Raw genomic sequence first — 461,373 nt, forward strand, 5'->3', positions numbered from 1 at the left:
GACGGCCAGGTCCTCGTGCCGCGGCTGGTCGAGGCCCGTGCTGTCACGCCGGCACCCGACTTCGGCGAGGCCGTGCTGATCACCGGCGGCACCGGCACACTCGGCGTTCTGATCGCGCGTCACCTGGTCGCCACCTATGGGGTCCGGCGCCTGGTGCTGCTCAGCCGGGGCGGCGGCGACGTCGACATCCCGGGCGCGGAGGTCACGGTCGTCGCCTGCGACGCTGCGGACCGCGAAGCCCTCGCGGCGGTCATCGCCCGGCACTCCCCCACGTCGATCATCCACGCGGCCGGTGTGCTGGACGACGGCACCTTCGACGCGTTGACGCCGGAGCGGCTGGACACCGTGTTCCGGCCGAAGATCGCCGCCGCCCGCAACCTGCACGAGCTCACCGAGCACCTGCCGCTGCGTCAGTTCGTGCTGTTCTCGTCGATCGCGGGCATCCTCGGCACCGCCGGCCAGGCCAACTACGCTGCCGCCAACACCTACCTCGACGCCCTGGCCCAGCACCGCCGGGACCGGGGCCTGCCCGCGGTCTCGCTGGCCTGGGGGCTGTGGGCCGAGGGCACCGGCATGACCGGTCACCTCGGCCACAACGACATCGCCCGGATGGGCCGCACCGGCCTGGCCCGGATGGCCACCGAGCAGGGACTGGCCCTGTTCGACGCGGCCCTGCGGACGGACCGCCCGCTGGTCGTTCCGGCGCGCATCGACATCGCCGCCGTCCGGGCGCTGGCCCGGCAGGGGCAGCTTCCCGCCGTGCTCCGCAAGCTGGTTCGCACGCCGTCGCGGCGGACCGCGGCGGCCGGCACCGATTCCGAACTGGCGACCACGCTCCGGGGCCTGCCGACCGAGCGGCAGCTCCAGACGCTGCTCGAGCTGATTCACCGCACGGCCGCTGCGGTGCTCGGGCACGAGCGGCCGGAGTCGGTCAACACCGAGCGCACGTTCAAGGAACTCGGCTTCGACTCGCTGACGGCGTTGGAGCTGCGTAACCGGCTGGCCGCCGCGACCGGCACGACCTTGCCGGCGAGCCTGGTCTTCGACTACCCGAATCCGGCGGTGCTCGCCGAGCACCTCCGCACACGGATCCTGGACGTCCGGGCGGCGACAACCGGGCCGGCGGCGGTGCGGGCCGGCGCGGACGAGCCGATCGCGATCGTGGGTATGAGCTGCCGCTACCCAGGCGGCGTCAGCACGCCGGACCAGTTGTGGCAGTTGGTCGTCGGCGGCGTCGACGCCATCGGAGAATTCCCCGCCAACCGCGGCTGGCACACCGACGCCATCTACCACCCCGACCCCGACCACGGCGGCACCACGTACACCAGGCACGGCGGTTTCCTCTACGAGGCCGACCACTTCGACGCCGAGTTCTTCGGCCTCAGCCCGCGCGAGGCCATGGCGACCGATCCGCAGCAGCGGCTCCTGCTCGAAACCGCCTGGGAGGCGATGGAATCCGCCGGTATCGACCCGACGTCGTTGCAAGGCAGCCCGACCGGGGTGTTCGCCGGCGTGATGTACGGCGACTACGGCTCCCGGTTGCACCGCGCGCCGGACGGCTTCGAGGGGCACCTCGCCATCGGCAACACCGCCAGCGTGGCTTCCGGCCGCGTGTCCTACACGTTCGGCTTCGAGGGCCCCGCGGTCACCGTCGACACGGCCTGTTCGTCCTCGCTCGTGGCAACGCATCTGGCCGTGCAGGCGCTGCGACAGGGTGAGTGCGATCTTGCCCTTGCCGGCGGCGTGACCGTGATGGCGACGCCGACGATGTTCATCGAGTTCAGCCGCCAGCGCGGGTTGTCGCCGGACGGTCGCTGCCGGTCGTTCTCCGCGGACGCCAATGGCGCGGCGTGGTCGGAGGGCGCGGGTCTGGTGCTGTTGGAGCGGTTGTCGGACGCCCAGCGCAACGGGCACCAGATCCTGGCGGTCATCCGCGGCTCGGCGGTCAACCAGGACGGCGCATCCAACGGCCTCACCGCACCCAACGGGCCATCGCAGCAACGGGTGATCCGCCAAGCCCTGAGCAACGCCGGACTGTCCACACAAGACATCGACGCCGTCGAAGCCCACGGCACGGGAACCACACTCGGCGACCCCATCGAGGCCCACGCCCTGATCGCCACCTACGGCCAGGATCGGGCCGAACCGCTGCGGCTGGGCTCGATCAAGTCCAACATCGGCCACACCCAGGCCGCTGCCGGTGTCGCCGGGATCATCAAGATGGTCATGGCCATGCGCCACGGCGTCCTGCCGAAGACCCTGCACGCGGCGGAACCCACTCCGCACGTGGACTGGACCGCCGGCTCCGTCGAGCTTCTCGCTGAGAACACGACGTGGCTGGTCAATGACCATCCCCGTCGGGCCGGCATCTCGTCGTTCGGCATCAGCGGCACCAACGCCCACATCATCATCGAACAACCACCAGCAACAGAACCAGTAGAAGTAGGCCCAGCGGACCAACCCTGGATCCTCACCGCCCGCACCCCCGACGCGCTCCAAGCCCACGCCCAACAACTAACCACCATCAACGCCAACCCGGCCGCCATCGCCCACGCCCTCAACACCCGCACCCGCTTCGACCACCGCGCCATCATCACCAGCGACCACAAAGCCACACTCCACGCCCTCGCCACCGGACAACCGTCCCCCTTCCTCACCCAGGCCCACATCGTCCCCGGCAAAACCGCCTACCTGTTCACCGGACAAGGCAGCCAACGCGCCGGCGCAGGAAGCGAACTCTACAAAACCCACCCCATCTTCGCCGCCGCCCTCGACGCCGCCAGCACCCCCGAACTACGCCACATCATGTTCAGCGACCCAGACCGACTGAACCAAACCCTGCACACCCAACCCGCCCTCTTCGCCCTACAAACCGCCCTCTACCGACAACTCCAACACTGGGGACTCACCCCCGACTACGTCGCCGGCCACTCCATCGGCGAACTCACCGCCGCCCACATCGCCGGCATCCTCACCCTCCACGACGCCCTCACCCTCATCAACGCCCGCGCCACAGCGATGCAAAGCGCCCCCACCGGCGGCGCCATGATCGCCATCAACACCACCGAACACGACATCACCCCCCACCTCACCAACAACGTCACCATCGCCGCCATCAACAGCCCCCACTCCCTCGTCATCGCCGGCGACCACGACGAGACACACCACATCGCCGACATCCTCGCCGCCCAAGGCCACAAGACCAAAACCCTCACCGTCAGCCACGCCTTCCACTCCCCCCACATGGACGACATCCTCAACCAATTCCACACCGTCGCCCACACCATCACCTACCACCAACCCACCATCCCCCTCATCACCTCAGGCCCAGGCGACCCCACCACCCCCGACTACTGGACCAACCACATCCGCAACACCGTCCGATTCCACGACGCCACCACCCAACTCCACACCAACGGCGTCACCACCTACATCGAAATCGGCCCCACGGCCGTGCTCACCCCGCACCTCGAACCCACCGCCACCAGCCTGCCCACGCTGCAGAAGACCAAGTCCGAACACCACACCCTCAACGCCATCCGCATCACCACCCCCACCACACCCAACCAACCCACCATCACCCTGCCCACCTACCCATTCCAACGCCAGCGCTACTGGCTCGACGCACCCCAGCACGTCGATCCCCTGGACACCACCGGCCACCCACTCCTCTCGGCGGCGTTGGAGCTTCCCGATGACGGCGGCCTGGTGCTGACCGGACAGCTGTCCCTGGCCACGCATCCCTGGCTGGCCGACCACCAAGTCCGCGGAACGGCCATTCTCCCCGGCACAGCCTTCGTCGAACTCGCCGTGCACGCGGGCGGCCAGGTGGACGCCGACCTTCTCGCCGAACTCACCCTTGAGGCACCCCTGGTCGTGCCCGACCACAACGTGGCCCAGCTTCGGATCACGGTCGGCGCCGCGGACGAGGGCAACCGCAGGATCAGTTTCCATTCGCGTACCGACGGAGACTGGGTCCGTCATGCCACCGGCGTCCTCACCGAGGGCTTCGAACCACTGGGGACAGGCGAACTCCTCCCGAGCGACGCCACTCCGGTTGACGTGGCGGCCTTCTACGACCGGCTCGCTGATCGTGGCTACGACTACGGTGACACCTTCCGGGGACTCACCGCGGCCTGGCGGCTCGGCGACGACCTCTACGGCGAGGTCCGGCTGTCCGACGACGTCGAGCGGGCCGGCTTCCGCGTGCATCCCGCCCTGCTCGACGCCGCCCTTCACCCCATGCTGCTCGCCACGGACGACGAGATCCTGCTGCCCTACTCGTGGTCCGGGGTCCGCCTGGCCGCCACCACCGCCACCACCCTGCTCGTGAAGATCACCCCGGCCGGTCGGATCACTGCCGTCGACCCGTCCGGCAATCCCGTACTGGACGTGACTTCCCTCGCCGTTCGCCCGCTCCCGCGAAGCGAGGAACCCCTCTACCGGCTGACCTGGACTCCGGTCACCGCAACGTCGACCTCCCCGGTCTCCCAGGTGGTCCACCTCACCGGCCACGACACCCCCCACGCCGCCGCAACCACCGCCCTACACACCATCCAAACCTGGCTCGCCGACAACACCAACCAACAGCTGGTCGTCGCCACCCGCCGCGCCATCGCCACCACCGACGACGAGGACGTCCACGACCTCCCCGCCGCAAGCGTCTGGGGACTGGTTCGCACCGCTCAACAAGAACACCCCGGCCGCTTCGTCCTCGTCGACACCGACGGCGAAATCCCGGCCAACCTCCCCGACAACGAACCACAACTGGCCATCCGCAACGGCACGATCCACACCCCCCGCCTCACCAAACACACCGCAGCACAAGCTCAACCGATCGACCTCGGCCACACCATTCTCATCACCGGAGCCAACGGCACCCTCGCCCGACTCCTCACCACCCACCTCACCAACCAGCACCCCACGGCCAAACTCGTCCTACTCAGCCGCACCCCCACAACAAGCTCGAACCCCAACATCACCACCATCTCCGCCGACATCAGCGACCGCGAGGCCGTGGCCGCCGTCATCGAGCAACACCCGCCCACCGCCGTCATCCACACCGCCGGCGCCCTCGACGACGGCATCATCACCAACCTGACCCCAGACAACATCACCACCGTCTTCCGAGCCAAGGTCAACGGCGCCCAGCACCTCCACGAACTCACGAAACACCTGCCCCTCAAAGCCTTCGTCCTCTACTCCAGCATCGCCGGCACCATCGGCAACCCCGGACAGGCGAACTACGCGGCCGCCAACACCTACCTCGACGCACTCGCCCACCACCGTCATTCGCACGGCCTCACCGCCCTGTCCTTGGCCTGGGGCCTGTGGGAGCAGTCCAGCACCATGACCGCCGGTCACAACTACGAGACCACCGGCGTCGCTCCCATCCCCACAGCCGATGCCCTCACCCAGTTCGACGCCGCGCTGTCGTCGGGCCTGCCGACCCTGGTCCCGGCCCGACTGGACACAAAGGTGTTGCGAACCAAGGCGATCGACGGCAGGCTACCCTCGGTTCTGCGTGATCTGGTCCGCGTGCCAACGGATTCCGCGTCTCGACGGCCGACGAAGCAGCTGACCGGGTTGCCGGCGGAGGAACTGGTCCGGGTCGTGCCGGACTTCGTGCGCGGCCAGATCGCAACGGTGCTGGGGCATGCGGCGCCGGAGCGGATCGAGCCCGACCAGGGCCTGCTCGACATGGGCTTCGACTCGTTGACGGCGATCGAACTGCGCAACCGGCTGATCGCGGCGACAGGCCTTCAGCTGTCGAGCACGCTGGTGTTCGACTATCCGACCGCGACCGCGTTGTCCGATCACCTGGTGGCCGAGCTGGGCACGGCCGGGAGGCCGGACGACGATCCGGTGCTCGCGGAGCTGGACCGCCTGGAGCGGGCGCTGGCGCGGGTGACCGCCGACCGGGCGGTTCGCGGCAAGGTCGGCAACCGGCTGCGGGCGCTGCTGCGGCAGTGGCACGACACGGACACCAGAGGGGCCGACGACGACCTGGAGTCGGCCACCGACGAGGAACTGTTCCTCGCCCTGGACTCGGAACTCGGTATGGATCCGGACGGATCCCAGCTGCCCCAAGGGGGATGACGGTCGTATGACGAACGAGGACAAGCTCCGCGACTATCTCAAGCGGGCGACGACCGATCTGCGACTGGCCCGGCAGCGGGTGCGCGACCTCGAGGAACGGGACCAGGAGCCGGTCGCGGTCATCGGCATGAGCTGCCGCTACCCCGGTGGCGTCACGACACCGGAGCAGCTGTGGGATCTCGTCACCAGCGGCGTCGACGCGATCGGGGAGTTCCCGACGAACCGGGGCTGGCACACCGACGCCATCTACGACCCCGACCCCGATCGCGCGGGCACCACGTACACCAGGCAGGGTGGATTCCTCTACGAGGCCGACCACTTCGATCCCGAGTTCTTCGGCCTCAGCCCCCGCGAGGCACTCGCCACCGACCCCCAACAACGCCTCCTGCTCGAAACCACCTGGGAAGCCCTGGAGACCGCCGGCATCGACCCCACCTCACTGAAGGGCAGCCCCACCGGCGTCTTCGCCGGCATCATGTACAACGACTACGCGTCCCGCCTGAACCCGATGCCGGAAAGCTTCGAGGGTTACCTCGCCACCGGCAGCGCCGGCAGCATCGCCTCGGGCCGCGTGTCCTACACCTTCGGTTTCGAGGGCCCCGCGGTCACCATCGACACGGCGTGCTCGTCCTCGCTCGTGGCGACGCATCTGGCCGTGCAGGCGCTGCGTAAGCGGGAATGCTCACTGGCCGTCGCCGGTGGCGTGACGGTGATGGCCACTCCCGGCACGTTCATCGAGTTCAGCCGCCAGCGCGGATTGTCGCCGGACGGCCGCTGCCGAGCGTTCTCGGCGCACGCCAACGGAACCGGCTGGAGCGAGGGCGCTGGTCTGGTGCTGCTGGAGCGGCTGTCGGACGCCCAGCGCAACGGCCGGCGCATTCTCGCGGTGATCCGCGGCTCTGCGGTCAACCAGGACGGGACGAGCAGCCAGCTGACTGCCCCGAACGGACCGTCGCAGCAGCGGGTGATCCGCCAAGCCCTGGCCAACGCCGGACTGTCCACACAGGACATAGACGCCGTCGAAGCCCACGGCACCGGCACCCGCCTCGGCGACCCCATCGAGGCCCAAGCCCTCATCGCCACCTACGGCCAGGACCGGGCCGAACCGCTGCGGCTGGGCTCGATCAAGTCCAACATCGGCCACACCCAGGCCGCCGCCGGCGTCGCCGGCATCATCAAAATGGTCATGGCCATCCACAACGGCGTCCTGCCCAAAACCCTGCACGCCGACGAGCCGACACCCCACGTCGACTGGACGGCCTCAACGGTAGAGCTCCTCACCGAGAACACCGATTGGCCCGAGCAGAACCGCCCCCGGCGCGCCGGCATCTCCTCGTTCGGCATCAGCGGCACCAACGCCCACATCATCATCGAGCAGGCGCCCCCAACGGAACCAGTGGAAGTGGGCGCAGCGGACGAACCCTGGATCCTGAGCGCCCGCACCCCCGAAGCGCTCCAAGCCCAAGCCCAACAACTCTCGACCGTCGAAGCCGAGCCGCAGGCCATCGCTCGGACGTTGAACACCCGCACCCGGTTCCCGCATCGCGCAATCATCACCGGCGACCACGCCACCGCGCTCCAGGCCCTGGCCACCGGACAACCGTCCCCCTTCCTCACGAAAGCCCTTGTCACACAGGGAAAGACCGCCTACCTGTTCACCGGACAAGGCAGCCAACGCGCCGGCGCCGGCAGCGAACTCTACAAAACCCACCCCATCTTCGCCGCAGCCCTCGACGCCGCCAGCACCCCCGAACTACGCCACATCATGTTCAGCGACCCGGACCGGCTCAACCAGACTATCCACACCCAACCCGCCCTCTTCGCCCTACAAACCGCCCTCTACCGACAACTCCAACACTGGGGACTCACCCCCGACTACGTCGCCGGACACTCCATCGGAGAGATCACCGCCGCCCACATCGCCGGCATCCTCACCCTCCACGACGCCCTCACCCTCATCAACGCCCGCGCCACAGCGATGCAAAGCGCCCCCACCGGCGGCGCCATGATCGCCATCAACACCACCGAACACGACATCACCCCCCACCTCACCGACAACGTCACCATCGCCGCCATCAACAGCGCCGACTCACTGGTGATCGCCGGCGACACCGCAGAGGCACACCACATCGCCGACATCTTCGCCGCCCAAGGCCACAAGACCAAAACCCTCACCGTCAGCCACGCCTTCCACTCCCCCCACATGGACGACATCCTCAACCAATTCCACACCGTCGCCCACACCATCACCTACCACCAACCCACCATCCCCCTCATCACCTCAGGCCCAGGCGACCCCACCACCCCCGACTACTGGACCAACCACATCCGCAACACCGTCCGATTCCACGACGCCACCACCCAACTCCACACCAACGGCGTCACCACCTACATCGAAATCGGACCCACCCCCACCCTCACCCCACACCTCCCCACCACCACAACCCGACTCACCACACTCCGCAAAAACAAACCCGAACACCACACCCTCAACACCATCCGCATCACCACCCCCACCACACCCAACCAACCCACCATCACCCTGCCCACCTACCCATTCCAACGCCAGCGCTACTGGCTCGACGCACCGGAACGCGTGGATCCCGCCGGGCTCGGACTCGCGAATCCGAACCATCCCCTGCTCGACGCGGCGCTCGAACTCGCCGCGGACGACGGTCTCGTGCTGACCGGCCAGCTCTCCCTCGACAAGCACCCCTGGCTGGCCGACCACCAGATCAACGACGCCACCATCCTGCCCGGAACGGCCTTCGTCGAACTCGCCGTGCACGCCGGCAGCCACATCGGCTGCGGACGTCTCGCGGAGCTCACGCTGGAGGCGCCGCTGGTGCTGCCGGAGCAGGGAGTCGTGCGCCTCCAGATCGCGGTGAGCGGCCCCGACGGCACCGGCCTGCGACCGATCAGCCTCTACTCCCGCGCCACCGAGGACGACGAGTGGACCCGCCACGCCACCGGCTCGCTCACGAGCGACCAGCCGTCGGTCCCGCACGCGGGCCTCACGACGTGGCCACCGACGGGGGCGGCAGAACTCGACGTCGACGGCCTCTACGACGCGTTGGCCGGCGCCGGATATGGCTACGGTCCGGCCTTCCAGGGTCTCCGCGCCGCCTGGCGACTGGGTGATGACGTCTACGCGGAGGTCGAAGCCGCGGAGACGGCCGCCGTGCTCGACGCCGCGCTGCACGCCCTGCTGATCGACGCCCGCGGTGACGTCGAGCTGCCGTTCAGCTGGGCGGGTGTCACGCTGCACGCGACCCCAGCGGCTCGCCTGCGCGCGAAGCTCTCGCCCTCAGCGCAGGGCACCTCCCTGACCGTCACCGACGAAGCCGGCAACCTGGTCGCCGCCGTCGACGCCCTGACGACGCGTCCGTTCACGAAGCCGCAGGCACCGCTGTACCGGCTGACCTGGATTCCCGCCGCCAGCACGGCAAGCTCCCCGGTGTCCGAAGTCGTCCACATCACCGGGCGCGACACTCCTCACGCCGCAGCCACCGCAGCGCTCCACGCCGTACAGACCTGGCTGGCCGACAACACCGAAGACCGCCTCGTCATCGCCACACGCCGCGCCATCGCCACCACCGACGACGAGGACGTCCACGACCTCCCCGCCGCAACCGTCTGGGGACTGGTTCGCACCGCTCAACAAGAACACCCCGGCCGCTTCGTCCTCGTCGACACCGACGGCGAAATCCCGGCCAACCTCCCCGACAACGAACCACAACTGGCCATCCGCGGCGGCAAACTGCACATCCCCCGACTCACCAAACAACCGACCGCCGAGGCTCAACCCATCGACTTGGGCCACACCATCCTCATCACCGGAGCCAACGGCACCCTCGCCCGACTCCTCACCACCCACCTCACCAACCAGCACCCCACGGCCAAACTCGTCCTACTCAGCCGCACCCCCACAACAGGCTCGAACCCCAACATCACCACCATCTCCGCCGACATCAGCGACCGCGAGGCCGTGGCCGCCGTCATCGAGCAACACCCGCCCACCGCCGTCATCCACACCGCCGGCACCCTCGACGACGGCATCATCACCAGCCAAACCCCCGAACGACTCGACACCGCGCTACGCCCCAAAGTCGACGGCGCCTGGCTCCTGCACGAACTCACTCAACACCTCCCCCTCAAAGCCTTCGTCCTCTACTCCAGCATCGCCGGCACCATCGGCAACCCCGGACAGGCCAACTACGCAGCCGCCAACACCTACCTCGACGCACTCGCCCACCACCGCCACACCCACCGCCTCCCCGCGACCTCCCTCGCCTGGGGACTCTGGGCCCACAGCAGCACCATGACCACCAATCACAACCACACCACCACCGGCATCGCCCCCATCCCCACACCCCAAGCCCTCACCCAATTCGACACCGCCCTGTCGTTAGGCCTGCCGACCCTGGTCCCGGCGCTGTTCGACCAGCCGGTGCTGGGCCGGAAGGCACGGGCGGGTGTGCTGCCGGCCGTGCTGCGGGGACTGGTGCGTACTCCGGTCCGGGCGACCGGCTCGGACGTGGTGCGCGGCCTGGCCGATCTGTCCGAAAAGGACAGGCGGCGGTCGGTGCTGGATCTGGTGTTGCGGCAGGTCGCGTCCGTGCTGGCGCATCCGTCGCCGAACAGCATCGGGGTCGATGTCTCGTTCAAGGATCTCGGGTTCGACTCGCTGACGGCCGTCGAGCTCCGCAACAGTCTCAGCGCGGCAACGGGAACCCAGCTGCCGGCGACGCTGGTGTTCGACCACCCCACTCCGGCGGCGCTCGCCGACCACCTGCTGGCCCAGTTGCTGGGCATCCGCACGGCCGGCGCGGCGGCGGTGCGCACGGCCAGCGAGGAACCGATCGCGATCATCGGCATGAGCTGCCGCTACCCCGGTGGCGTCACGACACCGGAGCAGCTGTGGGATCTCGTCACCAGCGGCACCGACGCGATCAGCGATTTCCCCACCAACCGGGGCTGGCACACCGATTCGATCTACCACCCGGACCCGGACCACATCGGCACCACCTACACCACCCAGGGCGGATTCCTCCACCACGCCGACCACTTCGACCCCGAGTTCTTCGGCCTCAGCCCCCGCGAGGCACTCGCCACCGACCCCCAACAACGCCTCCTGCTCGAAACCACCTGGGAAGCCCTGGAGACCGCCGGCATCGACCCCACCTCACTGAAGGGCAGCCCCACCGGCGTCTTCGCCGGCATCATGTACAACGACTACGGGTCGCGGCTGCACCACCGGCCGGAGAACTTCGACGGCTACATCGGCAACGGCAGTGCCGGCAGCGTGGCTTCCGGGCGCGTCGCCTACACGCTGGGCCTGGAGGGGCCGGCGATCACCGTCGACACGGCCTGTTCCTCCTCGCTGGTCGCCATCCACCTGGCCGCCCAGGCGCTGCGGCGCGGCGAGTGCACGCTCGCGCTGGCCGGCGGGGTCACGGTGATGGCCACCCCCGGACTGTTCATCGAGTTCAGCCGGCAGCGCGGGCTCGCGCCCGACGGTCGCTGCAAGGCGTTCTCCGCCCAGGCCAACGGAACAGGGTGGGGCGAGGGTGTGGGCATCGTCGCCTTGGAGCGGCTCTCGGACGCCCAGCGCAACGGCCACCAGATCCTGGCGGTCATCCGCGGGTCGGCGCTCAACCAGGACGGCGCATCCAACGGCCTCACCGCACCCAGCGGACCGTCCCAGCAGCGAGTGATCCGCCAAGCCCTCGCCAACGCCGGACTGTCCACACAGGACGTCGACGCCGTCGAAGCCCACGGCACGGGAACAGTGCTCGGCGACCCCATCGAGGCCCAAGCCCTCATCGCCACCTACGGCCAGGACCGCACCGAACCGCTGCGGCTGGGCTCGTTGAAGTCCAACATCGGCCACACCCAGGCCGCCGCCGGCGTCGGCGGCGTGATCAAGATGGTCATGGCCATGCGACACGGCATCCTGCCCAAAACCCTGCACGCCGACGAACCGTCACCCCACATCGACTGGACGGCCGGCGCCGTCGAACTCCTGACCGAGAACACCGGCTGGCCCGAGACCAACCGGCCCCGCCGGGCCGCCGTCTCCTCCTTCGGCATCAGCGGCACCAACGCCCACGTCGTCATCGAGCAGGCGCCGGCCGAGCCGATCGAGCAGACGCCCACGCACGAGTGGCCGCTGGCCTGGGTGCTCTCGGGCCGAACGCCGGAGGCGCTCCGCGCTCAGGCGCGGCAACTGGCCGACGTCGTCGGCCGGCACAACCCCGCCGACATCGCCCACACGCTCGCGAGCCGAACCAGGTTCGAGCACCGCGCGGTGATCATCGGTGACGCCGAGGAAGTGCGGGCCGGTCTGGGAGCCCTGGCCGAGGACCGGGCGAGCGCGTCCGTCGTCACCGGATCGGCCGGCGGTCCGGCCACCGCGGTGTTCCTGTTCCCCGGCCAGGGCTCGCAGTGGCCGGGCATGGCGTTGGAGCTGTTGGAGACCTCGACGGTCTTCCGCGATCACATCACGGCCTGTGAGGAGGCCCTGCGGCCGCACGTCGACTGGTCACTAACCCACATACTCCACCACGGCAACTTCGACCGCGTCGACATCGTCCAACCCGCCCTCTGGGCAACCATGATCTCCCTCGCCCAACTCTGGCGCCACCACGGCATCCAACCCACCGCCGTCATCGGCCACTCCCAAGGCGAAATCGCCGCCGCCCACATCGCCGGCGCACTCACCCTCCACGACTCCGCCAAAATCATCGCCCTCCGCAGCAAAGCACTCCGCACACTCACCGGCCAAGGCGCCATGGCCTCCATCGCCCTACCCGCCACCCACCTCACCCACCACACCCACAACAACAACATCAGCATCGCCGCCATCAACGGACCCAACACCACCATCATCTCCGGCGACCCCACCACCCTCGACACCCTCATCACCCACTACGAAACACAAGGCATCCGCGCCCGACGCATCCCCGTCGACTACGCCTCCCACTCCCACCACGTCGAAACCATCCGCGACGAACTCCTCACCCTCCTCGCCGACATCGAACCACGCGACGCGGAGATCCCGTTCCACTCCACCGTCACCGGGGAGCTGCTGGCCGACACGACCGTCCTCGACGCCCGGTACTGGTACGACAACCTGCGCCAGACCGTGCGGTTCGACGAGGTGGTCCGTGGTCTGGCCGAGCAGGGTTCCACCCTGTTCGTCGAATGCAGCGCCCATCCCGTGCTGACCGTCGGCGTCCAGGAAACCTTGGAGGCGTTGGGAAGCAACGCGGTCACGGTCGGCTCCCTGCGGCGGGACGAAGGCGGCTGGCAGCGGATGCTGACCTCCGTCGCCACCGCGCACGTCAACGGCGCCGCGGTCGACTGGTCGCGGGTGTTCGGACAGGCGCGGCAGGTCGAGCTGCCCACGTACGCGTTCCAGCGCCAGCGCTACTGGCTGGATGTGCCGGCGGTCAGCGGTGACCTGGCGTCGGTCGGCTTGACCGCGACCGAGCACCCGCTGGTCGGCGCCGGGGTCGAGTTGGCCGACGGAGAGGGCGCGGTGTTCACCGGCCGGATCTCGGTCGCCACGCATCCCTGGCTGGCCGATCACGCCGTGGGCGGATCGATCCTGTTGCCGGGCGCGGGTTTCGTGGAGCTGGCTCTGCACGCCGGCGGCCACCTCGGGCTCGATGTCCTGGCCGAGCTGACCATCGAGACCCCGCTGGTGCTGCCGGAGCAGGCGACCGCGCAGTTGCAGGTGGTCGTGCGGGGCGGTGAGGTGACCGTCCACTCGCGTTCGGACGACGCCCAGCCCTGGCAACGCCATGCCAGTGGCGTGCTGACCAAGCAGTCCGAAGTGGACGATGCCGAACGCCTGCCGGAGTGGCCGCCGAGCGGCGCCCAGGAGATTCCGGTCGACAGTGCCTACGACGACCTCGACGCGATCGGGTTCGGCTACGGCCCGGCCTTCCGGGGACTGCGGCGGGCCTGGCGCCGAGACGACGACATCTACGCCGAGGTGCGCCTCCCGGACGACGTGGACGAGGCCGGCTTCGGCATCCACCCCGCACTGCTCGACGCCACCCTGCACACCCTCGCGCTCGGGGCGGCGGTCGAGGACGACCGGATCCAGCTTCCGTTCGCCTGGACCGGGGTGCGGCTGCACGCCACCCGGGCGCGGGATCTTCGCGTGCACGTGGCCAAGACCGCCGACGACACCGCGGCCCTGCGGATGGACGACCCGGACGGCGTTCCCGTGCTGCGGGTGGAATCGCTGACGGTGCGGCCGATCGCGCTGGACCAGCTGCGTCCGGCCTCGCCCGGGTCACTGTTCCGACTGGACTGGCCGACCGTGCCTATGTCAGCGAAAGTCACCTCGCTGCAATGGTTCGACACTCTGTCCGATGTGGACGATGTCCCGGACTACGTGCTCGTGCCGACGACCACCGCCCACGACGCGTTGACGCTGGCGCAGCAGTGGCTGGCCGACGCTCGCTTCGAGACCGCCACCCTCGTGGTGGTCACGCGCGGCGCGGTCGCCACACACGGCGGCGAGGACGTGCGGAACCTGCCGGGCGCCGCCGTGTGGGGACTGATCCGTTCGGCTCAGTCCGAGCAGCCCGGCCGGTTCGTCCTCCTCGACCTCGACGACCACGAGGACTCGACGGCGGCCGTCGCCGCGGCGCTGGCCACCGGCGAGCCGCAGCTGGCGCTGCGCTGGGGCGCGGCGCACGTTGCCCGGCTGGCCAGGACCACCGGCGAGGGGGTGCTGGCCGAACCCGCCGATTCTCCCTCGTGGCGGCTCACGTTGACCGGCGAGGGCGGCCTGGACGGCCTGTCGCTCGACCCGTACGCGGGAATTACCGAGCCACTGCCGGCCGGTCACGTCCGCGTCGCGGTGCGGGCGGCCGGGCTGAACTTCCGGGACATCCTGCTGGCGTTGGGTATGGTGCCCGACGACGAGCGCCCGGCGGCCGGCGAGGGGTCGGGTGTGGTCGTCGAGGTCGCGCCGGACGTCACCGGGTTCGCCCCCGGCGACCGCGTGCTGGGCCTGATGTCCGGCGGCATGGGGCCGATCACCGTCGCCGACCACCGGTTGCTGGCGCGGATGCCGGCGGGCATGTCCTTCGCCGAGGCCGCCGGCATCCCGGTCGTGTTCCTGACCGCCTACTACGGCCTGGTCGACCTGGCCGCGGTCAAGCCGGGCGAGTCGATGCTGCTGCACGCCGCCACCGGCGGGGTCGGCATGGCGGCGCTGCAACTGGCCCGGCACTGGGGCGTCGAGGTCTACGGCACCGCCAGCCGGGGCAAGTGGCCCACGTTGCGTTCCCTCGGCGTGGCCGGCGATCACCTGGCCTCCTCCCGCGACCTGGACTTCGAGGAGCGGTTCCGGACGGCGACCGACGGCCGGGGCGTCGACGTGGTGCTCAACTCGCTCGCCCGCGAGTACGTCGACGCCTCACTCCGGCTGCTCGCCCCCGGCGGCCGCTTCCTGGAGATGGGCAAGACCGACATCCGGGACGCCGGCGAGGTGGCGGGCCAGTACCCGGGCGTGACGTACCGGGTGTACGACGTGCTCGACGCGGGACCGGACCGGATCCAGGAGATGCTGTCCGAGTTGGTCGCGCTGTTCGACAGCGGCGCGCTGCACGCGCTGCCGGTCACGGCGTGGGACATCCACCGCGCGCCGGAGGCCTTCCGGTACTTCAGCCAGGCCCGGCACACCGGCAAGATCGTGCTCACGGTGCCGTCCACAATGGACCCCAATGGCACGGTTCTGGTCACCGGCGGCACGGGTGCGCTCGGCCGCCTGCTCGCCCGGCATCTGGTGACCGCGCACGGCATCCGCCACCTGCTGCTCACCAGCAGGTCGGGCCGTGCGCCGGAGTTGGTCGACGAACTGACCGAACTGGGCGCGACCGTGACTGTGGCCGCGTGCGACGCTGCCGACCGGGACGCGCTGGCCGAACTCTTGGCCTCGATCCCGGCCGCGCACCCGCTGACCGCGGTGGTGCACGCCGCCGGCGTGCTCGACGACGGCGTGATCCCGGCGCTGGACGAGGGACGCCTGGAGACCGTGCTGCGGCCCAAGGTCGAGGCGGCCCGACACCTGCACGAGCTGACCCGCGAGATGGACCTGTCCGCGTTCGTGCTGTTCTCCTCCCTGGCCGGCACGATGGGCAATCCCGGCCAGGGCAACTACGCCGCCGCGAACGCCTACCTCGACGCGCTGGCCCAGCACCGTCACTCGCACGGCCTCCCGGCGCTGTCCCTGGCCTGGGGCCTGTGGGAGCAGCCCAGCGCCATGACCGAGCACCTGGACCGGACCGCACTGGCCCGGTTGGCCAAGTCCGGCGCCGGGGCCCTGTCCGCGGAGCAGGGCCTCGCCCTGTTCGACGCCGCGTTCGACACGAGTCAGGCGGTGGTGGTGCCGGCGTTGCTGGACACGTCGGCGCTGCGGGGCCGAGACCCGGAATCGCTGCCGTCGGTGCTGCGCGGGCTGGCCGGCCGGTCGGCGCGCCGCGTCGCGGCCCGGAGCACCGCGGTCGTCGCCACGTCGTCGTGGTCGCAGCGGCTGACCGGCCTGTCGGCGGACGAGCAGCGGACGGTGCTGCTCGACCTGGTCCGGTCCACCGTGGCCGCCGTGCTCGGGCACGGCGATCCGGACTCGATCGCCGCGGAACGGCCGTTCAAGGAGATCGGGTTCGACTCGCTGACCGCGGTCGAGCTGCGCAACCGGCTCAACTCCGCGGCCGGGCTCCGGCTGGCCACCACGGCGGTGTTCGACCACCCCACGCCGACCGCGCTGGCCGAGCACCTGTGGGCCCAGGTCGCGCCGGCCGCGTCCGGGACGGCGTCGGCGCTGCTGGCCGAGCTGGACCGGCTGGAGGCGGCGATGGCCGCGGCGGCCGGGCTGGACGGCGACCGCGAGGAGCTGGCCGCACGGTTGCAGAACTTCCTGTTGAGGCTGGGCGACGCGGCCGAGCCGGCGCGGGACGGCGCGGAGGTCACGGAGAAGCTGACCGCCGCGACCGATGACGAGATCTTCGACTTCATCGACAACGAGCTGGGCATTTCCTGAGGGGGCAGGGCATGGCGACCGAGGACAAGCTGCGGGACTACCTCAAGCGGGTGACCGCCGACCTGCATCAGACCCGGCAGCGGCTGCGCGAGGCTGAGGAGCACCAGCAGGAGCCGATCGCGATCGTGGCGATGAGCTGCCGCTATCCCGGCGGGGTGGGGTCGCCGGAGCAGCTGTGGGAGCTGGTCGCCGGCGGTGGGGACGCCATCACCGGCTTCCCGGCCGGGCGGGGCTGGGACGCCGAGGCGCTGTTCGACCCGGATCCGGAGCGGTCGGGGCACACGTACTGCACGTCCGGCGGCTTCATCGCGGACGCGGATGGCTTCGACGCCGGGTTCTTCGACATCAGCCCGCGGGAGGCGACGGCGACCGACCCGCAGCAGCGGGTGCTGCTGGAGACGTCGTGGGAGCTGTTCGAGCGGTCGGGCATCGATCCGACCGGGTTGAAGGGCAGCCAGACCGGCGTGTTCGTCGGTGTCATCTCGCAGGACTACGCGCCCCGCCTGCATGACGCGTCCGAGTCGGTCGAGGGCTACCTGCTGACCGGCAACACGACCAGCGTCGCATCGGGTCGAGTCTCCTACACCTTCGGCTTCGAGGGCCCCGCGGTCACCGTCGACACGGCCTGCTCGTCCTCGCTGGTCGCCATGCACCTTGCCGTGCAGGCGCTGCGTGAGAAGGAATGCTCACTGGCCGTCGCCGGTGGTGTGACCGTCATGGCGACGCCCGGTCTGTTCGTGGAGTTCAGCCGCCAGCGGGGTCTCGCCCCGGACGGCCGCTGCAAGTCCTTCGCCGCCGGGGCCGACGGCACCGGCTTCGCCGAGGGCGCCGGACTCGTGCTGCTGGAACGTCTTTCGGACGCCCAGCGCAACGGGCACCAGATCCTGGCGGTCATCCGCGGCTCGGCGGTCAACCAGGACGGCGCATCCAACGGCCTCACCGCACCCAACGGGCCATCGCAGCAACGGGTGATCCGCCAAGCCCTGAGCAACGCCGGACTGTCCACACAAGACATCGACGCCGTCGAAGCGCACGGCACGGGAACCACACTCGGCGACCCCATCGAGGCCCAGGCCCTGATCGCCACCTACGGCCACAACCGCCCCACCACCGCGCCGCTCTATCTCGGCTCGATCAAGTCCAACATCGGCCACACCCAGGCCGCCGCCGGCATCGCCGGCATCATCAAAATGGTCATGGCCATCCACAACGGCGTCCTGCCCAAAACCCTGCACATCGACGAACCGACACCCCACGTCGACTGGACGGCCGAAACGATAGAGCTTCTCACCGACAACAGGACCTGGCCCGAGCAGAACCGCCCCCGGCGCGCCGGCATCTCCTCGTTCGGCATCAGCGGCACCAACGCCCACATCATCATCGAACAACCACCAGCAACAGAACCAGTAGAAGTAGGCCCGACGGACCAACCCTGGATCCTGAGCGCCCGCACCCCCGAAGCGCTCCAAGCCCACGCCCAACAACTCTCGACCGTCGAAGCCGACCCGGCCGCCATCGCCCACGCCCTCAACACCCGCACCCGCTTCGACCACCGCGCCATCATCACCGGCAACCACAAAACCACACTCCAGGCCCTCGCCGCCGGACAACCGTCACCCTTCCTCACGGAAGCCCTTGTCACACAGGGAAAGACCGCCTACCTGTTCACCGGACAAGGCAGCCAACGCGCCGGCGCCGGCAGCGAACTCTACAAAACCCACCCCATCTTCGCCGCAGCCCTCGACGCCGCCAGCACCCCCGAACTACGCCACATCATGTTCAGCGACCCGGACCGGCTCAACCAGACTATCCACACCCAACCCGCCCTCTTCGCCCTACAAACCGCCCTCTACCGACAACTCCAACACTGGGGACTCACCCCCGACTACGTCGCCGGACACTCCATCGGAGAGATCACCGCCGCCCACATCGCCGGCATCCTCACCCTCCACGACGCCCTCACCCTCATCAACGCCCGCGCCACAGCGATGCAAAGCGCCCCCACCGGCGGCGCCATGATCGCCATCAACACCACCGAACACGACATCACCCCCCACCTCACCGACAACGTCACCATCGCCGCCATCAACAGCGCCGACTCACTGGTGATCGCCGGCGACACCGCAGAGGCACACCACATCGCCGACATCTTCGCCGCCCAAGGCCACAAGACCAAAACCCTCACCGTCAGCCACGCCTTCCACTCCCCCCACATGGACGACATCCTCAACCAATTCCACACCGTCGCCCACACCATCACCTACCACCAACCCACCATCCCCCTCATCACCTCAGGCCCAGGCGACCCCACCACCCCCGACTACTGGACCAACCACATCCGCAACACCGTCCGATTCCACGACGCCACCACCCAACTCCACACCAACGGCGTCACCACCTACATCGAAATCGGACCCACCCCCACCCTCACCCCACACCTCCCCACCACCACAACCCGACTCACCACACTCCGCAAAAACAAACCCGAACACCACACCCTCAACACCATCCGCATCACCACCCCCACCACACCCAACCAACCCACCATCACCCTGCCCACCTACCCATTCCAACGCCAGCGCTACTGGCTCGAGAACCAGTCCGGCCACACCGACATCGCCGCCACCGGCCTCAGCGCCACGGACCATCCGCTGCTGTCGGCGAGCACTCGCCTGGCCGACGCGGACGGCCTGCTGCTGACCGGCCGGTTGTCCACGAAGTCGCACCCCTGGCTGGCCGAGCACGCCGTCTCGGACCGAATCCTCTTGCCCGGCACCGCCTTCGTCGACCTGGTCGGCCACGCCGGCGACCACGTCGGCTGCGGTCACCTCGACGAGCTCACGCTCGAAGCGCCGCTCGTGCTGCCGGCCAGAGGCGGTGTGACCTTGCAGGTTGCCGTCGGCGCCGCCGACGACAGCGGCCGCCGGACGGTGACAGTCCACTCGCGACCGGACGACGACGAGGAGGCCTGGACCCGGCATGCGACCGGTCGGCTCGCCGCCGCCGACGCGGCCGTTCCGGCGGAGCTGACCGAGTGGCCGCCGCCCGGTGCCGTTCCCGTCGAGCTGGTCGGCTACTACGACCAGCTCACCGAACGCGGCTACCGGTACGGACCGACCTTCCAGGCGCTCAAGGCGGCCTGGCGTCTCGGTGAGGACGTCTACGCGGAGGTGCGGCTCCCCGAGGGCACCGACACGGCCGGCTTCGGCATCCACCCGGCGCTGCTGGACGCGGCCCTGCACCCGATGGGCCTCGGCAGTCTCGCCGACGACGGCACGGTGCGACTTCCGTTCTCGTGGAACGGGGTGCGGCTGGTCGCCACCGGCAGTGACGCGCTGCGGGTGCGGATCTCCCCCGCCGGCGACGACGCCGTCTCGGTGACGTTCGCGGACGCCACGGGGATGCCGGTCGGATCGATCGACGCCCTCGTGCTGCGCACCCTGACCGGCGATCAGCTCGACGACACCGGCCGGTCCCTGTTCGGCGTCGAGTGGATCCCCGTGCCGGCGGCGGAATCCGCGGCGGACGACTTCGTGGTGCTCGAGGCCGACACCGGCGAGGACCCGCACCAGGCGGTCCACCAGGTGCTCTCGGCGCTGCGGGCGGCGGACGAGGAGTCCCGGCTGGTCGTCGTCACCCGGGGCGCGGTGGCTGCGCACGGCGGCGAGCGCCTGGCCGGACTCGCCCAGGCGCCGGTGTGGGGCCTCGTGCGGGCCGCCCAGTCGGAGCACCCGGACCGCTTCGTCCTCGTGGACGTCGACGAGCGCGACGACGAGTTGATCGCCGCGGCGGTCGGCACCGGGGAGCCGCAGCTGGCCATCCGCGACGGCAAGATCCTGGCGCCGCGCCTGACCCGGGTCGCCGCCGCACCGCGCGGGTCGTGGCGGCTGGACGTGACCGAGAAGGGCACGATCGACAACCTCGCCCCGGTCCCCAACCCGGAGGCCGACCGGCCGCTGGGCGCCGGCGAGGTGCGGGTGTCGATGCGGGCCGCCGCCCTGAACTTCCGCGACGTCCTGATCGCGCTGGGCATGTATCCGGGCGAGGCGCTGCTGGGCAGTGAGGGCGCGGGCGTCGTCACGGCCGTCGGCTCCGAGGTGACCGACCTGGCGCCGGGCGACCAGGTGATGGGTCTGTTCGCGGGAGCCATCGCGCCGGTCGCGGTGGCCGACCGCCGGCACGTGGTGCGGATGCCGCGGGGCTGGACGTTCGCGCAGGCCGCCGCCACGCCGATCGTGTTCATGACCGCCTACTACGCGCTGTCCGACCTCGGGCAGGCCCGGGCCGGCGAGTCGGTGCTGGTGCACGCCGCGGCCGGCGGCGTCGGCATGGCCGCGGTGCAACTGGCGCGGCACTGGGGGCTGGAGGTGTTCGGCACCGCGAGCACCGGCAAGTGGGACACGGTTCGCTCGCTCGGGCTCGACGACGCGCACATCGCGTCCTCGCGGACGCTGGACTTCGAGCGGCAGTTCCTCGACCGGACCGGCGGTCGCGGCGTCGACATCGTGCTCGACTCGCTGGCCAAGGAGTTCGTGGACGCGTCCCTGCGGCTGCTGCCGCGGGGTGGCCGGTTCCTGGAGATGGGCAAGACCGACATCCGGGAGGCAGCCGAGATCGCCGAGCGGCACCCAGGCGTGCGGTACCGGGCGTTCGACCTGATGGAGGCCGGTCCGGTCCGTATCCAGGAGCTGCTGACCGCGCTCGTCGCGCTGTTCGAGGACGGGGTGCTGCGGCCGCTGCCCGTCACCTCGTGGGAGGTGGGCCGGGCCGCCGAGGCGTTTCGCCATCTGGCCCAGGCCAAGCACGTCGGCAAGGTCGTGCTCACTCTGCCGTCCACTGTGGACCCTCACGGGACGGTGCTCGTCACCGGCGGCACCGGTGCGCTCGGCGCGCAGGTCGCCAAGCACTACGTCACCGCGCACGGCGTGCGAAATCTGGTGCTGGCCAGCCGTTCCGGTCACGCGCCCGAGCTGGTGGCGGAGCTGGCGGAGCTCGGCGCGTCCGCCACGGTGGTCGCCTGCGACGCGGCCGACCGGGAGACGCTGGCCGGCGTGTTGGCGTCGATCCCGGCCGACCGGCCGCTCACCGCCGTGGTGCACGCGGCCGGCGTCCTCGACGACGGGCTGGTCACGGAGTTGACGACCGAGCGGCTGGACCGGGTGCTACGGCCCAAGGTCGACGCCGCCCGGAACCTGCACGAGCTGACCCGGGACATGAACCTGGCGGCGTTCGTGCTGTTCTCCTCGATCGCCGGCGTGCTGGGCAATGCCGGGCAGGCCAACTACGCCGCCGCCAACGCCTACCTGGACGCCCTGGCCCAGCAGCGCAGCGCGACCGGCCGGCCGACGACGTCGATCGCCTGGGGCCTGTGGGAACAGGCCAGCGCCATGACCGCCGGACTCCGCCGCCGATCCCCGATCCAGCCGCTGCCGACCGCGCAGGCCCTGGCGTTGCTGGACAAGTCGGTCGGGCTCGGGCAGCCGCTGCTGGTGGCGGCCAAGATCGACCTCGGCGCGCTGCGGGGCCGGCCTCCGGCCATGCTGCGTGCCCTGGTGCGGGGCCCCGCTCGTCGGGCCGTGCCGGCGTCGGGCGGGTCGTCGCTGGCCAGCCGCCTGGCCGCGCTCGCCGCGCCGGAACGGGACAAGCTGTTGCTGGACGTGGTGCGGACCGAGGTCGCCGCCGTGCTGGGGCACGTGTCCGCCGCCGCGATCGAGCCCGACCGCGCCTTCAGCGAGTTGGGCCTCGACTCGCTGACCGCCGTGGAACTGCGCAACCGCCTGGACGCCGTCACATCGTTGCGGCTGCCGGCGACGCTCGCGTTCGACTACCCGACGCCGCAGGCTCTGGTCGAGTGGCTGCGCGGTGAACTGGTCGGCGCCGAGCCGGCCGCCCGGACGCCCGTGATCACGGCGGCCTCGGCCGACGAGCCGATCGCCATCGTGGCGATGAGCTGCCGCTACCCCGGCGGCGTCGCCTCCCCCGAGCAGCTGTGGGACCTCGTCGCCGGTGGCGTCGACGCCATCGGCGCGTTCCCCACCAACCGCGGCTGGGACGTCGAGGGAATCTACGACCCGGACGCCGACCGGGCCGGCAAGAGCTACGCCCGCGAGGGCGGCTTCCTCCACGACGCGGACCTGTTCGACCCCGGCTTCTTCGAGATCAGCCCGCGGGAGGCGCTGGCGACCGACCCGCAGCAGCGGCTGCTGCTGGAGACGGCGTGGGAGGTGTTCGAGCGGGCCGGCATCGACCCGGCGACGCTGCGCGGCAGCCGGACGGGCGTGTTCGCCGGGGTGATCTCGGGTGACTACGCGTCCCGCCTGTACCGGATCCCGGACGGCTTCGAGGGATACCTATCCACGGGCAACACCACCAGCGTGGCGTCCGGGCGGGTCGCCTACACATTCGGCCTCGAGGGCCCGGCCGTGACCGTGGACACCGCGTGCTCGTCGTCGCTGGTCGCAGTGCACCTCGCCGCCCAGGCCCTGCGCCAGGGCGAGTGCACGCTGGCCCTGGCCGGCGGTGTCACCGTGATGGCGACCCCGGGCAACTTCGTCGAGTTCAGCCGCCAGCGCGCGCTGTCCCCGGACGGCCGCTGCAAGGCGTTCTCGGCCCAAGCCAACGGAACCGGCTGGGGCGAGGGCGCCGGTCTGCTGCTGCTCGAACGGCTGTCGGACGCCCAGCGCAACGGCCACCGGGTGTTGGGCGTGGTGCGTGGGTCGGCGGTCAACTCCGACGGCGCGTCCAACGGCCTCACCGCACCCAACGGGCCGTCCCAGCAGCGGGTCATCCGCCAGGCCCTGGCCAACGCCGGACTGTCCACACAGGACGTCGATGCCGTCGAGGCGCACGGCACGGGAACGGTGCTCGGCGACCCCATCGAGGCCCAGGCCCTGATCGCCACCTACGGCCGGGACCGGGCCGAACCGCTGCGGCTGGGCTCGATCAAGTCCAACATCGGTCACACGCTGGCCGCAGCCGGCGTCGCCGGGATCATCAAGATGGTCATGGCCATGCGCCACGGCGTGCTCCCCAAGACCCTGCACCTGGACGAGCCCAGCCCACACGTCGACTGGACCGCCGGCGCGGTCGAACTCCTCACCGAGAACACCGACTGGCCGGCCGCCGGCCGTCCCCGCCGGGCCGGCATCTCCTCGTTCGGCATCAGCGGCACCAACGCCCACGTCATCGTGGAGCAGGCCCCGGCCGAGGAGCCGGCCGAACCGGCGCGGGAGCGCCCGGCCGGTGTCCCGGTCGCCTGGGTGGTGTCCGGCCACACCGAGGCGGCGCTGCGGGATCAGGCCGGGCGGCTGCGGGACTTCGTGCTCGCCGAGTCCGGCGTGGACCTCACCGACGTCGGCTTCTCGCTCGCCTCCCGGTCGACGTTCGACCACCGCGCGGTGGTCGTCGGCGCCGATCCGGCGTCGTTCACGGACGGCCTGGGCGCGGTGGCCGGTGGCGGGGGCGTGACCGGCACGGCCTCGGGCCGTCCGAGGACCGTCTTCGTGTTCCCGGGGCAGGGTTCGCAGTGGCGGGGCATGGCGCTGGAGCTCTTGGCGTTCTCGCCCGTGTTCCGCGAGCAGATCGAGGCGTGCGAGCGGGCGCTGAGCCCGCACGTCGACTGGTCGCTCGGGGAGGTGCTGCGGCGCGGCGACTACGACCGGGTGGACGTCGTGCAGCCGGCGCTGTGGGCGGTGATGGTGTCCCTTGCCGCGCTGTGGCGGTCCTACGGGGTCGAGCCGGACGCCGTGGTCGGTCACTCCCAGGGCGAGATCGCCGCCGCCTGCGTCGCGGGCGCACTGTCCCTTGAGGACGGTGCGCGGATCGTGGCGCTGCGCTCGCAGGCGCTCGGCGCGTTGGCCGGCAAGGGCGGCATGGTGTCCGTCGGCCTGCCGGCCGACGAGGTGCGGCGGCGGCTGACCGACGACCGGATCAGCGTCGCCGCGGTCAACGGTCCGAACTCGACGGTCGTCTCCGGCGCGCCCGACGCGCTGGAGACGTTCATGGCCGCCTGCGGCGAGGACGTCCGCACTCGGCGGATCCCAGTCGACTACGCCTCCCACTCCGCCCAGGTGGAAGCGATCCACGAGCGACTGCTGGACCTGCTGGCCGGCCTCAACCCGCGCCCGGCGGAGGTGGCGTTCTACTCCACGGTCACGGGCGAGCCGCTCGCGGACACGTCGGTGCTGGACGCCGAGTACTGGTACCAGAACCTGCGGCAGCCGGTGCTGTTCGAACAGGCCACCCGCAAGCTGATCGCGGACGGGCATTCTCTGTTCGTCGAGCCGAGCCCGCATCCCGGGCTGGCCGTCGGCGTCCAGGAAACGGTGGATTCCACCGGGGCGGCGGCGGCCGTGGTGGGCACGCTGCGCCGTGACGACGGCGGTCGCGAGCGGCTGCTGATCTCGCTGGCCGAGGCCCACCTGGCCGGGGCGTCCGTGAACTGGACGGCCACGTTCGACGGCCTGGCCCCGCGTCGCATCGACCTGCCGACCTACGCCTTCCAGCGGCAGCGGTACTGGCTGGAGGCCCCGCCCGGCGCGGCGGACGCCGCCGGCCTCGGCCTGGACGACGCCGAGCACTCCCTCCTGGGGGCCGCGGTCAGCCTGGCCAACGGAGACGGCGCCGTGTTCACCGGGCTGCTCTCGCTGCGCACCCATCCGTGGCTGGCCGATCACTCGGTCGCCGGCACGGTGCTGGTGCCGGGCACCGCGTTCGTCGAGTTGGCGATCCGCGCGGGCGACCAGGTCGGCTACGGCCGGGTCGAGGAACTGACCCTGCGGGCGCCGCTGATCGTGCCGGAGCACGGCGGCGTGCGAGTGCAGGTCGCCGTGACCGGCCGGGAGATCGCCATCCACTCCTGGTCGCCGGACACCGTGGACTGGACGTGCCACGCCACCGGCCTGCTCGCGGACGACCCGACCGACCCGGCCGAGCCGTTCGAGCTGCGGGCCTGGCCCCCGGCCGGCGCCGACCCGATCGGCGTGCACGACCGCTACGACGAACTGGCCGCCCTCGGCTACCACTACGGCCCCGTCTTCCAGGGCCTGCAGGCGGCGTGGCGGTTGGGCGACGAGGTGTACGCCGAGGTCAGCCTCCCGGCGGACGCCGAGACCGACGGCTTCGGGCTGCACCCGGCGTTGCTGGACGCGGCGCTGCACGCCATCGCCCTCGCCGAGGTGGACGTCACGGACACCGCGCCGAACCAGGTCCGGCTGCCGTTCTCCTGGGGCGGCGTGCGGCTGCACGCCGCCAGGCCCCGTGCGCTGCGGGTGCGGATCTCCCCGAACGGCAAGGACACCGTCACGATTCGACTGGCCGACCCCGCCGGCGAGCCGGTGGCGACCGTCGACTCGCTGATGCTGCGTCCGGTGTCGCTCGACCAGTTGGCGACCCGGCCGGCCGACGAACTGTTCACGGTGGAGTGGGTGCCGGCCACGGGGCCGACCCGGTCGGATTTCGACGTGCTCGACGCCACCGGCCTGACCGCCGCCGACGTCCTCGCCGCGCTCCAGAGCCGGCAGGGCGACTCCCCGCTGGCCGTGGTCACCCGCGCCGGCGACCTCGCCCAGGCGCCGATCCGCGGGCTCGTCCGCACCGCGCAGACCGAGAACCCCGGCCGCTTCATCCTCGTCGACACCGACGGCGCCGCGCCGGCGGTCGTTCCCGCCGACGAGCCGCACATCGCCGCCACCGGCGGGGACGTCCGCGTCCCGCGGCTGGCCCCGGTGCCCGCGCCGGAGGCGCCGGGCCGGCTCGACGGCACGGTCCTGATCACCGGCGCGAGCGGCAAGCTGGCCGGGCTCGTGGCCCGGCACCTCGTGGCCGTACACGGCGTCCGGGACCTGGTCCTGGTCAGCCGCAGCGAACCCGACACCACCGGCCTGGACGCGAACATCACGGTGGCCAGGTGTGACGTGGCCGACCGCGACGCCCTGGCGGCGGTGATCGCCGAGCACCCGCCCACGGCCGTGATCCACACCGCCGGCCGGCTCGACGACGGCACGATCGCGAGCCTCACCCCGGAGCGGCTGGACGCCGTCCTGCGGCCCAAGGCCGACGGAGCGTGGAACCTGCACGAACTGACCAGGGACCTGCCGCTCAAGGCGTTCGTGCTGTTCTCTTCGATCGCGGGCATCCTCGGCACCGCCGGGCAGGGCAACTACGCGGCCGCCAACGCCTACCTCGACGAACTGGCCCGGCACCGCCGCGCCGAGGGCCGGCCGGCGACCTCGCTGGCCTGGGGCTTCTGGGCGGAGGCCGGCGGCATGACCGGCCACCTGGGCGAGGCCGACCTGGCCCGGATGCGCCGCGGCGGCATCAACCCACTGTCCAGCGAGCGGGGACTGGCCCTGCTGGACGCGGCGCTCGGCCTGGACGTGCCGGTGGTGGCGCCGGTGGCGCTCGACCCGGCCGGGTTGCGTGAGCAGGCCAGGGCCGGCGCCCTGCCGGCCGTCCTGCGCGGCCTCGTCCGGGTGCCCGCGCGCCGGCTCGCCGACGCCGGCACGGCCGCGCGGCCGGTGGAACGCAGCGAGGCCGAGCTGCTCGACCTCGTGCTGACCACGGTGGCCGGCGTGCTGGGCCACCGGGATCCGTCGGCGATCGACGCCGACCGCGCGTTCAAGGAACTCGGCTTCGACTCGCTGACCGCGCTGGAACTGCGCAACCGACTGGCCGCCGCCACGGCGCTGACCCTGCCGGCCACGCTCGTGTTCGACTACCCGAACCCGGCCGGCCTGGCCACCGAGCTGCACCGGCGGCTGGCCGGCCACGGGCAGGCCGGGGCCGCCCGCGCGGCGGCCGCGACCGACGAGCCGATCGCCATCGTCGGCATGAGCTGCCGCTACCCCGGCGGGGTGAGCACACCCGAGCAGTTGTGGGAGCTCGTCGCCGGCGGTGTCGACGCGATCGGGGAGTTTCCGGCCAATCGCGGCTGGGACCCGCGGCAGCTCAGCCGCATCGCCACCCGGCAGGGCGGCTTCCTCTACGAGGCCGACCACTTCGACCCGGCCTTCTTCGGCCTCAGCCCGCGGGAGGCGCTCGCCACCGATCCCCAGCAGCGCCTGCTGCTCGAAACGTCCTGGGAGGCAATGGAGAACGCCGGCATCGACCCCACCTCGCTGCGGGGCAGCGCCACCGGCGTGTTCGCCGGCGTCATGTACGCCGACTACGCCAGCCGTCTCCCCGAGGCGCCCGAGGAGTACGAGGGCTTCCTCGGCAACGGCAGCGCGGGCAGCGTCGCGTCGGGCCGCGTGTCCTACACCTTCGGCTTCGAGGGGCCGGCCGTCACCGTCGACACGGCCTGCTCGTCGTCGCTGGTGGCGATTCACCTTGCGGCCCAAGCACTTCGCCAGGGCGACTGCGAGCTGGCCCTGGCCGGCGGCGTGACCGTGATGGCGACGCCGGGCGTGTTCACGGAGTTCACCCGGCAGCGTGGCCTCTCCGGCGACGGCCGGTGCCGCTCGTTCGGGTCCGGGGCCGACGGCACCGGTTTCGCCGAAGGCGCCGGGCTGGTCCTGCTGGAGCGGTTGTCGGACGCGCGGCGCAACGGCCACCGGGTCCTCGCCGTCATCAGGGGCTCCGCGGTCAACCAGGACGGCGCCTCCAACGGGCTCACCGCCCCCAACGGGCCGTCCCAGCAGCGGGTCATCCGGCAGGCGCTGGCCAACGCCGGATTGTCCACACAGGACATAGACGCCGTCGAGGCCCACGGCACGGGCACCGCACTCGGCGACCCGATCGAGGCCCAGGCCCTGTTGGCCACCTACGGTCAGGACCGCGAGCGGCCGCTCCGGCTCGGTTCGATCAAGTCCAACATCGGCCACGCCCAAGCGGCGGCCGGCGTCGCGGGCGTGATCAAGATGGTCAAGGCGATGGAGCACGACCTGCTGCCCAGGACGCTGCACGCCGACGAGCCCTCGCCGCACGTGGACTGGACGGCCGGTGCCGTCGCACTGCTGACCGAACCGGTCGAATGGCCGCGTGACGGCCGGCCCCGCCGCGCCGGCATCTCCTCGTTCGGCATCAGCGGCACCAACGCCCACGTCATCATCGAGCAGCCGCCGGCCGAGACCGCCGTGGGGGCCACACGGCCCGACACCGCGCTGCCGTTCGTGCTGTCGGCTCGCGGGCCGGAGGCGCTGCGAGGCCAGGCCAGGCGGCTGCACGACTTCCTCGGCGACCAGCCGGAGACGCCGTTGGCCGACGTGGCCTTCTCCCTGGCCACCACCAGGGCACCGCTGGAGGACCGGGCCGTGGTCACGGCCGGCGACCGCGACGAGCTGCGGGCCGCGCTGCTCGCGCTGTCGGCCGGCGAACCCACCTCCTGGACGGCGACCGGGACCGCCGCCGGCTCGGGTCGGCTCGCGTTCCTGTTCACCGGGCAGGGCAGCCAGCGGGCCGGCATGGGCAGCCAGCTCTACCGGGACTTCCCGGTGTTCGCCGAGGCCGTCGACGCGGTGTGCGCCGAGCTGGACCGGCATCTGGACCGCCCGATCCGGGAGGTCATGTTCGACGGCGGGGACCTGCTCGACCAGACCCGCTACACCCAGCCCGGCCTGTTCGTCCTGGAAGTGGCCCTGTTCCGGCTGCTCGAGCACTGGGGCATTCGGCCGGACTACCTCGCCGGCCACTCGGTCGGCGAGCTGGCCGCCGCCCACGTGGCCGGCGTCCTGACCCTGCCGGACGCGGCGACCCTGGTCTGTGCCCGGGCCCGGCTCATGCAGGAGGCGCGGCCCGGTGGCGCGATGATCGCCGTGCAGGCGGCGGAGCAGGACGTGCTGCCGCTGCTGGCCGGGCGCGAGCACCAGGTTGCCATCGCGGCCGTCAACGGCCCGACCTCGCTGGTCATCGCCGGCGACGAGGAGGCGGCTCTGGAGGTGGCCGCCGAGCTGTCGGCCCAGGGGCGCCGGACCAAGCGGCTACGGGTCAGCCACGCCTACCACTCCCCGCACATGGACGGCGTCCTTGACGAGTTCCGCGCGGTGGCCGGCGCGCTGACCTACCACCAGCCGACCATCCCGCTGGTGACCTCCGGCGACCCGACCGACCCGGAGTACTGGGCGCGGCACATCCGCGAGACGGTCCGCTTCCACGACACGGTGACGACGTTGCACCACAACGGCGTCACCACGTATCTCGAACTGGGGCCGGACGCCGTGCTCAGCCCGCTGGCGGACCAGAACGCCGCGGTCGCGCCCACGCTGCGAGCTCGGCGGCCCGAGACGCTGTCGCTGTTCAAGGCGGTCGGGACGGCGTACGCGAGCGGCGTGCCGGTGAACTGGCCCGCGGTGTTCGGACCGGGCGTCCGCACGGTCGAACTGCCCACCTACACCTTCCAGCACCAGCGCTACTGGCTGGATGCGCCGGCGCCGGCCGCGCGGGAGACCGGTGTGGACGCCGAGTTCTGGCGCCTGGTCGAACGCGCCGACCTCGATCAGCTGGTCGCGTCCCTGGAACTGGGCGAGGACCAGCAGCGATCGCTGGGTGCGCTGCTGCCGGCGTTGTCGGCCTGGCGCCGTCGACACCAGTGGCGCTACCGGTTCGGCTGGCAGCCGCTGCCCGGCGGGTCGGCGCCGGCCCTGACCGGCACGTGGCTCGTGGTCGTGCCCGCCGAGCACGACGGGAACGACCTGGTGACCGCGACGACGGCCATCCTGACTCGGCAAGGGGCACAGGTCGCCCGGGTGGTCGTGGACACTGAGGACGCGGAGCCCGGTCCGCTGGGCAAGCTGATCGCCGACGCCCTGGTGCACCAGCCATCGGTGGACGGCGTGGTGTCGCTGCTGGCGCTGGACGTCCGGCCGCAGCCGAACCGGGCGGCCGTGACCGTCGGGCTGGCCCTGACGGTGGCGCTGGACCAGGCGCTGCGGGAGGCCGCGATCGACGCCCCGCTGTGGTGTCTGACCCGCGGCGCGGTGTCCACCGGCGGGTCGGACGGGCTGGTCAGCCCGGTGCAGGCCCAGCTGTGGGGTCTGGGCCAGGCCCTGGCCGCCGACCGCCGGGTCGGCCTGGTCGACCTGCCGGAGGTGCTCGACGACCGGGCCCGGGCGGCGTTGGTCGCGGTGCTGGCGGCTGCCGATCGGGAGGACCAGGTCGCCATCCGCGGCAACGGCGTGTTCGGCCGCCGGCTCGTCAGGGCCGAAGGCCAGGCCGCGGTCACCCTCGCGCCGACGGGAACCGTGCTGGTGACCGGCGCCGGAAAGCCGCTCGGCGGGCAGGCCGCCAGGTGGCTGGCCCGCAACGGGGCCGACCATGTGCTGCTCACCGGCCCGGTCGGCGACGACCTGGTGACCGAGCTGACCGCGTTGGGCGCGACGGTGACCGTGATCGACTGCGATCCGGCCGACCGCGACGCGCTCGCCGCGGTGCTGGCCGCGCATCCGGTGACCGCGATCGTGCACGCCACGGCGGTGCACGGCGACGCCGAGGCCGATTCGCTCAGCGTCGACCGGATCGACGCCGAGCTGAGGTCCGAAGTGGACGCCGCGAGGAACCTCGACGAGTTGACCCGGAACCTCGACCTGTCCGCGTTCGTGCTGTTCTCGTGCCTGTCCGGGACGCTGGGCACGCCCGGCCTCGGCAACGCCGCCCCGCTGCACGCGTTCCTCGACGCCTTGGCCCACCAGCGGCGGGCGTTGGGCCTGCCCGCGACGTCGGTGGCCTGGGGTCGATGGGCCGAGCAGGGCGGCACGGCCGAACACCTGGCGCGGCAGGCACTGCGTCCGGTCACGCCCCAGCTGGCCGTCGGCGTGCTGGCACAGGTTTCCGCGGACACGTCGTACGCGGTCGTGGACTTCGAATGGGACCAGTTCGCGTCGTCCTCCAGCCTGTTCCGCGACCTGGCCCCGTCGCGGCCGCTGCCCCGCGCCGACGCGCCGGAGGGCCCGGCGCTGCTGCGGCGGCAGCTGGCCGGAACGTCCGAACCCGGCCAGGAGCGGATCCTGCTGGACCTGGTGCGCGGGCACGCCTCGGCCGTGCTCGGGCACGCCCACCCGGAGGACGTCGAGTCCGACGTCGGCTTCCTGGAACTGGGTTTCTCCTCGTTCACCGCGCTGGAACTGCGCAACCGGCTGTGCTCGGCCACCGGGCTGCAGCTGCCGCCGGTCGCGATCTTCGACCATCCGACGCTCGACGCGCTGGCCCGCTACCTGCGCGTGGAACTCGCCGACCACATCGGGGAGACGTCATGACGGCATGAGGGAAAGCCCGTCCGGCTCGGGGTCCGCGCCCGAGCCGGACGGGCCACAACGCCGGTCGGATCAGCCGATCTGCGCGATGAGCCGGGCCAGCGCCGCACGCGAGGTGACGTTGAGCTTGCGGTAGATGCGGCTCAGGTGCACGTCCACGGTGCGCGGGCTGAGCACGAGCTGGTCGGCGATCTCCCTGGTGCGCTTGCCGTTCCCGGCCAGCACGGCGATCTCGCGCTCGCGGCCGGTCAACACCTCCAGCACCGCGTGATCGTCGCCGGACGCCGCCGCAGTGGCCACCCGGGCTTCCAGCTGCGCCGCCTGCTCGACGATCCACTGTGCCCCACACCGGCGCGCGATCGCCTTGCCGGACCACAGTAGACGCACGGCGTCAGGAACGCGGCCAAGCTCGACGGCACAGGCGGCCGCCTGGGTCAACGCCCACGCCTGAAGGCCGGCCATGCCGGCGGTTCCCAACAGGTCGGCGGCTTCCTGGTACCAGGACAGCGCCATGTCCGGCGCGCGCTGCGCGCGAGCGAGGTGGGCGACGGCCAGCAGCGAGTGCGCACGCAGGGGCGGCAGGCCGAGTTCGTCGGCGGCGGCCACGGCGAGGTCGGCCCATTCGGCGGCGGCGTCCGGATCACCGGTCGCGATCGCCGAGTCGACCAGCATCTCGAAGGCCTCGGGCCGCATCAGGGGCGCCAGTTCGGCCAGCGTGGGACCGCCGCCGGCGGCCAACAGCCGGTCGACGCACCGCTGGGGCTCCCCGCCCAACCGCGCGGCCCTGGCCAGTGTGAGGGCGGCGATGCCCGGCCAGACGGAGCGACCCGGTTTGAGCCGGACGAACGCGCTCTCCGCGAGCGCGACCGACCGGCCGGCCGCCGTCCCGTTCGTCCAGGTGGCGACCAGCGCCTCCAGCGCGAGCGCGAGACCCTGCACCTGCTCGCCGTTGACCTCGTACGCGATCTTCTTGGCGTCGGCGGCGGCCTGCTGCGCGTCGGCCAGCCGGCCCATGTGCTGGTAGGCGTTGCTCAGGCCGATGAGCAGGGTCGGCAGCACGAACACCTGGGCCGAACGGCGGACCACGGCGACGCCGCGGCTGAGGTGGCGCTCGGCCTCGGACAGCCGGCCGACGAGGATCTCGGCCCAGCCCAGGACGAGCAGGTTCGCCGGATGCGCGGTCAGCTCGGCGTCGTCGAGCAGGTCGACGACGGACGCGCAGAGCGCCAGCCGCGCCCCGCCGGCGCACAGGTCCCCGTCGGCCGCCGCCTGGAAACCCAGCAGCGCCAACGCACCCGCCTCGACGAGCCGATCACCGTCGGCGCGGGCGAGCTCGAGCGCCCGCTCGACCTCGGCGGTGTCCGGCGCCCGCATGGCCAGCAGCCGGACGATGCCCCGCCCCACCATCAGCGCGGCCGCGTGCGCCGCGGACGGCTCGGGCCGCGCCGCCAGCTCCCGGGTCAGCAGCGACTCGGCCTCGGCGTCGCGACCGAGAAAGCATTCCAGCAGCGCGCACTGTTGCACCGCGGCGAATCTGACGCCGGGCGGCGCGGGCGGACTCATGCCGATGATCTCGTGCAGCAGTGTCCGGCACTCGGCCACCTCGCCGGTCGCGCCCACCGCCCCGGCCAGCCGCAGCTGGAGCTCCAGCCGGCCCTCCGGCGGGTGGACGCTCATGGCCACCCGCAGCCAGTGCGCCGCGTCGGCCGGGGCCGTCTGCATGGCGTCATCGGCCGCCCGCAACAGGATCGCGAGATCGCCCGGGTCGGAGTCGACCGGGCAGCGTTCGATGTGCGTGGCCAGCTCGGCGGCCGGGGCGCTGCGCCGGGCCAGCACCTCGGCGGCCCGGCGGTGGGCCATCAGCCGCCATGCCGGCGCCATGTTCGCGTACAGCAGGGCGCGCAGCACGGGGTGGCGGAAGGTGCGATGGGAGGAGCCCTCCACCGCGCGCAGCACGTCACGGTGCATGAGGCGCCCGACGGCCTCGCCGGTTCGGGCGGGCGTCAGTCCACTGACGTCGGCCACCGCGTCCATGTCGAACCGGTCCCCCAGCACGGCCGCCGTGGTGGCGACCATGGACTCCACCGGATTCAACGAGTCCATCTCGGTCATCAGCAGGGCCGCGTACTGGGTGGGAATCCCGTCCATGCCGACCGCGAACTCCGTGGCCTCACCGGGTTTGGCGTGGGCGAGCGCGAGCAGGTAGAGCGGGTTGCCGAAGCTGTCCCGGTGCAGGTCCCGCAACCGCGGGTCCTCCGGCCGCATGCCCAGCAGTTCCGCCGACTGGTCCGGCGTCAGCGCCGCCAGCTCGATCCTGGCCACCGACCCGAGTTCGATGCCGTGCGCGAGCGTCCCGCGCAGTCGGGTCGACGCCTGGCGGGCCCGCTGGGCGATCACCACCAGCAGCGGAGCGTGCACCGGCCAGCGCACCAGGTAGTCGACCAGTTCGACGGAAGCGGGATCGGCCCAGTGGAAATCGTCGAGCACGAGCACCATCCGGTCGCGCGCGCAGTTGGTCAGGAGCATGCGCATGGTCTGGTAGCTGGAAAAACGCTGCGGGTCGGCGGTTTCGGCCGTGCCGCCCAGGGCGGCGTGCAGCAGGGCGGCGTCCTCGTCGGGCAGCCGCGCGATCCGGTCGGCGATGAGCGGGCTGGCCGCGAGATGGCGGACGACCTGGAACGACAGGTCCTGCTCGAACTCGGTGCACCGGCCGGTCAGCACGGCGACGCCGCGCCGACGGGCCTCGGCCGTCAGGTCGGCGAGCAGCCGGGTCTTGCCGATGCCGGGGTCGCCGACCAGTTCCACGACCCGGCCCTGGCCGTGGTCCAGCGCGTCGAGCATGGCGACGAGCTGGTCCCGCTCGCGGTGACGGACACTGGGCGGCGTCTGTCCCTGAAGCGGATGTTCGGCGGCCAAATCACCAGTCCCCCCTAGAATGATCAATCCCCCCTGGATCGATCGGTGGAAGTCCGCGCCACCACATCCCCCCCACCACCAGTGGCGGCACGACGGTGTCCGTACGGCCACTGTACGTCGGAAGGACTTGCGGGGGTTGGTGAACCGACGCCGACCATGTGACTTTTGGTGACCTCGGTCCGCAGGCTTCAGAGCCGCTTCAGTCCCGCTCACCACCATGAGGACTTCCCCGGCTGCCGAAGGAGACTGTCGTGAGTTCAACCGTCGTCGTCGCGGGCGGAGGCCCGACCGGCATGATGCTCGCCGCCGAACTGGGCCTGGCCGGCGTCGACACCGTGGTGATCGAGCGGCTGTCGGAGGACAACGGCTGGTCGCGGTCGCTGACCCTGCAGGCCCGCTCCGTCGAGGTGCTCGCGCAGCGGGGCCTGCACTGGTTCGCCGACTACCCGCACGTTCGGTCCTACAACTTCGGGCTGCTCGAGCTGACCACCCTGATCGACAAGAAGCTGGTGCCGCTGCTGGTGCCCCAGCGACACCTGGAGAAGCACCTCGAGGAGCGGGCCGTCGAGCTCGGCGTGGACATCCGCCGCGGCCAGCAGGTCGTCGGCTTCACCCAGGACGACGACGGCGTCACGGTGACCGTGCGGACCGGCGAGGACGAGTACCAGCTGCGCGGCGCCTACCTGGTCGGGTGCGACGGCGGCAGCAGCGCCGTGCGCAAGCTGGCCGGGATCGGCTTCCCGGGCAGCGCGTCGACGATCAACGGCATCACCGGCGACGTGACCACACCGGAGACCTTCGAGCAGCGGCTGCCGCCGAAGCTGTACGACACCGGCCTGTTCGCGGTGACGCCGCTGGCGCCGGGCCGGTTCCGCGTCACCGTCATCGAGTTCGGCACCGAGCTGACGAGCAAGGACGTGCCGGTCACGGTCGAGGAGTTCCGGGAGAAGATCCAGCGCGTGTCCGGCCTGCACCCGGAGATCCTCGACATCGGCGAGGCGCACTGGCTGTCCCGCTTCGGCAACCCGACCCGGCTGGCCGAGCGGTACCGCGACGGCCGGGTGCTGCTGGCCGGCGACTCCGCGCACATCCACCTGCCGGTCAGCGGCCAGGGCCTGAACACCGGCATCCAGGACGCGTGGAACCTCGGCTGGAAGCTGGCCGCCGCGGTCAAGGGCTGGGCCCCCGACGGCCTGCTGGACACCTACCACACCGAGCGGCACCCGGTCGGCGAGCGGGTGTGCATGAACACCCGCGCCCAGGACGCGCTGATGTACCCGCTGGAGAAGGTCGCGCCGCTGCGGGAACTGTTCGCCGAGCTGCTGGAGCTGGACGCGGTCAACCGCTACCTGACCGACATGGTCACCGGCATCGGCATCCGCTACGAGATGACCCAGACCGACGACAATCCCTTGCTGGGCAGGCGAATTCCGGACGTCGCGCTGGCCACCGCGGACGGGTCGTCGAGCACGTGGCGGACGCTGCGCGACGGGCGCGGGGTGCTGTTGCGGTTCGGCGACTGCGACCTCGACCTGTCCGGCTGGGCCGACCGGCTGGACGTGGTCACCGCGCAGCCGACGCCGGAGCTGCCGGTCGACGCCCTGCTCCTGCGGCCGGACGGGCACGTGGCGTTCGTCGGCTCCGACGGCGAGGGCCTGCGGCTGGCCGTCAAGGCCTGGTTCGGCGAGCCCACAGCGGCCTGAATCCCGATCACAATGGGCGGTGGGGCTGTCCCTCGGGACAGCCCCACCGTCCATTGTGATGGGCTCGCTAGGCCCCGAACCACGTGGCGAGAGCCGCGCGCAGCCCCTCGGCGTCCGTGCCCTCGGGGTCGGCGAACGCGACGTGCCCGTCCGGGCGGATCAGCACCACGGCGGCGTCGAGCTCGGCCACCGGCTTGGCCTCCACGACCTCGATCCGCTCCGGGAGTCCATCGCCGACGGTGCCCGTCCCCGTCAGGTCGAGCAGCACGCCCTTGCCGGACCGCAGGGTCGACGCCATCTCGACCGTCCCCCGTGGAGTCTCCAGCGTCACGTCGGGAATCATCGTGCCCAGCAACGGATGCGTGCCTTCCATCGGATACGTCGTCACGGTCGCGGCCTGCAGCAGGTGCTTGTTCACCTCGTCGAAGGCGAGCAGCTCGCCGAACAGCTCGCGCAGCGGCGCGACCCGGTCCTGCGGGTGGATCAGCGCCATCTGGGCCCGCGCGTGGTCGCAGACCCGGCGGCCGACCGGGCGCCGCTCGGCGTGGTAGGTGTCCAGCAACCCCTCAGGCGCCCAGCCGTTGATCGTCGCGGCCAGCTTCCAGCCGAGGTTGACGGCGTCGTGGATGCCGGCGTTCATGCCCTGGCTGCCGGAGATGAACAGGGTGTGGGCGGCGTCGCCGGCCAGCAGCACGCGTCCGGACCGGTAGTCGCGCGCCAGCCGGGTCGGACCGCCGAAGCGGGCCAGGTACGTGACCTCGCCGATCTCCGGGACCTTGCCGCTCAGGCGCTCGATGCTGGCCCGCAGCTCGTCCACGGTCACCGGGACGTCGTCGCCGTCGGGCTCGCGCTCGAACTCGATGGTCATCAGGCGGATCATGCCCGGCTGCAGCGGCAGCGCGCCGAAGATGCCGGTGGCGAACATGCCCGAGTCGAACTGGGCGTTCGCCCCGTCCACCAGCTTGACGTCGCCGAGCACACCGGCGTAGCCGAAACCCTCGGCGTCGAACTCGATGCCGGCCAGCGAGCGCACGGTGCTGTCCACGCCGTCGCAGCCGACCAGATAGGCGCCTTCTATGGTGTGCCGGCCGCCGGCCGACTCGACGGTCACCCTCACGCCGTCCGCGTCCTGCTCGAACCCGGTGACGGTGTGGCCGCGGCGGATGTCGACGCCCAGCCCGGCCGCGTGCTCGGCCAGCACCCGCTCGGTCCGCCACTGCGGCAGCGCGAAGGTGTGGTCCAGCTCGGTGACGGCGGCCAGATCCAGCCACAGGAACGCGAACGGGGTGCGCGGCCACGCCCAGATGCCCTCCTCGGCCAGCCGGTCGCCGAGGCCGCGCTGCCGCAGCACCTGCAGGGAGCGACCGTGGATGGCCATGCCCTGGGACTGCTCCGGCTGTTCGGTCCGCTTGTCCAGCACCACGACGGGCACGCCGGCCCGGGCCAGCTCGGCGGCCAGGACCAGGCCGGTGGGGCCGGCGCCGGCGACGACGACGGTGTTGCTCATGCGGGCTCCTTGCCGAGGAAGACGGGCAGCTCGTCGACGCCGTAGACGAAGCTGTCGAAGTGGAAGCGCAGCCGGTCGAAGTCGACGGCCAGCGAGATGTCGGGGAACGCCGCGAGCAGGCTGGTCAGCGCGATCTGCAGCTCGACGCGGGCCAGCGACTTGCCGAGGCACTGGTGGGCGCCGTGCCCGAAGGCCACGTGGCTGCGGGAGTCGCGCAGGATGCGCAGTTCGGACGCGTTCTCGAAGGCGTCCTCGTCGTGGTTGGCGGCCAGCAGCGAGAACAGCACGCCGTCGTCCGCGGCGATCAGCTGACCGCCGATCTCCAGGTCGGCGGTCGCCACCCGCACCATGCCGTTCTGCGAGACCGACAGGAAGCGCAGCAGCTCGTCGACGGCCGACGGCACCAGGCCCGGGTCGGCGCGCAGCTGGGCCAGCTGGTCGGGGTGGCGCAGCAGCGTCAGCACGGCCATCGCGATCATGTTGGCGGTGGCGTCGTTGCCGGCCACCAGCAGCAGCCGGGCCATGGCCACCAGCTGCTCGTGATCGAGCTCCCCGGCCGCCACGTAGCGGGCCGCGACCCGGCCGAGCAGGTCCTCGCCCGGGTCGGCCTCCTTGGCCGCGGTCAGCTCGTCGAGGTAGCGGGCCAGCTGGCCGAACGCCTCGGCGACCTCGGCCGAGTCCTCGCTGACGGTGGAGATGATCTCGATGTTGTGCTGGAAGAAGGGCTGGTCGGCGTGCGGCACCCCGAGCAGCTGGCAGATCACCAGCGCCGGCAGCGGCAGCGAGAACGACTCGACCAGGTCGACCGGCCCGTCGACGGCGGCCATCTCGGCGATCAGCCGGTCCACGGTCTGCTGGATGCCGGGACGCATCTCGTTGACCCGGCGCAGCGTGAACTCCGGGGTCAGCATCCGGCGCAGCACCCCGTGCTCCGGGTCGTCCATGCGCAGGAACGACACCCGGCTCGGGCCCGGCGGCAGCGGCACCATCCGGGGCAGCTTGGGGTTGCGGGAGTCCGCGCTCAGGCGGGCATCGGCCAGTGCCGCGCGGACGTCGGCGTGGCGGGTCAGCAGCCACGGCTGGTCCCCCAGCGGCAGCTGCACACGGCGGGGCGGACCCTCGCGCCACAGCGCGTAGGCCGGCGGCGGCGCGAGCGGATCGGTTCTCGGCATCGGGAAACCGGGCAGCTGTAACTCGGTATCGGCCATGCGTATTCCTTCGACAATGACGTGGATACAAGCGTCGGAAGCAGTGTTCCACACATGCCTAACGCCACTCTTAAGGCGAGGAAATCCATTCTTTCGGGCAACCCATGATATCCATAAACTGTCGAGTATGGCTCCGACAACCGTGACCGTGACCACCCTCGACGGCCCCATGGAGATCTATGACGCCAATCCCGGCGACCCCGCGTCCACGGCCGTCGTCGTCATTCAGGAGGGCTACGGCGTCGACCCCTTCATCCAGGGTCTGACCAGGAAGTTCGCCCAGGAGGGCTATCGCGCCGTCGCGCCGCACCTGTTCCACCGCAGCGGCGACCCCGAGCTGGGCTACGACAATCCGATGCAGGCCTTCCCCCACATCAGGGCGCTCACCGCGGAGGGTCTGATCCAGGATGTCGACGCGACCCTGGAACACCTCGGCAAGGACGGCATCACACCGGAGAAGGTGGGGATCGTCGGATTCAGCATGGGCGGTTCCGTGGTCATCGCGCTGAGCGCCGCGAAAACCCTCGGCGCCGGCGTCGCATTCTGCGGCGGGGGCGGCGGCGGGCTCACCCAGCCGCGGCTGTTCGGGCTGCCGCCGCTGATCGAGGTGGCCAAGGGCATCCGCACGCCGTGGCTGGGCCACTTCGGCGACCTCGACGAGTACATCCCGGTCGACGAGGTCGAGCAGCTGCGCGCGGCGGCCGAGCTGGCCGAGGCGCCGACCGAGGTCGTGCGCTACGCCGAGGCGGGACACGACTTCTACTGCGACGCCCGGCCCGCCTCGTACCACGCCGGGGCGACCGAGCAGGCGTGGCGGCTGACCTTCGACTTCTTCGCGAAACACCTGCGGTGACCGCGAAAGAGCCCCGGACCGGGTCCGGGGCTCCTCGTCTCGGGCGACTCAGTCGAAGTGCAGCACGGCCTTGCCGGTGATCTCCCGGTTCAGGAACTTCTGGGCGACCGCGGCGACCTCGGTCCAGGACTCCTCGACGTCCACGATCGGGCGCAGCCGGCCCTCGGCGACCATGCGGGCCAGGCCGGCCAGCCCGCTGGTGCCGCCCCGCCGGTCCATCTCGGTGAACAGCACCAGCGGCACCAGGTTCACGCCGCCGACCGTGCCGAACAGCTGTGCGAGGTTGAGCTTGGTCTCGATACCCGCGGAGATGCCCAGGGCCACGCACAGCCCGTCCGGGCGCAGCTGCGGCAACGCCTTGGCCAGGCTTTCCCCGCCGAGGATGTCGATCACCACGTCGTACGGGCCGAATCGAGCCGCGTCGGCGATGTCCTCGCCCACGACGACGTCGCGCACGCCCAGGTCCTTCACCGCGGCCGCCCGTTCCGGACGCCGCACCCCGGCGATCACGTACGCGCCGGCCTGCGCGGCCAGCTGGACCACGAAGTGCCCGAGACCACCGGACGCACCCGTGACCAGGACCGTGCGGTTGAGCAGGAAACCCGCCCGCTCCAACGCGTACAGGGCCGTCAGGCCGCACGTGGGCAGCGTCGCCGCCTGCGCGAAGCCGACCTCGGCGGGCAGTTCGGCCAGCCAGGCCGTCGGCACGGCCACCAGCTCACCCCACGCGCCGAACCGCACCCCGCGCAGGCCGAGCACGCGGGTGCCGGCGGCGGGACCGGAGCCGTCGGCCGCCGCCCGTTCGACGACGCCGGCGAGATCCCAGCCCGGCCGCCAGCCCGCTTCGGCGTGCGGCACGCGGAAGACGTCACCGAGGTTGACCGACGTGGCGTGCACGCGCACGACCGCCTCGTTCGGCGCGGGCTCCGGGGCGGGCACCTCGGCCAGCGCGAGCCGACCCGGCGCGTCCGGGTCGACGACGACCGCTCTCACGGCAGACATACGGTGTTTCTCCTCGTGGCGTCAGGCCGACTCGGTGTCGAGCAGCGCGATGATGCGTTCCGGGCAGGCGTTGGCGCCGCGGAAGGCGGCGTCGCGCAGGTGATCGGGCACGTCGACCACGCCCATCTCGTTGAAGCCCTCGTCGGTCACCTCGTAGACCTCGGGGGCGAGCGCGTTGCACATGCCGTGGCCCATGCAGCGCTCGGTGTCGACCTGGATCCTCATGGCGGCTCCCTCAGCCGATGGTGAGTTCGAGCCGCGCCACGCCGCGAGCCGGCGAGTAGTGCCGGACCGGGATGGACGCGGCGGTGACGTGGTAGGACGGGATGCGGGTGTGCCACTCCTCCAGCGCGATGCGCACGATCCGGCGGGCCACGTGCATGCCGAGGCAGCGGTGCGGGCCGATGCCGAAGGCCAGCTGGCGCGTCGAGGACCGGTCGAAGTCCACTTCGAGCGGGCGCTCGAACACGTCGGGGTCCAGGCCGGACATGCCCCACGACAGCATCACGCGGTCGCCCTTGCGCATGGTCACGCCGTGCCGCTCCACGTCCTGGGTGAGGATCCGGCCGGTGGTGGAGACGGGCTCGTGCCGGATGAGCTCCTCGACGATCGCGGGCACCTTCGCCGGCTCGTCGCGGACCAGCTGCTGCACCTCGGGGTGCTCGGCCAGATAGAGGAAGATCATGCCCAGCGCGGCGGTCGTGGTGTCCAGGCTGGCCAGCATGGACACGAAGGCGGCATTGACCATCTCGTCCTGGGTGGGCTTGCGGCCGTCGTAGGTGGACTCGACGAGGCGGCTGAACACGTCCATCCGCCCCTCGGTGCCCTCGGCCCGCCTGCGGTCGATGGCGTCGCTGAAGAACTGCCACAGCGGGCGGTTGGCGGCGTGCAGCTCCTCGTCGGTGCGGGCGTTGGGGATGCCCTCGCGGCGCAGCCAGGTCTTGTGCGCCAGCAGCGGCTGGAGGTACTCCCGCCCGATGCCGAAGTTGATCAGGAACGTCTCGGCCGGCAGCGAGGTGGCGAACTCGGTGATGAACTCGCAGCGGCCCTTCTCCACGATCGGCTCGATCGCGTCGACCGCGGCCTGCCTGATCTGCGGCTCGAAATGATTGACGACGCCGGGGTTGAAAAGATCGGACAGCGTCTGCCGCCACTTGCGGTGTTCCTCGCCGTCCAGCTGGATCGGAATCTGCTTGACCGGAAAGACGTCCCGGTGCGGAATTCCGACCTGGGCGCTCGAGAAGATCTCCGGGTTGCGCGCCGCCCACTCGATGTCCTCGTAGCGGGTGAGGATCCAGTAGCCGCCCGCCTCCTCCGAGCGCAGCACCGGACCGTGTTCCCTCAGCTCGTTCCACGGCGTGACCGGGTCCTCCTGCAGCCAGGGCTGGTAGACGCTCCAGCGCCGGACCCGCTCGTCGATGGTCGCGGGCGCCCCCATGGGGCAGCCCCCCGTACTGTCGGCCCCAGCCATGTTCCGCTCCTGTCCCGCTGACGAACACGCAATCGCGGACTCCATCTTCGTGGGCCGACCCAAAGGCATTCTTAGCGCGATCTAAAGCAGCGGCTCCGGCCGGTGTACGACCGACGACCGCCTGGTTATTCTGACGGAACTCACGGCGGAGGGATATACCCATGTCGACCACCGAAAACAAATTCCCGTTTCCCGAGGGGCCATTGGCGACGCAGCCACCGGAATACGTCAGAAGGCGCACCGAATGCCCCCTCGGCGAGGTGACGACGCCCAGCGGCGACACCGCGATGCTGGCGGTGCGCTACGAGGACGTCGAGGCGATCATGCGCGACCCGCGGTTCACCCGGGACCTGTCCGCGCCCGGCTCGCCGTCGCTGTTCCCCGGTGACAGCCTCTCCGCCGACCGCAGCTTCCTGGTCAACATGGACGGCCCCGACCACCGGCGGCTGCGCCGGATCGTGGCGGCCGCGTTCACCCCGAAGCGGGCCGAGCAGTGGCGGCCGGAGATCCGCGCCATCGTCGACGAGCTGCTCGACCCGATCGAGCAGGCCGGACCGCCGGCGGACCTGATCAACGACCTGGCCTTCCCGTTGCCGGTGCGGATCATCTGCCGCCAGCTCGGCGTGCCGGCGCAGGACAGCGTGCGCTTCCGCGCCTGGGTGGAGGCGTTCCTTTCGGTGTCGGGCAAGTCCCCCGAGCAGCGGGACCTGGCCATGAAGGAGTTCACCGAGTACACGGTGGAGCTGCTGGCCCGCCACCGCGCCGAGCCCGGCGACGACCTGGTGGACCACCTGATCAACGCGCGCGACGCCGACGACCGGCTCAGCGAGGACGAGTTGGTGTCGATGACCCGCGGCCTGATCGTCGCCGGCAACGAGACCATCGCCAACGCGCTCAGCCGGGTGGTGCTGGTGCTGCTGATGCGCCCGCAGATCTGGCGCACGCTGGTCGACGACCCGTCGCTGATCCCGGCCGCCGTCGAGGAGCTGCTGCGGGTCAACCCGCCCGGCCGGATCGGCCTGCTGCGGATGGCCACCGAGGACGTGGAGATCCCCTCGGGTGTCATCCGCAAGGGCCAGGGCGTGCTGTCGCCGCTGATCGCCGCCGGGCACGACCCGTCGGTGTTCCCCGACCCGGAGGAGTTCCGGCTGGACCGGCCGGGCAACTCGCTGGTGTTCGGGGCGGGCCCGCACTTCTGCCTCGGCGCGAACCTGGCCCGGGTCGAGCTTCAGGAATCGCTGGCCGCCCTGACCGAGCGGATGCCCGGGCTGCGCCTGACCGTGCCGCCCGAGGAGCTTCCCTGGTCCACCGGCCTCTGGGCGGTCAGCCTGCGGGGCCTGCCGGTCACGTGGTAGCCAGGGCCGGCGTGGCTGTGCGCACGCCGGTCATCACCACGTGCATCAGCCGGCCGATCTGGTCCGGCCCGTCGTTGGCCTGCTCGGTGGCCCACGCGACCGCATTGACCAGCTTGAGCACGTCCGAGACGCTGACCTCGGGGCGCACCTGACCCGCTCGCCTGGCCCGGTCCAGCAGCGCCGCACCCGCGGCGTACATGGCGCCGTGGCAGGTCGAGGTCAACTCTGAACCGCCGTCGAGCTTGGTGGCCATCACCGTGGCCGCCAAGCCGCGGTAGGTCGTGGAGTGCACGACCACGGCGCGCAGCCACGCGGCGAGCGCGTCCACCGGCGACTCGGCGTCGAGCAGTTCCTCGGCCCGCACGGTCAGTTCCTCGACGCGGTCGCGGAAGACGGCCTCGAGCAGGTCGTCGCGGGTCGGGAAGTGGCGGTAGAGGGTGCCCGCGCCCACGCCGGCCCGCTTGGCGATGTCGTCGAGGGCCGCGTCGGTGCCGTGCTCGGCGAACACCTCGCGGGCCGCGGCGAGCAGCTGGTCGTAGTTGCGGCGGGCGTCGGCCCGCTTCGGCCGACCGGCCGCCACCTTGCCGGACAGTGCCATCGCCACCCCTCCTTGCTAACCGGAGAATCGCTCCGTATGCTACCGACCCTGAACGGAGAGTATCTCCACTTCATGTCCCGGGACGCCCGGCGGGCGCCCCCTGCTGGGGAGTTGAGCACAACCATGACGACTTCTGCGACTTCCGGGTCGGGGGTGACCCGCACGCCCGCAACGGAGCCGCGGGGCGAGCACCTCGGCGTCGCACTCGCGATCATCGTCGCCTGTCAGCTGATGGTGACGCTGGACGGCACCGTCATGAACGTGGCGCTGCCCGACATCCACTCCGGGCTCGGGTTCTCCAGCACCGGCCTGTCCTGGGTGATCAACGCCTACACGCTGGCCTTCGGCGGCCTGATGCTGCTGGGCGGCCGGGCCGGCGACATCCTCGGCCGGCGCCGGGTGTTCATCGCGGGCGTCATCGTGTTCACGGTCGCGTCGCTGCTCGGCGGCTTCGCCCAGACGGCGTGGTGGCTGGTCGCCGCCCGCGCGCTGCAGGGCCTCGGCGCCGCGCTGGCCGCGCCGGGCACGCTCGCGCTGATCGCCAGCAACTTCAAGGCCGGCCCGGAGCGCAACCGCGCGCTGGGCGTGTTCGCCACGATGTCGGGCCTCGGCCTGGCCATCGGCCTGATCCTCGGCGGCGTGCTCACCGCCTGGCTGTCCTGGCGGGCCGTGCTGTTCATCAACGTGCCCATCGGCATCGCCATCGTCGCGCTCGCCCCGCGGTACGTCGCGGAGCCCGACCGCCACCCCGGCCGGTTCGACACCGTCGGCGCGCTCACCTCGACGATCGGCATGACCGCCCTGGTCTACGGCTTCATCTCGGCGGCGTCCGACGGCTGGACGGCGCCGGCCACGATCGTGGCGTTCGTCGTCGGCCTCGTGGTGCTCGGCGCGTTCGTGGCCAACGAGGCGCGGGCCAAGCAGCCGGTCATGCCGCTGCACCTGCTGAAGGCCCGCAACCGCGGCAGCGCCTACCTGGACACCCTGCTGCTGGTCGCGGCGATCTTCAGCATCCTGTTCTTCCTCATCCAGTACCTGCAGGGCGTGCTCGGCTACAGCGCGCTGCTGGCCGGCGTCGCGTTCCTGCCGATGGCCGCCGTGCAGTTCACCTCGGCCAAGATGGCGCCGAAGCTGCTGCCCAGGTTCGGCCCGAAGGTGCTGATGATCACCGGCGGCGCGCTGATCACGCTGGGCATGCTGTGGCTGACCCGGCTGTCGGCCGACTCCGGCTACGCGGTCGGCGTGCTCGGCCCGATGATCCTCGTCGGCGCCGGCACCGGGTTCAGCTTCATGCCGCTGAACATGACCATCGTGTCCGGCCTGCCGCCGCAGGACGCCGGCGCCGCTTCCGGGCTGCTGCAGGCGATGCAGCAGATCGGCGGCTCGCTGGGTCTGGCCATCCTCGTCACCGTCTTCGGCACGGAGACCAGGAGCGCGGCCCAGCACGCGCAGCCGCGGGAGGCGCTGGCCCAGGGCATCGCCGGATCGTTCCTGGTGGCCGCCGTCTTCGCCGCCTGCGCGTTGGCCATCTCGGTTTTCCTCATCCAGGGAAAGCGGACAAAGCAGGCGTAACCTCGCGTATTGCATTAATCACGACGCGACGGCGGACATGTCACATGTTCGCCGTCGCGTTGTTTTCGCAGGCCATAAGCGGTCACGGTGTCGGCAACACTGCCGACACCGTGACCACACACCAAATTGACGAGAAAAGTAAGTACTTTCTCTAATGTCGGCGCGACGGTGGTTCTGACAAGCTGACGCGGACACCACAGCGTGGCGGGTCGCACCGGGGAGGTTGACCTGCTTACGAGGCCATGGGGGGCCTGATGAGGTATGAGATTCTGGGATCACTGCGCATCCAGGACGAAACCGGGTGGATGACGATCAGCGCTCGCAAGATTGAGACGCTGCTCGCCGCACTGCTCATTCGCGCGGATCAAGTGGTTTCCATCGAACAGCTGATCGCGGAGATCTGGGGTGCCAACGCGCCGCGCCGGGCCACCGCGGCACTGCACGTCTACGTCTGTCAGCTGCGGAAATTCCTGGCCAGACCGGGACGCAGAGACAGTCCGATCGTCACTCGCTCGCCCGGCTACATGCTCCAGATGGGGCGGGACACGCTCGATTTCCAGATGTTCGACGAGTTGGTCGGACAGGGCCGGACCCACGCCAGGGCGGGTCGGCCGGACCAGGCGCTGGCCACATTCGAGACGGCGCTGAAACTGTGGCGTGGGCCGGCGCTGGCCGAACTGCGCAACGGCCCGATCATCAACGGATTCGTCACCTGGCTCGACGAGATACATCTCGAGGCGATCGAGATGACGATTTCCTGCTATCTGACGCTCGGCCGGCACCGCGAGGTGGTCGGCTGGTTGCACACGCTCGTCGCGGAACACCCGCTGCACGAGGCGTTCTATCACCTGCTGATGATGGCCCTGTTCCGGTCGGAACGGCGTGCCGACGCGCTCAAGGTGTATCGCGGCGCCCGAGACACGCTGATGCGGGAATTGGGACTCGAGCCGGGCCGAACGCTCGTCGAGTTGCAGCAGACCATTCTTTTGTCCGATCCGGAGCCGCTGCCGGTGATGGCGCGGCCGGCATGACGGGAACGGAGGAATCGATGGACTCGGGCCGCGAGGTGTGGCTGGTGACCGGCGCGTCGGTCGGCATCGGCCGCGCCATCGCCGAACGGGCGCTGACCGCCGGGCACACCGTGATCGCCGTGGCGCGCAGGAAGCAGCTGCTGGACGAGGTGGCCGCGCTCGCGCCCGAGCGGGTCGTCCCGCTCGTGCTGGACGTCAGCGACGTGCCGGCGGTGGAGAAGGCCGCCGCCGAGGTGCTCGACCGCGTCGGCCGGATCGACGTGCTGGTCAACAACGCCGGGCGGGGGCACCTGGCCGCCGCCGAGGGCACCAGCGACGAGGAGCTGCGCAAGCTGTTCGACCTGCACGTGTTCGGCCCGGCCGCGCTCGTGCGGGCGGTGCTGCCGCTGATGCGGGCCCGGGGCGGCGGCGCGATCGTGCAGCTGTCCAGCCTCGGCGGTCGGATGGCCTACGCCGGCGTTTCCGGCTACTGCGCCTCGAAGTTCGCCCTTGAGGGCTACTCCGAGGCGTTGGCGGGCGAGGTGGCGCCGTTCGGCGTCAAGGTGATGATCGTCGAGCCCGGCGCGTTCCGCACCGACGCCTCCGCGCACGCGCTCGACGTCGTCTCCGAGGTGCCCGGCTACGAGGCCAGCGTCGGGGCGGTTCGGGCCAAGGTCCGCAGCGTCGTGGGCAACGAGCCCGGCGACCCGGCCAAGGCCGCCGAGGCGATCTTCACCGCGCTCGAGGCCGAGCAGCCGCCCCTACGGCTGCCGCTCGGTCCGGACGCCGTCGCCGGCGCGACCATGCACCTGACCAACGCCAGGACCGAGCTCGAGAAGTGGGCGCACCTGGGCCGGTCGACCAACTTCGACCCGGTCACCGCGTCCTGACCCCCGCGTCCTGATCCCCGCGGCCCGCCCACGGAGTCATCCGTGGGCGGGCCATCGACGTCGAACCCGGCTCGGTCAACGACCTGTCTCAAGCCGCAAACACGTTCTCGGCGCGTTGTACTGGGCCGCGCTGCTGACCGGACGCTGGCCGGCATTGTCAAGGCCGCCCTCGTGCTCACCCATTTCTGCCGAATCTGCTCAACTCGACCCGCATCGGCGAGGCCGACGCCGACAGGCTCTTCGCGTTCCAGTTGCACTCCGCCCAAGTCGCCGTACTGCACGCCATTGCGCACGAAATCGGTACCAACGGACACTTCCGACAATTGGCCACAATTCCGTCGGACGCCTGCCCGCATTCGCTCGCCGCCCGTTGGCGGCTCACGGCGCAGGCCTCATTCCGGACAACTCGAGATAAAACAACCAGCATTACTGGTCACTCGGCCAGAGGGGTGACGTTTCCCATAGGAGACACGTAAGTTTTTAGACTCGCTTGAGCCGATGCCGATATAGCTAGTTGGTCACATCACGTTGCAGTCTGGGAGCTCCGGCGAAGAATGACCACATTATCCTCGGTCACCGGTCGGCGTGTGCCCAAGGCAGGGGGACCGATGACGACAACACTTGGCCGTTCCCATGAAGACCGTTCGGCGGTGGTGGCCGACCACAAGCCCATTTTCAGGCGCGGCCTGCGTAGCCTCGTCGAGCAATGCGGCATCACCGTGGCCGCCGAGGTGTCGACGATGGACGATCTACACCGTGAGGTGCATCTACAGGATCCCGCGTTGGTCATCGTGAACGCGAAGATGCTGGGCAAGGCTTCCGGGCGCGAGGTGGGGAGGTTGCGCAGCAGCCGCCGCACCTGTGGCGACCACCGGTTGCTGCTGACCATCTACGAGGACCTGGCCCACGCCCAACAGATGCTCAAGGCCGGCTCGCACGGCTGCGTCCACAACAGCGCCGACGCCGAGGAGCTCAAGTGCGCCATCAGCACCATCTTCGCGGGCGGTTACTACCTGGACGCACGGCTCGGCGTCCGCGTCCTGGCGAACGACACCCCCGAATCGCGCTACAAACTCACTCCCCGTGAGCTGAAGGTACTGGCGCTCATCTCCAAAGGTCTTACGAACAAACAGATCGCAGAAACGTTGCACGTCAGTCTGCGCACCGTCGAAAGTCACCGCGCCTGTCTGAAGAAGAAAACCGGGCTGCGCGACCGCAGCGAGCTGAGCGGGTTCGCCCGCGAGCACTATCCGACGATGCTGTCCACCGATTCGCAGTTCTCCCACGCCTGACCGGTGTTCCCGGCGGCATGACGGGACGAAGTCCCGCCGCCGGGGATCCGGCCACGTGCCGCGACACGATGGGTCGGTGACCAGCCGAGAGCACTTCACATACGAGCCGGCGACGCGCAAGGGGCGGCAGGTCCAGCCGACACTGCCCGACCCGAACCTGATGCCGCGCACCGACAGCGGACGTCAACCACCGCGCCCTTGAGCTGGCCGCGGGATCGGCCTGGGATGTCTCGTAACTGCTCTTGGTGTTGGTCGCCGTCCCACCGGATTTCCAACACTTCATCCGGGCCAGCGCGTGTTCAACACGGGCGTGGACCTTACGGTGGATGGCGTTGCGCTCTTCCTGCCAGTCCGTCAGTGCCCCGTCAGTGGATTTGCGGTAGGGCTGTCGGCGTCGATGGCGACCCGCCGGACCGGGGCCAACGCGAGCAGCGGGCCGAGCGGGTCGATCACACGGTGGGCGGCGGAGCGGGAGACGCCGAGAAGGGGGCCGATCTGGCGCATGGCGAGGTTGGTGCGCCAGCAGGTGGCCACCAGCAGCACCGGACGGCCAGGCCGGCCATCGGCGATCTCCTCTCCGCCGTGCTGGGCCAGCAGTCGGACCAGTTTGCGGAACTGGCCCGTGAACGATCCTTGGGCGCACCTTCAGCCCATCGTGGATGTTGAAGCACTTCCGGCGCGGCACCAGCGAGATCAAGTCCGGCGCGACCCGGCCGCACAAGAGTCTACAGTGGACGGTCAAAGGCCGCTGTGGCGCCGGGGCCGGGGTCAAGCGGGACGGTTTTGCTCCAGCCGCCGCCACAACCCGAGCCAGCCACAGGGCACCGACTCGTCGTCGGGTGCGTGCGAGCCCAGTTCGAGCTGCTCACAGGCGAAGTACGGGCTGAACGTCTCCCACAACTCCTGGCTGGACACCCCGAACGTCTTCACGAACATGCTGGTCGGCTGCGGGGCAGGCGCACCGATGCGTTGGCTGGACAGGCAGCGCACCACATACAGGCCCTTCGGCCGCAGCACCCGGCCGATCTCCGCGGCGAACGTGGGCCGCTCCGCCGCGCGCAGGCAGTGGAAGCAACCGCGGTCGACGACCACGTCGTAGCCCTCCGTGTCGAACGGCAGCGACAGCACATCGCCCACGGCCCACTCGATCCGGTCGCCCAGGCCGTAGCATTCGGCCAGCGCCTTGGCCCGCTCCACCGCGTCGGCGGAGATGTCGATCGCGGACAGCTCGAACCCGGCCGACGCCAGGTACACCGATTCGCTACCGACCCCGCAGCCGACCTCCAGCACGCGGGAACCGCGCGGGATGCGGCCGGTGTTGACCAGGTTCACCAGCTCCGGCGCGGCCGTGGCGATCGTCCACTCCTGCTGCGCCGGCGTGCTGCTCGCGTAGCGCTTGCGGTAGTAGTCCCGCACGTCCAGTGACTCGCCATCGGTCACCGCGGTCATCGTCGAACTCCCGTCGTCGCCGGCTTCTGGTGCTCCGATCCTGTCCGTGACGCGGCCGGCCGGACAAGGGAATGCGCGCACCAATGCGGTCTTGCCGCACAGGACTTCGCGGTAACCGCATCGGTGGGGCGGCTCCGCCCCCGGCCCGCGTACGCGCGACAGGGCACCATCAAACCGAGACCGCTGGAGGAGGCTGTGCCGCGATGACTGACATCTCCGTGCCCGCAACGGAAACCGGGACGCGCCCGGGGCGGCTGCCGGTGACCCGGTCCTGCCCGTACGACCCGCCCGAGGAGCTGTTGGCCCGCCATGCCGTCGCGCCCGTCAGCCCGTTGGCATTCCCGGACGGCCGGGACGGATGGCTGGTCACCGGCTTCGACGAGGGCCGCGCGGCGCTGGCCGACCCGGCGATCGGCGTGTCCGGCGCGCATGCCGCGTCCCCGGTCGGACCCGACCGCCCCTACCGCGAGCCGCCGCCCGCACCGCCGGGCATGTTCATCCTCATGGATCCGCCCGAGCACACCCGCTACCGCCGCCTGCTCACCGGCTACTTCACCACCAGACGGGTACGCGCCCTGAAGCCGAGAATCACCGAGATCATCGCCGAGCGGCTCGACGCGATGGCCGCCCAGGGCGCGGCCGGCGACCCGGTGGATCTGGTGCGGGCGTTCGCGCTGCCCATTCCGTCACTGGTGATCTGCGAACTGCTGGGCGTGCCCTACGCCGACCTGGAGGAGTTCCAGTCCAAATCGGAGTCACTGCTGTCGCTGGACGGCGAGGAGAACGGCGCGGTCGAGCAAGCCCGCGACGACATCTGCGGCTACATCTACCAGCTTGTGCTGGCGAAGCGACGGGCGCCGGCCGACGACCTGATCAGCGCGCTGGTCGCGGCGGCACCGGACGACGCGCCGCTCAGCGACACCGAACTGGTCAGCATCGCCACCCTGTTGCTCATCGCCGGTCACGAGACCACGGCGAGCATGCTGTCGCTGGGCGCGCTGACCCTGCTGCGCCATCCCGAGCAGCGCTCGCGGCTGACCACCGACACGGCAGCGGTCGTGGAGGAGCTGCTGCGTCACCTGACCGTGTTCCACCTGGGCCTGAGCCGCGTCGTCAACCGCGACACCACGATCGGCGGCCAGGCCGTGCGCGCCGGGGACCCGGTGCTGGTCTCGCTGGCCGCGGCCGACCGTGACGCCGCCCGCTTCCCCGACCCGGCGGCCTTCCGCACCGACCGGGAGCCCACGGCGAACCTCGCGTTCGGCCACGGTGCGCACGCCTGCATCGGCGCCAACCTCGCGCGAGCCGAGATCGGACTGGCGCTGACCGCGCTGTTCGACCAGTTTCCCCGGCTGCGGCTGGCGGTGCCCGAGTCGGACCTGGTGTTCCGCGAGCAGTCCGTGGTGTACGGCGTGGCCGAGCTGCCGGTCACCTGGTGATCACCGAGCACGGAGGGCAGATGATCCTGGTAATAGGCGCGACCGGCAACACCGGCCGCCCGCTGGTGCGGCTGCTGCACGGCAACGGCGTGCCCGTGCGTGCGCTGACCCGCGACCCCGCCGCCGCTGGCCTGCCTGACGGCGTGGAGGTGGCACGTGGCGATCTGGACGACCCGGCGTCGCTGACCTCCGCGCTGGCCGGGGTGACCGACGTGTTCCTGGTGGCACGGGTGTCCGCACTGGTCCGGCACACCCGCGCGGTGCTCGCCGCGGCGGGACCCGGGACGCGGCGAATCGTGTTCCTGTCCTCGTTGAGCGTCACCGCCGATCTTGGCGACGCCATCGGCCGGTGGAACAGCGAGGCGGAAGCGCTGATCCGCGAATCCGGTATGGCGTGGACGTTCCTGCGAGCCGGGGCGTTCATGTCGAACGCGCTGGAGTGGGCGGACGGCATTCGCACGGAGGGTGTGGCGACGACGCTGTTCGGGAACGCGCCCTCGGTGCCGGTGCACCCGGAGGACATCGCGGAGGTCGCCGCGGTGGTGCTGGCCGGGCGGGAGCACGACGGGGTCGCGCTGCCGGTGACCGGGTCGGAGCGGATCAGCCCGGCTGAGCAGGTCGCCGTGCTCGGCGAGGTTCTGGGCCGAGATCTCGCGGTGCGCGAGATGCCGCCCGAGGCGGTCCGCCGGGCTTTCGCGTGGTTCGGCAGCGAGGAGGAGGTAGCCCGCACGATCGCGGTCCTCAGCAGCCCGGATGTGCCGTGGGCGTCGCCGGCGCCAACGGTGGCGGACCTGACCGGGCACGCGCCCCGCACATTCCGGGAGTGGGCCCGCGAGCACGCATCCGTCTTCACCTGATTCGGCCGCGACGCTGCCTCCCACGCCGGTCAGCTCATGGCACGGCGGCGGAAACCGCGGATGCCGATCGCGGTCAGCAGCACGCAGAACCCGACCAGCGCGGGGAGGCACACCAGCACGGACAGGTGCGGCACCTGGGGCACCACCGCCGCCCGGATGCCCTCGCTGGAGTAGGTCATCGGGTTGAGCGCCGTGACCACCTGGAACCACGGCAGCCGCGCCAGGGACGGCCACGGGTACTGGCTGCACCCCGTGAACAGCAGCGGCGCGAGGATCAGCGCGTACATGATGTTCACCTTGTTCGCCGGGAGAAACGTGCCGATGATCAGGCCGACCGCACCGCCCGCCCAGCCGCCGAGGAAGCCGACCAGCACCGCCAGCGGCAGGCCAGACCAGTGCAGCTCGACGCCGCCCACCACGAGCTCCCCGGCCGGGAACATCAGCACCATCGCGATCAGGCCGCGCACGGCCGCGACCGCCACCTTCTCCACGGCGATCAACGAAGTCCGCACCGGCGCCATCAGCCGGTCCTCGATCTCGCGGGTGTACCCGAACTCCACCACGAGCGGCAGCGACACCGCCTGCATGGCCGCGAGGAACACCGAGTACGACACCGTGCCCGGCACCAGCACGTCGTTGAGGCCGTCGCTGGTGAACCCGAGCGCGCCCAGCACCTTGGCGAAGATGAACAGCATCAACAACGGCTGCGCGGCGATCTGCACCACGAACGAGCCGAAGTCCTTGGTGAAGGTCACCTTGATGTCGCGGGCAAGCACCGCGAGCAGCACGCGCAGCGGCGAGGGCGGCGTGCGGCGGGCTCCCCGGGCCACGGCGCGCACGCCCGGCGTGGTCAGCGTGGGAGAGGTCATCGCAGTCCCCGTCCAGTCAGGTTGATGAACACGTCTTCGAGGGTGGTCTCGCTCGCGTGGACGTCGTCGAGGGCGGCGCCGCGCGCCGTGAGCACACCCATGACGCGCTGAAGGAGCCGGGCGGGGTCCTCGCCGGTGGCCAGGTGCAGTCGCACCCGGACCTTGTGGTCGCTCGCGTCGGCGGAATCGGCCGTGGTGTCGTCCACCTTCGCCACGCCGTCCACGGCCGCCAGAGCGGCCCCCAGGTCCGGCTTGGTGTCACCGGGCGCGGGCTCGGCCGACACGGCGAGCGTGCGGTGGTCGGCGTAACGGCGGATGAGGCCATCGGTGTCGTCCAGGGCGAGCAGCTTTCCGTGGTCCACCACGGCGATCCGGTCCGAGAGCTCAGCGGCCTCGTCCATGTCGTGCGTGGTCAGTACCACGGTGACGCCGCGCTCTCGCAGCGCCCGCACACGCTCCCAGACGAACAGCCGCGCCTGCGGGTCCAGGCCGGTCGACGGCTCGTCGAGGAACAGCACCTCGGGTTCGTGCATCAAGGCGCGCGCGATCATCAGCCGCTGCACCTGGCCACCGGAGAACACGTCCACGCGGTCGCGCGCGCGGTCGGCCAGGCCGAACTCCTCCAGCAGCTCCGCGGCACGGCGCCGGGAGTCGCGGCGGCTCCAGCCGTGGTAGGTCGCATGGCAGACCAGGTTGTCCATAGTAGACAGTGAACGATCCAGGTTGTTGCGCTGCGGCACCACGCCGATGCGGGCACGGGCGGTCACCGGGTCGTCCGCGACGTCGACGCCCGCCACCACGGCAGTGCCGGAGTCGGGCGTGACGCGGGTGGTGAGCACGCCGATGGTGGTCGACTTGCCCGCGCCGTTGGGGCCGAGGAAGCCGAACACCTCGCCCGGGCGGACCTCCAGGCTCAGGCCGTCGACGGCCGGAACGGGCCGCCGGGGGTACTTCTTGACCAGGTCGCGCACGCTCACGGCGGCCGGCGTCGCGTCAAGTCGGGTCGGGGTCGTGGTCACCGGGTGCCCTCACTCGTGGCGTCGGTCAGGATGGTGTCGATCAGGAACTCGCGGACCACCTCGGCCCGTTCGTCAACCGCGTTCTCCACGGCGGCGAACCGCTTCTCGATCTCCAGGCCGAGGTCCCGCACCAGCGCCGACCCGCGCGGGGTCAGCGCGAGCAGGACCTGCCGGCGGTCGGTCTCGGAACGCGTGCGGGTCACCAGGGCATCGCGGACCAGGGTGTCCACGATGCCGGTCATGGTCGAGGGGTGCAGCCAGCAGCGGTGGGCGACCTCGCGATGCACGGCCGGGCCGTCCTTGAGCATGAGCAGCGCGTTCGCGCCGGCGGCGGACACGCCGTGCTGCTGGGTGATGCGGTGCCACTGGCGGTTCACCACGTGCCCGGCAAGCGCGATGAGCTGCGGCAGGGAGGTGCGGCGCAGGTCCTCGGGATCGTGGCCGGGAGTGTCGTCATCGGAAGGCACCCCATAAGCATAGGGCCCCAATCATTGGGGACAGAACTATTTTTCGTGCCCATGCGATGAACTGCGGTAATGCCGCAACCACGTGCGGCTCACCCCGTTCGCGGTGCGGCTTCACGAGGTCCCCGCGCCGAGGGGCGCCCGGTAGCGTCGCCGCCGAAGAGCTGCTCAAGCCGGCCGACCGCCTCTGGAGGGTTGATGATCGCGCGCAAGGCACTGCCCGCCGAATTCCTGGACTTCAACCGGAAGTGGGGTGCGCCCGGCCGCAACATGGCCGTCGACGGCATGAACCCCCAGCAGCGCCTGGCGGACCCGGATCCGAAGCGCTTCGGCCCGTTCGGTTTCCAGTTCCCCAACGAGATCCGCACCTTCGAGTACCCGTTCGCCGCGAGCCACGTCCCGCCGGGCCCCCGCAGGGTCCTCGACGTCGGCGCCGGGCTCAGTGGCCTGCAGTTCGTGCTCGACATGCAGGGCGCCGACGTGACCGTGGTCGACCCGGCCGCGGCCATCTCCGACGACGAGGCACCGACCGAGGCCAACTTCTGGCTCGTGCTGCGGCACGCCGACCACGCGAAGCTGAACGAGTTGTTCGGCACCAGCGTGACCCTCGTCGGCGAGGGCGTGCAGCACTGGGACCACCCGGCGGAGAGCTTCGACACGGTGGTGTGCCTGTCTGTGCTGGAGCACGTCGACCCGGTGGAGGCGCGGGAGATGCTCGACGCGATCACCAGGCTGCTCAAGCCCGGCGGGCAGTTGCTGCTCACGGTGGACCTGTTCCTGGACCTGAAGCCGTTCGGGGTGCTGGAGCAGAACGTGTGGGGCCGCAGCCACGACGTGTACGGCCTGCTGCGGGGCCTGCCGCTGCGCCTGGACGAGGGTGAACGCGGCGAGCTGCTCGGCTTCCCGGAGTTCGACTTCGACCGCGTGGTGAAGCTGCTGCCGGAACTGCTGGTGAGCAAGCACTATCCCGTGATGAGCCAGTCGATGGTGCTGACGAAGGTCGAGCCGGAGGTCAGCTTCAGCTGACCGGTGTGCCGCACGGATTGGGGTCGGACAAGGCGTCCGGCCCCAACTGGTGTGCGCGCCGAGTCACCGGATCGTGCCGGCCGGAAATCCTGGGCCGCCCCCGTTGGTCGCGCAAGGGGCTTGCGGCGACCAACGGGGACCCCCTGTCGATCTTCCCGGGTTCACGCGGCGTCCGACTCAGGTGCGGCCGTGAGTCAGTAGATGCCCTCCGGAGCGGAGCGGACCACCTGGAGCGGGCGGACGTTGGCCACGCCGTCGCTGGGCCAGGCGCCGCGCGGGTCGTAGCGGACCGCCTGGTCGCGTTCCAGGACGTTGGGCAGGAAGAGGTCCTCGTGCAGGACCGTCAGGCGGACCTGGCCGACCTCGCCGTGTCCCACCTCGCGGCGCCAGTCCTGCTTGTCCACGACGGCCATCGTCACCTGGGGATAGTTGGGCACATACGGCAGGACGGCGCCGTCGTCCTCGGGGGGCAGGCTCGCCGCGTTGCCGAACGTGTTGCCGTAGCTGATGCCGCACGTGCCCCCGTCGAGGGCCTCCAGGAACGTGCGCAGCATCCGCCCGTTGATCTGAGTGCCGCTCAGCCGCGCCCCGCTCAGGCGGGCGACCAGGTCAGGAGCTCGCCGCACCAGGGCCTGGAACAGCGCCGGCGTCGTGTTCACGTAGTCGACCCGCTGGCTGAGCAGCACCGTGCACATCTGGTCCAGCAGGTGCTCGACATACTCGTTCGCCGCGTCCATCCGGCCCGCGCGCAGCATCCTCTTGACCCACCTCGGGTCCATGTCGATCCCGTACACCCGGCCCCGGTGGAATTCCGAGACCTCCCACCAGCCGTTGCCGATCAGGTGCGGGCCGGTGGGCGTGGCCTGCAGCCAGGTGCGCCCGGGCTGAAACCCTTCGGTGACGAAGGACCAGCGGCGCCATTCGGCGCGGTGCACCAGCATCGGCGGTGTGTAGAACACGCGGCACGGGTCACCGGTGGTGCCACCGGAGTCCCACACCCGGCCGACCAGGGGCCTCGCCACGGCCTTCGGGACCAGATCGGCCGGGTCCAGCGTGCGCAGGTCGTTCAGGGGGAACGGACCGAACTCGGCGAGCTGCTCGTAGCGCGTGACGTCCCTCGGGTCGAAGGACAGTTCCCCGGCCCGGCGCAGCCAGTACGGGCTGCCCAGCTCCGAGTCGAACGTGCGGGCCACCACGCGACGCGTCCACGCGTCGAGATCGGTGTCGAGCCATGCGGCGATCGCGGTCGAACCCGCGGTGGTCGGCGCGGCCATCAGCGGACCACCTCCGCCGGCGCGTCGGGCAGTTCGACACCCAGATCGTGGATGGTCGCGATGGCCTCGGCGAGGTGTTCAGGGGTTTCCACGTGTACCACCGGGAACGGGGAGGTCAGGTAGCGGTCGAACTGGGACGGGCCGAGCACGATGCCGAGCTCGGTGTCCAGTTCCTCCAGGCCGTGTCGCATGTGGACGACGCTGACCGGGTCGACCGAGTTGCGGTGGAACATCGCACGGATCGACTCGGCGTCGGTGAGCACAGCTGGTTCGAAGCACGAGCACACCGGCACGGCCGGATCGCGGAAGGCGATGGCGTCGACGACCGGAGCGAGGTGGTCGTGGACGTGCTGCTGCAGCGGCGTGTGGAAGGCGACGGCGTGCTGCGGCGAGCGCTGCACCCATTGCGGCGGCAGGGTGGCGGTCAGCTCGGCGAGGGCGTCGCGCAGCCCGCCGAGGATGATCACGCGTTCCCGGCCCGCGCCGACGGGACCGAGGTCGGCGGCCGGGTAGACGTGGCGATCGGCCATCCGCCAGAAGCGGCTGACGTCTTCCTCGATCGGGATGCTGAGCAGGGCCACGCCCTGCTCGGGGGCGCCCTCGGGCAGGGTGGGGGCCTCGCGGGCACGCATCAGCAGGGTGAACAGGTCGGCCCGGTCGAGCGCGCCGGCGAGGGTGGCGCCGATCAGGCCACCGAGGCTGAGCCCCGCGACGACGGCGGGGTGGATGCCGTGGTCGGCCAGCAGGTCGTGGGTGGCGATGACGACGGCGGCCTGGCGGATCGCGCCGACACCCTGGCGGAACTCGTCGTCGTCGGTATTCTCGTCGAGCACGCGCGCCACGGACAGGCCGGTCCACTCCGCCACGTCGCGGAAGGTGTCGCGGACGCGGGCGTACTGCTCGTACAGTTCCCGTCCGGATCCCGGTTGGTCGTTGAGGCCACCACCCAGGATGTACGCCAGGGCCACCGGGCCCACCGTCCTTTCGCCGCGGGCCGGTCCGGCCGGCCGGATCTGCGTGTCGGCCGGCCGTCAGGCCAGCTTGTCGATGAGGTGCCCGGCGAACTCGATCAGTTCGGCCGGGGTGCGGCAGACCTGCTGGAGGTCGGCCACGCACTCGTGGGCGCCGAGTTCGGCGGCCGCGAGAAGGTAGTCGGCGACCTCGCCGACGCTGCCGCCGACCGGGCTGTTCGCGTCGCCGGTGGGGCAGATCCGAACGACGAACCGCAGGGTGCCCGGGTCGCGGCCGGCGGCCTCGGCCTGCTCGCGCAGTCCGGTCCACAGGTGGCCGAGCAGCCAGGTGGGCAGGTCGGCCGGGAGCCAGCCGTCGGCGCGTTCGACGACCCGGCGCAAGGCGCGGCCGGCGAACGCGGACAGCAGGACCGGCGGGTGGCCGACCGGCCGCACGCCGGGGTGGGACTCCGGGACGGTCCAGTGGGCGCCGCGGTGGGCGACCGGGTCCCCGGTCCACAGGTGGTCCAGGACGTCGAGGGCCTCGTCGAGGCGGGAGCCGCGTTCGGCGAGGGAGACGCCGACGGCCTCGTACTCGTCGGCGGACCAGCCGGTGCCGAGGCCGACGACGAGACGGCCCGCGGAGATGCGGTCGACGGTGGCGAGGGTGCGGGCCAGCAGGGCCGGTGGGTACCACGGGGCCACCAGGACGTCCGTGCCCAGGCGAGGGGTGGAGGTGACGGCGGCGGCCGCCGCGAGCACGGCCAGCGGGTCGAGAAAGACCCGGTAGGCGGCGGGGATGTCGCTCTCACCGCCGAAGCGCGGATAGCGGTTGCGGGGGTGGGTGGCGACCAGGAGACGGTCGCTCGCCCACAGGCTCGCGGCGCCGAGGCGCTCGGCCTGCCGAGCGACCTCGGCGACGGAGGCGCCGTCGGCGAAGTCGCCGTACTGGGGCAGGGCCAGTCCGAATCGCATGGCGGGCTTCTCTCCAGCGCTCAGGTCGGGTCAGGACAGCTGCTGGAGCAGGGCCAGCCGATCGAACATGGCGCACCAGCTGGTGATGCGGCCGTCGGAGACGGTGATCTTGTCGAACGCGCGCCAGCGCAGGGACCGGTCGGTCGGCTCGATGGTGTCGCCGTTGGGGTGGCGCAGGGCGCCCTTGTGGGTGCCGTTGAAGAACAGCTCGACGACCAGAGACCGCCCGTCCCCGGCCTCCACCATCTCCACCACCTCTCGGTTGAGATCCGGGTACGACTGGCGGTGGCGGGTGAGCACGCCCTTGGCGTAGTCGCGGCCGACGCCCTCGGCGCTCGAGGTGCGGAAGGTGACGTCGTCAGCGAAAAGGTCGTCGAGGTCATCGAGGCGATCGGCTTCGACCGCATTCCACACCGCGTCCCACAACTTCACAGCGTCACTCATGAAATCATTCCTCCACACATTTGTCCCACGGCCGGCGGTGGTGGTGACGCGGTCTGCGGGCGCACCCGTCCTGGCGCCGGTGTCCTCGATACAACCGGGCGGACTAGCCTGGCGAAATCGGAGAAGCCCGCACCGTGCTGCGGTATGGCCGCAACGCCGCGGCGGGCGCCGCGCAGGTTCTCCCGGCGGTGTCGCGCTTGTCGCGGAATTCCTTGACACCGGCGGCCCCCGCTGCCGAGACTCGGTATCGGACCACACCGGGAATTTCGCCACCGGCACTCTTTCCCGTTGTCCGCATTTTCTTCACGTTGTCCCCTGACGATTTCGTTCGGAGGTATCCGAAGTGACCCGTGCCGATGTGGCGGTTTCCGGTTCCGAAGCACTGCCGATCATGGAACTGGCCATGGCGTTCTACGGCTCCCGTGCCCTGATGAGCGCGCTGGAACTGGACGTGTTCTCCGCGCTCGCCGACGGCCCGCTGCCGCGCGCCGAGCTGGCCGGGCGGGCGGGCATCCACCCGAGGGTGGCCGCGGACTTCCTGGACGCGCTGGTGGCGCTGAAGCTGCTGGAGCGCGACGACGCGGGCTACCACAACAGCGAGCTGGCCGACCGGTTCCTGGTTCGCGGCCGCGCGAGCTACGCGGGTGGATTCGCCGAGATGGGCAACGCTTCGCTGTTCCCGTTGTGGGGCAAGCTGACCGACCTGCTGCGCACCGGCGAGCCGCAGATCCCGCCGGGCGGGAACTTCTTCGAGGGCCTCTACCGCAGGCCGGAGGCCGCGCGGAAGTTCATGGACGCGATGGACGCGTTCAACGAGGAGATCGCGACCGTGCTGGGGTCGCTCGTGGACTGGTCGGACTTCGCCACCTTGGTGGACGTCGGCGGCGCGCGCGGTGACCTGGCGACGCGGCTGGTGCTGGCCCACCCGGGGCTGACTGCGACCACGTTCGACCTGCCGCCGGTGCGGGAGCTGTTCGACGAGCGGGTCGCCGAGGCCGGGGTGGCTGATCGGGTGCGGTTCGAGGGCGGCAACTTCGTCGAGGACGAGCTGCCTTCGGCGGACGTCTACGTGTTCGGGCACATCCTGCACGGCCGCGACCTCGACCAGCGGCGGAACCTGGTGGCGCGGGCTTTCGCCGGCCTGCGGCCGGGTGGCGTGCTGTTCGTCTACGACCGGATGATCGACGACGACCGGCGCGAGAAGACGCTGAGCCTGCTGGGCAGCGTCGGTATGGCGCTGGTGTCACCGGTCGGCAGCGAGTACACCTCGGCGGACTGCCGTTCGTGGTTGACCGACGCCGGGTTCGAGGTGGTGGCGACCAAGCCGCTGGCGGCCACGGACACCGTCGTCGCCGCGCGCAAACCGGCCTGACCGGTCTCTCCCCTGTTCCGTTCCCCCATCACTCACGCAACGCGGGCCGGGTACCGGTGACGGTGCCCGGCCTCGGGAGGTTGGAGACGTGTCCGTCGATGAAGAACCGGCCGCCGTGGACCGGGCGGTGCTGGCCGGACAGGAGGTCTACTCCGAGCGGGTGCTCAAGATCTACGACCCGCTCGTGCTGGGACTGACCAACCGGTTCGTGTGGCGCTGCCCGCGGTCGGCGATGCGGGCGCTGTACCAGGCCAACACCGGGGCCCGGCATCTGGAGCTCGGCGTGGGCACCGGGTATTTCCTGGCCCGCACCCGTTTCCCGGTGCCGTCCCCGGAGGTGGTGTTGTTGGACTTGAACTCCGACGCCCTGGACTTCGCGTCCGCGCGGCTGGCGCGGCTGCGGCCGAGGAGGGTGCACGCCAACGTGCTGGCTCCCCTGCCGGTGCCCGAGCGCGGGTTCGACTCGGTGGCGATGAACATGCTGCTGCACTGCCTGCCCGGGGACGGGATCGGCGACAAGGCCGTGGTGCTGGCGAACGCCGCGAAGGCGCTGGCGCCGGGCGGCCGGGTGTTCGGGTCGACGGTGCTGGCGGTCGGCGTGCCGCTGTCGTCCCCGGCCCGGTCGATGCTGCGCAACCACAACGAACGCGGCATCCTCAACAACGCCAAGGACTCGCTGGCCGACCTGGAGGCCGCGGTGCGCGAGCACTTCGCAGACCCGATCGTCCGGTTGCGCGGCAACATGGCCCTGTTCACGGGGACGGCGAGGTGAGCGCCGTGCCGACCACTGGATCCGACGCCACGGCACCGGCTGTGGACCAGCCGGGCGGAGCGCCCGCGTTCCCGTTCCCGCACCGAGGCACGCCCGAGCCCGAGCCGGAGTTCGCCGTGTTGCGGGGCACCGAACCGGTCGCCCGGGTGACCCTGCCGTTCGGCGGGGAAGGCTGGCTGGTCACCCGCTACGAGCATGTGAAGACGGTGCTGTCCGATCCGCGGTTCAGCCGGGCCGCGACCACCTGGCCGGGCGTGGCGCGGTTCGAGCCGGTGCCGCCCCCGCCGGTCGGGGTGTTCGTGTCCGACCCGCCTGAGCACTCGCGGCTGCGGTCGCTGATCGCGCAGGCGTTCACCAAGCGCCGCGCCGAGACGCTGCGACCGCGGGTGCGTGAGCTGGCCGAGGGTCTGGTGGACGACCTGATCCGCGACGGCGGGCCGGTGGACCTGGTGTCGCGGTTCGCGCTGCCGTTCTCGGTGACGGTGATCAGCGAGCTGCTGGGGATCCCGCCGGAGCAACGGCAGCGGTTCCAGGCCTGGTGCGACGCGCTACTGTCCACGACCGCGCTGACCGACGCAGAGGTGCACGCCGCGCGCCGGGAGTTGTCACTGTTCCTGCGCGAACAGGTGGCGGACCGCCGCGCCCGGCCGGCCGACGACCTGCTGGGCGCGCTGGTGCGGGCCCGCGACGACGCGGTCTCCCTGAGCGAGGACGAGCTCGTGATCTTCACCGGTGGCCTGCTCACCGCCGGCTACGAGACGACAGCGAGCCAGCTGGCGAACTTCGTGTACCTGCTGCTGCGTGACGGCGACGCCTGGAGCCGGCTGGTGGCCGAGCCGGCGCGGGTTCCGGTGGCCGTCGAGGAGCTGCTGCGCTACGTGCCGTCGCTGGTCATCGGCGGGTTCACCCGGGTCGCGGTGCAGGACGTGCCATTGGGCGACGTGATGGTGCGCGCCGCTGAGACGGTGGTGCCGGTACTCGGATCAGCCAACCACGACGAGGACGTGTTCGACCGACCGGATGTGCTGGACCTGGAGCGTTCCCCCAACCCGCACATCGCCTTCGGGCACGGCGCGCACCGCTGCGTGGGCGCGCAACTGGCCCGCGTGGAGCTGCAGGAGGCGCTGGCGGTGCTGGTGACGCGGTTGCCGGGCCTGCGCCTGGCGACTACGGCCGAGCAGGTGCCGTGGAAGCGAGGGATCATCATCCGCGGGGTCGCGGGGCTGCCCGTCACCTGGTGACCCGGGACGCCGGCGACGCGGGGGCCGGACTCCAAAGCCCCGCGTCGCCGGTCAGGCAACCTCGGGCGAGAGCGCGGACGTAGCGGTCCAGCAGGGCGGGCAGGTAGTGCGGGCCGAAGCCGAAGCGAGCCGCCGCCGGCAGCAGCCGCAGCAGCTTCGCGACCGATACCGCGTTCAGCGGCGGGTTCGGGTTGTCCACCACGTACCGGCTGGCGGTGGCGCCGAGGCGTTCCTCGACGCCGTCGACGATGCTGGTCACCGGTTCGGGTCGGCCCGACGCCACGTTCACCACCTCGTTCTCCACACCCGCGTCGAGCAGTCCGTCCAGCGCGGCCACCGCGTGCCGAACGTCCAGCACGTCGCGGGTGGCGCCGCGCTGCACGGTGAGCGCGCCCGAACACACCTGCCGGATCAGGCCGGGCAGCAACTGGTGTGCGCGTTGGCCGGTGCCCGCGAGATGGCTCAGGCGCAGCACCAGGTGCCGGGCGCCGGAGAGCTGGACGGCCCGCTCCAGGGCCAGCTTGTGCCTGCCGTAGGTGGCGGTGGGGAACACCGGACCGTCCTCGGTCGCCGGACAGTCCGAGGCGCCGTACAGCGCGCCGGACGCGGTGGAGAAGAACACCACGACCCGGCCCTGGTCGCGGCAGTGCCGCAGCACGTCGTAGACGAGGGCGGCCTCGCGGTCGAACTGGGCGGCGTCGGTGACCGACGTGCTGGAGACGCCCGCGGCGACAGCGGTGACGTGCGGGTGCCGGCCGCCGATGGTGCCGCGCAGGTGCCCGGCGAGGAAACCGCCGCCGATCACCTCCATGCGCTCAGCTCCGCCGGATCCGCGGCGCCTTGGCCCCCGGCCGGAACGAGGGCGCCGACCGCCCCAGCCGGGATGGTCACCGCGGCGGCGCGCACGGCGGCGGCCAGCTCGACCGTGGTGACCGCGGCCGCGCACCAGGCCCGCTCCGGACCGTGTCCGGCGCGGTGCCCGGCCCGCACGGCCGCGGCGAACGCGGCCACCGACAGACGGAACTGGTCGGCAGCGGGTAGGGTGTGCTCTTCGGCGTGATCCTGCTCCTCCACTCGCAGGACCGGCTGCCACCCCGGGGGCGGGGTGAACGCGCGGTCCAGCAGCAGACGGCCGGTGCTGCCCCACAGCTCGTAGCGAGAGCCGTAGGCGTGACGGAACCCGAACTCCACGGAGACGGGCACGCCGGTGGCCGACACGAGCAGGGCGGCGCCGCCGACGTCGACGCCGCGCGCGTCCTGGTGCAGCACGGCGCCGGTGACGCGCAGGTCGTCGCCGAGCAGGTGCTGCGCCAGGCGCAGCGGGTAGACGCCGACGTCGAGCAACGCGCCGCCGCCCAGCGTCGGGTCGTAGCGGATGTCAGCGTCCGGCAGTGGCGGGATGCCGAACGCGGCTCGCAGGGCCCGCGGCCCGCCGATCCGGCCGCCGATCATCAGGTCGCGCACCCGGGCGTGCTGCGGGTGGTGCAGGAACATGAAGTTCTCCCGCAGCACCAAGCCCGCGTCGTCGGCCACACTTACCAGGGCGCGGGCCGCCGCCGGGTCGGCGGCGAGGGGTTTCTCCACGAGCAGGTGTTTGCCCGCGGTCAGGGCGGCGACGCCCCACCGTTCGTGCAGGGCGGGTGGAAGGGGCAGATAGACGGCGTCCACGTCCGGCCGGGCGAGCAGCCCGGCGTAGTCGGTGGCGTCGGTGCCGAATTCGGCGGCGAACCGCTCCGCCTTGGCGCCGTCGCGGCTGGCCACGGCGACGACCTCGGTGTCCGGGCAGGCGCGCAGCGCGGGAAGGGTGCGCCGCCAGGCGATCGCGGAGCAGCCCAGAACGCCCACCCGCACCGCCGCGCCGGTCACGACAGGCCCCGTAGGGCGGAGACCAGGGTGCGGGCCTGCACGTTGACGTAGTGGCTGTGCTGCAGCAGGCCGGTCAGCTGCGGCAGCGTCATCCATCGGTAGTCCGGCCGGGTCGAGACGGGGATCTCGTCCCCTACGTCGATCACCACGTAGCGGCTGCGGGCGTGGAAGAAGCGCCCGCCCTCCTCGGACAGCTCCACGTCGAACAGCAGCCGGTCCGGGCTGGCGCCCAGCACGACGTCCAGGAACGGCGGTGCGCCGGCCGAGCCGAGGTGCTCGTAGTTCTCGGGGGTGCACTGGACCGTCGGGGCAAGCTCGACGACGTCGACGAAGCCGGGTTCGACGCGGGCCTGCACCAGGGCGTGCAGGACGCCGTCGAAGCGGCGCACCAGGAACGCGACGACGCCGATGCCGTGCGGTGCCAGCAGCGGCTGGCTCCAGGCGGCGACCTCGCGGCTGTTGCTGGACACGTCAACGCCGATGACGCTGAAGTAGCGCCCGGCCCGGTGGGAGATCGCACGCGGGGTGCGTGACCAATCCTCCACGTCGTCCAGCGGGATCCGCTCGATGGTGATCTCGTGCTCCGCCTGCTGCCGGGTGATCCAGGACAGGATCTCCGGCTGGGTGTGCAGGGCGCCGCGCGCGTCGTCGGCGGTGCCGAAGGGCATGCAGGACAGCACGGTGCGGGCGTCCATGTTGACCAGGTTGTCCACCCGCAGCAGGGCCTGAAGCTGGCCCAGGGTGAGCCAGCGGAAGTCGGGCCCCGCGTCGACGCGGTCCTCGAGCTCCACGACCATGTTGCGGTTGCGCTTGCGGTAGAACCAGGCGCCCTGCTCGGACTGGAGGACGTCGGCGAACACCCGGCGCGGGTCGGGCTCGCGGAAGTGCTCCAGGTAGGGCACCGCCGCGCCGCGGTGCACGCGCGTGTAGTTGCTGCGGGTGGCCTGCACCGTCGGCGAGAGCTGGACGCCGTTGACGTTGCCCGGTTCGGACTTGGCCTGCATCAGGCAGTGCAGCACGCCTCCGATTTCGCGCAGGGCTATGCCGAGGATGCCGATCTCGGGCTGGTTGATCATCGGCTGGGACCACGCGGTGACCGGGCCGAAGTCGCTGTGCACCCGCACGCCCTCGACGGAGAAGAATTTCCCCGTGTGGTGACGCAAGTCGCCGGTGCGCGGGTCGAACGACCAGCCGGCCAGCGCGTCGAGGTCGACGCGCCGGACGTCCTGGCGCTGCTGCGCCTGCCGCTCGGTGAACCATTCGTGGAACTCGGCATTGCTGGTCGCCACGCCGTCCACGGCCTGCTGCGACTCGGCGACGCGGGCGGGCAGGCCCGCGTCGAGGTGGCGCAGCAGTGTCACGCCGGACATCGACACCACGGCTCCCTTCGGTGGTTTGCTCGGTGTGGCGGCCAGATGCCTAGCGGCGCGCCTTGGCCTCGGACTCGATGAACTCGGCGGTGGTCCGCAGGGCCTTCTCGGTGCCCGCGGACAGCAGTTCGGCCATCTTGTCGTCGTCGACCGGCGAGGCTTCGGTGGTCTCGAAGTCCTGTACGCAGCGGATGGACGAGCCCCCGGGCGCGGGTGCGTACACCCACAGGGCGGTGGAGTAGAGGAAGAACGGGTTGCCGAAGCGGCGGGCATACGCGACGCGGCGGACCGGGTCGAGGATCCGTTCGACGTGGTAGTGCCACACCCGGCCGTCCGCGTCCGGCGGGGTGGCCACGCGCAGCACGCGGGAGTGGCGCGCCGGGTCCTCGGCGACGACGGCCTGCCCCTCCGGGGAGTGGCGGCGGTCCAGTTCGGTGGAGTTGGCCAGTTCCCAGGTCAGCTCGACGGGCGCCTCGATGAAGATCTGGTTGTCGACATGTCCTGCCACAGCGGTTCTCCCCTTCTCGTGTTCCACGCGATGACGCGGACCAGCACCAGTGCGCGGTCCGCGAGGTGCGACCAGCAGCCGGTCCAGCCGCGCACCCCGGCGCGCCAGGCGTGCGCGGCGGCGGCGCCGCTCAGTTCCAGGCGCAGGGCGCCGGCGGGGCCGGCGCGCACGGCGATGTCGGTCCACGCCATGCCCACCAGGCCACGGCCCAGTGCCTTGCCGCACGCCTCCTTGCCGGCCACGCTCACGCCCATCCGCACCGCCGGGTGCGGATGGCTGTCCACCTCGGCGAGCTCGCCGGAGGTGAACACCTTGCCGAGGACGTCAGCGGGGAACCTGGTTCGCCACCGGGACATCCGCCGCAGGTCGGCCAGGTCGACGCCGATGCCCCGCACCAGCGGCGGGGGCGCCGGGGGTCTCGGTGGGCCCGCGGCCGGCCCGCCCCCGAGCCGCATGGTCAGCTCAGGGCCCCGGCGGCCTTGCCGACGAGGGCGCACACATCGGCGACGCTGGGGTCGGCGTCCAGTTCGAGGTCGATGTCGACGCCGAGGGTGCGCTTGAGCTCCAGGGTGATCTCGACCAGCTCGGTGGAATCCAGCTCGAGGTCGCTGCGCAGCCGGGCGGCGGAGGTGATGTCGTCGGCGGCGATGCCGATGGCGGCGATGGCCCGGACGACCTCGTCGGTGATCTGGTCGCTGGTGGTGTCGGTCATGGCATGCTCCGTTCCGGTTCCTGGTGGTGGTGGTCGGTGTCGGCCCGGCCGAGCACGATGACCACGTTGGCGCCCTCGCGGGCGCGGCTCACGACGACGACGGTGTCGGTCTCCACCGGCCGGGTCCCGGTGACCAGGTCGACCGGGCAGTCCGGGTCGGCGTCGCCGCCGCCCGGGGTGGGCGGTATCGCCTTGTCGCGCAGCATCAGCACCGCGCACGCCACCTCGGTGGCGGCGCTCGCGCCGTACTGGTGTCCGTAGGCGGCCTTGGGGACGGTGACGGGCACGCCACGCGGCCCGAACACCCGCGCCAGCGCCCGCGCCTCCACGGCGTCCGCGACGACGCCGCCCGCGCCCTCGGCGAACACGACACCGACCTCCGCGGGTCGGCGACCGGCGCGGTCGAGGGCGGCGCGCAGCGCGGACTCCAGCCCGGCCGGGTCGGCCGGATCCGTGGTGCGCTGTTCGACGGCGAGAACCTCGCCGAGCACCTCGGCACCGCGCCGGGTGGCTCGCTCGGCGGTCTCCAGGACCAGCACGGTGGCGCCTTCGCCGAGGACGAGGCCGTCGCGGCCGGGCCGGAAGGGCCGGTAGGCGGTGGCCGGGTCGGCGGAGCGGGTCAGCTCGCCGGTGGTGACGTGGGCGGCGACTCCCAGGCGTGTGATGGGGGCTTCTGAGCCGCCGGCCAGGACGACGTCGTTGCGGCCCCAGGCGAGGCTGCGCAACGCGTGGTGCAGGGCGGTGGCGCCGCTGGCGCGGTCGCACGCGAAACTCTTGGAGAAGCCCCGCACGCCGTAGCGGATGCTGGTGAAGCCCTGCGCGGCCGTGGGGAACCAGGCGGTCGCCTGCCACGGGTTGATCATCGACGGGCCTTGTTCGTAGTACTCGCGGAAGCCGCGTTCGCACAGGTCCCAGCCGCCGCTGTTGTTGCCGAAGCTGATGCCGGTGCGGAACTCGTCCTCACCAGCCAGGTCGAGGCGCGCGTGCGCGAGCGCCTCGGCGGTGGCCGCGATCGCGTAGTGGGCGAACACGTCGCTCTTGACCGCGAGGCGGCGCGGGACGTGATCGAACCGGTCGAACTCGCGGACCTGCGCGGCCAGGTGGATCGGCAGGCCGCCGGCGTCGAATCGGTCGATCGGGGCGATCGCCGACGCGGCGGACAGGCAGTTCTTCCAGAAGGTCTCCCGGTCGTTGCCGAGGGGGTTCACCGTGCCGATACCGGTGATCAGGACACGGGGCCGGTCAGCCACCTCGCACCTCCTCCCGCGCGGGTGTCCCCGCGCCCTCACGAGCGGCCGGTCCGCCCGGGTGTGGCCCGGCGACGGGTTTGAGCGACAGGGGCGTGCCGGTGACCTCGGCGACGCCGACCACCAGGTTGATTCGAGTGCGTTCCGGTTCCGCCCACCCGGCGACCGGGCCGGCGTCGAGCCGGTCCGCGGCGTCGGCGAGCAGCGCGGCGGCCGCCGGGTCGGGCCTGCCCTCGAGCGTGCCGACGAGCCCACGAACCGCGTCCGGGTGGGCGGCGGCCAGGTCGGCCGCGGCGGCTCGCACGGCACGCAGGTAGTCGCGGCAGGCGTGCAGCGCGTCGGCCGTCGCCACCGGGCCGTGGCCGGGCACGACGACGGTCGGGTCCAGGGCGCTCAATTCGTCCAGCGCGGCGGCCCAGCCGGCCAAGTTGCCGTGTCGGGCCAGCGGGGTCACCCCGTGCGAGCACAGGTCGCCGGTGACCAGCACACGGCTGTCGGGCAGCCATACGGTCAGGTCGGCGGGGCTGTGCGCGCCGAGGAACGCGCGAATGCGCGCGCCATCGGGCAGGGCCGCGTGGTCCAGGTCGGTGGTGGTCGGGCCGGTGAGCGTGAAGCCTTCGGCGTCGACGCCGAAGTGGGCCAGCATCCCGGGCAGGAAACGGGGTTCGGCGGCCATCAGCGCGACGATCCGCCCGGTGGTGGGGTGGGCGAGGATCTCCGTGTCCGGGAACGCGGGGTTGCCGCCGAGGTGGTCGAGGTGGTTGTGGGTGTTGACCACGAGCCGGGTGGTGGCGCCGCGACGGGCCACCTCGGCGGTGATCGAGGCGGCCATGCCGGTGGTGAGCATCGTGTCGATCACGACGGCGTCACGGCCGTCGAGCAGGATCGTGGAGTTGGCCCGGCCGAGCCGCCCGGCGCCGTTGAGGACGGCGACGACGTCGTCAGCGACCTCGACGGGCACGCGGGTGTCCTGCGCCACGGTCGTCCCGGTCACGCCAGTGCCGCCTCGGTCTCGATGAACTCCTTGTGCCGCAGCAACTGCGCCAGGGAGTTGCGGCCGATGCGGTCAGCCACCTGCTCGGTGGTGAACGGCGCCTCGGGCAGCACCTCGAAGTCCTGCACCCACCGCACCCGGGTGCCGCCGGGGATCTCGGCGAAGTGCTGGAAGATGTGCATGTAGAGGAACGGGCCGGTCTCCACCCGGCGGGAGTTGACCGTGTGCCGCTCCGGGTCGGTGATCCGTTCGGAAACCCAGCTGCGCTGCCTGCCCTGCTCGTCGGGGACCATCGTCAGCCGGAAGACCTTCCGCTCGCCGTCCACCTCGATCAGTTCGGCGGCGGCGTACTCGTCGACGAACAGCTCTGGCCAACGCTCCACGTCGTTCGCGATGCGCCACACGAGGTCCAGCGGAGCTGCGATCACGATGTCGTTGTCGAGGTGCCCGGACACAGTGCCTCCTGGGGTTCGGGATGTGATCGGTCGGTGCGGGCGGAGGCGCCGCCCGGCGGGGTGGCGAGCGCGGTGAGGGCGGCGCGATCGAGCTTGCCGACCGGGGTCAGCGGGAGTGCCTCCAGCACGCGCAGCAGGTCGGGCAGCTTGTACCCGGCCAAGCCCTGGTGGCGCAGGTACCGACGGACATCGGCCAGGTCGGGTGCCGCGTCGCCGGCCGGCACGACGAACACGCCCACGGTCTCGCCCAGGAACTCGTGCGGCACCGGCGCGACCGCGCAGGCGGCGACGCCGGGGCAGCCCACGAGCAACCCCTCGACCTCGTTCACCGAGACCTTCTCGCCGCCCCGGTTCACGAACTCGCGACGGCGGCCCTCGACGACCAGGTTGCCGCCCTCGTCCCGGCGGACCAGGTCGCCGCTGCGGTAGAAACCGTTCGAGGTGAACGAAGCGGCGTTCGCCTCGGGCGCGCGGTGGTAAGCGCCGATCGTGTACGGCCCGCGGACGAGCAGCTCGCCGATCTGGCCGTCCGGCACGGGTTGGCCGTCCTCGCCGACGATGAGCACCTCGTCACCGGGCGAGCCAGGGCGACCCTGGGTGCCGGTGACCACGTCCTCGGGGTCGTCGAGGCGGGTGAAGTTGAGCAGGCCCTCGGCCATGCCGAACACCTGCTGCAGCCGGCCGCCGATGGACTTGACCACGCGCAGCGCGTCCGCGCGGTGCAGCTTGGCGCCGCCGACCTGGAGCAGCGCCAGGCCGGACAGATCGGCGCCCGAGTCGCACAGCGCGACGGCCATGCCGGGCACGGTGGCGGTGGCGGTGACCCGGTGCCGGGCGATCGCGTCCAGCAGCGCGGGCACTCCGGTCGCGCTGGGGAAGACCGCGGTGCCGCCCGCCGCCAGCACGCCCAGCACGCCTGGGCAGCCCAGCGCGAAATTGTGCGTCACCGGCAGCGCCGCCAGGTAGCGGGTGTTCTCGTCCACCCCCGCCAGTTCAGCGCTCATCCGCAGGTTGTAGCCGTAGTCGCGGTGCGTGCGGGGGATCAGCTTGGGCAGCCCGGTAGTGCCACCGGAGAGCAGGAAGAACGCCACGTCGGCCGGGTCGGCGCGATGGGAGGGCGGGGGCCCGTCGGCCGCGAGCACGTCGGCGAGGGCAACCGCGCCGGAGCGGGCGGGGTGGGCGACGACGGTGACGCCGGGAAGATCGGGCAGCTCGTCTCGGCCCGGGGAGACGACCAGGGCGCGGGCCTGCGCCGTGGTGACCACGTGCCGCAGCTCCCGCGTCCCGAGAGCGGGCACGGCGAGCACGGGCAGCGCCCCGGAGCGCACCAGGCCCAGCACGGTCACCAGCAGATCGGGCCCGTTGGGCAGGCGCACGACGACCCGGTCGCCGGGGCCGACGCCCAGCTCGCGGAAGCCTGCCGCCGCCGCGGCGACGCGGGCCGCCAGCTCGCCCCGGGTCAGTCGCTGGTCCCCGGCCAGGATGGCGACCCGGTCCGGGTCGGCGCCCGATGGCCGCAGGACCAGTTCGTCGACCAGCTCGTCCCGCCACCAGCCGCGCGCCGTGTACTCGGCGACGAGGTCGGCGGGGGGCGCGACCGCGACCGGCGCCGGATCGCGTTCAGGCACGGCTGGTCACCGCCGGAGGCCGGATCGCGAGCAACGGCGCCAGGAGGCCGGCCAGCCGGGCCGGGTCGTCCAGGTGCAGGTAGTGATCGGCGTCCGCCAAAACATGGGCGGTGCCGTGCGGCAGGGCCGCTGCCAGGGCGCGCCCCTTGCGCGGGGACACCACGCGGTCGGCGGCCGGCACCAGCACATCGACCGGGACCCGCACCGCCGCTTCGGTCTGCTTCGGGTCCGTGCCGACGACCCCCCACAGGTCGGTGTCACGGGCGGGCAGACGCACGGCGCGGAACCCGGCCAGCAGCGCCTCGCGCGCGGACTCGGTACCGGTGCGCAGGCAGGAGCCCAGGAAATCCTCGTCGAGTTCGCCGGTGAGCACCTGCTCCACCATCCTGGGGTGCAGGCGCAGCGGCAGCCCGGCGCCGAGCGTGACCACAGAGGACACCCGCACGGCGTGCGCGGCCAGGTCCAGGGCGAGGACACCGCCGAAGGAGTGGCCCACCACGACCGTGTCGGCCATGCCGTGTGCGTCCAGCGCGTCGAGCAGGAACGCGCGGGTGCCGTCGGGACCACCGCCGTCGGCCGGCAGGGTGTTGGCGCCGTGCCCGGGCAGGTCCACGGCCAGCACGTGGGCGCGCACGTCCAGCTCGCGCAGCAGCGGCACCCAGTGCTCGGCGGTGCCAGCGAAACCGTGCAGCAGCAGCACATCCGGACCGTCACCGGGGCTGCCCCAGGACACGGTGGTGGCCCCGCTGCCGGGCAGCGTGCCCCGGACCAGGTCACGGTCCCCGACGTCGCCCGGGTGCCACCAGCTTTCCCGTGCCGGGCCGACCCGCGACAGCACGGCGCACGAATGGATGCCGCCGAAGCCGCTGGCGCTGACCAGGGCGGTGCGAACGTCGTGCGCGCGAGCCGTGGTGGGTACGTAGTCCAGGTCGCATCTCGGGTCCGGCGTGGTGAGATTCGCCGTCGGCGGGACCACGGCGTGGCGCAGCGCGCCGATCGCGGCGATCGTGCCGACCAGGCTGGCCGAGGACAGCGAGTGACCGATCATGGACTTGGTCGAGCTGATCGGCGTGCGGCGGGCGTGCTCCTCGCCGAGGACCTGCTTGAGAGCCTGGGTCTCGAACACGTCGTTCTGCGGAGTGGAGCTGCCGTGCGCGTTGACGTAGTCGATCCGTTCCGGCGGCACCCCCGCGTCGGCGAGCGAGCGGGTGATCACAGCGGCCATCGCCCGGCCGTCCGGGGCGAGGTCGCTCATGTGGAAGGCGTTGTTGGCGCTGGCGAACCCGTTGACCTCGGCGTAGATCCGGGCGCCCCGGGCGCGGGCGTGCTCGTACTCCTCCAGCACGACGGCGGCGGCCCCCTCGCCCAGGACGAACCCGCCCCGGGTCGCGTCGAACGGGCGCGAGGCGGTCTCCGGCGGACCGTCGACGACGGCCAGCGACCCGATGACGTCGAGGGTGGCGTAGGCGAGCCCGGACAGCGGCGCCTCCCCCGCCGCGGCCACGGCCAGGTCCAGGTCGCCGTAGCGGATCTGGTCGAAGGCGAGGCCCAGGGAGTCGATGCCCGCGGTGCAGCCGGTCGTCAGCGTGGTGCACGAGCCGCGCAGGCCGAATCGGCGGGACGTCCAGGCCGCGGTGTAGTTGAGGAACACGGAGTCGTAGAACGGCAGGTCCTCCGGGAACGGGCGCAGCGCGGTGGCGCCCCGGTCGCTGTAGACCTCATACGCCTTCTGGAACTCCGGTGTCCCGCCGATCGCGGAGGAGAAAACCACCCCGGCGCGGTCGCCGTCGAAATCCGAACGGTCGAGCGCGGCGTCCCGTGCGGCCAGCGCGGTCGCGGTGACCGACAGCTGCACGAACCGGCTCAGCCCGGCCAGTTCGGCGGCGGTCTCCGCGTCGTGGTGGTCGGCCAGGTCGAAGTCCTCGATGGGGCAGTGCGACCGGCTCCTGAGGCCCAGCTCGGCCATCAGCGGTTCGGGGCGCAGCCGCGACCGTCCGGACACGCTCCCCCGCCAGAACTGCTCGACCCCGATGCCGTTCGGGGCGACCACGCCGATCCCGGCGACCACGACGCGGCGCTTCACGACGTCACCTCGGCGGCCAGGCCCGCCAGTGCGCCGTCCGGCGCCGGCGTCGCGAGCGGAACGAGGAACCGGGACACCGAGCGGAGTTTCTCGCACGTCTCCTCGTACTCCCGGTCCGGTGTGGACGCTGCGACGATCCCGGCGCCCGCGCGCAGCCAGGTGCGGCCGCCGGCCTGGAACACGGTCCGCAACACCAGAGTCGCGTCCAGCGTGCCTCGGCTGTCGGCCACCAGCACCGCGCCCGCGTACAGGCCGCGTGGCCCCGACTCCAGGCGGCGGATCGTTTCGTAGGCGGCGGCCTTCGGGATGCCCGACACGGTCACCGCGGGGAACACCGACTGCAGCGCGTCCCACGCGTCACGGTTCGCGGCCAAGTCGCCGCGCACGGCCGACCCGAGGTGCTGCACGCTGCCGCGCTCCTGCACGCCGAGGAACCCTTCGACCCGCACCGAGCCCGGCGTGCACACGTCGCGCAGGTCGTCGATGGCGGCCTTGACGGACACGGCGTGTTCGAAGATCTCCTTGGGATCGGTCTCCAACTCCGCGCGCAGCCGCCGGTTCAGCGCCTCGTCCTCCTGCAGCGCGCGCGTTCCGGCCAGCGGCTGGGTGACCACGGTGACGCCGTCGGACTCGCAGACGATCTCCGGGCTGAACCCGGCCGCGCGCACCCCGCCCAGGTCCAGCAGGAACGACCGCACCGGCGTGTTGCCGCGCCGGCCCCGCGCATAGGTGCGGGGCAGGTCGACGGGACCGCGCACGGGCACCACGCGGGACACGATGGCCTTCTGCAGCGCGCCGGAACGGATCTCGGCGACCGCGGCGGCCACCGCCGCTCGGTAGTGGTCGCGGCCGTGCGATATGTCGACGCCGACCACGGCGGTATCGTCCATTGTGGACTGTACTGGAGTGGCCAGCACATCGACGACCTCGGCGATCGTGCCCGGGTCGATCCCGCGCACCACGGCGCGGCCACCGTCCAGGATCACCTCGCAGCGCGGCACGACGACATGCGCGAGGGGTTCGTCGCCGACGCTCTGGCCCAGCGGTGGGTAGGCGGCCTCGAAGGCCACCCATCCGTAGGCGCGCCAATCCGCGACCGGCAGGCTCCGCAGGGCGTCGACGACCTGCCCCAGGGTCCCGTCGCACGGCCTGGTCGTGGTCGAGCCGTCCAGGGTCAGCCGCAGCCCGGCACGTTCGGAGCGCACCTCGGCGAGCACGTCGCCGGCCACGGAGAACCGCCCGTCGCGCTCGACGACGACGTAGCTGTCGAACACGCCGGACGACACCAGATTGGTGACGACGTCGAGCGGATCACCTGCGAACGGCGTGACACGCTCCGCGTAACGGTAGGAAGTGGGCACGGAACCGAGCGTGCCCCGCGGTTCCAGGCGGCGGAACCGAACGAACCCGTACCGCGCCGCTGGTAAGACTGGCAACCCGGCTACGGTCCAACCCGCAACCGGGTTGCGGTCTACTGCGGCGGCGCCGCCCGGGGGGTGGCGCTATCCATGGGGGGTGGAGTCCATCACCGCACCAGAGCTGTCCCTGCACCGGCCCAACCCCGTCGACCCGCCGCCGGAGTGCCCGGCGCACCGCGCGGGCGGGATCAGCCGCGTGCTGCTTCCCACCGGACAGGAGGCCTGGCTGGTGTCGCGCTACGAGGACATCCGAACCCTCGCCGTCGACCCCCGGATCAGCTCACACCTCAACGGCCTGGGCACGGTCAGCCACGAGCCGGTGCCGCGCAGGCACCCGGGCGCACCCGAGCACATCACCAACCTGGACGGGGCGGCGCACCGCCGGTTCCGGCTGCCGATCGCGCGGCACTTCACGGCGCGCAGGCTGACCCAGCTCACCGAGTACGTCAGGGAGACCGCCGACGCCTGCTTCGCCGAGATGGAGCGGCAGGGGCCGGGCGTCGACCTGGTGCGGACGCTCGCGATGCGGGTCCCCTCGGACACGATCTGCCGTCTGTTCGGCCTGCCCGTGGCCGACCAGGACACCTTCCACGAGCTGGCCACGCTGGCCTTGGGCGGGTTCGCCCGCAGCGAGGAGGAGCAGCGTGAAGCGGGCCCTCGGATGTTCGGCTACCTGGCCGGCATCGTCGCGGACAAGCACGAGCACCCCGACGACGGCCTGTTCTCCGACCTGGTGCACGGCGGGCACGGCTTCACCGACGAAGAGGTGCTGGTGCTGTCCGGCACGCTGCTGGTCGCCGGGTTCGACACCACGGCGAACATGCTCGCGCTGGGCACCTACGCCCTGCTCGACCAGCGAGACCAGTGGGACGCGCTGGCCGCCGCGCCGGACCGGGCCGAGGCGGTCGGCGAGGAGCTGATGCGGTACCTGACCGTCATGCAGCGCGGCATTCTGCGGCGAGCCGCCACCGACTTCGAATACGCGGGCACCCGCTTCGCCGAAGACGACCTGGTGCTGCTGTTCCTGCCCGCCGGCAACCGGGACCCGGACCTGGTCGCGGAACCGGACGTGCTGGACGTGACCCGGGACCCGGTGCGCCACCTCGGTTTCGGCTACGGGCCGCACCAGTGCATCGGCCAGCAGCTGGCCCGTCTGGAGATGGGCGTGGTGTGGTCGGGGCTCGCGCGCCGCTTCCCCGGGCTGCGCCTGGCCGTGCCCGCGGAGGAGATCCGGTTCCGGTCGGACACCGTGGTGTTCGGGGTGGAGGAACTGCCCGTCACCTGGTGATCGCGCCGTAGTGGAGCGACCACACCGATCTCGTCGCCCAAGGACGACCGCTTGGCCCCGATCCGGGAGCTGGATCGGGGCAAGGGCGGGGGGCGACAGTGTGTCGCGGCTCGGCGTATACCTGGACCGCATCCGCGTCAACTACGGCGGCCGACTCCGGATGACCCCCGCCTCGGCGGCCGCAGGCACTGTTGACTGCCCAACGCGGGCCTATCGCCCGCCGCCGCGCTCACGCCGCGACCCGCGCGGCCAGCCTCTCCACTTCGGCCACCAGCGCGACCGGGCCGGGCCGGGCCGCCAGTTCGGCCGCCACTTCGCCGGCGCGGGCGGCATAAGCCGGGTCACCGAGGACCGACGCGCACGCCTCGCGCACCTCGTCCGGACCGGTGTGGCCACGGGTCAGGCCGATTCCGGCGCGCAGGGCGTGCACGTGCGCAGAGTTGCTGAACTGGTCGGCCGCGTGCGGCATGACCACCTGGGGGGTGCCGGTGGCCAGAGCGGTCATCGCCGAGCCGGACCCGCCGTGGTGCACCAGCAGGTCACAGCCGGGCAGCACCGCGTTCAGCGGCGTGTAGCCGATCTGCCGGACGCGGTCCGGCAACGGGGGAAGCGCAGCTGCCACCTCGGCGGACACGGCGAGCAGCACCTCGTAGCCCTGCCCGGCCAGCAGGGCTGCCAGTCCGCCCACGGCGCGGTCGATCCCCGGATAGTTCCCGATCATCGTGCCGAACGTCAGGCACACCCGCGGCCGGCTCGCCGGAGTGAGCAGCCAGGACGGGAGCGTGGCCACGCCGTTGTAGGGCACGAATCGCATCCGGAAGCCGGCATCGTCTGCCGGCAGGGCGTCCCCGGGACTGGTGCGCAGCACCAGGTCCGGCCGGGCGGCCCGTTCTCCCGGGTCGCGCTCGGCGCGCTCCGGGGCCAGTTCCTCGCGGACCGCGTCGGCCATCACCGAGGGCACCGGCAGACCCCAGTCGTGCACCACGAACGGGATGCCGCGCCGCGCGGCGGCCAGGCGCACCGCGTACTCGGTGGGCTCGACCACGACGACGTCCGGGCGCAGCGTGTCCACCAGGTCGTCGGCCGCGTCCAGGGCGGCCAGGCCGGCCCGGCCGAACCCACGACCGCTGCGGGCCAGCTTGCCCTCCTCCTCAGGCGGGTCCGGCACGGGCTCACCCGCACGATCCACGCCGATGCACCGGCGCATCTCGATCGACGACGCGGTCTCCACATGCGGCAGCCCGGCGCCGAGGATCGCGCCGGCGAAGTTGCCGGCTGCGGCGACGAGGACGTCGTGGCCGGCGGCGCGCAGCGCGGACGCCAGCGGGACCATCGGGTAGAAGTGTCCGTACGACGGCAGGGTGCTGAACAGGACCCGCATGTGTCCTCCCGGGTCGGGGCGGTCGTTACCGGGCGAGGCTAGCGGCGGCCGGGCGGACACGGCGGTGGGTGGAACCGCAGTTCGTGTCGGGTTTCCCGCAGCGAGGGGTCGGCACCGCCCGGGGTGGTGGCGAGCACGCGACGGCTAGCGTTTGGTGGTGCTGCGCACCGAACTCGTCGACGTGGCGCGCCTGTCCCGCGCGCTGACCCGCACGCCCCGGCTGGCATCGCGGCTGTTCACCGAGGCGGAGCGACGCGGCCCGGACGGGCGGCCGCGGGGGACGGCCTCCCTCGCGGCGCGGTGGGCGGCCAAACGTGCGGCCGTACTCCTGCTGGACGGCGATCCAGCGCGGCTGCCGAGCTGTGAGGTGCTGACCGGCGAAGGCGGGCAGCCGCTGCTGCGCGTACCGGGCACGTCAGGGATCCGCTGGCACGTGTCCCTGTCCCACCAGTCGGGTACGGCCGTGGCCTCGGTGTGGGCCGAGCCGGTGACCGGCCCGAGCACTTCATACAGGTCCCCGTCTTCCACCGGGTGATGCGCACCGCCCCGGCGGAGTAGCCGGCGCTGCTCGGCCGAAGTACACCGCTCGAAATGGTCTCAGCGCCGTCACTTATGAGGAAACCACCACGCAGCGCCGGAACGTGTGCGCGTCGTCGAGATGGTCGACGATGTATGCGGCCAGGTCGGCGCGCGAGGTGTGGTTGCCGAGGCGTGTGGTGGCATCGATGGAGGCACGGGGGCGTCCGGTGGCCGGACGGTCGGTGAGTCTCGTGGGCCGGACGGCGGTCCAGGCGAGCTCGCTGGCGGCGAGAAGGCTCTCCATGCGGGCCATGTCGGCGTAGGGGTGGCGCATCACGTGGTGCAGGACGCGGCCGAGCAGGCGCGTGGCGGGACCGGCGTCCGGGGGTGTGGCGAGGCCGGCGGAGGAGATGACCACGAGTCGGCCGTCGCGTGGCAAAGCCGGGATGATCGCGGCGGTCCCCGCGGAGTAGACGCTGGTGGGGCCGCGACCGGTCGAGCCGAGCGCGGAGACGACCACGTCGTGCCCGGCGAGGGCGGCATGCAGGGCCTCGGGGTCGAGGACGTCGGCCGCCCGGTGGGTGAGGCGAGGATGGGCGAGGTCGTAGGGCTGACGGGAAATGGCGGTCACGTCGTGTCCGGCGGCCAGGGCGACATCGACGACGAGGCGCCCGGTGCGTCCGGTGGCGGCGACGACGGCGAACGAGGACATGGGATCACTCCGAGCCGAGTAACGAAAGTGCTGTGCCCCTGGGCAACAGTCGCGTCACGGTGGTGAGCAACGCGTTGCGCCGGCCGGACATCACGGTCGGGCCCCTGCGGTCGGCCAACGCGGCCAGGGCACGGGTGACGACCTCGGCCGGGGTTTGCACCAACCAGGACGGAACGTCGTCGGCGGACTGGGACTCGGTCGCGGTGACGCCGGGACACAGCGCCATCACGTGGACGCCGCGCGGTTTCTGTTCGTGCCACAGAGTTTCCGAGAAGGACGTGACGAACGCCTTGCTGGCGCTGTAAATACTCAAGCCCGGCTTCGGAGTGTGGCCCAGCGTCGAGGAAACGTTCACCAGCGCGGCGCCGGAGTCGGCATGGGCGAGGAACGCATGAGCCAAGGTCACAACGGTGCGGCAGTTGAGGTCCAGCACGGCGAGGGACGCATCCAACGGCGTCGACGCGAAGTTTCCGTGCACGGCGGCGCCGGCGTTGTTGACCAGCAACGAATACGGCCCACGGGAAAGCACCTCTGCCGTGGCGCTAATACCGTCCGGAGTGGACAGATCAGCGACCAGGTAGTCGTGTCCAGGCCCCAATTCCGCCATCAGGCCGGCGAGCCGGTCCTCGCGGCGGGCCACGGCGGTCACCGTGTAGCCCGCCGCGGCCAGGGCCGTCGCGAACGCCCGGCCGATGCCGGCGCTGGCCCCGGTGACCAGCGCCATGCCCGCCGTGCTCACTGCTGCGCCTTGGGCCTGGTCTCCGGCGCGAACCGGAACGAGATGCCCTCCATCACCGACTTGCGCTGGGTGTTGTGGAACGCGGCGACGAGCCAGCGGTCGCCCTCGCGCACCAGGGTGTAGGTCTGGACCTTGGTCAGCTTCTTCGGGTGCTCCCCCTTGACCGTGTCGCCCCGGGTGGTGAGGACGGCCGCGTCCGAGCCGAGGAAGCGCAGGTCGAGCACCTCGTGCGCGAGCTTCGTGCCCTTGAGGAACTTGGCGAACAGGGCGCGGTGGCTGTCGGCGATGTCCTGTCGGCCCTGGTAGCAGGTCCCGACGAAGGTGACGTACGTGGCGTCCTCGGTGAAGTGGGCCCCGTAGGCGTCGGCGTCGCCGCGCGCCCACGCGTCGGCGAGCGAGTCGATGACCGCGGTGATGGTCGCCGTCCGGTCGGTGTCGATCATGGCCGTCCTCCGCTACAGTTGTCTGCACAGACTCAGTATCTGCACACATGCAGATATTAGGCAGAGGAGGGGTCCCGTGGCAAGCCCGATCGAGCGACGGCTGGTCTTCCGCCGGTACCTGGACGCCGTCGGCCTGCACGGCCTGGCCGCCGCGGCGGCCGCGGGCCTGCACGCGACCGAGTGGTACGCGCTCAGCCTGCTCGACCTGGAGGGCTCGCTGACCTCCGGGGAACTGTCCGCCCGCACGGGCCTGACCACCGGCGCGACGACGCGGCTGATCGACCGGCTCGAACGCGCCGGCTACGTCCGGCGCACCACCGACGCGGCCGACCGGCGCAAGGTGGTCGTCGAACCCGCGCCGGACGCGCTGGCCGGCGTCGAGGCGATCGTCGGCCCGGCCCGGCGCCACATCGCCGAGATCATCGCCGGCTACACCCCGGAGCAGCAGGAGCTGCTGTTCGACTACTTCACCCGCGCCGCCCCGGCCTACCGCGAGGCGTCGGAGGAGATCCGGCGGGCGACACGGGACGGGAAGTGACCGTCAGCCGGAGCCGCCGTCGAGTGAACCCGTGCCTCACGCCGATTCGCGCAGCACCAGCTCGGTGTCCAGGACGACCTGGCGTTGCTCGGCCACGGTGCCGTCGATCAGGGCGAGGAGTTCACGCGCGCTCCGCGCACCTGCCTCCTCGACCGGTTGCCCCACGGTGGTCAGCGGCGGATCGGTGGTGCGGCAGATCGGCGCGTTGTCGAAGCCGATCACGGCGACGTCGTCGGGCACCCGACGCCCGAGGCGCCGCAGGGCCCGCAGCACGCCGACGGCCATCAGGTCGGACGCGGCGAAGATGGCGTCCACGTCGGGCCGCCGGTCCAGCAGCCGCAGGGCGGCATGTTCCCCGGCCGGCAGTCCGAAGTCGCCGTGCACCACCAGGCCCGGGTCGAACCGGCCGGCGGCGGTGAGCGCGTCGCGGAAACCGGCGAGCCGGTCGACGCCTGCGGACATGTCCTTCGGTCCGGCGAGGGTGGCGATCCGGGTCCGGCCGGCCTCGATCAGGTGGCGGACGGCCTGGCCGGCTCCGCCGTGATTGTCGACGTCCACATAGGAGTAGCGGTTCGGATCGGCGCCCACCGGCCGCCCGGCGATGACCATCGGGACGTCGACCCGCTCCAGCGCCGCGGCATGCCGCGCGTGCATGCTGACGATCAACGCGCCGTCGACGTGGTCGCCCCGTAAGTGGCGCAGCGCCGCGGACTTGCCGTTGCGGGCCGGTTCCATCGTCAGCAGCACGACCTGGTGGTCGGCCGCGGCCAACTCCCGGTTGATGCCCCACAGGATCCGGCTGAAGTACGGGTCGGCGAACAGCCGGCCGCCGTCCTCGCACACCGTCACGGCGACCAGGCCGGTGCGCCGGGGACCGGGCATCCGGCCGGCCCGCTGCCGGACGTAGCCGAGCCGGTCCACCGCCTGCTCCACCTGCCGCCGCGTTTCCGGCCGGACATGGTGGAATCCGCTGAGCACACGGGACGCCGTGGCCAGCGAGACGCCGGCGGCGTGGGCCACGTCAGCCAGCGTCGGTCGGACATCTGTCAGGTTGAGCACGGCAGCGTCCACCTCTCGGAAGAACACGCGACCTTCAGCCGGCCGGGCCCGCCTCCGCCGGCGGCGGTGGCGGAGGAGGACCCGTCGCCGGGTCGGCCGATCAGGACGAGGAGACCGAGAAGCTGTTCGAGGTGAAGTTCAGCGACCGCCCGGTCGAGGTGATCTCGAAGCCGAACTGCACGTCCCCCAGCGTCACGTCGCCGAACCAGCCCTTGGACCTGATCCAGTTGAGCACGGCCTTGATGTCCACCGAGCCGGCATTCGTGTTGCCGTGCCGCAGGAACGAGAACACGGCGTTGGCGCCGTTCGATCCCTTGTAGACGTCCCAGGTGTGGCCGCCGACGGTGACCGTGGTCTGCTTGCTGCCGATCGGGCCGACCGCGCCGGTCTTGTTCATCCACAGCATGATCTCGTAGGCGTTGTTGTTGGCCCAGATGTCGTACGCCGTCTCGTAGGCGCCGCTGCCCGGAACCGTGACGTTGAACTTGCTCGTGACGCTGCCGATGGAGCTGAGCTTCTTGCCGATGCCGCGACCGGAGTGCGGGTAGCTCTTCACGCCGCCGGTGTTGGGCTGGTTGGAGGACACGCCCCAGTTGCTGTACGAGTTGGCCCAGATCGTCTGCGGGCCGGCGCCGCCGCCCCAGACGTCGTTACTGAGCGTGTACCCCCCGTTCGACCACGTGCCCCATTTGTCGGACGAGGACCAGGTGGCGGCGTGGGCAGTGGTGGCGGTCAGCACCAGCGTGGCCAGGGTGGCCAGGCCTACCTGGGCAAAGCGCAGGGATTTACGCATCAGCAGGGACCTTCCGAGCGTCGTTGCGCGGGTGTTCGACCGGACGGTTCATCGCGTCGTTTCGACGGTTCCTCGTGATCGTCCGGTGACGCAGGGTCAAGCGAACGCACTGTGACACGGGAATTGCGAGCCGGTCAAGAACCGACGCCTGCGGCCCCACCCGGTCTAGACCAAGACATGCGCGTCCACCTCGGGTTCGACGAATTCGACCGCCCTACCGGGTGTCGAATATTCGACAAATGCGAGTCGTGCGGATCCGCACGTCCGAACCGTGTCGACGAATGTCAATCGCCCAACGGTGATGTCATCTCATTGATGGCCAATGGATCGCGCCCGCCGCCGGCGGGGGACCGGAGGCGGCGGCTGCCGCCGCCATCCGTGTAATTTTCACCTCGGACGGTGATCACCGTCGATCGCATCGAGTGGCGTCCGCCACCCCTGGCTACCGGCGAGAACGTCCGAGCCCGCACGTCCATCCGGCGCCGAACCGTCTACCAGCGGCTCTGGCAAGTTGAAACGTTTTTGGCGGTGGCCGGGGCCGCCAGTACTGTCCTGCCGCACGGACTCCGTCGCGCCATGCGCAGTCCATACTGGACACGACAGGAGAAGTCCATGTCTCTCAAGCATCATGCGTTCCTCATGGCCGGTGTCACCGCGGCCGTCCTGATCCCCGTCCCGGCCGCCACGGCCGCGCCGCAGGCCCTGCCCCCGCAGTGCTCCGGAACCGCGCCGATCAAGTGCCACTTCGACGTCTCGCCGGGCAACTACGACGTCACCGTGGGACTCGGCAGCACCACGAAGGCGGCCAACACCTCGATGTCGGTCGAGGCACGCCGGCAGATCCTGACCGCCGTCGCGACCGCCGCCGGCAAGGTCGTCCCCACCACGGTCACGGTCAACGTGCGCACTCCGGAGGGACAACCCACCGGCCAGGGCGGCACCGGAACCCCGGGCCTGGACATCGTCTTCGGCGGCAGCGCGCCCGCGATCAGCTCCTTGACCGTCACCAAGGCGAACGCCCCGCTGGTGGCCTACCTCGCCGGCGACTCGACCGTCTGCGACCAGCCGACCGCGCCCTACACGGGGTGGGGCCAGATCCTGCCGACCGACGTGCGCAACGGCGCCGTTGTCGCGAACTACGCGGACTCCGGCGAGAGCTCCGGCAGCTTCCTGGCCAACAAGGCGCTGTTCCCGACGCTCAAGGCGCTGATCAAGCCCAAGGACCTGGTGCTCATCCAGTTCGGGCACAATGACAAAGACACCTCGGAAAGCGCTTTCCGCAGCAACCTGACCGCGATGGTCAACGGCGTGCGGGAGCGCGGCGGCATCCCGGTGCTGGTGACGCCGCCGGTGCGGCGGCTGTTCAACGGCAACACGCTCACCCCGACCGCGTTGCACGTCAACAGCAAGGGTGTCGACCTGCCGGCGGTGATCCGCGCGCTCGGCAAGAGCGCGAACGTGCCGGTGATCGACCTGACCGCCAAGAGCAAGGCCCTGGTGCAGGGCCTCGGCCCGACGGGGTCGCAGAAGATCTACCTCACCAAGGCCGCCGACGGTGTCAGCGACAACACGCACTTCTCCCAGTACGGCGCGACGCAGATGGCCAACCTCGTCGTGCAGGGCGTCCGCGAGCTGAACCTGTCGCTGGCCGGCTACCTGCGCTGAGGAGGAACGGCTATGGCTATCCGTGGCAGAGTCTGGAAAATCGTCGCCTGCGCGGTGGCGTTGCTGTTGACGGCGCCGGCCGGCACCGCCCCCGCGGTCGGCAGCGGCACGACCGCCGCCAACCGGCTGCGCACGGTCACCGACTTCGACGCCGGCTGGCTGTTCCACTACGGCGACGCGAGCGGCGCGAACGCGACCACCTACCCCGACAGTGCCTGGCGCAAGGTCAGCGTGCCGCACGACTGGAGCATCGAGGGCCCGAACCCGCCGGCGAACCCGTTCGCCCAGTCGGCCCCGAGCACGGGTCGCGGCGGCTACCTGCCCTCGGGAATCGGCTGGTACCGCAAGCACTTCTCACTCGCCGGGGTACCCAGCACCCGCAAGGTGTTCGTCGAGTTCGACGGCGTCATGGCCAACGCGAGCGTGTACGTCAACGGCAAGCTCATCGGCACCCACCCGTACGGGTACACCAGTTTCCGCTACGACATCACGGCGGCGGCGAACCTCGGCGCCGACAACGTGATCGCCGTCAAGACCGACACCAGCCAGCAACCGGCGTCCCGGTACTACACGGGCGCCGGGATCTACCGCGACGTCCGTCTCATCGCGACGGACCCGGTGCATGTCGACCAGTGGGCCACCTACGTCACCACGCCCAACGCCACCGGCGTCCACGCGCAGACCACGGTGGTCAACAGCGGCAGCTCGGCGGCGAGCGTCAGCGTGCAGGGCGTGCTCACCGACCCGAACGGCGCCGCGCTCTCCCCGGTCACCACGTCGGCGAAGACCATCGCCGCCGGCGGCTCGGCCACCTTCAGCTATGACGTGCCGGTGAGCAACCCCAAGCTCTGGGACCTCACCAACCCGAACCTGTACTCGTTGGCCACCAACGTGATCGTCGGCGGCACGGCGGTGGACGACGACATCACCCCGGTCGGCATCCGCACCCTGACCTTCAGCGCCTCGGCGGGGATGAAGCTGAACGGCAAGTCCGTGAAGTTTCAGGGTGTCGCCCTCCACCAGGACTTCCACGGACTGGGCATGGCCGCCCCGCAGCGGGCCATGCAGCGGCGACTGGCCGAGCTCAAGGCGCTCGGCGTGAACGCCATCCGCACCGCGCACGACCCGCCGAGTCCGGCCTTCCTCGAACTCACCGACCGGATGGGTTTCCTGGTCCTGGACGAGTTCTTCGACGTCTGGACCCAGCACAAGTATTCCGACGTCGGCGACTACGCGACGTACTTCAACCGGACCGCCTCCTCCCCCACGGGCACGCCGGCCGTGCCCGGCGCGACCGGCTCGACGCCGTGGTACCAGGTCGACGCCACCAGCATCGTCGCGCGCGACCGCAACCACCCCAGCGTGGCGATGTGGAGTGCCGGCAACGAGATCCGCGACTCGATCTCGACGCGGACACCGCTGTTGAGCAAGATGGTGTCGATCTCGCACGCCCTGGATCCGAGCCGGCCCGTCACCCAGGCGCTGTTCCGGCCGGGCGACAGCGGTGACGTCACCGGCGCCACCCGGACCACCCTCGACGTCTTCGGCGGCAACTACCGGCCCGACGAGGTCATCAAGGCCATGGGCATGTCGCCGGCGCGGCCGGGGCTGTTCACGGAGATGGGCACCGACACGTCGGCGTGGACGACGGTGAAGAACAACCCCGGCGTCACCGGCCTGTTCATCTGGACCGGCGCGGCCTACCTCGGCGAGGCGGACGGCTTGTGGCCCAACGTCGAAACCGGCTTCGGCCTGATGGACGCGGTCGGGACGGTGCGACCGATCGGGTACTCGTGGCAGACCACCTGGGGCGCGCCCCGGACGTCACCGCCGCCGACCGGCAGCACGCCGAACCGGGTACTGCTCTCACCCGACCACGGCACGGTGTCGACCGACGGCAACGACATCTCGTACGTCAAGGCGACCGTCGCCGACAGCTCCGGCCGGGTCGTGACCAGCTCCGCTGCCCCGATCACGTTCAGCATCAGCGGACCAGGCGTGATCGTGGCCGTCGACAGCGGCAGCCAGGCGCAGGAAAGCTTCCGCGGCAACACGAGGAAGGCGTACCAGGGCGTCGCGTACGCACTGGTCCGGGCCACCGGCGCGGGCACCATCACGGTGACCGCGAGCGCCAACGGGCTGACGCTGGGCAAGACCACCCTGACCGGCACCACGGCCCCGTTCGTGCCGTGCTCGGGCAGTTGCGACTGATGGAGGAGCTCATGAAGCGTTCCCTGCTGTTCTCCGCGGTCACGGCGATCGCGGTCACCGTCGTCGGCAGTGCGGCGGCCGTGGGCAGCCCGGCGGCCGGCAAGACGTACTACGTCGCCCCGAGCGGCAACGACAGCGCCGCGGGGACACAAACCGCGCCCTGGGCGTCGATCGCCCACGCCCAGGCCGTCGTGCAAGCCGGCGACACGGTCTACTTCCGGGGCGGCACCTACGCCTATTCACGGGCCAACAGCGGCTGCAAGAGCGAGACCGACCGGGTCGACGCGATCACCCTGAGCCGCAGCGGCAGTTCCGGCAACCTGATCAACTACGTGGCCTATCCCGGTGAGAAGCCCGTCTTCGACTTCTCCCGGGTCAAGGACAACTGCCGCATCAAGGGCTTCGACGTCACCGGCGACTGGATCCACATCAAGGGCCTGGAAGTCACGGGCGTTCCGCAGAACAACAACCTCAACCACGAGTCGTGGGGCATCTGGGTGTCCGGCAGCGACAACGTCTTCGAACTGATCAACGCCCACCACAACATGGGGCCCGGCCTGTTCATCCAGGACGGCGGCGGCAACGTCGTGCTGAACTCCGACTCGCACGACAACTACGACCCGCACACCTCCAACGGGGCCGGCGAGAGCGCCGACGGCTTCGGCGCGCACATCTCGGCCAACCATCCGGGCAACGTGTTCCGCGGCTGCCGCGCCTGGAACAACTCCGACGACGGGTTCGACCTGATCAACGCCTTCTCGTCGGTGACCATCGAGAACTCCTGGGCCTGGCACAACGGCTACATCCCGGGCACGAACACCTCGTCCGGCAACGGCAACGGCTTCAAGATGGGCGGCTACGGCGGCAAGTACGTCTCGAACGGCGCCAAGCACACCATCCGGAACTCGGTGGCGTTCAACAACAAGGCGTCCGGTTTCTACGCCAACCACCACACGCTGGCCAACGACTACTTCAACAACACCAGCTACGGCAACCACCCCGACTTCAACATGCTCGGCGTGAACAGCAGCGGCGCGGCCGTCGGCCTGGGCAACCTGCGCAACAACATCGCCTACACCGGCACCCTGTTGTCGAACATGTCCGGCACCAGCGCCTCGTACAACTCCTGGAACCTGGGCGTCTCCCTGTCCGACGCCCAGTTCCGCAGCGTGTCGACGTCCGGTTGGGACGCGCCCCGGCAGGCCGACGGCAGCCTGCCCGTGCTGCCCAACTTCCGCCTCGCCGCCACCAGCGGCCTCATCGACAAGGGCACGAACGTCGGCCTGCCGTACAACGGGCGGGCGCCGGACCTCGGCGCCTTCGAGTCCTGATCCCCCTGCCAGACAAGGAGCTCACCGTGAACGACAAGCCCGAGACCCAACTGGGGCGGCGCAGCCTGCTGCTCGGCGCGGCCGCCGGCGCCGGCGCGCTCGTGCTCGGCACCAGCGCCCTGCCCCGGGCGCTGGCCGCCGCCGCGCCGGCCGCTCCCGCCGCGACCACCTTCTTCAAGGCCGTCGACATCAGCTGGGCGCCGCAGATGCAGGCCCACGGCTACAGCTGGAAGAACGCCAGCGGGCAGAGCCAGGACCTGCTGACCATTCTCAAGGGTTACGGCATCAGCGCGGTCCGGCTGCGCACGTTCGTCAACCCCAGCGGCGACCCCGCCAACGGCCACTGCAGCATCGCCGAGGTGGCGGCGTTCGCGAAAAAGATCAAGGACGCCGGCATGTCGATCATGCTGGACTACATGTTCGGCGACACCTGGAACTCCGTCGGCGTGCAGAACCCGCCCGGGGCCTGGAAGAACATGAGCTACAGCCAGATGCTCTCGGCGATGAACAGCTACGTCAACCAGAGCATGAACGTCATGAAGAGCAACGACGTGCTGCCCACCTGGGTGCAGATCGGCAACGAGATCAACAGCGGCATCTGCCACCCCGTCGGCAGCGTCTCCAACCCGGGCCAGATGACCGGCCTGCTCAACGCCGCGTACAACCAGGTCAAGCAGGTGTCGCCGAGCACGACCGTGTGCATCCACTTGGCCCAGCCGCAGAAGTACGACTCGATGCAGACGTTCTTCAGCCGCTACTCCGGCAACGGCGGCAAGTGGGACATGTCCGTGTTCTCCTCCTACGGCAGCGCCAGCCTGGCCGGCGGCATCGTCGGCAACATGAAGAAGATCTCCGACGCCTACCACAAGCCGTTCATGCAGACCGAGTTCGGCGGACCCGTGAGCAAGGTCTCCGCCACCGAGTCCGCGCTGGTGGCCTACCTCAAGGCGCTCAAGAGCAACGGCGGGCAGGGCCTGTTCTACTGGGAGCCCGAGTGCATGTCGCCGTTCACCGGCTACGGCAACGGCGCCTGGAACTCCTCGACCCGCCAGCCCACCGCGATCATGGACGGGTTCAAGCAGGTATGAGCACGATGACCAGGTTCGGGACGCGGGTGGCCGTGCTGCTGGCGGTCGGTCTCGTCGTGACGCAAGGCGCTGCCAGCGCCCGGCCCGCGCAGACCGCCGTCAAGGCGTCCGGGATCACCGCTACCGTGAACACCGACGGCAGCTACCAGATCCGCACCCGGCAGCCCGCCGACTGGACGTTCAGCGGGACCGTCGGCCACCCGCTGACCAGCCGGAGCAACACCGCCGGGAGCGACTCCATCGGCGGGTACCAGCAGGTGACCTTCGGCTACACCGACGGCGTGCCGCGCACCGCCAGCATCCGGGTGTACCAGAACGCGCCGGTCGTGCTCTTCAGCGCGACCAACCAGTCCGCCGCGGCCAACAGCGCCGCGGCGACGTTCCCGGCGCTGACCACGCCCGCGCTGCCGTACCGGGAGTCGTTCCAGCACAAGCAGTTCTCGCCGTACCAGTTCAACGGCTCGCTGGCGCCGGACAGCCCGCTGGTGAGCTTCGACGGCCACGACAACGGGTTTCTGGTGTCCGCCGCGGACAACTTCGCGGTGGCCAACCTGACCCGGGGCGCCAACACCGTGGCCAACGGGATCACCTCCGGCGTGACGACCCTGCCGGCCGGGTTCACCCATCGCACGATGCTGGTCGCCGGTCAGGGCATCAACGCAACGTTCACCACCTGGGGCTCGGCACTGACGGCGTTGGGCGGCAAGCGGCCCATCCCCAACGACGCCGGCGTCACGCTGAACAACCTGGGTTACTGGACGGACAACGGCGCGAGCTACTACTACAAGTACGACACCTCGAAGGGTTATGCGGGCACGCTGACCGCCGTGGCCAAGGACTTCGCCTCCCGTGGTGTCCCGCTGGGCTATCTCCAGCTGGACAGCTGGTGGTATCCGAAGGGGTCGTCGAACAGCTGGCAGGGCAACGGGACCGACCGCGGCGGCGAGTATCGCTACCAGGCGGCGCCGGAGTTGTTCCTGAACGGCCTGGCCGCGTTCCAGAAGCAGCTCGGACTGCCGCTGGTCACCCACGCGCGGTGGATCGACGCCGCCAGTCCGTATCGGCAGCAGTACACGATGTCCGGCGACGTGGTGACCGATCCGGCGTTCTGGAACAGCACCATGAACTACCTCGCCGACGCCGGCGTGGCGACGTACGAGCAGGACTGGTTGTCGTCGGGCGCGCAGCCCCGGTACAACCTCACCGATCCCGACGCGTTCACGGGCAACATGGCCAACTCGGCGGCGGCGAAGAACGTCAGCGTGCAGTACTGCATGGCGTTGCCGTGGAACAACCTGCAGAGCACGCGCTACCAGAACGTCCAGACCGCGCGGGTCAACGAGGACCGGTTCGAACGATCGAAGTGGGACACGTTCTTGTTCGGCTCGCGGCTGGCCAGCGCGCTCGGCGAGTGGCCGTGGAGCGACGTGTTCCTGAGCAACGAGACCAGCAACCTGCTGTTGGCCACGCTGTCCGGCGGCATGGTCGGCGTCGGGGACGCGATCGGCAAGGAGAACACGACGAACCTGCTGCACAGCGTCCGGTCGGACGGTGTGATCGTCAAGCCGGACGTGCCGATCGTGCCCGTGGACTCGGTCTATCCGGCGATGGCCCAGGGTGGCACGCCGCCAATGGTCGCCGCCACCCACACCGACCACAACGGACTGCGGGACGGGTACTTCTTCGCCTACGCCCGCAACGGCGGCTCACAGTCGATCAGCTTCCGCCCCAACGACCACGGCATCGCCGGCGTTTCCTACGTGTACAACTACTTCACCGGGGCCGGAAGGCTGGTGCCGGCCGGTGGGACGTTCACCGACACGGTCAACGCCGACGGCTCCTACTACCTGGCCGCACCGGTTGGTCGGTCCGGTATCGCGTTCCTCGGGGACGCCGGCAAGTTCGTGTCACTGGGCGGCAAGCGCATCACCCAACTGTCCGACAACGGGACCGTGCGGGCCACCGTCAGCTTCGCGGCGAACGAGAAGTCGGTGACGCTGCACGGTTACGCCCCGACCGCGCCGACGGCCACCGGCAACACGGTCGGCGCGGTGCACTACGACTCGGCGACCCACCTGTTCACGGTGACCGTGACGCCGGGAACCGACCACAACGCCGTCATCACGCTCACTCGCTAGGAAAGGTCGCCGATGCCGTTTCCGAGACGAATCTTCCTGGCCGGCACCGGCGTGGCGGCCGCGGCCACCGCACTGGGTGCGCCGGCGGCCGCGACACCGACCACGCCGACGGCGGACCTGCACTGGCTGGACGGTCCGCCACCGGCCCCGGCCGGTAGCACCTGGGGGGTGCCGTGGCCGCGTGGCCAGGTGGCCAAGGGTGCGACTTTCGCGCTGGCCAGCGCGGACGGGGCGCCGGTTCCGGTGCAGTCGTGGCCGTTGGCCTACTGGCCGGACGGCAGTCTCAAGTGGACCGGACACGCGATCGGCGCCGAAACGCCGGTGGCTGGGGCGTTCCGCCTCAGCACCGGCGCCCCGGCCGCTCCCCAACATCCCGTTGCCGTGTCGAAATCGGGCGACGAGATCAGGCTCGGCAACGGGATCGTCGACGTCCGGCTGGCCGCGCACGGCCCCACGCCCATCCGCTCCGTCGCCCGTAACGGCACGGTCGTCGGTCGTGACGGGCAACTCACGCTGTTGTTGCAGGGACAGCAGGACGAGGCGGACGTGGTCCGGCGCACCGAGTGGGCCGGGTATGTCACGTCGGCGACCGTCGAGCAGGCCGGCCCGGTACGGGCGGTCGTGAAGTTGACCGGACGCTATCGCCTTCAGGGCGAAGTGCGCTCGGTCCTGCCGTGGACGCTGCGCATCTACCTCGGGGCCGGCGACGAGGCGATCCGCCTGGTGCACCACTTCGTCTGGGACGCCGACGTCGACCACGACCTCATCCGGGGGCTCGGGCTGCGGATCGCGGTGCCGATGACCGAGGAGCCGCACAACCGGCACGTCCGCTTCGGCACGGCGGCCGGCGGCATCTGGGGCGAGCCGGTGCGGGTGCTGACCGGGCTCCGCCGCGACCCCGGGTCGGCCGTGCGCGCCGCCCAGGTCGCCGGCACCGCCACCCCGCCCGTCGACCAGTGGTCGCAGCAGGTGCGCGACGGATACCAGCAATTGGCCATGTGGAACGACTTCACCCTGTTCCAGGAGACCGCCAACCACTTCTCGGTGTGGAAGCGGACCTCGGCCAAGGCGAGTTGGCTCAAGCACGCCGGGCACGGCGACCGCGCCTCGGGGTTCGGTTACGTCGGCAGCACCAGCGGCGGCATCGGCTTCGGCATGAGCGACTTCTGGCAACGCTTCCCCCGCGCGGTGGACATCCGCGGCGCGGCCGGCGACACCGCCACCGTCACGCTGTGGTCGTGGGCGCCGCAGGCCGGCGCGATGGACCTGCGCCCCTACGACACCACGGCCCACGGCCTGGACCTCTCCTACGAGGACGTACAGCCGGGATTCGCCACCCCGGAGGGCGTGGCCCGCTCCACCGAGATGTGGCTGTGGGCCCTCGACAGCACGCCGTCACGTACCCGGGTGGCGCAGCTTCCCGCCGAGGTCAGCGCGCAGATCGTGGCGCCGCCGGCCCGGTACCACGAGGCCGGCGTCTTCGGCCGCTGGAGCCTGCCCGACCGCCGCACCGCGACCCTGGCGGCCTACGAGGACGGCGTCGACCGGGAGGTCGCCTTCTACGCCGGCCAGGTCGACCAGCGCGAGTTCTACGGGTTCTGGCACTACGGCGACGTCATGCACACCTACGACGCCGACCGGCACTGCTGGCGCTACGACGTGGGCGGATACGCCTGGGACAACGCCGAACTCGGCACCGACGCCGCGCTGTGGTACGTGTTCCTGCGTACCGGACGGCCCGAGGTGTTCCGGCTGGCGCGGGCGATGACCCAGCACGTCAGCGAGGTCGACACCCACCACAGTGGACGGTTCGCCGGCCTCGGCTCGCGGCACGCCGTCTCGCACTGGGGCGACGGCGCCAAGGAGGCCAGGGTCGGCGAGTCGTTCACGAAGCGGTTCGCCTACTACCTCACCGCCGACGAGCTGCTCGGCGACCTGATCAGGAGCTCGCTGCGGGCCGACGCCACGCTCCGTTCGATCGATCCGCTGCGCGAGGTCCTGCCGCCGCAGAACCAGGCGCCGGCCCGCGTGCGCATCGGACCCGACTGGTACGCGTTGGTGAGCAACTGGCTGACCGAGTGGGAGCGCACCGGCGACACCCGGTGGCGGGACCGGATCGTCGTGGGCATGCGTGACATCGCCACCTTCCCCGCCGGGTTGTTCACCGGCGAGGCCGGCGGGGCCGTCGGCTTCGACCCCGCCACCGGGCACCTGACCAACTTCGGGCGCGGCGACTTCGACGGCGGCTACAACCTCTCGATGGCGTTCTGCGGCGAGCAGATCCTGTGGGAGGCGCTGGACCTCGTCGACGTGCCCGAGTTCCGCCGCACCCTGCTGGACTTCGCCCGCTACGTGCAGGCACCGTCGGCGGAGAAGATCGCCCGCTACGGCCGGGACTTCAACCCCGGAGTGTTCAAGACGATCTACTCCCGGGTGACGGCGTGGGCCGGCGAGCAACTGGCCGACCCGGCGATCCGGACCCGGGGCTGGCAGCAGTTCACCTCCGACCCGAGCGGCCAGCCGTGGCCGGCGGCGGTCCGGGTGTCCGGCACGGCCGTGCCCGTGCCCGTCGACGAGATCCCGACCCGGGGCACCTCGAACCCGGCCGGCGACTTCGCCACGTTCGCCACCAACGACTTCGCCCAGCGCACCCTCGCCTACATCTCCCTGCTCGCCATCGCCCCGCAGGAGGCCCCGTGATCACCCCGCTCGTCAGCGCCGTCGCCCTGCTGTCCCTGCTCACCACCTCCCCCGCCGCCACCTCGTATTCCTTCAACGTCCCGCCCGGCGACTACGACGTCACGGTCACCCTGGGCAGCACCACCGCCGCCGCGCAGACCGGCGTCCAGGTGGAAGCGCGGCGCACGATGCTCGCGCCGGTCAGCACCCGCGCCGGCGAGCTGCGCCAGGAGGTGCTGTCGGTCAACGTGCGCAGCCCGGAAAGCATGCCCACCGGCGAGGAGGGAACGGGCACCCCCGGCCTGCAGGTCCGCCTCACCGGTAGCCACCCGGCCGCGACCAAGGTGACCGTGGCACCGGCGCATCACCCCCACCTGTTCGTGATCAGCGACTCGACCGCCTCGGACTGGCTGAACGGTCCCAAGCGGGGCTGGGCCCAGGAACTGCCCCAGCTGCTGCGGCCCGGCATCGTGGTGGACAACTACGCCGACTCCGGCGAGAGCACCGTCAGCTGGCTGAGCAACCCCAAGCTGTTCGCCACCGTGCAACCACTGATCAAGTCCGGCGACGAGGTCCTGATCCAGCTGGCCCACAACGACAAGACGACCACCGAGGCCACGTTCCGGGCCAACCTGCGCAAGCTGGTCGACGGCGTGAAGCAGCGCGGCGGCATGCCGGTCCTGGTCACCCCGCCCGTGCGGCACATGTTCGACTCCCACGGCAAGCTCACGCCGACCGGCCTGATCGTCAACAACCTCGGCGTCGACCTGCCCGCGGTGATCCGGTCCCTGGCCGGTGAGCTGCACGTGCCGCTGATCGACCTCACCGCGCGCAGCCAGGCCCTGCTGGAACAGCTGGGCGAGAACGCGTCCTGGCCGCTGTACCTGACCGTCGCCCACGACGGCGTCCAGGACGCGTCCCACTTCTCCGAGTACGGCGGCACGGTCATGGCCAGTCTGGTCACGCGCGGCATGGTCGACGCCCACCTGCCCGCCGCCGCTTTTCTGCGCCAGCAAACCGCCGTGAACTAGCACTTCACCTTCGCACGTGAGTGGCTCACTTGGCCTCGGCGGCCGAGTGAGCCACTCACCTGCGCCAGGTCGCCGACGCCGGCATCACCAGGCTCGCCACCAGGGCGCTCGCGGCGACCAGGGCCGAGCGCCGGCCGACGCCGGACATCAGCTCTCCTTTCCGCGGGTATTCGTGGCTCACCGGAGGATCGAGGCGAGTCGGGCGGCGATCTTCTGGTGGCCGCCGTCGGTGGGATGAGTGCCGTCGGCGGTGTCGGTGGTCGGGTTGATCCAGCCTTCGGTGTCGACGAACCGGACCTTGCTGTCACCGGCCTTGTTCCGGGCGGCGACCGCGGCCTTCGTCTCGGCGACGTACCACTTCTTGAACGTCTCCATCGCGTAGATGGTGGCGTCCGGGTACTTCGCGCGGATCCGTTCCAGCAGCGTGATGTACGCGCTCTGGAACTGGGAGCTGGAGACGTTGTGCCCCCGGTCGTTGGTGCCGAGGTTGATCACGACATCGCTGGCCCGGTAGCGGGAGAAGTCCCAGTCCGGCGTGCTGGTGTCCAAGCCGGTCTTGAGGTACCGGTCCCGCATGCCGACGCACCCGTCGGCGGTCGGGTAGAGGCACACGCTGGGACGGGCGATCTGGGTGTGCGCGGCGCCCAACTTCTCCGCGGTCACCCAGCCGTACGCGGTCAGCGCCTCCTTGGACGACCGGTAGCCGGCCGTGATCGAGTCGCCGATGAACTCGATGATCCGGGACGGCACGGTCGGTGCCACGGTGTGCGCGCCGGCGTCCAGGACAACGCCCTGGAAAACCCCGTCACCATGGTAGGAACCGGCGACCTGGCGGTAGGCCACCCGCAGCGTGTGCGTGCCGGCCGGCAGCCGGGTCGGTGTCAGGTTCACCGTGCCGCTGACGCCCTTGTACGACACGAAGGCGCCGCCGTCGACGCTGGCGTACAGGTCGACGCTGTTGCGCTGGCGGAGTTTCACCGTGGTGCCGGTGAAGCCGACCACCGCGTAGGCACCGGCCCACCCGGGCACGTACGCACTCGACGAGCGGGTGTCCCACCGCCCGAAATACTTGATGTTGGCGTCGCCGGGCGAGCCGTCACCCGTGGCGGCCGCGGCCGGCTGCACCACCGTGATCATTCCGGCCACGAGCGCCACCGCGAGCGCAACGACTCGCGACCTTGTGTTGAACGGCATGGTCTGTCTCGCTTCTGCTCAATGTGGACAGTTCAGCGGCGATTCGAAAAGGTTACTGATGACACGCCGAAAACCGCTTCAGACCGAGGCCCATCGGTGTGCGGAAACGCATCGCGGTCAACGGCGGCGCGTGGTCGTTCGCACCGGTAGCCGGTGGTAAGAACCGAGATCCGACACCACTGACGAGGCCACCGCGGCCATCACGGTCGATGAAAATTACAGGTGAGCGCCCCTCGCAATGTCGGACATCCGTCGCCAAATGCGGCGCCGTGTCGAAACTGTCGAAGAATGCCGTGATGGTTGACACACCCGATACGCGTGCTTAACCTCGCTCCAACGCGAACCGGTTCGATGACCGGGACGCGACGGTTATCCCTTATCAGCCGGCGAACGGACCATCCGTCTCGCCTGATTGTCGAACCGGTTCGTACGGGGAGCGGCGTTGAACATCGGAGAGATCGCCCGCCGGGCCAACGTGTCGCGGAGCACGGTGTCCTACGCGCTGAGCGGCAAGCGACCGGTGTCCGAGGCCACCCGCCGGAAGATCCAACAGGTGGTCGACGAGTTGGGCTATCAACCCAACGCCAGCGCCCGGGCGCTGGCCAACGGCCGCACCGGCACGCTCGGCCTGGTGTTCCCGCCGGCGGTGGGCCACCACTACACGGCGATGCAGCTCGACTTCATGGGCAGCCTGGCCGACGCGGCCGCGGCGCACGAGCACGACGTGCTGCTGTCGACCGCCGGGCTGGACAGCGTGACGTCGCTGCGGCGGTTGCTGGCCGAACGCCGTGTCGACGGGGTGATCCTGATGGAGGTCCGACTGGCCGACGAGCGCATCGAGTACCTGCTCGAGGCCGACTTCCCGTTCGTCACCATCGGCCGCACCGACGCGGCGGACCGCACCAGCTGGGTCGCGGTGGACCACCGGGCGCTGGTCACCGCGTGCGTCGATCACCTGGCCGACCTGGGGCACCGCCGGATCGCCCTGGTCAACCGGCCGGAACGGTTGCTACGGGTCGGATACGAGTCGGCCCAGCGCGGGCTCGACGGTTTCCGCCGGGCCATGGCGGCCCGTGGCCTCACCGGCCGGCACTACCCCTGCGACGACGACGCCGCGTCCGGCCACGCCTGTGTCGAACGGATCCTCGCCGACGATCCGGCCACCACCGCACTGGTCACGCTGAACGAGGCGGCGCTGGGTGGCCTGTACCGAGGGCTGGCGGGTGCCGGCCGCACGGTGCCGCGCGACTTCTCCGTCGCCGGCGTGGCGCTGCCGCACTGGGCCCAGATGGTGACGCCGCAGCTCACGGCGGCCGACGTGCCCGCGGCGGAGCTGGGTCGGCTGGCGGTCGACCTGCTCGTGGCGCGACTCGCCGATCCGGCCGGTCCATCCGGGCATCACCTGCTCACGCCTCCCGTCTCACTGCGGGGCAGCACCGGCCCGGCGCCGCTTCCACTGTCCTCCTGACACCTTCCGGCCCGCCTCCCCACGCACTCCCCCGAGGAAGGGAACCCGCCATGAAGACCTCCAGACGCCTCACCCTGGTCGCCGTCGCCGCGATCACCGCCGCCGGGCTCGCCGCCTGTGGCTCGACGAGCGAGGGCAGTTCCGGCACCGACTACGTGGTCTGGGACCCGTATCCGCAGTTCACCGCCGACGCGGCGTGGGTGAAACTCCTCCAGTCGTGTGGGAGCAAGGCGGGCGTCACGGTCAAGCGGACGGCGTTCGACACCACGGACCTGACCAACAAGGTGCTGCTCGCCGCCCAGCAGGGCAACGCGCCCGACGTGCTGGTGGTGGACAACCCCGTGGTGTCCACATTGGCCGATGCGGGCGTGCTCACCACGACCGGCGACACCGGGATCGACACCTCCGGCGCGGACCCGAACCTGCTCGCCGCCGGGCAGCTGGACGGCAAGGCCTACGGCACGCCGATCGGGGCGAACACGCTGGCCCTGTTCTACAACAAGGAGATCCTGCAGGCCGCGGGCGTGGACCCGGCCTCGGTCAAGGACTGGTCGTCGCTGACGGCGGCGCTGGCGAAGGTCGCGGGCACCGGCAAGAAGGGCATCACGTTCTCCGCGATCGGCACCGAGGAGGGCAGTTTCCAGTTCCTGCCGTGGTTCTGGGGATCCGGCGCGCGGCTGGACAAGCTGGACTCCGCCGAGGGGATCGCGGCGCTGACGCTGTGGAGCGACTGGCTCAAGGCCGGCTACGCCCCCAACTCCGTGATCAACAACACCCAGACGACGAGTTGGCAGGACTTCGCCGCCGGCAACGTCGCCTTCGCCGAGAACGGCACCTGGCAGCTGGCGAACGCCAAGAAGCTGGGCTTCGCCTACGGGACGATCACCGTGCCGGCCCGCAACGGCGGCGCGGCGCCGGTGCCGACCGGCGGTGAGTTCGTCACGGTCCCGACGCAGAAGGACGCCTCCCGGTACGCCACGGACCAGAAGATCGTCTCCTGCCTCACCAGCGCGGATAACATCTACGCCACGGACACCACGCTGTCCTACGTCGCGCCGAGCGCCGCCGTGCAGCAGAAGCAGGCCGCCGCCGATCCGGCACTGCAGGTGTGGGTCGACGCCGTGCACGCCGCGAAGGGCCGCACCAGCGACAACCTGGGCACGAAGTACCCGAAGATCTCCGAGCAGATGTGGACCGCCGTGCAGGCCGCGCTGTCCGGGTCGAAGTCGCCGGCCGCGGCGATGCAGGCGGCGCAGGCCGCCGTGCCGCGGTGAGGGTCCGATGACCACCGATGTGCTGCGCGAGACCGGCACCGCCGCGACGGCCCCGGCGCCGGCCACCCGGCGCCGGCGGAACCTCGACCGGTGGGCCGCCTGGGGATTCCTCCTCCCGGTCACCGCCTACCTGGTCATGTTCTACGCCTATCCGTTGTACCGCAACGTCGACCTCAGCCTGCGCGACTACACGGTCCGCTCGTTCGTCCGGGGCGACGCCCCGTTCACCGGCCTGGCGAACTACGGGGTCGTGCTGCGTGACCCGGCATTCCTGCCCGCGCTGGCGCACACGGCGGTGTTCACCGGCGTGTCGATCGCCTTCCAGTACTCGATCGGCCTGGCGCTGGCGGTGTTCTTCCGCCAGCACTTCCGGCTCTCGGCCACGCTGCGGGCCCTGTTCCTGGTGCCGTGGCTGCTGCCGCTGATCGTGTCCGCGTCCACGTGGTCGTGGCTGCTCAACAGCGACTCCGGCATCGTCAACGCGGCGCTGGGCGCCGTCGGCCTGGGCCCGGTCAACTGGCTGACCTCGCCGCAGTGGTCGCTGGTGTCGGTGACCGTGGCCAACATCTGGATCGGCATCCCGTTCAACCTCGTGATCCTCTACAGCGGGCTGCAGACGATCCCGGCGAGCCTGTACGAGGCGGCGGCGCTGGACGGGGCGAGCGCGTGGCAGCGGTTCTGGCGGGTCACCTTTCCCCTGCTGCGGCCGGTGTCCGCGATCACGCTGCTGCTCGGGCTGATCTACACGCTCAAGGTGTTCGACATCATCTGGATCATGACCCGGGGCGGCCCGACCGACTCGTCCACCACCTTCGCCACCTGGTCCTACCGGCTGGGCTTCGGCACGCTGGTGCCGTCCTTCGGCCCGGCCGCCGCCGTGGGGAACCTGCTGGTCATCACCGCGCTGGTGTTCGGCCTCGTCTACATCCGGTTCCAGCGGAAGCTGGTGGCGTCGTGACGCTGCCCGCGCTCCGGCGCAAGGGAAAGACCGCCCTCGCGCTGCTGCTGACCGCCGTCATGCTGTTCCCGGTGTACTGGATGGTCAACGTGTCCTTCACCCCGGAGCAGGACATGCGGAAGTCGCCGCCCAGCCTGTTCCCGGTGCACGGCACGCTGGCCGGCTATCGTGCCGCGCTGGCCGAGCAGTTGCCGTACCTGGGCACCAGCGTGGTGGTCGCGCTCGGCACGGTCGTGCTGACTGTGGCCCTGTCCGCGCCCGCCGGGTACGCGCTGGCCAAGCTGCGTCCGCGCGGCGCCGGCGTGCTCAACTTCCTCCTGCTGGCCGCGCAGATGATTCCCGGAATCATCATGGCGATGGGCTTCTACGCCGTCTACCTCGACCTCGGGCTGCTGCGGTCGGTGCCCGGCCTGATCGTCGCCGACTCGACGCTGGCCGTGCCGTTCGGGGTGTTCATCTTCACCGCGCTGATGTCGACCATTCCCGACGAGCTGCTGCAGGCGGCGAAGACCGACGGTGCGAGCCGGCTGCGCACCTTCTGGTCGATCGTGCTCCCGATGAGCCGCAACGCAATCGTCACCGTCTCGGTGTTCGCCTTCCTGTGGGCGTGGTCGGACTTCATCTTCGCCAGCACGCTGGACAACGGCGGCTCACACGAGCCGATCACCCTCGGCATCTACCACTACATCGGCAACAACAACCAACAGTGGAACGCGATCATGGCGACCGCCGTGTTCGCGTCGATCCCGGCCGCGGTCATTCTCGTGCTGGCGCAGCGCTATGTGGCCGCGGGCGTCACCGCGGGCGCCGTCAAGGACTGACCTCTCCCTTCCCAGCGAACGAATCGAGTGCCGACCGATGAGCGCCGTCACCGAGTTCTCCGTCCACGACATCCCGTTCTCCCACCACGGTTCCTGGTTCGGCATCTCCCCCGTGCTCGGCCAGCACTCCCGGGCCGACGACCTGCACCTCGTTTCGCACCGCACCGGGATGCACGGTGTGCTGCGCCTCGTGCCGGTCGACCCGTCGACCGGGCAGCGGATCGACGCCACGATCCGGGCCACGCCGGCCGTGTTGAGTTGGGAGCACGCCGGTGGGCGTGTCGACCTCGCCTACGACACGCCGGACGCCGTGCGCCTGCGCGGCACCGGGCCGGGTCTGCGGATCGAAGCGGCGGCCAGGGAGCTGACCCCGTTCACCGGAGCCTACTTCTGCCCGGACGCGTCCGGCGGCGGATACACCTTCACCGCCTACGAAACCGGGCGGCGGTACCGGATCACCGTGCTCGCCGGGCAGGTGGCGGAGGTGTTCGGCGCGCAGGCGCTGGGCGCCGCCGAGCGAGGGCTCACGGTCACCGGGGACCCGTGGGAGATCGCGATCGAGGAACTGAGCGGGGTCGGCGCACCCTACCGTGCGGCCCGCGACTTCGAGCAGGTCGTGCGGGCGAGCGCCGACGCCTTCGCCGGATTCGTCGACGCGGTCGCGCCGTGGCGGCGGGACGACACCCCCGCCGCCGAGCTGGCCTGCTACGTGCTGTGGTCGGCCACCGTGGCGCCGGAGGGCTTCCTCGGCCGCCCCGGCGTGCTGATGTCCAAGCACTGGATGGACAAGGTGTGGAGCTGGGACCACTGCTTCAACGCGCTGGCCCTCGCACCTGGCGCGCCGGAGCTGGCCTGGGATCAGTTCTCGGTGATGTTCGACCACCAGGACCCGACCGGCGTGCTGCCCGACTCGGTCACCCATTCCGAGGTGCTGTACAACTTCGTCAAGCCGCCGATCCACGGTTGGGCGCTGGGCGCCCTGCGGCGGCTGCTGGTCGGACGGCTGGGCCGCGACGAGCTGATCGAGGCCTACCACCGGGTGGCCCGCTGGACCGACTTCTGGCTCACCTGCCGGCGTGCGCCCGGCGACGCGCTGCCGCATTACCAGCACGGCAACGACAGCGGCTGGGACAACGCCACCACGTTCGATCCCGAGCGGGTCGTCGTCACCGCCGACCTGGCCGCGTTCCTCGTGTTGCAGCTGCGTGAGCTGGCCGACCTCGCCGCCGAACTCGGCCTGGCCGACGACTCCGCCCGGTGGGACGGCCTGGCCACGACCACTCGGAACGCGCTGCTGGACGAGCTGTGGACCGGCGACCGCTTCTACACCCGCGGTGTCCACACCGGACAGAAGTGGTCCACCGACAGCCTGCTCGACCTGATGCCGATCGTGCTCGGCGAGCACCTGCCCGGCTCGGTCGGCACGGTGCTGGCCGAACGGATCGCCGCGCATCTGACCCCGCACGGGTTGGCCAGCGAGCTGCCCGCGTCGTCGCACTACCGGTCCGACGGCTACTGGCGCGGCCCGATCTGGGCCCCCGCCACCATGCTGGTCGTCGACGGCCTGCGCCGCGCCGGACACGGCGACCTCGCCCGGCGGGTCTCCGACCGGTTCCGGGCGCTGTGCGAGGCATCCGGCTTCGCCGAGAACTTCGACGCGCTCACCGGCGAGGGCCTGCGCGACCGGGCCTACACCTGGACCGCGAGCGTGTACCTCCTGCTGGCCCGCGCCCACGTGGCCGATCACACGCCGAACTCCTGACCCTGCCGACCGAGGAGAACGTCATGAGATCGACATGGACCGCCTTGTCGCTGGTGGCCGCCCTCGCCGTGGCCGCCGCCGGGGTGGCCGGGGCGAGCCCGCCCGCGACCGCGGTCGTCACACCGCACGCCGCCGAGACCCTCGCGGTGGACCTGGGCACGCCGACCGGGTCGTTCCGGGGCGGCGCTTCCGGTGCGCTGTACGGCCTCTCCGACCAAGGCGTGCCCAGCGACAACCTGATCGCCGGCATGGGCCTCGCCACCGTCGACACCAAGGCACAGGACGGCCAGCAGCATCCCGGTTCCGACGCTCTCGAAGTCGCGAAGCCGTTCTTCGCCGGCGGCGGTCGGGACCTGTTCGTGTACATGACCGACGTGTACCGCAACTTCCCGTACGAACGCACCAGCTACGCGCAGTACCAGGGATACCTGCGGACCGAGGTCGAGCAGATCCTCGCCGACCCGCACCGGGACCACATCGTCCTGGTGCCGTACAACGAGCCGGACGGCAACTGGTTCTCCGGCCTGACCACCGACCCGGCCGAGCTGGCGGCGTTCGACGACGAGTGGCTGCAGACCTACCGGTTTCTCAAGGGACTGTGGCCGCAGGCCCGGATCGCCGGGCCCAACTTCTACTCCTACCACCCCGACCAGCTCCGCACCTTCCTCGCGTTCTGCAAGCAGAACAACTGCCTGCCGGACGTGATGACCTGGCACGAGCTGGGCAACACCTCGACGGTGCGGCCGAACGTGGCGGCCTACCGGCAGTTGGAGACGTCGCTCGGCATCGCGCACCGCACGGTGAACCTGAACGAGTACGCGGCCCGGTACCAGCTCACCAGTCCGGGTCGAATGGTGCCGTGGCTGTCCGCGATCGAGGACAGCAAGGTCGACGGCGACCTGCCGTACTGGAACCAGAACGGCACCCTGGGCGACTCGGTGTCGCAGAACAACATTCCGAACGCGCAGTGGTGGCTTTACCACTGGTACTCGTCGATGAGCGGCCAGACCGTCGCCGTGGCCCCGCCCCACGGCGACACCGACAACACCCTGCAGGGCGTGGCCACGCTGGACAAGGCCAAGCGGCAGGCACGGATCATCGTCGGCGGCGGCCCGGCGGGGCCGGCGGATGTCGTGGTCAAGCACGTCGACCCGGCGGTGTTCGGCCGCACCGTGCACGCGACCGTCCAGGAGGACGACTGGAGCGGCATGACCGGCGCCGCGGCCACCCCGGCCCGGATGTTCGACGGTGACGTGCGGGTCGCCGCCGACGGCTCGGTCTCCCTCCCGGTCGACATCGCCGGACCGTCCGCCGGCGGCGACTGCACCGCGACCGGTGCGCGGGCCGCCGGACGAGTGGGTGCCGCGTTGAAACTGTGCGGCAACGGCGAATACGTGAACCTGCCCGCGGGCGTGGTCGACGGGTTGCACGACTTCACCGTCTCGGCCTGGGTCAACCCGGCCCAGAACAGCACGTGGACCCGGCTGTTCGACTTCGGCTCCGGCACGAACGCCAACATGTTCCTCACCCTCAACGCCGGCAGCGCGATCCGGTTCGCGATCACCACTGGCGGCGGGTCCGCCGAGCAGCGCATCGACGGCACCGGGACGCTGCCGACCAACGCCTGGTCGCAGGTCACGGTGACGGTCTCCGGCAACACCGGCACGCTGTACGTCAACGGCAAGGCGGTCGGCACCAACCCGAACATGACGCTGCACCCGGCCGACGTGGGCGCCACGACGCAGAACTGGATCGGCCGCTCGCAGTACTCCGCGGACCCCGACCTGAACGGCAAGGTCGACGACTTCGCCGTCTACGGCCGGGCCCTGTCCTCAGCGGAGGTCGCCGGGCTCGCCGCCGGCCAGGCCGCCGCCGGCGACGTCGCCGACTACCGTTTCGACGAGACCGGCGGCGCCGCCGCAGCCGACTCGTCCGGCCACGGCCGCGACGCCACCGTCGTCTCCGCTGCCCAGGAGCCGACGTCGATGAACGCGTACCAGATCATCCTGTCCCCCGGCGGCACCGGTTCGTCGTCCCCGATCGACGACAGCTGGCACGCCAGCTACCCGGCCGCCCAGGCGACGATCACCGGCAGCGGATGGAACGCCAACACCGAGGGCACGCCGAGCAACCTCAGCGGGTTCGCCACCTACGGCGACACCGATGTCGGCGGGCTGCGCACCGGGTCGGACACGGTCATCACGTTCCCGGTGAACGTTCCCACCACCGGCGACTACACGCTGCGCGTCTTCGCCGGCAGCAACGCCCAGGCGGCCAACGTGTCCGGACCGACCAACGTCTTCCTCGGCGTGGACGGCGGCACACCGCAACAGGTGTGGCTGCCCGACGGATACGGCTGGGTGATCTGGAACCACGCCGACACCGCGGTCCACCTGGCCGCCGGCGACCACCGGATCAGCCTGTCGACCACCGGCCCCGACGGCGCGGCCACCCACGGCGACGCGATCATCAACAAGATCGACCTGCGGTTGGCCGACGCCGCCCGGAATTCGACCGGTTACGAGGCCGAGCAGGCCGATCTGCGCGGCGCCGTGCCGGACTATCACGCACAGGGCCAGTCCGGCGCCGGCGTGGTCGGTCTCGACCGCGGCCAGACCGCGACGTTCTGGGTGTACTCCGCCTCCGACGGCTATACCGACCTGGCGTTCCGTTCGCGTGGTGCGGGAACCGCCACGGTTGCCGTGAACGACCAGGCACTGCCCGGAAACCTTGCCGGCGGCGGGGCCCGGTGGTCCACCGACACCGACCGCGTGTACCTCACTTCGGGCATCAACAAGGTCGTGGTCACCGGCCACAGTGGTCGCGTGGCGCTCGACGAGCTCACCACCACCCCGGTGGACCGCGGCGCGGACATCGCCACGTACCAGGCCGAGGACGGCACGCTGACCGGCACCGGCCGCGTGGACACCGGATACGGCCAGGCCCACGGCGGCGTGGTGACCGGCATCGGCGGCGGCAACGCCAACTCGCTGACCATGACCGTGCAGGCGCCCGTGACCGGCACCTACGCCATGACCATCCGCTATGCCAACAACCAGGGCATCCTCGCCAACCACTACAACCCCGACCTGATGACCGCCCCCGCCGACATCAGCGTCAACGGCGGGCCCACGTTCCACGTCAACTTCGCCAACACCTTCGACTGGAACCAGTTCTGGACCCGCACCGTCCCCGTGCGGCTCACCAAGGGCGGCAACACCATCAGGTTCATCGCCAACCAGCAGTACAACTGGGACGGCACGACCGTCGGCGTCATCCACTCCGGCAGCGACGTCGGCGACGCGCTCCGCTCGGACACCGCGCCGAACATCGACCAGATCAGCCTGGCGCCCATGCGGTTGAGCCGCCCGTCAACGGATCACTGACCACGCGGGCCGGCCGGACGAGGACACTGACCGCTCCCGGCGGTCAGTGTCCTCGTGTCAGGCCGCTGAAAGTTTCAGACGGACATTCCGGTTCTCAGCGGAATCGGCGCGGCGGCCGGGGACGGCGACGACGCGCCGCACGATCGACGCCAGGCGCGCGGCGGGCCCGGAACACGCTGGCATGACGCCCGTCCGCTCTCACGCCACGGCCGCGGATCCCTGTCCTGGAGCCAAGAGACGGGAAGCGGCCGCCGCGCGCGTTCTCGAACGGCAGACGCCGGCCCTTGAAATGATCTTGGATGAGGGTTTCGATCCGACGGGTCAGGTAAGCGCTTTCCAACACAGCCGGGCGCCTTCCCACCGGTGACACTCGCGCTCGCTGCGACGCCGAGGCCATCGACACCAGAGGACGTGAGATGCTGAGGAAAACAACAAGAAGGACGATCGCTTCGCTTCTTCTCTCCGCTGCCGCCACCCTGACGTTCTTCGGAACCGTCACCACCGCGAACGCCGCCACCCCCCAGGCTTCCGCGACGATCCAGAACGACGTCTTCTGGAAGGACACCGCCGGCAACCCGATATACTCCCAGGGCGGCGGGGTGCTGAAGGTCGGCGGCACGTACTACTGGTACGGCGCGAAGTACAACGGGGCGGTCACCTACTACAACAATCCGGCCAAGGGCAAGAACGGCGACACCTCGTTCAGCGCCATCACCGTCTACTCCTCGACCGACCTGGCGCACTGGAAGTTCGAGGGGAACGCGTTGACCGCCTCGGACGTGGGCGGCGGTGGCTGGGTCGGCCGCGTGGGCGTGGCCCACAACCCCAACACTGGCAAGTACGTCCTGATCTCGCAGCTCAACAGCGGGCTCGTGTTCGCGACCAGCAGCACGCCGACGGGTCACTTCGCCGTGGCGGGCACCCAGTCGAGCATCGGGAACGTCACCACCGGCATGTCCGGCGACCAGTCGGTCTTCACCGACGACGACGGGCGGGCCTACCTGGTCTTCAGCAACAAGAGCGGCCGCTCGCACCTCTACGTGGCGCCGCTGCGGTCGTCCGACTTCCTGCACGTCGAGACGGCCGCGAACATCTACAACAGCTCGTCGGGCGGGCGTGAAGGCAACATCATGTTCAAGCACGACGGGACCTACTACTTCTGCTCCTCCGACCTGCACGGCTGGAACGCCTCCCACACGTACTGCATCACGTCGTCCAAGATTTCCAGCGGCTACTCCTCGGAGTTCGTGCTGCAGGGCACGGACGCCGACTTCTCGCACGTGACGCAGACCGGCCTCGCGTTCACCGTGACCGGCTCGGCGGGCTCGTTCGTCGTGTTCGGCGGCGACCGCTGGAGCGACTTCGCCGGCAACGGCATCGGCTACAACGACTGGCTGCCGATCACCTTCAACGGCAAGACGCCGGTCTTCCACTCGCTCAGCGAGTGGACCGTCGACGCCGCCGCGGGAACGTGGGCCACCGGCAAGGGCAACAACTACGTGCTCAATCCGAGCGCCGAGGCCGACCGGGTGTCGCAGAGCACGCTGGCCGGCTGGACCAACTCGGGTAACGTCGGCGGCAACTACTCCGGCGGGCACACCGGTCGCTGGGCGATGACGCTGCGCTCCTCCTCCGCCTACAACGCCAGCATGTACCAGAACATCTCGCTGCCGAACGGCACCTACACCCTGTCGGCGTGGGTCCAGAGCAGCGGCGGCCAGAAGGCGGCGAACATCTTCGCCAGGAACTTCGGCGCGGGCGAGATGGACCACGCCGTCAACCAGTCCATCGGCAGCTGGACCAAGGTCACCATCTCCGGCGTCACCGTCACCAACGGGACGATCCAGGTCGGCGTGTCCGCCAACGCCAATGCCGGCAACTGGGTCAACGTCGACGACTTCAGCCTGGTCCAGGCCTAGACCCCTGCGTACGGGGTCCGTCGGCGTGCCGGCGGACCCCACTCGGAATGAGGTACAGCAATGCACAAAGGTGGTTTCCTGCACACCTTGCTGGTGGCTGTGACGGCAACCGGCCTGGTGGCCACGGCTACCTCGCCCGGCCTCGCGCAAGCCGCCGGCCCGACCGGCGTGACCAGGATCGCCGACACCCAGCTGGATCCGACCGCGCTGTACTTCGTCTCGTACGACGGGCTGGTCAACAACGACTCCTTCCAGCAGAGCGGGATCCTGTCCTACGCCGGCTTCCAGTACACCGCCTGGTACACCGCCGACCGGAGCGCCGTGATCGCTCGGCGCCAGCTGCCGTCGGGCTCGTGGAGCACGGTGAAGTTGCCGCACCAGCTGTCGACGAACGATTCGCACAACGTCATCTCGCTGGGCGTCTCCCCTGCCGACGGCCGGCTGCACGTCGCCATGGACACCCACGACAATCCCGTCTACTACGTCGCCTCGATCGCCGGTCTGGTGTCGCACCCGGCCTCACATTCCTGGACCGGCGCCGATTTCGGCTCTGTGCAACGCACTCTGGGCGGCGTGGACCTGGGCTCGATCACGTACCCCCAGTTCCTCGTCACGCCGACCGGCGCCCTGCAGTTGTCCTACCGCACCGGCGCTTCCGGCAACGGCAGCAACGAGCTGGCCGAGTACGCCGGCGGCCGGTGGACCAAGCTGGGCCGGTGGCAGTCCGCCACCGGCAACTACACCGGTCCCAACGGCGTCGTCAGCACCACCCGCAACATGTACCTGCACGGTATCGACTACGCCCCGAGCGGTCGACTGTTCGCCACGTTCACGTGGCGGGAGGGCAACACCGGCGTGCTGTGCGCCGCCGGCGGACTGTCCAATCACGACACCGGCTACGTCTACAGCGATGATCGCGGCCGCACCTGGCGCAACAACGCCGGCACCCTCGTCGGCTCCACCGGCGGACAAGCCGTTTCCATCAACTCTCCCGGCCTGGTCGTCGACCCGTTGGATCCCAACCATGGCCTGATGAACCAGGAGAGCCAGGCCGCCGATTCGACCGGCGCCGTCCACGTGCTCATCAGCTACGTGCCCGGCCGGTTCACCCAGTGCGTCACCAACTACCAGTCGGATCGGCAGCGGAACGGCCGTACCTTCTTCCTGTCGAGGGCGGCGAACGGCTCCTGGTCCAAGGTGGAGATCCCCGTGCCGTCCGGTTCCACCCAGCGCTCGAAGCTGGTCTTCGACCGGAACGACAACGCCTACGTGGTCATGCCGTTCGGCCGGATCGTGGCCGCCACCAGGGCCAGCAACTGGACCGACTGGACCCAGGTGTTCGGCGCCGACCAGCTCGGGGCTTTCGGCGAGGTCGACGTGGACACCTCCCGGGTACGCAGCGAGGGAGTGTTGTCGGTGCTGTACCAGCGGGCATCCACCGGGACCACCCCGTCACCGATCCGGGTGGCGGATTTCCGGCTGGGCTGAACGGGCAGCGGCGGCGGGCATGATCTCCACCTGCTCGCCGGACGACGCCACCCGAGGCGTCACCGGGTCCGCCGCCGCGCCACAGCCGCCGTCGCCAGCACGAGCAAACCCGGCGCCAGAACCACAAAAGCCGGTGCCTGCACGACAACAACGACGAGCACCACCAACGCAACGGCCACCATGGCACTGCCACGCCAGTCACGCAGCGGCAACGGGTCGGCGAGCAACCCGGCCCACGACGCGCCGGGCGACCACCGGGCCGCGCTGCGCAGCACCATGACGGCGATCGCCAGCAGCGCAAGGCCGATCACCGGGCCGAAGGGAACGCCGGCGAGCAGAGCCACCACGTCCACCACACCGACAGCCAGGAGGACAGCGGGCACGAGCAGGGCCATCGGATCGCGCAACGCCCGCCCCAGCAACCAAACAAACCGGGCAGCAGTGGGAGTCCGGCCGGTGTCGAGAAGTTCGCCCAACAGCACCGATCCCGCGGCCACCGCACCGAGCGAGGTCACCATCGGCACGGACGCCGAGCACACCAGCACGCCGATCAGCCCGACCTCCGCGAACAACCCCAGCGACCGCGTCATCCCTTCAGCCCCGAGGTCGCCGCGCCCTCCACCAACAACCGTTGGAACGCCAGGAAGAACAGCCCGATCGGCACCAGGGCGAGCACGGACATCGCGAACATGGGCCCGTAGGCCGACTGCGTGCTCTGGTCGACGAAGATCTGCAACGCCAGCGGCAGCGTGAACCGGCTCGGGTCGTTGAGGTACACGACCTGGCTGAAGAAGTCGTTCCAGGTCCAGATGAACGTGAAGATCGCGGTGGTGACCAGCGCCGGCCGCAGCAGCGGCAGCACCACGTGCCGGAACGTGCCCACCGGACCGCAGCCGTCCAGGGTGGCGGCCTCGTCGAGTTCCCGCGGCAGGCCACGGATGAACTGCACCATCAGGAACACGAAAAACGCGTCCGTGGCCAGGAACTTGGGCAGCACCAGCGGCCAGAACGTGTCGACCATGCCCAGCTTCTGGAAGATGACGTACTGCGGGATCAGCACGACGTGCTGCGGCAGCATGATCGTCCCCATCATGAAGCCGAACATCGGCCCCCGGCCCCGGAAGTGCAGGCGGGCGAAGGCGTACGCGGCCAGCGAGCACGAGATCACGTTGCCCAGCACCGCGCCGACCGACACCAGCAGGGAGTTGCCGAGGTAGTGCCACACGCTGAAGCCGCCCACGCCGCCGAACACCTGGGTGTAGTTGTCCGTGGTGGGAGCCTTGGGCAGCAACGCGAGACCGGACAGCACCTCCTCGGCCGGTTTGAACGACGTGCTCACCAGCCAGATCACCGGGTAGAGCAGCACCAGCAGCACGAGCACGACGAAGACGTGCCATACGAGCGGTCGTGTCATCGCCCCTCCCCCGCGTAGAACACCAAGCCACGCGCACCGCGGAACAACAGCACGGTGACGCCGGCGACGACGACCAGCAGCACCCACGCCATCGCCGACGCGTAACCCATCCGGAAGTCGGTGAATCCCCGCTGGTAGAGGTAGAGCGTGTAGAGCAGGGTCGAGTCGCTCGGACCGCCGCGCCCGCTGCTGACCACGAAGGCGCCGGTGAAGGCCTGGAACGCGTGGATGGTCTCCAGCACCAGGTTGAACAGGATGACCGGCGACAGCATCGGCAGCGTCACGCTCACCAGCCGCCGCAGCGGCCCGGCGCCGTCGATCGCGGCGGCCTCGTACAGCTCACGGGGAATCTGCTTGAGACCGGCCAGGAAGATGACCATCGGCGCGCCGAACTGCCAGGCCGCCAGCGCGACCAGGGCCAACAGCGCGTACTGCGGCTGGTCCACCCAGCCGCCGGTGGTGATGCCCACCGCCGCGAGCACCCGGTCGACGGTGCCGCCGCTGGCGAACATCGCCCGCCACACCAGGGCCAGGCTCACGCTCGCGCCCAGCAGCGACGGCGCGTAGAACGCCGACCGGTACAGCCCGCCGCCGCGCCGCGGCCGGTTCAGCAGCAGCGCGACGGCCAGCGCGAGAACGAGCTTGAGCGGCACGGAGAACAGCACGTACCGGACGGTGGTGCCGACCGCCGCCCAGAACCGGTCGTCCTCGGTGAACATGACCCGGTAGTTGTCCAGTCCGATCCACTTCGGCGGGTCGAACAGGTCGTAGTCGGTGAGCGACAGGTACAGCGAGGCGAGCATCGGGCCCACCGTCAGCAGTGTCGCGCCGATGATCCACGGCGACAGGAACAGGTACGCCGCCCCCTGGGTGCGCCTCACGACAACGAGTGCTCGGCGTTTTGCACCACCCGCTCGGCGCCGTCGGCGGCACTGATCCGGCCGAAGATGACGTCGTCGTAGGTGCGCTGGAAGTCCCGCTTGATGGCCGACGACCCGGTGGGCCAGGCCCCGAACGCCGGCCCCACCTTGTCCCGCTGCGCCGCCTCGTAGTCGCACACGGCCTTGTTCGCGCCGGTGGCCGCGCCGCACACCTGGGTGCGGATGTCCTGGTTCGGCGGCAGGCCGCGGGTGGCGCCGAGGATCTTGCCGGCGGCCGGGTCGTTGACGAGGAAGTCGAGCAGCTTCGCCGCCGCGTCCTTGTGGCTGGAGCGCTGCGACACGGCGAACGACACCGGCGGCATCGCGGCCATGCCGGTGTCCTTGCCGTCGCTGGGCAGCGGCGCGGCGGCCAGCTGCGCGCCGTAGGACGAGAGGTAGCCGGTGAGGCTGGAGTCGTAGTTGATCTCCGACGCCGACTGCTTGCCCACCAGCGCCGAGTTCTGCGTCGAACCGTCCATCTTGGTCGTGGCGGTGGCCGCCGTGACGCCCTTGCGGTCACGCAGCGACCCGGTCAACGTCCAGAACGTCCGCAGGTCACCGGCGTCGAAACCGAGCTTGCCCTCGGTGTAGAGGGACTTGCCGTGCTGGTGCAGCCACACCTCGAACCAGTCGATGGCCCAGCCGAAGTCGGTGGTGCCGGCCACCCCGCCCGCGCCGACCTTGGTGATCGCGTCGGTGAACTGCGCCCAGGTCCAGCTCTGGCCCTTCTCGGTCGGCACGGTCACGCCGGCGGCGGTGAACCGGGCCGGGTCGAACACCAGCATCTGGGTCGTCTGCCCGGCCGGCACCGCGTACTGGCCGCCGTCGACCTTGCCGCCGGCCAGCAGGTTGGCGTCGATCTTGTCCAGGTGCAGCCCCATGCCGCCGAGGTCGGCCAGCACGTGCCGGTGCTCGTACTCGCCGATGGTGGCCCGGTCCAGCTGCAGCAGGTCCGGCCCGGCGCCGCCGGCGACCTGCGTGGACAGCTTCTGGAAGTACGCGTCGTAGCCGCTGTACTCGGTCTCGACCTTGATGTCGGGGTGGAGCTTCTCGAACGCGGCCACCGCGGCCTTGGTCGCGTTGGCCCGGTCCTCGTTGCCCCACCACACGAAGCGCAGCGTCGTCGGACCGCCCGACTCGCCGCCGCACGCGGTCAGCGTCGTGGCGGCCGCCGCCACGACGGTGGCCGCCGCCACCGCTCTGACACAACACCGGGTCAGCCGTTCGAGCATGGCCACACCTCTCCTTGAATCGTTTCAAGACATAGGAGCGACCCACCGGGGGTCGCGGGGTGACGATGGTCAGCCGGTCGTCAGCTCGGCGATCTGCAGGAACCCGTTGCCGGCGCCGGGACGGCTGCTGTCCAGGTCCAGCCGGATCTTGGTGGTGGACACCGGATCGAAGGCCACCCGCGTCGGCTGGTTCGAGCCGGCGGCCCAGGTGATCTTCGGGTTGGTCACCGGCACGAACGCCTGCCCGTCCCACCACGACACCCGGATCGACGCCGGCAGCGAGTGCACCGCGTCCACCGTGAAGTAGGCGCCGATCTCGCCGACCTGGCGGGCGGCCGACCACGACTCGGAGACCCAGTCGCCGGCGTGCGCCTTGCTCACGGCCGGCAGCAGCGCGGTGGCGGCCTTGCTGTAGTAGTTCGACCAGCCGCCGCTGGTGGTGACGCCGTCCAGCATCGCGGCGGGCAGCGTGTTCGGCGCGCCGGAGAAACTGGCGTCCGCACCCGGCTTCACCTTGACGGCCGGCCCCGCGTTCGACGGCATCCCGTTCAGCGAACCGGAACGCAGGCCGGGCGACGTCACCGTCAGGCTCAGCGGACCGCGAACGATGGCCAGGGCCTTGCCGTTGAACGCCGCCCGCGAGCTCGACTGGTAGTTCTCGGCGCTCTCCTGCTGTCCGTTGTCGAGACCGACGAGCTGCCCGCCGGACGCGTGGAAGGTCAGCTCGTTGTTCGCGCTCGGCACGGTCACCCCGTTCGCGTCGACGACCTCGGCCGTGACGAAGGACAGCGAGCTCCCACGGTCCGCGGTCAACCGGATGGCCGCCGGCGCGCCGGCCGTCCGCAGCTCGTCGCGGGCCACCTCGACGCCGCCGCGCTTGGCCACCGCCACGAGCTGGCCGGGGGCGAACGGAACCGTCCACGTCAGGTTGAGCTTGCCGGCGCTGCCGTTCGGGCTGGTGTAGCTGCCCGGATACGGGCCGCCCGTGACGGTCTTGTCGTCGCCGGTGGCCTCGGTCGTCTCCAGGTACTTCCGACCGTCCGTCGTCGTCTTCTGGTCGAACTTCCGCACGCCCAGGGACTTGCCGTTGAGGAACAGCTCGACGGTGTCGGCGTTGCTGTAGGCCCAGACCGTCACCGGCTCCCCCGGCCGGTGGTCGGTCCAGTTCATCGGCACCAGGTGGACCATCGGGTCGGCGCTCCACTGGCTGCGGAACAGGTAGTACTGGTCCTTGGGGAAGCCGGCCGTGTCGACCGCGCCGAAGAACGAGGACTTCACCGGGAACACGTCGTCGAACGGGGTCGGCTCGCCGATGTAGTCGAAGCCCGACCACAGGAACTGGCCGGCGAAGAACGGGCGGTCCCGGTCCTTCTTCAGCGAGTACTGCCCGCTCATCGTCCAGGACGCCAGGTTGTTGTCGTACGAGGACGCCGACCGCCGGCCCGGCGTGTAATTCTCACCGGAGTTGAGCTGGTCCGGGCTGTCGTAGGCGCCCCGGGTCGAGGTCTCCGAGGAGGATTCCGACTCGAACAGGAACTTGGTCGGGTACTTGGCGTGCAGCGCGTCCACCGAGGCGGCCGTGTTGTAGTTGAGGCCGAGACCGTCCAGCATGCGCAGGATCTGGTCCTGGGCCGAGCCGTCGGCCGGCACCTGGCGGTACTTGTCGGAGCCCATCACGATCGGCCGGGTGGGGTCGGCGGCGCGCACGTCGGCGATGAGCCGGCGGGCGATCGGCACGCCGATCGCGACCGAGGTGGAGTCGGGGATCTCGTTGCCGATGGACCACATCACCACCGCCGGCGAGTTCTTCGCGGCGTTGACCATCTCGGTGACGTCGGCGTCGCTGTTGGCGTCGAAGAACCGCCCGTAGTCGTACTTCACCTTGGGGGTGCGCCAGGTGTCGAACGCCTCGTCCATCACGACGATGCCGAGTTCCTCGCACACCTGCAGCATCTGCGGCGAGGGCGGGTTGTGCGAGGTGCGCAGCGCGTTCACGCCCATGCTCTTCATGATCCGCATCTGGCGGAGCACCGCGTCCCGGTCGACGGCGGACCCGAGCGCGCCGAGGTCGTGGTGCATGTCGACGCCGTGCAGCTTCATCGCCTTGCCGTCGAGGGAGAAGCCCTGGTTGGCGTCGAAGGTGAACCAGCGCACGCCGAACGTGGTGCTGGTCTGGTCGACCACCCGCGCGCCGACGGAGAGCTTCGTGTCCACTGTGTACAGATAGGGAGTGTCGGTCGACCACAGGTTTGGATGGTCCAGACGCAGGTCCAGGCCTGTGGTAAGCGCTTTCCTACCCAGCCTGACGACACTGGTCCCGCTGGTCACCGGCTTGCCGGCGGCGTCCCGAACCGTGACCGCCAGCTGGGCCCGGTTGTCGCCGGACTCGCTGACCGCCGTCGTGTCCACGTGCACGGTCGCGAAGCCGGACTTGATCGTGCTGGCCAGGTTCGGCGTGGTGACGAAGGTGCCGTGCCGGGTCACGTGCACCGGGTCGGTGACGACGAGGTGCACGTCGCGGTAGATGCCGCTGCCCGAGTACCAGCGGCTGCTCGGGACCTGGTTGCGCACCTTCACGTCGAGCACGTTCGGCGTGTGGCCGTCGGTGTGTGCCAGCGGCGTCAGGTCGAGGTTGAAGCCGGTGTAGCCGTAGGCGTGCGTGCCGATCGGCTTCCCGTTGAAGTACACCGCGGAGTCCATGTACACGCCGTCGAACTCGATCGACAGCTTCTTGCCGGCCAGCGAGCTCGGCAGCGTGAAGGTCTTGCGGTACCAACCGAGTCCGCCGGGCAGGTATCCGGTGCCGGCGGTGGTGTTCGGGCCGGCGGTGGGATCGAGGCCGATGCTCCAGTCGTGCGGGAGATCCACCGCTCGCCAGGACGGGTCGGTCGCCGCCGGCTCGGGCGCGTCCGCTCCCGTAGTGTTCACCAGCGCGAAGCGCCAGTCGCGGTCGAAGTCGACGGCTCGGTCGCCGGCCCGGACCGGCGCGGCGAGCACGGGGGTGCCCGCCGCCGTCAGGCCGAGCAGAACCGCTGCGATGGCAACGAGAAAGCGCTTACCTGAAGTCGACATGAGTCCCCTGTCTCCCGGAACAGCGTGCCATGCTGCCCGTGCCCTCGCGGCACTGTCAACGAACCGTGAATATTCGACGAATTCGACACCCGGGGGCTTCAGGCCGGGCGCTGGATGCCGTGCAGCACGCTCATCAGGTCGTCGTTGGCGTACGCGGACCACGTCGGGTTGAGCAGGCCGTACGTCTCCACCGCGCCGCGGGTGCGGTTGTAGCCCGAGGACTGCGTCCCGTTGACCGGCCACCAGGCCCAGTCGAGATCGGCCTTCTTCAGGTACCGCGCCATGGTGTACGGGTAGGTCAGGCGGTCCTGTGCGCACAGCGAACCGTCGGCGTTGGGCTGCGTGCAGCCGCCCCACTCGCTCACGTACACCGGAGCGCTCCAGGGATGCCCCGGCTCCGCGACGAAACCCCACCGCTGCGTCTCGTCGGCGGCGAAGGCGGCGTCGTCGGTGAGGTGGCCGACGGCGTGATCCCACGTGTAGTCGTGCACGGCGTAGACCAGCCGGTCGGGCACCGACAGCGTCACCGGATGCGCGGGCACGCCCTTCAGGTCGAGCTGGTAGTTCAGCCCGCCCACGATGACCAGCAGTTTCGGATTGACGGCCAGCACCGCGTTCCCGCCCCGCACGGCGGCGGCCTGCCAGTCGGTCGCGGGGTTGCCGTCGCCCCAGGTCGGCGAGAGCTTCTGGCTCGGGTCGGGCCGGATCTCGTTGCGCAGCTCGGCGGCGATTACCTGCGGGCTGTGGCGGTACCGCTGGGCCATGAACCGCCAGTCGGCCAGCCAGGAGGACTCGGGATACGCCGGCGTGTGCCAGAGCCCGTCGCCGTGCGCCTCGTCGCAGCACCAGTCGCCACGGCTGCGATGGTTGTCCAGCACGACCATCAGCCCGTGCCGGCCGAGCGAGTCGATCACGGCGTCCAGGATGTCCAGGGCGTGCTTGCCGCGCAGCCGCGGGTTGGCGGTGAGGTACGTGTCGGCGACGACCGGGTTGCTCTCGACGAGTTCGTTGGACCACGGCAGCCGCACCGAGTTGAAGCCGCCGTTGCGGATCAGCTGGGCGATCCGGTCCAGCGGCTGGCGGTCCAGGCCGCCGACCACGAACTCGCCCGACTCGGCGCCGAACCAGTTCACACTGGCCAGCTTCACCCGGTGGCCATGAGCGTCCACTATGGACGTTCCGCTGGTCTTCAGGCCCGTGGGCGCGGCGGTGGCGGCTCCCGGCAGCAGCGGCAGCAGGAGCGCCACCAAGGCGGCGACACGGGACAGCGAGCGTTTCAGGGACACTGCGCACCTCCGAACGCGGGCAGGGAGAGGGTGACTCGACGGCTGTCCGGCCAGAACAGCTGAACCTGGTCCGACACCACGTGCAGTTCCGCCGCCGGCGAACCGCCACCGAGCACCACCACGGCGGCGAGCACCTCGCCGAGCGGGACCGGCCCCTTCGTGGCCAGCCACGGCGTCGCGGTCCACCGCCCGAGCGGCGTGACGTCCCGCTCGACGGCCACTCCGCTCCGCTCGAACCCACGTAGCGGCCGCAGTTCCGAGCGGAGCCGGCCGACGGACGCGCGAGCGGCCGATCCGCTGGCCGTCAACGGCTTGTCGCCACCGGACAGCGGCCAGCCGCCGAGACGGACCGCACGCCAGCGCTCGTCCGGCTCGGCGGCGTCGACCCGGCACAGGCGGACCTCGGTGCCGCCGCGCAGAACGGAGGCGACGGTGAGCACGGGTCCGGCGGTGACCGGCCCGCTGCGGCCGGAGCCGTGATCGGGCGAGGTGTCGTCGATGTCGACCCAGCGGACCGGACCGCTGGACGCCGCCAGCAGAATGCCGCCGGGCCGCTCCTCCACGTACAGCGTGCGGAAACCCGCGCGGTGGCTGGCGCGACCATCGGCGTCGATCACGGACACGGTGTTGTCCAGCGGCCGGGCCCAGCCCGATGACGGCGGCATCGTGACCGTGGAGTAGCCGATGCGGGCGTACAGCGGCGAGTCGGAGCGATGATCACCGGGCAAGGCGTGGTCGGTGCCGTGGTTGAGCACGACGGCGAAGCCGTCCTGCCGGCGGGCGGACAGCAGCCAGCCCGGCGCGGTCACCGCCCGCTCCTCGTCACGGACCTCCACCGGCAGCGGCCGTTCCGGCGCCGTCCACACCGGGTGACCGGCGGGCAGCACGAGGCCGAGCATGCCCTTGCACGCCCAGTACGGCGACCCGGGCCCGGAGTAGGCCTGCCGGATCGCCGGCCACTCCCCCTGCCATCCGAGGCTCAGGATGCCGTCGGATCCGAGCGCCCCGTTGGTGACGAAGTACTTGGCGATGCTCGTGGTCACGCGGCGGATGAGCCCCGGCTCCAGCCCGCCGGTCCCCGTCAGCGCGGCGACCCAGAACGGCGCCGCGGCGGCGAACCGGTAGGTCAAGCTGCGACCCTGCATCAGCGGCGCCCCGTCGGCGCCGACCAGTCGCACCGCGTCGTCCAGGTACCGGGTCAGGTCGGCGGCCCACTCGGCGCGAACCCCGGGCGCGACCAGTGGGCCGGTGACGTCGAACAGGTGGGTCCACAGCAGCGGGTAGAGATGCAGCGCCCAGCCGACGTAGTGGTCGTAGGCGCGTTCCGGCCCGTCGCTCAGCCAGCCGTCGCGGCGTCGCATCCCCGCGTGCACGGCCAGGTCCGCCTCGATGTCCTCGGCCGACCACGGGCCGCCGACCTCACGCAGGAAGGACTCGACGACGATGCGGAACCATACCCAGTTGATCGGCGGGTAGGGCTGCCCGACCACACCGGACAGCCAGTCGACCACCCGTTCCCGCACGCCGGGCGCGAGCCGGTCCCACAGCCAGGGGCGGGTCAGCTGCAGGATCAGGGCGATGGACGCGGCCTCGACCTTCGCCTGGTCGAGCTGGTCGACCCGCGGCCACGCCTCCGGCGACGACGGATCCGTGCCGGCGGCGAGGCCGACGGCGTACCGCTCCAGCCACCCGTCGGGATCGACGCCGCCGTTACCGGCGACGAGGAAACCCGCCAGCAGGAACGTGCGGGCGAAGCCCTCCAACCCGTCGGAGGCAGCGCCGTTCCGGCTGTTCGGGCCCGGAAGATCCACCCGTGCGCCCAGCGGCGACCGGTACGGCTCCAGCGCGGTCAGCATCCGCCGTGCCAGGGCGACCCAGTCGTCCCGCGTCCATCCCGTCACGCCTGCACCCGCAGCGACGCCCGGGTGACGGGAGCCAGCGGCGGCCGGCCGGCGGCGTAGTTCTCCAGCTCCGCCAGTGCCGAGGCGGCCATCAACCGGGTCTCCGCGCCGAGCGAGCCCGCCACGTGCGGGGTCAGCATCACGTTGGGCAGGTCGTAGAGCGGCGAGTCGGCCGGCAGGGGCTCGGGATCGGTGACGTCGAGGATGGCGTGCAGGCCGTCGACGCAGGCCCGTTCCAGCGCCGCGGTGTCGACCAACGCGCCCCGCGCGGTGTTCACCAGCGTGGCGTTGGGCGGCAGCGCGGCCAGTTCGGCGGCGCCGATGAGGTGACGGGTCTCGGGCAGCAGCGGCGCGTGCAGGCTCAGCACGTCCGCCCGCGGCAGCGCCTCGGCCATCGACACCAGCCGGCCGCCGGCGGCCGCCACCTCGGCCGGGTCGACGACCGGATCCACCACCAGCACGTCGCACAGGTCCCGGAGCAGCCGGACCACCCGGCGACCGATGCGGGAGAACCCCACGACGACCACGGTCCGGTCCACTCCGGACAGTTCGCCCCGATGCTCGCGATAGCTCCAGTCCGAGCGGTACGTCCGCGCGTCGGCGGCGAGGAAGGGCGCCTTCTTGAAGGCCCAGAGAATGGCGGCCAGGGCGAACCGGGCCACCGGTTCCGCGTTGGCGTCGGCCGCCGTGGTGACGCGGATGCCCCGATCGAAGACGGCGTCCCCGACGTGGCCACGCACGGTTCCGGCGGCGTGCAGCACCGCCCGCAGCCGTGGCGCTCCGCGAAGCACGTCCTCGTCCAGCGGCGGACAGCCCCAGGAGGTGATCAGCACCTCCACTTCGGACAGTCGGGCCCGCGCCCGCCGGGACGACAGCTCGTCGACCCACATCGGCTCACGCAGCGACGCGGTCGCCCGCAGCCGGGTCATCTCCTCGGGGCCGAACTGCGTCGACAGCGTGTCCAGGCCCATGACCAGCAGCGTCTCCGGCTTCACTTGACCGCCCCGGTCGCGAGACCGGACCGCCACTGCCGCTGCAGCACGACGAAGGCGACCACCAGCGGCAGCACCGCCAGCAGCGACCCGGTGATGACCAGCGGCGTGTACTGCGGGAACTGGGTGACGCGGGTGCTCCACTGGTACAGGCCGAGGCTCATCGGGAACAGCTTGGGGTCGGTGAGCATCACCAGCGGCAGGAAGACGTTGTTCCAGATCCCGACGAACTGGAACAACAGGACCGTGACCAGGCCGGGTCGCATCATCGGCAGCGCGACGGTGAAGAACGTCCGCAGCTCCCCCGCGCCGTCCATCCGCGAGGCCTCCAACACCTCACCCGGCACCGCCGCGTCGGCGTACACGCGGGCCAGGTACACACCGAACGGGTTGGTGAGCAACGGAAGGAACACCGCCCAGAACGTGTCCACCACGTGCAGCTGCGCCGCCAGCAGGTACAGCGGCAGGGCCAGCGCCGTGGTCGGTACCAGCACGCCGGCAAGTGTCAACGCGAACAGCAACCGCCGGCCGGGGAAGGTGAGTTTGGCGATGGCGTACCCCGCGGCGGTGCAGATCAGCGAGCCGAGGACCGCGCCGAGGCCGGCGTAGAGCAGCGAATTCCGGATCCACCAGAGGAAAACGCCGCCGTCCTGGTCGAACAGCCCGCTCAGGTTGGCGCCGAGGTTCCAGTGGCCGAACGCGAACGCGCTGGTGGTGGAGAAGTCGCCCAGCGACTTGGTGGCCGAGGTGACCAGCCACACCAACGGCAGCACGCTGTACAGGGCCGACAACAGCAGAACGAGGTGCACCACCGCCTTTCTCATCGGTACCTCCGGGTGGACAGGCGCATCACCAGCGCGGACAGCACCGCCGACACCACCGCGAGCAGCACGGAGGCGGCGGCCGCCCGGCCGTAGTCGTTGGTGATGAAGGCCGATTCGTAGACGTACAAGCTGGGGGTCCAGGTGCTGGTCACGGCCCCGGTGAAGCTGCGCAGCACCAACGGCTCGGTGAACAGCTGCAGTGAGCCGATGACGGTGAACACCAGCGCCACGAACACCGTCGGCCGCACCATCGGAACCTTGATCGTCAGCGCAGTGCGCACCGGACCGGCCCCGTCGGCTCGGGCCGCCTCCAGGATCTCCTTCGGCACGGCCCGCAGCGCCGTGTAGAAGATCACGACGTTGTAGCCGACCCACTGCCAGGTGGCGATGTTCACCACCGCGGGCAGGATTCCCCGCCCGCTCATGGGGTCGAAGTGCAGCAGCGAGGCCAGCGGCCCGATGCCCGGGCTGTACAGGTACGCCCAGATCAAACCGCCGATCACGACCGGCACCGCGTACGGCAGGAACAGCGCCAGCGTCCACACCTGCCGCAGCCGCACGACCGCGGAGTCCAGCAACAGCGCCAACACCATGGCCAGGATCAGCATCACCGGCACCTGCACGAGGGCGTACAGCGCGACGGTGAGCACACTCTGCCCGAAGGCCCGGTCGACCAGCACCGACAGGTAGTTGCCGAGGCCGATGAACACCTGGCGGGGTCCGTCGAATCCCAAGCCGGACAACCGATCGGTGAACAGGCTCAGGTACACCGTGTACAACACCGGCACGAGCACGGTGAGCACGAGCAACACCGTGAACGGCAACGCCAGCGTGAAACCCGCGGCACGGCGACGTCTCACCTCGCTCCTCCTTCCACAACGGACAGTCCGCGGCCGCGCATGTCCGCCACCGCCCTGGCCTGCACGGCCCGCACGGCGTCCGGCATCGTGACGTGCCCGGATCGCACGTCGCTGAAGGTGTCGGCCACCACCGAGAACGACCCCAACGCGGTCGGTCCCCACGTCCAGTCCGGCACCCGGCGGGCCGCCTCGTCGAGCACCTGGTACACCGGCGGCCCGAGGAAGAACTTGCTCTTGTAGACGTCCCGCGCGACCGCGCGGCTGGCGTTGAAGGCGGGGAACGGGGCGGTGAAGGCGGAGCCGATGCGCACCACGGCCGGGTCCGTGCTGAGCCAGCGCAGGAACGTCAATGCGGCATCGGCGACCCGGCTCTGCTTCGAGATCGCGAACGCGCTGCCGCCCTGCATGCCGTTGGCCGGCTGGCCGTCCCAGGTCGGCATCGTCGCGACCGCCCACCGCCCGGTGTCGTTCGGCACCGACTTGGCGAACGTGCCCACGTTCCAGGCGGCGCCGAGCAGCCCCCAGAGCCGTCCGTTGTGGATGGACGCGATCCAGTCCTGGTCGCCGGTCGGGCTGGTGGCGACCAGGTCGTCGGCGATGAACCCCTGCCACTGCTCGGCGGTGCGCACGGTGCCGGGACCGCTGATGTCCACCGCCCAGGCGTCGTGGTCGATCCGCCACCAGGGATCGCCGGCCTGCCAGCACATGCCGGCGAAGAAGGAGCCGTCGTTGAGCGGGAAGGTGGTGATCCGCGCGGCCGGGTCGGCGGCCCGCACCGCGGTGGCGGCCGCGCGGAAGTCCCGCCACGTCACGGGGACGGCAATGCCGTGGGCGTCGAAGAGGTCCTTGCGGTAGTAGAACACCATCGGCGCCACGTCCATCGGCACCGCCCAGGTTCGGCCGTCCGGCCGAACCGCCCGCCAGGCGGCCGGCGTGTAGCCGGGCCCGAGGTCGGCGACCTCGTCGGTGATCTCCCGGAATCCGCCGCTGAGCAGCAGCTGCGGCAGCGCCTGGTACTCCGCGTGCATGATGTCGGGTGCGTTGTTCGCCTTGATGGCGTTGATCTCCTGGGCGTAGCCACCCTTCAGACCGCTGGTGATCACGCTCAGCTCGACGTGCACGTGGCGCTGCGCCGCGTTGAAGGCGGCGATGTACTTGTCCATGCCGGTCAGCCAGGACCAGATCCGAACGACGGTGCGACCGTCGGCCGCGGCCGAGGTCGCACAGCCGCCCAGGAGCCCGCCGGCCGCCAGCGCGGCCCCGGCGCGCAGGGCCGTTCGGCGCGACAGCACCGTTTTTCCACCCATCGTCGGGTCCATGGGGAGCAACCCTCAGCTGTACGATGCTCAACGTCAACTGATTCGATCCTTTTCGATCAAAAACGAACAGGAACGATAGTGATAGCGCTAACAGCACCGGACCTGGCGACGCTGCTGTCCCATGCCCGCAGCCGGATCGGCGTCCCGGACGTGACCGATCGGGCCGTCTGGGACCGCGTCGACCCGGCCACGCGTGGGCGGCTGCTCGCGGCCGCCGAGACGGAGCTGGCGACGCCTCCGCCGGTGCTGAGCGCCACGGCGTGGGCGCGAGCGTTTCGCGACGGCGTGCGGACCGAATACGAGGATGCCGCGCGGCGACTCCGGGACCGCGTGGGCGTGTTGGTGCTGGGCGTGGTTCTCACCGGCGAGGTGGAACCCTTTCTGGACGCGGCGATCGACGGCATGGTCGCCCTCGCGGAGGCGAGCACGTGGTGCTGGGCCCCGCACGACAGCTTCACCGCGGCCCGCAGGGAGGTCGTGCCCGATGTCGACGATCCGTACCTGGATCTCGGCGCGGCCGAGGTGACCTCGCTGCTGGCCTGGGCCGACCACGTGCTCGGTCCGCTGCTGGACGTGCGGGCGCCGGGGCTGCGTCGACGCTTACGGCGCGAGGTGGACAAACGCGTGTTCGATCCGTTCGAACGAATCCGGGACTGGCACTGGATCGGGTTCGACGGCGACGCGCACAACTGGAATCCCTGGATCCACGGCGCGGTGTTGGTGGCGGCGCTGCTGCTGTGCGACGACCCCGCGCGCCGGGCGAACCTGGTCCGGCTCGTCATTGCCGGTCTTGAAAGTTTCATCGCGGTGCTGCCCGACGACGGCGGGATCGACGAAGGCGTGGCCTACTGGTGGCAGGGCGCGGGCCGGCTGCTCGAAGCGCTCGACCTGCTCGCCGCGGCGGGCGGCCCGGCGCTCGACTCCCGTGACCGGCCGGTGTTCGCCGAGCTGATCCGGTTCCCGCACCGCATGCACCTCGGCGGCGACTGGTACGTCAACGCGGGGGACGCATCCGCCCGGCTGCCCGCCGCCCAGCCGTGGCACGTGCTGCACCGGTGGGGCGAACGCCTGGGCGACAAGGACGTCCAAGCCTACGCACTGGCCAACGGCCACACCGTGCACCCGGCGGCCGGGCTCGGCCGAGCGCTCGACGCCCTGGCCAACCCCATGCCGCGGAGTCCACAACGGACGAAGAGTTGGCAGGCGCCGCACGTGTGGCTGCCACGGGTGCAGGTGTTGGTGGCGCGGGAATCCGTGACCGGCCTCACGCTGGCGATGAAGGCCGGGCACAACGGCGAACGGCACAACCACCTCGACGTCGGCTCGTACTGGGTGGCCCTGCGCGGTCGCCCCGTGCTGGTCGACGTCGGGCAGCCGACCTACACGGCCGCCAGCTTCGGACCAGACCGCTATGCCGCCTGGCCGTTGCAGAGCGCGTGGCACAACGTGCCCGAGCCGGGGGCCGCGCAGCAGCCCGGCGCCGCGTTCACCGCGACCGATGTCCACGTCGAGCTGGCACCGGAAACCGCCGCGCTGCAGGCCGATCTCGCGGCCGCGTATCCGCGGGGAGCCGTGGAGAGCTGGCGCCGCACTGCACGGCTCGTCCGGGGCCCGCGGCCACGGGTCGAAGTCGTGGATTCGTGGACCGGAGCACGGGATGTGGTGCTGCTACGGCACATTCTCGCCGGAACCGTCGATCTGGCCGAGGGCGCGGCGGTGATCACGCTGGACGATTCGCGGCGGGTGCGGATGAGCTGGGGCACCCAGGCCGACGCTGTCCTGGAACGGCAGGACATCACCGATCCGCTGCTGCGGGCCAGCTGGGGCGAGTCGCTGACGCGGTTGACCCTGCGGCCGACAGCCGGCACCGGCTCGCTCACGGTGTGGTGGGAGGCAACGGAATGAAGCTGGCATCCGAACGCCAGGAGCTGATCCTGGCCGCCGTCCGCGCGCAGGGAACCGTGCGGCTGACCGAACTGGTGGACAAGCTCGGCGTCACGCCGGTCACGGTCCGCCGGGACGTCACCGTGCTGGCCGACCGCGGGCTGGTCGTCCGGGTGCACGGCGGCATCCGCCTCCCCCACCGCGGCATCGCGGAGGGCACCACGTCGGCGGCCCGGTCGGTGTTCGGTCGGCTGTGCGGCGGCGAGGTCGGCATGGTGGTGCCGTCCGTGGAGTACTACTGGCCGACGGTGATCCGGGGCGCCCAGTCCGCCGTGACGGCCGCGGGCGGCCGGCTGGTGCTGCGCGCCTCCTCGTACGACCCGGCCGAGGACCGCCGGCAGGTGACCAAGCTGCTCGACCGCGGCATGCAGTGCCTGCTCGTGGCCCCGAGCACCGAGGGCAGCCGCGGGCTGGACCTGCTGCGCTGGCTGGGTTCCCTGAACGTCTCCGTGATCCTGGTGGAACGGGTTCCGCCGCCGGAGCTGCCCATGCTGGCGCTGGACGCGGCGTACACCGCGCACGGGCTCGGCGCCGGCATGGCGGTGCGGCACCTGGTGACGTTGGGCCACAAGCGCATCGGGCTCGTCACCTCGCGGTCCAGCCCGACCAGCCGCGCCCTGCGGCGGGGTTGGGCCGAGGCGGTGTCGGCGCTCGGTCTGCCCGACGTGCTCACCGGCGAGGTGCCGGCCTACGGCCTGCCCGGCTGGGCCCGGGCGTACGACGAACTGCTGCGGCAGTGCCGGGAGCGGGACGTGCATGCCCTGATCGTGCACGCCGACCGGGAGGCGATCGGATTCCTGGAACGCGCCCAGGAGCTGGGCATCGACGTGCCGGGTGAGCTCGCGGTCGTCACCTACGACGACGAGGTGGCCGCCGCGTCCGACCCGCCGCTGACCGCCGTGTGCCCGCAGAAGTACCGGCTCGGCGCGCTCGCCGCCGAGCTGGCCCTCACCCGGCTCGCCGACGGCGCCGAGCGGCCCGTCCACCGGGTGGAGCTGTGGCCCACGCTTGTCGTCCGCGAGTCCTGCGGCACCCCGGCGAGGTAACGATGCCGCTGGCCTTCTCCACCCTCGGCGTGCCGGGCATGCCCCTGGCCGATGTCGCCCGGCTCGCCGCCGACACCGGGTACCAGGGCGTCGAACTACGGTGCGCCCCAGGCGAACCCGCGGCGGAGCTGCCGCCCGAGAGCGTGCACGCGACGCTGGCCGATCACGGCATCGCCGTCCTCGCGCTCGCCGGCTACGTGAAGATCGCCGCCCCCGGGCCCGACGGCCCGGTCCTGGGCGAGATCTCACGCCAGGTAGACCTCGCCGCCGCCATCGGCGCTCCGTATGTCAGGCTGTTCCCCGGCGGTTCACCCGGCGACGACGCCCGTGCCGTCGCGCGCCTGGCCGAGGCAGGTCCACTCGCCCAGGCGGCCGGCGTGTGCCTGCTGGTCGAAACCCATGACTCGCACCCCAGGGGTGCGGACGTCGCCAGATTGCTGCGGGCCCCCGGCGTCGGCGCCATCTGGGACCTCATGCACACCTGGCTCGCCGGCGAGACACCGGCCGAGTCGGCGGCAGCGCTGCGGCCGTGGCCGGGATACGTTCAGGTGAAGGATATCGCCGGCCCGGCGGACCGGACTCCCTTGCCACTGGGCCGAGGCGTGCTGCCGCTGGCAGACTGCCTCGGGCAACTCGCCCCGGACGCGTGGGTGTCGTGGGAGTACGAACGGCTGTGGTACCAACACGCCCCGGCGCTGCCGGGGCTGCTGGCCGAGGGCCGGCGCGTGATCGCCGCGCGCCGGCCCCGGCCGACCGGTCAGATGTAGGGGCACTTGGCCTGGTACATCGAGATCTTCGTCGGGTCGGGCAGCTTCGGGCAGAGGAACTGCTGGTAGCGGCTGTCCTGGTCGACGAAGATCTTCAGCCACGGGATGATGATCTTCATCTGGACGTTGTTCGGGTGCGTGTAGTACAGGTGGTCGGCCCCGGAGATCTCCGCGAACAGGCTCTTGGTCGATGCCGGCACGCCGGCGTACAGGCCCTTCAGGTAGGACGGGGTGACCGTCGGGTCCTTCTGGCCGCCGAGCACCAGCGTCGGCACGCGTTCGCTGGACATGTTCTGCGACGGGGAGAACGGCGCCAGTCCGATCCCGGCCTTGAGCGTGGGCCGGTGCTCGGTGGCGTAGACCATGCCGCCGCCGCCCATCGAGTGACCCAGCACCGACAGCCGGTTCGGGTCGACCCGGTTCTTGACCGGGCTGCGGGTGGTCAGCCAGTCCAGCGCCGCCAGCAGCTGCTGGCCGCGGGCGGTGTCCCAGTCGTTGGGGCTGTTGGTCTCGATGCAGATCACCACGAAGCCGAATGAGGACAGCCACGGCCCCATCCAGGCCTCTTCCTTGGCGCACTTCGCGGTGTAGCCCGGCACGATGGCCAGCGCGCCCCAGGTGCCCAGGCTCGTGTCGGTCGGGTAGTACACCACACCGCCGTTGAACCCGTTGCCCGGCGAGACGTTCTGCTGCGCGGTGGCGAACGGGCCACGCGACGCCTCGATCATCGCCAGCGTCGGGTCGGGACCGCGCTGCGTCGCCTTGACGGACGCCGAGGGCTCGGCCGAGGCCGGTCCGCCGGTCACCGTCGCCACAGTCACGGCGGCCAGCACCGCGACCAGCGCGGTCACCGCTCCCTTGATCCGCCGGGCCCCACGCGCCCGCTGCTGCGTCGCATCCACTCGCATCGACGCATCACCTCCTCAGGTAGATGGACCGCCCGGGAGTACAGCAACCCGCGCCCCGACGCGACAATCAACCCCGAGGTGAGCAGAACTCATCTCCTGCGGCTGAGCTGTGACAACGCCGTTCCCCACGCCCGCCGACGGCTGAAACTTCCAGTCAGCGCGCCGAAACCCGCCACACCGCCGTGACGTCGTCGGCCGGCGGCTCGGCGATCATGGAACCACCGACGGCGATGTCCCGGGAGTTGCCGTCGTAGACCGGCCAACCGGGGTCGCCGGTGGCGGCGAAGGCCGCGAATGCCCGCACGAGCGTGTCCCGCACGGCGAGCCGCGCCGGGGTGTCGGCGCCGATGAGGGCGAGCGCGTCGAAGGTGTGGAGCAGGTCGGCGCCGTGGAAGGCGCCCATGACCGGCCCCCAGGGCTCGTCGCGGAACAGGTAGTGGTACGCGCGGCCGCCGGCCTCGACCTGGGCCTGGGCCAGCCGCGCCGCCGGCAGCCGGTAGACCGCGTCGGTCAGGAAGGCACTGCGCACAGTGGACGGATCGGAGCCGACGCGGGCGCGGTAGGCGTCGAGAAGCTTGGCCGGATCGGCAATGCCGGCGCCGCGGATCTCGGCCAGCAGGCTCGCCTCGTCGGCGGGCCGGAACCGGTCGCCGTTGACGATCTGGAAGAGCCGGACCTCGTCCAGGGTGACGCCGACGAGCAGCGGAACGGCGGCCGCCGCCCCGGCCACGACGGCCCGGTGCGGCTCGACCGGCAAGACCTCGCCGTCGACAACGGCGCCCCAGGCGCGGCCGCCGGGAAGGTTGCGGCGGCCGATGTCGCCATCGATGACGGTGCCCTGCTTCGCCAGGATCCGTTCGGCGGGAACGGATCGCAGGGCCTCGGGCTCGTCGAGCCCAAGGGCGGCAAGGAGATCCTCGGCCATGCCGGCGGCGGGGGCCCGGTCGAAGCTGCGGGACGCGCTGCCGCTCTGCAGGATCGCCTTGTGGAACAACCCGGCGGCCGCCGGGACGGCCAGCAGCGTGCCGACGGAGTAGGCCCCCGCGGACTGCCCCGCCACCGTGACGTTGCCCGGGTCGCCGCCGAAGCCGGCGATGTTGTCCCGCACCCAGCGCAGCGCGGCGATCTGGTCCCGCACGCCGAGATTGTTCGCGCCGATGTCGGGCAGATGCAGGAATCCCAACGCGCCCAGCCGGTAATTGGCCGCCACGACAACGGTTCCGGTCTGCCGGGCCAGTGCGGCGCCGTCGGTGTACGGCGGCGCGGCCGAGCCGGATTCGTAGCCGCCGCCATAGATCCACACGATCACCGGGCGGGGTTCGCCGGCCGGCGTGGCGGGCACCCACACGTTGAGGTACAGGCAGTCCTCGGACGTCTCGCCGAGATCGCCGGTGGGAAAACCGGGCAGGGACGGGAATGCGGTGTCCTGCTCCCCCACCAGCGTCGGAATCCCCTGCACGGGGGCCGCCGCGAAGCGGTCGGCGTCGCGCACTCCGTGCCACGGCTCGGGTGCTTGCGGCGGGCGGAACCGCAACTCGCCGACCGGCGGCGCGGCGAAGGGGATGCCGGCGAAGACCCGGCTCCCGTCCGGCAGCTCGCGTCCGCGGACGGCTCCGAGGGTGGTGTCGACGACGAGTGTCATGGGTCTCCCTCTCACTGGTACGGGCGTCGTCGACTATATTCTCAGGAATGACCTTCTGTGGAAGTTTCGAATGACTGTGACCGGCCTTACGCGGGTGTTCGCCGGTCTCGGCCGCTAGCGCCTTCCGACCTCAAGCACGATCTTGCCCGTGGTGGCCCCGGTCTCGATGCGGCGGTGGACGTCGACGACCTGATCCCACGGCCGGGTTTCCACCTCCACCCGGAGGTCGCCGCGCCCGGCGGCGGCCACCGCGCGACGCAGCGCCGTGCCGGCCTGTTCGGGGTGGCCGGCCGAGAACGCGGCCAGGTTGAACCCGGACACGGTCTTGTTGGTGAACCAGAGCTCGTTGGCGGAGATGCCGACGTCCGCCGCGCCGGAGGCGTTGCCCATGACGATCAGCCGACCCATCGGCCCCAGCCGGTCCAGACCGGCCCGCCGGCTGGGGCCGCCGACCATGTCCACGACGATGTCGAACTCGCCGGCGCCGTCGAGCTCATCGCGCAGGACGACGTCGTCGTAACCGAACCGCTTCGCGGCGTCGATCTTGGCGGGCGTCCCGACGGCGCCGACGACCCGTCCGGCGCCCAGCAGCCGCGCGGCCTGCCCCAGTTGGCTGCCCACGCCACCGGCGGCGGCGTGGACCAGCACGCTCTCGCCGGGCTCGATCCTGGCCACCCGGTCGAGCACCAGGAACGCGGTCGTGCTGTTGGACGGCAGTGCGGCCGCGACGCGCAGGTCCAGGTCGCTCTCGTCGAGCGGGACCACCAGGGCCGCGGCGGTGACGACCACTTCGGCGTACCCGCCGCTGTCGACGATGGTCAGCGCCGCGACCGGTTGACCGACCCGCAGCCCCTCGACATCGGGGCCGACGGCGCGGACGCGGCCGGAGACCTCGATGCCGGGCACGAAGGGCCGTGGCACGTCGACCACGCCCCGCCGGTAGAGGATCTCGGCGAAGTTCGCGCCCGCGTAGGCCACGTCGATCGCCACCTGGCCGGGGCCGGGTTCGGGGATGTCGACGCCGGCGAAGCGCAACACCTCGGCCTCGCCGAACTCGGGAATCGTGATCGCCCGCATCTGCGTGGTGCTGTTCGTCATGACAGCGATCCTGCGGGCCCGGCGGGCGGGCAGGCAGTGTCAGCTCATCATGGGTGTGCCACCACCAGGATGGACGCCCATCAGCCGCGTCAGTCGTTCCGCCGTGTCGGTGCCGGGCCGGGGGTTGTGCAGGATCAGGTGATGACCGGGATGCTCCGGCAGCGGGAGCAGCGTCGCGTCGAACGTCATCGGCCCGGCCTCGGGATGGTCGACGACCTTGACCGCGCTGGTGTGCTCCCCGGCGTCGTGCCGGGCCCACAGGGCGGCGAACTCGGGACTGACCTCGGCCAGGCCGGCGGCGATGCGGTCGAACGCCGGATCGTCCGGATAGCGGGCGGCGTCGGCGCGGAAGCCGGCCACGACCGCCGGGGCGGTCTCGTCCCAGTGCTGGTGCACGACCCGGTAGCGGGCGTTGGTGAAGAACGAGACCAGGCAGTTGTGGTCGGTGTCACCGTAGCCGAACACGACACGCGCGGCCTCGTTCACGGCGGCGAAGTTCCAGTGCCGGTCGCGGATGTAGCCGGGCCGGGGAGCCCACGCCTCCAGCAGCCGGTGCAGCTGCGCGGACACCGGCGCCGCGGGCTCCGACAGCCGCTGCGGCGGATTGAGGCCGGCCAGTCGGTACAGGTGGGCACGCTCCGCCTCGTCGAGCAGCAGCGCCCGCGCGACCGCGTCCAGGACGTCGTCGGACACCTTGATGTCGCGGCCCTGCTCGAGCCACGTGTACCAGGACACCCCCACCCCGGCCAGCACCGCGACCTCCTCGCGCCGCAATCCGGGCGTGCGCCGCCGCCCGCCGTCGGGCAGGCCGACGTCGGCGGGGGTCAGCCGCTCCCGGCGACTGCGCAGGAACTCACGCAGCTCGGCAAGGCGTCGGTCACGAGTCGGGCCAGTGCTCACGACCTCACAATAAGCTGGCGTGCCGTCCGGGCGTCCGGCGAACCGGCACATGCCGCACCGGACGTGGCCCCATCAAGCCCATCGGACTAGTCCGAATGTCTTGACACGTCGGACAGTGATGTGAATAGTACTCGCAAAACCGCACCGCCGCGGGCGGTCTGCGCTGGTGAGCGGGGGTTTCATGCCGGACGTCGATCTCGGACCCAGGTCAGAAGTCGGCCCGGGTCCCCACGACGCCCGACCGCCGCGAGAGGTCGTCGACGAGGTCGCCACGCGGCTGTCCCGCGACGACCACGTGGCGCTGGCGCTTCCCGTGCAACCGCCGATTCCGGAGCTCGGCCTGCCCGCGTTCCGGCTCGCCCTCGAGGACCTCCCCTCGGCCCTGCCCGGCGCGCTCGGCCTGGGCAGCACCTGGAATCCCGGGCTGGCGCGACGAATCGGCGCGGCCGTCGGTGTCCGCGTGCGGGCGCTGCGGCAGAACCCGCTGCGGCGGGTGCCGGCCGTGGTTCCGCTGTACGACCCCTGGTCCGAACGCAACGGCGACGGCTACTCCGAGGATCCGCTGCTGACCTCGATGCTGGCGACCGCGCTGGGCCTGGGACTGCGCGGCCCCTCGACGGAGTCGCCGAGGATCGCGCCCGTGATCGACGTCTTCGCCGAGGGTGAGCGATCCCACATACGCGCCAACATGCGCGTGCACATCGAGTACGAACTGCCGCCGCTGCGCGCGGTGCTCGAGACCGGGGCCGCGGCCGCACTGGCGCTGCCCGAGCGCTTCGTCGACCAACACCCGTTCCTCGCCGGGCTGTTCGTCGATCTGGCGGTCCGCGGGTGGAGCGACGACACGATCGTGCTCTGCGACGAACTGTCCGCCGGCAAGGCGTTGTGGCCGAGCGCGGACGGATATCTCGCCGCCGCCGACGCGAGCGCCGGCCCGACGGACCGGACCGCCTCGGCGCGGCGGATGCTGCTGCTGCGAAGCCAGCTGCACTCGTCGCCGCCCGCCGGTCGGGACGATGCCGACCACCTGGCCGCACAGGCCGCGCGAGAAGCCGTTGTGCTGCTCCGCAACGACGGCCTGCTCCCGCTGGTCACGGGCGAGGGCATGAAGGTGGCCGTGATCGGCGCCCAGGCCGCGGGTCTGCGCCGGATCATCGAGAAGCACCTGCACGGGTCGGCTGCGACAGTGAGCTACCACAGCGGCGCCGACCGGTATGCCGTGTGGCTGGCCGGCACCCCGCACCGGTTGACGGTGACCGCTGCCGGCGACGTCGTGTGCAAGGGCCGGCACGGGATCCAGTTCGAGCTGCACCAGTGGCGGCCCGAGGTCTACGCCTTGCTGTCGCCTGACGGGACCTACGTGTCCGTCGGCGACGACGGCACGGTCGGGACCGACCAGCCGTCGGCCGGGCACTGCCCGGCGGCGGCCGGCTTCCGGCTGCTCGCGACGGACGGCGACGTCTTCGCGATGCACCATGTCGCCTCCGACCGCTACCTGGCCGTCGAGGGCGACACCGTGACGACCGTCGAGGAGTGGGAACACGCGGCCCTGTTCCGCTTCGAGCGCACCGAGGACGGCAGCGAGGCGGCGGCCGCGATCGCCCGCGACGCCGACGTGGCCATCGTCGTGGCCGGCAACAGCCCGCTCGTCGAGCGCCATGCCGGCCCCAGGGTCAAGCTCGACCTGCCCACGCAGCAACAACAGGCACTGCGCGCGGTCCGAGCGGCGAACTCCAACACCGTGCTCGTCGTGGCCAGCGACTACCCGTACACCATCGACTGGGCCGACGAGAACGTCCCGGCGATCCTGTGGACGGCGCACAACGGCCCCCACACCCTGCCGGCGATCGCCGAGGTCCTGCTCGGCGACCACGCCCCCGCCGGCCGGCTGCCCCAGACCTGGTACCGCTCGGCCGACGACATTCCGGCGGGCGGCACGCGCGACATCATCGGCGCCCGGCTCACCTACCTCTACCACGACCGGAAACCCCTGTACCCCTTCGGGCACGGGCTGACCTACACCCCGTTCACGTATCCCCGGGCGACGGTGAACCCGGCGGCGATCGCCGAGGACGAGACCACCACCGTCACCGTCGAGGTGCACAACGACGGGTTCGTCGACTCCGACGAGGTGGTGCAGCTCTACTCCAGGCAGCTGACGTCCCGCGTCCGGCAGCCCCGGCTCCAGCTGCGCGACTACCGCCGGGTCCACGTCCGCGCCGGCGCCACCGAGACGATCACCTTCCGGATCCGGGCCAGCGATCTGTCCATTTGGGACATCCGCGTCGGCCAGCAGGTGGTCGAGCGGTCGAAGCACGAGATCCTCGTCGGCGGCTCGTCCGCCACCACGACGGCGGTCGGCCGGCTCGACGTCCACGGCACGCCGGTCACCGACCGGGCCGTGGCCGGCGCCGACGTGCCGGCCACGGAGTTCGACGAGTCCTGGGGCGTGAGCCTGGTGGCCGGCCCGTCCAGCAACGGCACCGCGCTCGTGTCGGTCGAGCCCGGCGCCTGGACCGCCTACCGGCGCTGCGATCTCACCGGCGTCTCGGCGTGGAGCATGACCTGCTCGTCGAGCGAGCACGCCGCCGTCGAGTTGCGGCTCGACTCGCCGACCGGGGCCCTGCTGGGCACGATCGTCGTCGGGACCACCGGCGCCATCCACCGTGCCGGCGCCAACCGCATTCCCCCCAACCTCGGCGTGCACGACGTCTTCGTGGTGTTCAGCCGGCCCGACGTCACCGCGGCGGAACTGGTGTTCCACCGTTAGTTCGTGCGGTAGCCGGGTGAGGTCACCAGGCGCACGGGGACGCCGCCGCGGGCGGATCCCAGGTCGGACAGCGTGACGTTCTCCAGTCCGTTGCCGGCGCCGCCGTCGCTGGTGACCGCGATGGCGAGGGTGTTGTGGCCATGCGGGTCGAGGATGCCGGTCGGCAGCGCGAAGGTGTGCTGCGGCCCGACGTCCGCGATGTACTGGCCGAGGTTCCAGCCGTTCACGAAGATCAGCGCGCGGTAGTGGCCGCCCGACCGCGGCTTGCCGGGGTCACCGATGGTCAATCCGACGGAGGTGTCCTGGCCGGCCGGGATGCGGAGGTCGAAGGTGGTGCGGTACCAGGTGGTCCCCGGGTCGGCGGTGGCTGCTGGCAGCGTAGCCGGAGTCCACTCACGGTCCGGGAATCCGGGGAGGTGCCAGCCGTCGCGCTCGCCGGCGAGGCCACCGTTGTTCAGCGGGCCGCGCACGGGGTCGGGGCTGCCGCCTTGGATCCGCCACGACGCTCCGCTCAGTGCCACGGAGATCAGGCCACGGCCCTCCTTGTGCGCGTCGTTGACGCCGCCGTCCTCGTTGTGGCCGTCGTTGCGGACCATCACCGACAACACGTGCGGACCGTCAGCTCGCAGGCCCGCAGGCACCGAGAACGTTGCTGTGCCGGTGGTCGGAGGCGAAGCGAGACCGCTGGGCAGGACGTTCTCGCCGAGATACTGGCCGTCGAGCCAGGCCTGCAGCATGCCGGCGCCTCCGCCGCCGTACTGCAGGCTGAGCTGTTCCGGCATGACGCCCTGGTAGTGACCCCGGTACCAGACGTCGCCGGTGGAGAAGCCGTAGTCGTCCGCGGTGAGGACGGGCTGCCCGGCCGGCGGCTTCGTGGTGCTGTTCGTGGTGGTCTTGTCGGCGACGGTCCACTTCGAGTCGTCGTAGCCGGGCGCTGCCTCCGGGGAGCCCGGGGCGGTGCGCCAGCCGGACAGCGCCGGCAGCCGTGGATCGACCGGTCCGGGCAGCTGCTTGACGGCCTGGAGGCTGCCCGATCGGGTGCGGGTGGTCGGCACGAAGCCGCCGTTCCAGGACAGCAGGAGCCCCCGGGCGCCCCAGACCTCAAGGTCCGTGGGCCGCTTGGTGTCACCGGTCAAGGTGGTTCCGCCCAGCCACGTCTTGGCCGTGCGCACCAGATCCGGCCCGCGCACGAGCAGCGGACCCGCATTGCTGTCCACGCGCCAGAAGGTGTCCGCGGTGGCGTCGTCGGCCAGCAGCAGCGTGACGTCCGGCCGGCCACCGCCGCTGATCCGTACCCGGGCCAGCCCGTCGTGCCGATAGTTCAGCCGGAGGTCGTTGCCGGACCACGTGGTCGTGACGTCCCCGGCGAGCACGTCCACCCGCGGCTTCTTGGCGTAGCGCAGAACCGTCTCGCCGTCCTCACCGGGGCGGCCGTGCATCAGCACCGTGCCGTCGACCGCCGCCATGAGCTCCGACGTCGAGTACACCAGGTGCTGGCCGGCCAGGTCGAGGTCGGCGACGAGCAGCTTGGCGTCCTGGCCGTTCAGACGCAACACGCCCGACTGCGGCACGGTGTAGGAGCCGTCCGTTGTGGACAGCGGGAAGGTGAACGTGTCGTTGGTGGTGGCATTGGACGGCGAATGCATTGGCACGTACAGCTGCGTCCCCGTGCCCGGGTTCGTGTTGTGGTAGACCTTCACTGCGGACGAGGACGGCGTCACCGCGGCGGCGCGATCCATTGTGGACAGCTGTGGCACCGTCGCGAGGAAGTACCCCATCTCCTTCATCGTCAGCGCCTTCGGGCGCAGTTGACGGGCCTCGTCGATGGCCGCGCCGTAGTCGTAGGAGGTGTACACCACCGGCGCCGGCAGCCAACCCCACGAGGTGCCGCCGAACGTCATGTAGAAGTTCTGGATCGTCAACCCGTTGGCCAGGTTGGTGCCGTAGAACACGCGCTCGTAGCCGGGGCCCTCGCGGACCGCGGTGCACGGGTAGGTCCCGTTGCTGCCCCAGTAGTCGAACCAGCCGCCGCCGAACTCCGCGGCGAAGCCGGGGGTGTTCGGCGAGGCGCTGGCGCCGCCCTTCGCGCCGCCCGGACCGTACAGGCCCCAGTCCGGCGCGACGTTCGGGCTGCCCGGCGTGGCGTCGGTGTGGCACGCGCCGCCGGGATAGCCGTCGAAGGCGTACAGGTCGACCTTGCCCGGCACGGTTCCCGACACGCCCGAACTCGCCGGCACCCAGATGCCGTTGCGCCCCTTGTCGTTGTGGAAGACCGGCACGGCGATGCCGTCGGCGCGGACCTTGTCGTACAGGTGGGCGACGTAGTTCTGCTGGCTGGTCCCGGTGGCGGCCAGCTCGTTCTCGATCTGGTAGAGGATCACCGAGCCGTGGCCGTCGGTGTACTGGTGGCGGGCGATGATCCGGTCGATCCGCGTCAGCCACTCGTCGGCGGCGGCCAGGTAGTCCGGCGCGTCGCCGCGGGCCCGCCCGGCCTGCGTGGACAGCCAGCCGGGGAACCCGCCGCCGGTCACCTCCGCGTTGATGTACGGCCCCGGCCGCGCGATCACGTACAGCCCGACCCGGGCGGCCAGGTCCAGCACCCGGTCCATGTCCCGGACGCCGGTGAAGTCGTAGACGCCCGGCGCCGGTGAGTGGTAGCCCCAGTCGAAGTAGATCGACACCGCGTTGTAGCCGGTGGCCTTCATCTTCTGCAGCACGTCGAGCCACAGGTCCGGGCTCGGCAGCCGGTACGGGTGGAACTCGCCGGACCAGATGACCTGGCGCCGCCCGTCCAGCGTCAGCGAGTACCTGTCGAACCCGATCTGGTGCCGCGCGGTGGGTTCGGCGGCGACCGGCGCCGCGCACAACCCGACCGACATGAGCAGTGCGAGCGCTACAGCCAGGGACCGCATGGCCGTTCCCCTCCCGGGTCAGGTGCGATTGCGACCGACATGGACGTTGCGGGCGCGGAAGTAGGTCGGGGCCGTCGGGCCCGGCGAGCCGGCCGCGCCCTCCATCTGCAGGTCGATGATCAGCCACATCGGCCGGTCGACGAAGTTCGCGCCGCGGTGCGCGGCGACCCAGGTCCCGTCGAGGTAGTAGTGGATGTCCACGTCCGTCGGACCGGCCTTGGTGATCCGGGCCCGGTATCCGTGCCAGCCGCCGGGGTTCCGCACGTCGACGAGGGTGGTGGCGGTGCGGCCGGAGGCGTCGCGGTACGTGGTGAACCGGTTCCTGGTGTCACCCCGGAACTCCAGGATGTCGCTCTCCGGCGGCCGGCTCGCGATGCCGCTGAGCCAGCACGCCGGCCACGCGCCCATCGTCGCCGGCGCCCGGAACTCGCCCCTGATCTCCCAGTCGGGAAACCGGTCGCTGACCAGGATCGGCTGCTTGGTGTGGATCGCGCCGGAGCGGTAGTGGATCGCGCTGTACGGCCGGTGCAAACTGGTGCGCTCGGTCGACGGGGTGCGGGTGGCCTTCAGCGCCAGCACGCCGTCCGGCTCCAGGAACACGTGCTCGCGGTCGGCGACGGTGCTCGTCCGTGCGGCGCCGTTGTGGTCCGATCCCCAGGGATAGCCGTAGTTCCACGCCGCTTCGAGGCTCTGGTACCCGGCGAACGTGCCGTCCAGCACGGTCTCCCACACCGGCGGGGGCTTCGCCGCTCCGCCGGCCATGCGCGCGACGGCGGCGGTCAGCGGTCTTCTGCGGGCATGGATCATCCCCCACCTCCTGCACGCTCCGCCGACGCGGGCAGGCCGGTCCGCGCTCTCGTGACGTTCCGATTCGGCGACCGCGAATGTTATCGCTAACAGGCGGCGCGACCAGCAGCGTAGTGCCCGGGCGCCACCAGTCGCAACTACTCGCCGTGAGCGCTCGACAAGGTCTAGTCCACAAAGGATTTGACGGCCTGGGTGTTCGACTCTTTCGACAAGCCGGGCCCTTCTGCCTTTTGCGATTCAGAAAAGGCGGAAGGCGGTCACGGCGCGGTAACGAAGAATGCCGGGCGTTGACCGCCCTCACGGGCGCTCGTACGGTCGGCGATTGAACGAGCACGGCCGGTGATTTTCCACCGCAATGTTAGCGCTAACAATGTGAATGGGCCGGACGGGCGAGCCGTACGTGCGGAAGGAGTGCTATGGGGCAGGGAACGCGCCGATGGAGTCGCGTGGTGGGGGCGACGGTGCTGGCGGCGGTAAGCCTGGTGGCGCCGGCATGGGGCGGGCCGGCATCGGCCGGACCGAGCGCGCCGGCGGAAGCGCCGCCGATGGGATGGGCGTCGTGGAACAGCTTCGCGGCTCAGATCAACTACGGCGTGATCAAGGCTCAGGCCGACGCGATGGTGTCGAGCGGCATGCGGGACGCCGGATACCGCTACGTCAACATCGACGAGGGCTGGTGGCAGGGAACCCGGGACGCGGCCGGCAACATCACGGTCGACGCGAAGGACTGGCCGGGCGGCATGAAGGCGATCGCCGACTACATCCACGGCAAGGGCCTGAAGGCCGGCATCTACACCGACGCCGGCAAGAACGGGTGCGGCTACTACTACCCCACCGGACGTCCCGCCGCCCCCGGCTCGGGCAGCGAGGGCCACTACGACCAGGACTTCCTGCAGTTCTCCCGCTGGGGCTTCGACTTCGTCAAGGTGGACTGGTGCGGCGGCGACGTCGAGGGGCTCAACGCCCGCAACGCCTATCAGGCGATCAGCGACGCGATCGGCCGCGCCACCGCGAAAACGGGACGGCCGCTGACACTGTCCATCTGCGACTGGGGCAAGCAGGACCCGTGGAACTGGGCGCCGGGCATGTCGACGATGTGGCGCACCAGCCAGGACATCATCTACTGGGGTCAGAGCCCGTCCATGGACCGCGTCCTGGGCAACTTCGACGCGGCGCAGCACCCGACCGCCCAGAGCGCGGGCCACTACAACGACCCGGACATGCTGGTCGTCGGCATGCCGGGCTTCACCCCGGCCCAGAACCGGTCGCACCTGAGCCTGTGGGCGGTCTCCGGCGCGCCGTTGCTGGCCGGCAACAACCTGGCCACGATGACGGCCGACACGAAAGCGGCGCTGACCAACCGTGAGGTCATCGCGATCGACCAGGATTCGCTGGGACGGCAGGGAACCAGGGTGGCCGAAGACCAGCCGGGCCGGCAGGTCTACAGCAAGGTCCTCACCGGCAACCGGCGCGCGGTCGTCGCGCTCAACCGCACGGACGCGGCCGCGACGATCACCGTGCGCGTCGCCGACCTGGGCCTGAGCGGCCGGGTTTCGGTGCGGGACATCTGGAAGGCGGCCGACCTCGGCGCCAAGACCACGAGCTTCACGGTGACCGTCCCGGCGCACGACTCCGTGCTGCTGACGGTGACTCCGGCATGAGCACCGTGTCAGCGCTGACCGACCAACTCGGAGGAACGGCATGACGCGATCTTCCTTTGACCGCCGGGGCTTTCTCAAGGTCACCGCGGCCGGCGCCCTGGTCGCGACCGCCGCGCCCGGTGTCGCGCACGCCCAGGCCGCGATCGGCAACCCCGCCGACGGCACCGCGGGAGCCTCGTTCCCGCTGACCGCCGTCCGCCTCAACGCCAGCGCGTTCGCCGACAACCAGGCCCGCAACACCAGCTACCTGAACTTCGTCGACTCCGCCCGGCTGCTGCACACGTTCCGGCTCAACGTCGGCCTACCCTCCACCGCCCAACCGTGCGGCGGCTGGGAGAGCCCGACGACCGAGCTGCGCGGCCACAGCATGGGACATCTGCTGTCCGGCCTCGCGCTGACCTACGCCAACACCGGCGACCAGGCCGTGCTGACCAAGGGCCGCTACCTGGTCGGCCAGCTCGCGGCCTGCCAGGCGCGGGCGGCCGCGGCCGGCTTCCACCCCGGCTACCTGTCGGCGTTCCCGGAGAACTTCTTCGACCGGCTGGAGGCCGGCAGCGGCGTCTGGGCGCCGTACTACACCATCCACAAGATCATGGCCGGCCTGATCGACCAGTACGCGCTCACCGGCAACACCCAGGCCCTGGACGTGGTGACCAAGCTGGCCGACTGGGTGGACTGGCGCACCGCCCGGCTGTCCGACGCCCAGATGCAGCAGGTGATGGAGACCGAGTTCGGCGGGGTCAACGAGGCGCTGGCCAACGTCTATCTGCTCACCGGCGTCGAGAAGTACCTCACCGCGGCCAAGCGGTTCTACCACCGGCGGATCTTCGACCCGCTGGCCGCCGGCGTGGACCGGCTGTCCGGCAACCACGCCAACACCCAGATCCCCAAGATGATCGGCGCGCTGCGGATCTGGGAGCACACCGGGGAGCAGCGCTTCCACGACATCGCCTGGAACTTCTGGGACATCGTGGTGCGCCACCACACGTACATCATCGGCGGCAACAGCAACGGGGAGGCCTTCCACGACCCGGACGTGATCGCCGGGCAGCTCAGCAACAACACCTGCGAGAACTGCAACAGCTACAACATGCTGAAGCTGACCCGGCTGATCCACTTCCACGACCGGCAGCGGACCGACCTGCTCGACTACTACGAGCGAACCCTGTTCAACCAGATGCTCGGCGAGCAGGACCCGTCGTCCCCGCACGGCTTCAACATCTACTACACCGGCCTGTCGGCGGGCGCGTTCAAGCAGCAGCCGTCGTTCATGGGCACCGACCCGAACGCCTACTCCACCGACTACGACAACTTCTCCTGCGACCACGGCACCGGCATGGAGACGCAGGCGAAGTTCGCCGACACGATCTACTCCCGGGACGCCGCCGGCCTGTCGGTGAACCTGTTCGTGCCGTCCCAGGTCAGCTGGCCGGAGAGGAACCTGATCCTGCGGCAGGACACCGGTTTCCCGGACGACGCCAGCACCCGCCTGACCATGACGTCGTCCCCCGGGCAACTGACGGTACGCGTGCGGATCCCGTCCTGGGTGAGCGCAACGCCGCGGATCCGCCTCAACGGCGCCGATGTTCGGCAACCGGTGCACCCGGGAAGCTGGTTCTCCCTTGGCCGGCAGTGGAAGCAGGGCGACACGCTGGACATATCGCTGCCGATGAGCCTCAGGATCAACCCCACACCGGACGATCCGTCCGTGCAGGCGGTGACGTACGGGCCGGTGGTGCTCGCCGGCGGCTACGGCAACCGCGCGCAGATGGCGATGCCGAGGCTGGACACCGCTTCGGTCAAGCAGACGGTCGCCAAGCCGATGACCTTCACGGCCAAGGCGGACGGCCAGCCCGTGACCCTCACGCCGATCTCCCGCACGCACCACCAGCACTACACCGTCTACTGGCTGACCGGGACGCCGCCTCCGCCCCCGCCGGCCTTCGCCGCCTGGTACCAGTTCAACGAGACCAGCGGCACGGTCGCCGCCGACTCGTCCGGCAACGGCAAGAACGCCACCTTGACCGGCGGCGCGTCGTGGTCCGCCGGCACCGTGCAACTCAACGGCACCGACGGCTACGTGCAGCTGCCGGCCGGCGTCATCAACGGGGCTACCGCCTACTCGGTGGCGACGCGGGTCCGGCTGGACGCCGCCGAGAGCTGGTCCCGGATCTTCGACTTCGGCACCGGCACGACCGCGTACATGTTCCTGACCCCGAACAGCAGCGCCAACACACTGCGGTACGCGATCACCGCCGGCGGCGCCGACGGTGAACAGCAGATCAACGCCTCGGCACTGCCGGTCGGCTCCTGGCACCACGTCGCCGTCACCTACGGCAACGGCGTCGGCATCCTGTACGTCGACGGCGTCGAGGTCGGCCGCAACAACGCCATGTCCGTGCAGCCGTTGTCGTTCGGCAACGACGTCAAGCAGAACTACCTCGGCAAGTCCCAGTACGCCGACCCGTACCTGCGCGGCGCACTCGACGACTTCCGGCTCTACGGCCGGACATTGTCGCCGTCGGAGGTGGCGAAGCTGGCCGCCGGAACGGAAGGCGCTGTGTAGCACCGGCCGCAGGTCGTGGACGCCGCCCAACCGGCCGGCGTCCACGACCCTCCGCGGTAACGGGTCCGCAACAAAGCGTGCCGCCGCCGTTGTCGAGCCCGCACGCCGCGCATACGGTCTGCCGACAAGGCGCGTGTCGGCGGTCACAGGCCGTCGTAAACAACCGATCCTCCGCCATCTCGGGAGTACCACTGTGCAGAGACCACGGCTGACCGCCACGCTGTTAGCGCTAACACTGCTGGGGGCCGGCCTGACCGCCGCCGGCGCGTGGTCCGCGTCGGCGGCCGACGGGTCCGGCCCGACGCTGACCGCCGACGTGAGCCGCACGACGACAAACGTGAACAAGACCCAGTTCGGCGACATCGTCGAGGACATCAACCACTCCGTCGAGGGCGGCCTCGGCGCGAACATGGTGCGCAACAGCACCATGAAGGAGAACGGCACCTCGTCCTGGTCGGCCGTCACGGCCGGCGGCGGCGCCGGCACGATCGCCCTGGACACCACCCAGCCGCTGAACTCCGCCAACGGCAACTCCCTGAAGCTGAGCATCACCTCCAACGCCCGCGGCCAGCGCGTCGGCGTGGCCAACAGCGGCTTCTACGGCATCGGCCTGGCGCCGTCCACCAAGTACACCGCCACCTTCTTCGCCAAGACCGACGGCACCTTCCGCGGCGGGCTGACCGTCGACCTGGAGAGCACCACCGGCACGGTGTACGCCAAGGCGACCGTCCACTCGGTCAACTCCAAGTGGACGAAGTACAGCGTCACCATGACCACCGCCGCGAACACGCCGGTGTCCACCGCGAACCGCTTCGTCATCGCCGCCGACGGGGTCGGCGCGGGCTCCGCGCTGTACTTCGACGTCGTCACCTGCCAGCCGCCGACGTACCACAACAGCGGCCTGCGCAAGGACCTGATGGACAAGCTGGCCGCCACCAAGCCCGGCTTCTTCCGCGTCCCCGGCGGCAACTACCTCGAGGGCAACACGCTGTCGACGCACTTCGACTGGAAGACCACGATCGGCCCGATCGAGAATCGCCCCGGCCACCAGAACGACGCCTGGGGCTATTGGTCCACCGACCAGGCGGGACTCAAGGCGTACCTGGACATGGCCGAGCAGACCGGGGCGCAGCCGCTGCTGGCGGTCTTCGCCGGCTACACGCTCAACCACACCGTGGTTCCCCAGGACCAGCTGGCGCCGTACGTGCAGGACGCGCTGGACGAGATCCAGTACGCCATCGGCGGTCCGTACACCAAGTGGGGCGCCAAGCGCGCCGCCGACGGCCACCCCGCGCCCTACGACGTGCGCTACGTGGAGATCGGCAACGAGGACTGGTTCGACGGCACCGGCAGCTACAACAACTACCGCTTCCCCATGTTCCACGACGCCATCAAGGCCGCCTACCCGCAGCTGCAGCTGGTGGCCTCGGCGGCGGTGAACAGCCGGCCGGTCGACGTGATCGACGACCACTACTACAGCGGTGACACGTCGTACTTCACCAACGCGGCGCACACCTACGACGGCGCTTCCCGCAACGGCCCCAAGCACCTGGTCGGCGAGTACGCCACCACCAACGGCACCAAGGACAACCCGACCGGGACGCTGGCCGGCGCGGTCAGCGAGGCCGCGTTCATGACCGGCATGGTCCGCAACGCCGACGTCGTGGTGGGCGCCTCCTACGCGCCCGCGCTGTCGTCCGTCGACGACTTCCAGTGGCCCACCAACGAGATCGCGTTCGACGCCGCCACGTCGTTCGGCTCACCGTCGTACTGGGTGCAGCACATCTTCGGCACCAACACCGGCGACTACGTCGTCTCGTCGTCGCTGGCCGGGGCGGACGCGGCGGTGAACTCGGTGGTGACCCGGACCGCGTCCGGCACGGTGTACGTGACGGTCGCCAACCCGACCAACTCCCCCGTCACCACGCAGATCCGGCTCAACGGCGCCACTTCTGTCCGTCCCAATGGGACGGCGACCGTGCTGACCGGCGACCCGAACGCCCGCAACTCCATCGCCGCGCCCAACACCATCGCGCCGACGACGTCCACCTTCACGGCGTCGAACTCCTTCGCCTACACCTTCCCGGCGAACTCGGTGGTGGCGCTGAAGCTGAACGCCCCCGCGCCGCTCACCCCGGTGCTGAACGTCAACACCGGTCTGTCGCTGCACGTGACCACGCCCGGCGCCACCGATCGGTCCGTCGCGGTCTCCAACGGCGTCGGCACGACCACCGTGGTCACGGCCTCGTCGTCGGACGCCGACAAGCTGGGCGCCAGCTTCCTGCCGCGGCCGGGCCTGGCCGACCCGTCCTGCTACTCCCTGGAGTCGCGGGCGAATCCGGGCCAGTACCTGAGCCACCAGGGCGACCGGATCACGCTGGGCACGGACAAGCGGTCCGCCACCTTCTGCGCGGCCGTCGGGAACGGCACGGGCGTGGCGTTCCAGGCGTACGACGATCGGGATCGGTACCTCGCCTACCATGACGGCGGCCTCAGGCTGGACAACCGCCGCGACAGCTTCACCATCGGCGAGCCGTGGTGGCGCAGCGACGTCTCGGTGCCGCTGGGCCGCGCCTCGTGGCAGGCCGACACCGGCGACTTCCTGCGGCACCAGAACTACGTCGCGAAGACCTCGCCGATCACCTCCGGCAGCCCCGCCACCGATCTCCAGGACGCCACCTTCACCCTGGTGCCGGGCCTCTCGGACCACTCCTGCTACTCGTTCGAGGCCGTCAACTTCCCTGGCTACTACCTGCGGCACTACAACTTCCAGGTGGTGCTGAACAAGAGTGACGGTTCCGCCCTCTTCTCCGACGACGCCACGTTCTGCGCCATGACCGGCCACAACGGCCAGGGCATCTCCTGGCAGGCGTACGCCTACGAGGACCACTACCTGCGGCAGTTCCAGGGCAACGTCTACATCGGCGCCGATGGCGGCCCCCGCACCGGGGACGCGGCGACCGGGTGGGCGGACGACACCAGTTGGCTTCGGGCGGCTCCCTGGGCCGCCTGAGTAGAACGGGCGCCGGCGGCACGTGGTGTGCACCGTGCCGCCGGCGCTCTTTCAGCGCCGGGTGAAGACGAAGCCGAGCTTGTCCACCTCGTCGGCGGACCGCCCGTGGAAGCCGGCGATCTGCCACCCGTCCGGGGCGGTTCGGGTCACGCAGTCCGATGTGGACGAACCGCCGGCCAGTGTGTGCCCGAGGTTGGTGACGAAGCGGGCCGAGAAGATCCGCGTGTGGCCGCCGTAGCTGCCTTCGCACAGGGTCGCCGACGTCACGTACTCGTCGCTCCCCATCGCCAGCGACGCCGCCGTCCCGCCGCTGCCGCCGTGCGTCAGCGTGGTGCCGTTCTCCAGCGTGACGCCGACCTGGTCGACCCGGGAACCGCTGCGCAGGGAGATCGTGCGGACGCGTGCGGCGGCGGGAACCGAGACGACGTCGGTGAAGTAGTCGCCGTGCGGGCCGCCGAACTGGTCGGACAGTTGCAGCGCGGGGTTGCGGCTCCAGCTGAACCGCACGGTGATCGGATCGTGGTCGGACAGCATCTTGCCGTCGCCGTCGAGGAACTTGGCGTGCTCGTTGTTGTAGAGCGTCGCGTTGAGGGAGACGAGCTTGCTGCCGCGGTAGAGGACCTTGTCCACGACCTCGCAGTCGTTGGTGACGTTTTGCTCGTCGCACACCAGCGCCGGGCTGCCCGGCGCGGGAGCGCTGCCGCCGCGCACGAGTTGCACCCAGGCGTCGGTGAGGCCGTTGTCGGCGGCGAATCCGCCGATGGTGTCGGCGGCACGGGTGTAGCGCGTGTTGGTGTCGCCCATGACGATCACGGCGTTGCCGGCCGAGTGCGACTGGATGAAGGCGGTCAGCTGGGCGAGGTTGGACGCGCGCGACGCCTCGTCGCCGTCGTTGGTGCCGGCGTTCGTGTGCAGGTTGTAGACGTCGACGTACACCCCTTCGGCGAGCCGGACCCGCATGAAGGTGAAGCCCTTGGGGGTCAGGCAGTCCCCGGAGTCGACCTGGCACGAGTTCCAGTGCACCCGCTCGAAGTCGTCGCCGTCGTAGGGCAGCGACGACAGGGAGTTCAGGCCGCTGCCGATGCCCGCCCCGCCGCTGGTCGGCGTCCGGTACGGGTGGCTGTCGGCGGCGTAGAGCGCGGCGTGGTAGTTGAAGTCCTCCTCGACGTGCACGAGGTCGTACGAGCCGATGCGCTGCCCGATCGCCGTGGTTGCCGGCCCTCGGGGCGTCGGGGCGCTGGAGATGCCCTCGGGTAAGCCCGCCACGTTGTAGCTCAGGACGGAGAAACTGCCCCCGTCGGTGGTGTCGGCGTGCGCGGCCATCGGCGCCGCCGCGGGCAGCGTGGCGGCAAAGGCAAGGGCGGCAAGGCGTTTCTTCACTCGTGCTCCCTGAGGATTCGGATGGACATTCCGGTCGAGCTGTAACTGGGAACCGCCCGCACGCCCGGGCGGTCGACCGTGATCGCGGCGAACCGGCCGTGCATCCGCCGTGCCGTGAGCACACGGACCTGTCCGTGCGGCCACGACGAGCCCAGCAGGATTTCGAGAACGCCGCCGGAGACCACGATGGAACCGCCGGCCGCGTCCAGCACGTCACCGAGGCGCACGACCAGCCGGCCGCCGGCCTGGCGGTAGTTCGACACGCACAGGCCCTGCGTCAGCCGTAGCGTGCCATCGCAGAGGTCGACCGGTCCCGTGCCGAGTGACGACGCCACCAGGCTGCCCGCTTCGACGCGGGTACCGCCCCGGTACTGGTTGCGGCCGGTGAGGGTGAGCGTTCCGCTGCCCGCCTTGACGAGACCGCCAACGCCGCTGATGTCGTTGCGCCAGCTGTCGTTGGCGCAGAACCCACCGAGGGCGGCGTCCATCGAGACCCGGACGTCGGCGTCGAACGCGCCGTAACCGTCGGCCGCCGCGAACAGGTTCAGCCGACCCCACTGCTCGGGGCCGTCCATCAGCGGATTCCCCGCCGGGAAAGCCGTGGTCCGCAACACCTCGCGGCGCTGGGACGCGTCGAGGTAGGGCAGGCGGGTCTCCAACAGCACCTCGGCGCCCTTCGGCACCGTCATCGGCGTTCGCGCGGCCGAACCGGGCAACCCATAGGTCGAGTGGGCGGCCACCATGGCGGCGTTGGCCCGCCGATCCGCGTAGTCGTCGGGTCCGGTGTGCGCCCGCTCGTACAGGTTGTCGGCGCCGGTCTGCGCGGTGAAGTAGCGCAGCGCCTGCTCACGTGCGCCGGCCTTGAGCGTGGCGTTGGCCGGATCGGCGAGGGTGGCGGCAGCGAGGGCGGTTGCGAGGATTCGCCCGCCGATGACGTCGAGCGGCGAGTGCATACCGGCGACGATCCTGGTGTCAGCAAGGTCGTAGGCCCGTGCCACCAGCTCCTGGAACCGTTCCGGGATGGCGTAGGCCAGGGCGAGGCATGCCAGGTGGAACGCGTTGGTGTGGCCGCTCGGGTAACCCGCGTCGTCGATCGGGCTGGTGCTGCGCTGGCGCAGCAGCTGCGGCGCCACGACCACATCGGACTCGTACACCGGGTAGCCGAGGGCATCGACGCGCCCGGTGTCGACCACCCGGCTGTCGGTGGTCAGCCGCCACGGACGCGGATACTGGTAGGCGTACTTGCTCGGATTGCCGGAGGCGAACGGCCCGCGCACGGTGTTCACCAGCCGTGCCACCAGCCCCAGTTCCGAATCCTCGGCGCCCGCGCCGAGGGCCGACCCGGCCGGCGCGCCCGGCGGGATCGCGTCGTCGATCGTCGTCGGCGGCGTGCCGACCGGTGCGGTGGTGATGCTCGTGACGGCCTTCGCGCCCTGGCGGTAGAGGTCGGCCAGCGGACCCAGGCCGCCGATCGCCGCGTACGACTGGTGCTGGCGGTCGAAGATGAAGGCTCGTTCGGCCTGCGCCTGCGTGCGTGACCGGGTGACGGCGACGACGTGCCGCACGTTCGCCCGCAGTACCAACGGGTTGAGCACACGGCCGTCGTTCCACGTGGCGCCGGTCCGCCACAGTCGCTGCATCCCGGACAGCGCGCGGACCGCCGCATTGGTGTCGACCGTCCGATTGGCCGAGACGTTCGTGCGGTAGTTGTCGACGAAGGCCAACACGAGCGCTTCCGCCTGTGCGGCAGGAACATCGACCGCCGAACCGACGACAAGGCCGGCCGTGAGAAGGGTTGTCCGGCGCAGGAAGTCACGCCGCCCCAAGGTGCCCGATCTCAAACGCCCCTCCGAAATGTTAGCGCTCACATTTGTGCGGAACCGTGAGGAATGATCAGTGGGCGCCAACCGCACGTCAAGGGCCGTAGGTAGGGGTTTGCCGAGCGTCAATCCGTTGGACGATTCTGAGCCAGCTCCACCGTGCCATCACCTCGACGCCACACCCGCTCCCGCGCGGTGCCGTCAACGTCGCGCCACCGCAGGCGGACGGTGTCCTTCGCGTGCGGACCGGCGGTCACGTGACAGTGGGTCGGCGCGTGGTTCGACCACACGAGCAGGTCCACAGTGAATCCGCCACGAGCGCGCAGGCCGCGAACCTCGCCCTCGGGCCAGGCGGCCGGGAGCGCCGGCAACAGGTCGAGGCAACCGTCGTGTTGGGACTGGAGCAGCATCTCGGCGATGGCCGCCGTGGCGCCGAAGTTGCCGTCGATCTGGAACGGCGGGTGGGCGCAGAGCAGGGACGGGTAGACGCCGCCACGATCGCCGCCGGAGCCGTCGCTCGGAACGGGTCGCAGCAGGAGGTCGAGCAGCCGGTGCGCCCGGTCGCCGTCACCGAGCCGAGCCCACAACGCGGCCTTCCACGCCGTCGACCACCCGGTGCTCTCGTCGCCCCGCGCTTCCAGGCTTTGCCGCGATGCGACCCGATGCTCCGAGCTGGCGGTGTTTCCGGGAAAGACGCCGGCCAGGTGCGAGACGTGCCGGTGGGTCGGCTCGGTCTCCTCCCGGGCGGTGTGCCACTCCAGCAGCCGACCGTCCGATCCGACGGCTATCGGCCGCAGCCGTGGCAATGCGGCGGCGATCTCGGCCAGCAGCCCGGAATCAGCCGCATCACCGGCGTCCTCGGCGCTGCGTCGCAGGAAGCCGAAGAGTTCTCGGAGCAGCGTACCGTCCATTGTGGACGAGATGTCCACGGAGGCCGGTCCGTCCGCCGTCACGAAGCGATTCTCCGGCGAGGTGGCCGGGCCGGTCACCAGCCGGCCGTCCTCGTCCTCGTGCAGCAGATCCAGCGCGAAGCGCGCGGCTCCGGCGGCGACCGGCCACGCCGTGCGGCGGAGGAACTCCCGGTCCCGGCCGAACTCCCAGTGCTCGGCCAGGTGCAGGCACAGCCAGACGCCGCCCATCGGCCAGAACGACCACATCGGATCGCCCCGCCCGTCCCCCACCGGCCAGGTCGCACGCCACAGGTCGGTGTTGTGGTTGCAGGCCCAGCCCCGCGCCCCGAACAACTCGCGCGCCACCCCTCCGCCGGCCTCGGCCAGCTCCTCGACCAGGCGCAGCAACGGTTCGTGGCACTCCGGCAGGCCGGTGGTCTCGGCCGGCCAGTAGTTCATCTCCGTGTTGATGTTCACGGTGTAGTCGCAGTTCCACGGCGGCGTCACCTGGTCGTTCCACAGGCCCTGCAGGTGAGCCGGCTGCGTGCCCGCCCGCGAGCAGGCCAGCAGCAGATAACGGCCGAAGTCGAACAACAGCGGGATCAACTGCTCGTCCGGCTCGCCGTCGGCGCGGGCCTGAAGGCGCGCATCGAGCGGCCGGTCGGGTCCGGGGCCGCCGAGTCGCAGTGACACTCGGCCCATCCGCTCCGCGTGCTCGTCCCGGTGGTGCGCGCGAAGCTCCTCCCACGGCCGGTCGAACGCGGACTCGATCGCCCGCTCGGCCGCCGCCGCACATTGCCGCTCGTCCGAGGTGGGCTGTCGGTTCCACCCGGCGAAGTTCGTCCGCACGTCCACGAACACGGTCAGCTGTTGAACGCCGCGCAGCCGCAACACCTCGCCGTCGAGCACCAACGACCCACCCGACTCCAGCCGGACGCGGGCCACCGCCGCCGCCCGCAGGGCCCGATCGTCGTGCTCGACGACCGGGCCGCGCTCATCACTGCCGACATGCGCCGGCGCCGCCAACAACAACGTGAGGCCGTCTACGACGTTTCGCTGCTGCGGAGTCTGCCAGCGCAGTTCGCCGTCCCGCGGCACCGGGCTCGTCCAGTGCAGCAGCAGGAGGCCGTGCCGCACCTCGGCCAGGACCTCGGTGGTCGATCCGTCTGGCTGTCGGTGCGTGGCGATGCCGTCGACCAGGTTCAGCTCCCGACGGAGTGCCGCGGTGGCCGGCTCGGACCACCGCAGCACCAGGTCGCCGACCGGCTGGAAGGCCTCGGTGTCACGCCGCTGAACGGTCTTCAGCAGCTCGCCCGCCGCCACGTGGCGGCCGTCGCGGAGCATCGCCCGCACCGTGTCCAGCAACCCGTCCGGCACGGTCGGTTCGTCGCCGGCCGGCGGCCCGGACCAGAAGGTGTCCTCGTTGACGCTGCATCGGACCTCGTCGCCGCTGCCCCACACCATCGCGCCCAGCCGGCCGTTGCCCACCGGCAGGCCCTCGATCCAGCGCCGCGCCGGCCCGTCGAACCAGAAGCTCATACGGTCAGGATGCCGGGACGGACGACGACAACTGTCGAATGTTCGACGATGGGTCGCGATTCGCCGCCGTCGGTCCCGGCCGGATCACCCCCGTGACGTGATCAGCTGCCAGTCCGGGGGCAGGCCGTGCACGTCGGCCTTGTCACCCTCGGCCCGGATGTTCACCGCGGCCGGGCCCAGCCGCAGGTCGTCCAGGCGCACCTGCCCCCACGCCGCCGGGAGGGCGGGCCGCACGGTCACGGTCCGGCCCGGGACATGGGGCTCCAGCCGCAGGAACGACCGGACGAGCAGCACCGGCGCGGCGCTGGCCCAGGCCTGCGGCGAGCAGGAGGTCGGGTACGGCACCGGCGGGCTGAACTCGTCCCGGGAGAAACCGCAGAACAGTTCCGGCAGGCGCGCCCCGAACGAGGCGGCGGCGTCCAGTATCCCGGTGGCCAGCCGCTGGGCCAGCGCGGTCGCGCCGTCCAGGTGCGCGTACCGCATCAGGCCGGCGACCGCGATGGCCGTGTCGTGCGGCCAGACCGATCCGTTGTGGTAGCTCATCGGGTTGTAGGCGCCCATCGACGTCGCCAGCGTCCGCAGCCCGTAGCCGCTGTCCATGTCCTTGTCCGCCAACCGTTCGACCAGCACGGCGGCGTGCTCGTCGGGCACGATGCCGGTCCACAGGCAGTGCGCCACGTTGCTGGTCAGGGCATCCACCGGCCGCTTGCGTCCGTCGAGCGCGACGGCGTACCAGCCGCGGTCGGGCAACCAGAAGCGTTCGGTGAACCGCTGGCGCAGCGCCTCCGCCTCGGCCCGGCAGCGGGTGGCCGTCGCCGTGTCGTCGAAGGCCTCGGCCAGTTCGGCGCGGGCCAGCAGCGCCGCGTAGACGTAGCCCTGCACCTCGCACAGCGCGACCGGGCTGTCGGCGAGCCGGCCGGTGGCGTCGTTGACGCCGTCGAAGCTGTCCTTCCAGCCCTGGTTGATCAGGCCGCGGTCGGTGGCCCGGCGGTATTCGACAAAGCCGTCGCCGTCCCGGTCGCCGTGCTGCCTGATCCAGTTCAACGCCGAGTCGGCGGCCGGCAGCAACGCCCGCACGGTCTCCTCCGGCGCGCCCCAACGCCAGCATTCCGCCAGCAGCATCACGAACAACGGCGTCGCGTCCACGGTGCCGTAGTAGTGGCTGCCGCCGAGGACCCGCGTGCTGTCCGGGCCCAGCCGCAGCTCGTGCAGTATGCGGCCGGGCTCCTCCTCGGTGATCGGGTCCACCCGGGTGCCCTGGAGATCGGCCAACGTCTGCAGGGTGCCCAGCCCGAGACCGACGTCCAGCGGCAGCGCCATCCACGCGGTGAGCAGGCTGTCCCGGCCGAACAGGGTCATGAACCACGGCGCGCCGGCGGCGACGAAGGGCCGGTCGCCGCGGGTCTGGTCGTGGATCTGCAGCGCACCGAGGTCGCTTTCGGTGCGCTGCAACACCTGCGTGAGCACGGGATCGTCCGCGGTGATCACCGTGCTCGCGTTGCGCCACGCCTGGATCTTGCGGGCCGGGCCGCTGCTCTCCAGGCCCTCGCCCCGGTGGAACTGGGGCTGTACGCGCCGGTTGGCCAGGGTCGGCTGCGCGACGATCTCCGTCGTCCACCGCTGTCCCGCCGGCACGACGATGCGCCAGTTCAGCGCGCCCGGCGTGACCAGTGGATCGGACGACGCGCTCACCGACACCCCGCGCGAGGCGTTGCCCCGGTCCCGCAGCAGCAGCTCGTCGCCCACCACCGTGACATCGCAGCCGCCGTGCCCGCGGCCCTCCTTGACCGCGAACAGGTCGGCGAAGTCGGCGTCGACGTGCAGAGTGAGCGTGACCGCGCTGGCCTCGCGGCCGAGGTTCTGCAGCGTGATCGTCTCGCGCAACCCGTCGCCGAGCAGGCGTTCGCGCACCACGAGCAGGGTGCTGTCGGCGTGCCCGAGCTGGGGTGGGCGGCGCAGGACGAACCGTGCGGCGAACGCCTCCTGGGTGATCACCGACAGCGGGTGCGGCGGTTGGCCGTCCAGCCGCAGCTCCCACCGCGAGATGACCCGGGCGTCGCGGAAGAACAGGCCGTGCGAACCGCCGGGATGCACGTCGCCGGTCGCCTCCGACAGGCAGAAGGTGCTGCCCTCGACCAGGGTGACGGCGCCGCCGGCGATCGCCACCGGCTCGGCGGCGTTGAGCGCCTGCGGGGCCGTCACGTCCGCTCCCCGCTGGTCTGCAGGTCGGCTCGGTCGTAGGCGCGGTCGAGGTCGTGGTCCAGCGCCGGGTAGTCACGGCGCAGCTGCTGCAGGGAGCTGGTGGCGCCGTCGAGGACCGAGCGGTACGCCGCCTCGTACCCGGCGCCGAGACCGTCCACATCGAACAGTCGGGCGACGTGTTCCCGGCACTTCTCGGGCTCGATGCCCCGCACCCGTTCCAGTGCCGCCGGCAGCTGTTCCGGGTCGTCCAGCACCAGACCGGTGACGCCGTCGACGACGACCTCGGGCACGGCGCCGGAGCGCAGCGCGACCACCGGGGTGCCGCAGGCCATCGCCTCGATCATCACCATGCCGAACGGCTCCTCCCACTGGATGGGGAACAGCAGGCAGCGCGCCGACTTCAGCAGCTCGCGCTTCTGGCGCGCGTCGGCCACGCCGAACACCTCGTCCCGCTCGGTCAGCCGCGGCCGGACCTCACGGTCGAAGTACTCCTTCTCGATCGGCTCCGCGCACTTGCCCGCCAGCACCAGCGGCAGGCCGGCGGCGTGGGCGGCCTCCAGCGCCAGGTGCGGGGCCTTGTCCGGGTGGAACCGGCCGAGGAACAACGCGTAGTCCCGCTTGTCCCGCTGGAACGGGAAGTCCCGCACGCGGACCGCGTTGTGCACCGTCGCGACCCAGTTGAGGTCCGGGGCGAGTTCGCGCTGCCGGTCGCTGATGGCCACCAGGCTCACGTCGTCGCCGAGTTCGCGGTAGTAGCGGTGCATGTCGGCGTTCACCGGGCCGTGCACGGTCAGCACGGTCGGCAGGCCCAGCTCCCGGTAGCCGCCGGCGTTGAGAGCGCCGGCGAAGGTGTGGTCGTGCACCACGTCCACGCCCTCGGTGCGGGCCAGCCGCTCGACGGCGCGCCTGGCGGCCAGGGCGTGCATGACCTCCGGGTACGGCTCGCCGAGGCGCTCGGGCACCGTGCGGTCCCACACCGGCAGGAAGTCGGCCGCCGTGCCGGGCCGGCCCGCACCGATCAGGGTCACGCGGTGACCTCGTCGGACCAGCGCGTCGGCGAGGTCGGCGACGACGGCCTCGACCCCGCCGTAGGCCTGGGGCGGGACGTCGAAGTAGGGCGGCACGATCATGGCGATCCGGAGCTGCCCGTCGGGCGTCGCGCCGGTGACGGGGTGGCGCTCGGACGGGCGGCGGACACCGGGCGTCCGGGATGCGCCAGCGGAAAGCAGGCCGCTCAAGAGTTCCTCCTCGAGCTACGAGCGAACCACTGTTAGCACTCTCTGCCTTGGAGTGCTAACAAGCGGATCCGTTGCGCGGCAAGAGGTCTGACCGAAATCGTGAAGGTGATCACAGCGCGCCGAGCTGGCCGCGCAGGTCGGCGATCTGGTCGCGGGCGGCGGCGAGCTCGTCCTCCAGGCCGATAATGCGCGCGGTCGCGGCGAGGGTGTGCCCCTCGTCGAACAGGGCCCGGATCCTGGCCACCAGTTCGAGCTGGCGGCGGCTGTAGCGGCGATGGCCGCCGCCGGACCGGTGCGGCCGGACCAGCTCGGCGGTGTCCAGGCTCCGCAGGAATGCCTGCTGGACGCCGAGCAGGTCGGCGGCCTGACCGGTGGTGTAGGCGGGGTAGTCGGCGTCGTCGAGCTTGTCCAGTGCCACGCGTGCCTCCTCGCCCCGCCACCTGGGCCCACACGCCCTACTTCAGGGTAGCTACAGCAAGGGGTTGACACAATCTGCAGTGCGCGCTACAAAAAATCCATCGCGGTCAGTACCCCGGTGATGGTGGTCTGGGAGTGATCGAGATGACGGACGCACACGTTCTCCGTGCCGATGTGGCCGGCCGGCGGTCACAGACGGACAGCAACGGCTTCGCGGAGCTGCTGTGCGCCGAGCCGGCGTGGCTGCAGGACGAGTTCGCCGCGATCATCACGGCCAACTTCGGCCCGTCCGCCTTCGATCCGGACCTCCCCCCGCCACCGCCGCACCGCGACATCCCGGCGGCGCCGCGGCCCGGCCGCCGGGAATCCCGCCCGGTCACCTCGACGCTGTCGACCGACGCGGACCGCACGGCCCGACGAGTCGGTGCCCGGGAGCGCTCCCCTCCGCCGACACGGCGATCGTGGAAGGGCTGTGGTCCGCGCGAGGAGGTGGTGCCCACGGCGGCCGAGAGCCGACCCATGATCAAGGTGTGCTTCCGCTCAGGTTGGGTCCGAACTGCCCGCCACGGTCGGGGTGACCGCGGCGGGCATTCCCGCGTCGGACAGCCTGGTCACCGTCCCGGTCGACCGGCAGGGAGGACAGCGATGAGTTTCGACAAGCCATGGAACGACGTGGCCGACCAGCTGCGGCCGGCCAGGCCCGATCTCGACGAGCCCGATCTCGACGTCGCCGGCGAGGAACCCTCGGACGACCCGTCGTCGACGCCCGAGGCGGACCCGGCCGATGTCGCCGACCAGCGGCGGGTCGTGCCGCTGCCGGACGACCAGCCGTGGCCATGACCTCACGGCGTTGAGCCCGCGGACCGAGCACGACCTGCCCGGCACGTTGACCACTACCAGTAGCCGCCTCGTGCTCAACTCACCACGATTCGGTCGATGTCGGGGGCCCAACCGCCGGCGTTGGTGATCAGGATGGTGTTGGCGCCGGCCACGAGCGTGAGGGTGGCTGTCACGGAGCCGACGGTGTCCCAGCCGCCGCTGTTCGGCGTGCCGACAGTGGTCGCCGCGCCGCCGTTCGCGCTGATGGCGATCGACCGGTCCTCGCCGGAGGCGTAGTAGACGGTGATCCTGTGCGCGCCGGCGGTGGCGGTGACGTTGTTGAACCGCAGGTAGTTCGCGGTGCCGTTGCCGACATAGCCGACCAGGGCTCCTCCCGAGGCTCCGGATGAACTGCGCACGGCGGCCTGGCCGCCCAGAGTGTTGCCGCCGGCCTCCGCCTCGTACGAGTTGCCTTGTGGCGGCGCGCCCGCGATCTTCCAGTACACCGTGTACCGGGTGTGGTGGGTCTGGTGGAACGGCAGCAGGGACACCGATCCGGTGCTCGCGGTCGCGGTGAAGCGCAGCGGATTCGCCGAGTCCTGTACCAGCGTGTCCGTCCGCAGCGTGGGCAGCACGCCGCCGAGGTCGGTGGTGCCGTACTGGCCGGCCAACACCACGGGGCCGTACTTCACCGCACCGACACCGGAGTTGTCGTTGGCCCGCGGGAAGCTCAACGACGCCGGCAGCGACACGTCGACCACGTCACCGTCGGCCCAGGTGCGGTCGATCGTCGCGTACGTCCCCGGCGTGACGGCCACGCTCGGCGGCGCCCCGTTGACCCTGATCGTCGCGCCGGAGGTCCAGCTCGGGATTCGGATCTTCAACGCGATGTGGCCGGACCCGCCGATGGTGAGCCGCGTGCTCGACGCGCTCGGGAAGGTGGTGTCCTGCTTGACCGTGATCGCGCGGCCCGGCCAGGTCAGCACCGAGGCGGTGAACAGGTTCACGTACAGCGTCTCGCCGGCGTAGAAGTAGATGCTGTCGGCGAACTTGGTCTGCGACTCCATGCCGGTGCCGTGGTCGCAGGTGAAGTCGCCGTAGTCGTTGGAGTACGTCTTGATGCCGCCGGCGCGCAGCGGCGTGTAGTAGGTGACGAATCCGTGCGCGGAGGTCGGGTCCTGCTCGCCGAGGATCTGGTTGAGCAGCGCCAGTTCGTAGTAGTCCATCAGCTCGGCGCGGGTGGGGTCGGTGAAGAACAGCTGTCGGGTCAGCTTGAGCATGTTGTAGGTGTTGCAGACCTCGCACGTGGTGTCCGACAGCTGGCTCGCGACGGCGTCCGGGGTCTGGAAGTACTCGCCGTTGGAGTTGCCGCCGATCACGTAGCTGTGGTGGGCGGTGACGATGCGCCAGAAGTTGTCCGCGATGTCGCGGTACCGGGTGGTTCCGCTGGCGTGGTATTCCCGGATCGCCCCGATGATCTTCGGGATCTGGGTGTTGGCGTGGAATCCGGCGAGTCGGTCCTGGTTGGCCGCGAGCGGGTCCAGGATGCGGGCGTGGTCGAACCGCTGTGCGGTGGTGAGGTGGTCCCGGTTGCCGGTGACCAGGTAGAGATTGGCCAGCACCTCGGGCATGCCGCCGAACTCGGTGTCCAGCACGGCCTGCATCTGGGCCTGGCTGAGCCGGTCGGTGCGCCACTTCACCCAGCCGGCCATGCCGGTCAGCACCGTCAGCGCCTGGCTGTTGCCGGCCAGGGTGTACTGGTCCAGCAGGCCGGCCATGATCTTGTGCAGGGTGTAGTACGGCGCCCACACCTGCTGGCCGCTCTCCAGCCGGTCGAAGAAGCTCTCGGGGTACGCGGACAGGTAGCCGGCGTGGAAACCGGCGTTGGGTGACGCGCTCTGGCAGGCCGCCAGCGAGCTGACCAGGTAGTCGCCCTTGCTCTTGTAGGTCGTGTCGCCGGTGTTCGCGTACGCCTGAGCCAAGCCGGACATCAGGTGGCCGGTGGAGTGGCCGCGCAGCTCGGTGTTCGGGCTTTCCCAGCCGCCGCAGGGCTGCGCCGAGCTGGGCAGGCCGACGTTGATCCGGAACATGTGCAGCAGCCGGTCGGGGTCGACGAACCGGAAGTAGGCCAGCGTGCGGTTCATGTTGTCGAGGAACGGGCTCGCCAGCAGCCGCACCGCGCTGAGCGGGAACGGGTACGCCGACACGCCGACGGGTGTCGGTGCGGCGGTGGCCGCCTCGGCCTTTGACGCCAGTGCGACACCGGCGGAGACCGCGCCGACGGCTTTGAGCATGGTGCGTCGGTTCAAGGAGTACATCGTTGGACCTTTCCCCAGGAGCGCCGGTGCGCTTCGCGCACCGGCGCTGGTCGGCTCAGCTGGCCAGGGTGATCGTCACCGTGTTCGCGCTGGCGGTGACGGTGTGTGTGCCGGCGTTGTAGCTGCCGCCGCTGACGGCGGTGACGCCGACGCTGAGGAACACCGGCAGCTGGATGTAGACCGGGCCGCCGGGCAAGGTGCCGGAGAGGGACACGGTGACGGTGCGGCCCGAGCCGGAGCCGCTGACCGCGAGCGACACGCCGTAGGTGGAACGGCTGCCGGAGGAGACGTCGTAGCTGGTGGTCAGGTTGCCGACCGAGATGCTCTGGCCGGCGGTGAGCCAGCCGTTCGGGACGCCACGTCCGACGTAGAGCGGCCGCGTGTAGGTGTACGGCCCCGTGCCGGTCGACGACAGGCCCTCGGCCACCAGGGACTCCAGCAACCCCTGCTGCTGGCCGGCGATCGGCCACGCGTACGGGCAGGCCCCGAACTCCGGCCCGGCGTGGCTGCCGATCCACGGGTTGTTGGAGTCCGGCCCGTCCCCGTTGGCCTCCCACCAGGCGTTCGGGCCGCCGGTGGTGGTCTTGATCTGCCAGGCGTAGCTGGTGATCGGCAGGTCCCGGTAGTTGTTGGAGAACAACCCGTCCGAGGAGTACGAGGTGTTGTACGCGGTGGAGTAGCCGTTGAAGGCGCCGAAGGTGGGATACGGGTAGCCGCTGCCGGAGAGGCGGTTGAATCCCCACTGGTACATCCGGTCGATCTGTCCGGGGTCACCCATGACGCCGTTCAGCGTGCCGCCGGCCAGCATCGTCGACCACTGGTTCTGCCCGACCCAGCCCGGCGACGCCCAGTTCGCGTCGTTGACGGTGTTGCAGCGGTTGGCGCTGTTGGGCTTGTCCACCTCACACGGCAGATAGGTGAACCCGTTCGCCGACTGGTTGCGGCCGACCACGGTGTTGAGGGCGTTGAGCAGCTTGGTGTAGGCACCGTCGGCCCACTGCGCCTCGCTGGTCTGCCCGATCCTGGTCGCGATGTACTTGTAGGAGGCCAGCATCTGCAGCGCGGAGAAGTTGCTGAACAGCCAGCGGCCGGTGGAGTCGTTGTCGAAGTTGGCCTGCAGCGTGCCGTCGGAGGCCAGCTGCGCCGGGTACTTCACCCGGGCGATGGTGTACAGGCTCGGCCCCCACTGGGCGGAACCGCCGGCGTCGTCGTGGAAGAACTGGCTGACGAAGGAGGTGTCGTTGGTCTTGGCCAGATAGGTCGCCCAGGCGCCCATCGTCTTCCACACGCCGTCCCAGTACCAGTTGGCCCCGACCTCGTCCCAGTTGTCCTGCTCGGAGATCCGCGCGGTCAGCAGCAGGTTGCGGCCGTCGTGAAAGTCGCCGGTCTCGAACTTGGCGGTCAGTTCGCCAGGCGCGTCGTGGTTGAGGATCCAGTTGTAGTTGTTGGCCCCGGAGAACTGCGCCTGGCCGATCTGCGTCATCAGGTTGTAGATCGTGCCGGCCTTGTAGGCGTTGGTCATCGCGGTGCCCGGATTGGCCAGGTTGCCGGTGTTGGGCAGCGTGGTGTTGGGCAGGCTGAACGTGTTGAGCTCGGCCAGCCGCGAATTCCAGTACGAGGCCATGTGGTTGTAGGCGGTGTCGTAGTTCGGCGCACCGCCCGACAGCACCGACCCGGTGGGCAGCGCCGCCCCGTTGCCGAAGTTGTCCACCGCCACAACGAAGTCGTGATTGCTGGTCTGCCCGGGCTGCACGGTGTCCAGTGCGGAGCTGGTGAGCCGCACCAGGTTCGGCCCGGAGCCGCCGGGCGGCACTGTCACCGCGGCGGACCCGTTGTCGGTGACCGAAACCCGGGTGTAGACCAGCATGAAGCTGTTGCCGTTGACGGTCTCCTTGTCGGCGAAGTTCTTGATGGTGATGCCGACGTTGCCCGACGTCCGGCTGGTCTTCATCGCGGGCAGGTAGCCGTTGTCCTCGGTCCACTGCACGCTCTGGCGCCCGGGGGCGCCGCCGTAGTTGTACGCGCTGAACGAGTACATGCCGCCGCACAGCCCGTTGTACGTGCTGTTCACGCCGCGGGCGAAGAACGAGCCCGACAGGTAGGAGAACACCGGCCAGTAGTTGCCGTCCCAGCCCAGTGCCGTGGTGTTCTGGAAACCCTGGCCGTACGGGTCGTTCGGGGTCTGGAAGTTCGTGCCGTACGCCCTCGGCAGGCCGGAGTTGTGGCACGCGTTCGGGTTCAGGTTCGGGATGCCCTGGTAGCCGCTGGGCGGCGGGGTCGTGCCTCCGCCGCCGCCGAAGCCGGCGATCTGCCAGGCCCGGCTGGCCGCGCCGGAGCACGGCAGTTGGACCAGGGCGGTGTTGTTCACCGTGCTGTCCCCGGATGGAGCGACGCACTTGCCGGAGCTGACCGATACGACGGTGAACGTGTTGCTGGCGCCGCTCACCGGCTTCAGGTGGAACTGCTGGTTCGTTCCGGAATGGCAGCCGTACTGGATCACTGCCGCGTTGTCGCTGTCGGACGCGCCGGAGATGTCGAGGCAGTCTCCCGCGGTGACGGTGCCGATCGTGTACACGTCACCGGAGACAGGGGTGAACGTGAACGACTGGTTGGTCCCGGAGTTGCAGGACCACTGGACGAGTTGCAGCCCGCTGGTGCCCGCGCCGCCTGGTACGTCGGCGCAGTTCCCGTTGGCCTGGTTGACCATGGTGCTGGTGAAGCCGTCGGCGGCGTGCGCCGCGGTCGCCGGGACCATCACGGCGAGCGCGGCGACCGCCAGGAGAACCGATCGTCGTGGAGCGACAGGACACTTCATCGGGCCCTCGCAGGGAATCGGTTGTTCAGTTGAGTTGGATGTAGTCCAGTTCCGCGTATCCGGTGCCGCCAGCGAAGTACGGCGCGCCCTTGGCCAGCCGGATCACGTTGTAGCCCGTGTGCAGGTTCACGGTGGTGGTTGTGGTGGCGCCGAACTTGCCCCAGCCGGCGGTCGGCGGATAGCTCACGGTCGACCACGAGCCGCCGTTGTAGGCAAGTCCTTGGGTGGCAACGGCTCCGGTGCCGTTGGCGTAGCCGATGGTCATCGTGTAGGTCCGCGTCTCCGGCACGTTGACGACGAAGTCGACGTAGCTGTCGCTGCGCGGATCGCCGGAGTTGTCGATCCGCCCCACGTAGCCGCCGTTGGACGCGCTGGAGCTGGACAGCCGCTGGGCCCGGAACACCGACGCGTTCTCCGCCTCGTACCGTTGCTGGTAGGCCGGAACACCGCCGGTCGGCTGGACCACCAGGTGGTATGCGCTGGTCGCCGACATGTTCGGCACCGAGACGGTGATCTGTCCATTGGAGACGGTGTAGGTGGAGTCGGAGATCGTCGTCGGCGCGGCCACCGCCGTGAACCGACCGGAGGCCGGCGTGGACTCGAGGGTGACCCGGACCGTGCCGCCCATCGCGCCGAGACCGCTGACGCGCACGGAGTTGGTGCCGGCCTCGTCGCCGAACACGACGTCGGCCCGGCGGCGGGTGGGATCGTAGGCGGCGAAGCCGTCGAGCCCGGTCTGGGCCGGCGGCGTGGTGGTCACCATGGAGCCGGCCATGTCGCCGTACCACTTGTACAGCCACCACGTGCCGGTCGGCTGGTTGTTGTTCACCACCAGGCCGTTGACCGTGCCGTACTCGTACCAGAAGGCCCGGTCGGCCGCCCACACGCCGGCCCGCTCGAACTTGGCGATGTAGTTCGCGACGCGGCCGGGCACGTCGACCTCGTCGGTCCACGCGTACTCGTTGATGAAGATCGGCCGCGGGCTGATGCCCAGCGACGACTCCAGCGACCGGTAGGCCGCCACGTCCGCCGCGACCGACCCGCTGGTGTGGCCCAGCTCGTGCCAGACGACGACGTCCGGCACCGTGTTGGTGTTCTTGGCGTTGACGAGGAACGCCCGCATCCGGGTGGCGTCCCAGTGCGAGTAGCCGGGCCCGGCGACCGGCGTCACCGTGTCGCGAGTGCGGATCCGTTGCACGGTACGGGTCCAGCCGGCGTTGAAGTCGCCCGCGGCCGCGGTGTTCCAGGTGCCGTCCGGCTCGTTCCAGATCTCCCAGGCGGCCACGTTGCTCACCGACCCGGCGGCCAGCCGCCTGGACACCATCGTGTCCACCTTGGCCAGCCAGTCGTCCCAGCTGACCCACTTGTACGGGAAGTCCGGGTAGATGTCCGGCATGCGGATCACCTCGCCGGCGCCGACCCGGTCCGCCTGCGGCGCGACCAGCAGGCCGTCGCCGCCGGGCGGCTGGCCGTTGGGCTTCTGCCCCACTCCGGGCGGCGGCTGGGTGAGGGTGTTCATCTTGATCGGCAGCAGTGTCGAGTCGGCCGGTCGGCCGTTCTCGGCCAGGGCGTACAGACCGCCGGACGCGACGTGCGTGACCGGCCGGAACGGCGATCCGACGTCGACGGCCAGGGTGTGGCCGGCGGCGTGGGCGGACGGTGCGAGCAGGGCGGTCATCGCGACGACGATGCCGGTGATCCCGAGGCGTCGTAGTGCCATCGGCTCTCCTCCATGGGCAGGGGCAGGGTCATTCCGTGGCGGCGGCCGGAATCCACACCCGCATCGGGCCGGGTTTCCGGTTTCCCCACAGGAAGTACGGAACGGCTGTGAACGCGAGCGATTCGGTGGTCTCCTCGACCGGCGCCGCCGGGTACAGCGGAGCGTCGGTGGCCTGAACGGTTCCGGTCACGGTGAGCGCCACCGGGACGTCCGGCAGTCCGGTCGCACGGTTGACCACCACCGGCGCGGACGGGTCGACCCGCACGTCCTCCAAGATCACACCGTCGGGCAGGTCCGCCTGCTCGACGCAGTAGACGAGCGGGCCGCGGGTGAGCGCGACGCAGCCGCGCACCGCGTCGATCCGCGGATGTGGCCGGACGACGCGGGCCGGCATCGGAAGATCGAGGGTCATGGCGACGCCCGGCTTCCAGTCGCGCCGCAACCGCAGATAGCCGTCGACCGGTTCGACCGGTTCACCGTCCAGGCGCACGTCCTCGGCGGCGCACCAACCGGGGATCCTCAGCCCCAAGGTGAGCGGCGCGTCCGTGGTGACGGTCAGTTCGACACGGCCGTCCCACGGGTACTCGGTCCGTACGGCGATCCGAACAGGCTCTCCGTCCACGGTGGTCTCGATCTCGCCAGCGGTGTAGAGCTGGACCTGGAGTCCACTGTCGTCGGCGGTGACCGCGTACCCGGGCAGGGAGGCCATCAGGCGGGCGAGGTTGGGCGGGCAGCAGGCGCAGGTGTACCACGGCAGGCGTTGAGACGGGGCGTCCTCGTGCGAGCCGTCGTGGCCGGTGCGCAGGTGCAGCGGGTTGGAGTAGAAGAAGTGCTGGCCGTCCGAGGCGGTCGAGCCGGCGATCGCGTTGTGCAGCACGCGTTCCATCTCGTCGGCGTGCCGGACGTCACCGGTCGCCAGCAGCATGCGCCAGTTCCACTGGAAGCTCGCGATCGCGGCGCAGGTCTCGGCGTACGCGCGGTCGGCGGGGAGCTCGTACGGGTCGCCGAAGGCCTCGTCGCGATGCCGGGACCCGTGCGCACCGGTGACGTACGTCTTCGCGCCGAACGCGTCGTCCCACAGGCGTCGCGCGGCCGCCAGCAACTCGTCGTCGTGCGTCTCCACTGCCACGTCCACGACGCCGGCGAGCAGATAGAGCTGCCGCACCGCATGGCCGGCGACCGCGTCCGCCTGCCGGACCGGGACGTGATCCTGGAGGTACACAGCGCCGAAGTGCTCCGGATTGAGCAGCCCGTGCCCGCGCAGGTCGACGAACCGCTTGGCCAGGTCCAGGTACGGCCGGTGGCCGGTCACCCGGTACAGCTCCACCAGGGCGGTCTCGATCTCCGGGTGCCCGTCGACGTCGTCAACCTCGGTGAACCGGTCGACGATCAGATCCGCGAACCGGCGCGCGACCGTGACGACCTCGGCCCCGACACCCGCGCGGTCCGCGGCGACGGCGGCCTGGATGAGGTGGCCCGCGCAGTACAGCTCGTGGCTCTTGTGCAGTTCCTGCCACCGCTGCTCCGGCTTGGCCACCGTGTAGTACGAGTTGAGGTAGCCGTCCACGTCCTGAGCCTTGGCCAGCAGCGCCGCGGTCGTGTCGAGAAACGCCCGCAGCTCGACGTCTTCCGGCGTCAACGCGAGTTGCCACGCGGCGGCCTCCAGCGTCTTGTGCACGTCGGAGTCGGCGAACCACATGTTCTGGAACTCGCCGTCGACCTCGCCGGTGACGCGGCGCAGGTTGTCGATCGCGCCCGCGGCGTGCAACTGGCTGACGCAGTGCGGCAGGGTGCGGGCGGCGTTGCGCCGCAGCCATGTCCCCCACAGGCTGTCGTCGGCGACGGTGGTCGCGGTGAGCGGCAACGGCCGCAACGCCGCGACCGCGTCCGCGGTGGGCTGGACGGGACCGGGTACGGACTCGGTCATCGAGGTCCTCTCCTGTCTGCTAGCCCTTGAGGGCGCCAGAGGTGAAACCGCGCACGTAGTAGCGCTGCAGCACGAGGAACACGGCGACGCACGGCAGGGCGGAGACGACCACGCCGGCCTGCAGCGCGCCGAAGTCCACCGAGCCCAGGCTGCCGGACTGGAGGTTGAACAACGCGACCGGCAGGGTGAACTTCGAGCCGTCGGTGAGGAAGATCAGCGGTGCGACGAACTCGTTCCAGGCGGCCAGGAACGAGAACAGCGCGACCGTCACGATGCCGGGCAGCACGCCGCGCAGCAGCACCCGGCGCAGCGCGCCGGTGATCGTGCAGCCGTCGACGAGCGCCGCCTCCTCCAGTTCGGCCGGCAACGCGTCGAAGGAGTTGCGCATCATGAACAGCCCGAACGGCAGTTGCAGCACGGCCAGCACCAGGCCGAGGCCGACGAGCGAGTTCTGCAGACCGAGCCAGCCGAGCAGGATGTAGAGCGGCACCAGGATCGTGGTGTACGGCACCATCAGCACGGCCAGCGTGACCAGGAACAGCACATTGCGCCCGGGAAACGGCAGCCGGACCATGGCGTACCCGCCGAGCGTCGTCGTCACGACCGTGACGCTGACCGCGACGACGGCGACCACCACCGTGTTGGTCAGATAGGTGCCCAGGCCGCTGCCGTAGGCGAGAAGTCGTTGGTAGTTGGCCAATCCCCAGCCGTCGCCGCCGCTCGCGGCCTCCCGGCCGCGCACCGACGAGAAGACCGTCCACAGCATCGGCAGCAGGAACAGCACCGCCAGCGCCGCGCCGGTGAGGTAGAAGGCGCCGGTACGGGTCCGCGTCACGACCTCACCGCCCCTCGCGGCGGATCAGCCGCATCTGCGCCACGTTCACCACGATCAGGACCGCCAGCGTGGCCACCGACACCGCGGCCGCCCGGCCGAGGTCCTGCGACAGGAAGGCCTCGCGATAGATGTCGATGACCACCGTCGCCGTGTCGTGCCGGCCGCCGGTGAGGATGAAGAACTGGTCGAACGCCAACAGCGAGCCGGTCAGCGACAGCACCATGGCCAGCGCGAGGGTCGGCCGGAGCAACGGAAGCGTGACCCGCCACAGGGTCTGCCACCGGCCGGCGCCGTCGATCCGGGCCGCCTCGTAGAGCACCGGGTCGATGCTCTGCAGGCCGGTCATCAGAATCAGCATGTAGAACCCGGCGAACCGCCAGGTGATCATGGCGACGGTCGAGCCGAGCGCGGTGCCGGTCGAGCCGAGCCAGTCCACCCGGCCCAGCCCGACCAGCCGCACGAGTTCGTTGAGCGGCGACGAGTCGGTGGTGAACAGCCCGTAGAACAGCAGGCTGGTCGACGCGAGCCCGACGGCGCTGGGCAGGAACAGCACCGCCCGGACCGCGCCGACCCCGCGCCGGTTCCGCTGCACCAGCAGGGCGAGGCCGAAGGCGATCAGGCCGAGCACGACCGTGGTGACCGCGGTGTACTTCAGGGTGAACCAGACGGCGCGGAGGAACAGCGGATCCCCCAGCGCCTGGTAGTTCGTGAGGCCGTTCGGCGCGGACGCGCCCAGCAGCGGCCAGTGGTTGAGCGACATCCACACCATCAGCACGAGCGGGACCACGAACAGGGTCCCCACCAGCACCGCCATCGGTGCCGCGTACACCAGGCCGAGTCGGCTGCGGCGGCGACTGATCGGGTCGCGCCGGGGCGCCGGCGGCGGGGCCGGGCGCACCGACTGCCGGGGCGGTGACAGGGACACCATGTCAGCTCCCGCTCGCGAGCGACTCGGTGATCGCGGCGTTGTGCTCGTGCAGCGCCGAGGCCGGGTCGCCGGCCCCGAACACGGCGTCGATCACGGTCTGCGTCCAGGGGCCGTTGGTGTCGTTGTAGGTCTTGCCGAAGTTGACCGAGATCGGGGTCTGGCCCTGCTCGGCGAGCTTGTTGAACACGCCCAGGCGCGGATCCTGCTGGGCGTAGGTGTTGCCGGCGAGGTCGGAACGGACGGTGATGTTCTTGTTCTTCGCCACCACGTCCACCTGGGCCTTGTCCGACAGCGTCCAGGCGATGAAGTCCCACGCCGCCGCGGCGTGCTGGCTGTTGGCGCCGATGCCGACGACGTCACCGCCGACGAAGGAGGAGCTGCCGCCGGTCAGGCCGGGAATCGGGGCGACGCCGACCTGGAGGTCGGGGCCCTCCTTCATGCCCTGCAAGGCGGTGGCGCCCATCGGCTGGATGCCGATCTTGCCGTCGATGAACGACTGCGTCCACGTCGGACCGGACTCGTCCTTGGCCGACGCCGGCACCAGTCCGTCGGCGTGCATCTGGCGCAGCAGGGAGTACACCTTGGCCGCGACGGGATTGTCGATGGTGGACGCGGTGCCCTGGTCGTTGAGCACGGTGCCGCCGGACGCCCAGATCATCGGCCAGCTGGTGAACAGCTGGCAGCCGGGGCAGGCGCCGCCGAAGAAGTAGCCGTTGACGCCGCCGCCGAGCGCGTTGATCTTCTTCGCGTCGGCCGCCATCTCGTCCAGGGTGGTCGGCGGCTTGGCGGGATCGAGGCCGGCGCGGGTGAACAGGACCTTGTTGTAGAACATCGCGGACAGGTCGATGTCGTGCGGGACGGCGAAGTCCTTGCCGTCGTGGGCGGCGGCCTTCATGTGCGCGGGGGCCAGGGATGCCTTGAACGGCAGCTGGTTCACCCGCTCGGTGATGTCCATGAACACGCCGTTGGCGGCGTAGTTCGGCGCGTACACCACGTCGGAGGCCAGCACGTCCGGCAGCTGCTTCGCGCCGGCGGCCGTGCCGACCTTCTGCTGGTAGGAGTCGGCCGGGAAGACCGTCAGCTTCACCTTGTTCTTGTGGCTCGCGTTGTACGCGTCCACCAGCGTCTGGCTGAAGGTGGCCGTCGGCGACCGCGTCCACATGGTGATCGTCGTGCCGTCGTCCACCGAACCGGTGCCACCGCCCGACGACGGTGGACCGCCCTGACACGCTGTTAGCGCTAACACCGCGGCCATGACGACCGCCGCACGGACACGCGCGATCATGTGCTTCTCCTCACGGCCGCTGACGGCTCGGCAGGCTTCGCGGAGACAACCGGAAACCGGTTGCCGCAAAGCTAGACCCGGCCAAGAGCGACGTCAAGCACCTTGTTTCCCAGTGGTAACAGCGGTATGGTCCGCCAAGCGCAGACGTCCGGGTACTGTGCGGGTATGTCCTCCCGGAAACTTTCCGCAACCGATGGCCGCGGTCGCCCGACCACCATCGCCGACGTCGCCCAGCTCGCGGGCGTGTCGACGGGGACGGTGTCCAAGGCGCTCAACGGCCGCGGCACGCTGCGCGCCGAGACCCGCAGCCGCGTGCTCGCCGCGGCCGAGCAGCTGGGTTTCCACCCGAACCGGGCGGCCGTCACGCTGAACTCCGGCCGGACCTACACGGTCGGCATGATCACCACCGACACCATCGGCCGGTTCAGCATCCCGCTGCTGATGGGCGTCGAGGACACCCTGGGCGCCGGCGAGATGTCGGTGTTCCTGTGCGACGCGCGCGACGACCGCATCCGGGAGCAGTACTACCTGCGCACGCTGCTCAGCCGCCGGGTGGACGGCATCATCGTCACCGGCCGGCGCAGCCACGCCCGCCCGCCGATCGGCGCCGACCTGCCGATCCCCGTGGTCTATGCGTTCACCAGCTCCACGGATCCCGAGGACGTGTCGGTTGTGCCCGACGAGGCCGGCGGCGCGCGCAAGGCCGTCGAGCACCTGCTGACCATCGGTCGCCGCCGGATCGCCCACGTCACCGGGCCCGAGCACCACCACTCGGCGGTGGTGCGCGCGTCCGCGACCGTGGCGGGGCTCGCCGCGGCCGGGCTGGACCTGGTCGTCCCGCCCCTGTTCGGCGAATGGAGCGAGGCCTGGGGCCGGCACGCGGCGAAGATTCTGCTCGGCTCCGGCAAGGAGTTCGACGCCGTGTTCTGCGGCAGCGACCAGATCGCCCGCGGCGTCGCCGACGCGCTCCGCGCGTCGGGCCGGCGCGTGCCGGACGACGTCGCCCTCGTCGGCTTCGACAACTGGGACGTCATGGCACTCGCCTGCCAGCCGCCGCTGACCAGCGTGGACATGGAGCTGCAGCAGCTCGGTCGCACCGCGGCCGAGCTGCTGTTGGCCGCGATCAACGGTGAGACCCCGCCGCGCCGGCACGTCCACCCGTGCCGCCTGGTGGTTCGCGACTCGACCGCGGCGCCGATGCTGCCGTCTTCGCCAATCGCGGCGAACGCCGAGGGCAGCCTCGACGTGACATGACCCGGCCTGGACAGTGCTGCCCGCGCCCGCCGCACCACCCCACCCTGCCGGAGGTCAAAGGCCGCGGATCCGGGTCGACTATTGTGTTAGCGCTAACACAATCCGTTCCTCCTCGGAACCGGCTGGTGGACGCGCTGCGGAAATCACCTTCGCGCGACGGCCGTTCGCGCTCATCACCGTCACGGCCGCCCTCTTCCGGGAACGGCCTTTCGCATTCATTCGACCATGGGCAAAGGAGTTCACAATGGTCTTTCGGGCACGGCTGCCCGACTCGGGCGGACGCTCCTGGCTGCAGCCGTGGCGACAACAATCGCCGTCGTCACGGCCCCTGCCCCTCGGACAGCACGACGCGCGACGTCGGACCAGTCAGCCCCGGCGGCGTGCCGTCACCACGACGCAGGACTCCTCCCGCGCCGACACTCGGGTGAGCCGCTGACCGCTCGACCAGCCGCCGCGGGCCGCCCAGGTCCGCGGCGGCTCCTCGCCGTCAGTCCCTGACGGTCAGCGCCGGGACGAGCAGCTCGACCCCGAACCGCTGGGCGCCTTCGATGCGGGCGACCAGGAGTTCGACGGCGCGCCGGCCCAGGTCCTCGGCCGGCACGTGCACCGACGACACCCTGGGCTCGGTCCGCCGCGCCACTTCGTCCGGGCATATCGCGACCATGTCGACCGGCGAGGGCGCACCGGCCAGCACGGCCGGCAGCGCGGCCTCGTTGTGCACGACCAGCCCGGTGATCTCGGGCCGCTCGGCCAGCAGCTCGGCCGCGGCCCGGCCGTCGGCCTCGCACGCCCGCACGACGGCGTTCACCCCTCGGCGCGCGGCCGCCGCACTGAAGCCGGCCACGCCGCGCTCGGCGTAGCCGGTGCGCCGCTCGTAGACCGCGCGGGGCGCGCCGAGCAGCGCGATGTCCCGATGCCCCCGGTCGGCCAGGTGGTCGACACACATCCCGTACGCGGCCGAGAAGTCCAGGTCGACGCAGGTCAGGCCGCTCGGGTCCGTCGGCACGCCGATCAGCACGGACGGCACCGGGCACCGCCGCAGCGCCGGCAGGCGCGGGTCGTCCATCTCGACGTCCATCACGACCAGGCCGGCCACCGGCGATTCCACGGTGCGCAGCACACCCTGCGGCCCCTCGTCGCCGGTGACCAGCAGGACGTCCCGGCCGCCCCGGCGGGCGCTGTCGACCATGGCCCGCACGAACCGCATCACGACCGCCACATTGATGCCCTCGCGCAGCGGCAACACCACTCCGACGGCGCCGACGGCGGAAGGCGGCAGTATTCCGCCGCGTGGGCGATAGCCGAGCGACCGAATGCTGTCCCAGACGCGGTGCGCGGTTTCGCTCGATATCGCCCGCTTGCCGGTGAGCACGTACGACACCGTGCTGGGAGCCACTCCGGCGTGGTGGGCGACATCGGCGATGGTGACCACCGACCCACGTTACGCGAGCGCAGTTGACGGCGACAAGCGATTCACAGTGACCGCGGATTGACAGAATCGTCGAACACAATTCGACACTCCGCATCGAATCGCATCGAAAGTTGACATTCGGCGAACACATACAGAACACTCGTTCACACATCCGGATGTGGTTCACATATACAGAAACTGCTCATCCCATCCTGCTGGAGAAGAGGGTTTCCATGTCTGCAACACTTCGCCGAAAGGTCACGCTCGCCCTGCTGCCCGCGTGCGCCGCGTTCGCCCTGAACCTGTGCGGTGGCACCGCGCAGGCGGCCACCTCGACCCTGGAAGGCTACGGCGCGGGCACCACCGGCGGCGCCGGCGGCGCCACGACCACCGTCAGCTCGCTGTCCGCGTTCACCGCCGCGGTCAAGGGCGACGCCGCCAAGACGGTGCGGGTGTCCGGCACCATCAGCCTGTCCGGCCAGGTCAAGGTCGGCTCCAACACGACCGTCGTCGGCGTCGGCGCCAACTCCGGCCTCACCGGTGGCGGCCTCGCGCTGGACGGCGTGCACAACGTCATCGTGCAGAACCTGCGCATCAGCAAGGCCGTCGGCACCGACGCCATCAGCGTCATCCGGGGCGCCAACCACATCTGGATCGACCACGACGACCTGTCCTCGGATCTCTCGCACGGCAAGGACTACTACGACGGCCTCGTCGACATCACCCACGCCGCCGACTACATCACCGTGTCGTGGAACCACTTCCACGACCACTACAAGGTCTCGCTGGTCGGCCACTCGGACAGCAACGCCAGCGAGGACACCGGCCACCTGCACGTGACGTACGCGCACAACTGGTTCAGCAACGTCAACTCCCGGCTGCCCAGCGTCCGGTTCGGCACCGCGCACGTCTACGACAACTACTTCCAGAACGTCACCGACAGCGCGGTGCACTCGCGGATGGGCGCGCAGACGCTGGTGCAGAACAACGTGTTCCGCAGCGTGAAGACCGCCGTCACCACGACCGGCGACAGCAAGACCGACGGCTACGCCAACCTGTCCGGCAACGACCTCGGCGGCGCGGCCACCGACATCACCCGCGCCGGCAGCTTCACCAAGCCGCCGTACGCCTTCACGCTCACGCCCACCTCGTCGGTGATCGGCTCGGTCACCGCGGGCGCCGGCACCGGCGTCGTCGGCTGATCGGGAAGGGCACACAGCAATGAAGCTGCTCATGGCCGCGCTCACCGCCGCCACGCTGCTCACCAACCCGGCCGCCGATCCCGGCCACCAGCCGCTGCCCGCGAAGGACGGCTGGGCCAACGGCACGACCGGCGGTTCCGCCGCCACCGCCGGCCACGTCGTCACGGTCACCACCCGCGACCAGCTGGCCGCCGCGGTGAAGGGTGACACGCCGAAGATCGTGTACGTCAAGGGCACGATCGACGCCAACACCGACTCGTCGGGCAAACCCCTGTCCTGCACCGACTACGCCACCAACGGCTACACGCTCGCCGGCTACCTCAAGGCGTACGACCCCGCGACCTGGGGCCGCACCAAGGTCCCCACCGGCCCGCTGGAGAGCGCCCGCGCGGCCTCCGAGGCCAAGCAGGCCGCCCGCGTGGAGATCCAGGTGGGCGCGAACACGACGCTGATCGGCGTCGGCACGACGGCGCGGCTGCTCGGCGCCAACCTGATCATCAAGAGCGACAACGTGATCGTCCGCAACCTCACCTTCGCCGACGCCTTCGACTGCTTCCCGCAGTGGGATCCGACCGACGGCAGCACCGGCAACTGGAACTCGGCCTTCGACGACGTCTCCCTGCAGGGCGGGACGCACGTGTGGGTGGACCACAACACGTTCACCGACGCCCCGTACCCGGACAGCAAGGAGCCGACCTACTTCGGCCGGCCGTACCAGCAGCACGACGGGGAGCTGGACATCACCAACGCCGCCGACCTGGTCACCGTCGAGCAGAACGTGTTCAGCCAGCACGACAAGACCATGCTCATCGGCAACTCCGACAGCAAGACCAGCGACGCCGGGCACCTGCGGGTCACCGTGCACCACAACGTGTTCGACGGCGTGCAGGAACGCGCCCCACGGGTCCGCTTCGGCCAGGTCCACGTGTACGACAACCTCTACCGGTCCGGCGCCGGCTTCGCCTACAGCCTCGGTGTCGGCAAGCAGTCGCAGATCTACGCCCAGAACAACAACTTCCAGTTCGGCGGCGGCGTGACCGCGGCCGACGCCCTCCACAACTGGGGCGGAACCGGCATCCACGCCGAGGGCAGCGTCGTCAACGGCGCGTCCGTCGACCTGGTGGCCGCCTTCAACGCCGCCAACCCCGGCAACAAGCTGGCCTCGACGGTCAACTGGACGCCGACGCTCTACACCGGCCTGCAACCGGCGTCCGTGCTGCCGGCGCAGCTGCCCGGCAGCGCCGGCGCGGGCCATCTCGGCTGACGGGCCGCCGTCCCGCCAGAGGTGCCGGTGCGTCGCCCCGGGCGCACCGGCGCCCTTACCCCGGAAGGACTTTCACGGCGTGAGCAGAGCCCGATGGACGCCGTACCTGCTGATCGCACCGACCGTGCTGCTGATGGCCGTGTTCCTGGCCTATCCCATCGGCAGCGTGGTGTACTACAGCCTCCAGCACTACAACGCCACCCGCAGCTGGGCCAACGGCTTCGCCGGGCTGGACAACTTCCGCCAGATGCTGCTGCACGACCCGTTGTTCTGGCAGAGCCTCGGGTTCAGCGTGCGGTGGGTGGTGGTCGAGGTCGGCCTGCAGCTGCTGCTCGGCCTGGTGCTGGCCCTGATCGTGAACGAGACGTTCATCGGCCGCGGCCTGGCCCGCGCCCTGGTGTTCTCGCCGTGGGCTGTGTCCGGCGTGCTGACCACGGGGATCTGGATCCTGCTGTACAACCCGTCCACCGGGATCTTCCAGCAGCTCGCGTCGTGGGGCATCGGCAGTCCCGGCGCCTCCGTGCTCGGCGACCCGGCCACGGTCTTCCCCGCCACGGTCGTCGCCGAGCTGTGGCGGGGCGTGCCGTTCTTCGCCATCCTGCTGCTCGCAGACCTGCAGGGCATTCCCCGGGAGCTGTACGAGGCGGCCGAGGTCGACGGCGCGACCCGATGGCAGCGGTTCCGCCTGGTCACGCTGCCGCACCTGCGGGACGCCATCGTGCTGTCCACCCTGCTGCGCGGCGTGTGGGAGTTCAACAACGTGGACCTGCTCTACACGCTGACCGGCGGCGGCCCCGCCGACCAGACCACGACGCTGCCCCTGTACGTGGCGCGCAAGGCCGTGGACTCGCACGACTTCGGCTACGGCTCGGCGCTGACCACGGCCGGCTTCGTGGTGCTGCTGTTCGTCTCCGTGCTGTACCTGCGGCTGTCCAAGTTCGACAGGAGATGAGGATGCACGACAAGGGCCGCCTCGCCCGGCTGTTCCTACCGCTGGGCGCGTACCTGGTGGTCACCCTGGTGCCGTTCTACTGGATGCTGGTGTTCGCGTTCCGGCCGACGGGGTCGACCGCGCTGGTGCCGTGGCCGATCACGCTGGACCACTTCCGCACCGTGTGGACGGACCTCGGATTCGCGGTGTTCTTCCGCAACAGCCTGATCGTCGCCCTCGGCACGCTGGTCGTGGTCAGCGTGTTCGCGGTGATGGGTGGGTACGCCTTGGCGCGCTTCGCGTTCCGCGGCCGGCGGGCGTTCCTGCTGGCGCTGCTGTGTTCGCAGTTCGTGCCCGGCGCGATGGTGCTCATCCCCCTGTTCCTGGTGTTCAAGGCGACGCACCTGCTGAACAGCCTGCAGGGCTTGGTGATCGCCGACAGCGCGTTCCAACTGCCGCTGGCGCTGATCCTGATGAGCGGCTTCGTCCGGAACGTGCCGGTGGACCTGGAGGAGGCCGCGATGGTCGACGGCTGCGGGCGGCTGCGGGCGTTCCTCGCCGTGGTGTTGCCGCAGCTGCGGCCCGGCCTGGTCGCGGTCGGCTCGTTCGCGTTCATCGGCTCGTGGAACAACTTCCTGTTCGCACTCATGTTCTCCGGCCGGCAGGACCGGTTCACGTTGCCGGTCGGGCTGAGCTACACGCTCGGCGAGTTCAATGTGGACTTCGGGGCGCTCGCGGCCGGCGGCGTGGTCGCCGCGGTGCCGGTGGTCGCGGTTTTCGCGGTGATCCAACGATTCCTGGTGCAGGGACTGACGGCGGGAGCGGTGAAGGGATGAGCAGAATCAGGGCGACGGCGCTGGCGCTGGTGTGCGGGCTGGCGTTGGCCGGCTGCGGCGACGACGGCGGTGGCGGCGCGGAGACGATCACGTTCTGGGACAACAACGGGGGTCCCGCACGAACGCCCGTCTTCCAGCATCTGATCGGCGAGTTCGAACGGGCCAACCCCGGCATTCACGTCGAGTACGTCGGCATCCCCAGTTCCTCGGTGCAGCAGAAGTACGACACCGCGATCGCCGGCGGCGCCACCCCCGACGTCGGCGGCATCACCACCTCGTACCTGTCGGACCTGGTCGGCCAGGACGCGCTGGAGCCGCTCGACGACCGGCTGGCCGCCAGTCCCCTGCACGACAAGCTGCTACCCAACCTCGTCGACGACATCCGCAAGGCCAGCGGCGACCACAAGCTCTACGAGCTGCCGTCCTCGGCGAACCTGGACGTCATCTGGTACCGCAAGGACTGGTTCGCCCAGGCCGGGCTGCAGCCTCCGTCCACATGGGACGAACTGATCGCCGACGCCACCAAGCTGACCGACAAGGCCGCGAACCGCTACGGCTACACCGTTCGCGGCGGCGCCGGCTCCGTGTTCCAGCTGCTCAGCGAGGCATACGCGTACTCGGGCGTGCCGACCTTCTTCACGGACAACGGCGTGAGCACCACCGCCGATCCCGGCAACGTCGACCTGGTGCGCAAGATCGCCGCGCTGTACGGCAAGGCGACGCCGACCGCCGACGTCAACAACGGCTACACCCAGATGGTCGCCGAGTTCACCGGCGGCTCGGTGGCGATGATGCACCACAACCTCGGCTCGTCCGGGGACGTGCTGAAGGCGCTCGGGCCGGACAAGGTCGGCGCGATCCCCCTGCCCGTCGGCCCGTCCGGCAAGCGCACCGTCGTGCCCAACCCGACCGACGGCTTCGGCGTGTTCAAGGCCAGCGAGCACCAGGACGCGGCCTGGAAGTTCGTGCAGTTCCTGCTGTCCAAGGAGAGCAACAGCTACTGGAACCAGCGGGTCGGCCAGATCCCGGCCAACACCGACGTGTACGGGGACGCCTGGCTGCGGGCCGACGCGCCGGTCGAGATGGCGCTCGGCGTGCTGCGGGCCAAGGACACCGTGCTGGCGTCCGCGCCGTTCGCGCTGCCGCAGTTCTCCGCCATCACCAAGGCCGACAGCGAGCCGCTGTACCAGAAGGTGTTGCTCGGCACCATGTCCGCCGACGACTTCCTGCGCAAGCTGGCCGACGAGCTGACCGCCGCCGAGCGGGACTGGCGTTCGCACAACGGATAGGAGCAACCGTCGATGCTGATCGATGCAGTGGCCGTGCGGGTCTTCACCACGACGGCGCGCACCGCCGTCGACGAGGCCGGACATCGCCATCCCGCCCCGGAGCACGAGGTCACGGCCGCGCTGTTGGAGATCACCGACCAGGACGGCAACGCCGGCTACTGCCCGGTGCAGCCGGACCACCTGCGGGAGCCGGTGCTGGCCGGGCACATCCGGCCCACCGTGGTCGGCCGCGACCCCTGGCAGCGGGAACGCCTGTGGCAGGCGCTGTCCCGCCGGCAGCGCGGCGCGCACGGCGGCCTCACCGACCGGGCGCTCGGCTACGTGGACCAGGCCCTGTGGGATCTGCTCGGGCGGCGCGTCGGGCTGCCCGTGTGGAAGCTGCTCGGCGGCGCTCGCGACCGCGTGCCGGCGTACGCCAGCACGATGTGCGGCGACGAGATCCCCGGCGGCCTGAGCTGCCCGGAGGACTACGCGGCGTTCGCCGAGCAGCTGGCCAAGCGCGGCTACCGCGGCATCAAGCTGCACACCTGGATGCCGCCGGTGCCCTTCGCGCCGGACGTCCGGCTGGACATCCGGACCTGCGCGGCGGTCCGCGAGGCCGTCGGCCCGGACATCGCGTTGATGCTGGACGCCAACCACTGGTACCGCCGGACCGAGGCACTCGAACTGGGGCGGGCCCTGGAGAAGCTGGACTTCGCCTGGTACGAGGAGCCGATGGACGAGGCGTCGATCAGCTCCTACCGCTGGCTGGCCGACCAGCTGGCGGTGCCGGTGATCGGTCCGGAGACCGCCGCCGGCAAGCACTTCGCCCGCGCCGAGTGGATCAGCGCCGGCGCGTGCGACATCCTGCGGGCCGGCGTGGACGACTGCGGCGGCATCGGGGCCACGCTCAAGGCCGTGCATCTGGCCGAGGCGTTCAACATCGACTGCGAGATCCACGGCAACGGCTCCGGCAACCTCGCCGTCCTCGGCGCCACCGAGAGCGGCCGCTGGTACGAGCGCGGCCTGCTGCACCCGCACGTCGACTTCGACGAGCCGCCCCCGCACCGGCACACCATCGTCGACACCATGGACGCCGACGGCATCGTGACCATGCCGTCGGCGCCCGGACTCGGTGACGACTGGAACTTCGACTACATCAGCGAACACACCGTCGACGTCTGGTGATCGTCACGGCGACGAGCGGTTGGACCTGCCGGGCGGTGTCCGTCACCGCCCGCCAGTCAGTGACCGAATGAGCGAGGCGCTGCGCCTCGGCCGGCGATCCGCGTCGAACAGGCCGAACGACACCGACCGGCCGGCCAGCCATTCGTAGTTGTCGATGCCGGTCCAGATCGACACGCCCTCGATCCGCATCCCGTCGTCCTGAGCTGCTGCGATGTGTTCGAACGCTCGGTGCAGGTACTCGCACCGTGCGGTGTCGTCCAGCCCGCCGGTATCGCCGTAACCGACCTCAGCCACCACAATCCGCGCCCCGGGCAGCTCGCGGTGCAATCGATCCAGCACGACCGCGATGCCGTCCGGCCAAGGAACGTACCCGAGCGGGCCCGGCCTCCCGCCCGCCGGGAACGGCGCCGGCGCGCCGGTCGAGGTCACGGACATCGCGTAGTAGTAGGAAAAGCCGATGAGGTCGAATGCGTCCGCATAGCGAGGCTCGCGGGCAAGGTTGAGCCAGGAGTCCCACACGACCTCGTCCAGTAGCGCCACTGCCGTCGCCGTTTCGGGACGGTCATCCGCCGGATACAGCGGCAATACGGCTTCGTTGCTACACGTGGGTTTCCCCGTCGCCTCCCGCAGTCGCAGCGCCGCCTCGAAATCGCCGGCGTGCACGGTGGCGAGAACCGCCGCGAACTGCTCGGGATCGCGGCGGCCCGGCGGGAAAGTCCCGGTGAGGTAGGCCTTCTGGGCATAGCTCGTCGGCAGGTTGACCGGCATCCACCCGCCGACGAGGTCCCCGAAAAGGGCGGCGGCCAGGTCCACCCACCGCAGCCACGCCGCCGAGGCCCGGTCTCCGGCGAAGCCGCCGACATCGGCGAACCACACCGGGATCGCGCTGTGCAGCAAGCAAACCCACATCCGGAGTCCCGCATCCCGCGCGGCGGAAAGGACGGCCCGGTAGTAGTCGACGGCATCCTGGTCGAGACGCCCCTCGACCGGCTCGACACGGGCCCAGTTGATCGACAGCCGGTGATCGGTCAGCCCGAGTTCCCGCAGCAGCGCGAAATCCTCACGGTAGCGCCGCGCGAAGCCGTTGCCGTCGTAGGACGGCGGGGCATTGCCGGCCGAAGTCCACCGCGACCAGTCGTCGGCGGGAGAAGCGCCCTCGACCTGCACGGCCGACGCACCGCTCCCCCACCACCAACGCCCGGCGAATCCCTCCGACGGCACAGCCGGCACCTTATACTGCGGACGTGTTCAGGCCGAACGGCCAGTACATCGCGTCGGCGGTCCCGGCGAGGCCGAGAACCCATCGACTTCGCCAGAAGAAGCTCGGCGACGGCAACGTGCGCGTCTTCCCGAAGTAGGCAGGCAATGTCGGACGGTTTTGTGCGGCTGTACCGCCGTGGCTGGTCGCCGGAGTCGGCGCGGCGGCGGGTCGAGTCGCTGGCGGCGGCCGGCCTGGTGCTGGGCCACCCCGACACCGGCCGGATCACCGCGATCAGCGGCGAGCCGGAGACCATCGGCGAGCAGGTCGAGCTGGACCGGGCCGACCTGCTCGCGGCCATGGGATCCCTGGGCGACAAGCGGTTCACCTTCCAGTACTGGCTCGCCGACGACCGGGACGCCGACGTCATCTGCACGCTCGGCCGGGTCGGCCCCGATGTCGTCGTGGAGGACTACGACCTCGACGGCCTGGGCGGCCCGGTGCACAGGATCGGGCAGGACGGCGTGATCCGCCGCCTGCTCGCCGAGTTCCAGGCCACCGGCGCCGCCGCCGTCGGGCTGGTGGTCGACCGGTGGGGGCCGTCGCTGGACACCGACCTCGACGACATCGTGGTCGGCGGCCCCACCCCGGTCACCGTCTGGCCCGAACTGCTGGTGCTGCGCCCCGAGGTCGCGCACCGGCATCCGGAGTTGTCGAACCCCGTGCCGTACGGGGACTTCCTCGCGTTCGACTCGGACGGCATCCTGGCAATCTGAGTGCGCCTCGGAGACTTCCACGGGCAGGTATGAGGTGCCGGAACGGCCGAACCGGTTCGTGCGTTGCTATTTTCAGTCGCCACTGAAGTCATAGTGCTTTAGACACAAAGTATGGGAATCGGTTGTCGTGTGGCCCGCGGCCGCGAGGCGGACAATCGTCGTTCGCGACGAAGGAGTGCCCGTGCAGGTCGTGGACAGGGAACTGACCAGGTTCCGGCAGTGGCTGGCCGGCGAGCTCTCCGGCAAGGTCGCCGGCCCGAACGCCGCCGAGGTGCGCCAACGCGTCATGGAAACGCCGGGGCCGCGCTGGTTCGGCGAGGACCGGCCGATCCGCCGGGTGCACGGCGACGCGGCGATCTTCATCGGCGGCCTGCGGGCCCTGCTGCTGCAGTCGCTGCACCCGCTGGCAATGGCCGCCGTGGCGGCGCACTCGGGCTACCGCGGCGATCCGTGGGGGCGCTTACAACGGACCAGCGCCTTCCTCGCCACGACCACCTACGGCACAGCGGAGGACGCCGAGCGGATCGTCGCCGTGGTGCGGGCGGTGCACGAACGGGTCCAGGGCACGGCGTCGGACGGACGGCCGTACGCCGCCAGCGACCCGCACCTGCTGGAGTGGGTGCACGTCGCCGAGGTCGACAGTTTCCTGCGCTGCCACCAGCGCTACGGGGCCGAGCCGCTCGACGACGCGGGCGCCGACGGCTACGTCACCGACATGGCCCGCATCGCCATCGAACTCGGCGTCCCCGACCCGCCCCGCACCCGAGCCGAACTCGCCGAGCGGCTGCGCGCCTTCCGCCCCGAACTGGCCGGCACGCCGGAGGCGCGTGCGGCGGCCCGGTTCCTGCTCCTCAACGCTCCCCTGCCGCTCCCGGCGCGACCGCCCTACGCCGTGCTGGCCGCCGCGTCCGTCGCGATGCTGCCCAGCTGGGCGCGCTGGCCGCTGCGTCTCCCCTACCTGCCGCTGACCGAGGCCACCGCGATCCGCGCCGCGGGCCACACGCTGGTCGGCGGCCTCCGTTGGGTCCTCGGCGCCCGCTGAGGCGGGTCACGACGGCCGGCCGAGCAGTCAGCGCCGCCGGGACGCGGCGTTGATCACGTCGTCGAGCACCTCGCGGGAGTTGGCCAACTCGGTGATCATGCGGTCGATCCGGTCCCGCTCGGCGGTCAGCTCGGCCACCAGCTGCGGGGTCGCGATCGCCGAAGGGCCGCCGTCGGCGTCCCGCATGCACGGCAGCAGGCGCGCGATCTTCTTGCTGTGCAGGCCGGCGGCGAACAGCTCCTGGATGCGGATGACCCGGTCCACCGCGTGCTCCGGGTAGTCGCGGTGGCCGCCGTGCGTTCGGTCGGCGGCGAGCAGGCCCTGCTGCTCGTAGTACCGCAGCGACCGCTCACTGACGCCCGTGCGCCGGGCGAGCTCGCCGATGCGCATCACACCTCCGCGCCTTGAACCTGACACTGATGTCAGATTCTACCGTGCAGCCATGACGGACAACCCGCTCTTCGACTACAGCCCGATCATCGACCGTCCCCGGATCACCTGGCCCGACGGCAGGAAGGTCGCCGTGTACGTCGGGCTCAACATCGAGCACTTCCTCCTCGGACGTCCCTCCACCAGCATCTGGCCCGGCACCGCCGACCTGGTGCCGGACGCGCTCAACCACGGCTGGCGCGACTACGGAGCCCGGGTCGGCATCTGGCGGGTGATCGACAGCCTCGACCGGCACGGCGTCCGGGCGAGCGCGTTGCTGAACTCGTCGGTGGTCGACCACTATCCGCAGATCATCGAGGCGGGCCGGGCGCGGAACTGGGCGTGGCTCGCGCACGGCCGCACCAACTCGGTCCTGCACACCGGGATGTCCCGTGCGGAGGAACGTGTCGTGCTCGCCGACATCGTGGACACCATCGCCGCCGGCACCGGGCAGCGCCCGCGCGGCTGGCTGGGCCCGGGGCTGACCGAGACCGTCCACACGCCCGAACTGCTCGCCGAGGCGGGTCTCGACTACGTGCTGGACTGGACCAACGACGACCAGCCGTATCCGCTGACCGTGCCCGGGATGATCAGCGTGCCGTACACGCTCGAACTCAACGACCTGGTGGTGTTCGGCCGGGGCGTCACCGGGCCGGAGTACCTGCGCATGGTCCAGGACCAGTACGAGCAGCTGCGCGCCGACTCCCAGGACAGCGGCCGGGTGCTGGCGCTGGCGCTGCATCCCTTCGTGATCGGCCAGGCCTTCCGCGCCAAGTACCTGGACCTGGCGCTGGAGTTTCTCGCCGCCCAACCGGATGCGTGGCTCACCACCAGCGACGAGATCGCCGAGCACCACCGGCGCGCCCGGCCGTAGTCCGCACCGAGGGCGGCTCAGAAGCCGAGGTGGCTGATGTCGCGGACCAGGTCCTTGCCGACCTCCACCGCGCCCGCGTTGACGCCGGTCAGCAGGCCGGCGGCGAGCTGGGCCAGCACGCCCTTGAGCGCGGTCAGGCCCCGGCGGACGACGCCGCGGTCCGGCTCCGGCCGGGCCACCTCGGCCAGCACCTCGTTGGCGTTCTGGGTCGCGTCCCGCACGTCGGCCGCGGGCAGCCCGAGGTCGGCCAGCCGCTCCAGCACGGCGGTGACGACGCGGGCGACCTCCTCGAAGCCGGGGGCGACCTGCTCGACGTGGCCGAGGTTCTGGTGGACGACGGCGTTGTTCCAGGCCAGCTGGGCGTTGTTGACCTCGCCGTGGACGACCGGGCCGTGGTAGTTGTTCGTGACCGACTGGGCGGTGGAGGGGTTGTTGTCTGCCATCGGAATCCTCTCCGGCACGGCGTTGTCGCCCTGGACCAGCAACGGGTTGTAGACGGCCGCGTTGAAGACGGGGCCGTTGAAGTAGTTCACGATCTGCTGGGCGGCTTCCGGCGGCGGTTCGGGCGTGTGCTCGGTGACCGGCAGCTCGGACCGCAGGTCGGTCAGCACGACGAGACCGTTGTGCACGACGCTGGAGCCCCGGCTGCCGGTGACGGAGCAGCGGACCAGGTGGCCGCCGCAGGATCCGCTGGTGGTGACGCCGATGAACCGGGTGTCGCCGAACTCGCTGTCCTTCACGTCGAGCCACGCGGAATCCTGCCCGGCCAGGCCGTACAGGCCCGGTTGGGCGACGGTCAGCCGTTCCGCGGTGAGAATCGCCTTGCCGGCCGCGATGACGCCGCCGCCGTCGGTGTGCTCGACCCGGCAGTCGTAGGCCAGCAGCTGGGACTCGCCGCCGGCGGACAGCCCGCCCAGCCCGTCCCGGAACGAGCAGTTCCGCAGGGTGACCCGGGCCTGCTCCAGCACGGACGCGCCGATCCGGCCGATGTTGCGGAAGTCCGAGTCCAGCAGCGTGGCCTTGGTGCCGCCGGCGCCGCTGGCGTCCAGGCCGACCGCGCCGCCGTCGACCCGGATGCCGGCGAACTCGGCGGTCGACCCCTGCCAGACCCGCAGCGCCACCTCGGTGACCCCGGTGACCTCGCACCGGGAGAACCGGCCCCGGCCCTCGACCAGCGCGATGCCGACGTGGCCGCCGGTGACGCGGCAGCCGTCCACCACGGGCGAGCCGCCGGTGGTGGCGAACACCGCGACGTTGCCCGCGCGGACGATCTCGCAGTTCTCGAACTGCCCCAGTCCCTGGGTGTTGACGATGATCCCGGTGTCCCGGCAGTCCCGGAACACGGAGTTGCGCACGACCGGCCGTCCCCCGGTCTGGGTCGCGATGCCGTGCTCGGAGTCGCTGACCACCGTGCCCTCGACCGAGCCGGTGGACTGCTCGACGAACGACACCCCGACGGAGTGCGAGTCGGTGATGTGGCAGTCCTGGACGACGAGCTGCGCCTGCTTGTCCGCGTAGATGCTGTCGTTCCCGGTCCCCGTCAGCCGGCAGCCGACGACCGTCGCCCGCGCGCCGGTGACCCGCACCCCGTGAAAGCGGGGATGCTCGATCCGGCAGTCCTGCAGCCGCACGACCGCACCCTCGATCGCGGCGACGGCATTGGTGCTGGAGCCGGTGAAATCGCAGCGCTCGGCCACGCCCTCGGCGCCCGAGAACACCACCCGCCCGCTGCCCACCAGACATTCCCGCAACGTCACCGAGGTGCCGGCGGCGGCCCACACGCTGACGCCGTCCAGGCCCTGGATCTGCGACCGCTCCACGACCAGCGTGCCGGCGCTGCAGCGGACGGCCTCGTCACGGGACCCGACGAGCACCAGATCCGACAGCCGGAGCCGGCCCCAGCTCTCGATCACCGGGCCCTGGGCCGAGGCGAGCGTGACCGAGGCGGGGCCGTCGATCGCGACGAGCTCCACGTCGCCGCCGAGGCTCAGCGACTCCTGGTAGCGGCCCGGCTCGATCTCGATCCGCACCGGTTTGCGCAGGTTGTGCGCGGCCTGCAGGGCCAGGCCGATGGTCCGGTAGGCGCGCCGCGACGTCTGCGACACCCGGAACCTCTTGGCCATGCACCCCACTCCTGATCACTCACGGCGCGTCCACGTTAGCGGTTCCGGTTGCGCGGAGTGCGAAGTTTGCCGCACGTGTTCAGGCCCCTCCGTGCTCCACCGCACTAGTGCACGTGGCTGCGCCAGTCCTCGGGGACGCGGCCGGCCGGGCCCGGGATCGCGGCGTCAACGGGGTGGTGCTGCGGGTCGGCCAGTTGCGGGCCGTCGTAGAACTCCTCGGTCTGGTAGTTCCAGAACCAGTCCTCGCCCGGCTCGAAGCTGCGGATGAACGGGTGGCCGGTCTCCGCGGCGTGCGCGCTGGCGTGCTGGGCCGGGGACGAGTCGCAGCAGCCGATGTGGCCGCACTGGGTGCACCGGCGCAGGTGCACCCACCAGCCGCCGGCGGCGTCGCACTCGACGCAGCCGGTGCCGCTCGGCGGCACGGAAGGGTCGATACCCGGAACGGTCATGACGTGCCCTCCTGGGTGACGGGAGTGAGCGGGATGCGCACCCGGAACCGGGTGTCGCCGGGCACGGACTCGACGGACAGGTCCCCGTGGTGCTTGTTGACGACGATGCGCCACGAGATGTCCAGGCCCAGACCGGTTCCGGAGCCGACCGGCTTGGTGGTGAAGAACGGCTCGAAGATGCGGTCTTTGATTTCCGGCGCGATCCCGGTCCCGGTGTCGCGGATCTCGACCAGCAGCCGGTCGTCGTCGCGCGCGGTGCGCACGGTGAGCGTGCCGACGCCGTCCATGGCCGCGACGGCGTTGTCGATCAGGTTCGTCCAGACCTGGTTCAGCTCCGCCGCGTAGACCGGGACCTCGGGCAGGCTGTGGTCGTACTCCTTGTGCACGGTGATACCGTCACCGATCTTGCGGCCCAGCATCATCAGCGTGCTGTCCAGCAGCTCGTGCACGTCGACGGGACGGAACGGCGCGCGGTCCAGCTGCGAGTACTGCTTGGCCGCGGCGACCAGGGTGGACACCCGCGTGGTGGAGTCCTCGATCTCGGACATCAACAGCTCGGTCTCGATGGTGTAGTTCAGCCACCGCAGCGCGCCCTCCAGGATCGACGCGTCCACCGTGCGGGCCACCGTGTCCAGCCAGGCGACGTCCAGCCCGGCCTGCACGTAGGTCGGCGCGAGGTCCCAGCCGCCGGCGATGTCGTGCGCGTCGAACCAGTCGGCCAGCTCGTCCTCCAGGTCGGCGGCCTCCAGCGGCTCCAGCGGGCGGGCCTTGGCCACCTGCTCGACCGCCTGTTCCTGCAGCTTGATCAGCTGCTCCAGCGACACCCGGTCGTACGGGCCGGCGGCGATCAGGCCCAGCTTGTGCCGCATCCCGGCGACCCGTTCCCGCAGCGTGGCGGTGGCCCGCACCGCCGCGGCGGCCGGATTGTTCAGCTCGTGGGTCAGCCCGGCCGACAGCGATCCCAGCGCCAGCAGCCGTTCCCGCTGGCCGATCGCCTGCTGGGTGTTCTGCATGCCGAAGAACAGGCCCTCCAGCATGTGCAGCGCCATCGGGAACCACTCCCGCATGAGCTGCTCGAACAGCGTGGCGTCCAGCACGAAGAACCGGGACGGTTCGGTGACCCGCATCGAGTTGTCGTAGTTCTGCGGGACCCGGTCGCCGAGGAACGCCCGCCACGCGCCGGCGTACACGCCGCGATGACTGGTCCGGCTGATTTCCACGTCCTCGGCGCCGACCCGGCGGGACAGCGCCAGACCACCCTCGATCATGACGTAGAAGCAGGTCGCCGGGTCACCCTCGTGGTAGACGGGGCCGGGCTCGAAGTGCTCGATGTGGCCGTGGGCGCACAGCCACTCCAGCTGTTCGGTGTCGAGCTTCTCGAACAGGAACAGCGTGCGCAGCTCCTCGATGTCGCACGGCAGCCGTCCGGACTCGGTCATGTCCGCTCCAAATACCGGTGCACCAGCATCACCGCCATCGCTCCCTCGCCGACCGCGGAGGCGACCCGCTTGCCGGAGTCGCAGCGCACGTCGCCGGCGACGAACACGCCGGGCACGTTGGTCTCCAGGTGGTACGGCTGGCGGTCCAGCGGCCAGTCGCGCAGCGCCGTGCCGGTGGCCAGGTCCGGGCCGGCGATGACAAACCCGCGCTCGTCGCGGGCCACCACGCCGTCCAGCCAGTCGGTGCGGGGCGCGGCGCCGATGAACGCGAACAGGTACGAGGCGTCGACCGTCCGCTCCTCGCCGGTGCCGTTGTGCCGCAACGTGATCTTCTCCAGGTGGTCGCCGCCGTGCGCCTCGACCACCTCGGTGCAGGTCAGCACGGAGATGTTGGGGATGGCGGCGATCTGCTGGATCAGGTAGTGCGACATGGACTGGGCCAGCGAGCCGGCCCGCACGACGATCGTCACGGACCGGGCCGTCCGGGCCAGGAACACCGCGGCCTGGCCGGCCGAGTTGGCCCCGCCGACGATGAAGATGTCCTGCTTGGCGCAGTTGGTCGCCTCGGTCAGCGCCGAGCCGTAGTAGACGCCGCGCCCGGTGAAGCCGTCCAGGCCGGGCGCGGTGAGCTGCCGGTACGACACGCCGGTGGCCAGGATGACCGCGTGCGCGTCGATGGCGTCGCCGTCGGCGAACCGCACCGTGCGCGCCGACCCGTTCACCTCCACGCCGACCACGTCCCGGGTGGTGATCAGCTCGGCGCCGAACCGGGTGGCCTGCCGCCGGGCCCGGTCGGCCAGCTGCGCGCCGGACACGCCGTCCGGGAAGCCCAGGTAGTTCTCGATCCGCGAGCTCTGGCCGGCCTGCCCGCCGGTGGCCGTGCGCTCGATGAGCACGGTCCGCAGCCCCTCGGACGCGCCGTAGACGGCCGCGCCCAGACCGGCCGGACCGCCGCCGATGATGGCCAGGTCGTAGAACCGCTCGGACGGCCTGGTGCTCAGGCCGACCCGGTCGGCCAGTTCCGCGTCGGACGGCGCGATCAGGGCGTCGCCGGTGGTGGTGATCACCACCGGCAGGGTGCGGCCGTCCGCGCCGGCGGCGGCCAGCAGCCGCTCGCCCTCCGGCTCGTCGACCTGGTACCAGCGGTAGGGCACCTGGTTGCGGGCCAGGAACTCGCGAACCTCGGACGACCGGGCCGACCACTGGTGGCCGATCACCTTGGTCTCCGGCACCCGCTTGTGGTCGGTCGCCGCCCACGCGTCGAGCAGCGAGTCGACCACCGGGTAGAGCTTCTCCTCCGGCGGGTCCCACGGCTTGAGCAGGTAGTGGTCCAGGTCGACGAGGTTGATGGCGTCGATGGCCGCGCCGGTGTCGGCGTACGCGGTCAGCAGCACCCGCCGGGCCGACGGGTACAGGTCCATCGCCTGCTCGAGGAACTCGATGCCGTTCATGTCCGGCATCCGGTAGTCGGCGAGCATGACCGCGACCAGCTCGCCGCGCAGCGTCATCTCGCGCAGCGTGTCCAGGGCCTGCCGGCCGGACTCGGCGCGGATGACGCGGTGTCGGTCGCCGTAGCGGCGGCGCAGGTCGCGGGCCACCGCCCGGGACACTCCGGGGTCGTCGTCGACGGTGAGGATCGCGGACCGCGCGGGACGGGTCGGCGCGGTCACGCGGCCGTCACCGGGATAAACCGAGCATGCACAGCCTCACCATACGTTCCCGCATGGCACTATTCCACGGGCGTGAGCCGCAGCGTGACGACCTGGAACGGGCGGAGCCGCAGGCGCACGGTCCCGTCCGGTCCCACCGCGACGTCCTGGCCGAGCGGCCGCTCCAGCAGGTCGACGACCTGGGCGCGGCCGACCGCGAACCCGGGCCGCAGCACCGCCTCCGCCCGGCCGCCGAGCGACTCGTAGAGCCGCACCACGACGTCACCCGACCGGTCGTCGGCGAGCTTGACCGACTCGATGGCGGCCTTGCGGCCGTCCAGCGTCACCAGCGGGGCGGACGCCGCGTCGGAGCCGGGCACCACCCGTAGCGGCAGGTTGAGGGCGTAACCGCCGTCGACCGCGTCCGCGACGGTGGCGCCGGGCAGCAGCGAGTACGTCATCCGGTGCCGGCCCTGGTCGGCGTCCGGATCGGGGCAGCGCGGCGCGCGGATCAGGCTGAGACGCAGGGTCGTCGTGGTGCCGCCGTCGTCACGGGCGTCGCGGCCGACGTCGTGGCCGTACGTGGAGTCGTTGAGCACCGCGACGCCGTAGCCGGGCTCGGCCACGTGCGCCCAGCGGTGGCAGAAGACCTCGAACCGGGCCGCCTCCCAGCTGGTGTTGGTGTGCGTGGGCCGGAAGACGTGGCCGAACTGGATCTCGGCGGCCGAGCGGTCGGCGTGCACGTCCAGCGGGAACGCCGCCTTGAGGATCTTCTCCCGCTCGTGCCAGTCGATCTCCGTCTCGATGTCGATCCGGGGCGAGCCGGCGCGCAGCCGGATCGTCTGCACCACAGTGGACGCACCGAAGCGGCGTTCGACGCGCAGCGCGCCGACCAGCGGACCGCGCTCGACCACGGTGATCGACTCGGCGTCGGTCAGGTCCGTGTACTGGTGGCGGTAGTGCTTGTCGATGTCCCAGGCGTCCCACTGGTTCGGGAAATCGGTGTGCAGGCGCAGCAGGTTGCCGCGCTCGCCGGGGGCCAGCACCTCACGGTCGGCGACCAGGTCGTAGACCGACGAGAACAGGCCGTCGTCGTCGAACTCGACCCGCACGAAGCCGTTCTCCAGCAACCGTTCGCCGACGACGACCGCCGGCTGCGCCGACGCCTCGACCAGTGGCCCGGCGCTGGAACCCGGGGTTTCCACGAGCACCGCCACCGTGCCGTCGGACAGCGGTTGCCCGTTCCCGGCGAGTTCCTTGGGCACCGCAACGACTTCGGTACGGGCGCGAGGACCGGCATTCAACACCCACGGCACGTCCTTCGAAGCACCGGCCAGCGCCGCCGAGGCATCGGCGACGATGCCGTGCAGCTCCTCGGCGACTCGCGCGTACGTTGCCTCGGCCTCGCGGTGCACCCACGCGATCGAACTGCCGGGCAGGATGTCGTGGAACTGGTGCAGCAGGACCGTCTTCCACAGCCGGTCCAACTGTTCGTACGGGTAAGGGAATCCTGCCCGTACAGCCGCGGTGGCGGCCCACAGCTCGGCCTCGCGCAGCAGGTGTTCGCTGCGGCGGTTGCCGGACTTGGTGCGGGCCTGGCTGGTGTAGGTGGCGCGGTGCAGCTCCAGGTAGAGCTCGCCGGACCACACCGGTGCGTCGGGGTACTCGGCCTGCGCCTCGCGGAAGAACGTGTTGGGATCCTGGACGATCACGCGCGGCGAACCCTCCAGATCACGCAGCCGCCGCGCCTTCTCCATCATCTCTCGGGTGGGGCCGCCACCGCCGTCGCCGTGGCCGAACGGCACCAGCGAGCGCGTGCCGCCGCCCTTGTCGGCGTAGTTGCGCACGGCGTGCGCCAACTCCTCGCCGGAGAACACCGCGTTGTACGTGTCCACCGGCGGGAAGTGGGTGAAGACCCGGCTGCCGTCGATGCCCTCCCACCAGAACGTGTGGTGCGGCATCTTGTTGGTCTGGTTCCAGGAGATCTTCTGGGTGAGGAACCAGCGCATCCCGGCCAGCTTGGCCAGCTGCGGGTAGGCGGCGGTGTAGCCGAAGGAGTCCGGCAGCCACACGCCCTCGCACTCGGTGCCGAACTCGTCGAGGAAGAACCGCTTGCCGTGCACCAACTGGCGGGCCAGCGCCTCGCCGCCGGGCAGGTTGCCGTCGGCCTCCACCCACATGCCGCCGACCGGCACCCAATTGCCGGCCTTGGCCGCCTCCTGCATCCGGGCGTAGACAGCCGGATGGTGTTCCTTGGCCCACGCGTACTGCTGCGCCTGCGAGCAGGCGAAGACGAACTCGGGGTAGTCCCGGGCCAGCGCGGTGACGTTGGAGAAGGTCCGCCCGGTCTTCCGGACCGTCTCACGCAGCGGCCAGAGCCAGGCGCTGTCGATGTGCGCGTGGCCGACCGACGACAGGGTGTGCGCGCTGGCGTGCGCCGGCCGGGACAGCACCTCGGCCAGTTGTGCCCGGGCCGCGGCGGCGGTCGACGACACGGCGGCGATGTCGAGGGCGTCGAGCATCCGTCCCAGGGCGCGCAGCAGTTCGTGCCGACGGGTGTCGTGCTCGCTCAACTGGCGCATCAGCTCGGCGGCGACCTCGATGTCCAGCACGAGATGCCAGACGTCCTCGTCGAGGACGGCGAGATCGGCGCGGGCGAAGGTGTAGAGCGGGTCCGGCGGCGCGGTGAGCTTGTCCCCCAGCGGCGTCGGGACGAAGCCTCCGGCCAGGATGTCCGGATTGCCGGCGGCCTCCAGCAGCAGCTCCACCGCCTCGCCGCCGGCGGCCGGGTTCGCCACCGGCACGTACTGGTTGCGCGGCTCGATGCCCTTCACCGGCTGCCCGGCGGCGTCGTACACGAGCGCCTCGGCCTGCCCGCCCGGCCAGTCGCCGATGAAGCCCAGGTCGAAGACGGCCTCCACGCGGCGGCCGGCCCACTCCGCCGGCACCGTGCCGACCGCACGGAACCAGCTGGTCGACCACGGCCGCCCCCAGCGCTGCCCCACGGCGAACGGCTCGTACTCGGCGGCCAGCGCCTCGGCCACCGGCACCGGCTCGTCGGGGACGTGCCACGCGGTCAGCGTCAACGGGATCCTCGGGCCGTGGACGGCGGGCCGGATGCGCTGCTCCAGGACGCGGTCGAGACGCGCCTCGACCTGCTTGCGGTCGTCAAACACGGGGTTCCTTCAGGTAGTCCAGGCCCGGGAGGTCGGCGAGGTAGCCGTCGAACAGCCGCCGCGCGACGGCGACGGAGTCGACCAGCGGGTGCAGGGCGAAGGCCCGCAGCGCGGCCGCCCGGTCGCCGGTGGTGGCGGCGCGGATGACGTCCCGCTCCACGGCCTTCACGGCGGTGACCAGGCCGACGGCGTGACCGGCCAGCGGCTCGCCGATGATCGGCCGGGCGCCGTTGGCGTCCACATGGCAGTTCGTCTCCACGACCGCCTCGTCGTCGAGCGGCTTCAACGCTCCTCGGCCGCGGACGTTGAGGATCAGCGTCGTTCGCTCGTCCAGCGCGATGGCCCGCATCAGGGCCAGCGCGACCTTCTCGTAGCCGCCGGAATCCAGATCGCACGAGTTGCGCTCGCCGGCGTCCACCGCCTCGCGGTTCTCCGCCATGTACGTGACCTCGCGCTCCAGCCGGGTGGCGTCCCAGGTGGCGAACGGCGGCGTGCCGGGGGCCTCCATCCGCTCGTAGAACCGGGACTGCTGGTCGAGGAGGAACGCGCCACGCGTCTTCTCGGCGCTGCGAGCCCCGGCCACCGCCTCGCGGTTGAAGTAGTAGTAGTGCAGGTACTCGTTGGGCAGCGAGCCCAGCGTGCGCAGCCAGTCCGCGCCGAAGAGCTTGCCCTCCTCGAACGACGTCAGCGCGGACTCGTCGTCGAGCAGCCTCGGCAGCACGTCAACGCCGTCGACCCGGATCGCCCGCAGCCAGCCCAGGTGGTTGAGGCCGGCGTAGTCGAACCAGGCCCGCCCGGGGTCGACGCCCAGCGCCTGGGCGGCCCGGCGGCCGAGGCCGACCGGTGAGTCGCAGATGCCGATGACCCGGTCGCCCAGGTGCGCGGCCATCGCCTCGGTGACCATGCCGGCCGGGTTGGTGAAGTTGATGACCCAGGCGTCCGGGGCCAGCCGGGCGATCCGCCGGGCGATGTCCACCGCCACCGGGATCGTGCGCAGGCCGTACGCGATGCCCCCGGCGCCGACCGTCTCCTGCCCCAGCACCCCCAGTTCCAGCGCCACCCGCTCGTCGGTGGCCCGACCGGCCAGGCCGCCGACGCGAATCGCCGAGAAGACGAAGTCCGCGCCGGTCACCGCCTCGTCCAGATCGGTCGTCACGTCCACGGCCGGCGCGTCGTCGTACCCCGCCGCCTGCTCGCGCAGCACCTTGACGATGGCGTCCAGCCGGCGCGGATCCAGGTCGTGCAGGGTCACGTGGGTGACCCGCCCCTTGCCCCGGTCCGCCAGCAGCGCCCGGTAGACGAGGGGGACACGGAAGCCACCCCCGCCGAGGATCGTCAGCCTCATACCTCCACGACCTCCACCCCAGCCTCGCGCAGCGCGTCCCGGGTGGCCGCGTCCGCGGGCCCGTTCGTCACCACGACGTCGAGATCCTCCGGCCCGCACACGCGGGCCATGCCGGTGCCGGGGAACTTCCCGGCGTCGGCGGCCAGCACCACCTTCTCGGCGGCGGCGATCATCGCGCGCTTCACCGGCACCTCGACTGCGGTCGTGTCGAGCACGTGGCCGTCCGGGCGGATTCCGCTCGTGCCGAGGAAGAGCACGTCGGCGTGCACCTGGCGCAGGTTGTCCTCGGTGAGGAAGCCGACCAGCGAGCGGTAGTCGCGGCGGACCACCCCGCCGAGCAGGATCAGCTGGATGTCCTTGTCCTCCACCAACTCCTCGTAGACGGCGAGGTTGCTGGTGATGACGGTGAGCGAGCGGCCGCGCAGGTGCCGAGCGATCCGGTGCGCGGTGGTGCCGATGTCCAGCAGCGCGGTCTGGCCGTCCCGCACCATCGACGCGCAGTGCGCCGCGACGGCGTCCTTGGCCTCCACCCGCACGCCGGCGACGTCCGCGAACGGATCGTCGTGGCCGTTCACCGGGACCGCGCCGCCGAACACCCGCCGCAGCAGGCCCTCGTCCTCCAGCTGCAGCAGGTCACGGCGGATCGTCGCCTGGCTGGTGTCGAGCAGCTCGGCCAGCGCGGTGACCGTGCTGGGGCCGTCCGAGCGCAGTGCGCGCAGGATCAGCTCGTGTCGTCGGGCGGGAAGCACAGCCGAACCGTACTCTGCAAACTCGCTCAAAGTCACGCACCTATTGCCATTCTCGTGCACGCGGTGCAGTCTCTAGCTCAACTTCGAGCGGACAGAAGGTTGCGGAGTGGCAACACCAGCGGCGGTCCCCGACGTGTTCCTGTCGGGCCTGCTCTTCTACGACATCGGATTCGCCTGCCTGCCCGCCGCACCGGCCGCCGGCACCGAGGTCTGGGCCCGGGAGCGCGGCACGAGTCCCGGGGGCATCGCCAACTTCGCCGTCGCGCTGAGCCGCCTCGGCCTGCGCACCGCGCTGGCCGCCGCCATCGGCGACGACGTCACCGGCGACATGTGCCGGCGGGAACTGACCGCCGAGGGCATCGACCTGTCGCTGTCCCGCCGGCTCCCCGACTGGCCGATGCCGCTGACCGTCGCCATGGCGTACGACGGCGACCGCGCGCTGATCACCCACGGCTCCGCGCCGCCGGTCACCGCCGACGACCTCATCGGCACCCCGCCGACCGCCCGCGCGGCCGTCGCCCACCTCTGCCCCGAGCCGCAGGCGTGGATCGGCAAGGCCGCCGCCCAGGGCACGCTGCTGTTCGCCGACGCCGGCTGGGCGGAGGCGTCACACCACCGCGAGGCGATCCTGGCCCAGTTGCCCGACTGCCACGCGTTCCTGCCCAACGACCGCGAGGCGATGGCCTACACCCGTACCGACTCCCCCACCGCCGCGCTGGCCGCGCTGGCCGAGCTGGTGCCGCTCGCCGTCGTCACGTGCGGCGCCGACGGCGCACTCGGCATCGACGCCACCACCGGCGAAACCGCCACCGTGCCCGGCATCGCGGTCGACGCGGTGGACACCACCGGCGCCGGGGACGTCTTCGGCGCGGCCCTGGTCTTCGCCACGCTGGCCGGGCTGCCGCTGGCCGACCGGCTGCGCTTCGCCGCCCTCGTCGCCGCGCTCTCCGTGCGGCGCATCGGCGGTGCCGCCTCCGCCCCGCACTGGTCCGATGTGGACAGCTGGCGGCGCGACAATCCCCGACCCGACTACGTCTTCCTCGACGACCTCCAGGCACGAGTAGGAGCGAGCCCATGGAACTCTCCCGCAGACGATTCCTCCAGGCATCCGCGCTGACCGCCGCCGCGGCCGGATTCACCGCCGCCTGCGGCAGTTCCGGTTCCACCAGCGCCCACGGCAAGGACCTGACCCTCTGGTACTGGGGCGGCGGGCTCAGCGACAAGGTGGTGGGCGACGCCAAGACCCACTTCGCCGCCGACATCACGCTCACCGCCAGCTCCATCGGCGGTGACTTCAAGCAGAAGCTGGTCACGACGCTGGCCGCCGGCGGCTCGTCGGTGCCCGACATCACCGGGATCAAGGGCGAGGACATGGCCTCGTTCATCCCCAGCGCCAGCAAGTTCCTCGACCTCAACGAACTGGGCTTCAAAGACATCGCCTCGCAGTACCTGGCCTGGAAGACCAAGCGCGCGCAGACCCCGGACGGCAAGCAGCTCGGCTTCCCGATCGACATCGGCCCCACCGGCATGTACTACCGGGTGGACCTGTTCGAGCAGGCCGGGCTGCCGACCGACCCGGCCCAGGTGGCCGCGCAGGTCAAGACCTGGGACGACTTCTGGGCCGCCGGCGCCCAGCTGCACCGGGCGGTGCCCAAGTCCTTCCCGGTGCGCAACCTGCCCGAGCTGTTCAGCATCGTCATCAACCAGGGCACCAAGCGCTTCGTCGACGAGAACAACCACTTCATCGGCGACCAGGACCACATCCGCAATGCCTGGAACACCGCCGTGAAGAGCCAGACCTCGGGCCTGAACGGCAAGGTGGACGACAACAGCTGGAACGCGGCCATCGCCACCGGCACCCTCGGCGTCGAGCTCGGCGCCGCCTGGCACGCGCTGGACATCGAGCAGGCCGCCCCGGACCTCAAGGGCAAGTGGCGGGTCGCGCCGATGCCGGGCGGGCCGGCCAACGACGGCGGCTCGTTCCTGGCGCTGCCCCGGCAGTGCCGCAACCCCGAGCAGGCGTTCAAGATCATCAGCTGGATCCTCGACCCGGAGAACGACGCCCGCGGCTTCACCGACGCGGCGCTGTTCCCCGCCGCCCCGGCCGCGTACAAGCTGCCGGCGATGACCACCGGCGACCCGTACTTCGGCGGCCAGAAGACCATCGACGTGTTCGGCCCCGCCGCCGAGGCCATCCCGATCAGCTACGAGGCGCCGGCCGACGCGGCCGTGATGGCGCCGTACCGCACCGAGCTCGGCAACATCGAGAACAACGGCAAGTCGCCCGACGCCGCCTGGAATGACGCCGTCAGCCAGGCCAAGCAGATCGCCCAGCGGCAGGGGGTGAGCTGAGGGTGGCGTCTGTGCCCGCCACCCGGTCGCGGCCGGCGCGCTTCCGGCCGCGGCGGACGCCTGTCCCGTCCGCCCGGCCGCCGCGCCGCGGGGTGTTGTCGTACTGGCGGCAGTACCTGGCGATCTCGCCGTTCTACCTGGTGTTCGCGGTGTTCTCGCTGTTCCCGGTGTTCTTCTCGCTGTTCCTGGCCTTCCAGCGCTGGGACGGCCTGAGCGACATGACGTTCGTCGGGCTGCAGCAGTTCCAGTTCCTGGTCAAGGACCCGGTGTTCTGGCAGTCCGTCGGCAACACGCTGGTGATCTGGGTGCTGTCCACCGTGCCGACGCTGTTCGGCGCGCTGGTGCTGGCCGCGCTGGTGCATTCGGTGCGGCGGTTCAAGGGCTTCTACCGGATCGCGCTGTTCGTGCCCAACGTGACGTCCATCGTGGCGGTGTCCATCTTCTTCGCGGCCGTGTTCAGCAACAACTTCGGTCTGGTCAACGCGATCCTGGGCCTGGTCGGCATCGGGCCGATCGCCTGGCTGACCAACCCGTGGCTGATCAAGGTGGTCATCGCCCTGCTGATGACCTGGATGTGGACCGGCTACAACATGATCATCTACCTGGCGGGGCTGCAGGCGATCCCGCCGGAGGTGCACGAGGCGGCCCGGATCGACGGCGCCGGACCGGTGCGCGCCTTCTTCGGCATCACGCTGCCGATGCTGCGGCCGATCATCCTGTTCACCGTGGTGATCTCCACCATCAACGGCCTGCAGAGCTTCAGCGAACCCCAGGTCCTGTTCGGCACCAACGCCGCCAACGCCAGTCTCGGCGGCCCGGGCCAGGCCGGCCTGACCACGCTGCTGTACTTCTACCAGGAAGCGTTCATGAACAACGACTACGGCTACGGGGCCGCGATCGTGTGGGCGTTCTTCCTGCTGATCATCGTGCTGGTCGTGGTCAACTGGCGGCTGGTGCAACGCGGGAGGAAGGAATGACCCGGCGCTGGGGCGGCATCGGCGCGCACGTCGTCCTGGTGGCGGCCGTGCTGATCTCCGTGTTCCCGTTCGTGTGGACGGTCGTGATGGCGACCAACACCACCACCGACATCTACCACAGCCCGCCCAAGTTCACCCCGGGCTCGCACCTGCTGGAGAACGTCGGCAACGTGCTGGCCGACATCGACTTCTTCGGGTCGATGCTGAACACGCTGATCGTCGCGACCGTCACCACCGCGCTGGTGGTGTTCATCGACTCGTTGGCCGCCTTCGCCTTCGCCAAGTTCGACTTCCCCGGCCGACGGGTCCTGTTCGGACTGCTGCTGGTGTTCATGATGCTGCCGCTGCAGCTCGGCACGCTGCCGCAGTTCATCATCATGTCCCAGATCGGCTGGGTCGGGACGCTGCAGGCGCTGGTGCCGCCCGCGCTGGCCAACGCCTTCGGCATCTTCTGGATGCGGCAGTACATCAGCGGCGGCGTGCCCGACGAGCTGCTCGACGCGGCCCGCATCGACGGCTGCGGCTTCTTCCGCCAGTACTGGAACGTCGCCGTCCCGTTGATGCGGCCGGCGCTGTCGTTCCTGTCCATCTACGCCTTCGTCAACTCCTGGAACGACTACATCTGGCCGTTGATCGTGCTGACCGACCCGAGCCGGCTGACCCTGCAGGTCGCCCTCGCGCAGCTCAACGTCGGCCACAACACCGACTACAGCATGGTGATGGCCGGCGTGCTGCTGGCGACGGTGCCGATGGTGGCGGTGTTCGCGCTGTTCGCTCGCGGCTTCATCGCCGGCGCGACCGAGGGGGCGCTGCGCGGGTGAACTGGTTCCAGGAGGCCAAGTTCGGCATCTTCGTGCACTGGGGCGCCTACTCGGTGCCGGCGTGGGCGGAGCCGATCGGCGAGCTGGGGACGTTCCCCTCGGACGTGTGGTTCACCCGCAACCCGTATGCCGAGTGGTACTGGAACACCAGTCAGATCCCCGGCAGCGCCGCGGCCGAGCACCACCGCACCCATCATGGCGGCCGGCCGTACGACGGCTTCCTCGACCAGTGGCGGGCGGAGCGCTTCGACCCTTCCGACTGGGCCTCGTTGTTCGCCCGCGCCGGCGCTCGCTATCTCGTGCCGACCACCAAGCACCACGACGGGATCACGCTCTGGGATGCCCCCGGCACCGGCACCCGCAACACCGTGCACCGCGGGCCTCGCCGTGATCTCGTCGCCGACCTCGCCCGCGCCGCCCGCGCACACGGCCTGCGTTTCGGCGTCTACTACTCCGGCGGCATCGACTGGCACGCCGGCCGGCGGGCCGTCATCCGGCACGAGGACGAGATCGACGATCACGGCCGGGCCAACGAGGCCGCCTACGCCGCGTACGCGCTGCGCCAGGTTCGGGACCTGATCCTGCGCTACCGGCCCGACGTGCTGTGGAACGACATCGGCTGGCCCGACCTCGGCCTGGCCGACCTTCCCGCGCTGTTCGCCGAGTACCGCGCGGCCGTGCCCGAGGGCGTGGTCAACGACCGCTGGGACGGGACGCATTCGCGCCGACCGTCGGTCCGACCCGACTTCCGGACCAGCGAGTACCAGGCCAACCGCCAGAACGAGGCCGACGGCCCGTGGGAGAACTGCCGCGGCGTCGGCTATTCCTTCGGCTGGAACCGTGCCGAGGGGCCGGAGCACTCCCTCTCCCCGGCCGGCGCGATCCGGCTGCTGGCCGATGTCGTCTCGCGGGGCGGCAACCTCCTGCTGAACATCGGTCCCCGCGCGGACGGCACCCTCCCGGAGACGCAGCGTTCCGTGTTGGAGGGCATGGCCGAATGGATGGCCGTCAACTCCCCGGCCATCCACGGCACCCGCCCGCTGGACGACGCGTCGCCCGGGGACACGCCGTGGCTCCGGTGGACGCGCAGCGGCGGTCACGCGTACGCGATGCTCGCCGATGTCCGTGGCGAGGCAACGCTTTCCCACCGCTCGGGTCTGGTGAACCCGGTCCGGCTCGACGGCGGTCGCATCGCGGCTCGGGCCGTTCCCGAGGGAACGGCAGTCGATGTCGGCGAGGTCGGCGCAACGCCCGTCGTCCTCCGCTTCGACGTGACGGGCCTTCCCGCACATCCGCGGTAGGACCGACGCCCGGCACGCACCGGACGGGACATCAGTCCTCAGGTCTTGACGGCGACACCCGCGTACAGCCCGTCCTCCTCCGGATCGACGGCCGCCGCCGTGGAATCGTCCGGACGCCATCCCGACGTCGTGACGAGGCCGGGCGCGACCAGGGCGAAGTCGCCGAACAGTTCGAGCACCCGCGCCCGCGTCCGCGGGAAGACGTTGTTCTGCGTGCTCCTCATCGTCTCGACGATCGCGTCGCCGTGCAGGCCGGCGAAGTCGTCGGTCAGATGCGAGAGCGCGAGGTGGCTGCCCGGCGCGACGGCGTCGCGGTAGCGGGCGAACACCCCGACCGGGTCGGTGGCGGGCGGCAGGTAGTGCCCGATCGTGACCGCCAGCAGACCGACCGGCCGAGAGAAGTCGATCAGCCTGCGGGTCCCGTCGGCGGCCAGCACCTCGTCGGGCCGGGTCACGTCCCGCTGCACGACGGCGGCGTTCTCGTTGCCGGCGAGCAGGAGCTCGCTGTGCGCGACGGCGATGCCCTCGTAGTCCACGTAGACCACCCGCGAGCCGGGCGCGGCCTGCTGGGCGATCTCGTGCACGTTCCCGGCGGTCGGGATGCCGGAGCCGAGGTCGAGGAACTGGCGGATGCCGGCCGCCGCCATGAACAGCACCGCGCGGCGCAGGAACGCCCGGTTGCGTCGGGCGATGTCGGCGACGTTGGGCTGCACGGCGAGCAGCTTGTCCGCCAGCTCGCGGTCCGGCCCGAAGTTGTGACTGCCGCCGAGCAGGTAGTCGTAGATCCGCGCCGCGCTCGGCACGTCCGGGTCGACCTCGGCCGGCGTCCAGCTGGTCATGTCCGACATGCTTCTCCCCCACCGCATTCCCCACTGTCTACCGCATCGCCGGGCTCGGGGCACTCGGCCCTTTCGCCCATACGGGCACGGCCGGCCTGGCTAGGATGTGCCCGCTGGGGGTGAGGCTGTGCCTCGTGGAGAACGACCGCTGGATCCGGGCGACACACCGCTGCTGCGGTTCGCCGCCGACCTGCGCAAACTGCGCGAGAAGGCCGGGAACCCGGTGTACCGGGAGCTGAGCCGGCGCGCGCACTACTCGGCGCCGTCGCTGTCGGACGCCGCCGGTGGGCGCAAGCTGCCGACGCTGGCGGTGACGCTCGCGTACGTGGCGGCCTGCGACGGCGACACGGCGGCGTGGGAGCAGCGGTGGCGCGAGGTCGCGGCCGAGCTGGCGTACGACGCGACGCCGGAGACCTCCGGCCGGCCGCCCTACCTGGGCCTGTCGGCGTTCCAGATCGAGGACGCCGACCGCTTCTTCGGCCGTGACGACCTCGTCGCCGAGCTGCTGGAACAGGTGCGCAACCGGCGGTTCGTCGGGGTGTTCGGCGCCTCCGGCGCCGGCAAGTCGTCGCTGCTGCGGGCCGGCCTGGTGGCCGCGGCCGAGTACCGCGCGCTGGTGTTCACGCCGGGCGCGCATCCGCTGGAGGAGGCCGCGGTCCAGGTCGGCGGGCTCACCGGCGTGTCGACGGTGACGCTGCGCGCGGAGTTTGCCGATGATCCCACGGCTTTGCACCTGCGGGTCCGGGAAACGCTGCCGGACGAGGATCTCCTGCTGGTCGTCGACCAGTTCGAGGAACTGTTCACGCTGTGCGCCGACGAGGCCGAGCGGCAGGCGTTCGTCGCGGCCCTCGTGCACGCGGCGACCGTCGAGACGAGCCGGACCCGAGTGGTGATCGGTGTCCGCGCCGACTTCCTCGGCCACTGCACCCAACTGCTCGACCTGCGGGAGGCGCTGCGCGGCGGGCAGGTGCTGGTCGGGCCGATGACCGCCGACGAGCTGCGGGTGGCGATCACCAAGCCGGCCGCCGGCCTCGGGCAGGGCGTGGAGGCCGCCCTGGTCACGCGGCTGATCGCCGACGCCGTCGGGCAGCCGGGTGTGCTGCCGCTGGTGTCGCACGCGCTGCTGGAGACGTGGCGACGCCGGCAGGGCGTGACGCTGACGCTGGCCGGCTACGACGCCGCCGGCGGCATCCGGCACGCCATCGCCCAGACCGCCGAGGCCGTGTACGCCGGATTCGACGCCGCGCAGCAGGATCGCGCCCGCCAGCTGTTCGTGCGGCTCACCGCGCTCGGCGACGGCACGCCCGACACCCGTCGCCGGGTCAGCCGGGCCGAACTCGACGCCGACGAGACCATGGACGCGGTGCTCGACGCCCTGACCGACGCGCGCCTGATCACCGTCGACCGGGACGGCGTCGAGGTCACGCACGAGGCGCTGATCAGCCATTGGCCACGGCTGCGCGACTGGCTCGCCGCCGACCGCGAAGGGTTGCGCACGCACCGGCAGCTCACCGACGCCACCGAGGCGTGGGCGGCGGTCGACGAGGACCCCGGCGCGCTGTACCGGGGCACCCGCCTGGAACTCGCCCGGGACTGGGTCGACCGCGCCGATCCCGTGCTGACCGAACGGGAGCGCCGCTTCTACGACGCCAGTGTCGCCGCCCGGACCCGGGAGGAGACCGCCGGGCGCCGCCGGACCACCCGGCTGCGGCTGGTCGTCGCCCTGCTCGCGGTGCTGGTGCTCGCCGCGACCGCCGGCATCGTGCGCAGCGTCGCCGCCGAACACGACGCCGACCAGCAGCGGGACATCGCCGTCGCGCAGGACGCCGCGCGCCAGGCGGCGACCCTGCGGGGCTCGAATCCCGCGCTGTCGCTGCAGCTCAGCCTGGCGGCGTACCGGCTGGCCAACGTCCCGGTGACCCGCGACGGGCTGCTGAGCAGCTTCGCCCAGCCGTACTCGACCCGGGTGGACGCCGGCCCGGACGTCAGCTTCCAGGCCGCCGTCAGCCCCAAGCGGCACCTGATGGCGCTGAGCAGCAGGGTCGGCGCGAGCATCTGGGACATCGCCGATCCGCACCGGCCACGCCAGGTCTTCTTCGTCCCCGGCCACACGCAGACGCTGCTGGCCCTGGCGTTCAATCCGGAGGGCACGCTGCTGGCCTCCGTGAGCACGGACAGGTCCACCAAGCTCTGGGACGTCACGGATCCGGCCCACATCCGGCTCGACGCCACGATGGAGGGGCACGCCGGCGTGGTCGACGCGGTCGCCTTCGCCCCGGACGGCCGGACCCTCCTCACCGGCTCGTACGACGGCACGGCCCGGCTGTGGGACGTCACCGAGCCGGCGCAGCCGCGGCCCGCCGGCACCATTCCGGCGCCGGGCGGCGCGCTGGCGGTGGGGTTCGCGCCGTCGGGCGACTTCATCGCGGTCGCCGGCGCCGGCGTCCGGCTGTGGGACCCGCACGATCTGTCGGCGCCGCTGGGTGTCGTCGACGACAACTCGGCGGCGCTCGCGTTCACCCCCGACAGCCGGCGGCTGGCCGTGGCCGCGCCGGGGAACCAGATCATGCTGCTGGACGTCGGCAATCCGCGGCAGCCGCGCACCGAGTCGACCACGCCCGGCCCCGACAGCGGCGTGAGCAGCCTCGCGGTCAGCGCCGACGGCACGCTGCTGGCCGCCGGCAGCGGGGACCACAACGTGCGGCTGTGGGACATCAGCGACGCCGCCCATCCCGTCACCCGCGCCACGCTGCCCGACTACGACAGCGCGGTCCCGGCGGTCGCGTTCACCCCGGACGGCTCGGCGCTGGTCGCGCTGACCCAGGACCACATCGCGATGATCACCGACGTGGCGCCGCTGCTGACCCAGGCCCAGCCGAACGTGGTCACCGCCGGGTTCGGACCGGGCAACACCGTCGTCACCGCGGACAAGTCCGGGGTGGCCACGGTGCGGGACCTCGGCACCGGCAAGGCGTTGGGCTCCGTCCCCGGCAACGCGCCGCCGAACGCCGTCCCCGGTGGCATCGCCATCAGCGGCGACGGCCGACTGCTGGCCGTCAACCACGACAACGTCGTGTCCCTGTGGGACATCAGCGATCCGCGCCGGCCGCGTGAACTGCCGCCGCTGCCCTCGCCGCAGTGCATCGTGTACGCGCTGGTGTTCAGCCCCGACCACCGCCGGCTCGGCTGCATCGGGCAGGCCGGCGTGCGCATCTGGGACATCCACGACCCGGCGCACGCGGTCGCCGCGCCGCTCATCTACGTCGCCGGTCCGGGCCTGTCGACCATCCACCGGGCGACCGGCCTCGCCTTCAGCCCGGACAACCGGCTCGCGGTCCTCGCCCGGGGCGACGGCAGTCTGCGCCTGTGGGACATCGCCGACGCCGCGCAGCCCCGGGAACTGTCCAGCATGACCGGCCACCGGGACCTGACGCTCGGCGTCGCCTTCTCCCCCGACGGCAAGGTGATCGGCTCCGCCAGCGTCGACGCCACCGTCCGGCTCTGGGACGTCGCCGACCCGACCCGTCCGCGGGCCGCCGCCGTGCTCACCGACCAGCACGACACCGGCGGCGCCATCGCCTTCACCCCCAGCGGCCACATCCTCGCCACCGGCGGCGACGACAGCGCCGTACGGCTGTGGGACGTCGAGGATCCCGACCATCCCGTCAGCGTCGGCGTGCTCACCGGCCATTCCGGCGGCATCGCCAAGCTCGCCATCGCCCCCGACGGCCACAGCCTGATCACCGCCGGCGGCGACCACACCGTGCGGCTGTGGGACACCGACCCGTCACGGGTCGCCGCCCGGGTCTGCGCCACCGCCTGGCCGCCCATCACCCGTGAGCAGTGGAACCAGTACCTGCCCGGCATCGACTTCTCCCCGCCGTGCGGCTGACCGGCTGGTCCAAACCGGAATGCGGTACGGCGTAATTACCCACACTTTTCCCGGCCAGCACAGGACGTTTGTCCGGACCCACTGCCCGCGCACGCCTTGAGGAGTCGCGGCGGAACTCCGTTTCATTACCGTGCCGAGAATGCTCCACGGGGGACAGTCCGGCGCCTGTAGTGAAATGCTCACGAGGAGTGGCAGTGCCAAGCAAGGAAGAACTGAAGAGCGCCATCCACGCGGCTTTCGAGTCGGTGGTCGCGGACGGGGCGAGCTACACCAAGGTGTACGCGGCCGAGGTCAAGCAGAAGAACTTCATCGTGTTCCGCACGACCACCGTCAGCAACTTCGCCGTGGGCTTCAAACCGGGGCGGACCGACCTGGTCGTGGTCCCGCTCGACGAGAAGAACGGGAAGGTCACCGCGGGCGCCCCGCTGACGATCACGGACGCCAACCGGGCCTCGGTGAAGCGGCGCGACCTCCAGGGCCGGTTCGTGGTCAAGACGACGGACGGCCAGACGTTCAAGCTCTCCGTCCTCCCGTCGGTGCCGAAGCTGATGGCCGTGGCCTACCAGCTGCCGGTGGACCAGAAGGCGGAGTACGAGGCGTTCGTCGCGGTGCGGGACACCCTCGCCGCCGCGTAGTCGACTTCACGCGAGACGCCGACGGCACGGTCCCCGTGCCGTCGGCGTTTTTTGGCGTTGAAAACGTCGAAAACGCGAAGTCCTCATCGACGCGGCCGAATGTGAGCCGTCCACGCACCGGCCCGACTCGCCCGGAATGCGCTTTCTTGACAGCGCTGTCCGGGCAATGCTGAGATGGTCGACGTTACCCGCCCGCCCGCCGCCTCCATCCGATCGAAGGACACGTGGGAGGACGCAGTGGCACCCCTCTTTCCGTTGCGCGCGCTACTGACCGGCGCCGTGGCCGCGGCCGTCGCCGTGACGGTCGCCGCATCCCCGTCGGCGGCAAGCCCGGCGGCGCAAGGAAATCCGTCGGCGGCCGGCGACTTCGCCCTCACCAGCACGGCGTTCGCCGACAACAAGACGATCCCCGACCACTACACCTGCGCCTTCACCCACAAGGCCGGCAAGAACGTGTCGCCGCCGCTGGCCTGGGGCGCCGGGGCCACGAACGCCAAGGGCTACGCGATCATCCTGCGCGATGTCGCCAACGGCGGCGACAAGGTGCACTGGGCGATCTGGAACCTCACGGCCGACACCCTGTCGCTGCCGGAGGGTCTCAGCGCCGGGTACACCGTGCCCGGCCAGAACGGCGCCAAGCAGAAGGCGATGGGCAGCGGCTCCGTCACCCAGCAGTACTTCGGCCCCTGCCCCGGCGGCCGTGAGCACCCGTACACGTTCACCCTCTACGCGGTGAAGTCCGCGACCGTGCCCGGGCTGAGCTCGTCGTCGAGCATGTCCCAGATCGAGTCGGCGATCAAGAAGGCCAGCAGCGCGAACGTTGTGCTGCACGGGAAGTCCGCCGCGTCGGCGAACTGACGTCCGGGGCGCCGGGCCGACGCCACGGCCCGGCGCTCACCCGTGCGCTTCGGTGAGCACCGACAACGCCACGTCCGGCTGGTAGGCGCTCACGATCCGGGTGGCCGGCCGGCGGAGGGCTTCGACGGCGTGCTGCCGGCAGGCCGGCACCGGACCGTGATCGTCGGGCCGAAGCAGGTCGACGATCGGCTCGGCCGGGCAATCGACTGTCCCGCAAGCCTTGGCCTCGCGGCCGATCAGCGCCGAGTGGCCGTTCGTCGCGGCATAGGCGTCGGCGGTCAGCGCGGCGAGCAGACCGATCGAACGTGCGGCGGCGGGGTCGGCCGGCGTGGCGGCGTTCAAGGCCACCGCGTGTGCGTCCACCACCATCAGGTCGAGCGCGTCGCTCGACGCCTCCTCCAGCCGGGCGCGCAGATTCGCCGACCACGGCAGTTCCTCGGTCACGGCGAGCACGGCGCGGACGCACTCCACGAACTGCTCCCCCCACGTGTTCCACCACGCGAGCTTGCGCTGTCGCGCGTCGGCCAGCCCGGCCAGTCCGGGCCACTTGCGCCGGGCGCCCTGCCTGGTCATCCCGGCCGCCGCACCGATGTCGGGATAGTCGGCGCCGTGTTGTGCCGCCGACAGCGCCGCCGACGCCGCCAGCTGTTCGGCGCTGTCCCGGATGACCAGCAACGAAGTCAGCGCGGCCAGCCACGATTCCCGCCGGTCGGCGTCCGGCCCCGCCGTTTCCCGCGCCGAAGTCCACGCCAGTCGGTCGACGGCGGCGGCCAACTCGGCGCGTTGCTCGTTGGACAGACCTCGCACGGCAACTCCTTGACAACAAGTGTTTACGACCCGACCATAGCTCGACAACACCTGTTGTCACCAAGGGGGATGCACATGAGGCTTCTGGTCATCGGCGGCACGGCGTTCGTCGGCCGCGCGATCGTGGCCGACGCCCTGGCCCGGGGGCACAAGGTCACGACGTTCAACCGGGGCCTGACCGGCCAGGATGCCGACGGCGTCGAGGCGCTGCGCGGCGACCGGTCCACGGACGCGGGTCTCCGGGAACTCACCGGCCGCTCCTTCGACGCGGTCATCGACCCGGGCGGCCTGGTGCCGGCCCACGTGCTCCGCACCGCCCGAGCCGAGTTGGCGCCGTTCTACGCGTTCGTCTCCACCACGGCCGTCTACCGGTCGTGGACCACGGCCGGAACGGACGAGTCGGCGCCGACCTGGCCGGGCGTGCCGGACGAGGACGGCGACCCCGACCTGGCCCGGCTCGGCGTCCGCAAGCGCGGCTGCGAGCTGGCGGTGGAGCAGACCTTCGGCCCGGACGCCGCCGTGATCGCGCGGGCCGGCATGATCGTCGGCCCACACGACAACGTCGGCCAACTGCCCTGGTGGCTCACCAGGATCGCCCAGGGCGGCCGGGTGCTCGCGCCCGGCGATCCGGACCGCGGGCTGCAGCTGATCGACGTGCGCGACCTGTCGGCGTTCGTGCTGGACCAGGTCGAGGCGCGAGCGGGCGGCATCCACAACGTCGTCCCGGACGAACCCAACACGACGATGGGCCACCTCGTCGACGACTGCGCACAGGCCACGGGTTCGACCGCCGAGGCCGTCTGGGTGGACGAGGGTTTCCTGTTCTCCCAAGGCGTTCAGCCCTGGGCCGAGCTTCCGCTGTGGATCCCGGACGGGCCCGCCACCGCCGGGTTCTGGGCGGTGTCCGGCGCGAGCGCGAAGGCCGCCGGCCTACGCACCCGGCCGGTCGCCGAATCCGTCCGGGACACATGGGAATGGCTCCGGTCGGGCGGCGAGGTCCGGCTCACCCCCGGCGCCGCGCCGTTCGGTATCGCCGGCGAGAAGGAACAGCAGGTCCTCACGGCCTGGGACGCGCGATCAGTCGTCTGATCACGCGAACGGGCAGTCCGGCTCCGGCGCGGCCGTCCAGCTCACCGGGATGACAGCACGCTGATGGCGTCCGGCCGGGGCCGGACGCCATCGCCTCGCGTGTCGCGTCAGATCTGGTCGGGGCGCTTGACGTGGTCGCGCCAGGCGCCGGTCTCGTGGCCGCGGTGCTCGATGAACTCCTTGAACCGCTTGAGGTCCGCGTTGACCCGGTGGTTGAGGATGCCGAGCTTGTCGCCGACCTGCTCGACGAAGCCCTCCGGGTCGATGTCCATCTGGGCGGTCACCCGGGTGTTGGCGTCGTCCAGCCGGTGGAAGGTGATGACACCGGCATGTGTGGGCCCGCTGTCCGACTTCCACGCCACCCGCTCGTCGGGGTGCTGCTCGGTGATGGTCGCGTCGAACTCGCGGGTGACGCCGCCGACCTTGGTGATCCAGTGCGTGTGCGTGTCGTCGGTCTGCCGGATCTCCTTGACGCCGTCCATGAACTGCGGGAACGACTCGAACTGCGTCCACTGGTTGTACGCGGTCGACACGGGCACGGCCACATCGACGGACTCGGTGATGGTGCTCACACGCTCTCCTTCCGATTCGTTCCGGTGCACCGTTCGTGCATCCCTACGCGACCCCAGGTACCCGGTCGCCGCACGAATACACGCGCCGGAAAAACCGTCCGGTGCAACGGTTGTGCATCACGCGCGGAGAAGTGGGTAGCCGCAGTGCCATGACTGAGACACCCGACACCACGCTCGTGCGAGCGGTCGGCACGCTGACCGAGGCGCTGGAAGTGATCGAGGAAGCACGCGGGCACCTGTACGCCTTCCACCGTCTCACCGGCCACGCCGACGTCCTGGTGGAACAGGCGGCCCAGCAGCTGCGGGACCTCGGCCAGCACGACCTGGCCGACAAGCTGGCGCACGAACTGGTCGGCCGCAACGTGTTGCCCGGCCGCTGGACGTTCCAGATCGTCGAGGAGTACGACGGCGACTACTACCGCCTGTTCCGGGAACTCGAACGCGAGGGCCGGGAACTGCTGGGCGGCCGGCGGCACGTGCACGAGGCGCGGATGAAGGAGGACCGCCGCAGCCACGGCCGGCCCGGGCACGAGGCGAGGCCGGACGAGACCCCGAGCGTGCCGACGAGGCCATGAGTCTCACCGACTCGACGCAGCCGACGTGGACCGCCGGGACGGTGGCCCGTCACCTCGGCATCGCCGAGTCGACCCTGCGCTCATGGCATCGCCGCTACGGCCTGGCGCCGCAGGGCTCCACGCCCGGCCGGTATCGCCGGTACAGCACCGAGGACGTGGCCCGCTTGCGGCGGATGCGTGACCTGATCGCGCGAGGGATGCTGCCGTCCGAGGCCGCCAACACGATCGCGTCGTCGCTCGCGCCGATCGGCATCAGCACGTTGGTCGAGGCGGCGCAGGCACTGGACACCGCCCGCTGTGTGGCGCTGGTGACCGATGCGTTGGCCGCCAACGGAGTCGTGCCGGTGTGGGACCGGCTGTGCCGGCCGGCGCTGGTCGCGTTGGACACGGTCCAGTCCGTTCAGCCGGCCTGTGTGGACAGTGAACACGTGCTGTCCTGGTCCGTGCTCACGGCTCTGCACCGCGTGGTGGGGCCGCCGCCCGCGCCGGACGCGCCCCGCGTCCTGTTGGCGTGCACACCGAACGAACAGCACACGCTGCCGCTGGAGGCATTGGCTGCCGCGCTGGTCGAAAGGGCCGTGCCCATTCAGATGCTGGGCGCCGCGACGCCCGCGATCAGCATCGCGCACTCGCTGCAGACCTCGGCGCCGGCTTCCCTCGTGCTGTGGAGCCAGCGCCGCGAAACCGCCGACCGTGACGTGCTTCGGGCCGTGCTGCCCTCGTCGGCACGCGTGGTGCTGGCCGGACCCGGCTGGAACGGCCTGCGGTCTCGGCCATCGGGCGCAGCAGGCTCGTCGCGGGTGACGAGCCTGCCGGACGCCCTGAACGCCCTGGTGTGAGTCAGACGATCGGCGAGCCGCCGGTCACCGCGATCACCTCGGCGGTGACGAAGCTGGATTCCTGCGAGGCCAGGAAAACGTAGGCCGGCGCCAGTTCGGCCGGCTGCGCGGGCCGGCCCATCGGCGACTGCTCGCCGAACGACTCGACCTTCTCCTCCGACATCGTCGCCGGAATGAGCGGCGTCCACACCGGACCCGGAGCCACCGAGTTCACCCGGATGCCGTGGCCGACCAGGTCCTTGGCCAACCCCTTGGTGAAGTTGACGATCGCGGCCTTGGACGTCGCGTAGTCGAGCAGGTGCGGCGACGGCTGGAACGCCTGGATCGACGAGGTGGTGATGACACTCGCGCCCTTCGGCATGTGCGGCACGGCCGCCTTGCACAGCCAGAACAGGGCGTACACATTGGTCTTGAACACCCGGTCGAACTGCTCGCTGCTGATGCCGGCCAGGCCGTCGTCCTGCGACATCTGGTACGCCGCATTGCTGACCAGGACGTCGATGCGGCCGAACTCGGCCACCGCCCGCTCCACGACCTCCTGGCAGACGCTCTCCTCGCGCAGGTCGCCGGCGACGCCCACACCGCGCCGGCCGGCCTCCCGCACCCAGCGCAGCGTCTCCTCGGCGTCGGACTTCTCCTCGTCCAGGTAGTTGATCAGCACGTCGGCGCCCTCACGGGCGTACGCGATCGCCACCGCCCGGCCGATGCCCGAGTCGCCGCCGGTGATCACCGCCACCTTGTCGGTCAGCCGCCCGCTGCCGCGGTAGCTGTGCTCGCCGTGGTCGGGCTCGCGGTCGAGTTCGTCCGTGCGGCCGGGATGCGGCACCGTCTCCCCGCTGCTGACCGTGGCGGGCTGCTGCCGGGTCGGGTCCTGCTGGTCGTACTGGTCCTGGGGCATCTCTCGTCCTCGCTCGGCTCGGCTGCTTCCGCGCGTTCGGATGCCCATTCCCACGGTCCGTAACCGTGACGGCTCAAGACCCCGGCACCTGCGGCCGTGCGACGAACGCCACCTCACCGGCGGGAGGGATGATCAGGGGTCGGCGCGGCGGTCGCCTCTCGGCGAGTGGCGCGACGCGGCTCCAGCCGAACGGTATTCCGCGAAGGCGTGTAGGTGAGGCCCGGGGGACACGGACCGCACCGACCGCTCCCTGCAACGGCAAGACGCTGACCGTTGTTCCCCGACGGACGTGTCCCTCGGCTCAGCCGCCGTGACGGGACGGGCCCGGCCGATCGGATCGGCCGGGCCCGTCGTTCGACGCCGGCTCAGGCGAGGTCGAACCGGTCGAGCTCCATGACCTTGGTCCACGCCGCCACGAAGTCGGTCACGAACCGCTCGCGAGCGGCCTGGCCGGAGTACACCTCGGCCAGGGCCCGCAGCTGCGAGTTGGAGCCGAAGATGAGGTCGACCGCGGTGGCCGTCCACTTCACCTTGTCGGTCGCCAGGTCGCGGATCTCGTACACGTGCTCCTCGGACTCCGACGCCTTCCACCGCGTGCCCGGCGAGAGCAGGTTGGTGAAGAAGTCGTTGGTGAGCACGCCGGGCCGGTCGGTGAACACCCCGTGCCGGGCGCCGCCGACGTTCGCGCCGAGGGCGCGCAGGCCGCCGACGAGCACGGTCATCTCCGGCGCGGTCAGGTTCAGCATGTACGCCCGGTCGACGAGCAGCACCTCGGGCTGGAGCTTCTCGCCGGCACGCAGGTAGTTGCGGAACCCGTCGGCCCGCGGCTCCAGGACCGCGAACGACTCGACGTCGGTCTGCTCCTGGGAGGCGTCGGTGCGGCCCGGGTGGAACGGCACGGTCACGTCGAAGCCGGCGTCGCGCGCCGCCTTCTCCACGGCGGCCGAGCCGGCCAGCACGATCAGGTCGGCCAGCGAGATCTTCGCGCCGCCGGCCTCGTTGAACTCCCGCTGGACGTCCTCCAGCTTCGCCAGCACCGACGCGAGCTGCTCGGGCTGGTTGACCTCCCAGCTGCGCTGGGGCTCCAGACGCAGCCGGGCGCCGTTGGCGCCACCGCGCTTGTCGGTGGACCGGAAGCTCGCCGCGGCGGCCCAGGCGGTGCTGACCAGCTGCTCGGTGGTGAGGCCGGACTCCAGCACCTTCGCCTTCAGGGCGGCGATGTCGGCGTCACCCACGAGCTCGTGGTCGACGGCCGGCACCGGGTCCTGCCACAGCTGGGGCTCCGGGACCCACGGCCCGAGGTAGCGGCTGACCGGACCCATGTCGCGGTGCAGCAGCTTGTACCAGGCCTTGGCGTAGGCCAGCGCGAACTCGTCCGGGTTCTCCAGGAACCGGCGCGAGATCGGGCCGTAGGTGGGGTCGAAGCGCAGCGCCAGGTCGGTGGTGAGCATGGTCGGCTTGTGCTTCTTGGTCGGGTCGAACGGGTCCGGGATGATCTCCGGCGCGTCCTTGGCGACGTACTGCTTGGCGCCGCCCGGGCTGGTGGTGAGCTCCCACTCGTAGCCGAAGAGGATCTCGAAGAACCGGTTGCTCCACTCGGTCGGCCGGTCGGTCCACGTGACCTCCAGCCCGCTGGTGATCGCGTCCGCGCCCTTGCCGCTGCCGTGGGTGCTCAGCCAGCCCAGGCCCTGCGCCTCCAGCGGCGCGCCCTCCGGCTCCGGGCCGACGTGGTCGTCGGCGACGGCGGCGCCGTGCGTCTTGCCGAAGGTGTGGCCGCCGGCGATCAGCGCGACGGTCTCCTCGTCGTTCATCGCCATCCGGCCGAAGGTCTCGCGGATGAAGTGGGCCGCCGCCATGTAGTCGGCGCTGCCGCGGGGACCCTCCGGGTTGACGTAGATCAGGCCCATCTCGGTGGCGCCGAGCTCGGGCACCATCTCCGCGTCGGCGACGTAGCGCTCGTCGCCCAGCCAGTCGTCCTCCGGGCCCCAGAAGATCTCCTCCGGCTCCCAGGTGTCCTCGCGGCCGAAGCCGAAGCCGAAGGTCTTGAAGCCCATCGACTCCATGGCCACGTTGCCGGCCAGCACCAGCAGGTCGGCCCAGGAGATCTGCTGGCCGTACTTCTCCTTGACCGGCCACAGCAGTCGCCGCGCCTTGTCCAGGTTGGCGTTGTCCGGCCAGCTGTTGAGCGGGGCGAACCGCTGCGCGCCGTCGCCGGCGCCGCCGCGGCCGTCGTGGATGCGGTACGTGCCCGCGGCGTGCCAGCTCATCCGGATCATCAGGCCGCCGTAGTGGCCGAAGTCGGCCGGCCACCAGTCCTGCGAGGTGGTCAGCACCTCGACGATGTCCCGCTTGAGCGCCTCGACGTCGAGCTTGGCGAACTCCTTGGCGTAGCTGAAGTCCGGCCCCAGCGGGTTGCTCTTGGACGAGTGCGCGCGCAGCACCGACAGGTCGAGCTGGTTGGGCCACCAGTCGCGGTTGGTGCGCGGGCGGCCGCTCGTCTTCGCGGTCGGCGAGTCGATCGCCGGGTTCTCGCTCTCGCTGCCCTGCGCGGTCACCGAGTCGTGCGCGACCGGACAGCCGGCCGCCGCCTTCTGGTCCACGCCCTGGGCGCTGGTGGGCTCGCTCATCTGGTTCCTTCCGAGCTGGCGGATCGTTCGGGGATACGTGTCGTCGAGCAGTCGGGGCAGGTGCCCCAGTAGACGACCTCCGCCTCGTCGACCACGTACCCGTGGTCGTCCGAGGGGGTGAGACAGGGCGCCTGGCCGACGGCGCAGTCGACGTCCGCGATCGCGCCGCAGGAGCGGCACACGACGTGGTGGTGGTTGTCCCCCACCCGGGACTCGTAGCGCGCGGTCGCGCCGGCGGGCTGGATGCGCCGCACCAGGCCGGCGGCCGTGAGCGCCTGCAGCACGTCGTAGACCGTCTGGTGGGACACGGCGGGGTGATCGGCACGCACCAGCGAGATCACCGCGTGCGTGTCGATGTGCGGGTGGTCGCGCAGCGCCGTGAGCACCGCCAACCGTGGCTGCGTCACGCGCAACGAGGCCGCCCGCAGCTGCGCCTCGAAGTCGGACATCACCCCAGTCACCGTAGCGCTGATTTGGAATGAGTCAAATTATGGTGACGCTCACCGGAGGAGGTCGAGGTCGACGGCGCTGCCCATCGCCCGGTAGCCGGCGTTGTTCGGGTGCAGGTGGTCGCCGCTGTCGTACGCCGGCAGCAGGCGCAGCGGATCCGACGGATCGGCGACGGCCGTGGCGAAGTCGACCACACCGTCGAATGCCCCGCTTGTCCGGATCCACGAGTTGATGGCCTGGCGCTGCCGTTCCATGTCGGCGTCGTAGCGGGCACTGCCCTCCACCGGGGTGATGGTGGCGCCCAGGATCCGTGCGCCGCGGCCGTGCACCCGCGCGATGACCTGCCGGTAGCCCGCGATGATCTGCGCCGCCGTGGCCGGCGGCGTCGTGCTGCGCAGGTCGTTGACGCCCTCCAGCATGATCACCGTGCGCAGGCCGGGTTGGGAGAGCACGTCGCGGTCGAGCCGGTGCAGCACGCTCTGGCCGCTCACCGGGTCGTCGGTGAGCACCTTGTTGCCGGCGATCCCTTCGTCCACAACGGATTGGTGGGCGACGCGGTCGGCAAGGACGTCGGGCCAGCGGTGGTTGCCGCCGGAGGAGCCCGATCCGTCGGTGATGGAGTCGCCCAGCGCGACGATCGTGCCGACGTCGGAGCGGCCGGCCACGCCGACTGAGTCGAGGAAGAACCAGTGTCCGGCCTTCGTCGTGAAGTTCGTGGCCGCCGGATCGGTGGTGTGGTCGCCGTCCGTGGAGACGTAGTTGGTCTGGTACGCCGCCCGGTGATAGGTCGCCGGGCCGGTGTCGTCGGGCAGGTAGACGCTGACCGCGAGGTCCGCGCCGGCCGTGACCCGCAGCGGGGCCGGGTCGCTGACCGCCTCGCGGCCGACCGGCACCGTCACCGAGGCGGCCCGGTTGAAGGTGAGCGTGCGGAGCGTGCCCGCGACCACTGCCCCGCCGCCGGCGCTCAGGCCCACGGTGGCCCGGCCGAAGGTCACGGGCCGGTTCCCGAAGGTGTTGGACAGCCGGATCCGCACCGCTTGGCCGTCGGCGCGCGAGTGCACGATCAACCGGACAGTCTGGTGAACAAACGTCGGAGGTGCCGGCAGGGTGGTGGTGGACTGCTGCCCGGCGGCCCATGCCGCCACCCATGGCGGTGATGCGGCCGCCTGTCCGCTCGATGCCAGTGTCCCAGCGGCAAATGTTGCCGCCACTACGGCGAAACGCAGTCCGGATCCGGACATGACACGTCCCCTCGGAGTAACGCGGCGGTCACTCCAAGCTATGAGCCCTCCGATGTCTGGTCAATAGCGACGAAAGGCCACAATGGAGCGCGTGGCCACACCGGAGACGCAGCGGCTGGTTGCCGGCAGATACGCCCTGCTGGCCGAGTTGGGCCGGGGCGGCATGGGCGTGGTGTGGCGTGCCGAGGACAAGGTGATCGGCCGGCAGGTCGCGGTCAAGGAGCTTCGACTGCCCGACGGCCTGCACGGTGAGCAGCGCGCCGTGCTGGAGGAGCGGGTCCTGCGGGAGGCCCGCAGTGCCGGACGGCTCAACGACCCGACCGTGGTCACGGTGTTCGACGTCGTCACCGACGGCGGCCTCCTGTACCTGGTGATGGAACTCGTCGAGGGGCCGACGCTGACGCAGTGGGTCGCCGCGAACGGCCCGATGCCGCCGGCCGCCGCGGCGGCGCTGGGCAAGCAGGTGCTCGCGGCATTGGAATGCGCGCACGCCGTCGGCGGCGTGCACCGCGACGTCAAGCCCAGCAACATCATGGTGCTGCCTTCGGGCCGGGCGAAGCTGGCCGACTTCGGCATCGCCCGGATCGACGACGACCCCCGGCTGACCAGCACCGGCGCGGTCGTCGGCTCGCCCGGGTACCTTGCGCCCGAACGCATCCAGCACGCCGTGGCGACGCCCGCCACCGACCTGTGGGCGCTCGGCGCGACCCTGTTCTTCGCCGTGGAGGGCTACGCCGCCTTCGAGCGCGCCACCACCGCCGCCACCCTCTACGCGGTCACGAACGAGGTGCCCTACCTCAGCCGCTGCCAGGGACCGCTGGCCTCCGCCGTGATGGGCCTGCTGATCAACTCACCGGACGCTCGGCTGTCCCACCAGCAGGCGATGCACCTGCTGGACCTGGCCAGCACCCAGGGCGGCCCCCAACCGAACCTCACCAACCCCATCACCCGTTCCGCTCCCGTGCCGAAGCCGGGCGGGCGGCTGAAGCGGGTCGCCGCCCTGCTCGGCTCGGCGGTGTTGCTGGCAGCCGCCTGCTTCGGCGGCGGCTGGCTCACCGGCCGGCTCGGCGTCACCGCCACCGCTGTCGGCTCCCCCGCCCTCCAGCCCACGTGGACCTACGGCCCCGGCGGCCAGATCCCCCAGTTCAAGCTCTACACCGGCAGTTGTGCCGGCGGCAGCATGCAGGCCGGCCGGGCCTACACCACCTCGATGTCGTGCGACCAGCCCCACGACATCGAGGTCTTCGGCACCACCACTCCCTTGGACACCAACTTCAAGGGCGGCTACCCCGGCCAGGACCCCTTGGCCCGCGACGCCGAGGGCTACTGCGCCCTGCTGTTCAGCAGCGCCAAGATCGCGCCGGCCGACAAGGACACCTCCCTCCGCTTCCGCGCCCTGATCCCCGGTGAACAGGCGTGGGACCACGTCAAGACCGAGGACGACCCCGACGGGGCCGCCCGCGACGCCTACTGCATCGTGTCGTCCGCCAACGGCGGCCAGCTCACCGACTCCGTGATCAAGAAACCCTCCTGACCGCCGAGGGCGGACTTCGGTGCGATCGGCTTCAGCACCGGAGTTCGTCGGCGATGCGGGTGACTGTCGCGGCGGCGTCGCCGTGTGCCTGCCGGGACAGGTTGCGAACCTGCCAGCACGCGTCGGGGCGGCCGGTGACGACGGACTGGCCGGCAGCGGCGACCCCGCGCAGTGTGTCGCGGGAGCCGCCGAGCATGCCGGCGAGGTCGAGCAGGTCGGTCTCGGCGACCTGGCGTGAGGCACGGGTCCAGGCCTGGCCGACGCGTTCGGGGGTCACCCACGGGCCGACGGTGCCGGCGGAGAAGCAGCCGAGCTGCAGCTCGATCTGGTTGGCCGACAGGAGCAACACGGCCTGAGCGGCGGTTACGCCGCGGCCGGAGCCGACCTGGTCGAACAGGGCGCGGAGGAAGCCGTCGAGAGGCGCGCACGCCTTGGCGGCGGAGATTGCGGCGTCTAGCTTGGTCTGCAGATCGCGGGCCTCCCGGGCGGGCAGGTTGAGGGAGGCGACGGTCGAGCGCAGTGCGGCGATCCCGGCGGTAGCGTCGCCGGAGCCGGTGGCGGCGGCGAAAGCGGAGGTGCCGCCGACGATCGGCAGGGTGACGTTGCTACGACCGAGGTCCACGGTCAGGCGGGTGCCCGGCGCGGGCCGAATGGTGGCCTCCTGGTCGCTGGACAGCACCAGCAGGCCGAGCCGATGACCGGCGACCACGACGGCGTCCTTGGGCTGCAGGTCGAGGCGCAGCCGGTGGAACTGGCCGGGAGTGACGGGCTCACTGGTCGCCGCGGAGTCGCGGTTCGCCGGGTCGAGCCAGCCACGGGTGAGGATGGTGCCGTTGCCGGTCGGCGGGTAGTCGACCAGCGCGACGGTCAGGTTGGCCTTGGGCGCGGACGACGCCACCCACAGCGAAGCCCATGGCGTGCCGGAGATCCGGACGTTGGTGGCCAGCACCGGGGTTTGGTAGACGAGTCTGGTCGCGGAGGTGGCGGCGTTGGCCGACGTCGCGGCCGGCACGGTCGCGTCGTCGGTGAGCGTCTCGGCCTGCGGGCTGCCCGGGCGCAGGGTCAGGCCGCCGACACCCGGTGCGCCGGCGGTGAGGTCCGCGGTGACCAGGCCGGTGGCCGGATCGGGCCATTCCGCGTACGGCGTGGGGTTCGCGCTGCCGCACGCCAGTCCGACCGTCGCCCCGCCGACGATGTGTTCGCCGGGCTTGGTCGCCACCGCCGACGCCAGCGTGATGTGCTGAGCGTCCGGGATGGCGGTGATGATCCGCGTCGCGGTGGCGACGGTGCCGTCGGCGCCGGTGACGGGGATCGACACCGTGAAACCGAGGGTGAGTCGGGTTGCGTCGGCGACCGTGAGGGACGCGGTGCCGGACTGGTCGCCGACGGCCGTGGTCTGCCGGGGCGGGCACGCGTTGGCCTCACGCACGATCCACGCCTTCGGCAGCTGCTCGACGCCGTTGTGCACGCCGAACAGGTACCGCGTGAACCACCGGTTGATCATCACGTCCGGCGGCGCGCCGCCGTGGCCGCCCTGGTGGAAGTACAGCATGTGCGGCACGCCCTGCGCCTTGACGGCGTCGTAGAACTGGGCCATGTTCTTGGTCATCACGTTGAAGTCGTTGTCGCCGTGGGCAACCAGCACCGCGGCGTGCACGTTCCGCACGTCCCGCATGGTGTTCCGGTCGTTCCAGAACGCACTGAAGTCGCCGGTGGCCCGGTCCTCCCCCGCTCGCAGCGCGGCGAGCACCGGCTGGCAGATCGCCCGGTCGGACCGCGAGTACACGGCGTCGGCCAGCACGTCCAGGTCCTCGCCCTGGTAGGTGAACGGGGCTCGGACCATGCCGTTGGCGCGGTAGTAGTCGTACCAGTCGGAGATCGCGGACACCGGCACGATCGCGGCCAGGCCGTCGACCCCCGTGCTGGCGACGGCCTCCGGCAGCGTGCCGTTGTAGGACGTGCCCATCATCGCGACCTTGCCGGTCGCCCAGTTCGCGGCGACCTGGTCGGCGGACGTGGCGCTGGTGAACGCCGGCGCCCGGCCGTTGAGCCAGTCGATCACCGCCTTGCCGGCGCGGGTCTCGTTCGGGCCGCCGGAGGTGGGGCACCCGGTGGACAGGCCGGTGCCCGGCGACTCCGCGTGCACCACCGCGAAACCGCGCGGCAGCCACGTGGATTCGTAGACCTGGCTGATGATCGGGCTGGTGTTCTTGGCCGGCCAGTCCGGCGTCACCGGCCGGGTCGCCGGCGGGCTGCCGAGCGGGTGGTCGACGTTCCAGTTCTCGGCCGGGCCGATGCCCGCGTAGTACGGGCTGTCCTCGAACACGACCGGCGCCCGGTAGTGGCAGGCCGGATCCGCGGTCGCGGCCGGCCGGGTGATGTCGACGTGCACGCGGTCCGGTAAGCCGTCGTGGTCGCTGTCGTCCGGCGTCTGCACCCAGGCCTCGGCCCGCACCCACGTCGTCGGGTCGGCCGGGAAGACGTTCTGGGCCAAGCCGTCGGTGAACCGCGGGCTGACGCACGGGGCGGACGGCGTCGCGGCGGCCGCCGGTTGGGGCGCCGCGAGAGCGAGCGTGATCAGCGCTGCGGCCACCGGGAACAGAGCGCGCATGACGAGGGCTCCTGATCTGTCAGGGATGCCCTGGCATGCTCTCGGACCAGGATCGGTCCGGACAACCGACCAAAGTCGGTTGGTTCGCTGTCACCGCCCGGATTCGTCTGCCCTGTCACCGGTTCCGGCCGCCCGGCGGCGGCCGCCGGTGACCTCGACCGTGCGCTTGTGCGGGAACCGCTTCTCCACGTGCTCCTTGGCCTCGGAGCCGGCGAGCACGTAGATGGGTTCCACCTTGTCCTGCAACGGCTTGAGCACGGTGTTCATGAACTCCCGCCGGTCGTCCAGGTAGGGCGCGATGACGTCCTCGCCGGCCGGGCAGACGGCCAGGCAGTAGGCCGCCTTGTAGTTCGGCTTGAACGACAGGCTCTGCCACATCGACGCGTTCTCGGAGTCGGTCACGCGGTCCCGGAACTCGGCGCCGTCCTTGCTGTCGGCGATGGTCTCCACCCACTCGGTGAAGCCGCCCATGAATTCCCGGTAGTTGTGCGTCGAGCAGGCCACCCAGTCCAGCACGCCGTCCTTGCTGATCGCGCCGACCGGGCAGGCCGCGACGCACAGCTTGCACTCCAGGCAGGGGTTGTAGTCCAGCTTCTCGCCGTGCTCGCTGATCTCGGCGTCGACCAGGATGGTGCCGAGCAGGATGAAGTTGCCGTACCTGGGGTGGATCACGTTGCGGTGGATGCCCATCGCGCCCATCCCCGCGGCGACGGCGATCGGCTTGTGGGCGATCACCCAGATCCGCCCGGGGTACTGTCCCATCTCCATCGGGAAGGTCGCCGACGGGTTGATCGCCCGGTGTCCCGCGTCCTCCAGCGCCCGGACGATGCTGTGCGCCGCCTCGTTGAGCAGTTCGCCCGTGCGGTGGAACTCCTGGTTGGCCACGCTGCGCGCCGGGGAGCGCACATTGTCCCGGTTCATCCGCGCCACCAGGGAGATGTAGCTGCGGGTGCCCGGCAGCGCGTTCTTCGCGTGGTCGACCTCGCTCGCGAGTTCCGGGTGGTCGATCGAGACGAAGCCGACGTCGTCCACCCCGGCGTCCAGGCACAGCTTGCGCAGCCATCCCGCGTCGATCACCTGGGCCGCGCCGGCCGCCGGCCTCTCGCGCACGGCACGCACGGACGGGTGGTTCTCCAGCCGCGCCGGGATCTTCGCCACGCCCAACCTCCACTGAGTCTGCTCGTGCAACTCACCTGCCCATCCAGCGTGGCAGAGTGAGTTGGAAAACACAATTCTCTGGCTACGGCGACCCTCGTCCCCACGGCCGGAAATCCGGCGGACATGCCGGCGGGTGGGCGATACGCTGCGGCGATGTCGGACTCATCCCTTACCGTGACCGCCGACGATGTCGAAAGCGTTGTGCGGCTGGCGGTTGAGACGCTGGCCGGCGCGGGAGACGTCGATTGGGAGGCGAAGGCCGGGCAGCTGGAGTGGAGCTGCTGGGAGACGGCGGAGCACATCGCCGACAACCTGTTCTTCTACGCGGCGCACCTCGGACCCAAGGCTCCGTCGACGGAGCGGGCGGTGCCGTTCGCGTGGGCCCAGCACCGGCCCGGTGGCCCGGGACTGATCATCTTCGCGGACCGGAAGGCAGGCCCGGCGGGGTTGGTGCAGGTGGTGGAAGCGTGCGGGGCGCTGCTGGTGGCGATGGTGCGGACCACGCCGCCGGACGTTCGCGCGTACCACGACACGGGGGTGTTGGACACCGCCGGGTTCGCGGCGATGGCCGTCGCGGAAACGCTGCTGCACATGCACGACGTCGCCGAGGGGCTCGGGCTCGAATGGACGCCGCCGGCCCACGTGTGCGGGCGGGTGCTCGCGAGGTTCGTTCCTGACGCGCCAACGGACACGGACCGATGGGCAACCCTGCTGTGGGCGACCGGGCGGGCGGAACTGCCGGGGCGGCCGCGGCTCACGGAATGGCAGTGGCACAACTCCTAGCGGCGAGTCGTTTCCTGGGCTGACGCGGTCAGCTCGGGCCGCGGGACTCGGCCAGCTCCCACTCGCGGGGCTCGTGCGCCCAGCTGTCGAACAGGGGGCTGCGGCGGGCCTCGCAGATCGCCGAGCTCGACGATGTCCTTCGCGGCCAACGGATGCTTCTCGGGCAACAGGACGGCGGTCGGGTCCGCCATGAACGCCGTGACGTGCACGTTCGGCGGCAGCGGGTGCTCGTAGCCGCAACAGCGAGCTCGTCGGCGCCGAGCTGATCAACCTCGGCTACCGCAACGTCTACAAGTACCGCGAGGGAATCGAGGACTGGGTCACCGCGGGCCTGCCCACGGAGAGCAGCCAGCCGGCTTGATCGCTAGTGCGGCGCGACCAGGCGGTAGACGGCGCCGGCCTCGTCGTCGGTGATGTAGACGGCGTGGTCGGGGCCGATGACGGCGGCGACCGGGCGGCCCCAACGAGAGCCGTCGGAAGCCTGGAAGCCGCCGACCAGGGTCTGCTGCGGCCCCAGGTTGCCGTTGGCCCACGGGAAGAAGGAGACCTCGGGGGCACGGGGTGGGGACGCGTTCCACGAGCCGTGCACGCCGACCAGGGCACCGTGGGCATAGCCGCCCGGGAGGCCGCCGTCGACGAAGGACAGGCCCAAGGGAGCGGAGTGGCCGCCGAGGGTCTGCTCGACGCGGGGCAGGGTCGAGCAGTCGAGCAGGTGGCCGTCGGGGTTGGTCTCGACGTCAAGGGTGAAGGGGGCGTTGGAAGGGTTCTGGGAGCTGCCCTTGACGCCGGGGTTGGTGTCGGCGTCGGGGTTGCAGTAGGGCCAGCCGAGGTTGCGGCCCTGGGTGAGCTTGGCCAGGGGCTCGACGGGGTGGTCACGGACGTAGTCGGGGATCACCTGCCCCCGCGACGAGCCGGAGGCGTCGCCGTAGGGGCGGTCGAAGGGGTATTGGATGTTGTCGCGGTTGTTGACGGCGGTCCACACGGCGCCGTCGGGAGCGATGGCCAGGCCGGTCCCGTTGCGGACGCCGACGGCGAAGGGCGTGGGGGAACCGCCGCCGGGTGGGACGCGAAGGATGGAAGCCCGGGGCGGGGTGGCCTTGAGGTCCTCGGCGGAGATGTTGCCGGTGGAACCGACCGACACGTAGACGGAGCCGTCCAGGCCCACGGCGACGCTCTTCAACGCGTGGGCGTACTTGCCGCCCAGCTCGGGGCTCCGGGCGTCGGGCAGGCCGACGACGACCGGCCGCGGATCGGTGGCGGAGCCGGAAGCGTAGGAGTAGCTGTCCACGCGGTCACTCTGGGCGACGTACAGGGTGGAGCCGACGAACGCGAGACCGTGCGGCTGGTTCAGGCCCTTCAGCAGCACCGACTCCGTCGCCTGGCCCTGCCCGTTCGGCACGAGTCGAACAACGGTGCCGTTGGCCGGCACGGACACGAGCAGCGTGCCGCCCGGCGCCCACGCGGCGAGCCGGGCCGACGGAACCCGGGCGAACACCGCCATCGTCCAGCCACTGGGCACGAGCACCTGCCGCGCCTCGTCCAGCGGCGCACCGCCCATGCCCGCCGGCACCGTGAGGGGCACCGGCACCAGTCCGGCCGGTACGGCGGCCGAGGGCGCGGGGCCGCCACCCGCGCCGGCAGCGGTGCAGGCGCTGACCAGCAGGGTCGCGGCCAGTGCCAGTACGGCGACGCGTCGGATAGTCATGCCGGCCCTTCGACGTCGGTGGGCTGTCACCCCCGATAGTGGCACTTGAACAACCCCCGCGACGACCTCGCCGAGGGCCGTGATCACGCCGGAGCGGCGCGGATCGTCCGGCGGGGTCAGGAAGATCGAGCGGGGCGAGCCTCGACGAAGGCGCCGGCCCGGGCGGCCAGGAACGCGGCGTGGGCGGCCCGATCGGCGGCCGGCTCGTCCGGCACCTGGCCGGTGATCAGCAGCTCGTAGTACAGCGGCGCCGACACGGCTCGGATCACCGCCTTGGCGTCGCTGCCGGCCGGCAGCTCGCCGCGGTCGATCGCGGCGACGACGCAGGGGGCCCACTCGTCGACACGGGTGCGGTAGAAGCCCCGCAGCGCGGTCGCCGCCTGCTCGTCCCAGGTCGCGGCGGCGATGACGGCCTTGAACAGAGCGCCCTGACGCTCGTCGGCCAGCGTGCGTTGCACCAGCCGCGCATTGGCGCGCAGGTCCTCGGCCAGGTCACCGGTGTCGGCACGGGGCGACGACTGCTCGGCCATGTCGAGGAGCAGATCGGTGACCAGCGCGATGGCCGTTCCCCAGCGCCGGTACACCGTGGTCCGCCCCACCTCGGCCCGGCGCGCGACCTCGGCCAGGTCCAGCTGGGCAAAGCCCCGCTCCGCCACCAGGTCGCCGGCGGCGCGGAGGACGTCCGCGCGCACCCGAGCCGTCCGGCCGCCCGGCCGACTGACCGCCATAACGGTACTCCAGTCCCCTTAACGTGCTACGGTGCTAACGGGACCACAATACCGATAGGGGTGGATGGCATGGAGTACCGCAGGCTCGGCGCGTCGGGACTACAGGTGCCGGCGCTGAGTTTCGGGGCCGGCACGTTCGGCGGGCGCGGCCCGCTGTTCGGGGCGTGGGGCGACGCCGACGCGAAGGCGGCCCGGCGGCTGGTGGACATCTGTCTGGACAACGGGGTCACGATGTTCGACACCGCCGACGTGTACTCCGACGGGGAGTCCGAACGGGTGCTCGGCGCCGCCGTCAGGGGCCGGCGGGACGCGGTGTTGTTGTCCACCAAGGCGAGCCTGCCCACCGGGGACGGCCCGAACGACGCCGGCTCGTCCCGGTCCCGGCTCATCCGCGCCGTCGAGTCCGCGCTGCGCCGCCTGGACACCGACTACCTCGACCTGTTCCAGCTGCACGCCTTCGACGCCGGCACACCGGTCGAAGAGGTGCTCGACACGCTGCACGACCTGGTGCGCGCCGGCAAGGTCCGCTACCTCGGCGTGTCCAACTTCGCCGGCTGGCAGCTGATGAAGTCGCTGGCGCTGGCCGACGAGCACCATCATCCGCGCTACGTCGCGCACCAGGTGTACTACTCGCTCGTCGGCCGCGACTACGAGTGGGAGCTCATGCCGCTGGGTCGCGACCAGGGCGTCGGCGCGCTGGTGTGGAGCCCGCTCGGCTGGGGTCGGCTCACCGGCCGGGTGCGCCGCGGCCGGCCGCTGCCCGAGAACAGTCGCCTACACGCCACCGCCGACTTCGGCCCGCCCGTGGACGACGAACTGCTGTACGACGTCGTGGACGTGCTCGACGAGATCGCCGCCGAGACCGGCCGGGCCGTGCCGCAGATCGCCATCAACTGGCTGCTCACCCGCCCGACCGTCGCCTCGGTGATCATCGGCGCCCGGAACGAGGACCAGCTGCGGCAGAACCTCGGCGCGGTCGGCTGGCGACTCGGCGACGACCAGATCGCCCGACTCGACGCGGCGAGCGCCCGGACCGCCCCCTACCCGTACTTCCCGTATCACCGGCAGGAGGGATTCGCCCGCCTCAACCCGACGGCCTAACAGAGCAGGCCGCAGTCCCCCGTCGGGTGGTCGAGTGGTCCGAGCAAATCCGGCGACTCCGACGCCGACATGGCTCAGATCAACGGATTCGGCGGGAGCGATCACGGCATCGGCCGGAGCGAAGGACACTCATCGATCCACAAGGGACAGTCGATCGACTGCGGACGATTGACACGAAGGTCCGATCAATCATACCCTCGCGGGCGTAATGGACGCCTGAAAGCGCCCATACATCCGATGTATCGGCCACTATCCGCCGCGTGGCCGTCGACGACGGGCGACCCGGTCGCGCGCCGCCGACCCAGGTCGAGGCTGTGACTCACACGCGATCGTGGGAGGTCCACCATGGCGGAGCCCCTGCACGGACGACGTCGCCATGGCCGACCCCGAAATCGACGGCGGCGATGACACCATCGCCGCCCGGTCTTCACCTCAGCGACGAGAAGGAAGCCATGCGAAGAAGTTGGGGCAAGCGACTGCTCGCCTACGGAGCCGCGATGGTCGTCGCGGCGGGGCTGGTGGCGGCGGCGACGCCGTCGGTGGCACACGCCGAGCTGCAGGACCCGCGCCAGGCGTTCCTGCGCGCCTCCCAGGCGGGCCTGTTCCTGCACTGGGGCGAGCGAACGGCGCCCGCGCACACGGACTGCAACGCCTGGGAGTCCGATGTCACGAAGGGCGGCTGGAGCGCCGACTACTGGGTCACCGAGGCGAAGAAGCTGCACACGCAGTACATCGTGCTCGCGACGTTCCACAGTAGACTCGGCTACGCGCGGCCATGGCCGTCGGCGATCCCGGGCAGCTGCCACACCAAGCGCGACTTCCTCGGCGAGCTGATCGCGGCCACGAAGAAGGCCGGGATGAAGACCATCCTCTACATGACCGACGACCCGCAGTGGTCGAGCGAGGGCCTGCCGTCCGGCAAGAGCTGGCTGGACTCCAAGGGCTTCTCCGGCTACGCCGGCCACAACGTCGACCTGACCAGCCGCGACGGGTTCGGCGAGTTCAGCTACGACAACTTCCTCGAGGTCATGGACCGCTATCCCGACCTCGGCGGGTTCTGGATCGACAACGACAACCAGTACTGGCTGGACCACAAGCTGTACGAGCAGATCCGCCAGCGCCGGCCGAGCTTCACGCTGAGCAACAACAACGAAGACACGCCGATCATGGACATGGTCAGCAACGAGCAGAAGACCGGCATGACGCCGTCCTACGACTACCCGCAGGCGGTGTGGACCGCGGCGCCGCGGCTGGTCGAGGCCGACTACAAACTGCCGGACACCGGCTCCTGGTGGTACACCGGCACCGACTCGACGGTGAACACCGCGCTCAACGTCGGACGCTACATCGCCAACTCCGGCTCGTCGATCAAGTCGCTCATGGACGAGACCGCGATGGTCAACGGCAAGTTCCCCAGCCACCAGCTGGACTACAACAACTTCCTCGACGGCTACCTCGACCAGATCTGGGGCTCGATCGACGGGACCGAGGGCGGCGGCTACATGTACGGCGGCCTGCAACCCGGCTTCTGGAACGACGGCTCGCACGGCGTCACCACGATCAGCAAGACCAACCCGGACCTGCAGTTCGTCCACGTGCTCACCAAGCCATCGGGCTCGACACTGCGGTTGCGGGACAACGGGTACCAGGTGACGCGGGTGACCAACTTCCGCACCGGCGCCGCCGTCGACTTCTCTCAGGGCAACGGTTACCTGACGCTGAACGGGATCTCCGGCTGGGACAAGTACGACACGGTGTTCCGGGTGGAGACCCACGGCCGGGCGGGCATCTACCCGGCGTCGTCGTACACGATGAGCGCCTCCGCGTCGGCCAGCGGGCACGCCGCTTCCGCCGCGGCCGACGGCAACTACCTGACCTACTGGGACAACAAGAAGACCCTGCCGGTGTCGCTGACCTACGACCTCGGTTCGTCCAAGCGGGTGCAGTACCTCGGGATCAACCAGCGCGAGGACTCGGTCAGCTACGCCCGGTCCAGCACCGAGCAGTCGGCCCGCATCCGCGACTACAAGGTCTACGTCTCCGCCAACGGCAGCGACTGGGGCAACCCGGTGGCCAAGGGCACGCTGCCCAGCCACCGCGGCGTGCAGTTCATCGACGTGCCGGCGGCCAACGCCCGCTACGTGAAGCTGGAGGTGGACAGCACCTGGGCGGCGTCCAGCGACTCCACCCACGCCAAGCTGCTGCGGATCGACGACTCGTGGATCGGCTCCGACTACGTGGGCGCCGCCACGCCGCCGCCGTCGGGCAACCGGTACGAGGCGGAGGACGCCACCTGCCAGGGCACGATCGACTCCGATCACGCCGGGTTCTCGGGAACCGGCTTCTGCAACACCACGAATGCCACCGGTTCCTACGCGGAGTGGACGGGCGTGCAGGCCGACGCGGACGGGAACGCCACGGTGAAGTTCCACTACGCCAACGGAACGACGACGGATCGGACGGCGTCACTGACCGTCGACGGGACGGCCGCGGGCACGTTGTCCTTCCCGCCCACGGCGTCGTGGGACACCTGGGACGACGCCACCGCGACCGTGAAGGTCAACAGCGGGTCGAACACGATCCGCCTCACCTCGACCAACACGGGCGGCACACCCAACCTCGATTACCTCGAGGTGACTCAGTAGATGACACTGGTGGCCCTCGGACTCGCGAGGGCCACCAGTGTTCTTCACCCCGTGACGGCCGGAGTGGCGGCATCCCCGGCCAGCCGACGGGGAGCTCCGGAGCCATCGGCCGGAACCGCCCACACGGCGTTGTCCAGTCCATACAGGACAGTGTGATCGTCCTGCCACAGCGCCTGGTCGTCCACGCTGCGCCTCTCGGCGAGTTCGGTCTCGCGCATCGTCGCCAGGTCGAGGACGGACAGCCGCCAGACGCCGTCGCCGACCTTCTTCTTGAACGCCACCCGCGTGCCGTCCGGGGACAGCGACGGGCATTCGACGTTCTCGCGCAGGGCTTTCCCGTGGAAGTGCGCGTAGTCGCCCTCGACGAGGTACGTCTTGCCCTTGCTGCCGAGCGTGGCGTAGAACCGGTTGCCGTCGGCGGCGAAGGTGATGCCCCAGTAGTTGACGTCCGGCGCGAAGTACCGGCTGCCGTCGACGAGCACCGGCAGCTCCTCGATCGTCTTGACCAGGCTTCCGGTGTCCACTTCGTACACTCCGGCCCGCGTGGAGAATCCCGTGGCGGCATAGGAGTCCCCGGTGACGAACACCGTCCAGTAGACGAGCTTGCCGTCCGGGGACACCCGGGCGCGGCTCGGCGTGCCGGGCAGGGTCTCGGTGTGTCGGACGTTGAGGTGGTCGTCGAGGACGAGGACGTCGGTCTCGACCGGGAGCGTGCCCGGCCGCGCGGCCAGGCACACCGCCGTCTGCTTCGCCACCGCGAACCGGTCGCACTTGAGACCGCTGAGCTTCGGCTTCGCGCCCGGGTCGGTGAGCGGAACCGAGGCGATGCGGCCGGTGGAGACGTTGCGGTACAGCAGCTGGCCGTGGGCGAGGGTGAGCTGGGCCGCCGGCACGGCCTCCGCGGCGTCGGGCCGGGCGCTGACGGTGTACGTGACGGCCGCGGCGGCCAGCACCACCGTGCCGGTCAGGGCGAGAACGAGTTTCTTCATGGCCGCACCGGCTTCACGACTGCGGCGGCGAGGGCGACGACGGCCAGGCAACCGGCGGCGACGAACACCGCCGGTCGCAGGTCCCACAGCGTCCACGCCAGTCCGAACAGGACGGAAGACAGCATGCGCGCCACCGCCTGTCCGGTCTGCACGACCGCCAACCCGGTCGCTCGCAGCCCCGACGGCACGAGCGGCCCGGCGGCGGCCATGAGCACCCCGTCGGTGGCCGCGTAGAACACCCCGTGCAGGCCGAGAGCGACCACCGCGAGCCAGATCCCCGCCTGCGGACCGCACAGCAACACCAGTGCCACGCACAGCGCGGCGTGGCCGCCGAGGAACACCGGCCACCGGCCGATCCGGTCCGCCAGCCGGCCGAGCGGCACGGCCAGCAGCAGGTAGATCCCGGCGGTGCCCAGCGGCAGCAACGGGAAGTACGTCGCCGCCACGTCCCAACGCCGTTGCAGCACTAGGTAGATGAACGAATCCCCGACGGTCACCAGGCCCAGCAACGCCGCCCAGATCGTCACCCTTCGGAAATCCTTGGCGCGCAACAGGTCGATCGCCGCACGGAGCGACACCGCGGCACGGTCCATCGTGCCCGGGCGGTCGCGGACGAACAGCACCAGCAGCATCACCGCGATCGTCGCGATGCAGAAGCTGGTGAAGAACACCGAGGTGTAGCTGCCCAGGCTCAGGGCGAGCACCGCCATCGCCACCAGCGGGCCGAGGAAGGCGCCCACGGTGTCCAGAGCGCGGTGCACCCCGAACGACCGGCCGAGCGCGTCGGGCTCGCTGCTGAGCGAGATCAGCGCGTCGCGCGGGGCGGTGCGCAGCCCCTTGCCGGTCCGGTCGGCGGCGAGCACGACGCCGATCGCCGCGACCGACGAGCCGGCCGCGATCAGCCCGAGCTTGCACACCGCGGACAAGCCGTACCCGAACCCGGCGACCGTCTTCAGCCGCCGCCACCGGTCGGCGAGGTGGCCGCCGAGCACCCGCACGACCGCGGTGGCGCCGGCGTAGAGCCCGTCCAGCAACCCGAACTGCAAGGGGTTCAGGCCGAGGCCGAGCACCAGGTAGAGCGGGAGGACGGCGGTGACCATCTCCGACGACACGTCGGTGACCAGACTGACCAGGCCGAGCGCGACGACGTTGGCGGCGACCCGCCGCAGCGCCGGTTTCCGTTCCGTCCCGGCCGCCAGGTCCGAGGTACGGCTTGCCGCGATGTACATGCCGGCTCCTAGTGGCAGGTGTAGGTCGGGCTGCTGTCCAGGGTCTTGCCGTCGACGCCGATCAGCTGCGTCTGGAACGTGCTGTCCGTCATCGACAGCTTCAGGACGCCGTAGGTCTTCAGCAGCTTCGCGGTCGTGGCGTGCTTCGTGCCCAGCTTGTAGAGGTCGGCGCCGCCGGAGCCGCCGACGATCTCGACGGGGCCGTTCTTGTCCGACTTTCCGCTGGCGTTCTGCGGGATGAACCGCTCGTAGTCGTGGTCATGCCCGTTGAGGACCAGGTCGACCTTGTTGTCCACCATGATGTTCCACAGCTCGATGCTGTCCTTGTTGTCGCCGTGGTCGCCGGAGCTCCACCGCGGGTGGTGCCAGTACGCGGCGACACAACCCTTGGTGTTGTTGGCCAGGTCCTGCTTCAGCCAGGCCAGCTCGTCCGACCCGGTGGAGTCCGGGGCGAAGTCGTCGTGCGTCATGAAGGCGCTGGAGTCGATGGCGACGAAGTGCCAGTTGCCCATGTTCCAGCTGTAGTAGCGCTTGCCGTCGGGCTTGCCGATGTCGCCGAAGTACTTGTCGTAGCCGTTGTACTTCGGGGAGTCGTAGGTGTCGTGGTTGCCGGGGACGGGGTGGGTGATGCTCTTGAACTTGCCCCACGTCTTGTCGTAGTAGTTCTTGTAGTCCGACAGGTGGGCGTTGTCGTACTGGTTGTCGCCCATGGTGATCACCGCGGCCGGCTTCATCTGGTCGACCAGCTTGGCCGTCTTGACGTGGGCGCAGTCCGAGTCGCTGGCGGTGCACTGCTCGGCGATGTCGCCGGCCGCGGCCAGGATGAACGCGCCGCTGCCGCCGGCCTTGGTCTTCACGGTGATCGGGGCGCCGGCCGGGGACAGGTTCCCGGCGGTGTCCCGAGTGCGGACGGAGTAGGTGTAGGCGGTGTCGGACGCCAGGCCGATGTCGGTGTAGGACGGGTCGTCGCTGGAGGCCACGACCGTGCCGTTGCGCAGGATGTCGTAGCCCGCGACGGCGACGTTGTCGGAGGCCGCGTTCCAACTCAGGGCGACGCTGGTGGCGGTGGTCTCCCCGGCGGTGAGACCGGTCGGCGTGGTCGGCGCCTGGTGGTCGCCTGCGGCGTCCGTGAGGCCGTAGACCTGTGCCTCCCAGAGCGAGTAGCCGTAGCTCGTGCCCCGGGTGACGCCGACGACGCGCACGTACCGGCCGTGGGCGTTGAGGCCGCTGAGGTCGTCGGTCTTGCCGTCACCGTCGTCGACGGTGGTCACCGTGGTGAAGTCGGTGCCGTTGTCGGAGATCTCGATGCGGTACTGCTTGGCGTACGCGGCTTCCCAGTTGAGGACGACGCGGTGGACGGTGGCGGCCTGGCCGAGGTCGATCCGCAGCCACTGCGGGTCGGCGCCCTCGATGCTGGCCCAGCGGGTGGTGCCGCTGCCGTCGACCGCCTTCGAGCCGGCGTACGAGGAACTCTCGACGGTGGAGGTGGCGACCGGTTTTCCTTGGGAGAGCAGGACATCGTCGGCCTGGCTGGCGGCCGCCGCGGCGATCGCCGCCGAGGGCAGGACGATGGCGGCGGCGATGACGGGGGCGAGCCTGCGCAGTGGTCGCAGGCCGGTGAGCGGTGGGCGGGTGAACGGCACGTCGCACTCCTTCGGGGAACCTTGGAGGTAGCGGGGGCCGGCGGCGGAGGTCGGATGAATTTAGGGTAAACAGTAAAGAAACTTTCCTAACTAGGCAGACTGTAAAAGATCGGTTTGCCCGCTGACAAGAGGTGACCGGGCGTTGAATCGGTCAAGTGAAACAACGCTGTAACGTCACGTCGTGAAGAAAGGTCGGGTCGGAGTCCCGCTCGCGTTCGGCGCGCCGTCGACCTGCGGTGTCTAGGCCGTCCCGGTGAGGAAGGCTCGCCGCAGCTCCGGCTCGAACTTCTCGATGGCGTAGCGGAGCATGGTCCTCGGCATCGTCTTCTGGTGCCGGACCAGCCACCGCAGCTCGGCGTCGCGGTCGCGGATGCCGACCTCGCGCAGCATCCAACCGACGGCCTTGTGGATCAGGTCGTGCGGATCGTCGACCAGCTTGTCGGCCAGCCGCAGGGTCCAGCCCGGATCGCCGCGTCGGATGAACGCGAGGGTGGCGATGATCGCGATGCGCCGCTCCCACAGCGACCGCGATCCCGCCAGCTCGTCCAGCACCGCGCGGTCACGGTCCACCAGCCACTCCCCCAGCAGCTGGAAGGCCGACGAGTCGACCAGGTCCCAGTTGTTCACCGCGGCCGTGTTCGCCAGGTACAGCTCGATGATCTCGGCCCGGCCGGCCTCGTCCGCCTTGGCGAACCTGAGCACCAGGATGAACAACGCCGTCAGGCGCTCCTCGTGGGCGCCGGTCGTCAGCAACCCGTGGATCTCGGGGAGCTCGAGGCCGGCGAACCGGCGGGCGACGCGCCGCTGGTCGGGCACCGAGACGCCGAGGAACCGGTCGCCCTCGCCGTAGCCGCCGGGCTGCGCGCCGAAGAACCGCGCCCTCGCATCGACCGCGCCCGGGTCGGCGACGGCCGCGAGCGCCGCAGAGACGTCCGCCGCCGTGCTCGAGATCATGGCGGTAGCCTACGGCGGCAGGTTTCGGCCGGCGCGATAATGGGGACAAAGGGGGCGAACAGCACCGGAGAGGAGCGGGCCATGGCGTCCATCTGGCAGCGGGTGTCGGACTTCCTGCGCAGTCCGCAGGGCCGCAAGCTGACCGAGCAGGTCAAGCGGGCCGCCCGTGACCCGAAGAACCAGCAGCGCGTCAAGGACGCGGTGCGGCGGCTGCGCAAGCGGTGACCGTTCAGTCCCGGCGCAGGGTGAACGCCAGCTTCAGGACCACCAGCAGCACCGTGCCGAGGATCAGCGGCTGGCCCAGGACCAGCTGAACCACGGTCGGCATCGCGTTGAGCGTCGACGCGGGCACGAACAGCCCGCCGATCGACGTGATGAACGGGAAGCCGACCAGAATCAGGTTGTCGCGGGACCAGTGCACGTCCGAGAGCACGTCGATCGCGCTGGCGAACAGCACGCCGAACAGGACTGTCCCGGCCGCGGCCAGCACGGGTAGCGGGATCGCCTGCAGCAGCCGGTCGAACGGCCCGAGGCCACCGAGCACCAGCAGGATGACGCCGGTGGCCAGGGTGACGTAGCGGGAGCCGACCTTCGTCACGCGCAGCAGGCCGATGTTGTCCGGGTAGGCCAGGGTGGACATGCCGCCGAAGACCGCGCCGACCGTGCTGCCCAGCACCTCGCCGAACACGCCCTGGGCCACCCGGTGCCCCGACAGCTCCTGGCCGCCCCATCGGGCCACGATGTCGTACGTCGCAATGCTTTCCGCGACCGCCGGCAGCAGCGTGACAAAGAAGATCAGCACCAGGTCGCCCCGCACCGCGAACCCGAACGGAAACGGCGTCGGCACCGTCACACCGAGGTTCTCCCCCACCGCCGCGAAGCTGGTCGGCGCGAGCAGCGCGTACACCAACGTGCCCGCGATCACCGCCACCAGCACCGCCCCTCGTCTCAGCAGCGTTCCCTTGGGCAGCAACGTCAACGCGATCACCAACGCCGCCGCCACCCCACCCGCCACCACGTTCACCCAGGGGAATCCCGGACTGTTCGGCGTGCCGATCCAGTTCGGCAACGCCGTGCTGGTCAGCTGCGTCGCCAGGGTCAACACCAGCACGCCGCAGATGATCGGGTCCCGGACGAACCGGGCCAGGTAGGCCACCGGCCCGAACCGCCGCGCCGGCACCGCCAGGACACACCAGATCAGCCCCGCGACGGTCATCGACCCGAACGCCGCTCCCAGCCCGCCCGGGCCATGGCCGACGGCCAACAACGCCGCCAGCGATCCCGCGTACGGCCCTTGGATGATCGGTAATCGCAGCAGCAGCACCGACTGCAGGATCACCACCAGCCCCGACGTCATGAACGTGACGCCGTACAGGTAGGCGGTGTCCCCCGCCGACAGCTTGAACGCCGTGCCGATCAGCGCGGGGAAGATCAGCAGCCCCGCCATGCCGAGGATGTTCTGTATCCCCAACCCGACCGCGCTCGACACGCGGACCTTGTCGTCGATGCCGACGTCGAACACGGAGACGGGAGCGTCGACGGTGCTGCGAACGGCCATGTGCACTCCTGCGGGAATGAAGGTCAGCTGACGGGTCTGGCGCCGCGGAGGCGGGCGGCCCACCGTTCGAGGATTCCGGCCAGCACGATGCGCAACAGCACGGACGCCTTCAACGGCGGGACACCGTCGGTGGCCGGCGCGGCAGGCGATGGCCCGGCGGCGGATTGCCCGGCGGTAGATGGCGCGGCGGTGGACGACACGGCGGTCGAAGGCGCTGCCGTGGTTGACGCCGCCGTGGATTGCCCGGCGGTGGATGACGCGGCCTTGGAAGGCGCGGCGGTGGAAGGTGCCGCCGTAGTTGACGCCGCCGCGGATTGCCCGTTGGTCGACGACGCGGCCTTGGAAGGCGCGGCGGTCGAAGGTGCCGCCGCGGATTGCCCGGCGGGAGGCGCGGTCGGTGTCGCGGCGGAATCGCCGTGTTCGATCCGGTCCCGCACCCGGCTCGCCAGTTCCCCGACCATCCGGCCGGAGACGTCGGCCATGATGCCGCGGCCGAACTGCGCCAGCTTTCCCGAGATGGCCAGGTCGGTCGCCAGGACGACGGAAGCGCCGGAACCGGCGGGGGTGACGCGCATGGTGGCCCGGGCCTTGGCGGTGCCGGCGCCGCGGGTGTCCTTGCCCTCGGCCATGAGCACGGCAGTGCGAGCGGCGGGGTCGCGTTCGACGACCTTGGCCACGCCCTGGTAGGCGGCGGTGACGGGGCCGACCTTGATCTTGACCTTGCCCTTGTACGCGTCGTCGCCGAGGTCCTCGACCAGCTCGGCCCCGGGGAAGCAGGCCGCGACGTTGTGGGCGTCCTGGAGGAACCGGTACACCTCGTCGGGGTCGGCGGCGACCTCGAAGGAGTTCTCGATGATCATCAGGGGGCCTTTCCTCCGGCGTCGGCGCCGGGCGAGGTGGAAGACGCGGAGGCCTCCGAGCCATGAGCGGCGGCGACGGCGTCGGCGATGCGGGCGGGGGTGACGGGGGCGCGGGTCACGCGAACTCCCAGCGGGCGGAGGGCGTCCTCGACGGCGTTGGCGATGGCGGCGGGTGGCGGGACGGTGCCGCCCTCCCCCGCCCCCTTGGCGCCGAGCGGATTGAGCGGACTCGGCGTCTGGATGTGGAAGAGCTCGACCGGCGGCACCTCGGCGGACGACACGAGCGCGTAGTCGAGGTAGCTCGTGGCCTGCGGCGTGGCCTCGTCGTCGTAGACGGCCTCCTCGTACATGGCGTTGCCGAGCCCGTGGGCGAACCCGCCGAGCACCTGCCCGTCGACGAGCAGCGGATTGATCACGGTGCCACAGTCGTGGCCGATGACGTACTTGAGGATGGTGATCCCACCGGTCTCCGGATCGACCTCGACCATGGCGGCATGAGCGCCGCTGGCGTAGGCGGCCCGCTCGGGCGAGAAGTAGCTGGCGGTTTCGAGGCCGGCCTTCACCCCACGGGGCAGCGTGATGCCGTGCTTGCCGATGTTGGCGACCTGTGCGAGTTGCTGCAGCGACACGGACTTCTCCCGGTCGCCGCCCAAACACACGCAGTCGTCGGCGAAGTCCACTTCGGACGGATCACAGCCGAGCAGGACGGCGGCGGTGTCGAGCAGCCGGGCCCGCATCTGCTTGGCGGCGTCGAACACGGCGGGACCGCAGGTGGCGGTGATGCGTGAGGCGAAGGTGCCCTGCCCGAACGGAATCCGCGCGGTGTCGCCGGTGGTGACGTCGATGTGCTCCATGCCGAGCCCGAGCCCGTCGGCGGCGATCTGGGCGTAGACCGTCTCGTAGCCCTGCCCCTGCCCGGCCGCGGCCAGCGTCACGAGGATCCGGCCCCGGTTGGTGAGACGGATCTTCGCCCCCTCGTACGGACCGAGCCCGCAGCCCTCCACGTACACGGCCAGACCGATGCCGACATACCGGCCTTCAGCGCGCGACCGAGCCTGCTCGCGGCGGGCCTCGTCGTAGCCGATGCGCTCCAGGGTTCCCTCGAGCAGGGCCGGGAAATCGCCGCTGTCGTAGGTCAGCGGGCTGCCGTCGCGGAAGGTGATACCCACCTGGTACGGGAACTCGTCGGCCTGGATCAGGTTGCGCCGCCGCACCTCGGCCGGATCGAGGCCCAGGTGCGCGGCGATCCGGTCCATCATCCGTTCCATCACGAACACCGCCTGCGGCCGGCCCGCACCCCGCACCGACGAGGTCGGGACCATGTTGGTGTAGCAGGCCCGCAGTTCGATCGCGATGTTCGGGACCTTGTACGGGCCGGGCACCGTCGACGTCGTGATCGACGGAACCTGCAGACCGGCACAGTACGCGCCCTGGTCGTGCTCGATCACGTCCTTGACCGCGAGCAGCCGGCCGTCGTCGTCGAACCCGACCTCGATCCGGTGCGTCTGCGAGCGTTCCATCATCGCCGAGACGAAGTTCTCCTGCCGGTCCTCGACCCACTTGACCGCGCGCCGCAGCTTCTTGGCCACCCACGGGATGACGACCTCTTCGCCGTAGAACTGGGCCTTCGGGCCGAATCCGCCGCCGACGTCCGACGGGGCGATGACCCGCAGGTCGTCCTCGGCCATCTCGTAGATCATGGACAGTTGCTGGCGGGCGTAGTGCGGCGACTGGGTGGTGTCCCAGATGGTCAGCTGGCCGGTCGCCGGCTCGAACCGCGCGGCGACGGCCCGCGGCTCCATCGAGTGGCCGCCGCCGCGCATCAGGAAGAACTCCTCGCTCAGCGTGTGCGGCGCGGTACGCAGCGCTTCCTCCGCGTCACCGGCCTTCTGGCTGAGCAGCACGGCCACATTGGACTCGTCACCCGAGTGCGCGAGCGGTCCGCCCGGCCGCAGCGCGATGGCGGTGGAGCCGACCGCCGGCAGCACCTCGTAGTCGACCTCGATCAGTTCGAGCGCGTCCTCGGCGACGTACCGCGACTCGGCGATCACGACGGCGAGGGGTTCGCCGACGTAGTGCAGTTCCTCCGGCGGCATCGGCAGCCGCGGGTAGTCGCGCAGCTCGGGATGCAGCACCTTGGGGGCCAACGGTTTCTGGATCTCCGCCAGGTCGGCGCCGGAGAACACGGCGACGACCCCGGGCAGCGCGAGGGCCTCGGTGGCGTCGAAGGCGGTGATCCGGGCGTGTGCGTGCGGGGAACGCAGGAATGCCGCCGCGAGCGCGTCCGGCAGGTCGAGGTCGTCGAGATACCGGCCGCGACCGGTGAGCAGCCGCTCGTCCTCACGCCGCGCCAGCCGTGCGCCGATCATCGTCTCACTCATCGGACCGTCCCTTCGCGACGTCCACAACGGACCGGACAAGCCCGCTGTAGCCGGTGCAGCGGCAGATGTTGCCGCTCAACACCTCGCGGGCGTCGTCCTCGTCGCGAACGTTGTCCTCCCGCAGCGCGGCCGTCACGCTCATCAGAAACCCAGGCGTGCAGAACCCACACTGCAGCGCGTGATTACGCTTGAACGCCTGCTGCAACGGCGACAGCTCGCCGTCAACGGCCAGCCCCTCGACAGTTTCGACGACAGCACCGTCCGTCTGCACGGCCAGCATCAGGCACGACCGCGCCGCGACGCCGTCGACGATCACCGTGCAGGCGCCGCAGACGCCGTGCTCGCAGCCGACGTGGGTGCCGGTCAGGCGCAGCCTCTCGCGTAGGAAGTCGGCCAGGGTCATGCGCGCGTCGACGGCTTCGTCGTATGACTCGCCATTGACGGTGACGCTGAGAGTGTGGTCAGCCATGGGCCTTCTCCGTGATGTCGACCAGTGCCCGCTTGACCAGCACGCCGGTCAGCCGCGCACGGTATTCGGCGCTCGCGTGGATGTCGCCGGTCGGCTCGGTCTGGGCCCCGGCCGCCGCCCCGGCGGCCTCGGCCAACTCCGGCCCGAGCCGGTGGCCGACGACCAGCGCCTCCGCTTCGGTCAACCGCTGTGGCGTCGGGGCAACCCCGGCCGCCACCAGCCGGCAGGCCGTCACCACGCCCGCACTGTCCACTTCGCACACCGTGGCGACGCCGGCCAGCGCGAAATCGCCGCGGCGGGTGGCGAATTCGCGGAACGCGGAGAACTGGTTGGGCCCCGGCCGGTCGAAGCTCACCTCAAGCAGCAGCTCGTCCGGTTCCAGCGCGGTGGTGAGGTGGAACAGGAAGAAGTCCCGCGCCGGCAGCGTCCGCACCCCACGGGCCGACGCGAGTGTGAACCGGGCGTCGAGTGCGGTGAGCACGCTCGGCAGCTCGGCGGCCGGATCGGCGTGCGCAAGACTGCCGCAGATCGTGCCGCGATTGCGGATCTGCGGGTGCGCGACGTTGTGCAGGGCCTCGGTGAGCACCGGCAGCAGCCGTGCGGCGTCGGCGGAGCGTTCCAGCTGCCGCTGCCGGACCAGCGCCGGGATGGTGATCGTCTCAGCGCCGAACGTCGGCGTGCCCCACTGCTCGCCGAGGCGGTTGATGTCGACGAGGTGCTCGACGCGGGCCAGCCGGAAGTTGAGCATCGGCATCAGGCTCTGCCCGCCGGCCAGCACCTTCGCCTCGTCGCCGTGCTGGCGCAGCAGGTCCAGGGCCTCGTCGAGCTCACGGGGCGCGTGATAGGTGAAGGGTGCGGGTTTCATCGGGTCTCCGTCACGCGACGCAGGTGCTGCCGGACGAGGTCGGCCAGCGCCGGCCGCTCGATGAGCGACATGTGCCGTAGGCCGGGCAGGATCTCCAGCTCGGCGCCAGCGATGCCGTCGGCGAGGGTGCGGGCCATGGACGGCGGGGTCGCGTAGTCGAGCTGGCCCACCATGACCAGCGTGGGTGCGGTGATCGCCGGCAGCAGCGGCCGGGAGTCCATGGCCCCCATGGCGATCGATGCCGCCGCGTGGGCCTCGCTGTTGGTTCGCAGGAAGATCTTGGCCACGCGGTCGACGTCCTCCGGGTGGGTCTCGGCGAACTCCGGCGAGAACCAGCGGTCGACCTGGAACCGCAGCTGGTTCGCCCGCGGCACGGTGACGGCCTTCCGCGCCCGTTCCGCCCACGCGGTGGCGGCGTCGTCGCCGTACCAGGCGGTGGTGTCGGCCAGCACGAGCGAGCGGACCCGTTCCGGGAAGCGGCCGGCGAAGTCGACGGCGACACTGCCGCCCATCGACAGCCCGAGCAGGCTCGCCGACGGCAGGTCCAGGGCGTCGAGCGTGCGGCCGACATCGTCGGCGAGGTCGGAGATGGTGAACGGCTTGCCGTCCCATGCGCTGTCGCCGTGTCCGCGCAGGTCGAGGGCGAACACCTGGAACTCGTCGGACAGCGCCTCGGCGAGCGGGGTCCAGAGCTCCCCGGACAGCGCCAATGGATGCAGCAACACCAGCGGCTCCCCCACACCGCGGCGGCGGACGGCCAGCGGACCGGCGGTCATGCGGGCCTCCGGAACAGCGTGTCGGCGTTGCCGTGCAGGACCTTCTCGACGGCGACATCGTCGAGACCGCTGTCACGGACCGTCCGCACCGGCTGCGGATCGCCCAGTGCGAACGGGAAGTCGCTGCCGAGCAGCACCCGGTCCGCCCCGACGAGCCCGGCCAGGAACGCTATCGACGGGCCGGACAAGCCGACCGTGTCGTAGCGGAAGTCGCCGAGGTACGCGGACGGCCGCTCACGGTCGAGCGTAACGGCGAAGGCCTCCTTGGTGCGGTAGCCGCCGTCGAGGCGATGGGCCTGGTACGGCAGGAAACCGCCGCCGTGCACCAGAACCAGCGGCAAGCCGGGGTGTCGGTCGAGCACGCCGGCCAGGATCAGCTTCGTGACCGCGACGGTGTTGTCGATCAACCGCCCGTGCACGTTGCCCATCGTGCCCAATGACGTCAGGTCCCCGGACGGCCCGCAGGTCGGCGGGTGCAGCACGACCGGGATCCCCTCGCTCGCCGCCACCGTCCACAATGGATCGAACGCGGGTTCGTGCAAGGCCGGTCCGGACGGCGGGTCGGTGTTCAGCAGCAGCCCGGCGAACTCCGGGCGCTTCCACGCCTCCAGAAGGTCGTCCGCGGCACGGTCGCCGTCGTCGGTGTCCACCGAGGCCAACGCGACGGTCCCCTGCTCGGCCGCCGACTCGGCCATCGCGTCGTTGACCGTGCGTGCCCAGTCGCGGCCGGCCGCCGGCGTGGCCAGAACGTCCAGCCACGGCGAGAGGATCTGGCGGGTCACGCCGGTGTCGCTCAACCAGGCGGCACGCGGCCCGGCCTCGGTCATCCGCGCGCCGATCGGACGGGTGTCGCCGGCGCCGGGCACCGCGACCACCCAGCCGGAATCCGTGCGACGGGCCGAGAATCCCGCGGATGCGGTCTTCTCGAGTGCGATCAGCAGCGAACGCGGCACGATGTGGGCATGCGTGTCGAGGACTTCCGTCCGACTCACCTCCGCCGGTCGATTCGGTTGCCCCGACGCTAAGTTGACGCGGCCCGGCGGACCAGCGCGCTTTCCTGGCAGCACCGGTAAGGACTTCTAACAGCGCCAACCCTCGCGCCCGGCGCGGGTTCGTGCTGCGATGTCCGGACGAGTCCACACGGGAAAGGCGGCCGCCGTGACGGAGATCCGGAACGTGGTGGTGGCGATCACCGGCGCCAGCGGAGCGTGTCTGGGCGTGCGCATCCTGCAACTTCTGCGCGAGCGCCCCGAGTTTCGCACGCACCTCGTGCTGTCCAAGGCCGGCATCCTCACACTGCGCCACGAATGCGACCTCACGGTGGCCGATGTCCGCATGCTCGCCGATGTCACGTACCGGCCCGGGGAGATCGGCGCGGCGATCGCGTCCGGCTCGTTCCCGGTCGCGGCGATGCTGGTCGCGCCCTGCTCGGTCAAGACGCTGTCGGCCATCGCCACCGGCTACACCGACGACCTGGTCAGCCGCGCCGCCGACGTCTGCCTCAAGGAAGGCCGACCGCTGCTGCTGATGGTGCGCGAGACGCCGCTGCACCTCGGGCACCTGCGGTCGATGGTCGCCGTGACGGAGGCCGGTGCGATCGTCGCCCCGCCGGTGCCCGCGTTCTACCGCCGCCCGCACACGGTCGACGACCTCGTCGACTACACGGCTCGCCGCGCGCTGGCGCGGGTGGGATTATCGGAGTTCGCGCCGGAGCCGTGGGACGGCGAGCTGAACCAGGCCGAGCCCGCGGACCTGGTGGCCGGGCGGTAGGGCGAGGACCGGGGCGATTGCGGAAGGGCTGAGCCAACGGCGGGTCGGAGCGGGGCGGAAGGGGCCGGGGTGCTGGAGGCGCGGCGGCTGCGGATCTTCTCGGCGGTGGCCGAGCACGGCTCGTTCACCGCGGCCGCCGAGGCGCTGTTCATGACGCATTCCGCCGTCTCCCAGCAGATGGCGCTGCTGGAACGCCAGCTGGGCGTGCCGCTGATGATCCGCGGCCCCCGCGGCATCGAGCTCACGGAGGCGGGCAGGCTCCTGGCCGAGCGCAGCACCGGGCTGCTCGGGACGATCGCCACCATCGAGCAGGAGATGCTGGACCTCAAGGCGCAGCAGTCGTCGGTGCGCCTCGGCGCGTTCCCGACAGCCGGCGCCGACCTCATCCCCCGGGTCGTCCGCGAGTACCAGCGCCGCTACCCGGACACGAAGATCGTGCTGCGGTCGGCGCACGCCTCCGACATGACGGCCGCGCTGCGCGACGGGTCGATCCACCTCGGCCTGGTCTGGGACTACGACTTCGATCCGCGCACGGTGCCCGCCGACGTCGAGTGGGTGCACCTGGCCGACGACCCGCTGTGCGTGCTGGTGCCGCTGGACCACCCCGTCGCCGGGGAGTCCGAGGTGGAGCTGCGGGAGCTGGCCGGCGAGACGTGGGTGGTCCGCAGTCACCAGCCGCCCTACGACGAGGCGTTCACGACGCTGTGCCGGCTGGCCGGGTTCGAGCCGCGGATCGGCTTCGTCACCGAGGACTACCTGTCGGTGCAGGGCCTGGTCGCGGCCGGGATCGGCATCGGAACGACCCCGCGGCTGGCGCTCATCGCGCAGCGGCCGGACGTGGTCGCCGTGCCGATCGCCGGCGCCACGCCCCGGCGGCGCATCGCGGCCGTGCGGTTGCTGGACGCGCGTCATCCCCCAGCCGCGACTCAGATGCTGGAAGTATTGCGGTCGGTAACGGCGGCCACCGACCCTCAGGAGAACTCTTGACCGTGCCGGAGAACGGCGACCGGCCCGGCAGCGACGTGCTGCGCCAGATGCTGCGCGACGGGCGCACCGACGTCTCGCTCGTGGACCGGATCGTGGAGGACCTGGCCCGGCAGATCATCGACGGCACGCTGCCGCCGGGCGCCGACGTCAACTCGGTCGAGCTGGCGAAGCGCTACGGCAGCAGCCGCACGCCGGTGCGGGAGGCACTGCTGACGCTGGAGCGCGAGGGCCTCGTCGACGTCCCGGCCCGCCGCCGGCCGCGGGTCGCGCCGGTCACGCTCACCCAGGCGCGGGAGCTCTACGAGATCCGGGCGAGCCTGCACACGCTGGTCAGCGAGCTGATCGTCAGCAACGCTGACGACCAGGACCTCGAGGTGCTGCACGTCTGGCAGGGCCACCTGCGCGACGATGCGGCGCGCGGCGACGTCGACGCGTACTTCTGGCACAACGTCACGTTCCGCCAGGCCGAGGCGGAGGTGTCGGGGAACCGGCAGCTGACCCGGCTGCTCAGCTCGCTCGGGCTGCGGACGCTGCAGCTGCGGCACGTCAGCCTGTCGCTGCCGGGGCGGCTGGACCGCTCCGTGGAGGATCACGAGCGGCTGCTCGCCGCCTACGCCGACCGGGACGCGACGCTGGCCGCCGCCCTGACCCGCTCGATCATCATGAGGGGCCTGCAGGCCATCGAGGCGTCCGGATGGTCCGGTCTGGACTCAGACTAGGCCGGACCGCTCGATCGCCCGGTACCCCCGCATCACCAGCGACCGGCTCACCGCCGCCGCCAGGTCGGCGTCGCGGTCGGCGTAGGCGTTGACCAGGCGCTCGTGGTCGGCGACCGAGTGCAGCAGCCGGCCGGGCAGCGACAGGCTCAGGTGCCGGAACCGGTGCATCTGCAGCCCCAGCGAGCCGAGCCGGCGCTGCAGCTCGCCGTTGCGGGCCAGGCTCGACTCGGCGTTGCGGAAGCCGACGTTGTGCCAGAAGTACGCGTCGACGTCGCCCGCCTCCGCGTCCGCCGCCAGCAGGCCCTGCCACGCCCGCAGGCCGTCGATCTCCTCGTCGGTCGCGCGGGCCACCAGCAGCTCGCTGACCAGCGCGTACAGGCTGGCGCGGATCTCGTAGACCTCCCGCACCTGGGCCATGTGCACCGGGGACACGTACGGCCGGCGGCGCGGCGGGATGATCACCAGCGACTCCCGTTCGAGCAGCAGCAGCGCCTCCCGCACCGGGGTCCGGCTGGTGCTGAACCGCCGGGCCAGCTCGGCCGAGTTGACCTCGTGGCCCGGCGGCAGCCGCCCCTCGACGATGCCGACCGCGATCTCCTGGAAGATCGTGAACGCCAGCGAGGAGCCGCCCTCCACCCCGCCCAGCGCCGTGAACAGCAGCTCCCGCCGGAGATCCGGGACGCCGGTGGCGGTCACTAGCCGAGCACCTCGGGCCAACGCCGGCTCACCGACGCGACCAGCTCCGGGCTGGACTCCGCGACAGCCGGGAAGTCGCCCAGCCGCTCGTACGGGCGGCAGGCGTCGATGATCGCCCGGCTGTTGAACGCGATCTCGCCGGGCAGCGTCAGCGGGTCGACGCGGCTGCCCCACGTCCGCTTCATCACCTCGATGTCGAGCGACGGATCGGTCCGCCCGCACATCGCCCACATCACCTCGCCGAGGTCACGCGGGTTGACGTCGTGATCCACGACGACCGTGAACCGGTTCATGTAGGCCGCGCTCGGCAGCTGCGCCGTGAGGTACGCGGCCTGCCGGGCGTGCCCGGGGTAGCGCTGCTCGATCGCCACGATCAGCAGCGACCGCCCGCCGCCGGCCTCGTGCGCCCAGACGCCCCGCAGGCCGGGCAATCCGGTCTTGCGCAGCGAGTCCGTGATGATCGCCGACTTCATCACCGTGCGCATGTACGAGTAGTCGTGCGGCGGCTTGCCCGGCGGGGCGCCGAGCAGGATCGGGTTGTCGCGGTAGTACACCTTCTCGACGTCGATCGTGAGGATCGGGTCGCGGGAGCCGGAGTAGTAGCCGGTCCACTCGCCGAACGGGCCCTCGGGGCGCTTGTCGTCCGGCCGCACCCAGCCCTCGATCGCGATCTCGGCGTCGTGCGGCAGCGGCAGCCCGGTCGCGAGGCCGGCCACCGTCCGCACCGGGGCGCCGAACATCGCGCCGACGTAGTCGTACTCCGAGACGTCGCCGGGCACCTCGACGCCGGCCGCCACCAGGTACGCGGGGTGGTGCCCGAGCGACGCGGCGATCGGCGCCCGGCCCTCGGCCTCGAACCAGCGGCGCAGGTGCTGGGCCCCGTGCTTGCCGGCTTCGATGTTGACGCTGGCCGACCGGCCTTCGTCCTGCACCTGCATCCGGTACGCGCCCAGGTTGATCCGCCCGGTGTCGTAGTCGCGGGTGACCACCGCGCAGCCGGTGCCGATGTAGCGGCCGCCGTCGCCCTCGTGCCAACGCGGCACCGGGAACTTCAGCAGATCGACCTCGTCATCCACATTGGACAGCAGTGGCCCGTCCTCCACGGTGACGGCCTTGTGGTCACCGGCCCGCTCGATCCACTCCCCCGGCTTGACCGCCAGCGCCTCGACCAGGTCCTCGTCGGTGTTGTCCCAGCCCAGCCCGAGCACGGAGCCGAGCAGCCGCGGGTTGCTGACCGAGCCGGACAGCACCCGCAGGCCCGGCGCGTAGTCCTTGATGCCGTCGAACATCAGCGCCTTGGGCTGGCCGCGCCGGTAGTTGACCTGGGAGAGCGCGCCGATCTCCAGCTCCCAGTGGGCGCCTTCGACCGTCTGCAGCTCCCCGGCGGCCTCGGCTTCGGCCAGCCACGTGCGCAGGTCCGGGTCGCTCATGCCACTGTCCTTCGCGAGGTCTGGCGGAAATGGTCGATCGCCGCGTCGGCGGTGATCACGTCCGCGTACTTCTGGTCGAGGTCGAACAGGCTGAGCCAGTGCGACGCCTCGAACCGGTCGAAACAGCAGTCGCCGACGACACCGATCCGGTAGCCCCGACTGCACGCGTCGACCACGGTCGAACGCACGCAGCCGCTGGTGGCCTCGCCGACCACGAGCAGCGTGTCGTGGCCGCCCATCCTCAGGACGGTGTCGAGCGGGGTGCCGTGGAAGCAGCTGGGCCCGATCTTCGCCAGCACGATGTCGTCCGGCCCGGGCTCCACTTCGGACACGATGGCGTTCGGGTCCACCGTGGAGGCGCGCGGGGCGAGCGCCGGCTTGGGTTTCCGGTTCCAGCGGCCGTACCGCGCCGGAGTCTGGTGGAAGTAGATCACCGGCGCACCCGCGTCGCGGGCCGCCGCGAGCAGCGGCGCGGTCCGGTCGACGGCGGCCCAGCCGTCCGCGCCGCAGGCGCTGGGCCAGTCCGGGACCGCATCGAGGATGTCCCGGCGCGGCAGGCCCAGCGCCGCGTAGTACAGGTCGACGACGATCACGGCCGGGGCGACCCCGAGACCGAACGGGCGTTGCTTGGCCCACGACGTCGCCGCCAGCACCGCGCGGTCGCGTTCGGTCAGGTACTTCGACCACTCCGCGGCGAACGGACCGGTCATGACGCGGTCAGACTGTTGTCGATGTACTTCGAGACGTCCGGCGGCGGTGTCGTCCTGGCGTTGGCCGCGGCCTCGTCGAAGGCCTGCTTGATCACCTTCTCGTCGACGGCCGGCGTCTTCGCCCAGACGTCGAGGAAGAAGTCGTAGGCGTACGAGGCGAGATCGGTGCTCTGCACGCCGCTGTACTTCTGGATGCTCTTCACGGTCTCGTTCTTGTGGCCACGGATGTACTGCAGCGCCTCGGCTTCCGCCGCGACGAACCGCTTCACGACCTCGCGGTTGCTCTGCAGGTACCGGGACTGCACGGTGTACGCGCCGAGCGGGAACGGCAGGTTCGACAGCGCCGCCAGCCGGTGCGCGCCCTTCTCCCGGCTCTCCGTGCCGTTGGGCGGCTGGGTGAGGATCGCCGACACCGCGCCGCTGACCAGCGCCGCCACCTCGGCCGGGACGCCCTTGACGAACACCGCCGTGACATCGGCACGCTGGAGGCCGTTGGCCTGCAGCAGCGCGGTCAGGCCGAAGTCGCTCTCCGAGCCCGGTGAGGTGATGGCGACCTTCTTGCCCCTCAGCCCGGCCACGTCCTTGACGTCGGGACTGGCCCACATCTCCAGGTTGTAGTGCGGCTCGGACATCGCCACGTACTTCAGGTCCGCACCCTTCATGATCGCCGCCGCGGTGTCGGCCGCGACGCCGACGCCGATCTGCACGCTGTTGCTGGCCAGCCCGGCGACCAGCTGCGAGCTGTCGTTGAGCCGGGTCAGCTTCACGTTCAGGCCGTGCTTGGCGAAGATGCCGTAGTCCTGCGCGGTGTAGAGGTCGGAGTAGCCCGCGCCGAGCGCGGTGTAGCCGATGGTGACCGGCAGCGCGCCGTTGGCGTCGGCGGCAACCGTGCCGCCCGCGCAGCCGGTGAGGCCGACCAACAACCCGGCGGCGACCAGTGTGATCCGGGTTCTCATTGCGCACCTGCCCAGTGGGTGAAGCGACGTTCGATGAGCCGGACGGCCCAGTTCAGCAACAGGGCCAGCACGGCGAGCAGGACGATCCCGGCCATCGCCGAGTCCATGTCGAAGTTGGACGTCTGCGTCTGCACGAAGTAGCCGAGGCCCTGGCTGGCCAGGAACAGCTCGGCCACGATCGCGCCGACCAGGGCGCGGCCGACGGCCAGCCGGACGCCCGCGAGGATGTACGGCAGCGTGGCGGGAAGTGCGATGGCGTAGAAGAACCTGAGTCGCGGCGTGCAGAACACCGTTGCCACGCGGGTGTAGTCGCGGTCGAGGTTGCGGACGCCGGCGGTGATGTTGATGATCAGCGGCAGGATCGCCGCCCACACGATGACGATCACCCGCGAGGCGTTGTCGATGCCGAACCAGAAGATGATGATCGGCAGGAACATCACGTACGGCACCGAGTAGAGGATGTTGACCATCGGCTCGGTCATGTCGTGCAGGATCCGGCTGCGGCCGAGCACCAGCCCGATCGGGATGCCCAGCACGAACGTGATGGCCAGGCCCCACACCAGTTCCAGGCCGGTGGCGCCGAGCGCCGGGAAGATCTCGCCGGTGCCGAACAGGTTCACCTCGGCCGCCGCGATGCGCGTCGGGCTGCTGCTGAAGGACACGTCGACCAGGCCGACGGCCGCCGAGAGCTGCCACAGCGCCAGGACGATCGCGATGCCGGCCGCGCCGAGCAGGGCGCTACGGTGTCGCAGCGCCAAGCCGGACGGTGCTGATGGCCGCGCCATCGGGCGCGGGGGTGACGCCGTTGTCATGGTTCCTCGCTGGGGTCTTGTGGTGGAGGGCCGAGAGGATCTTGTCGCCGTAGGCCAGGAACTCGGCGCTGCGCCGCCAGGCGGCGTCGCGGGGCCGGGGCACGTCGATGACCACTTCGAGCGCGACGTGGGCCGGCGACGGAGAGAACACCAGCACGCGGTCGGCGAGCAGCACCGCCTCGTTCACGTCATGGGTCACGAACATCGCCGTCTTCTTCGCGCCGACCGTGCCCGCCTGCCAGATCCGCAGCAGCTCGTCCTGCAGGTTCTCGCGGGTCTGCGCGTCCAGCGCCCCGAACGGCTCGTCCAGCAGCAGCAACGTCGGGTCCGTCGCCAGGGCGCGGGCCAGGTTGACCCGCTGCCGCATCCCGCCCGACAGCTCGTGCGGGTACTTCTTCGCCACCTTGGCCAGGCCGACGATCTCCAGCAGCTCCTCCGCCCGCCGCCGGGTCTCCGCCGTGAGCTTGCCCTGCACCTGGGGTCCGAACAGGACGTTGTCCAGCACCGTCCGCCACGGGTAGAGGGAGGCGTGCTGGAACACCAGCGACCGCTCCGGCCCCGGGCCGTCGATCGGCCGGCCGCCCAGTTCCAGGGCCCCGCCCGCGACCGGCACCAGCCCCGCCACCGCCTCCAGGAACGTGGTCTTGCCGCACCCGCTCGGGCCGACGATCACCACGAACTCCTCGTCGTGGATCTGCAGGTTCAGGTCCAGGCACGCGGTCGAGAACCCGCCCCCGCGCCGCGCCTTGTGCCCCAACAGCAGGTCGCGGGCGTCCAGGCAGATGTTCGTTCCGGGCATCAGGGCACCGCCACATCGTCCGGCGTGGTCACTATCGCTCCTCCTTGCCGATGGCTACGGACCGCAAGGTGTCGACACTTCGGGAGAGTCTGAGCCTGTGCGCCGCCTCACGTCAAGGCCCGAAACCGGCGTCACAGGCCGTCAGGAATCCACTACAGTGGCATACTTTGCAGCACAATCCGCCGGCCACACGGCTCGCGAGGCACCGCCGGGCCGACACTGAGGCCGTAGCGCGGCAGTCGAGATGGGCCGCCAAACTGTCGACACTAGCCGCTCCGCACTCATGATCGCCGGTTCCGGCCGGCGCGCGGCCACGGCCGATCCGTGCGATGAGAACCGGTTCCCGAGACGACAGCTCGGGCAGGTGAGCATCGACCGAACCCCGCAGGCCGTTGCGGAACCGGGTGCGGACGCAATACGGTTGGGCGGAACTAGAACACGTTACAGTTTCGGGGTGGGCTAGGAGCGGAGCGGTCATGGCGAAGAGGGCGCCGCGGGGCGTTGAGGCCGACTACGTGGTGGTCGGATCCGGCAGCTCGGGGGCCGCGATCGCGGGCCGGCTGGCGGAGTCGGGCGCGAGCGTGATCGTGCTGGAGGCCGGCAAGAGCGACGACCAGCTGCTGGTCAGGAAACCGGGGTTGGTGGCCCCGATGCACGCGGTGCCGCAGCTGAAGAAGCTCGTCGACTGGGGCTACTACTCGGTGCCGCAGAAGCACATCCTCGACCGCCGGATGCCGGTGCCGCGGGGCAAGGTGGTCGGCGGCTCCAGCTCCGTGAACGGCATGGTCTACGTCCGGGGCAACCGCGCCAACTTCGACTCCTGGGCCGCCGAGGGCAACGTGGGCTGGGACGCCGACAGCGTGAACGCGGCGTACAAGCGGATGGAGGACTTCGAGGACGGGGAGAACGCGTTCCGGGGAGCCGGCGGGCCGATCCGGGTCACGCGCAGCACGACCCCGCAGGAGGCGTCGCTGCAGTTCCTCGAGGCCACGGCCGACGCGCTCGGCTGCCAGATCCTCGACGACTACAACGCGGAGTCGCAGGAAGGCGTCAGCCGGATGCAGCAGAACGCCGCGAACGGCCTGCGCTACAGCGCCTCACGCGGCTACCTCCACCACCTCGCGCCGCCGACGCTGGAGCTGCAGTCCGAGGTGCTGGCGCAGAAGGTGATCATCGAGAACGGCCGTGCGGTCGGGGTCGAGGTCGTCGACGCCGACGGGACGCGGCGGACCGTTCGCGCCGGCCGGGAGGTCATCCTCTCCGCCGGGTTCATCGGATCCGCGCAGCTGCTGATGCTGTCCGGCGTCGGCCACGCCGACCACCTGAAGGACCACGGCATCCGGGTGATCGCGGACCTGCCGGTGGGCGACAACCTGCACGACCACATGTTCCACGCCCTGACGTTCCACGTCTCGTCCAGCAAGAACAAGGGCTCGGCGCCGTACTTCGCGCGCAACCTGGTCAAGGAGCTGCTCCGGCCCGGCACCAGCGTGCTGGCCAACACCGTCTTCGAGGCGGTGGCGTTCCTCAGGACGTCCCAGGCCGACGGCATCCCCGATCTCCAGTTGCAGGTCCTGCCGTGGGCGTACGTGTCGCCCAACCAGGACGAGCCGATCCGGCACGACGTCGACAAGCGGCCCGCGCTCACCGTGCTGACGACGCTGATCTACCCGCGCAGCCGCGGCACGCTGCGGCTGGCCTCGGCCGATCCGACGGCGCCGCCGCTCGTCGACTTCCAGTTCCTGGCCGACGCGGCCGACCTCGAAGTGCTCGGCGAGGGCTCGGAGATGGTGCGCGAGATCTTCGGCTCCCCGGCGTTCCGGGGCGCGGTCAAGGAGGAGATCCACCCCGGCGCCGAGCTGCGGGGCCAGGAGCTTCGAGACGCGATCCTGAACCGTGCCACGTCGGTGTACCACGGCGTGGGCACCTGCCGGATGGGTGTCGACGAGCTCTCGGTCGTCAGCCCGGACCTGAAGGTGCGTGGCGTCGACGGGCTGCGGGTCTGCGACGCCTCGATCATGCCGTCGATCACCGGCGGCAACACCAACGCGCCCTGCATCATGATCGGCGAAATGGGTGCGCAACTCGTCCTCGGGAGCCGGCGATGACCCTCACTCCGCTGCAGCTCACCCGCCCGGCGTCCACGACCGACGCGTTCCTGCGGCAACTCGTCGCCCGGGTGCCGGGGTCGTCCGCCGCGCCCTGGCGGCTCACCGAGGTCTACACCGGCGAGTTGCTCGTCGAGCTGCCGCAGTCGACGCCGGCCGACATCGAGCAGGCCTTCGCCACCGCCCGTGCGGCGCAACGGACGTGGGCCGCCACGCCGATCAAGCAGCGGCTGGCGGTGTTCAAGCGGGCGCACACGATCTTCGTCGACAACGCGCGGACCGTCGCCGACCTCATCCAGGTCGAGAGCGGCAAGAACCGGCAGATGGCGATCGAGGAGACCTGCGACCCGCCGATGGTGATGAGCCACTACCTGAAGCGGGCGGCCAAGCTGCTGGCGCCGGTCCGGCGCGGCGGGCCGGTGCCGATGCTGACGACGTCGACCGAGATCCGGCAGCCCAAGGGCGTCGTCGGGGTGATCGCGCCGTGGAACTTCCCGTTCGCCACCGGCATTTCCGACGCCGTGCCGGCGCTGATGGCCGGCAACGCCGTCGTGTTGAAGCCCGACAACAAGACGGCGCTCTCGCCGCTGTACGGCATCCAGATGCTGGAGGAGGCCGGGCTGCCGAAGGGCCTGTTCCAGGTGGTGTGCGGCGAGGGACCCGACGTCGGCCCCACGTTCATCGACCACGCCGACTACGTGATGTTCACCGGCTCCACCGCCACCGGCAAGGTGATCGGCGAGCGGGCCGGCCGCAACCTCATCGGCTGCTGTCTCGAACTCGGCGGCAAGAACCCGATGATCGTGCTCGACGACGCCGACATGGCCGAGACCGTGGCGGGCGCGATCTTCGGCGCGTTCGGCAACACCGGCCAGATCTGCATGCACATCGAGCGGATCTACCTGCCCGAGTCCCGCTACGACGAGTTCAGGAACGCCTTCGTGGCCAGGGCCCGGGCGCTCGACGTCCGCGCCGCCTACGACTTCGGCCCCGAGATGGGCTCGCTCGTCTCCGTGGACCACATGCGCCGGGTCAAGTCCCATGTGGACGACGCGGTGGCCAAGGGCGCCACCGTGCTCTGCGGCGGCAAGCCCCGTCCCGATCTCGGCCCGGCGTTCTTCGAGCCGACGATCCTCGAAGGCGTCACCAAGGACATGCTCTGCGGCGTCACGGAAACCTTCGGACCCGTTGTCGCGCTGCACAGGTACCGCACCATCGACGAAGCGGTCGCGCTGGCCAACGACACCGACTACGGCCTCAACGCCTCGGTCTGGGGCCGCGACATGGCCGCCGCGCACGCCGTGGCCAGGCGGCTCGAATCCGGCAACGTCAACATCAACGACATCCTCGCCACCGCTTACGCCGCCAAGGGAACGCCGTCCGGCGGCGTCAAGAACTCCGGCGTCGGCGCGCGCCACGGCGACCAGGGCCTGCTCAAGTACACCGACGTGCAGAACCTGGCCGTGCTCAAGAAGCAGGTCATGGGTCCACGGCCGGGCCAGGATCCCGAGAAGTACGTCGTGGGCATGCTTTCCACGATGAAGCTCATGCGGAAGCTGCGGATCAGGTAGCCGGCGGGAGGATGCGGCCCAGCGCTGCCAGCGCGGCCTCGTAGCCTCGGTCGGACGGGGCGGCGTAGCCGACGACGAGGCCGTCGAAGGCGGGCATCGTGGCGTCCGGATGCCGGAAGTCGGCCAGCCCGTCGAGGGCGATGGACTGCGCGGCGGCGGCCCGGACGGTGGCCCGCTCGGTCCCGGGTGGCAGGCGCAGCACGGCGTGCAGTCCGGCGACGATACCGGTCGCCGTGATGTGCGGGGCGAGGGCGGCGACCAGACGATCGCGGCGGCTGCGGTACCGCTGGCGCATGCGGCGAATGTGCCGGTCGTAGTGGCCGGATTCGATGAACTCGGCGAGGGTGAGCTGGTCGACCACGCTGGTCCAGGCTTCCCGATCCCCTTTGGCGGCAAGGACGGGCGCGACGAGCGACTCGGGCAGCACCATCCAGCCCAGCCGGACCGCCGGCGACAGGCTCTTGCTCAGCGACCCGAGGTAGACGACCCGCTCCGGGGCCAGGCCTTGCACCGCACCGACCGGTTCCCGGTCATAGCGGAACTCGCCGTCGTAGTCGTCCTCGATGATGAGGTTTCCTCGGCTTCGGGCCCACTCCACCGCACGGACGCGTCGCTCGGAGTGCAGCGGGCCGCCGGTGGGGAACTGATGGGCCGGCGTCAGCATCGCGGCCCGCACGCCCGCCAACTCGTCGGTACGGGCGCCGCGCTCGTCGAGCGGAAGCGGGACCGTGCGAACCGAAGCCGCGTCGAGGATGGATCGGTGAAAGGCGAGCCCGTACGACTCCAACGCCAGCGGGCCGCGCAGCACCTTGCCGCCGAACAGCAGCCGCAGCGCATGGGCGACACCAGAGCACACCACGATGCAATCCGGCGTCGTCCGCACCCCGCGTACCCGCGCCAGGTACTCGGCCAGGGCTCGGCGCAGCTCGGGACGCCCCTGCGGATCACCCACGCCGAAGGCGTCGTTCGGCGCGGCGGTGAACGCGCGGCGGGCGGCGGCCAGCCAGTCCGAGCGCGGGAAGGAAGCCGGATCAGGTTGCCCCTGCTTGAGGTTGTGCGTCGGGGCGGCCGAACGTGCGGGCGCGGCCTTCGCCGCAGGAGAGATCCGAGCCTCGGTGCGCGGCGCCACCTGCGTTCCCGAGCCTTGCCGGGCGACCAGCCACCCTTCGGCGACCAGTTCGGCGTACGCCTCGGCGACGGTGTTGCGGGCAAGGCCGAGGTCGGCCGCGAGGGACCGGTACGGCGGCAGCCTGGTGCCCGGCGCCAGCCTTCCGTCCCGCACGGCGTCACGCAGGGCCCGCATCAGCACCGCCCGGCGGCTGCCGGTGCCGGCCAGCTCCAGGTGCAGGTCACTGCCCAGGCGCGCCGCCGAATTGACCCATGAATCCGCCACGGAATTGAACTCTAGCGAAGGTCTTTCCGGCCCGTAGCGTTGTGCCCGTGACGAACCGACTCACCTTCGCCAAGGCCGCCCGCCCCGCGTTCCGCGCCCTGCTCGCCTTCGACGCCGAGGCCCGCCGCGACCTCGACCCCACCCTCGTCGAGCTGGTCCAGATCCGCGCCTCGCAGCTCAACGGCTGCGCCTACTGCCTGCACATGCACACCTCGGACGCCCGCAAGGCCGGCGAGAGCGAGGAGCGGATGCACATGGTCGCCGTGTGGCGGGAGGCGGCCGGCTTCTTCACGGACAAGGAACGCGCGGCCCTCGACCTGACCGAGGCCGTCACGCTGGTGTCCCGTGCGGGCGTGCCGGAGGCGGTGTACGCCCATGCCGCCGAGCACTTCGGCGAGGAGGAGCTGGCCCGGCTGCTGGCGCTGATCTTCACGATCAACACCTGGAACCGGATCGCCCTGAGCACCGCCAAGGTCCCCGGCACCGACGAGCGGGCGGCGTAGCCCTACCCGTCCTCACGCAGCAACATGCCGCGCCGCCGACACCTACGTGCTGGCCAGCGCCGAGAAGATCGGCGCCGCGTCGCGTTATCGCGTGCTGGGCGTGCACGAGGTCGCCGGCCGTGACGAACTTCGAGCGTGGCCTGTGCCATCACTCCCCCAGGTGCTCGGCGTGACTCGGTGACATGCCACGACTATACGCTCGGAGTATACATTCGCTGTATAGATACATATACGCAGGTCAGAGCGATATAGTCAAAATCAGGGCCGGTGGGTCAGCAGCCAGCGGGAGGCGGCGCGAAGGGCGGTCCCCACCGGTTGGACTGCCGGATACCACGCCTTCTCCCACTCAAGCGAGACCCAACCGGACCACGGTCGGAGCACTGCGGCGCACTCCCCGAGCGGGACTTCGCCGTCGCCCGGCGGCAGCGGTGTCGGATCGACCGCGCGGGCGTCCTTGAGCTGGAAGTACCCAAGGTAGTCGCCGAGCACCTCACGCGTACGGATGGGCGACTCACCATGCCGCCACGGATGCAGCGCGTCCCACAGCACCGCCACCGCGTCCGGCGCTCCGATCGGTTCGACGATCCGGCGCGCGGCCGCGCCGGTGGGATGCGAATCGTGCGTCTCGACCAGCAGCCTTGTTCCGGCAGCCCGCAGGTCGTCGAGGACGGCCGCGATCCGGTCGTGCGGACGGCCGTCGCCGCCGGGGAACACCCGGACGGCCGAGGCGTCGAGCTCGTGGGCGAGGTCGATCAGGGCCCTGAGCTCGGCGATCACCGGCCCGTCCGGGCCCGGCGCGCACACCTTGGCGTAACCGGCGAGGCACGCGATCGCCAGCCCCGCGTCGCCGATCAGCCCTCGCGCCGCGGCGGCGGAGGTCATGCCGCAGTGGACCTCCTCGTCGGGGTGGGCCCGTATCTCCAGGCCCTCGCAGCCGTGCGCGACGGCGGTGCGCACGGACCGTGCCAGTGGCGCGCCGGGCATGCCCAGCGTGCTCACCGCGAACCGCCACCCCATCAGGTGCCGTTGATCAGCCGGACGGCCAGGTCGGGGCTGAACTGGCCGGCCGGGACCGTGGGCGCGACGCCGCACTGGCCGTCCGACACGCCGGGGGTCTTGATCCACAGCAGCATGTCCGCCCCGCCGCCGGTCTGGGGCGGCGTGCCGAGCTTGCGGCCGGCGGGGTTGCACCACTCGCCGTCGGAGCCGTTGCCGTTGCGGCTGGTGTCGATCACGAACTTCGCGGCGTAGCCGAGGGCGGCGTTGACGGAGTCGGCGTAGCTGATCGACGAACTGGTGGTGTAGAAGTTGGACACGTTCAGCGCGAAGCCCCGGATGCTGCTGACCCCGGCGGATTTCAGCCGGCCGGCCATGGTGCCGGCGGCGACCCAGCCGGCGTTGCCGGCGTCGAGATAGGCCGACGCGTTGGGGGCCTTCTCCTGGAACATTCTGGCGGCGAAGGCGAGCATGGCGAGCCGGTCGGAGATGTCCGACGACGAGGTCATGCAGCTGATGTCGGCGAGACCGTCCGGTTCGATGATCACCACCGCCGGCTTGGCGCCGATGCCGGCGGCGAAGCTGGAGATCCACGTCTCGTAGGCGCTCATGCTGCTCGCGCCGCCGCTGGACTCGCCGCCGCAGACGTCCCGTTCCGGCAGGTTGTAGGCGACGAGCACCGGCACCAGGTTGTGGCTGGCGGCGGCCCCGACGTAACTGCCGACGGTGCCGCCGATGTTCGCGTCGTCGCCGAACCAGCGGGCGATCGGCTTGCTCGCGATGGCCGACTGGATGGCGCCGGCCCGGGAATCGCCGGGATTGTTCCGCACCCAGACCGCCGGGGCCGAGTCCGGATTGACGTAGAAGCCGGTGGTGGCGGCGCCGGCGGGGACGCCACCGGCGAGCAGCAGCAGGGTCGCGGCGAGGACGGTCCACCTCATCGTGGACCTCCTTTCGATCACGGTCGCAGGGAGTCGACGAAGCCGGCGAGCCAGGCCAGCGAGGAGTTCCAGTTGATCGCCACCTCGTTGGTGGAGTACGAGTCGATCTCGTCGAGGTAGCACTTGGCCGGCCGGCAGCCGGGCAGGTTCTGTTGCGCCACCGGGTCGTCCAGCCCGGAGTTCGGGCCGCCGGCCATCGAGCCGGCGGGCGGCTCGGGCAGCTTCGGATCCAGTTCGTGGGCGAAGATCCGGTTGTGCTCGTTGTGGCTGGCGCGTTCGCCGTAGCCGGTGATGTAGGACTGGTTGACGGCGTTGCGGCCGAGCAGGTAGTCCATCGACTCCAGCACCGCGTCGCGGTAGCCGGGCCGGCCCGTCAGGTCGTACGCGGTGGCGATGATCAGGGCGTTGTTCGTGGTGGCGCTGTTGGAACCCCACACGTACTGGCCGTCCGCCGGCCGGTAGGGATTGGGATATCCCTGCGACTTCAGGTCTTTGACGTACCCGTCGGCGACCTTGAGCACCCGCGCGCGGGCCGCCGCGACACGGGCCGGCGGGAACCGCCACGGCAGGCGGACGATGGTGAGATCCGCCAGCGCCCCGGTGTCACGCCAGGAGAATCCGGCCGAGGTGATGTCGGCGGTGATGTGGTCGAGGTACGTGCGGTCGCCGGTGGTGGCGTACAACTCCGCCGCCGCCCACGAGAACTCGTCGCTGACATCGGTGTCGTCGTAGGCCCCGCCGCCGACGCTGTCCTCGGCCGGGGCGTAGATCGCCGGGTGTTGCAGCGCCGCCTGCCATGCGCCATGCGCCGCGGCCAGGCATCGCTGGGAGAATGCCTTGTCCCACAACGCCCACACCCGCGCACACTGCGCTCCCGCCGCCGCCAGGTTGAGCGTCGCCGCCGTCGACGGCGGGTGCAGGTACCGCGGCTGCGGATCGTTCTGCGGCATCGTCGGCAGCGACGTCCAGGCCAGGTCGTGGATCTTGTGGTGGGCCATGCCGGCCAGCGGCTGCCCGGCCGGCACCTGCATGCTCAGCAGGAACTCCATCTCCCACCGGGATTCGTCGAGGACGTCCGGGATCCCGTTGTGGTTCTCGGGAATCGCCAGTAGCCCGTCCCCCGGCCGGCCCCACGACCGTTCGTACAGGTCCATGAGCTGCCACGCCGCCAGGCCGCCGTTCACGACGTACTTGCCCTGGTCGCCGGCGTCGTACCAGCCGCCGGCGACGTCCAGGCTGTAGTCGCAGGTGCCGGGCAGGCACGGCACGCTCGTGTCGCCCTTGTTCGGGGCCACGCCGATGTGACCGGCAGGCCGGGCATAGGCGGCGCCGACGTACTGGGCGTCGATCGGGATGCCGCTGCGGTTGTAGTAGAAGTACTCCAGCGAATCCCGGCGCAGCGAGTCGTACAGGTTGGCCTCGATGTCGAACGGGTAGCTGACCGCGGAGCCGACGGCCAGGGTGTAACCGTGGCCGCTGCGGCGGAAGCTCGAGAAGTCGGCGATGTGCACGTGGTCGCCGGACATGGCGTCGTCGCCCTGCACGCGCGTGCGGCCGCTGGCGACGGTCCGGCCGTCGGCATCGCGCAGCTGCCAGGACAGGGGTTTGGCCGCTGCATCCACAATGGACGCCTGCTTGGGACCGGACGGCAGGTAGCCGACCTGGTTGACGCGGACCGGCGAGCCGTAGTCGTGGCCGCCGCCGGGCGGGATCACTCCGCCGGTCAGCGAGACGTCGTCGATGCAGAACGTGTACGCGCCGCCGTTGCCGCCGAGTTGGAAGCCCAGTTGGCCGCTCAGGGTCGCGATCGTGGCGGTGCCGGTGAGGGTGAACGTCTTCGGCGTGGCGCCGATCGTCGCGGTCCTGGTGAACATCGACGTGTTGGGCGGCACGGCGAGGGCGAGGCCGGCCCGGATGGTGACGTCGGCCGTCGCTGAGGCGGTGAAGCGCAGGGTGTAGGGCCGGCCGGCTTCCACGGGGATGTCGTTCTGGCCGATCATCGAGTCCCAGGGATTGACCGTGACGGCCGGCACATCGGCGCACAGCCGGCTATTGTCCACTCGGGACGGTGTGCTGCCGCTGCTCCACCACGGCGTCTTGCCGGCGGCGAACGAGCCGTTGAGCACGCGGTCGTAGCCGTCGGCATGCGCCGGCGGCGCGAGCCCGACGACAAGGGCAGCCGCCACGACCAGCACGGTTCTCTTCACGTGTGCGTCACCACCAAGGGGTCGAAGCTGATCCGGGTACGGCCGCCGTCCTTCCAGTGCACAACGATCCGGCCCCCGTCGGGGACCTCGACGACCGGCGGCGACGGCGGCGCCGGATCGGCGGTGAGAATGGCGAGCGCGACGAACAGGGCGGTGCCCTCCGCGTCGGCGCTGAGTCGGGGCATCGTGGCCCACCTGGTGAAAGCGGTGCCGTGCGGAGCGCGGGCCTCGTCACGGAATTCCCAGCCGTACACGGGAAACAGCCGTGACTGCAGTTCATCAGCGGGGTCGGTCGCCCAGCCGGTCAGCGCCACCCGGGTGCCGCACGGCGCGGCGATCACCCGGTGCGCGCGGAGCTCCCACGGTCCGCGGGCCACGGTGACGCTCTCCACGCGCAGGCCGGGTCGCAGCGGCGAGCCCGACACGAACACGGGACGGTGCCAGGAGGCGGCCCAGTCCGCTCCGGCACCGAGCGGATGGATCCGCCGCCGGACGCTGCCGACCCCGTCGACGACGACGTTCAGATGGTTGTCGGCGGTGTTGCCGCGGGCGGTCGGCCCGGTCCGGGTGGAATACGCTTGCCGGCCGTAGTGCGGATCGTCGCCGGCGGCGGACTCGCCCTCCTCGGGACGGACGTGGTCGCTGCCGTGGTTGTGCAGGCGGACGATTCCATCGGCCACAGTGGACTGCAACAGCAGGCCGGGGGCCGGCATCGCCGCGACCCGGTCCCGTTCCTCAACCGGAGCGGGGAGTTCCACGTCCGTCCACAACGGATGATCCTCCGGCGCGAGCAGGCACACGAAAGCCTTCGACGCCCAGTACGGGGACGCCGGGCCGGAATAGTGCTGCGCTGTGGGCGGATGGGGGCCGTGCCAGCCGACGCTCAGCAACCCCGTCGAGTCCATCGCACCGTGATCAAGGAAGTGCCGCAGTGCGCCGCTCAGCAGCCGGCGGGACGCCCCTGGGGCAAGCGGGGTGTCGCCGGTGACCGCGCCCAGCCCGATCGCCGACGCGGCGGCGAAGCGGTAGGTCAGCGACCGGCCGAAGTGCAGCGGCGCGCCGTCGCTGCCGAACATCAGCGACAGGTCCGCCAGGTGTCGGCGCAGCCGCTCGCCGTGGCCGTCCGGCTTCCCGGCCAAGTGCCCGTCGAGCACCGGATACAGGTGCAGCGCCCAGCCGTTGTAGTGGTCGTAGGCCCGCCCATCGCCGTCGGAGTACCAGCCGTCGCCCTGGTACCAGGTGTCCAGCAGCTCAAGGGAACGGGTGCGGGCATGCGCCGTCTCGGCATCGCCCCGGCCCACGGATTCCAGGAAACCGGCGACGGTGAACGGGAACAGGTACCAGTTGTTCGGCGACGGGACGTGCCGCAGCGCGCCGCGCAGCCAGTCCTCGACACGATCCTGAGTCGGCTCGTCGAGGCGGTCCCACAGCCACGGCCGGGTCAGCCGCAGCCCGAGGGCCACCGAGGCGGACTCCACCATCGGCTGGCCGGCCACGTCGTGATCGAGGATGACCGGCCACGACTCGGCGTCGTCGCGGCCGGGCGTGCGGGTGCCGGCTTGGATGCCGTCGGCGTAGCGAGGCAGCCAGCCGTGCGGGTCGTCGCCACCCGAGCCGGCGATGCGGAACGCGGCGGCGAGGAAAGTCCTTGCGTAGCCCTCAAGTCCGTCCGAGCGGACCCCGTTCGACGACGGCCGCCCGGGGAGATCGAGCAGCGCCCCGCACGGGGTGGCCCACCGCCACGCGGCCTCCACCAGCCCGTCCGCGACCGCCTCCCAGTGCCGGCGGGTGTAGCCGGTGTGGGGGCTGAGTCGCCGGTCCTCCGCCGGCAGCCGCGGCGCAGTCATGCGATCCGGCCCAGACCCTCGCGCGGCACCGGATACGCGAACCCCTGGCCGGCCGCCCACCGGGCCACCTCGGCGACAGCCGTGTACGCGAGGCGGCGCCACTCGGTTCCCTCCGAACCGGCCAGATGCGGCGTGATCAGCACATTGTCGTGCTCCCACAACGGATGCTCGGCCGGCAGCACCTCCGGGTCGGTGACGTCCAGCACCGCGCGGATCCGCCCCGCCGCGGTGGCCTCGGCCAGTGCGTCCTGGTCCAGGATCGCGCCGCGGGCGGTGTTGATCAGCACGGCGTCCAGGCGCATGGAGGCGATCAGGTCCCGGCTCACGAGTCCCCGCGTCGACGGCAGGAGCGGGGTGTGCACGCTGACGACGTCGCTGCGTGCGAAGAGATCGTGCAGGCCGACCGCCTCCGCGCCGAGGTCGGCCGCCTCGGACGTGGTCACGAACGGATCGTGCAGCAGGATCCGGAAGCTGTGCTGCCGCAGCAGCTCGATCACCCGCCGGCCGATCATCGACGCCGACAGGATGCCCACGGTGCGGTCGAAGTTGCCGACGCGCGGCGGCACCGCGAGCCAGTCCCCCGCCCGCCGGGACGACCGGTACTCGCGGGCCCGTTCGAGCACCTTCTTGCCGGTCAACAGGATCATCGCGACGGTGTACTCCGCGACCGGCAGCGCGTTGGCCGCGGCGGCAGAGGTGACCTCGATGCCGCGCGCCCAGCATTCGTCGGTGACGTGGCTACGCACGGAGCCGCCGGTGTGCACCACCGCACGCAGCTGCGGCGCTGCCGCCAGCACGGCGGCGTCGAGCGGCGGGCAGCCCCAGCCCGTGACGAGAACCTCGGTGTCCCGCAACACGTTCAGGGCTCGTGGCGTGGTCAGGTCGTCCAGTGCCGGCCCGGGTGCCAGCTCGCAGACCCGGCGCAGGGTGGCCAGCGCGGGCTCGTCGAGCACGGCCGCGGCGGCGGCCGGAGCCATGGCGAGGGCGGTTCGTGGTCTGCGCACGAGCCGAGTATGTGTGTATGAACGCTTTACGGTCAATCGTGCGCGCTTATTCGATCAAACGATCAGAGTCGAGTTCCGGATCTTCAGCTCGGGCGCGATGGCGACCCGCCGGGGCCGGTTCGTGCCGGCCAGCCGGGCCAGCAGCAGCTCGGCCGTCGCCCGGCCGACCTCGGCCTTCGGCGGCGCGATCGCGGTCAGCGGCGTGCTGCCCATCGGGGCGACGACGTCGTCGTAGGCCACCACCGAGCAGTCCCGGGGCACCCGGATCCCGGCCTCGTCGAGCCGCTGGACCAGCATCAACGCGTCCACGTCGCTGTGCATCACCGCCGCGGTCGCGCCCACCGACCGGATCAGCTCGGCCACCGGCACCGAGGTGTCCGGGACGCTCGGATCGGCGCACGCGTCCGGAGCGCTGAGCGTGACCGCCCAGTCCTCGACCTCCCGCCGCGCCATGGCGATCTCCTCGAACGCCGAACGCAGCGTCCGGGCGGTCGGACTGTCGTCGCGGGCCGCGAGCACGATGCGCCGGTGCCCCAAACCCACCAGGTGATCGATCGCCAGGTGCATGCCGTACCAGTGATCGGTGCAGGCCGAGTCGGTCTCGTGCAGCACGCTGCCCGGACGGGGACGGCGTTCCATCAGCACCACCGGCACGTCCAGCTCGGCCAGCCACTCGTAGTCGGCCTCCTCGGCCGCCGACGTCCGCCAGCGCGGTGCGATCAGCAGGCCGCACACACCGTCGGCGACGATGCGCTCCGCGATCGGCCGCTCTGCGCCGGCGACGCGCGGCGCGATGTGCAGAACGGCCCGCATGCCGGCCGCCGCCAACGTCTCGCGGGCCCCGTTGACCGCCTCGTCCAGGTAGGCGTGCCGCTCGGGGATCACCAACGCGACCGCGGCTTGCTGCGGCCGGACCGGCGGTTGCGGCCCCGGCGAGCGCATGGAGCGGACGACTCCGTGGCCACGCGCGAGCTTGCCGGCCATCGCCAGCTGCTCCACGTCACGCCGCACCGTCACCACGGACACGTCCAGCTCGGCGGCCAGGTCAGTGACCCTGGCCTGGCCACGGCCGTCGACCGCGGCCAGGATTCGCTGCCGCCGGTCGTCACCCGGTTCCCGCATGCCCGCCGCCTCTGATCGTTTGATCGTTCGACGCAGCATAACGATCGCCGGCCGCCGGCGCACGTGTGGTCAGAACTCCGGCGCGGAACACCCACAGGAAGTTCCTGACCCAGGCGAACCGGCCGGCCAGGCTGTCAGCCCGGCCAGCCAGGGGGCGACGCCGTCGAAGATCAGTTCCCCCGAGTCGAAGCGCCCGGTCAGCCGCCCCAGCAGCTCCCGCACCTCGACCGCCCAGTCGTCCGGCTGCCGCTCGCGGCTGTCCAACGCCCGCAGCAGCAGTGTCACCAGCATTGTTCGCCGCCCGAAGGCCCGTCGGCGCTTGATCGTCAGCGCAACCGTACGGGAAGGGTGTGCAGCCTGCTGCCCATGATCCCGCCCGGTCCACTGTGGCGTAACGCGTCGAGCGGCATGGCGAGCCGGGCACCGGGAAAGCCGGAACGGACGGTCTCGACCAGCGCGCGGAGTTCGAGCCGGGCGAGTTGGGCCCCGATGCAGTAGTGCGGGCCCGCACCGAAGGAGAGGTCGGTGTCGCCCCGGGCGTTGATGCCCTGGATGTCGACGAGGACCGGGGAGTTGGCCGGCAGACGGACACCGCCGAGGTCGACCTCGGTGGAAGTGAAGCGCCAGAGCGTGAACGGGGCCGGCGGGTGTCGGCGAAGGGTTTCGCGGACGAGTTCGTCCGGCGGTGTGGTCGGGTCACCGAGCAGGCGTGCGACGAGGAAGCCGATGGTCAGGTCGGTGGTGAGCTGCCCGGCGAACAACAGGGTGAAGACCTGGTAGTGGAGGTCCTCGGGGGTGCTGCCCGCCGGCATGCGCTGGGCGAGTTCGGCGGCCAGACCGTTGCCGACCGCGGCGTGGGCAAGGCGCGCGAAGGCCGCCATGGCCTCACCGACATTGGCCGGATAGTCGTCGTGCATGAGACGGCAGGCACCGATCGCCGTGTCGACGTGGGCGGCGGGGATGCCGAGCAGGTCGCACAATACGGCCAGCGGGTACCGGGTGGTGAAGTCGTCGAGCAGGTCGACCTCGCCGGGGCCGAGGTGATCAAGTAACTGCCCGGCGATGGCCTTCATCCGCGGATAGGCCGCCTGCATCCGGGTCGCACTGAACAACGGGGTCAGCGCTCGCCGGAGGCGAGCGTGCGCCTCGCCGTCGAGCGTCGTCACGGACATCTGCTCGGCGGCGGTGGGTTCGAGGCCCGCCGTCCGGGGGTTCCACTGTGACGGGGCGAGGGCGGGGTCCTTGGCGAAGCGCGAGTCGGACAGGACGGCCCGGGCCAACTCGGCGTCAGTGACGATCCACATCGGGCCGCCCGCCGGGGCGTCGGCACGGACGACGGCCCCGGCCTCCGCCATCGCAACCCGCTGCGGATCGGGGTCGTCGAGGTGACGGATCGGGGTGGCGAACGGACAGCTGACCGTGGGCGCATCGAGCATGCGAGGCACAGTATCTGCGTACCGCAATTACTGCAAGACGCAGCGACTGCGCCGTGCAGTATGCTGACGTGATGACGCAGTCGCACAAGGCCCGGCGGGCCGAGGTGCTGCGGGCGATCGCCCGCTGGCAGATCCCGGTCATCCAGCTGAACGGGATGATCGCCGAGCACCTGGGCCTGAACTGGACCGATCTGCAGGCCATGTACGTGCTGGCCAACCACGGTCCCGCCACCCCCGGCGAACTGGCCCACCGCGTGAACCTGACCAGCGGCTCGGCCTCCCGCATGATCGAACGCCTGGTGCGGGCCGGCTACGTGCGGCGCGTGCCCGACGCACACGACCGCCGCAAGATCCTCATCGAGCCGGACGCGCAGGCGGTCAAGCGCATCGGCGGCCTCTACGGCCACCTGAACGACAGCCATCTCCGTGACCTCGGGCAACTCGACGACGCCGAGCTCACCACGTTGCTGCGCTTCGTCGACGCCGCCACCGAGCGCACCGAGGAGGAGATTCAACGCTTTCGGCAGCGGTCCGAGTGATCCTCCGCGTGCTAGCTTCCCCGACATGCATGGGGGCTCGAAGGCAAAGTTCCTCAGGTCGTTGGCGACGCTCGTCAGTGCGGTGGCGTTGGTCCTCGCCGGCACGGCAACCGCCGCAGGCAGTCCGCGCTGCGAGTGCAAGACGCCGTCGATCGACCGTTATCAGCAGTGGCTCGCGTCCGGTGAGGGCACGACGGTGCCGGCAACTGGCAGTCTGCTTGTGCGCCAGGGCAACGGATACGCGGCCAAGGTGGCGTTCCTCAACGCCGAGTGGCACGTGGTCGTGCTGTGGCTGGGCAACCAGTTCGAGGCGCAGGCCGACCTCTCCCGGTCGGCCGGTTTCTGGCTGACCTACAGCGCCACCGACGACCTCTACGTCCAGCTGCGGCCGGCCTCGCACTGGAGCGGCGGCGACAAGTGGCTCACCCGCATTCCGTCGACCGGCGGCAAGGTCGTGCGCAGGTTCTTCGGCTTCGCCCCGGACAAGTGGACGTGGCTGCCCGAACTGGGGCAGCCCTCGTACTCCCTCGCTTCGGCGCTGGGCGAGGCGCGCGGGCTGGTCTTCGTCGGCAAGACGCCGAACACGCTCGACTTTCGTGGGCTGCGGGTCGACGGCTACCGCCCGCCCTGCCTGTGAGAGACGGCCCGCCTCGTGGGCGGGCCGTTTCCGCTACTTGTTATACACCGCCGCGCTGCCGTACAGCGCGTTGGTGAAGCTGGAGATGTAGGTGTGCCGGTCGGTGGCGTCGAGGTTGTACGTCAGGTACACCCCGTAGCCCTCGGAAACGGTGCGCTGGGCCAGGCTCGTCGCCGTGCTGGTGGCCGTCGCCCCGATCTCGATGGCCGCCGGGGACAGCCCGGACTTGGGCAGGGAGATGCTCGGCACGCCCCACGTGCCGTAGTACGGGTTCCAGGCGTAGTTGAACTTCGGGCCGACGTTGACGCCGCCGTAGGACAGCCGGGACGCGGCCGGGCCGATGTTGTACAGCGAGATCAGCTTGTTGGGCATGTAGTTGCGCAGCGCCGTGACCAGGTAGACGAAGGAGCTGGCGTTGGGCTGGCCCGTGCCGTTGTTGCCGTACTCCGCGTACTCGTCGTCGAAGTCGATGCCGTCCAGGCCGTACTTGCCGACGGCGTCGGACAGCTGCTTGGCGAACGCGCTGGCCGCCGCCTGGGACGGGAAGTTGGCGAAGCCCGCGCCCTGGTGGTTGCCGAGGATGGACAGCATCACCTTGATGCCCTTGGCCTGCAGCGGGCGGATCTCCGTCGCCGCGTTGTCGAGGGTGCGCTGCACGTTCGGGTTGAAGTACAGGTAGGCCGACTTCTTCGTCGTGTCGTAGTTGATGTTGGCCGCGAAGATGACGCCGATGTCGAAGACGTTGCCACCCCCCTTCGCCAGCGTGTACTTGCCCACGTTGACCATGCTGTTGTTGTTCACCTCGACGTAGGCCACCGAGATCGGCCCCGTCTTGGCCACCGCCGCCGTGTTCGTGGGAACCGCCGCCGCCGCGGTTCCCGTCGTGCCGATCGCGAGCGCCGCCGCCGCCAGCAGAGCCAGCGCGCTCGTCGTGACCCGCCCAGACATCACCATCGTTGCCGAACTCCCATCGAGCGAGTTAACCGTCAATTCCGCCGTCAATTGTCAAAGACAACGTGAGGGCGTCACACAAGACCGGCAACCCCGCCCTCACCAGGACATTCATCCCCGAACCCTACGTCCCGCCGCCGATCGGCGCCGTGCTCCAGCCGAGCGAACCGGAGCGGGCAGGCGATTACGGAATTGACATGTTCACGGCCGGCGTCGGCAGGCCGACCGCCGGGCCGGGTGGCAGCATCGTGAGGATGCAGATGACACCGTATCCGCCGGCGCCCTGGTGGTCTTGCGGCACGATGTGGATCGCGTCGCTGCCCACGGCGGGTCCGGTGCCGGTGCCGGCCGGCTTGGCGTCGATCGGCGGGAACCGCCTGGTGCTCACGGTGGTCCGGTACCGCGAAGGCACCCTCAGCTACAACGAGGTGATCGTCGGCAGCGTGGTGCGGCGCGGCGGGCGGGTCGGGGTCTGGGTGCACGCGATCTGGGTGGACAGCCCGGAGTCGTTGTGGGGCGGCCGGCGGATCTGGGGACTGCCCAAGCAACTCGCGACGTTCGCCTGGCGGGACCGCGGCCTGGTGATGGAGGCGGAGGCCGGTCAGCGCATCGACATCAGGTTCGAGGGAAACCCGAGATGGTCGGCGCGAGTGCCCTTTGTCGCCCCGGCGTTCGGGATGCTGGGCGGAAAGCTGCAGTTCTTCCACGGAATCGGGCACGGGCGCCTGCGGATGGTGCGGCTCCAGCCGTCGGAGTGGCCGGCGGAACTGCCAAGGCTGCGGGAGGGGACGGGAGCCGTGCCGGCGATGTGGCTGAACGACTTCCACATGGTGGTGCGGGCGCCGAAGGAGCTGCCGTACGTGATGAGCGAGAACCAGGCGAGCGGTCGGGCGTGAACGGCCGGGAATCCCTTGCCCGCCAGGGAAGTTGACCGGATTTTCGGCCACCTGCCGCCACAATTGCCGATCCCGTTCACCCGTTTGACCGATCGTGCACACAAAGGCGCCACCGCGAAGGTGACCAATGCTCACCGGGCGCGTTCCGAAGTACGCTCGCGTCGCCGTGGACGCAAGATCGTCCGCTGCGACACAGCCCGCCGGATCACCACAGTGGATTCCGGCTGTCGGGACGCGTTCTTTTCGTGCGTGAAAGGTTTTTGTGATGTCATCTCGCATTGCGAGGTTCGCGGTGGCGCCTGCCGTCCTGCTGTTGGTGGCCGCGTGCGGAACGAACAAGGTCGAATCGGCCGGCAACGGCGCCGCCGCCTGCGACACCAGCAAGGGAAACCTGGTCGTCGGCGTGGTCGCGCCGCTGAGCGGCAGCCTGTCCGCCGTCGGCCTCGGCATCCAGAACGCCACCGCGCTCGCCGTCGACGAGGCCAACGCCAAGTGCGCGGTGAAGGGCTACAAGCTGGCCGTGGTCGGCGAGGACGACCAGGCCACGCCGCAGGTCGGCGCGCAGGCCGCGAGCAAGCTCGCCGCCGACGACACGGTGCTCGGCGTGGTCGGCACGTACAACTCCTCGGTCGCCCAGGCCGTGCAGCCGATCCTGGCAAGCAAGAAGATCGCCCAGGTCTCCCCGGCCAACACCAACCCGTCGCTGACCGTGGGCGACAACCCGGCCCGGCCCAAGCGGCAGTTCGAGACGTACTTCCGGGTCTGCGCCACCGACAACTTCCAGGGCCCCTACGCGGCCGACTACCTGGTGCGCAAGGCCGGCAAGAAGCGGATCGCGCTGATCACCGATGGCAAGACCTACGGCAAGGGCCTGGCCGACGAGTTCTCCAAGCAGGCCACCAAGGACGGCGCCACCATCGTGGACAGGGAGCAGGTCGGCGAGAAGGACACCGACTTCGCCGGCGTGCTGACCAAGGTCAGGCGGTTCTCCCCGGACGCCGTCTACTACGGCGGCGAGTACCCGGTGGCCGGCCCGTTGTCCAAGCAGGCCCAGGGATTGGGTCTGAACGTGCCGGTGATGGGCGGTGACGGCATCTTCGACAAGAACTTCATCCAGCTCGGCGGCAAGGAGGGTGACCTGGCCACCTCCGTCGGCGCCCCGACCGACCAGCTGCAGAGCGCGCAGGACTTCGTCAAGGCCTACAACGCCAAGGGCTACAAGGACCCGTACGCGGCCTACGGCGCCTTCGCCTACGACGCCGCCAACGCCATCATCGCCGGCGCGGCCAAGGCGATCGGCGACGCAGGCACGTGGGGCAACTCGATGCGGGAGACGCTGCTCAAGAACATCGGCTCCTACTCCGCCAACGGCGCCACCGGACCGGTCGCCTTCGACCAGTACGGCGACAGCACCAACAAGGTGCTGACCGTCTACCAGGTCGCCGACGGCGAGTGGAAGCCGGTGCAGACCGGCAACGCCTCCAGCTGAGCCGTGATTCGCGTGCCCGCCCCGGTGGGCACGCGAATCGTTCGGGGGGTTAGCCCCACCCACGAACGGGATTCACGACCAGTGCCCCGGCGGCCGGGTCGCACCAGGATCAGTGCGGAACCACCAGTCGAGGGGCGAGGCAATGGCCACGATCACACAGTCCGAACCGTCCACCAGCCCGGTCGAGCGGCGGCCGCGGCGCCGATGGCCGCTGATCACGCTGTCGGTGGTCACGGTCGCGACGACCGTCTACATGGTGTCGGCGTACGTGCCGCCGGTGCCGGCGGCGAGCCGGATTCCGTTGCAGGGCACCGTGCATTTCCTGTTGCTGGTGGCGCACATCTTCACGGCGACGGTGGCCACGCTGGCCGGGTTGGCCCAGTTCTGGCCGTACCTGCGCCGGCGTTTTCCGGTGGCGCACCGCTGGACCGGTCGGGCCTACTTCTTCCTCGGCGTGTTCCCGTCCTCGGTGTTGGCCGTCCCGGTCGCGGTGATGGCCCCCTTCGGCGCCGCCAACCAGGCCGCGCTGATCACGCTCGACGTGTTGTGGATCGTCACCGGCATCGCCGGCTACCGGGCCGCCCGCCGGCGTCGGTTCGCCGACCATCGGCGGTGGATGATCCGCAACTACGCGCTGACCTTCTCCTCGCTCGCCTCCCGGTTCTTCATCCCGGTGATGACGCTGGCCGTCGTGCCCCAGGCGGCCGGCTCCGCCTACCAGGGCGACGAGATCGCCATCGGCCACGACATCGCCAGCGGCAGCGCCTGGCTCGGGCTGGTGGTGACCATGGTGGCCACGGAGTGGTACCTGCAGCGCCGTCGCGGCGTCCAGACAACAGTGGCACAGTCGCGGCGTGTTGTTGCATGACCTGCCGGAGTGGGCGCCGGCCTGGTGCCTGAATCACCTCGCCGCCGAACGCCTCCGCCGCGCGAACGCCTGGAACTAGGCTGGGAGCGCGTTCGGGGAAACGCGGGCGGGACGCTGGGGAGGCGGGCATGTCGGCCGAGTTCGGGCTGTTGGGCGAGGTGGTCGTCGCGGTGCACGGCCAGGCGGTCGACCCCGGGCCCGCGAAGCAGCGGTGCGTGCTGGCGGCGCTGGCGATGGACGTGAACCAGCTGGTCACGGCCGATCAGCTGATCGAGCGGGTGTGGGGAACGCAGTGCCCGCCGCGGGCGCGGGCCACACTGTCGAGCTACGTCTCACGGCTGCGCGGAGTGCTGGCGGCGACGGACGCGGCGGAGCTGGTCCGGCGACCGGCGGGATACGTGCTGAACGCGGACGAGTCGCTGATCGATGTGCACCGGTTCCGGCTGCTCACGACCAGGGCGCGGTCGATGGACGACGAGAACGCGGCGGCGGCGCTGACGGAGGCGATCGGGCTGTGGCGCGGGGAGCCGCTCGCGGGACTGGACGGCGACTGGGCGAGCTTCGAGCGTGACCGGCTGCGCCAGCAGCTCCTGGCCGCCGAATGCGACCTGACGGACGTGATGCTGCGGCTCGGCCACAGCGGCAGCCTCGTCTCCGAGCTGGCGACGCGGACCACGCGTCACCGGCTGAACGAACGGATCGCGGCCCAGTACCTGCTGGCGCTCTACCGCGACGGCCGGGTGGCCGACGCGTTGGGGCACTACCAGCTGGTGCGGGCCCGGTTGATCGAGGAGCTGGGCACGGAACCCAGCGCGGCCCTGCAGAGCCTGCACCGACAGATCCTCGACCTCGACCCCGCCCTGACCGCGTCCAGGCCCGCTGCCGGCGAGATCGCCGTCATCCCCCGGCAGCTGCCGGCTCCGCCCGCCCCGTTCGTCGGCCGAGAAGCGGACATGGCCCGGCTCGACGAGGTCTTCGACACCGGGCGAGCGGTGGTGATCTCGACGCTGGCGGGCACCGGCGGCATCGGCAAGACGTGGCTCGCGTTGCATTGGGCGCACCGCCGCCTCGACCGGTTCCCGGACGGTCAGCTGTTCGTCGACCTGCGCGGCTTCGGTCCGGACGACACGCGTATGGACCCGGCGGTAGCGCTGCGCGGTTTCCTCGGCGCGCTGGGCGTGTCCCGATCGGCGGTTCCGGCCGACGCCCACGCGCAGGAGGCGATGTTCCGCAGTCTCGTGGCCGGGAAGCGGATGCTCATCGTGATCGACAACGTGGCCGACGCCGCACAGGTCACGCCGCTGCTGCCCGGCAGCAGCTCGTGCACGGTGGTGATCACCAGCCGCACGGCCCTGACCAGCCTGGTCAGTAGGCACGGCGCCCGCCATCTGTCGCTGGACGTGCTCGGCGACGCGGAGTCGTTGGCCCTGCTGACCGAGCGGCTCGGCCCCGCGCGGATCGACGCCGACAGGGACGCGGCGCTGGAGCTGGTCCGGTTCTGCACCGGGTTCCCGCTGGCGCTGGCCATCATCGCCGGCCGCGCCCTCGTCGCCGACACGGTCCCGCTGGGCAAGTTCGTCGCGGAGCTGCAGGCGACGGGCCTCGCGGCGTTGGACGACACGGATCCGGCCGGCAGCCTCGGCGCGGTGTTGTCGTGGTCGCTGCGGGCCCTCGATCCGGTGGACCGAACCGTGTTCGGGCTGCTCGGGCTCGCCCCCGGACCGGACATCGCCCTGCCCGCAGCGGCGAACCTGACCGGGCTGTCCCCCGCCGCGACCGAACACGCCCTGCGGCGGCTGGAAGACGCGTCGCTCGTGCGCCGCGACGACCACGACCGCTTCTGGATGCACGACCTGGTCCGCCGCTACGCCGTCACCCGTGCGCAGGCCGAACTCACCGAGGACGACCGCGAACGAGCCCTGCGTCGGGTGCTCGACTTCTACCTGCGCACCGCCCACGCCGGCGACCTGGTCCTGTTCCCCCATCGCGCCCCGAGTCCGCTCGGCCCGGCCGAACCGGGCAGCCACCCGCAACTGCTGGCCGACGGCGCGGCGGCGGCGGCGTGGTTCGAGGCGGAACACGAGTGCCTGCTCGACGCCCAACGACTCGCCCTTGCCCGTGGACAGCACCGGGCCGCCTGGCAGTTCGCCTGGACGATGAGCATCTTCCACCAGCTGCGCGGGCTGCACCATGATCACCTCGAGACCTGGCTGCACGCGCTTGACACGATCGAGCACCTAGCCGATCCCGTGAGCGCGATCCGAACCCACCGCAACATCGCCAACGCCTGCGCTGCCCTGGAGCGGTACGACCAGGCGGTCACCCACCTGCACGAGGCGGTCACCCTGGCCGAGAAGGAGGAGGCACACGCCGAGCTCGGCCACACCTACCTGGTGCTCTGCCGAGTCGACGAGGTGCGCCGGGACTTCCGGCAGGGCCGTGACCACGGCGAGCAGGCCCTGCACTTCTTCCGGCTCGCCGGGAACCCGGCGTGGGAGGCGACCGCGCTGAACTCGACCGGCTGGTGCGCCGCTCTCCTCGGCGACTACGACCACGCCCGGGAGTACTGCCGGACGGCCGTGGAGCTGAGCCGGCTCCACCAGTCCCCCACCGTCGAGGCCAACGCCCTCAACAGCCTGGGCTACGTCGACCACCACACCGGCCAGCACCGTTCCGCCATCGAGAACTACCGCCTGGCGCTGCGCGCCTACGGCGATTTCGGCTCCACGCACGGGCGGGCCGACACTCTCGAAGGCATCGGCCACCCGTACGCCGCCCTCGGCCAGTACGCCGAGGCTCGCGCCGCGTGGACCGAGGCCGCCGCCCTCCACGAGTCGCAGCAACGCACCGAGGACGCCGCCCGGGTCCGCCGCCACCTGCAGACGCTCCCCCGGCGGCCGGCCTCCTGACCTGGGCATTGCAGAAGTCTGCAAGGGGCGCGCAAACCCGGCCCAGCAGTGTCCCCAGGACGACCTCGCGGGGGTGAGGTCGCTCGGATCCAGGGGAGCCACCATGCCCGAACGCAAGCTCGCCGCCGCGGCGCTGACCTGCGCCGCACTCCTCACCGGATTCGTCGACGGCGCACCACGGGCGACCGTTCCCGCCGGCGAGTCCGGGCACCCGTGCCGGGGCAGCTCCGTCACCGTGGACTTCGGCACCACCGGCGGCAGCCCGTGGCGGGTGAACAGCGTGACCCTGGACCGCTTCGGGACCGGAACACCCTGCAAGTTCGGCTTCTAGGGCACCAACCCATGTCCTCGGCCGTCAAGTGCCGTCATGGCGCAGTCCGTTCATCAGGAGCGTGAGCAGACGGTCGGCCTGGGCCGAGTCATCCGGGGCGGCCCAGGCGATGGCGCCGACCATCTTCAGCACGTCGACCGCGTCCGCGGCGACGACTGCGCCCGATTCACGTGCCCGGGTCAGCAACGCGTCCCCTACCTCGAACAGCTGTGCATGCAGGTCCGACACGAGGTTGTTCTCGCGATCGAGCGCGGAGTTCATCACCGCGGCGGCGAGGCCGCGATACGTCAGGGCGTGCGTGACGGTGGCGCGCAGCCATGTCCACAGCGCGTCGAAGGCGTCGTCGGCCGCCAGCAACCCGCGTCCGAGGTCGGCCAGCTCGGTGATCTGCCCGGCCAGCACCGCCTCGATGAGATCCAGCCGCGTGGGGAAATGCCGGTACAGCGTCCCGCTGGCCACGCCCGCCCGCCGGGCGATCTCGTCCAGCGAGGCGTCCACCCCGAACTCGGCGAACGCGACGCGCGCCTCCGCCAGCAGCCGCTCGTAGTTGCGCCGGGCATCCGCCCGCATCGGCACCACACCCTTGCTAACCGGGGACACGGTCCGTTACCGTGCCCAGCTATCCGGACCACGTCTCACCTTAGCCGTGTGGGGGGCCATTCATGGCATTGACCGAGCAAGACCGGATCGACATCAACGACCTGATCAACCGGCACGGCCATCTCACCGACGCGGGCGAGCTGCACCGCGCCGGCGAGCTGTTCACCCCGGACGTCACCTACGACGTGACCGACTTCGGCCTCGGCTCGCTGCACGGGATCGAGGCGCTGCGGGAGGCCGCGGAAGCACTGGGCGACGCCAACCCGGTCGGACATCACGTCACCAACATCGTGATCACCTCGATCGACGACCACGCCGCCCGCGTCCGCTCCAAGGGCATCGGCATCAAGGCCGACGGAACCGCCGGCAGCGTCACCTACGAGGACGTCGTCACGCGCCGGCCCGACGGCTGGCGGATCAGCCACCGCAAGGTGGTCGCGAGGCGAAAGGCCGGCCCGCGCGAGGTGCTGGACCGCTTCCGCCGGGCCGCCATCGACCAGTCCGTCGAGGACATGAGCGCGCTGTACGCGGTCGACGCGGTCCACGAATTCCCGTTCACCCGGCCGGATCTGCCGTCCCGACTGGAAGGCCGGGACGAGATCGTGCGCTGGACGACCGCGGTGTGGCAGTCCACTGCGTTCAAGTACGACCGCTACCGCACCCTGGCCATCCACAACACCGACGACCCCAACACGATCGTCGTCGAGCAGGAGGCCATCGGCACCAGCGCGGCCGCCGGAGAGTTCACGCTGCCCAACATGGTCGTGCTGACCGCCCGCAACGGGCAGATCGCGCATCTGCGCGACTACGTCAACGTCCTGGCGGCCGCGGCCGCCCTGGGACGGGAGCTGTGACGGGTACGATCGCCGGCAGCAACTGATCCTCGGGGGGGAACGATGGAATTCCAGGACGTCGTGCGGCGCCGGCGCATGGTGCGCAAGTTCACCGACGAGCCGGTGGCCGAGGAGAGCATCCGCCGGATCATGAGCAACGCGCTGCGCGGGCCGTCGGCCGGATTCTCGCAGGGCCAGGCGTTTCTGGTGCTGCAGGGCGACGACGTCAAGCGGTTCAGCGACGTGGTCCAGCTCTGGACGTCGGAGACGGCCAAGGCGGCGCCGGTGGTGGTGATCCCGTTCGCCGTCAAGGACGTCTATCTCGACCGGTACGCCCAGGAGGACAAGGGCTGGACGGACCGCAGTGAGGACCACTGGCCGGTGCCGTTCTGGTACATCGACACCGGCATGGCGGTGCTGCTGATCCTGCAGACCGTGGTGGACGAGGGCCTCGGCGCCGTGTACTTCGGCATCGGCCGGGAGGACTTCGACCGGCTGCGCACGGAATTCGGGGTGCCGGCGAGCCACGAGCCGATCGGCGCGATCGCCATCGGTCACGACGCCGACGCCAAGGTCTCCGAGGGGGCCTCGCCGAACACGCGCAAGCGCAAGCCGCAGACCGAGACCGTCCACTACGGACAGTGGTGACGTCACGCGGCGTCGTGGAAGACCAGCCCCAGGGTGTGTCGGTGGCCGGAGCGGACCGCCGACACGCCGTGCCGTACCGGCGAGGCCGACCAGCCGCGTGACGACCGCACCGGGCGGTCGCGGGTGGTGAACACCAGGCCGTGTCCTTGGGGGATGAGCGTGGCGGTACCGCGCGACTGGGCCCGCGGCCGCTGCTCGACCAGCAGGAACTCGCCGCCGGTGTGGTCCTCGCCGGGCGCGTCGAGGTTGATCACGACCTGCAGCGGGAACACCTTGTCCCCGTACAGATCCCGGTGCAGCGCGTTCCAGCCGCCGGTCTCGTAGCGCAGCAGGATCGGCGTCGGCCGGGTCTGCCCGGCGTCGTGGCAGACCCGCAGCCACTCGTCCAGCGTGTCCGGCCATTCGGCGTCACGGCCCAGCCGCGCGTACCAGTCCCGCGCGATGGGCAGCAGCCGCGGGTACAGCGCCTGCCGCAACTCCTGGACGGCGTCGGGGAACGGCTCGGCGAAGTAGCGGTAGTCGCCGTTGTCGCCGAACCGGTGCCGCCGCAGGTTCACCTCCGCACGAAAGCGCTCCGGGGCCTGCCACAACGCGATGATCCTCGCGCACTCGGCCGGGGTGAGCAGCCGCGGCAGCAGCGCGCAGCCGTAGTCGTCGAGTTCGGCGGTCGCCGCCGCCCAGTCCGCCGCGGCGACGCGCTTCTCGTACTTGCCCATGCCCCGAGTCTGCCCGCCGCCCGCGACGCGGACCGGCGGAAATCGGCCATCGCGTTCCGGGGTGTCCAGTTCGGCCGTCGCCGTTCGTCCTTGGGTCACCCAGTAGCCGAGAAAGGGATCGACGATGAACGTGATGGAGCTGTACGGACGGGCCCAGGACGGGTTCGACGCGGTGCTGGCCGGCGTCGGCCCCGACCAGTGGGAAACCCCGTCGACCTGCCCGGACTGGTCGGTGCGGGACGTCGCCGGGCACGTGATCTGGGCCCAGCGCCAGCTGCGGGCGTGGGCGACCGGCGAGGAGTACGCCGACCACGCGGGCGCGCCCGGGTCACCCCGTCCCGCGGTGCTGGCCGAGGGCGACCCGCTCAAGCTGTGGCGGGAGGCGCGGGAGGAGGCGACGGCGACGCTGACCGGGGAGGCGCTGGCCAAGACGGTCGCGCTGCCGGGCGTCGGCGAGATTCCGCTGGTGGCGGTGGTGACGTTGCTGCTCACCGACACCGCCACGCACACCTGGGACATCGCCCACGCGCTCGGCGAGAAGGTGGTGCTGGATCCGGCGGTGGTGTCGGCGGCGTTCGAGTGGTCGCGGGCGAACGTGATCCGCCGGCCGGGCTTCTTCGGTCCGGAGCTCGCGCCGCCCGACGACGCCGACGAGCAGACGCGACTGCTGGCCTTCCTCGGGCGGACGGTCACGGCGTAGTCAGTCGAGGTCGCGCAGCCGGCCGGCGAGGAATCGCCGGTCGGCCGGGCTCGTGGCGAGCTCGTGGGCTCGCCGGTACGCCGCCACCGCTTCCTCCCGACGCCCGAGCCGCCGCAGCAGATCGGCCCGGGCGGCGTGCCATAGGTGGTAGCGGTCGAGACCGGCGATCTGGTCGATCAACGCCAAGCCCTCGTCAAAGGTCGTAGCCATGGCCACGGCGACCGCGTGATTCAACGCCACCACCGGCGACGGGGAGATCGCCAGCAGCTGGGCGTAGACGCCGGCGATGCCCGACCAGTCCGTCCGGTCGGGCGACGCGGCCTGGGCGTGCAGCGCCGCGATCGCGGCCTGCAGTTGGTACGGTCCCGGCCGGCCCAGGCGGAGCGCCCGATCGAGGACCCCGACGGCTTCGGCGATCTCGGCGCCGTCCCAACGGGACCGGTCCTGATCCTCCAACAGGACGACGTCACCATCGGCGTCGAAGCGGGCGGCGCTGCGCGAGTCGTGCAGCAGCAGCAACGCGACCAGGCCGAGGGCCTCGGGCTCGTCCGGCATCAGCGTGGCGACGAGCTTGCCGAGCCGAACGGCTTCGGCGCGGAGCTGGTCGTGGGCGGTGGTGTAGCCCTGGGTGAAGATCAGGTACACCACCGCCAGCACGCCGGAGAGCCGCTCCGGCAGCAGGTGGTCGGCGGGGACCCGCAGACTGATGCCGGCGTCGCGGATCTTCCGCTTGGCCCGCACCAGCCGCTGCGCCAGGGTCGCCTCGCTGACCAGGAACATCCGCGCGATCTGGCCGGCGGTCAGCCCGGCGACGGCCTGCAGGGTCAGCGCCACCCGCGCGTCCTCGGCCAGCGCCGGGTGGCAGCAGGTGAAGACCAGGCTCAGCCGCTCGTCACCCACCGCGAGAAGACTGTCCGTGCCCATGCCCGTCACCGCCTCGGGACGTTCACCCAGCTGGGCGAGCTTCTCCCGGCCGAGCCGGGCCCGCCGCAGCCGGTCGATCGCGCTGTTGCGGGCCGTGGTCAGCAGCCAGGCCACGGGGTCGTCCGGCGCCGCGTCGCCCCACTTGCCCAGCGCCGCGGCGCAGGCGTCCTGCAGTGCGTCCTCGGCGAGTTCGAAGTCGCCCAGCACGCGGATCAGGGCAGCCAGCATCCGGGCCCGGTGCTCCCGGTAGACCTGCTGCAGGACGGTCCCGGCGGTCATTCCGGCCGGTGGTCCAGGCCCGGCACGGCGACGATCGGCCGCACCTCGATCGAGCCCTGTTCGGCCATCGGGCACAGCGCGGCCAGCTCCAACGCCTCGTCCAGGTCACGGCAGTCGAGCACGTAGGCGCCGCCGAGGTGCTCGTGGGTCTCGGCGAACGGACCGTCGGTGATCAGCGTCTTGCCGTCGCGGACGCTCACCGTGGTGGCCGTGTGCTCGCGCTGCAGCGGATGCCCGGAGACGAACACGCCGCGCCGCCGGCACTCCTCGGCGAAGGCGTTCACCCGGGCCAGGGCCTCGGGGAACTCGGGGTCGCCCGGCTCGGGCCGCACGCAGTTGTAGATCAGCAGCATGTACTGCACAGGTCCTCCACTCCCGGTCGGTCTCCCAGGATGACGAACGAGCCGACCGTATCTCGACAGCGCCGCGGAAATTCGGTGGTGACCGTCCGTTAGTACGCACTAGCGTACTAACCATGCCGAAGCTACTCGCCCTCTCCGTGCTGACGGCCCTGCTCACCGGAGCAACGCCGTGCCCGGCCGATCCGGCGCTGGTCACCACCACCGACGGCCCCGTCCACGGCACGGTCGGCGCGGATTACCGCTCGTTCCAAGGAATCCCCTACGCGGCGCCGCCGGTCGGCGCGTTACGGTGGCGGCCACCGGCCCCGGTCCAGCCGTGGACGCAGCCGAGAGACGCCACGAAACCCGGCAACGCCTGCCCGCAAGCGCCCGGCGAGCCCCGGACCGACGAGGACTGCCTCTATCTCGACGTCACCACGCCCCGGCACGACACCGGCCGCCTGCCCGTGATGGTGTGGATCCACGGCGGCAGCTTCATCGCCGGCGCGGGTACCGACATCGACGCCCGCAGCTTCGCCGACAAGGCGCACGCGATCGTCGTGACGATCAACTACCGGCTCGGGGTCCTCGGCTTCCTCGCCCATCCCGCGCTGGACGCCGAATCCGGCGACCAGTCCGGCGACTACGGCATCCAGGACCAGCAGGCGGCGCTGCGCTGGGTCAAGGCGAACGCGGCCGCCTTCGGCGGCGACCCGGGCAACGTCACACTGTTCGGCCAGTCGGCCGGCGGCGCCAGCGTCTGCATGAACCTGGCCTCCCCCGGCGCGGCCGGCCTGTTCGAGCGGGCCATCACCGAAAGCGGCGGTTGCGTGGCGCCGCAACCCGACAAGACCATCGCCGAGCGCAACGGTGCCGCGCTGGCGACCCAACTCGGCTGCACCGATCTGGATTGCTTGCGCGGCAAGACCCCCGAGCAGCTGTTGGCCGCCGCGAACGCGATTCCGTACAGCCCGACCTACAGCTGGCATCCGGTGTGGGGCGGCTCCGTCATCCCGGTCAAGCCGGCGGTCGCGTTCTACAATGGACAGTTCAACCGGGTTCCGTTGCTGGTCAGCAGCAATCGCGACGAGTCGACGATCCTGATCGCCCAGCAGTACCCGAACGGCATCACCGAGCAGCAGTACGAGCAGCTGCAGGCCACTGTCTTCAAGGCCGACGCCGCCCAGGTTCTCGCCCACTACCCCGGCGGCGACAACCCCACGCTCGCGTTCGCCCGCTCGACCACCGACTGGTTCTTCAGCTGCACGTCGCTGGCCACCGACCAGTTCGCCTCGGGATTCGTGCCCACCTACGCCGACGAGTTCGCCGACGAAACCGCCCCGGGGGACCCGTATCCGCTCTACCCGCTCGGCGCTTACCACGGCTCCGAACTGCAATACCTGTTCGGCGGCACGCTTTCCCCGGCGCAGCAGGCCCTGGCCGACCGCATGATCGGCTACTGGTCACGGTTCGCGTGGACCGGCGACCCGAACGGGCCGGGCCTGCCGACCTGGCCCCGATTCCACCCGGGCGACCGGATCGTGCCGGCCTTCGCACCGGGCCGGTCCATGACCGTCGACCTCGGCACCGAGCACCAGTGCGACTTCTGGAACGGCCTGGCCCGCCAGGGCGGCTGACCTCAGCGCTTCGCCAGCCGGTCGACGCCCCCGGACCACGGCAGCTCGTCCTCGAAGTCGCACGCCGCGACCGCCGGCACCCCGGCGTCCCACGACCGCCGCAGCAGCTCGGCCGTCACCCGCACGATGGCCCGCTGGGCCGGCTCCTCGTCGGCGTAGAGCTCGACGATGGTCGGCCAGAGCAGGAAGTCGTCGTCGGGATCCACGTACTCGACGGCCGAGCGCTCGCGGCGCCACTGCTGCGCCCACGGACCGGTCGCGTTCTGATTGGACCGCTTCTCCACGTCCACGCCCGGCGCCGACGGCAGCTTCGCCGGCGCCGGGCCCTTCAGGAAGACCTTGCAGTACGTGTAGTCCACACCGGTCAGTTTCGCACCACGGGGGCAACGCCCCGTCAGCGCTGTCGCTTCGTCCAGATGTCGTAGGCCACCGCCGCGAGCAGCACCAGCCCCTTCACCAGCATCACCTGCTCGCTGGGCGCGCCGATGAGCGACATGCCGTTGTTGATCACGGCCATGATCAGGCCGCCGGTGATCGCGCCGACCACCTTGCCCACACCGCCCTGCACCGCCGCGCCACCGATGAAGGCCGCCGCGATGGCGTCCAGCTCGAACGAGGTGCCCGCGGTCGGCCCGGCCTGGTTGAGCCGGCCGGCGAAGATCACCCCGGCCAGCGCCGACAGCACGCCCATGTTGACGAAGATCCAGAACACCACCGACTTCACCTTGACGCCGGACAGCGTGGCGGCCTGCAGGTTGCCGCCGATGGCGTAGATGCGCCGGCCGAACACCGCCCGCGTGGTCAGCAGCGAGTAGAACAGCACCAGCGCGGCCAGCAGCACCAGCACCCACGGGATGTTCTTGAACCGCGCCAGCTGCACCACCACCGCCAGCACCACGACCCCGGCGCCGCCGATCTTGAGCAGGAACACCGGCAGCGGGTCGACCTCCTGTCGGTACTGCAGCCGTCCCCGCCGGGCCCGCCACTGCGAGAGGGCGATCCCGGCGACCACGAGCACACCCACCAGCAGGCTCACCAGGTCCGCGCCGCCGAGCGGGCCGAGGCCGATGTTGCCCAGGTAGCCGTCGGTGAAGCCGTTGGACAGGGTGCGGATCGGGTCCGGGAACGGGCCGATGCCCTGGTTTCCCAGCACGGTCAGGGTGAGGGCGCGGAACACCAGCATGCCGGCCAGCGTCACGATGAACGCCGGGATGCCGAAGTACGCGATCCAGTAGCCCTGCCAGGCCCCGATCACCGCCCCGACCACCAGCGTGATCAGCAGCGCCAGCAGCCACGGCACGTGCAGGTTGACCATCAGCACCGCGGACACCGCGCCGGTCACCGCGACCACCGAGCCGGCCGACAGGTCGATGTGCCCGGCGATGATGATCAGGATCATGCCGATCGCCAGGATCAGCACGTACGAGTTCTGCACGATGATGTTGGAGATGTTCTCCGGCTGCAGCATCGTGCCGCCGGTGAGCACCGTGAACAGCACGACGATCAGCACGAACGCCACGTAGATGCCGCTCTGCCGCGGGTTGAACGAGAACCTGCGCGGCGCTCGGTCGATCTTGCCGGAGATCCGCTCCGCCTCGACGGTGCTGCTCATGGGTGCTGCTCCTGGTTCCTGGTCATGTGCTGCATCAGGCGTTCCTGGGTGGCCTGCGCGCGGCTCACCTCGCCGGTGATCCGGCCGGCCGCCAGCGTGTAGACCCGGTCGCACAGGCCGATCAGCTCGGGCAGCTCCGAGGAGATGACCAGCACGGCCTTGCCCTCGTCGGCCAGCCGGTTGATGATCGAGTAGATCTCGTACTTGGCGCCGACGTCGATGCCGCGGGTCGGCTCGTCGAGGATCAGCACGTCCGGATCCGTGAAGATCCACTTGGACAGCACGACCTTCTGCTGGTTGCCGCCGGACAGCGTGCCCACCGCCGTGCTCACGGTGGGCACCTTGATGTTCATGCTGCGCCGGAACCGGCCGGCGACGCGGTACTCCTCGTTCTCGTTGACCCAGCCGCGGCGGGCCAGCCGGGACAGGCCCGCCGCGGAGATGTTGCGCTTGACGTCCTCGATCAGGTTGAGGCCGTAGCGCTTGCGGTCCTCGGTGACGTAGGCGATGCCGTTGGCGATGGCCTCCCGCACCGACCGGACCTCGATGGGTTTCCCGTCCTTGACCAGGCGGCCGGAGATGTTGCGGCCGTAGGACCGGCCGAACACGCTCATCGCGAGCTCCGTCCGACCGGCCCCCATCAGGCCGGCCAGACCCACGATCTCGCCGCGCCGCAGCACCAGGTTGGCCCGGTCCACCACCACGTGGTCGTGCCGGGTCGGGCTGTGCACCGTCCAGTCCTCGATGCGCAGCGCCTCCGTGCCGATCTTCGGTTCGTGCGGCGGGAAGCGGTGTTCCAGGTCGCGGCCGACCATGCCGGCGATGATCCGGTCCTCGGTGACGTTGTCGGTGCGCACGTCCATGGTCTCGATCGTCCGGCCGTCCCGCAGGATGGTGATCGAGTCCGCGATGGCCATGATCTCGTTGAGCTTGTGCGAGACGATCACCGAGGTCACCCCGTCCGCGCGCAGCCCCCGCAGCAGGTCGAGCAGGTGCGCGGAGTCGTCCGCGCCCAGCGCCGCGGTCGGCTCGTCCAGGATCAGCAGCTTGACCTCCTTGGACAGCGCCTTGGCGATCTCCACCAGCTGCTGCTTGCCCACGCCGAGCTCGCCGACCGGCGTGACCGCCGGCTCCCGCAGCCCCACCCGGTCCAGCAGCTCGGCCGCCCGGGCGTTGGTGCGGTTCCAGTCGATCAGCCCGCCGGCGGCCTGCTCGTTGCCGAGGAAGATGTTCTCGGCGATCGACAGCTGCGGGCACAGCGCCAGTTCCTGGTGGATGATCACGATGCCGCGGTGCTCGCTGTCCCGGATGCCGCCGAACTCGCAGCGCTGCCCGTCGAAGGTGATCTCACCGTCGTAGGACCCGTGCGGGTACACGCCGGAGAGCACCTTCATCAGCGTGGACTTGCCGGCGCCGTTCTCGCCGCAGATCGCGTGGATCTCGCCGCGGCGCACGGCCAGGCTCACGTCGGCCAGCGCCCGCACGCCCGGGAACGACTTGCCGATCCCGTCCATGGTCAGGATGAACTCGGTCATGGCGATTACTTCAGCTGGGAGGCGGTGTAGTAGCCGGAGTCCACGAGCGCCTTCTGGTAGTTGTCCTTGGTGACGATCACCGGCTGGAGCAGGTAGGACGGCACGACCTTGTTGTGATTGTTGTAGTCCTTGGTGTTGTTCACCGGCGGCTTGCCACCGGTCAGCACCGCCTGCGCCATGTCGACGGCGGTCTTGGCCAGCTGGCGGGTGTCCTTGAAGATCGTGGAGTACTGCTCGCCCGCGATGATCGACTTCACCGACGCCACCTCGGCGTCCTGGCCCGTGACCACCGGGTAGGGCTGGCCGGCGGTGCCGTAGCCGTTGCTCTTGAGCGCGGACAGGATGCCGATGGACAGCCCGTCGTACGGCGAGAGCACGCCGGCGACCTTGGTGGTGGCGTTGTAGGTCTTGGTGAGCAGGTCCTCCATCCGCCGCTGCGCCGTCGCCGGGTCCCAGCGCAGGATGGCACACGGGCCGAAGTCGGTCTGGCCGCTCTTGACCACCAGCGTGCCCTTGTCCAGGTACGGCTTGAGCACGGACATCGCGCCGTTGAAGAAGTACGAGGAGTTGTTGTCGTCGGGGGACCCGGCGAACAGCTCGATGTTGAACGGCCCCGTCACGCTCGGGTCGTCGCTGCCGTCGGCCTTCTTCAGCTTCAGCCCGGTCAGCAGCGAGGTGGCCTGCTCCACGCCGACCTGGAAGTTGTCGAAGGTGGCGTAGTAGTCCACGTTCGGCGTGTTGAGCAGCAGCCGGTCGTAGGAGATCACCGGGATGTGCCGGTCGGCGGCGTCCTGCAGCTGGGTGGTCAGCGCGGTGCCGTCGATGGAGGCGACGATCAGCGCCTTGGCGCCCTTGGTGATCTGGTTCTCGATCTGGTTGGCCTGCGTCGGGATGTCGTTCTCGGCGTACTGCAGGTCGACCTTGTAGCCGAGCTTCTCCAGCGCGCTCTTGATGTTGTCGCCGTCGTGGATCCAGCGCTCGGACGACTTGGTCGGCATGGTCACGCCGACCAGCGCGCCGGCGTTGGAGCCGGGCGTCGGGGCCTGGTCGACGGTCTTGACGGCGGAACCGCACGCGGTCAGCGCCGCGCCCAGCGTGAGGGCGACGCCGACCGCCGCCCAACGGGGAAATCCCATGTTCACTCCTCAGAATCCCTGTGCGAGCCGGTAGTAGGCCTGGTTCCAGCGGACGCGGTCGCCGAAGTCGGGGCCGGTGGTGTTCTGGTCGATGACCAGCAGTTCGGTGTTGAGCATGTGGCCGAAGTCCCGCAACGTGTCCGCGCCCACGGCCTGGGTCAGCACGGTGTGGTGCGGGCCGCCGGCCATGAGCCACGCCTCGGCCGACTCGGCCAGTGACGGCGCGGGCCGCCAGACCGCGCGGGCGACCGGCAGGTTCGGCAGCGGCTCGTCGGGCGCCACCACCTCGACCTCGTTGGCCACGAAGCGGAAGCGGTCGCCGATGTCGACGAGGCCGATCACCACCGCCGGTCCGGCCGCGGCGTCGAACACCAGCCGCACCGGGTCCTCGCGGCCGCCGATCCCCAGCGGGTGGATCTCGCACGACGGGCGGTCGGCGGCGATGGTCGGGCAGACCTCCAGCATGTGCGCACCGAGGATCTTCGGCTCCCCCGGCCCGAAGTGGTAGGTGTAGTCCTCCATGAACGACGAGCCGAGCCCGGTGCCGCGGCCCATCGCCTTGATCGCCGCCAGCAGCGTCGCGGTCTTCCAGTCGCCCTCGCCGCCGAAGCCGTAGCCGTCGGCCATCAGCCGCTGCACCGCGATGCCCGGCAGCTGCCGCAGCCCGCCGAGGTCCTCGAAGTTGGTGGTGAACGCGCCGAAGCCGCCCTCGGACAGGAACTGCCGCAAGCCGACCTCGATGCGGGCGGCGTAGCGCAGGGACTCGCGCCGGTCGCCGGTCAGGTCGGGGCTCACCTTGTAGGACGCCACGTAGTCGGCCACCACCTCGTCGACGGCGCTGTCCGAGGCCGAATCCACGTACTCGACGAGGTCGTTGACGCCGTAGGTGTTGACCGAGACGCCGAACCGCAGCTCGGCCTCGACCTTGTCGCCCTCGGTCACGGCGACGTCCCGCATGTTGTCGCCGAACCGGGCCAGCCGCAGGGAGCGCAGGTGCGCCAGGCCGATCGCGGCCCGCGTCCAGTCCTCGACCCGGCCGAGCAGCCGGGCGTCGGTGGCGTGCCCGGCGACGGTCTTGCGGGCCACGCCCAGGCGCGTCTGCACGAACCCGAACTCCCGGTCGCCGTGCGCGGCCTGGTTGAGGTTCATGAAGTCCATGTCGATGGTCGCCCACGGCAGCTCCCGGTTGAGCTGGGTGTGCAGGTGCAGCAGCGGCTTGCGCAGCGCGTCCAGGCCGGTGATCCACATCTTGGCCGGCGAGAACGTGTGCATCCACGCGATCACGCCGACGCAGTCGGGATCCCCGTTGGCCTCCACCATCATCCGGCGGATCGCGGCGGCGTCGGTGAGCACCGGCTTGCCGACGATCTCCGCCGGGATCCGGCCGGACGCGGTGAGCAGCTGCTGCACCTGCTCGGACTGGCCGGCGACCTGGCGCAGCGTCTGTTCGCCGTAGAGGTGCTGGCTGCCGGTGAGGAACCACAGCTTGGGTTTGCTGGCACTCATGGCCGCGATCTCCTGGGATGTCTTCGTCATGGGGTCAGCGCTGCCCGTAGACGTTCTGGTAGCGGTCGTGGAGCCGGTCGATGTCCTCGCGGCGCAGCGCGGGCAGCTGGCCGAGCTGGTGTGCGATGTGGACGGTCCGGGCGACGTCCTCGACCATCACGGCCGCCTTGACCGCGGCGCGGGCGTCCTTGCCGACGGTGAACGGGCCGTGGTTGCGCATCAACACGGCCGGCGAGCGGCTGGCCCGCAGGGTGTCCACGATGCCCTTGCCGATCGAGTCGTCGCCGATCAGCGCGAACGGTCCGACCGGGATCTCGCCGCCGAACTCGTCGGCGATCATCGTCAGCACGCAGGGAATCGGCTCGCCCCGGGCGGCCCAGGCCGTCGCGTACGTGGAGTGGGTGTGCACGACCCCGCCGACCTCGGGCATGTGCCGGTAGACGTAGGCGTGCGCCGCGGTGTCCGATGACGGCGCGAGCTCCCCCTCGACCAGCTCGCCGTGCAGGTCCGTGACGACCATGCTGTGCTCGGTGAGCTCGTCGTAGGACACCCCGGACGGCTTGATCACCATCAGGTCCCGGTCCGGCACCCGCGCGGACACGTTGCCGGCCGTCCAGATCACCAGGCCGTTGCGGGTGAGCTCGCCGTGCAGGTCGGCGACCGTGCGGCGCAGTCGCTGGACGGTGTCGCGCACCTCGGCGCTGACGGTCATTGCTGCTCCTTCGCCTTGCGCCTGCGCCGCTTCAGCCGGCGCATGACCTCGTTGGCACCCCGGCCGAAGTGGTCGTGCAGGGTGAGGTAGTCGGTGAACAGTTCCTCGTAGCCCGAGACGTTGGTCGGGATCGGCAGGTACACGTCGCGCTCCACCGAGCCCATGGCGGCGGCCGCGGCGCGGATGTCGGGGTAGGCCCCGGCGGCGACCGCGGCGTGGATGGCCGAGCCCAGCGCCGGCCCGTTGGCCGAGCCGATGACGGACAGCGGCATGTCGAGCACGTCGGCGTAGATCTGCATCAGCAGCGGGTTGCGGATCAGGCCGCCGGCCACGACGAACTCGGTCACCGGCACGCCGGCGTCGATGAACGTGTCGATGATCATCCGGGTGCCGAAGGCGGTGGCCTCCAGCAGCGCGCGGTAGGTGTCCTCGGCGCGGGTGGCGAGCGTCTGCCCGACGATCAGGCCGGACAGCTCGTGGTCGACGAGCACCGAGCGGTTGCCGCTGTGCCAGTCCAGGGCCAGCAGGCCGTGCTCGCCGACCCGCTGCCGCGCGGCCAGTTCCGTCAGCAGCTCGTGGACGGAGATACCGCGTTCCCTGGCCGTCTCGTGGTACTCGGGCGGGACGCCGTGGTGGGTGAACCAGCCGAAGATGTCGCCGACGCCGCTCTGCCCGGCCTCGTAGCCCCACAGGCCCGGCACGATGCCGCCCTCGACGACGCCGCACATGCCCGGCACCTCGCGCAGCTCGGCGCCGTTCATCACGTGACAGGTCGAGGTGCCCATGATCGCGACCATCTGCCCGGGTTCGACCGCCTGCGCGGCGGGCGCGGTCACGTGCGCGTCGACGTTGCCGACGGCGACCGCGATGCCCTGCGGGAGGCCGGTCCACTCGGCCGCCTGCGCCGAGAGCGTGCCGGCGGCGTCGCCCAGCTGTCCCAACGGGTGCGCCAGCTTGTCCACCACGAAGCTCTCGAAGGCGGGGTTGAGCTCGCGCAGGTAGTCGGGGCTCGGGTAGGCGCCGTCCTGGTGGATTCCCTTGTAGCCGGCGGTGCAGGCGTTGCGGACGTAGTTTCCGGTGAGCTGCCAGACGATCCAGTCGGCCGCCTCGACGAAGCGCCACATCGCGGCGTACACCGCGGGGGCTTCCTCCAGGATCTGCAGCCCCTTGGCGAACTCCCACTCCGACGAGATCAGGCCGCCGTAGCGGGGCAGCCACTTCTCGCCCCGGTTGCGGGCCAGGTCGGTGATCCGGTCGGCCTGCCCCTGGGCGGAATGGTGCTTCCACAGCTTGACGTAGGCGTGCGGCTCGGCTCGGAACTCGTCGAGCTCGCACAGGGGCGTGCCGTCGGCGGTGACCGGGATCATCGTGCACGCGGTGAAGTCCGTGCCGATGCCGATCACGTCTTCCGGCTTGGCGTTGGCGGCCTTGAGGGCGTTCGGGACCGCGTGCCGCAGCACGTCGACGTAGTCCGACGGGACCTGCAGCGCCCAGTCCGGCGGCAGCGTCCGCCCGGTCGACGGCAGCGTTTCCTCGACGACCGCGTGCGGATACTCGAAGACCGCGCTGCCCAGTTCGGCGCCGTCACGGACCCGCACGACCACGGCCCGGCCGGACAGCGTGCCGAAGTCGACGCCGACCACGAGGCTGTCTGTTAGCGCTAACACATCAGTCACGGCTCTTTCCTTCTCGGGGGCTTGATCAGCGCGAACGGGCGATCAGCCGCTGCAGGGCGATGAACACGAACAACAGGGCGCCGATCACGATCCGGGTCCACCAGGAGCTGAGCGTGCCGTCGAAGGTGATCAGGGTCTGGATGATGCCGAGCACCAGCACGCCGAGCACCGTGCCCAGCACGTAGCCGGAGCCGCCGGTGAGGATCGTGCCGCCGATCACCACCGCCGCGATCGCGTCCAACTCCATGCCCACCGCGCCCAGCGGGTCGGCGGACAGCGTGTAGAACGCGATCAGGATGCCGCCCAGCGCCGAGCACAGGCCGCTGATCGTGTAGACGGCGACCTTGGTCCTGGCCACGGTCAGGCCCATCAGCAGGGCCGACCGCTCGCTGCCGCCGACGGCGTACACCGTGCGGCCGAAGCGGGTGAAGTGCAGGACGTACCCGGCGATCGCCACCACGACCAGCGCGATCACCACGCTCGGCGACACGTGCAGGCCACCGCCCAGCGAGATCGGCGTCTGCGCCATGGCGGTGTACGTGCCGTCGGTGATGGAGATCGACTCGGTGCTGATCGTGTAACACAGGCCCCGGGCCAGGAACATGCCCGCCAGCGTGACGATGAACGGCTGGATCTCGAAGTAGTGGATCACCAGCCCCATCGCCAGGCCCAGCACCGCGCCGATGGCCAGCACGAACGGGATCACCGCGAACGCCGGCCAGCCCTTGTGCTGCAACAGGTCGGCGGAGACCATTGTGGACAGTGCGGCGACCGAGCCGACCGAGAGGTCGATGCCGCCGGTGAGGATGACGAATGTCGCCCCGACCGCGACCACCAGCAGGAAGGCGTGGTCGATGAAGATGTCCAGCACCACCTGGCCGTTGCCGAACGCCGGGTACCGCACGGCGCCGAAGCCGTACGCGCCGATCAACAGCGCCAACGCCGCCAGCACCGGCAGGTAGCGCCGCTGCGGCACGAACCGTGTGGACAGGGCGGTCATGACGCCACCTCGACCTTCTCCGTCTCCACGGTCACGGCCGGCGGCTGCGGCCGCCGTCGGCGCCGGACCAGTTTCGCCCGGAACGCCGGCGACTGCACCAGGCACACGATCGTCACCACAACCGCCTTGAACAACAGGGTTTCCTGGGACGGGATGCCGAGCGCGTAGACCGTGGTGGTCAGCGTCTGGATGAGCAGCGCGCCGATCACCGTGCCGCCCAGGGAGAACCGGCCGCCGGTCAGCTGCGTGCCGCCGATCACCACCGCCAGGATCGCGTCCAGCTCGATCCACAGGCCGGCGTTGTTGCCGTCGGCTCCGGTCACGTTGGAGCTGATGATCAGGCCGGCGATGCCGGCGCACAACCCGCTGAACACGTAGCAGAGCCAGATCAGCCGGCCCGAGCGCAGGCCGGACAGCCGGCTCGCCTCCGGGTTGCCGCCGACCGACTCCAGCAGCATGCCGAGCGCGGAGCGCCGGACCACCAGCGAGGTCAGCGCGTACACCGCCATCGCGATCAGGAACGACAGCGGCAGCGTGAGCAGGTAGCTGCCGGCGATCGCCAGGTACGGGCCGGACGACACGGTGACGATCTGGCCGCCGGTGATCAGCTGCGCCAGCCCGCGGCCGGCCACCATCAGGATCAGCGTGGCCACGATCGGCTGGATCTTCAGGCCGGCCACCAGCCAGCCGTTCCACGCGCCCAGCACCAGGCACAGGCCGAGCGCCAGCGCCACCGCGACCACCACGCTGGTGCTGCCCAGTTGCACGCACGCCATCCCGCCGCTGACCGCCACCACCGCGCCGACCGACAGGTCGATGCCCCGGGTGGCGACCACCAGCGTCATGCCGACCGCGATCAGGATCAGCGGCGAGCCGTTGCGCAGGATGTCGATCAGGTTGCCGTACAGGTGGCCGTCACGGATCTCGATGGCGAAGAACCGCGGCGACACCACCAGATTGCCCAGCAGCAGCGCGATCAGCGCGGCCGCCGGCCAGAACAGCCGGTGCCTGGTCATGCCGCACCCCCGTCCGCGATGGTCGACATGATCTCCTCCGGGGTGAGCCCGTCGTTGGTCAGCTGGGCGACGACCTGCCGGTCCCGCAGCACCGCGACATGATGGCTCAGCCGCAGCACCTCCTCCAGCTCGGCGGAGATGAACAGCACCGCCATGCCGTCCTCCGACAGCGTCGCGACCAGCTTCTGGATCTCCGCCTTGGCGCCGATGTCGATGCCGCGGGTGGGCTCGTCCAGGATCAGCAGCCGCGGCTCGGTGGCCAGCCACCGGGCCAGCAGCACCTTCTGCTGGTTCCCGCCGGACAACGTGCCGACCACCGCCTCGGGATCGGCCGGCCGGATGTCCAGCGCCTCGATGTAGCGGGCGGCCAGCTCCAGCTGCCGCCGCCGGGAGATCGGCCGCAGCCAGCCGCGGCCGGCCTGCATCGCCAGCGCGATGTTCTCCCGGATGGTCAGCTCCGCGATCAGGCCCTCGGTCTTGCGGTTCTCCGAGCAGAACCCGATACGGTGGCTCATCGCCGCGCGCGGGGACCGCAGGTGCGCCCGCTGCCCGTCGATGTCGACCGTGCCGCCGTCGGCGTGGTCCGCGCCGAACAGCAGTCGGGCCAGCTCGGTCCGGCCGGAGCCGAGCAGTCCGGCCAGCCCGACCACCTCGCCCTGGCGGATGGCCATCGAGAACGGCTCGATGCCTCCGGTGCGAGCCAGTCCCTCGGCCGCGACCAGCACCGGCCGCTGCTCGACGGACGTCGACCGCTCGGACACCTCCAACTCGTCCAGCGCGGCCAGTTCCTTGCCGATCATCTTCGTCACCAGCTCGACCGGGGTGATCTCCGCGGTGACGTACTCGCCGACGAGCTTTCCGTTGCGCAGCACGGTCATCCGGTCGGCGATCGCGAACACCTGGTCGATGAAGTGGGACACGAACAGGATGGCCATGCCGTCCGCGCGCAACGCTCGCAGCACGGTCATCAGCTGCTCGACCTCCTTGGCGTCGAGACTGGAGGTCGGCTCGTCGAGCACCAGCACGCGAGCCGACACGTCCAGTGCCCGGGCGATCGCGACCATCTGCTGCACCGCGATCGACTGGGTCGACAACTCGGCCGACACGTCGATGTCCAGATCGAGCCGGGCCAGCAGCTCCTCGGCGCGCCTGCGCATCCGGGACCACTGGATCCGGCCGAACCGCCGCGGCTCCCGGCCGATGAAGATGTTCTCCGCCACCGACAGGTTCGGGCAGAGGTTCACCTCCTGGTAGACCGTGCTGACGCCGGCCTGCTGGGCCTGGTCCGGACCGCCGAAGGCGACCGCCGCGCCGGACAGCTCGATCGAGCCGTCGTCGACGCCCTCGACCCCGGTCAGCACCTTGATCAGGGTCGACTTGCCGGCGCCGTTCTCCCCCATCAAGGCGTGCACCTCGCCGGGGAACAGCCGGAAATCCACGCCGTCGAGCGCGGTGACGCCGGGGAACCGCTTGCGGATTCCGGTCATCCGAAGGATCTCGCGGGGCTGGGTCATGACGTGCCGTTCTCCGGTCAGTACTGGCGGCTTGGCAGCGCGGCCTTGGCGGCAGCCTGGTCGAACGCGGTCTCCTTGGTCAGGATCCGGTTCGGCACGCTCTCACCGGCGGCGACCTTCTTGACCAGGTCCATCAGCTGCGGGCCGAGCAGCGGGTTGCACTCGACCACGTAGTTGAACTTGCCGTCGGCCAGCGCCTGCAGCCCGTCGTGGGTGCCGTCGACCGTGACGATCTTGATGTCCTTGCCGGGGGTCAGGCCGGCGGCCTTGATCGCGTCCAGCGCGCCGAGGCCCATGTCGTCGTTCTGCGCGAACAGCACGTCGATCTTGCTCTGCGACTTGAGGAAGGACTCCATCACCTGCTTGCCCTGGGCGCGGGTGAAGTCACCGTCCTGGGACGCGACGACCTTGAACTTCGGGTCGGCCTTGATCACGTCGTTGAAGCCCTTGGACCGGTCGTTGGCCGGGGCCGAGCCCGTGGTGCCCTCCAGCACGGCGATGTTCACCGGGCCGGTGGCCGACGCGTACTCCTTGGCCACCCAGTCGCCGGCTTCCTTGCCCTCGTTGACGAAGTCGGAGCCGAGGAAGCTCTTGTACAGCGAGGAATCCTGCGAGTCGATGGCCCGGTCGGTCAGGATCACCGGGATGTTCGCCGTCTTCGCCTCCTTCAGCACGGTGTCCCAGCCCGTCTCCACCACCGGCGAGAAGGCGATCACGTTCACGTGCTGCTGGATGTACGAGCGGATGGCCTGGATCTGGTTGGCCTGCTTCTGCTGCGCGTCCGAGAACTTCAGCGTGATGCCGGCCGACTTGGCCGAGTCCTGAATGGACTTGGTGTTGGCCGTCCGCCAGCCGCTCTCGGCGCCCACCTGGGCGAAGCCCAGCGTCACGGTCCCGTTGCCGGAGGCCGCCGACCCACCGCCGCCGCCGCAGCCGGTCAGCATGGTCAGGCCGAGTCCGCCGGCCACCAGTATCAGGGCAACTCTGCTACGCACCACGGTCACTCCTCGATCAGCGTTGATCTGTGCTGTTAGCGTTAACACAACAGGAATGCAGAGCCGGGGGTCGAGGCTCGGGAGGCCTGAACCCTCGGCCTCGGAGTCAAGGGCCGACGGCCGAAGCTCCGAAGAGTGGATTGGTCTGGTCCAGCGACGGGCTGAACGCCTTACCGGGGGCCGGTGCTCTCGCGGACGATCAGCTCCGGGGTGATCAGATGCCGGGCGCCGCGGTCCTCGTCGCGTAGTCGTGCCAGCAGCAACTCGAACGCCTGCCTTCCTACCTCGATGAAGTCCTGGCGGACGGTGGTCAGGGGCGGGCTGAAGTAGGCGGACTCGGGGACATCGTCGAAGCCGACCACGTGCACGTCCCGAGGAACCGAGACGCCGGCTTCGGCGAAGGCCCGGAGCATGCCCAGGGCCATCTGGTCGTTGGCGACGAAAACGGCGGTGACGCCGCGCTCGGTCACCAGGGCGCGACCGGCCTCGTAGCCGGAGCGGGGGCTCCAGTCGCCACGGAGCATGCGCGGCGGCTCGATGTCCCGCGCCTCCAACGTTTCCCGCCAGCCCAGTTCCCGGTCCCTGGCCTCCAGCCAGTCGGACGGACCGGCGATGTGCCACACGGTGCGGTGGCCCAACGCCAACAGGTGCTCGGTGGCCCGCCGCGCGCCGTCGTACTGGTCGACGGTGACGACCGGAACCGGGGCGGACTCGGCGGCGCCGACGGCGACCAGGGGCACGTCGCGCGGCACGACCTCCAGAGCGTGACCGGCCGACACGTGCGGCGCGATCACCAGGATGCCCTCGACGGCCTGCCGGCGCAGGATCTCGACGGCGTCCGAAATGGACTGCAGTTGCGGGCGGCTGACGCTGGAGATGGTGATCGCGTAGCCGGCCTCACGCGCGGCGTGCTCGATGCCGTACAGCATGCTCGCCGGACCGAACAGCGTGGAGTCGAGCGCCACCACGCCGAGCGTCTCGGACTTGCCGGTGGCCAGCGTCCGCGCCGCGGAGTTGGGCCGGTAGTCCAGTTCCTCGATCGCGGCCTGCACCCGGGCGCGGGTCTCGGGTCGGACCGGCCCGGTGCCGTTGATGACCCGGGACACCGTCATGTGCGACACGCCCGCGAGCTCGGCGACGTCCGTCAGGCTGGCCTGGCGCACAGCCTGCGCGCCGCCCCTGCGACCGTCCTCGGAGATCCGTGCCACTTAGGTCAGCTCCCGTCGTGCCGTTGAGGTGGACAGTGTTAGCGATAACAGCGGCGTGGTCAATGGCGTGAACGTAACGGTTCGGCATTCAGCCGATATTGCGGGCCACATAAGGATTTTCGAACACACCGTCGGGGTCCAGCCGTGCCCTCAGGTCACGGAAGTCCGCCAGCATCGGCCAGGCCTCGTCGGTCGGGCGGTGGTGGAACACCTTGCCCCAGTGCGCCCGGACGCCGAACGGCGCCAGCCGCTCCTCGATCAGCGGCAGCAGCGCCTCGACCTCGGATCGCCGTTGGTACCACGTGAAATGCAGCGCGATCCGGTCGCCGCCCTGCGCCGGGCTCAGCCACAGGTCGTCGGCGGCGATCGCGCGGATCTCCGAGCACATCACCAGCGGCGCGATCCGGTCGCCGAGCCCGCGCAGCGCCTCGAACGCCGCCGCGGCATGCCGATACGGCACGAAGTACTCGGACTGGAGCTCGTCCCCGACGCTCGGCGTGAAGCCGAGCTTGAAGTGCGGCAACCGTTCGTGCCACGGCCCGGGAACACCGAGCTGCTCGGTGCAGTTGTCGGCGGGCAGGCCGGCCGCGTGCGCGGGATGCCTCGGCCCGTCGGCGGGCGTCGCGCCGAACAGCTCGGTTCGCGACTCGCCGACGGTCTTCAGCCAGGCCAGGTCGACGGCGTCGTTGGCCCAGTTGGTGAAGAGGCTGACGCTGTATGCGGCATCCTCGATCTCGTCCACATGCTCGAACAACGCGTCCCACGGCAACGCGTCGAAGACGTTCTGCCGCACCTCGAACGCCGGCACGAGGTCGAGCGTCATGCGCGTGACGACGCCGAGCGCGCCGACGTTCACCACCACGCCGGGGAAGTCCTTGTCCCCCTTGGCAAAGCTGTGCAGCTCGCCGTCGGCCGTCACGAGGTCCAGCGCCGACACCGCCGACGCGAGTCCCTGGTTGCGCCGGCCGGAGCCGTGGGTGCCGGTCGCGACGCTGCCGGCGATGGTGCAGTGCGGCAGCGACGCCAGGTTCGGCAGCGCGAATCCGCGGGCATGGAGGACGGGGGCGAGTTCGCCGTAGCGCGTCGCCCCGCTCACCGTGACCGTCGCGGCCGCGGTGTCGAACTCGATCGGCGCCTCGACGCCGCCGATGTCGATCTGCACGCCGCCGTCGAAGTCAGCGATGTCGTTGAAGCAGTGCCGGGTGCCGAGCGTCTTGATCCTCGGCGCGGCCGCGACCATCTCGCGCACCTCGTCCACCGTGCGCGGGCGGAGGATCCGATCCGCCTTGTAGACGAGGTTGCCGGCCCAGTTCACTGCTTCCATTTGTTAACGCTAACATCATGGGCACGACGCTGTCACGGGTGCGGGTCCGGTGCTCTCCCGGACGGTGAGGCCGGGCGTGAGCAGCCGAACCTCCGGCACGGCGCCCTCGTCGAACTGCCGCAGCGCCAGCTCGACGGCGAGTTCCCCGAGCTGGGCGGTCGGCACGGCCACCGAGGTGAAGCGGACCGGCGGCCGCTCGGCCACGTCCTCGTGGCACACGGCCACAACCGAGACGTCCTCGGGCACGCGCAGGCCGCGCCGGCCCAGGTGCTCGAGCACGCCGGGCAGCGTCGCCTCGTTCTCGACCACCAGGCCGGTGATGCCGGGGTCCTGGGTGAACATCGCGTCCAGGCAGCTGCGCACCGCCTCGCCCGACTCGCCGCACGGACGCCGGCTGGCGCGCAGGCCCCACTTCCCCGCCACCGCCTCGAAGGCCTGCGTGAACCGCCGCGGATAGTCGGCCCCGCGCGTGTGCGCCGGCAGCGGCGACCCCACCACGCCCACGGCCCGGTGCCCCAGGTTCACCAGGTGCCCGACCGCGCGTTCGGCGGCCACCCCGACGTTGGCGTCCACGCACGCCAGGCCGGTCGGCCGGTCCGGCGTCCCGACCAGCACCACCGGGCGGTCCAGCGTCATCAGCGCCGGGATCGTCGAATCCGAGGCATGCACGTCCAGCACGATCAGCGCGTCGGCGACCGCCGTCGACATCGCCCGCCGCAACCCCGCCATGCCGGAGTCGTGCGTGAGCAGCAACAGGTCGTGCCCCCGGGCGCGCGCCGCGAGCATCGCCGCCCCGACGAATCTTGTCAGCGACGGCATGTTCACGCCGGCTCGTAGCGGCGCCAGCAGGCCCAGCACATTGGTCCGGTCCCTCGGGGCCGCCGTCCGCCGGTTGAGAGGCCGGTAGCCGAGTTGGCGGATGCACTGTTCCACCTGTCGCCGCGTTTCGGCGGAAATGGACCGCTTTCCGTTGAGAACGTACGACACCGTGCTCGGCGCCACCCCCGCCGCCCTCGCGACATCGATGATCGTCACCACGTGCCGGCCCCCTTGCCGTCGAATCCGCCGATGAGGAGCGAAAGTAGAGGAGAACGAGGAGTGCACACAAGCGTGGTGGCAATCGTAAACAGTCCTGCCCGTCGAATGTGTCGAACACATTCGCCCCGCACACCCGGTCCGGACGTTCCGGACCGCCCACATTCGACCGCTGAGCTGGGCATCCGCCGGAAACCTTGACGTAACCTCGGCGAAGGTCGATAGTGATCTGCGTCGCAGCGCTCCGTTCCACTCCCTGCCGGAGGTCGGCACTCGGTTCTGTCTTCAGGGTTACCTGTTAGCGCTAACACCGCTTGTCTGGGGAATGCCGACCTTCTTTTCGGAGCGCCGATTCATATTCCTTCTGCCTCTGAAGGGAGCACATTCGTGCGAAAGCTGGGAAGTGCCGGCCGGCGGTTGGCGGTGACCACCGCGGCCGTGGGCCTTGCCCTCACGGGTGTCGGCGTGGTGGGCACGCAGACGGCCTCCGCGGCCGGCAGCGGTCCGTGCGACATCTACGCGGCCGGCGGCACGCCGTGCGTGGCCGCGCACAGCACGACCAGGGCGCTCTACGCGTCGTACAACGGGTCGCTGTACCAGGTCCGCCGTAGCTCGGACGGCCGCACGGCCAACATCGGTCCGGTGTCGGCCGGCGGCTACGCCAACGCGGGGGCCCAGGACTCGTTCTGCGCCAACACGACCTGCCTGATCACCGTGATCTACGACCAGTCCGGCCGGGGCAACAACCTCACCCAGGCGCCCGGCGGCGGCGCGGCCGGCGGGCCCGACAACCTCGCCAATGCCACCGCGGCGCCCACCACCGTCAACGGGCACAAGGTGTACGGCGTGTTCGTCGCCCCCGGCACCGGCTACCGCAACGACCACACCTCGGGCATCGCGACCGGCGACCGGGCCGAGGGGATGTACGCGATCTTCGACGGCACGCACTACAACGGCGGCTGCTGCTTCGACTACGGCAACGCCGAGACGAGCAACAACGACACCGGCAACGGCCACATGGAGGCCATCTACTTCGGCAACATCAAGGTCTGGGGCTACGGGTCCGGCAACGGACCGTGGATCATGGCCGACCTGGAGAACGGCCTGTTCTCCGGCGTGAACCAGCACTACAACGCCAACGACCCGACCGTGAACCACCGCTACCTCACCGCCATCGTCAAGGGCGGCCCCAACAAGTGGGCGATCCGCGGCGGCAATGCGCAATCCGGTGGACTGTCGACATTCTACAGTGGACAGAGGCCCAACGTCTCGGGCTACAACCCGATGCACAAGGAGGGCGCGATCATCCTCGGCATCGGCGGCGACAACAGCAAGGGATCGGCCGGCACCTTCTACGAAGGCGTGATGACCTCCGGCTACCCGTCCGACGCCACCGAGAACTCCGTGCAGGCCAACATCGTCTCGGCGGGATACCGCTGACCGGGGTGTAGGCCGACGACGACCCTGGCACGCGCACGACCAGCTCAGCCTGTGCCGAGGTCGTCGTCGCCTCCGGCCTTGATCCGTGACGACTGGACGTCGGGCTAGGTCACGAGATCGGTCACCACGTCGGCCAACTGGAGGTAGGCACGGGTCAGCGGATCCCGCGGATGGCTGGACGCGACGAGGCCGCCGGGTCCCCGTTCGGCCAAGGCCGGCGAATGGGGCAGGGACAGCGAGCGGTCGCCCGGCGGCAGCACGACCCCGCCGGGCGAGTCGAGATGGGAGACGACGGGCACGAACTCGGGCGCTCCTTCGAACTCGACCCGCAGGAAGCTGAACACGCTGTCGCACTCGGCCTCGGAACGGCAGCCGACGGCGCTCAACTCCACGTGCACGTCGGCCATCAGCAGGCCGACCATGGCCATGGCGTTGAGCCCGCTCTGAGTGTCCAGCACCACCACGTCGAGCGCATACTGGCCGATCATCCGGTCGATGACGTCGGTCACCAGGCCCAAGTCGAGCTCCTGGGCGAGAGCGAACTCGACCTCCTTGTCCCGGACGAGGTAGCCGGGCAGCAGGGTGAGCAGGTCCCCGTGCCCGCGCCCGGGCAGGCGGGACGTCAGGTCGACCACGGCCTCGGCCAGCTCGCGGTCGCCGAGCAGCACGGTGGCCAGCCCGACCACCCCGGCGCCGCACTCCAGCGAGTACGGCAGGTGCAGCGCGGCGGAACCGAACGCGAGGTCGACCATGCCGACCCGCAGCCCACGCTGGGCCAGCAACCATCCGAGGTTGGCGGTGAGCTGGGTGCAGCCCCGCCCGCCGGCCCACGAATGCACGAGCACGACACTTGCGTCCATCGTCGTCACCCCCTCCGAGTCCGCTGCAGGACCATGGCCGTGACGTCGTCGCGGAAGCGGCCGTCGGTCTGGTCCAGCACCAGCGAGCGGATCTGCGGCCACAGCCGTTCCGGATCGCCGTGGCTGTCCTGCAGCACCCGGATCAGCGCGGGCTCACCGACCAGATTCCCGTAGATCGAGCGGGCCTCGGTGATGCCGTCGGTGTAGAGCAACAGCGTCTCCCCGGGCTCGATGGTCAAGGTCTTGGTCTCGAAGTCCGCGCCCGACACGAGACCGACAACGGGTCCGGTGGCGTCCAGCCGCCGGACCGAGCCGTCGGCGCCCAGCAGCAGGCCGGGCGGGTGCCCGGCGTTGACGTAGCTGACGGCGCCGGTCTCCGGGTTGAGCGCGCCGGCGAACAGGGTGGCGAAGTACGACCCCGACCGGGACTCTGCGAGGTAGGCGTTGACGGTGCGCACGGCCTCCAGCAGTTGCGGCTCTCCGGCCGCGAATCGGCGGGGCACCGTCTCGTCGGCGACAGGCTGCTCCCCGTGGAAGTGCTCGAGCATCTCGTGCACAGCGGTCCGGTTGGCGCCGTCCTGGACCAACCGCCGAAGCAGCCCGCGGATGAGTGCCACGTACAGTCCGGCGCTCACTCCCTTTCCGCTCACGTCGGCGACGACGAAGCCGAACCGACGGCCGCCCAGCAGCGGGAAGGTGTCGTGGAAGTCGCCGGACACGGTGCGCGCGGGCTCCGAGCGCACGGAGACTCGCCAGCCGTTCGGGGCGGGTTCGGTCGGCAGCAGGTTCTGCTGCACGTGCGCCCCGGCCTGCAGCTCGCGCTGGTAGTTGCCCAGCGCGCGGGCCAGCTCCGCCTCCTTCCCGCTGCGGCCGCGGTCGAGCAGATGGGCCAGGTACGACGCGGAGAACGGGCTGGCCAGGACGTCGAGGCCGCGCGCCTGGTAGTCGGCGACCACGGCCGGATCGCCGGTGTAGAGGATCACCGGTGGGCGGCCCGACGCTTCGCGCGCCCGCTCGCGGATCCGGCCGGCGTCCTCGGCGGTCAGGTCGTCGGGCAGCAGCACGGCGGCCACCGAGTCGAGCATCGAGCAGATCATCTCCACGTCGATGCGCACCGGGACCTCCTCTCCCAGCCGGATCACCAGATACGGCCGTGCGGACAGCAGCGTGGCGACGCGGTCGGCCAGCGGGCCGCGGTCCCCCACCAGCAGAACGGCCTCGGCGTCGAGGGAGTCAGTCATCGTCCCGCTCCGTTCGCATGATCACCACCGTGGTCTCGTTCGTGTCGTCGACCCGCCGGTAGTCGAGCCGGTCGGAGATCGACCGCAGCACGCACAGCCCCACTCCTCCGGGCTCGACCGGGCTCGTCCTCGGACACGTGTCGCAGCGCGTCGGGTCGAACGGGGCTGCGGTGTCGGTGACGACCAGGCGCACGAGGCCGGACAGGTCGCAGGCCTGTACGGTGATGCGGTCGCCGGCCGAGAGGTCGGCGTGCTCGACGAGGTTCGCGAACAACTCCTCGGCGGCCAGCCGCATGCGGTAGTGCTGCCGCTCCGGCAGTGACTGCTGTCGCGCGAACGCCGCGAGCGCGTCGGCCAGTCGTTGGAAGTCGCCGAGCATCGGTGACAGCGTGATACGCATGGGATCACGTCAGTCGTCCGATGAGGGTGATGGCGTGGTCGAGGCCGGCGAGGCGGATGATGTCGATGATCTCCCGGCGGGCGCCGGTGACCACGAGCTGGATGTCCTCGCCCATCTGCTGGTGGGCACTGGCCAGGCAGCGCAGGCCGGCCGAGGACATGTAGTCCAGTTCGGACATGTCCAGCACCAGCCGGTTCGGCCGGTCGGCCACGGTGTGGTCGAGCGTGGCCCGCAGCACGTCGGCCGATGAGATGTCCAGCTGACCGGACAGGTGCAGCACCACGCCGTCCGCGCGATGCTGGGTGTCGATCGAGAAGCTCATGATTCCCTCCTGGTGCTGTCGGCCAGCGTGACCCGGACCTCTCGGTCCGAGCCGGATCGCGGCAGGCGTACGGTCATCCGATCCGGGTCGAAGTCGCGGTGCGGCTGTCCATCCACAGTGGTCTTGACCAGCCGCACCCGGCCCGGCGGGAGCACGTCCGGCGCCACCCGCAGCTCGTCATCGGAAAACGCCGCGTCCGCCCGCGGCCGGAACCACAGGTCCAGCGGCTCGCCGTGGATCAGCAGCCTGTTGTAGACGGTCGCGAGGTAGCACAGCTCCGCGCTGTGGTACATGCTCATGGAGTGGCTGCCCTTCAGGCGTTCAGTGCCGAGCATGTACGGAACCCCGTTGGCCAGCACGCTGAAGTACACCGCGCCGTCGTCGTGGTCGAGGAAGTAGGCGTTGTAGAACGCCTCCGCCTCTCGGCCGTGCCTGAGATCGCTCGCGTCGCCACCCACGCCGGCCAGCAGGGTGTAGGCCAGTATTGCCTGCTCCTGCTGCCACCACGCCTTGCGGTCGTGCCAGACGAAGGTGTGCCGGCCGTCCTCGGCGATCCGCTCGAGCATGTCGTACCAGCCGCCGCGCTGCGGATCCCGCGCCAGGTCCGGCATGGCGTCGGCGAGCTGACGGGCCAGCTTGAGGTATTCGTGCTTGCCCCGCGCCGAGTTCATCCGCATCAGGTTCCACACGATCTTCAGGTTGTGCCCCACCACGGCCCGGTTCTGCTGCCAGCCCCACGACGTGTCGGGCGACCAGTCGGCGTGGAACCGCTCCTGCACGAACGGCGACGACCGGTCGGGCCAGAAGTGGGACACGATCATGTCGAAGGTGTGTTCCAGCATGTCGCGGTACCGTTGCTCGCCGGTGGCCAGCCACAGGTTGAACAGGTAGGCCGGGGCGTGGTCGCCGACGGAGTTCCAGTTCTTGCGGCTCCGGTTCGGCCCCAGGCTCTCGGCGTGCGGGGACAGCTGGTACGGGTCGACGTGCGAGAAGTAGCCACCCCGCGACTTGTCGGCGAAGTGCTCCTGAAACAGCCGCACGGTGCCCTCGATGTCCGCCAGCAGCCTGGGGTCGCCGGTGACCCGGAAGGTCTGCACGAGACCGCAGAGGGCGTATATCTGCTCGTAGGCGGGCACGGCCTCGTAGTCGTCGCCGAACTCGGAGGTGAACAGCTTGCGGCTGGGCACGCCGTCGCGCACCTCGGTGCCGTGGTACCAGTACACGACGTCGTTGTCCTCGTCCACGAACCGCAGGCGCTCGCGCAAATAATGGCTTCCGGCCTCGGCGACGTCCAAATAGGACTGGTCCCCGGACAGCATGTACGCGGAGGCCATGCCGTAGACCAACCGCGAGATGGTGTCGGTCTCCTGCACGTGGTTGCCGGCCGAGCTGCCGGTGCGGGACAGTTCCGTGCGGTAGCGGGTGAAGTCCACCGGGCCGTCGCCGAACTGGGCGTGCCGGTAGAAGCCGGCGATGCCCCGGATCTGGTCCACCCACCACTGTGGATGCTCGAACCGCGGCACGCCGTCCTCGCCGTCGATCACGATGACCCGACTGGCGTGCACCAGCCGCGTGCCCGCGGTCGGGTAGAACAGCCCGTAGCACGACACCATCCGCCCGGGCACGAGGTGCTCGGCCAGCCGGCCGCTCACGTCCTGGTAGGGCTCGCCCAGGTTGCGCAGGGCTTCGACGGCGGTGGTGGCCGCCAGCCGGGCCACCACCGCGGATCCGTCCAGTGTGGACAGGTAGAGCCGGTTGTCGCGGAAGGCCCGCACGTAGCCGGTGACCGCGTCGGAGTAGGTGTGTTCACACGTCATCACGGACCTCGCCGGCCAGCCGGGCGATCACTGCCCTGGCGAGTTGGGGCGCCTGCGCCACCGTGCGGCCGGTGAGCAGGTCGCCGTCGTCGACCACATCCCGGTCGACGTACTCGGCGCCCATGTTCCGGCAGTCCCCGATCAGGTTGTTGTGGCAAGTCACCCGACGCCCGCGGATCAGCTCGGCCACCGGCGACATCAGCCACAACCCGTGGCAGGAGAACACCTTCAGCAGCCGAGGCAGCCGGAAGGCCCGTCGCAGCAGCGACACCGCCGGAGCGAGGGTGTCCGGGTCGGGCGAGTAGCGCAGCCGGTCGGACACCATGCCGGACGGCACGATCAGCGCGGCATAGCGGTGCAGGTCGCTGTAGCCCACCTGCTCCAGGTCGCCGCTCACGGTCAGCGGCGCCTGGTACTCGTGCCCGGTGAAGGTGAGCGACTCCGCGCCCCACAGCCGGGTCAGCAGGTCGACCTGCGCCCCCTCCTCGGCGAAACGCATCCGGTAGTAGGCAATCTCCTCCTCGACGTAGTCGCTCTCCACCAGCAGGCCGATCTTCCGGTCGCGCAGCAGGGGCGGGAGGGCGTTCAAGGTCGTCATGTCCCCTCCGGTGTGGTGTCGACGTCGACCAGGAACGGCCCGTCGGCGCCGAGCATCCGGGCCACGGCCTCGTCCACGTCCGCCACGGACGACACCTGGCAGCCGGGCACGCCGAGGGAGGCGGCCAGGTCCACGAAGCCGATCGGTGGCTTGGACAGGTCGAACGCCCGCGGATGGGCGCGGGCCGGACGGCCCTGCTCGCGCCAGTACTGTTCGAGGTTGTCGTCCAGCAGCTGGTAGCGGCCGTTGTTGCAGACCACGAACTTCGCGTCGACGTCGTGCCGTGCCGCGGTCCACAGCGCCTGGACCGTGTACATGGTCGCGCCGTCGCCGCTGAACGCGATCACAGGCGCGCCGGGCCGCGCGAGCTTGGCGCCGATGGCCCCGGGGAAGCCGACGCCCAGCGAGCCGCCCCTGGTCTGGAAGAACCGGCCGGGTGTCTGCGCCGGCAGGTGGCGGGCCAGCGAGCCGGCCGCGGTCAGGGCCTCGTCCACCACGATCAGCTCGCGGGGCGCGCGCCGGGCCAGCCGGGCCACGAAGTGGTCCAGCAGCGTCGACGGCTCAGGCGGTCGGGTCCCGCGCGAGCGCCGCCGGGCCGGCAGCGGCCGCGGGGCGGTCCGCTCCAGCTCCACGGCCAGCGCCTCCAGGGTGAGCTTCGGGTCCGCGACGACGCCGAGGCTCACCGGGTGGTTCTTGGCGATCTGGTCGGGATCGAGGTCGATGTGCACCACCGACGCATCCGTCCTAAATGGACCCGACAGGCTGGGATACACCTCGGGGAACAGGTACGTGGCCACCACGAGCACGGCGTCGGCCTCGGCGACCACCCGCGCGCTGTCCGCGCCGAACATGTGCCCGAGCTGACCGCCGTAGAGCGGGTGGGTGGTGTCCATGTTCAGCTCCGAGCTGTTCACTCCCCACACCGGGGCTCGCAGCGCGCCGGCGACAGCGGCCAGCTCGGCCTGGGCGCCGCTGGCCGCCACCCCGTCGCCCATGAGGATCAGCGGGTGCTGACCGCCGCGCAGCAGCCGGGCGGCCTCGGCCACCACGTTCGGCGCCGGCAGCACCCGGGTGCTGGGCACGGAGGCCGCCATGGCGGGCTCGGTGGTCACCTCGTCCATCACGTCGGCCGGCAGCACGACCACCACCGGGCCACGCGGCGGTGTCATCGCGACCTGCACCGCGCGCCGCAGCACCCGCAGCAGCGAGGAGGAGTCCAGTACCCGAAGGGCCTGCTTGGTCACGGGCCGGGCCATGCCGATCAGGTCGGCGGCCATCTGCGCCTGCATGGCCTCGTATCGGATCCCGGCCTCGCCGACCAGGATGACCAGCGGCGACTGGCCCCGCATGGCCTGGTACAGCATGCCGATGCCGTTGCCCAGGCCGACGCCGCTGTGCAGCTGGACGACGGCGGGCCGCTCGCCGGCACGGGCGTAGCCGTCGGCCATCGCCACCGCGACGGTTTCCTGCAACGCCAGCACGTACTCGATGCCCGAGTCGGCGGCCGCGTCGAGGAATCCCTGCTCCACGGTGCCGGGATTGCCGAACATGTGACGCACGCCGTCCGCGGCCAACTGCTCGTACAGGGCGGTGGTTCCGGGCCTTGCGTACACCACGGGGCTCACCACCCGTACCGGCGCAGGCCCTCGTCGAGCACCCGCACGAGCAGTTGACCGGCCGGCAGGGAGTCCGGGGTGGACCGGGCCGTGACGAACGGGTAGTCCACGATCACCGAGGTCTCGCGGCCGACGTTGCCGTGGAAGCGGCCGTCCGGGCCGGTGGCGTCGCGCAGGATGTACTCCAGCGGGTACGGCGGCGGGCCCATGTTGAACTCCACGCCGACGAAGCCGGTGCCGTCCTTGTAGTCGTACTCCTTGGGGTGCCCGGTGACGTGCTTGCCGCGGATGATGCTCTCGCGGGTCTCCAGGTCACGGGCGAAAGCCAGCACGGTGACGCCGTAGCACTCGGCCAGGATCGGCTTGTCCGCGCGGTAGAAGCCCATCACGACCTCGTGCAGCCGCTCGTTGTTGGCCAGGTCCACGATCGGGCCGCTGCCGCCGACGATGGTCAGCGCGTCGTAGTCGGCGACCAGGTCGTCGACCGCGCGATCCCGCTCGCGATAGTAGGTCTCCAGCAGCGCGAGGTGGTTGACCGCGCTGAAGTACGGCCGCTCGGGCACCAGGTCGGCCAGGCTCATCGGGTTGTCCAGCAGCGGCCCGGAGTCCAGGGCCTGGGCCCGCTGCGCCATCGAGGTGCTGGTCACCGAGCGGCCCAGCGGCGGGTCCAGGTAGTTGGGGTCCAGGCTGGGCGGCAGGGCGACCGGACGCTTGCCGGTGGGGGTGACGAAGTCGACCCGGTAGCCGGCCTCGTCGAACGCCTCCACCGGTCCGACCAGTTCCTCGCCCCAGTACCCGTACTCGGACAGCGCCACCAGAATCTGTCGGGTCATCGGATTGCCTTTCTCCGCGGTGGTTCAGGCCCGGTAGGCGGGCCCGATGATCCAGTTCTGCCGGGTGGCCAGCTGGTGCACGTAGCGCGGCTCGGCGTAGTCGAACAGCCCGTCCAGGAAGGTGCGGAAGGCCGCCGAGGACCGAGCGGCGACCAGCGCGTCGACGTCGTCGAACCACAGCTGGTGCGCGCCGTCGAGCACGGCCTCACCGACGCCGTAGGCGCCGTCGACCACCTGGCCCAGCCAGTAGCGGCGCAGGCCCGGGATCGGTCCCGCGGTCGGCGCGTGCTTGACCAGCGCGTGCCGGCGGGCGTCGTCCAGCGACCAGCCCTCGCGCCGCTTGTACAGCAGGAAGAGCTTCACGCCGGGCTCGTCGCGTTGGAACGGCGGCCCGTCGACGAGCACGTGCGTGTCGGTGTCGAGCACGATGGTCTGCCAGAACGCGGCCCAGCGGGGTTCGTCCATACGCGCGCCGTCGAGGAACTCCCGCGTCTGCAGGGACGCCAGCTGCTCCTCGGGGCCGGGCAGCCAGATCTCGGCCACTCCGCTCCACTGTGGATCGCCGTCCTCTCCCGGCAGCGCCGTCCTGGTGTCCACGGCGTAGCGCTTGATCTGCGGGATCCGGCTGGCGTAGCGCACGGCGTGCACCCGCGTCCAGTAGTCGTGGAACTCGGGTTCGCTCATGCCCGGGCGCGGGCTGGCGAAGATGAGCTGATGGATCACGGCTTCCTCCGGTGGTCAGACGTCGCGGTAACGCCGCTCGACATCGGCGGCGAAGCTGAGGTAGTCCCGCAGCGGCCAGATCTCCTCGAAGTCGAGGTACTCCCGCATGGGCAGCCGGAACACCGAGCGGTCCAACTCGTCGGCCGAGGGCGAGTCGACGATCGCGATCACCCGTTTCTGGCCGGCCACCTTCCAGATGCCCACGCAGAAACCGGACTTGACGGTCTCCTCGGCGTGCTTGGTCTCCTCGTACTCGATGTCGAGCAGTTCGTCGAGGGTGATGCGTCCCTCGTGGTTCCAGCGCATCTGGCAGTAGAACAACATCGCCTCGTCACCTCTTTCCGGCCAGCAGCCGGGTCAGTTCGTGCTCGGGCCCGAACACGTCCGCGGCGATGTCGACGGGCAGCGCGCCCTCGTGGCCGCGCAGGTCCTGTCGAGCGCCGGCGTCGATCAGGACTCGGGCGCACTCCTCGTGGCCGTGCCAGAGCGCGTCGTGCAGCGGGGTGTACCCGTTGGTGGCGCCGCGGAAGTCGATATCGGCGCCGGGCGCGCGGACCAGCACGGCCGTGATGTCGGCGTGTCCGTTGTAGACGGCCTTGTGCAGCGGGACCGCGCCGAACGTCGGCTCGACTGCGTTGACGTCGGCGCCGGCGGCGATGAGCTCCTCGACGATCTCACGGTGCCCGTCGCGGGCAGCGACCAGCAGCGGGGTGTGCCAGTCGTTGAAGCCGTTGAGCACCGGCGACCGTTCCTCGGTGTCCGCGCCGGCGGCCAGCAGGGCCCGTACCTCGGCCACGTCGCCGGCCACGGTGGCGGCCATCAGCTTCTGCTCGGCGACCTTCCGCTCGTCCTCGGCCAGCCGGCGGTTGAGCGCCTCCTCGGCCCGGCGCAGCTTCTCGTCGCCGAGCGCGTTGGCCTTCAGCGCGTAGTCGATGTGGTCGCGCATGGAGAAGCCGTAGTGCGTGGTCAGGTTGATGCCCGCACCGCGCTCCAGGAGCAGCTCGGCAACGTCCGCGTGCTTGTACCAGAAGGCGTCCAGCAGCGGGGTGTGCCCGGTGGTCGGGGTGGTCGCGTCGAGGAAGGCGCCGCGGTCCAGCAGCAGGCGCACCACGTCGATATGCCCGCCCTGCACCGCCTTGTGCAGCGCGGTCCCGCCGCCGCGAGTGTCCATGGTGTGGATGTCCGCGCCGGAGTCGAGCAGCTCACGCACGGCCTCCAGGTCGCCACGGCCGGCCGCCGACATGAGCGGGGTCAGCCCGCTCTCCTCGTCGCGGTCTCCGGGAGGTCGCGTCGCTCCCGACCGCTGCACCCGCAGGGTCCAGCCAGTGACCTGGCGAAAGCGGCTGTCGACCGTCAGTTCGTGAACCTCGTGCAGATGGGTCGGGCCGTCCCGGCCCGCGCGCACCGTGATGTCGAGCTCCGCCCGGGCCCGAGCACCACTCACATCCAGCACCCGTATCACGGCGGCGCTCGAGCCGACCCTGGCCCGGCGCAGCGCGAGCGCGACGCCGAGCGCGTCCCGGCCCGAGTAGACGCCGTCGGCGGGAAGGCCGGCGGCGGGCACCGTCGCCTCGCGGTGCAGCGCCGGGTGCATCCGCTCGTACAACGGCCGCGCGGATGGTCCGTTCAGCGCGGTGAGCATCTCGCTCACGACCACGCGCACTATGTCATCGGTCATCGGTCCACCTATTCGTGTCACCCCGAAGAGGAGAATTTGCGTGCCGAGCCAGCGGGATATAAGCGACATTCTTCTGGAATGTTTCTCGAGTGCCCCCTACCGGCCCACCCCATCGATTACACGGGCCGCCCCACAGTGACGCAACCCAGCCTGACCAGCCATGGAACACTAGTCCAAGTCCCTCATACCCGCCGGACCGCGCATAACAGGATGACCGCCGCAGCGTCTGTATTGAGAGTTCGGTAAGTCGCCAGAACGTCCGATGATCCCTCGCGAACCATAGCTGGCGGCCGCACGATAGGCCGGATGATCTCGAAAGGGGGAAACACGATGTCGTCACGCGTCGTCATCGACGAGGTGTTTCCGGACGTCGATTCCGGCCGGTGGCCGGTAAAGGCCGTGACCGGCGAGGACGTGACCGTCGGCGCCACGATCTGGCGGGACGGGCACGACGTGCTGTGCGCGCAGGTGCAGTGGCAGACCGGTGACGGCCTCGGGACACAGGCGGTCCCGATGACCGTCGTCAACGCGGGACTCGACCGCTTCGAGGCGGTGATCACGCCGGAACGCGTTGGGCGGGCGCGGTTTCGGATCGTGGCGTGGACCGACCCGTGGGCGACCTGGCTGCGGGACATCACGGCCAAGGCGGAAATCGGCCTGCCGGAACAAGAACTGGGCAACGATCTGGAGGCCGGCGCGCGGCTGCTCGAGACGGTGGATCGCCGTGCCCAGGCCGGGCGCTGGCAAACCGCGCTGGCGCCGGCCATCGCGGCGCTGCGCGACACCGGGCAGCCCCTGACCGCTCGGCTGAGCGCCGTCAGACACCCCAGCGTCCGGGCGGCACTGCGCGGGCGGACCCCGCGCCAGGACGAGACGACGGGGTGCTACAGACCCGTGCTGGTCGAGCGCCCGCGAGCCGCCTTCGGGGCCTGGTACGAGTTCTTTCCCCGCTCCACCGGCGGTTGGGACGACCAGGGCCGTCCGAAGCACGGTGATCTGGGCACGGCCACCGCCGAACTGGAGCGCATCGCCAGGCTCGGCCTCGACGTGGTGTACCTGCCGCCGATCCACCCGATCGGCGAACATGCCCGCAAGGGCCCCAACAACCGTCCGAACGGCACACGGCACGACGTGGGTTCGCCGTGGGCCATCGGCGACCGGTCCGGCGGCCACGACGCGATCCATCCGCGGCTGGGCACCGAAAAGGACTTCCGCCGGTTCGTCGGCCGGGCCGAGGAGCTGGGTCTGGAGGTCGCGTTGGATTTCGCGCTCCAATGCTCGCCCGACCACCCGTGGGTGCGCGAGCATCCGGAGTGGTTCACCGCACGACCGGACGGCACCGTGGCGTACGCCGAGAACCCGCCCAAGCGCTACGAGGACATCTACCCGCTGCGCTTCGACCGGGACAACCACGCGCTCGAGGCCGAGGTCGTGCGGGTGCTGGAGCACTGGATCGGTTTGGGGGTGAAGATCTTCCGGGTCGACAACCCGCACACCAAGCCCCCGGACTTCTGGGGACGGGTCCTCGACATCGTGCGCGGGCGGCATCCGGAAGTCGTGTTTCTCGCCGAGGCGTTCACCCGCCCCGCCGTGCTCTACGGCCTGGCCCGGCGGGGTTTCTCCCAGTCCTACACCTACTTCACCTGGCGGGAGACCAAGCAGGAGCTCATCGAGTTCGGCCGTGAACTGGTCGAGCACGCCGCCGAGTTCCGGCCGAACCTGTTCGTCAACACCCCGGACATCCTGCCGCGCCACCTGCGCTGCGGCCGGCCGCGCGCGTTCGCGCTGCGCGCCGCGCTGGCGGCGACCATGGGCGCCAGTTGGGGCGTCTACTCCGGGTTCGAACTGTTCGAGCACCACGCGCTGCGCCCGGACCGGGAGGAGTACCTGGATTCGGAGAAGTACCAGCTGCGGCCCCGAGACTTCGCCGAGGCCGTGAGGAACGGACGGTCGCTGGAGCCGTGGTTGCGCCGCCTCAACGAGATCCGCCGCGACCACCCCGCGGTGGGCCGCACCTCGACCCTGCGCTTCCACGACGTCAGCCACGACGCGCTGCTCTGTTACTCCACCACCGACAGCCGAACCGCGACCGCGGCACTGGTCCTGGTGAACCTTGACCCGGACCGCACCGCGACCGGTGTGCTGCGGGTCGACCGGGCGGCGCTGGGCCGAGAACACGGGCCGCTGTGCGGCACGGACCGGATCACCGGCGAACGCATCCGCTGGACCGACGACCAACCGGTGACGCTCGGGCCGGACCACCCGGTCGGCCGAGTGATCACCCTCGAGCCCGCATGACCACACGGAGGGAGGACCAGTGAGCGAGCTGTCCCCGGCGCCGCAGCGCCGACGCGCCCGCCAGATGCCGGTAGAGCCGGAGTGGTTCAAGAACGCGGTCTTCTACGAGGTTCTGGTCCGGGCGTTCAACGACTCCAACCGCGACGGCTACGGCGACCTGCGCGGTCTGGCCGGGCGGCTGGACTACCTCCAGTGGCTCGGCGTCGACTGCCTCTGGCTGCCACCGTTCTACGACTCGCCGCTGCGCGACGGCGGCTACGACATCCGCGACTTCCTGGCCGTGCTACCGGAGTTCGGCACGGTCGACGACTTCGTGCTGCTGCTGGACGAGGCCCACGAACGGGGCATCCGGATCATCACCGACCTGGTCATGAACCACACTTCCGACCAGCATCCGTGGTTCCAGGAGTCCCGTCGCGACCCCGACGGCCCCTACGGCGACTTCTATGTGTGGGCCGACGACGACTCCGGTTATCCGCAGGCGCGCGTCATCTTCGTCGACACCGAGACGTCGAACTGGACCTTCGACCCGGTGCGCGGCCAGTTCTTCTGGCACCGGTTCTTCTCCCACCAGCCCGACCTCAACTACGACAACCCGGCCGTGCGTGACGCCATGCTCGACGTGATGCGGTTCTGGCTGGATCTGGGCATCGACGGCTTCCGCCTGGACGCCGTGCCGTACCTGTTCGAGCGGGAGGGCACCACCGGGGAGAACCTGCCGGAGAGCCACGCGTTCTTGAAGACCTGCCGCACGGTGCTGGACACGGAGTACCCGGGCCGGGTGCTGCTGGCCGAGGCCAACCAGTGGCCGACCGACGTCGTGGAGTACTTCGGCGACCCGGCGACCGGCGGCGACGAGTGCCACATGGCGTTCCACTTCCCGCTGATGCCTCGGATCTTCATGGCGGTGCGGCGGGAGAACCGGTTCCCGATCTCGGAGATCCTGGCCCGGACGCCGGAGATCCCGTCCGGCTGCCAGTGGGGCATCTTCCTGCGCAACCACGACGAGCTGACGCTGGAGATGGTCGCCGACGACGAGCGGGACTACCTCTGGACCGAGTACGCCAAGGATCCCCGGATGCGGGCCAACATCGGGATCCGCCGCCGGCTGGCCCCGTTGCTGGACAACGACCGCAACCAACTGGAGCTGTTCACGTCGCTGCTGCTGTCGCTGCCGGGTTCGCCCATCCTGTACTACGGCGACGAGATCGGCATGGGCGACAACATCTGGCTCGGCGACCGGGACGCCGTCCGCACGCCGATGCAGTGGACGCCGGACCGCAACGCCGGGTTCTCGCACTGCGACCCCGGCCGGCTGAACCTGCCGGTGATCATGGACAGCGTCTACGGCTACCAGGCGACCAACGTCGAGGCCCAGATGAGCACCGAGACCTCGCTGCTGAACCGGACGCGGCTGCTGCTACAGATCCGGCGGCGCCATCCGGCGTTCGGGTCCGGCACGTACGCCGAGATCGGCGTGCCCAATCCGACGATCCTCTGCTACGTCCGGGAGCACCGGGACGCCGACGGCCGGATCGACCGGGTGCTGTGTGTCTGCAACCTTTCCGCTTCCCGCAGCCGGTCGAGCTGGAGCTGCAGCGCTGGGCCGGGTGCGGCGTCACCGAGCTGTCGGGGAACGTCGCGTTCCCGACGATCACCGACCTGCCCTACCACCTGAGTCTGTCCGGCCACGGATTCCTGTGGCTGGGCCTGCATCCACGGGAGGACGAGGAATGAGCGTGACAGCGGACCACCGGCTCACCGAGGCGCTGCGGGCCTGGCTGCCCCAGCAGCGCTGGTTCGGCGGCGGACAGCCCGACGAGGTCATCGTGGACGCCGCGCTCGCGCTCGGCGGCGGCCCGGACTGGCCGTCGTGTGCGTCGGTGTACGTCCTCACCGCCGCGATGCCCGGCGGAGAGCGGCGGCGGTTGCAGGCGCCACTCGGCTTTCGGCCGGTCGGCAGGACGCCGGCGGGCACGGAGACGATCACCGTGCTGGACGGCATCGCCTGCTACGACGCGACGACCGACCCGGCGGTGATGACCGAGTTGGTCCGCCGGACGGGCGCCGGCGGCGCGGTCGGAGACCTGCGGTTCGTGCCCGAGCCGGGCAACTCCGTCGCCGCCGACGCAGGGTGCCCGGTGCGGCCGATCGGCGTGGAGCAGTCCAACACCAGCGTGGTGTACGACGACCGCCTGATCTTCAAGCTGTTCCGGCGCCTGCACCCCGGGCTCAACCCGGACGCCGAGGTGCACCGGAGGCTGACCCGGGCCGGCTGTCGCCAGGTGGCGCCGCTGGTCGGCACGGTCGACACCGTGCTCGACGGCGAGCCCGTGACCCTCGCGGTGCTGCAGGAGTTCGCCGCCGACGCCGTGGACGGCTGGGCCATGGCGCAGGCCAGCGTGCGCGAGTCACTGGCCGATCCGGCCGAGGAGGTGGAAATGGCCGGTGGCGACCTGAGCGCGGAGATGTTCCGGCTCGGCGCCGCGGTCGCGTCGGCGCACCGCGCCCTGGCCACGGCGTTCGAGATCGGTCCCCCGGATCCGACCGGCATCGCCGGCCGCATGATCGAACGATTCGACCGCACCGCGGTCCTGGTCCCGGAGCTGGGCCGCCGGCGGGCGGAGTTCCGCGAGGTCGTCGAGGAGGCGGCCTACGCGGCGGTCGACTCGAGCACTCAACGGGTGCACGGCGATCTGCACCTGGGGCAGGTGCTGCGCACCAGCACCGGTTGGCTGCTGATCGACTTCGAGGGCGAGCCCGGCCGGCCGATCGTGGAGCGGATCGCGCTCGATCTGCCGGTACGGGACCTGGCCGGGATGGTTCGCTCGCTGGACTACGCGGCCGAGCGCCATCTGGCCGACCTCCCCTGCGGATCCGCGGATCCCGGCGCCGCCGACCGCGTCCGCGCCTGGGCGGCGGCCAACCGGCGGGCTTTCCTGGCCGGTTACGGGGATCCGGGACCGGAGCCGTTGCTGCGGGCCTACGAGCTGGACAAGGCCGTCTACGAGCTCGGTTACGAGCTGCGGCACCGGCCGTCGTGGGCGGAGGTTCCGCTGCGCGCCGTGGCCCAGATCCTGGACGGCGACACGTGAGCGGCCCGACCACCCACGCGCTCGGGGCCCACGTCAGCGCCGACGGCGTCCGTTTCGGCCTCTGGGCCCCGAACGCCCACGCGGTGCGGGTCGGCCTGGACGACGGCAGCCGGCACGAGCTGACCGCCGCGGACGGCCGGTGGACGGCCGAGGTTCCCGGCGTCGGACCGGGCGCGCGGTATCAGTTCGCCGTCACCGGGGCGGACGGGGTGACCAGGATCAAGGCCGATCCGCTGGCCTTCGCGGTGGCCGCCGACCGGCACGACGTGAGCGTGGTCGAGGCGTCGAACCACGTCTGGACCGACGAGAAATGGCTGGCTCGCCGCCGCGGGGCGGGGCATCGCCCGATGAGCGTGTACGAGGTGCACGTCGGCTCGTGGCGGCCGGGACTGGGCTACCGCGAGCTGGCCCGGCCGCTGGCCGAGCACGTGCGGGACTCGGGCTTCACCCACGTCGAGTTCCTCCCGCTCACCGCCCATCCGTTCGCCGGCTCCTGGGGCTACCAGGTCACGTCCTACTTCGCGCCGGAACCCCGCTGGGGGTCGCCGGACGACCTGCGGTTCCTCGTCGACACCCTGCACGCGCACGACATCGGCGTGGTGCTGGACTGGGTGCCCGGCCACTTCGCCCGCGACGAGTGGGCGCTCGGAGCGTTCGACGGCACGCCACTCTACGAGCACCCGGATCCGCGTCTGGGCTACCAGCCCGAGTGGGACACGTTCGTCTTCGACTACGGTCGCGCGGAGGTCCAGGACTTTCTCCTGGCCAGTGTGGCGCACTGGATCGAGCAGTACCATGTCGACGCGATCCGGGTGGACGCCGTCTCCTCGATGCTGTGCCTGGATTTCGGCCGTGCGCCGGGACAATGGCGGGCCAACGACGAGGGCGGGTGCACCAACCCGGACGCGGTCGACTTCCTGCACCGGCTCAACGACACCACGCACGAGGCTCATCCGGGCGTGCTCACCGTGGCCGAAGCGGCCCGCCCCTGGCCCGGCATCACCGCGCAGGAAGGTCCGACCGCACTGCGTTTCGACCGCACCTGGAACCTGGGATGGACACACGACACACTGGGCTACGTCGGGCATCCACCCACCGAGCGTCCGACCCAGCACGAACTGCTCCTGCGGCCGTTCGACTACGCCGATGACGAGCGGTTCGTGCTGCCGTTCTCACACGACGAGGTCGGCCCGCGCGCCGGTTCGCTCTGGTCGCGGCTTCCCGGCGACTCAGCGGACAAGGCCGCGGCACTGCGGGTCCTGCTGGCGCTGCAATGGGCGCTGCCCGGCGACAAGTTGCTGTTCATGGGCACCGAGTTCGGAGCTCGCGCCGAGTGGTCGCACGAGCGGGGCCTGGACTGGGGACTGCTGTCCGATCCGCGGCACGGCGGGCTGCGGAGCCTGGTTCGGGAGCTCAACCGCCTGGCCCGAACGATGCCCACACTCCGTGACCGGCAATTGTTCACCCGTCCGACGCAGAGCGACGCTCACCTGGGGTTACTGACCTTTGCCCGCCCTGGACCAAAGGGGCGAACTTTCGTTTTCGTTGCCAATCTCTCCAATAGGGACATCAAGAATTACCGTCCGTCAGCGATTGCTCCGAACGGTTGGTCCGTCGGACTCGACACGGATGACCCCCGTTTCAACGGCCGAGGCGCTGATCAGCCCGAACAAAGACCGCTCGGCATTGTGCGGCTGCGCCCCAGTCAGGCACTCTGGTTGTTCGGTGACGCTGCGCATCAGCACTGGACGCCATCGAGTCACGGTCCACCGAACGGCCGACCATTGCCCAACCCGACAACTTGCAAGTGACGGTTTGCAGACGGAAAACCGCAGTGGTTCAGTTCTGTCATCACCACCCCTGGTGGCCCAGCCAGGGCCACGGGGATGCTGTAGTCAATGGGGGAACAAACGTGTCTGAAAAGGATGTACGTCTGCCGCTGTCCAGCGCAGACGCGCTCGGCCATTTCGCCGAGTACCTGTTCGGTTCACTCACTCGCTCGGACCAGCGCCGGTGGGCCGACTACTACATTCGCGGGCTCCTGCTCTGCGACGGGCGCAAGACCGCGAGCAACATGGCCAGGGCCCTGCTCGAGGAGAAGTCGGCCGAATCCTTACGGCAGTTCGTCAACCGCAGCCCGTGGGACTGGGCGGAGACCCGCAGGCGGCTCATCGGACTGGTCAGCGACCGACTCGCGCCGCAGGTGGCCGCGGTGCAGAAGGTCATCATTCCGAAGAACGGCGCGTCCTCGGTCGGGGTGGAGCGCTGCTACGTGCCGGCGGTGGGGCGAGTCATCAACTGCCAGACCGCGTTCGGCCTGTTCCTGGCCACCCCGACCACCGCGGTGTCCGTCGACTGGCACCTGCTGCTGAGCGGCCGCTGGGACACCGACGAGGTGCTGCGCTCGCGGGCGCTCATTCCCCGCCAGGAGATCCACCGGCCGGAGTGGCAGCACGTGCTGGAGCTGACCGCCGACCTGAACGCCGACACCGACGGCACCGAGCCCATCGTGGCGTTCGACGCGACCGACGTCGCCGAGGTCGGCCAGCTCGCCGTCGCCCTCAACGCGCACGGAAAGCGCTTCGTGCTGGACGTGAGCGGCGAGTTCGCCCGCACCGAACTGCGGGCCCACCGGGAGGCGGAACCGGTGGACGGCCAGGTGCGGCGGGCCGGACCCGTTCACCACTGGGCCAACCGGGCCGCCGGCTCCCTGCTGCGGCGGGCCACCCGCGGTCCGTCCCGGCTGCGGGCCTGGGCGGTGCGCATCCCACGTCCGGCCACCGCGGGCCGCACCACCCTGAGCCGCGAGACCTACCAGCTGATCACCGCCGTCGGCGAGAACCGGCACCGGCTGACCAATCTCGACGGGCACGAGCTGGACTCCGTCGAGCACGTGCTGTCCGGCTGGCACCAGGCGGCCAAAGAACTCCGCTACCTGCAGACCCACCTGGGGCTGCTGGACTTCGAGGGCAGGTCTTTCCGCGGCTGGCACCACCACGCGACGCTGGTCTCCGCCGCACACGCGTTCGAGCGGTGCGGCGGGGACCGGCTCATGCCAACCATTCCGCAGCAGCAGACCGATGACCTATCCACCGGTTGACCGGCACGGCCGCGGACCGGCTCAGGACCGGGCCGCGGCCAGCTCCTGCTGCACGGCACGGCGGGCGGGCCGCTCGGGCAGGTCCGGCGCCTCGCCGAGCATGCGCTGCCGGACGATGTTCCAGTCGGTGACGAACATCCGCCAGTGGAACCGGCCGTCGTCGCCGGCCCGGCACATGTCCATGTAGTCCCAGCTGATCCGGTCGCCGGTGGCGGGCACGCCGAGGAAGTCGCCCCGGTGCGTGGCGGTGACCCGGCCCCGCACGGCGATCATGTCGGCGCTCTCCACCACGTCGTCGACCGTCACCTCGAAATCGGTGAACGCGGCGCCGTAGCCGGCGTTGAAGTTGGCCATCGCGGTGTCGACACCGACCGTCCAGCCGGTCAGGCCGAGGCAGTTCTCGACGAGGTTCTCGTCGAGAACCTCGGACAGCCGGTCGTACTCGCCGCCGTCGAGGATCGCGCGGTAGCGCCGATAGGTGTCAAGCATCTTTCCCATGAGGAACTCCTGTTCCGACGTCCGGTGGACCACCGGGACCGCCGATACGATGGGGTGGTGGCGGATCTGAACCTGCGGTTGCTGCGGTACTTCGCCGCCGTCGGCGCGGAGCGGCACATCGGCCGCGCGGCGCAGCGCCTGTTCATCACCCAGCCCGCACTGAGCAAGCAGATCCACCGGCTCGAGGACGAACTGGGCGTCCGCCTGGTCAAACGGGTCGGCCGCGGCATCGACCTGACCGAGGCCGGCCAGGCGCTGCTGGACGTGGTTCCGGCGCTGCTCGATCACGCCGACGAGGTACTGGAAACCGTGGTGCGCACGGGAAACGGGCGCCACGGCCGGGTCCGGCTGGGTTTCGTGCCCGGCGCCACCGCGTTGGCCTCCGACCTGCTGCGCGACGTCGGTCACCACCTGCCCGACCTGGACATGGAATCGTGCCGGGTCGGCTGGGTCGAGCCCGGGCTCTCCCTCCTGCGGGACGAGGTCGATCTGTGCCTGCTGCGGCCCCCGATCGACGAGGCCGGACTGAGCACGCACCGCGTGCTGAGCGAGCCGAGGGTCGCCGGCTTCCACGCGGATCACCCGCTGGCCGGAGCCACGGAGCTGAGGATCGCTCAGTTACGCGACGAACCGGTGATCGACACCTCCTTCCAGCGCGACTACTGGGCGGTGGACCCGCGCCCCGACGGCACGGTCCCGCGGCGCGGCCCGCGGGCCGACTCGGTGGAGGACATGCTCGCGATCGTCGCGGCGGGGCAGGCCATGTGCATCACCTCCGCGTCGATCGCGAGCATGTTCCCCGGTCCGGCCGTGTCGTTCGTGCCGATCTCCGACATCGCCCCCACCGAGGTGCACCTGGCCTGGCGGACCGGGGATCTCTCCCCCGCCGCGGCCAGAGTCGTGCACCTCGTCGTGGGCGGCGGTCACAGTCGCGCCGACAGGTGCTCGGCCGCCGCTGTGACCGCGTCGTCGACCGTCGCGTCGTCGTCGTAGAAGTCGAACTGGGTGCCCGAGCGCCAGCGCAGCTCGCACGGGCCGGACACCTTGTCGGCGAACCGGCGGATGCCGTCCGGGATGGCGGCGTCCTCGCTGTGCACGGCCAGCAGCGGCACATCGACCTGGGGCGCCACCGAGATCGGGTCGAAGGTCAGCCAGGTCGGCCAGCTCATGGTGGCCAGCCGGTTGGGCCACTGCTCGATCGCGCCCCGGGCCGCGTTCAGGTAGTAGTCGATCGGGCCGTACATGGCCGCGGTCGGGTCGGTGTCACTGACCGCCGGCACGTACTCCACCTGCCCGGTCTCCTCCCAACGCACGCGGGCCCGTTGCCCCGCCTCGATCTTCTCGCGCACGCCGTCCTCGCCGCCGTAGACGGCCCGCACCAGCTCGGCGTCGTGCAGCCACGGCGCGACCAGGGCCAGCGCCCGGATCCGCTCGTCGCGGGCCGCCGCCACGCAGACGTAGCCGGCTCCGGCGCACACGCCCAGCGCGCCGATCCGGTCGGCGTCGACCGCCGGGTGGTTCGACAGGAAGTCGACCGCCGCCACGATGTCGGCGACCTTGCTCTCGGGCGACTCGAACTCCCGCGGCTGCCCGTCGGACTCGCCGTAGTGGCGGAAGTCGAAGGCCAGCGCGGTCAGGCCGCGGGCGGCCAGCTCGGCCGCGTACCGGCCGGCCATCTGCTCCTTGACGGTGGTCCAGGAACCGGCGACGACCGCCGCCGGTCCCCGCTCGCCCTCGTCTCGGCCGGCGATGTAGAGGGTGCCGCGGAGCACGCAGTCGCCGCTGGCGAACTCCACGGACTCGGTCCGGTATAGCTTGTCCACCACTGTTCCTCTCCTCGTGTGCGGGAAGCCCTCAGCCCAGCAGGGCACGGTTGCCCTCGGCCCAGGCCAGGTCGAAGGTGATCGCGCGGATGCGCCAGTCGCCGTCCTCGGCGGTCAGCTCGAACCGGAAGTCGCCGCCTATCCGCCAGACCGGGGCGCCCCGGTCGTTCGGCGCCTCGTGGGTGGACTGCACGGCCGCCACGACCGTGGCCGCCGTCGCGGTCCGCTCCTGGACGAGGTAGTTGGCGGTGAGATGCTGGGTCAGCCGGAACCGGCTGAGCCCGTCGCGCCAGCCGGCCACGAGCTCGGCGGCGGTCATCTCCTGCGGGCTGCCGCCGTAGAGGCTCGTGTAGTCCATGCGCACGGTCGGCGCGAAGACGGTCTCCAGGGCCGCCCACTCACGATGATCGGCGTGCCAGGCCATCCGGACGCAGGTCTCCAGGACGCAGGACACCGGACTACCCGGCCTCGCCGCGGATGGCCCGCAGGATCTCGGACGGATCGGTGTAGGACATCCAGCGCACGATCCGGCCGTCCCGGACGGTCAGCCACTGCACGAACTCGATCTCGAAGTCCTGGCCGGTCGCCTTCACGGTGGAGATCTCGTGGATCACGCCGGCGGCGTGCTCACCCTGGGCGATGACCCGCAGCACTTCCTCCCGCTTGACGTCGACCGTGTCGAGGAAGAGCCGGAACGACTCGCGCACCTGGTCGACGCCACGCCACGTGCCGATCCAGTTCATGTCGGTGTTGTAGCCGGGCACCGGGATGTAGTTGACGAACTCGACGTCGTCGGCCATCAGCGCCAGCGCGCCCTCGCCGTCGCCGGAGGTCAGCCGCTCGAACCACTGTCGGGCCACGATCTCGGTCGTGGCAGTCTGCTCTGCCGTGGACATCGCCCCTCCGCAGGATATTTCCGCCAAAAAAGGAATGGGACCCGATCCGGAATCGATAACCGGTTCACTTACATCGGGTACCAGTAGAGCCCAGGTCCGCCGAACCGACAACGCGGGCGACTCGACTTGTCGAAGTCACCGATGCCGCCTCGTTCGCGCTGTTGGCGGCGTTGCCGGCAACTAGGCTCGGTCGTGCCGAACCGCAATGAATGGAGAGCGTTCGATGTCGAATTCCGAGACCGACCGCGCGGCGATCGTCGAAACGTGCACCCGAATGGCCTGGCTGGCCGACCAGCGCAGGTGGGAAGAACTGGTCGAGCAATTCACGGACGACGTCGCGGTCGACTACACCAGCCTCAACGGCGGGGCCCCGGTCCGCGTCCGCGGGCGCGACCTGGTCGCCGGATGGCGCGCCGGCCTGTCCGGCTTCGACGCCACCCAGCACCTGGTCAGCAACCACCTCGTCGCCATCGACGGCGACACCGCCGTGGTCACCGCCGCGTTCCAGGCCACCCACGTGCTGCCCAACCAGCGGGGCGGTCCGATCTGGCGGATCGGCGGAGACTATCGATACGAACTGGTGCGGGCCGACGGCTGGCGGATCAGCGCGGTCACCATGACGATGACCTGGTCGGAGGGCAATTTCGACCTGCTCGCACTGGCCGCGTCGGCCGGCGAGTCCGATGCCGGGGCGGTCCGGTGAACCCATGCCTTTCGGTTATCGGTCGGCCCGAATCATGCCTTGGACGGCGCGACCGCGATCTTCCTACGCTACGGCCATGACCTCGCATTCGGGCGGGGACGCCCGCATTTCCGAGCATGCCTCGGCCGTCGCGAAATCCCGCGGCCCGGTCCTGCTCCTCATCCTCGGCGCGCAGTTCGTGGTGATGGTCGACGCCTCCATCGTGAATGTGGCGTTGGCCCGCGTGCAGTCCTCGCTCGGCTTCTCCCCCGCCGGGGTGCAGGCCGTCGTCACCGCCTACGCCACCGCCTTCGGCGGCGCGCTGATCCTGGGCGGGCGGATCGGCGATCTGGTGTCGCACCGCCGGATGTTCCTGATCGGCATGGCCGGGTTCGTCCTCACCTCCGCAGCCTGCGGGCTGGCCCAGGACCCGACGCAACTGGTGATCGCCCGCGCGGCGCAGGGACTGACCGCCGCGCTGCTGGCCCCGGCCGCGCTGGCGCTGCTGACGACGCGTTTCGCCGAGGGGCCGGCGCGCAACCGGGCGCTGAGCCAGTTCGCCGCGATCTCCGTGCTCGGCTTCGTCGGTGGCCTCGTCCTCGGCGGCGTCCTCGTCGACGCGTTCGGCTGGCGGGCGGTGTTCGCCATCAACGTGCCCGTCGGCGTGACCGCCGTCATCGCGGGAATTCGGGCGCTGCCACCAGCGGCGCGCGTCCCGACCCGGGTGGACGTGCTCGGCGCCGTGCTGGTGACGGGCGCGGTGGCCCTGATCGTCTACGCCCCGTCCCGAGGCTCCGAGAGCGGCTTCGCCTCACCGGGCTTCATCCTGCCGCTCGCGGCCGGCGTGGTGGCGTTGGCGCTGTTCGTGTTCTGGGAACGCCGCGCGAAGGTTCCCTTGGTACGCCTGGGAATGCTACGGTCACGACAGCTGCGCACAGCCAACCTGGTCATGCTGACCTCGGGGGCGATGAACGGCGTGGGGTTCCTGCTCAGCGCGCTGTACCTGCAGAACGGACTCGGCTTCTCCCCCGCGCTGGCCGGCCTGGGCATCGCGCCGATGGGTCTGGTCGGGATCGTGGTGGGCATGCTGGGCAGCCGAGTCCTCGGCCGGCTGGGCGTGCGGATCACGACCACGCTGGCCACCGGATTGTCCGCCGTGGCGGTGGCGCTGCTCGCGCTGAGCATGGCCCCAGGCGGGCACTATCCGTTGCTGCTGGTCGGGCTGATCGTGATGGGGCTGGGATTTCCCTTGATGTCGGCCAGTTCCCGGGTCGCGGCCAGCATGGGCGTCGCCGATGAGGAACAGGGACTGGCCGGCGGGCTGGGACAGACCTCGTTCCAGGTCGGCACGGCGCTCGGGGTGGCCGTCCTGCTCACCCTCGCCGTCGACCACAGCGCCGGGCTCGGGATTCCCGGACCGGCCGCGACCGTGGCCGGCTATCGGCTGGCCCTGCTGATGATGGCGGCGTTCGGCGCGGCGGTCGCCGTGCTCGCGGGCGTCGGACTGCGCCCGACAACCAGGGAGGAGACATGAGCGGCCGGCCAGCCCCGGCCGTAAACCGACCAACCCTCGAATTCGAAGAAGGTAACGCAGACCATGGAACTGCCCGAGGAAGTCACCGACGTATTCGAGCGCACCCTGTCCTGTGAGATGACCACCCTGTCCCGGACCGGCCCGGTCACCTGGCCCATGGTGGCCATGTGGAAGCCCGAGGACTCGGAGTTCGTCCTCGTCACCGGGGTCGCCCTGCCGCGCAAGCTGCACAACCTGCACCGGGACAACCGGATCGGCCTGCTGTTCTCCGACTTCACCGGCAGCGGGCTGGTGAACCCGCCGCAGGTGCTCGTGCAGGGCCGCGCGACCGTGCCCGACGAGTTGCTCACCATCGAGGGGCTGGAGGACTTCTGGGACTTCATCTTCCGCCGCCGCCCCAGTTTCGCCGACGAGTACGCCCTCGACACCGAACAACAGCAGCAGCTGCATCCCGGGCTGGTGTGGCGCATCCGCGTGACCGTGACACCCGAGCGGGTGTGGGCCTTCCGCCGTGACGGCGCCGGAACACAGAACCTGGAGCGTGTGGCATGAGCATCTGGTCCGAATTCGACGAGCACGCCCACGTGTACGCCCCCGGCGTGCTGTCCTTCATCGACACCGACGGCTTCCCGTTCAGCCTGCGCGTGCGAGCCCGGCAGGACCGTGAGGCCGGGGTCTTCCGCTTCCCGCTGCCCGAGGGCACGCCCGCGGTGGACGGGCCCGCGTGGTTGCTCTGGCACCACCACGACGCCCTGCTCGACGACCACCACGTCCTCGCGGTCAAGGGGAAGTTGGTTCAGGACGACGGAGAGTGGGCCGTGCGCCCGGACCGCGTGTTCGCCAGCGGCTACGGCGACATGAGCAAGATCGGCGAGCGCACCGAGGCCTACCTGGTCAGCCGCGGCATCACCGAGCGGCCGGAAATCCCTTGGGACGAGCTCAAGCGCATCGCCCTCAAGGCCAAGGAGGCATCGTGACCACTGTGGATGATCGCACCGCCGTCATCGAGGCGTGCACGCGTTTCGGCTGGTACATGGACATCCGCGACTGGGACCGGCTCACCGGCGTCTTCGACGACGAGGTCGAGTGGGGCGCCGAGGGCGCGAGCGAGAAGCAACCGGCCGCGGCCCTCGTCGACTCCTTCGTGAAGGTCTTCGACGGCGTGGACAGCACCCAGCACCAGATCACCGACCACCTGGTGGACGTAGAGGGGGACACCGCCGTGTGCACCACCCAGTACCGCGTCTACCACATCCGGACCGGCATCCTCGGCGATCCGGTGCTGATGAACGCCGGCCGCTTCCGGTTCGAGCTGGCCCGGCGGGACGGGACGTGGCGAGTGCGGGCGGTGATCATGACGCCGACGTGGAGCTCCGGCAGTATGGCTGTGCTGGGCGCGCCCGCGCGCCACGAGTAGCGGCGGTGGTGCGGGACGTCGTCGCGCTCAGGACGGGTCCGCGGTCCGCGCCGCCGACAACGCCACCGCGACGAAGTCCCGCAGCACCGGGTCGGCGCTGCCGCGCGGCCAGGCGATGACCAGCTCACCGGGCGACGCGTCGACGACCGGGTGGTACACGATGCCCGGCCGGCGATAGACCGTGGTGCTGGTCTCGGTGAGCAGGGCGATGCCCTGCCCAGCCGAGACGGCCTCGAACATGTCCTCGGCGTTGGTCACCTCGACCGCGATGGCCGGCCGCTCACCGAACTCGCCGGTGGCCAGCCAGAAGTCCCGCAGCGGCCCCGTCGACGCGGGCAGCGCGACGAACGCCTCGTCCCGCAGGTCCGCCAACGACACCTCGGTCCGGTCGGCCAGCCGGTGGTTCTCGGACAGCGCGACCCATCGCCGGTCGCGGCGCAGGGGCTCGACGTCGAGCAGCTCCTGCCCCGCGACCGGAACGAACAGCAGCGCGAGGTCGCAGGCGCCGCTGAGCACGCAGGCCGTCGGGTCGGTCCAGTCGGCGAGCCGGAACTCCAGGTGCCAGCCGGGGCGAACCGCGCCGAACCCGTCGACGACCAGGTTCATCAGCTCCGGACCGATGCTGGAGTGGTAGCCCACCCGCAGAACCCGGTGCTCGCCGCGGTGGGCCCGCTGCGCGCGCACCACTCCCTGCTCGAATTCGCCGACCAGTCGGCGGGCCGTCACGAGCAACTCCTGGCCCGCCGGCGTGAGCGCGACGCCGCTGCGGTGCCGCACCAGCAGCGGAAATCCCATTTCCCGTTCCAGACGCCGGACCGCCTTCGACAACGCGGGCTGCGCGATGTGCAACCGCTCGGCCGCACGCGTGATGTGCAGCTCCTCGGCGATCACGGTGAAGTACGACAACAAGCGCAGGGACACCTCCCACACCGTGTCCACCGCCTCCCCATTCCCCCAGGACTCTCACCGGACACCCTACTGGCGATCACGACGGTGAGTGGCCCAACCCTCACAGACAGGTGCCATCATGGAATTGGAGCTCGTCAGCGACGGTCTGCGGTTTCCCGAGGGGCCGCTCGTGCTACGCGACGGCAGCGTCGTGTTCTGCCAGATGATGTCCGGGACGCTGTCCCGCCGGCATCCCGACGGCACGATCAGCACGATCGCCGACGTCGGCGGCGGACCCAACGGCGCCGCGATCGGTTCGGACGGCGCCGTGTACGTGGCCAACAACGGCGGCGTCAGCTTCACCATGGTGGGCGACGTCGCGTTCGGCGGCCACCAACACCCGGACTACATCGGCGGCCGCATCCAACGAGTCACCCTCGACGGAGAGGTGACGGACCTGTACGTCGAAGGCGATCGTGGGCCGCTGCGCGGCCCCAACGACCTCATCTTCGACGGCCACGGCGGCTTCTACTTCACCGACAGCGGAAAGATCCGGGAACAGGACCTCGATCACGGGACGCTGTACTACGCGGCCGAGGACGGGTCGTCGATCACGTCGGTCGTGCACCCGCTGGCCGCGCCCAACGGCGTCGGCCTGTCGCCGGACGGTTCCCGCCTCTACGTCAGCGAAACCATGACCGGCCGGCTCTGGTACTGGGACGTCGAGGCCCCCGGCCGGTTGACCGGGGGCTCTCAGCCGTTCACGCCGGGCGGGGGCACGCTCCTGCACGGGTTCGGCGGCTACACGGGTCTGGACTCGCTGGCCGTCGACTCCCACGGCAACGTCAACGTCGGCACGCTGTTCCACGGCAGCGTCAGCACCATCGCCCCGGACGGCCGCCTGGTCGGCCAGGTCGGGCTCGGCCTGGATCCGTTCTTCACCAACATCACCTTCGGCGGCCCCGAGCTGACGACGGCCTACATCACGGGCTCGGGCCACGGGCGGCTGTACCGGGCCACGTGGCCGGTGCCCGGTCTGCCGCCGGCGTTCGAGGCGGGGTGAGCCCGGCCCCGGCGGCGCCGGTCAGCGGCTGCCGACGGCGTCGCCGGGCACCAGGCCCAGGGACCGGGCCTGGGCGAACGTGTCGTAGAACTCGCGCAGGCGGATCAGCTTCCCGTCCCGCACGTCGATGATCATCACGTAGTGGTTCTCGTGCGCGCCGTCCGGCGTCGTCACTCGGCCCACGTACTCGGCGAGCACGCGTCCGGGTCGGGCGAAGGCCTGCACCTCGATGTCGCGGTGCTCGATCGAGGTGATCGACGCCGCCACCGACGTGTACAGGTTCGACACCTCTTCCCTGCCCTCCCAACGGGTGCGGCGCTCGGGCAGCGCGTACACCATCTCCAGCACCACGTCGTCGGCCAGCAGGGCCAGCGCGACGTCGAGATCGCCGCGGCCGACCGCCTCGACGAACGTGCGCACGATCCGCTCCGGGTCGTTGTCCATCATCTCTTCCTTGTCGTCGGAGTCGGTGTCCCGCCGGGACCGCTTGGCGCCGCCCGGCAGCAGCAGCGCGGTCGCCACGGCCGCGACAACCAGGACCACGCCACCGACGATCAGGGACATGGTCATGCCCGCCGCGAAGGCCAGGCCCGCGACGAAGGCGCCGCACGCGGCGACGCCGACCGCACCGCCGAGCTGCCGGGCGGCGTTGAGGATGCCCGAGGCCAGGCCGGAGCGGTGCGACTCCACCGAGTCGATCAGCGCGGAGGTCATCGCCGGGGTGGCCAGCGCACCACCGACGCCCACCGGGACCAGCAGCAGCACGACGATCCAGGTTGCTGTCGCGGTCGTCACGAACAGCAGGCCGACCATGCCGACGGCCAGGATGAGCAGCCCGATCACCATGGGCGGGCGCGGGCCGTAGCGGCCGACCATGCGCCCGGCGGCGACGTTGATCACCGCGGTCAGCGCCGTCATCGGCACGAAGATCAGGCCGGTCACCAGCGCCGACTCCCCGCGCAACTGCTGGAAGTACAGCGTCATCACGAAAACCGTGCCGTAGAAGGCGAAGCACAGCGCGAACCCGGTCAGGGTGGTCACGATGGTGACCGGGGCACGGAAGAGCTCCAACGGCACCGCGGGGTGCTTCGACCGCTTCTCCACAACGATGAACGCGGCCGCGGCGACCAGGAAGACCACCAGCGCGATGACGCCGAGCAGGTCGATGCCCGAGCTGCCGGCCCGGATCACCGAGAACACGACCGCGGCCATGGCCAGCACGCACAACACCTGGCCCGGAACGTCCAGCGCGGTCTTGTGGGGCTCCGGGCGCGGCGCGCGCATCAGGCCCACGAGGCCGAAGATGCCGGCGGGGACGTTGATGAAGAAGATCGCGGGCCAGCCCAGCGCCGAGGTCAGCAGGCCACCGGCCAGCGGCGCGGCCGCCATGGCGATACCACCGCCGGCAGTCCAGATCGCGACGCCCCGAGCCCGCGCGGCCGGGTCGTCGTAGGCGTGCCGCACCAACGACAGCGAGGCCGGCAGCAACAGCGCGGCCGCGGCGCCCTGCACGAACCGGGCGGCGACCAGCGCTGGCATCGCCGGGGCCAACCCGCAGGCCGCGGAGGCCAGGGTGAACAGCCCCAGTCCGATGCCGAAGCACCGGCTCGGACCGATGCGGTCCGAGATGGCGCCGGCCGACAGCAGCAACGCGGCGAACATCAGCGCGTAGCCGTCGACGATCCACTGCAGGCCCTCGACACCGCCGCCCAGTTGCGCGCCGATCGACGGCAGCGCGACGGTCACGACGTTGGCGTCCAGCACCGTCACGAACATTCCCACGCACGCGACCGCGACCGTCAGTCCCGCGAATACCCTCGTACCGCCCGTCTTGTCACCAGTCACGCGATCCATAATCGCCCGGCCTGCGCCGACTTTCCAATGCCAATTGTCATGCCCGCCAGGAATGACTCAATGGACTTACGTCAGTCGGCGCCATGTCACTCGGCCGCACGCAACGGCCGTCTGGTGCCTGGTCGCAGCCACCAGCCAGCCTGCCACCAGGCACGATGCCTCTGCGAAGGCCAACCGGGCTCGCAGCGAAAGGTGGGCAAGAATTGCTCCCGATCACCCGGAAGAGTGAATAACCCGTGAGGGAGGTTTATTCTCCGACAAGTGGCACGCCGGTCGCATCACATCGTGGTTTTTCCTTTTCACGTCATGGGTAGTCCACATCGTTCGGAAGACGTCGCTGTTCACGGAAAGGCCACCGACCAGTTCGGCCAGCGCCGGGCTCGCGAAGACGAGGGCGTCAATCGGCGACGCCGAGGGCCCGGTCGAGGGCGGCCTGGCAGTGCAGCGCGGTGGTCGCGAACACCGGGACGTCGAGATCCCCAGGTCCGATGCTGAGTTCGAGCTCCGTGCAGCCGAGCACGATGCCTTCCGCGCCGGAGTCCAGCAGGGACCGACATACGTCGAGCAACTGGTCGTGGGATGCACCGTCGACCCGACCGACACACAGCTCGTCGAAGATGATCCGCTGCACCGCCTGCCGGTCGGCCTCGCTGGGAACGACCGCCTGAACGCCGTGGGAAGCGAGCCGGTCACGATAGAAGGACTGCTCCATCGTGTACCGCGTCCCGAGCAGCCCCACCCGACCAACGCCAGCGGCGAGAGCGGCCGAGGCGGTCACGTCGCAGAGGTGCAGCACGGGGATGGAGACGGCGGCGGCGACCTCGTCGTAGACCTTGTGCAGGGTGTTCGTCGCCAGGAGCGCGAAGGCAGCGCCGGCGGCCTCCAGCGAGCGGGCCTCTTCGACCAGCACGGACGCGACGCCGGACCAGTCGCCGTCGGCCATCATCTGCTCGACGGGCGCGAAGTCCACAGTCGCGACCCGGAGCCGCGCGGAGTGCAGGCCGCCGAGCCGGGCCCGCACGCCCTCGTTCAGCAGCCGCAGGTACTCCGCGGTCGACTCCCAGCTCAGGCCCCCGATGATCCCGATCAGTTCCATGATTTCCAGGGTCGGGGACAGGACCCGTAACAAGAAGAGCGAGTTCGTGACACCACCTGGCAGTATCGGTTACATGCTGGACCTCGATCCCCGGAGCCTGGTCGTGCTCCACCTCATCGACCGCACCGGCTCCATGTCCGCCGCGGCCCGGGAACTCGGCTGGACGCACCCGGCGATCAGCCAGCACGTCAAGCGGCTCGAACGCGCCGCCGGCTGCGAACTCGTCGAGCGGCACGGTCGCGGCGTCCGGCTCACCCCGGCCGGCGTCGTCCTCGGACGGTACGCGGCGGAGATCGCCGCATCCCTCACCGCGGCCCGCGATTGCCTGCCCGACCTGGCGCAGGGTCACGCCCCACGGCTTCGGGTCGCGGCGTTCCCGACGGCGTGTGCCACCCTGGTGGTCGACGCCGTCAACTCACTCCCGGACGGCCTGCGAGTCGACATCCGGCAAGCGGAACCGCCGGAGGCGCTGGCCGCGCTGCAGGACGGCGAGGTCGACGTGGCGGTGACGTTCCATGACGAGCCGCCGCACGGCGACGGAGTCACGGTCCTCGGCCGCGATCCCCTCCTCGCCGCGCTGCCGGCCGCGCACCCGCTGGCGGCGAAGGAAACCTTGGCGATCAGCGATCTCCGCACGGCCACGGTCATCGCCGGATGTCCACTGTGCCAGGAGCGGTTCGTCCGCCACTGCGCACGGGAATCGTTCCGGCCCGTGCTGCACCACCAGGTCACCGACGACTACGTGTTGATGCAGGCGATGGTCGCGGCCGGGCAAGGCATCGCGATCCTGCCGGGCCTCACCCTCTCCGCTCATCGCCGTGACGACATCGTCACGATGCCGTTGGACCCGCCGTTGCACAGGGAAATCGCGGTGTGGCTGCCGCCCGAGCGGCACACGCCGCCGGCGGCGCGACAACTGCTCGACGCACTCTCGGTAGCTCACGCAATAATGCGCCAATAAGGCCCCTGGATAGCGTGGCGGCTCGGGAGCAACCGAACCGTTCGAGGGGGTCGTATGGACAGCGCCCACGGGCTCGCGGAGGCGGCGGGAAAGCTCGGCGTGACCGAGGAAATCCTGCTGCTCGCGGCGCACGCGAAGGTGCTGAGCGTGCTCACCGGCGAGGGCGCGGTCCAGTTGGGTCACGGGGGCCGGGTCGTCGTCCGCGACGGGACGTGGCGCGACCTCGTCGAGGCGACGGCGGCATCCCGGGTCGAACCGCACACACCGGTCTTCGATGACGAGCGTGTCGCGGGATATCACGCCAAGGCGCTGAGCCTGCTGATCGCCGACCCGGATGCCGACCACGACGCGGAAACCCTGCTGGGCGACGAGGAACTGCACCTCCAGGTGCACGGAATGGCCGGCCGGCAGCGGGAATTGCCGAACCGCCGCATGCACGAGCTGTTCGAGGAACGAGTCGAGCGGCACCCGGACGCGATCGCGGCGGAATGCCGGGGCGAGCGCTGGACGTACCGCGAGCTGAACGCCCGCGCCAACCGCATCGCGCATTTCCTCCTCGGCAAGGAGATCCAGGCCGAGGACGTCGTCGCGGTCATCTCCGAGCGCAACCTGGACTGGATGGCCGCGGTGCTCGGCGTGTTCAAGGCGGGTGCGGTGTACCTGCCGATCGAGCCGAACTTCCCGGCCGAGCGCATCGAGGCGATGCTCACCCGCAGCAACGCGGCCGTGCGACTGACCGAGCCGGTGCTCAAGGCCATCACCGGCGGCCCGACGACCAATCCGAACGTCGCGGTCGAGCAAGACCAGTTGGCGTACATCTACTTCACCTCCGGCTCCACGGGCCAGCCCAAGGGCGCCATGTGCGAGCACGGCGGCATGATCAACCATCTTTACGCCAAGATCGACGATCTGGGCATCGACGAGGGCGCGGCGGTGGCGCAGACCGCGCCGCAGTGTTTCGACATCTCGCTGTGGCAGCTGGTGTCGGCGCTGCTGGTCGGTGGCCGCACGGTCATCGTGCCGCAGCAGGACATCCTCGACATCAACCGGTTCCTGGACACGGTGGAAAAAGCCGAAGTCGAGGTACTGCAGCTGGTCCCCTCCTATTTGGAGGTCGTGCTCTCCGAGCTGGAGGTCCGCCCGCGCGAGCTGCCGGCGCTGCGCTGCGTCTCCGTCACGGGCGAGGCCATCAAGAAGGAACTGGTGCAGCGCTGGTTCGCGCACCGTCCAAACGGGACATTGGTGAACGCCTACGGCCTCACCGAGACCTCAGACGACACCAACCACGAGGTCATGACCGAGGTGCCGGCGACCGAGTCGGTGCCGCTGGGCAAGCCCGTCGCCAACGTCACGGTCTACGTGCTCGACGAGCGCCTCCGCCCGGCGCCGCTGGGTTCCGTCGGCGAGATCGCGTTCTCCGGCATCTGCGTGGGCCGCGGCTACATCAACGACCCGGAACGCACCGCGGCCGCCTTCATGGACGACCCGCTGCGCCCCGGCCAGCGGATGTACCGTTCCGGCGACTTCGGCCGCTGGCTGCCGGACGGACGGCTGGAGTTCCTCGGCCGCCGCGACGCCCAGGTGAAGATCCGGGGTTTCCGCATCGAGATCGGCGAGGTGGAGAACCGGCTGCTCGGCGCGCCCGGCGTGAAGGACGCGGCGGTGGTCGTCGCCGACGGCCCGCAGCTGGTGGCGTTCTTCTCCGCCGCTGGCGACCTGACCGGCGAGCAGCTGCTCGCGCACGCCGCCGAGTCGCTCGCCGAGTACATGGTGCCCAGCGCGGCGCACCGGCTGGACAAGCTGCCCCTCACCGACAACGGCAAGATCGACAAGAAGGCGCTCAAGGCCGCCGCCGACGACCTGTCGCGCCAGGGTTACGTGGCTCCCGCCACGGACGCGGAGCGCCGGCTCGCCGCCGTGTGGGCCGAGGTGCTCGGCGTGCCGGTCGACAAGATCGGCGCCGACGCGGACTTCTTCGAGCTGGGCGGCACCTCGCTGAGCGCGGTCCGGTTGGCGATCAAGCTGAAGCCCGCGGTCTCGCTGACCGACATCACGGCCGCCCCGACCCTGAGCAAGCTCGCCGCGCTCGTCGAACAGGCCGGCTGAAAGGAGTTTCGATGTCGTCCCTGGTGGAGGCGTTCGCGCCGCTGCTCGAAGGCAGACCGCCGGTCCTGCGGGCGTACGCGAACAGCGACGCCGAGGGCTGGGTCGCCGGCAACCTGGACACGCTGCGGGCCGCCGTGCTCGGCCACGGCTCGGTGGTGGTGCGTGGCCTCGACGTCGCCGACGCGGCTCAGGCCGGCCGCCTGGCCAAGCTGATCACCGGTGAGTTGATCACCGAGCGCGAGTCGTTCGCGCCGCGCACCAGCTACGCGCCGGCCGTCTACTCCTCGTCGGCGTGGCCGGCAAACCAGCCGATGTGCATGCACCACGAGCTGAGCTACGCCCAGGAGCTGCCCGGCACGATGGTGTTCGCCTGCCTGCAGGCCCCGACAACCGGCGGTGAGACCGCCGTCGCCGACGCCGCGGCCGTGCTGGCCGACCTGCCGCCGGACATCGTGTCCCGGTTCGAGCGCGACGGCTGGCTGCTGATCCGCAACTACGGCGAGACCATCGGCGTGCCATGGCAGCAGGCGTTCGGCACCGACGACCCGGCCGAGGTGGAGGCCTACTGCCGGGCCAACGACACCGAGTTCGAGTGGACCGAGGCCGGCCTGCGCACCCGGCAGGTCCGCACCGCCGTCGCGCACCACCCGGTGACCGGGCAGCGGCTGTGGTTCAACCAGATCGCGTTCCTCAACGAGCTGACCATGGATCCGGACGTGCGCGAGTACCTGGCGATGGTGCTCGGCCCGGACGGACTGCCGTTCACCACCCGCTACGGCGACGGCGAGCCGATCCCGGCCGAGGTGGTGGACGTGATCAACGAGGTCTACCAGCGGCACACCGCCAGCACGCCGTGGCAGCGCGGCGACCTGATGCTGGTGGACAACCTCCGCACCGCACACAGCCGGCAGCCCTACGAGGGTGACCGCGAGATCGTCGTCGCGATGGGGGATCCCGTCCGGCGCACCGACATCAGATGGAGCCGTTCATGACCGACCCGCAGGTGCCGCCGTTCGCCGTGATCCCCGGCAGCCAGGTGCACCGAGTGCTCGACGGCAACGAGAAGCGTGTCGTCGAGATCGTGGAGGCGGCCTACCGGGTGCACGGCGGCGGCGACACCGTCAACCCGCCGTCGTACTTCCTGCGCTTCCCGGACCGGCCGACCTCGCGGATCATCGCGCTGCCCGCCTCGATCGGCGGCGACGTCGCGGTGGACGGCCTGAAGTGGATCTCCAGCTTCCCGGAGAACGTGCGGCGCGGCGTGCCCCGCGCCTCGGCGGTGCTGATCCTCAACGACCGCGACACCGGCTATCCGCTGGCCTGCATGGAGGCGTCCATCATCAGCGCCGCCCGCACGGCCGCGTCCGCCGCGCTGGCCGCGGACGTGTTGACCCGCGGCCGAAACCGTCCCCGCCGGATCGGTTTCTTCGGCGTCGGCCTGATCGCCCGCTACATCCACACCTACCTGGCCGGAACGGGGTGGGAGTTCGACGAGATCGGCGTGCACGACCTGTCGACCGAGCACGCCGAGGGCTTCAAGGGCTACCTGGAGCGCAGCGGAACCGGCGCGACGATCACCATCCGTGACAGCGCCGAGGACCTGATCCGCAGCAGCGACGTCGTGGTGTTCGCGACGGTCGCCGGCAGGCCGCACGTGTCCGATGTGGACTGGTTCGCACACAACCCGTTGGTGCTGCATGTGTCGCTGCGTGACCTCTCCCCCGAGGTGATCCTGGCCTCCACCAACATCGTCGACGACGTGGACCACTGCCTGAAGGCGGACACCTCGCCGCACCTGGCCGAGCAGCTGACCGGCGACCGGAGTTTCCTGGACGGCACGCTGTTCGACGTGCTGAGCGGGAACGTCGAGCTGCCGCGGGACAAGCCGCTGGTGTTCTCGCCGTTCGGGCTCGGCGTGCTGGACCTGGCCGTCGGCAAGCACGTGCACGACGAGCTGGCCGCGGCCAACGAGCTGTCGGTGGTGCCGGACTTCTTCCACGAACTCTCCCGATACGGCAGGTCCTGACGAAGGCGGGTTGGCCATGCAGGTGATCTCCGGCCCGGACGAGTTCCATGTCGACGACCTCTACGTGGACCTGCGCCGGGCGGTGGGACTTCCGCTCCATCTCAAGTGCGAGGGCTTCAACTTCGCCGGCTCGGTGAAGCTCAAGGCGGCCGTGGCGATGGTGGACGCGGCCGAGCGGGACGGCCGGCTCACCCCGGGCTCGGTGCTGATCGAGTCGTCGTCGGGCAATCTCGGCATCGCCCTGGCGATGATCGCCGCCAGCCGCGGCTACGGCTTCCTGTGCGTCACCGACTCGCGCTGCAACACCGCGTCCCGGCGGCTGATCGAGTCGTTCGGGGCGCGGGTGCACATGATCACCGAGCCGGACCCGGACGGCGGCTTCCTCGGCGCCCGCATCGGTTACGTGCAGCGGATGTGCCTGCTCGACGACCGGTACGTGTGGCTGAACCAGTACGCCAACAGCGGCAACTGGCTGGCCCACCACGGCACCACCGCGCCGGAGATCGCCAAGGCATTCCCCGAGCTGGACGTGCTGTTCGTCGGGGCCGGCACGACCGGCACGCTGATGGGCTGCGCGCGCTACTTCCGGGAGAACCGGCCGTCGGTGCGGATCGTGGCGGTCGACGCGGTCGGCTCGGTCACGTTCGGTGCGCCGGCGTCGCCGCGGCTGATCCCCGGCCTGGGCACCAGCGTCCGCCCGCAGCTGCTCGACGAGTCCTTTGTGGACGACATCGTGCACGTGCGCGAGGAGGACACGGTGAAGATGTGCCACCGGCTGGCCGCCGCCGGCTTCGTGTTCGGCGGTTCCACCGGGACGGTCGTCAGCGGCGCCCAGCGGTGGCTGGCCGGCAACGACGCGACGACCGCCGTCGCCATCGCCCCCGACCTGGGCGAACGGTATCTGGACTCGGTGTACCAGCCCGAATGGGTCGAGCAGAACTACGGCAGCCCGCTGCTGGTGTAAGTTCGGCCAATGGCTGTTGGACCGGCGCTGGTGCGTGACCGCAACGCGTGGCAGCACCTGGAAGCGTTCGTGGTCTGCGCGGTCGCGACCATCCTGATCACCCGATCGTTTCTCGGCGCCACCGGTTACCCGAAGATCGGCAGCGGTGGCCTGCACATCGCGCACATGCTGTGGGGCGGGCTGCTGCTGCTCGTCGCGCAGCTGCTGGTGCTGTCCTACCTCGGGCCGATCACCAAACCGCTGGCGGCGGTGCTCGGCGGCGTCGGCTTCGGGCTGTTCATCGACGAGGTGGGCAAGTTCGTCACCGCCGACAACAACTACTTCTACCGGCCGGCCGTCGCGATCATGTACGTGGTCTTCGTGGTGATCGTGCTGGCCGGCCGGCTCGTGCACGATCGACGGCCGAGAGGTCCGGCCGAGCAGCTGGCCAACGCCGCCGCGATCGCGGCCGAGGGCGTGGTGGCCGGGCTGACGAAGTCACGGCGCTCGGTGGCCAACCGGCTGCTGATGCGGGCGGCCAAGGGCGGCGCGGACTCGAACATGACGTCCGCGCTGTCCACTGTGGTCGCCCTGTGCCCGCCTGGCCGGGCGAATCCGCACATCTTCCAGACGTTGCGGCACCGGCTGGCGGGGTTGCTGCCGCAGAGCTGGGTTCTGGTGTGGCTGACCAACATCCTGCTGATCGGGCAGGCGGCCGTCGGCATCATCGGCTCGCTGCTGGTGCTGCTGGACAACCCGCACGGCGCGGAGCTCATCGCCGGCTTCGGCCAGCTGGTCAGCGCGGCCGTCGCGGGCGTGCTGGCGATCGTGGCACTGATCCTGCAGTGGTCCGAGGACCGCACCGCCGTGCTGCGCTGGAGTCGTTACGCCGCACTGGTCACGGTGTTGTTCACCGAGGTTTTCGACCTGGTCGAGCAGGAGTTCGCCGGGTTGACCGGCGTCGGGGTCGGCCTGTTCGCCCTCGCCGTGATCGCGCTGCACGAGCGACGCTCACGCCGACCCCTGATCGCCAAGCGGCCGGAATCCCCGGAGGGTCCTCAGACCAGCACGTAGCCGTCGCCGGGCCGCTGGTACCGGGAGCGGCGCAGGTCGTTCATCACGAACGTGCGCTGCAGCCAGCGGTCCTTGCCGTCGTAGCGCGGGGTGAAGCCGGTGCGGCCGTGAACGGTCACGCGGTTGTCCACGATGGCCAGGTCGCCGGGGCGCAGCCGGATCGTCTGCGACGCGTCGTTGAACCGGTCCCGCAGCTCCTCCAGCGCGGCCTTCGCCCGGGGCGTCCGCGGCGTGGTGGCGGCCAGGTCGACCTGCAGGTTCGGGTCCTCCTCGGCGCCGAACAGCACCGCGTGCTCGACGGCCCCGTCACTGCCCAGCCCGAACGACGGCGGCGCCTGCGTGACGAACTCGCGGCTGAACAACGCCTCCCGCGCCTGGTCGGTCAGCATCGGCAGCACCGTGCGGGCGCAGGACGTCCGCAGCCCGGCGACGCCCTCGTGGTCCTGGCGCAGGCACAGCAGCATCACGTAGTCGGGACGGTTGGGGTGGAACGCGTTCTCGGTGTGCCACTCCAGCAGCACCGAGCCGGCGTTGCCCTGGAACTCCTCCTTGCCCGGCACCGGAACCACGTCCTGCACCAGGGCCCCGGTCTTCTCCGGCAGGAACGCGGCCGGGTCGCCGAGCCCGGTCGCGATCATCATCAGCACCGCCGCCGGCACCGCCACGGTCCGCTGCACGGAGCCGTTCACGGTCGGTGTGGCGGGCAGGCCGTCCTCGTTCACCGGCAGGTTGCGCAGCAGCATCGCGCCCTGCGGCCCGGAGTCACGGCGGAACCGGCGCAGCGGCCGGCGCAGGCCGACCGGCGTCTCGTCCCAGGCCCGCCGCGCCTCGTCCACCCATTCCGGCGTGTCCACTAGATCGTTGTCCACCGCGCTCAGGGCGCGGGCCAGCTCCTCGACGGCCTCGGCGTCGGCCGTGGCCAACGTGACCGGCGCGGAACCCGCCGTGGTTTCGGTGACCACCGTCATAGCTGTCCTACCTCCACTCGGATACGCCCGCGACGGTAGGCAGCACCGGCTTTGTTCCGTTATCGCCGGCATTTCGTCACGTGGTCCCTTGTGGACGGACATCGCCGCGTCGATATCTGACCGATAAGGGCGACCCCTAGCGTCTGGGACCATGACAGCTGCCATCCGTGTCGAGGGCCTCCAGAAGCGCTTCGGCGACACCCGGGCGCTGGACGGCGTCGACCTGGAGGTCGAGGCCGGCACCGTGTTGGGCCTGCTCGGCCCCAACGGCGCCGGCAAGACGACCACGGTCCGCACGCTGGCGACGCTGGTGCGGCCCGACGGCGGCCGTGCCTTCGTCGGCGGCTACGACGTGGTGTCGCAGGCGACCGAGGTGCGCAGGCTGATCGGCCTGACCGGGCAGTACGCGTCCGTGGACGAGAACATCTCCGGCCGGGAGAACCTGTACCTGATCGGCCGGCTGCTGGACCTGTCCGGCAAGGCGGCCAGGGCCCGCGCGGACGAGCTGCTGGAACGCTTCGCCCTCACCGCGGCCGCGTCCCGGCCGGCCCGCGGCTACTCCGGCGGCATGCGCCGGCGGCTGGACCTGGCCGCGAGCCTCGTCGGCAACCCCAAGGTGCTGTTCCTGGACGAGCCCACCACCGGCCTGGATCCCCGCAGCCGCAACGAGTTGTGGGACGAGGTCCGATCCTTTGTGGCCGGTGGCTCCACGGTGCTGCTGACCACGCAGTACATGGAGGAGGCCGAGGCGCTGGCCGATCGGGTGGTGGTCATCGACCACGGTCGGGTCGTCACCGGCGGCACCCCCGACCAGCTGCGGGCCCGCGTCGGCGGCCGGGTGCTGCACGTGCGCATGGAGCGCGTCGAGGACGTCACGAACGCGGCGAAGGCGCTGGCCGACGCCGGTCTGGGCGCGGCGGTCACGGAGGAGCAGGACGGCCGGCTGTCCCTGCCGATGGCCGACGAGCAGTGGCTCACCGCCGCGATCCAGGTGCTCGGCGGGCTCGGCCTGACCATCGCCGAGATCGAGACCAGGCTGCCCAGCCTGGACGAGGTCTTCCTGACGTTCACGAAGAGGTCGGCATGACGGCGTCCACCCTGCGGCACTCGCTGGCGATCTGCCGGCGCAACCTCGTGCACATCCGCAACGACCCGGAGCAGCTGCTGGACGCGACGGTGATGCCGATCGTGTTCACGCTGGTGTTCCTGTACGTGCTCGGCGGCGCGATCGGCGGCGACCACCTCGACTACCGGGAGTACCTGCTGCCCGGGATCATGGTGCAGACCGCCTCGTTCGCCTCCACGGTCACCGGCATCGGCCTGAACACCGACTTCGGCCAGGGCGTGATGGACCGGTTCCGGTCGCTGCCGATCGCCCGCTCCGCGGTGCTGGCCGGCCGGATCGGCTCGGACGTCTGCCGGCTGTTGCTGGGCCAACTGGTGATGCTGGCGTTCGCGTTCGTCGTCGGATTCCGCGTGCACACCGATCCGGTGGCCGTGCTCGGCGCGTTCGCGCTGCTGCTGCTCTACGGCACGGCGCTGTGCTGGGTGTCGGCTTTCGTGGGGCTGAGCGTGAAGAACGCGCAGGTGGTGTCCACGGTCGGCTTCCTGTGGATGATCCCGCTGCAGTTCGGCAGCTCCATCTTCGCGCCGCCGGACACGATGCCCGGCTGGCTGCAGGCGTTCGTCGCGGTCAACCCGACGACGCTGGTCACCGACGCGTGCCGTGGGCTGCTGGTCGGCGGCGTCGAATCGGGCTCGGTGGCCGGTTCCGCGCTCGGCGCGGTGGCCTGGAGCGTCGGCCTGATGGCGGTGTTCGCGCCGCTGGCCGTGTGGCGCTACCGCAACCGCACCTGAACCCCCGCGAGTTCCCCCAAAAATCAGCACTGTGCGGCACATCGAAACCCGTTCTTTTGCACACCTGAGGAGTCGATCGGCATGGAAGACCTGGTCTCGCGGCTGGTGGCAGCGCGGGCGGCCGGCACGCCGGACGCGACCGCCGTGGTCTGCGGCACCGAGCGGCTCAGCTACGCGGAGCTGAACGCGGCGGCGAACCGGTTGGCGCGGCTGCTGATCGCCCGCGGCGCGGGCCCGGGCAAGGTCGTCGCGGTGGCGCAGCGGCGATCGACGGAGTTGCTGGTCGCGCTGTTGGCCGTGCAGAAGACCGGCGCCGCGTACCTGCCTGTCGACCCCAACTACCCGGCTGATCGCATCGAGTACGTGCTGTCCGACGCCCGAGCGGTGACCAAGCTGGTCGGCGGCGAGCTGGCCGAGGCCGCCGATCTTTCCGCCGAGGACGTTCAGCAGCCCGGCGACATCGCTTACGTCATCTACACGTCCGGTTCGACGGGCCGCCCCAAGGGCGTCGCGGTCACGCACGCCAATCTGGTCAACTTCCTGCACGGCGTCGCCGAGCACGCGCCGCTGACGCCGGCCGACACGCTGCTGGCCGTCACCACCATCGCGTTCGACATCGCCGGCCTGGAGATGTATCTCCCGCTGCTGCACGGCGGCAGGGTCGTGATCGCCACCGAGGCCGAGGTCCGTGACCCGGCGGCGCTGACGTCCCTGGTCGCCGCCGAGAGCGTGACCGTCATGCAGGCCACGCCGTCGCTGTGGCAGGCGCTGGTGGCCAGCCACCCGGAGCGGCTGCGCGGGCTGCGGATGCTGGTCGGCGGCGAGGCGCTGCCGGGTGTGCTGGCCGAGAAGATGGCGGCGCTGGGGTCGACCGTCGTCAACCTCTACGGCCCCACCGAGACCACCATCTGGTCCACGGCTTCGGTTGTCACGGATTCGACGCCGACGATCGGCCGGCCGCTGCGCAACCAGGAAGTCCGGGTGCTCGGCCCGGAGCTGGCCTCGGTGCCGCAGGGCGAGATCGGCGAGCTGTACATCGCCGGTGACGGCGTGGCCCGCGGCTACTTCGGCCGGCCGGAGCTGACCGCGCAGCGGTTCGTCGCCGACCCGCTCGGCGAGGCCGGCACGCGCATGTATCGCACCGGCGACCTGGCGCGGTGGAACGCCGCCGGGCAGCTGGAGTTCCTGGGCCGCGTCGACGAGCAGGTGAAGCTGCGTGGGTTCCGCATCGAACTCGGCGAGATCCAGGCGGCCATGGAGTCGCACCCGGCCGTGGAGCGGGCGGTCGTGGTCGTGCGCGACGAGCGCCTGGTCGGTTACATCGTCGGCAAGTCGGAAGGTTTACGCGAGCACGTCGCCACGACGCTGCCGGAGTACATGGTCCCGTCGATCTTCGTCGAGCTGGCCGAGTTCCCGCTCACCCCGAACGGCAAGATCGACCGCAAGGCGCTGCCCGCCCCGAACTACACGGTGGCCGAAGGCCGCGCCCCGCGCACGCCGCGCGAGGAGACGCTGTGCGCGCTGTTCGCCGAGGTGCTGGGCCTGCCCAAGGTCTCCATCGACGACGGCTTCTTCGAGGCCGGCGGCCACTCGCTGCTGGCCACCAAGCTGATCAGTCGGCTGCGCACCGAGCTGGGCGTCGAGGTCCCGATCGCGATGCTGTTCGACGCCCCGACCGTCGCCGAGCTGGCTTCCCGCCTCGACGGCGCCGCCGCCGCGCGGGCCACGCTGGAGCGCCGTGAACGGCCCGAGCGGGTGTCGCTTTCCTATGCGCAGCAACGTCTCTGGTTCCTGCACCGGCTGGAGGGCCCCAGCCCCACCTACAACCTGCCGACGGTGATCAAGCTGTCCGGCGAGGTCGATGTGGATGCGCTGCGCCGGGCCGTGAACGAGGTCGCCGACCGCCACGAGTCGCTGCGCACGGTCTTCCCCGAGGCCGACGGCAAGCCGTACCAGAAGATCGTGCACACCCCGGTTCCGTTCGAGGTCGTTGAGCCGGCCAACCTGGACGAGGCGCTGAAGTCGGCCGTCCGGCACGAGTTCGAGCTGTCGACCGACATGCCGTTCCGGGTGACCCTGTTCAAGGTCACCGACACCGAGTACACGCTTCTCCTGCTGGCGCACCACATCGCGAGCGACGGTTGGTCGCAGGCGCCGCTGTGCGCCGACCTCGCCGACCGCTACGCGGGCCGCGCTCAAGAGCCGCTGGCCGTGCAGTACGCGGATTACACGCTGTGGCAACAGGAACTCCTCGGCAGCGAGGACGACCCGGACAGCGCCATCCGCGCGCAGCTGGACCACTGGGTGTCCGCTTTGGACGGTGCACCGGAGTTGCTGACGCTGCCCACGGACCGCCCCCGCCCGACAGTCGCTTCGTACCGCGGCGACATCGTCGAGTTCGGTGTGGACGCGGAGTTGTGCGCCCGGCTGGGTGAGCTGGCCCGTGAGGCCAACGGCACGCTGTTCATGGTCGTGCACGCCGCATTGGCGGCACTGCTCACTCGTCTCGGCGCGGGCACCGACCTGCCGCTGGGCACGGTCGTCGCCGGCCGCACCGACTCCGCGTTGGACGACCTGGTCGGCTTCTTCGTCAACACGCTGGTGCTGCGGGCGGACACGTCCGGCAACCCGACGTTCGCCGAGCTGCTGGAGCGGGTGCGGGGCAACGCCCTCGCCGCGTACGCCAACCAGGACGTGCCGTTCGAGCGGGTCGTGGAGCAGATCAACCCGGTCCGGTCGCTGTCCCACCACCCGCTGTTCCAGGTGATGCTGGCGTTCCAGAACAACGACGCCGCCGAGCTGGACCTGCCCGGCCTGCGCGCCGAGCTGGCCGACGCCGCCGCCGACGTGGCCCGCTTCGACCTGTACTTCAGCGTCACCGAGCGGGCCGGCGCGCTGCGTGTGGACCTGGAGTACGCCACCGACCTCTACGACCGGGAGACCGTGCAGCGGCTGGCCAACCGGCTGGTCCGGCTGCTGGCCCAGGTCGCCGCCGATCCGTCGGTCAAGCTCGACGACCTCGACCTGCTCGACGACGCCGAGCGGCACCTCGTCCTGACCGGCTGGAACGACACGGCCGTGGACTCCCCCGACGCGTCGATCGTCGAGCTGTTCCACGCCCAGGTCGACCGCACCCCGGACGCTGTCGCGCTGGTCGCCGGCGACGTCGAGATCAGTTACGCCGAGCTGGACCGCCGGGCCAACGGCCTGGCCCTGGAGCTGGTTCCCGAGACGCCGGTGATCGTGCTGCAGGAGCGGTCGGTCGAGGCCGTGGTGTCGATCCTGGCGATTCTCAAGGCCGGCGGCAGCTACCTGCCGCTCGACGTGCGCTACCCCGCCTCCCGCGTGGAGGCCATCGTCCGCGAGAGCGGCGCCACGCACGCCCTGGTCGACGCCGCCGGAGCTGCCCTGCTGCCCGCCGGGTGCACGCCGGTCCTGGTTACGGACGCTGCCGCCGACGAGCGCCCTGACGTGCGGATTCACGCCGACCAGCTGGCGTACCTGATGTACACCTCGGGGTCGACCGGCACGCCGAAGGGCGTCGCCGTGACCCACCGCAACGTCGTGGACCTGGCCCGGGAGCGGGCGTTCCGCAGCGGCGCCCACGAGCGGGTGCTGCTGCACTCCACACTCGCCTTCGACGCCGCCACCTACGAGCTGTGGGTGCCGCTGCTGTCCGGCGGGCAGCTCGTGATCGCCCCGCCCGGGGAGCTGGACCACACCGCGCTGGAGCGGGTGATCGTCGAGCAGGGGATCACCGGCCTGTGGCTGACCGCCGGCCTGTTCCGGCTGCTCGCCGACGAGGCCCCGACGTGCTTCGCCGGCGTCCGCGAGGTGTGGACCGGCGGCGACGTCGTGCCGGCCGCGTCGGTGCGCCGCGTGATGGAGCGCTGCCCCGGGCTGACCGTCGTCGACGGCTACGGTCCGACCGAGACGACGACCTTCGCCACGCACCACGTCATGCGGTCCGTCGACGCCGTGCCGACGATCGTCCCGATCGGCCGGCCGCTGGACAACATGCGCGTCTACATCGTGGATTCGCGGCTGCGCCCGGTGCCGGTCGGCGTGGTCGGCGAGCTGTGCATCGCCGGCACCGGCCTGGCCCGCGGCTACCTCAACTCCCCACGCCTGACCGCCGAGCGCTTCGTCGCCGACCCCTTCGGCGACGGCCGCATGTACCTGACCGGCGACCTGGCCCGCTGGCGTGCGGACGGCACCGTGGAGTTCGTCGGCCGCGACGACGACCAGGTGAAGGTCCGGGGCTTCCGGATCGAGCTGGGCGAGGTCGAGACCGTGCTGAACGCGCACCCGGCGGTCGCCCGGTCGGCGGTCGTGGTGCGCGAGGACCAGCCGGGCGACAAGCGGCTCGTGGCCTACGCCGTGCCGGCCTCCACCGACGACGACAGCCACGCCGACGAGCACGTGGACGAGTGGCAGCGGCTGTACGAGAACCTCTACACCGACAGCGCCGGCCGCTCCGGCTTCGGCGAGAACTTCGCCGGCTGGCACAGCAGCTACGACGAGCAGCCGATCCCGCTGGAGCAGATGCGGGAGTGGCAGGCGGCGACCGTGGAGCGCATCCTGTCGCTGCGCCCCCGCCGCGTGCTGGAGATCGGCGTCGGTTCCGGTCTGCTGCTGTCGCAGGTCGCACCGCACGTGGAGTCCTACTGGGGCACCGACTTCTCGTCCGTGGTCATCCAGACGCTGCGCGGGGAGGTCGATCGGCACGACTTCGCGTCACGGGTCCAGTTGCAGGCGCAGCCGGCGCACGTGGTCGACGGCCTGCCCACCGGCTACTTCGACACGATCATCATCAACTCGGTGCTGCAGTACTTCCCCGGCATCGACTACCTGCTGGACGTGCTGCGCAGCTGTGCGAATCTGCTGGTGCCGGACGGCGCGGTGTTCGCCGGCGACGTGCGCAACCACCGGCTGCTGCGGCACTTCTCCACGGCGATCGAGCTGACCAAGGCCGGCGACGACGTGCCGGCGTCGGTGCTGCGGCGGGCGGTGGAGCAGGACCTGTTGCTGGAGAACGAACTCACCGTCGACCCGGAGTTCTTCGCCCGGATCGGTGAGGTTGTTCCCGGCTTCGAGGCTGTCGACGTGCGGCTCAAGCGCGGCCGGTTCCACAACGAGCTGAGCCGGTACCGCTACGACGCCGTGCTGCGCAAGGGACCCGGTCAGTCCGTCGCGGACGTTCGCACCCTGCGCTGGGGCCGCGATGTCAGCTCGCTGGATGAACTGGTGATCGGGACTGAACCGCTGCGGATCACCGGTGTCCCGAATGGACGGATCGCCGGTGAGGTGGCCGCGATGCGGGCGCTGGAACAGGGTTCCGGTGTCGCGGTCGCGCGCAGCCTGCTCGGTGCCACGGACGTGCCGGATCCCGAGGAGTTCCACGCGCTCGGCAACGCCGTGATCACATGGTCGGGCACCGGCACCGACGGCGAGCTCGACGTGATCTACCTGCCGGCGGACGTCACCCCGGCGGGCGTGTTCGTCGGGAACCGGGGCGAGTTCGATCCGTCGCGGTTCGCCAACGACCCGGGCCGGTCGCGGTCGGCCGGCGCGTTGACGCAGGCGCTGCGTTCGTACCTGGCCGACGAGTTGCCCGACTTCATGGTGCCGTCGGCGGTCGTGATGATGAACTCGCTGCCGCTGACCCGGAACGGCAAGCTCGATCGGGCCGCGCTGCCGGCCCCGGACTACGCGATCACCTCCACCGGCAAGGCCCCGCGCACTCCGCGCGAGGAGATCCTCTGCGGCCTGTTCGCCGAGGTGCTGGGCCTGTCGACGGTCGGCGTGGACGACAACTTCTTCGACCTCGGCGGCCACTCGCTGCTCGCGACCCGGCTGATCAGCCGGCTGCGCGCGGTGTTCGGCGTCGAGTTCGAGATCCGCAACCTGTTCGAGGCCCCGACCGTCACCGAGCTGGCGCAGCGCACCGAGGTCGCCGCCCCGGCGCGCACCCCGGTCACCGCCGTCGAGGACCGGCCGGAGCGGATTCCGCTGTCGTTCGCGCAGAAGCGGCTGTGGTTCCTGCACCGCATGGAGGGCCCCAGCTCCACCTACAACGTGTCGATGACGCTGCGGCTGACCGGCGCGATCGACCGGGAGGCGCTGGGCGCGGCGATCAACGACGTGCTGCTGCGGCACGAGTCGCTGCGCACCGCGTTCGCCGAGACCGACGGCGAGCCGCACCAGGTGGTCCTGCCGGAGACCACGCCGATGAACTTCGTCGAAACCGACAACATCGACGAAGCCGTTGTGGCGGAAGCGAAGTACGGCTTCGACCTCGCGGCCGGCGCCCCGGTGCGGATCACGCTGTTCGCGGCGTCGGAGACCGAGCACGTGCTGCTGATGCTCATGCACCACATCGTCAGCGACGGCTGGTCGTGGGCCCCGCTGTGCCGTGACCTCGAAAAGGCCTACACCGCAAGGCTTTCCGGCCAGGCGCCGGCCTTCGAGCCGCTGCCGGTGCAGTACCCGGACTTCGCCCTGTGGCAGCAGGACGTTCTCGGCTCCGAGCGGGACGGCAACAGTCTGGTGACCAGGCAACTGGAGCACTGGAAGCAGGCGCTGGCCGGGCTGCCGGAGCTGGTCACGGTGCCGGCGGACCGGCCACGCCCGGCGGTCGCCACCTACCGCGGTGACCTGCTGCCGTTCACCGTCGACGCCAAGATCCACCAGGCGATGGTGAAGCTGGCGCACGACACCGACACCACGGTCTTCATGGTCGTGGAGGCGGCGATGGCCGTGCTGCTCACGGCACTCGGCGGCGGCGAGGACATCCCGATCGGCACCGCCGTCGCCGGCCGCACCGACGCGGCCTTGGACGACCTGGTCGGCTTCTTCGTCAACACGCTGGTGATGCGCAACGACACCTCCGGCGACCCGTCGTTCACCGAGCTGCTGCAGCGGGTGCGGGAGACCAGCCTCGCCGCGTACGCCAACCAGGAGGTGCCGTTCGAGCGCCTGGTCGAGCTGGTGAACCCGACCCGGTCGCTCTCGCACCACCCGCTCTACCAGGTGATGCTGACGTACCAGAACAACAGCGACGCCTCGCTCGCGCTGCCCGGCGTGCAGGTGGAGATCGGCGAGGCCAACACCGGCATCTCCAAGTTCGACCTGTCGTTCAACATCCGCGAGGTCCCCAGCCACACCGGCCTGCCGGCCGGCCTGGAGGGCGAGGTGGAATTCGCCACCGACCTGATGGACCCGTCGACCGCCGCTTCGGTGGCGCGGCGGCTGGTCCGCGTGCTGGCGGCCGTGGTGGACGACCCGTCGCAGCCGATCAGCTCGCTGGACCTGCTGGAGCCGGCCGAGCGCCGCCAGGTCGTCGAGGAGTGGAACGACTTCGCCCGCGAGGTGCCGTCGGCGAGCCTGGTCGAGTCCTTCGAACGCCAGGTCGCGGCTTCTCCCGAGACCACGGCCGTGGTCTTCGGGGAATCGGCCCTGACCTATGCGGAACTGAACTCCCGGGCCAACCAGCTCGCGGCCGTGCTGCGGGAACAGGGTGTCGGGCCGGAGAAGTTCGTCGCGGTGAAGATGCCGCGGTCCACCGACCTGGTGGTGGCGCTGCTGGGCATTCTCAAGGCCGGCGGCGCGTACCTGCCGCTGGACCCGTCGTATCCGGCGGACCGGCTGGAGTTCATGGTCTCCGACGTCTCTCCGGTGCTGACGCTCACCTCGCTGCCGGCGCTGGACGGCCGGCCCGTGGAGAACCCGGTTTCGCCGCTGCTGCCCGGCAACGCCGCGTTCGTGATCTTCACGTCCGGGTCGACCGGCCGGCCCAAGGGCGTTGTCGTGCAACACGATTCGCTCAACCAGTACCTGTCGTGGACGCGGTCGGCCTATCCCGGTGTCGGCGGGCGGTCGCTGGTGCACTCGCCGGTGTCGTTCGACCTCACGGTCACCGGCCTGTTCTCCACGCTGACCTCCGGCGGCTGCGTGAACATCGTCGACCTGGACCGGTCGGCCGACGCGTCGCAGGTGTCGCAGCAGCCGACGTTCGTCAAGGCGACGCCGAGCCACCTGCCGCTGCTGCTCAACCTGCCGGACGTCTTCTCCCCCACCGAGCAGCTGGTGCTCGGCGGCGAGTCGCTGATGGGCGAGGTGCTGGCCCAGTGGCGGGCCCGGTTCCCGCGGGCGACCGTCGTCAACGAGTACGGGCCGACGGAGACCACGGTCGGCTGCACCGAGTACCGGATCGAGCCCGGCGACGAGGTGCGGGCCGGCGTGGTGACCATCGGCAAGCCGATCTGGAACACCCGGATGTACGTGCTGGACAAGGCGTTGCGGCCGGTGCCGCCGGGCGTTCCGGGCGAGCTGTACATCGCCGGCGACCTGGTGACCCGCGGCTACCACAACCGGCGGGGGTTGACGGCCTCGAAGTTCGTCGCCGACCCGTTCGGGCCGCCCGGCAGCCGCATGTACCGGTCCGGCGACCTGGGGCGGTGGCGCACCGACGGCAACCTGGAGTTCATCGCCCGGGTCGACGACCAGGTCAAGGTGCGGGGCTTCCGGATCGAGCTGGGCGAGATCGAGGGCTGCATCGGCACCTACACGGACGTGCGGCACGCGGCGGTGATCGTGCGCGAGGACCAGCCCGGCGACAAGCGGCTGGTGGCCTACGTGGTCGGCGATGCCGACCTCGACGTGCTGCGCAAGCACGTGGCCGACGCGCTGCCGGAGTACATGGTGCCGGCCGCGTTCGTGCGGCTCGACGAGCTGCCGCTGACCGCGAACCGCAAGCTGGACCGCAAGTCGCTGCCCGCCCCGGACTACGCGTCGGCTTCGCGCGGGCGGGAGCCCCGGGACGACCGCGAGCGCACGGTGTGCGCGCTGTTCGCGGACGTGCTGGGCCTGCCCGAGGTCGGGGTCGAGGACAACTTCTTCGACCTCGGCGGCCACTCGCTGCTGGCCACCCGGCTGATCAGCCGGATCCGCGCCGACCTCGGCGCCGAGCTGTCCCTGCGTGCCCTGTTCGACCAGCCCACACCCGAGGCGGTCGCGGCGCGCCTGACCAAGCCCGCGAAGGCCCGGCCCGCGCTGCGGCCCCGTCCCCAGGAGGCGTTGTGATCCCCCTGTCCCACGCCCAGCGGCGGCTGTGGTTCCTGCACCGCCTGGAGGGCCCCAGCGCGACGTACAACATTCCGTTGGTGCTGCGGCTGTCCGGGCCGCTGGATGTGCCGGCGCTGCGGATCGCGCTGAACGACGTGGTGCGCCGGCACGAGTCGCTGCGGACCGTCTTCCCCGAGGTGGACGGGAATCCGGTTCAGTCCGTTGTGGACGCCGCGGTGTCTTTGGAAGCCAAGCCCGTTTCCAACGTGACGGCGGCGATGGAGGCCGCCGCCCGGCACAGGTTCGACCTGCTCACGGAGACCCCGTTGCGGGCCAGCCTGTTCCGGATCGCCCCCGAGCGGCACGTGCTGATGCTGGTGATGCATCACATCGTGGCCGACGGCTGGTCGATGGGGCCGCTGTGTGCGGACCTGTCATCGGCTTACGCGGCAAGGGTTGCCGGTGCGGAGCCGGCGTGGGAGCCACTGCCGGTGCAGTACGCGGACTACACGCTGTGGAAGGCCGAGGTGCTGGGCACCGAGGACGACCCGGACAGCCTGCTCAACGAGCAGTTGGCGTTCTGGCGTAACCAGCTGGCCGACCTGCCGGAACTGCTGCAGCTGCCGCTGGACAAGCCGCGGCCGGCGACGTCGTCCTACCGGGGCGCGACGCTTGACTTCACGGTCTCGGCCGACGTGCATGCCCGGTTGACGGAGCTGGCCAAGCGCACCGACACCACGGTGTTCATGGTCGCCCAGGCCGCGCTGGCGACGCTGCTCGGGCGGCTGGGCGGCGGGGTCGACGTGCCGATCGGGACGCCCGTCGCCGGGCGTGACGACGAGGCGCTCGACGACATGATCGGGTTCTTCGTCAACACGGTGGTGCTGCGCAACGACCTGTCCGGCGATCCGACGTTCGTCGAGCTGCTGGAGCGGGTCCGCGAGACGGATCTGGCCGCTTTCTCCAACCAGGACGTGGCCTTCGACCGGCTGGTGGAGCTGCTGAACCCGACGCGGTCGTTGGGGCACCACCCGCTGTTCCAGGTGGCGTTGACGTTCGAGAAGCCGGGCGAGCTGGCGGTGTCGCTGCCGGGGCTGGAAGCGTCGGTGGAGCTGATCGGGGCCGGCGCGGCCAAGTTCGACCTGTCGTTCAGCATGCAGGAGACCTCCGACGGTCTGGTGTGCGACCTCGACTACGCGGTGGACCTGTTCACTTCGGACGGGGCGCGGACGCTGGTCGAGCGGTTCGTGGCTCTGCTGACGGCCGTTGCCGCGGATCCTTCGGCGCGGCTGAGCGCGTTGCCGCTGCTGACGGCTTCGGAGGAGCTCAGCCTCGCCGCGTGGAACGACACCGACCGGGCGACTCCCGGTGGTTCGGTGCTGAGCCGGTGGGCCGAGCAGGTGGCGCGGACCCCGGACACGGCGGCCGTCGTCGGCGCTTTGACCTACCGGGAGCTGGACCTGCGGGCCAACCGGTTGGCGCACACGCTGATCAACGCCGGGGTCGGCGCGGAGACGCCCGTCGCGGTGCTGATGGACCGTTCCGTGGACCTGATCGTCGCGGAGCTGGCCGTGCTCAAGGCCGGCGGTGTCTACGTGCCGCTGCACGCGAGCTACCCCTTGTCTCGCATGCAGTGGGTCATCCAGGAGACCGGCGCCGCGGCAGTGCTGGTGGATCGTCCGTCCGGTTTGGACGGAGTGGTGGACATCCTGGCCACTGATCTCTCCGCTGACGACTCCGATCCTGGCGTCGCGGTGGATCCGCGGCAGCTCGCGTACGTGATGTACACCTCCGGGTCGACCGGCAACCCCAAGGGCGTCGCCGTCACGCACGAGGACATCGTCGCGTTGGCCGACGACCACTGCTGGCACGGCGAGGCGCAGCGCCGGGTGCTCGTGCACTCCTCGCACGCCTTCGACGCGGCGACCTACGAGGTGTGGGTGCCCCTGCTGGCCGGCAACGAGATCGTCGTCGCCCCGGCCGGGCAGGTCGACATGGCCGCCCTGGCCGGGCTTCTGGTGTCCGAGGGCATCACCAGCGTGTTCCTCACGACCGCGCTGTTCAACGTGATCGCCGAGGAGCAGCCGCTGGCCTTCGCCGGGGTCCGCGAGGTGTGGACCGGTGGCGAGCTGGCGTCGCCGTCGGCGATGCGGCGGGTGATGGGCGTGTGCCCGGACACGACCGTCGTGCACGTCTACGGCCCGACCGAGACCACGACCTTCGCCACCTACCTGCGGCTCTCCCCCGACTTCTCCGGTGTGCCACCGATCGGCCGCGCCATGGACAACATGCGTGTCGCCGTGCTGGATTCGCACCTGCGCGCCGTGCCGCCAGGAGTCGTCGGCGAGCTGTACATCAGCGGCGCCGGCCTCGCGCGTGGCTACTGGAACCGGCCGGCGCTGACCGCGGAGCGGTTCGTCGCGGTCGAGGGCGGCGGTCGCATGTACCGCACCGGCGACCTGGTGCGGTGGACCTCCGACGGGCAGATCGAGTTCGTCGGCCGCGGCGACGGCCAGGTCAAGATCCGGGGTTTCCGCATCGAGCTCGGCGAGATCGAGAACGTCCTCGCCACGCACCCCGGCATCGCCCAGGTCTCCGTGACCACCTACGAGCACGGCGCCGGCGACCGCCGCGTGGTCGCCTACTACGTGCCCGTCGGCGACCCGGTCGATGTGGCCGCATTGCGTTCGCACGTAACGGCTTCGCTGCCCGAGTACATGGTGCCGGCCGCCGTCGTGCCGCTGGACGTGCTCCCCCTGAACTCCAACGGCAAGGTCGACCGCAAGGCCCTGCCCGCGCCGGTGTTCACCACCGTCGAGTCCCGGGCCGCTCGGACGCCCACCGAGGAGACCCTGCTGGGTCTGTTCGCCGACGTCCTGAACGCCGCTGACGTCGGCGTCGAGGACAACTTCTTCGACCTCGGCGGGCATTCCCTGCTCGCCACCAAGCTGGTCAACCGGATCCGCGCGGCTTTCGACGTGGAGATCCCGATCCGGGCGCTGTTCGAGGACCCGACGGTCGCCGGCCTGGCGAGTCGTCTGGAGGCCGCCCCCGTCTCCGTGCAAGCCGCCAGCGACCAGCCCGTAGCCATCGGCCGGCCCGCCCTCACCCCCGCTCCTCGTCCCGCGCTGCTTCCTCTTTCCTTTGCCCAGCAACGTCTGTGGTTCCTGCACAAGCTGGAGGGCCCCAGCGCCACCTACAACATCCCACTGGCGCTCCACCTCTCCGGGTCGCTGGACGTGCCGGCACTCCGCGCCGCCCTCGCCGACCTGACCGCGCGGCACGAGGCCCTGCGGACGGTCTTCCGCGAGTCCGACGGCGAGGTCCACCAGGTCGTCCTGGACTCCTTCGCCCCGGAACTCGTCGAGGACGAGTCACCGGAGCGGTATGCCTTCGACCTGACCGCCGAGGTCCCGCTGCGGGTTTCCCTTTCCTCGCAGGGGTCTTCGCACGTCGTCACGCTGGTGATGCACCACATCGCCGCCGACGGCTGGTCCTTCGCGCCGCTCGTCCGCGACCTGTCGACCGCTTACGCGGCCCGGCTCCGCGGCGATGCCCCGTCGTGGCAGCCGCTTCCCGTGCAGTACGCGGATTACGCCCTGTGGCAACGGCAACTGCCGGTCGACCAGCAGCTCGACTTCTGGGCGTCGCAGCTGGCCGGCAGCCCGGAGCTCCTCGAACTCCCGCTGGACCGCCCCCGTGGCCTCACCGCCAGCTTCGTCGGCGCGACGACGACTTCGCACATCGACTCCGGCCTGCACGCCGACCTGGTCAAGCTGGCCCGGGACACCGGCACCACCCTGTTCATGGTCGTGCAGGCCGCCCTCGCCACCCTGCTCAACGCCCTCGGCGCCGGCACCGACATTCCATTGGGCACCGTCGTCGCCGGCCGCTCCGACTCGGCGCTGGACGACCTGGTCGGCTTCTTCGTCAACACCCTGGTGCTGCGCACCGACGTCGCCGGCAACCCCACCTTCCGGGACCTGCTCTCTCGGGTCCGTGACGTCGACCTCGCCGCCTTCGCCAACCAGGACGTGCCGTTCGAGCTGGTCGTGGAGCGGGTGAACCCGGCCCGGTCGCTGGCCCATCACCCGCTGTTCCAGGTGATGGTCATCCTGCAGGGCACCGACGCCGGCAGCGTCGAGATGCCCGGCCTCGCCGGCACCGTCGAGGACCTCGACACCGGCGTCGCCAAGTTCGACCTGTCCTTCAACCTGCGTGAATCGGCCGACGGCATCGAGTGCAGCCTCGAATACGCCACCGACCTCTTCGACCCCGCCACTGCCGATGCCCTGCTGTCCCGCCTGATCACCGTGCTGCGGGCGGTCGCCACCGAGCCGTCCACTCCGGTCGGCGCGGTCGAGGTCCTCACCCCCGCCGAACAGCACCGCGCCCTGGTCGTGTGGAATGCCTCCGCCGAGGACGTCCCCCAGCTCACCGTGCCGGAACTCTTCACCCGCCGGGTCGCGGAAACCCCGAACGCTCCCGCCTTGTTCTTCGAAGGGGCTGAGCTCACCTACGCGGAGCTGGACCGCCGCTCCAACCAACTGGCCCGGCTGCTGATCAGCAAGAACGTCGGCCCGGAGAGCTTCGTCGCGGTGGCGCTGCCGAGGTCCATCGAGATGGTCGTGACCCTGCTGGCCGTGCACAAGGCCGGCGGCGCGTACCTGCCCATCGACCCGACCTACCCGGCCGACCGCATCGCCTACATGCTGGAGGACTGCGGTCCGGTCCTGACCATCGACAACCCGCTGGAAGCCTCGGCTTTCGACGACGGTCCAGTGAAACCTCGGGCATCGCTGAGCAACTCCGCCTACGTCATCTACACCTCCGGCTCCACCGGCCGCCCCAAGGGCGTCGTCGTCACACATGCCGGCGTCGCCAGCCTCCTCACCCAGCAGATGCGGGCCTTCGAGGTTGGGGCCGGCAGCCGGGTGCTGCAATTCGCTGCCCTCAGCTTCGACGCGGCAGCGTGGGAACTGTGCATGGGCCTGCTCTCCGGGGCGTGTGTCGTGGTGGCACCGCAGGAACGGGTGATGCCGGGCCAGCCGCTGGCGGATTTGGTGGCCGAGGCCGGCGTCACGCACGTGACGCTGCCGCCGACCGCCCTGGCCGAGCTGCCGGACATGCCGTCGGTGACCACCCTGGTCGTGGCCGGCGAGGCCTGCCCGCCGGCACTGGTCGGCCAGTGGTCCCAGGGCCGTCGCATGATCAACGCCTACGGCCCGACCGAGACCACCGTCTGCGCGACGATGAGCGAGCCGGTACAAGGGGAGGTCACCGCGCCGATCGGCCGGCCGATCGTCAACGCCCAGGTCTACGTGCTGGACGCCTATCTCCGGCCGGTCGCGCCGGGCGTGGTCGGTGAGCTGTACGTGGCCGGCGCGGGCCTGGCCCGCGGCTACCTGCACCGGTCCGCGCTGTCGGCGGAACGCTTTGTCGCCAACCCGTTCGGTGCGCCGGGCTCGCGGATGTACCGCACCGGCGACCTCGCCCGCTGGAGCCATGACGGTCAGCTCGACTACCTCGGCCGCGCCGACCACCAGGTGAAGCTGCGCGGCTTCCGCATCGAGCTCGGCGAGATCGAGAACGTCCTCGAACACCAGGACGGCGTCGAACAGGCCACCGTGATCGTCCGCGACGGCCGCATCGTCGCCTACGTGGTCGGCACGCCCGACGCGGCGGCGGTGAAGGAACTGCTGCCCGAGTACATGGTGCCCGCCGCGTACGTGCGGCTCGACGCCCTGCCGCTGCTGCCCAACGGCAAGATCGACCGCAAGTCCTTGCCGGCACCGGACTTCACCGCCGGTGTCGAGGGCCGCGCGCCCCGCGACCAGCGCGAGGAAGTCCTCTGTGGACTGTTCGCCGCGGTGCTGGACGTCGACCGCGTGACCATCGACGACAGCTTCTTCGATCTCGGCGGGCACTCGTTGCTCGCGACCCGGCTCATCGGCCGGATTCGCACCGCCCTCGGTGTCGAGCCGAAGGTCCGCGACCTGTTCGAGGCGCCCACCGTCGCCGAGCTCGCCGCCCGCCTCGACGCCGCCACCGCCGGCCGTCGGCGCATCGAGGCCACGGTCCGCCCGGCCGAGATCCCGCTGTCCTACGCCCAGCGCCGTCTCTGGTTCCTGCACCAGCTGGAGGGCCCGAACGCCACCTACAACGTCCCCCTCGCGATCCGATTTACCGGGGCGGTCGACACGACCGCCCTCGAAGCCGCGCTGAACGACGTGCTCACCCGGCACGAATCCCTGCACACCGTGTTCCCCAGCGCCGACGGCCGCCCCCGCCAGGAAATCCTGGCCGACGCCCGGATCCCGCTGGTCATCGCCGGCCCCGCCGACACTCCGGAGGCGGAGGCGCGGCGAGGGTTCGAGCTGACGACTGAACTGCCGATCCGCGCGACGCTGTTCGAGGCCGACCACGCTGCGAACCAGTCCCGCCCCGACATCCCCGCTTCCGCCCCGCTCGGCGGCGGCCTGACCGAGGCTGCGCAGGTCGGCGGCGACCTGCTCGTCCTCGTCGTCCACCACATCGTCTCCGACGGCTGGTCCTTCGCCCCGCTCTGCCGCGACCTCTCCGCCGCCTACACCGCCCGGGTCGGCGGCGCCGCGCCCCAGTGGCTCCCGCTTCCCGTGCAGTACGCGGATTACGCGGTGTGGCAACAGGATCTGCCCATCGAGGAGCAGGTCGCGTACTGGACCTCGACGCTGACCGGGCTGCCGGAGCTGCTGGAGATCCCGACCGACCGGCCGAGGCCGAACGTCGCCAGCTATCGGGGCGACTACGTGGACGTCGCCGTGGACAGCGAGCTGCACGGCCGGCTGGCGAAGCTGGCGCGCGAGACCGGCACGACGCTGTTCATGGTCGTCCAGGCGGCGCTGGCGGTGATGTTCACCAAGCTCGGTGCGGGCACGGACATCCCGCTCGGCACCGTGGTCGCCGGTCGCGGCGACGAGGCGCTGGAGGACGTGGTCGGCTTCTTCGTGAACACGCTGGTGCTGCGGACGGACCTGAGCGGCAACCCGACCTTCGCGGAGCTGCTGGGCCGGGTCCGCGACGCCGACCTGGCCGCGTTCGCCAACCAGGACGTGCCGTTCGAACGGCTGGTGGACGCCCTGCAACCGACCCGCTCGCTGTCGCACCATCCGCTGTTCCAGACGATGCTGATCTTCCAGAACAACGCCGCCGCCGGCCTGGACATGGCCGGCGTGCGAGCGGAGATCGAGTCCGTCGACGCCGGCGTGGCCAAGTTCGACCTGTCGCTCAGCCTCGGCGAGTCCGCCGACGGCCTGACCGGCATGCTGGAGTTCGCCACCGACCTCTTCGACCGCGCGACGGCCGAACTCCTGGTCGAGCGCCTGATCGCCGTGCTCCGCGCGGCGGCCGACGAACCGTCCGCGCCGATCAGCGCCATCCAGCTGCTCACCCCGGCCGAACGCCACCGGGCTTTGGTCGATTGGAACGCCTCCGCCGAGGACGTCCCCCAGCTCACCGTGCCGGAACTCTTCACCCGCCGGGTCGCGGAAGCCCCGGACGCCCCCGTCCTGATCTTCGAGGGCACGGAGCTGTCCTACGCCGAACTGGACCGCCGCTCCAACCAGCTGGCCCGCCTCCTGATCGGCAAGGACGTCGGGCCGGAGAGCTTCGTCGCGGTGGCGCTGCCGAGGTCCATCGAGATGGTCGTGACCCTGCTGGCCGTGCACAAGGCCGGCGGCGCATACCTCCCGATCGACCCGACCTACCCGGCGGACCGCATCGCCTACATGCTGGAGGACTGCGGTCCGGTCCTGACCATCGACAGCCCGCTGGACGCCTCGGCCTTCGACGACGGCCCAGTGCAGCCGCGCGCGGGCCTGTCGAACTCGGCGTACATCATCTACACCTCCGGCTCCACCGGCCGCCCCAAGGGCGTCGTCGTGACACATGCCGGCGTCGCCAGCCTCCTCACCCAGCAGATGCGGGCCTTCGAGGTTGGGGCCGGCAGCCGGGTGCTGCAATTCGCTGCCCTCAGCTTCGACGCGGCAGCGTGGGAACTGTGCATGGGCCTGCTCTCCGGGGCGTGCCTGGTGGTGGCGCCGCCGGAGCGGGTGATGCCGGGTGACACGATGGCCGCCTTGGTTGCGGAGACGGGAGTAACGCACGTAACGCTCCCGCCGACGGCGCTGTCGGTGCTGCCGGACATGCCGTCCGTGACCACGCTCGTCGTCGCCGGCGAGGCCTGCCCGCCGGCACTGATGGGCCAGTGGTCGCAGGGCCGCCGCATGATCAACGCCTACGGCCCCACCGAGACCACCGTCTGCGCGACGATGAGCGAGCCGATGCACGGCGAGGTCGTCGCCCCCATCGGCAAGCCGATCGTCAACGCCCAGGTCTACGTGCTCGACGCCGCGCTCAACCCGGTCGCGCCGGGGGTCGTCGGCGAGCTGTACGTGGCCGGCGCGGGCCTCGCCCGTGGCTACCTCCACCGCTCGGCGCTCACCTCGGAACGCTTCGTCGCCAACCCGTTCGGCCAGCCGGGGTCCCGGATGTACCGCACCGGCGACCTCGCCCGGTGGACGCCGGACGGCGAGCTGGAGTACATCGGCCGCGCCGACCACCAGGTCAAGGTCCGGGGCTTCCGGATCGAGCTCGGCGAGATCGAGAACGTCCTCGAACACCAGGACGGCGTCGAGCGGGCGACGGTGATCGTCCGGGACGGCAAGATCGTCGCCTACGTGGTCGGCGCGCCCGACCAGGAGGCGATCAAGGAGCTGCTGCCCGAGTACATGGTGCCGGCGGCGTACGTGCAGCTCGACGCCCTGCCGTTGCTACCGAACGGCAAGATCGACCGCAAGGCGCTGCCCGCGCCCGACTACACCGCCGACTCCTCCGGCATCGCCGCCCGCACCCCGCGCGAACAGCTGCTGTCCGGGCTGTTCGCCGAGGTGCTGGGCGTGCCGACGGTGTCCGTCGACGACGGCTTCTTCCACCTCGGCGGCGACTCGATCCTGTCCATCCAGCTGGTCGCCCGCGCCCGCGCCGCCGGCCTGGTGATCACCGCCAAGGACGTGTTCCAGCACCAGACCGTGGAAGCGCTGGCACTGGTGGCGACCGAGGCCGGATCAACCGAAACCGACCCGGACGCCGGCATCGGCCGGTTCGCGCCGACGCCGATCATGCACTGGCTGCGGGAGCTGGGCGGGCCGTCCGACGGCTTCAACCAGTCCATGGTCGTCGACATCCCGGCCGACCTGCCCCGCGAGAAGCTGGTCGAGGCGCTGCAGGCCCTGCTCGACACGCACGACGCGCTCCGCATGCGGCTGCTGCCCGAAGGCGACATCGAGATCCGCCCACGTGGCGCGGTGGCCGCGGCCGACATCCTGCACGAAGTCGACTTCGCCACCGCCGCAGAATGGCTCGACCCGATGGAAGGCAAGGTCTTCCGCGCGGTGCGCGACGGCGGCAAGCTGCTGGTCGTCGTGCACCACCTCGCGGTGGATGGCGTGTCCTGGCGGATCCTGCTGCCCGATCTGCACGAGGCGATCGCCGGCAAGCCCCTCGCACCGGCCACGCTCTCCGTCCGTGCATGGTCGCAGCGGCTGCACGAGCAGGCGCAAAGCCGCGCCGGCGAGCTGCCGCTGTGGCAGGACGTGTTGCAGGCCAAGGAGTTCCTGCCGGAGCTGGACCCGCGCCGCGACGTCGTGTCGACGCTGCGGGAGGTCAGCATGACCCTGCCGCCCGAGGCGACCGAGCCGCTGCTGACCACGGTGCCGGCGGCCGTGCACGGCAGCGTCGACGACGTGCTGCTGGCGGGCCTGGCGCTGGCCGTCCAGCGCTGGCGCGGGACGACCGAGCCGGTGCTGGTCGACATGGAGAGCCACGGCCGGCCCGACGACGTCGACACCTCGCGCACGGTCGGCTGGTTCACCTCGCTGGCGCCGATCAAGCTGGACCCCGGCGACGACGAGTCGCAGGCGATCAAGCGGGTGAAGGAGCAGCGGCGGGCGTTGCCGGACAACGGAATCGGCTACGGCCTGCTCCGCTACCTCAACCCCGACACCGCCGACAGGCTCGCCGCCTTGCCGTCACCGCGGCTGGGCTTCAACTACCTTGGCCGCTTCGCCGCGACCACCGACGACATCGCCGGGCCACCCGGTCGCGACGCCGACATGCCGGCGACGCACTCCCTGCAGCTCAGCGCCGTCACCGAGGACACCGCCGACGGGCCGCGGCTGACGGCGACGTGGCAGTGGCCGGCGGCGCTGCTGACCGAGGCCGAGGTGACGGAGCTGGCGACCCTGTGGTTCGAGGCGCTGCGCTCGCTGGCCGGTCGCGACGACACCGGCGGCTACACCCCGTCCGACCTGTTCCTGGACCTCGACCAGGACGAGATCGAGGCGCTGGAAGCGGAATTGAGGTTCGCGGAATGACCACCCCCGCGTTCGACGACGTCCTGCCGCTGACACCGCTGCAGGAGGGCATGCTGTTCCACGCCCTGTCCGGCGAGGACGACGTCTACAACACACAGCTGGTCGTGCGGGTGCGCGGCCCGCTGGACACAGCGGCGCTGCGCGAGGCCGCGGAGAAGCTGCTGCGTCGGCACGGCAACCTGCGCGCCGGGTTCCGGCAGCGCAAGAACGGCCAGGGCATGCAGGTGCTGCACCGGGACGTTCACCTGCCGTGGCGCGAGATCGCCGCCACGGAGTCCGAAGTGGACTCCTTGCTCGCCGCCGACCGGGCGGAGCGGTTCGAGCTGGCCAGGCCGCCGGCGCTGCGCTTCACCGTGATCAGCCTGGGCGACCAGGAGTTCTGCGTGGTGCTGACGTGCCACCACATCCTGATCGACGGCTGGTCCGCGCCGCTGCTCCTGGGCGAGCTGTGGACGCTGTACGGCGGCGGCACGCTGCCGCCGGTCACCCCGTACCGGAACTACCTGGCGTGGTTGGCGAAGCAGGATCGGACCGCCGCCGAATCGGCGTGGGCCAAGGCACTGGACGGCCTCGACGGAGCGACGAAGGTCGCCCCGGAGCTGACCGGCACGGTCATGCCGTCCGCAATCGACGCCGAACTGTCCGAACAGGACACAGCGAAGCTCCTCGACGTCAACCGGGCCAACGGTTTGACGCTCAACGCCGGCATCCAGGGCGCCTGGGCGGTCGTGTTGTCGGAGCTGACCGGCCGTGACGACGTGGTGTTCGGCGCCGTGGTGTCCGGTCGCCCGCCGGAGGTGCCGGGTATCGAGTCGATGGTCGGCCTGTTCATCAACACCGTCCCCGTCCGGATCAAGATCGACCGAACGCTGTCGCCGTCCGAGAACTACGCCCGCGCCCAGGCCGAGCAGGCGAAGCTCCTGGGCCACCAGCACCTGCGACTGGCCGACATCCAGCGCGCCGCCGGCCAGGGCGAGATGTTCGACACCGTCACCGTGGTGTTGAACTACCCGCTCGACGAGGCGCCCCCGGAGCCGATCCGGGGCGTCACCGTCACGGACATCGCCGGCTACGACGCCGCGCACCTGCCGCTGCGGCTGACCGCCGGCACCCGCCAGGGCCGCCTGCAGCTGCGGCTGGAATACCGGCCGGACGCCTTCGACGAGGCGACGATCCGCACCATCGCCGACCGACTCACCGACCTGGTGACCAGGGACGACTTCGGCGACCCGCTGGCCGCGCTGGACCTCGGCTCACACGACACCGACGAGGTCATGGTGGAGATCGCCGAGCCGCGCACGCCGCAGGAGGAGATCCTCTGCACGCTGTTCGCGGAGATCCTCGGCGTCGACAACGTCCGCCCGGACGCCGATTTCTTCGCACTCGGCGGCCAGTCGCTGTCGGCGGTGAAGCTGCTCAGCCGGATCCGCACGGTCTTCGGCGCGGAACTTCCGATCCGCGCCGTCTTCGACACGCCGACGGCGGCGGGGCTCGCCACGCTCGTCGCCGCCGGCGGCACCACCCGCCCGCCGGTGCTTGCCGCGCAACGACCCGACCTCGTGCCGCTGTCGTTCGCGCAGCGACGGCTGTGGTTCCTGCACCGCATGGAGGGCCCCAGCGCCTCGTACAACCTGACCATGGCGCTGCACCTGACCGGGACGCCGGACATCCCGGCCCTGCGGGCGGCGATCGCAAAGGTGTTGGCCCGGCACGAAAGCCTGCGGACCGTGTTCCCGGACGTGGACGGCCATCCGTACCAGCGGGTGCTGACCAACGCCGAGGTGCCGTTCGAGATCGTCGACATGACGCCGGACGCGCTGCCCCGGGCCGCCGGCTACGCCTTCGACCTCGCCACCGAGATCCCGATCCGCGCCACGCTGGCCCGGATCAACGCCACCGAGCACGTGCTTCTGCTGCTGGTGCACCACATCGCCAGCGACGGCTGGTCGCTGGCCCCGCTGTTCCGCGACCTGTCCGCCGCGTACGCCGGCGAGGACCTGCCGCCGCTGCGGGTCCAGTACGCCGACTACACGTTGTGGCAGCAGGAAGTTCTCGGCGCGGACGACGACCCGACCAGTGTGGTCTCCGGCCAGCTGGAGCACTGGCGGCAGGCCCTGGCCGGGCTGCCGGACGCCATCGAGCTGCCGACGGACCGCCCCCGCACCGCGCACGCCACCCTCGCCGGCGACGTCGTCGAGTTCGAGCTGGACGCGGACGTGCAGTCCGGCATCGACAAGCTGGCCCGGGCGACCGGAACGACCGCGTTCATGATCCTGCAGGCCGCGCTGGCATCACTGCTCAGCCGGCTCGGCGCGGGCACCGACATCGCCATCGGCACGCCGGTCGCCGGCCGCCTCGACGAGGCCCTCGACGACCTGGTCGGCTTCTTCGTCAACACGTTGGTGCTGCGCAACGACCTGTCCGGCGACCCGACGTTCACCGAGCTGCTGCACCGGGTCCGCACCACCGACCTGGCGGCGTACGCCAACCAGGACGTGCCGTTCGAGCGGCTGGTCGAGGTGGTCAACCCGACCCGCTCGCTGACCCACCACCCGCTGTTCCAGGTCCTGTTGGCGTTGCAGAACAACAGCGGCGGCGAGCTGGAGCTGCCGGGCCTGACCGTTCGCCCGCACGAGGTCGCCACCGGCACCACGCGGTTCGACCTGTCGTTCGTTCTGGCCGAGGGCGACGGCGTCAAGGGCGTGCTGGAGTACGCCACCGACCTGTTCGACCGCTCGACCGCGCAGTCCATTGTGCACCGCTTCGTGCGGCTCGTCGAAGCGGTGGTCGCCGCCCCGCAGACCCGCATCGGTGACATCGGCGTTCTCACCGCCGCCGAGCTGGAGCCGTTGCGGGGAGCGGACTTCGAGCACGGCCTCACCACGCTGCCGGCGGCCTTCGAGGCGCAGGTGCGGCGCACGCCGTCGTTGCCGGCCGTGGAATGCGGCGGCGAAACCCTGACCTATGCGGAGCTCAACGAGCGGGCGAACCGGTTGGCGCACAAGCTGATCGCCCAGGGCGCGCGGCCCGGTGAGTACGTCGCCGTCACGCTCAGGCCGTCGATCGAGCTGATCGTGGCCTGCCTGGCGATCCTCAAGTCCGGCGCCGGCTACGTCCCGGTCGACCCCGGCTACCCGACCGAGCGCATCGACTTCATCCTCGGTGACGTCTCCCCCGTCTGCGTCGTCTCGTCGGCCACGGCCGAAGGCTTCCCCACGGACGATCCGTCCGTCGCGGTCCAACCCGACGACTGCGCGTACGTGATCTACACGTCCGGCTCGACCGGTCGCCCCAAGGGCGTTGTCGTCCCGCACCGGTCGCTGCTCAACCTGGTCGCCGAGTACGGCCGGCGGTTCGGCGCCGATCCGGCCCGCCGGGTGCTGACCTTCGTCTCCCCCAGCTTCGACGTGTCGATGTCCGAGCTGGCGCAGGCCCTGTTCTTCGGCGGCTGCCTGGTGATCCCGCCGGCCGGCATCGAGTTCGCGGAGTACCTGGCGGCCAAGGACATCACGCACGCGACCGTGCCGGCGGCGGTGCTCGCCACCGTGGAGCCGATCGAGCTGCCCAAACTGCAGGTGCTGGTCACCGGCGGCGAGCCCACCCGGCCGGAGGTGATCCGGGCCTGGTCGCCGGGGCGGACGTTCGTCAACGCGTACGGGCCGACCGAGGCGACCATCGAGTCCACCTTCGCGGTCTGGGGCGACGAGGCGAACCCCGTGCTGATCGGCTCCCCGATCAACAACGTCGCCGCGTACGTGCTGGACGGTCGGTTGACGCCGGTCCCGGTCGGCGTGCCCGGCGAGCTGTACCTCGCCGGCGCCGGCCTGGCTCGGGGCTATCTGCGACGCCCCGGGCTGACTGGCGAGCGCTTCGTCGCCGATCCCTTTGCCGCCAACGGCAGCCGCATGTACCGCACCGGCGACGTCGTGCGTCGGCGGGCAGACGGGCAACTGGAGTTCGTCGGACGATCCGACGACCAGGTCAAGGTTCGCGGGCTGCGGATCGAGCTCGGCGAGGTCGAGGTCGCGCTGGGCCGGCACCCCGGTGTTTCCGCGGCTGCCGTCGCCGTCCACGACGCCACGCTGGTGGCCTACGTCGTCGGCGACGTCGATGCGGCCGAGCTGCGGCGATTCGTCGGGGCGTCGCTGCCGGAGTACTACGTGCCCTCGGTGTTCGTGCAGTTGAACGAGCTGCCGCTGACCCCGAACGGCAAGGTGGACCGCCGGGCGTTGCCCGCCCCGGAACACACCGCCACCGAGGGCCGTGGCCCGCGGTCGCCGCGCGAAGTGTTGCTGTGCCAGCTGTTCGCCGAGGTGCTCAAGGTCGACACCGTGTCGATCGACGACAACTTCTTCGACCTCGGCGGGCATTCGCTGCTCGCCACGCAGCTGGTCAGCAAGATCGGCGCGGTGCTCGGCACCCAGCTCAGCATCCGCACCCTGTTCGACGCCGCCACCGTCGCCGAGCTGTCCGCGCAGCTGGACGAGGGCGACGAGCGGGACCCGTTCGCGATGCTGCTGCCGCTGCGGGCCGGCGGTGACGGGTATCCGCTGTTCTGCGTGCACCCCGTCGGTGGCCTGAGCTGGTGCTACTCCACGCTGCTACGCGGGCTGGACCGGGACACGCCGGTGTACGGGCTCCAGTCCCGGTCGCTGTCCGGCGGGCAGCCGCCCGAGACTCTGGAGGAGCTGGTCGGCGACTATGTGGACCAGATCCGCAAGGTGCAGCCGACCGGGCCGTACCACCTGCTCGGCTGGTCCATGGGCGGTCACCTCGCGCACGCCGTGGCCGCCGCGCTCCGGCAGTCCGGCGACGAGGTTGCCCTGCTGGCCGTGCTCGACGCCTACCCCGTCGCGCCCGAGCTGCGCCGTCCCATGTCGGCGCGGCAGGTGTACGACGACCTCTACGGCGGCTACGTCCGTCTCGGCGTCGCCACCGGCGAACCGCCCGCCGACGAGGCGTCACTCAAGGCCGAGCTCGTCCGTCTGCTCGGCACCGACGAGGAGATGCGCGGTTTCGACGACGCCCAGCTCGGCCGGGTGCTCGCCGCTACCGTCGCCAACGTGACCGTCACCGCCCACCGCGAGCCGCCCGTGTTCGACGGGGACCTGCTGCTGGTCGTGGCGACCGAGGACCTGCGGGAGTGGGCCGACCCCGCGCTGTGGACGCCGCACGTGCGCGGCGTCGAGAGGCACGAGTTCCCCGCCACGCACGAACAACTTCTGCACGCCGGCCACGGCGCCGCCATCGGCCGGCTCGTGGCCACCAGGATGAGTCAAGGAGAGAAGCGATGACCAACCCGTTCGAGGACAACGACGGCAGCTACCTCGTGCTCGTCAACGACGAGGGCCAGCACTCCCTGTGGCCCGAGTTCGTCGCCGTGCCCGCCGGCTGGACCGTCGCCAACGGCCCCGCGAGCCGCCAGGACAGCCTCGACTACATCGAGCGCAACTGGACCGACATGCGCCCCGCCAGCCTCATCGCCGCCATGGCCGAGTAGTGCGGAAGGGGCCGCGCCCGATCCGGGCGCGGCCCCGAGCAGCTCGACGACCCCGAGGGGGCCGTGCCCAGGCACGGCCCCCTTCTCGTCGTCCGCAGGCGGCTCGATTAACTCTAATGGTTGTTTCCGTATCGATTCCGCCGGGTAGCCCGCCTGCACAACTTGACCTCGCCGGCGAATAAGACCAACATTCGTTGGCGAAACCAGCAGGGTGTGGAGGTCGACGATGGCCAGCGAGCTTCAGCAGGCGAAACGTCCGGTCAGCGCGGCGCTGGCCGGGCCGTACGGGCACCCGTTCCACCCGATCCTGGTCACGGTGCCGATCGGCAGCTGGGTGGCGGCCCTGGTCTTCGACATCGCGTCGCGGTTCGTGGCCGGGCCCGGATTCCTGGCCGAGGGGTCGCTGTGGCTGATCGCCATCGGCGTGCTCGGCGCGCTGGCCGCGGCGATGATCGGCTTCCTGGACCTGTTCGCGATCCCGACCGGCACGCCGGCGTTTCGCACCGGGCTGGTGCACATGGCCCTGAACCTGGCGGTGACCGTCGGCTACGTCGGGAACTTCCTGTGGCGACGGGCGACCCTCGACGCCACGGGTCCGGTCCCGCTCGGGCCGCTGCTGCTGGCCGCGGTCTGCCTGATCGCCCTGGCCGTGTCCGGCTACCTCGGCGGCAAGCTCGCCTACCACTACGGCGTGCGCGTCGCCGACGAGGCCACGCAGGCCGACGGCTTCCGCCACTGACTCCCGATTTCCACCACGTCACAAGGAGAGAACCATCATGGCTGTCGCAGCCCTGATCACCTGGCTGCTCACCGCGGTCGGCGGCTTCGTCATGCTCGGCATGTGGATCGCCAAGGGTGGCCTGCGCGAGCCCCGAACCAGCCACTTCCCGCCCGCGGTGATCTTCGGACACTTCGCGCTGGCGGCGGTCGGCCTGGTCGTGTGGATCGTCTACCTGTTCGTCGACCGGCCGCTGCTCGCGTGGATCGCGCTGGTGCTGCTGGTCCCCGTGGCGCTGTTGGGCTTCGTCATGCTGGCGCGGTGGATCCCGGTCTACCGCGGCCGCGCGGCGGCGGCCGCCGGCGGCCCCGGCGCCAGCAGCGCGACCGAACACGGCCCGGCGGAGCGGTCCTTCCCGGTCGTCATCGTCGGCGGCCACGGCCTGCTCGCCGTGGTCACCGTCGTACTGGTGCTGCTGGCGGCCATCAACGCCTGACCCAGTTCGATCACGGCGCGGCCCTCACATCCGGGGGCCGCGCCGTGGCGCTACTCGCACGGGGTTGGCGGCAGCACGCCCCGGAGCTATGTTTGACACCACTGTCAAACATGGGAGGTGGCCATGCCGGACTCGGTCGAGCTGGTCGAGTCGTTCTGGGACCGGGTCTGGAACGCGCACGACCCGGACGCCGTCGACGACTTCGTGGTCGAGGACTTCGTCATCACCAACGCCGGCACCCGCATCGAGGGCCGGGAGAACTTCAAGGCCTGGATCCGCGCGTTCCTCGACCAGGTGCACGACCTCGAGCTGGAGGTCGTCGAGACGTTCCAGAACCAGGACGGCAGCCGGGTGGCGTCGCGATGGAAGGTCCACGGCCGCAACAACGGCGTGCTCGGGACCGAGCCGGACGGCCGCCGGATCTCCTTCAGCGGCACGGCGGTGTGGGAGATCGAGGACGGCAGGCTGGTGCACAACCACGTCGAGCGCGCCTCGTGGGAGCTGTACCAGCGCCTGACCACGGCCTGACCATGGCGGGTGTACGGCAGTTCGACGAGCGGGTGGCCCTCGGCCGCGCGCTCGAAGTGTTCGTCGAACGCGGCTTCCGGGCGACCTCGATGCTCGACCTCGCCGCCGGCACGGGCGTCCAGCGCGGCTCGCTCTACCACGCGTACGGCGGCAAGGAGGAGATCTTCCTGCGCGCCTTCGGCGAGCACACGGGACGGTTCCTCGCCGGGGCGGCGGCCGCCCTCGATCAGCCGACCAAGCGCGCCGCCCTGCTGGCGTTCTTCAACTACTGCATCGACACCTTCACCGCCGGCTCGCCGGCTCGCGGCTGCCTGTCGACCCGCACCGCCGTCGAGGCGGCGACCGAGTCGCCCAAGGCCGAGGCGGCCGTGCGTGCCCTGCTCGACCAGCTGGAGACCCTGGTCCACGACGCGTTGTCCACAGTGGACGACGGCGTCGAGTCCCCGGTGGACCTGCGCGCGGCGGCGCGCCTGGTCGTCACGACCACCCGCGGCCTGGCGGTGATGGAACGTGCCCAGTACGAGCCGGATGAGCTGCGCACGATCGCGGAAACCCTGGTGACGTCGTTGTTCGGGACCTAGTCGAGGTCCCGGAGCAGGCGGTGGATGGCGGTGACCTCGGCACTCATCTCGCGCATCCGGCCGTCGAGGTCGGCGAGCTGCTCGGACAGGTCACGGGTGGCGGACCGGCGGGCCCGGTTGCGCGCCAGCAGCGCGATCCACAGGGTCACGCTGCCGAGCACCGCGACCATGCACGCCACCGTTGCCGCCGTCTCTGCCATCGAAGTCCTCCACAATCGTCGTCGCCCGGCCGTTCGTTTCACGAACGGCCGAATGGGTCACGTTTTCCACGGGCGACCGTTCACTGCCACCGCCAGGAGGACCGTCAGCCTTCGCCGGCATGCGCGACTCTACGCAGGCGTGTTTTCTTCCCGTTATCGAGCGGATTTGCGTGACTTTTCAGGTGGCATACAGCACACTCGATACTCACGGTGACCTTGGATCGATACAGGGTTGCCTTACGTCATCACCGCAGCTCAGTGGCTTCCACGAAGAAATATCATGTTCGACTGGTGGTTGAACGGTGACGAACAGGTGACCGGTAGGTGCTGTCCGTGTTCGATGTGTTCGACGGAGCGTGCATATCTGGACACATGCGGTGAGTTCACCAGGTGTCACGCCCCAGTCCAGCCCAGCCATTCCTTTTCGTGCTTGACTGTGATCACCCGGATGAGTCGGGAACCAGGGGTGGGGACTCATGGGGAAACCGGGACAAAGTCGAATACCACGTTCGTGACCACTGGGGGGTCAATGAACCACTTGCACATCGGTGTGCTCGGAATGCTTCAGGCCGGCGTCGGCGACACGCCGATCGCCATCGGGGGGTCGAGGCAGCGCACCATCCTGGCGATGCTGGCCCTCGCCCCGGGCCAGGTCGTCTCCGTCGACGCGCTCGTCGAGGCGGTGTGGAACGGCCGCCCACCGGCCACCGGCCGCACCCAGGTGGCGATCTGCGTCGCCGCGCTGCGCAAGACCGTCAAGGCGACCGGCTTTCCCGATGACGTGATCATCACCAGCGCCCCCGGCTACCTGCTGCGGACCGACAACGTGCTGATCGACGCCGTCGAGTTCGCGGAGCTCACCGCCGCGGGCGAGACCGCCGCCGAGGCCGGCGACCTCGTGGAGGCGGCCAGATGCCTGGACGCTGCCCTGAAGTTGTGGCGGGGACCCGCGCTGACCGGCGTTTCCGGGCTGTCCGTGGAGATCGAGGCCGCGCGGCTGGAGGAGCTGCGGCTCACCGCGCACGAGAAGCACGCCGCGATCCGGCTGGATCTGGGACAGCACAACGACCTCATCGGCGAGCTGACCACACTGGTGCGCGAGCACCCGTTGCGGGAGCAGGCCCGGGCACAGCTCATGCTGGCCCAGTACCGGGCCGGCCGCCGCGCCGAGTCGCTGGCCACCTTCCGGGACGGGCAACGCCTGTCCATCAACGAGTTCGGCCTGGAGCTCGGGCCGGCGCTGCGCAAGATGCACGACGCGATCCTGCGTGACGACCCGATGCTGTCCGCCGCCGCGTCGAGACCGGCCCGCACGTCGGGTTCCCGGCTGCGCCAACGGGTTCGACCGGCGCAGCTGCCGGCGGACGTGCAGGGCTTCACCGGCCGTGCGGACGAGATCGCCGCACTGGACCGCATGGTCGACGACGCCGGGCTGACCATCGGCCTGATCACCGGTGGCGCCGGGGTCGGCAAGACGGGGCTGGCCGTGCACTGGGCGCACCGGGTCGCGGACGAGTTCCCGGACGGGCAACTGTTCGCCGACGTCAGCGCCGGCGCCAAGGCCGTGCTCGGCGGGTTCCTGCGGGCGCTCGGCGTACCCGACGACCTCATCCATGACGACGTCGAGGAGCGGGCGGCGCTCTACCGCAGCATCCTGCGCGACCGGCAAGCCCTTGTGGTGCTTGACAACGCAAGTTCGTTCGCCGAGATCCGCCCGCTGCTGCCCGGCAGCCCGCAGTGCCACGTGCTCGTCACCAGCCGAGGGCAGCTCTACGACCTGCTCGGCAAGCACGGCGCGCGGCAACTCCGGCTCGGCGCGCTGGCGCCGGCCGATGCCGTGTCGCTGCTGGGATCCGTCGCCGGAACCGACCGTGTCACCGCCGATCCCGCCGCCGCGCACCAGCTCGCCGAGCTCTGCGACCGGCTGCCGCTCGTGCTCCGCACCGCGGGGGCGCGGCTGGCCGCCAAGCCGCACTGGTCGGTGCGACACCTGCTGGACAAGGTCGCCGACGAGGCGCACCGGCTCGACGAGCTCAGCGGCGCCGAGCACGACCTGCGCGCCGGCTTCGCCGCCAGTTGCCGGGAATTAACTGAGCCGGAGGCGGCCCTGTTCCGCCGGCTCGGGCTGCTCACCGTGCCCGAGGTGTCGGTGTGGATCGGCGCCGCGCTGCTGGACACCACCGCCAACCGCGCGGAGAAGCACATGGAGCGGCTGGTCGACCTGCAGCTGCTCGACGTCGTCGGCACCGACGCGACCGGCGGCGTGCGCTACCGGCAGCCGGAGCTGATTCGCCTGTACGCCAGGGAACTCTGTGAGGAGCACGACAGCCGACAGGTCCGGGTCGGGGCGTGCGAACGGGTGTTCTCCGGCTGGTTGTCGATGGCCGTCGACGGTCGCCGCAGCACCGGCTTCGACGGGCAGCGGCTGGAGGAACTGCTCCGCGACCCCAGCACGCTGTTCGACGTGCCCGCCGACGCCATCCCCAGCCTGCGGGCCTACTGACTACCAGGCCACGGGTAGGGCCCGGACGCCCCGCATCAACTGACCGGTACGCCATTCGATGTCCTCGGCGGGCACCGCGAGGCGCAGGCTCGGCAGCCGTCGGACGAGCGTTGCCAGCACGACGCGCAGTTCGAGCCTCGCCAGCGGTGCCCCGAGGCAGTGGTGGACGCCGAAACCGAACGTCAGGTGGCGGTTCACGCCGCGGCCGAAGTCGAGCTCCTCGGCGTGGGGAAACGCCTTGTCGTCCCGGTTGGCCGAGTCCAGCTGGACGAGCACCGCGTCGCCGGCGCGGATCACCTGGCCGCCGATCTCCACGTCCTCCTTGGCGATCCGCGGCAGATCCGCGACGGCGGCCAGCGGCGTGAACCGCAGCAGTTCCTCGATCGCCGACGGGACCAGCTCCGGCCGTTCCACCAGTGTCCGCCAGCGATCTGCTGAGGACAGGAGCTGGAAGGCGAAGCTGCCGATCTGGTTGGCGGTCGTCTCGTGGCCGCCGGCCAGCAACGCGATGCCGAGCATCAGCAGTTCGTTGTCGGAGAGCCGGTCCCCCTCGTCGCGGGCGGCGACCAGCGCGGTCAGCAGGTCGTCGCCGGGCTGCTGTTGTCGTTGTGCGATCAACGAATTCAGCAGGCCCGCCAGGTGGTCGCGGGCCGCGACCACCTCCTCCCGCGTGACGCCCACCGCCACAATGGTTTCCGTGCACCGGCGGACCAGTCCACGTTCTCCGAGCGGGACGCCGAGCAGTTCGCAGATCACCTGGACCGGCAGCTCCCACGCCACCGTCTCGGCGAGATCGGCCGGCGGGCCGGCCGACGTCAACCGGTCGACCAGCCCGTCCACGATCTGCTGCACCCGGGGCTGCAGCAGATCGACCCGCCGTGCGGTGAAGGCCTTCGCCACCAGGGTTCGGATCCGGCCGTGTTCCGGCGGGTCCATGGCCAGCAGGTTGCCCACCGGCTCGAAGCCCGGCCGCGACCGCGGCACGTCCGCCCCGGCCGCGGCGGCGCGCGAAAACCTCGGGTCGGCGAACACGAGCTTGGCCTGCTCGTACCGCGTGACCAGCCACGCGTCTCCGCCGTACGGCATCGTCACACGCACCGGCGCGTCGCTCCGTCGCAGCTCGGCGAACCGCTCGTGCAGGTCCAGCGCCACCGCCGGGCCGAAGGGGTAAGGGAGGGACATCGGCGACCCCCTGACAGTCGGTGACCTGGTTCGCCACCGTACTGGAGCGGACGCCGGGGTCGTATCCGCCGAGTCAGCGGCGGGTGGCGGTGATGTGCCAGATCGGCAGCAGCGACCGGCCCCGTCCGTCGTCGACGGCGAGCTCCATGGCGGCGTCGGGCACGAGATCCCGCAGCGCGTCCGGAGCCATGTTGGTGGTGTAGCGGCGAACCTCCATGCCGTCGATGTCCCAGTGCTCGCCGATGTCCCGGCGCAGGCTGGCCTCGTCGAGGCTGCCGGGCATGGGAAACGCGCCGGCGACGAAGTCCGGGAAGCACAGCACGTGCAGCCGCGCGCCGGGGGCACTGACGCGGTGCGCGGCGGCGAGATACGCCTGGCGGTCCGCGTCGCTGAGGCAGTGCATCATGGCGCTGTCGAGCACCGTGTTGTAGCCGCCCTCGACGCCGTCGAGCACGGTGGCGTCGGCGACCCGGAAGTCGACGTCCAGACCACGGTCGGCGGCCTTCGCGCGGGCCTGCTCGATCGCGGAGCCGGCGATGTCGACGGCCGTCACCTCGAAACCCCGCTCGGCCAGCAACAACGCGTTGTCCCCGACCCAGCAGCCGCAGTCCAGCACCGGGCCGCGGATCTCCCCCTGGTCGGCGAGTTCGACGATCATCGGCTGCGGCTCGTCCAGCTGCCACGGGGCGACCTCCAGCCGGGGCCCGTCCTGGCCGAGGTCCGCGCCCCCACCCCCGTGCAGCGCGTCGAAGTCCATCAACCCGTGATCAGTCATCGATCCTCCAGCCCATCGGTGGACGTGCCTGGCACCGCCAGAGGCTAGCCAGGTGCGGCCGGCCGGCAGCGGGCCTCGTGGCCGGACTGCCCGTTGCGGCAACGAAAGGAGCCCGGCCGTGCCATGCCAGAGCCACGGTCGATCGGGCAATTCCGACCACCTATGGGTCCACAGTGGACTACTCGGACACCGCGCCCGGCCTACCAGCAGGTCACGCCGCGACCTTTCCGACCCCCTGATCACCGCGTCCGCAGCGGATCCCGCCGGCCGACCGGCAGCACGCTGTCGACGATCCGGTCGATGTCCTGTGGTGTCGGCGGGTTTCCCGTCAGCAGGCATGCCTGCATGATCAGCGCGGGTCCGGTCTGGACGGCCATCGGCGTCAGCGTGCCGGGTTCGATCTCGCCGGTCTCCTCGGCATGCCCGAGGATCGACTCGATCACCAGGAGCCGGGGCCGGACGATGGCCTCGACGAAAGCCTGGCGCAGCACCGGATCGCCGAGCAGGCCGGCGATCACCGGCAGGCCGGGGAACGACGTCTCACCGGCGAGCAGCTGGCACAGCACGGTGAACACGGCCCGCAGGTTCTCGCGCGCCGGGATCTGCGGGTCGAAACCGGGCAGCGCGGGCAGAGCGTGCCGCAGGGCGTCGAGCACCAGCGCCTGCCGGGTCGACCAGCGCCGGTACACCGCCGCCTTGCCGGTGCGGGCGCGGGCGGCGACACCCTCCATGGTCAGCCGGCCGTAGCCGACCTCGGCCAGCTCGTCGAGCGTCGCCTCGTAGAGGGCGTGTTCCAGCTCGGCGCCGCGGCGGCGGGAGCGGGTGGTGTCGGCGGTGGAGCTCACCACCCGATAGTAGACGTTGACGTTCCTAATACCCAGGACTACGCTCCGTCATAGTGAACGTTTCCGTCTACTAAACTGGGGTGACGAACGTGACCGATCAGAAGCTGATGGATTTCGACGCGCTCTACCAGGGGCAGAGCGTGACCTTCGGGGGCGGCGACCAGCGGCTGGACACCATTCCGTGGCGGTTGGACGGCCCGCAGCCGGTCATCGTCGAGCTCGCCGACGCCGGCGAGTTCACCGGCCCGATCCTGGAGAGCGGCTGCGGTCTCGGCGACAACGCGCTGTTCCTGGCCGAGCGGGGCTACGAGATCACCGCCTTCGACGCCGCGCCGACGGTGATCGAGCAGGACCGGGCCAAGGCGGCGGAGCGCGGGCTGAAGGTCGACTTCACCGTCGCGGACGCGACCACGCTGGACGGCATCGAGGGCGGATTCAACACGGCGCTCGACTCGGCGATGATGCACTGCCTCACCGACGAGCAGCGGCGGGCCTACCTCGCCGCGCTGCACGGCGTCTGCAATCCGGGCGCCAAGCTGCACATCCTGTGCTTCCCCGACATCGCCGAGGCCCTGTTCCCTATGCCCGGCCACACCGACGAGGCCAGCCTGCGCCGGGACATCGGCCAGCACTGGCGGGTCGACCGCATGCGGATGCGGGGATACAGCACCAGCTTCACCCGCGAGCAGTGGGCCGCGGTGATGCCGCCGGCCGCGGCCGCGTTCCTGCCCGACCCGGGTTCCGCCGACGGTGTGGATGACCAGGGCCGGGTGCTGCTGCCGGTGTGGCAGATCCGGGCGGTTCGGGACTAGCGGTTCGTCCGCGGCGTGGCACACCGACCTGGCCGTCCTCACCGGCCGAGAGACCGAGGCCTCCGCCTCGTCGCCCACGACATGAGCAATACTCAGGTCGCCGAACGGCTCGTGCTCAGCTCCGCGACACCAGCCTGCCTTCGCTGACCCGGTGCGTCTCGTGCAGGCGCGCCAGCCGGTCGGCGTCGGCGAGGAGGTCCTCGTCGACGTCGATCTCGTGCAGCACCTGGCCCTTCTGCGCGACGATCCGCCCCACCGGCCCGTCGCCCGGGTCGTGGACGGGGGCGATGCCGATCAGGCGGCCCTCGGTGTCGGACAGCACGGCGATCTTCATGGTCTGGCCCTCCCTCTCAGCGGAGCTGGCTGATGAGCAGGCGGTAGCCGCAGCCGTTGCGCGAGGTCAGGCGCGTGGTGTAGTGCTTGCCGCCGTTTCCGTCCTGGTAGAAGCCGTTGCTGACGGTCGTGACGTCGCCGCCGGCCGTCACGATCGACGGCGGCATGGCGACCGCGAGGATGGCCGGCGCGAACGTGACGTCCGGCCAGCCGAAGTCCCAGGTGACGTCGCCACCCGGGTAGATGTACGCCCCGTTGATCCCGTTCGGATCGGGCAGGAACCACTGATTCATGCCCGTACCATCGGCCGAACGCGCCAACCGTTCCGGGCATTCGCGACAGACCCCCCGATCGGGCCAGGGGTGTCATGGCCGCTGCCGGGCGCGGACGAACTCGATGGCGCTGTCGACCGCGTAGCGGAGGCAGGTGGTCGGTGGCCTCCCCGGTCTGGCGGACCCGCAGCGCTGTGCTGTCGACGCCCATCAGCCGGGCCGATGCCGGCCGGGTCACCCATGGTGACAGCCAGCCGTGGAAGGGTCATGTCGTGCTCCGGGTGAGCGCGGAGGCGGCGGTGATGAGCATGTCCGGGCCGCCGAAGCCGCCCGCTTTCGTGATCACGGGATGGCGGCGCGGGCCGGTCAGCGTGCCCAGCATGATCCCCGGCGCGACCGTGCCCGCGGCGCGGATGCCGGTGGCGCCGAGGGCCACCGCCAGCTCACGGGCCGTGTCGCCCCCGCTGAGCACAAACCCGAGGTCTGGCACGGCATCCGCGCACCTGACGCCGAGGATTGCCAGCCTGTGCAGGTGGCGTTCGGCGCTGGGGATCTCGGGCGTGGCCACGGCAACGGTCGTCGCGGTGTCGAACTGGCGGGCCACCCGGTCCGCGTCGAGGGTGGTCAGCACCGGCACCCCGCTGCTCTCCAGCTTCGCCAGTTGCTCACGGGTCGTCGGGTGTAGGCTTCCCACCAGCACCAACGCTTTCCGTGCCGCCGGCAGCTCACCTCGGCTGCCTCGGATGGGATGGAGCGCCTCCCACAGTCCGGGGCTGCCACACAGCACGACTTCGCTCAGGTGTCCCCTGATGGCCGCCGCGATCCGGTCCAGGTCGGCGGCGCTGGAGGCGTCGACCACCAGCGCCCGCGGTCCACTGGAATCCGCCAGCGCGGCGACGATCGCCCTCTCGTCCGGGGCGAGTTGGATGACCTGCATTCCCTGTCGTGCCAACGGTTTCAGCACCGACGAGTCGGTAACCGGTCGTACCGGATCCCGTCCCGCTGGTCCAATGTGGACCGGCACGCCGTCGGCCAGCTGATGCCCGTTGACGGTCACGCGGTCATAGGCCGGGCAGGCCGGCGCGACCACCGCCACCGACCGTCCGGACGCCCTCAGCACCGCCGCCAGCTCCGCCGCCCAGTTGCCCCGCAGCGAGCTGTCCATGGTCTTGTAGATGCCCGGGGCCCGCAGCTGTTTCGTCGCCCGCTCGTGCCGCGCGGCCGCCTCCGCCTCCGGCAGCCACCGGCTGTCCAGGTCCACGCACGGCCAGGCGTCCCCGCTCTCCCCCACGTCCAGCCGGACCGATGCCGGCCGACCTGCGTCGGCGAGGTGGCCCGCTGCCTCCGCCGCGCTGGTCAGGTCGTCGGCCAGGACGACGAACCGAGTGCTTTCCACGTCTCCAGTCTCGCCTACCGGCTTCAGCGCAACGGCGGCAGCAGCGACGCCGCCGCAGCCGTGGCCACACCGGAGGCGACGCCAGCCCACGCGACCGGGCCGAGGGGCGTGCACCCGAAGAACTGGCTCACCCCCGGCGTCTGCACGACAACGCCCAACGCGGCGGCGGAGCCGACGGCCGTGCCGACCACCAGCGGGCTGCGCCACCGGCCACGCAGCGTCTGCGCCAGCTGCGAGCCCACGAGCCCGCACAACGCCATCGTGCTGGTCCGGCGCTGCGTGCCGGGCGTGAGCCGCCCGGCCAGCCAGGCGGTCGTCGCGCCGATGCCGGTGGTGATGCCGCGGTTGCGGATGTCCCGGGTCAGCTGCGCCCCCATGGCCGACGCCGAGCCGTCGACGTCGGGGCGGGTGACCGCAACGGCCATCGCCGGGAACAGGTCGGTCATCAGGTTGACCAGCAGGAACTGCCGGGTGCTCAGCGGTGGTGCGCCGCCGACCAGCGCGGCCAGGACGGAGAAGCCGACCTCGCCCGCGTTGCCGCCGACGAGGATCGTGACGGCGTCGGACACGCTGCGCCACAGCGCCCGCCCCTCGGCGACGGCCTCCAGCAGCACCGTCACGTTGTCCTCGGTGAGCGCGATGTCGGCGGCCGTCCGAGCCGCCATCGACGCCTTCGCGCGGACGCCGATGCCGACGTTGGCGGCCCGGATCGCCGCCGCGTCGTTGGCGCCGTCGCCGACCATCGCGGTCACCCGCCCGGCGGCGCGCAGCGCCTCCACGACCTGGAGCTTCTGTTCGGGCGCCACCCGTGCGATCACACCGGCGTCGGCCAGCAGCTCGGTCCGGCCGGACCGGTCGCGGCGGGCCAGATCCTCGCCGGTGACGACCTTCGTGTCCTCGGGCCAGCCCAAGGCCACGGCGATCGCCCGTGCGGTGTTGGGGTGGTCGCCGGTCAGCATCACCGGCGCCACGCCCGCCTCGCGCAGCCCGGTCACCAGATCCGCCGCCCCTTCACGCGGCGTGTCGGCCAACCCGAGGAATCCCAGCAGCCGCAGGTGCTCCAAAGGGCCGTCCAGCGCCGGCTGCTCGTCGTCGGCCAGGATCCGACCGGCCACGGCGATGACCCGCAGTCCCTCGTCGGCCATGGCCTCGCCGACGTCCCCGCACCCGGTGTCACACGCCCGCAGCACCACCTCCGGTGCGCCCTTGACCAGCAACCACGTCGTGCCGTCGCCGTCCCGGCCGATGGTCGCCGAATAGCCGCGGCTGGCTTCGAACGGCAACCCGGAAAGCTGCTCCCAACCGGACTCCGGCCCGACAGCGTCCACAATGGCCTGATCGGTGACGTGCACCTGCCGCTTGCCGTTGTGCGGCAAGGCACGGACGGCGGCGGTCAACACCGGCATGGCGTCGCCGAGCTCCTCGACCCTGGCCACCCGCAGCCGGTTCTCGGTGAGCGTGCCGGTTTTGTCGAAGCAGACGGTGTCCAGCCGCCCCAACGCCTCCAGCGCCCGTGGGCTGCGCACCAGAATGCCCTTCTCCGACAGCCGCCGCGCCGCCGCGGACTGCGCCAGCGTGGCCACCAACGGCAGCCCTTCCGGCACGGCCGCCACGGCGATCGCCACGCCGCCGGCGACCGCGTTCCGCATCGGCGTGCCCCGGATCGCGGACAGCGCCGTGACCAGCGCGCCGCCGCCCAGCGTCAACGGGAGGGCGTTGCGGGTCAGTTCGTGCAGCCGCGCCTGGATACCCTCCGACGGCGGCGTGCGTGAGGCGAGGTTGACCGCGCGGCCCGACACCGTGTCGTCGCCGGTCGCCACCACCACGGCCGTCGCCTCGCCGCTGACCACGCTCGTGCCGGCGAACACCATGCAGTGCCGCTCGGCCGGTGGCGCGTCCGGCGTCGGCTCGATCTGCTTGCCGACCGGCAGGGATTCCCCGGTCAGCGCGGATTCGTCCATCTCCAGGTCGGTGAGCCGGAGCAGTCGCGCGTCGGCCGGCACGACGTCGCCGACGCGCAGCGAGATCGTGTCGCCGGGGGCGAGTTCGCGGGCGTCGATCGTGACGGTGTCGCCGTCGTCCCGCACCCGCCGGGCCTGCTGCCGCTCGTCCTCGTGCAGCTTGGCCAGTGCGATGCGGCCGCGGAACCGTTGCACACCACCGACAAACGCGTTCAGGCCCGTCGCCGCCGCGACCAGCACCGCGTCCACCGGCGAGCCGACGACGGCCGACGCCAGCGCGCCGAGCACCAGCACGGGCGTGAGCGGGTCGTCCAGTTCGGCGATCACGTCAGTGGCCAGGCCGACGCCGTGCCGTGCGGGCGCGAAGACCGGCAGCCTCGCTGCGGCGGCGATCGCGGCCCGGCCTCGATCCAGCGCCGTCGGCTCGGACACGGTCCGGCTGAGCCGTTCCACGGCCTCGTCGGCCGTCAATGCGTGCCACGCGACCCGCTCCCGGCCCGCGGGCGGCGGTGCGACGCCCGCCCAGAGCGCCGCGCCGCCGCCGAGGAGCATGCCGCTGAGCTCGCTGAGGAACAGCGGATGCACCAGGCCGCGCCGCTCGGATCGGTTGCCGGCCAACAACATCAGGCCGTTGAGCAACGCACTGCCGGTGGCCAGCGCCGTCGCGCGCTTGCTGTTGGCCCGCGCGGCGCCGGCCGCCCGGAGCACCCGCCAGACGCCCGGTAGCCCGTGCTGGACGATCAGGTCGGCGCCCCACAGCACCGGCGTGTCCTTGTCCGTCACGGCCACGCATACGTCGCCGGCCAGCAGCCCGGCAAAGCTGTCCGGCCGGCCCACGGTGAGCACGACGCCGCCCTCGCTCCGTAGCCGCAGCACCAAGTCCTCGAACGACTCGTCCTCCACCACGTCGTCGGCGAGCGCGGCGAACTCCCCCAGGTCGTCGGTCGCCCCGGCGATGACCACCCGCAGCTCGGCCTGCCGCGCCGCGTCCAGCACCGCCTCGGCGTGCGGGTCCAGCTCGCCCCGGTGATGCAGCGCCCCGGCGTGCAGCACGACGGTGTCCACGGCATCGAGCGCCCGCAGCCGGTCGGCGTCCCGCACCAGCACGCCCTGACCGGCCAGGGCCGTGCCCAGGACCATGTGGAAGACGCTGTGCGTGTAGCGCGCGGAGACTGGTGACGCTGCGATGACCGCCCGCGCCGCCTCGTCGAGGTCCCGGCGCAGGATCAGCGACGCCAACGCGCCGAGCACGCCGCTGTCCACGGCACCGGTCGCGTAGTCCTCGACGGGCGTCCGCTGCCGTCGGATGTCCGGCACCGCTCCCAGACTCGGCCGGTCCGGCGAGCACAGCGAGTCGTGGGCCGCGTCGAACGCGGCGGCCCGCGCCACCGCCTCCACCAGCTGGCCGGAGTGCAGCAGCAGGTCGAACACCAGCTGGCCGGGCGTCTGCCCCAACCCGCGGGCGGCCGCGTTCGCCGCCGCCCGGGCCAGCTCCGCCTGGGGCCAGCCGAACCGCTCGTTCAGCATCGCCCTGGCCGCCGGGTGCTCACGCAGCGCCGTCACCGCAGCCTGCACCACCTTGTGCGCGCGGGGCGCCCGGATGACCCGGGTACCGACCGCCACCGCGAGGCCCACTCCGTCCAGCGCCACCGTCGCCGCGGCCGTCCGTACCGGGGTCGTGTCGCCGGGGTGGGACAGCACGGGGTGGTCGGGGTCCGGGGCATGTTCCGTCGCCGCAAGGCCGTGGTGCTCGGTCCGTTCCCCGACCCACTCCAGGACCCCGTCGCATGCGGCCTCCTCCACCAGCCACACGATCAGGCAGGCCAGGCCGTCGTCCCACCGCGCCTCGGCCACGTCCGGGTGCTCGGCCAGCAGCTCCGCCAACTCCTCGGCCTTTGCCGTCCGCCCCGCGACCCTTCGCAGCGGCACGTGCAGGCGTCGCCCCGCCCGCCACGGCGCCGGCCGGGCCGCCGTGGCGTTGCGGACCACTCTCGTCGCCAGCACCGCGGCCTCCGCCACCTGCCGCGTGCGACCCAGGACCTCGCCGGCTACCGGCCGCACCAGCACAGCCGGCGTCAGCGCGACGGCCAGACCGACCTTGGACAGTGTGCGCAGCCCCTCGAACACAGGCTCAACGTGCCCAGAAACCCGCCGTTGAAACCCGGTCCCCGGGCCGTGTCAGTCCGAAATCAGGTGAAACGCCGGATACTCCGGCATGTCCGGCGTGAGCCAGCCGGGCAGTTCGCGGACCTCCCAGCCCCACGGCTGCCACTGCACGTTCGTGGGCTGAGCACCCGTCACAATGTGCTCGGCCAACGCCTTCTTGGCATCGTCCGGGTGCAGGTAGGCCGACCGCGGCCAGTAGATCAGCGGATCGTCGTCCCCGCTGTCCGGCAGCAGGGGCGCGTCGGCAAAAGGATGCGGGTTCAGGCTGCGCTCGGCGGTGCCGGTCCACGACAACGCTATGTAACCGCTCACCGGCGCCACTATGAACTCCACCCCGTCCTTGGCGTCAGGACGCCCGATGACAGCGTGGTTCCACCACTCCGGGTCGTCGTCCACGGCACACAGCTCGGTCAGCAAGTCGGCCACTTCGGCAGGGCTGGGCTGGTGGAGCACGCGGTCACCAGTGCGGTAGTACCGCCGACCGACGCGCCTCAAGACCTCAATGTCCGCCATCGTCAGCCCTCCTTGCCGCGCCCATGATCACGAACGGCTCTGCCACGCCGCGACGCCACACCCGCATGCTGTATCCGATGGGCAGAATAGCCGCGACGGCCTGCGCGCACCCCGGCGGCTTCCTGGCGACGCCTGGCGCGTAGTCGTCGCCGCAGACGAAGTCCCGGTTGGTCACCACGTCCACGAACTGCTTGCCGTTGGCCGCCGCCCACACCGCGGCCTTCGTCTCCGCGTGCGTCGCCGCACGCCGAACAGCGGTCCGCTCAGCCTGGTTCGTCGCCGCATCCCCGGCCGTGCCCACGTCACCGTTGGCAATCATGGTCTCGGCCACGACCCTGGCGGCAGCGGTCAGCTCGGTATCCACGCCGCTGTTGACCTGCCAGTCCTGCCCGGCCGCATCGAACACCAACGCTTCGGTGGAATGGCCTTCCTTCCATTCCGTGAGCTGCGCGCCGACCTGGGCTGCCCATTCCCAATCGCGCTGGTCGACCGGTGGCGGCGGAATGTTCGTCGGATGTGTCCGCCCAGCAACCGGCGACCGGGCCGCCCGCGCCCCTGACGGCACGGACGTCCCGTCCGCGCTGCGTATCCGTTCAACGAAATCAGTCAGCCTTCCGGCAATGCTGCCGAGCAGACAGGCCACGTCGTCGGCGCGTTCCGCCGCCATGGCCATACCGGCCAGCGCCTGCCCGGCCTCCGGAGCACTGTGCCCTGCCAGGACATCCGCCAACACGCTGTACGCACCGCCGAACTCCTGCTGCGCATCGGCGACGCCGCGGACGGCGCCGTCGACAAGCCCGGCGACGCTGCCCAGCGCCGACAAGACCTCGCCCACATTCGCCACGGATCCCCCACGTCACCCCGGCGAGCACGAGTTACGAGCGTCTCACACGAAAGAGATGGTGCGGAACTGGAACGACGACAGCGGCAGGCCGCGGTCGGGGATGAATCCGGTGACCTTGCTGCTGTACGCGTCGACCTGGTTCTTGAAGCCCCACACGATGTATCCGCCGCGGTCGTACTCGATCTGCTGCGCGTCCTGGAGCAGCCGGGTGCGGCGGGCGGGGTCGAGTTCGGCGCGGGCGCTGCGGATGACGGAGTTGAAGGCGGGGTCGTTCCAGTGGCATTCGTTGTACGGAGCATTGGGCAGCGAACCCTGGGCGACCTGGGGCAGGTAATTCCGCGTGTACCAATAGTCCTGGGCGAAGGTCCACCCCAGATATTGCTTGCCGTAGAACATTCCGCTGTCGACGGGCCGCACTCGGACATTGATCCCGGCGGCATGGGCCTGTTGGGCGAACAACAAGGCGGCGGTGACGGCGGAGGAGTCGACGGCGGTGGAGGTGAACAGTTCGAGCTGCAGGTTGGAGTGGCCGGCGCTGCGCAGCAGGGACTTGGCCTGGTCGAGATCCTGTTGCCGCTGCGGCAACTGCTTGGCGTAGGCGACGTCGAACGGCGCGTACAGGTCGTTGCCGATCCGGCCCTGGCCGTTGAGGGCCTGGCTGACGAGCTGCCCCCGGTCGGCGACGAGCCGCAGCGCCTGGCGGACCCGGGCGTCGGCGAACGGCGCGGTGTCGACCCGCATGGTGAACGGCGTCCAGTTGCCGGTCTCGGACACCAGCACGTTGGCGCCGGCGGCCTTCACGGTGGCCATCCGCTCCGCCGGCAGGTTGTCGATGGCCTCCACGTCCCCGCCGAGCAGCGCCTCCAGCTGCGGCTCGGCCCCGGGGAAGTCGATGATCACCAGCTCGTCCACGTACGGCTGGTCGCCGCGCCAGTAGCCGGTGAAGCGCGGGAAGGAGCTGCGGTCCCCCGGCGTGAACGAGCCGAACCGGAACGGCCCGGTGCCGACGGGTTTCGCGGGGTCGAAGCCGACCGGCACCATCCCGTTGTAGTACTGGGCGAGCTCGTCCTGGAACTGCGCGTACGGCTGCGTCAGCGGGATCCGCAGCGTCCGGGAGTCCAGCTTCCTCAGGCCGGCCAGGTCGATGATGCTCAGCGCCGCCGCCCCGTTGCCCTTGACGTCCACGATGCGCTTGAACGTGAAAATCACGTCGTCGACGTCGAATCGCTTGCCGTTGTGGAATTCCACGCCGTCACGCAGCCGCAGCGTCCACACGCTGCCATGGTCGGACGGCTCGATCGACTCGGCCAGCACGGGCTGGATGTTGTACGCCGCGTCGTGCAGGAACAGCGGCTCGTACAGGTTGGACACCCGCGCCTGGTCGGTGTACGTCGGCGGGTGGTGCGGGTCGAGACTGTCCGCCGTGCTGCCGCCGGCGATCCCCACCCGCAGCACGCCGCCGTGCTTGCTGGGCCCGAGCGCCGCCGCGCTGACCGACCGGCTGTCCTGGTCGGCGGAGCAGCCGGCGACCGCGCCGAGGCCGAGCAAGCCGCCGGCGCGCAGGAAATCCCGTCGGGAAACCGTCACGAGACCGCAGTCCGCAGGGTCCGTAACGCCGCGATGTCGCCGGGCGGGCCGGGCTTGGGCCGTCCCAGCAGGTAGCCCTGCGCCTGGTCGCAGCCCAGCGCCCGCAGCATCTCGAACTGGGCGGGCTCCTCGACGCCCTCGGCGATGGTGGTGAGCCCGAGGGCCTGGCCCAGGCGGATCACCGCCGTGACGATCTCCCGGTCGGACGGATCCGTGACCAGTCCGGCGACGAACGACCGGTCGATCTTGACGAAGCTGACCGGCAGCCGCTTGAGGTACGTCAGCGACGAGTAGCCGGTGCCGAAGTCGTCGATGCCCAGCCCGACGCCCAGTTCCCGGATCCGCTCCAGCTGGCGCAGCGTCGCCGCGTCGGCCTCCATCAGCACGGTCTCGGTGAGCTCCAGCGTCAGGCCCGACGGTTCCAAACCGGTTTCCGCCAGCGCGCGCTCGATGGTCGCGGCCAGGTCCGGCCGGTTCGCCTGCCGCGCCGACAGGTTGACCGCGGTGCGCAGCCCCGCCGGCGCGGCCCCGGTCTTCCGCCACGTCACGAGCTGCCGGCAGGCCTGCTCCAGCACGGACGTCCCGATCGGCACGATCAGCCCGCTGTCCTCGGCGACCTGGATGAACGTGTCCGGCGCGAGCAGCCCGCGGTCGGGGTCGTCCAGCCGCACCAGCGACTCCACCGCCACGGTGTCGCCGGTGTCCATGTCGACGACGGGCTGGAAGTGCAGCACGAAGCGGTCGTCGCGCAGGCCCTGCCGCAGCGCCGAGGCGATGGCGATCCGGTCGACGGCGCGTTCCTGCAGGCCGGCGTCGAAGATCTCGCACCGGTTCTTGCCGCGGGTCTTCGCCCCGTACATGGCGGCGTCGGCCTCGCGCAGCAGGTCCTCCGGCGCGGGGTTGTGCCCGTTGGCCAGGGCGATGCCGACGCTGGCCGTGACGACCACCTCGAACGTCCCGACCACCACCGGCTCGGACAGCACGCCGGCCAGCCGCTCGGAGATCTCGACGACGTTCTGCTCGGTGGCCAGATCCTGGCACAGCACCACGAACTCGTCGCCGCCGAGCCGGGCGACGGTGTCCAGCGGACGGATGTTGTCCTGCAGCCGGCGGCCGACCTCGGTCAGCACCTCGTCGCCGACGTCGTGCCCGAGGCTGTCGTTGACGTCCTTGAAGCCGTCCAGGTCGATGAACAGCACGGCGGTCAGCTCGGGATGGCGGTCGGCCCGGGCCAGCACCTGTCGCAGCCGGTCCATCAGCAGCGTCCGGTTGGGCAGGCCGGTGAGCGGGTCGTGCAGGGCCTGCCGCACCAGCCGGGCCTCGGCCTCGCGCCGCTCGGTGACGTCCTCGACCTGCGTGACGAAGTACGGGGACTCGCCGTTCTCGGAGTGGATCGTGCAGACGGTCACCTGGGCCCACACGGTCCGGCCGTCGGACCGCAGGTAGCGCTTCTCCAGGCGGTGCGGCGCGGAGTAGCCGTCCTTCGCGACCGCCACGGTCGCCACGGTCGCCGAGAGGTCGTCAGGGTGCGTGACGTCGGCGATCCGCAACGCCAGCAGCTCGTCCTCGGGGCGGCCGAGCATCTCGCACAGCGCCCGGTTGACCTGGGTGAACCGGCCGTCGATGTCGACCAGGCACATGCCGATGGACGCGTGGTCGAACGCCTTCTGGAACCGCTCCTTGGCCTCCCGCAGCGCGGCCTCGGCGGCGCGCTGCGCCGTGACGTCGATGCCGGTGGCGATCACGTGCGTGACGGCGGCGGACTCGTCCACCAGCGCCGTGTTGGACCAGGCGATCCGCCGCTGCTCGCCGGCCTTCGTCAGCCATGGGCACTCGAAGTTGTGCGGGAACTTCGACGGCTGCAGGTCGTCGAACTGCTCCTCGATGCAGGGCCGGTCCTCCGGCAGCAGGAACAGCTCCCAACACAGCTTGCCGACGACGTCGTCGGCGGCGTAGCCGGTGGTGAGCTCGCAGGCCCGGTTGAAGCGGACGATGCGGCCGTCCTTGTCGATCACCAGCACGAGACTGCCGGCGATCTCCAGCACGGCGTCGACGAAGTCGCGCTCGGACCGCAGCGTCCGCTCCGCGCGCTGCTGCTCCTCCACCATCTGCTGGAGCTGCTCGGCCATGCCGTTGAACGCGGTCGCCATCACGCCGATCTCGTCCCGGCTGCGCACTCGCGCCCGGCCGGTCAGGTCGCCGCCGGCGAGCGACGCCGCGACCCGCGAGACGGTGCCGACGTCCGTGGTGATCCGGCGCGACTGCCAGACCACGAGCAGCACGGTGACGGCGAGGACCGCCAGCACCGCGGCGAGGGCCAGCTGCCGGCCCATCGAGTCCATGTCGATCCGGGCCTGCAGCATCACGCCTTCACGCTGGGACAGCGCCGTCGACAGCGCCGACACCGCGCCGATGGCCTGGTCCACGGCGTGGCTCAGGGCCGGCCGCGAGAGCTGGAGCTGGGCCGCCTGCACGAAGTCCTGCGTGATCATCGTGCCGAGGTTGGCGACGTCCAGGTAGGTGGAGGTCAGCAGCGGGCCGAGCGCGTTCTGCACGGCGCGGGCCTCCGCGCTGCCGCCGCCGTCCTGGAAGATGGTGAACAGGTCCTCCTGCAGGCCGTCCGCGTCGGACGTCAGCGTGGCCACGGTGGCCGCGACGCCCGTCCGGTCCGGCAGCGTGACGCGCCCGTCGGCGACCAGCCCGTCCACGGTGTCGCCGACGGACCTGGTGTGGTCGATGATCGCGGGCGCGCGCACCGCCAGCGCGTCGGCGATGTGATAAGGGCTCAGTTCCGGGTCGAGCACGAGGTTGGACGTGACGCCGACGTAGGAGATCAGCGTGCGCACGTCGGTCACCAGCTGCGAGTGGAAGGCGTCGTCGGTGCCGGGGTCGTGGCGGCCGGACTCCCAGGTGTGCCAGTTCTTCGCCAGCGTCGCCGGCAGGATGTTGGCGTTGAGGTTCGCGCCCGTCGTCCGCAGGTCGCTGCCCACCTGGGCGTCGACCGCCGCCAGCGCGGCGAAGTCGGCGTCGACCTTGGTGCGGGCCGCCTCCACCTGCTCCGGCGTGGCCTGCCCGGCGGCGGCGAGCCGGTCCAGCGTCTTGTCGGCCGTGAGGTCGATCAGCAACGTCTCGAGCGGTCGCAGGTAGTCCAGGCCGCGCAGCTCGTTCCGGCTGAACTCGATGCGCTGGCCGTTGTTGACCATGAGCAGATATGTCGAGGTCACCAGGGGTAATGTGAACGCCAGTCCGATCAGCGCAAGTCTGTGCCAGACACGCGGCCGCCACCAGGTCGGGCGGGCACCGCGCGGACCGGGACACCTCGTCACGAGTTCAACACCCCATCGCTTCCTACATTTGTGGCGCCGCTCACCTTAGGGTTCGACAGTTTCAAGGGGGAAGCACTTGGGCTAATGCGTTCGCCGGACGGTAGGAACATCGGGTAGATCATAACGCTGCGCAGCCATCCGGCCGCACGCCGACACATCGGGTCACGACTTCACCTGCAAGTTGACGGCCGCAAGTTGACGCCGTGAACGTTCACAGCGAATGCGGCGGCGGGCTCGACCGAACCCGCCGCCGCAGCGTCAACTTACCGAGATCACCGCTTCGCGCGCTTCTTCGCCGCCGGCTTCGCCTTCGTGGCCTTCTTGGCGACGGCCGTCTTCTTCACCGTTGCCGCCTTCTTGGTCGCCGGCCGGGTCGCCTTCGCCGTCGCCTTTCCGGCCGCCGTGCGGGTCGTCTTCGCCGCTGTCTTCTTCGCCGCCGTCGCCCTGGTCGCCGTCGACCTGCTCGCGGTCGCCCGCGCCTTTGTCGTCGACCTGCTCGACGTGGCCCGTGCGGTTGTCGTCGACCTACTGGCCGTCGCCCGCGCCGTTGTCGTCGCCTTTGCCGCGGGCTTCGCCGCCGGCATCGCCGCACCGACTCGGGGCAGCTTTCGGGTGCCGTCGACGACCTCCTTGAACAGCGTTCCCGGGCGGAAGTTCGGCACGTTCGTCTTGCGCAGCCGCAGCGTCTGGCCGGTGCGGGGATTGCGGGCCGTCCGGGCCGCTCGGGCGCGTTTCTCGAACACGCCGAAGCCCGTGAGCGTGACATTCTCGCCCTTGTCGACGTTGCGGACGATGATGTCGAACATGGCGTCCACGGCCTGCGCCGCCATCTTCTTCTCCATGCCGAGCCGCATGCCGAGCATCTCGATCAGCTGCCCCTTGTTCATTTCCTGCCCTCCTGTGCGCGAAACGGAACCGAATGCGTGCACGGTAAGCAGAAAATCCGCCGAGACGCAGGCACGACGACCCGAAATGCGCTGCGAATCGGCGGATTTCACTCCTTCGAGGGACTGTCCGAAGTGGATTCGCCACTGCCGGTCGGGGTGTGGTCGGCGGCGTCGGAGGGTGCACGTGAGTGGCTCACTTGGCCGCGGAAGCCAAGTGAGCCACTCACGTGCAAGGGGCTGAAGCGTCAGGCGTCGGGGTCGAGACCGGCGTCGGCGACGGCGACACGCTCACGTTCGGCGGTGAGGTCGAGGGACCGGCACAGCAGGAGGTAGAGGCCGGCGGCGACGAGCAGGCCGATGGGCATGGAGATGTCGGCGCCGCCCAACAGCTTCGCCACCGGGCCCTGCACCTCGCCGACGATGGCGAACGGCATCATGGACGCGAAGCCGACGGCGTAGGCGACCAGGCCACGCCAGCTCCACCGGCGGTAGATGCCGTGCGGGTTGAAGATCTCCCGGATCGAGTAGTGGCCCCGCCGGACGACGTAGAAGTCGACGAGGTTGATGGCGGTCCACGGGGTGAACAGGTAGCCGAGCACGGTGAGGAAGTACTCGAAGTCCTCCAGGAACGTGTCGTTGGAGGCGAAGGCGATGGCGGTGGCCAGCACGCCGACGACGACCAGGGCGTAGACCCGCTTGACCGGAGTGGGCCGGAACCGCTTCAGGGAGTCCACGCAGGACAGCAGGGTGAGGCTGCCGCCGTAGAAGTTCAGCGTGCCGATGGTGATCAGGGGCAGGACGGAGCCGATCAGCAGCGTCAGGCCGAAACCGGGAAACACCTTGTCCCCGGCGGACAACACGGCGTCGACGGTGTCGGCCTTGGGGAACAGGCCGGCGGCGAAGGTGCCGACGAGCATCATCCACGCGCCGCCGACGCCGGCGCCGAGATAGGTCCACCAGAACGAGGACCGGACGCCGACGTCGCGCGGCAGGTAGCGGGAGTAGTCGGAGACGTAGATCGACCACGACAGCTGGTACACGGCGGCGGTGAAGAACTGCACCAGGAACGGGGTCAGCGCGAACGCGCCGAGGTCCAGCTGCTCGGCGCTGAACGGGTGCGCGGCCAGCAGCCCGACGGTGAACACGATCAGCAGCGCCAGCATCAGGTACGTCAGCCAGCGCGAGGCCTTGTGGATGAAGTCGTAGCCGACGACGGCCAGCACCACGCTGATCACGGCGTAGCCGATGTAGCTGACGGGTTTCGGCAGGTCCACGAGATGCTGCATGGTGCTGCCGACCAGGATCTGGTTGAAGCCGGTGTACCCGATGTAGGTCACGAGGGCGACGACCCACACCAGCAGGGCGCCGACGAAGCCGAACTGGGGCCGGGACTGCACCATCTGCGGCAGCCCCAGCTGCGGCCCCTGGGTGGAGTGGAACGCCATGAAGAACGTGCCGAACGCGTTGCCCAGCACGACCGCGATCGCGGTCCAGATCAGGTTCCCGCCGAGCGCGACGCCGATGATGCCGGTGGCGATGGTGGCGAGGTGGGCGTCCCCCGCGAACCACACGGGGAACAGGTGCCACACCTTGCCGTGGCGTTCGGCGATGGGCACGTAGTCGATGGACCGGGCTTCGATGCCCAGCGCGGGCCGGTGCGGTTGGTCGTCACGGACGATGGTGGGTGGATTGGCCGCCATGCCTGTTCTCCTCGTTGAGTCGCCGTGGTGGCGGAAGGCGCGCGTCCCTCAGTTCGCCACGCCCGGCTCAACCGATGCGGTTGAGCGTGGCGTAAGCGAGTTGCTCCAGCAATAGCGCGGTTTCGCGGGAGGCCTCGGTCGCCGCGGTGATCACCTGTTTGGCCACGGACACCGCCAGCGGCGGCTGCCCGGCCAGCTCGCCGGCGATCTCCAGCGCGGTGGCCAGATGACCACCTGCGGCCGTCTTCTCGGTGATCAGACCCCACGAGTGGGCCTCGGTCACCGTCATGCGACGTCCCCGCAGCACCAGGTCGCGGGTGCGGGCCGGGCCGACCGCGCGGACCAGCCGTGTCACGCCGCCGGAGCTGGGCAGGATGCCCAGCCCGACCTCGGGCAGCCCGAACACGGCTGTCTCGTCGGCGACCCGGAGGTCGGCCGCGAGTGCGAGCTCGAAGCCGCCGCCCAGGCAGTAGCCGGCGATCGCGGCGACGGTCGGCTGCGGCAGCGCCGCCACCGCCTCGTACACCGCGCCGCTCTCCCGGTAGTACTCGGCGATCGCCACAGGCGTCATCTCCCGCAGCTCCGACGTGTCGGCCCCGGCCGAGAACACCTTGTCGCCGCCAGTGATCACGACGGCCCTGCTGCCCTTCACGGCATCGCCGCGCACGGCATCGAGCAACCGCGACTCCAGGTGCGTGGACAGCGCGTTGAGCTTGGCCTCGCGGCGCAGGGTCAGGACGGCGACGTCGCCGTGGCGGGCGACCTCGACGTCGCCGGCGGTGGTCACGCCGCCGACGTGAAGGACAGCAGGCCGGACAGCCCGCGCTTGGCCACCTCGTTGGCGATCACCAGCCGCTGGATCTCCGAGGTCCCCTCCCAGATCCGATCGACGCGCAGCTCCCGCCACAGCCGCTCGACCGGGTAGTCCCGGATGTAGCCGCGGCCGCCGAAGATCTGCACGGCCCGGTCGGCGACCCGGTTGGACGCCTCCGACGCGGCCAGCTTCACCGTGGCGGCCTTGGCGTGCAACAGCTTCCGGTCCTCCCCGTGGTCGAACTCCCACGCCACCTGGTGGGTCAGGGCGCGGTTGGTGGTGATGTCCACGACCGAGTCGGCGATCATGCCCTGGATCAGCTGGCGCTCGATCAGCGGCTGGCCGCCCTGGATACGCTGTGCGGCCCACTCGGCGGCCAGCGTCAGCGCGCGTTCGGCGGCGCCGATGGTGCGGGCGCCGATCATCAGCCGCTCCTCGGTGAACCAGTCCCGGGTCAGCTCGTACCCGTTGCCGATGCCGCCGAGCACCGCGTCCCCGCCGACACGGACGTCCTCGAACAGGAACTCGGGGTGCTCGTAGACGAAGGTGTGCGTGTACCGCGGGGTGCGCTTGACCGACACGCCGGGAAGGTCCTTGTCCACCAGGAACAACGTCGGCGCGTCGCCCACCATGGCCAGCACGATGAGGAAGTCGGCGGCGTCGCCGACGGTGACGAACCACTTCTCGCCGTTGATCCGGTAGCCGTCGCCGTCCGGCGTGGCCGTGGTCTCGATGCCGGACGGGTCGGAGCCCGCGGCCGGCTCGGTGATCGCGACGGCGTCCCGGCGCTGCCCGAGGATGTCCGGCACCAGGTAGCGTTCCCGCTGCTCCGGGGTGCAGGCGCGCAGGCAGTTGGCCGGCCGCCACACGGTGTCCCACAGCGCGTTGGTCAGCTTGCCGAGCTCGTCCTGGACGACCACCTGCTCCAGCACGGACAGCCCGGCGCCGCCCCAGTCGGCCGGCATGTTGACCGCCTGCAGCCCGCTGGCCAGCACGTCCTGCCGGATCGCGTCCAGCGCCGCCGCCGACAGGCCGTTGTCGGCCTCGCACGCGTCCTCGTACTGCATGATCTTGGCGGTGAGGTCGGCGGCGCGCTGCTTCAGCTCCGCCAGCCTCGGGGTGTAGGCGAACTCCATGGTGATTCTCCTTCTGGGGGCCGGCTTCAGCGTCCGACGAGCACGATCCTGGCGTCCAGGCCGAGGCAGCCGCTCGGCGTCGCCAGCAGTGGGTTGACTTCGAGTTCGGCGATCTCGGGATGGGCCGCGCCGATCCGGCTGATCGTCGCGACCGCACGGGCGGTTGCGGTGAGGTCGACGGGGTGGCGGCCCCGGGCGCCGTGCAGCAACGGGGCCGCTTTCAGGGTGCGGAGCATGGTCTCGGCCTCGGCCGGTGTCACGGGGGCCAGCGCGAAGGTGACGTCTTTGAGGATCTCGGTGAAGACGCCGCCGAGCCCGACCATGAGCACGGGCCCGAACCGGAGATCCCGGCGCACGCCGACGATGAGCTCCACTCCCCCGGCGGTGTCGGCCATCGCCTCGACGCAGTACTCGGACACGGCCAGCCGAGCGACCATGTCCTCGTGCGCAGCGGACAGCGAGTCCGCATCGGACAGTCCGATCGCGACTCCGCCGGCGTCGGACTTGTGCAGCAGGCCCATCGCCTTCAGCACGACGGGATAGCCGATCTCCTCCGCCGCCGCGACCACGTCGGTGGCCAGCCGCGCCTCGGGGAAGGCCAGGCCGCCGGCCTTCAACAGTTCCCGGGCGTGCCAGTAGTCGCTGTGCCGCACCGGGTCGGCGGCCTCCGGCAGCTGCGGGACGGATGGGTGCCGGTCGGCGTGGTCGGCCAGCATGCCGAGGGTGCGCGCGGCGTCGTCGACGACCCGGAACACGCCGATGCCGTGCCGGCGCAGCTCGTCGGCGGCCGCGCTGTCGCTGCACATCGTGTGCAGGGCAAGGGGTTTGCCGTGTCGGTGCACGTGTTCGGCGATCACGGTGGCGGTGGCGATCTCACGGGCGGCCAGTTCGGGGCCGTACTCGCCGTAGCCGCCGAAGTAGCCGGTGACCAGCACGGAGTCGATGTCGGAATCGGACAGCACCCGGTCGATCGTGCGGGCGAACGAGGCGATGTCCTGCTCGCCGGCCCCGGCCAGGTCGACCGGGTTGGCCACGCCCGCGGACGGCGGCAGGTCGGCCTTGAGCGCGGCCACCAGTGAGGGCCGAAATTCCTCCACGGCAAGGCCGTTCGCGTCGGCGATGTCGCTGGCCGTGGACGCGTGCCCGCCGCCGTCGGCGATCACTGCCACCCGCCGCGCCGGCTTCGAGCCGTGCCGGTGCAGCGCGGCGACCAGGTCGGCCATCTCCCGGGGACTGCGTACCCGGTCCACGCCCGCGGCCCGACAGGCGGCGTCGATCACCGCGCTGTCGCTGGTCAACGCGCCGGTGTGGGAGCGGGCGGCGCGGTTGGCGGCGGTACTGCTGCCCACCGTCAGCAGCACAACCGGTTTGCCCGCGGCGACGGCCTCGCCGGCCGCCGCGACGAACGCGCGGCCGTCCTGGAAGTCCTCGCAGTACGCCGCGATGACCTCGGTCCCCGGATGCTCGGCGTAGGCGCGGATCAGGTCGGCGGCGCAGAGGTCGGCCTGGTTGCCGAGCGAGGCGAACCGGGAGAAGCCCAGACCGCGGTCGGCGAGGAACCGGCTCAGCTCCAACGCCATGTTGCCGCTCTGCGACACCAGCCCGACCGGCCCGCACGGCAACGGATTCGACACCAGGAACAGGTCGCTGGTGGTGTCCAGCACGCCGAGGCAGTTCGGGCCGAGCAGCACCGCCCCGGCGGCGCGAATCTTCCGCGCCACGGCGATCTGCGCCGCCCGCCCCTCGTCGCCGAGCTCCGCGAAGCCGGACGTGATGCCGACGATCGCCGTCGCGCCGGCGGCCAGCGAGTCGTCGACCGCGGCCTCGAAGCCGGCGGCCGGCACGGTGATCACCACGAGGTCGACGGGCTGCTGGATGTCAGCCATGCTGCGGTAGGTGGGCTGGCCCAGAACGGGCTCGCCGCGGCGGTTGACCAGGTACACCGGCCGGCGGTCGCGCATCCGCAGCGCCTGCACGCTGATCCAGTTGCCGTACTTGGTCTCGTCGTTGCTGGCGCCGAGGATCGCCACCGATCGTGGCGTGAACAGCGTGTCCAGGCTCCTCACGCCTCCACCTCCGGCACTGGATGGCCGGCGCCCCAGGCGTCGGCGCCGCCGTCGACGACGACGGTCGTGCCGGTCACGTAGGCGCCGCCTTCCGACGCGAGGAAGGAGATCAGCCCGGACACGTCCTGCGGGGTGCCGAGGCGGCCGAGCGGGACCGCCTGCGCCCAGCGCTGCCGGTCCGCGTCGGTGTAGTTCTCCCGCAGCCCCTCGGTCGCGATCGTCCCCGGCGCCACGCACACCGACCGGATGCCGTAGCGGCTCCATTCCAGCGCGAGGCCCGCCGCCAGGTTCTCCAGCGCGGCGCGGGCGGCGCTGGCGTGCACCATGCCGGGGATGCCGCGGCGCGGCGAGAAGGCGATGAACACGATCACGCCGGTCCGCTCGGGGATCATCGAGCGGACGGCGACCTCCCTGGTCAGCGACCACGCCGCGTCCACGGCCAGCCGGTGCACGGCCCGCCACCCGCCCGGGCTGATGTCCTCGGCCGGCGCGGCGAACTGGCCGCCGGCGTTGTTGACCAGCACGTCGATCCGGCCGTACTCGGTCATCGCCGCGTCGACCACGCTGGTGACGTCCTCGCGGATGTCGGCCACTTGAGCCAGGCATTGCCCGCCGGCCTTGACGATCTCGTCGCGCACGGCCGCCAGCGGCTCGGGCCGCCGGCCACAGATCACCACCCGCGCACCGCCGGCGGCGAGGTCGAGCGCGACCGCCCGGCCGATGCCGGTGCCGCCGCCGCTGATCAGCGCGACCTTGCCCTCGTGCACGTCCGGCCGGAGAACACTGGCCACCGTCGACCTCCCGTCTGACTGACGCGTCAGTCAGAGTCAGTAAACAGGCCGTGTCAAGGGCAGGTGATGCTTTTGACTGGCGCGTCAGTTACGCTGGCCGGCATGAGTAGGGCCGACGAGGACAGACGCGCCGCGATCCTGGACGCCACCTGGCGGCTCATCGCCGAGCGCGGCTACCACGCCGTCCGGATCGCCGACATCGCCAAGGTCTGCGGCACCAGCACGGGCACCGTGCACTACTACTTCCCCGGCAAGCACGACGTGCTGACCGAGGCGCTCAAGCACTGCGTCGAGCACGCTTTCGCCCGGCAGAGCCACGAACTCCGGCAGATCGACGACGCCTACCAGCGGCTGCTCAAGCTCATCGACATGCAGCTGCCCAAGGTCGGCCCGGTCCGCGACGAGTGGTCGGTCTGGCTGCAGTACTGGGCCGAGTCGGCCATCCGGCCGGAACTTCGGCCCGTGCACAACGAGTTCTACGCCCGCTGGCGCGAGACCGTCGTCCGCATCATCCACCGCGGGCTGCGCCAGGGCGTGTTCCGCGACGTCGACGCCGACCAGGTCGCGCTGCGCCTCACCGCCCTCACCGACGGGCTCGCGATCCAGGTGCTCACCGGCTCCCCCGCCGTCACCGTGACGGTGATGCGCGAGCTCCTGGTGGACTTCGCCCGCCGCGAGCTGCTGGTCGGAGCGGTCACGGGATGACTGCCCGAGGGCGGCGGCACGCCCCGCCGCCGCCCTCGGCCGGTCACCGTGCCGCCGTCGCCACGGCCGCCCGGTTCCGCATCGCCAGCAGCGCGATGCCGCCCACGATGCAGATCACCTCGGTGATCACGCTCCAGTACTCCGGCTGGCTGTTGAACTCGTCGTGCTGGCCGAGGAAGCCCACCGTCGCCGCCAGCACGTAGGAGCCCAGCGTCAACACGCCGAAACCCAGCGCGCCCAGCGCCGGCAGCCAGTGCCGCCAGGTCAGCACCGCGATCGCCAGCACCAGGCCGCCGATCGCGTTCAGCAGGAACAACGGGGTGACGATGCCCGGGTAGCCCTGCGTGAACAGGAAGTAGTGCACGCCGGCCGAGCCCACCAGCGCCGCCGCGACAACGATCCGCAACACCCATCCGATCATGACGGTCCTCCACTTCGTGCCCCCGCCCGCAGGACACACGAGGAAACCGCCGACCTGGTTCAGCCGCGCCGAAGGCCCCGACCAGATGCACCCGGTCGGGGCCGAACAGGCCGGTCAGGCCCGGGCCCGGCGCCCCTGGCCGGCCGGAGAGAACCGGCCAGGGGCGCGTCCACGCGGGTCAGCCGTCGGACTCCGAGGACGGGATGAATGCGCCCGGCACCTGGTCCGGGGCGAACACCTTGTTCTCACCCGGGTAGGGCACCGTCCACCCGTGCGTCTGGTACCACGTGAGGTGGTCCATCTGCAGCGGGTTGGCGTAGTCCGGCACGGCGTTCGGGCCGGTCAGCCGCTGCTGCCCCGCCCACTGCTGCCATTGCGCCGCCAGCTGCTTCTTGTCGGCCGGCACGGTCGTCGCCGGCTGCGACGCGGCGAACTGCGGCGCCACCTGGTCCGCGCCGCACGACGGCGGCGTGGGCAGGCCGAGGGTCAGCGACGTGCGGTTGGGCACGGCGGTGAACGGCGTGTAGTCGGGCTTGGTGGTGAACGCCGAGGCCATCGGGGTCGCGGCGCTGTCCTTCTGGTTCATCGGGTGGATCCCGAGGATCTGCTCGATGGTGCGGATCATCATGATCTGCGAGTAGTAGTGGTTGTCCACGACGCCGTGCTGCGCCCACGGGCTGATGATCTGGATCGGGGCCCGGTGGCCGTCGACGTGGTCCAGGCCGGCCTGCGAGTCGTCCTCGACAACGAAGATCGCCGAGTCCTTCCAGTACGGGCTGTGCGAGATGGTGTCGACGATCTGGCCGGTGGCCAGGTCGTTGTCGGCGACCTGGGCGGCCGGGTTGGGCGGGCCGCCGGTGTGGTCGCTGGACAGCCAGAACATGTTCAGGTTGGCCGGGCCGTTCTTCTCGAAGTCCTGCTTCCAGATCTGCTCCCGGTAGATGTCCGGCACCGAGGTGTCGAACTTCGGGAAGCCGGGCACCGACACGTTGTTCAGCGACGGGATCGGCGAGGACGACACCAGCGGGTACGCGGTGGGCTGCCCGGTGGCGGCCATGTTCTTGGCGTCGCAGTACAGGTTCTGCCAGCTGGCGTCGGCCGGCTTGGTCAGGAACTGCTGGAACTCGCCGAAGTCCCGCACGGTCTTGCCGGCCGCCTGCGCGCCGGTCCAGATGAAGCCCGACTCCTGGTGGCCGAGCGCGTCGTCCTCGGTGTCGTAGCTGCGCAGGTACTCGCCGGCCGAGGACTCGGTGTACTCGGGATTGTCGGCCTGCATCAGCCAGTTGTGGCCCTCGGCCGAGTTGGTGCCGATGTCGTAGGTGTTGTCGTACAAGCCGAACTGCTGCTCCAGCGCGTGCTGGTTGGGGGTGACGTTCGCGCCGAACTGGGCCAGCGTCGGGTCGCCGCTGCCGCGCGGGTCGTCGCCGTACACCTGGTCGTAGGTCCGGTTCTCCTTGACGATCAGGAAGACGTGCTTGATCGTCGACGGGTCGCCGAGCCGCTGCGGCACAGGCACCGGCTTGGCCTTGCCCCGGTCCTTGGCCACCTCGACCGAGTTGGGGGTCCAGCCGTTCTGCTGGAACACCTTGCTCGTGTAGCCGCGGATGGTGTGGTCGTCGGGCAGGCGGAACTTCTGCACGCTCGACGTGGTGTCGTGGGTGCCGCGCCCGGCGGCCGTGGTCGGGCGGCGGGCGTCGATGCCGCGGGTGTTGGACACGACGATGGTGTTGCCGACCGTGGCGATCGCCGTCGGGAAGTAGTCCGTCGGCAGCAGGCCGACGTAGCTGACCGGTTCCTGCGCGCGGGAGAACCGGTACACGGCAACGGCGTTGGCACGGCCGAGGGTCACCAGCAGGTGGCCGTCGGCGGTGAGGGTGATGCCGTCCGGCTCGTAGCCGACGGACGCCTCCGGCCACGGCTTCGTCGAGATCGTCTGCACGACCTTGTCGCGGCCGGTGTCGATGACGGAGACGCCGTTGCTGGCGGTGTTGGCGACGAACAGCGTGCTGCCCTTGGCGTACAACGCCGTCGGGTGCAGGCCGACGTCGATGCTGCCGACGGCGGCGGTCGGGTGCGCGAGGTCGATGACGCTGACCGTGCCGGTGGTCGTCGCGCCGGTGACCGGGTTGGCCGGCACCTGCGTGTTGTACGAGTTCAGCGTCGTGTCGCCGGGGCCGGCGGGGCGGCCGCCCTCGTTGCTGACGTAGAGCTTGGCGCCGATGCGGGCCAGGTCGCGCGGGGCGTTGCCGACGGCCCAGCTCTGCTCGATGGCGCCGCTCGCCGCGTTGATGGCGACGACCCGGTTCTGGCCGTTGACCGCGGCGTAGACGGTGGCGCCGTCGGCGGAGAACACCGCCTGCGCCGGCAGGCCGTGCTTGGCTCCGTCGGCCGGGATGGTGACGAACGTGGGGTTGGCGAGCGTGCCGTCGGCGTTGACCGTGAACCGGCGGTAGCCGTCGGTCTGGGCCATCCACAGCGACTTGCCGTCCGGCGAGTACGACGGGCCCTCCTGGCCCACGTCGTTGCCGGGGATGCGCAGGTTCGCCGTCGCCGAGTTGCCGACGAGCTGCTGCACCTTCCAGTTCTTCAGGTCGACGACGGCCAGCGCGAGGCCGCCGTCGGTGATCAGCGCCGCCAGGTGGCTGCCGTCGGGGCTGACCGCCGACGCCATGATCTTGCCGTTGTCGACGACAAGACGGTCGCCGATCGGCTTGATGTACTGGTCGTCGGACACGACCTGGCCCTGGCGGGTGACGTCGCCGACCTGGTCGTTGCCGAACTGCTTGGTCGACGCCGAGCCGACGCCCGTGCCCGTGAGGACGAGGGCGAGCGTGGCGGCGCCGGCGACCCAGCCGCGTGACCGGCTGCGCTTCTCGACACGTCTTCTGCGACGTGTTACCTGCATGGGGTCATCCCTTCGAGAGCAGCTCGATGTGGCCGTCGAACTGCCAGAGCGGGTTGGGTTGATCTCCGGTGGGGGTTCGCACCTGGAAGTAGCCGTTCACTTCCTTCGGTCCGTCGCCGTCGGCCACGTACTGTCCGTCCGAGGCGACGTCGAGCTGGTAGATGGCCTGTCCGGTGGCCGTGACGCCGGGAAGGCGCCAGGTCACGACGCACCGCCAGTCGTTGCCGGGGCCTTCGGCCTCGACGAGCCCGTCGCCCTTGGTGCACGCGGCCGTGCTGGCCAGCTGCGCCTCGGTGACGTCGGGCCGGTGGAGCTGCTGGGTCTGCAGCCGGTAGAGGTGCGCGAACGCCGTGGCGACGGACTGCTGCACCTTGTTCTGGTCGATGCCGGAGCCCGTCGACGGCGTCACCAGGGCCAGGATTCCCATCGTGACGACGAGAAGCCCGGCCAGTGGCGCGGCCGCGACGGTGAGGGCCCGCCGGCCGACGCCGTCGTGGCTGAGGTTGGTGAAGTCGCGGCGCATGAACAGCACGTACGCCAGCGCGGTCGCGGCGACGGCCCACACCAGGCTCACGGCGACGCCGATCAGCAATGGGCCCGCCTGCGCGGGAGTGGTGAACAAGCCGGTCCAGGCGATGAAGGCGTAGCTCGGCAACGCGAGACGGACGGCGACGGGCAGCGGCAGCAGCTGGGCGACCCCCATGGCGAGGGCGACGACCGCCGGCAGCAGCAGGCCCATCGGCGACCGGCCCAGGGCGACGGAGCCGAGGAGCCCGACGCCGGCCAGCGCCAGTGTCGGCGCCAGCACGCAGATCCACGCCAGCGCGACCAGGCCGGCGGCGTCGGCCGGCGCGAGCAACTGGCCGTCGAGGGCGACCAGCGGCCGGCCGCCGACCGCCACGACCCCGCCGACCGTGGCCGACACGGCCATCCCGACCACCAGCACCAGGATCACGGTCAGGCTGGCCAGCGCCTTCGACACGAAGATCCGTCGGTACGAGCGGACGGCCACCAGCAGGTACCGCCATGTGCCGAGCCGGTCCTCGGCCGCGAACACGTCGCCGGCGACCACCGAGGTCAGCAGCGGCAACGCGTACGTGCCGGCGAAGCCCAGCATCACCAGCGGCCCGGCCCAGCCGGTGATGTTCATCCAGCGGCCGAACAACGTGTCGGTGGGCAGGTCGCTCTGCTGGCTCACCGCGGCGACGAACACCGCCGGCGCCAGCCAGCACGCGAGCACCAGCAGCCGGATCCGCCACTGGGCCAGCAGCTTCACCATCTCGAAGCGGTAGCCGCGGGCCACCGGAACGGCCGTGACCGGGGCTACGGCGACGGCGGTCATCGGTCGGTCTCCTGTTCGGTCAGGGCGAGGAACGCCGCCTCCAGCGGCGACACCACCGGCGCCAGTTCCCGCACCGCGACGCCGCCGCGCACGAGCCGCGAGACGAGGTCGTCGAGGGCGGGAATCTCCGCTCGCACCACCAGAAGCTCGGCGCTGTCAACGATGTCGACGCCGGGTGTGTCGGCGGTCAGCCGGCGCGCGGCCTCCGGGTCGGAGGTGCGGATGCGGTAGTCGAGGGCACGGTTCTCAGCCGAGAGCTTGCCCAGCGGGCCGGTGAACACGACGCGTCCGGCGGCGAGGATGGTCACCTCGGAGCACAGCGCCTCGACGTCGTCCATGCGGTGGCTGGAGACGATCACGGTGGCGCCGTCGGCCGCGAGCCGGTTGAGCACGCCGTGCACGTGCCGCTTGCCGGCCGGGTCGAGGCCGTTGGAGGGCTCGTCGAGCACCAGAAGGCGGGGCATGGTCAGCAGGGCGGCGGCGAGGCCGAGCCGCTGACGCATGCCGAGGGAGAAGCCTCGGACCCGGTCGTCGGCGACGTCGGTGAGCCCGACCTGCGCGAGGACGTCGTCGATGCTCGCGCCACGACCGCGCAGCCGGGCCAGCGCGGCGAGGTTCTGCCGGGCCGTGAGCGACGGGTAGAGGCCGGGGCCGTCCACGAAGCCGGCGACGCCGTCGGGGGCGGTCAGCGCCCGCCCGACCGGCGCGCCCAGGATCTCCAGGCTGCCCTCGTCCGGGACGGCCAGGCTCAGCAGCAGCCCGAGCAGCGTCGTCTTGCCGGCGCCGTTCGGGCCGACGAGCCCGTGGATCTGGCCCGGCGCGACGTCCAGGTCGACGCCGTCGAGGGCGACGACGTCGCCGAAGCACTTCGTGATCCCGCGCGCCCTGACCGCGAGAGTCGTGTCCATTCCAGTCCCCGTTCCGCGAGCTGTCACGGAACTTAGGCCACGACAAGTAACGCCCAGAAGGGCGCGGGTTGAACGTTCGCTGAACTGGACCTGTGACTCGGACAACCGGGCGGAATTCAGCGCCCGGAGCGGCTCGCCTTCAGGAATTCCCGGTTGAGCGTGGCGATGCTGGCGAAGGGAATGCCCTTCGGGCACGACGCCACGCACTCGCCGGTGTTGGTGCAGCCGCCGAAGCCCTCGGCGTCCATGGTGTCGACCATGTCCAGCACCCGCTGCGCCCGCTCCGGCTGTCCCTGCGGCAGCAGGCTCAGATGCGTCACCTTCGCCGCGGTGAACAGCATGGCGGAGCCGTTGGGGCAGGCGGCGACACAGGCGCCGCAACCGATGCACGTGGCGTTGTCGAAGGCCAGGTCGGCGTCGGGCTTGGGCACGGGCGTGGCGTGGGCGTCCGGGGCGCTGCCGGTCGGCGCGGTGATGTAGCCGCCGGCCTGGACGATCCGGTCCAGCGCCGAGCGGTCCACGACGAGGTCCTTGACGATCGGGAATCCCTTGGCCCGCCACGGTTCCACGTCGATGACGTCGCCGTCGGCGAACGAGCGCATGTGCAGCTGGCACGAGGTCGTGCGCTCCGGGCCGTGCGCCCGGCCGTTGATCACGACACCGCAGGAGCCGCAGATGCCCTCACGGCAGTCGTGGTCGAAGGCCACGGGCTCGTCACCGTTGGCGATGAGCTCCTGGTTGAGCCCGTCCAGCATCTCCAGGAAGGACATGTCCGGGCTGACGTCCTCGACCGGGTAGGAGACCAGGCGGCCCTCGGCCTCCGGGCCGGATTGTCGCCAGATGCGGACGGTGAGTTTCATGTGTAGCTCCGCTGTGTCGGGTGGACGTGCTCGAAGGTGAGTTCCTCGCGGTGCAGCACGGGCTGGTCGCCGTACTCCCACACGGCGACGTACGAGAAGTGCTCGTCGTCGCGTCGTGCCTCGCCCTCGGGCGTCTGGTGCTCCTCGCGGAAGTGCCCGCCGCACGACTCCTCGCGCTCCAGCGCGTCGATGAGCATGAGCTCCGCCAGTTCGAGGAAGTCGGCCACCCGGTTGGCCTTCTCCAGCTCCTGGTTCAGTTCGCCTGCCCCGCCGGGGATCCGGACGTCACGCCAGAACTCGGCGCGCAGCTCGGGAACCCGTTCCAGGGCCTTGCTCAGGCCCTCCCGGTTGCGGGACATGCCGCAGTAGTCCCACATCAGCAGGCCGAGCTCGCGGTGGAACGAGTCCACCGAACGCTTTCCCTTGATGGTGAGCAGCCGCTCGATCCGTTGCCGCACCTCGGTTTCGACGGCTTTCACCTGGACGTTTCCCGAGTCGACCGGTTCGAGTCGAGTGCCGCCGAGGTAGTCGTTCAGCGTCGGCGGCAGCACGAAGTAGCCGTCGGCGAGGCCCTGCATCAGCGCGGACGCGCCGAGCCGGTTCGCGCCGTGGTCGGAGAAGTTGGCCTCGCCGATGACGAACAGCCCGGGGATGGTGCTCTGCAGGTCGTAGTCCACCCACAGCCCGCCCATGGTGTAGTGGATCGCCGGGTAGATCCGCATCGGCACCTGGTACGGATCCTCGGCCGTGATCCGCTGGTACATGTCGAAGAGGTTGCCGTAGCGGGCCTCGATCGCCGGCCGGCCCAGGCGCTTGATGGCGTCGGCGAAGTCCAGGTAGACGCCGAACCCGCCGGGACCGACGCCGTAGCCGGCATCGCACTGGTTCTTCGCGGCCCGGGACGCGATGTCCCGCGGCACGAGGTTGCCGAAGCTCGGGTAGAGCCGTTCGAGGTAGTAGTCGCGTTCGTGCTCCGGGATCTCGCCCGGCGGCCGCGTGTCGCCCTGCCGCTTGGGCACCCAGATCCGGCCGTCGTTGCGGAGCGACTCGCTCATCAGCGTCAGCTTCGACTGGTGCTCGCCGGAGCGCGGGATGCAGGTGGGGTGGATCTGGGTGAAGCACGGGTTGGCGAAGTAGGCGCCGCGCTTGTGCGCCCGCCAGATCGCGGTGGCGTTGGAGCCCATGGCGTTCGTGGACAGGTAGAACACGTTGCCGTAGCCGCCGGTGGCCAGCACCACGGCGTCCGCGAGGTGGGTGGTGATCTCGCCGGTGATCAGGTCCCGCGCGACGATGCCCCGCGCCCGGCCGTCGACGACGATCAGGTCGAGCATCTCGGTGCGGGCGTGCAGTTCCACGGTGCCGGCGTCGATCTGCCGGGACAGCGCCTGGTACGCCCCGATCAGCAGCTGCTGGCCGGTCTGGCCGCGGGCGTAGAACGTGCGCTGCACCTGCACGCCGCCGAACGACCGGGTGTCGAGCAGGCCGCCGTACTCGCGGGCGAACGGCACGCCCTGGGCCACGGCCTGGTCGATGATCTGCCCGGAGATCTGGGCGAGCCGGTACACATTGGACTCGCGGGAGCGGAAGTCGCCGCCCTTCACCGTGTCGTAGAACAGCCGGTAGACGGAGTCGCCGTCGTTGCGGTAGTTCTTCGCGGCGTTGATCCCGCCCTGCGCCGCCACGGAGTGCGCGCGGCGCGGCGAGTCCTGGAAGCAGAACTGCACCACGTGGTAGCCCTGCTCGGCCAGCGTCGCCCCGGCGGAGCCGCCGGCCAGGCCGGTGCCCACCACGATGACGCGGTGCTTGCGCCGGTTGGCCGGGTTGACCAGCTTGGCCCGGAACTTCCTTTCGTCCCAACGCTTCTCCAGCGGGACGTCCGGCGCGCTGGTGTCGGTGATCGGAGAGCCGTCGAGGTACATGTCAGTGCACCAATCCCGTCATGACGGCGATCGGGACGACGGCGAACCCGGCCGTGGTCACGATTGCCGTCGCGCTGCCGAAGATCTTGAGCGCCCGTTCCCGCTTCACGCCGGCGATGCCGAGCGTGCGGGCCGCGCTGGCGAAGCCGTGGTTGATGTGCAGGCCGAGCATGGCCAGCGCGACCAGGTAGATCACGTTGACCCACCACACCCGGAAGTCGGCGACCAGGTTGTGGTACGGGTCGCCGGGCACGAAGTCCTGGTTCACCTTGCCCACGGTCAGGTCGAGGATGTGCCAGACGACGAACACCGCCAGGGTCGCCCCGCCCCAGCGCATCGTGTGCACGGCGAAGGTCGCCCTGACCGGGCGGCGGTGGGCGTAGCGCACGGGCCGGGCCCGGTGATCGCGGCGGACGAGCTGCACGGTGGCGGTGATGTGCAACACCACGGCGACGATCAGGCCCGCGCGCATGATCCAGAGGAACCACTCGTAGTGCAGCACCGGCTCGCCGATGGTGCGCAGCCAGTGCGAGTAGGCGTTGAGGTCCGCGGCCCCGAGGAAGGTCTTGAGGTTGCCGACCATGTGCGCGAACACGAACCCGAGCAGGGCCGCGCCCGTCACCGCCATGACGATCTTCTTGCCGATCGTCGAGTCCCAGAACTGCCGGGCGGCCGGGCGTCGTCGCCGCTGCGCCACATCGATAACCACCTCAAGGACGCTAGGTCGCCCGTGACCAGAGGTCAAAGACATCATAACTCTCGTATTGAGAGTCAACGGCTATCATCGGGACATGCAGTTCCAGCAGCTCGCCTACTTCGTCGCGGTCGCCGAGCACCGGCACTTCACCCGCGCCGCCGAACACATGCGGGTGGCGCAACCCTCGCTGTCCCAACAGATCCGGGCGCTGGAGCACGACCTGGGCGCGCCGCTGTTCCACCGGATCCGCGGCAACGTGTCCCTGACCGAGGCCGGCGAGACCCTGCTGCCGATCGCCCGGCGCATCCTGGCCGAGATCGAGGGCGCCCGGCGGGCCATCCGCGAGCTGGACGAGCTCGAACGCGGCCGGGTCCGGCTGGGCGCGCCGCCCAGCCTGTGCACGGGCCTGCTGCCGGCGATCCTGTCCGCCTTCCGCCGCCGATATCCGGGAATCCAGCTGGAACTGCACGAAAGCGGGTCCGGCGACCTGCGGCAGCGGCTCGCCGAGGGCGCGTTGGACCTGGCCCTGCTCGCCGGTCCCCGGCACCCCGGCGATCACCAGCTGTCGACGACGGAACTGCTGCTGGAGGAGCTGGTCCTGATCTCCTCCGGGGACGCCTGGGAGTCCGCCCGCACGCGGCTCGCCGTCCGCGAGCTGGCGGACGTGCCGCTGGTGATGTTCCGGCGCGGCTATGACGTGCGCGAAGTCACCGTCAACGCCTGCCGGGCCGCCGGATTCGAGCCGTCCTTCGCGATCGAGGGCGGCGAGATGGACGCCGTGCTCGAACTCGTGCGCGCCGGCGTCGGCGCGGCCGTCGTGCCGAGTACGGTGGCGGGCGGGCGGTTCCGGATGACGCGGTTCGCCACGGACGCCGGCATGACCCGGATCGTGCAGTTGGCCTACCGCAAGGACGTCGACCCCACGCGGGCGGTTCGTGCCCTGCGCTCGGCGATCGTCGCGTTCATCGCCGACCCGGCCCGGCGGTCGGAGCTGCCGCCCGGCACCGAACCGCTCGTCGACTACGGTGAACTCGGCCTTGTGGACAGGAGTGTGTGACGTGACCACCGCGGCGGCGGCCCTGGCGTTCGTGTGGCTCGGCATGGTGCTGGCGATCTCGTTCGTCGAGGCGCCGCTGAAGTTCCGGGCCCCGAACGTGACGATCCCGATCGGACTCGGCATCGGCCGGCTGGTGTTCAAAGCCTTGAACGGCATCGAATGCGTGCTGGCGGTGGCGGTTCTCGGGCTGGTTCTGGTCGGTGGCGCGGGCGTCGGCGTGATCGCGTCGTTGGCGGTCGTGCTGGTGGTGCTGGTCGTTCAGCTGGCGGCGGTCCGGCCGCGGTTGAACCGCCGGTCCGACGCCGTGCTGGCCGGCGAGGAGGGGCCGCGATCCCACGCGCACGTGGCGTACGTCGCCCTGGAGTGCGTGAAGGTCGTCGGCCTCATCGTGCTGGGAGTCCTCGCCCTGGCGGTGTAGGGGGCAGGGCCTGTCCGGCCGATGACACGGGCCCCTGGGTGCGGCGACACTCGACCGGTGGGATTCCTGGACATGCTGATCGACGCCGCCCGCCAGGTTCCCAGCACCGCGGACGTGCTGCGCGCCGTCCACCTCCTCGCGCGGCGGATCGGCTCCGCCGAGCTCGAGGCCTGGGCCGACCGGGAGCTGTCCGGTTACCCCGACGACGGCCACGTGCCCTCGTACCGGGGTCCGTTCCACTCCGAGGCCCACGTCCGCTACCGGCGCGTCGTCGGCGGCATCGCGCCCGGCCTGGCCCCGCTGCCGCCGACCGCGTTCGCCGAGGAGTTACGGGAGTCCAAGCTGATGCGGGTGTACGAGGTCAGCGTCGTGGACCCCGTCGACGACCTCGACGACCTCGTCCGTGTCGGCGCTCCCCTCGTGCGGCCGTGGGGCGGCGTGCAGATCGACCTGATCAACCGCCTGATCGACATCGGCGGGCTGGCCGTCGAGCCCGGGCACACCATCGCCGCCGCGGAGACCCGGCTGGCCGGCGACCGGGTCGCCAAGGTCGTCGACTCCGTGCGCAGCCGGGTGCTGGGGCTGGCCCTCGGCCTGGAGCGCGTGGCGCCGGACGCCGGCGACGAGGACGGGCCGTCGACCGTCACCCCGGCCATGCACGAAGTCATCGCCAAGACGCTGGTCTAAGCCCCCGAGCACCCGTCAGGCGTGCGCCGGACGCTGCCCGAGCACCCGGGCAAGCCACTCGGTGCGGGTCCGGCGGGCCTCGGCCGACACCTTCGCGTTCGGGTACTGGGCGTCGAAACCGTGGAAGCCGCCGGCCCAGACGTGCAGCTCCGCCTGGCCGCCGGCCGCCCAGATCCGGCTGGCGTAGTCGACGTCCTCGTCACGGAAGACCTCGGCGGTGCCGGCGTCGACGTAGGTGGTCGGCAGGCCGGACAGGTCCTCGGCCAGCGCCGGGGAGACGTAGGCGGGCACGTCGGTGAGGTCCCCGAGCACCGACCGCCAGCCGAACGCGTTCATCTCCCGCGTCCACACGCCGGGGTCGCCGGAGTACTGCCGGCTGGAGGTGCTGTCGTTGCGGTGATCCAGCATCGGGCAGACCAGCACCTGGGCGGCGATCGCCGGGCCGCCACGGTCGCGCGCCATCAGCGTGACGCCGGCCGCCAGGCCACCGCCGGCGCTGATGCCGGCGACGATGATCCGTGCGGGGTCGATGCCCAGTTCGTCGGCGTGCTCGGCGGTCCAGGCGAGGCCGAGGTAGCAGTCGTCGACCGGGATCGTGCCGGTGGCCTCCGGCGCCAGCCGGTAGTCGACGGTGACGACAACGGCGCCGAACGCGTCGAGCCAGTCGAAGGGAATGTCGATCTGTGAGAACCGGTCCCCCATGACCATGCCGCCGCCGTGGACCCAGAACACGCACGGCGCGGCGGTGGATCTCCGGGCCGGCGTGAAGATCGAGAGCGGGATGCGCGCGCCGCCCGGGGCGGGGATGGTGAGTTCCCGGCGGTCGACGACGCGGCCGTCAAGGACGGCGTCGATCGGGCCGGCGGAGAACGGGCGCAGCTGGGCGAGCGTCCCGACGTCGAGGTCGGACCGCAGCGGCAGATCGGCGAGCAGCGTGCGCAGCTCGGGGTCGAGGGCGGGGCGTGCCGGTGTCATGGCTGGTTTCCTTTCCTGGTCTCAGAACGCGGCCTTGCCACCGACCGGCACCTCGTCGGTGTACTGCGACTCACCGACGAGCAGCGGCTGGAGGCTCTCGACCAGGGCCCGCGCCGGTGCGGTCGCGAAGAACCGGCTGTGCGCCTCGTCGCTGACCCAGCCCTCGGTGACGTGGATGACGTCCGGGTCGCCGGCCGAGCGGCCGACCAGGAAGACGACGCAGTCCTCGTGGGTCATGGACGGGGCCTTGAGGAGCATCTCCACCACCTCGCCGCCCTTGCCGGGCCGGGCGGTCATGGTGGCGTGGAAACCGTGGTTGACGATCATCGTGATTGTCTCCTGGCTCTCGTTCTCGGGATTCCGATGAGCCAATGCAATCACGCTGACCAGCGCAAACGTTAGAACGATCCTGCCTATCTCTTGCCTGATTCTCTCGTTGTCGCGAGGATCAGACTCATGCTTGACTCGGGTCGTGCGCCTCGACGAACTGCGCACCCTGCTCGACCGGCACGTGCGACCCGACTCCACCACCGCCATCGACGGCGCCCTGATCTCGGGGGTCGAGCAGTCGACGCCGCCGCCACCGGAGATGTCGCCAGCCGGGTCGGCTACGAGAGCCCGTCGCAGTTCAGTCGCGAGTACCGCCGCCAGTCCGGCGCCGCCCCAGCCAGGACGCCGCCCGGCTACGCTCGCGGCCATGATTACCGCGGTTCACACCCTGGTGTACGCCTCCGACGCGGAGGCCGCCCGCGCGTTCTTCCGGGACGTGCTGGGCTGGCCGCACGTGGATGCCCACGACGGCTGGCTGATCTTCAGGACGGGTCCGTCGGAGCTGGGCGTGCACCCCGGCACGCCGGGCCACGAGATCTCGCTGATGTGCGACGACCTCGAGCAGACCATGGCCGAGCTGGGCGCGAAGGGGGCGGAGTTCGCCGGCGACGTCCAGGACCGGGGGTTCGGCCGTACGGTCGCGCTGAAGGTGCCCGGGGCCGGGGAGATCATGCTGTACCAGCCTCGGCACCCGGTCGCCTTCGACCTGTGATCAGCAGTCGCCGGTCCAGCGGACCTGGCTGATCAGCGGCCACAGCTGCGGGTCCATCCTGGCGTACTGCCAGTGGTACTCGGAGTACTCCCAGTTGATCTTGGTCATCTGCGGGCCGTCGAAGCCGCCCACGGTCAGCACCGTGGTGCCCCAGGCCGTCATGAACTCGAACTTCTGGTGCCAGACGTCCGCGTGGTTGGTGTGGTGCGTCAGCAGAATTCCCGTGCCCCAGCCCATATAGACGTTGCCGTCGGCGTCCGGCGGCGACAGCGTGACGTAGCCGTTCTTCTCCTCGCAATCGCCGGCCGACATGGTGGTGGCCTCGACGGCGAACCACTCCCGGCCGTAGTCCCAGTTGTAGTCGTGCTGCGTCGGCCAGACCGTGCTGCTCTTCGCCGCGTACGCCGGCGCCTGCGTCGCCAGCACCGCCACCATCGCCGTGGCCGTGCTGGCGACGAACATGCGCCACCGCCGGGCGTTTCTCCGATCAGTCATGATCGCGAAAGCTAGCGCCGCGGTCCCGCCCCGAACATCGGGGAAACCCCTATGCCGGTGTGACGTAGAGGGTGAAGTCCTTGCGGGCCTTCGCGTCGACGGCCATCGGCAGGAGGATCCGTCCCGAATCGACCATGCCTCGCACCGCCGCCCGGCTCAGGCCGAACCCGGCCATCAACAGCTTCTCGACCCGGATCGGCGCCGGGAGCTCGAACCTGACGACGACCTCCAGCGGCGCCGCGTCCTCGCTCTCGAGCTCGTAGAACGGCATGTCGGTGTCCAGCTTCCAGGTGCCGCTCCAGTCGAGCCGGTACTGTGCCCGGCCCGCCAGCGCCGTGTCCATGGCCAGCTGTCGCACCGTGGCCGGGTCGTTCTTCTCGAACATCACCAGCCGCTCGTGGTCCAGCATCTGCACGTGGACACGCTCGTAGACCGGGATCTTCGACGTGCGGCCGCACTGCTCGCAGCCGATCAGCAGCCAGACGTCGAGGAGCTTGCCGCTCGCGTTCACCCGGACCTTGCCCGTGGGGTGGTGTCGCGTCGACCGGCACGCCGGGCACGCCCTGATGATTGCCGGCAGGCCGAGCTCCCTGACCACCCACAGCGCTTTCCGGTCGATGCCGGATCCGTCGGCGGGCACACGGGTACCACGAAAGTCATTCATCGTGTCGGCGAACTCCAGAGCTGATGGAGGCGGCCCGCTTTTACGGCAGCGGGAATCGCCTCTCCGAACCAGTGGCATACGGCCGGCGCGTGAAAGCACACCGGCCGGCGCGACGGCGCATGGGCACGTCACGTGAAGGAAACCCGCACCGATCACACGGTGCGGGCTTCGAGAGGTACGGCGGAAGAGACGGGCGCGACTCGCACCCGTCCTCATTCCGCGCCAAAGCCACTGGCTACAACTCCATGCCCGCCATGATGGTGAAGCGGGGGCCGTCGGGCAACCGGTTTTCGTCACCCCCGAACAGGCGGGATCGCCGATGACATCGCAGCCTGCGTTGCGGGCGAGGCGTTGTGGCAGGCTGCGCTTCGTGGCAGCGGACCGGTCGGAAGACGAGCTCGGAGTCGTTCACACCTGGGGCTCCGGTCCCGAGGTGGTTTTCCTGAGCAACGCCTTGCCGATCCCGTGAATCGGCACCTACCAGGAGCGGTTGTCGGCCCTCGCGGCGGTGACGACGCCGTGTCTTGTCATGGGATTCGAGCTGGACACCGACACGTTCGCCGCCCGCGCCCGCGAGGTCGCCGCGGTCATTCCGGGTGCGCACTACGTCGAACTGGAAGGCCTCGCGCACGGCGCGCCGTTCAGCGACCCGCAGCACGTGTGGCCGCCGGTGATCGATTTTCTACGACGCCACCACCGCCCCCACCGACTCCCGCCGACAAGTGAATTGCAGCTGTCTGGGCGCACTGGAACTATTGCGCGCATGGCACAGAACGCGACATCGGCAGCGCATGAGTGCATCTTCTGTGCCATTGTGGCGCGACAGGCCGAGGCCAGCGTGGTGTACGAGGACGAGACCGTTGTCGCCTTCATGGACCTGAAGCCCGTCACACCCGGCCATCTTCTCGTCGTGCCACGCGAACACGCGGTGGGCCTCGAAGACCTTGACGGAGCAACGAGCGCTCACGTCTGGTCGGTCGGTCACGACATGGCGCGAGCCTTGCGACGCTCACGCATGCGCTGCGAGGGAATCAACGTCCTCCTCTGTGACGGCGAAGTCGCCTTCCAGTCGGTCTTCCACTTCCACCTTCACGTCATCCCTCGCTACGCGGGAGACGGCTGGACCTTCAAGGCCGAGTCGCCGGAACGCAAAAGGTCGCTCCTCGACAGCGACGCGCAAGCGATCAAAGACGCCATCACTGGACGGACTGACTGGTGACTTCCGCTCATGCCGCGAGTCCGGCGTGGCGTCGGCCGACGTGCGCGACGGCTCCGGGACGGGCATCATCTGCTCGCATCAGGAGTGCCTTCGTGGCCGGTGGACGCGGCGACGCGGGAGGAGGGCCGATGCCGAGGTCCGAGGAGGTCCGGAACGCCCAGCGAGCGACGTGGGCGGGGCTCGCGGCGGGCTGGGACAAGTGGGGCTCGGTGATCATGGATCAGCTGGGCCCGGTCGGCGCGGCGATCATCGAAGGTCTCGACATCGCGGACGGCCATCGGCATCTCGACATCGCGTCGGGCACGGGCGAGCCGGGTTTGAGCATCGCGAAACGGTTGCCGACGGGGCGCGTCGTGCTGACCGACCTCGTGCCGGAGATGCTCGACATAGCCACGCGACGAGCCAGGGCGCAGGGGGTCGCCAACATCGAGACGACGGTGTGCAGCGCCGATGATCTCCCGTTCGACGACGCCACGTTCGACAGCGTCTCCGTGCGTTTCGGGTACATGTTCTTCCCTGACGTGGCCAAGGCGACGGCCGAGTTCGCGCGCGTGCTCAAGCCGGGCGGGCGGCTCTGCTCGTCGGTGTGGGTCAAGCCCGAGGAAAACCCGTGGACGGCGATCGCCATGCGGGCGATCGCCGCCGAGACGGTGGTGGCGCCACCCGACCGGGACGCGCCGAACATGTTCCGGTGCGCGGCCCCGGGATATGTCAGCGACCTGTACGAGAGTGCTGGGCTACGCGACATCGCCGAGTGGGATGTCCCCGTCGAACTCGTGACGGAATCGCCCGAGCAGTACTGGAAGGTGATCAGTGAGCACGTCTCGCCGGCGGTTGCCGCGCTGCGGCAGGTCGACGAAGCGGCGCGGGAGCGGATTCGGGCACACGCCATTGCCGACGTGAGTGCTTTCGAGAAGAACGGCAAGGTCCGGGTTCCGGGCATGGCCCGGTGCATCGTGGGAAGGAAACAGGGCACGAGGGGCACGCGCCCAAACGACGACCCACCAAACGCGTAAACCGTGCAAGGCCGCCAGACCGGGCCAGGGTCAGGCGGTCACCGGGTCGACGAGGTGCGGCCCGTTGTTCCGCACGCTGTTCACGGCCGTCGACACCTCGTACGGCTCCAGGTGCGGCTCGGGCAGGCTGTTGATCAGCGCCTGCACGTCGTCGGGGTCGTCCAGCCGGGGGTCGAGCCACGCGTCGAGCAGGTCACCGCCGGGAATCAGCAGCGGACTGCGGTCGTGGATGTGGCCGAGGGTGTCGGCGGCGGTGGTGGTGATCACGGTGCAGGTCCACAGCCACCGGTCGGGGTGGTCCTCGGGCAGTTCGGGGTCGGGGCGCAGCTCGTACAGGCCGGCCATGGCCAGCGGCTGCCCGTCCTCGGGGTGCAGGAAGAACGGCACCTTCCGGTTGTCGATCTTCATCCACTCGTAGTAGCCGTCGGCGGGGATGACGCACCGCCGGCGCCTGGCGGCGGACTTGAAGGCGGCCTTGGCCAGCAGGGTCTCGACCCGGGCGTTGATCATCTTGTTGCCGACCTTGACGTCCTTCGCCCACGACGGCACCAGGCCCCAGCGCACCGAACGGAGCAGCCGAGCGGCGGGCGCCTCCGGCTCGTCCTTGGGCGCGCGTTCCAGCACGGCGCGAACCTGCTGCGTCGGCGCGACGTTCCAGGACGGCTCGGGCTCATCGCCGACGACATCGACGACCTCGAACGCCTTGGCCAACTCGGCGTCGGTCTGAGCACTGGCGTATCGACCGCACATGTCACGGATTCTGCCGCAAACCCCACGCCGGAGGTGTCGTCAACCGGCCCGGCGCGGCAGCGCGACGAGGGCCTCGTCGACGGTGGCGTCGATCGTGATCAGGCTGTCGAGCGCGGTGATCTGCAGCGGCCGCAGCGCCTGCCGGCGGGAAGCCACCACCCGGAAGCCGAAGCCCTCCTCCTCGGCCCGGGCCGACCACCGCGCGAGCAGGCTGAGCCCGGTCGACGCCAGGAAACTCAGCCCGTCGAGGTCGACGACCAGGGCGGTGATATCCGTTGCGGCCTCGGTGATCCGCTGGTCGACGTCGTCGACGGTCGCGAGGTCGAGCTCGCCGAACAGGTGCAGGATGGCGATGGTGCCGATACGCTCCGTGCTCACGGAGATGGGGGTCGTGCCGGGCGTCGCTGACATGGGAACCGCTTCCAGAAGTAGGTGGAAGACGCAGCCCGAACTGGACACGGACGTGCCACGCCATCGGCTGCTCGCTCAACCACTACCGACAGTAGAGGCGGCCGGGAGGAGGGACAACGCGCATACCCAGAACCGATTCGAATAAACCCACGGGCCGGTGAATTCTTCACGGATTCACCCGGCCCCCGCCGGGGTAGCCCCGGCCATGCGATTGGGTGTGTTGGACATCGGGTCGAACTCGGCGCAGCTGCAGGTGGTGGACATCGTCCCGGGCGGCCCGCCGCTGCCCGCGTACGCCGTCAAGGAGCCGACACTACTGGCGGAGTCGTACACACCCGACGGCGCCATCGACGAACACGGAGTCAGACGCGCGGTCGAGGCGGTGTCCAGAGCGCTGGACGCCGCCCAACGACTGGAGGTCGACCAGCTCTACACGTTCGCCACCTCGGCGATCCGGGACGCCACCAACCGGGACGCGATCGTGTCGCGGATCGAGGACGGCACGGGCATCCGGCCGCAGTTCCTCAGCGGCGAGGACGAGGCCCGGCTGACCTATCTCGCCGCCCGCCGCTGGTACGGCTGGTCGGCGGGCCGGCTGCTGGTGCTCGACATCGGCGGCGGCTCGATGGAGATCGTGTACGGCACCGGCCTGCTGCCCGACCTGGTCGTGTCGCTGCCACTCGGCGCGGGCCGGTTGACCCGCCGGTTCCTGCCGGACGACCTGCCGACGGCCAAGCAGCTGCGCCGGCTGCGCCGGCACATCCGGGACGAACTGGGCGAGGTGGCCGAGCGGCTGGCCTGGGAGGGCACGCCGAACCGGGCCGTGGCGACGTCGAAGACGTTCAAGCAGCTGGCCCGGCTGGCCGGCGCCCCGCCGCAGCGGCAGGGGCCGTTCGTGCGCCGCCGGCTGACCGTGGACGACGTCGCGAAGTGGGTGCCGCGCCTGGCCCGCACACCGATCGCCGAGCGTGCCGAATTCCGTGGCGTGTCCCGGTCCCGGGCCGGGCAGATGGTGGCCGGGGCGATGGTCGCGCACGCCGCGATGAGACAGTTCAAGGTGCCGTCGGTGGACGTGTGCCCGTGGGCGCTGCGCGAGGGTGTCGTGCTGTGCCACGCGGTGTGGGACGCCCGCGGTTTCCTTCCGCTGCAGCCGATTTCACTGGCCGACCAGCCGAAAGTCTACGATATCCCGCGACAACTGATGATCGGGTCCGCCGCGGCCGCCGGCACCTGATCCGTTTCGCCCGGCTGATCCGTTTCGCCGCCCGGCCGCCGGGCACTCCGTCGGCATGATGGAGGTCAGCAGGACGGTCGAGGTGTCCCCGGAGCACGTGTTCGCCGTGCTCGCCGACGGCTGGTCCTACGCCGGGTGGGTGGTCGGCAACTCCCACATCCGGGAGGTCGACCCGGAGTGGCCCGCGGCGGGCACGCGGATCCACCACAGCGCGGGGCTGTGGCCGCTGCAGTTCAACGACTGGACCGAGGTCACCGCGGTGGCGCCGGACCGGATGATCGAGCTGCGGGCCCGGCTGTGGCCGTTCGGGGTGGCGAGGATCCGCTTCGACCTGACGCCCACGGCGAACGGCACCCGGATCGTCATGGGCGAGCAGGCCACCGAGGGGCCGGCCGCGCTGATGCCGACCGCAGTGCAGGCCGTGTTGCTGCGCCCACGCAACCGGGAAGCCCTGTCTCGGCTGGCCGACCTCGCCGGGGGCCGCGCCCGCTCCCAGCAAGCCAAATGAGCCACTCACGTGGCCCCGAGAGCCACCTGAGCCACTCACGTAGGCCCGAACGCCACCTAAGCCACTCACGTGCTCCCCAAACCAAGCGAGCCACTCACGTGCCCCCCGAAAGCCACCTAAGCCACTCACGTGCCCCCTGAAAGCCACCTGAGCCACTCACGTGCGCCCCAAAAGCCAACTGAGCCACTCACGTGGCGTGCGGGGCAGGAGGGCGGGGCGGGGTCAGCCGTAGATGAGGCGGTGGGCCGCGTTGATCGTGGCCTGGTAGCCGCCGCCGGCCCACCCGTTCCGGGCCAGCGCCGCCCGCGCGGCGTTGCTGCCGGGGCCGCCGTGCACGGCACCGCCGGGATGGGCGGAGGCGCTGGCCAGGAACAGCCGCTGCACGGGAGTGTCGGCCCGGGCCAGGCCAGGCACCGGACGGAGGAACAACTCCTGGTGTATCGCCGAGGTTCCGCCGTTGATCGCACCGTCGACCAGGCTCGGGTTGTGCCCCTGCAGATCGCCCGGCCCCTGCACGGCCCGGCCGACGACCAGCGAGGAGAAACCGGGGGCGTGTCGCTCGACGACACGCTCGATCCGGTCGGCGGCCCGCGCCAGCTTGGCGTTGTCCCAACGCTGTCCGTGCGGCACATGCGTGTACGCCCAAACGGCTTCCGTGCCGGCCGGGGAACGTGACGGGTCGGCGGTGGTCATCTGGCCCAGCAACAGGAACGGGTCACGGGGCGTACGCCCCCGCGCGAGGTCCACGGTGAAGGCCGACAAGCCGTCCATGTCCGCGCTGAGGTGCACGGTGCCCGCGCCGCGAACCTGCTCCGCGATCCACGGCACCGGCCCGGACAGCGCCCAGTCCACCTTGACGGTCGCGGGATCCCAGTGGAACCGCGACAGGTCGTCGACGAGCCGGGCCGGCAGATGCTCGGCGCCGACGAGGTCGAGATAGAGCGCGGGCGCGGGCACATCGGCCAGCACGGCGCGACGGGCCCGCACCGGCTGGCCCTCCGCGTCCCGCACGCCGACCGCCTGTCCACTCGCGACGAGAATCTTGTCGACCCGGCGGCCACACACGACTTTGCCGCCACGTGAGGTCAGCCGGCGCACGAGTGCCGCGGTGATCTGCCCGGCGCCGCCCTCGGGCACCGGAAACCCGACGTCCTGGCCCAGCATCGCCAGCAGCCAACCGAAAACACCGCTGCCGGCGTTGTCGACGCCGACGTCGGCGTGCATCGCGTTGCCGGCCAGCAACAACCGGGCGCCCTCCCCCGCGAACCACTCGTCGGTGAAGGTGCGCGCGGACAACGTCACCATCCGGGCGAGGCGAAGGCCCTCGGCGGTGCCGACCCGGCGCAGCAGGCGCATACCGGCGCGGACGGGCGGGAAGGGTCGGAACAGCGCGTCCAGGAACGGATCCCGCAGCCGGCTCCACTGGTCGTACATGCGACGCCAGGCGTCGCCGTCCTCGGCGGCGAACTCGGACACCGATCGCGCGGTCCGGTCGAGGTCCCGGGACAGCACCACGCTGCGGTCGTCCGGCAGGACGTGGGCCACGACCTCGGGCGCGTGCCGCCACTTCAGGCCGTAACGCCCCAGGTCGAGGCCGGCGAACACGGGCGAGGCGGCGGTCATGGGGAAGAAGGCGCTGCACAGGTCGCTGTGGAACTCCGGCGCCGCGAGTTCCTCGGTGCGCACGGCCCCGCCGGGTCGGTCGGCGGCCTCCAGGACGAGGACCTGCCATCCGGCGTCCGCCAGCAGGTTCGCAGCGACCAACCCGTTGTGGCCGGCACCGACGACCACGGCGTCCGCGGACTCCGTCATGGCAGCGGATTCCCCCGTTCCCGCGCCCCAAACTCAGGAGCGCCGGTCGAGCGGCCCCCACTCGGCGGAATGCTGGTCCGCAACCTCCTTCTCGCACTCCTCCAGCACCGCGTCGTCGATCCAGGCCACCGGCCGGACGTCGACGACCAGGGGCTCGTTGTCCGGGCCACGGCCGCATTCGGTCGCCGCCAGCACCCACGGCCGCACGCCGGGCCCGCGCAGTTCACGGAGATGGCGGTAGTCGTACAGCCGACGGGCCAGCCACAGCCGCAGCGACCGGTCGCCCCACCACGGTTCGACCCGTAGCGGGTTCGCCGACAGCCCGGGCAGCGGGACGCCGGTCAGACCGTCCCGACTGGACATTCCGTCCCCGTCGGTGTCCGGGCCTTGCGACCACCGGACGTACAGGTCGTCGTCGTCCTCGGTCACCAGGTCGACCAGCCCCGCCAGGTCGTGCACCACGGGCATGTTTCGATCAGACACGGAGCCCGGATGCCCGCTACGACCGCGTTGAACCACTCAATTCCGCGAGGCAGAACGGATGCCCGTCGGGATCGAGCATCACCCGAACGGGGTCCTGCGGCTGGAAGTCGGCCGGCCGCGCCCCGGCCCGCACGGCGTGCGCGCAGGCCGCCTCCAGGTCGTCGACGTCGATGTCCAGGTGCAGCATCATCTGCTGCTCCGCGTCCCGGCTCGGCCACACCGGCGGCCGGTAGTCCTCGTCGTGGTGGAACGACAGCCGAACCCCCTGCCGCGTCACCACGGACACCCAGTGCTCGGAGTCCTGGTCGGGTTCCAGGTCCAGCAGCCGGCAGTAGAAGGCCGCGAGCTTCCGCGGCTCCCGACTGTTCAGCACGACACCCGACAGGCGCAACCCGTTCATGGCCGGGGATTTCCCGCCAAGACCGCGCGTCCAAACGGTTTTGACGCCGCGGGCGGTGGTAACTCGCCCGGGTGACCGAAGACCTGCGCCGTGTGGCCGAGGAGACGTTCGGCTGGCGTCATCTGCGTGACGAGCAGCTCAAGGCGATGCGACACGTGCTCGCCGGGCATGACGTGCTGGTCGTCCTGCCCACCGGCGCGGGGAAGTCGGCGATCTACCAGACCCCGACCGTGCTGCTCGACGGGCCGACTGTGGTGGTGTCGCCGCTGATCGCGCTGCAACACGACCAGCTCGACGCGATCGAGGGCAGCGACGCGCCGCGCGCCGTCGCGGTCAACTCCACGCAGCGCGGCTCCGAGCAGACGGAAGCGTGGGAGGCGTTGCGCGCCGGCGAGGCGCGATACGTCTTCCTGTCGCCGGAGCAGCTGGCCAAGCCGGAGGTGGTCGACGAGCTGACGGAATTACAGGTGTCGTTGTTCGTGGTGGACGAAGCACACTGCGTTTCGTCCTGGGGACACGACTTCCGGCCCGAGTACCTCCGCCTCGCGCCGGTGATCGGCCGGCTCGGGCATCCGCCGGTGCTCGCGCTGACCGCGACCGCGGCTCCGCCGGTCCGTGCCGACATCGCCGAACGACTCGGTCTGCGCGATCCCGTGCAGGTCGTCGCCAGCTTCGACCGTCCCAACCTGCACCTGTCCGTGCAGCGGTTCACCGAGGACGCGGAGAAGCGCAACGCCGTCACCGCGCACGTCCGCACGCTCACCGCCGACCCGGCCACCCGATGCGGCCTCGTCTACACGGCCAGCCGCAAGGACGCCGAGTCGCACGCCGAGGAGCTCGCCCGAATCGGGGTTCGGGCGGCCGCCTATCACGCCGGTATGAAGGCGGCCGATCGTGAGCGCGTGCACGAGCAGTTCATGGCCGGCGAGCTCGACGTCGTGGCGGCGACCTCGGCGTTCGGCATGGGCATCGACAAGCCGGACGTGCGCTTCGTGGTGCACGCCTCCGTGCCGGACTCACTGGACTCCTACTACCAGCAGATCGGGCGGGCCGGCCGCGACGGCGACCCTGCCCACATCACCTTGTGCTACCGCGCCGAGGACCTCGGCCTGCAACGGTTCCTGACCGCGGCGAATCCGCCCGAGCAGGCGCTCGACGCCGTCGCGCAGGTCCTGCATGACGAGGACGGCCCGGTGGCACTGAAGGAGCTGGAGGTCGACGCCTCCCCGGCCCAGCGCACGAGGGCGGTGAACCTGCTCGAACAAGCCGGTGCCGTCACCGCGGCCGAGGACGGCACCGTCGACCTCCGTCCTGATGAGACGGTCGACCATGCGGTGTCGGAGGCGGTCGAGGTGGCGGAGCGGCACCGCCGCATGCTGCGGTCGCGCCTGCACATGCTGCGCGGGTACGCCGAGACGACCGGCTGCCGCCGGCAGTACCTGCTCGGCTATTTCGGGGAACGGCTTGACGATCCGTGCGGCAACTGCGACACCTGCGAGGCCGGCACGGCGCAGCGCCTCTCCCCCGGCACCGACGAGTTCCCGCTCAACGGCCAGGTCCGGCACGCGCAGTGGGGTCACGGCGTGGTGATGTCGATCGAGGAGGACCGCATGGCCGTGCTGTTCGACGAGGAAGGCTACAAGATCCTGTCGCTGGACGCAGTGCGCGAACAGAACCTGCTGGCGCCGGAGTGAGGGCGGGCGGAGCGGGTATTCGTCGCCGTGCGGATCGTGGTGACGGGTGCCAGCGGGAACGTGGGCACCGCTCTGTTGAGGACCTTGCGCCGGGCCGGGGACTGGCAGGTGACGGGGATCGCCCGACACCTGCCGGACCGGTCACGGCCGCCGTACGACCTGGCCGATTGGGTGGTCTGCGACGTCGGCGAGCCCGATGCGACCGACCGCCTCGCGGACGTGTTCGCCGGCGCGAGCGCGGTGGTGCACCTGGCCTGGGCCATCCACCCGCACCGCGACGATCCGCCGATGCACCGCACCAACGTGTCCGGCAGCGAGCACGTGCTCGCGGCGGCGGCGCGGGCGCATGTGCCGCATCTGGTGGCCGCGTCGTCGGTGGCGGCCTACGAGGCGCCGCAGCGGTGGGTCCGGATCGACGAGAACTGGCCGCGGCACGGCATCCCGGGCAGCGCCTACAGCCGAGGCAAGGTCATCTTCGAACGGATGCTGGACGAGTTCTCGGCCCGCCATCCGGACGTGACGGTGGCTCGCATCCGGCCGTGCGCGATCCTCCAGCACGATGCGGGCGGGCAGTTCGCCCGGTGGACGCTGAGCCCGCTGCTGCCGGAACGCCTGCTCGGGCAGCGGTGGCTGCCGTTGCCGTGGTGGAAGGGCCTGCGCGCCCAGGTGGTGCACGCCGGCGACGTGGCCACCGCGCTGCAGGCGATCGTCGTGCGTGGCGCCGGCGGGGCGTTCAACCTCGCCACCGAGCCCGTGTTGTCCGGTTCCGACCTGGCCCGGCCGTTCGGCGGCGGCCCGCGGATCCCGGTGCCGCGCTGGCCCAGCAGTGCGGCAGCCTGGCTGGGCTGGCGGATGGGGCTGCAGCCGTTGCATCCCGGCTGGCTGGTCCTGGCCGACAAGGCGGCACTGGTGGACACGGACCGGGCGCGCCGCGTGCTGGGCTGGCGTCCCGAGCACGACGCGCACGACGTGCTGGCCGAGCTGGCCGCCGGCCTGCGGGCGGGCGCGGGCACCGGTAGCCATCCGTTGCGGCCGCTCGACTGGAAGGGGCGGTTGGGTCGTGGGCGGCCCACCCACCAGTCCCAGGCGGGATGAGTCGCCCACACCGGACAGACCGGTTCGCCCCGCCGTCCCCCGCGCATTGAGTCGGTTCAATCGGGCTAAAACCCGGGTACTCGGCGGCATGAAGATCGGTGAACTTCTCTACCTGGCGCGGTGTTTCGCCCGCGAACAGGCCATCGTGGCCCTGCTGGGGATGCCCGCCCTGCTCGGGCACCCGGTATGGCGGACCGCCGACCCGGACCTGGGCGGCGGTCAGGGTGTGCTGCTGGTGCCGGGGTTCGGGGCCGGCGATCGGAGCCTGTCGCTGACCAGGAGATGGTTGACGGCACGGGGCTTCCACCCGGCCCCGGCGCGGATCGGCCTCAACATCGGCTGCACGTCCACGCTCGTCGACCGGGTCGAGCGCCGGCTGGAGGAGCACGCGGAGGCCACCGGCCGCCGGGTCGTCCTACTGGGACAGAGCCGCGGCGGCGCGCTCGCCCGGCTGGTCGCGGCGCGTCGGCCGGAGCTGGTGCGCGGGCTGGTCATGCTGGGCAGCCCGGTGCTGGACCTGCTCGGCGCGCGGCTGGGCGTGATCCCCATCGCCCGCGCGCTGGCCCGGCTGTCCACTCTCGGCATCGCCGGCCTGCTCGACAACGACTGCTTCGGCGGCGACTGCTACTCCCTGCACTCGGAGGCGCTGCGGGCGCCGCTGCCGGAGTCGGTGCCGGCCGTCGCGTTCTACTCGCGTAACGACGCGATCGCCCCGTGGTGGCTGTGCATGGACCCGTACGCGACCTGCATCGAGGTCCGCAGCACGCACACCGGCATGGCCTTCGACCCCGCGGTGTACGCGGCGCTGGGCCCGATCCTCGCGGAATGGTCCGCCGATACGAAGGCGCTGGTCGCATAGACGGCCGGTCCGGTGGGTAGCCCGGGGCATCTGTTGTCGACCCCGAGGAGCCAACAGTGGGCGTCCGCCGATGGATCGAGTCCTGGCCGGTGTACCGCCAGCTGCAGGGTGAGGACCCGCTGGGCCGGGGAGCGGCGGTCACGTCCGCCACGACCGAGCGGCTGACCCCCAGGACGGTGACGGCGGACCGGGTGGCGAAGTCGGTTTGTCCGTACTGCGCGGTTGGTTGCGGCCAGAACGTGTACGTCAAGGACGAGAAGGTCGTGCAGATCGAGGGCGACCCCGACTCCCCCGTCAGCCGCGGCCGGCTCTGTCCCAAGGGCGCCGCGAGCCTGCAGCTCACCACCGGCGAGTCCCGCCGGCACAAGGTGCTCTACCGCGCCCCGCACGCCAGGGACTGGCAGGAGATTCCGCTCGACCGGGCCATGGAGATGGTGGCCGACCGGGTGTTGAAGTCCCGTGCGGAGGGCTGGGAGGACGAGAAGGACGGCGTTCGGGTGGCCCGCACGATGGGGCTGGCCAGCCTCGGCGGGGCGACGCTGGACAACGAGGAGAACTACCTCATCAAGAAGCTCCTCACGGCGCTGGGCGTGGTGCAGGTGGAGAACCAGGCCCGGGTCTGCCACAGCGCGACCGTGGCGGGGCTCGGCACGTCCTTCGGGCGCGGCGGCGCCACGATGTTCCTTCAGGACCTGCAGCATTCCGACTGCATCGTCATCCAGGGCTCCAACTTCGCCGAGGCGCACCCGGTCGGCTTCCAGTGGGTGATGGAGGCGAAGGCCCGCGGGGCCAAGGTGATCCACGTCGACCCGCGATTCAGCCGCACCAGCGCCCTGGCCGACCTGTTCGTGCAGATCCGCCCCGGCACCGACATCGCCTTCCTCGGCGGCGTCATCAACCACGTGCTGAGCAACGACAAGTACTTCCACGACTACGTGCTCAACTACACCAACGCCGCCTCGATCGTGGGCGAGGACTTCCGCGACACCGAGGACCTCGACGGCGTGTTCTCCGGTTTCAACGCCGAGACCCGGCACTACGACTTCGACACGTGGCAGTACGAGGGCGTGGAGATGACCGCGGCCACCGGTGACCGCGACCAGGGCTACGAGGAGCACAGCAGCGGCGGGGAGAGCCAGCACCGCGCCGGCAAGGCCGAGGGCCGGGGCTCCGGCGGTGTCGGACTGTCCGGCAAGCCGAAGACGGATCCGACGCTGCAGCATCCGCGCTGTGTCTTCCAGATCCTCAAGCGCCACTACGCCCGCTACACGCCCGAGCTGGTGTCGGAGATCTGCGGCACGCCCGTGGAGAAGTTCCTGGCCGTCTGCGACGCGCTGACCGAGAACTCCGGTCGCGACCGGACGAGCGCCTTCGCCTACGCCGTCGGCTGGACCCAGCACACCGTTGGCTCGCAGTACATCCGCACCGCCTCCATCCTGCAGTTGTTGCTGGGCAACATCGGCCGGCCGGGCGGCGGCATCCAGGCGCTGCGCGGGCACGCCAGCATCCAGGGCTCCAGCGACATCCCGACGCTGTTCAACCTGCTTCCCGGCTACATTCCGATGCCGCACGCGCATGCCAACGAGACGCTGGACGACTTCGTCAAGGCCGACGCCGCCGAGACCGGCTACTGGGCGTACATGCGCTCGTACCTGGTGAGCCTGCTCAAGGCGTGGTGGGGCGACAAGGCCACTGTCGACAACGACTTCTGCTTCGACTACCTGCCGCGCATCACCGGCTCACACGCCCACTACGACACGGTGATGGAGCAGCTGGCCGGCAACTGCAAGGGCTACTTCCTGATGGGCGAGAACCCGGCCGTCGGCTCGGCCAACGCCAAGCTGCAGCGGCTGGGCATGGCCAAGCTGGAATGGCTGGTGGTGCGGGACTTCTCGCTGATCGAGAGCGCGACCTGGTGGCAGGACGGACCGGAGATCGAGACCGGTGAGATGCGCACCGAGGACATCGGCACCGAGGTCTTCTTCTTCCCGGCCGCCTCGCACACCGAGAAGTCCGGCACCTTCACCAACACCAACCGCTGGGTGCAGTGGCACGAGCAGGCCGTCGAGCCCGAGGGTGACGCCCGCAGCGACCTGTGGTTCATGTTCCACCTGGGCCGGATCATCCGGGCGAAGCTGGCCGGGTCCACCGACCACCGCGACCGCCCGGTGCTGGACCTGACCTGGGACTACCCGATGATCGACGAGATGGGCGAGCCCGACGCCGCCGCCGTGCTGGCCGAGATCAACGGCTTCGACGCCGACGGCAAGCATCTGGGCTCGTACAAGGAACTCTCCGATGACGGGTCGACGTCGTGCGGCTGCTGGATCTACTGCGGCGTCTACGCCGACGGCGTCAACCAGGCCGCGCGCCGCAAGCCCGGCCAGGAGCAGGACTGGATCGCCGCGGAATGGGCGTGGGCGTGGCCGGCGAACCGGCGCATCCTGTACAACCGCGCGTCGGCCGATCCGGACGGCAAGCCGTGGAGCGAGCGCAAGAGCCTGGTCTGGTGGGACGGCGAGAAGTGGACCGGCCACGACGTGCCCGACTTCGACACGGACAAGAAGCCCGACTACGAGCCGGATGAGGATGCCCGCGGCGCGGACGCGTTGAGCGGCAAGGATCCGTTCATCATGCAGGGCGACGGCAAGGGCTGGCTGTACGCACCGGCCGGGTTGGACGACGGCCCGCTGCCCACCCACTACGAGCCGCAGGACTCGCCGTTCGTCAACGCCCTCTACCCCCAGCAGCGCGGGCCGAGCCGGCTGGTGTTCGACAGCGAGCACAACCGCTACCACCCCACCGGATCGAAGGTTTTCCCTTACGTCGTCACGACGTATCGGCTGACCGAGCACTTCACCGCCGGCGGCATGAGCCGGTGGACGCCGTACCTGGCCGAGCTGCAGCCGGAGTTCTTCTGCGAGGTGTCGCCGGAACTGGCCCGCGAGCGAGAACTCGAACACGGCGGCTGGGCCACGATCGTCACCGCCCGCAACGCCATCGAGGCGCGGGTGATGGTCACCGACCGCATGCCGACGCTGACCGCGCAGGGTCGGAAGGTGCACCAGATCGGCCTGCCCTACCACTGGGGTCCCAACGGCCTCGCGTCCGGTGACGCCGCCAACGAGCTCACCGCGATCTCCCTCGACCCCAACGCGCACATCCAGGAGGACAAGGCGCTCACCGCGGACATCCGGCCCGGGCGGCGGCCGCGTGGAGCGGATCGCGTCGACCTCGTCCGCGAGTACCAGCGACGAGCCGGCATCACCGACCGCACCGGCATGGAGGTGTGAGCGTGGAAACGCAGCCCCGGATGGGTTTCTTCACCGACACCAGCGTCTGCATCGGCTGCAAGGCGTGCGAGGTGGCGTGCAAGGAGTGGAACGCCGTCCCCGAGGACGGGCTCAACTTCAGCGGCAACTCGTTCGACAACACCGGCGGGTTGAGCGCCGACACCTGGCGGCACGTCGCCTTCATCGAGAAGCCCGTCGAGAAGCCCGCCGAGGGAGTCCAGGCGGTGGACCTGGGAATGCCGACCGTCGGACAGTCCACTCCGGACTTCCAGTGGCTGATGTCCTCGGACGTGTGCAAGCACTGCACGCACGCCGCCTGCCTGGACGTGTGCCCGACCGGCGCGCTGTTCCGCACCGAGTACGGAACCGTTGTCGTGCAGGAGGATGTGTGCAACGGTTGCGGCTACTGCGTGCCGGCGTGCCCGTTCGGCGTGATCGACCAGCGCGAGAACGACGGCCGGGTGTTCAAGTGCACGATGTGCTACGACCGGCTCGGCGCCGGCCAGGAACCGGCCTGTGCCAAGACGTGCCCGACCGACTCCATCCAGTTCGGCGAGTTGGAGGAGCTGCGGGAACGGGCCGCGCAGCGGGTCGAGCAGCTGCACGCGGACGGCTTCGAGAAGGCCCGGCTGTACGGCGAGAACCCCGATGACGGTGTGGGTGGCGCGGGGGCGTTCTTCCTGCTGCTGGACGAGCCCGAGGTGTACGGGCTGCCGCCGGATCCCGTTGTGACCACACGGGACCTGCCGTCGATGTGGCGGCACGCGGGTGTCGCCGCGGCGACCCTGCTGATCGGACTGGCGGCGACTTTCCTTGGTGGCAGGCGATGAAGAACTCCAAGCCCCAGTTCGACTCGTACTACGGCAAGCCCGTCCTCAAGGCCCCCGTCTGGTCGCCGCTGGACATCGGCGGCTACCTGTTCCTCGGCGGCCTGGCCGGCGCCTCCTCGGTGCTGGCCGCCGGCGCGGAGCTCACCGCGCGGCCGGGGCTGGCCCGCGCCGGCAAGGTCGCGGCGCTGGGCGCGATCTCCGCTTCCGCGGCGGCTCTGGTGCACGATCTCGGTAAGCCGACGCGGTTCGTGAACATGCTCCGAGTGGTCAAGCCGACCTCGCCGATGAGCATCGGCTCCTGGCTGCTCGCCGGCTACGGCCCGGCCGCGGGCGTCGCGGCGGCGACGGCCGTCACCGGGCTGTTCCCGGGCATCGGCCGGGCCGCCACGATCGGCGCGGGCCTGCTCGGGCCGGCCGTCGCCTCGTACACGGCCGTGCTGATCTCGGACACCGCGACGCCGGCGTGGCACGGCGGCTACCGGGAGATGCCGTTCGTGTTCGTCGGATCGGCCGCGACGGCCGCCGCCGGGCTCGGCATGCTCGCCGCCGACCCGGCCGAGGCCGGGCCGGCCCGGCGCGCGGGGTTGTTCGGCGCGGCTCTGGAAACCGTGGCCATGCACCAGATGCGGTCCCGACTGGGCCTGGTCGCCGAGACCCACCACCAGGGCAAGGCCGGCAAGCTGCTCAAGGCCGCCGAGGCGCTGACCATCGGCGGCGCGGCCGTCGGCGCGCTGCTCGGTCGCCGCAGCCGCCTGGCCGCCGCGGTCGGCGGGGCCGCCCTGCTGGCCGGCTCCGCGTGCACCAGGCTCGGCATCTTCCACGCCGGCGTGCAGTCGGCCGAGGACCCGAAGTACACCGTGGAGCCGCAGCGGGCCTAGCCGTCCTCGGTGCGGTGCACGACCAGCAGCGCGACGTCGTCGGCGGTGGGCTGGCCCTCGACGAACTCGGTCATGAGCTCGGCGCACACCGTCTCGGACGGCACCGCCGCGACGGCGTTCAGCAGCTCGGCCAGGCCGGCGTCGATGGGCCGGTCCCGGCGCTCGATCAGGCCGTCGGTGTAGAAGCACACGGTGGCGCCCGGCGGCACGTCGACCACGTGGCTGCGGCGGTGCCGGCCCTTGAGCGAGAAGCCGATCGGCGGGTCCACGGGGGCGTCGACGAACTCGCTCGGGCGGCCGGGCATGGCCAGCACCGGCCGCAGGTGGCCGGCCAGGCACAGCGTCAGCCGGCCGGCCGTGGGCTCGACCACCGCGTACGCCACGGTGGCCATGACGCCGGCCTCGAAGTGGCTCGCCTTGCGGTCCAGCTTGTCCAGCACCACCTCGGGCGCCTCGTTGTCGAGCGCGTACGCCCGCAGCGCACTGCGCAGTCGGCCCATGACCACGGCCGCGGGGAAGCCGTGCCCGGCGACGTCGCCGATGACGATGCCGATGCGGCCGCCGGACAGCGGGAACACGTCGTACCAGTCGCCGCCGACGCCGAGGTCGGCGCCGGGGGCGTACCGGCCGGCGAAGTCCAGGCCGGCCACGGACGGCAGGCGGCTGGGCAGCAGGCTGCGCTGCAGCGCCGTCGTCGCGCTGCTCTCCGCGTTGGACGAATGCGCCTGGACCGCGAGCGCGAGCCGGTCGGCGGCGACCCGCAGCAGGAGGATGTCCTGGTCGGTGAACTTCCGCTCGCCGGTGACGCCGACCCGCAGCACGCCGACGAGCGTTCCGGCGGCCACCATGGGCACGCCCAACAGCGAGGTGACACCGCTCTCCCACAACAGCGGCGTCTCGACGGTCGTGTGGTCGATCTGGTCGACGATCAGCGGCTCCTGGGACTGGGCCACCCGGCTGGCCAGGCCGCCGCTGTTGCCGTTGCCCACCGCGATTCGCGTCGGCCGGAGGATCTGCTGCTCCAGGCCGACGGTCGCGGTGGCGACGAGATGGTCGCCCGACCGGTCGTAGGTCAGCACGGACGCGGTGTCCACGAGCAGCAGGTCGTGGATGCGGGCCAGCAGCTCCCGCAGCACCGCCTCGGTGCTCAACCTGGCCAGGCCGGCGTCGGTGACCGCGTCCAGGAACCGCAGGCGGGCATCGGTGTCCGGCTCCTTGCGCTCGATCGGCCAGCGCATGCGGACCTTGGTGCCGGTGTTGCCCGGCAGCACGGTGACCTGCGCGGCGAGCCGCTCGATCAGCGCCAGGCCCCGCCCGCGGTGGTGCTGCTCCTCGGGCGTGCTCACATGCCAGTGGCCCTCGTCGGCGACGACCCCGAGGATGGCGTCGCGGTCCCGGCGGAGCTCGACGTCGAGCGTGCCGATGCCGTCGTCGCGGTAGGCGTGCTCCACGACGTTGGCCATCGCCTCGTACATGGCCAGCGCCACCATCTGCGACAGGTCGACGGACAGCCCGGCGCGTTCGTTCCACTCCTCGATGGAGCGGCGGATGCCGGAGAGCTGTTCGGCCTTGGCCAGCCCGTGCCATCGCAGCGGTGTGTCGGCGTCGCTCATCCCTCGATCGCGGCCTTCAGGGTGGGCCGGATGAACAGGTCCTCGGTCAGCCCGGTCAGCTCCAGCGGGCGCATCACCGCCGGGTCGCTCGCGACGACCCGCAGCTGCGTGTGGTCGTCGGCCTCGCGGTGGGCGAGTGCCAGCACGGCCAAGCCGGCCGACGAGAAGAAGCGGACGTCGGTGAGGTCGATCACCAGTACCCGGGGCTTCTCCCCCAGCAGTGTCACGACCTGGCTCTCCAGCGCCGGCGCCGTGACCATGTCGACCTCGCCGTCCACGTGCACGACAGCGATGTCGTCGGCCGGACGCTCGACGGCGACGGTCGCCAACCCTACCTCCGCGTTGTTCGGTTCATCCGCACTGAGACCGGTCACACCGACATCATGCCCCCTGCCATCGCAGGGGGCATGCGCAGCGTGCACCACCGATGCGAGGGTGACCAGCCGGGCGGTGGTTCAAACCTCCTTTTTCGTCAGGGCTGCAGCAGCACCTTCACGGCGCCGTCCCGCTTCTCCTGGAACATCTGGTACGCGGCCGGCGCCTGCCCCAGCCGAACCCGGTGGGTGGCGAAGCCCTCCACGCCCAGCGGATCGCCGTCGACCAGCAGCGGCAGGATGTCGGGGACCCAGCGGTGCACGTTGGCCTGGCCCATCCGGAGCTGGATCTGCTTGTCGAACATGCGCAGCATCGGCATCGGGTCGGCCATGCCGCCGTACACGCCGGACAGCGAGATCGTGCCGCCGCGGCGAACGATGTCGATCGCCAGGTACAGCGCGTGCAGCCGGTCCACGCCGACCCGCTTCATCAGCCAGCCCTGGATCGCGTCCGGCAGCATCGCCGTCATCTGCTGGGTCACCTGCGCGGTCGGCGAACCGTGCGCCTCCATGCCGACGGCGTCGACCACCGAGTCCGGACCGCGGCCGTCGGTCATGTCCCGGATCACCTTGGGCAGGTCCTGGCCGTGCTCGCGGAGGTCCAACGCCTCCACACCGTTGGACCGCGCGCGTTCCAGCCGCTCCGGCACCAGGTCGACGCCGATCACCTTGCCGGCGCCGCGGTGCTGCGCGACCCGGCACGCCATGTCGCCGATCGGCCCGAGTCCCAGCACCACCAGGCTGCCGCCGTCGGGCACCGACGCGTAGTCCACCGCCTGCCACGCCGTCGGCAGCACGTCGGACAGGTAGACGAACCGGTCGTCCGGCGGGCCGTCCGGGACCTTGATCGGCAGCGTGTTGCCGAACGGCACGCGCAGGAACTCCGCCTGCCCGCCCGGCACCTGGCCGTACAGCTTGGTGTAGCCGAACAGGGCGGCCCCGCTGCCCTGTTCGTGCACCTGGGTCGTCTCGCACTGCGAGTGCAGCCCCTGGCCGCACATGAAGCAGGTGCCGCAGGAGACGTTGAACGGGATCACCACCCGGTCGCCCGGGCGCACCGCCGTGACCTCCGGCCCGACCTCCTCGACGACGCCCATCGGCTCGTGCCCCAGGATGTCGCCCTCCTCCAGGAACGGCCCCAGCACCTCGTACAGGTGGAGGTCCGAGCCGCAGATGCCGCTGGAGGTCACGCCCACGACGATGTCCGTCGGCTGCTCGATCCGCGGGTCCGGGACGGTGTCCACGCGGACATCCCGCCGACCGTGCCAGGTCACTGCCTTCATCGGCTTCCTCCCATGTCGTCAGCACCGGCTACCCGGTGAGCGACTGGGCAATCCCGATGTCACCGGCTCGTACCGCACGCACGAACCGGACCAGCACCTCGGGCGCGGGGCGGACGCCGTGGACCGGGTCCGGCCGGCCCAGGACCAGGTCGTCGCCGGAACGCGTCTCCACCACGGCCGACCAGCCGACGCGCTCGTCCCACAGCAGCGCCAGGTCGCGGTCGGGAAACGCCGGGGTCGAGCCGTCCAGCGCCAGGTAGGCCGAGGCCGGGGTGGTGGCATCCACCATGGTCGACTCCGGGCCGACACCGAGCGCGGCGGCCACCTCGGTGACGTAGGCCCGCAGTTCCCGCCCGAACGTGTCGTCGTCCAACCAGACCGTCTGCGGCGCCGCTAACACTCCGCGGTTCCTTTCGTTGCCGTGCGGAGCCCTGCCGGCCTGGCGCCGGCAGGGCTCACGGAGGACGTTTCGGTCATTCGCACTGATGAGGGATGTCGATCGGGCACCACCTGCCTCTCACCGAACCACCTGATTCACCGAAGCCGTCAGGCGTTGATCTGCTTGGGCTCCGGGTGTCCGCTGTCGATGGCGATCTTGCGCGGCTTGGCCTTCTCCGCCACCGGGATCCGGACGGTCAGCACGCCCTGCTCGTAGCTGGCGGCGATGCGGTCCGCGTCGAGCGCGTCCCCCAGGAACAGCTGGCGCGAGAACACGCCCAGCGGGCGCTCGGCGACCTGCATCTCCACGTTCTCACCGCGCTCGACCGGGCGGCGCTCCGCCTTCACGGTCAGCACGTTGCGCTCGACGTCCAGCTCGATCGCCTCGGGGTCGACGCCGGGCAGGTCGAAGTGCACCACGAACTCGTCGCCGCTGCGGTAGGCGTCCATCGGCATCGCCGTCGGGCGGGACCACGTCCCCTGGGTGCCGAAGACCTGCTGGGTCAGCCGGTCGAACTCCCGGAACGGGTCGGTGCGCATCAACATCGTCTCCACCTCCGTTGTCCTCGTCTCGTGTCAACGCGCACCATCTTTGTAACATGTCGTCCTAACGATGACAAGTGTGATGTCGTCCATATGACGACACCTGACAGAGTGACCACCGGGGATCTACGATGTCATCAGGAAGACGACACGGAGAACGTCATCGGAAGGGTGACAGATGGACGCGGGTAGCGAACGCGAACGAGCCAGACAGTGGCTGAAGGACCGGGAGCTGGACGGCGAGCACGACCACGGCGGCGACCTGGCGCTCACCGACCTCGACCTGGTCAACCGCGTCGCGCACCGCAAACTCGGCCATCAGGTCGCGGACGAGACGGGCGTCGCCGACGCCCTCGCCGCGCTCACCCTGCTCCGGCATCTCCGCGAGGAACTGGCCGAATGGGAGCCGCGGCTGATCGCCTCCGCCCGCGCGCACGGGGCGAGCTGGATCCAGCTGGCACCGGCCCTGGGCGTGGCCAGCCGACAGGCGGCCGAGCGCCGCTACCTGCGGCTGCGCCCCGACGGCACCGGCGAGGCGACCACCGGCGAGCAGCGGGTTCGCGCCGAGCGCGACCGCCGCGCCGGCGACCGCGCGGTGACCAAGTGGGCTCGGGACAACGCGATCGGGCTGCGGCAGCTGGCGGCACAGGTGAGCGCCCTCGACGGCGACCAGAACCTCGACGGCGACGCCCAGCGCCACGTCGACACCGTCACCGCGGCGCTGGGCGAACCCGACACCGCCGCACTGCTCGGCCCGCTCACCGACGCCCTGCAGCACCTGCACGCCAGCCATCCCGACCTCGCCGACAAGATCGCGTCCGTCACCGGCGAGAGCAACGAGGCCCGCCGCCCCAAGGGTTAGGCCAGCACGAACCCGCTGCGGACCTTGGCCGGAATGCGGCGCAACAAGATGGTCAGGTCCTGCGGCGGCACCTCGTAGTCCAGCCGGGCCAGCCGCGTGGCCAGCGCCGCGAGCACCGACACGGCGATGCCCTCGCCCGGGCAGCGGTGGCCGACGTCCGGCCAGCCCGCCCCCTGCGGCACGAGTTCGAACGGGCCGATGTCGTGGCCGACGAACCTCTCCGGGGAGAAGGCGTAGGGATCCGCGAACAGCTCGGGGTCGTGGTTGTGGCCGTAGATGTCCAGCACCACCAGGCTTCCGGCCGGGATCGACTCCCCCTGCCAGTCCAGGTCCCTGGCCGCGAGGCCGCCGAGGAACGGCGCGAACGGGTAGAAGCGCCGCACCTCGTGCGCGAACGCGTCGGCGAAAACGCCGCCGCCGGCGAGGTCCGCGCGGTGCTTGGGCCAGCGGTGCAGGGCGTGCGCCGCGAACGTCACGAACCAGCTCAGCGCGACCGTCGGCCGGACCACGTTGAGCAGTTCCACCGCCCGCACGTGCGGATCCGGGAGGTGCGCCGACATGACGTCGTACAGGAAGCCCTCTCGCACGCCGGCGAACCACTTCTCGCGGCGCTTGCGGGCAAAGCGGGCCTTGAAGTGCCGTGGACCGGCCGTGGCGAAGCCGTCGACCATCGCGATCAGGTCGGCGGCCATCGCCGGCACCTCGGCCGGCGTGACCCGGATGCCGGCCCAGTCGCAGACCGCACGGGTCAGGATCCGGCTGGTCTCGTCGAACAGCACCACCGGCCGCTGCCAGGCCGGCACCGTCTCGTCCCAGACCTCGGTCACCCGCCGGGTCAGGTCGGCGACGCCGTCCGGTCCCATCACCGACAGGAACATCGCCTTGCGGGACCGGTGTTCCGCGCCGTCCAGGGTGTGCACGGCATCGTGGCCGAACAGCGTGCTCAGCACCGGGCCGGGGATCGCGCCGTGCCGGCGGATGTTCCGCTCGTCGTAGAAGAACCGCGCGGCGTCCACGCCGCCGATGCACACCGCCCGTTGACCCATCAGCCGGGTCTTCACGGTCGGCGTCTCGCGGCGGCGGTCCGGCAGCCACGCGTAGCCCTCCGCCAACAGCTGCAGCGAGTTGTCCATCACTTCTCCGCGCTGCCGGGTTCGCTCATCTTGCGGTGCTGCGCGGCCATTGCCTTGTCCGGCACCACCTTCGCCGCCGCCACCTGGGCCTTGTTCATGAACGAGCCGGCGACCACACGGTCCTTGCCGGCCATCATCGCCTCGAAGCCCTGCTTGGCCACCTCCGCCGGGTCGTCCTTGTTCTCCGACGCCCCCAGCTTGGTGTCGCGCATGTCGGCGCGGTCGAAGAACTCCGTCTCGGTCGGACCGGGCATCAGCGCCGTCACCGTGACGCCGCTGTCCTTCAACTCCTCCCGCAGCGCCTCCGAGAACGACAGCAGGAACGCCTTGGAGGCGTTGTAGACCGTCTGGAACGGCCCCGGCATCACCGCCGCGATCGACGACGTGAACAGGACCCGTCCGCTGCCCCGCGCCGCCATGTCCGGCAACAGTCGCTTGGCCAGGTGCACGGCCAAGCGCACGTTCAGGTCGACGACGTTCAGCTGCTCGTCCAGCGACGAGTCGCCGACGAACGGCCCCGACACACCGACGCCGGCGTTGACCACCAGTGCGTCCACCGGCCGGCCGGTCACCGTCACGCGCTCGACCAGCTGCTCGACGCCCTCGGGCCGGGCCAGGTCGGCCCGCACGGCCTCCACCGCCACGTTGTTGGCCCGCAACGCATCCGCGGCGATGGTCAGCTCGTCGTCCTCCGCGCAGGCCACGATGTCGAAGCCGTTGGCCGCGAGCTGGTGGGCCAGTTCGAGCCCGATCCCGCTGGATGCTCCGGTCACCACCGCGAGCGGGTTGAGGGGTGTGGTCACGTCTCCTCCTTCGCTGTGCCTCCCGACGGCCATACCCCACAGCGCGGCGGCTAATCCGGCTCAGCTGGCCAGCACCTGCGGCGAGAGCGTCTTGAGCATCGCGTTCGTCCACTTCAACTGGCGCAACGTCTCCGGATGGCACCGTCGGGTGAGTTCCACCAACTCGCTGTCCTTGACCGCCTGCGCCCCCTGCGCCAGCAGCTCCCAGTCCAGCGACACGCCCGCCGCCATGCGGTGCAGCTGACGCAGGTCGGCCAGCAGCAGCACGCCCGGCACGGCTTGCCGGCCGGTCAACACGCTGAACGCCGTCCGCAGCGGTTCGAGCAGGCCCGAGCTGCGCGGCATCTCCTCGCCGACCTTGACCCCGTACCGCCGGCCGGCCACCGCCAGGTCCCGGATGTGATCCGCCGACCACGCCGCCAGGTCCTTGGCCACGTAATGGATCTCGTGCTCGACGTGATGCCGGTCCGCGGCCTTCAGCAGCGCCCTCGCCAGGGACTTCTCCGACCGGTGCAGCTCCCGGATGGCCAGTCCGATCTTCATCGCCGACCTCCCGGCACGGTGGTGGCGTCGTGTTCCTCGACGCGGGCGGCAGGACCGCCATGGGTCTCCGGCACGGCGGGCGCGGTGGGCGTGGGCGGTGGCGCATCCGCCGGCCCGGTGTCCGCGGCCGGGATCCCGGTCGCAGCCGGTGCCGACGCCGCCGTTGTCGGCGCGGGCGCCGGCCCCTCCCCCGCCTTCACCCGTTCCACCGCTGCCGCCGTCGTCTTGAAGATCGGCTGCTTGGACACCGGATCCCAGTCCGTCGGCGTGAGCTCGTTGGCGGCCCGGTCGTGGTTCGGATCGTCGGTGTCCCAGTAGCCGTAGTGGAACGGCAGGAACACCACGCCGTCCCGGACGGCCGACACCCGCAGCGCGACGCGGACGGCGCCACGGGCGGTCCGCACCTCCACCAGGTCGCCCTCGGCGGCCCCGATGCGCTCGGCGTCGTGCGCGGACATCTCCAGCCACGGCTCCGGCGCGGCGTCCCGCAGCTGCGGGGCGCGGCCGGTCTTGGTGCGGGTGTGGAAGTGGTAGACGGTCCGGCCGGTGATCAGCATGAACGGGTGGTCCCGGTCGGGTTTCTCGTGCAACTCCACGTACTGCGCGGCCTTCAGCATCGCCTTGCCGTCCGGATTGGTGGCGCGGTACTCCACCGGCTCGGTCGGCGCGCCGGTCACCAGGTCGCGGCCGTAGCTCTCGCAGTAGTCGGGCTTGGCGAAGAACTTGCCGTCGGCGTAGAGGCGGTCGGCGCCGTCGGGGTGGTCCTCGTTGCACGGCCACCGCACGCCGCTCACCTCGCGCAGCTTGGCGTAGCTGAGCCCGCTGTAGTCGCACGGCCGGCCGGCGGACGCCCGTTTCCACGCCTCGAAGGCCGACTCGGCGTCGTTCCAGGGCGGGAACGGCTGGTCGTCGCGGTCGCGGAAGTCCATGCGGCGGGCGTACTCCAGCCAGATGTCGAGATCCGGCCGGGCCTGGCCGGGCGGCTCGACGGCCTTCTCGTTCAGGTGCACGGTGCGGTCGGCGTTGGTCGACACGCCGGTCTTCTCACCCCAGATCGCCGCCGGCAGCACGACATCGGCCAATTCCGTGGTCTCGGTGGGGAAAGCGTCCTGCACGACGAGGAACAGCCGCTCCTGACTCAGGATCGAGCGCACACGCCGCAGTTCGGGCAGCGACACCGCGGGATTGGTCGCCGAGACCCACAGCATGCCCAAGGTGCCGTTCTCGGCATAGCGCAACATCTGCATCAGGTGCGTCGGCGGCGCGAAGTGCGGGATCTGGGTGACGTCCAGGTTCCACAGCCCCGCCAGCTCGGCGACGTGGTCGTCGTTGGCCCAGTTGCGGAAGCCGGTTAGGTCGCCGTCCGCGCCGCACTCACGGGTGTTCTCCGCGGTCGGCTGGCCGTTCATCTGCAGCACGCCGGCGCCCGGCCGGCCGAGCATTCCCCGCAGCAGCACCAGGTTGTTGACCTGCACCGCCGCCGCGGTGGCCTGGTGGGACTGGTAGAAGCCCTGAAGAACAGTACACAGTAGACGCTCGGCCTGGCCGACAATCCTGGCAGCCGCCCGGATCTGGTCGGCCGGCACGTCGCAGACCTCGGCCGCCCGCTCCGGCGGGTAGTCGGCCACCAGCCTGGCGAAGTCGTCGTAGCCGACGGTGTGGTTGTCGACGTAGTCGTGGTCGATCCGGTCGTTGGCGATGAGCTCGTGCAGAACGCCGTTCATCAGCGCGACATTGGTGCCGGGCAGCGGCGCCAGGTGCAGCGTGGCGGCCTTGGCCACGGGCGTCTCGCGCGGGTCCACGCACAGCAGCGCCGGCGGGTTCGGGCCGGCCAGCCGGTCGAGGATCCGGTCCCACAGCACGACCTGCGTCTCGGCCGCGTTGTGGCCGAACAGCGCGATCACGTCGGCGTGGTCGATGTCGTCGTAGCAGGCCGGTTGCCCGTCGCAACCGAAGGATTCCTTCAGCGCCGCCGCGGCCGTCGCCGTGCACAGCCGGGTGTTGCCGTCGAGGTGGTTGGTGCCGATGGCCCCGTGCGCGATGGCCGACAGCGTGTAGTACTCCTCCGCGAACAGCTGGCCGCTGGTGTAGAAACCGATCGAACCCGGCCCCGAGCTGTCGAGAAGTTCCTTGCTGCGCTTGACGATCAGCGCCATCGCCTCGTCCCAGGTGGACTCGACCAGCCGGCCGTCACGACGGATCAGCGGGGCGGTGAGCCGATCCGGGCTGTGGTTGGCCTGCCAGCCGAACAGGTCCTTGGGATCGAGCCGGCCGCGGTTGACGTGGTCGTCGGCACGGCCGCGGACGCCGACGATGCGGCCGTCCTTCACGGCGAGGTCCATGCCGTCGCCGTTGGAGTGCAGGACTGCGGCCGCGCGCACCCAGGAATCCACGTCCTCCTCGGCCACGCCCTCGGCGAGGTGGCTGTCGACGCGGACCGGCCAGGGCGTGCCGGGTCCGTACGGAGTTCGGGCGCCCCAGGGATCGGCGATGCCGTCGCGCACCATCGCGGGCCTCCTCGTCGTCGATTGACGACGAGTACCCACGCTCCGTTCGGGTTACACCGCTCGGTCAGGTGGCGGAGTCAACGCGCACACCGGTCAGCTTGAGCGCCTCGATCACGTGCGCCGGGGTGTGCAGGTCGGTGCGTACCACCACCGTGACGCCGTGGTCACGGGCGTGGTCGTCCAACGCCATCAGGCTCCGGTGGTCCATGAAGTCCACCCGGGACGCGTCGAGCACCACCCGGCCCGCGCTGGGATGCGGCTCCGCCCGGCGCAGCGCCAGTGGGAACAGCTCGGCGCTCAGAATGTCCAGGTCGCCGGCCAGTTCCGCGGAGCAGTCGGCCGACCCGTACAGCCGGAACGGCGTCGCGTCCTCGGTCGTGTTGGGATGCATGCAGGCCAGCTGCGCCACCGCCCGCTTGCCCAGCTCGACCCGGTCGTAGCCGCACAGCGCGGCGAAGGGCCGCACGGTCATGTAGCGGTCGACGAGGTGCTCGTAGCGGGCGAACGCGTCGTGCTGGGCCGGCTGCCGCACCATGGTGGTCACGTCCGCGGCGACCCGCAGCCCGGAGAAGCCGTCGGCCAGCGCCTGTTCGGTGGCCGAAGCGTACGTCGCGACCTGCGCAGCCGGTTCGACCACGGCGTCCGGGCGATATGTGTCCCGGACCGCCGCCACGCACGCCGCGCCCCGCCGCAGCGCCGCGTCCATCCCGTCGACCTCGCGCAGGTCCGCCGCGAGGGCGTCCGCCGTGTCGTCGCCGATGTAGCAAACACGTTGGCCGAGGGCCAATCCCTCGATGAGGAAGTCGCGGGCATGGCTGCGGAACTCGGCATCGTCGTCGTAGCTCCAGCAGACATGGTCGTGAAGCCCGAGGCCGAGCGCGTTGTCAACTGTTCCGCTGGCCCGCACCACACCAGTAGCCTACGCCGATCATCATGGGCACGCAGCACTCACCGGCACGTAACCCCCGCCGGGACGATCTGAGTTTGCTGGATGACATCGTTGATTGTCAACGCCGCGATGACGCCGGCGAGAGCGAGGGCGGCGACACACGTGGCGACGGTGAGGTAGAGCTCGGTCTCGCGGGGCCACTGCAGCCGGAACCGGCGGCCGGCGGCGCGCCGGTGTCGGCCGCCACCGTGCAGATCGCGGCGATCAGCGGCACCACGATCGAGGCCGCCACCGCCAGCGCGAACCGGAGGCCGGGCTCCTCCGACACGCAGTCCGACAGCCGGTGGCGGCCAGCCACGCCGATCACCTCGCATCCGACACTCCTTGCACTACGGTGGTGTCGATCCCTCAGCAGTGCAACCGACGGTAGCGGTCATGTCAACTGTGGTGGAAGCCCTCCCACAGCAGTACAATCGACCGGGTGAGAAGCGGCGAGTTCGCCACGGTGCTGGACGACCTGTGCGCGACCCGGTCCAATGTGGCGCTGGCGGCCGAGATCACCCGCAGGGGTGGCGACATCGGCCACGGCTACATCGCACAGCTACGCAAGGGCCGCAAGGACAATCCGACCCGCAGGACCATCGAGGACCTCGCGGGCGCGCTCGGCGTGCACCCGGCCTGCTTCGTCGGCGGACGTCGGGAACTACGCCCCGGGGAACGCCCGTCGTGGCGCGGGCACGCGATCCGGCAGCTGTTCGAAACAGCGGACCGGCCGCAGTCGCCGGAAGAGGTGGCGGCGGCGATCGGGTCGATCTCCGGCAGCTACCTGCGCGAGCTGCTGACCGGCGCCAGTGACAATCCGAGGTTGCGTCACATTCATGGGCTCGCCCAGCATTTCGGCGTGCCCGCCGCGTATTTCTTCGACGACGACCTGGCCCGGCGGGTCGACGAGGAACGGACCGATCTGGAGGCGATGCGTGACCTGGGGGTCATCGAGTTCGCCACCCGGCTCAGCGAGCGGGCGCCACACCTGAGCGCCAGGACGCGGGCGGCCGCGATCCGCGCCGTGACACAGGCACTGCGGACCAAGGAAGGCGAGCGATGGAGTTTCGACTCCCCCACCGTCGACGAGGACGGCGCCAGTTAGTCGACGCCGTGGTCGCCGAGCTCGCCGTCCCGCCGGACGCCTCGCACCAGGCCACGGCCCGTCGGGTGTGCGAGGTCATCCGCGACCGTCTCGGCGGCCGGCTCGAGGTGTGCTTCACGCCGATGACCGACGCCGGCCTGAGCGGGCTGACCCTGGCCCTCGCCGACGGCAGCTACCTCATCGTGTGCGCGGATTCGCCGCGGTGGTACCACCGGCTGCAGATCCTGCTGCACGAGCTCGCCCACATCGTGCTCGAGCACGAGCGAACTCCGTGCGCTCGCAGCGGTTTCGCCGATCCCGTCGAGCGTGACGCCGAGGAGTTCGCGGACGCGCTGCTCGCGGCGCTGACCGAGCGGCGGCCGCGCCGGGGCGACGAGGTGGGCTGGTGACCGCCGCCCTGAACGCCGGCTACGTGGTGCTTTCCGTGCTGGGCACGATGACCCTGCTGTTCCGGATTCCGGCCGTCGGCGACCGGCGGTGGCAGCCGCGGGCGTGGACGGCGTACGCGTTGATCAACTGCGGCACGGTGCTGTCGACCTCCGTCGGGCCACTGGCCGGCTCCGCCGACCGACCGTTGCCGCCCGACGCGATCCGGGTGATCGTCTGCACCGCCGGCGTGTCGGCGATCGTCGCCGGCGTGACGCTGTTCGTTCGGTCGATGTCGCCATGGCTGCGACGACTGCTCGGTTGTTACGACATTTCCGTTGTGGCCGCCAATATTCTCGTCGCGACGCTGGTGATGTCGATCCCGGGTCGGTGTCCCTGGTGGATGGCGCCAATCTACGTGCTGCCGCCCGTGGTCGGCGCCGTCGTGCTGGTCCACCGCTGCCTTCGCGTCGCCGTGCGAGGCCGCTTGGACGTCGTGGCGTGCGTGGTCGGCGCGCTGGCCGTGGCGCTGCTGATCTACCAGTTCGGACACCACCGCACCGGGACGACCTTCCTGCCCACCACTGCACTGGTCGCACTGGTCGCCCGCCTGCCGGCCGGCGTCGATGTCGCGCTTCGGGCCTGGCGGTGGGCCACCATGTGGCGGGTGTTCGGCCGGCTGCGCCCGCTCCACCGCCTCGTCGACCCCGCCACAGTGTTGGTCCGCCGCGGAAAGCGGTTCGATCCCCATCACCGCGTACGCCGTGCGTTGCTCGAACTCGGCGAGTGGCGTTGGGCCCTGACCTCGCGCTTCGACCCCGCCGTCGCCGCCCGCGCCGAACGCCGGGCCCGCCGCGCCGGCCTCACCGGCACGGCGCTTCTCGCCGCCGTCGAGGCCGCGCAGCTCAAGGCCGCCGCACGAAGCGAGCGCCGGCACGCCGCCCACCCCGCCCCGACCGCTGACGGCATCGGCGTCGTCGATGAATGCACGTGGTGGACCGCGGTCGCCCGCGCCTACCGAGCCCGGATGCAACTCGACTGAAAACGTTTACAGTCAAGTGTGAACACACCCCCTCTGAGCACGGCCGAGCGGGGTTGGAAGGCGCTTTCCGCATTGACGCTTTCCGTTGCCCTCACTAGCTTCGCCTCCGATTCCCGGCCGAACCCGGTTCAGCCACATGAACATTTGGGGTGCACATGTCTCTGAAACGCTATGCGGCCGCCCTGTGCGGCGCCGTCTGCGGGGTGACGATGATGGTCGCTCCCGCGGCATCGGCGCAGACGCCGGCCGCGACCTGGATCGAATACTCGCCGAGCTTCAAGGTGCAGCAGGAGGGTTGCGGCAAGGTCAGCGACCTGACGTTCCAGCTGACCTGTTCGAAGTCCGGGGCGTCGCACGACCGCGCGGAGCGCCGCTACGTCGACTACACCTCCGGAGCGCACAAGTTCGAGGGCACTTTCAAGATCACCAGTCAGGGCGGCTCGCGGATCAGTCTCAAGCAGACGTTCCACGGCACGCAGGGCCCGTACTTCCTGCTGGCCGTGGAGAACGGTGGCCGGCTGTACTCGGTGGAGAACCAGAAGACCATCGCCACCGGCGCCACCATCGGGACGCCCGTCACCGTCGACACGGTGCACACCGCCGGCAAGACGATCCAGGTGTACATCAACGGGGCGTTGAAGTACACCGAGTCCAGCCCCGGTGGCACGTTCTACGACAAGTTCGGCGCCTATCGCACGGCCAGCGGCAAGGGACCGATCACGGTCCAGTGGAGCGACATCCACTTCTGGCACCAGTGATCGCTCGCGCCGGTCCTCGCGCGGGGACCGGCGCTCCCCGCGCAGCGAGGTGACCACGATGATCAAGCGGCTGCTGGCGACCGCCCTCCTGCTCGCGGCGTTGACCGCCTGCGGCACAACACCTTCCGCCGCGGGAGTCCGCCTCGACGCCGCTCTCGTCACGCCCGTGGACGTCACACTGACATGGCACGACGACGGGCCCGCACCCGCCGGACACGTGGTGGAATACGCGACGCACCAGGACGGTCCGTACACCACCTTGGGCTTCGTGCCCCCGGCCCAGACCAGCTACCGGCACCAGAACCTCATGCCCAACACCACGTTCTACTACCGCGTGCGGCCGTACTACGGTCCCGCTTCCGACACCGTCGACGTCACGCTGCCGCCCGGCGCCTACGACGACGAGGCCCACGCCGACGACCAGGCCTGGGCCGCGCCGAGCACCGAACCGGGCCGAAACCAGGCCACGCAACCGATCCGGCGGCCCGCCACCGCGACCTCGGGCGCTCCCACCAATCTGGCCGCGACCGTGATGAACGACAACGGCATCCGGCTCACCTGGGTCGACCACGCGCGGGACGAGGACGGGTACCTGATGGAGATCAAGGCCGCCGGCGCCGAGGACTTCCAGGTGGTGCAGGTGATGGATCCGCGGGTGAACTCCTGTGGCGTCGTCACTCTGCCGGACGAGAAGCGGGCCACGTATCGGGTGCGCGCCTTCTACTACGGCGGTCCGTCCACCGTCGCCCACGCGACGACCGGTGATGCGCCGGCCGGTCCGGGGTGACGGGCGCGAGCCAGCCACTCGCCGATCGGTCCGGCGTGACGAGCCCGAATCCGCCACTCGAACGCCCGCACCGCGCCCTCAGTCGGCTCGCTCCGGCGGCGGCGTGCGGATCGTGCGGATCTCGGGTCTGCCGTCGCCACGGGTCCGATCGGTCCCCTCGTGCCATCGGCCGGCGGCCCTGCGGGTGAGCGTCGTGAGCCAGCGGAACACGGCCGAATCGGAGGCAACCGCCCGTCCGGGTTGCGCGGTCGGGCTCTCGTCGGTGGGCAGCATGCGGTCGACCAGGGTCAGCGCACGGGTGGTCAGCTCGGGCAGCAGCCCGTGGACGCGGGCGGCCACCTGCGCCGCCGGCGTGAGGATGATCTCCGGCCGCCCGCGGAGCCCGGCGCGCACGATGGCCCGGGCGGCGCGTTCGGCGTCCATGGTCAGGAACGGCAGGCTGTCGGCGATGGTGAACCACGCGTGCTCGGCGGTCTTGTTCCCCTTGAACAGGGCATTGTCGGGCGAGCCGGTCCGCATCAGCCCGGGAACGGCGGTGGTGACGCTGATGCCGTACTTGGCCAGTTCCACGCACAGCCCCTCGGAGAAGCCGACGGCGGCGTGCTTGGCGGCGGCGTAGGGCAGCAGGTGCGGGGCCGGCACCTTGCCGCCCAGCGACGTCACCGTGATGATCCGGCCCCGGCCGGCGCGGCGCATCACCGGCACGGCCGCGAGCACGGGATACGCCACGCCCCAGTACATCGTGCCCATCGCCATGGTGAAGTCGTCGACGTCCATCGCGGCCACTGGACCGACCTGGATGGTGCCGGCATTGGTGACGAGGACGTCCAGGCGGTTGAAGTCGGCCACCGCCCGCGCGACCAGCGCGTCGGCGTCCGCGCGCACCGAGACGTCCGCGACGACGGCACTGACGGTGGCTCCCTCCCGTCGCAGCGCCTCACCGGCGGCGGTGATGCCCTCCGCCGACCGGGCGCACACCACCAGGTCGAAGCCCTGCCGGGCGAGTTCACGGGCGAGCAGGTAACCGAGGCCCCGGCTGGCCCCGGTCACCACCGCCACCGGCCGCCCGTTCACCGGCGGAACCAGCGCTTGCGCCTGCCGTCCCGGCTCGGCACGGCGATCGACCGGTGGCGGCGGGCCAGGTGGGCCACGCTGCCCACGGACATCAGCAGCAGCTCCTGGTCGGCCGTCGGGCGGCCGTCGGCCATCGCCTGCTCGGCACGGGCCAGCGTCTCCAGCTCGTCCAGCCGTCGTCCGACGGCATCCGGTATTGCAGCGGGGATCTCGTGCACGCTCATGGTCACGCCTCCGGCCGCTCGGGAATCAGGGCGGCAGTACCCGTCCGGAACCGGCTCAATCCGAGTGTCACTCGAACGGACCACGGCCAATCCGCGCCACGAGGTTTGTTCCCGCCCCGAGCAGGTAGCCCGGGCCGGCAGTCGACCACGGCGTGAGGAGCGGCAATGGCGGCCACGATCGAGCAGACACCGGTGCGGCTGGCGCCGGCGATGCGCGCGCCCAAGGGATCCGTGCTGCTCAGCCTGTTCCGCACGACCGATCACAAGCAGATCGGGGTCATGTACCTGACCACGTCGTTCTTCTTCTTCGTGGCCGGTGGCGCGATGGCCCTGCTGATGCGCACCGAACTGGCCCGGCCGGGGCTGCAGTTCCTGTCCCAGGAGCAGTACAACCAGCTGTTCACCATGCACGGCACGATCATGCTGCTGCTCTATGCCACCCCGAACCTGTTCGGCTTCGCCAACTTCATCCTGCCGCTGCAGATCGGCTCGCCGGACGTCGCCTTCCCGCGGCTGAACGCGTTCGCCTACTGGGCCTACCTGTTCGGCGGCCTGATCGTGCTGGGGAGTTTCATCACCCCCGGCGGGGCGGCCGACTTCGGCTGGTTCGCCTACACGCCGCTGTCGGACGTCATCCGCTCCCCCGGCATCGGCGCGGACCTGTGGATCACCGGCCTGATCCTGTCCGGCCTCGGCACCATCCTCGGCGGCGTCAACATGATCACGACCGTTGTCTGCCTGCGCTGCCCGGGCATGGTCATGTTCCGGATGCCGATCTTCACGTGGAACATCCTGATCACCTCGATCATGGTGGTGATGGTCTTCCCGCTGCTGACCGCGGCCCTGTTCGGCCTGCTGGCCGACCGGCAGCTCGGGGCGCACGTGTTCGACCCGCACAACGGCGGCTCGATCCTCTGGCAGCACCTGTTCTGGTTCTTCGGCCATCCCGAGGTCTACATCGTCGCGCTGCCCTACTTCGGCATCATCTCCGAGGTCCTCCCCGTGTTCAGCCGAAAACCGGTGTTCGGCTACAAGGGGCTGGTGTTCGCCACGCTCGCCATCGCCGCGCTGTCGCTGACCGTGTGGGCGCACCACATGTTCGCCACCGGCGCGGTGCTGCTGCCGTTCTTCTCGTTCATGACCTTCCTCATCGCCGTGCCGACCGGGGTGAAGTTCTTCAACTGGATCGGCACCATGTGGCGAGGGCAGCTCACCTTCGAGACGCCGATGCTGTGGAGCCTGGGCTTCCTGCTCACCTTCCTGCTCGGCGGCCTCACCGGCATCCTGCTCGCGGCGCCGCCGATCGACTTCCACGTCACCGACAGCTACTTCGTGGTGGCCCACTTCCACTACGTGCTGTTCGGCACCATCGTGTTCGCCACGTTCGCCGGCATCTACTTCTGGTTCCCCAAGATCACCGGGCGGATGCTCGACGAACCGTTGGGCAAGCTGCACTTCTGGACCACGTTCATCGGCTTCCACACGACATTCCTGGTGCAGCACTGGCTCGGCGCGGAAGGAATGCCCCGCCGCTACGCCGACTACCTCGGCAGCGACGGCTTCACCACGCTGAACACGGTCTCCACCATCGGCGCGTACATCCTGGGCGCCTCCACACTGCCGTTCATCTGGAACGTCTTCCGGAGCTACCGCTACGGCGAACGGGTGGAGGTGGACGACCCCTGGGGCTTCGGCAATTCCCTCGAATGGGCCACCACCTGCCCGCCGCCCCGGCACAACTTCACCTCGCTGCCGCGGATCCGCTCCGAGCGTCCCGCGTTCGAACTGCACTATCCGCACATGATCGACCGGCTGCGCGACGAGGCCCACGTGACGCCGACCGCCGCGCCGTCGGAAGTCGGCGCGGCGGCCGTGCAGTCCGACACCGGCTCGGACCAGGGCGATCCGAAAAAGAAGTGAGGCGTAGTGCAGGACAGTGCGGGTAGTCGGCGGGACCGACGAAGAATCGAGGCGCTCCCATGAGCAGCAAACAGCCACTCGCCCCGTCGCGGAATCTGGCCAGCACGCTGGCCCTGGTCGTCGGCGCGGTGTTCCTGCTGGTCGGCATCCTGGGCTTCATCCCGGGCGTGACGACCGACTACGACATGATGGGCTTCGCCGGTCACGACTCGATGGCGAAGCTGTTCGGACTGTTCCAGGTCTCCGTGCTGCACAACATCGTCCACCTGGTGTTCGGCGTGGCCGGCATCGCGCTGGCCCGCACCGCCCGCACGGCGGCGGCCTATCTGGTGGTCGGCGGCGTGATCTACCTGGTGCTGTGGATCTACGGCCTGGTCATCGACCAGCAGAGCCGGGCCAACTTCGTGCCGCTGAACACCCCCGACAACTGGCTGCACTTCGGGCTCGGGATCGGCATGATCGCGCTCGGGCTGCTCGCGTACCGCGCGGTCCGCGCCGGCACGGCCACGGGCGTCGACGACCTTGGTGGGAGGAAGGCGTGAGCACGACTTCCGACGAGGAACTGGACGTCATCGAGTTGCTCCTGCGACAGCACCGGGAGATCAAGGGGCTGTTCAGCAAGGTGGAGATGTCCACCGGCGACCAGCGCCGGCAGGCGTTCGAGCGGCTGGTGCACCTGCTGGCCGTGCACGAGACGGCCGAGGAGGAGGTCGTCCACCCGGCGGCCCGGGAGGCGGGCGTCGACCAGGTCGTGCGGGCCAGGCTGCGGGAGGAGCACGACGCCAAGGAAGTGCTGCAGCAGTTGGACAAGCTCGGGCCCGACGCCGAGCACTTCATGGAGGCCTTCCGCCAGCTGCGCCAGGACGTGGCCGAGCATGCCGAGCACGAGGAGCGCGAGGAGTTCCCGGCGCTGCGCGCCCGGCACGACCGGGACCGGCTCAAGACGATGGCGGCGGCGGTCCGGGCGGCGGAGGCCATCGCGCCGACGCATCCGCATCCCGGCGTGGAGAGCGGCACCGCGAATGTTGTCGTCGGCACGCCGACGGCGCTCGTGGACCGGGTCCGCGACGCGATCCGCAAGGTGATGGGCCGCAGCACGACCGGCACGTCCGAATGACCGGTGAGGGGCGCCGCCCGATCGGCGCCCCTCACCCTTGCACCACCAATAGCATGTTCAGGCCGCAGATGACCGCCGCCACCAGGGTTCCCAGGACCACGGTCGGGCGGCGGTTCACCGTCTTCCCCATCACGTCCGGTCGGCTGGTCAGCACCACCAACGGAACCAGCGCGAACGGCAGGCCGAAGGACAGCACGACCTGACTGATCACCAGCGCCGTCGTCGGGTCCACACCCGTGCACAGCAACACCAGTGCCGGGGCCATCGTCACGAGCCGGCGCACGGCGGTCGGGATCTTGGCGCCGAGGAAACCGGTCATCACCATCTCCCCCGACCGCGTGCCGACGCAGGCCGAGGCAAGGCCGGCAATGAGCAACGCCAGCGCGAACACCAGGCCGACCGTCGGTCCCAGCGCGCTGGCCAGGCCGGCCCGGATCTCGTCGATGGTCTCGAAGGCGCCGCCCCGACCGTGCAACGCGGCGGCGGCGATCATCAGCATCGCCAGGTTCGCCACGCCGGCGATACCCAGCGCCACCAAGATGTCACCGCGGATGCTCCGTAGGGTGCGACGGCCATCCCCGCCGCTGGTCAGTCCGGAGTGGAGATACACGGCGTGCGGCATCACCGTCGCGCCAACGATTCCGCACGCGAGCAGGACGCCGTCCCCGTCGCCGATGCTGGGCACCAGACCGCCGAACGCCTCGCTGCTGACGCCGGCGCGGCCGATCTGCCACAGGAACGCCAGCACGACCGCCATCAGCAACACCGCGATCGTCACCGTGAACCGACGCCGCCCGGCCGGCGCGGCCGCCAGCACCACACAGGTGCCGACGGCGGTCGCCAGGCCCGCCGCCGGCATCGGCATGCCGAACAGCAGGTGCAGGGCCAGCGCCGCGCCGACGAACTCGGCCAGATCCGTTGCCATCACGACGATTTCCGCCTGCGCCCACATCAGCCACACCACCGGCCGCGGCCACCGCTCCCGGCACAGCTCGGGCAGGCTCCGCCCCGTGGCCAGGCCCAACTTCGCCGACAGGTACTGCACGAACATCGCCACGACGTTGGCCAGGCCGATCACCCACAGCAGCTGGTAGCCGTGCCGTGCGCCGGCCGCCATGTTGGTGGCGAAGTTGCCCGGGTCGATGTAGGCGACGGCGACCACGAACGCCGGCCCGACCAGGGTCCAGCCGGGGCGGACGGCCTTGGCCCGGGCGGTCGCGACCGGCGCCGAGCCGACCGGGGAGCCGGTCGGCTCGGCGCCGACGAGGATGTCGGTCATGGCCTACTGCGCCGCCGTCGGGCCGGTGGCGAACAGCAGCGGGTCGGGCGGCGGGGCCAGGCCGGGCTCGCCCAGCGGCTGGGGCTGGGTGATGACCCCGAACTCGTGCCGGCCGTCGGGGGTCGGCCCGGCGGCCCACCGGCCGTTCTGGCTCTCCGTGCCGTCGGACAGGTGCCACAGCGTGGCGGCGTGCTCGGTGACCTCGACCTCGTGCAGCGAATCCTCAACGGTGTCGGCGAGCCCGTCCTCCCGCAGCTGCTCGATGCCGGCCAGCCACTGGTTCTGGTGGGCGGTGTCGCGGGCCAGGTTGAACTGCAGCATCGCCTTCACGCCGGCGTCGTCGGTCATGCCGTACAGGCGAGCGGTCTGCAGCCGGCTCTGCGCCTCGGCCGCGACGTTGGCGTAGAAGTCGGCCAGCAGGTTGCCGCTGGCCATCACGTAGCGGCCGTTCCACGGGTAGCCGTTGCTGTCCGCGGGCAGCGCCGCGCCGCCGCCGATGATGGCCTGCTGCGGGTCCATGCCGCCGATCACGGCCGCGAGCACCGGGTCCTCGCCCACCGCCTCGGCGGTGACCTGGGCCGGCGCGCCTTCGAGCAGCCGGGCCACCATGGTGGCCAGCATCTCGACGTGGCCGATCTCCTCGGTGGCGATGTCCATGATCATGTCTTTGTACTTGCCGGGCATCCGGCAGTTGAAGCCCTGGAACAGGTACTGCATCGTCACGGTGATCTCGCCGGCCGCGCCGCCGACCAGTTCCTGCAGCCGCCGCGCGTACACCGGGTCCGGCCGCTCCGGCTTGGCCTCGAACTGCAGTTTGCCGGTGTGGAAGAACATCCGGTTCTCCTCTCGATGATTCGATGACCGGACGCTAGGCAGCGGCTGTCACCCGGGTGTCACCGAGCGCGGCCCCACCGGCGACCGCGGTCACCCCTCGTCACGGGACGACCACGTCGAATGCCGGCAACACGATTACTTCCGCGCCGGCCGGGCACCTCGGGTGGACTCCGATCGCCGTGACGGATTTGTCGAGGTGCTTCGATGGGTGAGGAACAAGTCGTGCTGCGCTTGCTGGGGGGCTTCTCGCTCAGCGTGGCCGGCCGGCAGGTCGCGCTCGCGCCCAATGCGGAGCGGTTGCTGGCCTATCTGGCGTTGGAACAGCGCTGGATCACGCGTGCGGCGATGGCCGCGGCGCTGTGGCCCGACGCATCCGAGCGCCGGGCCTCGGGCAACCTGCGCTCGACGCTGTGGCGGATCGCCCGTGTGGCCGGCCAGGCGATCGTGGTGCGCCGAACGCACGACCTGCACCTGCACAACGGAGTGCAGGTCGACTTCGTCCGGGCCAGTCACCAGGCCGACAACGTGGAGAGCCTGGCGACGGCGGACGCGCTCGTGGCGGATCTCCTGCCGGGCTGGCCGGACGACTGGGTGGCCGTGCACCGGGAGTGCTTCCGCCAGCTCCGCCTCAGCGCCCTGGAATCCCTGTGCGCGCACCGCCGCGACCATGGCCGGCTGCGCGAGGCGCTGACCGCCGGCCTGACCGCTGTCGCGGCCGATCCGTTGCGGGAAAGCGCGTACCGGGAGCTGGTCGCCGTGCACCTGGCCGACGGCAACGTCGCGGAAGCCTTGCGCCAGTACCACTTCTACCGGCAGTTGCTGGGCAGCCAGCTCGGTTTGGTGCCGTCACGGGTGATGTGCGACCTGGTCGCGCCGCTGCTCGGCCCGAGATGACCTCACGCCGTGGCGATGGCGAACAGGCCGGCCACCCCCAGCGCGTACAACACCAGGACCGCCAGTGAGTCGACGCCCATGCCGGCGATGCGCCGGGTCGGCCGGAACAGCAGGCCGGCCGCGTACACCAGAGTGAGCAGGATGCCGAGTGTGGTGAGGTAGATGTCGGTGTTCTGCGCCTGCGGCAGCACCGACTGGCCCGACAGCAGCGTAGCCAGCAGGAACAGGACGGGCAGGAAGGCGTTGCCGCCGAAGATGTCGCTGACGGCGAGCTGGTAGTCGCCATTGCGCACGGAGGTCAGGCCGGTCGAGATCTCCGGTAGCGAGGTGGCGGCGGCGAGCACCGTCGCGCCGAACAGGACGCCCGAAAGTCCGATGTGGTCGGCTATGGCGTCGCCGCTGCGCTCCAGCGCCACGCCGGCGACGAGCGTGATCACGGCGGCGACGCCGAAGATGACGGCTGCCTTGGCGGTGCTGGTTCCCTTGTCGGTGGCCTGCTGCTCCACGTGCTTGCGGCGATGCCCCCGCGGGCGGTCCTGGCCGTCGGGCGCCTGCCCGGACTCCTGCCACGGCAGGGATGTGCCGGCGCGGTGCAGGAGCAGCAGCCCCACCACCCACAGCACGGTGATGAGCACCGGCCCCGGCGTCAGGCGGAACGCGATGAGGTCGGACGGGAGCTGTGTGCCGGCCACGACCACCGCCAGCACCGCGATCACGAGCATGCCTTCCAACACCAGCACGAGCGACGCGGCCCGGTAGGTGAGCGGCCGCCCGCCGCGCACGCCGGCCACGTCCAGCACGACCAGGACCACGGTCTGGATGGCGATGCCGCCGAGGATGTTGCCGACGGCCACGCCGAGGTTGCCCGACACCGCCGCGGTGGCGACGATGGCCAGCTCCGGCAGGTTCGTGGCCACCGCCAGCAGGATGAGTCCGCCCAGCGCCGATCCGAGGTGCAATCGGGTGGACAGCACGTCGGTCTGGTTGGACAGCTGCACACCGGCGATCCAGATGGCGGCGGCGGCCACGGCGAAGATGGCCAGCAGCACCGGCAGCGGCAGTCCAGACATCCACGGCCTCCGTTCGTCCCAGTGTAAGCAACCCAGTGCGAGTAACCGGAACCTCGTGCGCTCAACCCGGGTGTCGTCCGATTCACGGCTGGGTATCCGCCCGTCACCACCCGGTTCGTGAACAGGAGCGCGACATGAACGCGAAGGATCAGGCCGCGGAGCTGCGAGAGCAGGCCGAGCGCACCCGTGAGGCGCTGGGCGAGACGGTGCAGCAGCTGTCCGACAAGCTCGACGTGCAGGCACGGGCCAGCGAGGGGATGCAGAAGGTCGGGGCCAAGGCCCAGCAGGTGGCCGCGACCGCGGCCGGCAAGGCCCAGCAGGCGACTGCCCAGGTCAAGGACACCGCGGTGCACACACTCGACGAGGCCGAGCGCAAGATCGACGACCTGCCCGAGGCCGTCCGGCAGCCCGCGCACCGCACGATGGACGTGGTCCGCCAGCGGCCCGGCATGGTGCTGCTGGGGCTGGCCGGGCTGATCGTGCTGCTGCGGCTGCTGCTGCGCCGGTCCCACGACTGACTTCTCGAACAGGGTTTCGACCAGCGCCCGGTCGGGCACTCCCGGCGCGTCGAACCGATGCGTGTGGGAGGTGCGCGATGAGCGAGCCCGAGTTGAACCCGGAGAAGCCCGTCGAGCAGTGGACGACCGGCGAGGAGCCGATGACCGGCCCGCAGGCCTCGTACCTGGGCACGTTGGCCCAGGAGGCCGGGGAGGAGCCGCCGCCGGAGAACCTGACCAAGGCGGAGGCCTCGCGCCGGATCGACGAGTTGCAGCAGCGCACCGGGCGAGGCTGACCTCACCGGATCGTCGGCAGACGCAAGAACACCGCGGACCGCTCCGAGCGGGCCGCGGTGTGGCGTTCGATGACCAGCCACAGCACACCGATCACGGCCAGCACCGCGAGACCGCCCCAGCTCAACACCGTGAACAGGTTGACCTGCAACGGTGTCGGCCGGGGCTGGTAGCCCTGCTCCAGCAGTTCGAACTGCCTCGGCGTGCCGGTCAGCAGCAGCGTGAGCGCGAGGGCGATGCCGTGCATGGCGTCCCACAGCGCGTGCAGCAGGGAAACACCCAGGTACGACAGCAGCAGGCGGCGGGTGAACGCGAAGTGCCGATGGTCGCTGGCCGAGAACAGCACACCGCCCAGGATCGCCGTCCACAGGCCGTGACCGACCGGCGCGAGCAGGCCTCGGAGAATCTCCGTCTGGACCAGGTCCATCAGCGACAGCCCCTGCTCGGTGAACAATGCCGTGAAGGCGTAGCCCGCCGACTCGAAGGCCGCGAAGCCGAAGCCGACCGCGGCGCCGAGGATCATGCCGTCGAGGGCGTACTTGCGGGTCAGGCGACGGGTCAGCACGGCGAGGGCGGCGAGCTTGACGGCTTCCTCGACGAGGCCGACACCGATGAACAGGCCGGCCGACGGGTGCAGCAGGTACGTCTCCAGCAGAGATGCGCCGAGCACACCGAGCACACCGCCGGTGATGAAGGTGGTCAGCAGCAGTTCGGCGGTGACCTCACCGCTGTGACGGTGCCCGAAGGCCCAGGCGACGAACGTGACAGGGACGAGGAAGCTGCCCAGCAGCACCAGGGTCGGCACCAGATTGGGATTTCCGGTCAGGAACGTCACCACGACCGTGAGCAGCCACAGCACCAACCCGGTGCCCAGGATGCGAAGCCAGGCTCGGCGGCCCCGCACAGGGGTGGGATCAGCAGCGCGCATACCCGGGGTGTACCCGAGTCCGGCGCGGTGATGCCGACTAGGAATCGCTGTCGGGATTGGGTTTCGCGGGGTCCAGCACGATGTGCCGGACCCCGCGTTCCCGGGCCACGCGGCGGCCGAAGGCGACCGCGTCGCCCCGGTCCGCGCTGATCCGCGAGGCCCTGCTGTTGCCCTCCACCCGCGTCTTCCAGACGCCGTCCTCGTTGTAGGTGATCACATCTCCGTCGGACACCGCTTCCCCTACGCCATCTTGACTTCGAGTCGGCTGCCACGTACCCGGCTGTCCAACCGCTGCTGCGGCGCGGTGGCGGGCCCGTGGGCCGGCCGGCCGTCGTCGAGCCGGAAAACGCTGCCGTGCCAGGGACACTGGACACAGTCGACGCCGTCGACCTCCGTCAGCTCCCCCTCGGACAGTGGGCCGGACATGTGGCTGCACTGGTCGTGGAGCACCGCGAAGTCCTCGCCCCGCCGCACCACGAGCACCGGGATGTCCCCCGCCATCCGGCGCGTCGGCTTCGACTCGGCGAACTGCTCGACATAGCCGAGATCACACCAGTCGGCCGGGCCGACCCGCGAGGCGTGCTCGGAATGGTTGGCGCCGACCGCCCGGCGGAACGCGAGATCGCCGCCGAGGGTGGCCCCGGCCATGCTGAACGTCAGGCCCGCCATCGCCGACAGGACGCCACCACGCCGCCGGCCCTTGGCCCGCAGCGCCAGCGAGGCGACGTAGCAGACCAGGGCGGCCGAGTTGGCCGCGGCGTGCACGACGCCGACCCGCCGGTGGTCCTGCTGGCTGTCCGCGTAGTCGGCCAGTCCCGCCGCGGCCGCCGGAACGCTGCTGAGCACACCGAGTCCGATCAGGCGGGCGGCGTCCCGGGAGTTGCCGCCGATGTCGAGCACGGCCGCGCTGGCGAAACAGCCGATGGGCACCTGCACCAGCGCGGGGTGCAGCGGGTGGCCGAGGAACACGCCGTGCAGCAGATCCTTCACCACACCCGGGCGCAGGACCGCGTGCACACCCCGGCGCAACGCGTCGCCCACGGCGTCCAGTCGTTCGTCGTCGGCGATCCGGTCGAAGACACGAGGCTGCTCCATGCTGCCGGCATGCCCAGAACTGGGGCGGATAAACAAAGGTTGACCCAGTCCTCGGGCGGGTACCAGAGCGCCGTGCGAGGCAACGGACGATGACGTCACGGAACCAGCGGCTGCGGGTCGCGATCGTGGGCTGCGGGCCGCGCGGACTGGCCGTGCTGGAACGGCTCCTGGTCCGGCTGCGCCGCCGCCCGGGCGGCCAAGAGGTCGTGATCTGGGCTCTGGACCCGGTTGAGCACGGCTCCGGCCAGGTGTGGCGGAGCGACCAGCCCGAGTGGTACGCGACCAACGCCACCGCCGCCGAACTGACGGCGCAGTCCCTCGATTCGCCGGGCACACCGCGGTCGTTCGCCGAGTGGGCCGGGCACGACGCCGACTCCGCCCGGCAGACGTACCCCAGCCGGGCGAAATACGGCCGCTACCTGAGGGAGACCTTCGCCCGGCTGTGCGCGTCCGCCCCGCCCGGCGTGCGGGTGTTCCCGTTGACCGGCACCGCGACGGCACTGCGCCGTGTGGACGGTCAACTGCACCTCACCGTCGACAATGGACATCCTGATCTCGTTGTGGACAAGGTTGTCCTGGCCACCGGCCACAGTGGTCTGGAGCCCGACGACGAGGAGCTCCGGCTGATGAACCATGGCCGCTACATCCGCGGTGGCATGGCCGCGACGATGCCGTTGGACGACATCGAACCGGACAGCACGGTCGCGATCCGCGGCCTGGGCCTGACGTTCTACGACGTCACCCGCGCGCTGTCGGTGGGTCGAGGTGGCCGCTTCGTCCGGCTGGCCGGTGAATTGCGCTATGTGCCCAGCGGCTTGGAGCCGCGGATGGTCGCCGGGTCGCGCAGCGGCCTGCCCTTCCTCGCCCGCGCCGAGCTGACCGAGCCCGCCGAGCTCGCTCCGCGCCCGGTCATCCTCACCGAGGACAAGCTGGCCGAGCTGCGCGCGGCCGCCGCCGACCGCCGTGGTAGCGCGAAGCTGGACTTCGCCGCCGAGGTGGAGCCGCTGGTCCGGGCCGAGCTCGAGTACGCGTACTACCGCTGCATCGTGCGCCAGCGGCACGGCGACGAGGCGGCCGCCGCCTTCAGCCTCGACGCGCTGGCCGACTTCGACCTGGACGACGTGCCGCCCTTCGACGTCGGCAAGCTGGCCGCTCCCTTCGCCGACCAGGGGTTCGGCGGCCCGGACGAGTTCCGGTCCCGGCTGCTCGGCGTTTTGCGCGAGGACGTGGCCAGGGCCTCGGCCGGGTCGACCATCGACCCCGTCAAGGCGGCGCTGGAGGTGATGCGCTCGCTGCGCCCGGCCATGCCGGACGTGGTGGACTTCGACGGCCTGCTGCCGGACTCGCAGCGGGATTTCCTGACGCGCTGGGCGCCGATGAGCTTCCTGCTGTCGGCCGGGCCGCCCGTGGCGCACGTCGAGCAGCTGGCGGCGTTGATCGAGGCCGGCGTGGTGGACGTCGTCGGCCCCGACGCGCGGTTCTCGGCCGGCGACTCGGGCCTGTTCGTGACGGAATCGCCCGCGGTGGCCGGTTCCCGGCGGTTGGCCGACGTCCTGCTGGACGCCCGGGCGCCGGGTGCGGACCTGCGCCGCGACACCAACCCGCTGCTGCGCCAACTGCTGGCCGACGGCATGATCAGCGAGCACGTCAACGCGGACCCGGCCACCGGGCGGCGGTTCGCCAGCGGCGGCCTGGCCGTCACCAGGTCCCCCTTCCACGTGGTCGACGCCCGGGGCGTGCCCGACCGCGACATCCACGCCATCGGGGTCGTCACCCAGAACACCCGCTGGTTCACGCAGGTCGGCACCGGCCGGCCGGGACAGGACAGCCCGTTCCGCCGCGACGCCGACGCGATCGCCGGCGCCGTGCTGGCCGGGGAGGTGCGATCGTGGCCGATTCCGGCTTGACCTTCGGCGTCGAGGAGGAGTTCCTCGTCGTCGACGCCACCGGCCGCCCCGTGCCGGCGGGCCGCTCCGTGCTGGGCGGCTCCGGCGGCGAGACCGACGAGCTCCAGCACGAGATGATCGCCTGCCAGGTGGAGTCGGCGACGCCGGTTTGCACCGGCGTGGGCGAGCTCCTCGGCCATCTGTGCCGGCTGCGCGAGACGCTGTCGGCGTCCGCCCGCGAGCGGGACCTCCGGCTCATCGCCAGCGGCACGCCGCCGCTGCCGGAGGCCACTCCCCCGCCGCTGACGTCCGAACGCCGCTACCACCAGATCGCCAGCCACTTCCGCAGCCTGCTCAAGTCGGCCAACGTCTGCGGTTGCCACGTGCACGTCGGCGTGCCCGACCGGGAGACCGGGCTGCACGTGCTCAACCACCTGCGGCCGTGGCTGCCGGTGCTGCTGGCGGTCAGCGCGAACTCCCCGTTCAACGACGGCGCCGACACGGGCTACGCCAGCTGGCGGCACATGCAGATGTCGAACTGGCCCTCCGCCGGGCCGCCGCCGTATCTGCGGTCGCTGGACGAGTACGACTCCACGCTGGACACGATGACTCGCTCCGGGGCGTTGCTGGATCCGGCGATGGCGTACTGGGACATCCGGCTCTCGCCGACGTACCCCACGGTGGAGATCCGCGTCTGCGACGTCACCATCACCGCGCAGGAGGCCGCGCTGATCGCCGTCCTGGTGCGCGGATTGGTCGCCCTGGCGCTGCTCACCGACGACGACGCGCCCGAGGTGGCGCAGGAGGTCATCCGAGCGGACCTATGGCTCTCCGCGCGGGACGGGCTCCGTGGGCGCTGCGCCGCCCCCAGCGGCAGCCCGCCCGAGTTCCACGCCCTCGACCGGCTGGTCGCGGAGGTTCGCCCGGTGTTGGACGACGAGGACCAGGACTTCGTCGAGCGGGTGACCCGTCAGCTCGGCCGGGTCGGTGCCGGCGCGTCACGGCAACTCGCCGCTTTCGCCCGCGCCGGCAAACCCGAGGACGTCGTCACGATGCTCGCCGAAGCCACGGTCCCCTGTGACGCGCCGGCGTGTCCGTGAGCGGTCACGGCCGGAAGACCGCCCGCACGCAGCCGTCCGTCTTCTCCTTGAACATCTCGTATCCGAGCGCGCCCTCCTCCAACGGCAGCATGTGGGTGGCGAGGTGACTGGTGCTCAACTCCCCCTTGGCGATGCGGTCCAGCAGCATCGGCACGTAGCGCTGGCCGTGCTGCTGGGCGGCCCGCAACGTCAGCCCCTTGTTCATCAGCGCGCCGAGCGGGAACTTGTCCACGAAACCGGTGAACACGCCGAGCACGAACACGGAACCGCCCTTGCGACAGTTGAAGACGGCCTCCCGCACCGCGATCGGCCGGTCGGTCTCCAGCTTGAGCTTGCTCTTGACCTGGTCGTACACGTGCTGCGGGCCGGGGCTGTGCGCCTCGCACCCCACCGCCTCGATGCACACGTCCGGACCGCGCCCACCGGTCTCCTCCCGCAGCGCGGCGCCGATGTCGACGGCCTCGTAGTTCAGCGTCTCCACACCGAAGACCCGCTCGGCCTGGCGCAGCCGGTAGTCGAACCGGTCGATGACGAGAACCCGTTCCGCGCCGAGCAGTTGGGCGGCCCGGGCGGCCATCTGCCCCACCGCGCCGCTCCCCCACACGGCGACGACGTCCCCGGGCTGGACGCCGCCGAGGTCCGCGCCCATCCACCCGGTCGGCACGGAGTCCGACGCGAACAACGCGCTCTGGTCGTCGACGCCGTCCGGGATCGGGATCGCGGTGTGGTCGGCGAACGGCACCCGGACGTACTCGGCGTGACTGCCCCGGAAGCCGCCCATGGCATGCGAGTAGCCGAAGATGCCGCCCGGGTCGGCGCCCCACAGCCCCTGGGTGATGCCGGGATCGGTGTTGGTGTTGTCGCACAGGGACCACAGGTCGTGCCGGCAGTACCAGCACCGGCCGCAGCCGATGAACGAGCACACCACCACCCGGTCGCCCGGCTTGTGCCGGGTCACTCCCGGCCCCACCTCGACGACCTCGCCCATGAACTCGTGCCCAATGACGTCACCGGCCTGCATGAACGGGATGTGCCCGGTGAGCAGGTGCAGGTCCGAGCCGCAGACGGTGCTCAGCCCCACCCGCAGCACCAGGTCCTCGGCGTCCTGGATGCGCGCGTCGGGCACGTCCTGCACCCGCACGTCGTTGACGCCCTCCCAGCACAGCGCCCTCACAGCCGGCCCTCCTTCTGCGCCCGGCCCACGACCGCGCCCAGCAGCCGCCCGGCCGGCCCCGGATGTGCCGACCCCGGCGCGTCCGGGTGGATCACGAGCCCCGTCTCGATCAGGGACTTCGCCTGCCGTAACGCCACCCGCAGATCCGACCGGGACACGCTCTCGTCGTCCGGCCGGGCCAGCAGTTCCGTGCCCTTGTCCCCGGCGGCCGGCCGCACCCGCAGCTCGACGCGATCACGCAGCCGGGCCAACGGTTCCGGCAGCGACTCGGCTGGTGTGAGCTGGTCGGGCGAGCAGTTGACCGTCACGGCGAGCCAGTGGTCGTCGCGGCTGTCGCTCGCGGCCTGGAGACGTCGTCCCAGCGCGATCGCCGCCGCGCCGACGCCGGCGAGGATTCCCGCCTTGGCTGCTGTTCTCATACCTCGTGCCTTCCGTTCAGTGGACGGTGGTGATCTGGTGGGTCTGGCCCCGCTCCAGGTAGTGCACCGAGGTCGACAGGTCGCTCGCCGCCATGACGTCGCGGAACTGCGACAGCGGCGTCTTGAACACGCCGTAGTCGTCGTAGTGGACCGGCACGGCGTGCCGCGGCTCGAGCATGGCCAGCAGGTCACGGCCCTGGAGGCCGTCCATGCTGACCAGAGCGCCGAGCACCCTGGTGCCGCCGAGGTGGACCACGGCGAGGTCGATCTCGGGGAACCGCCGGCCGATCTCGCCGAGTTCGTCGTGCATCAGCGTGTCGCCGGTCAGGTAGATCCGCAGCGGCCGCGCCCCGGCGTGCGACCGGTACTCCAGCAGCGTGCCCATGACCGGCGGCATCAGCCGCCCGACCAGGCCGAACGAGTGCCGGCCGGGCAGCGACGTCATGACCAGCGATGCCGGTCCGCTGCGCAGTTCCTGCTGCTGCCATGTCCGCAGCCCGACGGCCTCCCCGAAGCCGGAACTGTGCAGCCGGCGCGCGGCCTTCGGCGTGGTGACGACCGGCGTCGCGCGGTCAAGGCCACGCCGGGCCGTCCGGTCGAAGTGGTCGCCGTGCAGGTGCGAGAGCACGACGGCGTCCAGCGGCGGCAGCTCGTGGACTTGGAGGGCGGGTTCGGTTCGCCGCCGGCTGGCGAGGCCCTTGCCCAGGTAGGCCCACTGGCCCCGGCGCAGGAAGTTCGGGTCGGTGAGCACGGTGAACTCGTCCAGCCGCAGCAGGGTCGTGGCCGTGCCGATGAAGGTGATCGAGCCGGCCGCCATCTCACGTCTGCCGATCGGCCTTCGGATGGGCCGGCTGCGCGGGCGTGCCGTGCGGCGGCGGCCCACCGGGCGGCGCGGCGGTCTGGCGGGTGACCGAGGGCCCCGCGTCGACGCCGGGCGGCTGCTCCGGCCGCCGCGCCGTCGGATCGCCGGTCGAGGGCTGGGCGCCGTGCCGGAGCGCGTCGACCCGAGCATCGATCATCTCCAGCACGGCGACCCGCCGGGCGTGCCCGTTCTCGTAGCCGCGGAGCTCGGTGAGATCGTCCTCGCGGAGGCTGCGGATCCGGTGTCGCAACGACGACACCGGCAGGTGGTCGTAGTCGGGCAAGGGGAGTTCCTGGTTGGTCATGGGGAGCCGGATACCCGTGCGCCGGGCGGACAATCGCCCGATTAGCGGCCGGGCCGACGGGTAGCCGTGCGGTATGAGTGCGCCCAGTTCCGTGGCACGGATGCTGGCCGGCCTGTTGGAGGCGAGCCACCTGGCCACCTTCGACGACCTCGCCGGCCTCGTCGCCGGGCACGGGGCGGCGGCCGGCCTCACGGACGTGGTGGCGTACCTGGCGGACCTACGTGAGGAGCACCTCGTCCGTCTGGACGACACCGCGGAAAGGTTGGCGATCGACACCACCGCGGCCGGCTGGGCGTTCCGGAACGTGCAGGTGGTCACCAGCCAGTCGTCGCTGTGGGTTCCCATGCTGGACGGCACCGAGCGCATCGGCGTGCTCGGCGCGACGGCCGGCGACGACGACACGGTGGCGAGGCTGCGGGCCCTGGCCTCGCTGGCGGCGCTGCTGATCGTCAGCAAACGTCTGCACAGCGACAGCTACCCGACAGTCGTCCGGTCCCGTCCGATGTCGCTGCCGTCGGAGGTGATCTGGCCGCTGATGCCGCCGCTGACCTTCGCCACCAAGGACCTCGCCGTGGCCGGAGTCCTCGAGCCGGCGTACGAGATCGGCGGCGACGCGGTGGACTACGCGGTGTCGCCGGACCTGCTGCACCTGTCCGTCTTCGACGCGATGGGGCACGACCAGTCCGCCGGCCTGACCGTCACCCTCGCCACCGGCGCGTGCCGCAACACCCGCCGGCGCGGCGCGCCGCTGGCGGAGATCGGGGACGCGATCGACGACGCCATCGCACGGCAGTTCGACCGGAAGCGTTTCGCCACCGGCGTGCTGGCCCACCTTCGGCCCTCGACCGGCCTGCTCACGTGGGTCAACCGCGGCCACCCGCCGCCGCTGCTGATCCGGCAGGGCCGATGGCTGACCACTTTGCGCTGCCCGCCCGCGCCGCCGATGGGCTTCGACCTGGGCATCCCCGCGACCGAGTGCCGGTACCAGCTGCAGCCCGGCGACCGGGTGCTGTTCTACACCGACGGCATCACCGAGGCGCGGGACGACCAGGGCCGCGAATTCGGGCTGCAGCGGTTCACCGACCTCGTCGCCCGCGGCGCCGCCGACGGCTACCCCGCGCCGGAAACCCTGCGGCGGCTGATGCGTGCCGTGCTTTCGCACCAGCACGGCCGGCTGCAGGACGACGCCACCGCGCTGCTGCTGGAGTGGCGCGGCGACCAGCAACACCGGCTGACGATCGGTTCCGCCTGAGCAGAACGGGTATTCCGGCTCTATGCGGTTGAGACGGAGCCGGCTGACCGGCGAGTGCATCACCCGGCGTCGCCGTGGCCGCGGGTTCGGCTACCAGCACTACGACGGCACGCCCGTGACCGATCCCGCCACCCTCGACCGGATCCGGGCGCTGGCCATTCCACCCGCGTGGCGGGACGTGTGGATCTGTCCCTGGCCCAACGGCCACATCCAGGCCACCGGCACCGACGACGCGGGCCGTAAGCAGTACCTCTACCACACCCAGTGGCGGGAGGACCGCGACCGGCAGAAGTTCGACCGTGTCCGCAAACTCTCCGCCAAGCTTCCCGCCCTGCGCCAGCAGATCGCCACCGACCTCGACGCCGGCGGCCTGGCCCGCCAGCGCGTCACCGCCGTCGCCCTTCGCATGCTCGAACAGGGCGTCTTCCGCATCGGCAACGACGAGTACGTCGAGTCCAACGGCACCTACGGCGTGTCCACTCTGCTCCGTACCCACGTCACCGTCCGCCGCGACCGCCTGGACTTCTGCTTTCTCGCCAAGGGCAAGAAGGAACGCCGCGTCGCCCTGGAGGATCCCGAGCTGGCCAAGGCCGTCTCCAGCCTCAAACGCTCCCGTACCGGCAGTGACCGATTGCTCATGTACCGCAACGGCAAGGACTGGCGTCCCCTCGATTCCCAGGACGTCAACGAGCGCCTGCACGAGCTGGTCGGCGACGAGTTCACCGTCAAGGACCTCCGCACCTGGAACGCCACCGTGCTCGCCGCCGTCATCCTCGCCGGCCGCAAGGGCCAGGGCAGCAAGCGCACCGCCGTCCGCGAGATGTTCAAACAGGTCGCGCACCACCTCGGCAACACCCCCGCCATCGCCCGCAAGTCCTATGTGGATCCCCGGGTCGTCCGCGCCTTCGAGCAGGACATGACCATCCGCCCCGCCACCGACCTCGAACGGGTGGAACGCTCCGTGGCCCGCCTCCTCACCCGCATCAACTTCGACGACTGACCCCCGCGAGTCACGCTCTGGGACACACCGAATGTCGCTTTCGGGCAGAAGTGAGCCTCGAATCTCAGTTCTGCTCGAAACCTACATTCGGTGTGCCGGAGAGCGTGACTCGCCGGGGTCGGGGACATCTGGTTTGGACTGGTCAGCTGGGGTTATTCCGGAGCGGTGACCACCTTCGAGGAGCGGCTCGTTCCCTCGCCGGCGCTGCGGCTGTTCCGCTCGCCCGGCGTGTACCGGCCGCAGTCGGACACCTGGCTGCTGGCGGAGGCCGCCGCGGCGGCGAGGATTCCGCCGGGAGCCCGCGTGCTGGACATCTGCACGGGGACGGGGGCGCTGGCGATCACGGCGTCGATGTTGGGGGCCAGGCACGTCGTCGCCATCGACGTGTCCAGGCGGGCGGTGTTGTCGGCGCGGTTGAACGCCTGGTTGAACGGGCAGCGAATCACGGCGTTGCGGGGGTCGATGCTGGCGTTGCCGGCGAAGGCGTCTTTCGACGTGGTACTGGCGAATCCGCCGTACGTGCCGTGTCCGGCGGACACCGTCACCCGAGGGCGACGGAGGGCCTGGAACGCGGGGAAGGACGGCCGGGCACTGCTGGACCCGATCTGCAGGTCGATGCCACAGTTGTTGAAACCGAACGGGTTTCTGCTGATGGTCCACTCGGCACTGTCCGACACGGACAAGTCGCTGCGGCAGTTGCGGGAAGGTGGACTGCGGGCGGACGTGGTGCTGACCAGCACGATCCCGTTCGGACCGGTGATGCGGAGCAGGACGGAGTTCCTGGAGCAGGAGGGGCTCATCGAGCCGGGGCAACGCCACGAGGACCTGGTGGTGATCCGTGCCGACCGACCGTGAGCACCGCCGCGTGGTCGTGGAGCCGGGCGGGCCCGTCCTGGTGGACGGGCCCGTCGAGATCGTGTTGCCGGACGGCACGACGGCGCGGTCCGATCGGTTCGTGGTGGCGGTGTGCGCCTGCCGACGCAGCAAGCGCTACCCGTTCTGCGACACCAGTCACCGCAAGAGGGTCCGCGACTCCTGACGCAGCGAGGACCGGCCGCTCCGCCAGGAGGACAGCAGGTGGTCGGCAAGATGCTGCTCCAGCAACTCCGTGGCCTGGATGCCGAACACGATGTCGGCGGCCAGTTCCGGTTCCCGAGCAAGCAGATCGCCGACGACGTCACGACGCAGCACCTGCTCGTGCACGGCGTCGGCCTCGATGTGCTCGGTGTAGAACAGCCGGCAGGCGTCGGGAGCCTCGAGACGGGTCAACGCGTTCTCCATCCGCTGGGCGCTGGGCCCGGTGCTGATCTCGGCGGCGGCGAAGTGGCCGACCAGGGCGCCGCGCAGCCGGCGGTGCAGACCGAACAGCGACATCATGTTGACGGTGGCCAGGGAACAGGCCGGCACGTCGTCGAGGTAGTGCAGGTATCCGGACGAAAGCCCGGCGGCGTCGAGCAGATCGGCGAACAGCCGGGCATGCACCCGCTCGGCCCGGCCGCCGCCGAACTCGTCGAACTCGACGGCGACCAGCGCGGCCTTGGCCCGGCCGCTCAGCCGGGGAATCACCCACGCGTGCGGGTCGGCCTCCTTGAGGTGGTAGATCGAGCGGTGCACGAAAAACTCTCGCATCTGCCACCACTCCCCCTCGTCACGCAGGAAGTGGCTGAGCCCGCTGCCGGGCACGTGCTCGACGAGCAGCTCGTCGATCTCCCCGGTCACGTCGTCGCCGCCGGGAACCGCGGCGTGCAAGGCGTCCTCGAAGACACGCTCCATGGAACCGCGCAACCGCAACAGGTCCGGGTCCCACTCCCACGCCGGGTCGACGTCGGGCAGCCCCTGGTAGTGCAGCTCGTAGCACAGGTGCAGGGCGAGCTGGAGGTCCTCGCCGAACGGGTCGGCGTCGTCGGCCGGGCCCGACGGCCGCACCGACCCGGCGGGCCGGCGCAGCACGCCGATGACCTCCTCGGACAGCGGTCCCCTAGCGATCATCGTTGCCTCCCAAGGAAAGCTGTCGTACGACGGCGGACAGGCCGGCCGCGGCCAGCAGGCGCTGGCGGGTGGCCCCGGTGCACCGGTCCCGCAGCAACCGGTGCACCTCGTCGAGCTCGCCGGCGTCCACCAGCGCGTCCCGCACATGATCGAGCAACAGCGCCACCATGACGGAGGCCGACACCTGCTTTCCCAGCACCGGATCGACGGCCGGACCGTCCATTCCGTACCGGGACGCCGTCCAGACGGCCGCGGCGGCAGTCTGCACCGGCAACGCCTCCACCCCACGGTCCAGTTGCGCCAAGGCGGTGTTCACCAGCGCACGACACAGCAGCGCCTGCAACACGGCATCGTCCACAGTGGCCGCGGTGTCGGCGACGCGGAATTCGACCGTGGGCCACCGCGGCGAGGGCCGGGCGAACCAGAAGGTCTGCTTCTCGTCCACGAGAACTCCGCAGTCCACCAGGCGTGAGACCTCCTGCTGCCACCGGGAATGATCGGCGCACCAGGGAGCGATGCCGGAGCCCGGGAACCGCGACTGCTGCACGATGCGCCAGCTCTCGTAGCCGCGGTCCTGTCCATTGTAGAACGGGGAATTGACCGACAGCGCCAGCAATGTCGGCAACCACCGGGCCACGTGGTTGACCACGGCCACCGCCGTGTCCTTGTCCGGCACGCCGACGTGCACGTGACAACCGCACGCCTCGTAATCGCTCGCGATGTCCCCGTACAGCTCGTCGACGCGGCCGAACCGTGGGTCCACAGCCTTTTCCGGCTGCGCGGAGCCCAGCACCGGCGTGCCGGTGGCCAGCACACGCACGTCCGTGGCGGAGGCGGCAGCGGCCAGTGCCCGGCGACCGGCCGCGAGCTGGCCCCGCAGCTCGGCGGCGTCACTGCAGACACCGGTGGCCACTTCCACCTGGGTGTCGCGCAACTCCCGTTGCACCCTCATCCCGGCGGGCAGCGGCCCGGCGCACCGCGCCAGCACCTCGGCCGCCCGCGGCGTTGTGGTGCCGGAGCGGTCGATGAGGAGGAACTCCTCCTCGACTCCGACCGTGCTCATCACCCCGCCGAGATACCCGCCGAACACGGCACTCAACCGGCCGCGTGGAAGTCCCGCCACGCCCGGTCGAGCAGGTCGGGCCGGGTCAGCACGTCGACGGCGGTGTCGGCCAGCGCCCGTGCGGCGGCCAGCATCACCGCCCGGCCCCGCGGGCTGGCGGCTGCCGCCGCGAACTCCGGCGTGTGGTCGGACTGGTCGGCGTCCGCGATGGCCACGAACGGGTGGATCGCCGGCAGCGTGTTGCTGACGTCGCCGATGTCCGAGGAGCCGAGGAAAACTCCCGGCGTCGGCTCGCCCAGGGTGATACCGGATTCGGCGATGTGCTGGGCGAAGGCGCCGGACAGGGCGGCATTGTCACGAACGTGCTGGTAGCCGTCGCTCGCCGGCCAGACATCGACGGTCGTGCCGGTCGCCCGGGCGATGCCGTGGGCGCATTCGGTCAGCTGCGCCACCAGGTCGTCACGGGCGGCCGTGGTCAGGCCCCGGATGCCGAACCGCCCCTCGGCCAGGTCGGGCACGATGTTCGTGGCGGTCCCGCCCTCCGTGATGATGCCCTGCACGTGCGAACCCAGCGGCAGCCGCGACCGCAGCATCGCCAACGCCCCGAACAGCTGCACGAGGGCGGCGAGCGCGTCGATGCCCTCGGTGGGATTGCCGGTGGGATGCGCGGCGCGGCCGTGGAACCGGACGCCGACCTCGATCTGCGCGGTGAGCGGCGCGTACCGCCAGTCGTGCACGCCGGGGTGGAACATCAGCGCCGCCTCGATCCCGTCGAAGACGCCGGCCTTCAGCTCCAGCACCTTGCCACCGCCGCCCTCCTCGGCCGGCGTGCCGATGACCATCAGCGTCCCGGCGAGATCAGGCATCGCATACCGCACGGCGAGCGCGGCGCCGAGGCCGGCGGTGGCGATGAGGTTGTGCCCGCAAGCGTGCCCGAGCCCCGGCAACGCGTCGTACTCCAGCAGCAACGCCACCCGCGGCGGCGCACCCGTGCCCCAGTGGGCGCGGAAGGCCGTCGGCAGGCTGGCGACGCCGTGCTCCACCTCGAACTGCGCCGCCGTGAGCGCGGACACCAGCTCGGCGCTGGCCAGGTGCTCCTGGAAGGCGAGTTCCGGCTTGTCGTGCAGGAGAAGGCTGATCCGCCACAGCTCGTCCGCGTGGCGTTCGACCTCCTCCCGCACCCGCTCGTGCACGGTCACGCCGGATCCTTGACCACGCGGACCGACTTCAGCTCCGAGTCGGCCGGATCGGGCAGCTGCATGCCCGCGTTCAGCCCGCTGCGCAGGTAGTCCAGCACCTCGCGGGTGATCACCTCACCCGGCACCAGCGCCGGCGCCCCGGGCGGATACGGGCTGATCATCTCGGCCGCCACCCGTCCGACCGCCTTGTCCACGTCGACCTGCTCGGTCTCGCCGAAGAAGGCGTCGCGCGGCAGCATCACCGTTTGGAGCTCCAACTCGTCGGGCCGGGGCAGGTCGACGGCCGGCGGGCGCTTCATCCGCTCGGCCGCCTGGGTGAGGTCCCGCAGGGCGTCCACCAGCACCGACGCCGTGTAGTCGTCGTCGGCGATGGTCAGGATCGCCACGATCCGCCGGTGGTCGGAGAGGCCGACCGTCACGCGCTTGCGGGCCCGCAGCCAGTCCGCCGCCTGGTAGCCGCTGATGCCCAGGCCGGACAGGTCGACGACCACCTTGAGCGGATCCAACGATGCCGCCAGGTCGGGGCCCACGAACTCCCGCTCCCCCATCACCCGCAACCCCGGCAGCTCGTCGATCTCCCGGCGAACCCGGTGCGCCAGCGACAACGCGGTCGACAGCAGCTTCTCGCCGTCCTCGACCATCTGCCGCCGCCAACCGTCCAATGTGGCGTACACCAGTGACGAAGCACTAGTGGTGCCAAGGAGATCCTCGCGCGCCTTCAGCACCGCCGGATCCACGCGGTCGCCCTGCAGATGGAAAACCGAGCTCTGCTCGACCGCCGCGCCCATCTTGTGCACGCTCGTCACGCACAGGTCGGCGTTGGCGTCCATCGCCCACGGCGGCAGGTCCGGGTGGAATGGCAGGTGCGCGCCCCACGCCTCGTCCACGATCAGTGGCCGGTCGAACTCGTGGCACACCTCGGCGATGGCCGCGATGTCCCCGCACGTGCCGTAGTCGGTCGGGGTCACCAGCAGCATGCCCTTGGCCTCGGGCTCGGCCTCGAACGCCGCCCGCACCTCGTCCGGGCCGGGCGGATGCGACAGGTGCCGCTCCCCGTCCCAGTGCGGATGCACCCAGACGGGTGAGACGCCGCTGAGGATCAGGCCGGAGATGACCGACTTGTGCGCGTGCCGCACCACGATCAGCTTCTCGTGCGGCCCGGCCACCGCCAGCATCGCGCTCTTCACCGACAGCGAGCTGCCGCACGTGGAGAAGAACGTGTGCTCGGCGCCGACGGCGTCGGCCATCAGCTCCTGGGCCTCCTGCAGCACGCCGTGTCGCATCAGCCGGTCGTCGAGCCCGTTGGGGCCGAGGACGTCGCTGCGGAACACGCCCTCCCCGACGACGTCGACGACCCGGCGGTCCGCCCCACGCCCCTGCTTGTGGCCGGGCGGGTTGAACGGTGTCATGCGCTGCTCGTGGTACTCGACGAGCGCGTCGAGCACCGGCGCCTTGCTGTGGTCCATGCGCTCGGATTCCCGCGCCGTCACCAGCGGAAACCAGCGCGGGTCAGCCCGTCCAGGCCAGCACGTCGAGCACGTCGGCCATGTTTTCGGCGTTGTCGTGGGCGGCCCGCTGACGTTGCGCGCCGTTGCCCGAGGCGCGGACCTGGGCCAGGGCCTGGGTCACGAAGTCGGCGTCGTCACCGAGGCAGGGTTTGAGGTCGGCCACCAGGTCGTTGACGACCTGCCAGGCGGGCACGAGGTTCCCGGTGCGGGGGTGGACGCACCGGCCGGTGAGGCCGTCGCGAGCGGACCGCCACAGCCACGCCCGCAGGACCTCCGGTGGGGGTTGAGCGGCCGGGCGGGAGTCGGCCGACTGGGCGGCCAGGCCGCGGATCAGCGCGGCGAGCAGGGCTGCTTCGGTGGGGGTCGGGAGCACGTCGGCGATGCGCACCTCGACGGTGGGTTGGTGCGCGGAGAGCCGGATGTCCCAGTAGAGCATGGCGCGGTCGAGTGCCGCGCCGGCAACGGTGAGCGCCTCGACCCGTGACTCGTAGGCGTCGACGGAATCGAAGTGCGGCGGCGGGCCGGCGGACGGCCAGCGGGTCCACAGGACGTGGCGCCAGCTGGCGTAGGCGGTGTCGTCACCGTTGTGGAACGGGGAGTTGGCGGTCAGTGCCAGAAGCACGGGCAGCCACGGGCGGATGTGGTTGCTGATGCGTAATCCCGTTGCGGCGTCGGGGATCGACACGTGGACGTGGCAGGCGCAGGTCAGCGACGCCTGGGCGATCGCGCCGAACTCGCGGGCCATGCGGTGGTAGCGGACGTCGGGGGTGAAGCGTGGGGGACGGTCGTCCGCCATGGGGGCGGTGCCGCTGGGGAGCAGACGGAGGTTCTGCTCCGCGGCTTTGGCCGCCAGGCCGTCACGGAGGGCATGCAGGCCGTTGACGACCTCGTCGATCGTCTCGCAGACGGCGGTCGCCGATTCCACCTGGCAGCGGCGGAGTTCGTGCTCGACCTGTCCGTCCAGGTCGTCGATGTCGTCGATCTGCTCGGAGATCTCGGGGCCGGCGGCAGCGAGGCGGCCGGTGGCGTCGACCAGGAGGAACTCCTCCTCGACGCCCAGCGTCAGACCCGGTCTGTCGGTCATGGGGGGAAGATGCCCGGTGGTGAGGGTCGTTCAAACGTGGGGGGCGTTGGCGGTCGGGGGTGGTGGGTTTTGGGGTGGTCGGTTGGGGGCGGGTTTTTGCGATGGGGGTCGCGTGGTCATGGTTGTGGGTTGCGTGGTCGCACTTGTGGGTCGCGTGGATTTTGTGTGGAGCCTCTGGACGATGGCCTCCGAGGGGCAATTCCGGGGCAGGCTCCGCCTGCCCCTCGCGCGGAGAGCTCAGGCCATCGTCCACCTCAACACAAAATCCACGCTCAGGTGTTCGGTCTCACCGCCGGAGTGGCGGTCGGCGCGATTATGCATGAAACAATCACCCGTTAGTGATTCGAGTTCGATCACGCGTGCGAGTATTCTGGAGGTATGGAAGAACTCACCCGTGAAATGGAGAACAGGGAACCCAGTGGGGACCTGTTCGACCTGGTCATGGGTGTGGACTGGGAAAGTCTGGGCGCCGACCAGTTGGTGACGGTGTCCATTCTCGCCCGCAAACTGAAGTCCGCCTGCGAATGGGTCGAGCTGGCCGCGCTGCGTCGGACCG

Annotated in this window: 360 protein-coding genes and 4 pseudogenes (2 of these 364 running past the window's edge); 151 read left to right on the top strand and 213 right to left on the bottom strand. The window is 70.8% G+C overall.

Annotation, left to right across the window (positions count from 1 at the left end):
- The 3 genes in view from BJ998_RS39565 to BJ998_RS48125 are tightly spaced (at most 11 nt apart) and all read left to right on the top strand, a layout consistent with a single transcriptional unit that may run on beyond the window.
- A protein-coding gene (locus tag BJ998_RS39565; protein ID WP_184869276.1) for a type I polyketide synthase crosses the window boundary here: on the top strand, positions 1-6,099 show its end. Its footprint begins 11,514 nt before the window's first position; only the last 6,099 of its 17,613 coding nucleotides appear in the window; its start codon lies beyond the left edge, outside the window; it ends in the stop codon at positions 6,097-6,099.
- Positions 6,065-17,164, top strand: a complete 11,100-nt coding sequence (locus tag BJ998_RS39570; protein WP_446685020.1) for an SDR family NAD(P)-dependent oxidoreductase — start codon at positions 6,065-6,067, stop codon at positions 17,162-17,164. The genes BJ998_RS39565 and BJ998_RS39570 overlap by 35 nt, the downstream gene beginning before the upstream one ends.
- A gap of 11 nt (positions 17,165-17,175) precedes the next feature.
- The gene (locus tag BJ998_RS48125; RefSeq protein ID WP_246489988.1) at positions 17,176-32,352 is read left to right on the top strand and encodes a type I polyketide synthase; all 15,177 of its coding nucleotides are present in this window, start codon (positions 17,176-17,178) and stop codon (positions 32,350-32,352) included.
- Between the two features lie 69 nt (positions 32,353-32,421).
- Here BJ998_RS48125 and BJ998_RS39605 read toward each other — a convergent pair whose 3' ends face one another.
- Complete coding sequence (locus tag BJ998_RS39605) at positions 32,422-35,484, bottom strand: helix-turn-helix transcriptional regulator (RefSeq protein ID WP_281393473.1); 3,063 nt, start codon at positions 35,482-35,484, stop codon at positions 32,422-32,424.
- A 32-nt stretch (positions 35,485-35,516) separates the two neighbouring features.
- Here BJ998_RS39605 and BJ998_RS39610 point away from each other — a divergent pair, with 32 nt between their 5' ends.
- Positions 35,517-36,968, top strand: coding sequence for an FAD-dependent monooxygenase (locus tag BJ998_RS39610; protein WP_312890599.1), 1,452 nt, complete (start codon positions 35,517-35,519; stop codon positions 36,966-36,968).
- Positions 36,969-37,035: 67 nt separating this feature from the next.
- Here BJ998_RS39610 and BJ998_RS39615 read toward each other — a convergent pair whose 3' ends face one another.
- Both BJ998_RS39615 and BJ998_RS39620 read right to left on the bottom strand, forming a co-directional pair.
- Positions 37,036-38,475 carry an FAD-dependent monooxygenase gene (locus BJ998_RS39615; protein WP_184869279.1) on the bottom strand — a complete coding sequence of 480 codons (1,440 nt, stop codon included), beginning with the start codon at positions 38,473-38,475 and terminating at the stop codon, positions 37,036-37,038.
- On the bottom strand, positions 38,472-39,683 hold the full coding sequence (locus BJ998_RS39620; RefSeq protein WP_184869280.1) for a cytochrome P450: 1,212 nt from the start codon (positions 39,681-39,683) through the stop codon (positions 38,472-38,474). The genes BJ998_RS39615 and BJ998_RS39620 overlap by 4 nt, the downstream gene beginning before the upstream one ends.
- A 127-nt stretch (positions 39,684-39,810) precedes the next feature.
- Between BJ998_RS39620 and BJ998_RS39625 the strand changes: the two genes are divergently transcribed.
- Positions 39,811-40,536 carry a dienelactone hydrolase family protein gene (locus BJ998_RS39625; RefSeq protein WP_184869281.1) on the top strand — a complete coding sequence of 242 codons (726 nt, stop codon included), beginning with the start codon at positions 39,811-39,813 and terminating at the stop codon, positions 40,534-40,536.
- Positions 40,537-40,584: 48 nt separating this feature from the next.
- Here the strand turns inward: BJ998_RS39625 and BJ998_RS39630 are convergent, their stop codons facing one another.
- Genes BJ998_RS39630 through BJ998_RS39640 form a run of 3 tightly spaced genes read right to left on the bottom strand, consistent with a single transcriptional unit; the run spans position 40,585 to position 42,976 of the window.
- A complete protein-coding gene (locus BJ998_RS39630) occupies positions 40,585-41,538 on the bottom strand; it encodes a zinc-binding dehydrogenase (RefSeq protein ID WP_184869282.1) in 954 nt (317 codons plus the stop codon).
- A 21-nt stretch (positions 41,539-41,559) separates the two neighbouring features.
- Entirely contained in the window at positions 41,560-41,763 is a 204-nt protein-coding gene (locus BJ998_RS39635) for a ferredoxin (protein ID WP_184869283.1), read from the bottom strand.
- A gap of 10 nt (positions 41,764-41,773) precedes the next feature.
- Positions 41,774-42,976: a cytochrome P450 gene (locus tag BJ998_RS39640; RefSeq protein WP_221339542.1), complete on the bottom strand. Its 1,203-nt coding sequence runs from the start codon at positions 42,974-42,976 to the stop codon at positions 41,774-41,776.
- A gap of 293 nt (positions 42,977-43,269) precedes the next feature.
- On the opposite strand from BJ998_RS39640, the gene BJ998_RS49405 reads away from it, so the two are divergent.
- The gene (locus tag BJ998_RS49405; RefSeq protein ID WP_184869285.1) at positions 43,270-44,364 is read left to right on the top strand and encodes a cytochrome P450; all 1,095 of its coding nucleotides are present in this window, start codon (positions 43,270-43,272) and stop codon (positions 44,362-44,364) included.
- Here the strand turns inward: BJ998_RS49405 and BJ998_RS39650 are convergent.
- On the bottom strand, positions 44,354-44,962 hold the full coding sequence (locus tag BJ998_RS39650; protein ID WP_184869286.1) for a TetR/AcrR family transcriptional regulator: 609 nt from the start codon (positions 44,960-44,962) through the stop codon (positions 44,354-44,356). The genes BJ998_RS49405 and BJ998_RS39650 overlap by 11 nt on opposite strands.
- Before the next feature lie 123 nt (positions 44,963-45,085).
- On the opposite strand from BJ998_RS39650, the gene BJ998_RS39655 reads away from it, so the two are divergent.
- From BJ998_RS39655 to BJ998_RS39670, 4 genes are all read left to right on the top strand, one after another.
- A complete protein-coding gene (locus tag BJ998_RS39655; protein WP_184869287.1) occupies positions 45,086-46,534 on the top strand; it encodes an MFS transporter in 1,449 nt (482 codons plus the stop codon).
- A 254-nt stretch (positions 46,535-46,788) separates the two neighbouring features.
- Complete coding sequence (locus BJ998_RS39660; protein WP_184869288.1) at positions 46,789-47,565, top strand: AfsR/SARP family transcriptional regulator; 777 nt, start codon at positions 46,789-46,791, stop codon at positions 47,563-47,565.
- A gap of 17 nt (positions 47,566-47,582) precedes the next feature.
- On the top strand, positions 47,583-48,434 hold the full coding sequence (locus tag BJ998_RS39665) for an oxidoreductase (RefSeq protein WP_221339543.1): 852 nt from the start codon (positions 47,583-47,585) through the stop codon (positions 48,432-48,434).
- A 608-nt stretch (positions 48,435-49,042) separates the two neighbouring features.
- Positions 49,043-49,726: a response regulator transcription factor gene (locus BJ998_RS39670; protein ID WP_184869290.1), complete on the top strand. Its 684-nt coding sequence runs from the start codon at positions 49,043-49,045 to the stop codon at positions 49,724-49,726.
- Positions 49,727-49,994: 268 nt separating this feature from the next.
- On the opposite strand, the pseudogene BJ998_RS39675 reads toward BJ998_RS39670, so the two are convergent.
- Positions 49,995-50,347, bottom strand: a pseudogene (locus BJ998_RS39675) (transposase family protein); the annotation flags it as partial.
- A gap of 147 nt (positions 50,348-50,494) precedes the next feature.
- The gene (locus BJ998_RS39680) at positions 50,495-51,175 is read right to left on the bottom strand and encodes a class I SAM-dependent methyltransferase (protein WP_184869291.1); all 681 of its coding nucleotides are present in this window, start codon (positions 51,173-51,175) and stop codon (positions 50,495-50,497) included.
- Between the two features lie 203 nt (positions 51,176-51,378).
- Here BJ998_RS39680 and BJ998_RS39685 point away from each other — a divergent pair, with 203 nt between their 5' ends.
- Positions 51,379-52,614 carry a cytochrome P450 gene (locus tag BJ998_RS39685; protein ID WP_184869292.1) on the top strand — a complete coding sequence of 412 codons (1,236 nt, stop codon included), beginning with the start codon at positions 51,379-51,381 and terminating at the stop codon, positions 52,612-52,614.
- 20 nt (positions 52,615-52,634) lie between these two features.
- On the top strand, positions 52,635-53,471 hold the full coding sequence (locus BJ998_RS39690; protein WP_184869293.1) for an NAD(P)H-binding protein: 837 nt from the start codon (positions 52,635-52,637) through the stop codon (positions 53,469-53,471).
- Positions 53,472-53,500: 29 nt separating this feature from the next.
- On the opposite strand, the gene BJ998_RS39695 is transcribed toward BJ998_RS39690, so the two are convergent.
- Genes BJ998_RS39695 through BJ998_RS48135 form a run of 3 tightly spaced genes read right to left on the bottom strand, consistent with a single transcriptional unit; the run spans position 53,501 to position 55,826 of the window.
- Entirely contained in the window at positions 53,501-54,340 is an 840-nt protein-coding gene (locus tag BJ998_RS39695) for an ABC transporter permease (RefSeq protein ID WP_184869294.1), read from the bottom strand.
- Positions 54,337-55,359 carry an ABC transporter ATP-binding protein gene (locus BJ998_RS39700; protein ID WP_312890600.1) on the bottom strand — a complete coding sequence of 341 codons (1,023 nt, stop codon included), beginning with the start codon at positions 55,357-55,359 and terminating at the stop codon, positions 54,337-54,339. Before BJ998_RS39700 ends, BJ998_RS39695 begins: the two co-directional genes overlap by 4 nt.
- Positions 55,356-55,826, bottom strand: a complete 471-nt coding sequence (locus BJ998_RS48135; RefSeq protein WP_184869295.1) for a MarR family winged helix-turn-helix transcriptional regulator — start codon at positions 55,824-55,826, stop codon at positions 55,356-55,358. The genes BJ998_RS39700 and BJ998_RS48135 overlap by 4 nt, the downstream gene beginning before the upstream one ends.
- Positions 55,827-56,021: 195 nt before the next feature.
- Here BJ998_RS48135 and BJ998_RS39710 point away from each other — a divergent pair, with 195 nt between their 5' ends.
- The gene (locus BJ998_RS39710) at positions 56,022-56,849 is read left to right on the top strand and encodes a class I SAM-dependent methyltransferase (RefSeq protein ID WP_184869296.1); all 828 of its coding nucleotides are present in this window, start codon (positions 56,022-56,024) and stop codon (positions 56,847-56,849) included.
- 194 nt (positions 56,850-57,043) lie between these two features.
- Here the strand turns inward: BJ998_RS39710 and BJ998_RS39715 are convergent, their stop codons facing one another.
- The 4 genes from BJ998_RS39715 to BJ998_RS39730 all read right to left on the bottom strand — a co-directional run bounded on the left by BJ998_RS39715 (position 57,044) and on the right by BJ998_RS39730 (position 60,492).
- Complete coding sequence (locus BJ998_RS39715; RefSeq protein ID WP_184869297.1) at positions 57,044-58,123, bottom strand: acyl-CoA synthetase family protein; 1,080 nt, start codon at positions 58,121-58,123, stop codon at positions 57,044-57,046.
- Complete coding sequence (locus BJ998_RS39720; protein WP_184869298.1) at positions 58,123-59,091, bottom strand: ACP S-malonyltransferase; 969 nt, start codon at positions 59,089-59,091, stop codon at positions 58,123-58,125. Before BJ998_RS39720 ends, BJ998_RS39715 begins: the two co-directional genes overlap by 1 nt.
- Before the next feature lie 63 nt (positions 59,092-59,154).
- A complete protein-coding gene (locus BJ998_RS39725) occupies positions 59,155-60,048 on the bottom strand; it encodes a TIGR03619 family F420-dependent LLM class oxidoreductase (protein WP_184869299.1) in 894 nt (297 codons plus the stop codon).
- Positions 60,049-60,078: 30 nt separating this feature from the next.
- Positions 60,079-60,492 carry an ester cyclase gene (locus BJ998_RS39730; protein WP_184869300.1) on the bottom strand — a complete coding sequence of 138 codons (414 nt, stop codon included), beginning with the start codon at positions 60,490-60,492 and terminating at the stop codon, positions 60,079-60,081.
- A 343-nt stretch (positions 60,493-60,835) separates the two neighbouring features.
- Between BJ998_RS39730 and BJ998_RS39735 the strand changes: the two genes are divergently transcribed.
- The 3 genes from BJ998_RS39735 (at position 60,836) to BJ998_RS49410 (ending at position 63,877) form a co-directional block, all read left to right on the top strand.
- Positions 60,836-61,864, top strand: coding sequence for a methyltransferase (locus tag BJ998_RS39735; protein WP_184869301.1), 1,029 nt, complete (start codon positions 60,836-60,838; stop codon positions 61,862-61,864).
- Positions 61,865-61,952: 88 nt separating this feature from the next.
- Positions 61,953-62,636 (top strand): class I SAM-dependent methyltransferase, encoded by a 684-nt coding sequence (locus BJ998_RS39740; RefSeq protein WP_184869302.1) that lies wholly within the window; start codon positions 61,953-61,955, stop codon positions 62,634-62,636.
- A gap of 5 nt (positions 62,637-62,641) precedes the next feature.
- Positions 62,642-63,877, top strand: a complete 1,236-nt coding sequence (locus tag BJ998_RS49410; protein WP_312890601.1) for a cytochrome P450 — start codon at positions 62,642-62,644, stop codon at positions 63,875-63,877.
- On the opposite strand, the gene BJ998_RS39750 is transcribed toward BJ998_RS49410, so the two are convergent.
- The 12 genes from BJ998_RS39750 to BJ998_RS39805 all read right to left on the bottom strand — a co-directional run bounded on the left by BJ998_RS39750 (position 63,867) and on the right by BJ998_RS39805 (position 76,101).
- Positions 63,867-64,688, bottom strand: coding sequence for an NAD-dependent epimerase/dehydratase family protein (locus BJ998_RS39750; protein WP_184869303.1), 822 nt, complete (start codon positions 64,686-64,688; stop codon positions 63,867-63,869). The genes BJ998_RS49410 and BJ998_RS39750 overlap by 11 nt on opposite strands.
- Complete coding sequence (locus BJ998_RS39755) at positions 64,679-65,743, bottom strand: Gfo/Idh/MocA family protein (protein WP_312890602.1); 1,065 nt, start codon at positions 65,741-65,743, stop codon at positions 64,679-64,681. Before BJ998_RS39755 ends, BJ998_RS39750 begins: the two co-directional genes overlap by 10 nt.
- Positions 65,740-67,113, bottom strand: coding sequence for an NDP-hexose 2,3-dehydratase family protein (locus tag BJ998_RS39760; RefSeq protein ID WP_184869305.1), 1,374 nt, complete (start codon positions 67,111-67,113; stop codon positions 65,740-65,742). The genes BJ998_RS39755 and BJ998_RS39760 overlap by 4 nt, the downstream gene beginning before the upstream one ends.
- 49 nt (positions 67,114-67,162) lie before the next feature.
- Positions 67,163-67,621, bottom strand: a complete 459-nt coding sequence (locus BJ998_RS39765) for an SRPBCC family protein (RefSeq protein WP_184869306.1) — start codon at positions 67,619-67,621, stop codon at positions 67,163-67,165.
- Complete coding sequence (locus BJ998_RS39770) at positions 67,570-68,016, bottom strand: holo-ACP synthase (RefSeq protein ID WP_184869307.1); 447 nt, start codon at positions 68,014-68,016, stop codon at positions 67,570-67,572. The genes BJ998_RS39765 and BJ998_RS39770 overlap by 52 nt, the downstream gene beginning before the upstream one ends.
- 62 nt (positions 68,017-68,078) lie before the next feature.
- Positions 68,079-68,333: a phosphopantetheine-binding protein gene (locus BJ998_RS39775; RefSeq protein WP_184869308.1), complete on the bottom strand. Its 255-nt coding sequence runs from the start codon at positions 68,331-68,333 to the stop codon at positions 68,079-68,081.
- Complete coding sequence (locus BJ998_RS39780) at positions 68,330-69,583, bottom strand: beta-ketoacyl-[acyl-carrier-protein] synthase family protein (protein WP_184869309.1); 1,254 nt, start codon at positions 69,581-69,583, stop codon at positions 68,330-68,332. The genes BJ998_RS39775 and BJ998_RS39780 overlap by 4 nt, the downstream gene beginning before the upstream one ends.
- Positions 69,576-70,574: an MBL fold metallo-hydrolase gene (locus BJ998_RS39785; RefSeq protein WP_184869310.1), complete on the bottom strand. Its 999-nt coding sequence runs from the start codon at positions 70,572-70,574 to the stop codon at positions 69,576-69,578. The genes BJ998_RS39780 and BJ998_RS39785 overlap by 8 nt, the downstream gene beginning before the upstream one ends.
- Positions 70,571-71,029, bottom strand: coding sequence for an SRPBCC family protein (locus tag BJ998_RS39790; protein ID WP_184869311.1), 459 nt, complete (start codon positions 71,027-71,029; stop codon positions 70,571-70,573). The genes BJ998_RS39785 and BJ998_RS39790 overlap by 4 nt, the downstream gene beginning before the upstream one ends.
- On the bottom strand, positions 70,999-72,657 hold the full coding sequence (locus BJ998_RS39795) for a (2,3-dihydroxybenzoyl)adenylate synthase (RefSeq protein ID WP_184869312.1): 1,659 nt from the start codon (positions 72,655-72,657) through the stop codon (positions 70,999-71,001). Before BJ998_RS39795 ends, BJ998_RS39790 begins: the two co-directional genes overlap by 31 nt.
- Positions 72,650-74,740 carry an alpha/beta fold hydrolase gene (locus tag BJ998_RS49415; RefSeq protein WP_184869313.1) on the bottom strand — a complete coding sequence of 697 codons (2,091 nt, stop codon included), beginning with the start codon at positions 74,738-74,740 and terminating at the stop codon, positions 72,650-72,652. Before BJ998_RS49415 ends, BJ998_RS39795 begins: the two co-directional genes overlap by 8 nt.
- Positions 74,737-76,101 (bottom strand): salicylate synthase, encoded by a 1,365-nt coding sequence (locus tag BJ998_RS39805; RefSeq protein WP_184869314.1) that lies wholly within the window; start codon positions 76,099-76,101, stop codon positions 74,737-74,739. Before BJ998_RS39805 ends, BJ998_RS49415 begins: the two co-directional genes overlap by 4 nt.
- Before the next feature lie 154 nt (positions 76,102-76,255).
- On the opposite strand from BJ998_RS39805, the gene BJ998_RS49420 reads away from it, so the two are divergent.
- A complete protein-coding gene (locus BJ998_RS49420) occupies positions 76,256-77,446 on the top strand; it encodes a cytochrome P450 (RefSeq protein WP_184869315.1) in 1,191 nt (396 codons plus the stop codon).
- Between the two features lie 229 nt (positions 77,447-77,675).
- Here BJ998_RS49420 and BJ998_RS39815 read toward each other — a convergent pair whose 3' ends face one another.
- Positions 77,676-78,827, bottom strand: coding sequence for a glycosyltransferase (locus BJ998_RS39815; protein WP_184869316.1), 1,152 nt, complete (start codon positions 78,825-78,827; stop codon positions 77,676-77,678).
- Between the two features lie 157 nt (positions 78,828-78,984).
- Between BJ998_RS39815 and BJ998_RS39820 the strand changes: the two genes are divergently transcribed.
- Complete coding sequence (locus tag BJ998_RS39820) at positions 78,985-79,362, top strand: holo-ACP synthase (RefSeq protein ID WP_312890603.1); 378 nt, start codon at positions 78,985-78,987, stop codon at positions 79,360-79,362.
- A 75-nt stretch (positions 79,363-79,437) separates the two neighbouring features.
- On the opposite strand, the gene BJ998_RS39825 is transcribed toward BJ998_RS39820, so the two are convergent.
- From BJ998_RS39825 to BJ998_RS39835, 3 genes are read right to left on the bottom strand one after another with little or no spacing between them, the layout of a single operon-like run.
- On the bottom strand, positions 79,438-80,058 hold the full coding sequence (locus BJ998_RS39825; RefSeq protein WP_184869318.1) for an NAD(P)-dependent oxidoreductase: 621 nt from the start codon (positions 80,056-80,058) through the stop codon (positions 79,438-79,440).
- A 4-nt stretch (positions 80,059-80,062) separates the two neighbouring features.
- Entirely contained in the window at positions 80,063-80,797 is a 735-nt protein-coding gene (locus tag BJ998_RS48160; protein WP_312890604.1) for an SDR family NAD(P)-dependent oxidoreductase, read from the bottom strand.
- Positions 80,794-81,240 (bottom strand): SgcJ/EcaC family oxidoreductase, encoded by a 447-nt coding sequence (locus BJ998_RS39835; protein ID WP_184869319.1) that lies wholly within the window; start codon positions 81,238-81,240, stop codon positions 80,794-80,796. Before BJ998_RS39835 ends, BJ998_RS48160 begins: the two co-directional genes overlap by 4 nt.
- A 76-nt stretch (positions 81,241-81,316) precedes the next feature.
- Here BJ998_RS39835 and BJ998_RS39840 point away from each other — a divergent pair, with 76 nt between their 5' ends.
- Positions 81,317-81,778, top strand: coding sequence for a MarR family winged helix-turn-helix transcriptional regulator (locus BJ998_RS39840; RefSeq protein WP_312890605.1), 462 nt, complete (start codon positions 81,317-81,319; stop codon positions 81,776-81,778).
- A gap of 36 nt (positions 81,779-81,814) precedes the next feature.
- Here the strand turns inward: BJ998_RS39840 and BJ998_RS39845 are convergent, their stop codons facing one another.
- Positions 81,815-82,864 (bottom strand): LacI family DNA-binding transcriptional regulator, encoded by a 1,050-nt coding sequence (locus BJ998_RS39845; protein ID WP_312890606.1) that lies wholly within the window; start codon positions 82,862-82,864, stop codon positions 81,815-81,817.
- Positions 82,865-82,937: 73 nt separating this feature from the next.
- Positions 82,938-83,630 (bottom strand): glycoside hydrolase family 12 protein, encoded by a 693-nt coding sequence (locus BJ998_RS39850; protein ID WP_184869320.1) that lies wholly within the window; start codon positions 83,628-83,630, stop codon positions 82,938-82,940.
- 612 nt (positions 83,631-84,242) lie between these two features.
- Here BJ998_RS39850 and BJ998_RS39855 point away from each other — a divergent pair.
- Genes BJ998_RS39855 through BJ998_RS39885 form a run of 7 tightly spaced genes read left to right on the top strand, consistent with a single transcriptional unit; the run spans position 84,243 to position 95,773 of the window.
- Positions 84,243-85,295, top strand: coding sequence for a rhamnogalacturonan acetylesterase (locus tag BJ998_RS39855; RefSeq protein WP_184869321.1), 1,053 nt, complete (start codon positions 84,243-84,245; stop codon positions 85,293-85,295).
- Between the two features lie 12 nt (positions 85,296-85,307).
- Positions 85,308-87,506, top strand: coding sequence for a glycoside hydrolase family 2 TIM barrel-domain containing protein (locus BJ998_RS39860; protein WP_184869322.1), 2,199 nt, complete (start codon positions 85,308-85,310; stop codon positions 87,504-87,506).
- An 11-nt stretch (positions 87,507-87,517) separates the two neighbouring features.
- Positions 87,518-88,837, top strand: coding sequence for a right-handed parallel beta-helix repeat-containing protein (locus BJ998_RS39865; RefSeq protein WP_184869323.1), 1,320 nt, complete (start codon positions 87,518-87,520; stop codon positions 88,835-88,837).
- A gap of 26 nt (positions 88,838-88,863) precedes the next feature.
- On the top strand, positions 88,864-89,925 hold the full coding sequence (locus tag BJ998_RS39870; RefSeq protein WP_312890081.1) for a glycosyl hydrolase 53 family protein: 1,062 nt from the start codon (positions 88,864-88,866) through the stop codon (positions 89,923-89,925).
- Between the two features lie 5 nt (positions 89,926-89,930).
- Positions 89,931-92,063, top strand: a complete 2,133-nt coding sequence (locus tag BJ998_RS39875; protein ID WP_184869324.1) for a hypothetical protein — start codon at positions 89,931-89,933, stop codon at positions 92,061-92,063.
- Positions 92,064-92,075: 12 nt separating this feature from the next.
- Entirely contained in the window at positions 92,076-94,763 is a 2,688-nt protein-coding gene (locus BJ998_RS39880; protein WP_184869325.1) for an exo-rhamnogalacturonan lyase family protein, read from the top strand.
- Entirely contained in the window at positions 94,760-95,773 is a 1,014-nt protein-coding gene (locus BJ998_RS39885; RefSeq protein WP_184869326.1) for a rhamnogalacturonan acetylesterase, read from the top strand. Before BJ998_RS39880 ends, BJ998_RS39885 begins: the two co-directional genes overlap by 4 nt.
- 177 nt (positions 95,774-95,950) lie before the next feature.
- On the opposite strand, the gene BJ998_RS39890 is transcribed toward BJ998_RS39885, so the two are convergent.
- Positions 95,951-96,910, bottom strand: a complete 960-nt coding sequence (locus BJ998_RS39890) for an SGNH/GDSL hydrolase family protein (RefSeq protein WP_246490035.1) — start codon at positions 96,908-96,910, stop codon at positions 95,951-95,953.
- Between the two features lie 499 nt (positions 96,911-97,409).
- Between BJ998_RS39890 and BJ998_RS39895 the strand changes: the two genes are divergently transcribed.
- From BJ998_RS39895 to BJ998_RS39930, 8 genes are all read left to right on the top strand, one after another.
- Entirely contained in the window at positions 97,410-98,435 is a 1,026-nt protein-coding gene (locus BJ998_RS39895; RefSeq protein WP_184869328.1) for a LacI family DNA-binding transcriptional regulator, read from the top strand.
- Positions 98,436-98,485: 50 nt separating this feature from the next.
- Positions 98,486-99,709: a sugar ABC transporter substrate-binding protein gene (locus BJ998_RS39900; RefSeq protein ID WP_184869329.1), complete on the top strand. Its 1,224-nt coding sequence runs from the start codon at positions 98,486-98,488 to the stop codon at positions 99,707-99,709.
- 7 nt (positions 99,710-99,716) lie between these two features.
- Positions 99,717-100,667: a carbohydrate ABC transporter permease gene (locus BJ998_RS39905; RefSeq protein ID WP_184869330.1), complete on the top strand. Its 951-nt coding sequence runs from the start codon at positions 99,717-99,719 to the stop codon at positions 100,665-100,667.
- 59 nt (positions 100,668-100,726) lie between these two features.
- Positions 100,727-101,488, top strand: a complete 762-nt coding sequence (locus BJ998_RS39910) for a carbohydrate ABC transporter permease (protein ID WP_184869746.1) — start codon at positions 100,727-100,729, stop codon at positions 101,486-101,488.
- A gap of 37 nt (positions 101,489-101,525) precedes the next feature.
- A complete protein-coding gene (locus BJ998_RS39915; protein WP_184869331.1) occupies positions 101,526-103,250 on the top strand; it encodes an amylo-alpha-1,6-glucosidase in 1,725 nt (574 codons plus the stop codon).
- A gap of 23 nt (positions 103,251-103,273) precedes the next feature.
- The gene (locus BJ998_RS48865; protein WP_184869332.1) at positions 103,274-106,636 is read left to right on the top strand and encodes a LamG-like jellyroll fold domain-containing protein; all 3,363 of its coding nucleotides are present in this window, start codon (positions 103,274-103,276) and stop codon (positions 106,634-106,636) included.
- A 416-nt stretch (positions 106,637-107,052) separates the two neighbouring features.
- Positions 107,053-108,555, top strand: a complete 1,503-nt coding sequence (locus BJ998_RS39925; RefSeq protein WP_184869333.1) for a family 43 glycosylhydrolase — start codon at positions 107,053-107,055, stop codon at positions 108,553-108,555.
- A 60-nt stretch (positions 108,556-108,615) separates the two neighbouring features.
- The gene (locus BJ998_RS39930; RefSeq protein WP_184869334.1) at positions 108,616-110,043 is read left to right on the top strand and encodes a BNR repeat-containing protein; all 1,428 of its coding nucleotides are present in this window, start codon (positions 108,616-108,618) and stop codon (positions 110,041-110,043) included.
- Positions 110,044-110,102: 59 nt separating this feature from the next.
- Here the strand turns inward: BJ998_RS39930 and BJ998_RS39935 are convergent, their stop codons facing one another.
- From BJ998_RS39935 to BJ998_RS39985, 11 genes are all read right to left on the bottom strand, one after another.
- The gene (locus tag BJ998_RS39935) at positions 110,103-110,633 is read right to left on the bottom strand and encodes a hypothetical protein (protein WP_184869335.1); all 531 of its coding nucleotides are present in this window, start codon (positions 110,631-110,633) and stop codon (positions 110,103-110,105) included.
- The gene (locus tag BJ998_RS39940; RefSeq protein WP_184869336.1) at positions 110,630-111,457 is read right to left on the bottom strand and encodes a carbohydrate ABC transporter permease; all 828 of its coding nucleotides are present in this window, start codon (positions 111,455-111,457) and stop codon (positions 110,630-110,632) included. Before BJ998_RS39940 ends, BJ998_RS39935 begins: the two co-directional genes overlap by 4 nt.
- Complete coding sequence (locus BJ998_RS39945) at positions 111,454-112,338, bottom strand: carbohydrate ABC transporter permease (RefSeq protein WP_312890607.1); 885 nt, start codon at positions 112,336-112,338, stop codon at positions 111,454-111,456. Before BJ998_RS39945 ends, BJ998_RS39940 begins: the two co-directional genes overlap by 4 nt.
- The gene (locus BJ998_RS39950; protein ID WP_184869337.1) at positions 112,335-113,609 is read right to left on the bottom strand and encodes an ABC transporter substrate-binding protein; all 1,275 of its coding nucleotides are present in this window, start codon (positions 113,607-113,609) and stop codon (positions 112,335-112,337) included. Before BJ998_RS39950 ends, BJ998_RS39945 begins: the two co-directional genes overlap by 4 nt.
- Before the next feature lie 69 nt (positions 113,610-113,678).
- Positions 113,679-116,681 carry a glycoside hydrolase family 2 TIM barrel-domain containing protein gene (locus BJ998_RS39955; RefSeq protein ID WP_184869338.1) on the bottom strand — a complete coding sequence of 1,001 codons (3,003 nt, stop codon included), beginning with the start codon at positions 116,679-116,681 and terminating at the stop codon, positions 113,679-113,681.
- A gap of 98 nt (positions 116,682-116,779) precedes the next feature.
- Positions 116,780-117,967 carry a glycoside hydrolase family 5 protein gene (locus BJ998_RS39960; RefSeq protein WP_184869339.1) on the bottom strand — a complete coding sequence of 396 codons (1,188 nt, stop codon included), beginning with the start codon at positions 117,965-117,967 and terminating at the stop codon, positions 116,780-116,782.
- Positions 117,958-119,868 carry a DUF2264 domain-containing protein gene (locus BJ998_RS39965; protein ID WP_312890608.1) on the bottom strand — a complete coding sequence of 637 codons (1,911 nt, stop codon included), beginning with the start codon at positions 119,866-119,868 and terminating at the stop codon, positions 117,958-117,960. Before BJ998_RS39965 ends, BJ998_RS39960 begins: the two co-directional genes overlap by 10 nt.
- Positions 119,865-120,863 (bottom strand): hydroxyacid dehydrogenase, encoded by a 999-nt coding sequence (locus tag BJ998_RS39970; RefSeq protein WP_312890609.1) that lies wholly within the window; start codon positions 120,861-120,863, stop codon positions 119,865-119,867. Before BJ998_RS39970 ends, BJ998_RS39965 begins: the two co-directional genes overlap by 4 nt.
- Positions 120,860-121,669, bottom strand: a complete 810-nt coding sequence (locus tag BJ998_RS39975) for a carbohydrate ABC transporter permease (protein ID WP_312890647.1) — start codon at positions 121,667-121,669, stop codon at positions 120,860-120,862. The genes BJ998_RS39970 and BJ998_RS39975 overlap by 4 nt, the downstream gene beginning before the upstream one ends.
- Positions 121,670-121,680: 11 nt before the next feature.
- A complete protein-coding gene (locus BJ998_RS39980) occupies positions 121,681-122,544 on the bottom strand; it encodes a carbohydrate ABC transporter permease (RefSeq protein WP_312890610.1) in 864 nt (287 codons plus the stop codon).
- Positions 122,541-123,851, bottom strand: coding sequence for an ABC transporter substrate-binding protein (locus BJ998_RS39985; RefSeq protein WP_184869341.1), 1,311 nt, complete (start codon positions 123,849-123,851; stop codon positions 122,541-122,543). Before BJ998_RS39985 ends, BJ998_RS39980 begins: the two co-directional genes overlap by 4 nt.
- A 90-nt stretch (positions 123,852-123,941) precedes the next feature.
- Here BJ998_RS39985 and BJ998_RS39990 point away from each other — a divergent pair, with 90 nt between their 5' ends.
- From BJ998_RS39990 to BJ998_RS40000, 3 genes are read left to right on the top strand one after another with little or no spacing between them, the layout of a single operon-like run.
- Positions 123,942-125,768, top strand: a complete 1,827-nt coding sequence (locus BJ998_RS39990) for a heparinase II/III domain-containing protein (protein WP_312890611.1) — start codon at positions 123,942-123,944, stop codon at positions 125,766-125,768.
- Positions 125,765-126,853, top strand: a complete 1,089-nt coding sequence (locus BJ998_RS39995) for a substrate-binding domain-containing protein (protein WP_184869342.1) — start codon at positions 125,765-125,767, stop codon at positions 126,851-126,853. Before BJ998_RS39990 ends, BJ998_RS39995 begins: the two co-directional genes overlap by 4 nt.
- A 2-nt stretch (positions 126,854-126,855) precedes the next feature.
- Positions 126,856-127,620 (top strand): sugar phosphate isomerase/epimerase family protein, encoded by a 765-nt coding sequence (locus BJ998_RS40000; protein WP_184869343.1) that lies wholly within the window; start codon positions 126,856-126,858, stop codon positions 127,618-127,620.
- Here the strand turns inward: BJ998_RS40000 and BJ998_RS40005 are convergent.
- The 4 genes from BJ998_RS40005 to BJ998_RS40020 all read right to left on the bottom strand — a co-directional run bounded on the left by BJ998_RS40005 (position 127,611) and on the right by BJ998_RS40020 (position 132,168).
- Positions 127,611-128,528 (bottom strand): alpha/beta hydrolase family protein, encoded by a 918-nt coding sequence (locus BJ998_RS40005; protein WP_246489990.1) that lies wholly within the window; start codon positions 128,526-128,528, stop codon positions 127,611-127,613. The two genes, BJ998_RS40000 and BJ998_RS40005, sit on opposite strands and share 10 nt — an antisense overlap.
- Positions 128,529-128,682: 154 nt before the next feature.
- Positions 128,683-130,170, bottom strand: coding sequence for a carboxylesterase/lipase family protein (locus BJ998_RS40010; RefSeq protein WP_184869344.1), 1,488 nt, complete (start codon positions 130,168-130,170; stop codon positions 128,683-128,685).
- A gap of 114 nt (positions 130,171-130,284) precedes the next feature.
- Positions 130,285-131,268, bottom strand: coding sequence for a quinone oxidoreductase family protein (locus BJ998_RS40015; RefSeq protein WP_184869345.1), 984 nt, complete (start codon positions 131,266-131,268; stop codon positions 130,285-130,287).
- Positions 131,269-131,307: 39 nt separating this feature from the next.
- Positions 131,308-132,168, bottom strand: a complete 861-nt coding sequence (locus BJ998_RS40020; protein WP_312890612.1) for a helix-turn-helix transcriptional regulator — start codon at positions 132,166-132,168, stop codon at positions 131,308-131,310.
- A 181-nt stretch (positions 132,169-132,349) separates the two neighbouring features.
- Here BJ998_RS40020 and BJ998_RS40025 point away from each other — a divergent pair, with 181 nt between their 5' ends.
- On the top strand, positions 132,350-134,938 hold the full coding sequence (locus BJ998_RS40025; protein WP_184869347.1) for a glycoside hydrolase family 3 C-terminal domain-containing protein: 2,589 nt from the start codon (positions 132,350-132,352) through the stop codon (positions 134,936-134,938).
- On the opposite strand, the gene BJ998_RS40030 is transcribed toward BJ998_RS40025, so the two are convergent.
- Positions 134,935-137,850, bottom strand: coding sequence for a beta-galactosidase (locus tag BJ998_RS40030; protein ID WP_184869348.1), 2,916 nt, complete (start codon positions 137,848-137,850; stop codon positions 134,935-134,937). The two genes, BJ998_RS40025 and BJ998_RS40030, sit on opposite strands and share 4 nt — an antisense overlap.
- Positions 137,851-137,868: 18 nt before the next feature.
- The gene (locus tag BJ998_RS40035; protein ID WP_184869349.1) at positions 137,869-138,657 is read right to left on the bottom strand and encodes a glycoside hydrolase family 16 protein; all 789 of its coding nucleotides are present in this window, start codon (positions 138,655-138,657) and stop codon (positions 137,869-137,871) included.
- 449 nt (positions 138,658-139,106) lie between these two features.
- On the opposite strand from BJ998_RS40035, the gene BJ998_RS40040 reads away from it, so the two are divergent.
- The 3 genes from BJ998_RS40040 (at position 139,107) to BJ998_RS49425 (ending at position 145,897) form a co-directional block, all read left to right on the top strand.
- Positions 139,107-140,318, top strand: coding sequence for a glycoside hydrolase family 27 protein (locus BJ998_RS40040; RefSeq protein ID WP_312890613.1), 1,212 nt, complete (start codon positions 139,107-139,109; stop codon positions 140,316-140,318).
- Positions 140,319-140,358: 40 nt separating this feature from the next.
- Entirely contained in the window at positions 140,359-142,884 is a 2,526-nt protein-coding gene (locus BJ998_RS40045; RefSeq protein ID WP_184869351.1) for a glycoside hydrolase family 127 protein, read from the top strand.
- A 193-nt stretch (positions 142,885-143,077) separates the two neighbouring features.
- Positions 143,078-145,897: an alpha-L-arabinofuranosidase family protein gene (locus BJ998_RS49425; protein ID WP_184869352.1), complete on the top strand. Its 2,820-nt coding sequence runs from the start codon at positions 143,078-143,080 to the stop codon at positions 145,895-145,897.
- A 51-nt stretch (positions 145,898-145,948) separates the two neighbouring features.
- On the opposite strand, the gene BJ998_RS40055 is transcribed toward BJ998_RS49425, so the two are convergent.
- The 6 genes from BJ998_RS40055 to BJ998_RS40080 form a co-directional block, all read right to left on the bottom strand.
- Positions 145,949-147,277: a jacalin-like lectin gene (locus BJ998_RS40055; protein ID WP_312890614.1), complete on the bottom strand. Its 1,329-nt coding sequence runs from the start codon at positions 147,275-147,277 to the stop codon at positions 145,949-145,951.
- Positions 147,274-149,004: a phosphatase PAP2 family protein gene (locus BJ998_RS40060; RefSeq protein ID WP_312890615.1), complete on the bottom strand. Its 1,731-nt coding sequence runs from the start codon at positions 149,002-149,004 to the stop codon at positions 147,274-147,276. Before BJ998_RS40060 ends, BJ998_RS40055 begins: the two co-directional genes overlap by 4 nt.
- A gap of 218 nt (positions 149,005-149,222) precedes the next feature.
- Positions 149,223-151,526 (bottom strand): glycosyl hydrolase family 95 catalytic domain-containing protein, encoded by a 2,304-nt coding sequence (locus tag BJ998_RS40065; RefSeq protein ID WP_184869353.1) that lies wholly within the window; start codon positions 151,524-151,526, stop codon positions 149,223-149,225.
- A gap of 84 nt (positions 151,527-151,610) precedes the next feature.
- Entirely contained in the window at positions 151,611-153,728 is a 2,118-nt protein-coding gene (locus BJ998_RS40070) for an amylo-alpha-1,6-glucosidase (RefSeq protein ID WP_184869354.1), read from the bottom strand.
- Positions 153,725-154,858 carry a glycosyltransferase family 4 protein gene (locus BJ998_RS40075; RefSeq protein ID WP_184869755.1) on the bottom strand — a complete coding sequence of 378 codons (1,134 nt, stop codon included), beginning with the start codon at positions 154,856-154,858 and terminating at the stop codon, positions 153,725-153,727. The genes BJ998_RS40070 and BJ998_RS40075 overlap by 4 nt, the downstream gene beginning before the upstream one ends.
- Positions 154,859-155,075: 217 nt before the next feature.
- Positions 155,076-155,384, bottom strand: coding sequence for a MerR family transcriptional regulator (locus BJ998_RS40080; protein WP_184869355.1), 309 nt, complete (start codon positions 155,382-155,384; stop codon positions 155,076-155,078).
- 644 nt (positions 155,385-156,028) lie between these two features.
- Here BJ998_RS40080 and BJ998_RS40085 point away from each other — a divergent pair.
- Positions 156,029-156,223, top strand: coding sequence for an Rv3202a family protein (locus BJ998_RS40085; RefSeq protein WP_184869356.1), 195 nt, complete (start codon positions 156,029-156,031; stop codon positions 156,221-156,223).
- 74 nt (positions 156,224-156,297) lie between these two features.
- On the opposite strand, the gene BJ998_RS40090 is transcribed toward BJ998_RS40085, so the two are convergent.
- From BJ998_RS40090 to BJ998_RS40120, 7 genes are read right to left on the bottom strand one after another with little or no spacing between them, the layout of a single operon-like run.
- Positions 156,298-158,520 carry a beta-L-arabinofuranosidase domain-containing protein gene (locus BJ998_RS40090; RefSeq protein WP_184869357.1) on the bottom strand — a complete coding sequence of 741 codons (2,223 nt, stop codon included), beginning with the start codon at positions 158,518-158,520 and terminating at the stop codon, positions 156,298-156,300.
- Positions 158,521-158,575: 55 nt separating this feature from the next.
- Positions 158,576-161,335 (bottom strand): RICIN domain-containing protein, encoded by a 2,760-nt coding sequence (locus BJ998_RS40095; RefSeq protein WP_184869358.1) that lies wholly within the window; start codon positions 161,333-161,335, stop codon positions 158,576-158,578.
- 25 nt (positions 161,336-161,360) lie between these two features.
- Positions 161,361-163,055 (bottom strand): carbohydrate-binding protein, encoded by a 1,695-nt coding sequence (locus BJ998_RS40100; RefSeq protein ID WP_184869359.1) that lies wholly within the window; start codon positions 163,053-163,055, stop codon positions 161,361-161,363.
- A 28-nt stretch (positions 163,056-163,083) separates the two neighbouring features.
- Positions 163,084-164,982, bottom strand: coding sequence for a glycoside hydrolase family 127 protein (locus BJ998_RS40105; RefSeq protein WP_184869360.1), 1,899 nt, complete (start codon positions 164,980-164,982; stop codon positions 163,084-163,086).
- Positions 164,983-165,001: 19 nt separating this feature from the next.
- Positions 165,002-165,817 (bottom strand): carbohydrate ABC transporter permease, encoded by an 816-nt coding sequence (locus BJ998_RS40110; protein WP_312890616.1) that lies wholly within the window; start codon positions 165,815-165,817, stop codon positions 165,002-165,004.
- 4 nt (positions 165,818-165,821) lie between these two features.
- The gene (locus tag BJ998_RS40115; RefSeq protein ID WP_184869361.1) at positions 165,822-166,745 is read right to left on the bottom strand and encodes a carbohydrate ABC transporter permease; all 924 of its coding nucleotides are present in this window, start codon (positions 166,743-166,745) and stop codon (positions 165,822-165,824) included.
- Between the two features lies 1 nt (position 166,746).
- Positions 166,747-168,030 (bottom strand): ABC transporter substrate-binding protein, encoded by a 1,284-nt coding sequence (locus BJ998_RS40120; RefSeq protein WP_184869362.1) that lies wholly within the window; start codon positions 168,028-168,030, stop codon positions 166,747-166,749.
- 165 nt (positions 168,031-168,195) lie between these two features.
- Here BJ998_RS40120 and BJ998_RS40125 point away from each other — a divergent pair, with 165 nt between their 5' ends.
- Complete coding sequence (locus BJ998_RS40125; RefSeq protein WP_184869363.1) at positions 168,196-169,284, top strand: LacI family DNA-binding transcriptional regulator; 1,089 nt, start codon at positions 168,196-168,198, stop codon at positions 169,282-169,284.
- Positions 169,285-169,771: 487 nt separating this feature from the next.
- Here the strand turns inward: BJ998_RS40125 and BJ998_RS49430 are convergent, their stop codons facing one another.
- Complete coding sequence (locus BJ998_RS49430) at positions 169,772-170,716, bottom strand: LacI family DNA-binding transcriptional regulator (protein ID WP_184869364.1); 945 nt, start codon at positions 170,714-170,716, stop codon at positions 169,772-169,774.
- Positions 170,717-170,928: 212 nt separating this feature from the next.
- Here BJ998_RS49430 and BJ998_RS40135 point away from each other — a divergent pair, with 212 nt between their 5' ends.
- From BJ998_RS40135 to BJ998_RS40160, 6 genes are all read left to right on the top strand, one after another.
- On the top strand, positions 170,929-171,897 hold the full coding sequence (locus tag BJ998_RS40135) for a pectate lyase family protein (protein WP_184869365.1): 969 nt from the start codon (positions 170,929-170,931) through the stop codon (positions 171,895-171,897).
- Between the two features lie 19 nt (positions 171,898-171,916).
- On the top strand, positions 171,917-173,161 hold the full coding sequence (locus BJ998_RS40140; protein WP_184869366.1) for a pectate lyase family protein: 1,245 nt from the start codon (positions 171,917-171,919) through the stop codon (positions 173,159-173,161).
- Positions 173,162-173,240: 79 nt separating this feature from the next.
- Positions 173,241-174,113, top strand: coding sequence for a carbohydrate ABC transporter permease (locus BJ998_RS40145; RefSeq protein ID WP_312890617.1), 873 nt, complete (start codon positions 173,241-173,243; stop codon positions 174,111-174,113).
- A gap of 2 nt (positions 174,114-174,115) precedes the next feature.
- Complete coding sequence (locus BJ998_RS40150) at positions 174,116-174,928, top strand: carbohydrate ABC transporter permease (RefSeq protein ID WP_246489991.1); 813 nt, start codon at positions 174,116-174,118, stop codon at positions 174,926-174,928.
- Positions 174,925-176,217 carry an ABC transporter substrate-binding protein gene (locus tag BJ998_RS40155; RefSeq protein ID WP_184869368.1) on the top strand — a complete coding sequence of 431 codons (1,293 nt, stop codon included), beginning with the start codon at positions 174,925-174,927 and terminating at the stop codon, positions 176,215-176,217. Before BJ998_RS40150 ends, BJ998_RS40155 begins: the two co-directional genes overlap by 4 nt.
- 12 nt (positions 176,218-176,229) lie before the next feature.
- A complete protein-coding gene (locus BJ998_RS40160) occupies positions 176,230-177,384 on the top strand; it encodes an enolase C-terminal domain-like protein (RefSeq protein ID WP_184869369.1) in 1,155 nt (384 codons plus the stop codon).
- Between the two features lie 42 nt (positions 177,385-177,426).
- On the opposite strand, the gene BJ998_RS49435 is transcribed toward BJ998_RS40160, so the two are convergent.
- Positions 177,427-178,605 (bottom strand): family 1 glycosylhydrolase, encoded by a 1,179-nt coding sequence (locus BJ998_RS49435; protein ID WP_184869370.1) that lies wholly within the window; start codon positions 178,603-178,605, stop codon positions 177,427-177,429.
- A 144-nt stretch (positions 178,606-178,749) separates the two neighbouring features.
- Between BJ998_RS49435 and BJ998_RS40170 the strand changes: the two genes are divergently transcribed.
- Positions 178,750-179,358 (top strand): hypothetical protein, encoded by a 609-nt coding sequence (locus BJ998_RS40170; protein WP_184869371.1) that lies wholly within the window; start codon positions 178,750-178,752, stop codon positions 179,356-179,358.
- 181 nt (positions 179,359-179,539) lie between these two features.
- Positions 179,540-180,400 carry an oxygenase MpaB family protein gene (locus tag BJ998_RS40175; protein WP_312890618.1) on the top strand — a complete coding sequence of 287 codons (861 nt, stop codon included), beginning with the start codon at positions 179,540-179,542 and terminating at the stop codon, positions 180,398-180,400.
- A 27-nt stretch (positions 180,401-180,427) separates the two neighbouring features.
- On the opposite strand, the gene BJ998_RS40180 is transcribed toward BJ998_RS40175, so the two are convergent.
- Positions 180,428-180,790, bottom strand: coding sequence for a MerR family transcriptional regulator (locus BJ998_RS40180; protein ID WP_184869372.1), 363 nt, complete (start codon positions 180,788-180,790; stop codon positions 180,428-180,430).
- 52 nt (positions 180,791-180,842) lie between these two features.
- Here BJ998_RS40180 and BJ998_RS40185 point away from each other — a divergent pair, with 52 nt between their 5' ends.
- Positions 180,843-181,703 (top strand): polysaccharide deacetylase family protein, encoded by an 861-nt coding sequence (locus tag BJ998_RS40185; protein ID WP_184869373.1) that lies wholly within the window; start codon positions 180,843-180,845, stop codon positions 181,701-181,703.
- Positions 181,704-181,720: 17 nt separating this feature from the next.
- On the opposite strand, the gene BJ998_RS40190 is transcribed toward BJ998_RS40185, so the two are convergent.
- The 7 genes from BJ998_RS40190 to BJ998_RS40220 all read right to left on the bottom strand — a co-directional run bounded on the left by BJ998_RS40190 (position 181,721) and on the right by BJ998_RS40220 (position 192,633).
- Complete coding sequence (locus tag BJ998_RS40190) at positions 181,721-183,826, bottom strand: right-handed parallel beta-helix repeat-containing protein (RefSeq protein ID WP_184869374.1); 2,106 nt, start codon at positions 183,824-183,826, stop codon at positions 181,721-181,723.
- 104 nt (positions 183,827-183,930) lie between these two features.
- The gene (locus tag BJ998_RS40195; protein WP_184869375.1) at positions 183,931-184,275 is read right to left on the bottom strand and encodes a UBP-type zinc finger domain-containing protein; all 345 of its coding nucleotides are present in this window, start codon (positions 184,273-184,275) and stop codon (positions 183,931-183,933) included.
- On the bottom strand, positions 184,272-185,714 hold the full coding sequence (locus BJ998_RS40200) for an ATP-binding protein (protein WP_184869376.1): 1,443 nt from the start codon (positions 185,712-185,714) through the stop codon (positions 184,272-184,274). The genes BJ998_RS40195 and BJ998_RS40200 overlap by 4 nt, the downstream gene beginning before the upstream one ends.
- Positions 185,711-187,384, bottom strand: coding sequence for an NAD(P)/FAD-dependent oxidoreductase (locus BJ998_RS40205; RefSeq protein WP_184869377.1), 1,674 nt, complete (start codon positions 187,382-187,384; stop codon positions 185,711-185,713). The genes BJ998_RS40200 and BJ998_RS40205 overlap by 4 nt, the downstream gene beginning before the upstream one ends.
- 59 nt (positions 187,385-187,443) lie before the next feature.
- Positions 187,444-190,539, bottom strand: coding sequence for an alpha-mannosidase (locus BJ998_RS40210; RefSeq protein WP_184869378.1), 3,096 nt, complete (start codon positions 190,537-190,539; stop codon positions 187,444-187,446).
- On the bottom strand, positions 190,532-191,884 hold the full coding sequence (locus tag BJ998_RS40215; protein ID WP_184869379.1) for a 6-phospho-beta-glucosidase: 1,353 nt from the start codon (positions 191,882-191,884) through the stop codon (positions 190,532-190,534). Before BJ998_RS40215 ends, BJ998_RS40210 begins: the two co-directional genes overlap by 8 nt.
- Positions 191,881-192,633 (bottom strand): DeoR/GlpR family DNA-binding transcription regulator, encoded by a 753-nt coding sequence (locus BJ998_RS40220; protein ID WP_184869380.1) that lies wholly within the window; start codon positions 192,631-192,633, stop codon positions 191,881-191,883. The genes BJ998_RS40215 and BJ998_RS40220 overlap by 4 nt, the downstream gene beginning before the upstream one ends.
- A 106-nt stretch (positions 192,634-192,739) precedes the next feature.
- On the opposite strand from BJ998_RS40220, the gene BJ998_RS40225 reads away from it, so the two are divergent.
- The 5 genes from BJ998_RS40225 to BJ998_RS40245 are packed head-to-tail and all read left to right on the top strand — an operon-like array spanning position 192,740 to position 198,084.
- Entirely contained in the window at positions 192,740-193,750 is a 1,011-nt protein-coding gene (locus tag BJ998_RS40225) for a PfkB family carbohydrate kinase (RefSeq protein WP_184869381.1), read from the top strand.
- Complete coding sequence (locus BJ998_RS40230; protein ID WP_184869382.1) at positions 193,708-194,985, top strand: ABC transporter substrate-binding protein; 1,278 nt, start codon at positions 193,708-193,710, stop codon at positions 194,983-194,985. Before BJ998_RS40225 ends, BJ998_RS40230 begins: the two co-directional genes overlap by 43 nt.
- Positions 194,986-194,987: 2 nt before the next feature.
- Positions 194,988-195,962: a carbohydrate ABC transporter permease gene (locus BJ998_RS40235; RefSeq protein ID WP_221339544.1), complete on the top strand. Its 975-nt coding sequence runs from the start codon at positions 194,988-194,990 to the stop codon at positions 195,960-195,962.
- Positions 195,959-196,783: a carbohydrate ABC transporter permease gene (locus BJ998_RS40240; RefSeq protein WP_184869383.1), complete on the top strand. Its 825-nt coding sequence runs from the start codon at positions 195,959-195,961 to the stop codon at positions 196,781-196,783. The genes BJ998_RS40235 and BJ998_RS40240 overlap by 4 nt, the downstream gene beginning before the upstream one ends.
- On the top strand, positions 196,780-198,084 hold the full coding sequence (locus BJ998_RS40245) for an alpha-L-fucosidase (protein ID WP_184869384.1): 1,305 nt from the start codon (positions 196,780-196,782) through the stop codon (positions 198,082-198,084). Before BJ998_RS40240 ends, BJ998_RS40245 begins: the two co-directional genes overlap by 4 nt.
- A 38-nt stretch (positions 198,085-198,122) precedes the next feature.
- On the opposite strand, the gene BJ998_RS40250 is transcribed toward BJ998_RS40245, so the two are convergent.
- Positions 198,123-198,923: an SAM-dependent methyltransferase gene (locus BJ998_RS40250; RefSeq protein ID WP_246489992.1), complete on the bottom strand. Its 801-nt coding sequence runs from the start codon at positions 198,921-198,923 to the stop codon at positions 198,123-198,125.
- Positions 198,924-199,050: 127 nt separating this feature from the next.
- Between BJ998_RS40250 and BJ998_RS49440 the strand changes: the two genes are divergently transcribed.
- The 3 genes and pseudogenes from BJ998_RS49440 to BJ998_RS40265 form a co-directional block, all read left to right on the top strand.
- Entirely contained in the window at positions 199,051-202,815 is a 3,765-nt protein-coding gene (locus BJ998_RS49440; protein ID WP_184869386.1) for a WD40 repeat domain-containing protein, read from the top strand.
- Between the two features lie 194 nt (positions 202,816-203,009).
- Positions 203,010-203,450 carry a hypothetical protein gene (locus BJ998_RS40260; protein ID WP_184869387.1) on the top strand — a complete coding sequence of 147 codons (441 nt, stop codon included), beginning with the start codon at positions 203,010-203,012 and terminating at the stop codon, positions 203,448-203,450.
- Positions 203,451-203,801: 351 nt separating this feature from the next.
- Positions 203,802-204,308, top strand: a pseudogene (locus BJ998_RS40265) (YbhB/YbcL family Raf kinase inhibitor-like protein); the annotation flags it as partial.
- Positions 204,309-204,344: 36 nt separating this feature from the next.
- Here BJ998_RS40265 and BJ998_RS40270 read toward each other — a convergent pair.
- Positions 204,345-205,115, bottom strand: a complete 771-nt coding sequence (locus tag BJ998_RS40270) for a hypothetical protein (protein WP_184869389.1) — start codon at positions 205,113-205,115, stop codon at positions 204,345-204,347.
- Between the two features lie 75 nt (positions 205,116-205,190).
- Between BJ998_RS40270 and BJ998_RS40275 the strand changes: the two genes are divergently transcribed.
- Complete coding sequence (locus BJ998_RS40275) at positions 205,191-206,204, top strand: NAD-dependent epimerase/dehydratase family protein (RefSeq protein ID WP_184869390.1); 1,014 nt, start codon at positions 205,191-205,193, stop codon at positions 206,202-206,204.
- Between the two features lie 107 nt (positions 206,205-206,311).
- On the opposite strand, the gene BJ998_RS40280 is transcribed toward BJ998_RS40275, so the two are convergent.
- Positions 206,312-206,776 carry an SRPBCC family protein gene (locus tag BJ998_RS40280; protein WP_184869391.1) on the bottom strand — a complete coding sequence of 155 codons (465 nt, stop codon included), beginning with the start codon at positions 206,774-206,776 and terminating at the stop codon, positions 206,312-206,314.
- Between the two features lie 149 nt (positions 206,777-206,925).
- Between BJ998_RS40280 and BJ998_RS40285 the strand changes: the two genes are divergently transcribed.
- On the top strand, positions 206,926-207,351 hold the full coding sequence (locus BJ998_RS40285) for a hypothetical protein (RefSeq protein ID WP_184869392.1): 426 nt from the start codon (positions 206,926-206,928) through the stop codon (positions 207,349-207,351).
- Positions 207,348-208,190, top strand: coding sequence for a MerR family transcriptional regulator (locus tag BJ998_RS40290; protein ID WP_184869393.1), 843 nt, complete (start codon positions 207,348-207,350; stop codon positions 208,188-208,190). The genes BJ998_RS40285 and BJ998_RS40290 overlap by 4 nt, the downstream gene beginning before the upstream one ends.
- A 1-nt stretch (position 208,191) precedes the next feature.
- Here BJ998_RS40290 and BJ998_RS40295 read toward each other — a convergent pair whose 3' ends face one another.
- The 4 genes from BJ998_RS40295 to BJ998_RS40310 all read right to left on the bottom strand — a co-directional run bounded on the left by BJ998_RS40295 (position 208,192) and on the right by BJ998_RS40310 (position 213,226).
- Positions 208,192-209,088, bottom strand: a complete 897-nt coding sequence (locus BJ998_RS40295; protein WP_184869394.1) for an SDR family oxidoreductase — start codon at positions 209,086-209,088, stop codon at positions 208,192-208,194.
- 365 nt (positions 209,089-209,453) lie between these two features.
- Complete coding sequence (gene katG, locus BJ998_RS40300) at positions 209,454-211,715, bottom strand: catalase/peroxidase HPI (protein ID WP_184869395.1); 2,262 nt, start codon at positions 211,713-211,715, stop codon at positions 209,454-209,456.
- Positions 211,712-212,164 carry a Fur family transcriptional regulator gene (locus BJ998_RS40305; RefSeq protein WP_184869396.1) on the bottom strand — a complete coding sequence of 151 codons (453 nt, stop codon included), beginning with the start codon at positions 212,162-212,164 and terminating at the stop codon, positions 211,712-211,714. The genes katG and BJ998_RS40305 overlap by 4 nt, the downstream gene beginning before the upstream one ends.
- A 51-nt stretch (positions 212,165-212,215) precedes the next feature.
- On the bottom strand, positions 212,216-213,226 hold the full coding sequence (locus BJ998_RS40310; protein WP_312890648.1) for an SGNH/GDSL hydrolase family protein: 1,011 nt from the start codon (positions 213,224-213,226) through the stop codon (positions 212,216-212,218).
- 262 nt (positions 213,227-213,488) lie between these two features.
- Between BJ998_RS40310 and BJ998_RS40315 the strand changes: the two genes are divergently transcribed.
- Positions 213,489-214,940, top strand: coding sequence for a serine/threonine-protein kinase (locus BJ998_RS40315; protein ID WP_184869398.1), 1,452 nt, complete (start codon positions 213,489-213,491; stop codon positions 214,938-214,940).
- A 31-nt stretch (positions 214,941-214,971) separates the two neighbouring features.
- Here BJ998_RS40315 and BJ998_RS40320 read toward each other — a convergent pair whose 3' ends face one another.
- Together BJ998_RS40320 and BJ998_RS40325 are read right to left on the bottom strand one after the other, a co-directional pair.
- Positions 214,972-217,551 (bottom strand): Xaa-Pro dipeptidyl-peptidase, encoded by a 2,580-nt coding sequence (locus BJ998_RS40320; RefSeq protein ID WP_184869399.1) that lies wholly within the window; start codon positions 217,549-217,551, stop codon positions 214,972-214,974.
- 90 nt (positions 217,552-217,641) lie between these two features.
- A complete protein-coding gene (locus BJ998_RS40325; RefSeq protein ID WP_312890620.1) occupies positions 217,642-218,709 on the bottom strand; it encodes an epoxyqueuosine reductase in 1,068 nt (355 codons plus the stop codon).
- 153 nt (positions 218,710-218,862) lie between these two features.
- Between BJ998_RS40325 and BJ998_RS40330 the strand changes: the two genes are divergently transcribed.
- Positions 218,863-219,492 (top strand): hypothetical protein, encoded by a 630-nt coding sequence (locus BJ998_RS40330; protein WP_184869400.1) that lies wholly within the window; start codon positions 218,863-218,865, stop codon positions 219,490-219,492.
- 238 nt (positions 219,493-219,730) lie between these two features.
- Positions 219,731-219,853: pseudogene (locus tag BJ998_RS49670) on the top strand (rhodanese-like domain-containing protein); the annotation flags it as partial.
- Positions 219,854-219,856: 3 nt separating this feature from the next.
- On the opposite strand, the gene BJ998_RS40335 reads toward BJ998_RS49670, so the two are convergent.
- A complete protein-coding gene (locus BJ998_RS40335) occupies positions 219,857-221,197 on the bottom strand; it encodes a PQQ-dependent sugar dehydrogenase (RefSeq protein ID WP_184869401.1) in 1,341 nt (446 codons plus the stop codon).
- Positions 221,198-221,313: 116 nt separating this feature from the next.
- On the bottom strand, positions 221,314-221,925 hold the full coding sequence (locus tag BJ998_RS40340; RefSeq protein WP_184869402.1) for a TetR/AcrR family transcriptional regulator: 612 nt from the start codon (positions 221,923-221,925) through the stop codon (positions 221,314-221,316).
- A gap of 69 nt (positions 221,926-221,994) precedes the next feature.
- On the opposite strand from BJ998_RS40340, the gene BJ998_RS40345 reads away from it, so the two are divergent.
- Both BJ998_RS40345 and BJ998_RS40350 read left to right on the top strand, forming a co-directional pair.
- Positions 221,995-223,026: an aldo/keto reductase gene (locus tag BJ998_RS40345; RefSeq protein WP_184869403.1), complete on the top strand. Its 1,032-nt coding sequence runs from the start codon at positions 221,995-221,997 to the stop codon at positions 223,024-223,026.
- 452 nt (positions 223,027-223,478) lie between these two features.
- A complete protein-coding gene (locus tag BJ998_RS40350) occupies positions 223,479-225,671 on the top strand; it encodes a carbohydrate-binding protein (protein ID WP_184869404.1) in 2,193 nt (730 codons plus the stop codon).
- 44 nt (positions 225,672-225,715) lie between these two features.
- On the opposite strand, the gene BJ998_RS40355 is transcribed toward BJ998_RS40350, so the two are convergent.
- From BJ998_RS40355 to BJ998_RS40370, 4 genes are all read right to left on the bottom strand, one after another.
- The gene (locus tag BJ998_RS40355) at positions 225,716-226,660 is read right to left on the bottom strand and encodes a TolB-like translocation protein (RefSeq protein ID WP_184869405.1); all 945 of its coding nucleotides are present in this window, start codon (positions 226,658-226,660) and stop codon (positions 225,716-225,718) included.
- On the bottom strand, positions 226,657-227,889 hold the full coding sequence (locus tag BJ998_RS40360; RefSeq protein ID WP_184869406.1) for an MFS transporter: 1,233 nt from the start codon (positions 227,887-227,889) through the stop codon (positions 226,657-226,659). Before BJ998_RS40360 ends, BJ998_RS40355 begins: the two co-directional genes overlap by 4 nt.
- 8 nt (positions 227,890-227,897) lie before the next feature.
- The gene (locus BJ998_RS40365) at positions 227,898-229,532 is read right to left on the bottom strand and encodes a discoidin domain-containing protein (RefSeq protein ID WP_312890621.1); all 1,635 of its coding nucleotides are present in this window, start codon (positions 229,530-229,532) and stop codon (positions 227,898-227,900) included.
- A gap of 240 nt (positions 229,533-229,772) precedes the next feature.
- The gene (locus BJ998_RS40370) at positions 229,773-230,486 is read right to left on the bottom strand and encodes a DNA alkylation repair protein (protein WP_184869407.1); all 714 of its coding nucleotides are present in this window, start codon (positions 230,484-230,486) and stop codon (positions 229,773-229,775) included.
- A gap of 81 nt (positions 230,487-230,567) precedes the next feature.
- Here BJ998_RS40370 and BJ998_RS40375 point away from each other — a divergent pair, with 81 nt between their 5' ends.
- Positions 230,568-230,711: a hypothetical protein gene (locus tag BJ998_RS40375; protein WP_184869408.1), complete on the top strand. Its 144-nt coding sequence runs from the start codon at positions 230,568-230,570 to the stop codon at positions 230,709-230,711.
- 4 nt (positions 230,712-230,715) lie between these two features.
- On the opposite strand, the gene BJ998_RS40380 is transcribed toward BJ998_RS40375, so the two are convergent.
- From BJ998_RS40380 to BJ998_RS40410, 7 genes are read right to left on the bottom strand one after another with little or no spacing between them, the layout of a single operon-like run.
- Positions 230,716-232,044, bottom strand: coding sequence for a uracil-xanthine permease family protein (locus BJ998_RS40380; protein ID WP_184869409.1), 1,329 nt, complete (start codon positions 232,042-232,044; stop codon positions 230,716-230,718).
- Positions 232,045-232,067: 23 nt separating this feature from the next.
- Entirely contained in the window at positions 232,068-232,904 is an 837-nt protein-coding gene (locus BJ998_RS40385) for an SRPBCC family protein (RefSeq protein WP_184869410.1), read from the bottom strand.
- Positions 232,904-235,285 (bottom strand): xanthine dehydrogenase family protein molybdopterin-binding subunit, encoded by a 2,382-nt coding sequence (locus tag BJ998_RS40390; protein ID WP_184869411.1) that lies wholly within the window; start codon positions 235,283-235,285, stop codon positions 232,904-232,906. Before BJ998_RS40390 ends, BJ998_RS40385 begins: the two co-directional genes overlap by 1 nt.
- A complete protein-coding gene (locus BJ998_RS40395) occupies positions 235,278-235,754 on the bottom strand; it encodes a (2Fe-2S)-binding protein (RefSeq protein ID WP_184869412.1) in 477 nt (158 codons plus the stop codon). Before BJ998_RS40395 ends, BJ998_RS40390 begins: the two co-directional genes overlap by 8 nt.
- Positions 235,747-236,619 carry an FAD binding domain-containing protein gene (locus BJ998_RS40400; RefSeq protein ID WP_184869413.1) on the bottom strand — a complete coding sequence of 291 codons (873 nt, stop codon included), beginning with the start codon at positions 236,617-236,619 and terminating at the stop codon, positions 235,747-235,749. The genes BJ998_RS40395 and BJ998_RS40400 overlap by 8 nt, the downstream gene beginning before the upstream one ends.
- Complete coding sequence (locus BJ998_RS40405; protein ID WP_184869414.1) at positions 236,616-237,395, bottom strand: alpha/beta fold hydrolase; 780 nt, start codon at positions 237,393-237,395, stop codon at positions 236,616-236,618. The genes BJ998_RS40400 and BJ998_RS40405 overlap by 4 nt, the downstream gene beginning before the upstream one ends.
- Positions 237,392-238,387 carry an amidohydrolase family protein gene (locus BJ998_RS40410; protein WP_184869415.1) on the bottom strand — a complete coding sequence of 332 codons (996 nt, stop codon included), beginning with the start codon at positions 238,385-238,387 and terminating at the stop codon, positions 237,392-237,394. Before BJ998_RS40410 ends, BJ998_RS40405 begins: the two co-directional genes overlap by 4 nt.
- A 166-nt stretch (positions 238,388-238,553) precedes the next feature.
- Here BJ998_RS40410 and BJ998_RS40415 point away from each other — a divergent pair, with 166 nt between their 5' ends.
- The 3 genes from BJ998_RS40415 to BJ998_RS40425 all read left to right on the top strand — a co-directional run bounded on the left by BJ998_RS40415 (position 238,554) and on the right by BJ998_RS40425 (position 240,871).
- Positions 238,554-239,165 carry a UbiX family flavin prenyltransferase gene (locus BJ998_RS40415; protein WP_312890622.1) on the top strand — a complete coding sequence of 204 codons (612 nt, stop codon included), beginning with the start codon at positions 238,554-238,556 and terminating at the stop codon, positions 239,163-239,165.
- 69 nt (positions 239,166-239,234) lie between these two features.
- Positions 239,235-240,152: a LysR family transcriptional regulator gene (locus BJ998_RS40420; RefSeq protein WP_184869417.1), complete on the top strand. Its 918-nt coding sequence runs from the start codon at positions 239,235-239,237 to the stop codon at positions 240,150-240,152.
- A gap of 2 nt (positions 240,153-240,154) precedes the next feature.
- Complete coding sequence (locus BJ998_RS40425; RefSeq protein ID WP_312890649.1) at positions 240,155-240,871, top strand: GntR family transcriptional regulator; 717 nt, start codon at positions 240,155-240,157, stop codon at positions 240,869-240,871.
- Here BJ998_RS40425 and BJ998_RS40430 read toward each other — a convergent pair.
- Genes BJ998_RS40430 through BJ998_RS40455 form a run of 6 tightly spaced genes read right to left on the bottom strand, consistent with a single transcriptional unit; the run spans position 240,863 to position 246,274 of the window.
- Entirely contained in the window at positions 240,863-241,567 is a 705-nt protein-coding gene (locus BJ998_RS40430; RefSeq protein ID WP_184869418.1) for a GntR family transcriptional regulator, read from the bottom strand. The genes BJ998_RS40425 and BJ998_RS40430 overlap by 9 nt on opposite strands.
- Entirely contained in the window at positions 241,567-242,997 is a 1,431-nt protein-coding gene (locus tag BJ998_RS40435) for a UbiD family decarboxylase (protein ID WP_184869419.1), read from the bottom strand. The genes BJ998_RS40430 and BJ998_RS40435 overlap by 1 nt, the downstream gene beginning before the upstream one ends.
- A complete protein-coding gene (locus tag BJ998_RS40440) occupies positions 242,994-243,707 on the bottom strand; it encodes an isochorismatase family protein (RefSeq protein ID WP_184869420.1) in 714 nt (237 codons plus the stop codon). Before BJ998_RS40440 ends, BJ998_RS40435 begins: the two co-directional genes overlap by 4 nt.
- Complete coding sequence (locus tag BJ998_RS40445) at positions 243,704-244,663, bottom strand: ABC transporter substrate-binding protein (RefSeq protein ID WP_184869421.1); 960 nt, start codon at positions 244,661-244,663, stop codon at positions 243,704-243,706. The genes BJ998_RS40440 and BJ998_RS40445 overlap by 4 nt, the downstream gene beginning before the upstream one ends.
- Complete coding sequence (locus BJ998_RS40450) at positions 244,660-245,421, bottom strand: ABC transporter permease (protein ID WP_184869422.1); 762 nt, start codon at positions 245,419-245,421, stop codon at positions 244,660-244,662. Before BJ998_RS40450 ends, BJ998_RS40445 begins: the two co-directional genes overlap by 4 nt.
- Positions 245,402-246,274 (bottom strand): ABC transporter ATP-binding protein, encoded by an 873-nt coding sequence (locus BJ998_RS40455; protein WP_184869423.1) that lies wholly within the window; start codon positions 246,272-246,274, stop codon positions 245,402-245,404. The genes BJ998_RS40450 and BJ998_RS40455 overlap by 20 nt, the downstream gene beginning before the upstream one ends.
- A gap of 476 nt (positions 246,275-246,750) precedes the next feature.
- Between BJ998_RS40455 and BJ998_RS40460 the strand changes: the two genes are divergently transcribed.
- Together BJ998_RS40460 and BJ998_RS40465 are read left to right on the top strand one after the other, a co-directional pair.
- Complete coding sequence (locus BJ998_RS40460) at positions 246,751-248,382, top strand: GMC family oxidoreductase (RefSeq protein ID WP_184869424.1); 1,632 nt, start codon at positions 246,751-246,753, stop codon at positions 248,380-248,382.
- The gene (locus BJ998_RS40465) at positions 248,379-249,953 is read left to right on the top strand and encodes a succinic semialdehyde dehydrogenase (RefSeq protein WP_184869425.1); all 1,575 of its coding nucleotides are present in this window, start codon (positions 248,379-248,381) and stop codon (positions 249,951-249,953) included. Before BJ998_RS40460 ends, BJ998_RS40465 begins: the two co-directional genes overlap by 4 nt.
- Here the strand turns inward: BJ998_RS40465 and pdxR are convergent.
- Positions 249,946-251,346 carry a MocR-like pyridoxine biosynthesis transcription factor PdxR gene (gene pdxR / locus BJ998_RS40470; RefSeq protein ID WP_312890623.1) on the bottom strand — a complete coding sequence of 467 codons (1,401 nt, stop codon included), beginning with the start codon at positions 251,344-251,346 and terminating at the stop codon, positions 249,946-249,948. The two genes, BJ998_RS40465 and pdxR, sit on opposite strands and share 8 nt — an antisense overlap.
- A gap of 47 nt (positions 251,347-251,393) precedes the next feature.
- Here pdxR and BJ998_RS40475 point away from each other — a divergent pair, with 47 nt between their 5' ends.
- The gene (locus BJ998_RS40475) at positions 251,394-251,849 is read left to right on the top strand and encodes a carboxymuconolactone decarboxylase family protein (protein ID WP_184869426.1); all 456 of its coding nucleotides are present in this window, start codon (positions 251,394-251,396) and stop codon (positions 251,847-251,849) included.
- 258 nt (positions 251,850-252,107) lie between these two features.
- On the opposite strand, the gene BJ998_RS40480 is transcribed toward BJ998_RS40475, so the two are convergent.
- The 8 genes from BJ998_RS40480 to BJ998_RS40515 form a co-directional block, all read right to left on the bottom strand.
- On the bottom strand, positions 252,108-252,866 hold the full coding sequence (locus BJ998_RS40480) for a sugar phosphate isomerase/epimerase family protein (RefSeq protein WP_184869427.1): 759 nt from the start codon (positions 252,864-252,866) through the stop codon (positions 252,108-252,110).
- Complete coding sequence (locus tag BJ998_RS40485; protein ID WP_184869428.1) at positions 252,866-253,786, bottom strand: glycoside hydrolase family 6 protein; 921 nt, start codon at positions 253,784-253,786, stop codon at positions 252,866-252,868. Before BJ998_RS40485 ends, BJ998_RS40480 begins: the two co-directional genes overlap by 1 nt.
- A 17-nt stretch (positions 253,787-253,803) precedes the next feature.
- The gene (locus tag BJ998_RS40490) at positions 253,804-255,993 is read right to left on the bottom strand and encodes a glycoside hydrolase family 9 protein (protein ID WP_184869429.1); all 2,190 of its coding nucleotides are present in this window, start codon (positions 255,991-255,993) and stop codon (positions 253,804-253,806) included.
- Positions 255,990-257,840, bottom strand: coding sequence for a DUF2264 domain-containing protein (locus BJ998_RS40495; RefSeq protein WP_184869430.1), 1,851 nt, complete (start codon positions 257,838-257,840; stop codon positions 255,990-255,992). Before BJ998_RS40495 ends, BJ998_RS40490 begins: the two co-directional genes overlap by 4 nt.
- Entirely contained in the window at positions 257,837-258,844 is a 1,008-nt protein-coding gene (locus BJ998_RS40500) for a hydroxyacid dehydrogenase (RefSeq protein ID WP_312890624.1), read from the bottom strand. The genes BJ998_RS40495 and BJ998_RS40500 overlap by 4 nt, the downstream gene beginning before the upstream one ends.
- A 54-nt stretch (positions 258,845-258,898) precedes the next feature.
- Entirely contained in the window at positions 258,899-259,966 is a 1,068-nt protein-coding gene (locus tag BJ998_RS40505; RefSeq protein ID WP_184869431.1) for a substrate-binding domain-containing protein, read from the bottom strand.
- A 69-nt stretch (positions 259,967-260,035) separates the two neighbouring features.
- On the bottom strand, positions 260,036-260,257 hold the full coding sequence (locus tag BJ998_RS40510) for a hypothetical protein (protein WP_184869432.1): 222 nt from the start codon (positions 260,255-260,257) through the stop codon (positions 260,036-260,038).
- 35 nt (positions 260,258-260,292) lie between these two features.
- On the bottom strand, positions 260,293-261,402 hold the full coding sequence (locus BJ998_RS40515; RefSeq protein ID WP_184869433.1) for a cytochrome P450 family protein: 1,110 nt from the start codon (positions 261,400-261,402) through the stop codon (positions 260,293-260,295).
- A gap of 71 nt (positions 261,403-261,473) precedes the next feature.
- Here BJ998_RS40515 and BJ998_RS40520 point away from each other — a divergent pair, with 71 nt between their 5' ends.
- Both BJ998_RS40520 and BJ998_RS40525 read left to right on the top strand, forming a co-directional pair.
- Positions 261,474-261,941 (top strand): MarR family winged helix-turn-helix transcriptional regulator, encoded by a 468-nt coding sequence (locus BJ998_RS40520; protein WP_184869434.1) that lies wholly within the window; start codon positions 261,474-261,476, stop codon positions 261,939-261,941.
- Positions 261,942-261,966: 25 nt separating this feature from the next.
- The gene (locus tag BJ998_RS40525; protein WP_184869435.1) at positions 261,967-262,578 is read left to right on the top strand and encodes a hypothetical protein; all 612 of its coding nucleotides are present in this window, start codon (positions 261,967-261,969) and stop codon (positions 262,576-262,578) included.
- 33 nt (positions 262,579-262,611) lie between these two features.
- On the opposite strand, the gene BJ998_RS40530 is transcribed toward BJ998_RS40525, so the two are convergent.
- On the bottom strand, positions 262,612-263,532 hold the full coding sequence (locus tag BJ998_RS40530) for an endo-beta-N-acetylglucosaminidase H (RefSeq protein WP_184869436.1): 921 nt from the start codon (positions 263,530-263,532) through the stop codon (positions 262,612-262,614).
- 181 nt (positions 263,533-263,713) lie between these two features.
- On the bottom strand, positions 263,714-263,917 hold the full coding sequence (locus BJ998_RS40535) for a hypothetical protein (RefSeq protein WP_184869437.1): 204 nt from the start codon (positions 263,915-263,917) through the stop codon (positions 263,714-263,716).
- Here BJ998_RS40535 and BJ998_RS40540 point away from each other — a divergent pair.
- The 5 genes from BJ998_RS40540 to BJ998_RS40560 all read left to right on the top strand — a co-directional run bounded on the left by BJ998_RS40540 (position 263,910) and on the right by BJ998_RS40560 (position 270,022).
- Complete coding sequence (locus tag BJ998_RS40540) at positions 263,910-264,425, top strand: acetoacetate decarboxylase family protein (RefSeq protein WP_184869438.1); 516 nt, start codon at positions 263,910-263,912, stop codon at positions 264,423-264,425. The two genes, BJ998_RS40535 and BJ998_RS40540, sit on opposite strands and share 8 nt — an antisense overlap.
- Positions 264,426-264,690: 265 nt before the next feature.
- Positions 264,691-265,914 (top strand): branched-chain amino acid ABC transporter substrate-binding protein, encoded by a 1,224-nt coding sequence (locus tag BJ998_RS40545; protein ID WP_184869439.1) that lies wholly within the window; start codon positions 264,691-264,693, stop codon positions 265,912-265,914.
- A gap of 142 nt (positions 265,915-266,056) precedes the next feature.
- Positions 266,057-266,782, top strand: coding sequence for a DUF2306 domain-containing protein (locus BJ998_RS40550; RefSeq protein WP_184869440.1), 726 nt, complete (start codon positions 266,057-266,059; stop codon positions 266,780-266,782).
- Between the two features lie 128 nt (positions 266,783-266,910).
- On the top strand, positions 266,911-269,691 hold the full coding sequence (locus BJ998_RS40555; RefSeq protein ID WP_184869441.1) for an AfsR/SARP family transcriptional regulator: 2,781 nt from the start codon (positions 266,911-266,913) through the stop codon (positions 269,689-269,691).
- A gap of 103 nt (positions 269,692-269,794) precedes the next feature.
- Complete coding sequence (locus tag BJ998_RS40560; protein ID WP_184869442.1) at positions 269,795-270,022, top strand: hypothetical protein; 228 nt, start codon at positions 269,795-269,797, stop codon at positions 270,020-270,022.
- 24 nt (positions 270,023-270,046) lie between these two features.
- Here BJ998_RS40560 and BJ998_RS40565 read toward each other — a convergent pair whose 3' ends face one another.
- Entirely contained in the window at positions 270,047-270,622 is a 576-nt protein-coding gene (locus BJ998_RS40565; RefSeq protein ID WP_312890625.1) for a TetR/AcrR family transcriptional regulator, read from the bottom strand.
- A gap of 62 nt (positions 270,623-270,684) precedes the next feature.
- On the opposite strand from BJ998_RS40565, the gene BJ998_RS46855 reads away from it, so the two are divergent.
- Together BJ998_RS46855 and BJ998_RS40580 are read left to right on the top strand one after the other, a co-directional pair.
- Positions 270,685-271,476, top strand: coding sequence for a nuclear transport factor 2 family protein (locus BJ998_RS46855; RefSeq protein ID WP_221339545.1), 792 nt, complete (start codon positions 270,685-270,687; stop codon positions 271,474-271,476).
- A gap of 42 nt (positions 271,477-271,518) precedes the next feature.
- Positions 271,519-272,103 carry a nitroreductase family protein gene (locus tag BJ998_RS40580; protein ID WP_184869443.1) on the top strand — a complete coding sequence of 195 codons (585 nt, stop codon included), beginning with the start codon at positions 271,519-271,521 and terminating at the stop codon, positions 272,101-272,103.
- A 2-nt stretch (positions 272,104-272,105) separates the two neighbouring features.
- Here BJ998_RS40580 and BJ998_RS40585 read toward each other — a convergent pair whose 3' ends face one another.
- Complete coding sequence (locus BJ998_RS40585; RefSeq protein ID WP_184869444.1) at positions 272,106-272,819, bottom strand: 2OG-Fe(II) oxygenase; 714 nt, start codon at positions 272,817-272,819, stop codon at positions 272,106-272,108.
- A 124-nt stretch (positions 272,820-272,943) separates the two neighbouring features.
- On the opposite strand from BJ998_RS40585, the gene BJ998_RS40590 reads away from it, so the two are divergent.
- Positions 272,944-273,519: a TIGR03086 family metal-binding protein gene (locus BJ998_RS40590; protein WP_184869445.1), complete on the top strand. Its 576-nt coding sequence runs from the start codon at positions 272,944-272,946 to the stop codon at positions 273,517-273,519.
- Here BJ998_RS40590 and BJ998_RS40595 read toward each other — a convergent pair whose 3' ends face one another.
- Positions 273,520-274,722: an RNA polymerase sigma factor gene (locus tag BJ998_RS40595; protein ID WP_184869446.1), complete on the bottom strand. Its 1,203-nt coding sequence runs from the start codon at positions 274,720-274,722 to the stop codon at positions 273,520-273,522.
- Positions 274,719-275,084, bottom strand: coding sequence for a YciI family protein (locus BJ998_RS40600; protein WP_184869447.1), 366 nt, complete (start codon positions 275,082-275,084; stop codon positions 274,719-274,721). The genes BJ998_RS40595 and BJ998_RS40600 overlap by 4 nt, the downstream gene beginning before the upstream one ends.
- Positions 275,085-275,197: 113 nt before the next feature.
- Between BJ998_RS40600 and BJ998_RS40605 the strand changes: the two genes are divergently transcribed.
- Positions 275,198-276,700, top strand: a complete 1,503-nt coding sequence (locus BJ998_RS40605; RefSeq protein ID WP_184869448.1) for a carboxylesterase/lipase family protein — start codon at positions 275,198-275,200, stop codon at positions 276,698-276,700.
- Positions 276,701-276,702: 2 nt separating this feature from the next.
- Here the strand turns inward: BJ998_RS40605 and BJ998_RS40610 are convergent, their stop codons facing one another.
- From BJ998_RS40610 to BJ998_RS40675, 14 genes are all read right to left on the bottom strand, one after another.
- Positions 276,703-277,059, bottom strand: a complete 357-nt coding sequence (locus BJ998_RS40610) for a hypothetical protein (protein ID WP_184869449.1) — start codon at positions 277,057-277,059, stop codon at positions 276,703-276,705.
- A 35-nt stretch (positions 277,060-277,094) separates the two neighbouring features.
- Positions 277,095-278,312, bottom strand: a complete 1,218-nt coding sequence (mmsB, locus tag BJ998_RS40615) for a multiple monosaccharide ABC transporter permease (protein ID WP_184869450.1) — start codon at positions 278,310-278,312, stop codon at positions 277,095-277,097.
- Positions 278,309-279,847 carry a multiple monosaccharide ABC transporter ATP-binding protein gene (gene mmsA / locus BJ998_RS40620; RefSeq protein ID WP_184869451.1) on the bottom strand — a complete coding sequence of 513 codons (1,539 nt, stop codon included), beginning with the start codon at positions 279,845-279,847 and terminating at the stop codon, positions 278,309-278,311. Before mmsA ends, mmsB begins: the two co-directional genes overlap by 4 nt.
- A 5-nt stretch (positions 279,848-279,852) precedes the next feature.
- Positions 279,853-280,983 carry a multiple monosaccharide ABC transporter substrate-binding protein gene (gene chvE, locus BJ998_RS40625; RefSeq protein ID WP_184869452.1) on the bottom strand — a complete coding sequence of 377 codons (1,131 nt, stop codon included), beginning with the start codon at positions 280,981-280,983 and terminating at the stop codon, positions 279,853-279,855.
- 9 nt (positions 280,984-280,992) lie between these two features.
- Complete coding sequence (gene araA / locus BJ998_RS40630) at positions 280,993-282,519, bottom strand: L-arabinose isomerase (RefSeq protein ID WP_246489995.1); 1,527 nt, start codon at positions 282,517-282,519, stop codon at positions 280,993-280,995.
- A gap of 4 nt (positions 282,520-282,523) precedes the next feature.
- Entirely contained in the window at positions 282,524-283,201 is a 678-nt protein-coding gene (locus BJ998_RS40635) for an L-ribulose-5-phosphate 4-epimerase (RefSeq protein ID WP_184869453.1), read from the bottom strand.
- A complete protein-coding gene (gene araB, locus BJ998_RS40640; RefSeq protein ID WP_312890626.1) occupies positions 283,198-284,877 on the bottom strand; it encodes a ribulokinase in 1,680 nt (559 codons plus the stop codon). The genes BJ998_RS40635 and araB overlap by 4 nt, the downstream gene beginning before the upstream one ends.
- A gap of 25 nt (positions 284,878-284,902) precedes the next feature.
- Positions 284,903-285,877, bottom strand: a complete 975-nt coding sequence (yjfF, locus tag BJ998_RS40645) for a galactofuranose ABC transporter, permease protein YjfF (RefSeq protein WP_184869454.1) — start codon at positions 285,875-285,877, stop codon at positions 284,903-284,905.
- Complete coding sequence (locus BJ998_RS40650; RefSeq protein ID WP_184869455.1) at positions 285,874-286,893, bottom strand: ABC transporter permease; 1,020 nt, start codon at positions 286,891-286,893, stop codon at positions 285,874-285,876. Before BJ998_RS40650 ends, yjfF begins: the two co-directional genes overlap by 4 nt.
- Positions 286,890-288,407, bottom strand: coding sequence for a sugar ABC transporter ATP-binding protein (locus BJ998_RS40655; protein ID WP_184869456.1), 1,518 nt, complete (start codon positions 288,405-288,407; stop codon positions 286,890-286,892). Before BJ998_RS40655 ends, BJ998_RS40650 begins: the two co-directional genes overlap by 4 nt.
- 17 nt (positions 288,408-288,424) lie before the next feature.
- Positions 288,425-289,351, bottom strand: a complete 927-nt coding sequence (locus BJ998_RS40660) for an ABC transporter substrate-binding protein (RefSeq protein WP_184869769.1) — start codon at positions 289,349-289,351, stop codon at positions 288,425-288,427.
- Between the two features lie 221 nt (positions 289,352-289,572).
- Positions 289,573-290,610, bottom strand: coding sequence for a LacI family DNA-binding transcriptional regulator (locus BJ998_RS40665; protein WP_312890627.1), 1,038 nt, complete (start codon positions 290,608-290,610; stop codon positions 289,573-289,575).
- Between the two features lie 88 nt (positions 290,611-290,698).
- Positions 290,699-291,934 (bottom strand): FAD-binding protein, encoded by a 1,236-nt coding sequence (locus BJ998_RS40670; protein WP_184869457.1) that lies wholly within the window; start codon positions 291,932-291,934, stop codon positions 290,699-290,701.
- Positions 291,935-291,949: 15 nt separating this feature from the next.
- Entirely contained in the window at positions 291,950-292,969 is a 1,020-nt protein-coding gene (locus BJ998_RS40675; protein ID WP_312890628.1) for a LacI family DNA-binding transcriptional regulator, read from the bottom strand.
- 387 nt (positions 292,970-293,356) lie between these two features.
- On the opposite strand from BJ998_RS40675, the gene BJ998_RS40680 reads away from it, so the two are divergent.
- Positions 293,357-294,409 (top strand): arabinofuranosidase catalytic domain-containing protein, encoded by a 1,053-nt coding sequence (locus BJ998_RS40680; protein ID WP_376776033.1) that lies wholly within the window; start codon positions 293,357-293,359, stop codon positions 294,407-294,409.
- A gap of 104 nt (positions 294,410-294,513) precedes the next feature.
- On the opposite strand, the gene BJ998_RS40685 is transcribed toward BJ998_RS40680, so the two are convergent.
- From BJ998_RS40685 to BJ998_RS40735, 11 genes are read right to left on the bottom strand one after another with little or no spacing between them, the layout of a single operon-like run.
- Complete coding sequence (locus tag BJ998_RS40685; protein WP_184869459.1) at positions 294,514-295,269, bottom strand: MinD/ParA family ATP-binding protein; 756 nt, start codon at positions 295,267-295,269, stop codon at positions 294,514-294,516.
- 5 nt (positions 295,270-295,274) lie between these two features.
- On the bottom strand, positions 295,275-296,510 hold the full coding sequence (locus tag BJ998_RS40690) for a PP2C family protein-serine/threonine phosphatase (RefSeq protein WP_184869460.1): 1,236 nt from the start codon (positions 296,508-296,510) through the stop codon (positions 295,275-295,277).
- Positions 296,503-296,910 (bottom strand): ATP-binding protein, encoded by a 408-nt coding sequence (locus BJ998_RS40695; RefSeq protein WP_184869461.1) that lies wholly within the window; start codon positions 296,908-296,910, stop codon positions 296,503-296,505. The genes BJ998_RS40690 and BJ998_RS40695 overlap by 8 nt, the downstream gene beginning before the upstream one ends.
- A gap of 4 nt (positions 296,911-296,914) precedes the next feature.
- The gene (locus BJ998_RS40700) at positions 296,915-297,232 is read right to left on the bottom strand and encodes an STAS domain-containing protein (protein ID WP_184869462.1); all 318 of its coding nucleotides are present in this window, start codon (positions 297,230-297,232) and stop codon (positions 296,915-296,917) included.
- The gene (locus tag BJ998_RS40705; RefSeq protein ID WP_184869463.1) at positions 297,229-299,049 is read right to left on the bottom strand and encodes an AGE family epimerase/isomerase; all 1,821 of its coding nucleotides are present in this window, start codon (positions 299,047-299,049) and stop codon (positions 297,229-297,231) included. Before BJ998_RS40705 ends, BJ998_RS40700 begins: the two co-directional genes overlap by 4 nt.
- A complete protein-coding gene (locus BJ998_RS40710; RefSeq protein WP_184869464.1) occupies positions 299,039-299,647 on the bottom strand; it encodes a DJ-1/PfpI family protein in 609 nt (202 codons plus the stop codon). The genes BJ998_RS40705 and BJ998_RS40710 overlap by 11 nt, the downstream gene beginning before the upstream one ends.
- A complete protein-coding gene (locus BJ998_RS40715; RefSeq protein ID WP_312890629.1) occupies positions 299,644-301,263 on the bottom strand; it encodes a thiamine pyrophosphate-binding protein in 1,620 nt (539 codons plus the stop codon). Before BJ998_RS40715 ends, BJ998_RS40710 begins: the two co-directional genes overlap by 4 nt.
- A gap of 5 nt (positions 301,264-301,268) precedes the next feature.
- On the bottom strand, positions 301,269-302,096 hold the full coding sequence (locus BJ998_RS40720) for a type 1 glutamine amidotransferase domain-containing protein (protein ID WP_184869465.1): 828 nt from the start codon (positions 302,094-302,096) through the stop codon (positions 301,269-301,271).
- Between the two features lie 24 nt (positions 302,097-302,120).
- Entirely contained in the window at positions 302,121-302,819 is a 699-nt protein-coding gene (locus tag BJ998_RS40725) for an EthD domain-containing protein (RefSeq protein WP_184869466.1), read from the bottom strand.
- A gap of 15 nt (positions 302,820-302,834) precedes the next feature.
- Positions 302,835-303,143 (bottom strand): muconolactone Delta-isomerase, encoded by a 309-nt coding sequence (locus BJ998_RS40730; RefSeq protein ID WP_184869467.1) that lies wholly within the window; start codon positions 303,141-303,143, stop codon positions 302,835-302,837.
- Between the two features lie 7 nt (positions 303,144-303,150).
- A complete protein-coding gene (locus BJ998_RS40735) occupies positions 303,151-304,497 on the bottom strand; it encodes an ankyrin repeat domain-containing protein (protein WP_246489996.1) in 1,347 nt (448 codons plus the stop codon).
- A gap of 330 nt (positions 304,498-304,827) precedes the next feature.
- Here BJ998_RS40735 and BJ998_RS40740 point away from each other — a divergent pair, with 330 nt between their 5' ends.
- The 5 genes and pseudogenes from BJ998_RS40740 to BJ998_RS40760 all read left to right on the top strand — a co-directional run bounded on the left by BJ998_RS40740 (position 304,828) and on the right by BJ998_RS40760 (position 312,990).
- Positions 304,828-306,795 (top strand): maltotransferase domain-containing protein, encoded by a 1,968-nt coding sequence (locus tag BJ998_RS40740; RefSeq protein WP_184869469.1) that lies wholly within the window; start codon positions 304,828-304,830, stop codon positions 306,793-306,795.
- A gap of 28 nt (positions 306,796-306,823) precedes the next feature.
- Positions 306,824-308,532, top strand: a pseudogene (treS, locus tag BJ998_RS40745) (maltose alpha-D-glucosyltransferase).
- Complete coding sequence (locus BJ998_RS40750; RefSeq protein ID WP_184869470.1) at positions 308,529-309,890, top strand: phosphotransferase; 1,362 nt, start codon at positions 308,529-308,531, stop codon at positions 309,888-309,890. Before treS ends, BJ998_RS40750 begins: the two are co-directional and overlap by 4 nt.
- Positions 309,887-311,701, top strand: coding sequence for a 1,4-alpha-glucan branching enzyme (gene glgB / locus BJ998_RS40755; RefSeq protein ID WP_184869471.1), 1,815 nt, complete (start codon positions 309,887-309,889; stop codon positions 311,699-311,701). The genes BJ998_RS40750 and glgB overlap by 4 nt, the downstream gene beginning before the upstream one ends.
- A 101-nt stretch (positions 311,702-311,802) precedes the next feature.
- A complete protein-coding gene (locus BJ998_RS40760; RefSeq protein WP_184869472.1) occupies positions 311,803-312,990 on the top strand; it encodes an IS701 family transposase in 1,188 nt (395 codons plus the stop codon).
- 21 nt (positions 312,991-313,011) lie between these two features.
- Here BJ998_RS40760 and BJ998_RS40765 read toward each other — a convergent pair whose 3' ends face one another.
- Positions 313,012-313,488 carry an ester cyclase gene (locus BJ998_RS40765; protein WP_184869473.1) on the bottom strand — a complete coding sequence of 159 codons (477 nt, stop codon included), beginning with the start codon at positions 313,486-313,488 and terminating at the stop codon, positions 313,012-313,014.
- Between the two features lie 57 nt (positions 313,489-313,545).
- Here BJ998_RS40765 and BJ998_RS40770 point away from each other — a divergent pair, with 57 nt between their 5' ends.
- Positions 313,546-314,481 (top strand): LysR family transcriptional regulator, encoded by a 936-nt coding sequence (locus BJ998_RS40770; protein WP_184869474.1) that lies wholly within the window; start codon positions 313,546-313,548, stop codon positions 314,479-314,481.
- Here BJ998_RS40770 and BJ998_RS40775 read toward each other — a convergent pair.
- The 3 genes from BJ998_RS40775 to BJ998_RS40785 are packed head-to-tail and all read right to left on the bottom strand — an operon-like array spanning position 314,412 to position 316,207.
- Entirely contained in the window at positions 314,412-315,314 is a 903-nt protein-coding gene (locus BJ998_RS40775) for an alpha/beta hydrolase (protein ID WP_312890630.1), read from the bottom strand. The genes BJ998_RS40770 and BJ998_RS40775 overlap by 70 nt on opposite strands.
- A gap of 28 nt (positions 315,315-315,342) precedes the next feature.
- A complete protein-coding gene (locus tag BJ998_RS40780; RefSeq protein WP_184869475.1) occupies positions 315,343-315,765 on the bottom strand; it encodes a nuclear transport factor 2 family protein in 423 nt (140 codons plus the stop codon).
- 4 nt (positions 315,766-315,769) lie between these two features.
- A complete protein-coding gene (locus tag BJ998_RS40785) occupies positions 315,770-316,207 on the bottom strand; it encodes a nuclear transport factor 2 family protein (protein WP_184869476.1) in 438 nt (145 codons plus the stop codon).
- A gap of 223 nt (positions 316,208-316,430) precedes the next feature.
- On the opposite strand from BJ998_RS40785, the gene BJ998_RS40790 reads away from it, so the two are divergent.
- The 5 genes from BJ998_RS40790 to BJ998_RS40810 all read left to right on the top strand — a co-directional run bounded on the left by BJ998_RS40790 (position 316,431) and on the right by BJ998_RS40810 (position 319,840).
- The gene (locus tag BJ998_RS40790) at positions 316,431-316,910 is read left to right on the top strand and encodes a nuclear transport factor 2 family protein (RefSeq protein WP_184869477.1); all 480 of its coding nucleotides are present in this window, start codon (positions 316,431-316,433) and stop codon (positions 316,908-316,910) included.
- A gap of 76 nt (positions 316,911-316,986) precedes the next feature.
- The gene (locus tag BJ998_RS40795) at positions 316,987-318,423 is read left to right on the top strand and encodes an MFS transporter (RefSeq protein WP_184869478.1); all 1,437 of its coding nucleotides are present in this window, start codon (positions 316,987-316,989) and stop codon (positions 318,421-318,423) included.
- 63 nt (positions 318,424-318,486) lie between these two features.
- Positions 318,487-318,975: a pyridoxamine 5'-phosphate oxidase family protein gene (locus tag BJ998_RS40800; RefSeq protein WP_184869479.1), complete on the top strand. Its 489-nt coding sequence runs from the start codon at positions 318,487-318,489 to the stop codon at positions 318,973-318,975.
- Complete coding sequence (locus BJ998_RS40805; protein WP_184869480.1) at positions 318,972-319,400, top strand: hypothetical protein; 429 nt, start codon at positions 318,972-318,974, stop codon at positions 319,398-319,400. Before BJ998_RS40800 ends, BJ998_RS40805 begins: the two co-directional genes overlap by 4 nt.
- Positions 319,397-319,840: a nuclear transport factor 2 family protein gene (locus BJ998_RS40810; RefSeq protein WP_184869481.1), complete on the top strand. Its 444-nt coding sequence runs from the start codon at positions 319,397-319,399 to the stop codon at positions 319,838-319,840. The genes BJ998_RS40805 and BJ998_RS40810 overlap by 4 nt, the downstream gene beginning before the upstream one ends.
- A 27-nt stretch (positions 319,841-319,867) precedes the next feature.
- On the opposite strand, the gene BJ998_RS40815 is transcribed toward BJ998_RS40810, so the two are convergent.
- Positions 319,868-320,779 carry a LysR family transcriptional regulator gene (locus BJ998_RS40815; RefSeq protein WP_184869482.1) on the bottom strand — a complete coding sequence of 304 codons (912 nt, stop codon included), beginning with the start codon at positions 320,777-320,779 and terminating at the stop codon, positions 319,868-319,870.
- 88 nt (positions 320,780-320,867) lie between these two features.
- On the opposite strand from BJ998_RS40815, the gene BJ998_RS40820 reads away from it, so the two are divergent.
- Positions 320,868-321,791: an SMP-30/gluconolactonase/LRE family protein gene (locus BJ998_RS40820; RefSeq protein WP_184869483.1), complete on the top strand. Its 924-nt coding sequence runs from the start codon at positions 320,868-320,870 to the stop codon at positions 321,789-321,791.
- Between the two features lie 21 nt (positions 321,792-321,812).
- Here BJ998_RS40820 and BJ998_RS40825 read toward each other — a convergent pair whose 3' ends face one another.
- A complete protein-coding gene (locus BJ998_RS40825) occupies positions 321,813-323,636 on the bottom strand; it encodes an MFS transporter (protein ID WP_184869484.1) in 1,824 nt (607 codons plus the stop codon).
- A gap of 406 nt (positions 323,637-324,042) precedes the next feature.
- Complete coding sequence (locus tag BJ998_RS40830) at positions 324,043-324,741, bottom strand: aspartate/glutamate racemase family protein (RefSeq protein ID WP_184869485.1); 699 nt, start codon at positions 324,739-324,741, stop codon at positions 324,043-324,045.
- Positions 324,742-324,814: 73 nt separating this feature from the next.
- Between BJ998_RS40830 and BJ998_RS40835 the strand changes: the two genes are divergently transcribed.
- The 6 genes from BJ998_RS40835 to BJ998_RS40860 are packed head-to-tail and all read left to right on the top strand — an operon-like array spanning position 324,815 to position 331,851.
- On the top strand, positions 324,815-325,702 hold the full coding sequence (locus BJ998_RS40835; RefSeq protein WP_184869486.1) for a LysR family transcriptional regulator: 888 nt from the start codon (positions 324,815-324,817) through the stop codon (positions 325,700-325,702).
- A 54-nt stretch (positions 325,703-325,756) separates the two neighbouring features.
- On the top strand, positions 325,757-327,808 hold the full coding sequence (locus tag BJ998_RS40840; RefSeq protein ID WP_184869487.1) for an amino acid adenylation domain-containing protein: 2,052 nt from the start codon (positions 325,757-325,759) through the stop codon (positions 327,806-327,808).
- 11 nt (positions 327,809-327,819) lie between these two features.
- Positions 327,820-328,800 carry a TauD/TfdA family dioxygenase gene (locus BJ998_RS40845; RefSeq protein WP_184869488.1) on the top strand — a complete coding sequence of 327 codons (981 nt, stop codon included), beginning with the start codon at positions 327,820-327,822 and terminating at the stop codon, positions 328,798-328,800.
- Positions 328,797-329,834 (top strand): 2,3-diaminopropionate biosynthesis protein SbnB, encoded by a 1,038-nt coding sequence (gene sbnB / locus BJ998_RS40850; protein WP_184869489.1) that lies wholly within the window; start codon positions 328,797-328,799, stop codon positions 329,832-329,834. Before BJ998_RS40845 ends, sbnB begins: the two co-directional genes overlap by 4 nt.
- Before the next feature lie 16 nt (positions 329,835-329,850).
- The gene (gene sbnA, locus BJ998_RS40855) at positions 329,851-330,798 is read left to right on the top strand and encodes a 2,3-diaminopropionate biosynthesis protein SbnA (RefSeq protein WP_184869490.1); all 948 of its coding nucleotides are present in this window, start codon (positions 329,851-329,853) and stop codon (positions 330,796-330,798) included.
- A 9-nt stretch (positions 330,799-330,807) separates the two neighbouring features.
- The gene (locus BJ998_RS40860) at positions 330,808-331,851 is read left to right on the top strand and encodes a hypothetical protein (protein WP_184869491.1); all 1,044 of its coding nucleotides are present in this window, start codon (positions 330,808-330,810) and stop codon (positions 331,849-331,851) included.
- Here BJ998_RS40860 and BJ998_RS40865 read toward each other — a convergent pair.
- Complete coding sequence (locus BJ998_RS40865; RefSeq protein ID WP_184869492.1) at positions 331,836-332,819, bottom strand: clavaminate synthase family protein; 984 nt, start codon at positions 332,817-332,819, stop codon at positions 331,836-331,838. The genes BJ998_RS40860 and BJ998_RS40865 overlap by 16 nt on opposite strands.
- 151 nt (positions 332,820-332,970) lie before the next feature.
- Between BJ998_RS40865 and BJ998_RS40870 the strand changes: the two genes are divergently transcribed.
- From BJ998_RS40870 to BJ998_RS40915, 10 genes are all read left to right on the top strand, one after another.
- Positions 332,971-333,906, top strand: coding sequence for an ATP-binding cassette domain-containing protein (locus tag BJ998_RS40870; RefSeq protein ID WP_184869493.1), 936 nt, complete (start codon positions 332,971-332,973; stop codon positions 333,904-333,906).
- Positions 333,903-334,676 (top strand): ABC transporter permease, encoded by a 774-nt coding sequence (locus BJ998_RS40875; protein WP_184869494.1) that lies wholly within the window; start codon positions 333,903-333,905, stop codon positions 334,674-334,676. The genes BJ998_RS40870 and BJ998_RS40875 overlap by 4 nt, the downstream gene beginning before the upstream one ends.
- Positions 334,677-334,757: 81 nt before the next feature.
- Positions 334,758-343,760 carry a non-ribosomal peptide synthetase gene (locus BJ998_RS40880; RefSeq protein WP_184869495.1) on the top strand — a complete coding sequence of 3,001 codons (9,003 nt, stop codon included), beginning with the start codon at positions 334,758-334,760 and terminating at the stop codon, positions 343,758-343,760.
- The gene (locus BJ998_RS40885) at positions 343,757-354,154 is read left to right on the top strand and encodes a non-ribosomal peptide synthetase (protein WP_184869496.1); all 10,398 of its coding nucleotides are present in this window, start codon (positions 343,757-343,759) and stop codon (positions 354,152-354,154) included. Before BJ998_RS40880 ends, BJ998_RS40885 begins: the two co-directional genes overlap by 4 nt.
- Entirely contained in the window at positions 354,151-359,448 is a 5,298-nt protein-coding gene (locus BJ998_RS40890) for a non-ribosomal peptide synthetase (RefSeq protein WP_184869497.1), read from the top strand. The genes BJ998_RS40885 and BJ998_RS40890 overlap by 4 nt, the downstream gene beginning before the upstream one ends.
- Positions 359,445-359,654, top strand: a complete 210-nt coding sequence (locus tag BJ998_RS40895) for an MbtH family protein (protein WP_184869498.1) — start codon at positions 359,445-359,447, stop codon at positions 359,652-359,654. Before BJ998_RS40890 ends, BJ998_RS40895 begins: the two co-directional genes overlap by 4 nt.
- Before the next feature lie 226 nt (positions 359,655-359,880).
- Positions 359,881-360,393 (top strand): DUF2231 domain-containing protein, encoded by a 513-nt coding sequence (locus BJ998_RS40900; RefSeq protein WP_184869499.1) that lies wholly within the window; start codon positions 359,881-359,883, stop codon positions 360,391-360,393.
- Positions 360,394-360,430: 37 nt separating this feature from the next.
- A complete protein-coding gene (locus BJ998_RS40905; RefSeq protein ID WP_184869500.1) occupies positions 360,431-360,868 on the top strand; it encodes a hypothetical protein in 438 nt (145 codons plus the stop codon).
- Between the two features lie 123 nt (positions 360,869-360,991).
- Complete coding sequence (locus tag BJ998_RS40910; protein WP_184869501.1) at positions 360,992-361,396, top strand: ester cyclase; 405 nt, start codon at positions 360,992-360,994, stop codon at positions 361,394-361,396.
- 2 nt (positions 361,397-361,398) lie between these two features.
- Complete coding sequence (locus BJ998_RS40915; protein ID WP_184869502.1) at positions 361,399-361,977, top strand: TetR/AcrR family transcriptional regulator; 579 nt, start codon at positions 361,399-361,401, stop codon at positions 361,975-361,977.
- Here the strand turns inward: BJ998_RS40915 and BJ998_RS40920 are convergent.
- Positions 361,974-362,177, bottom strand: coding sequence for a hypothetical protein (locus BJ998_RS40920; RefSeq protein WP_184869503.1), 204 nt, complete (start codon positions 362,175-362,177; stop codon positions 361,974-361,976). The two genes, BJ998_RS40915 and BJ998_RS40920, sit on opposite strands and share 4 nt — an antisense overlap.
- Before the next feature lie 529 nt (positions 362,178-362,706).
- On the opposite strand from BJ998_RS40920, the gene BJ998_RS40925 reads away from it, so the two are divergent.
- A complete protein-coding gene (locus BJ998_RS40925; RefSeq protein ID WP_184869504.1) occupies positions 362,707-364,680 on the top strand; it encodes an AfsR/SARP family transcriptional regulator in 1,974 nt (657 codons plus the stop codon).
- On the opposite strand, the gene BJ998_RS40930 is transcribed toward BJ998_RS40925, so the two are convergent.
- From BJ998_RS40930 to BJ998_RS48210, 3 genes are all read right to left on the bottom strand, one after another.
- On the bottom strand, positions 364,681-365,862 hold the full coding sequence (locus BJ998_RS40930; RefSeq protein ID WP_184869505.1) for a cytochrome P450: 1,182 nt from the start codon (positions 365,860-365,862) through the stop codon (positions 364,681-364,683).
- A 73-nt stretch (positions 365,863-365,935) separates the two neighbouring features.
- Positions 365,936-366,637 carry a class I SAM-dependent methyltransferase gene (locus BJ998_RS40935; RefSeq protein ID WP_184869506.1) on the bottom strand — a complete coding sequence of 234 codons (702 nt, stop codon included), beginning with the start codon at positions 366,635-366,637 and terminating at the stop codon, positions 365,936-365,938.
- A gap of 239 nt (positions 366,638-366,876) precedes the next feature.
- A complete protein-coding gene (locus tag BJ998_RS48210; protein WP_312890631.1) occupies positions 366,877-367,482 on the bottom strand; it encodes a TetR/AcrR family transcriptional regulator in 606 nt (201 codons plus the stop codon).
- Positions 367,483-367,571: 89 nt separating this feature from the next.
- Between BJ998_RS48210 and BJ998_RS40945 the strand changes: the two genes are divergently transcribed.
- A complete protein-coding gene (locus BJ998_RS40945) occupies positions 367,572-368,294 on the top strand; it encodes a class I SAM-dependent methyltransferase (RefSeq protein WP_221339548.1) in 723 nt (240 codons plus the stop codon).
- Positions 368,295-368,409: 115 nt separating this feature from the next.
- On the opposite strand, the gene BJ998_RS40950 is transcribed toward BJ998_RS40945, so the two are convergent.
- The 14 genes from BJ998_RS40950 to BJ998_RS41015 all read right to left on the bottom strand — a co-directional run bounded on the left by BJ998_RS40950 (position 368,410) and on the right by BJ998_RS41015 (position 388,086).
- Positions 368,410-368,628, bottom strand: a complete 219-nt coding sequence (locus BJ998_RS40950) for a hypothetical protein (RefSeq protein ID WP_184869508.1) — start codon at positions 368,626-368,628, stop codon at positions 368,410-368,412.
- 16 nt (positions 368,629-368,644) lie between these two features.
- Positions 368,645-368,920, bottom strand: a complete 276-nt coding sequence (locus BJ998_RS40955; RefSeq protein WP_184869509.1) for a hypothetical protein — start codon at positions 368,918-368,920, stop codon at positions 368,645-368,647.
- Between the two features lie 244 nt (positions 368,921-369,164).
- Entirely contained in the window at positions 369,165-370,295 is a 1,131-nt protein-coding gene (locus BJ998_RS40960) for a four-carbon acid sugar kinase family protein (protein WP_184869510.1), read from the bottom strand.
- 23 nt (positions 370,296-370,318) lie between these two features.
- Entirely contained in the window at positions 370,319-374,383 is a 4,065-nt protein-coding gene (locus BJ998_RS40965) for a cation-translocating P-type ATPase (RefSeq protein WP_184869511.1), read from the bottom strand.
- Positions 374,384-374,434: 51 nt separating this feature from the next.
- The gene (locus tag BJ998_RS40970) at positions 374,435-374,848 is read right to left on the bottom strand and encodes a hypothetical protein (RefSeq protein WP_184869512.1); all 414 of its coding nucleotides are present in this window, start codon (positions 374,846-374,848) and stop codon (positions 374,435-374,437) included.
- 73 nt (positions 374,849-374,921) lie between these two features.
- On the bottom strand, positions 374,922-375,770 hold the full coding sequence (locus tag BJ998_RS49445; protein ID WP_184869513.1) for a DddA-like double-stranded DNA deaminase toxin: 849 nt from the start codon (positions 375,768-375,770) through the stop codon (positions 374,922-374,924).
- A gap of 51 nt (positions 375,771-375,821) precedes the next feature.
- Positions 375,822-377,366 carry an ABC transporter substrate-binding protein gene (locus BJ998_RS40980; protein WP_184869514.1) on the bottom strand — a complete coding sequence of 515 codons (1,545 nt, stop codon included), beginning with the start codon at positions 377,364-377,366 and terminating at the stop codon, positions 375,822-375,824.
- On the bottom strand, positions 377,363-380,590 hold the full coding sequence (locus BJ998_RS40985) for an EAL domain-containing protein (RefSeq protein WP_184869515.1): 3,228 nt from the start codon (positions 380,588-380,590) through the stop codon (positions 377,363-377,365). The genes BJ998_RS40980 and BJ998_RS40985 overlap by 4 nt, the downstream gene beginning before the upstream one ends.
- Positions 380,591-380,964: 374 nt before the next feature.
- Positions 380,965-381,579: an HU family DNA-binding protein gene (locus BJ998_RS40990; RefSeq protein WP_184869516.1), complete on the bottom strand. Its 615-nt coding sequence runs from the start codon at positions 381,577-381,579 to the stop codon at positions 380,965-380,967.
- A gap of 245 nt (positions 381,580-381,824) precedes the next feature.
- Positions 381,825-383,279 carry a purine-cytosine permease family protein gene (locus BJ998_RS40995; RefSeq protein WP_184869517.1) on the bottom strand — a complete coding sequence of 485 codons (1,455 nt, stop codon included), beginning with the start codon at positions 383,277-383,279 and terminating at the stop codon, positions 381,825-381,827.
- A 67-nt stretch (positions 383,280-383,346) separates the two neighbouring features.
- Positions 383,347-384,066, bottom strand: a complete 720-nt coding sequence (locus BJ998_RS41000) for an enoyl-CoA hydratase/isomerase family protein (protein ID WP_184869518.1) — start codon at positions 384,064-384,066, stop codon at positions 383,347-383,349.
- Positions 384,063-385,229: an acyl-CoA dehydrogenase family protein gene (locus BJ998_RS41005; protein WP_184869519.1), complete on the bottom strand. Its 1,167-nt coding sequence runs from the start codon at positions 385,227-385,229 to the stop codon at positions 384,063-384,065. Before BJ998_RS41005 ends, BJ998_RS41000 begins: the two co-directional genes overlap by 4 nt.
- 26 nt (positions 385,230-385,255) lie before the next feature.
- Entirely contained in the window at positions 385,256-387,295 is a 2,040-nt protein-coding gene (locus tag BJ998_RS41010; RefSeq protein WP_184869520.1) for an acetate--CoA ligase family protein, read from the bottom strand.
- Complete coding sequence (locus BJ998_RS41015; protein ID WP_184869521.1) at positions 387,292-388,086, bottom strand: SDR family oxidoreductase; 795 nt, start codon at positions 388,084-388,086, stop codon at positions 387,292-387,294. The genes BJ998_RS41010 and BJ998_RS41015 overlap by 4 nt, the downstream gene beginning before the upstream one ends.
- Positions 388,087-388,188: 102 nt before the next feature.
- Between BJ998_RS41015 and BJ998_RS41020 the strand changes: the two genes are divergently transcribed.
- Positions 388,189-388,791 carry a TetR/AcrR family transcriptional regulator gene (locus BJ998_RS41020; RefSeq protein WP_184869522.1) on the top strand — a complete coding sequence of 201 codons (603 nt, stop codon included), beginning with the start codon at positions 388,189-388,191 and terminating at the stop codon, positions 388,789-388,791.
- 43 nt (positions 388,792-388,834) lie between these two features.
- Here the strand turns inward: BJ998_RS41020 and BJ998_RS41025 are convergent, their stop codons facing one another.
- From BJ998_RS41025 to BJ998_RS41055, 7 genes are all read right to left on the bottom strand, one after another.
- Entirely contained in the window at positions 388,835-389,212 is a 378-nt protein-coding gene (locus tag BJ998_RS41025; protein WP_184869523.1) for a hypothetical protein, read from the bottom strand.
- A gap of 178 nt (positions 389,213-389,390) precedes the next feature.
- Complete coding sequence (locus BJ998_RS41030) at positions 389,391-392,117, bottom strand: bifunctional YncE family protein/alkaline phosphatase family protein (RefSeq protein ID WP_184869524.1); 2,727 nt, start codon at positions 392,115-392,117, stop codon at positions 389,391-389,393.
- Positions 392,118-392,121: 4 nt separating this feature from the next.
- Positions 392,122-393,459: an ABC transporter permease gene (locus BJ998_RS41035; protein WP_184869525.1), complete on the bottom strand. Its 1,338-nt coding sequence runs from the start codon at positions 393,457-393,459 to the stop codon at positions 392,122-392,124.
- Positions 393,456-394,367: an ABC transporter ATP-binding protein gene (locus BJ998_RS41040; RefSeq protein WP_184869526.1), complete on the bottom strand. Its 912-nt coding sequence runs from the start codon at positions 394,365-394,367 to the stop codon at positions 393,456-393,458. The genes BJ998_RS41035 and BJ998_RS41040 overlap by 4 nt, the downstream gene beginning before the upstream one ends.
- Before the next feature lie 116 nt (positions 394,368-394,483).
- On the bottom strand, positions 394,484-395,227 hold the full coding sequence (locus tag BJ998_RS41045) for a succinate dehydrogenase/fumarate reductase iron-sulfur subunit (RefSeq protein ID WP_184869527.1): 744 nt from the start codon (positions 395,225-395,227) through the stop codon (positions 394,484-394,486).
- Positions 395,224-397,146: a fumarate reductase/succinate dehydrogenase flavoprotein subunit gene (locus BJ998_RS41050; RefSeq protein WP_184869528.1), complete on the bottom strand. Its 1,923-nt coding sequence runs from the start codon at positions 397,144-397,146 to the stop codon at positions 395,224-395,226. The genes BJ998_RS41045 and BJ998_RS41050 overlap by 4 nt, the downstream gene beginning before the upstream one ends.
- A gap of 1 nt (position 397,147) precedes the next feature.
- Complete coding sequence (locus tag BJ998_RS41055) at positions 397,148-397,855, bottom strand: succinate dehydrogenase cytochrome b subunit (RefSeq protein WP_312890632.1); 708 nt, start codon at positions 397,853-397,855, stop codon at positions 397,148-397,150.
- Positions 397,856-397,937: 82 nt separating this feature from the next.
- Here BJ998_RS41055 and BJ998_RS41060 point away from each other — a divergent pair, with 82 nt between their 5' ends.
- From BJ998_RS41060 to BJ998_RS41070, 3 genes are read left to right on the top strand one after another with little or no spacing between them, the layout of a single operon-like run.
- Positions 397,938-398,900, top strand: coding sequence for a LysR family transcriptional regulator (locus BJ998_RS41060; RefSeq protein ID WP_184869530.1), 963 nt, complete (start codon positions 397,938-397,940; stop codon positions 398,898-398,900).
- Between the two features lie 43 nt (positions 398,901-398,943).
- A complete protein-coding gene (locus BJ998_RS41065; RefSeq protein WP_184869775.1) occupies positions 398,944-399,318 on the top strand; it encodes a hypothetical protein in 375 nt (124 codons plus the stop codon).
- Positions 399,319-399,375: 57 nt separating this feature from the next.
- Positions 399,376-400,005, top strand: a complete 630-nt coding sequence (locus tag BJ998_RS41070) for an AbiTii domain-containing protein (RefSeq protein ID WP_184869531.1) — start codon at positions 399,376-399,378, stop codon at positions 400,003-400,005.
- Positions 400,006-400,020: 15 nt separating this feature from the next.
- Here the strand turns inward: BJ998_RS41070 and BJ998_RS41075 are convergent, their stop codons facing one another.
- Together BJ998_RS41075 and BJ998_RS41080 are read right to left on the bottom strand one after the other, a co-directional pair.
- Complete coding sequence (locus tag BJ998_RS41075; protein ID WP_184869532.1) at positions 400,021-400,980, bottom strand: alpha/beta hydrolase; 960 nt, start codon at positions 400,978-400,980, stop codon at positions 400,021-400,023.
- A 21-nt stretch (positions 400,981-401,001) separates the two neighbouring features.
- Positions 401,002-401,307, bottom strand: coding sequence for a putative quinol monooxygenase (locus tag BJ998_RS41080; RefSeq protein WP_184869533.1), 306 nt, complete (start codon positions 401,305-401,307; stop codon positions 401,002-401,004).
- Between the two features lie 370 nt (positions 401,308-401,677).
- Between BJ998_RS41080 and BJ998_RS41085 the strand changes: the two genes are divergently transcribed.
- Complete coding sequence (locus BJ998_RS41085) at positions 401,678-402,022, top strand: VOC family protein (RefSeq protein ID WP_184869534.1); 345 nt, start codon at positions 401,678-401,680, stop codon at positions 402,020-402,022.
- On the opposite strand, the gene BJ998_RS41090 is transcribed toward BJ998_RS41085, so the two are convergent.
- Together BJ998_RS41090 and BJ998_RS41095 are read right to left on the bottom strand one after the other, a co-directional pair.
- On the bottom strand, positions 402,023-402,517 hold the full coding sequence (locus BJ998_RS41090; RefSeq protein ID WP_184869535.1) for a hypothetical protein: 495 nt from the start codon (positions 402,515-402,517) through the stop codon (positions 402,023-402,025).
- A gap of 49 nt (positions 402,518-402,566) precedes the next feature.
- A complete protein-coding gene (locus tag BJ998_RS41095; RefSeq protein ID WP_312890633.1) occupies positions 402,567-403,157 on the bottom strand; it encodes a DUF1062 domain-containing protein in 591 nt (196 codons plus the stop codon).
- Between the two features lie 553 nt (positions 403,158-403,710).
- Here BJ998_RS41095 and BJ998_RS41100 point away from each other — a divergent pair.
- Together BJ998_RS41100 and BJ998_RS41105 are read left to right on the top strand one after the other, a co-directional pair.
- Entirely contained in the window at positions 403,711-404,400 is a 690-nt protein-coding gene (locus BJ998_RS41100) for an HIT family protein (protein ID WP_246489998.1), read from the top strand.
- Between the two features lie 215 nt (positions 404,401-404,615).
- Positions 404,616-405,416, top strand: a complete 801-nt coding sequence (locus tag BJ998_RS41105; RefSeq protein WP_184869537.1) for a class I SAM-dependent methyltransferase — start codon at positions 404,616-404,618, stop codon at positions 405,414-405,416.
- Between the two features lie 30 nt (positions 405,417-405,446).
- Here BJ998_RS41105 and BJ998_RS41110 read toward each other — a convergent pair whose 3' ends face one another.
- Entirely contained in the window at positions 405,447-406,166 is a 720-nt protein-coding gene (locus BJ998_RS41110) for an SOS response-associated peptidase (RefSeq protein WP_184869538.1), read from the bottom strand.
- Positions 406,167-406,205: 39 nt separating this feature from the next.
- Positions 406,206-406,544, bottom strand: coding sequence for an anti-sigma factor antagonist (locus tag BJ998_RS41115; RefSeq protein WP_184869539.1), 339 nt, complete (start codon positions 406,542-406,544; stop codon positions 406,206-406,208).
- A 238-nt stretch (positions 406,545-406,782) separates the two neighbouring features.
- Between BJ998_RS41115 and BJ998_RS41120 the strand changes: the two genes are divergently transcribed.
- Together BJ998_RS41120 and BJ998_RS41125 are read left to right on the top strand one after the other, a co-directional pair.
- Positions 406,783-407,811: a Ppx/GppA phosphatase family protein gene (locus BJ998_RS41120; RefSeq protein WP_184869540.1), complete on the top strand. Its 1,029-nt coding sequence runs from the start codon at positions 406,783-406,785 to the stop codon at positions 407,809-407,811.
- Positions 407,812-407,866: 55 nt separating this feature from the next.
- A complete protein-coding gene (locus BJ998_RS41125) occupies positions 407,867-408,319 on the top strand; it encodes an SRPBCC family protein (protein ID WP_184869541.1) in 453 nt (150 codons plus the stop codon).
- A 222-nt stretch (positions 408,320-408,541) separates the two neighbouring features.
- Here BJ998_RS41125 and BJ998_RS41130 read toward each other — a convergent pair whose 3' ends face one another.
- From BJ998_RS41130 to BJ998_RS41140, 3 genes are read right to left on the bottom strand one after another with little or no spacing between them, the layout of a single operon-like run.
- A complete protein-coding gene (locus BJ998_RS41130) occupies positions 408,542-410,131 on the bottom strand; it encodes a phytoene desaturase family protein (protein ID WP_184869542.1) in 1,590 nt (529 codons plus the stop codon).
- Between the two features lie 33 nt (positions 410,132-410,164).
- A complete protein-coding gene (locus BJ998_RS41135) occupies positions 410,165-410,599 on the bottom strand; it encodes a DUF6098 family protein (RefSeq protein WP_184869543.1) in 435 nt (144 codons plus the stop codon).
- 31 nt (positions 410,600-410,630) lie between these two features.
- Positions 410,631-411,014, bottom strand: coding sequence for a VOC family protein (locus BJ998_RS41140; RefSeq protein WP_184869544.1), 384 nt, complete (start codon positions 411,012-411,014; stop codon positions 410,631-410,633).
- A gap of 71 nt (positions 411,015-411,085) precedes the next feature.
- Between BJ998_RS41140 and BJ998_RS41145 the strand changes: the two genes are divergently transcribed.
- The 6 genes from BJ998_RS41145 (at position 411,086) to nrfD (ending at position 419,663) form a co-directional block, all read left to right on the top strand.
- Entirely contained in the window at positions 411,086-412,708 is a 1,623-nt protein-coding gene (locus tag BJ998_RS41145; RefSeq protein ID WP_312890634.1) for a RecQ family ATP-dependent DNA helicase, read from the top strand.
- 27 nt (positions 412,709-412,735) lie between these two features.
- Positions 412,736-413,803 (top strand): NAD-dependent epimerase/dehydratase family protein, encoded by a 1,068-nt coding sequence (locus BJ998_RS41150; protein ID WP_184869545.1) that lies wholly within the window; start codon positions 412,736-412,738, stop codon positions 413,801-413,803.
- A gap of 88 nt (positions 413,804-413,891) precedes the next feature.
- The gene (locus BJ998_RS41155; RefSeq protein ID WP_246490000.1) at positions 413,892-414,662 is read left to right on the top strand and encodes an alpha/beta fold hydrolase; all 771 of its coding nucleotides are present in this window, start codon (positions 413,892-413,894) and stop codon (positions 414,660-414,662) included.
- Positions 414,663-414,718: 56 nt separating this feature from the next.
- A complete protein-coding gene (fdh, locus tag BJ998_RS41160; RefSeq protein ID WP_184869546.1) occupies positions 414,719-417,955 on the top strand; it encodes a formate dehydrogenase in 3,237 nt (1,078 codons plus the stop codon).
- A 20-nt stretch (positions 417,956-417,975) separates the two neighbouring features.
- Positions 417,976-418,785: a 4Fe-4S dicluster domain-containing protein gene (locus BJ998_RS41165; protein WP_184869778.1), complete on the top strand. Its 810-nt coding sequence runs from the start codon at positions 417,976-417,978 to the stop codon at positions 418,783-418,785.
- Entirely contained in the window at positions 418,782-419,663 is an 882-nt protein-coding gene (gene nrfD, locus BJ998_RS41170) for an NrfD/PsrC family molybdoenzyme membrane anchor subunit (RefSeq protein WP_184869547.1), read from the top strand. The genes BJ998_RS41165 and nrfD overlap by 4 nt, the downstream gene beginning before the upstream one ends.
- On the opposite strand, the gene BJ998_RS41175 is transcribed toward nrfD, so the two are convergent.
- The 5 genes from BJ998_RS41175 to BJ998_RS41195 form a co-directional block, all read right to left on the bottom strand.
- The gene (locus BJ998_RS41175; RefSeq protein ID WP_184869548.1) at positions 419,660-421,276 is read right to left on the bottom strand and encodes a SpoIIE family protein phosphatase; all 1,617 of its coding nucleotides are present in this window, start codon (positions 421,274-421,276) and stop codon (positions 419,660-419,662) included. The genes nrfD and BJ998_RS41175 overlap by 4 nt on opposite strands.
- Positions 421,273-421,650, bottom strand: a complete 378-nt coding sequence (locus BJ998_RS41180) for an STAS domain-containing protein (protein ID WP_184869549.1) — start codon at positions 421,648-421,650, stop codon at positions 421,273-421,275. The genes BJ998_RS41175 and BJ998_RS41180 overlap by 4 nt, the downstream gene beginning before the upstream one ends.
- 98 nt (positions 421,651-421,748) lie before the next feature.
- Positions 421,749-422,933: a zinc-dependent alcohol dehydrogenase gene (locus tag BJ998_RS41185; RefSeq protein ID WP_184869550.1), complete on the bottom strand. Its 1,185-nt coding sequence runs from the start codon at positions 422,931-422,933 to the stop codon at positions 421,749-421,751.
- A gap of 28 nt (positions 422,934-422,961) precedes the next feature.
- Positions 422,962-423,333: a DUF6292 family protein gene (locus tag BJ998_RS41190; RefSeq protein ID WP_184869551.1), complete on the bottom strand. Its 372-nt coding sequence runs from the start codon at positions 423,331-423,333 to the stop codon at positions 422,962-422,964.
- A gap of 146 nt (positions 423,334-423,479) precedes the next feature.
- A complete protein-coding gene (locus BJ998_RS41195; protein ID WP_184869552.1) occupies positions 423,480-423,917 on the bottom strand; it encodes an Hsp20/alpha crystallin family protein in 438 nt (145 codons plus the stop codon).
- Between the two features lie 175 nt (positions 423,918-424,092).
- Here BJ998_RS41195 and BJ998_RS41200 point away from each other — a divergent pair, with 175 nt between their 5' ends.
- Positions 424,093-424,776: an HSP18 transcriptional regulator gene (locus BJ998_RS41200; RefSeq protein ID WP_246490001.1), complete on the top strand. Its 684-nt coding sequence runs from the start codon at positions 424,093-424,095 to the stop codon at positions 424,774-424,776.
- Here BJ998_RS41200 and BJ998_RS41205 read toward each other — a convergent pair.
- The 6 genes from BJ998_RS41205 to BJ998_RS41230 form a co-directional block, all read right to left on the bottom strand.
- The gene (locus tag BJ998_RS41205; RefSeq protein WP_184869553.1) at positions 424,773-425,909 is read right to left on the bottom strand and encodes a cytochrome P450; all 1,137 of its coding nucleotides are present in this window, start codon (positions 425,907-425,909) and stop codon (positions 424,773-424,775) included. The two genes, BJ998_RS41200 and BJ998_RS41205, sit on opposite strands and share 4 nt — an antisense overlap.
- The gene (locus BJ998_RS41210) at positions 425,909-426,712 is read right to left on the bottom strand and encodes an SDR family NAD(P)-dependent oxidoreductase (protein WP_312890635.1); all 804 of its coding nucleotides are present in this window, start codon (positions 426,710-426,712) and stop codon (positions 425,909-425,911) included. The genes BJ998_RS41205 and BJ998_RS41210 overlap by 1 nt, the downstream gene beginning before the upstream one ends.
- A 60-nt stretch (positions 426,713-426,772) precedes the next feature.
- Positions 426,773-427,255, bottom strand: coding sequence for a hypothetical protein (locus tag BJ998_RS41215; RefSeq protein WP_184869555.1), 483 nt, complete (start codon positions 427,253-427,255; stop codon positions 426,773-426,775).
- Positions 427,252-429,762: a molybdopterin oxidoreductase family protein gene (locus tag BJ998_RS41220; protein WP_184869556.1), complete on the bottom strand. Its 2,511-nt coding sequence runs from the start codon at positions 429,760-429,762 to the stop codon at positions 427,252-427,254. Before BJ998_RS41220 ends, BJ998_RS41215 begins: the two co-directional genes overlap by 4 nt.
- 64 nt (positions 429,763-429,826) lie before the next feature.
- The gene (locus BJ998_RS49450; protein WP_312890636.1) at positions 429,827-430,672 is read right to left on the bottom strand and encodes an MEDS and STAS domain-containing protein; all 846 of its coding nucleotides are present in this window, start codon (positions 430,670-430,672) and stop codon (positions 429,827-429,829) included.
- 97 nt (positions 430,673-430,769) lie between these two features.
- Entirely contained in the window at positions 430,770-431,009 is a 240-nt protein-coding gene (locus tag BJ998_RS41230; protein WP_184869557.1) for a hypothetical protein, read from the bottom strand.
- 123 nt (positions 431,010-431,132) lie between these two features.
- On the opposite strand from BJ998_RS41230, the gene BJ998_RS41235 reads away from it, so the two are divergent.
- The 5 genes from BJ998_RS41235 (at position 431,133) to BJ998_RS41255 (ending at position 434,751) form a co-directional block, all read left to right on the top strand.
- Positions 431,133-431,798 carry a helix-turn-helix domain-containing protein gene (locus BJ998_RS41235; protein WP_184869558.1) on the top strand — a complete coding sequence of 222 codons (666 nt, stop codon included), beginning with the start codon at positions 431,133-431,135 and terminating at the stop codon, positions 431,796-431,798.
- Between the two features lie 8 nt (positions 431,799-431,806).
- Entirely contained in the window at positions 431,807-432,187 is a 381-nt protein-coding gene (locus BJ998_RS41240) for an ImmA/IrrE family metallo-endopeptidase (protein WP_184869559.1), read from the top strand.
- Positions 432,184-433,206, top strand: a complete 1,023-nt coding sequence (locus BJ998_RS41245) for a DUF6545 domain-containing protein (RefSeq protein WP_184869560.1) — start codon at positions 432,184-432,186, stop codon at positions 433,204-433,206. The genes BJ998_RS41240 and BJ998_RS41245 overlap by 4 nt, the downstream gene beginning before the upstream one ends.
- Before the next feature lie 155 nt (positions 433,207-433,361).
- Positions 433,362-433,964: a hypothetical protein gene (locus BJ998_RS41250; protein WP_184869561.1), complete on the top strand. Its 603-nt coding sequence runs from the start codon at positions 433,362-433,364 to the stop codon at positions 433,962-433,964.
- A gap of 58 nt (positions 433,965-434,022) precedes the next feature.
- Complete coding sequence (locus BJ998_RS41255) at positions 434,023-434,751, top strand: fibronectin type III domain-containing protein (RefSeq protein WP_184869562.1); 729 nt, start codon at positions 434,023-434,025, stop codon at positions 434,749-434,751.
- A gap of 78 nt (positions 434,752-434,829) precedes the next feature.
- Here BJ998_RS41255 and BJ998_RS41260 read toward each other — a convergent pair whose 3' ends face one another.
- Together BJ998_RS41260 and BJ998_RS41265 are read right to left on the bottom strand one after the other, a co-directional pair.
- A complete protein-coding gene (locus BJ998_RS41260) occupies positions 434,830-435,825 on the bottom strand; it encodes an SDR family NAD(P)-dependent oxidoreductase (protein ID WP_184869563.1) in 996 nt (331 codons plus the stop codon).
- The gene (locus BJ998_RS41265) at positions 435,822-436,049 is read right to left on the bottom strand and encodes a hypothetical protein (protein WP_184869564.1); all 228 of its coding nucleotides are present in this window, start codon (positions 436,047-436,049) and stop codon (positions 435,822-435,824) included. The genes BJ998_RS41260 and BJ998_RS41265 overlap by 4 nt, the downstream gene beginning before the upstream one ends.
- Before the next feature lie 165 nt (positions 436,050-436,214).
- Here BJ998_RS41265 and ctaD point away from each other — a divergent pair, with 165 nt between their 5' ends.
- The 3 genes from ctaD to BJ998_RS41280 are packed head-to-tail and all read left to right on the top strand — an operon-like array spanning position 436,215 to position 439,086.
- Entirely contained in the window at positions 436,215-437,969 is a 1,755-nt protein-coding gene (gene ctaD, locus BJ998_RS41270) for an aa3-type cytochrome oxidase subunit I (RefSeq protein ID WP_184869565.1), read from the top strand.
- A 59-nt stretch (positions 437,970-438,028) separates the two neighbouring features.
- The gene (locus BJ998_RS41275; RefSeq protein WP_184869566.1) at positions 438,029-438,511 is read left to right on the top strand and encodes a DUF4383 domain-containing protein; all 483 of its coding nucleotides are present in this window, start codon (positions 438,029-438,031) and stop codon (positions 438,509-438,511) included.
- Complete coding sequence (locus tag BJ998_RS41280; protein WP_184869567.1) at positions 438,508-439,086, top strand: hemerythrin domain-containing protein; 579 nt, start codon at positions 438,508-438,510, stop codon at positions 439,084-439,086. Before BJ998_RS41275 ends, BJ998_RS41280 begins: the two co-directional genes overlap by 4 nt.
- Before the next feature lie 31 nt (positions 439,087-439,117).
- On the opposite strand, the gene BJ998_RS41285 is transcribed toward BJ998_RS41280, so the two are convergent.
- Complete coding sequence (locus tag BJ998_RS41285; protein ID WP_184869568.1) at positions 439,118-440,365, bottom strand: Nramp family divalent metal transporter; 1,248 nt, start codon at positions 440,363-440,365, stop codon at positions 439,118-439,120.
- A gap of 3 nt (positions 440,366-440,368) precedes the next feature.
- Positions 440,369-441,199 carry a manganese catalase gene (locus BJ998_RS41290; RefSeq protein WP_184869569.1) on the bottom strand — a complete coding sequence of 277 codons (831 nt, stop codon included), beginning with the start codon at positions 441,197-441,199 and terminating at the stop codon, positions 440,369-440,371.
- 204 nt (positions 441,200-441,403) lie between these two features.
- Between BJ998_RS41290 and BJ998_RS41295 the strand changes: the two genes are divergently transcribed.
- Complete coding sequence (locus tag BJ998_RS41295) at positions 441,404-442,093, top strand: AfsR/SARP family transcriptional regulator (RefSeq protein WP_184869570.1); 690 nt, start codon at positions 441,404-441,406, stop codon at positions 442,091-442,093.
- Between the two features lie 2 nt (positions 442,094-442,095).
- On the opposite strand, the gene BJ998_RS41300 is transcribed toward BJ998_RS41295, so the two are convergent.
- Positions 442,096-443,163 (bottom strand): sodium:calcium antiporter, encoded by a 1,068-nt coding sequence (locus BJ998_RS41300; protein ID WP_184869571.1) that lies wholly within the window; start codon positions 443,161-443,163, stop codon positions 442,096-442,098.
- Positions 443,164-443,297: 134 nt separating this feature from the next.
- Here BJ998_RS41300 and BJ998_RS41305 point away from each other — a divergent pair, with 134 nt between their 5' ends.
- Complete coding sequence (locus BJ998_RS41305; protein WP_184869572.1) at positions 443,298-443,681, top strand: DUF3618 domain-containing protein; 384 nt, start codon at positions 443,298-443,300, stop codon at positions 443,679-443,681.
- Between the two features lie 77 nt (positions 443,682-443,758).
- Positions 443,759-443,956: a DUF3072 domain-containing protein gene (locus BJ998_RS41310; RefSeq protein WP_184869573.1), complete on the top strand. Its 198-nt coding sequence runs from the start codon at positions 443,759-443,761 to the stop codon at positions 443,954-443,956.
- A gap of 2 nt (positions 443,957-443,958) precedes the next feature.
- Here BJ998_RS41310 and BJ998_RS41315 read toward each other — a convergent pair whose 3' ends face one another.
- From BJ998_RS41315 to BJ998_RS48235, 3 genes are read right to left on the bottom strand one after another with little or no spacing between them, the layout of a single operon-like run.
- Positions 443,959-444,882, bottom strand: a complete 924-nt coding sequence (locus BJ998_RS41315; protein ID WP_184869574.1) for a PrsW family intramembrane metalloprotease — start codon at positions 444,880-444,882, stop codon at positions 443,959-443,961.
- Positions 444,883-444,919: 37 nt separating this feature from the next.
- Complete coding sequence (locus BJ998_RS48230) at positions 444,920-445,114, bottom strand: DUF2188 domain-containing protein (protein ID WP_184869575.1); 195 nt, start codon at positions 445,112-445,114, stop codon at positions 444,920-444,922.
- 8 nt (positions 445,115-445,122) lie between these two features.
- Complete coding sequence (locus BJ998_RS48235) at positions 445,123-445,977, bottom strand: Rieske (2Fe-2S) protein (RefSeq protein WP_184869576.1); 855 nt, start codon at positions 445,975-445,977, stop codon at positions 445,123-445,125.
- Between the two features lie 89 nt (positions 445,978-446,066).
- Here BJ998_RS48235 and BJ998_RS41330 point away from each other — a divergent pair, with 89 nt between their 5' ends.
- Complete coding sequence (locus BJ998_RS41330) at positions 446,067-447,884, top strand: FAD/NAD(P)-binding protein (protein ID WP_184869577.1); 1,818 nt, start codon at positions 446,067-446,069, stop codon at positions 447,882-447,884.
- Complete coding sequence (locus tag BJ998_RS41335; protein WP_184869578.1) at positions 447,866-448,963, top strand: carboxylate-amine ligase; 1,098 nt, start codon at positions 447,866-447,868, stop codon at positions 448,961-448,963. Before BJ998_RS41330 ends, BJ998_RS41335 begins: the two co-directional genes overlap by 19 nt.
- 4 nt (positions 448,964-448,967) lie before the next feature.
- Here the strand turns inward: BJ998_RS41335 and BJ998_RS41340 are convergent, their stop codons facing one another.
- Genes BJ998_RS41340 through BJ998_RS41355 form a run of 4 tightly spaced genes read right to left on the bottom strand, consistent with a single transcriptional unit; the run spans position 448,968 to position 451,722 of the window.
- Positions 448,968-450,137 (bottom strand): zinc-dependent alcohol dehydrogenase, encoded by a 1,170-nt coding sequence (locus tag BJ998_RS41340; protein WP_184869579.1) that lies wholly within the window; start codon positions 450,135-450,137, stop codon positions 448,968-448,970.
- Entirely contained in the window at positions 450,134-450,556 is a 423-nt protein-coding gene (locus tag BJ998_RS41345) for a hypothetical protein (RefSeq protein ID WP_184869580.1), read from the bottom strand. Before BJ998_RS41345 ends, BJ998_RS41340 begins: the two co-directional genes overlap by 4 nt.
- A gap of 16 nt (positions 450,557-450,572) precedes the next feature.
- A complete protein-coding gene (locus tag BJ998_RS41350) occupies positions 450,573-451,373 on the bottom strand; it encodes an MBL fold metallo-hydrolase (RefSeq protein WP_184869581.1) in 801 nt (266 codons plus the stop codon).
- 1 nt (position 451,374) lies between these two features.
- A complete protein-coding gene (locus tag BJ998_RS41355) occupies positions 451,375-451,722 on the bottom strand; it encodes a DUF8129 domain-containing protein (protein ID WP_184869582.1) in 348 nt (115 codons plus the stop codon).
- Between the two features lie 73 nt (positions 451,723-451,795).
- Here BJ998_RS41355 and BJ998_RS41360 point away from each other — a divergent pair, with 73 nt between their 5' ends.
- From BJ998_RS41360 to BJ998_RS41375, 4 genes are all read left to right on the top strand, one after another.
- Positions 451,796-452,974, top strand: a complete 1,179-nt coding sequence (locus tag BJ998_RS41360) for a PP2C family protein-serine/threonine phosphatase (protein WP_221339549.1) — start codon at positions 451,796-451,798, stop codon at positions 452,972-452,974.
- A gap of 22 nt (positions 452,975-452,996) precedes the next feature.
- Positions 452,997-453,974 (top strand): DNA topoisomerase IB, encoded by a 978-nt coding sequence (locus tag BJ998_RS41365; protein ID WP_184869583.1) that lies wholly within the window; start codon positions 452,997-452,999, stop codon positions 453,972-453,974.
- A 165-nt stretch (positions 453,975-454,139) separates the two neighbouring features.
- The gene (locus BJ998_RS41370) at positions 454,140-454,829 is read left to right on the top strand and encodes a HemK2/MTQ2 family protein methyltransferase (RefSeq protein ID WP_312890637.1); all 690 of its coding nucleotides are present in this window, start codon (positions 454,140-454,142) and stop codon (positions 454,827-454,829) included.
- On the top strand, positions 454,813-455,013 hold the full coding sequence (locus BJ998_RS41375; protein ID WP_184869584.1) for a CDGSH iron-sulfur domain-containing protein: 201 nt from the start codon (positions 454,813-454,815) through the stop codon (positions 455,011-455,013). The genes BJ998_RS41370 and BJ998_RS41375 overlap by 17 nt, the downstream gene beginning before the upstream one ends.
- Here BJ998_RS41375 and BJ998_RS41380 read toward each other — a convergent pair.
- The 5 genes from BJ998_RS41380 to BJ998_RS41400 are packed head-to-tail and all read right to left on the bottom strand — an operon-like array spanning position 454,986 to position 460,817.
- Entirely contained in the window at positions 454,986-455,963 is a 978-nt protein-coding gene (locus tag BJ998_RS41380; RefSeq protein ID WP_184869585.1) for an iron-containing redox enzyme family protein, read from the bottom strand. The genes BJ998_RS41375 and BJ998_RS41380 overlap by 28 nt on opposite strands.
- On the bottom strand, positions 455,953-457,026 hold the full coding sequence (locus BJ998_RS41385; RefSeq protein ID WP_184869586.1) for a carboxylate-amine ligase: 1,074 nt from the start codon (positions 457,024-457,026) through the stop codon (positions 455,953-455,955). Before BJ998_RS41385 ends, BJ998_RS41380 begins: the two co-directional genes overlap by 11 nt.
- A 32-nt stretch (positions 457,027-457,058) precedes the next feature.
- Complete coding sequence (locus tag BJ998_RS41390) at positions 457,059-458,225, bottom strand: amidohydrolase (RefSeq protein WP_184869587.1); 1,167 nt, start codon at positions 458,223-458,225, stop codon at positions 457,059-457,061.
- Entirely contained in the window at positions 458,222-459,715 is a 1,494-nt protein-coding gene (locus tag BJ998_RS41395) for an aminotransferase class I/II-fold pyridoxal phosphate-dependent enzyme (RefSeq protein WP_446685018.1), read from the bottom strand. Before BJ998_RS41395 ends, BJ998_RS41390 begins: the two co-directional genes overlap by 4 nt.
- 19 nt (positions 459,716-459,734) lie before the next feature.
- Positions 459,735-460,817: a carboxylate-amine ligase gene (locus BJ998_RS41400; RefSeq protein ID WP_184869588.1), complete on the bottom strand. Its 1,083-nt coding sequence runs from the start codon at positions 460,815-460,817 to the stop codon at positions 459,735-459,737.
- 378 nt (positions 460,818-461,195) lie between these two features.
- Between BJ998_RS41400 and BJ998_RS48875 the strand changes: the two genes are divergently transcribed.
- Positions 461,196-461,373, top strand: the start of a protein-coding gene (locus BJ998_RS48875; RefSeq protein ID WP_184869589.1) for an HNH endonuclease signature motif containing protein. 965 nt of this gene lie beyond the right edge of the window; the window shows 178 of its 1,143 coding nt (coding positions 1-178); the start codon lies at positions 461,196-461,198; its stop codon lies off the right edge, out of view.

It is taken from the genome of Kutzneria kofuensis (genome assembly GCF_014203355.1).
GTDB lineage: Bacteria > Actinomycetota > Actinomycetes > Mycobacteriales > Pseudonocardiaceae > Kutzneria > Kutzneria kofuensis.

What these genes read in the sequence shown, in the direction of transcription:
- BJ998_RS41365 (WP_184869583.1), top strand. Translation starts at nt 452,997, where the DNA reads ATGCGGTTGAGACGGAGCCGGCTGACCGGCGAGTGCATCACCCGGCGT.
- BJ998_RS40670 (WP_184869457.1), bottom strand. Translation starts at nt 291,934, where the DNA reads ATGGAAGCAGTGAACTGGGCCGGCAACCTCGTCTACAAGGCGGATCGG.
- BJ998_RS40875 (WP_184869494.1), top strand. Translation starts at nt 333,903, where the DNA reads ATGACGGCGTCCACCCTGCGGCACTCGCTGGCGATCTGCCGGCGCAAC.
- BJ998_RS41005 (WP_184869519.1), bottom strand. Translation starts at nt 385,229, where the DNA reads ATGGAGTTCGCCTACACCCCGAGGCTGGCGGAGCTGAAGCAGCGCGCC.
- BJ998_RS41330 (WP_184869577.1), top strand. Translation starts at nt 446,067, where the DNA reads ATGACGTCACGGAACCAGCGGCTGCGGGTCGCGATCGTGGGCTGCGGG.
- BJ998_RS40720 (WP_184869465.1), bottom strand. Translation starts at nt 302,096, where the DNA reads ATGACCCGACAGATTCTGGTGGCGCTGTCCGAGTACGGGTACTGGGGC.
- BJ998_RS40690 (WP_184869460.1), bottom strand. Translation starts at nt 296,510, where the DNA reads ATGACTGACTCCCTCGACGCCGAGGCCGTTCTGCTGGTGGGGGACCGC.
- BJ998_RS40105 (WP_184869360.1), bottom strand. Translation starts at nt 164,982, where the DNA reads ATGACCGAGTCCGTACCCGGTCCCGTCCAGCCCACCGCGGACGCGGTC.
- BJ998_RS41215 (WP_184869555.1), bottom strand. Translation starts at nt 427,255, where the DNA reads ATGAAGATCGGACTGGCCATCCGGGAGCTGCACCGGTCGGAGAAGTCC.
- BJ998_RS39715 (WP_184869297.1), bottom strand. Translation starts at nt 58,123, where the DNA reads ATGGCCGCGCCGACCACCGCGGGTTCGACCGCGATCGCCGCATGGCTC.
- BJ998_RS39875 (WP_184869324.1), top strand. Translation starts at nt 89,931, where the DNA reads ATGACCAGGTTCGGGACGCGGGTGGCCGTGCTGCTGGCGGTCGGTCTC.
- BJ998_RS40445 (WP_184869421.1), bottom strand. Translation starts at nt 244,663, where the DNA reads ATGAGAACCCGGATCACACTGGTCGCCGCCGGGTTGTTGGTCGGCCTC.
- BJ998_RS39915 (WP_184869331.1), top strand. Translation starts at nt 101,526, where the DNA reads ATGAGCGCCGTCACCGAGTTCTCCGTCCACGACATCCCGTTCTCCCAC.
- BJ998_RS40000 (WP_184869343.1), top strand. Translation starts at nt 126,856, where the DNA reads ATGCCGCTGGCCTTCTCCACCCTCGGCGTGCCGGGCATGCCCCTGGCC.
- BJ998_RS40460 (WP_184869424.1), top strand. Translation starts at nt 246,751, where the DNA reads ATGGCGAAGAGGGCGCCGCGGGGCGTTGAGGCCGACTACGTGGTGGTC.
- BJ998_RS46855 (WP_221339545.1), top strand. Translation starts at nt 270,685, where the DNA reads ATGGCATTGACCGAGCAAGACCGGATCGACATCAACGACCTGATCAAC.
- BJ998_RS41195 (WP_184869552.1), bottom strand. Translation starts at nt 423,917, where the DNA reads ATGTTGATGCGCACCGACCCGTTCCGGGAGTTCGACCGGCTGACCCAG.
- BJ998_RS40655 (WP_184869456.1), bottom strand. Translation starts at nt 288,407, where the DNA reads ATGACCCAGCCCCGCGAGATCCTTCGGATGACCGGAATCCGCAAGCGG.
- BJ998_RS40840 (WP_184869487.1), top strand. Translation starts at nt 325,757, where the DNA reads ATGGACAGCGCCCACGGGCTCGCGGAGGCGGCGGGAAAGCTCGGCGTG.
- yjfF (WP_184869454.1), bottom strand. Translation starts at nt 285,877, where the DNA reads ATGACCGCCCTGTCCACACGGTTCGTGCCGCAGCGGCGCTACCTGCCG.
- BJ998_RS40010 (WP_184869344.1), bottom strand. Translation starts at nt 130,170, where the DNA reads ATGACACTCGTCGTCGACACCACCCTCGGAGCCGTCCGCGGACGCGAG.
- BJ998_RS40560 (WP_184869442.1), top strand. Translation starts at nt 269,795, where the DNA reads ATGCCCGAACGCAAGCTCGCCGCCGCGGCGCTGACCTGCGCCGCACTC.
- BJ998_RS40215 (WP_184869379.1), bottom strand. Translation starts at nt 191,884, where the DNA reads ATGAGGCTGACGATCCTCGGCGGGGGTGGCTTCCGTGTCCCCCTCGTC.
- BJ998_RS39955 (WP_184869338.1), bottom strand. Translation starts at nt 116,681, where the DNA reads ATGTCGACTTCAGGTAAGCGCTTTCTCGTTGCCATCGCAGCGGTTCTG.
- BJ998_RS39890 (WP_246490035.1), bottom strand. Translation starts at nt 96,910, where the DNA reads ATGATCACGGTGGTGCAGCCGGCCGCGGCCGCCACGGGTGACGGCTCG.
- BJ998_RS41050 (WP_184869528.1), bottom strand. Translation starts at nt 397,146, where the DNA reads ATGTACCTCGACGGCTCTCCGATCACCGACACCAGCGCGCCGGACGTC.
- BJ998_RS40555 (WP_184869441.1), top strand. Translation starts at nt 266,911, where the DNA reads ATGTCGGCCGAGTTCGGGCTGTTGGGCGAGGTGGTCGTCGCGGTGCAC.
- BJ998_RS41310 (WP_184869573.1), top strand. Translation starts at nt 443,759, where the DNA reads ATGAGCGAGCCCGAGTTGAACCCGGAGAAGCCCGTCGAGCAGTGGACG.
- BJ998_RS40685 (WP_184869459.1), bottom strand. Translation starts at nt 295,269, where the DNA reads ATGGACGCAAGTGTCGTGCTCGTGCATTCGTGGGCCGGCGGGCGGGGC.
- BJ998_RS40485 (WP_184869428.1), bottom strand. Translation starts at nt 253,786, where the DNA reads ATGAGGTGGACCGTCCTCGCCGCGACCCTGCTGCTGCTCGCCGGTGGC.
- BJ998_RS39690 (WP_184869293.1), top strand. Translation starts at nt 52,635, where the DNA reads ATGATCCTGGTAATAGGCGCGACCGGCAACACCGGCCGCCCGCTGGTG.
- BJ998_RS40405 (WP_184869414.1), bottom strand. Translation starts at nt 237,395, where the DNA reads ATGACCGCCGGTCCGCTGGCCGTCCGCCGCCGCGGTGTGGGGGAGCCG.
- araA (WP_246489995.1), bottom strand. Translation starts at nt 282,519, where the DNA reads ATGACGAAGACATCCCAGGAGATCGCGGCCATGAGTGCCAGCAAACCC.
- BJ998_RS40370 (WP_184869407.1), bottom strand. Translation starts at nt 230,486, where the DNA reads ATGATCTCGAGCACGGCGGCGGACGTCTCTGCGGCGCTCGCGGCCGTC.
- BJ998_RS40295 (WP_184869394.1), bottom strand. Translation starts at nt 209,088, where the DNA reads ATGCCCCAGGACCAGTACGACCAGCAGGACCCGACCCGGCAGCAGCCC.
- BJ998_RS40700 (WP_184869462.1), bottom strand. Translation starts at nt 297,232, where the DNA reads ATGAGCTTCTCGATCGACACCCAGCATCGCGCGGACGGCGTGGTGCTG.
- nrfD (WP_184869547.1), top strand. Translation starts at nt 418,782, where the DNA reads ATGAAGAACTCCAAGCCCCAGTTCGACTCGTACTACGGCAAGCCCGTC.
- BJ998_RS40800 (WP_184869479.1), top strand. Translation starts at nt 318,487, where the DNA reads ATGGAACTGCCCGAGGAAGTCACCGACGTATTCGAGCGCACCCTGTCC.
- BJ998_RS40790 (WP_184869477.1), top strand. Translation starts at nt 316,431, where the DNA reads ATGTCGAATTCCGAGACCGACCGCGCGGCGATCGTCGAAACGTGCACC.
- BJ998_RS40025 (WP_184869347.1), top strand. Translation starts at nt 132,350, where the DNA reads ATGCCGGACGTCGATCTCGGACCCAGGTCAGAAGTCGGCCCGGGTCCC.
- BJ998_RS41300 (WP_184869571.1), bottom strand. Translation starts at nt 443,163, where the DNA reads ATGTCTGGACTGCCGCTGCCGGTGCTGCTGGCCATCTTCGCCGTGGCC.
- BJ998_RS40005 (WP_246489990.1), bottom strand. Translation starts at nt 128,528, where the DNA reads ATGCGAGTGGATGCGACGCAGCAGCGGGCGCGTGGGGCCCGGCGGATC.
- BJ998_RS41120 (WP_184869540.1), top strand. Translation starts at nt 406,783, where the DNA reads ATGCGATTGGGTGTGTTGGACATCGGGTCGAACTCGGCGCAGCTGCAG.
- BJ998_RS40765 (WP_184869473.1), bottom strand. Translation starts at nt 313,488, where the DNA reads ATGGGAAAGATGCTTGACACCTATCGGCGCTACCGCGCGATCCTCGAC.
- BJ998_RS41220 (WP_184869556.1), bottom strand. Translation starts at nt 429,762, where the DNA reads ATGGTGCGCGACGGCATCGCCGATCCCTGGGGCGCCCGAACTCCGTAC.
- BJ998_RS40805 (WP_184869480.1), top strand. Translation starts at nt 318,972, where the DNA reads ATGAGCATCTGGTCCGAATTCGACGAGCACGCCCACGTGTACGCCCCC.
- BJ998_RS39640 (WP_221339542.1), bottom strand. Translation starts at nt 42,976, where the DNA reads ATGGGGGCGCCCGCGACCATCGACGAGCGGGTCCGGCGCTGGAGCGTC.
- BJ998_RS39620 (WP_184869280.1), bottom strand. Translation starts at nt 39,683, where the DNA reads ATGGCCGATACCGAGTTACAGCTGCCCGGTTTCCCGATGCCGAGAACC.
- BJ998_RS41140 (WP_184869544.1), bottom strand. Translation starts at nt 411,014, where the DNA reads ATGAACGGGTTGCGCCTGTCGGGTGTCGTGCTGAACAGTCGGGAGCCG.
- BJ998_RS39725 (WP_184869299.1), bottom strand. Translation starts at nt 60,048, where the DNA reads ATGCGATTCGGACTGGCCCTGCCCCAGTACGGCGACTTCGCCGACGGC.
- BJ998_RS40345 (WP_184869403.1), top strand. Translation starts at nt 221,995, where the DNA reads ATGGAGTACCGCAGGCTCGGCGCGTCGGGACTACAGGTGCCGGCGCTG.
- BJ998_RS40865 (WP_184869492.1), bottom strand. Translation starts at nt 332,819, where the DNA reads ATGACGGTGGTCACCGAAACCACGGCGGGTTCCGCGCCGGTCACGTTG.
- BJ998_RS40605 (WP_184869448.1), top strand. Translation starts at nt 275,198, where the DNA reads ATGCCGAAGCTACTCGCCCTCTCCGTGCTGACGGCCCTGCTCACCGGA.
- BJ998_RS41135 (WP_184869543.1), bottom strand. Translation starts at nt 410,599, where the DNA reads ATGCCCGTGGTGCACGACCTGGCGGGGCTGGTCGACCTGGTGACCGAG.
- BJ998_RS39650 (WP_184869286.1), bottom strand. Translation starts at nt 44,962, where the DNA reads ATGGCACTGTCCGGCAAGGTGGCGGCCGGTCGGCCGAAGCGGGCCGAC.
- BJ998_RS40520 (WP_184869434.1), top strand. Translation starts at nt 261,474, where the DNA reads ATGACGCAGTCGCACAAGGCCCGGCGGGCCGAGGTGCTGCGGGCGATC.
- BJ998_RS40045 (WP_184869351.1), top strand. Translation starts at nt 140,359, where the DNA reads ATGACGCGATCTTCCTTTGACCGCCGGGGCTTTCTCAAGGTCACCGCG.
- BJ998_RS40510 (WP_184869432.1), bottom strand. Translation starts at nt 260,257, where the DNA reads ATGCTGGTGACACTGCTGCTGCGGGCGTTGGACAGCCGCGAGCGGCAG.
- BJ998_RS39680 (WP_184869291.1), bottom strand. Translation starts at nt 51,175, where the DNA reads ATGACCGCGGTGACCGATGGCGAGTCACTGGACGTGCGGGACTACTAC.
- BJ998_RS39910 (WP_184869746.1), top strand. Translation starts at nt 100,727, where the DNA reads ATGCTGTTCCCGGTGTACTGGATGGTCAACGTGTCCTTCACCCCGGAG.
- BJ998_RS40740 (WP_184869469.1), top strand. Translation starts at nt 304,828, where the DNA reads ATGTCGTCACGCGTCGTCATCGACGAGGTGTTTCCGGACGTCGATTCC.
- BJ998_RS39825 (WP_184869318.1), bottom strand. Translation starts at nt 80,058, where the DNA reads ATGTCCTCGTTCGCCGTCGTCGCCGCCACCGGACGCACCGGGCGCCTC.
- BJ998_RS40860 (WP_184869491.1), top strand. Translation starts at nt 330,808, where the DNA reads ATGGCTGTTGGACCGGCGCTGGTGCGTGACCGCAACGCGTGGCAGCAC.
- BJ998_RS40920 (WP_184869503.1), bottom strand. Translation starts at nt 362,177, where the DNA reads ATGGCAGAGACGGCGGCAACGGTGGCGTGCATGGTCGCGGTGCTCGGC.
- BJ998_RS39995 (WP_184869342.1), top strand. Translation starts at nt 125,765, where the DNA reads ATGAAGCTGGCATCCGAACGCCAGGAGCTGATCCTGGCCGCCGTCCGC.
- BJ998_RS41045 (WP_184869527.1), bottom strand. Translation starts at nt 395,227, where the DNA reads ATGAAACTCACCGTCCGCATCTGGCGACAATCCGGCCCGGAGGCCGAG.
- BJ998_RS40375 (WP_184869408.1), top strand. Translation starts at nt 230,568, where the DNA reads ATGGCGTCCATCTGGCAGCGGGTGTCGGACTTCCTGCGCAGTCCGCAG.
- BJ998_RS40435 (WP_184869419.1), bottom strand. Translation starts at nt 242,997, where the DNA reads ATGAGCGACCCGGACCTGCGCACGTGGCTGGCCGAAGCCGAGGCCGCC.
- BJ998_RS39630 (WP_184869282.1), bottom strand. Translation starts at nt 41,538, where the DNA reads ATGTCTGCCGTGAGAGCGGTCGTCGTCGACCCGGACGCGCCGGGTCGG.
- BJ998_RS40635 (WP_184869453.1), bottom strand. Translation starts at nt 283,201, where the DNA reads ATGACCGTCAGCGCCGAGGTGCGCGACACCGTCCAGCGACTGCGCCGC.
- BJ998_RS40320 (WP_184869399.1), bottom strand. Translation starts at nt 217,551, where the DNA reads ATGCGCGCTCTGTTCCCGGTGGCCGCAGCGCTGATCACGCTCGCTCTC.
- BJ998_RS41040 (WP_184869526.1), bottom strand. Translation starts at nt 394,367, where the DNA reads ATGGACACGACTCTCGCGGTCAGGGCGCGCGGGATCACGAAGTGCTTC.
- BJ998_RS39750 (WP_184869303.1), bottom strand. Translation starts at nt 64,688, where the DNA reads ATGGAGGTGATCGGCGGCGGTTTCCTCGCCGGGCACCTGCGCGGCACC.
- BJ998_RS40530 (WP_184869436.1), bottom strand. Translation starts at nt 263,532, where the DNA reads ATGGTGATGTCTGGGCGGGTCACGACGAGCGCGCTGGCTCTGCTGGCG.
- BJ998_RS39760 (WP_184869305.1), bottom strand. Translation starts at nt 67,113, where the DNA reads ATGTCCGGCGTGACACTGCTGCGCCACCTCGACGCGGGCCTGCCCGCC.
- BJ998_RS40440 (WP_184869420.1), bottom strand. Translation starts at nt 243,707, where the DNA reads ATGACCGGTCCGTTCGCCGCGGAGTGGTCGAAGTACCTGACCGAACGC.
- BJ998_RS40465 (WP_184869425.1), top strand. Translation starts at nt 248,379, where the DNA reads ATGACCCTCACTCCGCTGCAGCTCACCCGCCCGGCGTCCACGACCGAC.
- BJ998_RS40710 (WP_184869464.1), bottom strand. Translation starts at nt 299,647, where the DNA reads ATGACGACCTTGAACGCCCTCCCGCCCCTGCTGCGCGACCGGAAGATC.
- BJ998_RS41035 (WP_184869525.1), bottom strand. Translation starts at nt 393,459, where the DNA reads ATGACCGCCGTCGCCGTAGCCCCGGTCACGGCCGTTCCGGTGGCCCGC.
- BJ998_RS40515 (WP_184869433.1), bottom strand. Translation starts at nt 261,402, where the DNA reads ATGCTCGATGCGCCCACGGTCAGCTGTCCGTTCGCCACCCCGATCCGT.
- BJ998_RS40305 (WP_184869396.1), bottom strand. Translation starts at nt 212,164, where the DNA reads ATGTCCGACTTCGAGGCGCAGCTGCGGGCGGCCTCGTTGCGCGTGACG.
- mmsB (WP_184869450.1), bottom strand. Translation starts at nt 278,312, where the DNA reads ATGAGCAGCACCGTCGAGGCGGAGCGGATCTCCGGCAAGATCGACCGA.
- BJ998_RS39855 (WP_184869321.1), top strand. Translation starts at nt 84,243, where the DNA reads ATGTCTCTCAAGCATCATGCGTTCCTCATGGCCGGTGTCACCGCGGCC.
- BJ998_RS40900 (WP_184869499.1), top strand. Translation starts at nt 359,881, where the DNA reads ATGGCCAGCGAGCTTCAGCAGGCGAAACGTCCGGTCAGCGCGGCGCTG.
- BJ998_RS40925 (WP_184869504.1), top strand. Translation starts at nt 362,707, where the DNA reads ATGAACCACTTGCACATCGGTGTGCTCGGAATGCTTCAGGCCGGCGTC.
- BJ998_RS41355 (WP_184869582.1), bottom strand. Translation starts at nt 451,722, where the DNA reads ATGACCAACCAGGAACTCCCCTTGCCCGACTACGACCACCTGCCGGTG.
- BJ998_RS40870 (WP_184869493.1), top strand. Translation starts at nt 332,971, where the DNA reads ATGACAGCTGCCATCCGTGTCGAGGGCCTCCAGAAGCGCTTCGGCGAC.
- BJ998_RS41345 (WP_184869580.1), bottom strand. Translation starts at nt 450,556, where the DNA reads ATGAGAACAGCAGCCAAGGCGGGAATCCTCGCCGGCGTCGGCGCGGCG.
- BJ998_RS39655 (WP_184869287.1), top strand. Translation starts at nt 45,086, where the DNA reads ATGACGACTTCTGCGACTTCCGGGTCGGGGGTGACCCGCACGCCCGCA.
- BJ998_RS40785 (WP_184869476.1), bottom strand. Translation starts at nt 316,207, where the DNA reads ATGTCCACGGCAGAGCAGACTGCCACGACCGAGATCGTGGCCCGACAG.
- BJ998_RS40480 (WP_184869427.1), bottom strand. Translation starts at nt 252,866, where the DNA reads ATGGGGTGGCGGTTCGCGGTGAGCACGCTGGGCATGCCCGGCGCGCCA.
- BJ998_RS39835 (WP_184869319.1), bottom strand. Translation starts at nt 81,240, where the DNA reads ATGATCGACACCGACCGGACGGCGACCATCACCGCGGTCATCGACTCG.
- BJ998_RS41250 (WP_184869561.1), top strand. Translation starts at nt 433,362, where the DNA reads ATGTCTCTGAAACGCTATGCGGCCGCCCTGTGCGGCGCCGTCTGCGGG.
- BJ998_RS40200 (WP_184869376.1), bottom strand. Translation starts at nt 185,714, where the DNA reads ATGACCGAGTCCGGACGGCTGCCGTGCGACATCGAGGAGCTGCGCACG.
- BJ998_RS40835 (WP_184869486.1), top strand. Translation starts at nt 324,815, where the DNA reads ATGCTGGACCTCGATCCCCGGAGCCTGGTCGTGCTCCACCTCATCGAC.
- BJ998_RS41265 (WP_184869564.1), bottom strand. Translation starts at nt 436,049, where the DNA reads ATGAGCGTGCACGAGATCCCCGCTGCAATACCGGATGCCGTCGGACGA.
- BJ998_RS39685 (WP_184869292.1), top strand. Translation starts at nt 51,379, where the DNA reads ATGACTGACATCTCCGTGCCCGCAACGGAAACCGGGACGCGCCCGGGG.
- BJ998_RS40650 (WP_184869455.1), bottom strand. Translation starts at nt 286,893, where the DNA reads ATGACCAGGCACCGGCTGTTCTGGCCGGCGGCCGCGCTGATCGCGCTG.
- BJ998_RS40930 (WP_184869505.1), bottom strand. Translation starts at nt 365,862, where the DNA reads ATGTCCCTCCCTTACCCCTTCGGCCCGGCGGTGGCGCTGGACCTGCAC.
- BJ998_RS41080 (WP_184869533.1), bottom strand. Translation starts at nt 401,307, where the DNA reads ATGATCGTCAACCACGGTTTCCACGCCACCATGACCGCCCGGCCCGGC.
- BJ998_RS40995 (WP_184869517.1), bottom strand. Translation starts at nt 383,279, where the DNA reads ATGGCGGCCAATCCACCCACCATCGTCCGTGACGACCAACCGCACCGG.
- BJ998_RS40015 (WP_184869345.1), bottom strand. Translation starts at nt 131,268, where the DNA reads ATGACGAACAGCACCACGCAGATGCGGGCGATCACGATTCCCGAGTTC.
- BJ998_RS41130 (WP_184869542.1), bottom strand. Translation starts at nt 410,131, where the DNA reads ATGACGGAGTCCGCGGACGCCGTGGTCGTCGGTGCCGGCCACAACGGG.
- BJ998_RS40035 (WP_184869349.1), bottom strand. Translation starts at nt 138,657, where the DNA reads ATGATCCATGCCCGCAGAAGACCGCTGACCGCCGCCGTCGCGCGCATG.
- BJ998_RS40120 (WP_184869362.1), bottom strand. Translation starts at nt 168,030, where the DNA reads ATGATCGCGCGTGTCCGTGCGGCGGTCGTCATGGCCGCGGTGTTAGCG.
- BJ998_RS41065 (WP_184869775.1), top strand. Translation starts at nt 398,944, where the DNA reads ATGGTGCTGGCGATCTCGTTCGTCGAGGCGCCGCTGAAGTTCCGGGCC.
- BJ998_RS41385 (WP_184869586.1), bottom strand. Translation starts at nt 457,026, where the DNA reads ATGAGCACGGTCGGAGTCGAGGAGGAGTTCCTCCTCATCGACCGCTCC.
- BJ998_RS40730 (WP_184869467.1), bottom strand. Translation starts at nt 303,143, where the DNA reads ATGTTGTTCTACTGCCAGATGCGCTGGAACCACGAGGGACGCATCACC.
- BJ998_RS39905 (WP_184869330.1), top strand. Translation starts at nt 99,717, where the DNA reads ATGACCACCGATGTGCTGCGCGAGACCGGCACCGCCGCGACGGCCCCG.
- BJ998_RS40155 (WP_184869368.1), top strand. Translation starts at nt 174,925, where the DNA reads ATGAGCAGAATCAGGGCGACGGCGCTGGCGCTGGTGTGCGGGCTGGCG.
- BJ998_RS40250 (WP_246489992.1), bottom strand. Translation starts at nt 198,923, where the DNA reads ATGACCAGCTGGACGCCGGCCGAGGTCGACCCGGACGTGCCGAGCGCG.
- BJ998_RS41360 (WP_221339549.1), top strand. Translation starts at nt 451,796, where the DNA reads ATGAGTGCGCCCAGTTCCGTGGCACGGATGCTGGCCGGCCTGTTGGAG.
- BJ998_RS40335 (WP_184869401.1), bottom strand. Translation starts at nt 221,197, where the DNA reads ATGACTATCCGACGCGTCGCCGTACTGGCACTGGCCGCGACCCTGCTG.
- BJ998_RS40090 (WP_184869357.1), bottom strand. Translation starts at nt 158,520, where the DNA reads ATGTACTCCTTGAACCGACGCACCATGCTCAAAGCCGTCGGCGCGGTC.
- BJ998_RS41155 (WP_246490000.1), top strand. Translation starts at nt 413,892, where the DNA reads ATGAAGATCGGTGAACTTCTCTACCTGGCGCGGTGTTTCGCCCGCGAA.
- BJ998_RS40880 (WP_184869495.1), top strand. Translation starts at nt 334,758, where the DNA reads ATGGAAGACCTGGTCTCGCGGCTGGTGGCAGCGCGGGCGGCCGGCACG.
- BJ998_RS40580 (WP_184869443.1), top strand. Translation starts at nt 271,519, where the DNA reads ATGGAATTCCAGGACGTCGTGCGGCGCCGGCGCATGGTGCGCAAGTTC.
- katG (WP_184869395.1), bottom strand. Translation starts at nt 211,715, where the DNA reads ATGAGCGAGCCCACCAGCGCCCAGGGCGTGGACCAGAAGGCGGCGGCC.
- BJ998_RS41255 (WP_184869562.1), top strand. Translation starts at nt 434,023, where the DNA reads ATGATCAAGCGGCTGCTGGCGACCGCCCTCCTGCTCGCGGCGTTGACC.
- BJ998_RS41200 (WP_246490001.1), top strand. Translation starts at nt 424,093, where the DNA reads ATGGACGCGGGTAGCGAACGCGAACGAGCCAGACAGTGGCTGAAGGAC.
- BJ998_RS39880 (WP_184869325.1), top strand. Translation starts at nt 92,076, where the DNA reads ATGCCGTTTCCGAGACGAATCTTCCTGGCCGGCACCGGCGTGGCGGCC.
- BJ998_RS41025 (WP_184869523.1), bottom strand. Translation starts at nt 389,212, where the DNA reads ATGATCGGATGGGTGTTGCGGATCGTTGTCGCGGCGGCGCTGGTGGGC.
- BJ998_RS41290 (WP_184869569.1), bottom strand. Translation starts at nt 441,199, where the DNA reads ATGTTCTTCCACACCGGCAAACTGCAGTTCGAGGCCAAGCCGGAGCGG.
- BJ998_RS40935 (WP_184869506.1), bottom strand. Translation starts at nt 366,637, where the DNA reads ATGACTGATCACGGGTTGATGGACTTCGACGCGCTGCACGGGGGTGGG.
- BJ998_RS40180 (WP_184869372.1), bottom strand. Translation starts at nt 180,790, where the DNA reads ATGCGCATCGGCGAGCTCGCCCGGCGCACGGGCGTCAGTGAGCGGTCG.
- BJ998_RS41030 (WP_184869524.1), bottom strand. Translation starts at nt 392,117, where the DNA reads ATGCAGGTAACACGTCGCAGAAGACGTGTCGAGAAGCGCAGCCGGTCA.
- BJ998_RS40330 (WP_184869400.1), top strand. Translation starts at nt 218,863, where the DNA reads ATGTCGGACTCATCCCTTACCGTGACCGCCGACGATGTCGAAAGCGTT.
- BJ998_RS40140 (WP_184869366.1), top strand. Translation starts at nt 171,917, where the DNA reads ATGAAGCTGCTCATGGCCGCGCTCACCGCCGCCACGCTGCTCACCAAC.
- BJ998_RS39775 (WP_184869308.1), bottom strand. Translation starts at nt 68,333, where the DNA reads ATGACCGACACCACCAGCGACCAGATCACCGACGAGGTCGTCCGGGCC.
- BJ998_RS40820 (WP_184869483.1), top strand. Translation starts at nt 320,868, where the DNA reads ATGGAATTGGAGCTCGTCAGCGACGGTCTGCGGTTTCCCGAGGGGCCG.
- BJ998_RS40115 (WP_184869361.1), bottom strand. Translation starts at nt 166,745, where the DNA reads ATGGTGTCCCTGTCACCGCCCCGGCAGTCGGTGCGCCCGGCCCCGCCG.
- BJ998_RS40455 (WP_184869423.1), bottom strand. Translation starts at nt 246,274, where the DNA reads ATGCCCGGAACGAACATCTGCCTGGACGCCCGCGACCTGCTGTTGGGG.
- BJ998_RS39865 (WP_184869323.1), top strand. Translation starts at nt 87,518, where the DNA reads ATGAAGCGTTCCCTGCTGTTCTCCGCGGTCACGGCGATCGCGGTCACC.
- BJ998_RS39850 (WP_184869320.1), bottom strand. Translation starts at nt 83,630, where the DNA reads ATGCGTAAATCCCTGCGCTTTGCCCAGGTAGGCCTGGCCACCCTGGCC.
- BJ998_RS40190 (WP_184869374.1), bottom strand. Translation starts at nt 183,826, where the DNA reads ATGGCCAAGAGGTTCCGGGTGTCGCAGACGTCGCGGCGCGCCTACCGG.
- BJ998_RS40160 (WP_184869369.1), top strand. Translation starts at nt 176,230, where the DNA reads ATGCTGATCGATGCAGTGGCCGTGCGGGTCTTCACCACGACGGCGCGC.
- BJ998_RS41315 (WP_184869574.1), bottom strand. Translation starts at nt 444,882, where the DNA reads ATGCGCGCTGCTGATCCCACCCCTGTGCGGGGCCGCCGAGCCTGGCTT.
- BJ998_RS40890 (WP_184869497.1), top strand. Translation starts at nt 354,151, where the DNA reads ATGACCACCCCCGCGTTCGACGACGTCCTGCCGCTGACACCGCTGCAG.
- BJ998_RS41060 (WP_184869530.1), top strand. Translation starts at nt 397,938, where the DNA reads ATGCAGTTCCAGCAGCTCGCCTACTTCGTCGCGGTCGCCGAGCACCGG.
- BJ998_RS40385 (WP_184869410.1), bottom strand. Translation starts at nt 232,904, where the DNA reads ATGATCATCGAGAACTCCTTCGAGGTCGCCGCCGACCCCGACGAGGTG.
- BJ998_RS40955 (WP_184869509.1), bottom strand. Translation starts at nt 368,920, where the DNA reads ATGAATCAGTGGTTCCTGCCCGATCCGAACGGGATCAACGGGGCGTAC.
- BJ998_RS40340 (WP_184869402.1), bottom strand. Translation starts at nt 221,925, where the DNA reads ATGGCGGTCAGTCGGCCGGGCGGCCGGACGGCTCGGGTGCGCGCGGAC.
- BJ998_RS39985 (WP_184869341.1), bottom strand. Translation starts at nt 123,851, where the DNA reads ATGGGTGGAAAAACGGTGCTGTCGCGCCGAACGGCCCTGCGCGCCGGG.
- BJ998_RS40285 (WP_184869392.1), top strand. Translation starts at nt 206,926, where the DNA reads ATGACTGAGACACCCGACACCACGCTCGTGCGAGCGGTCGGCACGCTG.
- BJ998_RS40185 (WP_184869373.1), top strand. Translation starts at nt 180,843, where the DNA reads ATGACGGACAACCCGCTCTTCGACTACAGCCCGATCATCGACCGTCCC.
- BJ998_RS41380 (WP_184869585.1), bottom strand. Translation starts at nt 455,963, where the DNA reads ATGATCGCTAGGGGACCGCTGTCCGAGGAGGTCATCGGCGTGCTGCGC.
- BJ998_RS40505 (WP_184869431.1), bottom strand. Translation starts at nt 259,966, where the DNA reads ATGCGGGAACCGGGTGACGACCGGCGGCAGCGAATCCTGGCCGCGGTC.
- BJ998_RS39625 (WP_184869281.1), top strand. Translation starts at nt 39,811, where the DNA reads ATGGCTCCGACAACCGTGACCGTGACCACCCTCGACGGCCCCATGGAG.
- BJ998_RS40065 (WP_184869353.1), bottom strand. Translation starts at nt 151,526, where the DNA reads ATGAGCTTCTGGTTCGACGGGCCGGCGCGGCGCTGGATCGAGGGCCTG.
- BJ998_RS40195 (WP_184869375.1), bottom strand. Translation starts at nt 184,275, where the DNA reads ATGACCGTTCCGGGTATCGACCCTTCCGTGCCGCCGAGCGGCACCGGC.
- BJ998_RS48125 (WP_246489988.1), top strand. Translation starts at nt 17,176, where the DNA reads ATGGCGACCGAGGACAAGCTGCGGGACTACCTCAAGCGGGTGACCGCC.
- sbnA (WP_184869490.1), top strand. Translation starts at nt 329,851, where the DNA reads ATGCAGGTGATCTCCGGCCCGGACGAGTTCCATGTCGACGACCTCTAC.
- BJ998_RS41125 (WP_184869541.1), top strand. Translation starts at nt 407,867, where the DNA reads ATGATGGAGGTCAGCAGGACGGTCGAGGTGTCCCCGGAGCACGTGTTC.
- BJ998_RS40315 (WP_184869398.1), top strand. Translation starts at nt 213,489, where the DNA reads ATGGAGCGCGTGGCCACACCGGAGACGCAGCGGCTGGTTGCCGGCAGA.
- BJ998_RS41185 (WP_184869550.1), bottom strand. Translation starts at nt 422,933, where the DNA reads ATGAAGGCAGTGACCTGGCACGGTCGGCGGGATGTCCGCGTGGACACC.
- BJ998_RS40915 (WP_184869502.1), top strand. Translation starts at nt 361,399, where the DNA reads ATGGCGGGTGTACGGCAGTTCGACGAGCGGGTGGCCCTCGGCCGCGCG.
- BJ998_RS39695 (WP_184869294.1), bottom strand. Translation starts at nt 54,340, where the DNA reads ATGACCTCTCCCACGCTGACCACGCCGGGCGTGCGCGCCGTGGCCCGG.
- BJ998_RS40390 (WP_184869411.1), bottom strand. Translation starts at nt 235,285, where the DNA reads ATGAGTGAGACGATGATCGGCGCACGGCTGGCGCGGCGTGAGGACGAG.
- BJ998_RS40660 (WP_184869769.1), bottom strand. Translation starts at nt 289,351, where the DNA reads ATGCTGACCGGCTGCGGCGGCGGCGGTGGGTCGGCGGCCTCCGGCAAC.
- BJ998_RS41085 (WP_184869534.1), top strand. Translation starts at nt 401,678, where the DNA reads ATGATTACCGCGGTTCACACCCTGGTGTACGCCTCCGACGCGGAGGCC.
- BJ998_RS39900 (WP_184869329.1), top strand. Translation starts at nt 98,486, where the DNA reads ATGAAGACCTCCAGACGCCTCACCCTGGTCGCCGTCGCCGCGATCACC.
- BJ998_RS40085 (WP_184869356.1), top strand. Translation starts at nt 156,029, where the DNA reads ATGAGTTTCGACAAGCCATGGAACGACGTGGCCGACCAGCTGCGGCCG.
- BJ998_RS39605 (WP_281393473.1), bottom strand. Translation starts at nt 35,484, where the DNA reads ATGGTGGTGAGCGGGACTGAAGCGGCTCTGAAGCCTGCGGACCGAGGT.
- BJ998_RS40230 (WP_184869382.1), top strand. Translation starts at nt 193,708, where the DNA reads ATGGAACTCTCCCGCAGACGATTCCTCCAGGCATCCGCGCTGACCGCC.
- BJ998_RS39930 (WP_184869334.1), top strand. Translation starts at nt 108,616, where the DNA reads ATGCACAAAGGTGGTTTCCTGCACACCTTGCTGGTGGCTGTGACGGCA.
- BJ998_RS39925 (WP_184869333.1), top strand. Translation starts at nt 107,053, where the DNA reads ATGCTGAGGAAAACAACAAGAAGGACGATCGCTTCGCTTCTTCTCTCC.
- BJ998_RS39665 (WP_221339543.1), top strand. Translation starts at nt 47,583, where the DNA reads ATGGACTCGGGCCGCGAGGTGTGGCTGGTGACCGGCGCGTCGGTCGGC.
- BJ998_RS40495 (WP_184869430.1), bottom strand. Translation starts at nt 257,840, where the DNA reads ATGACTGCGCCGCGGCTGCCGGCGGAGGACCGGCGACTCAGCCCCCAC.
- BJ998_RS40590 (WP_184869445.1), top strand. Translation starts at nt 272,944, where the DNA reads ATGAACGTGATGGAGCTGTACGGACGGGCCCAGGACGGGTTCGACGCG.
- BJ998_RS40075 (WP_184869755.1), bottom strand. Translation starts at nt 154,858, where the DNA reads ATGATCGTGCCGCCCTACTTCGACGTCCCGCCCCAGGCCTACGGCGGG.
- BJ998_RS40355 (WP_184869405.1), bottom strand. Translation starts at nt 226,660, where the DNA reads ATGAAGAAACTCGTTCTCGCCCTGACCGGCACGGTGGTGCTGGCCGCC.
- ctaD (WP_184869565.1), top strand. Translation starts at nt 436,215, where the DNA reads ATGGCGGCCACGATCGAGCAGACACCGGTGCGGCTGGCGCCGGCGATG.
- chvE (WP_184869452.1), bottom strand. Translation starts at nt 280,983, where the DNA reads ATGGGATTTCCCCGTTGGGCGGCGGTCGGCGTCGCCCTCACGCTGGGC.
- BJ998_RS39935 (WP_184869335.1), bottom strand. Translation starts at nt 110,633, where the DNA reads ATGACGCGGTCGCTGGGGTTGTTCGCGGAGGTCGGGCTGATCGGCGTG.
- BJ998_RS41400 (WP_184869588.1), bottom strand. Translation starts at nt 460,817, where the DNA reads ATGACCGACAGACCGGGTCTGACGCTGGGCGTCGAGGAGGAGTTCCTC.
- BJ998_RS39815 (WP_184869316.1), bottom strand. Translation starts at nt 78,827, where the DNA reads ATGCGGGTCCTGTTCAGCACCCTGCCGTCGTACGGACACTTCTACCCG.
- BJ998_RS40240 (WP_184869383.1), top strand. Translation starts at nt 195,959, where the DNA reads ATGACCCGGCGCTGGGGCGGCATCGGCGCGCACGTCGTCCTGGTGGCG.
- BJ998_RS39730 (WP_184869300.1), bottom strand. Translation starts at nt 60,492, where the DNA reads ATGAGTGACGCTGTGAAGTTGTGGGACGCGGTGTGGAATGCGGTCGAA.
- BJ998_RS40795 (WP_184869478.1), top strand. Translation starts at nt 316,987, where the DNA reads ATGACCTCGCATTCGGGCGGGGACGCCCGCATTTCCGAGCATGCCTCG.
- BJ998_RS40350 (WP_184869404.1), top strand. Translation starts at nt 223,479, where the DNA reads ATGCGAAGAAGTTGGGGCAAGCGACTGCTCGCCTACGGAGCCGCGATG.
- BJ998_RS41175 (WP_184869548.1), bottom strand. Translation starts at nt 421,276, where the DNA reads ATGAGCGACGCCGACACACCGCTGCGATGGCACGGGCTGGCCAAGGCC.
- BJ998_RS41285 (WP_184869568.1), bottom strand. Translation starts at nt 440,365, where the DNA reads ATGACCGACATCCTCGTCGGCGCCGAGCCGACCGGCTCCCCGGTCGGC.
- BJ998_RS40170 (WP_184869371.1), top strand. Translation starts at nt 178,750, where the DNA reads ATGTCGGACGGTTTTGTGCGGCTGTACCGCCGTGGCTGGTCGCCGGAG.
- BJ998_RS41295 (WP_184869570.1), top strand. Translation starts at nt 441,404, where the DNA reads ATGGGTGAGGAACAAGTCGTGCTGCGCTTGCTGGGGGGCTTCTCGCTC.
- BJ998_RS41100 (WP_246489998.1), top strand. Translation starts at nt 403,711, where the DNA reads ATGGGATTCGAGCTGGACACCGACACGTTCGCCGCCCGCGCCCGCGAG.
- BJ998_RS39615 (WP_184869279.1), bottom strand. Translation starts at nt 38,475, where the DNA reads ATGAGCAACACCGTCGTCGTCGCCGGCGCCGGCCCCACCGGCCTGGTC.
- BJ998_RS40895 (WP_184869498.1), top strand. Translation starts at nt 359,445, where the DNA reads ATGACCAACCCGTTCGAGGACAACGACGGCAGCTACCTCGTGCTCGTC.
- BJ998_RS40910 (WP_184869501.1), top strand. Translation starts at nt 360,992, where the DNA reads ATGCCGGACTCGGTCGAGCTGGTCGAGTCGTTCTGGGACCGGGTCTGG.
- BJ998_RS41275 (WP_184869566.1), top strand. Translation starts at nt 438,029, where the DNA reads ATGAGCAGCAAACAGCCACTCGCCCCGTCGCGGAATCTGGCCAGCACG.
- BJ998_RS41110 (WP_184869538.1), bottom strand. Translation starts at nt 406,166, where the DNA reads ATGTGCGGTCGATACGCCAGTGCTCAGACCGACGCCGAGTTGGCCAAG.
- BJ998_RS40125 (WP_184869363.1), top strand. Translation starts at nt 168,196, where the DNA reads ATGTCCTCCCGGAAACTTTCCGCAACCGATGGCCGCGGTCGCCCGACC.
- BJ998_RS40380 (WP_184869409.1), bottom strand. Translation starts at nt 232,044, where the DNA reads ATGGCCGTTCGCAGCACCGTCGACGCTCCCGTCTCCGTGTTCGACGTC.
- BJ998_RS40030 (WP_184869348.1), bottom strand. Translation starts at nt 137,850, where the DNA reads ATGCGGTCCCTGGCTGTAGCGCTCGCACTGCTCATGTCGGTCGGGTTG.
- BJ998_RS39710 (WP_184869296.1), top strand. Translation starts at nt 56,022, where the DNA reads ATGATCGCGCGCAAGGCACTGCCCGCCGAATTCCTGGACTTCAACCGG.
- BJ998_RS40545 (WP_184869439.1), top strand. Translation starts at nt 264,691, where the DNA reads ATGTCATCTCGCATTGCGAGGTTCGCGGTGGCGCCTGCCGTCCTGCTG.
- BJ998_RS40150 (WP_246489991.1), top strand. Translation starts at nt 174,116, where the DNA reads ATGCACGACAAGGGCCGCCTCGCCCGGCTGTTCCTACCGCTGGGCGCG.
- BJ998_RS39950 (WP_184869337.1), bottom strand. Translation starts at nt 113,609, where the DNA reads ATGCTCGAACGGCTGACCCGGTGTTGTGTCAGAGCGGTGGCGGCGGCC.
- BJ998_RS40905 (WP_184869500.1), top strand. Translation starts at nt 360,431, where the DNA reads ATGGCTGTCGCAGCCCTGATCACCTGGCTGCTCACCGCGGTCGGCGGC.
- BJ998_RS40830 (WP_184869485.1), bottom strand. Translation starts at nt 324,741, where the DNA reads ATGGAACTGATCGGGATCATCGGGGGCCTGAGCTGGGAGTCGACCGCG.
- BJ998_RS39940 (WP_184869336.1), bottom strand. Translation starts at nt 111,457, where the DNA reads ATGACACGACCGCTCGTATGGCACGTCTTCGTCGTGCTCGTGCTGCTG.
- BJ998_RS40950 (WP_184869508.1), bottom strand. Translation starts at nt 368,628, where the DNA reads ATGAAGATCGCCGTGCTGTCCGACACCGAGGGCCGCCTGATCGGCATC.
- BJ998_RS40845 (WP_184869488.1), top strand. Translation starts at nt 327,820, where the DNA reads ATGTCGTCCCTGGTGGAGGCGTTCGCGCCGCTGCTCGAAGGCAGACCG.
- BJ998_RS40095 (WP_184869358.1), bottom strand. Translation starts at nt 161,335, where the DNA reads ATGAAGTGTCCTGTCGCTCCACGACGATCGGTTCTCCTGGCGGTCGCC.
- BJ998_RS40100 (WP_184869359.1), bottom strand. Translation starts at nt 163,055, where the DNA reads ATGGCACTACGACGCCTCGGGATCACCGGCATCGTCGTCGCGATGACC.
- BJ998_RS40290 (WP_184869393.1), top strand. Translation starts at nt 207,348, where the DNA reads ATGAGTCTCACCGACTCGACGCAGCCGACGTGGACCGCCGGGACGGTG.
- mmsA (WP_184869451.1), bottom strand. Translation starts at nt 279,847, where the DNA reads ATGACCGAGTTCATCCTGACCATGGACGGGATCGGCAAGTCGTTCCCG.
- BJ998_RS41305 (WP_184869572.1), top strand. Translation starts at nt 443,298, where the DNA reads ATGAACGCGAAGGATCAGGCCGCGGAGCTGCGAGAGCAGGCCGAGCGC.
- BJ998_RS48865 (WP_184869332.1), top strand. Translation starts at nt 103,274, where the DNA reads ATGAGATCGACATGGACCGCCTTGTCGCTGGTGGCCGCCCTCGCCGTG.
- BJ998_RS39860 (WP_184869322.1), top strand. Translation starts at nt 85,308, where the DNA reads ATGGCTATCCGTGGCAGAGTCTGGAAAATCGTCGCCTGCGCGGTGGCG.
- BJ998_RS41105 (WP_184869537.1), top strand. Translation starts at nt 404,616, where the DNA reads ATGGATCAGCTGGGCCCGGTCGGCGCGGCGATCATCGAAGGTCTCGAC.
- sbnB (WP_184869489.1), top strand. Translation starts at nt 328,797, where the DNA reads ATGACCGACCCGCAGGTGCCGCCGTTCGCCGTGATCCCCGGCAGCCAG.
- BJ998_RS40990 (WP_184869516.1), bottom strand. Translation starts at nt 381,579, where the DNA reads ATGAACAAGGGGCAGCTGATCGAGATGCTCGGCATGCGGCTCGGCATG.
- BJ998_RS41205 (WP_184869553.1), bottom strand. Translation starts at nt 425,909, where the DNA reads ATGGACAACTCGCTGCAGCTGTTGGCGGAGGGCTACGCGTGGCTGCCG.
- BJ998_RS41090 (WP_184869535.1), bottom strand. Translation starts at nt 402,517, where the DNA reads ATGACTGATCGGAGAAACGCCCGGCGGTGGCGCATGTTCGTCGCCAGC.
- BJ998_RS48235 (WP_184869576.1), bottom strand. Translation starts at nt 445,977, where the DNA reads ATGGAGCAGCCTCGTGTCTTCGACCGGATCGCCGACGACGAACGACTG.
- BJ998_RS41020 (WP_184869522.1), top strand. Translation starts at nt 388,189, where the DNA reads ATGAGTAGGGCCGACGAGGACAGACGCGCCGCGATCCTGGACGCCACC.
- BJ998_RS40135 (WP_184869365.1), top strand. Translation starts at nt 170,929, where the DNA reads ATGTCTGCAACACTTCGCCGAAAGGTCACGCTCGCCCTGCTGCCCGCG.
- BJ998_RS40585 (WP_184869444.1), bottom strand. Translation starts at nt 272,819, where the DNA reads ATGGGCAAGTACGAGAAGCGCGTCGCCGCGGCGGACTGGGCGGCGGCG.
- BJ998_RS39670 (WP_184869290.1), top strand. Translation starts at nt 49,043, where the DNA reads ATGACGACAACACTTGGCCGTTCCCATGAAGACCGTTCGGCGGTGGTG.
- BJ998_RS40750 (WP_184869470.1), top strand. Translation starts at nt 308,529, where the DNA reads ATGAGCGTGACAGCGGACCACCGGCTCACCGAGGCGCTGCGGGCCTGG.
- BJ998_RS40525 (WP_184869435.1), top strand. Translation starts at nt 261,967, where the DNA reads ATGCATGGGGGCTCGAAGGCAAAGTTCCTCAGGTCGTTGGCGACGCTC.
- BJ998_RS40550 (WP_184869440.1), top strand. Translation starts at nt 266,057, where the DNA reads ATGGCCACGATCACACAGTCCGAACCGTCCACCAGCCCGGTCGAGCGG.
- BJ998_RS41075 (WP_184869532.1), bottom strand. Translation starts at nt 400,980, where the DNA reads ATGACACCGGCACGCCCCGCCCTCGACCCCGAGCTGCGCACGCTGCTC.
- BJ998_RS39660 (WP_184869288.1), top strand. Translation starts at nt 46,789, where the DNA reads ATGAGGTATGAGATTCTGGGATCACTGCGCATCCAGGACGAAACCGGG.
- BJ998_RS40395 (WP_184869412.1), bottom strand. Translation starts at nt 235,754, where the DNA reads ATGGCTGACCACACTCTCAGCGTCACCGTCAATGGCGAGTCATACGAC.
- BJ998_RS41165 (WP_184869778.1), top strand. Translation starts at nt 417,976, where the DNA reads ATGGGTTTCTTCACCGACACCAGCGTCTGCATCGGCTGCAAGGCGTGC.
- BJ998_RS40595 (WP_184869446.1), bottom strand. Translation starts at nt 274,722, where the DNA reads ATGACCGCCGGGACCGTCCTGCAGCAGGTCTACCGGGAGCACCGGGCC.
- BJ998_RS40360 (WP_184869406.1), bottom strand. Translation starts at nt 227,889, where the DNA reads ATGTACATCGCGGCAAGCCGTACCTCGGACCTGGCGGCCGGGACGGAA.
- BJ998_RS40705 (WP_184869463.1), bottom strand. Translation starts at nt 299,049, where the DNA reads ATGACGTGTGAACACACCTACTCCGACGCGGTCACCGGCTACGTGCGG.
- BJ998_RS39635 (WP_184869283.1), bottom strand. Translation starts at nt 41,763, where the DNA reads ATGAGGATCCAGGTCGACACCGAGCGCTGCATGGGCCACGGCATGTGC.
- BJ998_RS41350 (WP_184869581.1), bottom strand. Translation starts at nt 451,373, where the DNA reads ATGGCGGCCGGCTCGATCACCTTCATCGGCACGGCCACGACCCTGCTG.
- BJ998_RS40400 (WP_184869413.1), bottom strand. Translation starts at nt 236,619, where the DNA reads ATGAAACCCGCACCCTTCACCTATCACGCGCCCCGTGAGCTCGACGAG.
- BJ998_RS40275 (WP_184869390.1), top strand. Translation starts at nt 205,191, where the DNA reads ATGAGGCTTCTGGTCATCGGCGGCACGGCGTTCGTCGGCCGCGCGATC.
- BJ998_RS40735 (WP_246489996.1), bottom strand. Translation starts at nt 304,497, where the DNA reads ATGACCGATGACATAGTGCGCGTGGTCGTGAGCGAGATGCTCACCGCG.
- BJ998_RS40695 (WP_184869461.1), bottom strand. Translation starts at nt 296,910, where the DNA reads ATGCGTATCACGCTGTCACCGATGCTCGGCGACTTCCAACGACTGGCC.